This window comes from Psychrobacter sp. T6-5, assembly GCF_052258485.2.
In the GTDB taxonomy this organism is placed as follows: domain Bacteria; phylum Pseudomonadota; class Gammaproteobacteria; order Pseudomonadales; family Moraxellaceae; genus Psychrobacter.
In genome coordinates this window covers 2,652,889-3,114,261 of sequence record NZ_JBQQEY020000001.1, presented here as the reverse complement: position 1 = coordinate 3,114,261, position 461,373 = coordinate 2,652,889, and the positions used below count along the sequence as shown (strand labels likewise).

Here is a 461,373-nt window from a genome sequence, read left to right as displayed (position 1 = left end):
TTCAGGGTAGGGCTTTTGGGCAATTGTGCTGGCATAGCTGCGTGATAGGCGTACCACATCACCGCGCACGGGCGAGTCTTCAATAAAAAAACGTTGGCGTATGTCGTTGTCGCTATGAGTGCCAGCAGTGTGGCTGTCCGTATTCGGGACTTGAGTATCTTGTGTCATAAGTCATTTGTAGTATTAAGAAGTTGTTAGCTTTATGGGGACTATGGCCGATTTATCAATCATAGCAACCACAATATTATGATCACAATGTTTTCTTGATTATATGTATCAATGAAGGACAGATATAGGTGTGAATGAGTCAGTTAGCTGTCTATTGCTATAGTGATGTAGTAATTGGGAAACAGCGGTTTTTAGGTAAAAAATAAATATATTCCAAAATATCATTTCCTTTAAAAAAAACTTACCATCTAACACAAATTTGTTGTACAGTAACATTGAGTTGCATTGTGACAAACAACAGCAACAACCGTACGGATGCGGGGCAATGAGGTCGGTCAATCAGACTCGTGTCTTCAAAGCACTCATTCAATCTTGTGATAAAAGCTTGTGATAAAAGGATGTATTCCATGACCCACTTATTTTCTAAACCGTTGACTTTGGCGGCCTTTATGGCATTGGGCTTAGCTGGCTGTAACAACAGTAGCCAGACCACAGCCGAAGCGCCAGCTGCAGATGGTGCAGAGCCAACCGAAGCGGCTGCCAACATGAACGGCACGCTACAAAAAATCAAAGACTCAGGCACCATCGTCGTCGGTCACCGTGACTCCTCTATTCCATTTTCTTATATTGCTGATGATCCTAATCAGCCTATCGGCTATGCACACGATTTAGAAATGAAAGTCGTCGAAGCAGTGAAGCAAAAGCTAAACATGCCAGACCTCAACGTCCGTTATAACTTGATTACATCACAAACGCGTATCCCATTGGTACAAAACGGTACGGTAGATTTTGAGTGTGGCTCAACCACCAACAACGAAGAGCGTCAAAAACAGGTCGCCTTCTCTAATGGTTTCTTTGAGATTGGTACGCGCCTGTTAACCAAAAAAGACTCCGGTATTCAGAATTTTGAAGACCTAAAAGGTAAAACCCTTGTCACCACGGCAGGTACGACCTCAGAACGTTATATCCGTCAGTACAATGATGACAACAAAATGGATATGAACATCATCTCAGCAAAAGATCATGGCGAAGCCTTCTTGATGTTAGAAAATGGTCGTGCTGATGCCTTTATGATGGATGATGTGTTGCTCGCGGGCGAAAAAGCCAAAGCAAAAAATCCTGATGAATGGGTTATCGTTGGTGAGCCACAATCGTTTGAGATTTATGGCTGTATGATGCGTAAAGACGATCCTGAATTCAAAGCCGTCGTCAATGAAGCATTAAATAATGTCTTTAGCTCAGGCGAGATCAATAGTATTTATGACAAATGGTTCTTGAACCCAGTCCCACCGAAAAACGTCAATCTAAACTTTGAGATGTCTGACAACTTAAAAGCGTTGATTGCCAATCCGCATGACGGTGCTCAGCCAAAAACGGCGACCGCTCAATAAGTTCTTTGTCCCTCAATATGGCTTGCCTATAGGTCAGATATTATGTGTCTGACCTATAGGCTTATGAATCGCTGCTCGGAGAGACAACCATGAATTATAGCTGGAACTGGGGTGTGCTCTTTGAGCAAACTGGTATCGGTAACGAGCTTTATATCCATTGGATGATTACAGGTCTTGGCTGGCTGCTATTAATCGGCAGTATCGCATGGGCCATCGCCATGGTCGTCGGTACCATCTTTGGTATCATGCGCACCCTGCCCAATAAGACTGCTCGTACGATTGGTACGGCTTATGTGACATTCTTTCGCAATATTCCACTGCTAGTACAATTGTTCTTTTGGTTTTACATCGCACCCGGCTGGCTGACGCCCACGATACAAGAATGGTGGTATAAGGACTTGTCTCCGAATACCTCAGCCATGCTGTCAGCAAGTATCGGTCTTGGCTTATTTACCGCTGCTCGTATTGTTGAGCAAGTACGGACGGGTATTGAGTCGCTACCTGATGGGCAGACCAATGCCGCATATGCATTGGGTTTTAGCATTCCGCAAGTCTACAAAGAAGTGCTGCTACCGCAAGCCTTTCGTATTATCTTGCCGCCGCTCAGCTCGGAGCTGACCAACTGTTTCAAAAACGCCTCTGTCGCCTCGCTCGTCGGGGTAATGGAGCTGATTAGTCAAACAAAAACCATCAGTGAATATACGCAGAATAGTATTGAGATTTATACCTATGCGACGATTGTCTATTTGGTTTTCAATTTATCTTTGATCGCTATTATGGGACTCATTGAACGTAAATTGCGTGTACCTGGGCTTATTGCGGGAGGTCAGAAATGAATATGACCGAATTGGCAACAGCCTATCCTGGTTTGATGGGCGGGATGATAACCACCTTAAAAGTGCTGTTTTTGGCAATTATTGGTGGTATCAGCTTAGGCACGATATTAGCATTGATGCGCTTATCTGGTATCAAGGCGCTTGAAGTACCTTCGAAGTTATACGTCAATTATTTCCGCTCAGTACCGCTGCTATTGGTACTACTGTGGTTTTATTTTGCCGTACCGATGATTTATTTTTGGGTCGCAGGTAAGTATCTTCAGATCAATGCCGCTTTTGCGTCTTGTGTGGTCGCATTCATGATGTTTGAGGCTGCCTACTTCTCAGAAGTGGTGCGTGCGGGTATTCAATCGATTGGTAGCGGACAGGTCAATGCTGCCAAAGCACTGGGCATGACTTATGGACAGACCATGCGTCTGGTTATCTTGCCGCAAGCCTTTCGCAAAATGCTACCACTGATTTTGCAGCAGTGTATTATCTTGTTCCAAGACACGACATTGGTATTCGCTATTGGTTTGACCGACTTTTTTCGCGCCGCCTACGTTCGCGGAGAGCTGATGGGATTACTCACACCTTATATCCTAGGTGCTGGCGCTGTCTACTTTGTGATTAGTTTGAGTGCGTCGATTGGTGTGCAACAACTACAAAAGCGTTTACGGTTTTAATAGATATCTCGCTTGGGACTTTGAGCGTTAAGATTGTGGTTTGGTATTTTGATTTAATTTTTAAACGACGGTTATCGATAATAATGTGGTTAGGAGCCAGTGATGAGCAATGCTGATACATACATAAATTCCTTTGGTGGACTGGTTACTAACAATGGCCATGCGACTGATGAGATGGTCATTCAAATGTCAAATGTCAGCAAGTGGTATGGAGACTTTCAGGTACTAACTGACTGTACTGCGCACGTGCATAAGGGCGATGTGGTCGTTGTTTGTGGCCCTTCAGGTAGTGGTAAATCGACGTTGATTAAGACAGTCAATGGACTTGAGCCTTTTCAAAAAGGTGAGATCATGGTCAATGGCATCTCTGTCGGTGATTCAAAAACAAATCTGCCTAAGCTACGTAGCCGTGTTGGCATGGTGTTTCAGCATTTTGAATTATTTCCGCATTTGACCATTATCGATAATTTGACAGTGGCACAGATCAAAGTATTGGGGCGCAAAGAGAGTGAAGCCAAGCAAAAAGCGATGGTGTATCTAGACCGCGTCGGTCTGACGGTACAAGCGGCGAAATATCCAGCGGAGCTATCGGGCGGTCAGCAGCAGCGCGTCGCGATTGCACGAGCGCTTGCAATGGATCCTGTAGCAATGCTGTTTGATGAGCCAACCTCTGCACTCGATCCTGAGATGATTCAAGAGGTGCTCGATGTGATGGTCGAGTTGACTCGTGATGGCATGACCATGATGTGTGTGACCCATGAAATGGGCTTTGCCAGTCAGGTCGCCAACCGCATTATTTTTATGGATGAAGGGCATATCGTCGAGAACTGTAGCAAAGATGAGTTCTTTGAAGGCGCAAAAAGTGATCGTGCGCAGATGTTCTTATCGAAAATTTTGAATCATTAATCACTTTGGTTGTATTTGCACTAGTGCTTGAAACACAAATGAAATCATCAATAAAGAGCGTCTATTAATAGGCGCTTTTTTATGAGAGTTAATTTAAAAATTTGGTTCAGATGAGTATGTGATTGGTTATACGGTTAGATAGGTGAGTGCATGTCTGTTTACTGATACAATGGCTGCCATCCTTGTTGATAATTAAAATAATTCACAAACCATATTGGAGTTTTTATGAGCGTAGACAATCTATCTGTAGCATCGGTAACCTCATCAAAAAATAGCGTCGTCATCATTGGTGCAGGCTTGGCAGGCTGGCATGTGATTGATGCCATTCGTGCAAAAGATGCAGAAATTCCGATTACCTTGATCACCTCCGATAGTGGCGATCGTTACCACAAGCCGATGCTGACCATGGCGATCAGCCAAAACAAACGCGCATCAGACTTGGTACGGGCATCTGGTAGCGATGCGGCAAAAACCGCAGGCGTGACGCTGCTTGCCGACACACAGGTTACAGACATTGATACGGCTACCCAGCAGTTACAGCTTATCTCTGCTAATAGACCAGATCCAGCCCACACGGATTATGCGACGATCAACTATGGTAAGTTGGTGCTAGCAATGGGTGCGCATCCTATTTTCCCCAAAAGCTTACCAGAAGATTTGGTCTGGCATGTCAATCACATCGAGCAATTCGGTCAGCTACAAGAAAAGCTGGCAACCGGTAGTCAGCACGTCGCCATCGTTGGCGCTGGTATGGTCGGGACAGAAATCGCGGAAGACTTGCTAAAAGCAGGTCATCAAGTGACCTTGATTGATTTGAATGATGCTCCACTGTCACAAATGCTACCAGCCAAAGCGACGGCACGTATTGCCAAAGCGATTGAGTCACAAGGCATTCAATTCTTGGGTGGCTATCAAGTATCTGCTGTCACTCGTATTAATGACAGCAGCGATAGCGAAAAGCTAAAAGTAGACTATGCACCGCTCGCCTCAGCCGAAAGCAGTACCGATGCAGAGCAACCTGAGCCATTGATCGTAGACCATGTGATTGCCAGCACAGGTCTGACCGTCGATGGGCAATTACCAGCGGCAGCGGGCGTTACGTTTGACCGTCGTACGGGTATCGTGGTTGATGAATCGACATTGCGTACCGACACCGCACACATCTATGCCATTGGTGATTGTATGTCGATCAATGGGGTTGCCTGTCGTTATGTTGCGCCATTACGCGCACAGGCTGCGACCATCGCTGATGATATCTTAGGGCACGAGCACAGCGGTTATGATCATAAGCCACCAATGATTCGCCTAAAGAACAAAGCCATTTCGGTGATGGTAACGGGTGTGCCAAACGCGGCTGGTAATTGGCAAGTGAAGACGGAAAGCGATGATGAACTCATCATGGATTTGCTAGATGATAATGACGCAGTGAGTGCAACCGTGACGATCAAAGCGCCTGCCACTCCTAAAGCATAACGATAGACTCTGCTAAAAAGTAAGCGTAAAAGACAGCGCTAATGATTGAGCCAGCCCTTATTTATGATGTGGCTGGCTTTTTTGTGTCAAATATTTGCCATGATTTTATGTTACCTTTTACTAAGCATGAATATCGAGTATCCAATTAAATGATACATACCGTATTGATATTGTTGACATGCTTTCATTTATAGCGTTATAGTAGCTGAATGCTATTGCTATATCAGACCGAATCAAGGAAGAAGGTTTGCTGGCCAGCGATTAATCAGCACTATCTATAAATACTATAAAAAGTAAAACGAAAGGACTCGTTATGATTCAAAATTCTAATTTCGATGCGACTCACGTTGATTTCGATGCTATTTTAGATAATATCCCTAGTATCAATATGGGTGCACGTTCAGCAAATGCGCCGCTCACCCAAAGCTATGATAAAGGTCCTGATGTGCCGCTGATTGAAGCGACAATCGGCGACTTTTTTGATGCTATTGTGTCCAAATATCCCGAGCGTGAAGCGCTGGTCGTCTGTCATCAAAACATCCGCTGGACATATCAACAGCTACAGCAGCAGGTCAACCAGCTAGCCAGTAGTATGATTGAGATGGGGCTTGAGATTGGCGATCGCATCGGCATCTGGTCACATAACAATGCTGAATGGCTACTGATGCAATTAGCCACCGCAAAAGTCGGCGTTATCCTTGTCAATATCAATCCTGCCTACCGTACCTTTGAGCTGCAATATGCCTTAAATAAACTCGGCTGCTCAGCACTGGTGCTTATGCGTCATTTTAAAACCAGTGACTATGCCAGCCTGATTCGTGAGCTCTGTCCTGAGATTTATCATAAAGATTACACCCAGCTTGATTTGGTTGAGATTCCAACGATCGAGCGTATCATTTGGATTGATGAGCCAGAGTCGGACGAGACCTTTGGTTTCATGCAAAAATTCTCTGCGTGGATGGCGGAAGGCGACGCCAACGATCCACGTGTTGCCGAGCGTCAAGCTCAACTCAAAAACACTGATGCCATCAACGTGCAGTTTACTAGTGGCACGACAGGCACACCAAAAGGCGCAACCTTAAGCCATCGCAATATTCTCAATAACGGTTATTTCATCGGTGAGGCCATGAATCTCACAGAAGCTGACAGATTGTGTATTCCAGTGCCGTTGTATCATTGCTTTGGTATGGTACTTGGTAATCTCGCAATTCTGACGCACGGCGGCTGTATCGTGTATCCAAATGATGGTTTTGAGCCGTTGACGGTATTACAAGCCGTTGAAGAAGAAAAGTGTACAGGTCTGCATGGCGTGCCAACGATGTTTATCGCCGAGCTTGATCATCCTGAATTTGAAAACTTTGATTTATCTACCTTGCGTACGGGCATCATGGCAGGCTCTAGCTGTCCGATTGAGGTCATGCGCCGTGTTATCGACAAGATGCACATGAGTGAAGTCACTATCGCTTACGGCATGACCGAGACCAGTCCAGTCTCTTGCCAGACCAATGAGCATACGCCACTTGATAAGCAAGTCTCTACTGTGGGATTGGTGCAACCAGCGCTTGAGGTAAAAGTGATCGACACCGAGACGGGCGAGATTGTGCCTATCGGGGAGACTGGCGAGCTACTCACGCGTGGTTATTCAGTGATGAAAGGCTATTGGGGTAGCCGTTTTAAAACGCGAGAAGCCATTCAAGATGGTTGGATGCATACGGGCGATCTGGCAACGATGGATGAAGATGGTTATGTGAAAATCGTTGGTCGTAGTAAAGACATGGTGATTCGCGGTGGCGAAAATATCTATCCGGTTGAGATCGAAAACTATCTTTATCGTCATCCAGAAATTCGCGATGTACAAATTGTTGGGATACCCGACGAGCGTTATGGCGAAGTGCTGGCGGCGTGGATTATTCCAAAAGAGCCTGGCTGCTTGACCGAAGAAGAAGTACGCGAGTTCTGCAGCGAGCATATCGCTCATTATAAAGTGCCAGCTTACTATCGCTTTGTCACTGAGTATCCAATGACCATCACGGGCAAGATTCAAAAGTATAAAATCATTGAGCAAATGAAAGAAGAGTTGGGTTTATCGTAAGCTGACTTATCAGCTCTAAAACACTAAAGATGAATTATGTGAGTCATACTTAAAAAATAGCAGTTGGCATCATTCATATAAAAGCTACTCGCATTTACGTATCTATGTATTAAAGAAAAGGGATATCATGAGCGCTATCATAACCAGTAAACTGAGTCCAAACTCAAGCGACTTTCAGCAAAACAGTGCGGCGATGCAAGAGATCGTCGATGACCTGTATGTGCACCTGCGCAAAGTCGCCCAAGGCGGCTCAGAGCGTGCCCGTGCCAAGCATCTAGCACGCGGTAAGTTGCTACCACGCGAGCGGGTCGAGCGTTTGCTTGATGTGGGTACGCCGTTTTTGGAAGTGGCGCCAATGGCAGCGCATGATATGTATGGCGAAGAGATTCCAGCGGCTGGCGTGATTGCTGGTATCGGTCGTATCAATGGTATTGAATGTATGATTGTCTGTAATGATGCCACGGTAAAAGGCGGCACGTACTACCCAATGACGGTCAAAAAGCATTTGCGCGCCCAAGAAATTGCGCAAGAAAATCATCTACCGTGCGTGTATCTGGTCGATTCCGGTGGCGCTAACTTACCGAACCAAGATGATGTGTTCCCTGATAAAGAGCATTTTGGCCGTATCTTTTTTAACCAAGCCAACCTCAGTGCAGCAGGTATACCACAAATTGCTGTCGTGATGGGCAGCTGTACGGCTGGCGGTGCTTATGTGCCTGCCATGAGCGATGAGTCTATCATTGTTAAAGAGCAAGGCACGATATTTTTAGGTGGTCCGCCACTGGTAAAAGCAGCAACGGGTGAAGAGGTGACCGCAGAGGATTTGGGAGGCGGCGATGTGCATACACGACTGTCAGGCGTGGTCGATCATTTAGCGCAAAACGATACCCATGCGTTATCAATCGCCCGTAATATCGTCAGTCATCTCAATCGTCCTACCAAACACATTCCCAATCAAATCACACCGCGACCGCCACGTTATGACGCCAAAGAACTATACGGCGTGATTCCAACGGACAAGCGTAAGCCATTTGATATCAAAGAAATCATCGCCCGTATCGTTGATGACAGTGCCTTTGATGAGTTCAAAGCACGTTTTGGCACGACATTGGTTTGTGGGTTTGCCCATATCGAAGGGATACCTGTGGGTATCATTGCTAATAACGGCATTCTGTTTAGTGAGTCAGCGCAAAAAGGCACGCACTTCATTGAGCTATGCTGTAAGCGCAAAATTCCATTGGTGTTTTTGCAGAATATCACAGGCTTTATGGTTGGCCGTAAATACGAAAATGAAGGCATCGCCCGCCATGGTGCCAAGATGGTGATGGCAGTGGCCAATGCAAAAGTACCAAAATTCACGGTCATCGTCGGTGGCTCTTTTGGTGCTGGTAACTACGGCATGTGTGGCCGCGCTTATAGTCCGCGTTTCTTATGGATGTGGCCAAATGCCCGCATCTCTGTCATGGGCGGCGAGCAAGCAGCCTCAGTATTGGCAACGGTCAAGCGTGATAACTTTGATCGTAAGGGTGAGGCGTGGAGTGAGGAAGACGAAGCGGCCTTTAAAGCGCCAATCCGCGAGATGTACGAAGAGCAAGGCCACCCGTATTATGCCACTGCGCGCATGTGGGATGACGGCGTAATTGACCCTGCTGATACCCGTCATGTATTGGCATTGGGGCTGAGCGCTGCCTATAACGCTCCGATTGAAGAGACGACGTTTGGTGTCTTTAGAATGTAAGCGTTCTAAGGTCCGCTCGTAATAAGAGAGTGGTGCGACAATTTTTTGAATACGATTCTACCGTGACATCGGGTTTTGACATCTTACTTTCTTATATGAGCATTATGATGGATGACCCAAACATTGGGCTAAATATTTACATACGCATATATAAATAGGAACATAGAAAAAGTTATGAAAGAAGCGAAATTAAAAAATGCTGATAATTATAAAAGCCTGCTGGTCAGCGTTGAGCAGCACGTGGCGACGGTGACGTTAAATCGTCCAGAGATACGTAATGCCTTTAATGATGAAATGATTGCCGAGCTGACAGAGGTTTTTACTGTGCTTGGTGCTGACGATGACGTACGTGTCATTGTATTAGCCGCTGCTGGTAAGGCATTTTGTGCGGGCGCTGATCTCAATTGGATGCGCGCCATGGCGGACTATAGCTATGAAGAGAATCTAGCAGACGCGGATAAATTGGCGCAAATGCTCAAGACGATTTATGAATGCCCCAAGCCCACCATTGCAGCAATACAAGGCGATGTCTATGCTGGTGGCATGGGTCTAGTTGCCGTTTGTGATGTGGCCATCGCCGTGAAGATTGCCAACTTTTGCCTCAGCGAAGTGCGTTTGGGATTGGCGCCTGCGACCATCAGTCCTTATGTCATCCGAGCGATGGGCGCTAGAGCTGCGCAGCGTTATTTCTTAAGTGCAGAGGTGTTTGATGCCAAAAAAGCACGTCAGCTTGGCTTTATTCATGAGCGCGTGAGCGAAGAGTGGCTGGATGATGAGGTCGCAACGCTATGCACCAAAATGGTTAAAAACAGTCCCGATGCGGTCAAGACCTGCAAGCAGCTATTACACGATGTCGCTGGTGCGCCTATTACAGATGAGCTGATTGCTGATACGGTCAAAGGTATCGCTGATATCCGCTCATCAAAGCAAGGCCGCGAGGGTGTGCAAGCATTTTTGCAAAAGCGTAAGCCGGATTGGTTGACAGCAGACTAACTAGCAGCAGAATAATGATAGATAAATGAAAAAATAGACAAGACGTCAAATAACAACGACAAGACACAGGGATAGTTATGTTTTCTAAAATTCTAATTGCCAACCGTGGTGAAATTGCGTGCCGAGTGGCGGCGACCGCTAAGCGTCTTGGCGTCAGTACCGTCGCTGTTTATTCTGATGCTGACCGCGAGGCCAAGCACGTGGCTGTCTGTGATGAAGCGATCTATTTGGGTGGTTCAGCGCCAAAAGATAGCTATCTCAAAGGCGATGCTATTATTGCCATTGCTAAGCAAACGGGCGCTGAGGCTATCCATCCGGGATATGGATTCTTAAGTGAAAACGCAGATTTTGCACAGTCTTGCCAAGATGCTGGCTTGGTGTTTATCGGTCCATCGGCTGATGCTATCCGTGCTATGGGCGGCAAGTCTGAGTCTAAGCGCTTGATGGAGGCCGCTGGTGTGCCGCTGATACCGGGCTATCACGGTGATAATCAAGATGCACAGTTTTTGCAGCAGCAAGCAGATGCTATTGGTTATCCAGTATTGATCAAAGCGAGTGCAGGCGGCGGCGGTAAAGGCATGCGTATCGTTGAGCAAAGCAGCGATTTTGTCGATCTATTAGACTCGTGTCGCCGAGAAGCCATTACCAGTTTTGGCAATGATCAGGTGTTGATCGAAAAATATGCGCTAAAACCACGTCATATCGAAATCCAAGTATTTGGTGATATGCATGGCAATTATGTGCATCTGTTTGAGCGTGATTGCTCTGTGCAGCGTCGCCATCAAAAAGTATTAGAAGAAGCGCCGGCACCGGGTGTCGATAATGCCATGCGTCAAGCGATGGGTACGGCGGCAATCGAAGCAGCACGTGCCGTTGATTACGTTGGTGCAGGTACGGTTGAATTCATCGTTGAGCAGCGCGAAGACTCTATGAATTTTTATTTCATGGAGATGAACACGCGCTTGCAAGTTGAACATCCGGTCAGTGAAGCTATTACTGGTGTGGATTTGGTTGAGTGGCAGCTGTTGGTCGCTGCAGGTCAGCCATTACCAAAATCGCAAGGCGATCTGGCTATTAACGGTCATGCGATCGAAGCACGTATCTGTGCTGAAAACCCTGACAATAATTTCTTGCCAGCGACAGGGACGTTGTTTACTTATCAAAAGCCTGAGCATAGCACCTTTGTCATTGATAAAAATGGCGCTGATGTGCGTATCGATGATGGCGTACGAGAGGAAGATGTCATCAGTCCTTTCTACGACTCCATGATTGCTAAGCTTATCGTGCATGCGCCCACGCGCGAGCAAGCGTTGGCGAGACTAGATCGTGCATTGGCGCAGACGCGTATTGTGGGTCTACCAAATAACGTGGCATTTTTGCGTTATATCTTAAATACCGACTCATTTAGCAACGCCAATCTTGATACGGCATTGATAGAGCGCGAGCAGGACAAGCTTTTTGATCAGCATCCGCTTGGATTATCAACGCTTGTAGTGACGGCTATCGCGCAGCAGCTAGCGAGCGAAGCCGTATCACAAAAGACAGACAACGACCCTTTTAATAAGCCGACAGGGTTCCGTGCTTATAGCGACTATACCCGCTCATTTAGCCTCATTTATAATGAGCAGTCATATATTGCTCGTATCAGCAATTGGCACAATGCGAGTTGTGCTGATGGCAAAAAAGGCGGCGATAATCTCAGTAGTTTTACGCTCGTCATTGGTCAAGAAATCGCGAATACGCAGGATGATCGCAATATTAATGTCGCTGCTCAGACCGAAACGGTTTATGAAGGGCAAGTCAGCTATGATAGCAGTGACGCGCACAATCATACCTTATGGTTAGAGGGTGCACGTATCAGTGCCCAAAGCTGGGTAAATAACGAGACCGTTTATGTGTTCACAGATAGCGGACGTGATGAAATTAGGCTTGTCGACGTAATGGCACATGTGGGTGAAGACACCGCAGCGGTTGGCAGTTTGAAATCACCAATGCCAGGACAAGTGGTTGCATTCAAAGTAGCTGTTGGTGATACTGTGAAAAAAGGCGAACCACTTGCAGTTATCGAAGCCATGAAAATCGAACATACGATTACCGCACCGACAGATGGTGTGGTAGCAGAGCTATTATTTGCAGCAGGTGACTTGGTCGCTGATGGTGATGAGCTACTGCGTATCGATAGTGAAGGCGGTCAGTAAAAAGGATTATAAAAATGAGTATCTCGTATCCAAACCATTCGTATCCAGAGCATGTCACCATCGTCGATGTCAGTCCGCGTGACGGTCTACAAAACGAATCCATGACGGTACCGACTGAGGTTAAGCAAACGCTTATCAATGATTTAATTGATGCAGGGATTAAAAAACTTGAGGCGACCAGTTTTGTCTCGCCAAAGTGGGTGCCACAAATGGGTGACAACAGCGTGTTGCTTGACGCACTCGCACCGACGCGGCAGACGGACGTTTGTTACTCGGTACTCGTGCCCAATATGCGCGGCTTTGAAAATGCTATCTTGCATCGTCCTGATGAGATCGTTATTTTTGGCTCAGCCAGTGAAACCTTTAGCCAAAAAAATATCAACTGCAGTATCGATGAGAGTATTGAGCGGTTTGCACCAGTGGCTGCGGCAGCAAAAGCGCAAGGTATCAAAGTACGCGGCGTTATCTCTTGTACCGTTGGTTGTCCTTATGAAGGTGACATTGACCCCAGCCAAGTCGCTTACGTCACCAAACGCTTGGTTGAGATTGGCTCAGAACAGATTGGCGTTGCCGATACGATCGGTGTGGGTACGCCGCTCAAAGTGCAGCGTGCCCTGCAAGCGGCCCTTGAGTACGCTGATATCAGCATGTTATCAGGTCACTTTCATGATACTTACGGTCAAGCACTCAGCAATACCTTGGCTGCCTTGCAGATGGGTGTCAGCGAATTTGATACCTCGGTGGCAGGTTTGGGCGGTTGTCCGTATGCCAAAGGCGCAACGGGTAATGTCGCAACCGAAGATGTGGTGTATATGCTGCATGGTATGGGTATCAGCACGGGTATCGATTTGGAAAAATTGGTCGTGGCAGGTGAGCGTATTAGTGCGTTCTTAAAGCGTCCGAATGGCTCAAACGTGGCACGGGCTTTGATTAATAAACGTCAGTCTTAAAAAATGATCGTAAAAATGAAATACTAAAAACAAGGAATGGTTATGAGTTTACCTGGATTGAATTTTCAGCTTGGCGAAGATATTGACGCGCTACGTGATGTCGTACAGCAATTTGCGGCAAATGAAATTGCCCCGCGCGCAAGCGAAATCGACAGTAGCGATGAATTCCCTATGGATCTGTGGCAAAAGATGGGCGACCTCGGTCTACATGGTATTACCGTCCCTGAAGAGTATGGCGGCTCCAACATGGGCTATGTCGCTCATATGGTTGCAATGGAAGAAATCAGCCGCGCGTCGGCATCGGTGGCGCTTAGCTATGGTGCGCACTCTAATCTGTGTATCAACCAAATCAAACGTAACGGCTCTGAAGAACAAAAGCAGAAATATCTGCCAAAACTCATCAGCGGCGAGTTCATCGGTGCATTAGCAATGAGTGAGACCGGTGCTGGATCAGATGTCGTCAGCATGAAGCTCAAAGCCGAAGAAAAAGACGGCAGTTACGTGCTGAATGGTAGCAAAATGTGGATTACCAATGGTCCCGATGCCGATGTGATGGTGGTCTATGCCAAGACCAATCCTGAGATGGGTGCCAAAGGTATGACCGCCTTTATCGTTGAAAAAGGCATGGAGGGGTTTGGTACCGCGCAAAAGCTCGACAAGCTTGGCATGCGCGGTAGCCATACGGGTGAGATGACTTTTAACAATGTTGAAGTACCGAAAGAGAATATTTTGGGTTGCCTAAACGAAGGTGTGAAAGTACTCATGAGCGGGCTAGATTATGAGCGTGCCGTATTGGCTGCGGGCCCAATTGGCATCATGCAAGCAGTGATGGATAATGTCGTGCCTTATATCCATGACCGCAAGCAGTTTGGTCAAGCGATTGGTGAGTTTCAGCTTATCCAAGGTAAAGTGGCAGATATGTATACCATATTGCAAGCAGGACGCAGCTTTTTATACACGGTGGGTAAAAATCTCGATATGTTGGACGCGCGCGGTGCCGGTCATAGCCGAGAAGTGCGCAAAGATTGCGCTAGCGTGATTCTATGGTGCGCCGAAAAAGCCACATGGATGGCAGGTGAAGGTATCCAAATATTTGGCGGTAATGGTTATACCAACGAGTATCCGCTTGGTCGCTACTGGCGCGATGCTAAGCTGTATGAGATTGGTGCAGGTACTAGCGAGATTCGTCGTATGCTGGTCGGTCGTGAGCTGTTTAATGAGACCAAATAAAAAATATTAGGGCAGTAGCTAGTAAAGCTCTGACCTTATAAAAGAGAAAAGCACATATAAAAAAAGCAGCACGCTTTAAACGTGCTGCTTTTTTTGTCAGTGTGACAGTGTGACAGTGTGACATTGAGTTATATATGATGGATTATGACTTATTACGATAATCAAAATACCGCGCCAGACCATTCAATAGTAAGTCATCACGTAAGCGTACAGGGCGATTGACATGCTGCGAGATAGTGGCTGCATCGCCGCCCGTCATGATCACTTCAAAGTTTGGGTGACGACGACTAATCTCATTAACGGCGCCAACGATAGAGAGCAAGATGCCACGATGCACGGCGTCTTGGGTGGTCATGCCTTGGCTGACACTATCAAACGTGCCATTAGAGATGGTGATTTGTTTAGTCCCAGAAAACAGAGACTCGCGTTGCAAGTAGATACTGGGGAAAATATAACCACCCAAATGCTCAGCGTGATCAATCAAATCAATCGTCACCGCCGTACCGCAGCCGATCACGCATTGGCGCTTTTTCTTATCGACTGCTCCTAGCATCTGTAGCCAGCGGTCACAGCCGAGCTGCTGGTCATTGTAAGCACTTTTCATCAGTGGATGCGCGGCATCAACATGGACAAACTCAAATGGAATGTTCAGACGACTGAGCGTCTCTGACACTTGGGCATTTAGCGCATCGCCCAGTACGGATGAGATACCAATAAAATCGGGCGCATAACGCTCAAAGCGGTCAGTCAGACCCATGAGTAATTCAGCGGGTGCTTGCAGATGCTGCTTGGCATCATGTGAGACTATCTGCCCGATATCGTCGGTCAGCCAGTATTTTAGGCGGGTATTGCCAAGATCAAGCCAGAGCATAAAAATCCCTTTATATAGCGCTCGTTAATGATGGTGCTCGTCAGTTTGGTGGTTAAGCTTAGGGCGTGTCTCTAATAAATAACGTCAATGCGTCCAGTAAAAAGCGTAGAAATCTTACCGTTATCTTGCTGCAATTGCAAACACCCATGAGTATCCACGCCGCAAGCTAACCCCGTCATCACTTGCTTTTTATTATTATAGTCTTGGGTAACGCGCAATCGCAGACCTGCTAGTGCGTCCATCGCAGCAAACTGCTGTAAGAATCCGTCTAAATAGTACGTATGACCCGTTGGTTTTTCTATACCCAAATGCTCAAAGCGGGTCATCGCTGCCATGAGTGCCGTCGTCATTTGCTGATACAGCGTTTGTAAGTCTGGCAGGCTCGTGGCAGCTGCCACTTCTGGATGTAGCAACCCATGGATGTCTTGTAAGCTGATCGCTTGATAACTCATCCCCTCAGACGTTTGAGCGGTGAGCTTGGGCGCAGCTTGTACATTTAACCCAATGCCTAGCACCACACCAACCAGCTTGCCAGATTTAGTCACGGGTTCTATCAAGATGCCAGCGAGTTTTTGAAACGGCAATGTGCGCTGATTTGAGATAGCGCTGTCTAAAACTGAATTATCGGGTGCAGAACGCTCCAATTCAGAGTGATGATTGGTTTGACTCTGATAAAACCCTAAGTCATTAGCCCATTTCACCCCAATTGGCGTCAATCCTTGCGCTAGTAGCTGTTCATTCAGTGTTTGGATGACAGGCATTTTTGCCAGCTCAAGGCCAATAATTAAAGACAATAAACCACTAACTGGCATATGCATGGGGTGATATAGCGACAGATAGACATTGCCGCGCGGCGACTGCCACGAGCGCCCATGTTGTCCACGTCCCGCGCTTTGGGTCTCTGCGGTCAAAACGTGCACGGCTGCGATATCTAACGACCCATCTTGCAGTGCTGCGATCAGCTCGCTATTGGTTGAGGCGCTACTGGCAACGTGACGGTGGTTGAGATCGGATAAATAGCTGGAAAAACTGGTGAGTGTTGGCATAGGTTTAGTCGATGTGGTTAAGAGAAACTTTGATATACTAGGCGGTTGTCAAAGACAGCATAAAGGTCACGTTAAGATTTGGCAAATACAGTTGAGTGCACAAAGAAACCAGTAAGTATGAAATAAAATTAATACTAGACCAGTATTATAAAAGGTTTGTTCTATGATGTTATATGTGTGGTTTGTGATTGCAGGGGCGTTTGCAGGTGTCAGCGCAGGGTTATTTGGCGTGGGCGGCGGCATGATTATCGTTCCTGCACTGGTCTGGATTTTTACTGCTTATGACTTTTCGCCAGAAGTAGTGACACATTTAGCCATTGGTACGTCTCTTGCGACCATCGTGATCACTTCGATCAGCTCACTGACGGCTCATAATAAACGCGGCGGTGTCCGCTGGGAAGTATGGCGCAAGATGGCGCTCGGCTTGGTGGTGGGGAGTTTGGTCGGCGCTGGTATCGCAGATATGATTGATGGTCAGGCGCTACAAGCCATCATCGGTGTTGGCGCGCTATTGGTCGCCCTAAAAATGCTGTTCTTTTCTAACAAAGAGCAAGTGGGTAAGCCGTTGCCGCCTGCTGGGGTGCAGTTTGGCGCAGGTACGGGCATTGGTATGGCGTCGTCTATCTTCGGTATTGGCGGTGGCAGTTTGACCGTACCGTTTTTGAACTGGGCGGGATTGCCGATGAAGCAATCGGTCGGTACGTCAGCGGCGTGTGGTCTTCCTATTGCTCTAGCTGGCGCGGCTGGGTTTGCCTGGTTTGGTCAAGATGTGGTTAATCTGCCTGAGGGCACCATCGGGTTTGTCCACGTCACAGGATTCTTATTTATTTCGGTGGCAAGCTTTGCCATGGCAAAAGTCGGTGCCAAGCTTGCCCATGTATTGCCTGCTCTGATGCTTAAGCGCGCGTTTGGCGTGCTACTGATATTTGCAGGAGGGCAGTTGTTATTAAGTGGACTGGGTGTGCTTTAGAAATACCAATTGTTAGACTATTTTGGATGACATTATTTTAGGGAGTACGAGTGGACGCATTAATAGCTGGTATTGCTGGTGTGATAGCTGGAGGAGGGGTTTCGTTCATAGCAAATTATTTTTTGAATGTTCAAAGGTATAAACAGGATACCAAGAAACAAAGTGCTGACCACAGTCATAATCTTGCTAAGCAAAAAACTGAGTATGATTATGAGCGACAAATATTCCTAAGACAAAAGTATGAAGATTTAGTATTTAGGCTTATTGATTTTTCTATGATCTTAAAATCGTTAGATTTAAATGTACAACAGCAAGGAACAAGGCAAATTAATATCAATGAGTTTGTTGAGAAAGGTGGACAGATAGAGGTAATTACTGTGCTCTACTTTCCTAAATTAGTTGATGAATGCAATAGGTTCTTAGAAGTGGCAAATCCGTTGTTCGTATCACAATATAATCGCCATCATAACTCTACAAATAATAATTCAGATAATCTGGAGTCGCTAAAAGTAAAGTTTAATAAAAGATATGATGAGTTATATAGTGAAATTCAAAAATATAAATCAGACTATACCTAGCAATGTATAAGCTTTAAAACCACCTATGATTGACAATAAGGCAATATAAACTATTTATCTATTCAGTAGGCTTAGCGTATTTTAGTAATCTAAAATCTTTGTTGTAAAAAATGTAAACCATGAGACATTCTTAGTATGAAAGCAGCAGAAAAATATCGCCGTGTGTTTGGCTCAATAAGTCATTTAAAAGATCAGCTATCATGGACGACTGGTCTTACGAATATGGTAGAGTTTTTGGCGTGGGAGCCAAAGCAAATTCTTGGAATCACCAAAAAGCAATATGTACGCCAAATCATCGAATGGGCAGTCGCTCCAGAGCTAGCAGGCAAAAATCTGGAAGAAGTTGAACACGCCGTCATTAAGAAGCTCAATGCAAAAATGCATGAGTCTGAGCAGTTAGATACTTATTCACCGAAAACGACGAGTATCTGCGATCCTAGAGAGGCTATTCGCCGAGTCGCGTTTTTCTCTGAGGACTATTTAAATAAAGAGTTCGATATCTTTTTGAGTTTATGTAGTGATGTCTACTTAGACTCATTTTATCAGCAATTCATCACCTTTGAGCCAAATGGGTCGTGGTCTACACATGGCAACAGCGGATTGTTTGAGGCCAGCACAGAGCTAAAAGCAATGTACATGGATAACTTGGCCTACAACCATCAGGCGAATGTGCTGGTTGCCAATGAATTGAAATTTAATGGTCGAAAAAACCCAGATCAGTTGCTCAAGTACTGCGTGATGTACGAGCATTTGCTCGAAAAAGGCTTTATCGATAAAGGGGCCAAGTTTTTGTTGTTGTTCATCGGTGGTAATGCGCTAGAGCACAACAAGCAGCGCTTAGCCGACCGAGAGCTGGCACTGTGTCACAAAAGACCCAAGAAGTATCAGCATCTATTAAGACCAGAGCTGTTAGAAATCGTCGATCATCTACAAGTGGACAGTATCACGTGGTCAGCATTGACTGAGTTCAATCAGCACTACTTAGCAGAAAATAACGTCTGCCAAGTCGAACAAAAACTGCTGCTTGGGTTTCACCAGAGCCTGAAGGCAAAATCGTTTATGCACTTAGACGTTTAACCCTAAAAACTCACAACAATTTCAGGTAGAATAGCCGCCTGTTTTCGCCATATCAACTGACTATTCATGCGTTTAAAATCCCTAAAATTGGCAGGCTTCAAATCTTTTGCCAACCCAACGACCTTTACTTTTCGTCATGGCATCACTGCCATCGTCGGGCCAAATGGCTGCGGCAAATCCAATGTGATTGACGCCATTCGCTGGGTGCTGGGTGAGACCTCTGCCAAGCAGTTACGCGGCGGGGCGATGAGTGATGTTATCTTTGGTGGTACGCAAGATAAAACGGCCAAGAGCGTTGCCAGCGTTGAGCTGACTTTTGAGCACACTCAAGATGAGCAGACGGGTATTCGCCATGAGTTTAACTTATACCAAGAGCTGTCCGTTCGCCGTCAGGTAAATAAAGAGGGGCGCTCGGATTATTTTATCAATGGTACGCGCTGTCGTCGCCGAGATGTGGTCGATGTGTTCTTGGGGACAGGACTGGGTGCGCGCAGTTATGCGGTCATTGAGCAAGGCATGATTGGGCGGATTGTTGAGTCCAGTCCTTTGCAGCTGCGTGAGTTTATCGAAGAAGCGGCAGGAGTTTCGCGCTATCAGGCGCGCCGCGAAGAGACGCAAAAGAAGCTTGAGAAGACAAGAGACAATCTGGCGCGTCTGCACGATATGCAAAGCGAACTACTTCGCCAACAAAAGACACTGTCTAAACAAGCAGCTAGTGCGCAGCGTTACGAGGAAATCTCTCTCAGCTTGGCTGATATTGAGCAGCAGCTCGCTATTCAGCAGCTCTACCAAGCCAAGCACAATCAGCAGCAGCAAAAAATAGCGCATGAGCGCAGTACGGCTGAAGTGTCAACACTGCAAGCCGACTATGACACGCTAAAGGCACAGCAAGACAAGCTCACCGCTCGTATCAACCAAGAGCAATGGCTCAAAGATGATGCCCAAAGCGCGCACTATCAGCAGCAGCTGGGCTACCAAAACGCCGAGCATCAATTGAGTGATGCCACTGCACAGCTGGCAGCCATTGAGCAGCAACTGTCTCACTTAGCGCAGCAGCGCGAGCAATCACTCGCTGATATCGAGCGGCTTAACGCTGAACAAGCTGAGCAGAATCAAGCGCTAGAAGCGTTACGCCCACAGCTCGCTGAGCTGACTCACAAGCGCGATGACTACAAGCGTAATGAGCAACCATTGCAGCGCGCGTGGCATGATGCGCAAAACCAGCTATCACGCTTGCAGGACAAGGCTCGCACGCTTGAGCAGCAGCAAGCCATCAACACTCAAGCACAAAAGCGTCATCAGCAAAGCTATGATAAATGGCAACGCCGCGAGCAAAATTGGCAAAACCTCTGGCAGCAATTGCAGCAGTCTATAGCGCCATCTGCCAGTGCTGATTCAAGTCAGGCAGCGGATAAGCGCGACCTAAGTCAAGCGCTAGCGCAGCAAGTCACTGAACTGAGCACAACGTTACAGCAGATTGAGCGTCAACGAGAGGGCGTGGACGAACGTCTATCTGACATACAACCGCAAGCGCATCATTTGCAGCAGCGACTGAATACGCAGCAACGTAAGCTGAGCGATGATGAAAAACGTCATGCACTACTCGCAGGCGAATACGATACGCTGCATCAGATATTGCATCCGAAACCTACAACGAACTCTCAAGACAAAGCAGCTATAACAGGTAATAGCGATAGTGGCGTTATAAATACACAGCAATTGGCTATTACGACGCTACGTGAACAGATTGAGCTGAGCGCGAAGGGGCAAGCGCACGCACAGCTGCTCGATAGTGTTTTAGCGTTATGGCTAGATAGCCATGTGCTGGTTGCTAACCAACAAGCTAATCAAATCAAGCAATCAGGCGTTAATAACGCTAATGGCGTTTCTCAAAAAGCTGACAGCTTATGGCAAGTACTTGAACATGACATTACTGATTTACTGACTTATCAAACCGTACAAAACACGTCAGCCAGTACAAAAGAAAAAACACTAGCAACGGCTCATAGCCTATGGCTACCTGCGAAGCAAAACGATAGCAGTGATCATGCCTTTATCAGCGATTTACCAGATAGCTTAACTGATAAAGTATTGCCATTATCACATCTGATTGCTCAGCCTGCGCTTACGCTTTGGCAGCAGTGTTATCTATACACAGCGCAGTTTGAGTCTACTAGTGAGCATGATATTAACGTGCTTGCAGATGTCTTAAAGTCATTACCGTCATCAGCGCTTCTGCTGACTGCTGATGGTTGGGTCATTAGTTGTCAAGGCACGTTTAATCTAAGCAAACTCGCTGGCGCGCAAGACGATCAAAGCGAGGGCAGCAGTCAGTTTCTCACCCAGCGTTTGGCGCAGCGCACGCGTTTGCAAACGCTAGAAGACTTGCTCGATGAGTTTGAAAGCAAAATCCACGATCAGCAAAAATCCATTGCAAAAGACCAGCGCGATTATGACGCACTGATGATTAGTCTAGAAGAAACGCGCGCACAAGCTGAGCAATTAACCCGCGATAAGCATAATTATCAGCAGCAACTGACCACACAGCGCGCCAATGCGGAGCGCTTGCAAGCAGATAGCCAACGCCTAAATGCTGACAAAGTGACGCTCGAGCAGGAAAAGCAAGAGCTTGCGCATGAGGCGCAGACACTTATTCATGAACAGCAGGATATCGAGCGCGAGATCGCCATGCTCACGCCGCAAATAGCAGAGGCACGAGCGACCAATCAGCAATTGCAATCTGAGCGAAGCGAGCTAAACCGCGTACGTCAAGCCGATGATGAGGCTTGGCAGGCATTACAGCTACGTATTCAGCAGTACGAGATGCGCCTAGAGCATAGCGTTAGCAGTCTGGCGCGTGCAACCGAGCAATATGATAAGTCATTAGAGAATGAGCAGAGTCTACAGACGCGTCACAAGCAGCAGCAGGCTAAATTGCCCGATCTGCAAGCCGCATTGCATAGCGCACAGACAACGCGCGATGAGCAGCAAGCGTTATTGAGCGAGCGTGATACTGCGCTCACGGCACTAAAGCAAGCGTATGCTGAGCAGCAGACGGTATTTGATACGTTGCAAAATACCTTGCAAACGCAGCAAAGCGAACTTGCACAGCACGCAACTGAGTTGGCACTGAGTGCCGCGCGTTTGGAGGATGCAAGTAGACAGACGCAAAGCGCTCTAGATGCTTATACTCAAGTAAGTGAAAAGTACAACGCGGTATCAGAACCTGCGCAACAAACCATGAGTGTCTCAAATTTGCTAGCAGATTTTATCGCTCATGATCGCCGTGTGCGCCCAGACAAAATTGCTGAGCTGGAGTCCGAGCGCGCCAAGCTTGCGCAGCAATTAAGTAAGATTGGTGCCGTCAATCTGGCTGCCGTCGCAGAGTTGGCCGAGGTCAATGAGCGCTTGGAGCCACTCGCGCAGCAGACTACCGATATTGCCGCCAGTATGCAGACGTTGACTGAAGCGATTGCTTCGATCGATCAGACAACCAAGACGCTATTTATGCAGACGCTCGATGCAGTCAACAATGAGCTGGCCAATTTGTTTGCTAAAGTGTTTGGTGGCGGACAAGCCAGTCTGACGTTGAACACAGATGAGATGCCAGCCAACACGCCAAAGTCAGAGCAATGGCGGGCAGGGCTTACTTTGATGGCGCAGCCAAAGGGCAAGCGCAATAGTCGCTTAGCCGTACTCTCTGGCGGTGAAAAAACGCTGACCGCGCTTAGCCTGATTTTTGCGATATTTAAGCAGCATCCCGCACCGTTTTGTGTACTTGATGAGGTCGATGCGCCGCTTGATGATGCCAACGTCGCGCGTTTTACTAGCCTCATTCATGAGCTGGCAGATGACTTGCAGTTTATCTTTATCAGTCATAATAAACTGACGATGCAGATCGCTGATGAGCTGAAAGGCATCACCATGCCAAGCGCAGGTATTTCTACCCTAGTCAGTGTGTCGCTCGATGAAGCCGCGCGTTATGTAGAGAGCTAAGACTAAAAAAGCCAAAACTAAAAGAGCTATGAGAATCAAAGCGATGCAAATATAATCAATCCATTGGCATAAATACAAATATGCTTGACCTCAGTCCAGCATACTGGTTATAAAGTACACAATGTGGTGACGACATGGGTCAGCCATGCTAGAATATTGCCATTTATGCTCGTTTGTGTATTCCCTTTTGTTATATATACTAGGATGTATTTATCATGACCGCTATTCAGTTTGTATTGATTGCCATTGCCGCGTTTATCGTGCTCGCAGGGCTGTTTATGGTCATTCGCAGTTTTAAGCGCCGTAATGGTGCCGAAGCTGCTGCGGTCAATTATGATAAAAACGGTATTCCCATCATACCGCGTCATGAGCGCAATATCGTTGATCAGCCAGACTTTGATGATACGGTTGCTGGCGAGACGAGCATTGGCCCTGACCGCACTTATCTGAATGCTGTCGTTGAAGAAGAGCCATTGACGCAGCCTCATACCAACGTCGATGCCCAGCTGACCGCTGAGCGTGACACTATGGCGGATGAAGATCATGACGTCATCGACAATGCAGACTATGCGCGCTGGCAAGAAGAGCAACGTCGCGCTGATAATGCTGAGTTTGTAGAAGCGGCTGATCAGATGCATATCGAGCAAGAGCCTGATGCGTTCTCTAGCCTCATGTCGGCAACAGATAGCTTAATGCCATCGATTGATACGGCAGAAGAGCCAAGCTTTGACAACAACAGCCCGATATTGGATCAGCATTTATCAGAGTCAGGCGATGACGCGCAAAACGGCCCCTTGATCAATGCCAAAGACAACATCAACATTACCATCTTGCCACACCAATATCGTGATCGTCCAACTGCAATTATCCGTGGTCGTGATCTGCTAGCATTGATTGATAAATATGGTTTACGCTATGGCGCGATGAATATGTTCCATCGCTATGAACAAAAAGACGGCACGGGTATGCTGTGGTTTAGCATGATGGGTATCACCGACAGTGGTATCGCGCCATTTGATCCGCATAGTGTCGCGACCAACACTTACAATGGTGTGGTCATGTTTTTATCATTGCCACATCCACAAGCTGTGCGTAGCTTCGATAGCATGATGAGCATTGCTTATATGATGGCAAGCGATCTTGATGCGATTATGCTCGATGAAGAGAACCAACCAATCACGCCTGAATACAAGCAGCAGCTACGTAATCAAGTCCGTGACTATGAAGGCTAAAGGCTTGAAAGCTAACAGCTAATGAGTATCAGAAATCATATAAAGGGCAAATAGCGATTCACGTTATTTGCCTTTTTAATGGGCTATAGTTTCTGAAAAAATCTAGAGTCGGTTCAAGATAGTTTAGATACAAGGGAGGTGAGTGAAAGTGCTACATGTAGTAGACGGAGCGAGCCTAACACAGTAGCTGATTTATATAGGATTGGCTATATCCGAGCCTCCTGCAAACTTGTTATCATATCGGCATCTTGAATGACAAAAAAGACACCGACTATGACTGACGCTACCTCACCAAATAATTCTAAAAACCTATCTGCTCAAGCACAAAGTGCAACATCTAACATAGCCAGTTCGGCCAATGATGGCACAAATAAGAATACAGAAATTATCTCGCGGATGCGCACGCTTATTGATTCGATAAAAACGCACAATTATGCTTACTATGTGCTGGATAATCCGATCTTAGAAGACAGTGAGTACGATCAATTGCGCCGCTCGTTGCTTGAACTCGAAGAAGCTTATCCAGACCTGATACAACCTGACAGTCCGATCAATCAAGTCGGCGATGTGCCGCTCTCAGCCTTTACCCAAGTCACGCATGACATCCCGATGCTGTCACTGGGTAATGTTTTTGAGTATGATGATTTGCGCGATTTTATGCGCCGTGTCAACGACCGTCTGAGCGACTCACAGCAAAACCCTGAGTATGAGATGGAGCTAAAGCTTGATGGATTAGCCGTTTCATTAAAATATGAGCATGGCAAATTTGTCCAAGCGGTCACGCGCGGTGATGGGCAGACAGGCGAAGATATTACCCAAAATGCCAAAACCATTCGTAATCTACCATTATGGATCGCCGATGCCGCTGATATCGAGCTGTTAGAAGTACGCGGTGAAGTACTGATGCCAAAAGCAGGGTTTGAACGTCTCAATCGATTGGCGGAAGAAAGCGAAGGTAAAACCTTTGCCAATCCACGCAATGCCGCCGCTGGTAGCTTACGTCAGCTCGATCCAGCGATAGCAGCCAGTCGTCCATTGGCATTTTACGGCTATTCGGTCAATCAAGGACTGCCTGAGAATATCTATACCCAATCAGGGGCGCTGGCGTGGCTTACCGAGCTTGGCTTTACCGTCAGCGCTGTAGAGGTGGTTGCCAATCCACGCGCCGCACAGACCTATTATGAGTCGGTGATAGAAGGGCGTGCCGATTTGCCATTTGAAATCGATGGCATGGTGATTAAGGTCAACAGCCTTGCGTTACAACAGCAGCTTGGGTTTTTATCCCGCGAGCCACGCTGGGCAACGGCTTATAAATTCCCTGCCGAAACCGTTATGACGCGTCTCAACGATATCGAATGGCAAGTTGGCCGTACAGGGCAAATCACGCCAGTTGGCAAGCTCGAACCCGTCAAAGTGGGCGGCGTCACCGTCAGCAATGTCACCTTGCATAACTTTGGTGAGATTCAACGCTTGGATGTGCGCGCAGGCGATATGGTCAGCGTACACCGTGCAGGTGATGTCATCCCCAAAGTCACTCGCGTCTGGCACGAGCAGCGTCCAGCCGATAGCGAGCCAGTCACGCTACCTTCGACTTGCCCTGTCTGCGACTCGCCTGTTGTCCTGCCAGAAGATGAAGCATTGGCACGCTGTACGGGCGGTCTTTTTTGCCCAGCGCAGCAGACTGAGGCGCTCATTCACTTTGTCTCACGCCGCGCGATGGATGTCGATGGGCTTGGTGCGAGTTGGCTCATTAGCTTCTTTGAACATGGTCTGGTCAAAACCGTCGCTGATATCTATCAGTTGCACAACCATGCGGATAAGATGGTCACCTTTGAAAAACTGGGTGAAAAATCAGTACAAAATATCATCAATGCTATCGAAGCGAGCAAGCATACGACATTGGCACGCTTTATCTATGCGCTGGGTATTCGCGGTGTGGGCGAAGGGACGGCACAGAACTTTGCACAGCAATTTGGTGATTTAGAAAGTCTCATGGCGGCCAGTATTGAGACCTTGATAAAAACCCCAGATGTCGGTGAAATCACTGCCGAGCTGACTTATAAGTTCTTCCGTGCGCCGCACAATATAGAGGTCATCACCGCCTTGCGCGAGGCTGGCGTGCACTGGGATAAGGTCGAGCAGATCGCATCCGAAGGGCTACCACTCGATGGGCAAACGTGGGTCATCACCGGTGCGCTCGATAGCATGGCGCGTGATGAAGCCAAAGCCAAACTACAAGCGCTGGGCGCAAAAGTCTCAGGCAGCATCTCGGCAAAGACAACAGCGCTACTAGCAGGGGATAAGGCTGGCTCTAAACTGACCAAAGCAGAAAAATTGGGTGTCAAAATTGTGGCTGAGGAAGCGTTTTTGGCGATGGTTGGGGATGAGAACCGTTAAAAAATTGCACTGCAATTTTAGGTTCGCAAGTGAAAATCCCTTAGAGGGGATTTTCTGGTTAGGTTATATTTTAATAACATGCTCGTCCCTCGCGTACAGTTTTCGTCTTCAGCTTTAGTAGAGAGTTACGGTTGCTTTATTCATTCACGCAAGAGTAAGCATTTTGCACATTTTTGAGCTAAGGTAGGGTACGCCCAGCGCACCTTTGAAGAAACGTATTTTCGAACTTAAAGCATTGTATGATGAATAATAGAATGTTAAATAATTTACATGGATAATTATGTTTAATCTACTTTTTCATATATATGTATTGGTGCGCTGGGCGCACCCTACCATTCTTTATCAAGCGTAATTAGATCATGGTAACCATTTATACATTTATGAGATAAACAATGACTTTTGTATTTAGAGAAATTACGGACGACGACTTAGATTTACTTTTCGCTTCACCAGATGTTAAAAAAGCGCTCTATGGTATATTTTTTGACAGACAACATGCTGGATGCATGATTGATTTTAGCTGGAGAATAGCTGTCATTGAAGCAACAGGCGAGATGATTTTTAGTTTAGGTGGTTTTTCGGGTCTAGAGGGAGAATCGCCACGTTACGCTTATCTATTTGACGGACGCATCTGTACTATTATTGAAACAGCAGAGGGTTATGAGCTGTCCATATACTATTGTTCTTCTATATTGCGGGAAAGCCTGCCTCACATCAAAGAAGTAATGACGCAAGCGCTTATTTATGGTGGAGAAACGCTAACGGGAAACAATCTTAAGGGGTTGCCTGAAAAAATAAAACGTATCGCTATGAGTAGAACTTATACATTTATTGAAAGCAAGCAGCGGCACTTTCGTTAATCCTAACCATTTTTAAATAAATGATTAAAAGATAACACGGTGAGTAAATATCTATATCGGAAGGCTACAAGGGAAGACTTCCATGAAATCTATAGCTTACCAGAGGATGAAAAGTGGTTAATATCACTACCATATTATGATAATAGTTGTCGTAGGTCGCGCCCAGTGCACCTTCAAAGAATAGATTTCTGAATTTAAAGCATTGTATGATAAGTAATCGAGAGTTAAATAATTTACGTGCATAATTGCATTCAATATACTTTTTCATATTGGTGCGCTGGTCGCACTCTGCTTAATTACAACGTGATTACCTATCCTTAAAAGCACGACAACCCAACTATCACAGAAACCCAAACTATGATCCTAAAAACTCTCATCAAACCCATATTGCTCGCTCTCAGCCTACTACCACTCTCTGCGTGTAGCTCCTTGTTTAAACCTGACCGTATGACTATTGAATACGACGAAGAGGTAAAGCTGCATGATGGTGAGATGATATGGGTACATATCACACGGTACTATATTCTAAGCTCAGCGGCGTTAGGAGATCCAGGTGGTCTAGAGAGCAGTTACAAGCCTCAAAAAGTCAAGATAAGCTGGGATACGGGCTTTGAAGGGGTGGGTCGGAAATCGGTTTATTTTAAAAGACAAGTTTTTGTTATGAATAAAATAAATAATGAATGGTATGTTTATGGAGCATCAGATAAGCATATGACAAGCTCATATGGACAATCAACCAGTTGTAACGATGTAGGAACATCATATTTCAATGGGGCAAACTGTTTAGTCAAGATCGATTCATCAGGCAAGTTTTTGAAACCTAGCGAAGCTGAAATTAGTAAGTTAATTAGAGGGAATATTCTATATTCCTATAGTTTTGATGAAACTAAAAGTTTAGAAAATAAAAAGCTCTCGTGGCAACAGAAACTATCAATACAAAGTGGAAAACCAAAAAAATATCAACTAGTAAATAAACAGCTATTTCCAAATAAGAGTAAATAATTATGAGTAATTTAACGAATCAACAAAAAGCTACTTATGCCTTATTAGCGGATAACGTTTACTGGGATGTGAGAAAAGGTTTTGATATATCAAAAACTACAGGTATTTAAGACTTCAGCAACTCCAACTGGACACCTGTTTCTGAGGGTTGGACAGTGTTGGGTTAGTTTAGGGTGCGCTCAGCGCACTATATAAAAAAATTACTTGTTATTTTTTTAAAAATATATAGAACCATCGATATATGCTTCCCCGTAAAAATCTTTCCTCACATAGCCATAAAATCTCTCTTAACCTTCTATTCTTTCATTGCACCATGTGCCTTTTCGCCACTTTTCTTACCATCAGGTTTGATTTCAATTGGCAACACCAGCCCTTTGGCAAAGTTATCATTTAACCATAGTCTGAGCACTAGCCTACCTCTAAAACCCGCCACTTATCATTAAACCTAACAAAGTTAACAAGACTGATTCAGATCGCCCTTACCGATGCTTATAAGATAATAGTCATAAGAAAAACTATTATTAAGCAGCGAATAAGCAAAACGTAAGGAGCGCGTTATGGCAGACAATACTGATAATAAATCTAATACCGACACCATAGACAACAGCCACAGCCAGCAAGTGCAGCATCTCATCGATACCCTGCAAGGCGAGCATATCGGCAAAGAAGGCGGACAGTCTGCCATCATCTTTCGTATGGTGATGCCAGATCACCTATGCCCGTTTGGACTCAAATCAATTGATGCACTCAAGCACGCAGGCTATGACATCATTGATCGCCATATCACGACCCAAGATGAGAATACACTGGTCAAAGAGACGCTTGGGGTCAAGACCACGCCGCAGACCTTTATTGATGGCAAGCGTGTTGGCGGTAATGACGACCTGCAAGTATTTTTGGGCAATCATGAACCTGAGACAGACGACGACACCACTTACGCGCCTATTATTGCGATATTTGCTGTTACCGCGCTGATGACGTTGGCATTATGCTGGGCATTTGCCGTCAGCGTCTTATCGATACAAGCGCTCAAGTGGTTTGTCGCGCTGTCCATGTGTGTATTGGCGATTAAAAAGCTTGAGGATTTAGAAGGGTTTACGACGGGGTTTTTGGGTTATGATTTATTGGCACGCCGCGTGGTACGCTACGCCTATGTGTATCCGTTTTTAGAAGCGTTTGCCGGTATCGCTATGCTTACCGATCAGCCGTGGCTCAATCCCATTGCGGGTCTAGTCGCCTTTATCATCGGCTTAATTGGCGGGGTATCCGTTATTAAAGCGGTCTATATCGACAAGCGCGAGCTAAAATGCGCCTGCGTGGGCGGCGATAGCAATGTGCCACTGGGCGCGATCTCTTTAACCGAAAACGTCATGATGTTCGGCATGGGTGGTTATATGCTGATTCGCGCTTTATTATAATCAAGTGATTAGATGATGCGTAATAAATACATATCGCTACTCCGCCATTTCCCCATGCGCCTTCGCGTCACCTTTTTTGCCATCTGGTTTAATCACGATAGGTAATACCAACCCTTTGGCAAAGTCGTCTGATAACACATAGTCATAGCGACTGGCAGCGACATCGGGTGTGGTATGAATGACCAGTGTCATCTCGTTACCATCGGTCAGCTCATGTGAGACATAGGTTTCGCTCAGCTGATCCAAGGCTTTGGATAGCGCTTCGTTACTTGCCATGCTGATAGTGAGGTTGTGCTGAGCGGTGGCAAGATCTACATCGAAGTACTCTGCATAATCACGGACGTTTTGACTATCAATCGCAAATGGATACTTATAATTGGTAGGATCAGCAGGCTTTGTCCCACTGTCGACTAACGACCAATCTATCTGATCGGCTGCGGGTATTGACGAGTCTGATGCGGTCGCCGCTGTTTCGGAGGCTTGGTTAGGGGTTTCGGTGCTATTATCGCAGCCTGTTAGCGTCCACATACTAGCAGTTGCGATTACCATCATCGTTATCAGACGCGTCGCCATCGGATTATCCTTTTTATTATTGATCATCGTTAATTTGTGCTAAAGGCTATTTTGACAGCTTTCTTGATGGTTCTCTAGCGAAATGAGACAAACAAGTCATGGTTATAAAAATATCAGACAGACAAGATTTATAAAAAGCACGCATAAAAAAACAGCCACTCTAGGGTGACTGTTTTATTTTTGATAAATCTCTGCTTATCTTTGATTGATTAGAGTTGGCAGTTTACTTTATATTCTTGACCGCTTGCCCATTTCATCGCAAAGATACCTTTGTCACCTTTCATGTGCCATGCATAGACTGCTTTTGGATTTGAATCGTTGACATAGCTTGCGACGTCGCCTTTTACATCACCGTTTAAGACGAGCTTTTGCTCTGTCCATTTTACTTTAGGTAAGGTGGCATTGAGCATGACTTGTTTTTTGTTAATAGACTGTTTTGCCATGATGGTGCTGCCATCGGTACAGGTATATGGGGCTGCTGCCATGCGATCATAAGCGGCAGTGACTTTTTCTGGCGCAGGGGTATCAGTCGTATCTGGCGTAGCAGGGGCGGTAGTCGCACAAGCGCTAAGTAAGGCAAGCGCAGGTAGGGCAGTTGCAATTTTAGTGATGGTATTCATCGTTCTCTCCAAAAGTATTACTGGTGTCATTTACTTGTTCTTAATAATGCGTTTAGCATATGAGGCTTATAGTAGCGAAAACGAAGTATTGCCGTGTTAGAAATTGTTCATTACCTATTAGCTTCGTTACCCAATCGCTGACTAATGTAACTTACCATCGCCAACATATTGAAAGATAAACGATAATCATTTGAATTTTATTTACCAATGAGTCAGATAAAAAAAGCACCTATCAACTGAGCGCTGATAGGTACTTTTTTGACTGACTTAACACGATCTACGTTTAGACCATGTTTCTATACTATTCATATTATTAAAGCTATTTTTTATAAAGCTATTTGGTTTTGCGCGGTGGCAGACCCGTATGCTGAGTTTGGAAGTTGCCTTTGCTGACTTTTTTCTTACTATTTTTACCGACCGTATTTTTGCCCGCTGCGCCTTTGGTTGCTGCATTAGGGTTTGACGAGTTGTTGCTACGTTTCACCGAATCATTACCAAGGCGGCTGTTCTTTTTGCGCGCTGACTGATAGCTGTTTTGCTCGGCATCGCGACCTTCTAAGCTTGCATTGAATGGCGGAATCAGGCAGCCACGGTTTTTACCGATTAAGTCACTACGACCCATGTCTTGTAGGGCTTTGCGCAATAGTACCCAGTTTTTTGGATCATGATAACGGAGGAACGCTTTGTGCAGTTTGCGCTGCTTGCCAGATTTGACAATATCCATGTCACCTTCACTACGGCTGATCTTATGTAGTGGGTCTTTGTGCGTGTGATACATGGTGGTCGCAGTCGCCATCGGGCTTGGATAAAACGCCTGTACTTGGTCAGCGCGGTAGCCATGACTTTTTAGCCATAGCGCAAGGTTCATCATGTCTTCATCTTTCGTACCCGGATGTGCGGCGATGAAGTAAGGAATCAGATATTGCTCTTTGCCCGCTTCCTGACTGTACTGCTCAAACATCGCTTTGAATTGATCGTAGCTGCCCATGCCCGGCTTCATCATCTTCGATAGCACGCCTTCTTCAGAGTGCTCAGGGGCAATCTTGAGATAACCGCCGACATGATGGCTGACCAGTTCTTTAACGTATTCAGGATCTTTTACCGCCAAATCATAACGCAAACCTGAAGCAATCAGAATCTTTTTCACGCCTTTGATATCACGCGCTTTGCGATACAGCTTGGTCAAGTTGCTGTGATCAGTCAGCAAGTTTTCGCAGACATCAGGATAGACACAAGAGGGTTTACGGCAGTTCTTTTCAATCGTCTCGTCTTTACAGCTCAGACGATACATATTGGCCGTTGGGCCACCAAGATCAGAGATCACGCCAGTATAGTTGGGTGCAGTATCACGAATGGCTTCGACTTCGCGCAAGATCGATTCTTCTGAACGGTTTTGGATAATACGGCCTTCGTGCTCAGTGATCGAGCAGAACGTACAACCGCCAAAACAGCCGCGCATGATATTGACCGAAAACTTAATCATGTCATAAGCAGGGATACGCGCATCGCCATAGCTTGGGTGTGGCAGGCGGGCATATGGCAAGTCAAACACATAGTCCATCTCTTCTGTCGAGAGTGGAATCGGTGGCGGGTTCAGCCAGACATCGATAGACGTATGCGAGTTACCCGCACCGCTGCTATGACGCTGTACGAGCGCGCGAGCGTTACCCGGATTGGTCTCTAAATGCAAAATACGGTTAGCATGAGCGTAGAGTACAGGGTCAGATTTGACATGCTCATAGTCAGGTAGACGAATCACTGTCTTTTCACGTGGTGGCATCTTGATTTTGTGCTTACGGGCGGTTTTTGGCTTATCAAACACATTGTCAAAGCCGCGCATCTGTACCACTTGGGTATCAGTGTCCACTTGGTCGGCGTTAATGATTTTATCAGTGACTGGCTCAGCGACAAAACCTTGATACTGTGATGACATCGACGACGGCATGGCTTGCCCGACAGGCGAGTCCGATGGTTTGTTCTGCTCAATTGAGCAGCTATCAACGTCTTCGGTCATGACATACGGGTTGATGATCGGATCGACACGGCCAACGGTATCGACATCGTTACTCGCGACCTCAGTCATATCCGCTTGCCAATGACGGCGAGTCGGAGTCAACAGATAAGAAGTGCCGCGCAATTTGCTCATTTGCTCAAAGCTATAGCCTTTCGACAGACCATGTACCACATCGACGATGGCACGCTCAGCATTACCATACAGTAAGACATCCGCACGCGCATCTAGCAGGATACTACGGCGGACTTTGTCTGACCAATAATCATAATGGGCAATACGGCGTAAGCTGCCCTCGATACCGCCTAAGATAATTGGCACATCAGGATAGGCTTCACGGCAGCGCTGACTATAGACGATAGCGGCACGATCAGGGCGCTTATTAGCCACGTTGCCAGGAGAGTAGGCATCATCACTACGGATTTTACGATCGGCGGTATAGCGGTTGATCATGCTGTCCATGTTGCCAGCGGTCACGCCGTAAGCATAGACCGGTTTGCCAAGCTCCATAAAGGCATCTTTGCTCTTCCAATCTGGCTGAGCGATGATACCCACACGAAAGCCTTGTGACTCAAGCAAGCGACCGATAATCGCCATACCAAAGCTTGGGTGATCGACATAAGCATCGCCTGAGATAATGATGACGTCACAAGCATCCCAGCCCAGATCGTCCATTTCTTTGCGGCTCATTGGCAGGTAAGGCGCAGGCTCGTAGCAGCTCGCCCAGTGTTTGTCATAATCATAAAGTGGCTTGGTGCCTTGTTTAAAGGCAGTGCGGGCGATGGTATCGGCAGACATGGGCGGACCTGTTAATTAGAAAAATGGCACTAAAAATACAACCCTTATACATCACTGATGATAAAGGCTGATTTAAAAGCGCTCATTTTAACATGAATCACCTTCACTATGCGACCTATTATATGAGGGGTGATTGCCGATAAGTTATTGATAGCGCGAGATAAACTGCTCATGCAAAGTGAGCTGCTAGCCTAGCAGAATAATGACAAAAATGGTTTCAGCAGAACCGTCACATTTTCGCAAGCATGGTAGCTAAAGTACAGTTATCAAAGTATGGGTTCGGTCAGTACTGATCATTTGTTTTCTCATGTTTGTTAGCCGTTCTAATTTTCATCCATAGCTTTTGGCATAGCTTTTGCTCCAACCCCGTTAGGGCTTATTTGTGTGCATTAATGAGTGAAAATGGTGCACCGATAAAAATTGAACGGATAGATAAGTGTTTGGAGATAAAATGAGAACATCATCTGTTGGGCTGGATGTATTGGAGAAGCTACTCAAGTCATCACTAGGTAAGATATTAGCGCTCAGTACGCTACTGTTTGGCACGATAGCTAGTGCACAAGCTGCGGAAGCAGACACATTGACGGTGGCGCAGCTACTCGAATATCAAAATATCGCTTGGATTATTTGGGGCGGGGTATTAGTGTTCTTTATGCAGGCAGGTTTTGCGCTACTAGAGAGCGGCTCCGTGCGCGCAAAGAACGCGGTAAACGTGATGATGAAAAACTACACTGATATGTGTATCGGTGGTCTGGCGTTCTATTTGGTGGGTTTTGGGCTGATGATGGGTACTAACCATTCGGGGTTTGTCGGTACCGATCATTTTATGCCAGTCAATCTGTCCAATATGGACTGGGCGTTGATGTTCTTTCAGATGATGTTTGCGGCGACAGCGGTGACCATCGCGAGTGGTGCCATGGCAGAGCGTGTCTCGTTTATCGGCTATGCAGTCGCTGCCTGTTTGATCTGTCTATTTATTTATCCTGTGTTTGCCAGTTGGGTGTGGGGTGGGCATTTTGGCGGTACTGGTTGGCTAGCTGAGCTTGGTTTTATTGATTTTGCTGGGTCGACAGTGGTGCATTCTATCGGGGGTTGGTTGGCGCTGGCAGGTATTTTGGTCATTGGGCCAAGGCTGGGTCGATTTGCGCCTGATGGTACGCCAAGACTCATCGCAGGTCACAACATGACGCTGCTAGCGCTTGGCGGATTTATCTTATGGTTTGGTTGGTTTGGCTTCAATGCTGGATCGACGTTATCTATCACGGGCAATATCGGTCTAATCGCCGTCAATACTTTTGTCGCTGCGGTTAGTGCGGTGGTGAGCTACATGCTGATTGCTCGGACAATGAGCAAAGCCATTTTGCTAAGCGATAGTGTCAATGCCAGTTTGATTGGTCTGGTGTCTATCACAGCAGGCTGTGCCACAACAACGCCCATCTTCGCTATTGTCATCGGTGCAGTCGCCTCCGTGGTCTATATCTTATCCACACAGGCATTATTGAAGCTCAAAATAGACGATGTGGTATCAGCGGTGGCAGTGCATGGTTTTGGCGGTGCATGGGGCACACTCGCGGCTGGATTGTTTTATACAGGGGACTTATTTAACTTATCACGGCTGGGCGTACAAGCGCTAGGCGTGGGTGTGGCGTTAGCTTGGGGACTGGGGTTGGGTCTGGTGATGTATAAGCTGATTGATATGAGCTTTGGGTTAAAGGCCAGCCGCTTACATGAGCAGCGTGGCCTTGATTATACCGAGCATGCAGAGCTTGGCTATCCTGAGTTTCAAAAGCAAATGTTTGATACTAAAAGTTTAACAGAGCGGCATTTATAGGAGAGAGCTGATGAATATTGATACTCAATCCGTCGACCAAACCGTGTCTGCGATGGCAGAGGTGCTGTCAGAGTACTTACATCCTGAAGAGGTGCGCCTGCTCAAGAGGCAATGGCAACAGTACTCGACTGTCTCTGTCAAAATGATGCAGCAGTGCATCTTAGATGCGACAAGGCGCTATCCTGAATTACAAGATCACAAATCTGAAATTCGTAAAGGCTTTTGGGCTACGTTGCAAGTGGATAGTCAGCAGACAGTGGAGTCTGACAGTCATAATGGCCATAACGAGACAATCAATGCACCCGTACCTATCTCTGAGCCCGTTCTCGCATTTTATACCGTGATAGAAGCGCTGCGCAGTCAACTAACAGCAGCAGACAGTCGCAGCTTTTTTCATAGTATGCACCAAACTGTTTCGCAAGAACGCACCTTCAAAGGGCATCACATCAATATCAATCAGTTTTTGGAAGGTAATCGCCCACCTGTACCGGACAATGAGCATCTTTTAAATAATTTGATGCAGCTTGCCTACGTGTGCTTGTGCGATATTACTGGTCCCGTGGAGGCAGATGAGATACTGTTTCAAGCAGCACAAACGGCCAAGCAAAGTTATCCAAAAGCCGTTGTCGAAAAATTATTTTAATGTACCAAGTGCGCACGTTACGAGCAAGTACGGATATCGCCTCGTAACGTACCTTATGGTTTAAGGGGAGTCATTGCGTTGGTTGATAGCTTTTAATTATCTAATAGCTGAAGCGGGAAAGTCACCACGTCAAAAGCGAGAGCAAAGGGAAGTAGTACCAGTTTTTGCGCACTATTTGGTCCACGACGGTTTGTGTTTTTTTGCTGCGCTTGAGTATAAAAGCTTACTGTATAAGGCTTGGTTAAAGCGCGATAATTTGACTGAATCAAGCTCAAGTTACTCACTTGCGGATATATGGCACCTTTAACGGGGACATTAAAACAAAAGCGCTGGGCACCAATACGTTGGTCACTGGCTGATGTGCATTCCCGGCCATTATTTTGTAAAAAGAACTGATAATCCGTGCGCTCAAACTCGTCTTTTAGTTTGGCATAAGACAGCCTCATTTCTCCTTGGAAATATCCATCGTTATTGGGTACATAAAAATTCATGTCATTGTCAACGTGGATGTTTTTTTGCGTGAGATTGCTAAGCAAACTGATCATCTCAGTCCCACCTTGGGTGAGTACGTAGCTGTTTTTTTCACCAACGATAACCATCGTCGCATTTGGTGTTTTTGGCAATGCCTGCGCTGGACGGCCAAAGGCAATAATTTGGTCTTCTGATAATGTTTGTTTAGTAGTGAGGACATGGTTATTACTTTCTAGCAATGAGCTGGTCGCACAGCCTGACATTGCAAGCATTGAAGCCAGTATAGTTACTGTTATCAATGCTTTTGGGCTTATTTGATTTAGAATGCTGTACCTGCTGTTTGTTTTATGAGGGTAGTCTGGTTGAGAGGTCATGCTCAGGCTTCCTTGTCTACTACGGTGAATAAAAATTGCTAATATTATCCAACTTATGTTAGTTTTTTACAAGTTTTGAATGCAGTTTAAACTCTTATTTTTAATAAAAAAGCTGATACCAACTCATACAGATAGATGTATTTAGTCTAAGGTAATCTTGGTCCCACTCTTAGTAAAGTTCATCACAAACTGACTTTTGAAGTTGCGTACATTATTTTCGTAGGTCAGCAAGTTGCGGGTGAACTGGTGGTAGTCACTCATATTTTTGGCATTGACCATCAGCATGAAATCAAAATCGCCAGATACTTCATAACAGCTCATTACTTGCGATTGTGCGTCCATCAAACGCTCAAATCGATGTTGCATCGACGTATTGGAGCGCTCCATCTCTATCATCACCACTGCAGTCAGACCGTAGCCCACCTTATTGGGATTAACGATGGCGACTTGCTTGGTAATCACGCTGCTATCTATCAACGCTTGAATACGACGCTGAGCTGTCGCAATAGATACGTGCACTCGTTCTGCGACAGTTTTAAGCGGTAATGTCGCATCATCTTGCAGCAAGTTCAAAATGGCTTTATCAGTGCTGTCTAGAATATGGCTCATGACAATGTACCCTCATGAATTATGGTTGTTAGATTATCGATTATAAATATTATCACTAATAATTTAAATATAATAAAATAGTTATTTATATGACATTATTTTGATAAATTTATCCATAAATACGTTCTTATAGAAATAATATATCAGAGCACCCTAGTAAAATAGTCCGTACCAATCAGAGCTGCTTTAAAAAAAAGAGCTAGCAATTGTTTTTTTATCATCTATTAATGGCTACGGTGCTTATCATGTTTATCTCAATGCTCTCCAATGTATTCGCTAATGCGCTAGCAACCACTGCTTCACGTTTGCCATTGCCTGCGATTTGGACGACTGGTAACGCGCAGCAACGGACGTTGATGTTGGGAGTATCATTTGCCATCTTATCCAATATCTTGTTTGGCGTGCTCTATGCATACAGCAGCTTTCTGACGCCTTTGTCGGGTACGCAAGTGTTTATCTGGCGCATGCTAGCAATGTGGGCGGTGCTGGTCGGCTATTTATTGGTGAGCGGTAGGCTGAGTATGCACATCGACAAATTGCGTGCGCTGCGCTCGTTCAAACAGTGGGCATGGTTACTACTACCTACGCCGATATTTTTGAGTCAGCTGTGGCTATTTATGTGGGCACCGGTCAACGGGCAAGGCGTCCAAACCGCGATGGGCTATTTTTTGTTTCCGTTGATGATGGTGGTGTTCGGTTGCCTGCTGTTTGGCGAAAAGCTCAGTCGTCTACAGTGGCTGGCAGTAGCATTCGCGGCGGTAGGGGTGTTTAGTGAAATCATTCGTACGCAAAGTGTCTCTTGGGCGACATTGTGGGTGTGTGGTACCTATCCGATATATTATATCGTGCGTAGGCTCCAAGGCATTGACGCCATTACAGGTATGCTAGTCGATCTGACCTTGTTTGCCCCATTTGCGCTCGGTTATTTATATTTTGTTGCCCCCAGTAATTTGGCGATGGTCGCAAGCTCAGGGTTTTTGATGATGATGTTAGTCGGTCTTGGCATTTTGAGCATCCTAGCGATGAAAACCAATATTGATGCCAGTCAAATGCTACCCGTCAATGTCTATGGCATGATGAGTTATATAGAACCTGCATTGCTATTTATATTGGCGGTGACGGTGCTCGGTAATCCGTTCGAGTCAGCGATGATCTATAGTTATGGGTTGATCTGGTTAGGTATTGCTTGTTTGATTGCTCATGGGATAAAGCAGCTTCGCGCTCGTAAAAATACGCCATTATCAATCAAAGGGCAGGTCGCATAAGTAGCTAGTATGGTAGTTAATGAGTATTGTCAGTCACGAGTGTTAACAGTTAATAAGTATAAGCATTAATAAGGTACAAAAAAGGACGGCTCAATATTTACTGAGCCGTCCTTTTTGACATATAGACTAAATAACGCTTAATCTAAATGCTGTTTAAAGCCGCGCTGCTTATCACGTTCCCAGTCACGATCTTTCAACGTCTTACGTTTGTCATGCTGTTTTTTACCTAGTGCGAGGCCGATTTGGCATTTCACTAGCGAGTTTTTCCAGTAGCAAGACAGCGGTACGCAAGCGTAGCCTTTTTGATTGATTGCTCCAGACAGTTTCTCGATTTCACGGCGATTGAGCAGCAGTTTACGGGTACGAATACTGTCTGGACTAACGTGCGTTGAGCTCGACAGTAATGGCTGAATGTGCGCACCAAATAAGAAAGCTTCGTTATTGCGAAATATGACGTACGCTTCAGTGATGGTCATTTTTCCTGCACGAATGGCTTTTACTTCCCAACCTTGCAATGCCAGTCCCGCTTCAAAGGTTTCTTCGATAAAATATTCATGACGCGCCTTTTTATTGGCGCAAATCTGATTATCAGGTTTTTTTGATTTTTTTGACATAATTTCTCCATAAGGATTGCCTAAAAACACAAGATCCTTATTTGACCAGTCCTACTAATTCCTCATCTTAACCCATTCAATGGTATTGAATTTTATTTGGATTATAAGTCAGATGAGTCGAACCGCCTATTGTATCAAAGCCTCTGGTGAAAAGGTAAATCGGTTGTTAGGACAAATGTAGCAGATAAGTATTAAGTTTGAGCAAAATTTGCTAGCATATGGCCTAATATTACCGATTATATTAGCCATGCTATGAGCCATTCTATTTCCCCTAATTCCTCAAAGCTACACACCAAAATTCTATATCCTGGTACGTTTGATCCCATTACCAATGGTCATGTGGATTTGGTGACACGTGCAACCAAGCTCTTTGATGAGGTTGTGATCGCGGTTGCCTCGGGGCATCATAAAAAGCCTCTATTTAATTTTGAAGAGCGCGTTGCTTTGGTCGAGACCGTATTTGCCGATTTGCCGCAAGTCTCGGTGATTGGCTTTGAAGGGTTGCTCGTCGATTTTATGCGCGAAAAACACGCCACCGCAGTGCTGCGCGGGCTGCGCGCGATGTCAGATTTTGAGTACGAGTTCCAACTGGCCAATATGAACCGCGAGCTTGATGAAAACTTTGAAGCGGTATTTTTGACCCCATCTCAGAACTATTCATTTATCTCATCTACGATGATTCGTGAAATTGCCAAACTTGGTGGCGATGTCAGTAAATTTGTCCCACCCTGTGTCTTGCAAGCTTTTGACAAGAAATTAAATAGTAATTAAAAAATGCTGCATCAAAAATACTCTGCTAGCACTTGCTAAAACAGTCAAGCGCAGCCAGATAGGGCTAATACGAGCAAAAATATAAGGAGCAGTTTATGGCGCTATTAATCACTGATGAGTGCATTAACTGTGATGTGTGCGAGCCTGCCTGCCCAAATGAGGCCATCTCAGAAGGCGATGATATTTATGTTATTGATCCAGATCTATGCACAGAATGTGTCGGGCATTTTGACGAGCCGCAATGTGTGGTGATTTGTCCAGTCGACTGTATCCCTCATGACCCCAATCATGTCGAGACAGAAAATGATTTATTAGCCAAATACAAGCGTATTACTGGTCAATAAAATATTGATAAGCGATTGATGACGTTTGAGTTTACCGCGTTGTAGGGACAATACAATGACCACAAAAACAATGACAACCAAATCTATGCAAGTAGCCAGTGAGTTCGATCAGCAACATCTTTGGCATCCATATGCCAGCCTGCCACCAACCTATTCCAATATCGTTATCGATCGCGCTGAAGGTATTTATATTATCACTGAAGACGGCACGCGCCTGATTGACGGGATGTCGTCATGGTGGGCGAGCGTCCATGGCTACAATCATCCTAAGCTAAACGAAGCACTGACTCAGCAATTGGGTAAGATGGCGCATGTCATGTTTGGTGGATTGACCCATCAGCCAGCGATAGATTTGGGTAAAAAGCTGCTCGATATCGTTCCTACGGGGCTTGATGCGATTTTTTATGCCGATAGCGGCAGCATCGCCGTAGAAGTGGCACTAAAAATGGCATTGCAGTATCAAGTAGCTGCTAAGCGCCCGACCAAGCAACAGTTTGCGTCAACCCATTCGGGTTATTACGGTGATACGTGGCACGCCATGAGTGTCTGTGATCCTATCAATGGTATGCACAGCCTGTATGGTAAACAGTTACCGCTACAGCATTTTGTCCCAGCACCGCCGCTTGGGTTTGATCGCGTATTGACAGTAGATGAGCGTGACACGCTGTCTCAGTTTTTTGTAGAGTATGGTGAGCAACTGGCAGGTTTCATCATTGAGCCGATTATTCAGGGCGCAGGCGGCATGCGTTTTTATAGTCCTGAGTATTTGCACCTATTACGCGCACTTTGTGATAAGTACGATGTACTCTTGATTGCCGATGAAATTGCTACTGGGTTTGGGCGTAGTGGTAAACTATTTGCGTGTGAGCACGCCAGCATTACCCCTGACATCATGACCATTGGCAAGGCTTTGACGGGTGGCTATATGACTTTTGCCGCAACGCTATGTACTCGAAAAATTGCCGATACCATTCACAATAGCGACTATCCAGCGCTGATGCATGGCCCGACTTTTATGGGCAATCCATTGGCCTGTGCGGTCGCTTGTGCGTCGATTGATTTGATACTGTCTTATGATATCGAAACGTGTACCGCCAATATGCAGCGCACGATGGAGCAACAACTTTCCCCAGCTGCGCAGCTATCAGGTGTTGTAGAGGTACGCTGTTTAGGTGCAGTGGCGGTGATTGAGTTGCATGAGGCGGTCGATATGCCTGTTTTTCAGTCTTTATTGATCGATCATGGTATTTGGGTCAGACCCTTTGGTAAATTGGTATACATCATGCCACCTTACGTGATTACTGATGATGAGCTGACCACCTTATGCCAAGCGCTACTAAAAGTGGTGCGTACGTATTTAGAAAGTCGAGATCAACCATGAGTGTATTATTTGTCTCCGGCATCGATACCGATATTGGTAAAACCTATGCCACTGGCCTACTTGCCAAAGCATTGATACAAAAGGGTGTGAACGTTATCACGCAAAAGTTGGTACAAACGGGCATCAGTAAACAAGCAGATGGCGAGCTAGGCATTGCAGATGATATTGTGACCCACCGTCAATTGATGGAGATTCCATTACAGCCGTGCGATCTTGATTTTACCACTTGTCCTTATCGCTACGAAAAGCCCGCGTCCCCACATCTATCCGCAGCACTGGCCAACCAGCCTCTCAATATTGAAGCGATTACTGAAGCCACCGAAGCATTGCAAGCTGATTACGATGTGGTATTGCTCGAAGGAGCAGGCGGGTTGTTAGTTCCCATTACCACTGAATTATTGACCTTAGATTATATCGCTGAGCAAGGCTATCCTATCGTCTTAGTCACCTCTGGTCGATTGGGCAGCATTAACCATACGTTGCTTAGTTTGGAGGCGATAAAATCGCGCGGCTTAATGATACATAGTGTTATTTACAATCATATTCATGATGATGCTGAGCAAACGGATACTGAGATCGCAAATAGTACTATTGATTTTCTACAAGCGTATTTAGCCAATTATTATCCTGAAGCGCATTGGCTGGTTTTAGCCAAACAATCAAATGAACATTCAGGCAATATCGATATACCTTTGCCAACAGCGTTTATCTAAGTTTTTAAGATGTTTTTGAGGCAGTCACAGTCATTCTAAAAATAAGCCGAAAAGACATTCCCATACAGGCGTTAGTTTTGCTATACTAGCGCGCTTGGTAGACTAGGCGATCGCCGCTGCACACTGGCAACAGATGAGCAGGGGAGGAAAGTCCGGGCTACATAGGGCAGCGTGCCAGCTAACGGCTGGGCAGAGTAATCTGACGACCAGTGCAGCAGAGAGTAGACCGCCTTTGGTATCCTAGATACCATCGGTAAGGGTGAAAGGGTGCGGTAAGAGCGCACCGCGTGAATGGCAACATCTCACGGCATGGTAAACTCCACGCGTAGCAAGACCAAATAGGCATCGGCATGGCGCGGCCCGCGTTCGATGCGGGTAGGTTGCTTGAGCGTATTAGCGATGATACGCCTAGAGGAATGATCGTCCACGACAGAACCCGGCTTATCGGTTTACCAAACCTTTTTTATCGTTTGTCGTAGTAATCATTGCAATTAATTTGAATTACATTCATTTTTTTGCAAAAAATGCCCATTAGGGGTTGACGGCAGTCAACAGCTTGGGCATAATGTGCAGCCTAAAACGGCGATGTAGCTCAGCTGGTTAGAGCGCATGACTCATAATCGTGAGGTCAAGAGTTCAAGTCTCTTCATCGCCACCATATATAGCAGTATCAAAAAAGCCAATCTCTCTGGGATTGGCTTTTTTTTGCCTGAAATAATCTTTCATTTACAAGGTTTGTAGGGGCTATTGCTTAGTCAAATACTCCTTGTTAGATGTCTGTTAGTCTCGCTTACTTGATAAATACTTTCTCTGCTACTAAAATCGCCTTACTTTGCAGTAGAAAACTGCTAGAATACTCTTTGGTATGTGCGTACAAGAGCGCAGCAGAGTTACCGTACTAAGTACTGGGCTTTAGACGACGTTATCTATTCTAAGGATTACGATCGACATAACAGCTGACCTGCAGCATACGCTTTAACGAAGCATACCTATCTTATCAAGTGTACTTGACCATATTTATCTCTTATCTTTATTCTATCACCTTTAATTTAGTAGGCGCTTTGTGACTGCATTAGCCAATATTCGTAACTTTTCAATCATTGCCCACATTGATCATGGTAAGTCGACCCTTGCCGATCGTTTTATTCAGATGTGCGGTGCCTTGCAAGATCGCGAGATGCAGGCGCAGGTGCTCGACTCGATGGACATTGAGCGTGAGCGCGGTATCACTATCAAAGCACAGTCTGTAACACTATTTTATGATCACCCAAATGGTGAGCGTTATCAGCTGAACTTTATTGATACACCGGGTCACGTCGATTTCTCATACGAAGTATCACGTTCGTTAGCCGCTTGTGAAGGCGCGCTTTTGGTGGTCGATGCCGCGCAAGGCGTAGAAGCTCAGTCGGTTGCCAATTGCTACACGGCAGTGGACCAAGGTTTAGAAGTGATGGCGGTCCTTAATAAAATTGATTTGCCACAAGTCGAGCCTGAGCGCGTTATTCAAGAAATTGAGGATATTATCGGTATTGATGCAGTAGATGCGCCGCGTGTATCAGCGAAATCCGGTTTAGGTGTCGACAAGTTATTGGAAGCCTTAGTCGAGTTTATTCCAGCACCGACTGGCGACCGCGAAGCACCCCTACAAGCGTTGATTATTGATTCATGGTTTGATAGCTATTTGGGCGTGGTCTCGCTCGTTCGTGTACGCCAAGGAACCGTGAAAAAAGGCGATAAGATTTATATCAAATCAACGGGCGATGCTCATCCAGTAAGCTCTATCGGTGTATTTACACCAAAACCTGTCGATACTGGTATCTTAGAAGCGGGTGAAGTAGGCTTTATTATCGCGGGTATTAAAGACATTGCTGGTGCGCCAGTTGGTGATACGATTACCCATGCAAAGACTCCTGACGTCGACCGTATTCCAGGTTTCAAACAAATCACGCCACAAGTATATGCTGGTATGTTTCCAGTAGACTCTAGTGATTTTGAAAAATTCCGTGAAGCGTTGCAGAAGCTACAAATCAATGATGCCTCGTTATTCTTTGAGCCTGATACCTCAGACGCGTTAGGCTTTGGCTTTCGTTGTGGCTTCTTAGGCATGCTACACATGGAGATTATCCAAGAGCGCTTAGAGCGTGAGTATGACTTGGATTTGATCACCACCGCCCCGTCAGTGATCTATGAGATCGAAAAGAAAGGCGGCGACGTCATCTATGTTGATAACCCATCAAGATTGCCTGAGCCCAATAACATCGAAGAGTTCCGTGAGCCAATTGCGCGCTGTCAAATCTTAGTACCGCAAGACTACTTGGGTAACGTCATGACGCTATGTATCGAGCGCCGCGGTGTGCAGGTTGATATGCGCTTTATGGGTAAGCAGGTTCAGGTTATCTTTGATATTCCGATGGGTGAAGTGGTCATGGATTTCTTTGACCGTCTAAAATCAGTCTCGCGTGGTTTTGCATCACTGGACTATAATTTTGATCGTTATCAAGTTGATAAATTAGTCAAAGTTGACGTATTAATCAACGGTGATAAAGTCGATGCCTTGGCGATGATTGTACACCAAGATCAAGCACGTTTCCGCGGTAATCAGCTAGTGACCAAGATGAAAGAACTGATTCCACGTCAGATGTTTGATGTGGCGATTCAAGCAGCAATTGGTAGTCAAATTATCGGCCGTAGTACAGTAAAAGCCATGCGTAAAGACGTATTGGCCAAATGTTATGGCGGTGATGTGTCGCGTAAGAAAAAGCTATTATCTAAGCAGAAAGCAGGCAAAAAACGCATGAAGCAAGTAGGTAACGTGGAGATTCCACAAGAAGCCTTCTTAGCTGTCTTGCAAGTTGATAGTTAATAGACAGTGCTATCTCAGATAGTTTTGTACATAGCAGCAGTTGAATATCGTTAATTTTATCGTCAAAGCAGCTAGACAAGCAGCATGTTAATAGGCAATTTGGTATGGATTTTGATTTCAATTTAATTTTAGTGCCGTTGACTATAGGCTTAGGTATTGTCTGGCTGTTAGATAAGCTTGCGTTTAAACAGCGTAAAACTCGCGGGCGAGGCAAAGAGAGCCTGCTAGTACGCTGGGCTTATGACTTCTTTCCTGTGTTGGCAGTGGTATTAATCGTACGCTCCTTTTTAATTGAGCCCTTTAATATTCCATCATCCTCTATGGTGCCAACGTTATATACGGGTGATTTTATTGCGGTCAATAAGTATGCATATGGCGTCCGTCTACCGCTAACGTATAATAAAGTATTGGATACTGGCGAGCCTGAGCATGGCGATGTAGTGGTATTCCGTTATCCTGAAAACCCAAGCATCTACTATATCAAGCGCTTGATTGGGTTGCCTGGTGATACCGTCAGCTACAATCAAGGTACAATCTCTATCAATGATGTACCAGTGGAGACGACGCCTGTCGATTTTTCGGCAAGTGCAGAATTGACGTCACAACTTTATTTGCCAGGACAAGTTGCTCCAGGTCAGGTGCTCACAGAAGAGAGTGCTGCTGCGATGGGTCAGGAAGAAGAGGACGCAGCACGGTATTTTCAAGAGACACAAGGTGAAAACACACACCTTGTTCGCTACTTAGATGGCATGAACAGCTCACAGTATGCTCCCTTCCTGCAGCAACAATCACCAGAAGTTGTGAGCTCAGAAGGTACAGAGTGGCGTATCAAAGTGCCAGAGGGTCAGTATTTTGTCATGGGTGATAACCGTGATCGCAGTGCAGATGGTCGCTTTTGGGGTTTTGTCCCTGATGAAAATTTAGCAGGTAAAGCTGTCTATATATGGATGCATAAGCCACCTGGACTAAATCTACCAACCTTTGAACGCAATGGTACTATTGATTAGTATCGTGAGTACTCTATTGATTGATTTATCGATAATAGTTTTATGCTAATATCGTTACTATTCAATAAATAGCGTTCTACTATCTGATTTATAGGTACAGAACGTTATCAAAAATAGTCATCAATCAATCGAGGGTTTCCATCATGCAGCAGTTATCTGGTCTTGCCACGCAGCGCGGTGCTAGTGTGACAAACATCGTTCTCATTATTATGATGTTGGGTATCGCGGTTAAACTGCTGGTGGCCATTGTACCTGCTCAAATTGGTGACTATCAACTGACTAAGCTCTTGAGTACAGAGCTTAAAGTAGCCAATAACAACAACGAGACAGCCAAGCAGTTCGTTGAGCGTGTTAACAAACAGCTATCCATCAATGCTGACTATGACACCAATGCAGAAGATGTATTCACTTTTACCAATAAAAAAACGGGCCAATTGGCCATTCATAAAGAATATGCAGTAACCAATACGTTTTTTAGCAATGTCGATATCGTGAATCGTTTCGAAGGAGACATCGATATGGCTACAGCAGAATAAATAATCATAATATGGGACAGCGCTTTAGTGTCCTCAACAAAATCCAATATAGACTCTTATTAAACTAAATCTGTAAAACAGAAGGGATAACCACAAGCCACGCATGAAACCAACTTCGCAACATTCCCAAGCGGTTCTTACTCCTAAAAAAAACAGCACGTCTGTCGACACGCTTGTTGTTAGCTCAGAATTTACTCAGCGCTTAGCAGTCTTAACGCGCAAGTTAGGCTATGTGTTTAATGATTTGAGCCTGCCAAAGCTTGCATTGACGCACCGCTCATTTGACAGCAAAAAAAACTATGAGCGTCTAGAGTTTTTAGGTGATGCGCTTTTGGGCATGATTGTGGGTGAGGCTTTATACCATCGTTATCCTAATCAAAACGAAGGGCGCCTAACCCGTATGCGTGCAACTTTGGTTCGCCAAGAGTCATTGGTTATTATCGCGCAAAATCTGGAGCTGTCTAATCATCTGATATTAGGTGTGGGTGAGCGTAAGGGTGGTGGTCGTAATCGCGCTTCGATATTGGCGGATGCGGTAGAGTCTTTGATTGGAGCCATCTATTTGGACAGTCAAGATATGGATATTACTCGTCACTGCGTACTTTCTTGGTATGGAGACTTGATTGATAACGTTAATGACCAAAAAGCACTAAAAGATGCGAAGAGCCGTTTGCAAGAGTGGTTACAGTCTAAGCAATTTGATTTGCCAAACTACGAGCTTATGGAAACACGTGGCAACGCTCCCCATCAAATTTTCGTGGTACGTTGTCACGTGAATATTCAAAACTGCCCTGATATTACTGAATCTGGTGAAAGCCGCCGTATCGCTGAGCAAAAAGCAGCAGAGCTTATGATTAATCAACTGCATAAACTTCCAGGATCCGCTAAAAAACGCTCTTAGCAAATATTCGCAGGTGATTACAGGCATATTTCTGAGTGAATAGTGCCGCTTTTAAGTGATGAGACCTGAAGCGGCATAGACCCAATTTACCTTATATACTACTTATTTCAAATATTACCAGCTGATATCCAATAGTAACTGCACCGACAAACTATTAAGTCATATTTGGCTGGATATAAACCCTATAGGATCAACTTATGAGCAATCACCCTGATGTGCCATCGAATAATGAAGATAGTACTCAAAATATGATTGAAAATACAGATGTCGATACGAATGCCGATAACGTAGAAGATATCACAATCGATAATGATATGGCGATTGAAGAGTTTTTTGCGCCAAATACGAATGCTCGTATGGCTGACGACTTCAGAGCTGGTTATGTTGCCATTGTTGGACGTCCAAACGTGGGTAAATCAACATTGATGAACCACTTATTGGGTCAAAAGCTGTCTATTACCTCGCGTAAGCCGCAAACGACGCGCCACCGTATTCATGGCATCTTGTCCAATCATGAGATGCAGGCAGTGTTTGTAGATACGCCAGGTATTCATCGCAATGAAGTACGGGCTATTAATGAGCGTATGAACAAAGCGGCAGTATCTGCTCTAGTAGATGTTGACCTAGTATTGTTTGTTGTTGACTCAGATCAATGGCGTGATGATGATCTATTGACGTTGCAAAAGCTTGGTGATACCAATTTAACTGTTGTATTGGTGATTAATAAGTCAGATACCTTAAAAGATAAAGGCAGCGTATTGCCACTTATTGAAACCTTTAATGAAAGTTTTGACTTTGCTGATATCGTTCCAGTATCGGCGCTTAAAAACCAAAACTTAGATCGTTTGCAAGAAGTGATCGCCTCACATTTACCAGTTGCTGCACCTATTTATGATACAGAGCAAATCACTGACCGTTCAGAGCGATTCTTAGCGAGCGAAATTATTCGTGAAAAAATCATGCGTAGTGCGGGTGATGAAGTGCCATACGACTTGACTGTACAGATTGATGCGTTTAAAGATGAGCCTGCGCATACAGATCCAAAGACAGGGCGTCCACGTAAAGCATGTACTTTTATTGATGCAACTATCTATGTTGAGCGCAGTGGTCAAAAAGCCATTGTCATTGGTGATAAAGGCCAGCGCATCAAGCAAGTCGGTATGGATGCCCGTAAAGACATGGAGCAGCTGTTTGACAAAAAGATTATGCTAACGCTATGGGTCAAAGTCAAGCGTGGCTGGTCCGATGACGAACGTGCATTAACCAGTTTGGGATATTGATAGCAATCACGCATAGTGCGGTAGTGCTACTACCCATATGTTAAATGCTGAGGTGATAAACGATGCGTAACGAAGCGTTAATTGGCTATTTATTACATCAGCGTCCTTATCAAGAAAAGCGTGCGTTGTATTATCTTTTTTCTCAGCAGCATGGTGTGATACATGGTGTTGGGAAAAAAGGCGCGCCGTTATTTATGCCTTTACAGCTATTTGCCACTGGCAAACGCGACCTAAAGACATTCACTCAAATCCAGATTACTTCGCAAACCACTCCTCAAACAAATAACGAGCAAAAAGAGAGTGCCCCTGCCATACTTTCTACTGTGCCTTACAGTAGTATCAATGGGCAGCATCAATATGCGGCGTTGTACCTTAATGAGATACTGTGGCGATTGTTACCGACCGAAGATCCAATGCCAGTATTGTGGCAACATTATCAGGACAGTCTACAGCAGCTGAAGCAACCTTTAGATAACACTGAGCTTCGTTTATGTTTACGCCAATTTGAGCAGCACCTATTCAATGAGTTAGGTTTCACCTTAACGCTAACGCATGACAACATCGAAAATACTATCGAACCTGATTGTGTGTATCGCTTTTTACCTGATGTAGGGCTAATACCAATCATGCAGAATACTACAGATTCTGAGCATTTGGATAGTACTACCGGACAAACTGTATTTAAAGGTATCGATATTCTTGAAATGGCTTACCTAGGTATTACTAAAGCAACGCTGAATAATTGGTCAAAGCTACATCGGCATCTGATAGATCATCTGCTTGATTATCAACCATTACAAAGTCGACTGCTATGGCAACAGCAGCAACGTTATCAATAGATAGATTATAATTTTTAAATCTATTGAATGCAGGCCACGAATTAACTCGTGATAATTTCGATACTGTTGCCTAGGTCGATGGTAATGATGAATAAAATATAGGACACGCTCTGATTTCTGACGTAGGATTAGAAAAAGATATCGTTATAATAAAAAATGCAATGTATTAAGATACTTAAAAGTGCTGTACTCTCTACTTTGTCAGCATTCAATTATCCATCACAATCGGTAGGGTGGTCTTTGTTAAGCTTTTGACGGATCCGACCATTTTGATTGAAAGAAATTTGGTACATTGTATTATTATAGGTAGATGTGGGGCAGTACTTGATATGGCCAAAATGACCTCGAGGCTTACCACTATCACCCCAAAATTTGATGTAATGGCGATTTGCTCCGACTCTGAGTTTCAGTGTACTATATTTTAAATTCAAAGATTGATTAAGTACTAGAGTATCAGCATTTGCATCGAAGTTTTTGTTACCGTTTTTGTCCACGAATAATATAAGCATGTTGTCACTATTTCGATCGCACAGTTTACCGTCATTCGATAGACAAACCAATACATCCTGTCTGGTGATGTAGCTTTCAGCTTTTGCCAAAGCGAGGGTGTTCTGTAATTGGGTTTTGACGCGTTTGGCTTCCATACGCGTTAATTGTGTCAATATGCTTGGCGTTGCAATCGCTACTATGATAGCCAATACCGTTACAGTAACAATAAGTTCAACGAGAGTGAAGCCATTCCTACCTTTGGATCCTAAAACGTGCAGATGTGTCGCAGAGTATTTATTACGTATAGTTAACTGATGCAGTGGAGCGTACCACTTATTTATTCGAAATATCAGCCTACCATGATTAATTACTCCTTTCACTGAAGTAGATACAAGTAAAAATACTATCAGTAATCTGTGATAATTTGATGATGTCTTATAAAGCGATTTCATAGGTTGCTACATCCTATAGCTTCAGATTTTCCAAATAAAATAATCGCGCTTATTTGCAATAGGTAGCTAGTCTATTATGCAAAGAAAAATGCTTAATAAAGACTAGTATTTTGGCTTGTTAGCAATATACAAAATTATTACTTATCTATAGATTACTTCTGACATGAAATAATGTTGACTATTGTAATATAAACGGAATATATGTCTAGTGTCAAAAAATGTTTCAATTAGTGAATAATGTGCATTAGGAATAGAGAAAAACTATTAATTGTAATAAAATATGTTCAAACGACAGGTAGCGCTTGAACTACTATCTATCGTGAACTGACATACAAAAGATATAGAGTGTAAGGTGTGTTAGTTCTAGGTAACTTAGAATGCTTATTGTGTTTTAGTTACAACATTATCGTGTAATAATGTGTAGCTCGTTAACGAAAAAAGTTGTAAACTGGATTGATAATCGCTAAGCTACGTTTTAATTGGTTTTGCTTTGTAACCTAAAATGTGTAAAAGATGTCTAATTTAGAGCGTCTTGAGAATCGGTTTTGCTTAATGCATCACTAAAATTATCCTTTGGAGGAAGTCCATGAAACTGAATAAAATTGCTCTAGCACTGTTCGCTGTAACAGCTGCACCTCTAGCAGCTAATGCCGGTGTTACTATTAGCCCACTATTACTAGGTTATCACTACAGCGAAGGCGCTGATGATGATCAGGCTGAACTACTAGGAGACTATAGTGGTAATGGCGATAGCTATTATAAAGAAGATGGTTTATACACTGGCGCAGCTTTAGGTATCGAACTTACTCCTTCTACTCAGTTCCAAGTAGAGTATGGTGTATCAGATACTGATGCTATCCGCCAAGACGGTTCTGATAACTTTGATGCAGAACAAGAAATGATCTCTGGTAACTTCTTAATTGGTACCGAAGAGTTCACTGGTTATACTGATAGCGCTCTTAAGCCATATGTATTAGTTGGTGCTGGTCAATCTAAACTTGAAATTAAAGACTCTTCAGGTGACAAAGTTAGTGGTACTAAAGACACTATTGGTAACCTAGGTCTAGGTGCTATGTATCGTATCAACGATGCACTAAGCCTACGTGGTGAAGCTCGTGCCATTCATAACTTTGACAACAACTGGTGGGAAGGCATGGCTTTGGCCGGTCTAGAAGTTGTACTTGGTGGTCATCTAGCACCTACAGTAGCTGTACCGCCAATGGAAGAGCCAATGGTTGACAACACTCCAGTAGTTGTTGTTGAAGCTGACCTTGATTCTGACGGCGATGGCGTACCTGATAGCATGGATGCATGCCCAGGCACTCCAATGAATGTAGTGGTTGATGAGCGCGGTTGCCCAGTACCAGTAGATATTACTGATGAGCTGAAAATGGAACTACGTGTATTCTTTGATAACGATAAATCAGCTATCAAAAACCAATACAAGCCAGAAATCGCTAAAGTAGCAGAAAAAATGCGTGAGTATCCAAACTCTACAGCTCGTGTAGAAGGTCATGCATCTAAAACTGGTCCTTCAGCACGTTACAACCAACGTCTATCTGAAGCTCGTGCCGTTGCTGTTAAATCTATGCTAACTAACGAATTCGGTATTGCTCCAAACCGTCTATCAACTGTTGGTTATGGTTATGACCAACCAATCGCATCAAACGATACTGAAGAAGGTCGTGCTATGAACCGTCGTGTTTATGCCATCATCACTGGTGACAAAACCATGACTGTTGAACAAACTAAAGATATGGTTGTTCAGTAAGTATTAGATAATTAATCGTATAATTAGATATATGGTTACAAAAAAAGCCACCCAATCGGGTGGCTTTTTTTATTTATGTATTGAGAAAAGTAAGTTATTTCATAAATTTATGAATCAATAATGTTATACTAGCCACCCAAACATTCTGTAAATTGACAGAATGTACATTAGCATAGCTATCTGTACGATGAATTTATCGGCATAGATATTTGATTATATTGAGATTTTCTGAGCGATAGCATTTATTGTGTATCATCTAGAATTCAATATTTATCTGATTGATGATAAGAGTTTATCCAGCGGCGCTTATTGCTACTGCATTTTTTTAAGACGACACGAGCATTTTATATGGCGAACGATATCAAACACCTGCGTAACATTGCAATTATTGCCCACGTTGACCACGGTAAAACAACTTTGGTTGATAAATTATTACATCAATCTGGTACTTTTGGCGATCGTGCAAATATTGCTGAACGTGCAATGGATTCAGGTGATATTGAGCAAGAACGTGGTATTACTATTTTGGCTAAAAATACAGCCATTCGTTGGACAGATCAGACTTCAGAAACTGAATACCGTATTAATATCGTTGATACCCCAGGTCACGCCGATTTCGGTGGTGAAGTTGAGCGTGTAATGTCAATGGTTGATTGCGTACTTTTGGTTGTTGATGCTGTCGATGGCCCGATGCCTCAGACTCGTTTTGTAACGCAAAAAGCATTTGAGCAAGGTCTAAAGCCGATTGTTGTTATCAATAAAATTGATCGTCCTGGCTCACGTCCTGATTGGGTTATGGATCAAATCTTTGATCTATTTGACAATCTTGGTGCAACTGATGAACAGCTTGATTTTCCAGTGGTTTATGCATCAGCGTTAAATGGTATTGCAGGTTTGGAAGCAGATGATTTAGCTGATGACATGACGCCACTATTTAAAACTATCGTTGATGTTGTACAACCACCACAGGTTGATGCAGACGCACCATTCCGTATGCAAATCTCAAGCCTTGATTACAATAGCTTCGTTGGTGTTATCGGTATTGGTCGTATCCAGCGCGGTAAAGTGAAAGTTAATACACCAGTTACTGTCATTGATAAGCATGGTAAGACACGTAACGGTCGTATCCTAAAAATCATGGGCTACCATGGCCTTGATCGTATTGATGTTGAAGATGCACAGGCTGGTGATATCGTTTGTATCACAGGTATCGATGCACTTAATATCTCAGATACGATTTGTGATCCTAATAATGTTGAAGCATTACCAGCACTAACAGTTGATCAGCCTACCGTATCAATGAATTTCCAAGTAAATAACTCACCATTTGCTGGTCGTGATGGTAAGTTTGTCACGTCACGTAATATTCGTGAGCGTCTTGAGCGTGAGTTGATTCATAACGTTGCACTACGTGTAGAAGATACTGAATCTCCAGATAAGTTCAAAGTATCAGGTCGTGGTGAGCTTCATCTATCTGTACTTATTGAAAACATGCGCCGTGAAGGCTTCGAGATGGGTGTTTCAGGCCCAGAAGTTATCGTAAAAGAAGTTGATGGCAAGCTACAAGAGCCGTATGAAAACGTTGTCTTCGATATCGAAGAAGAGCATCAGGGTTCTATCATGGAGCAGGTTGGTCTACGCAAAGGCGAAATGACCAATATGGAGCTTGATGGCAAAGGTCGTATGCGTATTGAAGCAACAGTACCAGCTCGTGGTTTGATTGGTTTCCGTTCTGAGTTTTTAACACTGACCTCAGGTAGTGGTATCATGACGTCAAGCTTCTCGCATTACGGTCCACAAAAGATCGGTGATGTGGGTGGTCGTTCAAACGGCGTATTGGTTTCTATGGCAAACGGTACTTGCCTAGGCTTCGCACTGTTTAACCTGCAAAAACGTGGTAAGTTATTTGCTGAGCCACAGCTTGAAGTTTATGAAGGTATGATTATTGGTCTTAACTCTCGTAACGATGATATGACGGTTAACCCAACAACTGGTAAGCAGCTTACTAACGTACGTGCTAGTGGTACTGATGAAGCATTGACTTTGACGCCAGCAGTTAAGTTCACGCTTGAGCAAGCGCTTGAATTCATTCAAGATGATGAGCTAGTTGAAGTAACACCAAAAGCAGTACGTATTCGTAAACGCTACCTGACTGAAAGTGAGCGTAAGCGTCACGGCCGTAGTAAGAAAAATGCATAATATTTTAGTTTAACTAAAATGATGTAACAAAAAAGGCTAACGTAAAGTTAGCCTTTTTTATTGTCTATTCATAAAGTTATAGTTTTTGATTTATGCTAAAAACAATTAAACACAGTAATTTATGGCGTGACAACCACGTAGTCGTTAGTATTAATCAAAATCTCTGATGGTTGATCAACGACGATACGCACAGTGTTATTGTTAATAACTTGTGATTTATAATAGTTGTCTTCTGCAACTGTACAGCCTAAACATCTTCCCATAGCATCCCAAGGCTCAACAAATAATTTTTGCTGCGCTTGATCGGCATTTCCACCGATAAGAGAGAAGGGCAGGCTCACGATATAGGCGGCGGTACCAGCCACAGCATTGACCAGTTGTAATGGTTTACCAACAATCGTATCTACTACCATCGTCTCATACGAAGGGCCAAAGTCAGTTTCGTCTATTTCTATAGCTGCAAAAGTAGGTTGCATACTAGCAGCCATTAACGCTAAGGAAGTAAAGACAGGCAACAACTTCTGCTTAACTGCGCGTTTGTTTTTGGCTTTAACCGTCATAACGATATCCTAAAATTCACAATGAGTATGATTAATGGCTGCTGCTGTCTCCATATAGGAATATCGCGGCAACGACAGGTAAGGTAAGTATTACAGAAGAATAAATAGTGCGCACTATTTGTGTAAGCGCTAGCACTATTAAAGCAAGATGTAGACCAATAAGCAACAAGAATACATGGGATATTCTTATGTGAGCAAAAAATATATCACACTAGATTGTATTTATTTTGAGGTAATGGCGGACTTATCTTTATTTAAGACAACATTGTATATGACCAATAATTAAGCTTAAGCTAGCGGCTGACAATTTGGACAGTAAACACTGGCTCTACCGTTAAGCTTGATATTCTCTAGTATGGTATCGCAGTGTGGACAACGCTCTCCTTGTCTACCATAAACATTCAAGGTTTGCTGAAAATAACCGGTTTGACCACTAGCTACTGTGAAATCTCGTAGCGTTGAGCCACCAAGCTTGATAGCCTTTTTTAATATATCTTTAATATGATCAACTAAAACTATCAGCTGCTCAAGTGATAGCTGATTCGCTGGAGTAGCAGGGTGAATACCTGATAGGTAGAGGCTTTCCGTCGCATAAATATTACCGACACCTACCACGACTTTTTGTTCCATAATGACAGATTTGATAGCTCGTGCGATGGACTGTGCTCGTTTGGTCGTGGGGCTTTTGTTAGAGCCTATATCGTTATGATCTTTATCAGATAAGTTATTACGTTGAATAACGTTATACAAATACTCTGCGGTAAAATCTTCTGAGAGTGGCTCAGGGCCTAAGTGGTCCAGTAATTTGCTACCGTAATCTTTATACCATAATACTGAGCCAAATCGTCTTGGATCGTAATAATGTAGCTGAGATTTTGCGTTTTCAGAATCCCTAAATACTACTATTAGATGATCATGTTTACGTTTGTCAGTGCCATAACTGTGCTGCTGTAAACTACCTGACATGCCTAAATGGATCAAAAGCTTAAGTGGTGCTACCATGGCATCATTATCATTAAGCACTGCGGGCAAAAAGTTAAGAACAAGATATTTTGCTCGGCGTTCAACGCTATCTAACGCGTAGTCAACCAGACTACTTAAGTCATCTGGCATCGCCCAACGCAGCTTTGGTTGAAAGACTTTTATGTCAATCACCTGTTGTCCTAACAATGGTGCAAGGCTAGTCTTGGTGGTTTCTACTTCTGGCAATTCGGGCATGATGTTTTATGACAACTCTATTTTTGAATGAATAATTGATAGCTTAACATTTCAACTAAGCCACAGCGCGACGAGCATGCAAAATACCATGCTGTTGTTCTAGTTTGGCGAGTAGTTTAGATAGATGCGCCAGCCCTGAAACTTCGATATGAAATTTCAAAAAGGCGATATTATCATCGTTACTAAGCGTTTCAACTTTGCGGATATTGACGTTTTCTTTATCAATAATCTGTGTCAAATCACGCAACAGGCCGCGTCTGTCATACGCCTCTACGTGGATATCAACTGGCTGATAGCGACCAGATTGTACTTGCCAAGCCGCCTCTATTTTGCGCTCAGGATCACGCTCGACCAAACGCAGATACTCAGGGCAACCTCGGTTATGAACGCTGACACCTCGCGATAGGGTGATGTATCCAGCAATAGGCTCACCATGTACAGGGTGGCAGCAGCCTGCTAAATTGATTTCAATATTATCCAGACCATCGATACGGATTTTGTAGGCATCGAGCTTGCTTGCATCTCTGGTATCGACGTGCGGTGCAAAGTTCTCTGGTGGTATCTCAGGCTCCAGATGTAGCTGCCGAGAAATATGACTGGTGAGCTGATTAAGACCAATATCACCTGTGACGAGCCCAACGATAATATCATCGGTCGTATTGACGTGGAAATGCTGGATGTAGTCATTTAAGTCGATGCTATTGGGATGCACAGATAGGCGCTCAAGCTCTTTGCTGAGCATCTGACGACCTATCTCAATATTCTTATCACGGTCTTGTTTGTTGAACCATTGACGCAGTTTTGAGCGTGCGCGGTTGGTATGAATATAGCCCAGTGAGGCAACTAGCCAATCACGATTGGGCTCACGCGATGCCTTAGTGATGATCTCAACTTGTTCCCCTGTTTTTAGCTGATAAGTCAATGGCACATAACGCTGATTGACTCGGGCTGCCTGCGCACGGTTACCAACTTGGGTATGCACATAATAGGCAAAATCGAGAACGGTTGCACCTTTTGGGAGCTCGGTGATGTCGCCGTCACGGCTGAAAATATAGATACGCTCGAGCTCATCAAAATCAACGAGTTGCTCTTCTTCGTCAAACTCCATTTCATCTAGCTCTTCGCCTGTCATGACAGACGAGCGTGGCTGATTACGGGTCTCGTTGTTAATAGACAGTAACTGACGTAGCGAGCTGATTCTTTGATTTAAGTAGTTGTCTTTTTTATTCTTCAGGCCTTCTTTGTAATTGACATGTGCGCACATGCCAAGCTCTGCTTCAAAGTGCATTTCTTGAGTACGAATCTGCACTTCAAGCGATTTGTTTTCGGCAATGACGGCGGTATGTAGTGAGCGGTAGCCGTTTGACTTTGGATTGGTAATATAATCGTCAAATTGCTCAGGAATATAACGCCACAAACCGTGTACCAAGCCTAAGACGTGATAACAATCTGAAGGATTATTGACCAATACTCGTAATGCACGAATATCATAAAGCTGGTCAAAGGATAAGCCTTTGAGCTTCATTTTGCGGTAAATAGAATAGATGTGCTTAACACGTCCGGATACTTCGCCCTCAATGCCAGCATTCGCTAATGCCTCATTGAGCTTGTCTTCTACACGCTGAATATAAGACTCGCGTTCGCTTCGCTTTTCGGACAGTAGCTTGGCAATCTCTTTGTATCTATCAGGCGCAAGGTAGCGAAACGCTAGGTCTTCAAGCTCCCATTTAAGCTGCGCGATACCTAGGCGATGTGCTAACGGGGCATAAATAGTCATGACCTCACGCGCGACACGAGTTTGACGCTCTGGCCTAGAAAACGTCAACTCACGCATGGCAAAGGTACGCTCTGCCAATTTGATGAGTACCACACGCACGTCGTTGGTGACAGAAATGAGCATGCTATAAATATTTGATAGCTGGTCACGCTGATTATTGACGAAATGATCTTCTAAGCGTTTATTACTCTCAATAATCTCTGAGAGTTTCCCCATTGCTAAAGTGTCTTTGACAAGGGTTAGGATATCCGCACCAAAATTTTTCTCAACTTCAGCGAGACTAATGATGGATTTGCGTGCACTGCGATATAGCATGGCAGCAACAAGCGCGTCTTCATCTTGATAGAGATAGGTCAATATGTCTGTCATGCCAATACCAGTGACGTAAGCACCTGAGCGCTCAGATTCGCTAGTATTCATGTGGCTACGGATAAACTCACAAGCAGCACTCAGATGAGGTACGGACTCTTGTCCGATACGCTTCGCCACATTGTCGAGCCAAGTTGGTACATCAATATTGGCTTGATCTAAATCAATGGATTCGAGCTCTTCGTCTGAGAGCGTATAGGTATTGTCCAGATACTCGTTTTCAAGCGTGGGGTCGAGGCCATCATAAGTATGCGCCGCTGATCGATCGAAAGTCGTATGTAGCTTGTGAGTTGACAGCTGGTATTTGATATCGAGGGGAATTTGGGCGTAACTATTGGCAGACTGGTGGGAGCGTTGGCTCGCCACCAATTGCGCCGCAAGTGCTGCACTATCGGCCTGCGTGGTTTGTCCATCCACCAGCGGTAATCCTTCACGAATTTTTACCATAGCCGACTCCTCTTAGCTATTTTGAATTGATTATAACCTCATCTACTATGCACACACTCTGAATGAACGATTCATAAAGTGCCAGCTATAAACCAATACAACTGCTAAAAATCTGATTTTTAGCAGCTATAAAATGCGCGTAAAATATATAAAGCTATGAGTGCAAATACTTCTTATACCCTTATTTAAAACATAAGAAGATTGTTTAGTATTATCTCACTTTGAAGTGACAAATCAAGCGAGGCTCTGTAATGACCATGGTTAATTGCGTGAAATAGCCGCGACTTATTGGCAAAAACTCATCCACATTTTGGGTTGAGCCATGCTGCTATGAAACGGCTATTTTGGATGCTTTCATGAATTACATTATAAGGGTCAAAATTAAACCGCGACTTTTTCGAAGCGAGCGATAGATTCAACATGACCTGTATGACAAAACATATCCATGACGCCAGCATGAGTCAGACGATAGCCTTGCTCTAACAATGCTTTTGTATCACGGGCGAGAGTTGCTGGATTACAGGAGACATAAACAATGCGCTCAGCATTGAACTTTGGCAAATACTGCATGATCTCCCAAGCGCCAGAGCGTGGTGGATCGATTAATAACGCGTCAAAACCTTGATTGGCCCATGGCTTGTCCGTGCAGTCTTTCGTCAAATCTTGGCTATAAAACTCAGTATTGTTGATACCGTTGCGACGCGCATTATCAGCAGCACGCTCAGTCATGGCCTCGCTACCTTCGACACCAACTACTGAACCGGTCTCACCAACGAGGCGTGCGAGTGGTAAGCTAAAGTTGCCCAGACCGCTGAATAAATCCAATACTCGCTCACCTGCTTTTAAGTCTAATAAGTCACAAGCCAGCTTGGTCATTTGGCGGTTTACAGACAGATTGACTTGGGTAAAGTCAGTAGGGATAAACTCAAACGTCAAATCATACTCTGGCAGTTGATAATACAAACGACCAAATTGCTCGCTCAAATCATCAGTATCTGTTAGTGCGATACGTTGGATGCTATCAGCGCCTTTCGACTGTAGATATAGCTGCCAATTGCGCGCCGCAAAAAAACCTTTTAATTTGTCTATATCAGCATCTGATAATGGTTCTAAGTGACGCACGATAAGTGCAACGGGTTGGTTGCCATCAGGGAGTTCTGGCAATTCCTCACCCATCGCAAGCTCAAGCTGGGCAATCTTGTCACGGCTCTCTAGCGTGCTGATGAGTGTTTTTAGGTTTTCAATCTCAAAACCAATACGTGGGTCTAAGATATGACACTCATTGAGCTCTGCCAAAAAGTTACTTGAGCGTTCACGAAAGCCAACAAGCGCAGTTTCTTTTTTGACGACATAGCGCACGCCCAATCGTGCTTTGGTACGATAGCCGAGGCGATCGCCGACGACAGGCGCGAGCCAATTATCAGGCTCTGCATTGGCTTGATGCATCAGCATCTCAGCAAGCACAGACTGCTTAAAGTTTATCTGTGCCTCTGGCTCCCAGTGCTGCAAGTTGCAGCCGCCGCAGACGCCAAAATGTGGACAAGGCGGCACAGCACGTTCAGGATTTGGATTGGCAGTGATGCTGATTGCATCGCCTTCCTCAAAACTGGCACGGCTATTGGTTATTTTGACCAAGGCGCTTTCACCTGGCAACGCAAAACTGACGAATACTGTTTTGCCATGCTTGTCTTCAGCGTGACCGTCATCAACTCCAAAACCATTGCCATAGATGGCAACACCGCGACCGTCATGCGACAATCTATCAATAGTAAAAGGAATCGGCTCTGCATCTTTTAGACGGCGGCGCGTTTTTGATGATGGCTTAGATTTTTTCTTGCTAGGTGGAATAGCAATCTTTTGGGTATCACTGGTTTGAGTAACATTGGCTTGAGTAACATTGTTCTGCGATGTTGCATCAGTTACTGTCGACGTTTTGGAATCGGTGGGTTGCATAAACCTGCCTTAATAATAAATAACTATAAGAGGAGAATAACAAACTGCTAATAATACGGTTTCTATAATTTGGGTGCCGATGACCAGTCAGCGATGAACTCTTGATGTCGCGGGCTACCATCGGCTTGGGTATATTTGGCTAGATAGTCGTAGCTCTGCTGTTGCCAAGCATCGAAGTCTGGTGAGGACAGCTTTCCTGTCAGACGTAGCCAACGAAGATAGATGAGCCAAGTGTTCATCACATCAGACTCACAATAGATGGAGAGTGTCTGCCAATCACCACTACTGACGAGCGCGCCCACCATGCTACCATCAACGTCAGTTTTGCCCGGTAATCCATATAAACTGGCGACGATATCCATGGCTTCGCGGCGACTGGCACCGTACTGACTAAATCTGTCCATTAAATCAAGGTGACGCGTATGGAAACGATTGACGTAGTTATCAAAGCGCATATTTTTGATACGTTCGCCTTCTTCAAACAGCCATGGCGCTGACAAATCATATTGCATAGCGCGATATATCAGTACAGGTATGTCAAAGCCTGAACCATTCCAGCTGATGAGCTGTGGCAAGGTTTCAAGATCACTGAATGCCCGAAAAAACTTGGCAAGAATGTCTTTTTCGCTAAACTTATCTGCGGTCAACGAAAATAGCGATAACTTGCCATCTTTGATATATAAAGCGGAAATACAGACAATGCGCTGCAATGGCAAGCGCATAAAATCGTGTCCTGCCTCTTGCGTGCGTATCGCCGTCAGCGCGCTCAACGTATCTGCATCATTAAGATCGGCCAATTGCGGATAGATACGGCGAGCCGCATCGATATCGGCGACCGTCTCAATATCAAAAACTAGTATAGGGTCGGACGGTAGAGCTTGTGACATAAAGAATCCTGCATTGTTATAAGCTTACTGTGCTGCGTTATCTGCACCATTATCGATATGACTGTCATCAACATTGTATAAACCTGTCGATAAATAACGGTCTCCACGATCACAGACGATAAAGGCGATAACGGCATCAGGATTATTTTTGGCTACTTGCGTTGCTGCCCATGCCGCTGCACCTGAGGACACTCCAGCAAAAATACCTTCAGTTTTTGCCAGTTTGCGCATGTAGACTTCAGCGATACGCTGATCGACATCCATAATCTCATCGACCAAATCTGCGTCAAAAATACCCGGCATATATGCGGCAGGCCAACGGCGGATGCCAGCAATAGAAGCGTCTTCATCAGGTTGCAAACCAATGATTTTCACGTCTGGATTTTGTTCTTTCAAATAACGTGAGACACCAGTGATGGTACCAGTGGTGCCCATGGAGCTAATAAAATGGGTGATTTTACCCTCAGTTTGCGCCCACAGCTCAGGCCCTGTAGTCAGGTAATGCGCGTGGCTATTGTCAGGATTATTAAACTGATCCAAGACGATGCCTTTGCCATCGGCTTGCATCTGCAATGCCAAATCACGCGCCGCTTCCATGCCTTCATCGACTTCGATCAACGTCGCGCCGTAAGCAATCATGGCATCTTTACGCTCTTGAGTAGAGTTGGTTGGCATCAGTAATGTCATCGGATAGCCGCGCATCGCCGCGACCATGGCTAATGCAATGCCAGTATTGCCGCTAGTGGCTTCAATCAACGTGTCGCCGGGTTTGATATCACCGCGCTGTTCCGCTTGATAAATCATATTAAAAGCAGGGCGATCTTTTACAGAGCCAGCAGGGTTATTGCCTTCTAATTTGGCCAATAACATCGCGCCATTTTCGATATGCTCTTGTTCAGGTAGACGCTGCAGTTTAACCAGTGGCGTTTGACCGACACAATCGGCAAGCGTGGTCACTTGAGTGATAAAGTTGGCATTTGACATGGCCGTCGCGGACATAAGGTATCCTTATTTATTTTTTAAAATATGTACTTGGGTGATCGCTTTGATTGGATCACTGTTTTTTATTGTTTGATCATAATTTGAGACAGCCGTTTTGTATATTGGTTTATGGTGATAAGCAAACCAAAACTTGGCGGCATTAGAGCACGCTCTCATTCATCATGAGGGTGAGCGGTCTATTGTGGCAAATAAAAAGTTGCGTCATTATATCATTTTGTTGCTAGCTGCGCTTATTGCATAAAAGAATAATGGTCACTGGGTTAGCCTATGACTGGTCATGTTTTGAGTGAGGCATCAATGTGTTTGGCAGTGTGGCCACGCTGTTTTTTGATAAAGTCAGTTTGTGATAGAGCAAGTCAACATTTAGCACGTCTTATCAAGAGTCTGTTAGTCAAAGTGACTATTTGACCAACCTCTAATGTTTAACCGCCATTTATAGAATCCTGTTAAGATAATCTCGAGCCATAAAAAGGCGTATCATTAAAAAACAAGCTAGCAAGCTTAAGCATTTTTTATGGTAGCGTAGAGACCGTAACAAAATTCACAGACAGCATTTTCGTAGAGAGTAGAGCGAGCATGGCATATAAAAAACGTTTCAATACCAGCAGTGCCTATGGGCAGCTGATTATACTGGTGTTTTTACCCATCTGCGTGTTGGCTGCGGTGGGCGGTATTTTGGTATTTCACGAAACCATGCGCGCGAGCGATTCTGAGCAAGAAGTGTTGGCTGAAGCGGTGCTGATTCGTTATACACCCGCCATTGCAGAGCTGATTCCTGATTTATTAGAGCAAGAGCGTCAGCAAATAGGTAGCGGTGCTGCTGATGCGTCGCAAACGGCGATGACGACGCTCGAAAGCATACAAGATAAACTCGGGCGTATGCAGTCTGAGCAACACGTACAGCGTATTGCTATTATCAATGAAGGCAATCAAGTATTGGCGACCGTAGGTTATGGTCTGAACGAGAAATGGCCGCTAATCAGTGACTCAGCAAAGTTTTTATCGCAAAAACCAACGCCTGTAGGCACGGCATATGGCAGCGTGTTGGGTGAGTTTGAAGGGCAGACGTTGTGGCTACTGGTCGATATGGATAACGAACCTCTCTATATCGCCCGCTATCGTATTGCGATGGCTCTGGTCATTACTGGCTTGTTCACCATTTTAATATTATTACTCAGCTTAAATATTTACTCAAAACGTTGGATTGCACCTATCTATGAGCTGCGTTTGCAATTACAACGTACCCATGTTGATAACTTATATCAGCCTGTACCAGTAGAGTCGGATGGTGAGCTTAATTTATTACAGCAAGATTTGGTCAAGACATTCCGTCGACTCCATAGAAGTTTTCAAGAGCTTAAGGATCATGCCGAGCAAACCGAAGACGATCTGCGTTTGGCATTTGATGAGATGGAAATGCAAAACATCTCTATTCGAAATGCGCGTGATGCCGCAATCTCGACCAGCCAAGCCAAGTCAGCATTTTTAGCGAATATCAGTCACGAACTGCGCACGCCGTTGAACAGTATTGATGGCTTTATTAACTTATTAGCGCGTCACGGTGAGCTCAATCCTGAACAAGATTTATACGTACAGACTATCCGTAAGTCTTCGGCACACCTGCTTGCTTTGGTCAATGACGTTCTAGATTTTTCTAAGATTGAGGCGGGCAAGCTGGTGCTTGATCGTCATGAATTTGATCTGTATGACACCATTTATGATGTGGTTGATATGCTCTCTCCTGTCTCTGCGGAGAAAGGTCTGCGTATGGCTGTCTTGTTCTATAACGATGTGCCAATGCGTATCAATGGTGATGCGCTACGCCTCAAGCAAGTATTGACGAATATAGTGGGGAATGCCATCAAGTTCACAGATAGTGGGGATGTGGTCGTACGGGTCAGCTTGGACGATCATCGTGATAATTATCTAATGATCAGTGTGCAAGACAGTGGTAAAGGCATTTCGCTTGCTGACCAAAAAATGCTGTTTCAGAGCTTTAGCCAAGGTGATCCGTCAATCACACGTCAATATGGTGGTACGGGGTTGGGGCTGGTTATCTCCAAGCAATTAACGCGTCTGATGGGCGGTGATATTGGTTTTCATGACAATGCTCAAGAGAACATCGCCAATCAAGGTGCGACGTTTTGGTTTCGCATGCCAGCACATGTCGATGTGTTAGAAGCACCAACTGGTCAGACTATTGAGCTACCGATATTGGCACCGCTTGCGAGCGAGACTGATGAATTTAACGTATTGGTTTGGATCAGTCATACGGCCTCAATACAAGTGCTGAAGGCCAGCTTGCAGTACTTGCCGATTAAACTTACTCAAGCCAATTCATTGCCAGGGGTGCTTGAGTCACTCAAAGAGCATGGCAACTTTTGGGATTGGGTCATCGTCGATGATGACACGCAAGACGATATGATGGCGTTACTCAAGCAAATCCGTCTCCATTATCAAGGCAAACTTGCCGTATTTGGCTATCAAGTGGCGGCTGACCAAGCGCTGCTTAACCGCTATCAAGCCAATATCTTGTATGAGCCATTGGACAAAAGACAGCTGTACGCAATGCTCGATACACAAAACCGTAGTATGCCAAAGAGCTTACAAGAACCACGCTGGAAAGGCGTAACCGTATTAGCCGTCGATGATCACCTGCCAAATTTATTGGTGCTCGATGCATTACTGAGCGAGCTTGGCATTCAGGTAATGACAGCGAGTAGTGGCTTTGATGCGATAGAGATTATCAGCAAACAACAAACCAAAAACATCAAATCTGCTAAAAACGATAAGCAGAGTCTGTCGAATAAAACGCAACTCTCAAAAGCTGAAACACGTGATGAGGTCAATAAGAAATCAAGCAATACATTCTATGCTGAAGATATGGGGATCGACGATAAAATCGCTGCCCAAGACAAAAATCATATCGATTTGATATTCATGGATATCCAAATGCCGCGCATGTCAGGTCACGAAGCAGCCAAGCAAATTCGCAATATTGAGGCTACGGACAGTCGTATTCCTATTATTGCCTTGACAGCCCATGGCCTAGCTGATGAGCGTGATAAACTTATCGCCAGTGGTATCAACGACTACGTTGGCAAACCAATCAGCCAACCTCAGTTATTGCAAGTACTACAAAAGTGGCTAGGCCGAAAAAGCACCACGCCGCAAATAACGGCATTGCCTGATACTGATTTGCAAGCTTCTAACTTACAGGATTCTAATTTGCAAGATTCTAATTTGCAAAGCATCGATTCACAAAATACTGACTCTGAAAATCTAAATCTCACAGAGCAATCGACGCCGCTTTCAGATCAAAAGGCCGCTATTTATCCGATGGTCAAAGACAACGAAAGCGTTCGTAATAGGACTGAAATCACAGAACCGCCAAAAGTCACTCGACCATTATCACTGAAAAAAATCCGTGATGACTACTTGCGTGACAGTCAGCCCCGTGACGATTATAGACGAGAGACTACCCGTGAGAACCAGCCTCGCTATGAGAGCCTACGTTTACACAAGCAAGGGCAAGAATCATTATTGCATCCACCAAAAGAACCGATAGATAATTCTGCTGAAGACATAACAGCGAATATGGATAAAAGGCTATATGAGCAAGCGGATCACAACCTTCATCAAAAAAACCTCAGTACAACGGATACGTCTGATATTTTAGACTGGCAAGATGCGCTTACTCGCTCAGCAAACAAACCTGATTTGGCCGCCAAGCTCATCATTATGATGCTCGATACGATTAACGAGGAAAAGCAAGCACTGACTCAAGCATGGGAAGCTCGTGATCGTAACTTATTGGCACAAATCGCCCATCGTATATTGGGCGGCAGTCGTTATACAGGAGTGCCGCAGCTACGTCAGGCCAGCCAAGACTTAGAGGATAAGTGCTTATTGAATGTACAGCATACAACACCGGTACAATTCGCGATGATTGAGCCGTATTATGAGGCACTACTTACTGCACTGAATAATTTACAAAACGTGGATTTATCGGCTTACCCTCAGCTCAACTATCATCGTTTGAGCGAAAATGACATGACATGGAAAATGATTTAGAGCACGTAATCGGACCGTTATTGTGCGATAGGGTAAGTGAGTTCCATACGTTACCAGTCGCTAGCAGCCAAATAATGTGCGAATATTAAAAGGCAGGCGCTTGATACAGTACCGTAGCAGTCAGTTATTGCTACGGTAGAGTAGGGTTAAGCCTGCTAATATTGTGACCATTATTACTATAGTTATTTTATTCATTAATAAGGATTATTATGAACGTGGTCGCCAGTTACCAGTATGAAACATTACAAGTGCATGTCGTAGATAATATACTAACGGTCACCTTAAATCGTCCAAACAAAAAAAATGCCATGAGCTTTCAAGTTATAGATGAGCTGATTACCGTGGCAGAGCGCATTGGCAAAGACAAAACGATACGCGCGGTTATTTTAAATGGTGCAGAAGGCACATTCTGTGCAGGTATTGATTTAGGAGATTTAAACCATCCAAAAAACCAAGCCTTTGCCATTTGGGAGCTTATTAAGCCTTGGCAAAGCTCATTCCAACGTGTCTGCTTGGTGTGGCGTGATCTGCCAGTACCTGTCATCGCGGTACTAGAAGGCTACTGTATTGGCGCTGGGCTACAATTGGCATTGGCCTGTGATGTGCGTATTAGCCACCCAGATTGCCAACTGTCTATTATGGAGGCCAAATGGGGTTTGGTACCCGACATGGGATTGACGCAATCAGCATTTGGGGTGGTACGAGAAGACGTTCTCAAAGAGCTTGCCATGACTGCACGCATCATCAATGCCAATGATGGCAAAGAATTAGGATTAATCAGTCATTGTAGTGAGACGCCGCTTGAGCAAGCACAACAGCTGGCAGCTGAGTTTGCTGAGCGCTCTCCTGACGCTGTGCTAGCGAGCAAACGCGTAATCAATGCGATGTATGAGCAGCCTGCGACTACCTTATATAAAGAAAAAATCTGGCAGATTAAGATGATGATTGGTCGTAATCGTAAACTTGCTCTTAGAAAAGCAAAGCAAGCCAGCACCGTATTTAGCAAACGCCAGTTTCGCTAAAACTTCCTTATTTTTGATAGATATTGTCTTAAGGATGTTATCTGAGACAATTTTGGCCTCAGTCCTTAGATTAAAAGTAAGCTAGACATATTTTGATAAATTACTTTGATTGTTTTTAGTTGTTAAGGCTTGTTTCATTAGTTCCCTATGACTATTGAAATACGAGTGGACAGCACGATATAACACTGTCCGCTTGCACAGATTTAGATAAAGATGCACTATTGTCGTTAAAAATATCTATTCTATGCATTTTACAAGCGCTTAAGTAATCATCACTATATAAATGGTCTAACTATGTCTGCCCCAAAATCCTCTCTCCCAAATAAACCTATCGCCTCCGAACGAGTACGTTCTGCTGATCTGCCTGTTGCATGGATTATGATGCTGGGATTAATGGTTGCGGTAGGACCGTTATCCATTGATATGTATCTGCCTGCGTTACCCTCAATGGCAGACGACTTTGGTGTGTCTACGGCATTTATGGCCAACTCTGTACCAGCGTATTTTTTGGGTTTGGTATTCGGGCAGTTATTTTATGGCCCTTTTAGTGACCGTGTCGGCCGTGTTAAGCCTTTATACATAGGCATGACACTATATGTGATTGCGTCCATTCTTTGTGCGACCACTGACAATGAGTATGTATTATTTGTAGGGCGAACGATGCAAGCATTGGGCGCTTGTGTGGGGGCAGTGGTGACCCGAGCCGCCATTCGTGATCGCCTAACAGCCAAGCAAACCGCAAAAGCTTTTTCGATTATGATTTTGGTCATGGGCTTAGCACCCATATTAGCGCCGTCGCTTGGTGCACTGTTTTTACAGTTTTTTGATTGGCATTCCATTTTCTGGTTTTTGGCCGCCTTTGGTGCCCTAAATTTATTGCTTACCAAGTTTTTCTTTTTTGAGACATTGACCGAAGAAAATCGTAATGTGCGTCCTGCAAAAGAGGTGCTTAGTCAGTATTGGGATTTATTAAAAGATCCAACCTTCAACTATCCAGCGATTGGCGGTGGGTTGCTGATGGGTGCGATGTTCGTCTATATCAGCTCAGCCTCTGAGCTTATCATGGATACCTATGGTGTATCGGCGACACACTTTGGCTGGTTATTTGGGATGAATGCGGCGGGCTTTGTAGGTTTGACTCAGTTGAACCAATGGCTCACCAATCGCTTTCGTATTTTAAGCATTCTGCGCTTTGGTGCGATGATGCAGGTTATCTCTGCAGGTGTACTGTTTGTGATAGGTCTGTTCTTGGGTACTGATGCTTGGTTACCACTGGTACTGGCTTGTATTTTCTTCTGTATTGCAGGTTTGGGTCTGAGTCAGCCTAATGCATCGGCAATCGCACTAGCCTTTCAGAAACGCCGCGCGGGTATGGCAAGTGCGCTGCAAGGATCGCTTATGTTTTCAGTCGGTATTTTTGGTGGACTTTTATTGAATCTATTCCCCGTCAACCCAGTGCTTAAAATTGGTATTGCGATGTTTGCTTTGATGAGTATTGGTACCTTTTTGATCTGGCAGATAGACCGTAACCTAAATCTTGACGATGCAGAGTAAATACAAGGTCTTATCGTAAATCAAGTACTTACAAAAAGCACCCATACGTTTAGAGCGTATGGGTGCTTTTTTGTGGATATTTTTATCTTTTACATAAGGTTTTCATTTTAAAAGTAATTTTTCTGTATGCTAAATAGAAAACATATGTTTTGTATATTCAAATATGTCTTATTTTATATATAACTTATCGTACATAATTGTCAAACATTATTATTGCAAATGTAAAGTTAGGTAAGTATTATCTGACGTAACGTTATGTAAGTAAATATTATAGGGATATTGCCTAACCTTTCTAGATTGTCATTCATTAAAATGTACAACAACGTTAAGCTCTAAGGGTAGATTATGATGCAGTTATATCGAGTGTTACCAGTGGTAATGAGTATTGGCCTATTTGGCTGTGGTGATTCTTCCACTCAGGAAAATACTAGTGCACCAGTAACAGAGAACAAGGACAGTTTTGTTAGCAAATTGCCTGATACGGCGCCAACTCTGAAAGTGGCGACAACAGGTACGATGCCTCCATTCTCGTTTCAGGATGACTATGGCAATATGCAAGGCATTGACATTGACTCTATCCGCGCGCTTGGCGAAGAAGAAGGGTTCAAAGTTGAGTTTTATAAAGAAACCTGGCAAAACATGTTCGATACAGTAGAGTCGGGTAGTCGCGATTTGGCGATTTCAGGCATCTCTTATAAGGATGAGCGTGACGCTAAGTATGGATTATCTCAGCCTTATTTCTTTAACCCTGCCGCTATCATGTATGCAAAACCAGAACTAAATATCAATAATTTAGATGATTTGCAAGGCAAAAATATCTCTGCGATGGAAGGCTCTAAGCAAGTTGATCAAGCACAGCAAATGGGTAAGTACAACAATTTCTCGACCAGAACGACTGCCTTTTTATTGTATGAAGATTTAATGCAAGGCAAAGTAGATGCAATTTTGCATGATCTACCTATCTTGCAATATACGGCAAAAAACCATCCTGAGCAAAAAGTAACCATCGTTCCTTATGAAGGGCAAGACAACCCATCAGCACAGCAGGTTATTTTGATGGCAAAAGGTAATACTGAGCTCATTAACAAAATCAATGACGGTATTACCAAACTAAAAGCGGAAGGTAAGTTTAAAGAAATCGAAGCTCGCTGGCTTGGTGAGACAGAAAGTCCAACGGCTAGTACTTCTGCCACCACTGAACAAGCAAACTAAGGGACGATTGATATGGCTACAATAAATAATGGAGATAACAAACGTTATCGCGGCTTGATTATTTCGATTGCACTGTTTTTATCTTTGATCGGTGCTTTGCTTGCATTTACTTTCTATACCTCAAGCTTGCTTGAAAGAAATACCGTATTGATTGATCAGACCAACCAAGTAGCAAACAGCGCACAGTCGGTAATTAAAGATTTGTTCGATTTGGATAGCAGTTACGGTGAAGATACCAACTCGCCACACATTCAGCGCGTATTAGAGCGTTTGGAACAGAATACAGCACTGATTAATAATACGTTGACCGCTATCGGAGAAGGCGGCACGATTACCGACGATGCTGATGGTAAAACGTATAAACTACCGAGCGTTAGTGGTAGTGCACAAGAAAGTGTACAAGCGGCAAACCAGCAATGGCAGCTACTTGAGCCTAGAATTGAAACTTACTTAAAAGATGCTGATAACGTACTGGTCGATTCATCAGATGACTTGACTCAAGCGGTAGAGCAGGCGAAAACCTCAAGTTTGCTAATGAACGAATCATTAGATGATTTGACCAACGAAGTGTTTGATGATGCAGAGCGCCAAGCCAATACCATTCGTTTGATTCAGGCACTTGGGGTTGTTGCGATTTTTGCCTACTTCTTGATCTTCGTATTCTTTTTTGTACGCCGCTTACGTGAGACGGATGCTGAGGCATTTGCTGCTCGTCGCGAAACGCAAGAAATTATGGAAACGGTAAATACAGGTCTGTTCCTACTGGACAAAGACTTAAATATTGGTCAGCAGCACTCGCGCGCGCTTAACGGTATTGTCGGTTCTGATAGGCTAGCAGGAGAAAACTTTACCAACGTCTTGCGTGGTCGTATTTCTGACAAAGATCTTAAGACCACTCAGCAGTTCATTGAGCAGCTCTATAATCCTCGAGTTAAAGAAAAATTGGTAGATTCTCTAAATCCTTTGCACAAAGTGATGCTACATAACAGCTCTGATGATAAAGGTCTTAATAATCGTTTCTTAGACTTTAAATTCTCACGTGTTTATGAAAATAAAGACATCGCGCGTATTTTGGTCAACGTCAACGATGTGTCAGATGCTGTTTACTTAGAACAGCGTTTAGAAAAAGAGCGTTCGCAAAATGATATGCAGATTGAGATGTTAACCACTATCTTGAATGTAAATCCAAAAATCATTAATGAGTTCATTAGCAATACCCAAGCGCATATTGAGCGTATGAACAACATCTTGAAAAACCCTGGTAGCTCACAATACGAGCTAGAAGGGAAGCTAAAAGCTATCTATCGTGAAATGCATAGCTTGAAAGGTGAGGCTTCTGCGTTGAAATTGCATAGCTTTACCAAAATTGCCTCAGAGGCAGAAGATAAGCTGCATGCATTGCAAAACCAAGGTCAGCTATCGGGTAATGATTTCTTACAGTTGGCAGTACACTTAGATGACTTGTTGAGTCTATCAAATACCATTGCGACCTTGGGTGAACGCATCAACCGCTCAGCACCACCTAAAGCGGCGACAGCAAAAACAACCATAGCGTCTAGTGATGATATCTTAAACAGCAGTGTGTCAAAAGCGCCGGTTGCAAATCACCAGCCAGTGAACAGCATCGATACTGATGGTGGTCTAGAGATTGATCTAGATAATGAAAACGATGATCGACTGTCTTTTTACAATGAGTTTGCAAAAGAGATCGCCGCCAGACAAGGTAAACAAGTACAGCTAAAAAGCAATACGCTGACGCAAACGGAGATACCGGCGCATCTTGCAAAGCCAATTAAAGAAATTAGTATCCAGTTACTACGAAACGCCGTCGTGCATGGTATCGAAGCACCAAGTGTTCGTCACTCTGCTGGTAAGACTGAAGTTGGAACGATTGACTTAGAAGTACAAGACAATGGCTCAGATGTCACACTGGTCGTACAAGATGATGGTCAAGGTATCGACTATGACAGCATACGTAATAAACTGAGCACAGAAGGTCGCTTTAGTGAGGAAGAAGCAAGTCAACTCAGTCAAGGCGATTTACTCAAGCAGTTATTTTCTTCTGGGTTCTCAACCAAAGAGCATGCAGATGAAGATGGTGGACGCGGCGTTGGACTTGATATTATCAAAGCGCAAGTAAAAGACTACAATGGCAAGCTGAACGTAAATAGTGAGCTGGGTCAGATGACACGGTTCGTCATTACGTTACCAAAAGCTTAATTAAAAACAGTAAACATATTGTCAGGGACGACAAGCACTTCATTAAAGGTAATAGATAAGTTATGCATAAATTAATGATTGTTGATGATTCGAATATTATCAGAAACCGTATTCAGCGCGCATATGATTCAGGAAAGTTTATGCTGGTTGCTACCGCAACCAGTGGCGTTCAAGCCATTGAAAAGTTCAACATTCATCGTCCTGATGTGATCACGATGGACTTGACCATGCCACAAATGGATGGACTAGAATGTATCGAAAAAATCATTGCGATTGATCCTGATGTACGCATTTTGGTGGTGTCGGCATTGTCTGATAAAGCCACTGGCATCGAAGCCTTATCATTGGGTGCTAGCGGTTTCTTATGCAAGCCCTTCTCAGAAGAGGAGCTCGTAGAGTCTTTATATGAGCTGATGCAAGACTAATACCATTCATCGACTAAAGCAGATGTCATTATGAAAGAACAAAAGCTACAGATTTTTTTGAGCATTATTAGTAACTATTTTAATCAGTTTGGCGGAGAAGAGCTGGTTGCTGATACGCCTTACTTGTTAGAAAACAAGCAGCCAAAAGTCCATGACTATACCGGTGTTATCGGTATATCAGGCGCGCAGAAAGGCGTTGTGTATTTTTCGGCAACCCGTGAGTTACTGTCTTCAATATTGGACAGCATGGGTGAAACCGATAAGAGTGAGGAAAACTACATCGACTTGGCTGGTGAAGTTGCCAATACAATCGCAGGTAATGCGCGCAAAGAGTTTGGTGCAGAGTTTCATATCTCTGTACCCTTCGTATTCAAAGGCGCACCGCAAAGTATTGTATTGCCAAACGATGAGCGTTCTTTTATCATTCCCATCACTTGGCACTCACAAGTTGGCGAGATTGTGGTTTGTTTGCAGGACTAATGCTGCTGCCACGTAATACAGATGGATATTAATATATTATGTTTAAAGTAGAAAAGTTGGGTGTGTTTCTAAGCTCGATCAATGCATTTTTTGCGCAGATCGATGGCTCAGAAGTATCTATCGATACCCCTTATTTGAACAACAATAAAACGGCAATTGGTTTTGATTATAGTGGTGTCATTAAGATATCAGGGCCTCTTGAAGGTTGCGTCTATGTCAGCGCACCAAGCGTAATGTTGCGAGAAGTGATAAAAGTGATGGGTGAGCCTGACTCTTCGATCACGATGATGAAAGACTTGCTGGGTGAAATGGCCAATACCATCTCTGGTAATGCGCGTACAGAATTTGGTTCTGAATTCATTATCTCTCCGCCGCAGATCGTTGAAAGCGCACCAAGTGTGTCTTACTTACCTAGAGACCGCCAAAGCTATATCACGCCATTCACATGGCGTGGTTACAAGGCTGTGATTGGTATCTGTATTGCATAATCTAATATGAAACCATTCATATAAAGTCAAAGCCAGAAATAAAAAAGCGATACGAATGTGTCGCTTTTTTTTATCTTTCTATCCATAACTTTTGCTTTATATCTTATTGATATGCAATTAACAAACTGCTGGAGATTCAAAGGCGTTATGTGATAAAATACAGCGCAGCTATTTTTATAAATCACTTTATAGTTTAGATTTGAAATTTTTTTGAATCTGACCATAGCTTCTTTTTTAAACCAACCAATGACACACACATCATGGCAAAAAATTGCTGGGTGTTTGGCGACTTGATTAATTTGTGATCCGTTAGTGCTGTACTAATGACAACTAACCGATAGCAGATGCGTGTCGCTAAATAGGCTGTTTTTGTGATGTGGAGGCATAACCCAACCAATAGGATATATTCTCATGGCTACAAAGAATCCAACCAAAATCGAAATGCGCGACTTACTACAAGCTGGCGCTCACTTTGGTCACCAAACACGTTTTTGGAACCCAAAAATGGGTCCATACATCTTTGGCGCGCGTAACAAGATCCATATCATCAACCTAGAGCACACCGTAAAAGCATTCAACGAAGCGTTGACTTACGTAAACGGCCTAGCTGCTAAGAAAAACAAAGTATTATTTGTTGGTACTAAGCGTGCTGCAAGCGGTATCGTACGTGAGCAAGCTGCTCGTGCTGGTATGCCATACGTTGACCATCGCTGGTTAGGTGGTATGTTGACTAACTGGAAAACACTACGCCAGTCAATCAACCGTCTAAAAGAGCTTGAAAAGCAATCAGAAGACGGTACTTTTGCAAAGCTGACTAAGCGTGAAGCATTAGAGCGTACTCGTGATATGGAAAAACTTGAGCGTTCACTAGGCGGTATCAAAGATATGGGCGGCCTACCTGACGCTATCTTCGTTGTAGACGTAGATCACGAAGCAATCGCTATTAAAGAAGCTAAAAACCTAGGTATCCCAGTTATCGGTATCGTTGATACTAACTCTAGCCCAGACAACGTTGACTACATCATCCCAGCTAACGATGATGCTATCCGTGCTGTGACTTTGTACGTAACTTCTATGGCTGATGCTATCATCGCTGGTAAAGAATACGCACAAACTCAAGCTGGCGGCAAAGCTGAGCAAGCACCTGCTACTGAAGAAGCACCAGCTGCAGAAGAAACTGCAACTCCAGCAGAGTAAATAGCTGAGTTAAAAAGTTTAACTTTGTAAGGATGTCTTGATAGTGTGACTATCAGCATCCATATAATGTTGTGAACAGCGTATAAGCTCATAATAGGCATGATGTAGTTTTACTCGTCATGCCTTGTTATTGAATAGAGCATTATTAATGAGGCCGCTATACATAACCAAGTAGCTAATGGGCGAGTATTATCGTTCGTACTGGCTATAGCGCTATGTTTTTAAGATGTTATCTTTTTGACATCATTGATGGCTATATTAGTAATGACTCAAAATGAGCTGTCTTGCTAGATTTAAAGCAATATTAAGATATCGAATAGATATTAATTCCTCTTATACATAACTATACTAAGGTGACTCTTATGACAGAAGTAAAAGTATCTGCCAAAATGGTAAAAGAATTGCGTGACCGTACTGGTCTTGGCATGATGGAATGTAAAAAAGCGTTAGAAGAATCAAACGGTGATGTTGAAGTTGCCATTGATAACCTACGTAAATCTGGTCAAGCAAAAGCAGCTAAAAAAGCGGGTAACATCGCAGCTGATGGCGCTATCATCATCGCTCAAGGCGAAAATAAAGCATTCTTGTTAGAAGTTAACTGCCAAACTGACTTCGTTGCAAAAGACGACAGCTTCACTGCGTTTGCAGAAAAAGTGGCTAACATTGCACTAGAAAACAACGTCACTGACGTTGCTGCTATCTCTGAATTGCCTTATGGCGATGGTCAGACTGTTGAAGAAGCACGTGTATCTCTAGTACAAAAAATTGGTGAGAACATTCAGGTTCGCCGTGTTGAAGTACTTGAAGGCGCTAACATCGCTGCATACCGTCATGGTCTACGTATCGGTGTAGTGGTTTCTTATGAAGGTGGCGACGCTGACACTGGCAAAAACCTTGCCATGCACATTGCAGCATTCAACCCTGTTGCTGTAGATGACGAAGACGTGGCTGCTGATGTATTGGCACGCGAAAAAGACATCATCGAAGCCAAAGCAAAAGAGTCTGGCAAGCCTGACAACATCGTTGAAAAAATGATCGAAGGTGGCCTACGTAAGTACCTAGACGAAGTAACTTTGCTACGTCAGCCATACGTTATGGACAACGACAAAAAAGTTGGTGATGTCCTAAAAGCTGAAGGCGTAAAAGTACTTGGTTTCAAACGTCTAGAAGTTGGTGAAGGCATCGAGAAGAAGCAAGAAGACTTCGCTGCTGAAGTTGCTGCAACTCAGGCTGCTAACAAGTAAGAACTAAGTTATATTGGGAAATACTGTGAGTACTGATTTAGTAATCACAGTTTGTCTTTGTTACTGATGACCTATCAATATACAAAGCGTCCAGACACAAAAAAGCCCGTTAAGAAATTAACGGGCTTTTTTGTGTCTGGCTTTTTAGGTCGCCAGTCTATTTTATTACTGGCTTAGCTCTAGCTTAGCGTAAAGCATCATAAGCTGAGTTAGCATAGCTGGCACTATTCACATTATTGCTAGTACCGTAACTGACGTTGCGTAACCCACTGTTAATTGTGCTACTCGTTTGATTGCTGGCATTCATACTGGCGCCAGATAGCCCAGCATCATTCTTATACAAGCTATGATAACGGCTCATGACTCTTTGTACGTAGTTACGGGTTTCTTTAAAAGGAGGAATACCGCCGTATTTATCGACATTGCCTTCACCCGCATTGTAGCCAGCTACGGCATGTTCTACATTGTTATTGAAACGGCGCATGAGCCAAGCGATATATTTGGCTGAGCCTTCAATATTGTCTGCAGGGTTCCAAGGGTTACTCACATTAAAGCGACGAGCCGTCGCTGGCATTAGCTGCATGAGGCCTTGCGCACCGACTGGTGAGCGAGCATTGGGATTAAAAGCGGATTCGGTATGCATCATTGCTTTCATAAGAGCAGGATCTACGCCATTACGTTCAGCAGAGGCACGAATGTAGCTGTCGTAAGCGTTGCGGCTACCACTATTACTAGCGGCACTGCTACCATAGTCATTGCTACTATTACTGCCGTCATACATTTTAGAGTCTTTATAATAAGTGACTTTAACTTTTTTAGTGAATTTATCAAAATTGCCACTAGGATTGACGTTGGTCAGTAGTACTTGTCCACCTTTGTCTTTATAGATATACATATTGCCAGCGTTGGCAGCAGTAGAAAAAGTAGAGAGGGCAATCGCACTTAATAAAATAGGAGACAAACAGCGAGTAATCAAAGTAGCAGTATTTATCATAGTGTTATCACTTTTTATCGAATAATAGCAAATTGTTTTGCCTATAGACGCGTCATTTCACGCGCTTAAGCGGTCATCGGGGTTGCAGGATTTTATAGCTCGTCATCGATATAGCGACCTAGCAAATACCACGTCTAACAAGAACCACTTGCAATAGATACAAAAAATAATAGTTGCTTACTATAACATATAATAACTTTTTGCCGCATCAGATTGACAAAATAAGTTATAAAATCAAATTTTTATCGTTAAACAAACTCAAATAAATCAAAGTACTATGTTTTTAGAGACCATTAACTACCTGTTTATATCGGATGATAGGCAAGCACTTTTTTGATGCATACCTTATTTTAATTCTCTAAAATGCAAAGGTGATGACAACGCTCGGATGAGCCAAGTGTCATGTCAATTAATCTCGTCATTGAGTAAGCAATAAAAATAATGATTGAAAAGATGAAACAGTGCTCAGTCATCTATCAAGGCGGTAAGCAAAATCAGTTTAGATGCCTAAAGCACCGATAAATACAGGTACCCAAACGGCAGTGACTAAACCATTGACTGCCAGTCCAAATGCCGCATATCGTCCTGCTGTATGGCTGATTTGCCAAGCTTCTACTGTACCAAATGCGTGAGCCGCCAGCCCTAGCGCGAGACCTTTAGCCCGATCATCATCGATACCACGAAACAAAAATCGCGCTAAAGTACCACCGATGAGACCTGAAACAATGATAATCAGGTTAGCCATCGCTAAAGGTGCTTTGATTAAGTCTGCGACACTAAGGCCAATGGGAGTAGTCACAGAACGAGTGGCAAAGGCCAGTATGGTGTCGTGACTCAATGAAAATAGATAAGCCAAGGACATGGGTAGTAGGGCACCAATGACACTAGCAATAGCAACGATCAAAGAGAGCTTTTTGACAGGTAGTCCTTTGAAGTTCATTGCTGCTAGTGGTACCGCCAAAAGCACTGTGACATATCCTAATAGATGATCGAATACAGGCTTGGCTGCGCTGTAGTAGTTGTCATAATCCCATTGCAATAAAAATAAGAAGACCAGTACCAAAACGAGCGCGGTAATTACCATCGGCAACCATGACAGCTTACGCGCTAACACACGCGCAATGACGTGTGCCGCCAAGGTTAGGAGTACGGCTGCTAAGGTTGCCATAAATACGCTGTCAAAAGTCATAATATCTCTCCGCAGCTCACGGCTGTTCCTTTTGCTGATTGGTCGTGCCGCTGTCGGCATTGGCATCTTGATTCAACCATCGATTAGCCAGTAGCGCGAGTCCCCACATCGGTATGAGCGTACTTACTATCATTGTGACCATCACGCCCAACAGCTCATCTCCTAACGCAAATAGCAGTAAGCCTGCACCCGCTGAGACGGGCAGAAATGCAAAACCACTATCAACGAGCAGGGTATTACTGGCTTGAGTGAGCCAGTTAGGCAACCCTTTGAGCAATCGCCATATCATCAGGATAACAAACATCGCGACCAAGCCGACAATATTGGCGGCTTTTTCGATACCTGCCAATTGACAAAGAACCACAGCCGACTCTCGGACAACGATAACCATGGTCAACGTTAAAATTAACGAAATCCACAGCGGGAGATGGAAGGAGTGAGTAGGCTTCATAAGCAGTGTGGCCAAGTCAGATATAGGTGATGATTTTATAAAAACGAGTGGGCGATAGCATCCATAATATAACGTGAAAAATAATATTATGAACGCTGATAATAGACAGTAGTGACATTTCAGCTTTTGAGTGGCGAGTATCACCTATCAATATTTGTTGAATGTATAACCGTTGATTATATAGAGAGTAAGCTTACTAATAAAGCTTGTAGACACATCCAAAAAAATAGACGATATCGATTGATACCGTCTATTCTATTTTAACCTACTGTATAAAAGATTGCTGTCTAACAATATGAATCAAACGTTTACTTATCTATTGACGTCAACAATCGTTTTTCAGCAGCGACTATTTTTCAGAATCAGCGGTTTGTGAATTGAGCGCATTGAATTCGTCAAATGCTCTTTCTTCTTCTGCTGTCATCGTCGGCTCTTCAACATCATGCTCGTCAGGCTGCTCAAATTCTTCAAGTACAGGCATCAGCAATGTTGCTTGTGCAAGCGGTAATACATCGGTAGGCTTGAGATTGGCTTGTCCGAGTAGTTGTCTTAGTCTATCGCTTGGCAAGCGAATGGCTAAGCACTCATGACCGCTATCATCATAGCTTTCTTCTTCAATAACACCGAGCTCGTACAAAGTGTTTTTTAACTGTCCTGCATGATAGGGTAGCGTCAAATCAAAAGTGGTTAATGTGCCAGTCAGTAATTGCTGCACGGCTAATGACAACTCTTCTATGCCTAAGTTCTCTCTAGAAGACACATAGACGCGGTTAGGTTGACCTTCGCTAGCATAGCCAATACGTGCAGGCTCATCAGTCAAATCAATCTTATTATAGACATTGAGCACTGGTACATCGTTATCAATCTCAGCAAGTACCTCTTTGACCGCCTGAATTTGCTCATGCATATCTTCACTAGAAGAATCGATGACGTGTAATAATAAGTCCGCCTCTAGCGTCTCTTCTAGCGTTGCATGAAAGGATTCAACCAATTCATGCGGCAAATGACGGACGAAACCTACGGTATCAACCAAGACTACACGTCCTACACCTTGCCAGTCTAAGCGGCGTAGCGTTGGATCGAGTGTCGCAAATAGCTTATCAGCTGCGTAGATGTTTTCATCCACCAAGCGATTGAATAAAGTGGATTTGCCCGCATTGGTATAACCAACCAGTGAGATAGTCGGTACGTCTGATTTTTGGCGACGGGCTCGACCTTGCGCACGAGTCTGTCTGACTTTCTCAATTCTACTTTTAAGCTGCATGACGCGCACTTGTAGCAAACGACGATCGGTCTCAAGCTGGGTTTCGCCGGGTCCACGTAGACCAATACCCCCTTTTTGACGCTCCAAATGCGTCCAACCACGGACCAAACGTGTCGATAAATGGTTCAGCTGAGCCAGCTCGACTTGTAGCTTACCTTCGTAAGTACGAGCACGCTGCGCAAAAATGTCTAAAATCAAACCAGTACGATCCAGTACACGGCACTTCACGAGCGCTTCGATGTTACGCTCTTGTGATGGCGATAAATTATGGTTGAACAATACGATATCTGCATCATGCTCGCGCACCAGTTCTGCAATTTCTTCTGCCTTGCCACTACCAACGAAATATCTGGCATCAGGGCGTGCACGTGAGCCTGTGACCAATGCCAAGCGATCAGCACCTGCTGAATCTGCCAATAGTTCAAACTCGCCTAGATCGTCAGGATCTTGAATTTGGCGAATGTCTAAATGTACAATGATGGCGCGCTCGCCACCTTCATGTCTTTCAAAATAATCCAAAGAGTATCACCTGTTTAATAAAGTAAATATATCGCTATTATCAGTTCAGTATACTTTGATATAGCGTTCATATAATTGTCTATATGTGGTCTTATCACTTGATATTAAAGGGTATGAGCATAATTAGCGATGGTTTTATGTTACAGCGATGACTGAGATTAATGTTTTATAAATCTGCTTTATTGCCCGTTTGTATAAAAGTCAGCACTCACTGAGTGAACACCCTATCACTGAGCGTGTGAACTTTGTTATACTGGGCTCGTTTTTTGACTATTAAACACCCGTTATTTAATCATGAGGGCGAAGATGAGCCAAGCTAAATCAAGCTTTTCACTCGGACAGCAGCTAGGACGCGGCAAGAAAATCGCTGGTATGACCACGACCATGGTCGGCGGTATACGCGCGGCAAAGCGTATCGGTGCATTCAAACAGCCACCGCGCGAAAAACTGCCACGCTATATTCAGACGTTTTGTCGCAAGATGGCAGGCTCATTTGGGGTAAAGGTCGTTGAAGTCGAACCAGTAGAGCAACATCACGGCTTGTGGGTGTCAAACCATGTGTCATGGATGGATATTCCTGTTGTTGGTACCGTGAGCCCAGCGTTCTTTTTATCCAAAGCTGAGATTGGTGAGTGGCCCGTGTTCGGTAAGCTCGCGCATGCGGCAGGTACACTTTTTATTGAGCGCGGTTCCGGTGATGCAGGCTCCGTATCCTCACAAATAGCTGATTTCTTAGCCAAAGGTTTTTCGGTGATTTTCTTCCCTGAGGCGACCACCACTAGTGGTAAAAAAATCAAGCGTATTCATGGGACATTGCTCCAGTCAGCGATAGATGCTGACGTGCCTGTTAGACCCATTGTTATCGCCTATGTTGATAAAGATGGCACGCTCAGTGACGCGCTGCCATATTATGGCAAGATGACGATGAAGGACAGCATGAAAAAAGTGCTCGATAGCAAAGATGTCACCGCATATGTATTGCCACTGGCGCCGCTAGATCCAAAAGGCTGTACCAAAAGCGAGCTGACTAATTTGTTGCAAGCACGCATGCAAGAAGGGTTAGCAGAGTTACATTCACGAGTACTTCGTGTACCCGTTGAAGATTGATTGGCTATATATAGTTAAGCCAGTTTAGTGAATAAAAAGGCGCAAATCGCGAGTTGTATGACTGCGGTTTGCGCCTTTTTTGTGTCTATAATAAATGCGAGTGCATCAATTTATAGATAGCTGATTCAGATCGCACTAAGGGGATGGGTTAGGGTGCTGCGCGTGTACCGCTTCAATCGCTTCCAATACATCTGCTGTTAGCTCCACATTGACACTATCGATGTTCGATTTGAGCTGTTCGGTCGTCGTCGCACCAATGATATTGCTGGTGACAAAGTGACGTGAATTGACAAAAGCCAATGACATTTGCGCCATATCTAACCCAGCATCAGCGGCGATCTTTGCATATTGCTCGGTCGCTGATACCGCTTGCTCATTAGTGTAACGGGCGAAGCGATCATACATCGTCAAGCGTGCGCCAGCTGGGCGCTTGCCATCGAGGTATTTACCAGACAACACGCCAAAACCAAGTGGCGAGTAAGCAAGTAGACCAACGTTTTCGCGATGGGCAATCTCAGCCATACCAACTTCATATAAACGGTTCAGTAGACTATATGGGTTTTGTACCGTGATAGGCGCGATCAAGCCATTTTTGTCCGCTTCCCATAGATAGCGCATGAGACCCCATGCCGTATCGTTTGATAAACCATAAGCACGAATACGACCTTTTTTGATCTCATCATTTAACGCTTGAATGGTCTCTAAAAATGGCGTTAAGTCATCTACTGACTGTGCTGCCATCTCTTCCGTATAACCGCGCTGACCAAAAAAGTTCGCTTGACGTTCAGGCCAATGCAGCTGGTAAATATCGATATAATCGGTTTGTAAGCGCTCAAGGTTGCCATCAATAGCGCTACTGATGTGCTCGGCGTTAAAGCGTGTTTGCCCATCACGCAAAAAATCCATCGGTGATATTTTGCTGGCAAGAATGACTTTGTCACGTTGTTTGGTTTTGTCAAACCAAGTGCCCATAAACCGCTCAGTATCCCCTTGTTTGTCTTTGTCTGGCGGTGATGGGTACATCTCGGCAGTATCCCAAAAGTTCACGCCCTCGGAGAGAGCCATGTCCATTTGTTCATGTGCTTGAGCTTCCGTATTTTGCTGGCCCCATGTCATCGTACCTAGACATATCTTAGATACTTTTTCATCGAGCTGCGGTAGCGTTGTATATTGCATTCGATTGTCCTTTTTAGTTTTTTTATTGTGGATTGTGCGTTTGGGCAACTACATAAGTTGTATACCAGTGACGCCAGGTGGTGTGACCTTAAAGATTTTTACTTTGAACAAGACGTCTTGCCCGGCAAGCGGATGATTGAAGTCCACTTCGACTTGGTCGTCATCAATGGCACTGATCGTACCGGGCAGCGTGTTTTTGCCTTTGTCTTCAAATTCAACCATCATACCGACTTCTGGATTATCAGCGACGAGCGCAAACTGAGGGCGGCTAAAGTGTTGGATGTTTTCAGGATTCCATTCGCCAAATGCTTGCTCTGGCTCAAGATGAGCGGTACGAGTGTCACCGGCGCGTAGGTTCATCAATACTTGCTCAAAACCAGGTAACAAGCTCTCATCACCGATAGTCAAAGATACGGGCGCATCACGACTAAACGTTGAGTCAATGACAGTGCCGTTTTCTAGTGAGACTTCGAAGTGCAGCTTTACAAGGCTACCGTGAGCGATACGCGTGTCTTCGTTTGGATTAATAAATTGAGATTGGGTCATAATGGCTATTTCTTTTATAAATTATAGTTGATACGTTAATATTCGCAGCTGTGTTTTTAGTAGACAAATAGTCTAGCATAGTCACTATATTACATGCTGTTATATCAGAGAGTAGTATAAAAACGTAGATAGGAAAATCCCAAAAACCGACTTAAATTCAATTTTTTCTGTCAAAAGGTAAATTTAAGTTGACTTAAGTTTCTAAAATGTATATAAATGTTTACGCTTCGTTAACAAGCCATTTGTATCTAATTATATTTAATTTAACAATTTTGAGATGACTATGAAAAAAGCTATTTTGGTAATTGGTGTATTTGCATTATTAGCACAAGGTTGTGCGACTCCACATGTCGTACAAACTAAGAAAGTAAGTGATGTTAATTTATCATGCCAACAAATTCTTGGCGAAATTGAAGAAGCTGAACAGTTTGAAAAAGAAGCACGTGCTGAACGTAAAGTGACTGGTAAAAATGTAGCTGCTGCCGTATTATTCTGGCCTGCATTGATCGGCACTTACTCTAATACGGAAGAGGCGATTGAAGCAGCTAAAGAACGCCGTGAAAACTTGAATAAACTTTATGAGCAGAAAAAATGTAGCTAATGTTATGTCAAAAATATAACAAGTAGTAGGATAAAAAAGCTGAGAATATTTTCTCAGCTTTTTTTATGGTAAAAGTAGTCCTTTATAATCGATACTATTAAATCAGCTCTCACCTGAGTACGTTTATGTTATGACTATATTTGTTTTATTTCAAAATTATTATGAGAAGGTAGGTATGGATAATCAGCAACAGGGCACTGTCAAAAAATGGCAGGATGACAAAGGTTTTGGCTTCATTGAAACCGACACGGGCGAATCTGTCTTCTTTCATGTGAGTGAGTTTAGAGCGCAGCGCCGTCCTGATGTTGGCGAGCAAGTCGTTTTTAGTATTGGACAAGACGATCAAGAGCGCAGGCAGGCCAAACAAGTACAAGAACTTGGTTTTGTACAGCAAAAAATGGCACAAAAAAATCAGCAAATCCGTCAGCGTAATCAGAAGCGCAGCCATCAGGCGGAATTTGAAGCAGGACAAAAGAAGCGCTCGTTCCTTGGACTGGCTTTTTATGGTGTCCTAGTTTTATTAGCAGCAACAGATAAACTGAGTTGGCTAGTGGTCGGCTGGTACGTCGTGCTAGGGATTATTACTTATGGTATGTATGCCAAAGATAAAGCTGCTGCCCAGAGTGGCGACTGGCGTACGTCTGAGTCTACATTGCATATACTAAGCGCGCTTGGCGGTTGGGTAGGAGCGTTGCTCGCACAAACGTATCTGCGTCACAAATCACAAAAGCCTGAGTTTCGAGTTACCTATTATTTGACCGTTGTCATTAATATGGCAGGCTTGCTATTTCTATTGGCAGGTGGCGGGCTAGAGACTTTGACTGATTTATTATGATGTTTTCTATAAAAACGATACAGATACCGCAATGATTAGTAGCATCGACGTATATAGAAATCAATAAAATAGAAGACAAAAAAAGGTGGGTTACGACTGCGTAACCCACCTTTTTATTTATAAGTAATAATACTATTTAGAATTATGACCGTGGCATTTCACGCTTCTTTTCCAAAAACAGCATATCGATAACAATCAGTACAACACCGAGAGAAATCGCAATATCTGCGATATTAAAAATCGGATAATGCCAAACATCAGCATAATGCACATGGATAAAGTCAATCACATGACCATGTAACAAACGGTCGATCAAATTACCAAGCGCACCGCCCAATACCATGGCAAGTCCAAGCGAGAGTAGCGTAGCTTTGCGAGGCGCTTTGAGTAAATAGATAATCAAAAACAGCGACATGAGTAATGCCAGCCCTGAAAAGAACCACTTTTGCCAACCGCCAGCATCTGCCAAAAAGCTAAATGCTGCGCCGTAATTATAAGCGAGTGTCCAATTAAGAAATGGCTCGATCACTGGCACTGGATCGTGAAAGGTCAGTTTGGTTTCAGCCAGCCATTTGGTCCATTGATCGATGACAATGATAATCAGCGCCAGCGCATACCACATAAAAGCACGACTGCCATTGGACACCATCTTTGGTGTCCTATTTGTTGACTTGGTCAGTCGACTTCTAGGTGTGGTCGAGCTACCTGTAGTCGCATGAGCAGGCTGAGGCGATTTATCGACTTCAGCTTGCGACGGTTTATTGTGCTGGCTGTCAGATGAGTCTGTTGGGTTAGGCATAATGGCGCACCTCGCCGTCACCACTGACGTTGGTCACGCAGCGACCGCAAATTTCAGGGTGCGCGCTATCTGTGCCAATGTCATCACGGATGTGCCAGCAGCGTACGCACTTAGTACCAGTGGCAGCGCTAACTTGTACCACTAGGTCTAGAGCTTCTTCTGTACTCGTTTCGGTTGCTTCATCTACCTGTACAGTGCTATCAGTAGGTGCTTCGCTCATTGGCTTTAGTTCTGCGTTACTAGTGATGAGTACAAAGCGCAGTTCTTCATCAAGCTTGGCTAGACTTTCATACATGGCACCATCAGCGTATAGGCTCACATCGGCAGACAAGTTGGCATTGATAATTTTTTCGCCACGAGCGGTTTCGATATGCTTGTTTACCATGTCTTTGGCAAACATAATACGCTGCCAGTCATCATTGCTGATGGCACTTAGCTCAAATGCTGGGAACTCGTACCACTCTTGGGTAAACACGTAGCCACCTTTATCAGCCTCACGTTGGTTCAGCACTTCCCAAGCCTCTTGCGCCGTGAATGACAAGATCGGTGTGATCCAACGAATCAGCGCATGAGTGATATGATAGATCGCTGTTTGTGCAGAGCGACGAGGCTGGCCATCCGCCTGCGTGGTGTATTGACGATCTTTGATGATATCTAGATAGAAGCTACCCAAGTCTTGCGAACAAAACGCCGTCACATGCTGAGTGACTTGGTGAAAGTCCATCGCATCATAAGCGCTCATGATTTGTGCTTGTACGGTTTGTGCGCGTTCAATGATAAATTTATCAAGGCTAACCAATTCGTTGACATCGATGCTGTCAGCTGCTGGATCAAAGTCGTCGGTATTGGCAAGCAAGAAACGCAGAGTATTACGGATACGGCGATATTGATCGATCGCCCCTTTAAATGATGCTTTACCAGCGCTCATCTCATAACGATAATCGCTAGACGCAATCCAAAGACGCAGCATGTCGGCGCCCGTTTTGTTGATCTCTTCTTGCGGCGTGATGATATTACCCAATGACTTACTCATCTTACGACCGTTTTCATCGACCACAAAACCATGGGTCAATACTTGCTTAAACGGTGGGCGCTCATACATGGCTTCCGACGTCAGCAGTGACGTCTGGAACCAGCCACGATGCTGATCAGAACCTTCTAAATACATGTCAGCTGGGTTGGTTAATTCATCGCGCTGCTCAAGTACGGCGAAATGCGTTGTGCCTGAGTCAAACCAAACGTCCAATGTGTCCGTTGCTTTGTCATAGTCAGCGGCTTCACTACCTAAGAAGTCTTCACAGCTAGCATCAAACCACGCTTCAACACCGCCCTCATTGATTTTTTGCGCGGCAGTTTCCATCAGCTCAAGCGTGTTTGGATGCAGCTCGCCCGTTTCTTTGTGCGTGAAGAAAGTGATGGGCACGCCCCACGTACGTTGACGTGAGATACACCAATCAGGGCGACCTGTCATCATCGCTTCGATGCGGTTTTGTCCCCACGCTGGCGTCCAATTCACTTTTGGAATATCCGCAAGCGCGCGAGCACGTAAGCCTTTGGTTTCCATATTGATAAACCACTGAGGCGTAGCACGGAAAATAATCGGCGACTTATGACGCCAGCAATGCGGATAGCTGTGCTCAATTTTGGTATGGCTGATTAAGTGGCCATTGTCATTAAGCTCAGCAATGATTTTCGGGTTGGCTTTATAGATATGCTCACCGGCAAATACAGCAGCGCTATCTAAATAAACACCTGTACCGCTTACTGGGTTTTCCACTGGTAAGTTGTATTTTAGACCAACGATATAATCGTCTAGACCATGACCAGGTGCAGTATGCACCAAACCAGTACCACTATCGGTGGTGACGTGATCGCCCAAGATGAGCGGCACTTGACGGTCTTCAATCAGTGGATGCTGCGCGCTCAAGCCTTCAAGCTCGCGGCCTGATACGGTCGCGAGGACGCCATTACTTTCTAGTTTAAGCTCGCTCAGTGCAGTCTCAACAAGATCAGTGGCTAGGAGTAGATTGCCCTTTTCGGTTGCAACCACACTATAGTTATGCTCAGGATGGACTGAGATGGCTTGGTTAGCAGGCAGTGTCCACGGCGTTGTCGTCCAGATAACCGCAGCGATGTTATCTGCGATATCTGCCAATGCGGTCACTTTATCCGTACCGAGCACATCGAAGCTGACATAGATCGCATCAGAGACTTTGTCTTGGTATTCGACTTCAGCTTCTGCTAGGGCAGAGCTACAGTCCAAGCACCAGTTGACTGGCTTCATACCGCGAGTCACATGACCATTGTCATAGATTTTGGCAAGCGCACGTACGATGTTGGCTTCTTGATGGAAGTTCATGGTCAAATAAGGATTGTCCCAATCACCGAACACACCTAGACGCTTAAAGTCTGCCTTTTGCAGTTCAATCTGCGTGCTGGCGTATTCGCGACATAGACCACGGAATTCGGTCGCTGAGACTTTTTTACCGACTTTACCAACCTTGGCTTCGACTTTTTGTTCGATTGGCAAACCATGACAGTCCCAACCAGGGACATAAGGCGCATCAAATCCTGATAGCGTTTTTGATTTGACAATAATGTCTTTTAGTACTTTATTGACTGCGTGACCCAAGTGAATCTGACCGTTAGCGTATGGAGGGCCATCGTGCAAAATATATTTGGTCGCACCAGTACGCGCTTGACGAATTTTACCGTACACGTCATCCGCTTCCCAAGCAGCTAGCCAATCTGGCTCGCGTTTGGCAAGGTTTGCACGCATCGCAAAGGGCGTATCCGCAAGGTTTAGGGTATCTTTATAATCTTGGCTTGGTGTATCAGTACTTTTATCAGTCATAGAAGGTGTCTTTTTAAAAGGTAGGTTTGTGTGTCGGTTAAAACCGGCTACAAGGCTCAGTATTCAATGTATTTCAATATAGTACTGAGGGTTACGCGGTGTTGATAATGCTTAATCACTAATAGTAGGTATATTGCTCATGATAGTCGGTTTATCAACCGTCATATCAATAAATAGCCATTATTGCTCATCAGCCCGTAAATAGTTACGTCAATAATAAATGGTAACGAGACGATTGCAACATAAAATATGCTTGTAAAAACAACGAGAAAAAATATTTAGATCGGCAGCTATTATATGACAAAAAGGATAGGGTAAAAAGGGCTGAGCCGTATCGGGCTTATTTTGTCTAAGGTCGTGCTTTCATCTACATACAAGGCCATCTATTAAATCATATGCTAGTTGTTTATAAGTGTTTATTTATTAGAATATAAGACATCAGTTAATGACTAAAAAACAGAAGATAGCCAAAGTCGCAGCTTTAATGACCAGAGTGGTTGAATGCCTGTCAATCCTTGTGTCATCTCGCCATTCTCTAATACCACATAGGACGGTGTGACTTGTCCTTGCCAATCGGCAAAGATATCGCCTTCTTGGTCATTTATCGCTGTAAAGCTATATTGATGCTCATTGAGATAGCTATCTAACTCTTGGTCGGAGCCTGATTGTACAGCGATAGTGACAACGGGATAATTATCTGCTGCTAGCTTATTTATAGTTGGTGAGGTAAAACTACAGACGGAACACCACGTACCCCAAAAGTATACCAGTATGGGACGCTTATGACTCATCGCTGCTAGGTCGACAGTTTGCCCTTGGTAATCGGTCAGTTGTAGCTGCGGATTAGCAGGCATGACAGGCTGTCGCCACCAATTGACCGCGCTATATATCACGACGAACATCAGAGCGTATAGCGCAACCGTTTTAAATAGCGAAATTATCTTCTGCTTTGGCTGTTTCTTTGATTTTATGTCTTTTTGATCCAGATCAGTCGTCATGGCGTTGGCTTTTTAGTTGAGATATTTTCATTGAGCAAAAATTTAACAGGTATCAGATAAAAATAAAACGGCTGAGATTCAGCCGTTTTATTAATGAAGTTTACTCTTAAGTCATTATATCAAGCGCGTACAACTAACTATGGCTTTTGCGCGCGATTCTGTAATGGATCACCGATAAGCACACTGCCTGAGTTTTCACGGCGTTCTTCGTCACTTAATTTGCTTGCAGGAATTTTGGATTTACGCTTCCATTTTAAGCTAAATAAGTCATCACGGCGGTCAATCAAGTTATGTACTGAGCCTTCGTGACGAACGTGAGTCAGCTTGTCTAAGTTCACATCTGAGAAAAACACCATCTCGGTATTGGCGGTGGTTTCTGCCATGATGGCATCATGTGGGAATGCAAAGTCTGACGGTGAAAAAATCGACGACTGTGCGTACTGAATATCTAAACTTTCGACTTGTGGCAAATTACCTACCGAGCCGCAAATCATTACATAGCATTCGTTCTCAATGGCACGTGCTTGGGCACAGTGACGCACACGCAAATAGCCGTTTTTGGTATCTGTCCAGAAAGGCACGAACAAAATATCCATATCATCAAGTGCTAATAGGCGCGCAAGTTCAGGGAACTCAACGTCATAACAGACCAAGATACCGATACGACCAGCATCAGTGTCAAATACTTTGACCTCGTCACCACCTTCGATGACCCAAGCGCTACGCTCATGCGGCGTGATGTGGATTTTACGTTGCTCGTCAACCGTACCATCACGGCGACACAAGTAGCTGACATTGTACAAGGTATCATCTTCGTCTAATAAAGGCATAGAGCCTGTAATGACATTGACGTTATAACTGACGGCCAAATGCGAAATCTCATTTTTGAACCATTCGGTATAACCTGCCAAAAAGCGAATGGCGATATTTTGATCGGTTTCTTCGCATAAACCCATTAATGGTGCGTTAAAGAACTCTGGTAAACAAGCAAAGTCTGAGTTGTAATCAGCCATGATATCAACGAAAAACTCAACTTGCTGTAGTAGCTCTTCAGGTGACTCAACTTCGCGCATTTGCCACTGAATACCACCAATACGTACCTCAGATTTGCGCGTGTTGGGCTTGTAGTCTTTAGGCTCATAATAGATATTTGACCACTCAAGCAAGGTGGCAAACCCTTTAGATTGTTTGTCATCTGGTAGATAAGCGGTCAAGATACGCTTGACGATGAACCCGTTTGACAACTGAAAAGACAATGCAGAGTCGTGAATTTCGCGGCTCTCAACAGCGTCAATATATTCGCCTGGGCTCAAGTCTTGGTGGTTATGATAGTTAGGAATGCGGCCACCAGCCAAAATAGCGCGGTAGTTTAACTGACGACACAGCTCTTTTCGGGCGTCATAGAGACGACGACCGAGGCGATAGCCACGATATTCAGGATCAATCAGTGCGTCTAGACCATAAATGGCGTCGCCTTCAGGATTGTCTCTAATGATTTCTTTTTGCCCAATCAAATCATCATAAGTATGCGGGTTGGAAAATTTGGCATAATCAACACGCATGGACAGTACAATGCCAATCAATTGATCATGGTCAAACATCGCAATTTGACCTTCAGGAAACGCATCAATCAAGGTATGAATAGTCGTCTTAGACCAAGCACCACCTAGGTTTGCATAGACACGGTCCATCAGTGCTTTTAATTGGGGGTAGTCTTTTTTCTTGATTTCAGCGATTGTAAGGTGAAGGTCATCTAATTTTTCAATTTTGCTCATAATATTCCTGTGTTAAATCTCTACTAAATGTGATGATATTTGATACGACAGTATTAAAGAGGTGAGTGACGTAAGTTTTTGCACAAAAAAGTAATAAAAATATTCCAATACGAGAATATTGCCGTTACAATAATTATTGTCGTGTTTACAATAGGTTATGGTGAGATTCTATCTCATTTCGAATACGAGTTTTGATGTTTATCGCGGTCGAAGCAGTTCTCAATTGATAGAAAGTTAATGTATTAAAAACCGTCATCGTGATCGATATAATGCTAACACTTATTGAGTTACTTAGAAGAGCTGGATAAGCGGTTTCTCATATATTAAGTTAGATTAGCCTTATATTTTCTTGTATCGACCTTATATACTGTCAGCGCCCTTGAGTTTGTTCATTATCATAGCAAGCTGTATGAGTAATAACAGTCTCACGTAGTAAATATTTGCTACGTTTTTGTGAGTCAATATCTTCATTTACTTCAGGCATAGTATCGTTTTGCTTGTCAAATTTAGCCGTATTTGTCCGGCTGTAGGATCGTTTTATTATGCCCTTAACTCGTAGCAATAGAATCAAAAAATGGGATGAAATAGAAGAATCAGCATTGGTTCAGCTGGTCTATGTCAGTACGTTGACCATTGCGTCACGTCTAAACACCTCTATATTTGAGGATGTAGAGGCCCATGCTCGCGATTATAATGAGCAGCATGGTATTACTGGCACACTGTGTTATGGCAATGGTCAGTTTTTGCAGTGCATCGAAGGCGAAAAGAGACATGTATTTGCGCTACAAGAACGTATCTTTGCTGATAGTCGTCACAAAAACATCGAAGTGCTTTTACTACAAGAGATTAATCATCGCAGCTTCTCAGACTGGCGCATGCGTCTGCTGTTTTTGGAGCGCTGGCTATGGTCGCCTGCAACCAAAGAGCAAGCAGCACAGCTTTCACCGTTTTTGCCATTTGCGCCGCACGGCTGGTCACCTGATCGTACTGAGCAATTTTTGCAAATTATCAAAAATTTCGATACCCCGCCACATATCAAAGCAGCGGGCATTACTTACAATGCGCTAGGCAATATGTTCCGTCATATCGCGGCACCGCATCAAGCATTTTTGATTATTCAAGGATTTTTGAGTGTCTTGTTAGTTGTGGCGCTGGTACTGTTATATCTATAAATTATGTTTTTTTAAACGTAAATTTGGGTTTTCCAAATATAAAGTTGCAAACATAAAAAAGACGCTAGCCTTTAGGCTTAGCGTCTTTTTTTGAGATAAATAGTTAGCCTACCAATCACATATCAAAAATCTTGCCACGATTCATAATGTTGTTAGGATCAAATACCTTTTTGACCTCACGCAAGTAATCGATCTCAGTCTCGCTACGGCTATATTGCAGATAAGGCTTCTTCGTCATACCCACCCCATGCTCAGCAGACACCGAACCGCCATACTTCTGCACTGTCTCAAACACGTGTTTATTGACAATTTGACACTCGGCAAAGAAATCATCCTTGCTCATGTTTTCAGGCTTCAAGATATTAAGATGTAGATTACCGTCACCGATATGACCAAACCAGCACACCTCAAAGTCAGGATAGTTACTGCTGACAATCGTATCAATCTCTGCGATAAAGTCGGGTACATGACTGATCAGCACAGATACATCGTTCTTATAAGGGGTAAATACAGAGATGGTCTCTGAGATATACTCACGTAGCTTCCACAGCTCAGCTGCTTGACTCAAGCTTTGGCTCATCACGCCATCAACGACCCAGCCTTCTTCCATACACTGCTCAAAGATGGCCATGGCTTTTTCCATGATCGGCTCGTAGGGCGCTTCAAACTCTAATAAGGTATAAAACTTGGTACGTGACTCAAACGGCTCTTGTACTTGACCATGGGCCATCAGCTTATCAATCGCCACCTCATCAAAGAATTCAAAGGCGGTCAAATCAATCTTCGCTTGAAAGGCAGAGAGGACATTCATAACGTCACTGAAGTTGTCCATACCCAGCACCATGACATTTAGGTCTTGTGGCTGACGCTCAAGTTTGATTTGCGCGTGAGTGACGAGACCAAGCGTACCTTCAGCACCGATAAACAGTTGGCGCAAGTCGTAGCCCGTGGCGTTCTTGACCATACCACGATTGAGATGCAAGATGTCCCCTTTACCCGTAACGACCGTTAAGCCCATAATCCATTGACGGGTCATGCCATAGCGGATGACTTTGATGCCGCCAGCATTGGTACCGATATTGCCACCCATTTGACTAGAGCCTGCAGAAGCAAAGTCGACAGGATAGTAGAGATCTTTTGATTCGGCGAACTGTTGTAGCTGTTCGGTAATGACGCCGGCCTCAATCTCGACGATGCGGTCAGCAGGATAGAACTGGCCAATCTGATTCATTTTATCCATGCTGACGACGATTTCGCCATTGGCGGCAACTGCGCCTGCAGAGAGTCCGGTACGACCACCGCTTGGGGTGAGGACGACGTTATGCTCATTAGCAAGCAGGACAATCGCTTGGACTTGTTCGGTGGTCTTTGGAAAGACGATGGCAGCAGCGGCTGGGGCAAAGTGTTTGGTCCAGTCTTTACCCCAGTGCTCTAAGCTCTCTGCGTCGGTTTTGATTTGGCTAGGGTCAAATTGATGAGTAGCAGTCAGCGTGCTTAGGATCGTTTGCACAGCATTGGTATGGGCTTGGGAGGTGGACTGTTCGGTAGTTAGCGTCATGGTCAAATCTCAATATTAGCGTAAGCACGATGTTGGGACTGTTTATTATATAGCGAAATGACTATAAATTCAGTGAGGAGTCGGCTCGTGATGGCAATAAGTGGGTGATAGTTTTTAAATAGAAAAGGAGACAAACAATAAAAAGTGGTTTGTTTGATTTCAAACAGAATGATTCACTATAGCATAAAAATTTTTCAGGCTTGATAATCAATAATTCATCTAATCTGCTAACATCGGCGTCAAATTTTGTGTAAGATATCGGGACTGTTTTCGTTTCATCCATCACAGATTATCCAACAGGTAATCTTATAAAACAATTATAGGACAGTTCTCATATGGCGTTATCACTACAAAAAGACAAAATCCGGTTTTTATTGCTTGAAGGTCTACATGACAATGCCCTAAAAGTATTGGAAGGCGCTGGTTATCACAACATCGAGAATATCAGTCACGCGTTAGACAAAGAAGAGCTGATCGAAAAGATCAAAGATGCTCACTTTATCGGTATTCGCTCGCGTACTCAATTGACGCGCGATGTACTTGAGCATGCAAACAAACTTATCGGCATTGGTTGCTTTTGTATTGGTACCAACCAAGTCGATCTAGATGCCGCTCGTGACTTAGGTATTCCTGTCTTTAACGCGCCATTCTCGAACACCCGTTCAGTGGCTGAGCTGGTATTAGCCGAAGCGATCATGCTGTATCGCGGTATCCCTGAAAAGAACGCAACTGTACATCGCGGCGGCTGGGGTAAGTCTGCGACTAACTCACATGAAGTGCGCGGCAAGACCATCGGTATCGTCGGTTATGGTTCTATCGGCTCGCAGTTGTCTGTGCTAGCAGAAAGCTTCGGTATGAAAGTCATCTATCATGATGCCGTGACCAAATTGCCACTAGGCAATGCGGTACAAGTTGGCAGTCTAGAAGAGTTACTATCAACCGCTGACATCGTGACGTTGCATGTACCTGATGTGCCAAGCACCCGCTATATGATGAAAGCTGAGCAGTTCGCTCAGATGAAAGAAGGCAGCTACTTTATCAATGCGGCTCGCGGTACTTGTGTCGAGATTGATGATCTAGCGGCAGCAATTGAGTCTGGTAAAATTTTGGGCGCGGCGGTTGATGTATTCCCTAAAGAGCCAAAGTCAGCTGACGAAGAGTTTGAATCACCACTACGTAAGTTTGATAATGTGATTTTGACGCCGCATATCGGTGGTTCAACCCAAGAAGCACAGGCCAATATCGGCCTAGAAGTCGCAGATAAGTTTGTTAGATACTCTGACCAAGGCGATACGGCGACTGCTGTGAACTTCCCAGAAGTCTCTATCCCGTTCAAAGAAAACTCGCATCGTCTGCTACATATCCACAAAAACGTGCCAGGCGTACTATCTCAGATCAACCGCTTGTTTGCCGAAGCAGGGATTAACATCCTAGCTCAGAGCCTGATGACAGAAGGTGATGTTGGTTATCTAGTGATGGATGTCGACTACAACGATTCGACCGCTGCACTCGATCAATTAAAAGATGTAGAAGAGACTATCCGCGTACGTATTTTGTTTTAAGAAATATTGTCTCTACATATAGTTTTAGAAAAATAGCAGATCATTATTAAGATGGTCTGCTATTTTTTTGTCTTAAATCAAATGATTGGCACGTTTGAGAAGATCATTAATATTTTATATTTGTGGATAAGCTAGATGACAGCAAATAGCATTTTTACATTCACTATACTTATTTTTATGCAAGTTAACATCACCTTAATTTTAATATCTGATTGATAATATAAACTACACCAGTGCATTTAACCTACGAGGATAAATATGTCTCTAACGAATAATAAAATAAACTATATTCTCTAGGTGAGTCGCGATTATATTCTACAGGTAAGTATACTTTAAAATAATAAATGGCTTACTGAAGAAGATAATCTATTTAACACATATAATCGATTGAATAGGATGATTTATGAAAAATAATTTACTCAGGGCCGCCGCATTCGGTGGTGTATTAGCGATGACTGCAACCGCTAGCCATGCTGCTGGTGATCAAGAAAAATATCAATTATCTAGCCATATCTTAGATATTAGTACAGGCAAGCCAGCGCCAAACGTCAATGTAAAATTAATGATGCAAGAGAAATCCGGTAGCTGGAAATTGCTCAATACGCAAAAGACTGATAATAATGGTCGTATCGGTAATTTTCTACCAAATCAAGATGGTGTCGAGCATGATGGCACTTATAAGTTGATATTTGAGACAACGCCTTATTTTAGAAATCAAGGTTTAGAATCTTTCTATCCGTATGTTGAAGTCAACTTTAATATTAAAGGCGATAACCATTACCATGTGCCAATCACCTTATCTCCATATGGCTATAGTACTTATCGCGGTAGCTAAGCGATGCTAATAAGCACTCAGTAAGTATGAATAAAGCAAAAAGGACGCCCTGATAAAGTATCTCATCAGGGCGTCCTTTTTGCTTTATTCAATTTCAAATTTATTTATCTTTATTGCCTTCATCTGCTAGACGACGTGCTTCAGTTTTGGCCGCTTTGCGTTTTTCTATGACATCCATCACGTCACTACCAATATGAGCTTCACCGCGCTTTTTCGCTAGTTGCATTTGATGCTCACGCTCACGGAAACGCGCTTTTTGCTCATCGGTCGCTTTGTCGATACAGTGTGGGCAGGATTCGCCTTTGATGTAGGCTGGGCTCTGCATGTCATCGCTAGTGATCGGCATACGGCAAGCAAAACACTGCTCATAATTACCTTTTTCTAAGTTATGATTGACCGATACACGGTTGTCAAACACAAAGCAATCACCTTGCCACATAGAGTCGCTAGCGGGGACTTCTTCTAGGTATTTTAAAATGCCACCTTCTAAATGGTAAACCTCTTCAAATCCTTGTTCGCGTAGATACGCAGTCGACTTCTCGCAGCGGATACCACCCGTACAGAACATGGCGACTTTTTTATGCTTGGTTGGGTCCAGCTCTTTTGATACGTATTCTGGAAACTCGCGGAAGGTCTCAGTGTTTGGATTGACGGCATTTTGGAACGTACCGATTTGCACTTCGTAATCATTACGTGTATCGATGAGAGTCACTTCAGGATCTGAGATCAATGCGTTCCATTCGCTAGGCTTCACATAGCGACCGACCGATTGTAGTGGGTCAATGTTTTCTACGCCCATGGTAACGATTTCTTTTTTTAGCTTTACTTTGGTGCGATAGAACGGCTGGGCGTCGGTATAAGACTCTTTAAAGGTAAAAGTACCAATAGCCTCAATACTACGCAGGTAGTCAAGGATGGTATCGATGCCTTGACGCGTGCCAGAAATCGTACCGTTAATGCCTTCGCTTGCAAGCAACAAGGTGCCTTTGACGTCGTTATCTAACATCGCATTCAAAATTGGCTCGCGATACTGCTCAAAGTCAGTAAAGCGTGTGAATTTATAAAGTGCGGCAACAACGATATTGTTGGTTTTACTGTCGTAGGCGGGGGCTGATTGATTGTCAGTTATCACGGTTTCTTTGATATTACTATCTTGAGTGGTGCTCATGTGTTTCTCCTGCTGGCTAGGTCGTAAACCTAGTGCGTTGGGTTTAAAGTATCTTTTCAGTTTAAAGCATTAACAAAATTGTGGGATTGATGAATGCGCGCGTAGTGTAGCAAACTTTGGCAGGGTTTTGAATAGCTTAAAATAAGTCGCTTGATACTAAAGAAAAAAATCAGCGATTTGTCTACACGATAAAAAACAAAAAAGCCCAGTAAAATACTGAGCTTTTTTATATTCACTGCGTAAGCGTTTGGTTTACTTACTCTGGAACCAAGTATCTGCTTTGTTGCGAGCACTAGCGATATCTGCACTGGATAAGTTCAATGCCAATTGGCCGATTTTACCACGCGCCTTGTTACGAACTTTTTCATCGAGCATGCCATCACGGGCAGCTAAGTCGTACCATTTATAGGCATCAACCAGGTTTTTTTGTTTTTCATCTAACAATGCAAGTGTATAACTGGCACGGTTGTCGCCACGCATCGCGGCTTTTTCTAGCCAAAGACGCGCTTGCTGCAAGTTAGGCTGTACGCCTTCACCGCGTAAGTACATGATAGCAAGGTTCAACTGAGCAGGGGCAACCCCTTGTTGAGCGGCTTTGGTGTACCACTGGATTGCTTGTTGAGTATTTTGTGCAATACCTTCGCCTTTTTGCAAGCGCTTGGCTAGATAGAATTGAGCATGATCGTTACCTTGGGCAGCACGACTAGACAGCTCGCTCACAGGCATCAGCTCAAAACGTGAGGTATCAAGCGGTACGTTTGATATTAACTCAGCATTGGCCAAACCAGCACAAGAAAATAATGCAGTAAACAACGCAGCTTTTAATAATTTCATAGCAGCTCCAAAATTAGGCAGTTAATAAGCAAAAATTGTACCGCTAAGCATTGTCTTGCTAAAGACAGTTAGGCGGCGATAACAATTAGGTGACATCTTGCGATATGAACTTACCTAATCATCAGCAATAGAGTTTTTAATTTTGTATCATCGATTTAGCCCAACTGATTAGACAAACGGTCGTAATAGTGGGGTAACTGACAACATTTTGCTAGCTTAACACCCAAACTTACGAAACTCAAATACTAATTACAAGATTTAATAGCTGCTTATACCTGATTGTCCCCAGTAAAATCATAGAGTTACTATAAGACAATCATTAGTTAACAATTTGCTAAGATAAATGGTTCATCAATAACGGTCATTTTGTCCTTTTAAGCAAAAATCAAATATCTGACATTACTTCGTTTTTTTCTTTGTCACTCGATAGATAGCGACATCTGCGAGTAAATTGGGTGCTTGTCTAATCAGTGCCGTCATCAGCGGTGTATGGCCTTTGTCAGAATCACTGACCGCAAAGCGATTGATGATATGAATATCATGCTGCGCACACAATTGCTCAAAGTCTTTAAAGGTACACAGATGAATGTTTGGCGTATCGTACCATTCATAAGGCAGCGCTTCAGACACTGGCATCATTCCTTTGAGCCCTAAATGAATGCGGTTTTGCCAATGGGCAAAGTTGGGGAAGGTAATGATGGCTTCACGAGCGACGCGCAGCATATCGAGTAGGAGTACATCAGGCGATTTTACTGCTTGTAGCGCGCGTGCCATGACCACGGTATCGAAACTGTCATCGGCGAAGCGTGCCAAACCATCGTTGAGGTCTTGCTCAATAATCGATAAGCCGTTGCCAATGGCTTCGTTGATTTTGTCTTCGTCAATCTCAAGCCCGTATCCGGTGACGCCTAATTTTTGCTGTAAGTGCGCAAGTAGCTCGCCATTACCGCAGCCCAAATCTAATACATGTGCTTGCGGTGCAATCCAACGCTCTGCTAATTGGTGATCCATTCTCATGAGCGCTCTCCTGTGGCTGGGCGGCTAGGGTTAATAAATGGCGCTGTCAAAAATCCTTCGACTGCACCCATGTAGCGAGGAATATCAAATAAGAACGAATCATGTCCATGTGGCGCATCAATATTGATATAGCTGACAGGTTTGCCCGTTGCCATCAGTGCATCCACGATTTCTTGCGAGCGCTGCGGGGCAAAGCGCCAATCGGTAGTGAACGACACCACCAGATACTGGCATTTTGTATGAGCGAATGCCGCTTTGAGTGCCGACAGCTCTTGCTGACGATCAGACTCAATGTCTTCAATCGTCGCTACCGCATCTTCTAATTCATTCTGCGCATTGGCTTTGCTAGACTCGACTGACGCCGCGATAGAATTTTCTAATGGCACGGCCGACTCTGTAGTATCTTTTGCTACCGCTGATGAGTAATCACGCGTCGGGTCGAAATAATCTAATGCCTTGGTCATCAGCAAATAGGTATTGGCATCAAAGTTTTCGCTAAAGCGCTCACCTTGATAACGCAGATAGCTCTCAACTTGGAATTCGACATCGTAGCCATACATGAACTTGCCAGATTTTAAATCACGGCCAAACTTGGCTTTCATCGCGTCATCAGTCAAATACGTGATATGACCAACCATCCGTGCCAAGATGAGGCCGCGACGAGGGTACGTGCCTGCTTGTATATAGCGTCCATCCTTAAAATCAGGATCAGACAATATAGACTGGCGTGCGACTTCGTTAAAAGCAATATTTTGCGCAGATAGCTTCGGCGTACTGGCAATCACCACACAGCGTTTTAGCCGATCTGGATAATCGACAGACCATTGCAGCGCTTGCATACCACCCATTGAGCCGCCAACGATGGCATGCCAAACATCGATGCCGAGTCGATCTGAAAGCATGGCTTGGGTTTTTACCCAGTCTTTAATTGTGATAAGCGGAAAGTCAGGGCCATAAACTTGTGGCTCATTGCTGTTATTTGCACTGCTATCGCTTGAATCGATATTGTCATCCGAACTAATGCTATCGGGATTAATAGTTGTTGGGCCAGTTGAGCCAAAACAGCTACCGATATTGTTGACGCATACCACATAGAACTGATTGGTATCGATGGCTTTATTAGGGCCAATCATATTGTCCCACCAGCCCGCTTTTTTGTCATCAACGCTATGAAAGCCTGCCGCGTGATGGTTACCCGATAACGCATGACAGATCAAAATGGCATTTGATTTGTCGCTATTGAGCGTACCGTAAGTCTCTACCATTAAATCAAACGAGGGCAGGGTACGGTTACATTCTAAGGTCAATGGCTCAGCAAAATGTAATTTTTGCGGCGTAACAATACCCACGGATCCAGCAGCATTGGCTGAACGGTTAGCGTGAGCGTGAGACTTAGGGGACTGGTCACTGGTATTATCAGAGCGTGCGTTCAAAGCTACCTCGCAAGACAACAATCATCAATAAAATAAAATAAAAGTAAAATGGCAAAATGTTAACGGACTACTTTACCTACACCGTTTTCATAAACTGGGCTTGCCTATTGTATGGTGATGCGCGTAGGAGTACAACCGCCGAGCAGGCCTTTTAAACGCCGTTTTTATTGCGTTAAATAGTAAAGGGTAAATAATAGAAGATTGGCGACTGCGTATCAAATTGTACAAGTGTGCTTTTGCCATGCGTGATTCATGGATAAAATGCTACACTAATGCGGTGTTTATTCAATGGTGTCTTAACAATCCTGCATCTTACACTGCACCTCATATTGTGACATCGCCTCTAATAACTTACTGCTGATAAATAGTGTTGCTATGAAACCTGAATTGCCCCCACGTATTGCTGTCCTGTTAGTTAACCTTGGCACGCCAGATGAGCCAACGGCACCTGCTGTACGTCGCTATCTCAAACAGTTTTTGTCAGATCCGCGAGTGATCGAGATTCCCAAGTTTTTGTGGGCCATTATCTTGAATTTGTTTGTCCTGCCAAGTCGTCCTAAGCGTGTCGCAAAGGCTTACGCCAGTATCTGGGAAGGTGACTCGCCGATTCGTAAAATATTAAAAAGCCAAGTTGAGCTATTAGAGCCGCGTTTGGCAAATAGCGTAGCGCCATTTCGCGTTTCCGTGCATCCTGCAATGAGCTATGGTAATCCTGGATTGCCTGATGTCATGGATGCGTTGCGCGGAGAAGGCGTGGATCACTTTGTTATCTTACCTTTGTTTCCGCAATACTCAGCCTCTTCAGGTGGTGCGGTATATGATGCGCTGACGAAGTGGACACTTAAGCAACGTAACCTACCAAATTATACGATTGTCAAAGATTACTTTGCGCATCCACTATATATTCAGGCATTGGCCGACTCGATACGCCGCTTCCAAGAGAAGCATGGTAAGCCTGAAAAATTGATGTTCAGCTTTCATGGTATTCCGCAGCCTTATGCTGATAAAGGCGATCCGTATCCTAAGCGTTGTAAATGTACGGCGGCACAAGTGGCACATACTCTTGGTCTAAAAGACGATGAGTGGATCATCAGCTTCCAATCACGCTTTGGCAAACAAGAATGGGTCAAGCCTTATACCGATGTGGTATTAGAAGACTGGGGCAAGTCAGGTGTGCGCTCGGTACAAGTGATTAGCCCTGCGTTTTCAGCGGATTGTCTTGAGACGCTAGAAGAGTTAGCCATTGAAAACCGCGATAATTTTCTGGAAGCAGGCGGGCAAGAGTATCACTATATCCCCGCGCTCAACCTCGATGAGACGCATATTGAGTTACTTGAAGCATTGAGTCTGCCTCTCGTGAAAGGTTGGGCTGGCACACTTGATGGATGGGTTTAATCAGCTAAAACTCATATCTTTGTCAGTGAAATGATAAGCCATAAAAAAGCACGCTTGACAATATTAAGCGTGCTTTTTTGCTCTAAAGGGTTATATCAACCGTGGTGCTAATTTCTAAAAATCATCGTCATTACTACGCTCTGCGGCATCTCTATCAGCAATATCCATGGTATCTGGATAATCATTGTCATCAAGATTGTCTTGAACTAAGACTTCATCGACACGTGACTCATCAAGGTTTTGACGATGCATAGGTGTTAATCCTTGGGTAGCAGCACTACCGACTTCTGCGTTATCAAACCCTGCACTGTTGTCAATCACATCATCGTTGTCGATAGTGTGCAACATCGGATTGTCTAAATCGACTAACTGGTTGTCTTGATTGTCAGTGCTGTCATTATTGTCGCGGCGATTGCCATCGATATGATCCATCTCTTCTGGTAGTGGGTTTTTTGAGTTTTCCATAAGTCATTCCTTATTGTAATTATTAGCAGTAAAGTCATAGCAGGGCTTATAAAAGCGCTGCTTATAGCGACATTGATAATCTGTCCATAAGTTTGTACGGTTATTGGGATTTTCACTAGTAGTAAGGTGTGACAGGATGTTCAAAAAATGTAAGGCGATTGCCAAAATGCAAAACGGCTACTCATATTGAGCAGCCGTGAGTTTTCATAAAATTGCTTAAAAGATCTTTGTTACTACGTCATTAATAGTATCGTGACTATAATTTTAATTATCAGCGTGTTTGAGCTCATAGTTTAATTTCTGCGCCAGACATGATTCATAATCAGCCAGTTTGAATCGCCATAAATATGTCAAGGCAATACCATAGATGACAGTCTCAGCCAACTCTTCGACAACTTCACCAAATGTATGCGGGAACATAATGGCGTTCTCTCCCATATATTGGACAATTGCCAGCGCGGTAACGATGAGGTAGAGCGAGACAGGCACGTTCTTTAACACTGCCCATAGGTAATGCCTCGAATAAGCCAATAGACCGAGTGCAACGAGATAGATAACGGTCAGCACACTGTCTTCCCACCAGTCATAAGATTGATTTAAAAACGAGAAATCGCTCGGAACCAACAAATCTGGTAGATAGTTTAGCTCGCGACGAATGACAGCGACAAATATAAGCACAGAAGCCAGCCAAAAAGCCTGGACTTGTTTGATGTGACTTTTTATAAAATATTGCGTGCAGCGTAGCAAGCAGATGAATAATAGGATAATACCGGGGGCTTCAATGATGCCATCTGAACTCAAAATAACTGGCTCCTGCGTATCAAAAAGAATGTGTCAAAAACAAAAAAGTGAGCCCGCAGGCTCACTCTAAACCGAAAAATATCTAACGAAATATGAATAATTTACTATGACGCTATTATAACCCAATATGGTAATAACAACGTCATAGAATATAACCAAGTAGTCATAAGTGGTTGTTTATATGGATGATACAGTGGGTTTCAAAACCCGTCATATCTTTAAGCTCACTAGCGTTCTGAGTTGTCCAAATCAACGGTTAGTGCGCTTCATCCCAGTTTTGACCGCTATCGGTTTCGACCAGTAGTGGCACAGCAAAGTCAACATGCCAGCCTTTCTCTACCGCTGTTGTCCTCAAGACATCTTGCATGGCATCGGTAATCAATTGGCTAACCGCGTCTACCTTATCAGCATCCACTTCAAACACGAGTTCATCATGGACTTGCAGCAGCATTTTAGCCTGATCTTTTGGCAATACTTTATCCACGGCGATCATGGCAAGCTTAATCAAATCAGCGGCGGAGCCCTGTAGCGGCGCGTTAATTGCCGCGCGCTCAGCACCTTGCTTGACCATACGATTGCTATGATTAATATCCGGTGTATAGAGTTTACGGCCTAATATCGTCTCGACATAGCCTTGCTCGTACGCGCTGGCACGGGTGTTGATCATATAGTTTTTGACACCCGGATAGCGCTCAAAGTACATATCGATATAGTCTTGCGCTTCACCGCGACTCATTTGTAGCTGCTTGGCAAGTCCAAAGGCACTCATCCCGTATAGCAGACCAAAATTAATCGCTTTGGCATTACGGCGTTCAGTTGGGGTCACGTCCGCAACATCCTTGCCAAGCACTTCGGCGGCAGTCGCAGCATGAATATCTAACCCTTCGTTAAAGGCATGCGTCAAGTTCTTATCGCCTGAGAAATGCGCCATGAGACGTAGCTCGATTTGTGAATAATCCGCAGCTAAGATCACGCGGCCTTCTGGTGCGATAAAGGCTTGGCGAATCAGGCGACCAGTTGCAGTACGAATGGGAATATTTTGTAAGTTAGGATCTGTCGATGACAGACGGCCTGTGCTGGTGAGTGCTTGATGGTAACTGGTATGCACGCGATCCGTCTCAGCATCTGCGACATTATCGAGTGCATCGGTATAGGTGCTTTTGAGCTTAGATAACCCGCGATACTCTAGCGTAATATCGACTAAGGGATGATCGATTTTTGATAAGACCGCTTCGCCAGTCGAGTATTGACCAGACTTGGTTTTTTTGCCACCCGGCACGCCGAGCTTGTCAAACAGCATCTCGCCAAGTTGCTTCGGTGATCCTAAGTTAAATTCTTCCCCTGCGACTTCATAAGCGCGTTTTTCTAGTGCGATAATTTCTTCATCAAAGCGTTTTGATAGCTCGTTTAAGAAGGAGCGCTTAATGAGAATACCGTTTGCTTCCATCTGGCAAAGTATCTCTGCTGTCGGAATCTCTAACTCGTGGAGCAGTCTGGCATTGTTGGCATCGTTCGCTAGCTCAACGCTGAATACGTCAAATAATTGATAGGTGATATCGGCGTCTTCACAAGCATAGTCACTCGCAATATCGATAGCCACTTGGTCAAAGGTGACTTGCTTAGCCCCTTTGCCCGCGACTTCCTCAAAGCTAATGGTCTGCGTTTGCAGATAATGGCGTGCCAAATCGTCCATACCGTGACGAGTCGCTGCCGCATTGATGACGTAGCTGGCAAGCATGGTATCCATCGCCCAGTTGTTTGGCTGCTCATGTATCGCACCAACTAAGTCGATATTATAGTGTGCGAGGATATGCGCGTCGTATTTTAGATGCTGTCCGATTTTACCGATATTTGGATTCTCTAATATAGGCTTTAAGCGCGCCAATACCGTATCACGGTCGAGTTGTTTCACTGTCAGCTCATCGCCTTCTAAGCTGTGGGTGAGTGGCACATAATAGGCCTCGTGAGCTTGCAGGGCAAAAGACAAGCCGACGATTTGGGCATCGCGCCAATGAACGCTGGTGGTTTCGGTATCAATGACAAAGTGCGGCGCCGCCTCTAGTAATTCGACTAAGCTATCAAACGCAGGTTCGTCGAGCACAGTATGCCACGCTTTATCTTGATGGTTACTGCCCGTCATATTATCAGTGTTGGTCGATTGCAGCGATTTGGCAACTTGTGCTTGTGACTCAGCATTGGCTTGGCTATCAGCAACGCTTTGTGAGCCATTTGCAGGATGGTTTGGGTGATCAAGAGATGCCAGCTCATTTCTAAACTCAAGCTCGGTATATAATTCGCGCAGCTCATCTATATGCGCACAAGGATCCGTATTGATTTTTAAATCGTTCCAGTCTTGGCCGATTTCCAAATTCGTTACGATGGTGGCAAGCTTTCTATTAAAAGGAATATCATCAGCGTGCTCGATCAGACCTTTAGCCCCGCGACCTTTGATAAAGCCAATATGCTTGAGCATGTTTTCGATATCACCGTACTCAACCAGCAAGTCTTTGGCGGTTTTTTTACCGATACCCGGTACGCCTTTAATACCGTCAGAGGCATCACCCATTAGCGTCAAAAAATCAATCATTTGGTTTGGATTAATACCGAACTTATCGATCACCGCTGGTGTATCCGTGACTTTACCAGTAAAGCTGTCTTCTAAGATGACGCAATCGTTGACCAACTGCATCATGTCTTTATCGCCGGTGGAGATGACCACATGGTGACCTTGCTCGACAGCGCGATGGGCAAGTGTACCGATGATATCATCGGCCTCTGCACCCTCAATACGTAATAGCGGAATACCTAAGGCGCTAACCAAACGATGAATATAAGGAATTTGCTCCACCAGTTCTACATCGATGGGCGGACGAGCTGCTTTATAGTCAGACGACATATGATGGCGAAAAGTCGGTGACTTGGTATCGAAGCAGACAGCCATGTGGGTCGGGTGATAACGACGCATGAGTTTGAGTAATGCGTTCAATGTGCCGCGTATCGCATTGGTGATTAGACCCTGCGAGTTTTGCATGGTTTTTGGGAGGGCATGATAGGTGCGAAACAAATAATAAGAGCCGTCAACCAAGATAAACGGGGGCTGATCTTTGTCTACGTGACTGGTATCCATCAGCGCGACATTAGGCATATCGTCAAAATTCGGTAAGGTTTTAGGATCGAGTGCTTGATGGGAGTTGTGGTCGTTATCGGTGGTATTGTCAGCTATATTATCAGTCATAAAGGTCACTTATCAGCTATTAGATAAAAATATGCCCTTATTATAACGATAAAAACAGTGCGTGCCGAACTGCTTAACCGTTACGAGATGTTCTAGCGGTTTTATTTTTTCACCAAAATTTCAAACAAAAAAAGAACCCAGACCAGCTGAGTTCTTCTATAATTAATATATTCTTAATTAATCATTGATAATGAGTCTCATAATGCGTTATTTTACTTCTGAAGAGACTTCAACATCGATGTTGCCGCGTGTGGCTTTAGAATATGGGCAGACGTCATGCGCCTTTTCAACCAGTTTTTGGATCTCATCAGCTGACAGATCAGTGTTGTCGGCGATTACATGGATTTTTACTGAGAGTTTGTACTCGTGGTTGTCACCTTGTAACAAATCAACAGACGTTTCAGTTGTGGAACCAAAGCGTGCGTTTTCCATCTTTTTGACCACGCCAAGCGCGCCATCAAAGCAAGCACCGTAGCCCATAGCTAGCAATTGCTCAGGATTATTGCCTTTTTGATTGCCACCTGGTGGGGTCATGTTGATCTCAAGGTCGCTATCGCTCAAGGTTGCCGTACCCATACGACCGCCAGTAACAGTAGATTTAGTAGAATATAAAGTTTTCATAACACATCCTTTGTTGTGGTTTTTGGGTTTGAATAGTGAATCTAAATATGCAACTTAGGATAACAAATCATCAGCCAAGCTCAGTAAGTCGGTAGTAAATATTTACGACAAGTTTGTAAATATGACTTTCAGAGCTATCTACCATAACAGTAGATGCTGATGCTAATAGACAGAATGACCGAAGCCAGCTATGTGGTGGGTCATACTAATATCATCAAATTGGGTGATAAAAAATCTAAATCATAAGGACATTGTTCGATGAATAGAGTGGTTGCGATATCTGGTGTTTTCTTCTGGTCAATGCTTGCTTTGATAGGCTGCGAAGTAGATGACGGCAGTTATGGTTCTGATAGCAACAATATTACGCTGACGAGCTTTGCCAATAGTTACGATAGTAAGGCCAACGATACCGCCATTGCGCGCATCGATGAGACCTATCGTACAGGCGCACGCAACATCAAAACCACCAATCTCATTAACAGTTATAGCAACCAGAGCCTAAATGATTTAGACAGAACGGTACTGGCAGATAATTTCGAAGGTCGACTCGAAAACAAAGACATCGAAGTCAATGGTCGCACGGTCAAACGCCCCATTTATGAAAAAAACAGTAATAACAAACTAGGCTACGAAACCACCTATCAAACACTCAACTTATCAGGTCTAACGACTCGTAGTTATAGTGCTGGCATGAATATCGAAGACCGCCGAGGTATTCTTACGGATTTGAGCAATTACTCCAACATTCCATCTAATATTGCCTTTCCTGAAGGCTCCGTTTGTTATATTCCAGTCGTGACAAGCGAGCGCTCGTTTTTGGCTTTCAATGACAAAAATAAGACAGGCTATTCGTCATTGGAAAAATGGATCGAAGCTGCCAAACAACGCTTTAGTGATGACAGAGATCATAGAACTTCTCAATTTGGTGTTGGTATAGCAAATAAGCAAAAAGCGGCGCAAGTGATGTTCTTTGAATATAAAAATCAACCTGCCTATGAATATAGTGGCGTTGAATATGGGAAGGATATTTATGAGGCAAATTATGTTGCCAAAGGTAGCACCGATCCGAATATAGATAGCCGCTTTGGCGTGGTAGATTGTACGCTTGTTAATGAGGTCGCAGGAGACTTCTTAGCTGAGCAAATCAAGCGCTATTATTAGAATCAAGCAAGTCCTACGCTGACGGTTAAAAATTCTGTTAACACGCTTTGTCTGACTGACAGAGCGTGTTTTTTTATACGCTAACTCTGCACCCTAACGCTAAATCGGCTACAATACGCTCATTATTGATTTTATTTATTTAGATTAACTTCTAAATGACACAACTGTTGAAGCTGAAAATTATGAGCGTAGATCCAAAAAAACTAACCAAAGAAGTGGCCAAGCGCCGCACCTTTGCTATTATCTCGCATCCCGATGCCGGTAAGACCACCATGACCGAAAAGCTGCTGTTATGGGGACAAGCGATTCAGGTAGTGGGCGAAGTCAAAGGCCGTAAGACCGATCGTCATGCGACCTCAGATTGGATGAGTATGGAGCAAGAGCGTGGTATCTCAATCACCACGTCTGTCATGCAGTTCCCGTACAAAGACCACATGGTCAACCTATTAGACACCCCAGGTCACGCCGACTTTAGTGAAGATACTTATCGTACCTTGACCGCAGTGGATAGCGCATTGATGATGGTGGATGGCGCAAAAGGTGTCGAAGAACGAACCATCAAGCTGATGGAAGTTTGTCGCATGCGCGATACGCCAATCATTTCGTTCGTCAACAAGCTCGATCGCCAGATTCGTGAGCCACTTGAGCTACTGAGTGAAATCGAAGCAGTACTAAAGATTAAATGCGTGCCAGTCACGTGGCCGATTGGTATGGGACAGGATTTTGTTGGGGTGTATCACCTTGCAGAAAACAAAACCTACTTATACGAGAAAGGCAACGGCGGCAAGATGACCGTTTCTGAAACTCGTGAGGGTTATGATTATCCTGATATCCGCGAGCGTCTCGGGCAGTTGATGTTTGATGCTTTTGAGGAGTCGCTCGAGCTGGTACAGATGGCGCTAGAAGAGTTCAGCGTTGACGCGTTTTTAGCGGGCGAGATGACGCCAGTATTGTTTGGTACGGCATTGGGTAACTTTGGTGTCAACATGGTACTTGATACCTTGGTCAAATACGCGCCGCCACCAAAAGCCCATCCAACGACTGAGCGTAAAGTATCAGCAACCGAGACCGATTTCACAGGTTTTGTCTTTAAGATTCAGGCAAATATGGATCCACGTCACCGTGACCGTATTGCGTTCTTGCGCGTGTGCTCAGGCAAGTACGAAAAAGGCATGAAAATGAAGCACGTGCGTCTGGGTAAAGACGTCCGTATTGCTGATGCGCTGACCTTTTTGGCAGGCGACCGCGAGGCGCTAGAAGAAGCCTATCCGGGCGATATTATTGGTTTGCACAACCACGGAACCATCTCTATCGGTGATAGCTTCACTGAAGGCGAGGAGTTGAGCTTTACCGGTATTCCTCATTTTGCCCCTGAATTGTTCCGCCGTGTGGTGCTAAAAGATCCGCTTAAATCAAAAGCCCTGCAAAAAGGTCTACAGCAATTAAGCGAAGAGGGCGCCACGCAGGTATTTATGCCGCAGATTAATAACGATTTGGTATTGGGCGCGGTTGGTGTACTACAGTTTGAGGTGGTCGCGCATCGTCTCAAAGAAGAGTACAAAGTGCAATGTACCTTTGAGCCAGTATCGATTGCCACCGTGCGCTGGATTCACTGCGATGATGAAGTGGCCTTGGCGAAGTTCAAGAAAAAAGCCCATGACCAATTATCATTAGATGGTGGTGGTTATTTGACTTACCTTGCGCCATCACGTGTCAACTTGCAATTGATGCAAGATCGTTATCCAGAAATCACCTTTAGCAGCACGCGTGAGCATTAAAACGACTGTTATCAAATCAGCCGTATCACTGTATTGTTCATTGATTAAGACACGCTAGCCGTGTCTTTTTTATTGTCCGTTATTTATGCGGCAAATGAGTCAAGAGAGGTTTTGAGTGAGTAGCAACACTTCAAAAACACAAACAGTGTTCCTACAATACAGCGTCATTGTTACGGTAGAATGTTATGCAACACTTTATATTTATAAAAAGGGATGTATGAAAGCTATGGTTCAATCTCATCTTAATAGGTTCACGCTGACGCATATTTCTTCAGGCAGAGTAGGGCGTATACGGCGAATTGGTCTCTTAGCAAGCGGTTTACTGATGAGTGCCGCTAGTCTGTCCGCAAATGCAGGTAGCCTGATCAGCTCAACAGAGTATCTCGATTATCAGCTACCAGAAAAAATTCAAAAGATGTGCACTGAGCGCGATAATTGCCCAGAAATTGAGGTTAAATATCTTAAGACCAATCATGGCTGGATAGATAAGACAGTCAATGCACGTATCGATAATTTAGTGGTGAATAGCAAGCCAACTGAATCAGCACCTATTAAGACAAAAAGCAGTCAGGCAGACGTCACGGCTGCGATTAATGACTTTGCGACATCGCAGTTTCAAGATATGCCTGAAGAGGTTTCGTGGGCTTATAGCTTGATGGTGACGCCTGATTACTTGGGTCATGTTAATAACTTTGAGCTGTTTGAAATCAACTCCTACGTCTTTACTGGTGGTGCACACGGCATGCCTTATAGCGAGTATCTAACGTTTGATCTGACCACCAAAAAACAAGTTACCCTTGATGACATGCTGATCAAAGGCAAAAAGCCTCGTTTTGAAGCACTCGCGCATGATGCGTACAAAGCATGGGTTAAAACGGTCGCTGATGATGTCAGTAGCTATGAGCAGAGCTGGCCGTTTATGCTGAGCGACAATGTGACCTTGACAGAGACAGGGATCAACATTCGTTATCAGCACTATTCTATTGGTCCATACGCCTACGGTATGCCTGTATTGAGCATTCCGTATAGTCAGCTTGATAAAGTCATTAAGCCTCACTTCATACCAAAATAGACCAAGCACATGACCACTAATTATGCTCTCTATCATAGAGTGATTAGTGAATAAAAATTGATAGTAATTTGCTTAAAATCGTTTGAAAATTAATAGAAAAAATAAGGAGTGATAGCATGACGAACAATACAGATAGCGTGAGCACGACAGCAGAGATGGATACTTGGCAACTGAATGCGTTAACAGAGGCATTGGGTGATCTGACGCTGACAGTTAATGATAGCTTGTCTATTGGTCGTGGCAGTGATAATGACGTGGTACTAGGCAGCAAGCAAGTATCTCGCAATCATGCCATTCTAAGTATACTTGATGGTCAGTTATACGTAAAAGATTTGGACTCTTCTAACGGTACCTTTATCAACGACCAACGTATCGCGGGCAACGAATCAAACCTTCTACAGGCTGAGGATACGCTTGGATTTGCAAGCTTTAGCTTTCAGGTACAAGCGCCTGTCGCTGCTAAAGCAGATGAGACACTAGAGCCAGTCACAACAGAAGCTGCAGTAAGTAATGTCAGTGATGAGACTGCCCCAGCAGAAGCCACTGAGAATTTGCACGACGAATATATCATCGAAGAACATATCGCCAGCGAGCCAATCGTAAAGCAAACGAATATTGAAGAGATTTTACCCGCTGCAGAAGATACAGAAACGTCACCTATCGATACTACTTCAGACACCGTAGTAGATTCAGCAAGTGCGCCTGTAGTTGACAGAGCGGAAGTAACTGAACCAGCGCCTCAAGAGTCTCAAGAGCCAGTAGTCAAAGAGACAGGTATCGACGATGTCTTGTCGGCCGCAGAAAGTGCTACGCCTGCATCGATTGAAACAGCACCAGAAGAGTCAGAGATAGTATCTGAGACGTCTGTATCTGAAACGCCTGTATCAGCAGCGACTGAGTCAACAGCAATGGAGTCAGAAGCTGTGACGACTACAGAGCCGTTGACCCCAACAGTATCTACTGATGATGAACCATCAGTATCGCAGCCAACAGTAAGTGAAGAACCAGTAGTAAGTGAAGAGCCAGTAGTAAGTGAAGAGCACGATAAAACGACAAAGACTGAATTACAAGAAGAAGCCGATCCTGAGGTTTTAAAAGCCAAGCAAGCAGCGACCGCGCAATTTTCGGGTACGGCCAACTTAGGGCAGGCTCATGATCTTGGCACTGAAGGTAATAATGCCAAGGATCAAGAAATCAGTAATCCAGCTCATACAGGACAAGTAGAGAAAAAATCTAGCGGTGGTTGGTTTATATGGGTATTTGCTGCCATTTTGATTATTGGCTTGGCATTATGGCTATTTAACATGGGCGTTATGTAGTGACATCAATCCATAGTTTGAATGCTATCGTTTGTCTATAGCTATCCTAATTGATAAGCAGTCTGTTACCTCAGTTTCTCTATGAAGGTTAAGACCTGAACTTAGCTGTCGTATGATTCGTCATTCAAGCAAACTGCTTTTTATAGCGCCAACATTCAAATAAGGTGTTGGCGCTATATTTTATGGTTCAGTCCACTGTTTTATTTTTTACCATTATGCTGCTAAGAGAGCGTTACTATGATGACTTTCCAAGAATATCAAGCGTTTAAAGATCGGGGTTTTAGTCATGCACCCTTAGTAAAAAAACGTTTGATGGATGCACAGACGCCAGTGTCTGTATTTTCCAAAGTACGTGATCTAAACGGTTCTGCTTATTTGTTTGAGTCTGTGGTAGGCGGTGAGCGCTGGGCAAGATACTCGATGATCGGTCTGGGTAGTGACCTTATTTTACAGTACGCTGATGGCAATATGACCACCAAGCGGAACGATCATATCGATACAGAAGCAGTAGATAATCCTTTTGATTATATCCGTCAGCTGATGGCACAGTATCAGATGCCGACCGCTGAAGATGTGCCCACCATGCCAAGCTTTAGCGGCGGCCTAGTCGGTTATTTTGGTTACGACATGGTACGTATCATTGAGCCTAGTGTGGGCCTATCTGACGCACCCAATCCGATGTCGATGCCGGATATGTGGCTGATGCTTTCAATGAGTGTCATTGTTTTTGATAATTTAGAAAATACCTTATCGATTATCGTCTATGCTGACTGTCAAACCGAGGAGGGCTACAGCTTAGCTATCCGTGAGTTAGAAAAAATCGAAGAGAAGTTGGCAGAACCGTCCAATTTGTCCGCGCCAGTGATGCCCACACCAAAATTTATCTCGCAAACAGGTATGGAAAAGTACTGCAGCGACGTTAAGAAAATAAAAGACTATATCGCAGCAGGCGACGTCATGCAGGTGGTTCCAGCACAGCGGTTGACGGCGGATTATACAGGCGACTCTCTAGCCGTCTATCGTGCATTACGGTATCTAAATCCATCGCCGTATCTGTTTTTGGTGCATGGCTATACGCTTGATGATCACAAGCGCTTCGATATCATTGGCGCTTCTCCTGAAATCCTGTCCCGTATCGAAAACGGCAAAGTCACTGTACGACCACTCGCAGGGACACGTAAGCGTGGTCAAGACGAAGCGGAGGATCTGGCACTTGAACAAGAGCTGCTCAATGATGAAAAAGAGACTGCTGAGCACTTAATGCTTATTGATTTGGGTCGCAATGATATCGGCCGTGTTTGTGAATATGGCAGTGTTAAAGTCACAGAAAAAATGTTTATTGAGCGCTACTCACAAGTGATGCACATCGCGTCCAATGTGGAGGGTACGATAAGGTCTGATAAAGACGCGCTAGATGTATTTTGTGCCACGTTTCCAGCGGGTACACTATCAGGCGCGCCCAAGATTCGCGCGATGCAAATCATTGACGAGATAGAGCCAGTACGTCGGACAGTATTTGGTGGTTCAGTGGGCTATCTAGGTTGGAATGGCAATATGGATACCGCCATTGCTATTCGTACAGCAGTGATGCGCCGCGGTGAAATCCATATCCAAGCAGGCGCAGGTGTTGTTGCTGATTCTGTGCCGGAAGCGGAGTGGGATGAAACCAATAAAAAAGCATTGGCATTGGTAAAAGCGGTAAAAATGGCCTGTAATGGGTTACGTATTCGCTAGTTATATAGCCAGCTATGCAGCGCATATAATCACAATAGATCAGAAAAGCAATTACGTTGTTATTTTTCTCTCAAAAAAATAATAACGTAATCAGTAGCTTAAATATTATTATTAAAATAATTGAAAAAAAGATAAAAAAGGGCTTGCGCATCTCAAAATATTTGATAGAATAGCCACCACTTTAGAGAGAACAAGCCGACTTAGCTCAGTTGGTAGAGCAACTGACTTGTAATCAGTAGGTCGCCAGTTCGATCCCGGCAGTCGGCACCATCTCTTTTAAAGTAGCTTTTTATGAATTTGTCTTAAATGAAAGTCATTTTTGTTCAAAGCACCCTTAGGTGGGATTGGGGAGCGGTCAAACCCAACAGACTGTAAATCTGTCGCGAAAGCTTCGAAGGTTCGAATCCTTCTCCCACCACCATATTTTTTAAAAGTTTGTTATAGCGCCAAGCATGCTCTATATAGTTTCTAACTCTCAACTAGAGTTATTAAGATTAGAGTAAATGCGGGTGTGGTATAATGGTAACACCTTAGCCTTCCAAGCTAATGACGCGGGTTCGATTCCCGCCACCCGCTCCATATATACACCATCGCAAAGCCTATTAATTATTCATCACGACATCAGTTATTATTGCTGTATCGTGATATTTTTTTTAGTGCAGCTCAAAGGTTTACACTATACGCTCATATAGCTCAGCGGTAGAGCACTCCCTTGGTAAGGGAGAGGTCTCGAGTTCAATTCTCGATATGAGCTCCATTTATTATGTAAGTCCTCTATGCTTGTTTTGCTATTTATATATAGCTTTGCGTCGATATCGAAAATATAAAATATTGAAACATATAAAATTAGTACGACAGGTAATGATTTAAAGGTGACACTGAGGTGTTGCCTTTTAGTGCTGTCAGCATATTAATAAATATTGTTTTTAATGATTCGATATCAATAGAATTAAAACTGGTAGACGAGTATGCAAACGTTTATACATTACTTTTTGCATTTTGGTTTCCCTCTCGTTATCGCAGTTGTATTTTTTAAGAAAGAGTGGAAAAAAGCATATCTGATATTGCTCGCGACTATGTTAGTTGATTTGGATCACTTAGTCGCAGACCCGATTTTTCAGGCTAATAGATGTAGCATTAATTTCCATCCGTTACATACGTATTATGCAATGCTGGTATATGTTGCTTTACTCTTTTTTCGTAAGCCTTTTAACATCATTGGAATTGGATTGCTTTTTCATATGTTAACGGATTTTACGGATTGTTTGATGATGTCATCTAGCTGATATAATAGCGTTGCACATCGAGCCGTTAAACGGTTATAAGTAGTAGCATGTTTGAGACCTCTCTAGGCAATAGAAAAACAGGTTTCGAGCAAGAGATATATGACTATTAAAGATAAGTCGGCGTATAATAACGGATACAAAAATTAGTTCGAAGTGCTGTTTGATAAGAAGCAGTGATTCGTGCGGTTGATAGCTAGGTTTATGATGAGTTAGTTTTATTATGAGCCATTAAACAGCTTTTTATTGATCATTCACCAAAAAAAAGAGGAAATACCCATGGCAAAGGCCAAGTTTGAACGTAGCAAGCCACACGTCAACGTCGGTACCATCGGACACGTTGACCATGGTAAAACCACCCTTACCGCTGCAATCGCAACCGTAGCTGCAATCACCTCTGGTGGCGAAGCAAAAGACTACGCGTCTATTGACTCAGCACCAGAAGAAAAAGCACGTGGTATCACCATCAACACCTCACACGTAGAATATGACACAGACAGCCGTCACTACGCACACGTAGATTGCCCAGGTCACGCCGATTATGTTAAAAACATGATCACCGGTGCCGCTCAGATGGACGGCGCAATCCTAGTTGTATCAGCAACTGACGGCCCTATGCCACAGACTCGTGAACACATCTTGTTGTCACGTCAGGTTGGCGTACCATACATCATCGTATTCATGAACAAATGTGACATGGTAGATGACGAAGAATTACTTGAGCTAGTAGAAATGGAAGTTCGTGAACTACTGAACGACTATGACTTCCCAGGTGATGACACCCCAATCATCCACGGTTCTGCTACTGAAGCCCTAAAAGGCTCACAAGAAAAATACGGCCAACCAGCCGTTGTAGAACTACTAGGCGTACTAGACACCTACATCCCAGAACCAGAGCGTGACGTTGACAAAGCATTCCTAATGCCAATCGAAGACGTATTCTCAATCTCAGGTCGTGGTACCGTAGTAACCGGCCGTGTTGAATCTGGTATCGTAAAAGTTGGTGACGAGATCGAAATCGTTGGTATCCGTGACACTCAAAAAACCACCTGTACTGGTGTAGAGATGTTCCGTAAACTGCTTGACGAAGGTCGTGCTGGTGAGAACTGTGGCGTACTACTACGTGGTACTAAGCGTGAAGACGTACAACGTGGCCAAGTACTAGCGAAGCCAGGTTCAATCACGCCTCACACCAAGTTTGACGCAGAAGTATATGTACTGTCAAAAGAAGAGGGTGGTCGTCACACACCATTCCTAAACGGCTATCGTCCACAGTTCTACTTCCGTACCACTGACGTAACTGGCGCAATCCAATTACAAGACGGTACTGAAATGGTCATGCCTGGTGATAACGTTGAGATGGGCGTAGAGCTTATCCACCCAATCGCTATGGACAAAGGTCTTCGCTTCGCAATTCGTGAAGGCGGCCGTACTGTAGGCGCTGGTGTTGTTGCTAACGTATTGAACTAATCATTAAGTCTCAGTAATGAGAACTTGAGTTAGTCAGAAAAGAGCCACCCTATCTAGGGTGGCTTTTTTTATTGGTATTGGAAAAGGGTTAGTTACTTATTTATATAATTATATTTTCATATCACTGGATCATTAATCGATAAACGTGCGATAAGATTTATGTATACAATTTCAGCATAATAAAAGGACAGTCATGTTTCTGATAGAAGCGTTATCAACCAATACAGCAGAGCTTGAACAAGCGGTTCAAGCTGTAGCGAATATCGAAGCCATCGTCCAGCCGCAAGACGCGTGGAGTTACCAGACTTTGATCGAACTACTTGAGCAAGACAGCATTAATATGCTGATCGTTTATAAGCATGAAAAAGAACAGCAAACCGAAGAGAGTAGCATTATTGGCTATTGCTTATATCAAATGGTGTTTGAGCAAGCAGAAGTTTTACGTATTGGCACGCATCCTGATTATCAACGACAAGGCATTGCTTCACAAATTATTGATAAGTTGCATAAAATATTGCAGAGTAATCAGGTGGAAAATTTGTTGTTAGAGGTACGAGCAGACAATCATGCTGCGATAGCGCTATATGAGAAGCAAGCATTTGCAGTCATTCATAGACGAAAAGGCTATTATCAGTCACCGAATCAGTCTGCAGTTGATGCGTTAATCATGCAACATGTCTATGGTGAGTGAAAAGAATAAATTCTCAAGTGATAAGCGTAGTTTCTTTAAAGGTAAATTATTTATCTCAACCAACGTTATCGTGTTTAACTTGATGGTATTGTCTTCTTACAGATATTAGTGTCTAATTGATAGTTGCTGTCTGCTTTCATCCGTGCAAGAACGTCTATACGCTCGCTCAATAACTCTACCATCACGCTTATATTGGCTTGCTGTTTTCTGACTTGTTCTAGCTTTTGCTGAGTCAGCATGAGCTGCAAATCAATATCCAATTGGCCATCGTAATAATCGTTTAAGCTGTTTTTGATTTCAGTAAGGGTAAAACCGATGGCCTGTGCGCTTTTAATTAGCTCAATACGCTCGACACACTCGGGATGAAACTCAGTATATAAACGTGAGCCTGCTTGACGCTTACGTGACCTTAGTAGGCCCAACTGCTCATAATGACGCACGGTGTCTTTGGTTGTATTGGCTTTTGCTGCCAGCTCTCCGATTAGCAGAAATGAGGTATCAAGCGCCATAAAATTCTCTTAACTCTTTAGCTTTTGTAGACTTCATGATTGATGCTGCCAAGGATTTGTCGTATCGAGAAGGGATACGGCTAATGGTTTGTGAGAATTATTGTGCCAATTGATGGAGCGACTGCTTATTAAGCGGTCTAATTGAGCAAGAAAGTCAGGACGCGGTAGAGTAGTGGCACCCAAGCTCATGAGATGATCATTAGGTAACTGGCAGTCGACAAGTGCAACATGACTTTGCTCACACAAGCGTATCAATCCCCAAAACGCGAGTTTTGACGCATTAGAGGCACGATGAAACATAGATTCGCCAAAGTAGATGCCGTTTATTTTTAGCCCATAAAGTCCACCAATGAGCTGACCTGCCTCATCCCACACCTCAATGCTATGGGCAAAGCCTTGCGCATGCAGTTTGGTATAAGCCTCAATCATCTCTTCATGAATCCAAGTGTGTTCGCCTTCGGGCAGGTCATTATTAAGACTATCGCTACGAGGCAGACTACAGGCATGTATGACATCACCAAAAGCTTGATTGAGCGTCAATTGCCAACGCGCGCGACTTGCTTGCTTGCGCAGGGACTTACTCGGTTGATAATCAGATGGGACGATCACACAACGTGGCTCAGGACACCACCAAGCGATAGGCTCATCTTCATTGAACCATGGAAACAGCCCCTGTGCATAAGCAGATATCAATGTATCGGGTGCAAGATCGCCACCCATTGCGACAATGCCAATGCCACCAGGATCGATAGAGATAGGATCAGGAAAGTCATAACGCCCAAGACTCTTTAAAGTCTCAGGCGTGATGTATTGATGGTTGTCGTTGAGCTGTGTGAAGTTATTCATTTAGTCTTCTTGATCAGCAGTCAGGGTTGAGGCATACGTATGGTCTTTCGCCGTTGCCTCACCGATAGCATCTAAGTACTTCTCAGCATCCAGCGCTGCCATACAGCCAGTACCAGCAGAGGTAATAGCTTGACGATAGACATGATCAGCCACGTCACCTGCGGCAAACACACCTTCGATACTGGTTTGCGTGGCATTACCATTAAGACCACTATTGACGACCAGATAGCCATCTTTCATATCCAATTGACCTTTGAATAGGTCGGTATTAGGCTTATGACCGATGGCGACAAACATACCCATTGTATCTAGTTGTTTGGTGCTGCCATCAATCATTGATTCGATAACGACACCATTGACGCCCATGTCATCACCGACGACTTCTTTGACTTGATGGTTCCATTCGATTTTGACGTTACCGTTTTTGGCTTTTTCAAACAGCTTGTCTTGTAGGATTTTTTCAGAGCGTAAGCTATCACGGCGATGCACTAAAGTCACTTCAGAAGCAATGTTAGAGAGGTATAAGGCCTCTTCGACTGCCGTATTACCACCGCCAATCACGGCGACTTTTTGATCTTTATAAAAGAAACCGTCACAAGTGGCACAAGCGGATACGCCAAGCCCTTTAAATTTGGTTTCTGATTCTAGACCTAGGTACTGAGCAGAGGCACCTGTTGAGATAATCAGGGCATCACAAGTATAGGTGCCGTTGTTACCTGACAGCTCAAAAGGTCGTACATTCAAGTTAACATCATTGATATGGTCGTAAACCAATTCTGTACCGAAACGCTCAGCATGTGCCTTCATACGCTCCATCAATGCAGGACCGGTCAAATCATGTGCATCGCCTGGCCAGTTATCGACTTCAGTGGTGGTAGTTAATTGGCCACCCACTTCCATACCCGTTACCATAACAGGCTTAAGATTGGCGCGTGCTGCATAGACCGCAGCAGAGTAACCGGCAGGGCCTGAGCCTAAAATGATGAGCTTTTCGTGACGTGGAGCAGTAGTGTCAGTTGCCATGAGTTGTTCCTTTCTAAATATACGAATGAAAAATATGAGTTATAAATATAATAAAAAAACGTCAAGCGTTGCTACTAATATGGTTTTTCTAATTGCTGTGTGATAATAACATAAGGGTAGATAGCAAAAAGTGCAAGTTTGCTAAAACAAACACAGCTATCATTAGAATCAAAGCATAATAACCTTGAAATACTCGTGCTAGAAACAGCTGGTATTTTATAGGGTCTATACAAAATTGTTAGCAGTATTCTGTTAGTAACTTTTGGATTATTCGCAGATTTTTTGCGCAAATCGTACATTGATTTACTTTCTTGCACGCTTTCTTTATAAGAGTGTCGCCACTGTACCTATGTATTTGTTATTATAAGAAGTTATGCCAAGTGTGGCAGAGCTTAAGCGATGACTGCTATGCTCAGGCCTTTTGAGAGGTGAATCTCAACCAAACACTTTGCTAGGTACCTTTATATGTCAGCACTTTATGTCAGCATGATTAGACTTAGTCATGCACTGGCGACCATTTAGTATTAACAACAAGGCAGATTTTACGTGATATCAGCACCGCTTATTGAGTATTTAAAAAAGGGAATATTTACCCTCCTTGGGTTAATACTGGCTGTTTATTTGTTTGTTATTTTGATGACTTACACAGGCAATGATCCTAGCTGGTCGCACATCAGTAGTGATATGACGACCATTAACAATATGGGTGGGCAGACGGGCGCTTGGTTGTCCGACTTGCTCTATAGCTTTTTTGGCTATGGTGCATGGTGGTTTTTAGCGTTTGTGGTTTATGAGTCTATCCTTATTTGGTGGGACAATAAGCCGACGTTTTGGCTCATGCGACTGGTCGCTTATGTGTTTTTGCTGTTGAGCGCCAGTGCATTATTTGCACAACTGGTTGCCTTGGTTCAGCAAGTAGCCAATCCTGCCTCAACGGGACTTGAGGGCGTGGCTGGCGGTATCATCGGTCTTGAGTTGCAGGAACGTTTGGCACAGTTGTTATCGCAGTGGGGGAGTGTGGTTTTCTTGGCGGTATTTGTCGTGATTACGGCTACCTTTGCCTTTAACATCCATTGGCTTGCTATATATCAGAAGATTACAGCATTATCTTGGCATGGCTCAGGGTTGAAAAATAAAGACACGGTTCAAGCGGATCAACAAAGTAATGTCTCACAAAACGCTGATAACATCACAGAAAACAATCCCAATCAAACAGCCGAATACGAGCAGCTGCCACTTGAGCTGCAATCAGCTGACGATGCGAATAGAGCTCACGCAGTAGATAATAGTGGCAGATTCAGCAACGTATTGTCAGATTTTTTGTCGACGTCAGGATTGGCTGATAGTATGAAAGCCTCTATGGCGACAGCAAAAGCAGCAGCTACGTCTAGCGATGAAAAAAGTGAGCCACAATACGCGACCGCAGCGACTACTAATGCTACGGTTGGCAATACAGTCAGTGATACAAACACATCGGCGATATCAAACCCTACCGTAGCGCCTGCTCGTAAAGTTGAGCCAAGCTTTGCGTGGAATGATGCAAATACGGTTGATGATTTGCTCGCGCGTGAACAGATGGCTTATAGCACTAACAGCATAGATAATTCTACTGTGCCTAACTATGCACAGAGTGAAGTCGTCACTGACGTGTCACTAGAAGAAGCAGTACAAACATCTGTGGCAGCACCGATGTTAGAGGCAGCAGATCTATCTAATCTAGAAAAAGCTACTCAACCATCAATGGATGAATCAACGAATGGTAAAGCTGTCAATCAAGCTATCAATGAGCCGGAGGATTCTTACCCAGATGATACAACGGGGGATGTCGATAAGTTAGCAGAAGCGTGGTTGGCTGAGCATGGCGATATAGAGCCTGCTACAACCCATGTTACTGAGCAGCCAGCGCAAGAAGCGCGATCAAAGCCTGCGCCTGAAATGACTCCTAGTTTTTCAAATGCATCCTCTCATGAACAGAATGAACTGCCACATAGTGATGATTCACTATCTGTGTCTGAAATCTCAACGGCTCAGTCATCGATAGAAGTCGCTCCGCCAGTGTCAGGCGTCTCTGACATGACCCCAACCAATACGCCGCCTGCCAATCCAAAAGCGGCGCCAACTGTGGAAGCGGTCAGTTCGGCCTCAAATACGCAGCCTGTAGCCCCAGCTAAACCATCCGTCAGCTTTGCGGTACCAGAAGGTGATAGTAGCAACCATATCACTGACATGATGCCGGAGGATGATGCTACTGACGACACCAGTGCACCAGTTATGCCGCATATCAGTGACGATGCGGCGTTCAGTCAAAAATCACGCTCGATGCAGACGGCTGCCTATCGCAGTAGCCTAACCCCTATTCCAGATGTGTCTATATTGGACAAGCCTGACCCTGACCGTAAGCCTAGCTATACCATTGCTGAGCTTGAGCAATTATCTGAATTGTTAGAGATCAAGCTCCAAGAGTTCAATGTAAAAGCCAACGTCGTCAACGCTATCCCAGGGCCTGTCGTAACTCGCTTTGAAGTCGAGCTTGCGGCTGGCGTAAAGGCAAGTAAAGTCACTGGTATTTCGCGTGACTTGGCGCGCTCATTATCGATGGCCTCATTGCGTGTGGTCGAGGTCATCCCTGGTAAGCCGTATATCGGTATCGAAGTGCCCAATAAGAAACGTGAAATGGTGCGCTTGATTGAACTATTGAATACCGAAAAGTTTAAAGATCCTAAAGCACAAATCAGTATGGCGATGGGTAAAGACATCGGTGGCAACCCCATCATTACTGACCTTGCTCGCGCACCGCACATGCTGGTCGCTGGTACCACAGGCTCTGGTAAATCTGTACTGGTCAACTCGATGCTATTATCGATGTTACTCAAGTACACGCCTAATGAGCTGCGTCTGATCTTGATTGATCCAAAGCAGCTCGAGCTGGCTAACTATAATGACATTCCACATCTACTAACGCCCGTTGTCACCGATATGACCGAGGCTGCTAGCAGCTTGTCATGGTGCGTGGCCGAGATGGAACGTCGTTATCAGCTAATGAGCTTACTCAAGGTTCGTAAGCTCAATGAGTTTAATAAAAAAGTCATCGCGGCAGAAAAGTCAGGCAATCCAATGCTTGATCCTCTCTGGCGACCGAATGACAGCGTGAGTATCAGCCAAGCGCCAAAGCTCAAAACCTTACCGATGATTGTTATTGTCGCGGATGAGTTTGCCGATATGATCATGCAGGTGGGTAAGCAAGCCGAAGAGTTAATCACGCGCTTGGCGCAAAAATCACGTGCTGCTGGTATTCACTTGATGTTAGCTACTCAGCGTCCATCAGTCGATGTCATTACGGGTTTGATCAAAGCCAACATTCCCGTGCGTGCGGCACTACGTGTGAACTCAAAAGTCGATTCGCGTACCATTTTGGATAGTGGCGGTGCTGAGGACATGCTGGGTAACGGTGATATGTTGTTCTTGGGGCCAGGGCAAATCGAGCCAGATCGTGTGCATGGTGCTTATGTCAGTGATGAAGAAGTCAACCGTGTCTGTGACGCATGGCGTGAGCGCGGTGCTCCCGATTATATTGACAACATGGCAGGCAACTTTGAATTATCTAGTCCGGGCGGTGGTAGTAGTGCCAATGCTTCTGGTGAAGATGATGATCTATATAATGATGCGGTCGCCTTTATTATGGAAACGCGTAAGGTCTCAGCTTCTAGTATCCAGCGTAAGTTCAGCATCGGCTATAATCGTGCCGCCCGTATTGTCGACTCGATGGAAGACGCTGGACTGGTCAGCTCGATGGGCAAAAGTGGTAAGCGCGAATTGTTAATGTAGCGCTTAGTATTGAATTGATAATGAAAAAACGAGTCATAAAAGTGGCTCGTTTTTTTTATGAAAGAGATTTAAGATTAATTTCATTTATAAGCGCATAAGTTACCAAAACTTTCAAATGACCAGTGAGTTTGTTTATCAACCATAAGTCGTGGTTTTTTATAATAAACTGACAGTTACTGATGAAATAAGTATTCCAAAATTTACTACAATTACTCTCCAAGGAAGGTCAGTTATGTTTAAAGAATATACCCAATACGATGCACTCGCCTTAGCGGCACTGGTTAATTCAGGTGAGGTCAGCGCAAAGGAGTTGCTGGACGCAGCCGTTTATCAGGCCAATAAACTCAATCCCAAGCTAAATGCCATTATTCACCGTTTCGATGAGCGCGCTTATAACGCTGCGCAGGCAGGTTTACCATCTGGTGTGTTCAATGGCGTACCTTATTTGCTAAAAGACTTGTCATTTAGTTTTACGGATGAACCCATCACGATGGGCAGCCGCAGTGTGAATATCCTTTCAGAAAAAGACAGCGAAATCGTCAAGCGAATGAAAGCCACGGGCGTGAACACCTTTGGTAAGACTAACACTCCTGAGTTTGGTTTGATTATCACCACTGAGCCAAAAGCACATGGTGCTACTCATAATCCTTTTAAAAAAGGTTATAGCTCTGGTGGCTCATCGGGTGGTAGTGCAGCAGCAGTGTCGAGCGGTATCGTACCGATGGCAGGCGCTGGTGATGGCGGCGGCTCGATACGGTTTCCGGCTGCTTGGTGCGGTGCGTTTGGCTTAAAACCAAGCCGTGGTCGTAATCCGCTTGGTCCTAATCTTGGTGAAGGGTGGGATGGGGCAGTTGCCGATCATGTGATTACACGCTCGGTACGTGACAGTGCCGCGATGCTCGATGCCACCAGTGGTGCGGAGATTGGTGCGCCTTATGTCATTGCGCCGCCAGATGGCACGTTTCTGCAAGCGGCGATGCGTGCACCGCGACCATTAAAAATCGCTTTGCAGCAGCAGCCACTGATTGCCAATACCGTAGTGGACAAAGAAGTTCTTGCTGTACTGGAGCAAACTGCCAAGCAATTAGAGTCTATGGGGCATCAGGTCATACCCGCTGAGCCAAATATCAATATCGAGCAGTTTTGGCACGATTTTATCGTGGTGGTCTGCGCGCATACTGCCTTTACGATTGATAATATCGAGCGTGAGTTTGGGTCCGCCCATGTCAAAAACCTAGAACCGCAAACCTACAACATGGCGCTACTCGGACGTTCGCTATCAGCAGTGGACTTGGTTCATGCCAAACACGGTTGGCATAACAGTCAGTATCAAACGGGACTGTTATTAGAAACCTACGATATGATTTTATCCCCGACCGTGCCAACACCTGCGGTCAAACACGGCGTGCTACCACCCAGCCGCATGGATGAGATGATGATGCGTGGCGCTGGGGTACTTAATAAAGGTTTTGATATGGGCAGATACGCCTTTAGCTCGGGGATGATCGAAAAGCTAAGCGCGCCTGTGCTAGGAAAAATGGGCTTCACGTTATTGGGTAACGTCACAGGATTGCCAGCCATGTCGGTGCCAGTCGGTATGAGTAAAAAAGGCTTGCCAATTGGTATGCAACTTATCGGACGTATGAATGATGAGGCGACTTTATTTAGTCTGGCAGGTGAGATGGAGCGTGCAGGTTTATTTACCAAACCTGCCTTTGAAAAGTAGGTTTGGTTTGTGTGCTTTGATTATATAAGTAGGCGCTAATAAATATGAGCTAATCAAAGCGATAGATATCCATACCCAAACTATGATGGGCCATACTCTGATGAACAACCGAGACGCGCTGACCGGCACCTAACGCAAAAAACAATGGCAGCAAATGCTCGTCACTTGGATGAATGTCTTTGTACTGTGGATATTGCTGCCAGTCGAGGGCAGTGGGTATGTCTATCTTGAGCTGCTGGAGCAACCACTGCTTAAATCCTTTAGCAGCCTGATCGATGCTGTCGGCTTCCCAGCGTAGCGCTTGTAAGTTGTGGGTGATATTACCTGAACCAATGACAAGAATTCGCTCATCACGCAGCTGCGCGAGCTGCGCGCCCAATTGATAGCAAGCAATGCTATCGTAATGCTGCGGTAGTGACACTTGAACGATAGGCACATCTGCCTCTGGGTACAGGTGTCTGAGCGGTGCCCAAACCCCATGGTCACAGGCACGCACTGGATTGACGCTACAAGTAATACCGCGCGCGGTGAGCTGCTGAGCAAGTGTCTCAGCCAGCGCTGGTTGACCTGATGCAGGATACTGAAGCTCGTACAGCTCAGGCGCAAAACCCGAGAAGTCATGCCACGTCTTTGGCTGCGGGTTACTGCTGATCTCAAGTTTTGCTGATTGCCAATGCGCCGACATAATAACGATAGCACGTGGTTTGGGTAAGTTTTGCCCGATACGTGCCAATGCGCTGGTCGTGGCAGATTGCTCAATCGCAAGCGTGGGTGCCCCGTGCGAGATAAATAACGCAGGTAGTTTGGATGCATTGGGCATTATAGCAGACGCACTTTCCCATGCCGCAGCAGAGGTAATAGGCGTCTGTACAGTGTCGTGATGATGGTCACGCTGATGCGTAGTCTGAGAGGCTTTGGATGTCGCGCGTTTTGGATATTTCATGTTCCATTTATTAGGGCATGCGCCAGTTTTTCAATCCGTTGCGTGACGGATATTTTTCGATTCAGTCTTCATTTTTGGTTCTGGTTTAATTACCGCGATGATAAGGGTGGTTATTATTGATACTCATCGCGCGGTATAGCTGCTCCATTAGTACAACGCGTACCAGCGGATGTGGCAATGTCAGTGCTGATAATGATAATTTTGCGTCGGCTTTTGCCAACACTGCTGGTGATACGCCATCTGCACCGCCGATGACCAACGCAATATCATCACCTTGCTGCATGCCATCAGCGAGTTTATCAGCTAATCCTTCTGTCGAAATCATCTTACCTTTGACGTCTAGTACCCATAATTGCTCACGGCTCGCGGCATTATGAGCGGCCAATATCGCCTGACCTTCTTGCTCACGGTACTGTGCTAGATTGGCATCTGATGGGTTTTTTGCCCGTTTTGCGGCGGCAATTTCCACAACTTCTGTGCTCAGCATGGGCTGAATACGCTTAAAATACTCATCAAAACCTGTTTGCACCCAGCTAGGCATCTTATTGCCAACGGTCAAAATTCTTACCTTCATAGTACGTACCATTTTTTAAATTGAAAAATTTTTACATCCGAGCACTGAATTTGAGTATTGATGGCCAGCAGTGCTTAATTATCTAATCACTACATCAAAGGGGTAATGGTCTCTGATACGCTGTGATCTACATCCTGCTCATCATCACTCGTATCGGCTTGGCGTTGTTTTGGAATCACGCTGAGCTTGGCGTCAGATTCGAAGACAATGGCTTCGATATCATCAAAATTATTGATACCTTCAGCACGCATCGCACATTCGATTTCTTGCCGAGTCAAGCGCTCGGCACGCATCGCCTCTGGCAAAAACTGTCCTTGATAAAAGACAATACGTGGATCAGACAAAATAACACTGCTAAATTGCGGTGAGATAGAGGCGTATTTGGTCACCAAAAACTGTAAGAGGTAGAGTACCAATATTGATGACACCCCTTCGATGAAAGGGATGTTTTTGAGCAAAATGGTACTGGCGCCCAATGAGCCAATCATTACCGTCACGATCCAATCAAAATTATTGAGCTGTGACGTCGAGCGTTTACCAGAGGCTTTGGTCACCAATACAATCAACACGTAGACCATAACAGTCGTTAAAACAATGCGCCCGAGCTTATCTATGTTGTCAAAAAAAACCGTTTCCATGATGTCTGCTCCTATCATAAAGTAAAACAAATAACCGCTAAAATTTGACTACTTAAAGTTAGCCTAACGGATTTTACGTATAAGTAGGAGAAAACTTTGTATTAGCTTGTAGGTGGTTGGTTATGCTCGTAGTAAATGGTCGAGTGTGTTCATACTGTTTTGAGAGCAGGGTTCAAGAAATGGTTGATGGCCCATAGGCTGATACGCGTACTGACCAAGGTGAATACCAGCATCAACACCAGTGAAGAGAGCAAGGGCAAAGGCCGCGCCATTGCCATCTCGAGTAGTACCTCACGGCTAACCGCATCAAATAACCAAAACCATATGGCTAAAAAATAAAGGACCGTCAATAACCAAACCACCGCAACACCGCCAAACATGAGCCGGTTGATTTCATTTTTAGCCAAGGCGCGCTGCTGATGCTTGATGAATTTGCTGACAGCTATATAGGCACCGACGATGATAGAGACGACCATGACCAGTTGCGAGTTAAGCGCAATCTTGGTCTGAATCATCATAAAGATGGCGCTGGCAAGGATGTAGCCAATGGCAAAAAACCCGATATATTGCGCCAGTTTAGTCTGACTTGACGCAAGCGTTTTAGGCTTACTAAGATTGGGTGTCTGGCGTGACATAAGCTGGCCTTTGTAAAGATAAAAATAAAAGTTTTAAAAATATATTCATAAACATAGCAGTCATGATTGCCGTGCAAATAATCATACCACTTTCGTCAAAATATCTGCTGTTGCTTTACTACTGCTCACTAAGCATCGCTTTAGCAAAACCATTAGCGCTGAGCGGTCCAGTCGAGTACTGCATCTAATACAGGTCTTGCTGTATAAGGATTGAGCGCTTGATCTGTATTAATCATACCCACAACAACATAGTCTTGACCTGATAACCCTTTGACATAGCCTGCCATTGAGGTGACGTTATTTAATGTGCCTGTTTTTATCCATGCTCGGCCAATCGCTGCTGAGTCAGGTAATCGCTCACTATGAGCGGCAATAGTGCCACTGACTCCAGCGATACCTAACGAGTCTACATACGCATCAAAGCTTGGGTGACCATAAGCGTAAGTCAACAGCTCGCTTAGATTGGCGGCAGTGATGGTACAGTCGCGGCAGAGTCCTGAGCCATTGGTCAAATAAGGTGGCGGTGTGCTTAGGTTGGTTTGCCACCATTGATTGATTGTCTGTAAGGCTGAAGAATAATTGGTACCAGCAGGTGTGCCAAACTGATATAGGCTATCAGCTTTTTTATGGGTATTCTGATTATTGACTACTGTGTTATTTGTTAACTCGCTAGTATTGTTATTAATAGCTGTTGATTGAGTCAGTTCTGCTTTGTCATAGGCACCTATAGATAGGGCCACTTGTTCAGCCATAACGTTGTTTGAAAAATGGTTAATATCATGAATCTGCTGCGTTAGGTTCAACGAAGGATAGCTGACCATAGGCAAGGGTGAAATGGTAATAGCCGTGAGACCATGTACTGATTTTGAGGTTTTTTTGGCATCGTAAGGGGTTTCTTGTGAGATCACTTTTCCGCTCAGGGTATTGCCTAGTGCTTGCCATTTGGCAGCAATGACGTGTGCCGCAAACTCTTTGGCATTAGGATACGCCACATAAAACACATGCTCGCCACAGCTCTCTGGCAGACTAGCATTGAGTGCTAGCCGCTCCGCTTGCCACTGCGGCGATAGGCTGTAGCTTGCCTGTCCACAGTAAGCGGCACGGGTATTTATCTTATCAGGCAGCTGATAGTTAGCCAGTCGTGGCTTATAGGTCAAGCTCGCTTGGCCATTATCTGAGGGGTAGGTTTTGATACCAATGGTGCTAAAGTTTACCAAAAAGCCATCAGGACTGGCGTTATAAGGGCGCAAAGGTGAGTTATCAAAAGCGGCAGGATCTTCGCTCACGTTTTTGAAGATTGCACTGTCAACGATGATGTCACCGTCGATATGGCGAATACCTGAGGCTTGTACTTTATACAGTAGCTCCTTCAAACGCTCGTGGGTCATTTTTGGATCGCCACTACCTTGAATGATTAAATCGCCATATAGACGGTCGCCGATGACAATACCAGTATGATAGACGCGTGTATACCATACAAAGTCTGCCCCTAGTGTGTCCAAAGCGATAAAACTGGGAACGAGTTTCATGGTGCTGGCAGGGGTGCGAGGGACATCAGGCTGATGATTCAATAGTGGCGAAAAGGAGATTTTGATGGAGGTTTTATCAGTGCTCACCGCGCTATTGTCATTGTTAGCAGCGGCTGGTTGATCGTCAGGCACTACCGTTGGGATGCTTTCTACACTCTGATAAGTATAAGGATCATCAGTATAATCGTGTATCTTCTGCTCGTGCTGTTCAATCGTGCGCTTTTCAATAGTAATCAATGCGCTTTGTTGGTCAGGATTACTGGCGGCATGGTTGTTATTATTTTGAGTCGCTTCCTGACTGCTACTGTTTTTATCAGTAGTCGTATTTTTAGATGGTGTCGTCGGTATCGATTGGCTATCAACATCACTGCTATCGACCACCTGAATAGGAGCAGGCAGACGACTGGCATTCTTGTCCCCTATTGGTGTGACGATGATACTGATATCAGATTCTGTCAGATCTGCACGTGATAACGCAGCCTGAATGGCTGTTGGCAGAGCGGCTTGTGCGTAGGTAGGCACCAGCATAACTGCTGACAGTAGCGCAAGTACAGGCAAACGTTTTTTAGATTGATTAAATGGTGGCACATGGCGACAGAGCGTGGTGAGCTTTGCTGTCATAGGGATGCGGCTATTGCATTGAGAGAGATCGTGTTGAGATGGGTCGTATTGACAGAGATCGCGTTGAGAAGGGTATCGCATGAGCATCTTTCATCAGGTGGCAAAAACTGCCTATGGTAACATGAGTTGCTGTTTTCGCACATGCTCTCAGAAGCTCAATTTTATCGTCAATGATAAAGGCTAGCGTACATGCAAAAACGCCATCGCCGTCATTATTGCATCGTTATAAGCATCATGTGCGCCTAGCTGAGGAATATCATAATGCGCCAAAATATTAGTCAAATGCTGCGTTTGATTGGGGATACCTTGCGTACGGTCACCCATACGCCGACTGTATAATTGACGCACATCGATGACTTTGTTGGGCAGGGTCGTTCCCATATAGCGTTTGACCAAAGGATTCAAAAATGTCATGTCGAGCTGTGTGCAGAATCCGACGATGGGTCGGTTATCAATAAAAGGTAACAAGAGAACCAGCATCTCGTCATAACTCATGCCATGCTCGACATCAGCGGTACGCAGACCATGAATGACAATCGTGTCGCGATCTGGCATTACAGGCGGTCTGCAAACTAAGTGCATGCCATTACCCGTATCGATCGTATTGCCATTAATATGTATCGCTGCCACGGATAATAAATGGTGCTTTTTGGGGTTCAGGCCAGTCATTTCACAGTCAATCGCTACCCACTGCTCAGCCGATGGTATGGTGAACATTGATGCCAGCTCCGGACGCTGTAACTGCGTCTTTTGCCAAGCGCAAGATAACTGCTGTAGCCAGCTCATGTTGATCATCCATTTATTTATTCTATTGCTATATTTATGCTATTTCTAACTGATAGTGTTGACGCAGCTGATTTTTAAAACTTTTTACCACGGCCAGACATTCTTTAAGCAGGTCGCGTTCTAGTGCGGTTAGTGTCATTGGATCGACTTGCCTTGCTTGTTTGTCATCGGTTGACAGTGCGACTGATAAACGCTGCGCCATAAAAAACTCCAAGGCTTCCAATAATGTATCAGCGCGCTCTTGGGTCAGGGCATGAGACTGCACCAATGCCTTTAGGCGATCTTTACTGCTAGGCACATCGAGCACATCATTTTCTAATGCTAACGTACGAATACCATGAACCAATGGAAAGATCCCTGCTTTTTTTAGATCAATATCTGCTGATATAGATTTACCCCCTATCAGAGGCACAAACTTTTGCCACCACTGATTGACATCGCCAAACTGCAATGCTGCACGGGCAAACTGACGTACAAACATTGGATCGGCTTGTCTGTGCGCCACTCCTAAATGCTGACGTACCTGCGTAAGTAGGGTTTCATCACCGCAGACATATTCGCCATCCATTATGGCGGACAAGTAGATGCCATGTATGGGGTCAGTGTTTCTAAACCATAAGCCAATCTGCGCGGTAAACTGCCTGAGCGGTTGTCGCCACATGGGGTTGGTCATCATGATATTGCCATCGCACAGCGGATAGCCAAGCGTTGCCAAGTGGTTATTAAAAGTATCGGCAAATTGCGCCAAATCCAGATGCGTATAACCGTCACGAATGATTAGCGCGTTATCTTGATCGGTACGCATGATTTGCTCACCGCGACCTTCTGAACCCATGACGATGAGACAAGTATTGCTTATCACTTCATCAGGCACGATAAGTTGCCATAACTTGGTAAATACCTGTGCATTCAAGGTCTGCACCATACGGCTGATATTACCGATTTTGACACCGTTTTGATGCTGCGCACGAATATAGCGACCGATGAGTTCGACTGCGGTATCTAGGCTTGGTAGATCGGTTGCTTGCTCGATTTGAATACTAATAAGCTGTGAGTGATGACCAATGTGGGCGAGCATATCGCTTTGTCCAAGCACCCCGACGACATCACCACTGCTATCAATGACTGGCAGCCTATGAATGCGATAGCGAGTCATGGTGAGCAACGCATCGCCAATCTCGTCAGTGGCCTTGATCGTACGTAGGTTAAAATTAGCATAGCGTTGGCAAAGCGTAATAGCGGGATCTTGTCTGTCACTCACAGCGCGGCAAATATCCGTATCGGTTAGGATGCCTAGCAGCAGTTTTCGCTGCTCAGTTTCTTGTATATTTTCTACATAGTTCAGCGGTCGTACCAGTACGTGTTTTAGTCCAGCTTTGGTCATGATACGCGCAGCTTCGTACAAGCTATTATTGGCATCGACAATATGTACTGGCAATAAATGGACATCGATGACAGGTTGCAGCATGATTTGCTGCACTTCTTGTTGATGGGTATATCCAGCAGGGTCGAGCGCTTTATTACTACGGCGCTGTCGTAATGCCTTTAGTCTTTCGGGTAGCTTGTCTGATAGCATTTGGCGTACCAGATGATTTTGCGCGCTGATTTTATCGACAGTGGCACCATCGACTTGTAGCAGCAATGTCTCCTCACTGGCCCGAAACTGGTACGGCTGTATAGGCGTGTCCTCACTTTCTGGCACATCATTTTTTATGAGCGACTCGGGCAAGCGGCGACTATCGAACCAGTCATTATTGTTTGGCTCATCAGAATGGTTGCTGCCCAGATAAGAGGCGACAAATTCACCACCCAGTGATTGCTCAATTTGTCCTTTGATGACCACATATAGATATTGCAAATCTTCTGCAGGTAGGATCTCATTTCTAGCGAGATAACGGATCTTCGTGTTTTTTCTGATGCTTTGACGTTCGGCTAGACTCAGTACGTCAAAGGGCGGCTGGGTAAAGTCAAGATGGGGCATGGCATCATCCTTGATGGCATATTTTGCAATAGAGACTTTACTATAGCACTATTCATGCAAAAAGCCTCCAATAACCCTATTTATATTGTGGTTATTAGAGCGTGCCCCTAACTCAAACGTTTATCACCATTTTTAAAATAGGGACACGCCCTAGAGGCTACTTTATTAGCTCAAGATAAAAGCTTTTTGAGTGGCTGTTTATGCCGCCAGCAACTTTCGAATACGATTGATTGCTTCGCGGCTCTCCTCGACACTCGCGACCAAAGCAACACGGACATAGCCTTTTCCAGGGTTATTACCATCAACCTCGCGCGACAAGTAGCGTCCTGCCAATGCATGGATATTGGCCTGCTCGTATAACGCTTTGACAAATACCTCATCATCGCCATCAAACGGTTCAGGTACTTTTATCCAAAAATAAAATCCAGCTTCTGGCATGCGCAAATCTAGTAACTCGCCAAGCTCTGACATCCATAGCGCGAACTTTTCTTGATAAAGGGCGCGATTGTGTGCGACATGCTTTTCATCTTGCCACGCAGCGATAGAGGCAAGCTGATGCGGTATCGGCATTGCGCAGCCTTGGTAAGTACGATATTGCAAATAAGACTGCAAAATTTTGGCATCGCCCGCCACAAACCCAGAGCGTAAACCAGGTAGGTTCGAGCGTTTGGATAATGAATGAAACACGATACAGTTTTTGAAATTACGGCGACCCAGATTCGCGCAAGCTTGCAATAAGCCGATCGGAGCAGTATCAAAATACAGCTCGCTATAGCACTCATCGCTGGCAATGACAAAACCGTATTGGTCCGATAAACGAATGAGATATTCCCAATCCTCCATGGTCATAACCGAACCCGTTGGGTTATTCGGACTACAGACAAATACAAGCTGTGTGCGTGCCCAAACGTCTTTTGGCACCGCGCGATAATCCCCTTTAAAGTCATTATCTAACGTACAAGGAACAAAATGGGGCGTCGCTTGTGCCAATATTGCCGCACCTTCATAGATCTGATAGAACGGATTGGGCATAACAACCAGAGGTGACCCATTAGATGCTGAAGAGGACGTACTCTCGTTATCAGCGGTATCATGATTTATGACGGCTTGTACAAAGCTAAAAATGGCCTCGCGAGTACCCATCACTGGCAAAACTTGGGTGTTGGCATCGACGTGGCTAAGAAAAAAACGCTTCTCTAACCAGTGCGCAATCGTCTGACGTAGCTCAAACATACCATTGGTAGTCGGATAACGACTTATTTTGTCCAAGTTTTCGCGTAGTACGTCCAGTACAAATGCTGGTGGCTCATGTTTTGGCTCACCAATACCCAGTTTGATTTCGCTGTAACCACTGGCAGGCTTGCTGTCAGCGAGTAAGGTTGCCATCTTGGCAAAGGGATAAGGATGTAAATGCGCTAAGTTGTGATTCATAAGTGTGGTAACTATAATAGACAATTAATAATAAAGTTATAAAGAAAATTTACATTAGAGCAGTGTAGCACCCCTCTTGTTTTTTGCTTTTTTCTTTTCATAACGTGAATGCGAATTTAGTGTGCTTGAACGGCTGACCTTATCATAGCCCATTCAGCCGTACTTACAAAGCGCATTGAACGCTTCGCGTCTGATAACTTATAACAATATAAAAGATGACTGTCAGTGCCAGAGACAGATCATTTTAAGGACAGTTTGATATGCCTAGTGTACTAAATCATAATAACTTCATCGCTAAAAATATCAATAATGACATTCCTGATGCAGGTGCGCACCCTATTAACGTATATGCGCTGCTAAAAGAACGTGAAGCGTGCTGGTGGCAGGCGAGACAGCAATTGATTGAGCATCAAGAGAAGAAAATCTTTTGGTATGGCGAAAATAGCTTGATCATGTGGTTATTATGGCAGTTGGTTGGTTACGTGGTTGTCGCCATGGCACTGATGCTGCTAAATAATATGTTGAATATATCGTTATCTTTGTGGCAATACATTGCTTTATTTATCTTACAGACCATATTTTTTGTCAGTATTCTTGCAGCGAAAGGCCGTCTAGCGAACAAGTTGCAGAATGAGATAGATAAAGATGAGCTGATGCGCGAAGAGGCGTTCAATGAAATGATTATTTTGGCAGAGGATAGTCTGTATCCTGACGTGCATGCCAAGTCGCCCATTTCTTTAAGGCAGCTGGGTGACTATCTAGATGGACAGTTTCACCTAGCAAGCTTGCAATGTTTGCTACAAAAAGAAATCGATGCTGGACGATTAATTATGGAACAGCAGCTACTTGAAGTAGGTGTTTTGCCGCCAGAGCTTGCTGATGTAGAGCTGATAGAACATGCTGACAATATAATATACAAGAGCACGTTATAAAACGTGCTCCTGATAGCGTCAATTAATAGCTATAAACCACGTTGTTTTCCCTTTTGGTCGCTAGGCTGGCGAGCAATGCTGATTTTAACGCATCAAGTCGTTCAGCAGATAATGGCTTATCGTTTTGGTCACTGATATAGAACATATCTTCTGCGCGCTCGCCTAAGGTCGTAATACGAGCCGCATGAACTTCAATTTGCTCCTGCAAAAATATTTGTCCAACCCGAGCCAAGAGTCCTGGCTGATCCAGTGTCTCTAAGCTCATAATATGCTGGTCAGATGCTTCATTAAACTCAAAGTTGATCACCGTAGTCACTTCAAAATGCCTGAGCTGACGCGGTATACGTTTGTTGGTGAGCTTTAATACTGTCGGGTCTTTAAAGGCATTAATCAGGCGCTGTTTAAGTTCCTGCTGACTGTCTTCGTCGACCAATAGCGTACCGCTAGGATCTAGCAGCACATAAGAATCCAAGGCAAAGTCGCGGGTAGCAGTAATAATACGCGCATCTAATACATCAAGATTCATCTGATCGAACACCGCCATCGTAACGGCAAACAGATTCATCTGATCTTGGGTATAGACAAAAACCTGTACCGCATCCAGTGCCAGTTCACGATGCTCACGCAAGACCACCAGTGGTGGACTATCCGCATTAGAAGCAAGGCCAATCGGTGGATGGTTCAAGATGGCTTCGGTGTGCCACAAGATATCTTCTGCAATCTCTCGCAAAAAGTACTCATCGCCCAAATCATCCCATAGTCGCAATACTTCATCGCGATTCATGTGCTGGTTATTGACATTGTCTAGCATCGCGAGCGCTTGCGCACGTGTGGCACTGATCATATCTTGGCGATTGGTAGGCGCATCGATATCGGCGCGCAAAATGCGCCGCGTCTGCGAGTATAGTTGTTTCATCAGCGTCGCCCGCCAGCTATTCCATAGCTGTGGATTGGTCGCATTCATATCAGCAACCGTCAGTACATAGAGGTGATTCAAGTGTGTCACATTACCAATAAGATCTGCAAAGATAGTCACCACTTCAGGGTCTGAGATGTCTTTTTTCTGTGCGGTAATCGACATCAATAGATGATAGCGGGTCAACCAGCCAACCAAGTTGGCATCTGCCAAGCTCATGCCGTGTGATAAGCAAAACTCTGTCGATTCAGTTTGACCAAGCTCACTATGATCGCCGCCACGACCTTTGGCAATATCATGAAACATCGCGGCCAGTACCAAAATTTCTTTGCGTTCGATACGCTGAAAGATAGCACTAACCAGCGGAAACTCTTCAGAAAACATAGGATCGGTAAAGCGGTGCAAAATCCGAATCAAAAATAAAGTATGCGCATCCACCGTATAGCGATGGAACAAATCATATTGCATCAGACCAGTGACTTGCGCAAAAGCAGGAATATAGTTGCCCAATACCCCATAGCGATTCATAGTACGCAAACGATGGAACAGATAGTTTTGCTCTTTTAGATTAGATAAAAATAAAGCTTTATGAACGGGGTTGTCCCTATAAATTTGATCGATGCCGCGTGCTGCAATTTTTAGCGCGCGTAGTGTATGGGTACGAACCTTGTCGATACCGTGCTGACCCATTAATAAGAACATCTCTAAAATAGATTCAGGATGCTGAGCGAAAACCCGATGGTGTGCTATAGCAATATGATCACCAACACGGTTAAATCTCGCATTAATCGGCTGCTTTTTGGGGCGCTCATCATCAGGCAGGTTGGGCTCTATGATGGTCTCATAATAGTGGTTGGTCAGCATCTCAGACAGCGTTGATATCTGCATGGCGCAGCGATAGTAATCACGCATAAAGCGTTCAACAGCGGCATTGGGCTGGTCGTCCGGCTGGGTCTCGTACCCCATTAGTTGAGCAATCTCACGCTGATAATCAAACAACAGCTTGTTTTCATTACGACCTGTCAATACATGTAAATAATGACGTATCTGCCATAAGTAGCCTTCTGCAAAGCTTAACTCATCAAACTCTTTTTCGGTCAAAAAGTTTTGTTGTACCAAGTCATAGAGCTTGCCCACTCGAAAGTAGCGTTTGGTGACCCAGCCAATGATATGAATGTCACGCAGACCACCTGGAGCCGTTTTGATATTTGGCTCAAGGTTGTACTCGGTGGCATTGTGCTGTAAGTAGCGAGTTTTGGACTCTTCCATTTTTACATCAAAAAAGGCGCGAGGAGACCACTGCTTGTTCACGATTTGGATGGGCATATCTCGCAATGCTTCGTTGCCGATTAACAATCGAGCTTCGAGCTGGGCACTGGCTATCGTATGGTCAAGTGCAGCTTCTAACGCATCATTGACGCTACGTACAGACAGCGCAGGCTCCAGCCCGATATCCCACAGCAATGCGACCAATTTATCAATCTTACTGCTGGCATCAGCACCGATTTCGTCAGGAGATAACAGCAGAATATCGATATCTGAATAAAGCGACAGCTCACCGCGTCCATAGCCGCCCGTTGCAAACAATGCCAAGTCCGTCTTATCTAATTCAAACCATTTGAATAGCGCAATGAGTAAGCTATCAATAGCGCAGGCCCGTACTTCGACCAATTGACGAATATTGGTACCACGCTCTAGTAATCGGCTGATATCCTCATTGATTTGTGCCAGCCATTCAGGAATGCCGAGTAGCGCTTTATCTGTCGTATTTTGCTCTGACAACAGCGAGTTATCTGTCGCCGTATCATTTGATAGTAGCGGTAGGGGCGTTAGATCAATAGAAGCGACATCACAAGTAAACATGAGTGTTATCCAATTAAAAGTTTAAAAATAGAACGTTTGAGCTGCAAAGCATCAGGCAATTCGCTTGCTGATAGCTGATAAAAGTTACCAAGAGAATGTACTAATAAATGTACTAATAAATGTATCAATATAAATTATTAACTCATCAGAGTATAAAGACAAAAAGCCAGTAAGCACAATACTCAATCTGTCCTAACTCGATATGCGCTAATGATTGGCCAAAAAAAAGACCGCCTAGGCGATCTTTTATTGTCTTACTGTGTCAAAAAACTCAAATCTTCTTCAGGGCGCGTGGTAAATACTTCACAGCCATTGTCTGTTACGACCATCGTATGCTCCCACTGAGCGGACAGTTTGCGGTCTTTGGTAATCGCTGTCCACTCATCTGGCAAGATCTTAGTTTGCCATGTACCTTGGTTAATCATCGGCTCAATGGTAAAGGTCATGCCGGTTTTTAGCTCAAAACCAGTGCCTTTTTTGCCGTAATGCATGACTTGTGGCTCGTGGTGGAATTCATTACTAATACCATGTCCACAGAACTCACGAACGATACTAAAGCGTTCAGGCTCGACCACTGCTTGAATGGCGGCACCAACATCGCCTAGACGCGCGCCGTTTTTGACCACACTCATGCCAGCATATAAGGCATCTTGTGCGACTTTGCAAATACGCTGCGCCATGATAGAACCATTGCCAACGATCCACATTTTTGAGGTGTCGCCATAGTAGCCATCTTTGATGACAGTCACATCAATATTGATGATGTCACCATCTTTGAGTAGCTTGCTTTCCGTTGGGATACCGTGGCAGACCACGTGGTTGACTGACGTACAAATAGATTTTGGGAAACCATTGTAGTTAAGCGGCGCAGGAATGGCCTGCTGCACATTGACGATATAGTCATGAGCGATTTGGTTAAGCGCTTCGGTACTGACGCCAACTTTGACGTGCTCGTCGAGCATTACCAAGACATCACTAGCGAGTTTACCGGCCACGCGCATTTTTTCTATGGCGTCGGCGGACTGGATAAGAGATTTTTTAGTCATCATCATCTGTCTTATAATTATGGGTTTAATGTGGATAGATTATACCATAAATGGATGAATGGCAGTTTCATGTTAAGTGATAGTGAACCTATCATTATTATTGATAATAATTGCTTTACCGCGTGGTAAAGACAGTTGTGACTCTTTAGTCACGATAATATATTCATATTTTGACAATTTAGTTGAATCTTGCAGAATATATAAGTAATGTAATTTTGCATGCTAAAGGGATTAGCTGCCATCTTTGCCGATATTATGAGGTAAAGATAATCACAATTAATGATAACAAGGATGTTGTTATGACGCTTTCCTCATCTATTCGCGCCGCGCTCACGCCAAAAGCATTTTTGCCAATACTGGGTTCTATCAGTACTGGTGTCCTGTTAATGACGATGCAAACCACCTCTGCTCAAGCGGCAGGCCAATACTATAATTGTGCCAATGCCAATGGCTGTACGCTAGTCGACAGCAAGTATTTTACCTCTAATTATACCAAAACTCAGTATCCAGTGGTCATGGCGCATGGGCTTGGCGGCTTCACCAAGCTGTTTGGGGTTTTAGATTATTTCAACGGAATTCCGCAAGAATTGATGAAAGGTGGCTCAGAGGTATACACCACCAAAACATCAGCGGTTAATAATAGCGAAGTGCGTGGCGAGCAGCTGTTACAACAGGTAAAAACCATCACTGCCATCTCAGGCGATCCTAAAGTCAATTTATTTGGGCACAGTCAAGGCGGTATCGATATTCGTTATGTCGCTGGTGTCGCGCCAAAATACGTTGCATCAGTCACAGCAGTATCAAGCCCAGAGCAAGGTTCTAAAACCGCCGATTTTGTCAAAAATGTCCTTGAACCAAATAATAATACAGGCACGCCGTCAAACGTCACCACAGAGCTAGTGTCAGGCGTATTTAACCTGATCGGCGGTTTTACCGATGTTGGGTCAGGTATCAGTTTTAAGCAGATACAAGAGCAAGATGGCTGGCAGGCGCTCATGGCGCTATCGACCAGTGGTGCTGCTAAGTTCAATGCCAAATTCCCAGCAGCAATGCCAAAAAGCTACTGTGGTCAGCCGACCAGTACTGCCGCTAACGGTATCAAATACTATTCATTTAGTGGCGTTGGACAAGTCACGAGCGCCCTTGACCCCAGTGACTATCTACTTGCAGCAACAAGCGTACCGTTTTTATTTGAGGGAAATGATGGCTTGGTTTCTGCCTGCTCGAGTCGACTTGGTTATGTGATTCGTGATAATTACATCATGAACCATTTGGATTCAGCAGATCAAGTATTAGGTCTGACGGCATGGGGCGAGTCTGAGCCAAAATCTATCTATCGTACTCAGGTCAATCGTCTGAAAAACGCCAATCTTTAAGCTGACTTGTAAAAAGAACTCTCATCTATGTCGAAACATCGCCGTCCAGCCTATTTACCAATCGCTATCATCGCCGTGGTCATCATCGCCATCGCTGCGGCGGTAATTATATGGTTTAAGCCAGACAGTCAACGTATAGATTCAGCGCAACTAGCATCCAATGCCATTGCTAATGAGTCTGAGGACACGTTATCCACTGCACTCAATAGTGAGCAAACAGGACAAATGACGTCATATCAGAATCAGGCTTCATTTGTCACTGGGCTAGAGCGTTTGCCGCGCTCATTAATAGGTACGCAAGTTGATGGCGAAATCATCATTGATGAAAACAAACAATTAGTTATCACTGAAGGTCTACGGCGCTTGTTTGATTATTTTTTATCCGCATTAGGAGAGGAGGACGAAGCCGTTATTTTTGCGCGTGTCGAGAGTTATATTCGCCACCACACGCCAGAACCTGCCGCCAGTCAAGCGGTCGCTATCTTTGGCAAATATGTGGCGTATCTCAAAGCACTTCCTGAGATTGAAAAGCGTTATGGCAATCTACAATTACAAGCAAGCAAAAATGGTGAGTTGGATTTGAATGCCGTCGCTCAGCAAAAGCAAGAGGTTACACGTTTACGTCAGCAGTATTTTGATCAGCCAACCATTACCGCGTTTTTTGGTGCTGGGGATAGCTACGATGACTATAGTATCGAGATGGTCAGAATCGAGCAAAACGCGCAAATGAGTGACGCGCAAAAGCAAGCGGCTAGACGTGATTATATTAGCCGTTTGCCAGAGAGTACCACCAAAGCCAACATCATGCAGCAGGCCAATTTGGGTGAGCTTATGATGCGTACCGAACAGATGAAGGCTCGCGGTGCGACGCCTGAAGCGCTATACAATATGCGCCGAGAGCTAGTAGGTGCACCAGCGGCAGAAAGACTGGCACAAGTCGATCAAGAAGATGCCAATTTTGATCAGCGTTTCATTCAGTATCAGAAGCAAAAGGAGCAGCTATTGAGCCAAAATACCAATTCAGCAGAGGTGCAAATTCAGATAGACCAACTTGAGCAGCAACTATTTGATGACGCTGAGCGTAAGCGTTTGTCTGGTTATGCAGCGTTACAGGAAACTAAAACTCAGTAAGCAGATTTCATTAACATTAATTAACTTACAGCAATATAAGAGATAGGTATGCTAAAAGTGTGAATAAGCTATGATCATTGGGAGAAGTACGGCCCGATATTTGTAGCTTTAGTACAATGGTAGTAATCTTTCAATTGAACCAACAGTCTATTAAAACGATTCTAGGAGCTAATATGAAAAACTTAACCAAAGCATTAATGACTGGTATTGTCATGGTAACGGTACTTGTCGGGTGCCAATCGATGTCAAGTATGACAGCGCCCGCGACTGAAGAGCCAAATATTACTGGTACAGATGTGATCTAAGCTAGTTATTAATACGTGTACTGAGGCCTATATGTATTACTTAAGGTTTCGATAAACGATATCAGTCATCAGATGCGATAGTCGCATGATAAAAACACCTCACTATTTAGTGGGGTGTTTTCGTATCAGCTGACATCTGCCAAGAGAAGGTTTAAATAAAACCTCATCAAGAAAAGTGACACCATCGTTGAAAAATAGCGACAATAGGAAATATCAGTAATCAGTAATCAGTAATCAGTAATCAGTAATCAGTAATCAGTAGTTAGTAGTTAGTAGTTAGTAGTTAGTAGAATGTATGAGGCAAAAAAGATTCGCCAAATGATTACTCAATTGATAATGACAGTCGCTGGTGAGTCAGACAAAATATCGCTACTGTCTGAAACAGTGAATAAGACAATCAACCATAATAAATCAAAATTTTGAATGCGCTTTGTGGGTCTTGCGTCAAGTACAACCTTATGCTCGGCAAGATTTTTGGATTCAATAAAAAAGGAATATATATGAAAAATATGACGAAAGTGATGATGGCAGCTACCTTTTCAGTTAGTGCTCTTGCCACTGGTTGCCAGACAACGGCTACCTTGCCTGCGCCAGCCAGTCAGCCCATCACTGTAGAGGCGTTACAAGCGCACAATTGGCAGTTGGTTGATGCCAAACGTAGTAACGGTGAGCAGGTATCTCAGCTGTTCTTTGATCCAGCCAAGCCTTTAACGTTAAGCTTCATGAACGACAATGGTAGAAACTACGTGGCATTTATGAACACGTGCAACAATATGAGCGCGGGCTATAGTGTCGTCAATGGTGATGTACAGATCAAAAACGGCATCAGCACGATGATGGCCTGTCCTGAGCCGCAAGCCAGCTTTGACACAGCGACCCTAGCAACGGTACAAGGCAAATATAGTCTCAGTAAAAATGCCAAAAATGTCCCTGTATTGACCATCAAAAACGACAATCAAGTGGCTTACTTTAAAGCTGTCTCTAAATAAGCCAGCGATGTATTAGAACGATATAAATACGCCGGTTAGATTTGATAAGGCCTCACTAATATGTGGGGCCTTTTTTTGTCCAAAGTTTGTCGAATTTTGAGCTACACTAGAGTGATGCTGCTGTCATACCTTAGCGATTTTATTGGATACTATTTTATGTTTAAAACCATTATGTCAAAACCAACCACGAATAACATCACGATAAAAGGGGCAACGACGATAGCGATATTGGCGGCTCTCACTGGCTGTCAGACACTGCCTAGTGCTGAAATAAAAAAGCCGACCAGTACAGTGGATAGCAATCCACTGACCGCCGCTATGCCTGCCGTTGATCGTCAAGGACACATTGCTTATGTGGAAGAGCAAGGGTCAGGGAGCGCCAAAGTATCGACACTCTATAGCATCCGTCCTGATGGCAGTGATCGTCAGCTCATTGATCAGATCACGGGCTATATCTATGCGCCAGCGTGGTCGGCTGATGGTCAACTGCTTGCTTATAGCAAACAAGCCCCGCGCGAGCATCCTAAAATATATATTTATGACCGCAGCAGCAAAACGCGCAATCTAGTCGTCAATGCTGAAGGTAGTAATATGTCAGCGTCATTCTCACCTGACGGCCAACGTCTACTCTATAGCTCAACCGTCGGTGGCAACGCGGATATCTATGAGATGCGCCTGAGCGATGGCGAGACCAAGCAATTAACGACACTACCGAGCACTGAGGTACAGCCAAGCTATGCGGCTGACGGCAAAAGCTTTGTCTATACCAGTGACAAAGTCCGTGCAGGCCGTCCCCGTATCTATCGCTATCACTTCGCGACTGGTAATGCCGTACCTGTGCCGACCAATGGTTATGTCGCCAGTCCTCAGCTCAGTGTCGATGGTCAGCGCATGGCTTACCTAAATGGCCGCAAGGCTGCTGTTATGACGCTGACAACTGGACAAGTGCTCAATCTGGCAGAAACTGGACTCGATGAACCGGCACGTCTATCTCCTTCTGGAAATTATGCGGTCTACCCAACACGTCATTCAAAAATCAGCGGGCAAGTAGGCGGTCAAAGTTTAGGAAGTCAAAAAGGTGGCGATTTGGTTATTCATTCGCTCTTGGGGAACACAAGTTACGCCATCAATAGCCAAAATGGTGGCGTTGTGCGCTCACCGATATGGGGTCGTTAACAGCCATAGCTATATATTATGTAATGAAATGTATATATAATCATTAATAAAGGAACATAAGTCGATTCTGAAAATAGAAATATAACGGCATCAAGTCGAGCAATCGTCATTCATGTCATGCCAAGCTATGTAACTGAGTCATTAAGATACTAGATTAAGTGAGTAAAGGGAGAACACATGTAATGCAAGAAGCTTTTTTAGTATTTATCACTAAAATCAGTTTATACCCCACGATTATTTTTACGGGGCTTGTGATGTTTGTCACCTTATATTGGGTCGTATCACTGCTTGGTATGACAGATATGGACAGTGTGGATTTGGGTGATGCAGGCGGTGATGCGGATGTCTCCAACTTATCATCAACCGGATTTTTCACAGGATTGATGCTCAAGTTTGGTCTTTATGGTGTGCCTTTAATCATCATACTCAGCTTGATTAGTTTGATCGGTTGGCTGCTGAGCTATCTGTACACCAGCTTTTTACACCAAAACGTTGACTCAGGCATTCTGTATTATTTATTCGGTACAGGGGCACTCATTTTTGTCTTGGTTGTGTCCATGTGGTTGACTGGTCTTATCATCTCGCCCATCCGCAAAAATATTGCCAATATCCCCAAGCGCAATTCGTCTAGTAATGTGGGCAAGATCGCTGTGGTACGCACGCTCAGTGTGACCGACAAGCATGGCGAAGCTGCGCTCAATGATGGCGGCGCAGGATTGATACTCAAGATTCGCTCAGATATGAGTGACAATCAGCTAAAACAAGGCGATAAAGTGGTGTTGGTAGAGTATTTAGATGACGCCAACACTTACCGCGTAACGCCTGTCAAAGACAAATAACGCTCATCAATGATATTGGTCAGTGAACGATGGCTCAATAATATAAAAAATAAGTATTTGGTAAATATAGTAAGGGTTTTAAATTCGCTTGGAATGTTTTAATTAAAGGAATGGATATGGATATACTCATTATCGTCGGCGTGGTTGTAGTGCTGGCGTTTGTTTTTATGATGGTCGCGCTTTTGATGCTCAAAGCCTTTTACGTCAAGGTTGAGCAGGGCAAAGCACTTATTATCAACGGCGTGAGTAAAATAGCTGTACGTTTTGATGGCGGCTTTGTTTGGCCAGTTATCAACAAAAAAGAGCTGATGAAAATCTCGCTGATCACCTTAGAGGTGGACAGACGCGGCAAAGAAGGACTTATTTGCGCGGATAATATGCGTGCGGACATCACAGTTGCATTTTATCTACGGGTGAATGAAACCGAAGAAGATGTGCTCAAAGTCGCCAAATCCGTCGGCGTTGAGAGAGCCTCTGATAAAGTCGCGGTCAATGAGCTATTCAATGCAAAATTCTCAGAAGCGCTAAAGACCGTCGGTAAGCAGATTGATTTTGTCAAACTGTTCGAAAACCGCAGTCAGTTCCGTGACAGTATCGTCCAAGAAATCGGTAACGATCTGAACGGCTATGTTCTAGAAGATGTGGCGATTGACTATCTAGAGCAAACGCCCAAAGTATCGCTAGACTCAAGCAATATCCTAGATGCTGAGGGTATCAAAAAGATCACTCAGCTTACCGCGTTTCAAAACGTTATTACCAATGAGCTTGAGCGTGACGAAGAGCTGGCGGTTAAGAAAAAGAACGTCGAAACCCGAGAGGCAATGCTGGAGCTGGAGCGTCAACAAGCCGATGCCGAAGCCAAGCAAAAGCGTGAAATCTCGTCAGTGATCGCTCGTGAAACCGCTGAAACTCGCAAGATTGAAGAAGAAGAACGCAAAAAGTCAGAAACCGCCATCATCATGGTAGAGCAAGACTTGGCGATTCAGCGTGAGAACCAGCAACGTGAAATCGAAGTGGCGGGTCAGAACCGTCTGCGTGCCGTAGTCATTGAAGAAGAAAAAGTCACGCGTGCTCGCGATCTAGAAATCGTCTCGCGTGAGCGTGAAGTCGACTTGCAACGTATCGAAGCCGAGCGCGCGATTGAGCTTGAGAAAAAAGAAATCGCCAACGTCATTCGTGAACGTATCGCGGTCGACAAAACTGTGGCGCAAGAAGAAGAACGCATCAAAGAAGTTCGCGAAGTCAGCGAAGCGGAGCGCTCTAAGCAAACGCGCGTACTGGCTGCCGAAGCGGATGCTGAAGAGCTCAAAGTACGTCAGGTGAAAAAGGCAGAAGCCGAAGAGCTATCCGCCAAGCACAAAGCTGTCGAGATCACCACGCTGGCTAATGCCAATCTGGAAGCCTCTGCTAAAGATGCAGAAGCCAAAATCAAAATGGCAGAAGGTATCAAAGCAGAAGAGTCAGCGCATGGCTTTGCTGAAGCGGCAATCCAAGAAGCCAAATCAGTATCGCTTGAAAAAGAAGGCATTGCGAGAGCGAATGTCATCAAGGCAACCGGACAGGCTCAGGCTCAAACAGACCGTGAAAAAGGGATGGCTGAAGCTGAAGTTATCGCGGCTCGCGGTGAATCTAATGCCAAAGCCGAGCGTGATGTCGGTATGGCCAATGCTGAAGTTATCGCCGCTCGCGGTGAGTCAAATGCCAAGGCCGAGCGTGACGTTGGACTGGCAAAAGCCGAAGTCACTCGTGCGCACTTCCAAGCCGAAGCCGATGGTCTGGTTGAGAAGTTCAATGCCATGGGTAGCATGAGCAAAGAGGCACGTGAGCACGAAGAGTTCCGCATGGGACTCGAGACCGCGCTACAAGAAGCCTTGGCATCTATTAATGCAGGTAAAGAGATTGCCAAAGAAAACGCCGAAGTCTTGGCAGTGGCGCTCCAAAAAGCCAAAATCGATATCGTCGGCGGTGAAGCGCACTTCTTTGATAACTTTGCCAAGTCATTGTCGATCGGTAAAGCCATTGATGGCCTAGCGGGTAAGTCAGACACGTTAAGCGGTATTATCAATGGGGTTATGGCCAATCAAGCCAGGAAAGCCAACCAGTCAAATGATGACAGAACCGCTTAAATGATGTGTGATTGGTATACATGTCAGTATTTATAAGCACGCTGCATTTATAAGCAAGCTATCATCTAGATAGCAGCGTGCTATGGCCCATTCGCGCTAAGTTTCTTAAAGCGCGATAGCCAACTCATCATTCATGATGAGTTGGCTAATCTAAAAAATCGCATCACTTCTACTGATTTTTTAGATTAGCCAAGTGCTTCTTTACCTTCAATGATTTCTTATTGCCAAAATATAAAAATGGACGAGCAACGATGGCGGACACGCAAAACCAAACCAATTCAGATAGCAAAAGCGATCCTAACGCTAACCAAGCAACTCAAACCGATCAGGCCGTTGCCTCCGGTAATGCGTACGAGCTCATCAAAAAACGCTTAACAGAGCAGGGCAGCCGTCTAGAGCAATTGACCGCCAAACTAAATGCTGCACGCCTGACGGAATTTGGTAGCACCCAGATGCAGGTCATTGCCCGCACGCGTATCCGTACCGAGCATAACTGTGTGGCGCAGGATATGGTGCAAGTTGGCGACTATCTGCTGTTTGGCTACAACGTGTTTATGGGGCTAAAGCGCGCCAGCAATGTTAAGGATGTACTGTCGCTATATCGTTTGATAGACCCTACTGAGAAAGGCGATAGCGATGAGAGTCAGAAGGGTAATGGTGGTGATAGTGCGGAGCAGGAGTATCAGCTCGAAGAGGTCGATTTAACAGGGACGTTTTTAGATCAAGATGCCTTTGTACAAGACTTCAATGAGCTCTATCGCTACTACAAGCAAACACGCCTGATTCAACTAACCGTTAAAGACAGCAAGCTGCTATTAGCCTTTCAGATTGGTGAGCGTATCACCGATATTCGGGTGTTTCGTTTTGCGTTGGACTTTAGTCAAGGCACACCAGAGTCTGCTCAAGTCGCCTACGTGGACAATCGAGGCGAGCGTGATATCGAGTTGCCACCTGCCTATGATTTTGATTGGATTGAGACCACGCGAGAGCAGATGGTCAATGGTAAGTATCCGCACATGAATATCTTAGATACGATATTTGTGGAAACCGTCGGCGGAGATCTGACCATTAAGATTGAGGACAATACGCAGTCAGGGAATGGCATCTATAGCGAGCCTGTCAATGATCGTACCCAATCGCTGACCGATGCTGAAATTGCCTATGCCAAAGTCGGTAGCTTAATCCTCCTCAAAATATTACCGTACCGCGAGGACAGTTATCGTTATTTTGTTTATAACACCTTAACTGAAGCGGTGCTGCGTTTGGACGCGATCGGTCAGTCGTGTGTGCAGTTGCCCGAAGATCACGGCATCATATTTCCGGGTGGTTATTATTTACAGACGGGCGAGTATAAGCTGTTCGATGCCAATAGTGTCGGTGCCAAAAACTTAAAGTTTAAGCGCAAGATTATCTCGACCAATGGCGAAGATGTTCTATTCTTATTTTATGACAGAGAGCTGGGTATCACGGGGCTGTTTCCTTATAACCTGATCAAAAAACAACTGGCGAATCCGATCTATTGTAATGGTATGGCGTTGGCAGATAACGGTCGCTTAGTACTGTTTAGTGACCAAAGTGAGCCGTCGCGCATTCATCCCATGCAGATATGGCACACCCCTTATGCCTCCCCTGAATATGTGAGCGAATTGCCTGAGAGCACCAGTTTTTATGGCAAAATCGGTAACAAAGAGCTGGTGCGCGGCATCTCTGATCTTTATAGCATTACGCGTCTCATTGACAACCAAAGCGTGTCGCAAAAACTCTATGAAGAGCTGTCGGACAATACCAGCAGATTGTTTGATAGCTACTACTGGCTGTCTGAGCCTGAGCTGACCGATATCGCCAGTAGCATTAAAGAAGTGACAGCGACCGCTGAGCTGGTCATTGATGAATTTGCCAAAGTTCAAAGTATCCAAAAGCAAACCCAAACCGCGCTCGCGGATGCCGAATCTCAACAAAATGAGATCTTGCGGCAGATACGGGTCACGACGTTTGAGTCTGCCAGCGACTATGTCGATCAGCTGTCAGCATTAAGACGACAAAAGGGTCGCTTGGTCAGCCTAGAGGATTTGCGTTATTTAGACAGTGATAAATTAGAAGCGTTGCAGGCGCAGCTAGAAGAAGCAGAAATCGATCTTGCGGAAAAAACCGTACTGTTTTTAAGCGGTGATAAAGCGCTATCAAGCTACGAAGGGATATTGGTCGATGTCAGTGAGCGCTTAAACACGGCGGAGACCAATGCTGAATTAAAGCCAGTGCTGGATAAAATTGACGATACGGCGCAAGGGTTAGACTTGTTGACCGAGCTGCTCGGTACGTTGGATGTTGCTGACGCCACCGTGCGCACGCAAATCATCGATGACATCTCGACCATTTATGCCAGCCTCAACCAGAGCAAAGCCAAACTCAGTCATAAACGCAAAAACTTAGGATCAGCAGAAGCGGTCGCGCAATTTGGCGCGCAGTTCAAGCTGTTTGGTCAATCGATTGCCAATGCTTTATCCATGGCTAATACGCCTGAGAAATCAGATGAGCAAATGGCAAAGCTGCTGGTACAGTTAGAGGAATTAGAAAGCCAGTTCGCGGATCCAGAGACCAATAGCGGCGATCAATTTTTAGCCGATATCATCAGTAAACGTGAAGAGATTTACGAGACCTTTGAAAACCATAAGCAGCAACTGCTCGATGCCCGCAATCGCAAAGCGCAAAACTTAGGCGATGGCGCGCTGCGGATGCTTGAGAGTATTAAGAAGCGCACGCAAAGCACAGGCGTGACGGGCTTTACCGAGGAAGAGGCGCTCAATACTTATTTTGCCTCAGACGGTTTGGTGCAAAAAGTTCGCAACATCGCAAAAGAGCTGCAAGCAATGGGCTTTAGCGTCAAAGCCGATGACATTGATGCGCGCCTAAAAGCTATCCAAATCGAGAGTTATAAAAGCCTAAAAGACAAATCCGACTTGTTTGAAGATGGCGGTCAAATCATCAAGCTGGGCAAGCACCGCTTTTCAGTCAATACGCAGCCATTGGATTTAACCTTGCTTAGTCGCCAGCAGTCGGATGGCAAGCGCGTGCTCAATTTGCATCTGACAGGTACCGACTATTACGAAGCGCTTAACAACGCTGAATTAAATGCCCTGCGTCCGTATTGGGAGATGAATATCGCCTCCGAGTCTGATAAGGTATACCGCGCCGAGTACTTGGCGTATAGCATTATCGAGAGCGCTAAAAACAGTCAAGACGGTCTGACAGAGACCCGTCTATACCAAGCCTACGACGAAACCGTCATTACGTTAGATATCAATGGTGACATCGATAATAACAGTCCGCTGGCAAAGCTGGTCAAAGCCTACGCTACCCCGCGTTATCAGCTCGGTTATGACAAGGGTATTCATGACCATGATGCCACGCTACTGTTGATGCAAATACTACCGACATTACGCGAGGCCGGGCTACTGATTTATACCCCGCAAGTACGTGCCTTGGCGCAACTGTTCTATTGGCAGTTAAATATCGTGCAAGCGTTGGGGCTAGATAACCTACATCAATTTGGCTACGACAACTGGCTGAATGAGTCAATACTGACACACGCAAATAACTGGACGGATAGAGCCGCTACCGCCGAGCAGTTGCGCCGTGCCCTTGGTAGTGATACTGCCAAATCCTTACTGGTTGAGGATATGAGCCAAGTGATGCACCGTTTTGTCGTGGCCTATCGTGACGAACGTATTAGTAGTAGTAATGATGCTAAGCAGACATCAGACGCTGTATTGGAGTCAGAGTCAGATTCAACTATCAGCGATGTTCATAATACCAATATCTTTAAACCAAGCTATGTACAGCTGGCTTGCGAATACTTGGTCAGTGTCATGGGGCAGTCAACGGAATCAAATGCTGCCGCATATAACAAAATGAACTGGCAAACCAGCAAGCAAGCCGAGCAATTATGCGAGCAGCTGAGCCAAACGCTGAGTAGCTCTCCCGTCAGTACGCAAAACACTGCCAGCTTTGCGCAGCTACAGTCTTCCATCGGTAAGCTCGGTTTCCAACCAAAATCAGCCTATGAGCTACTGGCGACATGGTTTCATGCATTACTTGATAAGACTTACGGTAATAGTGAGTCGGCTAACGCAGCAGATGATGGCACGGATGAGGCAGGCGAGGCGCTGAGTGAAGCGCAGTTGGCTGAACGTCAAGAAAAAGAGGCACTACGCAAACAGCAGCTAGAGAGCGGTCGTCATTATGTGCCCGAAGCGATTGCTGTTTTACTTACTCAACTGAACGATGTGCAGCGTGAAGCCTTGGTACAGCGTCTGATTGACTCGGGCGCGAGTTTTGATAAAGGCGGCGCAAATAAAGGCACAGCTAATGCCGCTTCCACCTTATCGTTCTCCTCACCTTCAGCGTCATCATCGACATCACTGACCAGTATCAATAACCCGCTCAATCCAGTACAAAGTTTTGTGCGTCACACAGGCAAGGTGTCGCTTGAAATACAAGTTAACGGTTTATTGGGTGAGCATACACGTATTCATCAGCAGAGCCTAACCTTTACCGTTGATGACTTTTTAAACCGTTTGCATCATCACGATACCCAAGTGATCCCTGCCTATCGACGTTATCTGGCGATGCGCTCAGAGATATTACATGAGTCAAAAGAAACCTTGCGACTGGACGAATTTATGCCGCGTCCCTTGTCCTCATTCGTGCGTAACCGTCTGATTAATGAGAGCTACCTGCCACTCATCGGTGATAACCTTGCCAAACAGATGGGCACGGTCGGTGAGGATAAGCGGACTGACTTGATGGGCATCCTGATGATGATATCGCCACCAGGGTATGGTAAAACCACCTTGATGGAGTATGTGGCCAATCGTCTCGGCCTGATCTTTATGAAGATTAATTGTCCGTCACTCGGTCATGACGTCACCTCACTAGATCCCGAAAAAGCGCCCAATGCTACCGCACGGGAAGAGCTGAATAAAATCAACTTAGCCTTTGAGATGGGCAATAACGTCATGCTGTATCTTGATGACATTCAGCATACGCATGCGGAATTTTTGCAGAAGTTTATCTCACTCGGCGATGGCACGCGCCGTATTGATGGCGTCTGGCAAGGCAAGACCAAAACCTATGACATGCGCGGCAAAAAGTTCTGCGTGGTCATGGCGGGTAACCCGTATACCGAAAGCGGCGAAGCCTTTAAAGTGCCTGACATGCTCGCCAACCGTGCCGATATCTACAACTTAGGCGATATCATGAGTGGTATGGAAGATATCTTTGCCCTCAGTTATATCGAAAACTCACTAACCTCTAATAGTGTCCTTGCACCACTGGCAAATCGCGATTTAAGCGATGTGCATCGCTTTATCAAAATGGCAAAAACGGATAATGCCAACCTCGCGCAAGCGCAAAGCAGCGATCTGACCTATCCATATAGCACCTCGGAGATTAACGAGATTATCGCGATCTTGCGTCATATGTTTGCCGTGCAAGCAGTCATTTTGGACGTCAACCAAGCTTATATTGCCTCCGCCTCGCAAGATGATAAATATCGCGTTGAGCCGATATTTAAGCTACAAGGCAGTTATCGCAATATGAATAAGATGACCGAAAAGCTGTCAGCGGTCATGAATGAGAATGAGCTAAACCAGCTGATAGACGATCACTATCTGGGTGAGTCGCAGCTATTGACCCAAGGCGCAGAGAGCAACTTGCTCAAGCTTGGTGAGATGCGCGGTGTGTTGACCGATGTGGAAAAAGAACGTTGGGCGCAAATCAAAGCCGACTTCTTGCGCAACAAAGCCATGGGCGGCGAAGACGGCGATACAGGCGCGCGTATCGTCGCGCAGTTGGTCGACTTGGCGAGTGGCTTTAATGCCATTAGTCGTCAGTTTGAGACTTACTTAACCAAAAATGATCCAGAGCAAATCGCTCGCTTGCGAGAAGTAGAGCGTAAGGCCCAGTTAGAAACTCAGATGGAGGCGCAATTAGCCTCACAAAAAATCCTCGCCGATAGCGTGATCAATAATGCCAAAGTCGTCAGCGATAGCATCGATAATGGCTTTGAGAAAAGCGTAAGCCAATTGCTACAAATATACAAGCATGATCATAAAGCCGAAGGCGAGTATCTCAAGCAAAACCAAGATGCGCAAAAAGCGCTGATGGAGCAACTGGTCGACGCCGTGGAGCAACTGGCACACAATATGGCGGACAGCTTGTCTTGTAGCTTAGCCGAAAGCCTGATTAAAAATGATGATAGTAAAACCGTAGAGAGCAATGCGCCTGATATCCATGAGCAGACCACACTGATGGCCAATGCGCTCAAGCAAGCGCTAGCACCACTGACGATGCGCATGGATGAGAAGCTCGCGATTGATAGCAGTACTGATCAATCTGGTAAACTGATCGTCAACAGTCTCAATCGCCTAAATAAAATATTTGACGATTATGACTAGTCACTGTGACTAATAGCAATGATACGTAGTAGGCTATAGTGACACGTGACTGATGTCGTAAACAAACCAATGAGAAATGTATGGCGCACAAAAAAAAGAATGTCCGAAAAAAACTCTGCCCCATCTGTGAGCGTGAGTTTAGTTGGACTAAAAAGCTGGATAAAAACTGGGAGAGCATGGTCTACTGCTCAGACCAATGCCGTCGAATCAAGAAATATGAGGGTGTCGAGCATCAAAAATAAGATGATACCAAACGCCAAAAATACGATTAGCTGCGTCAAAATCGCTTAGCCTACAATGCGTAGTACTGGCACTCTTTTTCCTTGCTACTCTAATTTTTGTGTATGGTATGGATAATTCATAAGTCAAATAGATAAGGTAGGGCAGTTATGGCACATAAAAAAGTAAATCTACCGCAAAAAACCTGTCCCGTCTGTCATCGTCCGTTTACGTGGCGTAAGAAGTGGGAGAAGGACTGGGAGCAGGTGATTTATTGTTCGGAACGGTGTCGGCGGGGGAAGAGTAAAGATTGATTTATAAATTAGGATTTTTAATCAAATTTCGCTCATAAATAGTGGAGTCATCTTCGTCAGTCCATAAATGACCATTATCTATAATTAATTTGCTTTGAATCAATGCATCAACTATATGGTCAGTAACTTCAACATATTCGTTGATATTATGCCTGAAAGGCTCTAGAGCAGACTCATAACTGTCATATTCTGGTAAAAATAGAATATCATCACCACTATTTTCCAACATATACCATGTGACCATTAAGCATGCCACATCGCTAGCATAAATTTCATTAGGCTTGCTAAAGGGTAGGTGAGCAAATAGTAAATACTCTTTTTTAGTTCGGTTAAATAAAGTTTGAGATGCTGGCATTTTTTATCTCTTAGATAACATTAAGACCTATATTATGATATCTGATTGATTTATTAACTGTAATATTAGTAAAAGTTGATGGAATCAAACGAAAAATTTTCCCATCTGCCAGCGTTCTTTTACGTGGCGTAAAAAGTGGAAAAAGGATTGGGAGCAGGTGATTTATTGTTCTGAGCGGTGTCGTCGGACGAAAGGTAAATCAGATTGAGGTAGTCCAAAACATTAAGGTAAATTATGAGTCAACATTTTGAACAATCAAGCTTTCGAGAAAAGCTCATTGAACATTTATTCGTTAGTGAAATGCTTAAGCTTTCTTGGTTGAAGGGCGATTGCCAACTTGAGGTACTGAAGCCAGAAGTTGATAATGCTGGTTGTGACATTGTTCTAGAAACCAAAAATATTATTCGTCATATCCAGCTTAAAACTTCAAAACTAGGTGGAAAAATACCAAGTCAGAAGGTCAATATTCGATTGGCGAGCAAACCTTCAGGATGTGTCGTCTGGATAGTATTCGACGAGAAAACATTGGAGCTATGCTATTTTTACTTTTTCGGCTCCGAAGCTGGAATACCACTGATTGGACTCGAAAATGCGAAAATCGCTAAACATACCAAAGCCAATGTGGATGGTATAAAAGCTGAACGGCCTAATATTCGCACTATTAATAAAGGTCGATTTGATCGTTACGACAGTATTGAAGCTTTATATAACGTCTTGTTCGTTCCAAAGAATTAAGGTTATTGATTATTTTTCTCAATATGCTCGAATATTTTTTCACATATCTGTTTTGCAGAATCTGTGAGATTCCAGTCCTCATTTTCCATTAAGGTTATGACATCGCGACAAAAATTTGTTTTGTTCTTAATCGTTTTTTGACCACCTTCTGAGAAGGTAAAAGACGTCTCTTCTTCAGCTACAACTGGTACTATTCTGTCTGAGCGCATTGCTGTAAGTATGTTATCCAAATAGTCACCAATGCCTAAATTTGAGCTCTCATAACTATCATCGAAATATTTATCATACTCATCTTTGTACGCCAGCTTACTTTGATTACCTTTATTAGCTAGTCCGCTATGAGGACACATAGTAAAGAATTTCTTTCTCAAAAGGTTAGCAGGCAACGTATTTTCTGTCTCTTTACCTTGAGTAACTACTATATTATCGTTCAATTGATCTTGAAGTTCTGCAAATCTAGGCTTACCTCTTAAATCTGCATCGGCAATGACGAGAGCGTGTGAAGTGGTTAATACAGCAGGAAGTCCTTTATCGGAGCTACTATCCACGTCATCAGGACAATCTACTTCAAAATCCCAATGCTCTAAGTTTGAGCCTTGATACTCTACGAATGCATAATGATAACCATCGATGAAACGTGAATAATCTTGCCATTTCTCTTCATCAGTCGTCTTTATTTCTTCCAAATATTTCTTTAAATATTGAACAAAATATAGACGGTCAGTAATACCTTCTATCCAAATGGTACAATTAGCTAAAAACACTGAAGAAGGTGACACACCAAGTGTTTGCAATATAGTACGGTCACCATCACAACGCTTGATTACCGTTTCGTATTTGTTCTCTTCGTCGTTTATTTGCTCTTTATCCACACGATACAAAGCAATACGTTTGTCTTCGTTAATCATATCAAGCAAGTAATTTGAATGACTGGTCGCCATGTAGTAATGGTTAGTTTCATTTAACAAGAATTTCATAACCTGCTTTACATAACCTGCATGTAAGTGCATTTCTGGCTCTTCGATAAAAAAGAAAGAAGGTTCTGTGGTCAAGAAGGCCTTATAAGTAAGGATAATAACTTGCTGTAAACCATCACCGAGTTGAGAGATGGGGAATTGTTCCTCGTCACCAATTTTAATTTCTATAGTGTCAGTTTTTAAATATGGAATGATGGTGATAGTTTCGTTGTTAAAAAAATAGTGAGATAGCTTTTCCTGATAGTCTTGGATTCTTTGCCTTTCATTAGGTTTCCCCAAGAGTGAATCTGTTAATAAATCAAAAAACTCTTCACCTGAAATGATTTGATGATCTATGAAATCATAGTCCTGATAAGCTCTTTGAAGTAAAGGGTTAGAGATTAAAACTTCTTTTACTTGGTCAGAATTCCGCGTGGGATGCTTCCTTGCAGAATTTTTTATTTTTTCACCTATAGAAGTTATACCTGATGAGATAGTTTCATCTAGCTCCGAATTTTTAGATAGCTTCTTCAGACTCCGTAGGTTACTAACATAAAAGATATTAAATTTAGTGACATTCATATTTTGATAAATTTTGAAGACTGCTGACGGATCATCTATAAAGTCGCTAAAGGCTGCAATTATTTCCTCTTCATTAAAGTCAACATGCTTATAACTTTCATAATCATGGCTTCCAGCCATTGAAGAATGTTGAACAAAGTTACTTATTGAAAATATATCTTTGATAATTGGGTCAAAGTTAGATAACATCGTTTCAAAGTCAGTTAATTCATTCCATTTTAAAATGTTACTAGATTTATTAAATTTAACTAAAGTATTTCTTATTGCATCAAAACGAGAATAAGAAGGGCGTACCTCTATCTCATTCTTATAACATTGAATAGCTAATTCTCGCATAAAACGGCTTTTGCCAGAATTGTTAGCTCCTACAATAACATTCAAGCGTTTCAGTTCAAAAGGGTGGTCTCGATTCAAACCTTCGCTTGAATCGAAATCTGTATATCCGTTCTTGAACCAAAGCTCTATAGTATCTTCCATTCATATAACCTTAATTATTCATAAATCTAAATTCCATCAACATTAAAGCACTCGTAATTAAGATACAAGTAATAAAACTACTACCTACCTAGCATCCCTTTTCGCAAAAATATTCGCAACCAATGCACCACTAAAGTTATGCCATACACTAAATATTGCACTCGGTAAGGCAGCGACAGGATTGAAATACGTCGCGGCAAGGGCAGCACCCAAACCAGAGTTTTGCATCCCCACTTCCACCATAATGGCGCGGCGCTGTTTCTCGGTAAATCCGGACAAGCGCGCGATCACATATCCCAAGGTATATCCCAGCATATTGTGTAGGGCTACCACGACAAAGACGATAGCACCGCTATCTAAAATAGTCGCCTTAGACACTGCCACCACCGCCGCGATGATAATAGAAATCCCCAATACCGACACCATCGGCAAAACCTCGGTGACGAACTCGATCCTTTTACCCAAAAATTTATGAAAGATAACACCCAACAATATGGGCAAGATGACGATTTTGGTAATGGTCATCATCATACTGGCTAGATCGATATCGATCAGCTGACCAGCAAACACGTTTAATAGAATAGGGGTCAAAAAGGGTGCAAGTAGGGTAGAGATAGAGGTAATCGCCACACTCAGCGCCACATCCCCTTTAGCCAAAAATGTAATCACGTTACTAGACGTACCGCCAGGGCAACAGCCTACCAAGATGACACCGACCGCGATTAAAGGATCAAGGTTAAAGATGACGGTTAATAGGTAAGCGATCAGCGGCATGAGCGTGAATTGTGCCAACAGTCCTACTAGTACAGGTTTGGGGCGTTTGACAATCTCTAGGAAATCTTCGGTTTTGAGCATCATACCCATGCCAAACATGATGATGCCAAGTATCGGCACAATCAAAAAAGCTAATGAAGCAAAAAATGTAGGAAATATAAAGCCCAACACAGCACTGACCAATGCCCAGATTGCAAAGGTTTTGCCAATCCAACTAGAAAGTAATGCAATCTGATTCATAGCCTGTCTCACAACAATAAAAGTAATATAGTAGACAATAATCTAGCATGGTTATCGACCATGAATGATAAAAGTATTTTGCTATGAACGTAGCGATAAGTTTGCTGATAATAAATAAAGGATGCGCCATAAAAAATGGCTTACTCATATTAAATGAATAAGCCAAAAAATAACGATAAATGATTTGAGCGTTAATTAAGTTTTGAAAATCTACAAATTCGGATTTAACCACTTCTCAGCCGTTTTCATATCCCAGCCTTTACGCTCAGCATAGCTCTCTAACTGATCACGACTGATCTTACCGACATTGAAATACTCACTATCAGGATGCGAGTAATAGAATCCACTAACCGATGACGCAGGCCACATCGCATAGCTTTCGGTTAAGGTTGTACCGATTGCCTCGACTGTACCGAGCCAGTCAAACAGTTTACCTTTTTCGGTATGCTCAGGGCACGCAGGGTAGCCAGGAGCAGGGCGGATGCCGACGTATTTTTCTTTAATCATTTCCTCATTGGTGAGTGACTCAGTCGGCTGATAGCCCCAATACTCTTTACGGATGAGCTCATGTAGATGCTCGGCAAAGGCTTCTGCTAAGCGGTCAGATAGCGCTTGTACCATGATGGCGTTGTAGTCATCGCCTGCCGCTTTATAGTGCTCAGCAAGCGCTTCTGTCCCGACGATGGAGACGGTAAAGCCGCCCAAGTGATCGGTATGCGTCTCTGATGGCGAGATAAAGTCCGCCAAGCTCAGGTTTGGCTTGCCGCTTGCTTTATCGCTTTGCTGACGTAAGTGCTCGAACTGATAAGTTGGGCTGCCACCACTCTGTGGGTCATTATCATAAACAGTTACCGTGTCTGCACCAGTACGGCGAGCAGGCATCAGTTTAAACACGCCTTTTGCTACGATTGATTTTTCCTCAATCATTTTGTGTAGTAGCTCTTCAGCGTTCTCAAACAAATCTCGTGCCGCTTCACCCACCACATCATCTTGCAAGATTTTTGGGTATTTACCCGTTAGACCCCAAGAGATAAAGAACGGTGTCCAGTCGATATACGGCAGCAGGTTGTTGATAGGATAGTCATCCAATATCACTTGTCCTAACTTATTTGGCACTGGTGGCACATAGTTTTCCCAATCATACTGAAAGCCAATCTTGACCGATTCGGCATAGGTGACTTTGGCCGCTTTTGGTTGACGCTTGGCAAGGCGTTCACGTACTTTGATGTACTCTTCACGGGTCTCATCGATGAGGGCAGTACGGTGCTCTTTGGATAGCAGCTTGGTCACCACGCCGACGGAGCGCGAGGCGTCCGAGACATAGATGACCGCATCATTTTGATATTGCGGCTCGACCTTGACAGCAGTATGCGCTTTAGAGGTCGTTGCGCCGCCGATCATCAAGGGTAGAGTCATGCCGCGCTCTTGCATTTGCTTGGCAACATAGACCATTTCATCGAGACTGGGGGTGATCAGACCTGACAGACCGATGATATCGACTTTTTCTCTGATAGCGGTATCAAGGATGGTTTCGCACGGTACCATCACGCCCAGATCGACGATGTCATAGCCATTACAGCCAAGTACCACGCCAACGATGTTTTTGCCGATATCATGCACGTCGCCTTTGACGGTTGCCATAAGGATTTTGCCTTTGACTTCGCCTTCGAATTTTTCCGCTTCGATGTACGGGTTTAGCCAAGCAACGGATTGCTTCATGACGCGCGCTGATTTGACGACTTGTGGTAGGAACATCTTGCCCGCACCGAATAAATCACCGACGATATTCATACCGTCCATGAGTGGTCCTTCGATGACCTCGAGCGGTTTGGGGTATTTCTCCCACGCTTCTTTGGTGTCTTCTTCGATAAAGGTGGTCACGCCTTTAACGAGAGCATGAGCGATACGCTCTTCTACCGTACCCTCACGCCAGCTCATATCGACGGTGCTGTCTTTTTTCTTGCCGCCGTCTTGGTAATTTTCAGCGACGGTCATTAGGCGTTCGGTCGCATCCTGACCCGTTTCACCTTGATTGCGGTTGAGCATGACGTCTTCGATGGCATCACGCGCCTCGACAGGAATATCATCATACAGCTCTAGCATAGCTGGGTTAACGATACCCATGGTCAGGCCATTTTTGATCGCGTGAAATAGGAACACAGAGTTGATCGCTTCACGGATGGGGTTACCACGGAAACTAAACGACACGTTGGATACCCCGCCCGAGACCATAGCATTTGGCAGGTTCTCTGTGATCCAGCGTGTGGCATTGATAAAGTCCGCGCCGTAGTTGTTATGCTCAGTGATACCCGTGGCGACGGCAAAAATATTGGGATCAAAGATAATGTCCTCGCTAGGGAAGCCCACTTCGTTGACCAATACGTCATAGCTACGCTTTGATATCTCAATTTTGCGCTCGTAGGTATCGGCTTGTCCGTCTTCATCGAACGCCATGACGATAACGGCTGCCCCATAACGCATGCATAGTTTGGCGCGCTCAACGAACTCAGCATGACCTTCTTTTAGGGAGATGGAGTTGACGACAGATTTACCCTGCGTACGTTTTAGGCCTTCTTCGATGATGTCCCATTTAGACGAGTCAATCATGAGTGGCACACGGCTGATATCTGGCTCACCTGAGACGAGGTTGACGAAGTGAATCATTGCTTGCTTGGAGTCGAGCATACCCTCGTCCATATTGATATCGACGATCTGCGCGCCGCCCTCGACCTGATCGCGCGCGACATCGAGTGCTTCAAGATAGGCTTCGGTCTTAATCAAACGGAGGAATTTCTTTGAGCCTGTGACGTTAGTACGCTCACCGACATTGACAAACAAACTGTCAGCATTGATGGTAAAAGGCTCTAGACCTGACAAGCGACAGGCAGGCGCAATTTCAGGAATCACGCGTGGTGCATAGTTTGCTACCATTTTAGCGATTTGACGGATATGCTCAGGTGTCGTACCACAGCAGCCGCCAACGATGTTTAAGATACCCGCTTTGGCAAAGCCTTCGAGTAGGGCTGCGGTTTCTTCAGCGGTTTCGTCGTACTCACCAAACTCATTGGGCAGACCCGCGTTTGGATGCGCAGAGACATAAGTATCAGCGATGTTCGATAGCGTTTGAATATGCGGACGTAGCGCATCAGCACCTAGCGCACAGTTAAAGCCAACAGATAGTGGTTTGGCATGGCGAATCGAGTTATAGAACGCTTCCGCCGTTTGACCAGATAGCGTACGACCTGACGCATCGGTAATCGTCCCTGAAATCATGATAGGCAGCTTAAAACCAATATCTTCAAACACACCGGTGATGGCAAATATCGCCGCCTTGGCATTGAGCGTATCAAAAATTGTCTCAATCAAAATAAGATCGACGCCGCCTTCTATCAGGCATAAGGTCGCTTCACGGTAGTTTAGGACCAGCTCATCAAAGGTAATGTTACGAAAGGCAGGATCATTGACATCAGGTGATATCGAGCACGTGCGTGAGGTTGGACCAACGACACCTGCGACAAACCGCGGCTTTTCAGGCGTCTTGGCGGTAAATTCATCAGCCGCCTCGCGCGCAATTTTGGCTGCTGTCTTATTCAGCTCAGGCACCAAATACTGCATGTCATAGTCAGCCATCGACAGACGCGTACCGTTAAAGGTATTGGTCTCGATGATATCCGCACCAGCCAACAGATGATCGTGATGAATATCTCTGATCATATGCGGCTGGGTTAGCACCAGCAAATCATTATTGCCGCGCACATCTTGGTCGATATCGGCAAAACGCTCACCACGATAATCTGCTTCTTCTAGTTTATAGGTCTGAATTTGCGTACCCATTGCCCCATCTAACATCAAGATGCGTGATGCCATCTGCTCGGTGATACGGGCGCGCGCGGTGAGCTGCTGCTCCTTATAAGGAAAGACAGCAGGCGGCGTTAAGATAAAGTCATCAGCGGATGATGAGTCAGAAGTAGTATCAGAGTGAGAAGAGGTCGGTGAGGTCATCGTTTGAGTCATAGGTGCGCTGCTTATATCGTCAATATTATAAAAGGAAGGATTAACAAACCAATAGAGTGCAAAGCCTTATAGAGGAAATCATCAAATTTGAATTATTCTAGCATGAAAAATATAGCACACATGGATACTGCCCATTCTACTTTTACCATAGACAAGCAGATACCTATTCGCTGAGCTGCTGAGCATAGCGTTAGATTGTATTTCATAAAGAATATGTGCACAAATGAATATCATTTCGCTTACGGATTACACAAAGCGTTGCTTCTGCAAATGAAAGCCAACGCTTATGCTTAAAAGTCCGACACAGTTTACACCTGTACTACAAAAAGTTGCGTAAAGGCAGATTGATAAAGGTTTCATACATGTTAATTTGATTTCAGAAGGATTAGGTCTTTGTAAGTTTTGCTTATAAGTCACTTATGGGCAAAAAGTTATTATTGTTCTGTTGGTCTATTTAGATTTTGCTTATCAAAAAGATAAGCGTTTGAACAGCACGAGCAACTTATATCAGAAGACAATATAACCTGTAAGACAATAAGCGAATACATACTCAATCATTAAGGATAATGTTATGAAACTGACTAAAATTGCAACTATCGGTACGCTAGCTATTTCTATCGCTGGCCTAAGCGCTTGTAATAATATGATGCCAGCAAAAAGCGCAGATATGAAACCACCAATGCATAGCCAAACTATGGCAAAAATGAATGTGGTACAAGTTGCTCAAAGTAACTCTGATTTTTCAGTCTTAGTAGAGGCGGTACAAGCAGCAGGTTTAGCAGGTATGTTATCTGATCCAAATGCACACTATACGGTATTTGCACCAACTAACGCTGCATTTATGCAAGCGCTACAAGAAACAGGTATGACCAAAGCCCAGTTGTTTGCTAACAAGCCATTATTAACCAAGATTCTAGGATATCACGTAGTAAGCGGTGACATGGCCATGTATGCCAAAGACGTGAAGCCTAGTAACGTCATGACCGCTAGCAAAGACACGCTAATGGTAACCAACCAAGGTAAATTGATGGACGAAAACGGCCGTACTGCAAACATCGTAAAAACAGATATTGCCGCTACCAATGGTGTTGTCCATGTCATCGATAGAGTGCTACTACCTAAATAAGCTTTAGCGAAATAACATATATATTTGTGATGAAGCTTAAGTAATCAGCTATTATTTGATGAGTTTATCATTTGATAATGGCTGTTTTAGTATTTGATAATCAATCATGTAGCATGAAATACAAATTACAGTAGCTTTAATGATCACAGACATCAAATAGACGAAATTATGTTTTAAAAAACGCAATAACGAATATACAAGTTGATAATGCTATATACGTGATTGATACAGTGCTACTACTTAAGTAAGTATCAATTAAAAATTAAACCTTTAGAATTATAGTTATTGATATAGCGGACTTAAAACTATGGCTGGTTATTTAGTCATATCCACGATTTATCAGTCACTGTTAAATTTATTAAAAGTAACTGTCTGTTAAACACATGACGCAACCAATCATTTAAAAGGAAATACCCATGTTAAAGAAGAATCTATTATCTATCGCAGTCGTAACAGCAGCCATGTCATTAGCGGCATGTAACGACACCGAAACTGTCGCAGATCCAGTTGAGCCTGAGGTTACTACTGAAGAAGTCGTAGTAGAGCCAGTAGCTGAGACTGATCCAATGGTTGAGACTGAAGCAGCGCCAATGGCAGACGACATGAATATGGAAGCGACTCAAACCATCGCTGAAATAGCAGCAAACAATGAAAACCTAACCATTTTGACAGCCGCATTAAAAGCCGCTGGTCTTGATACGATGTTGATGGAAGATACTAAGTACACTGTATTTGCACCAACTGATGATGCATTTGCTCCAGTACTAGAAAAACTAGGCGTAACGAAAGAAGAGTTACTAGCTAACACAGACTTGCTGAAAAAAGTATTGCCTTACCACGTAGTACCTATGGAAGTGAAAGCTGCTGATATCCCTTATGGTACTGATATCGAAACGGCTAATGGCAAAACGATTTCTATCAGCGATGCCAACGTAATTACTGATGCGACTGGCAACACAGCTAACATCACAGGTACTGATATCATGGCAACCAATGGTGTGGTTCACACTATCGATGCAGTATTGATGCCTGAGTAAGTCTTTCTTTAACTCAGTTGTTATAAGAACTTAGCTGTCATAAGCTAATAAGTATATTAAAGAGGCCCAGCTATAAAGCTGGGTTTTTTTGTGTCTATAAGATGGTGGCGTAGCAGCGGTATCTTAAAATCTGCGTTATTTATTTGCAATAAAAAAGCCCGAGACCATTGCCTCGGGCTTTTAGTAAGACTGAATAAGATTGAGCAGTAGCTACGTTAGCGCATATTATCTATATTATTTACGTAGTGGATCTACATTCGTTCTTTTTTGCTCTGCTAGATGACGCGCTTCCCAATAAGGTGCGTTTTTGATACCGAATTTTGCAGGATCAAAACTGTAGCGTGCCACACCAGCTTTACGTTGTGCTTCGTAGTCTTTAAGCATGGTAAGCGTTGGACGAGCCACGATAAAGATAACAAGGATACCAACAATGTTGAGCCAAGCCATAAGGCCAACACCAATGTCACCAATTGCCCAGATATAACCAGCTGAGTTTAGACCACCGTAAGCAACCATCACCATGATCAATACTTTTACTAAGAATAGACCTGTTTTATTGGCACCGCGACCAAGGAAGCGTGTCAAGTAAGCCACGTTTACTTCAGCGATGTAGTAATAAGCTAGGATGGTTGTAAAGGCAAAGAAGAATACAGCGATTGCGATAAAGGCATTACCAAACGTACCGTATACCGATTCCATTGCCATCTGCGTAAACGCAGGAGCGTTGATTTCAGTAGTAGCAGCAACGTTTTGTACGATGAACTGACCATCTGGTAGCGTACCTTGGATGTTGTACATGCCAGTAGATAAAATCATAAAGGCAGTCGCAGAACAAACCAGTAGCGTATCAACATATACTGAGAATGCCTGAACAAGACCCTGCTGTGATGGATGCTCAACTTCAGCAGCCGCAGCAGCGTGAGGACCTGTACCTTGACCCGCTTCGTTAGAGTAAATACCACGCTTAACACCCCAACCGATTGCTGCACCAAAACCTGCTTGTGCAGTGAATGCATCGCCAACGATCATGCCGAATACATCTGGAATCAAGCTGAAGTTACTGAACATGATGATTAAGGCTAAGGCAATATAACCAATTGCCATAAACGGAACGGCAAACTCAGTAAAGGTTGCAATACGCTTAATACCACCAAAGATGATGACACCTAGTACGACTAAGATGATGGCTAAGCCGACCAAACGCATAGAGCCGACTTCTAGGCCTGCCACGTTCATGATCGTACCTTCACCCATTAACTGTGCGAATGCACTGATAACACCGTTGGCCTGTACGCCAGGTAAGAACATACCACATGATAAAATAGAAGCGATGGCGAAGAGGATGCCATACCACTTTTGACCAAGGGCACGCTCAAAGTAATAAGCAGGGCCACCGCGATATTCGCCAGTTACCACATCTTTTTCTTTGTAAATCTGTGCAAGGGTAGACTCGACATAGGCAGTAGATGCGCCTAGGAAGGCCACGATCCACATCCAAAATACAGCACCTGGACCACCGAAGCCGATAGCAGCAGCTACCCCAGCGATGTTACCCATGCCCACACGTCCTGCGAGGGAGACGGCTAGTGCCTGAAAGGATGAAATACCATCAGTACTAGACTTACCACTGAATAGCAATTTGATCATTTCACCGAACAAACGCACTTGTACAAAGCGCGTCAAGATGGAATAGAACAGACCAGCGCCCAGGCACAGATAGATCAGTGCTGGGCTCCAGATAATTCCGTTTACTAAGTTAACTAAACCTTCCATATGTATATTCCTAGTACTGTCTCAAGGTGGCTCTGTATGCTAGGAGTAAATTAACTGGTTAACTTACTTATTTAAGTTAAGCAGTTAAATTATCTGCATCGACTCATATTTATATTAGTTAAGTCTCATACGTGCTTAGCCACCAAGAATGGACTGTAGTTGTCTGTATTTATCCGCTTGGCTTCATCAGTGACACAGACTATTTTTATAGCGATTATCATTGATAGCATTAATATCAGCTGTGTGTTTGATTGTTCTACAGCTTCAACTACTGCGGTGTCCTATCATCACGTTATGAATGAGATGAGTTATAAGTTAACCCGCAGATAAAACAGGCGGTTATATAATTGAATACTGCTCATGATGAGGGTATTCAATTTGCTATGAGCCGTCCCGATTGGCTACACTGCTGGTATGGCGGATTGAATGTATTAGTGGAGTATCTAAGAGTGAGTAACTGTTTTTCATCACAGCTGCCAACTCTCTAATACGTATCAAACTATAAGTCCACTACCAAATGTATTCAAACCGTACGGCTACGTAACTGCAATTTGCCATATTTTTGTACCAATTACTAGAAATTTCTTTGTGTATGGACGGATAAGTTTTGTTTTGATGCCATCCTTTCACTCATAACTGACTGCAGTAATAACCTAGATCTATTCACTGTAAGTTATTTAGTAGACTTTTGTTTTATATATTAATATTTGGCTCAAATGCATGCTTTTGAAACAAAATAGCAGTCGAAAGTTGCGGTTGTGTTTTGGTAACGGTCAATTGTAAAAGCATCATGATAGCGCCATTATGAGCAGTATATCTTGTAGCTTATAAGACTGAGCAATATGCATGAGTAGTTTTTCATGTTGTGTCTGTAGATATGAAAGCTACAAGCGCGTGCCTTTATACAAAATATAGAACGCATATGACCGTTAGATGATTGTGAAGGCATAAGCGCAAAAAAATTATTAAAAAACGTGTTACCAGATATTTGTTATTTATCATTATTAGGAGAAACAACGATGACGCGTAAATCTATTATGAAGCCGATGTTGCTAGCAGCACTATTGACGACGTCTACTGTCGGTCTGAGCGGCTGTGGTTATAACAATCTTCAGGCGCAAGACGAGCAAGTAACAGCTTCATGGTCAGAAGTGGTCAACCAATATCAGCGCCGCAGCGATTTGGTGCCAAACTTGGTCAAAGTCGTACAGCAGTATGCTGAACAAGAGCAAGAAGTGTTTACCCAAGTGGCGGAGGCACGTTCACGTGCGGGCGGCATCACTGTGACGCCTGAAGTGCTCAATGACCCAGAAGCAATGGAGCGTTATGCTGCTGCGCAAGAACAAATGACAGGCGCACTGTCACGTCTGATGGCAGTGTCTGAGCGTTATCCTGAGCTAAAATCAGATGCACTGTTCCAAGACTTACAGGCTCAGCTAGAAGGCACTGAAAACCGTATTGCGGTCGCGCGTAATCGTTATATCCAAGAAGTACAGGGCTACAATACCACTGTGCGCCAGTTCCCAACCAATATCACCGCAAAAGTATTTGGCATGGATACCAAGCCAAACTTTACCGTTGCTAATGAAGATGCCATTTCGACAGCGCCAAGTGTTGATTTTGGCGATTCTGCAAAAGCAGAGTAGGAAGCATTAGAAATATACAAAAATAGAGCGGTGTATGCCGCTCTATTTATTTAGCTGATGACTATTAGTTAATGTCTATTAATTTATAAAGATGTCATTTGAGGTGGTAGAGATTAGATGAATAATTCAAAAGCAATCTTATCAGCATTACTGTTTACACTGAGCGTCAGCGGTGCATCAGTGCTGTATGCTGCGCCCAATACCGATGCTGGCAATAATACTGCGGCGACAGATAACACCTCGAATCTACAAAACCGTAGTGTCGAAGACTTGGTGGCCATTGCCAAAGCTGGGGAATCCAATGAAGCGATCAATGATGCAGTGTTGAATAATGACGCCATCAATGGTGCGGTGCTTGGTAATGACGCTATTAACCAAAGCGCGGCAAATGATGAGGCAACCGCTAGTGCGCAAGCGCAAGCTCAGCCACCAGTAACCTCAAGTGCCCAGAGCGTTAATGCTGACAAACTGATACTCAACGAGCCGGTCGTTGATCAGGCTAATATCTTAAATCCGCAAGAAAAGCAGCGCTTAGAGGCGCAGCTGAGAGATATCTATCAGCAAGGTTTGGCACAGGCGGCGGTCGTTATCGTACCGACCACCAATGGTCTGCCTATATTTGATTATGCCTTACAAGTAGCTGAAAAATGGCAATTGGGCGACAAGGACATTGATGATGGTCTGCTAATCGTCGTTGCAGTTAATGACCGTGACATGTATATCCTAACCGGCTATGGCTTAGAGGGTGTGTTGCCAGATGCGGCGGTCAACCGTATCATCCGTGAAGACATCACACCATTGTTTAAGCAAAATGACTATGGCGCTGGGATACTGGCTGGCGTGGATGCACTCAAGGCACGTCTAACTGCTGATCCTGATGTATTGGCGCGTGCTGATGCGCAAGCTGCTGAGCGTAGTGACGAGCAAGGCTCAGATGAGCTACCATCACCTATTTTCTTATTTATTATGGCTATGATATTTGGTAGTTTTATTACCAACATCTTAGGCCGAGTATTTGGTTCTATTATCACGGCAGGTGGCTTTTTTGCGGGTTCGTTGGCGCTGGGTGGCGGCTTCTTTATGACATTAATTATGGCGATATTTATATGGCTGTTTTTGATCTCGCGTGGCGGCGGTGGTGGCAAAGGCGGCGGTGGTAAAGGTGGACGCAGAGGCGGTGGCATGATTTTCTTACCCGGTATGGGTGGGGGCAGTAGTGGTGGTGGTTTTGGCGGCGGCGGCTTTGGTGGTGGTGGCGGCGGCTTCGGCGGTGGCGGTGCTGGTGGCTCGTGGTAAGTGTCTATTTATTAAAAGCTCAGCTTAGTTATTAGAAGCTCAGATTAGTAAAGACTCAAATTAATAAAAGCCAAAAACAGAGTCCCAGTAAATAGACCCAAATAACCATCAAAAATGACGTAATTGAGGAAAAATATAATGGCAGAAAACCATGCTTCAACTTCTAGCTTTGCTCGATGGTGGCGTCAGGTCTTGTTTGTACCTTTGCTGCATAGTAAGTGGCTGACAGCAGAAGCCAAGGCACGGCTGACAGATGAGGTGACACGTGCTGAGCGTGGACATCGCGGTGAGGTGTTTTTGATTGTCGAAAACCATTTGCCAATTCAAGACGCTTATCATATGGATTGCCGCGAGCGCGCCATTGACTTGTTCAGTGAGTATCGAATCTGGGATACCGAAGAAAACACTGGCGTCTTGATCTATGTCAATATTTGCGAGCATCAATTAGAGATTGTGGCTGACCGCGGTATCAGCACTCACGTAAGCCCAACCGTCTGGCGTGCCATGTGCGAAAAAGCAGTATCAGGTATCAGTAATAAGAAAACAGAAGAGAGTTTGGCTGAATTGTTGGATGAAGTGGGACAAGTGCTGCGCCAGTACTATCAGCTTGAGCAAAATCCAGCAGGCAATGAGCTGTCTGACACCGTGGTATTTCTAAAATAGTCACACGGCATCTCTAAACACATGATTGATAGAGTCGAAGGTGCCTGTTCTCGTCTCTAGCGTTTTGATGCTAAAATATCGCACGTAAAATATTCGTACCGTCTAAAGAGGGTGCGAATATATATAAATTGTCCACAGCGCGTCTCGATAACACCATTATTGGAATACTATGATTGATTTAATACAGAAACTACCAAAAGCGGAACTTCATTTACACATCGAAGGGTCATTAGAACCCGAGCTGATGTTTAGACTGGCAAAAAAGAACAACGTAGAGATTCCTTATGACAGCGTAGAAGACGTGCGTGCCGCCTATAATTTTAATAATTTGCAAAGTTTTTTAGATATCTACTATGCCGGCGCGAATGTCTTACTGACCAAAGATGATTTTTATGATTTGACGTGGGAATATATTCTTAAGTGCGTTGAAGACAATGTCATCCACACTGAAATATTCTTCGACCCGCAGACACATACTGAACGAGGCGTGTCTTTTGAAGCGGTAATTACAGGTATCAAAGAAGCGCTTGCGGATGCCAAAGAAAAGTACGGCATCACCTCTTGTATCATCATGTGTTTCTTGCGCCATTTATCACAAGAAGAAGCGTTTGAGACATTAGAGCAAGCGCTGGACTATAAAGATGACATCATCGGTGTCGGTCTGGACTCATCGGAGCTTGGCAATCCACCATCGAAGTTCAAAGACGTATTCGAAAAAGCCAAAGAAGAAGGGTTTAAACTGGTCGCCCATGCGGGTGAAGAGGCTGATTTTTCGTATATTTACGAAGCATTGGACTTATTGAATATCAATCGAATCGACCATGGGGTGCAATCGATAAAAAGCCCAGAGTTGATGCAAAGACTCAAAGATGAGCAAATGCCGCTGACCGTTTGCCCGAACTCAAATATCGAACTGCGAGTTTTTGATAATTACAAAGAGCATAATATCAAAGAGCTTTTGGATTACGGTCTAAATATCAGCGTTAACTCAGATGATCCTGCCTATTTCAAAGGCTACGTGAATCAAAACTTTATTAATCTGCATGAGAATCTGCCGATAACAGAAGAAGATGTTATTACGTTAGTAAAAAACTCTTTTAAATCGGCATTTATCAGCGACGAGTTAAAAGAAGATTACTTGGCGAGAGTGGACGCGGCATTGCAATAAGCTTTAGCGAGCTTATTTTTAGTAGTAAAGGCTTAACGGTTGATAGCAATCGTTAAGCCTTTTTATTGTTTATCAGATAATGACATTTATAAGCAGTCGCAATTATAAAGCAGTAATCTCTTCTATAAGTAACGGCAAAATCACTCCAGCTTTTTCTATTAGCGTGATATCAACAATGGTATTCGGTGTTGGGTCAGGGTTTATCTCAATAACTTGCGCACCGTTTTGCTTGGCTAACTGTGACAGTCCAGCTGCAGGATAAACCAAGCTTGAGGTACCGATACTGATAAACACATCACAGTTAGCTGCAGCCTCTTCGGCAGTCTGCCATGCTTTTACGGGCAAGGCTTCACCAAACCACACAATATCTGGTCTGATATAGCCTTCACAGTGCGGACAAGTAATCAGCTTATCATCAAAACGTATAGTATCTTGCTTAATATAGGCGGCTCTTGATTGTTCTGGATAAGGTATCTCACACTGACCACAGCGATTACGCCACAGATGACCGTGCAGATGAGTTACCGAACTACCAGCTTGCTCGTGCAAATCATCGACATTTTGCGTGATAAGTGTGACTTGCTGATCGGAGGTTTGCGCATGATACTGCCACTCAGCCAATGCATGATGGGCTGGATTTGGTGCTTTATCTGCGACCATCTGCCTGCGCCATTGATACCATGACCATACTAGCTTTGGATCACGAGTGAATGCTTCAGGGGTTGCCAAGTCTTCCGCGCGGTAATTCTCCCACAAGCCCGTTTGCTTATCTCGAAACGTCGGAATACCACTTTCGGCTGAAATACCGGCCCCTGTCAAAATGCAAATACGCTCTTTCGATGCCAACAATGTTGCCGCAAGTTTTACTTCTGCTATTACCGCTGGTGATAATTCTGCTAACATGAGCCAACCCTTGTTAGTAATGGATATTTTTTCTTATGATAGACGGAATTTGGTGGCTTGTCATATTGTTCGCCATCATCGTGGCCTTATGGTTGGTGGCGAAATCGCGCGGGGCAAAAGCAGGCGAAAAGCACGGTAGTGCAAAGTCAAAAAATACAGTACCGAATGATGCCCTGCAAAAAACATCCGCATTATTAAAGCAGTACTTTCCTGATTATCGAGTCACTCGTAAGGCAAATCACTTGCTCGTTAGCAAACAAGGCAAAAAAATTGCGATGATTACCATTGATAAAAAAATTGCTGAAGGTCAGCGTCGTTTGGGTGAGGTACCAGTAATTAATTATCACCGTGTGCCTAGCCGTGCTCAGCTAACAGCTAACTTACAAGACGCAGAGTGAGTTTTATATAGGTGAGAGCACTAGAGGTATGCGCGCACAGAAAGACTGCCAACATTTTGACATGTAGGTTTGATGAGTAGAGCAGTTTAGGATAGTACTAAGGAATTGATGGAGCGAGGGTGTAAACATCATAATTGGTGCGCTCGGCGGGAGTAGATCATATCGAGGTAAGTATTGTTGAATAAGGTCTGTAGGTTTTATATAAATAATTTTAACAACAGATTTAACAACTTTCGACTACCGCTATTTGCATTTAAGTAAATATATCTATAAACAAGAAAATAGCTCAACATCTTTAACCGTTGAGCTTCTTTTTATCCAAACCGCTAATGGCGGATGGGATTAAATCATAAATGGATTTTAACATGCATTCAAGTGACATAGTGTCTTGTGATTACCGTTCATCTTGATGATGAGCGTATGAGATTAGAAGGTGGCCATAAGTTCAATTGGTTTGAGCATCCGAAAATATTGAGTAACTGCTGACAAGAAACGTGTTTTGACTCGACTTAAAGTCTGACTGATCTTCCCATTATTCAATCATCTAATATTATCTATTACATGTAAAACTCATAAATAACATATCTAAACATTTGCTCAAAAGTTACCCATCGTTTACAGTTAGGTAAATATTATCTTGGTGAATGGTCATGAGGTACGTAGCAGTCGTTGGTTTAGTTCTAGCTCTTGTTGGATGTGGCGGTGGTTATGATGATATTGATGCCAAGAGAGATGCTACTACAGGCTCTACAGACGTAATTGTTGGCAGCTCAGGTTCTAACAATGATAGTGCTGACAAATGCTTTGAACCTAATATCCTGAATGTTAGCAGTGTCCGTGTCATTGATGGTGATACTGTAGAAGTTACTCCATTATCAGGGCAAAGCGAACGTGTGCGCTTATTAGGGATTGACGCACCAGAATCGGCACAAGAGTACGGGATAGAAAGCACTACAGCCTTATCGCAGTGTGTGAGCAATGCAATTGTTACTATCGAGTGGATTGAAAGAGATAGGTATGATCGCCTGCTTGGCAAGGTCATTGCTAACAATGTGGACTGTAACCTCAATCAGTTGCAAGAAGGTGCAGCTTGGCACTATAAGGAATATCAAAGCAGTCAGACACCTTACGATCGCATTGAATACTCCAATGCTGAAATTGTAGCGCGATCAAATGGTAGAGGTTTGTGGGCAAATCGATATCCTATAAAACCATCAGATTATCGAAGCGGCAAAAATAGCTCTGACCTTAACTTTAATAATGATCGCTTACCATCAAAAGGTGCGAGTAAATGCTATAGCAAGCCTAGCGCAGGTACTTCTAATGGTTCTGGTATCATTATTCCTTTGCCACCTGCTGGTGCTATCTGCAGTAACTTTATTAAGAAAACCTGTGGTCAGATAACGACTTGTGTAGAAGCACAGCAGCAACTTGCATGTGGAAATACACAGATTGATGGCGATCAGGATGGTGTACCATGCGAATCAATCTGCCCAGGTGGCTAATAGCTTTAGTGTGATCTGTTGTATATTTTTGAGTGATTTTAATAGATAAAGAGGCTGACTGTGCTGGTAAAAGCTTGGGGTTAGGTTGCATACTGAAAGAGACGGTCGGGGTTTCAGTAGATGAAGATTTTCTTAGGAAAAATACAGAAGGGTTTGAACTAAAGCTCTCTGGAAAGCAGTCTAAGGTAGTATTTGTATCAGGAGAACTAGTAACAGCATTCCTTAGTGAATTAGATAGGTTAAAAAACTAGCATTATGCCTAAGTGGTTAATTATCAATAGTCGCATGCACTCCTGTCCAAGATGAAAACACTGGTTCAGACTCTGCTGTAGTAAATGAAATATTTTGGGGATCTGATCATAATACGTCTTACCCGTTTACTGTATTAGATGAAATATCATGCGGGTTTAATCAAGAGCTCTGTCGTACAGCATATTTGAAACTTGTAAGCTTTGCCGATAAATCCGATATCGGCATTCCGCTCAACAAAACTGCTCCTAAAGATATAAAACAAACAGAAATCTAAATTTTTTCCTACAATTTTGATTTTTTTACTACAATTTCGATTTTTTTCCTATAATTTCGATTTTTTTCCTACAATTTTGATTTTTTTACTACAATTTCGATTTTTTTCCTATAATTTCGATTTTTTTACTACAATTGCGATTTTTTTCCATAACTTTACAATGAAATATTATTCGAAATGTTATAATAATTTAAACCAATTCAGGTTATGTCAAGAGAAAAGGAGAGCAATATGAAATCTGCATTAGATATTGCACAATACTTTATCAACCATTCTTATGGTGGACAGCTTGATGACGTTACTAACCTTAAGCTACAAAAATTACTTTATTACGCACAAGGGTATAATCTAGCTTTATATGGCGAACCGTTATTCAATGAAGATATTGTGAACTGGGAACATGGTACTGTCGTACCCTGCATCTATCATCAATTCAAACATTATACAAACCAAATTATACAACCGACTCCTGATTTTAATATGAATAAGTTCTCAGAAAAAACTAAGGAGGTTTTAGAGTTTGTATGCCGTGATTACGCCAAGTTCTCTGGTTGGAAATTGAGAGAAATGACGCATGATGAAACTCCTTGGAAAAATACACAGCGAGATGAAGTGATTACTAAAGATAGTATTAAGAGTTTTTTCACTGCTAAACTAAATTGCGAAGAATTCAATTTTGATTTAGAGTGTATGGAACGAATGTTAGATACTGAGTTTGTTGAAATGCCAAATGACATTAAAACCTTAGCTCAGTTCGATAAGTGGTTAGCAGAGGGTTAATAGGTGAAGGTGACGTTTGGTAAAGAGATAAAGAAACATCTGCTTAATTTTTCTGAACAAGATAGACAGAAAATACTAGACTTCGCTATTCATGTAATGGAACATGATTTTGAGTTATTACCAGGAAAGAACAAGCGTTCTGATGGATTTCCTAATGATGATCCTTTTTTTGCTAGTAAAATGGCGTTAGTGAAAAAGTACAATCTTTGGCACTATCATATTGGAATTCCTTCTTATAAAGATTCTTTCTGCGGTAAATATAAGACTTCAGAGTATATATTACACTATAAGAAGGGGGATGATTCTATTGAAATTGTCTCTTTGGATAGGCATCCTCCATTCAGCCTTCCTCCACATAATTGCTTAGAACCGCCACCATGATTGGCGGTTTTTTGTTGTTTAATACACCTATCTTCTAACCAGGCTCGACAGATATTTGGACCGATAGTCACTTATCCAAGTTGTTAACCATATAACAGCTGCAGCCATTAACGAACCCAATGATAGTAACAGAAGTCCCCGAGCTATATATTTAGACAGCAATATCACCGGACCAACTTCATTAGCTTTATATAACCAAGAGTTAATAAAAAGAAGCGATGTGGCAAGTGATATCAAAATTGCTGCATAGACTCCGCCGCGAATGCTATATTGCAAAATCTCATATAATTTTTCTAGCATGGCGCAAAAACCTTCACTTAGTGAATTAACTACAAACCTTCTTAGACTGACTAATTTTTCCATTCTTACAAACAAACTTACCATCCTTACAATGCGAGACACCACCCATGCTTTTAGAGCAAGGATAGTTCTGAGCATTCGCCTTTAAGATTGGCGTAATCATTAGCATAGATACTACAAACGCTGACCACATTTTCATAGCCTACTACCTTCATAATCAAATAATATAGATCTGAACATATCACCGCATGATGCATTTATCAATACGAATATAACTTATGTTTATAATTATTAACTCCTAATTATATCAATCCTATGCAACTCTCCATTGAGTGGTTTTTTGTCTTAGATATAAAACTATTATTAATTGTAGAATGTAACCAAAGAACTAATAATTATGTTATTGCAAGTTAAATACTTGCATTGTATTATGTGAAATACTGATTCATATAATAGGTGATGGTAATGGGTAGAGAAAAGGGTGGTATAGCTGTAGCTAATAAAATGACAGCAGCTCAAAGAAGAGAAAGAGCAATGAAGGGTGTAGAGGCTCGAAAGTTACGCAGCTCTCTGAGCAAAGTGATATATAAAGGTGAGCTGAATATCGGAAATATGAGCATGCCTTGTTATATTCTAGATGATGGGCGACGAATTATTAGTGAGCATGGAATACAAAATAATTTTGGAACAACTGGTGGTAAAGGTCGAAGAATAAGAAGTGAATTAGAGAAAAACACAGGGGTACCTGTGCCTCTTTTCTTAGCGTCAAAAGCTCTTGAGCCCTTTATCCAAGAGGTTTTTGAGGATGGGTACCTTGAAACTATTCAATACGTTGTAAACGACACGGTGAACACTGGCTTTGATGCTACTATCTTGCCAAAAGTTTGTGAAGTATGGTTGAAGGCTAAAGATGCTGGCGCACTTCAACCCAGTCAGTTGGCTAGGGCAAAAAAAGCTGAAATACTTATGCGAGGTTTGGCTCATATAGGTATCGTAGCTCTAGTTGATGAAGCTACAGGGTATCAAGATGCTCGATCAAAAGATGCATTAGCTAAAATTTTTGAAGAATTTGTAGCTAAGGAACTACAACCTTGGATTAAGACTTTCCCTGACGAATATTACAAGCAGTTATTTAGATTGTATGGCTATGATTATCCAAACCCAAAACAAAAGAATTTTAGGCCTCAATTTTTTGGCAAAGTTACCAATAAAGTTATTTATAAGAAGTTGGCGCCAGAGATACTTCCTGAATTGAAGAAGCAAGCTAATAAGTTGGGAAAAAAAAGTACTAAGTTGCATCAAACACTTACTAATGATGTTGGGCATCCTAAACTCAGAGAGCATTTGGCTTCTATTGTGACGTTAATGAAACTCTCTAAAGATAAGGATGATTTTTTTGAAAAAGTCGATCTTATTCATCCTAATTTTAATGAAAACTATATCTTGGATTTCGATGAATAGTATAGAAGTACTGCTTCACCTAGTATTGAGTGAGCTTTCATTGCCCAAGTAAGTTGCTGGCAAGAATATCGATCTTCATCATGTCGAACCCCAATATCCAGAAATGGATAGTGATATCAGCTTGCCAGCCATTGCTCAATTTTGAGCAGTGAATTGTTCCAGTGATTTCTGACTTCCACAGATTGAGGATGTGTAGGAATGCTACCTAAAGATGACATCTGTTATGGACTCGCCAGCCTCCCCCAAAGCTGGGGAAGGGTGAGATTCCAAATGCGAATCCCGTTATACATCCAACCTCAATTTGAGGATGAATAATCACACTCTCCAAAATTGGGGAGTAACAATAATTCACCTTAACTCTTCAACCCGCAGTGGAGAGTGTATTTAATCACAATACGTCCAAAACTGGACCCATCTATTTACTCATACCTCGCGCTTCCACCATTAGTGGGAATAATCTTTGAATCATAACTGTTCTAAACAACTGATTTTGTATAACTTCCGTCATTGGCGGAAGTTGGGTTATAATCGCCAGCGACGGTTAGAGCCACTCATTCAGAACTTCAAATCCTGGATTATTAAAGGGATGCTGATTTTTAGCACACTCTATTAATAAAGATACTGAATACGCTGACCCTAGCGGGAAGACGTTTGCTTATAGATAGGTATCGTAATATCTACGACACTCCTATGATTTCAATTATCATCGATATTCCAAAGCTTAGGCAGATCTCGCCAGCTTTATTTAGGCCATAAACTCCAGTGGGGAACATGTTGATCAGGTGTATTCATTCAATACTTAAGGTGCGTAATTGAGTGCTGGCATGTTGATACTGACTAATAAGCTTTTAATAACCCCTGCCCAAAGTTGAGCAGGGCTTCTCACTTTGAAGAAGTTGTAAGTACTGGCTACATTGCCAACGCAATTTTGCGTTGTCTGTGCAAAGTTATGTTTGAATAGTCGCAATTTGTTCCAATACGTCAACGAGACGTTCCAGCAACGTTCTAAGTTTTTTATATCTAAAACAGTATAAGGTCTCCTCAAAACCTTGGTCGATTTGGTTGCTGTGGGAATTTGAGCCACTGGCGGTAGTTCAGTGAGATTACGGGTTTCGTCGCCTTGGGTATTCGTCATTAAGTCGTGAACCCCGTAGTCCATGCTCTCTGGCGCAATACTTAGCACTAGCCATAAAAGCGATCCTCTCAAGCTAAAATAATTAAAACGCCCTTTAGCTATGTGGTGGTTCTGTCCGTACAGGCGAGCATGTAGGTGATGCAGCTTCATATCATACGTGATAGTAAGTGCCGATCAGTATTAAGAAAATAGGTAAACCACTTTTGAATTATCAGTAGTATCAGGCGCTTACGATTCAGAGCGTACTAAATGGTACGCCCTAGTAGTGAAAACATCTTACCGCCAACCTCAAATTGAGTGTAGGATTGATTACTGGTAATAGCAATCGACAGCCTCATTATTGGGTGCCTAACTTCTTGGGGAGACTCTTGTTTTTTGCCAGTCGAAAGTGTGGTGTTGACCGTTCATCGTAATGATGGACCCCTTAAAATTAACATCCTCAATTTGAGGTGGTCGCTTATACTGACAAGGGCAGTTTGATAAAAAGAGTAGATAATTCAGATTTGAGTCATGATTGATATCATGTACTTAGATCTTAGGGTGTTAACTTTTTTACACCCTGATACGGTTCAGATTTGAGCGAAGCTATTCGACACGGTCTTAGGAGCTATAGTCAGTTAAGCAAGCGTAGGTAAGTGTTAATAAGGAGAGCGACAATGGCTAAGCAACTATGGAAGAACGTCACTGAAGACGAAAAAATTAAGATGAAGCAGTTCGTTGTTAACAATCCACCGGACACACCACTGACGCCTGAATACGCAGCAAGCTATCTTGGCATATCAACGGCAACCCTGCAAAAGATGCGATGTGAAGATACTAATGGCATACCTTTCTTTAAACCTAGCCATAGATGCGTTGTTTACTACAAGCATGATTTAGATGAGTATCTAACAAGCCCGCCCGCCTATCGTTGCACTTCAGAATATAGATAACCATCTGTTAGTGAATAATCATTGGCTGGAAAGCAAGCTCTGCACAGTAATACAACAGTTGGCATGATTTGCTTAAGCAAGAATGATGATCTCTATATTAATAAGGTGAAGAAATGATTAAGTGGTTAAACTTACGAGAAGTGGCGACCGAATGTGGCTTTAAAGACACGCGCACGTTTAAAGCTCATTATATGGATAAGTACCCACCAGATAGGCAAATCGGTAATCGTAAATGGTGGAAGCGCTCGACAGTCGACTTTATTATAAAAACTGAGTTCCCAGATAGTTTTAAAGATTAATAATCATTAAAATCGGCATTATTTTGGGTATGCTTGTAAACATAAGGTTAAAAACTAGGAGCGAATTAATTGCTTCTTAACTTTCTTAATCAGACTATAACTCATTGGAAATCAGTCAAACGCTACCGCATAGAGTAGCTATTTGAGTCGTAAAAGGCAGAATACCTGTACCACTATTTCAGGAACTGCGACAGCACCTGATAAACTACTAAGCGCTGTGTCACGAACATGCCCACCAATACCTTTATTGGGCGCAGCTCTATTCTCTTTAATAAAACGCGCAATCCCTTGACTGCGCTGATTTACAACTTCCATGGCTGGATCTTTTTTATCTTCTTTGTACTTGTCCCTTGGTGTTTACCTCAACTGTATAGGGCCGCAATTTGAGATTGCATTTCTTCGTCGCTTAAATCTCTGTTATTTATGATCGCAAGGACTTCAGGGTCTGAGAAGTTTACCTCTTTTTTAGGTAAGTTAATAAACTCACCAGTGTCTTGATCGTAGATGATCGATGGGTTTTTCTTAACACCGCCCAATCCACCTGGTATTGGTGACTCACCTGTCTGAGTAATAACCAATGGCTTGCTCTTCTTATCAGGCGTTCCTTTTAGCGATTGAATTTGTTTAGCGATAGCGCTTCTATCCTCATCACTTTGTACGGCATCAAACTTCTTATAAAGCTCGTTCAGTTGCTTAGGCGCAAAGTTTGCCACGTCGGAATTACTTTGCTCAATATCCAAGCGACGACTGGCCAAATTATTTGCTTGTTGCTGTTGTTCGGCAGTTTGTTGAAACTTGCCAGCGTCAAAGCCAAGTTGTGCATTAATTCGGTTATTACTACCAAACTCGCCTAGCACCGCACGCTGGTTAGCACCATCTTGCGACATCTGCGCTTGGGCCATCTGGCTTGCTGCGCTTAGCTGTGCGCCATACTGATCATTTTTGTACTTATCACCAGCGCCGATAATGCCTGCACGTAATTCCATCTGCTTAGCAGTCAGTTGGCCGTTTTGCGAGCCTTTATAAGCGGTACTGGCATCACGTAGTAACGAGTCACGCTCTTGGCGCTCTGACATAGTTCGACGTGGTGCGTTCGGTATACGAAAGCCAAAGCCACCGTTACTAACAGTATTTTTCATTGGCGGAGGATTGTTAACTGGATCAAACCCTAGCCGTACTGGTGCGTTATTAACTTGCTGTTCAGCATAAGTTTCAGCAATGGGGTCTTGTGTTGGTGCTTGCCTTGCTGAATATATGGAAGGATAATCTTTCGGGTTCCATGTTTCCTCACCATTGCTAGGTTTGCCAATCATAGGGAGCTTTAGGCTCATACCTAAATCTTGCATCTGCTCTGTAATTTCATTCTTACCAGCTTGAGACATAGCTTGTCTGGGAGCTTGATAAGTGCTCTTTAGCTTCCCCATTTCGTCAGCAACATTGTTTAGCTCTCTACTAATCCTACCACCGCTTAGTAAATCGGCACCATTCAACACTAAAGGCATTCCACGGAACGCAATCTGTCCTGCGTCAATAGCTGTATCGGCAAGGGATGATGTTGAACGTCCCTGCGTGCTTGGCTGTGCCGATCTTTGATAAGCGACTGGCTTAGGTGGCTTGGACTGCATCTTAGCCACAGCATTAGGTTGCTCTCTTGCAGGTAGGCTCAATATTTCTTCAATATCCTGTCGAGCTTGCTGTGTGTTGGCAGTATGATTATTGTTTTGATTTATTTTCGATTGATGTCTGGCCGCAAGTGCTTGATTGCGTTCTTGTGCAGCTTGCTGTGTCGCCATCTGCGGAGACCGTTGAGTTAGCGATTGGCCTTGCTTCTGAACCGCTGCTTGTTGGCGAACCTGTTGAGTAAGTTGCCCTGAACTAAGCAAGCCGCCTTGACCTACTTTGGCACCAAAACCTAGGTTTGCTCTGCTGTTATCGAACTGCTCGCGACGTTTCTTTCTTTCTTCTTTTTCTGAAGGTTTAAAGCCTATTTTTAGTCCAAAAGACATGATATTACTCACTAATTGAATGATTATGAGTACAGTATGAGCAATATTGCGTGATACTTAAAACCTTATAGTGGTGCTCATAAGGTGCTTTCAAAGAGGTTATGTGGGATGTTCTTGCCGACGCAATTTTGCGTCGGCGGATGTTATATATAGGCGAGATAGATAGTCTTTCCTTACTGATTAATAAACATCAGCTTTAACACCTATCGTATTACTTGCGACGTTATCTATCTCACCCTCGTATGCAGGGTCATCTTTCACTACGCTAAGGGCATTGCCATTACGATTAGCGATACTGTGTAGCAGTGCGGTGAGTGCGTCGACTGGCGAGCTATCAACATCGTCAAGGCCATATGCTTGACGTTCAAGCGTGACAAGCTTAGTCATGGTGTCGGCGAGGTCTTTCATGACACGGACGTGATTAGATAAGGATGTGATACGCTCATAAGCTTCGAGCTGACTTGCATCTACCACTTCTGCTTGTAGCGCTGCAATAAATAAGTCTTCTAAGCGCTGGCGGTTATCGGCACCAATTTGGGCCCTCAAGTCATCGAATAGCATCATGGATAGCTGGCGAGCTATGCCAATATCTTTTCGGTGAGATATGCGAATACTAGCGGTAAGCTTGGCGTTCTCCTCTACAGTAGTGTTATCCATATTCTCCAAGCGTCCGACTTCACGCTTAATAGCGTTTTCATTAACAATCTTATCCGCTTCTAATCTAATACGCTTACCAAGGTCACGCGACCAGCCATAGCGTTTAGCCCTTGATCGTAGCGTACTGTCTTTAAGACCAAATTCTTTTGCTATTTGCGCGACTGTCTTAACATTTGCACGATATGCAAGCTCAACACTTTCCCAATTTACCTTCAATCTATCACCCATTACATACTCCAATGCCTTTGTATGTATGCATTTGACTACATTGCAGTGCGTTAAGTCGAACCTTATGAGGGTGAGTTTGCACGATTACATGACTATATCTGGTCACGCATAATCGTTCTTAAGTCACTCAAAAGGCGGCTACTTTATATAACTAAGCCACGAGTGAAGGAGTGCGTGCTACTCAAATGCACTTTGGTAATGATATTTACGAAGTGATAATTAAATCAGAAATGTCAAAGTTGCTGCTAGTAACTTTATAAATTTCGGAGTACTTTTAATATTAAATCAGGCAAGGGGAGATTCAGTCATGCGGAAGGTGTTTATTACTGCGGGTTATATGTTAATAGCTTTGAAATTAATATGCATGCCAGCACAGGCTAATTCTGATGGAGACTATAGAGAGTCTGTACAAGTTCAGCAGTACGAAGATGAAGACGATCTCAGTATTTTTGAGTTAGCACTAATAGCAGCCTGTGTTGTAGGAGCATCTTATTGGCTAAGATTTAAGTAATACCTATAAGATATAACTAATGTTCATAATTATTAGACATGAGGTAAGTGGAGAGAATATACTTCCTGTATCAAAGCCGTACTAGGGCAGGACCGGTCATGAGTAGTATTATAATTTTTGGACTTAGCTTCGCAGCGTTAGTCATCATCGTTGTATCATTCTGGTACTTATTCCAAACTATTCGAATCATGTGGGGATATAGCTTATTATTGGCTATTGCAGCAATACTATTTAGCCCTCTAGTTCATATTATTTTTTATTTTATTCCTAAAGATGGATTCGACCAGTACGAGAGAGGATTGTTCAGGAAGTACTTTTTGTCTATTGCTGTGCTAATGATATTAGGGGTAGTTGTGTCTATCGTCATACCTTTTGTCATTGGAGAAGATCAAAATAGTGAGATGACTAGTGAGGTTGATACTAGCCAGCCTTGGGAGTGGGACATACGTGCTGAGAACCAAGAAGAAGTAATAGCACTCATCGATAACAATTCCAATGATGATAAAGCGGCCGAACTGCACTTCGAGGCTATTTATCAAGCTCATCCTGATGCAGATGAAGTTATGGAAAGTCCTGAGTTTGAAGGTTGGGCGCAGGTCAAGTCTGAAGAAGAGCAGGATAATATTGCAAGAATTTTAAAAGAAGGTACAACAGCAGAAGTAATTTATATTTTCAGCACTTTCAAAAAAGATTTGAAGAGTTATAGGGCTTATGAGTATCAGGCTAAACGTGATAATGCACATGCCATAACTCAAAGAGAATATGAGGAAAAGCAAAGCCGTGATCTAGAGGCTATGAAGTCTGATAGCCAAAAACACTATGAAGCTCAACGTACGAAACAGATTGCAGAATACGTAGCAGCTAATCGTGCACCTCTACTACCAGCCGTGCAAGAAATTTCTACTAAGCCTACATCAAGCTATTCAGTACCAAAACCAAGCGTATCATCTATACCTGGTCAAATTGTTCATTGCGATGGGGCTGGTTGCTGGGACACTAATGGTACAAGATACAATAGGGGTGCAGGTAACACTTATTTTCCCTCTATAGGTGGCGTATGTCAGAATGTTGGTGGCCAGATGAACTGTAGTTAAATTATACTTCTATAAAAATATTGTTCGTGTATAAAAAGGCCCTACAGTAAATGTAGAGCCTAAGCTAATAGCTAGCATGTCACGCTGAAGAGCTTTATTATCAGACGTTCACCATGATGGTGAAGGGTGACAGTATTTGTATAATAACGACGAATACTTTGTTCGCACTTTTCAAAATGAAAGATACTATGCAGGATTGCTGGCAGGTAGCCTTTTTTGCAGCTCTCTAATTTCTCGGCGCATTTCTTTCGTTTGTAAATCCATTTTAGCAGTCGTAAGCGCTGCATGATGACCTATCTCTATGTTGCTATACTGCATCGCTTCACACATCATCAGCGAGCCCACAATTCGTGCCTCTTTGGGTGTGAGTGTCAAAACAATGGTGTCACCAACATCAATCACAGTCGTACCATCAGGCAGTACAATTTTACTGATAATACGAGCTGGCTTGTGCTCAACTGTTGGCACATAGACGCCACGCTGTATGCGATGAATCTCACCATCATTGGTAAGTGTTGATAAGCTCTCATCAATACTAATGAGCTTCAAATCAAGTATGTCAGACAGCGTTTCGCGTGTGACTATCTGCTCTTGGTTATGCAAATCAATAACCGCGTCCAATACTTTTTGCTTGTTCGTTATCTGCATGTGACTTAATCCTCAAATTAATATAAAATCGACATGCGATAACATTGCTCTGTTACTTGCCAGCCAAACCGCCTACGTCTGCCAACGTGGGCGGTTTTTATTACACCTTTGTTGTATTGAGATGTTTACGAAAAGGGTAGGGCTGGTTATGCTTACTAATCAAGAGTGACTGCTACCATATTCTGGTATATCTTCTAAATCACTCATCATTGGCATGTAATTGGCAAAGCGTGCGTATTGCCCCTCAAAACCCAGTCTTACGGTGCCAGTCGGTCCGTTTCTACTCTTAGCCAAGATAATCTCTGCTGAACCATCAAGCTTGGCGCTACCGCCTTTCTCTTTCTGTTCATAATAGTCATTACGGTAAATGAAAGTGATAAGGTCAGCGTCTTGCTCAATCGTGCCTGAATCGCGTAGATCAGACATGATAGGGCGCTTATTTGGTCGCTTCTCAACATCACGGCTCAACTGGGACAGTAGAAACACGGGGCAACCAAACTCATGCCCCAATGCTTTTAGCGTGCGAGTGACCTTGCCGATATTATCAATCTTGTACTGACCATCAAGCCCGCCCATTATCTGCAGGTAATCAATACCAATCGCAGATAGCTTACCGCCAGCCTCACGCTTGATGCGGTTCAAGTGGGTGCGTATCTTCGCAATGCTGATGTCTTTTTCATCCACGATGGTTAAAGGCATGCTTTCTTGGTCTGAGACAAAGCGCTGCATTCGTGCCCACTCATCCACACTTAGCTGACCCTTCCTGATAGAAGTAAGCTCAACTTTAGCTTCAGCGCTGGCAAGCCTGTCCATGACCTGCTCCTGTGGCATCTCTACGCTAAAGAATACCGCTTCACCTTCTCGGTACTTGGCAATATGTGACAGCCAGTTCATAACTAAAGCCGTCTTACCCATTGAAGGGCGAGCAGCAACTACGACCAAGTTACCAGCATCGATCATCATCAGATTGTCAAGCTCTGGGAAGCCGGTAGAGATGAAGTTGTTAACGCCATCTCTAGCAGCTGCGATACGTTCAATCATTCCGCCCATCAATTCGCCTACACGAGAGCAGCTGTTGTCAGTGTCACCCACTTCAAGGTTGGCAATAGCACTCATAACCTCGTTGTTAACCTCAATGGTCTGATTGTCGCCCTCTTCAAGCTTTTGTATGCCGTACATCATCTGAGCAATAGACTGCCTACGAATTGAACGGCTTTTCACTAACTGGGCATGATTGCGCAAACTACTGAAAGCAATACTTGGCACCAAGTTCATTTGAGCAAAGTAACTGGCTGGGCAACATTCTTCATTGAGCTGGTTACGCTCTTCTAGAAGATCTGCCACCATAACCTCGTCATAAGGCTTGCTGTCCATTGCCAAATCACTGATTGCCTGATAGATAACCTGATGCCTTGCTGCTTCAAAGTCCTGAGTAATAACAACGTCGCTGACTATATCAAATGCACCCTCTTTACCAAGCAGCTGATTAAGTACGCATTGCTCAACTTGGATAAATCTCTTTTTATCATTAATCATTGGGCGACTCCTGCAATCTGAATGTCTGACGTTTGAGTTCTATAGCTACCCCAGTCGCAATGCATCACCAATAGGTTCTGCTGTAATCGGTCCCACGCTCTATCGCCCAAGAACTCACGTAGGCCCCTAATGTCCATATTGGTGGTTATGATGGTCGGCGCTCGGTTGTAACGTAAGGCGATTATCTGGGCAATGCGCGCGCGGTCTTTTTCGTGACCGTCGCCCGCTCCCAAGTCGTCAATAATCAACAACTCATTTGCAGCAAGCTCCTGAACGTAATCATATTCGCTCACCTGGTAATTACCCCAGTGGCCTCTTGCTTGTGCGCCAATATCAAAAGACGTTATCAGCTCGCAAGTATGATCATAAAAATCCTGCTGGTTGTAGCTCTTAAACTCGCTTGGTAGCGCCTGCTCTTTGACCAAGTAATGATTGACCGCGATTGCATTGGCCAACATCGTCTTGCCTGTGCCAGTAGGTCCAAGAATAACGATGTTGCGAGAATTGCTATCGATGGTTTTGCTGTACTGCTGCAGTTCGGTGATTTTGGCGCGTTGGTCTTCGCCCTTTACCGTGTCATACCGCCATTCACTGAATCGACCCATATTAGCGCTCACGCCCTTATTTTTCATTTTGGCTAGCATTAACGCTCTCATGATACTGCGGTCAGTTTCTAGGCGGTTCTCATTGTCACGAACACGCTTCTCTTCGTTACACTGACAGCAGCTAATCTTGCCCGCTATCTCTCTATGGGTTGTCTGCCCATGAACATCACAATCAGTTAATACCTCACGAATAACCGTTGTACCTAACTCGATTCGTGACAATTCTTTAATAATCTTCATTAGGTGCTCCTGTTCTGCTGGATAACCCGTCCAAAGGGTCATAATCTGGATCTTCATATTTGGCATTTACATTCATGCTGCTGTAGGACGGGTTTGGCTGCTGATTAATACCTGGCTCATCAACAATGATGTCGTCTAGCCAGCCCTTATTATTCAAATAAGTGTATGGGTCTTTGCGAAACTTCTTAACTGGTGTTGAAGCAACATAGGCTGGCAGGTGCTGCATGATCTGCTCACGTACCTTGTTGCTAAGAGTTTTCCACTTAGCCTCGCATTTATCCTTAGCTACTGATTTTGCATAGGTCTTCCAAAAAGTATCAAACGGTATATTCAGGACTTTTTCACCATCGCCATTAGTATTGGTTAATGGTTTTTGGTTATTAGTTATTGGTTCTATTTTAGTCGTGCCACTTGCGTCCGCGAGACGTTCCCGAGACGTTCCATTTACGTCACATTTTTGGGAGCCTTCATCTGCCTGACAATGTTCAGAATAAAGGGCGCGCAAGTCATCCATTTTTATATTAAAACTTGGTATGACGCCCACACTGCGTAGTCCTGCAAACATATCGCGTCTATCATCCCTGTAGCGCCGCTTACGTTCATTGGCTGCTTCCTGCTTCTTTGACGCTTCTTTATCCCTAGATTTATAAGCGACTATTTCCCTATCACAGCGACCATTCATGTAAATACCGCCTTCCTCCTCAAAAAATTCACTGAGGATAAAATCAAGTGCGACTTTTTCCGCGTCACTGTGACAAAGTAAGCGTCTCTGGAGACGTTCCAAGTCCGTTCCATCTAAAGGACCTTCATTGTCGTAGTACATTTCAATGCAATCACGATAGACAGAACGCTCAAGACGCCCTAAATGCCGCGTAGCATTATTAAAGTCTGCTATATGGTGAGGGTAGTAGTGCATCACATACCTCCTGCTTGGCTGCGCACCAAAAACCATATCAACATAGGTTTTCGCGCTTGAATGGGTGCCAAGTCGCCAACAGGTGTGCTATCATCATTCTCGTGGTGTTTAGCCACTGTTCTGAATGATGTTCGCTTGTCTGCTAGTCCTTGCCCTGGAGTTAGCACGAAAGTATTTATCAGTCCCAAGAAGCCTGAGCGAATCGCTCGGGCTTTTTTGTGGTTGTTCGTTTTATGCAGTAGGGTAGTCATCGCTTCCTCCCTGCTTGCTTATTTGCTTAAGGTCTTGCTTAGAAGGCTGACGAGTAGCGCGGTAATTTTTGAAGTAGCTCTTACGCTTCGCATGGCGGCGGCTTTGCTTAGATGGGTAGCTATTTTTCACAATGCCACCTCTTGTTCTTGGTTCAGGCCAGCCAAATCATCTTCTGAATAATGTTGAAAGTCTTGCGCTAAATATTGCCCAAGGTCGGCAAGTTTTTGCGCTTTTTGGATATCACCACTTTTAAGATCATCTTTAATAGTAGTGAACAACGCGTCGAACCATGAAAGGCGCTGTATTTCTACTTCTTTAGCGAAGGCGGCATCGGATGCTGCTTGATTAAGTGCTTCCATGTTATTCACCCACCTTGGCAAATTTTGATTGCGTCATTGCGTCATTGATAGCGTCCAGTTGATGACCAAGTATCGCGGTCCATCGGTCGGTGGCGTCATTTGTTAGACGGGCCATAGATGATGCTTGTCTTGAGCTGGCTTCATCTTGTTGGATAAGGTGTAGGATGTTGCCGATGTCGTTTAGCACATTAATCGCACCGCTGATCTCGCACGCAATATCGGATAATATGATTGTAGGTAGTATGATTACCTCGTCATCGTCTATTTCAGTTATGTCGATTACTTTGCGCTGATCACGGTTATTGGTAGGCGTCTGGCGATTTAGTGTTGTCATATTATTCTCCCACCTTGTTGAAACTAGTAAGAGCTAATATCTCGTTCATTTTGTCTACTTGCGTATAGAGTATTTCCGACCATGTGTCAGCCGCAACTTGTGTTAATCGCGCTAATGATTTGGCATTTTCTTGATCAATTTTGCCTCTGTAGATAAGTCCAAGTAAAGATGAAATGTCATCCAGTACCTCGGCCGCTCCATGCACTTCACAAGCATTGTTAGACAACTTTGAGGGTTCAAGTAGAACCACATCACTATCACTGGCATCAGTAGTATCAATTATTTTGCGCTGGTTTGATTTGGAAGTAGAGTTTAAGGTTTTAGAAGGTAAGCCATATAAGGTGGCGATTGCTTGGCGGTTAGCTTGCGTGTCAGGAAATAGGCTTGGCTGATAGTCGTCTGTCTCTGTATCAGATGCTTTGACAAAATAGCCTTGCGCATCATAATAGAAATGGCTGCCATCGTACGTGAGCGCTAACTTGTCACGCTCACCATAGGGGTCGGCAGTCAGTTCAAAAGACTGATCACTTAATGATGGACACAGAACAACATCACCAATAGCAAAAATAGCTTGGTTGGTAGTTAGTGTGGGGGTAGCAGTTTTTGAGGTCGTGCGGATTGAATTACCCATTACGGATAGCTCCTGAACATTTAGTTAGTTTGTTGCCGCCCAAAAAAAAGGGTGACAGGTTATTAACTACCGTGTTCAGACGGCGGGGCTTATTTCCCACAAGGGGTATTTTATTCGGCCCACTTAACCCGTCATAGATGTTCGCACCGATGGTATCGGTACTATATTTATGACTTGTCTGCAGTGCAGAAATATTCGTATTTATGTCATTAGTAAATCGCTGATAGTTAGTCAGACAAATTTTAGACATAAAAATAGCCAGTGAATGACGGCTTGGCTTTGCCGCTGAACAATTAGTAGTGAGACCATGATAGCGCTTGTTATCGTCTATTGTAAAGAGGTTAATGTCACAATCATTACTATTTAGCTTGCAGTAGGCAAGCTCAAGCTTTCTGACAGATAGAGCCGCCGCTTTCAAAAAATGGGTAATATCCTGTGTTACATCAGAAAATAAAAAATCTGAATCTATACGTTTTGCGAGACCCTGAATTGTGTTGAGAAAACTCAAATTATCATTGTTCTGACTCGAATTAGTGCTATAAGGACTCAAATTTGAGTCATTATTTTCATAATTTGAGCCATACTGCCACTCTATAGATTGATCATGTCGAATACAATTACTTAACATCATGGGGAGCCTCGCTTTTTACTGACTTATCAATGCTGCTACTAGGGTTTTGTTGGTAGCTTTGAATAACGTCGCTATCTATCCAGTAATTGCTAAACCGTTTACCATCACGCGTGACTATCTTACTTTTGATAGGTAGGCCTGCATTTCTCAAATCGTGAATCCTTTGAGCTAAGCAAGTAATGTTGTATTGCTGATACGCTTGCCAAGTGGATATGAACTCGCCAGCAAGCAAGTGAGATTTGATAGTATCGCTGTGTGTTTTTGAAGGTGTTTGCTGTGGATTAGTCATCGTTATGCCTCGCTACTGGTAGCTGTGCTATGACTATCCAACCATTCATTTATTTCAGATAAGCGCCAAACGCTGGCATGTCCAATTTTTATCGGAGCCGGGAATTGGTCGTTTTTGATCAGATGATAGATGTGTTTAATGGAGAAGCCAGTAATACCACGTGTGGCAGGCTTGGCGGTTACGTTACGTTGTTGGCCTGAGCGAGTGGTATAAGTCTTGGCTTTACGCTCGGGTTGATTGGCAAGATCTGCCATTCTTAGATATCGGTCGCTTAATGTCATAGTATTTCACCTCGTAGCATTTGAAGGAATGGACGGTAATGCCCTGCTATGAGGTGAATATAACTTTTATTGGTGGGGTTACTGCAAAGGGTAACCCCTTAAGCAATGGGTTACCGTCAAGGGTTACCGTTGGGGGTTACCCTCGGTTAAGTCTTTGATATATAGTCCTTTAATTTCTATAAATTTTTCAACGTCATTTTTCTGTTTGTTGATTTGTGGGTTAGTTATTTTACTTAACCTATTGAATAGTGCGGCACCATGAATGGTCTGATTTAGTCCCATTTTTTCAGCAATAGTATTAAATCGCTGAGAATGGTCTTTCATATGGGGATTATCAATCTCATTCAAGATATAACTTTTTTCCCATATCATTAAGGCTAAATGAAGTTCGGGAGGGTAATTGTATTGGCTCATTCCTTGCCAGTCATAAAGTTGCGTTGATTTCATATTTGATGGTTGAATTAGCTTTTCTTTAAGACTTTGTATATGTAGGTCCTGCTGTTTGATTCTATTGTTAGCGGTTGCCAGTTCTTCAACAAGCTGCTCATAGCTTTTACGCTCGGCATGTCCCACTACTGCTACTCCCGTTTTGTCATTATTATTGGATAGATTATCGTTGAAGCCTTTGTAAATAAAACTGTGATTCGCTAGCCATGTCTTGACCTCTTTTACTGGGATCTCATCTGAATCATTTAGGATTAAGGAACCAGCTTTAATAGCTTTATAAATCATGCGCTGATGCATCAAATAATTAGCGTTGCTATTAATGCAAGCAGGGTTCTCGTCAATGATTAAGCAGGTCATATCTGATACAGTGAAGGACGAATAAGTTATTAATAGCCTCTGGTTTTCACCCAAATTATTAATCACAGAACTATCATATGATGGCTTTGAATTGTTATTAGATGATTGGTCATCAATATGAATTGAACTTTCTTTTTCAACCGCTTTAGAGTTTGAACTAATTAGATGTGCTACTTCTGAATATGCAAAGTAGAAATCTCTGAATAGTTCTCTGTCCGACGATACTATACCCGTTTGGCTATTATCTAAAACATTGTAAAAACTCCGTAATATCTCAGCAGAATCTTTGTATTCAAAACTATCAGTTTGAGAAACTAATAAATATTCTGTCTCTCTTAATTTATATAAATTAATATTATTTAGCGTGGCATCCTCAATTATTTGCTTAACAGTGATCTTTAAGGGACTTCCTGCTCCAAAGCTTCCAAACTTGCTCAAATTATTTACAAAATCACTTACAGCAATATATTTTCTTCGGTTCTCTTCAATTAGCCTATCAATTGGGTTTTCAAAACTCTTATTTACCACTTTACGCTTAACATCAACATCCTCAAAATGCAGCAACCCATTTAAAGGCTCAAAACTCAAGAGCTCTGACCTTTTAAAAAAACAGTGCATAGCTTTCATAACAGTAGTCGTTAGCAGTCTTCTATCAGTTTCAATTAATTCATCTAAGCTTTCACTACTACTGAATACCCAGTCACAAGCACTAATCGCAAGGGCGTCTTGCACTTCTTTTAAAAACTCCTTGATAGAATCAAATTCAAAAGGTTCAAATTTAATGATTTTATAATCTGTATCAATATTATAAAACCTAATACTATTTAAGTCATGATGGAGTAAATAAGTGACCACTTCATACAGCGGCTCATCATTAACACTTGAGAGATGAAAGATAAAGTCTCTAAAACTAATATAATCCTTCATAGGCTCTATAAGCCTATTTATTAAACTCACGGTACACACCCTTACACCCTTAACTATAATAGGAGCAAGGCGATGATGGATTAAGGGTGTGAATAACCATCTTTCGGGGGATCAGCCCTAGCCTTGCAATTTGTATCAATAACGATTGACGCTATCAAGTTTGGTTTGCTAGTTTAATGACTAACGGTATTCGTTAAAGCTGCTCTGCAAGCTTCATTAAAACTTCTTTTGATATCCCTTGTGCTTTCAAGCTCTTTATCAGAGCGTCCTTATCATGCACAGCTATATCAGTCGCTTGCTTATTCCTAATCTGTATTTCCTCTTCTACTTTATCAGGCGTTAACAAATCAAAGTTAATAGCCTTGCCAGCACGTAAATCATCTAAATAGTTGGCCCATTGGTTCATCATTACTTGCCGTTCGAGTAGATGAGCTGACAAGTCGTAACGCTTTTTGACGCTTGATTGCTCAAGGTGGGCAAGCTGTATTTCAATGATGTTCTCAGGGAACTGCAGCTCATATAATCCCGTGCTGGCAAGTTGCCTAAAACCGTGGCCAGTCATCTTGGGGTAGGGGTCACCTGTATAGCCCATTCGTTTCAATGCTTGGTTGAACCAGACCTCACTGTATGGTTTGCTGCTCTCAAAATTGTAGAAGACATAACCTGTTCGTTCCGTCAGTGGTCGCATACGTTCGATGATAGCTACTGCTTGTGGTGATAGGGGGATGATATGTTCTTGTCGCATCTTCATCTTATGGGCTGGTACACGCCAGACGCTTTTATGATAATCAATTTCTGACCATTCAAAGAACCTTAGCTCTTTCGTTCTCACAAAACATAGAGTCATTAGCTGCAAGCCAGCCACTGTTTGCTGGTGCCCGTTTGGGTGCTTTTCTATGTAGTTATCGATGTTACGTAGGAGTTCGGGGAATTGGTGTTGCTCAACGGCTTTCATGCGCTTGGCTTTGTGCGGTCTCAGTGCTTTATTACGTCCGCTGGCTAGGTTAATAATGTCATAGCCTAAAGTATTGATGGCATGTTCAAAAATTGAGCTAATGAGCCCCATGCACTTATGAGCAGTCTCTGACGTGTATTTTCCTTGCTTCTCGAATTCTGCTTGAATATCTAGTCCGGTTTTAATCACGTCTTGCGCAGTGATAGCACCAATAGGGTATGAGCCCAAACGTTTCAGAATATGGTTATCCAAAAAACCTTGCAGCTTTTGTACATTCTTTGACGTGGTTTCTGATTTTTCGTCTAGATAGCTTTTTGCTATGGTTTTAAACAAATCTCTTTGTTCATAGTTGTTTTTTAAGTGGCTCTTGTGCTCGGTGGGATCAATACCATCAGCAAGAAGTGCCTTAGCTTTATCACGTGCTAGCCGCGCTTGTTTTAGCGATATTTGCGGCTTGAATGATGGGTCAATGATTTGCTTAGATGATTTATATATACCGATTTGATAGGTTTTCTGTTTGGGCTTAATATCTTTGTCCGATTGATAGCGGTATGACATTTGCCAAAACAATGAGCCGTTAGGGTGCTGTATCAGATATAGGCTGTTGCCATCACTGTGACGGGTGATCTTATCGGGCACTGGTTGTTTGGCGATTGCTTTCACGCCAGCATCGGTCAGTTGATAGTCTTTTCTTTTAATCATGACATCACCACAAGATGTTAAATGTTTTTAACAACATATTTAACAACATTCTATAGGTGCTGCTAGGTAATGGCAAGTAATCTTGAAAGATATAAAGCTTTTAAGGTAGAGGTCTAAAGGCTTAGGAGGTAATGGGAGGTTATGTGCAAATACGATGATTGGTGCGCTCGGCGGGAATCGAACCCACGACCCTCGGCTTCGGAGGCTGCCCTTATCTTCGTCCAATATATTCTTTCTCTCTCTCAGGTATTTGCATCGGTGGCACAGCCATACCGCCACCGCTTAAATCAGGTGACGGATTAGGCTTAGGAGCATAAATAGGATCTGGTTCAGGCTCATCTATATGAATATGACAATGAGGACAACAATTATCATCCTCAATGAAGAAACCCTTGATGTAATTCCACCACCAAGAAAGAGCAGGAATAGTTAGAAAAACTAGAAAGATTTTAATTAACCATTTTACTTGTTCAAACCTTTCCCAATTAACATATTCCATAGCGCCAAGCCTAATTTATCAAGTCAACCGCACTTACCAAGTGGGCATAGTCCAAGTGAGCATAGCGCATTGTACTATCAATGTCACCATGCCCTAATAAATCTTTAACCGTATATATGCCAACACCAGTTTGAACCAGCCATGACGCATATGTGTGCCTTAAATCGTACATTGTACAATCTACACCAGCACGTTTTTTGCACCTTGCAAACGTCTTGGTAAAAGTCGTGTACCTATCACCAGTGACAGGACTGGTAAAGACATAATCACCGTCATGACTTTTATTTTTTAACACATCAAATGCGGTCTGATTTAGATACTTGTACATGGTGCGCTTTGACTTGCTGTAATGATTGCGGACTATAAATTGTCTTTTATCTAAGTGTACATTTGACCATTTCAAAGTTAGCAACTCTATAGGCCTACAGCCTGTCATTGTGAGCAGTACGATAAAATCATGTAGATCATGGTTATCTGTCTGTAATGCAGATTTCAAGAGCCTTTCATACTGCTGTCGATTTAGGTAATTTGCTATATAGTCCGCTTCAATAAATTTAACCTTCTCGAACGGATTATTCAATTTTGTATCATAGTCATCTATAACACGATTAATTGCAGCCCTTGCAAAACTGACTTCTCTATTTATTGTCGCATTGGAGACTTTAGAGCGTCTTAGCTGTGCATACTTTTTTACGTCTTTTTTTCTCAAGTCTGCTAAATCATAGGCATCAAAAAAGCGGAGGTTATCCGCTCGATATTGATACTTGTTTTTAGTCAAATGGTACTCTTGGTAATACTCAATGATTTCTGATAATTTAGTAAACATTTTTAATCTCTTTTTATCGTCCGACATTGGACGAATTAAGATTAAATTCAGACTTCTGGAATTGGTGCAGGGTTTGCTATAGCTTCATTAGAGCCGCTGTTATAATTTTGTTGAGCTATACCAGCTTGGTCACTGTTACCGCTTGAATTAGTAGAATTATTTTCAGTAATAATCCGTTGGCCATTTCTATTGGCTTTTGGCATTGCTCCAGCAACTTGAGTGTAATTGACACATTCAGACTGAGATATGTTGATAAATTCACCATGACCGTTGTATGCCTTGCAGCTACCACCCATCATGACAACGCCACTCACGCGCAAATCTTCATTATTTACGGTTACTCTATAATCTTGGGGCAGTCGTTGCTCATAAAGCTCCAATGAGCGTACAGCGTCTAAATTGTTTTGCTGTAGGTTGGTATCACCAGCCGTATTCATGCCGTTTGTTGGGTTCGCCTTATCGGTAAAATCCTTTGCCTTGTCTGTTATCGTGCTATTCACTTTTGCATTGACGTTATCAGTGTCGAATTGGTCATCTTTGACCTTTTTAATGAGATAAAACATGCCTATAAAAACAGGTATGCAAAGGATAAAACAGAGAATGGCTATTCGCTGCATTAGTTGCGCTTTTTTGTTTTTAGCTGGTTTTTGGTCGTGCTTAACACCTTCATCAACTGACTTATAAAGTGGAAAAATAGCAGGGTCTAACTTGTGATCAAATTCCTCAATGATCGTCTTTTTTGGTGATGAGTCATTAACGCCAGCCGTAACAAAACATTTTGTTTCAGTACCCGAGCTATAAGGGTTTGAAAAGTGAAAATGAAACTTAATGAGCGAACGTAAACCACTATGCACCAGCTTTGGATCTTGAGTCACAAAAATGGTTAAGACGTTTTTGTGTCGTCGCATGGTCAATGTTTCAACATCAATGTGACTGTTAATTTTAGTTTTGGTATTGTTGAAACGCTCAATCGTTCCAGCTTCATCATAAATAACAATACTGTTTTTTGGGGCATCTTCTACCCAAGAAAATTCAGGCTGGACAATATGAAATTGAGCATCAACGAGGGTCACACCATCGACATTTGCTAGAAATATCTCATATTCATTATCAGGTGTATCAAGTATTTGCTTAATTTGAGACATGATGAAATGGGATTTGCCCGAGCCTTCAAGCCCAGTAACTAAAATGCTAGATCGACCAAGTATGCTTGACATAATATTTTCCAGTTAAAATATTGGGGAACTCAGAAAAACAAATCATATTTTTCGTTGCCGAAAAATATGATTTGTTTTTACTTCGCGCCTAATTTTTTGAATGATAAAGACCCTTGCTGCAACATGGCCTTGAGCACATAAGCACCAATAATGATAGACAATGCTTTATCAAGACCAGCAAGACCGAATAAACCAGCAACGCCATAACCAATAGAGCCAGTCATTTCAGTGATTTTTGATATGAAATAGTTGATAACAACTAGACTCACACCAGCAGAAGCAAGACCAATACCAGCACCTAATAAGAGCTGTTTTAAGCCAGTCTTAGAAAAACCGCTAAATAGTTTTGAGAATAAACCGATTAGACCGCCCATTTTTTATAATCCTTTTATAAATTAAAGTTATTAATAGTGCTGTCCTGGTATGCCTTTTTAATAACTTTTAGTAATGATTAAGTTAGGCCATTACCGATGATAGAAAGCCCTTTTATATAGGCAAATAGGAGTATCAAAGGTTTCATCATTTCAGCAAATTGGCAAAATATAGACATGGGAAAGGGGATTTTTGCGCCCATAAATTCTAGTATTGGGTCAGGAGGACACGCAGCAGGCATATCAATATATAAACGTTCTAAAATGCCGACGTGCATATCAGGGTCAGGTTGGTCAACTGGTATATCACCATCACCGTCATCATCAGGTGGCTCAGTTTTTACCCAGTCGATAAAGTCACAGACCTTTGTAGCCCAAGAGCAGAAAGGAGGCAACTGAAAAGACTCACCTTCAGGCTCAGGACTAGGAGTATCAGTACCAGTACCACCATCAGGAGTAGTACCAGTACCACCATCAGGATCAGGATCAGGAGTAGGCGAGGAACCACCAAAGGGATCAGACTCATTAGAACCAAATTGTTTAGGATCGGCGGAAGATTCTAACTGAGAATCAAACTCACCAGCATTTAGAGAATCTAAAGCAGCATCAGTCATGACCTCAAGGGCAGCGCCATTACCTTCATTTGCTTGTACTATAACTTCCTGAGCAACGGTATCAATAGGGATACTACTTTCTTGAGGCTCAGGAAGTACGTCGGGGTCATATTCTGGGTTCGCAATAGCATCAACAGTCCAAATGTCAGTAGAACCATCTGAGCGCTTACAAGGGACATAATATTGCCAATCATTAGACTTATAAGGCTTGCCGTACGACTGTTTACGGTACTCACAAACAACACGAGCAGCAGCCTCAGGACTGTTATAAATATAATCTTTACTAGGAGGAGCTTTCCATATTTTTTTATCTGTGGGTTTGATCTCAGTGGGTTCAGGTTCAACTTTAAACTTAATACTATTATTTTCAGGGTCGAGAACCCACTCAACAGCCCTATCAAGGATGGCATAAAGAGCCGTACCAATTGCAGCGTGAGCGCCACCCTTTAGAAGACTTCTACTAACAGAAGAAACAGAAGGAGTTAATTTAATAATAGAACGCTGTGTTTTTGTTATAGTGTTTTTAGCACCAGAAGCAGGATCGACAACCGTGACAGGGTAAGTACGACTTGCTTTAACCTCAACAGCCGATTTAGTCAGCGGATCATTAACAATTGAGTCATGAAACCATTTTGAATGCTTGGGGTTTGGGTCATAGACAGCAAAAGCAGACTTGAAAAAGAAAAAGCCAAGTATCAGAAACAGAAAAATAGTTATATACTTTCTGAATTTATACGGTAGGGATAATCTAGCCATTTTCAAAAGATAATATAAGTTACGCATGTTATAACCTCGCGAATAAATCGCGTATGGCTAAACACGATATAATGATGAATATGAGATATAAACCATCTTGAGCAGTCATAAAAAACCCCGTCAGAGTGCGCTAACACCATGACAGGGCGGTAACGCTAAAAAAGTGTTAATTAAAACGCAGATTTAACATATTTAAACGACTTGACCGTTAACGCTAGAGACAGTGACGCAAGACCAACCGCAGTCACAGCAGCAATCACAACGCCAATATTTACAAGCAAAGTAGCCATATCGAGGCTAAATTCGGCAGCATTGGCGGCACTGGTAAACGCTAGAGCACCAACGGCACCAGTGGCAGGTAAAAACTTCATAGTCAGACCAGTAACGCTATAGTCTTTTTTGGTTTCTAGTTGGTCAGCTAGTTGTACTTCTTGACCGCATGCAGTTTTTTTAAGTCCAAACATAACGATACTTCCTTTTTTAAATAGTCCGTTTGATGGCAACAAAGCCGTAGACGACTATATTGATAATGAAGGCAAACATTATTATTTGCCCAGCTAGCTCAGGTGTAATGTAGTTACCCTGATGCACTTGTTGCCAAGCGTCGCACAATGCTGGATTGTCAGCATTAGGCTGTAAACATACATAAACAGCTTCAAATACTTCGCTTGGCATATTCGGTTACTTCTTAAAGAATAAGAGCCATACCACAGCAGCGATCACAGCAGTAATGACAAACGTGTAGATAAATAGTTTGACTGGATCCATGATTATTTAACTCCAACAACATTGGCGTGTTTATTCGCAGTCTGAGCCTTCCATTTCTCAAAGGCTTCTAATTCTTTGCGAGGGATAGTCGCTAATTCTTCAATATTGGCAAAATCAACCCAAACAATTTCATTAACCTGATTGCCTTTTTTATCAACTGTAGAAATCATTTTTACATTGGCTTTGTAAGGGTATTGGTGTTCGTTAAACTTGTTATGATCGCTTAAATCAGAATAACGGTAAGCCGCTTGAGCACGACCACCAGCGTTAGGTTTTTTATTTCTTAACTCGGCTAAAACCTCAATAAATTTATAATCTTCGTAATCAGTAGGCTGCTGACCTTTGATAACAAGGGTGCGCTCTGTTACTTCATCAGCGTCATAGGTAATGCCGTTTAATACGATAGTGTCATCATTCATAGTATTCACTCCTGCCTAGTGGCTAAGTTTTGGGATAGTGAGCACGTCTATGCGCTCAGGAATTGCGGTATTTTCGATGTCTGTCAATACATCCAATAGAGCGGTATCGTCATCAAAAACATCGCGGAAAAAGTGTAGATATCTGCCGTATTGCCTTTTTACTAAATCAATGGCTTGCTGATAAGTCATCAAATCTTGCTTATCTATTCGCTCAAATTTCTTTGTTTCACCCTCGAATTCAAAAATAGAGAAGCAGGGATAAGTCACGCTAAAAAACTCGTTTGGCTTAATTAGTACATCAGAGCTAATCAACATACCGCGTGAGCTATACTGTACTTCTGTGCGTAGCCATTTCGATTCTGTATCGCCTAGCTGTTTGCCTTTTTCGTATATTCGGCATAGCTGTGCAGATTGACGAGAGCCTATGTATAGCGTTCTACCTTTGCCGTTTGGTCGTTTCCAATCTCCGCGCCATTCGACACTAGGAGGGCGACCACCGCGAGTAAAACCGCCTATCGTGTGCTGATTGTTAAACCAGTCAATATCTGTATATTCGCCATATAAATCGTCATGGGCTAAATCAACACGAGTGATTTTAAATTCACGAGCAAACAAGTTAAGCCATGCGTGTAAGTGTTCTTCCCAGCCGTGTTTGCCGTATGTGCAACCAGTGCCGTTAATGCAAATCATGACGGTGTTATTCTGGCCACCAATGCAAACAAAACCAGAGTTATGTTTTAGGTTAAAACTGCGATCATAGAAGTTACGACCGTTTTTGTTTTCACCGTCAATGCCAAACCCGAATATGTCTTTCAAAACGTCACCGACGTTATCGACAATGGCAGACTGGCGGAAGCGTTCGAGCACTTCCTTTGTAGTCTTAGCATCATCAAAAGTGTCTGACTGCATCGTGATGCTTATCCAGTCGATGAAGCAGTTATTGCGACCTGATGGTCGTCTTATCATTTCATCTTGCACACCGTCAGCAGTTATCACAGCTTCAACTTTCAGTAGGTGGCTTTGGCTGTAATCCGCTTCGGTAGCCTTACGTGGATCAATCGCTGATGCATCTAAGGCAGGGTTTAAAAACACTTGCTCAGCAGAGTTTGAAACGCTTAAAAACGGAATCTCGACATGCTTAGCTAGTTTCTCTTTACGCGCCAGTTGCAAGCGTGTTTGTTCCAAATACTCAGCAGCGTTCTTGTCAAAATCTGTCATTTTGTACTCTCTCAAAAGATTGCTAACCACTGAACAAGACTGTTTAAAACAAGTTTTAAAGGCCTTAACTGAATACTGAAAACCCTAGAGGGTACTTAACCCCCGTATTACTAGTGGGGGAATTGTTCGCCAGTAGTCAAAACTCCTTAATGCCTTTCTTACTGTACTTATTCTTGCAACACCCAAACTTCACTAACGCCCTTCGGTTGTTTGCTGACTGTCACTGCGCGTTCTTTTTACCGCTAAGCGTTTGGATAAAGCCCCAAACGCTTGCGTTAAATAAGAACCCTTCGCACCAGTCCAGCTTCTCTGCTCTCATTACTTTTATTAAATTTTCTTTGTTTCTGCTAACAAGACGTTTCGATATGCTTTTGCGGAACATTTGAGCTATGGGGAAAATACTCACCCTAGAGATAAGCTGATTAGCTTACCGCTAGAGTGATCCGCCTTCGTTTTCGTTGTTATGCTCTCGCATCACACCATCACCGATAGGGGGCTGTAGTCTTAGTGTTAAGCCACAGCAAGGCTGATTACGGCAACACGCACCGCCAGTACACAGTCAGCCTGCCACAGCTTTTGGACTACGCGAGCAAGGGCAGTTTGCACCCAATATACCGCTACGCCACTAAAAAGCTGTGTCACTCATACTGTTGCCGTCTGTGTACTGTAACCCCAGTAGACGGCTTGCTAATCAAGTCGTGTCACCCTGTCGTCACTTAGTCCTGCCACCAGTGACACGCTTTAATGCTTAAATACTGCTAGACGTTTTGTTTGAGCCAAATAGTGAGAAGCACGGCTAAAACAGCTAACAAAAATATGATTACATGCACTTGAATAAGTGTAGGTAAGGACTGTAATAAATCATCAGACACAAGAATGTGCATGTCTAGAAAGGGCTGATAGTTCATTACGCCACCGCCTTATGATCTAGATACTTCCAGAGTCTTGCGGATTTAATGGCATTGCCTGATGGACTATTGGACACATCTTTCCAAAATAGCCCCGACTGACCGCAAGCGCTGTTAATGTGCTGCAAGCCGTAATTACAGAAATAGCCTAGTCGGTAGTTGTTAAATTCTTTGTATCGTTCGCCCACGCAGATAACTTTGTTGTAAGGAAACAACGTATAGAAGTGCTCAGGTTTGGGCGTGTCAAAGGCTTTTGCTATTGACTGCAATATGTAGCGTTTAGTGAAATCAGCGTTATAAAACGCTATGTCAGCGCGTCCAATGGCGTTGCTAAGTCCTTGCCATATCTCAGCAAAGCTAGGCTCACCCATGGGAACGTCTTTGTAAGGCTTGGAAGGTCTAACACGAGAGTGAAACAAGACGTTTTCGGTATTATCGACAACTGATATTTCGATTATTTCAGTGTCTTTGCCGCGACCTACTGTGTCTACTTCTACAAAAAGGATGCCCCGCTCTTGCTCCGACGACTTGGCAGGAGTAAGAGCAGGAGCAGGGCAAGAGGGTACAGACGAGCTATCACTGCCTCTGTGGGCATCACTTGCGCTGTCTGTAATTTGGTTTGCTTTGGCGTATGCCACCAATGCAGAATATGATTTGATTTTTTCTACTTGTTCAGCTAAATCAGCTGGCAATTTATAATTATTTAACTCTTTACCAGTCTTAGAACTGCGAATATGTACAAAAACAAAATTACCTCGATCAACAGTGCTAACAATCCCAGCCCATGCTTGATGAGTTTTAGTTTTAAAATGTAAGTCTCTCATTGTGGTCACTCCTGCCTAGTGATATGATTCAATTATTACCCCTTTGGGGAGCTACTACCCAATTGGGAGTAGTGCAGACAAAAAAATATTGCCTACACATGTATACTACCCAAATGGGAGCAGTATGTAAAGGAGAATTTACGATGATTAAGCAATTAATTGAAAAGGCATCAATAAGAGCAGGTTCACAAAATAAACTTGCAGAAAAGATAGGATTAACTTCTGGCAGAATATCAGAATTTAAGAACTATAAAGCTGGTGACAAGCGAAAGCCAAATGATGAAACCATATTGAAAATAGCAGACATGCTAGGACTAGATAAGGGTGAAACACTATACAAGGCTAAGCTGGAGCTTGACCCAGAGAATGCGGAATTATGGAAATGGTGCGCTCGGCGGGAATCGAACCCACGACCCTCGGCTTCGGAGACCGATACTCTATCCAACTGAGCTACGAGCGCATATGATAACGATATGTCTGACTGTCACGCTTAGATGCGCATGATAACTAGCATAAGGTGCCTAGAAATAAAGACCGCTTAGTCTAACAAATAAAATGCATAAAGCCAATAAATGACAGTCGTGATTGAGGTTTTTTAAGAAAAAACAGCCAAGTCATTAAACAAGCATGGCAATTTACCTGCCTTTTCCCTTATAATGTTGGGGAGAATTCATATTTATAATCACCGATTGCAAGTGCGCTGGCACGCGGGATGGCTGTCTGCTATTGAGGACTTAGAGGTCGTCAAAGGAGGACAGACAGAATGTCCGAGCTGTGCTAGTTCTTGTATACGTAATAAGAGAACGTGACGAATGAGAAAAGTAGTTATGTTATCGGCAGCTGCCATTCTAGGAATCGCTAGTATCGCGGTGAGCCAAGCTGAAGATATTGTCGACACGCCTGTAACTGTGACTGACGTCGCAGAAGGCCAAGAAGTCGTAGAAGAGGCGCCTCAAACGCTAGGTGGTGAGCCCCAAGCTGCTGCAGATACAACAGATGGCGCTGCACCTGCTGATGGTGCCGCTCCAGCAGAAGGCGAAGAGACCGCCGCTGCAGCACCTGCCGCAGACGAAGAGCCGATTCCGCAAGATACGCCGCAAGTACAAAAGCTGATTGCTTTGTATCCTAATCTGATTGCCCGTATTCAACCTGTTGCAACTGTATGTTTCGAAGACGATGAAGTGTGTGACGTAACAGCACGCTCATCTGGCCCATCTGCTGGCGACGGTCCTCGTGATGGTAAAGCAGTATACAATGCGGTATGCCATACTTGTCACGCCGCTGGTTTGTTAGGTTCACCTATCTTTGGTGATGCTGGCGCTTGGGGACCACGTATCGCGAAAGGTAAAGATACGCTATATACCCATGCTATCAACGGTTTCAATGCGATGCCTGCTAAAGGCGGCGCGGACATTCCTGATGAAGAAGTCCAAAACGCTGTAGACTATATGGTTGCAGAAGCAAGCTAATTTTTGCTAACGGCTTTGCTGGCTTTTACAATAGTTATCGATAAAGCGCCTATTTCAGTAATGAGATAGGCGCTTTTTATGATGAGTATTATTAATACGGTACTTCAAATATAAAGCAGTTGAAATTTGCGATTAGTAGCCTCATTTTATGAGATTACACAGTATCTTCTAGATAGTAGAGCGTGTTGAACATTTTTATATGGCATAGGCCATTATGATAATGACAGTCGAATGTTCAACACGGCCTATTATTCTAAAATCGTGTTTTATACAAATTGATAAAAAATAAGAGGTCTTCATGTCTGATGTACCAGCACTTTCTATCCAAGGCTTATCCAAAACCTATGACAATGGGTTTTCGGCATTAAAAGGGGTTGATTTAACCGTACCACAAGGGGGGTTTTTTGCATTACTTGGGCCAAATGGCGCAGGTAAATCTACCATGATTGGTATTATTAGCTCACTATTTAAGCCAACCACAGGTAGTGTGCATATTTTTGGCACCGATCTATTAGAGAACCCTTCGATTGCCAAACAGTACCTTGGCGTTGTACCACAAGAATTTAATTTCAACATGTTTGAAAAAGTCGAAGATATTTTGATCACTCAGGCAGGTTACTTTGGTATTCCAGCGAAAGAAGCCAAGCCAAGAGCAAAAAGGCTACTGACAGCACTGGGGCTTTGGGATAAGCGTGACAGCAAATCACGCGAATTGTCTGGCGGCATGAAACGCCGTCTGATGATTGCGCGAGCGTTGATTCATAAGCCAAAATTATTGATTCTCGATGAGCCAACCGCTGGTGTCGATATCGAGCTGCGCCGCTCGATGTGGGAATTTATGCAGCAGATCAATATCGAAGAAAATACCACGATTATTCTAACGACTCATTATCTTGAAGAAGCCGAGCAGTTGTGTAAGCGCATTGCGATCTTGGATCACGGTGAGATTCGTATTAATACAGAAATGAAAGATTTATTGGCGCAGTTATCTGTAGAGACGTTTGTCTTTGATCTAGAGACGCCGCTCATCGAGCAATTGGCTTTGACCGGAGTGACAGATATCTCACAGCCAGATGAGCAGACGCTAGAAGTCACCTTGACAGAAGGCGAGTCATTAAATGGCGTTTTTGATCAGTTGTCTGATAAAGGCATCAAAGTCGGCAGTATGCGTAATAAAGCCAACCGTCTAGAAGAGTTGTTTATGCGCTTGGTTGACAAAAATATTGAAAGTGCAAACAGCATGAAGGAGGCGGGATTATGAGTCAGGAACTAATCGATCATAATAAAACGATGTCACTGAGTAAAAAGTGGATTGCATTTCGTACTATTTGGTTCAAAGAAGTGCGCCGTATTCTGCGTATTTGGCCGCAGACGCTATTACCGCCAGTGATTACGATGAGCTTGTACTTTGTCATCTTTGGTAAAATGATTGGCTCGCGCGTGGGTGAGATGGGCGGTGTGCCCTACATGCAGTTTATCGTACCAGGTTTGATCATGATGTCGATCATTACCAACAGTTACTCGAACGTGGTTTCGAGCTTTTTTAGTGCCAAATTCACGTCTAGTATTGAAGAGCTTTTGGTCTCGCCTGTTTCCAAACATGCGATTTTGATGGGTTATATCAGCGGTGGTATTTTCCGTGGACTCGCCATCGGTGTCATTGTTTCGATTGTCGCGCTTTTCTTCACTGACCTTGGTATCGAGCATTTATTTGTCACTGTATTTACGGTACTTGGTACGTCTATTTTGTTCTCACTCGGCGGTTTTATCAATGCCGTGTTTGCGCGCTCATTTGATGATATCTCTATCATTCCAAGCTTTGTATTGACCCCGCTGACCTATCTTGGCGGCGTGTTTTATTCGATGGAAAACTTATCACCATTTTGGCAAAACATCTCGCTACTGAATCCTATTGTCTATATGGTCAACTCGTTCCGTTACGGTATCTTGGGCTATTCTGATGTCAATGTCTGGTATTCGATGGCAGCGATTTTTGTGTTCTGTGCGATATTTTATACCATTGCTTATCGCTTGCTCAGTAACGGTTCGCGCGTGCGTTTGTAGTTTGCTTTATCGTCTGAACTGCTGATTATCAGTAGTTTGACGCTTTCTCTTTTTTCTTACTCAATTTGGTCGCATTATTTTTCGGATAGGTGTGTAGGTCTTGGTAATTTCTTTTGTGATAAAAGGAGGCGCCAGTCTTATCATGCCTATCCGTTTTTTTTGAATAAAATGACACTTGTTGTATAAATGCATGGTTGATCCGTAGAAAGATAAGCTATTAATTGCGAATAGTCCTCATTAGCATTATACTTCTCATTTTTTAAGACAAAAGGTAGCCTCCGGTTACCTTGGTAATTGAGACACTAAATGACCCAATCAGTCAGCGAACAAATCATTCGACAGCAACGTCGCATAGAATCGAAACGCCGATTGGTGTTGTTGGCACTTGCGGTAGCGTGTGTCGTGGGTCTGGTGCTGGATGTAATGACAGGGCCTTCCATGCTACCGATGGGAGAGGTGATTAGCTCGCTATTGCAGCTAAGCGGTGTAGATGATACCTCGCATACCATCGTTTATGATTTGCGCCTGCCTATTGCGTTTATGGCTTTGCTAGTAGGGGCGTCACTCGGTGCCGGTGGTGCTGAGATGCAGACACTGCTTAATAATCCGATGGCAAGTCCTTATACGTTAGGGCTTGCGGCAGCAGCAGGATTTGGCGCCTCCCTAGTCATTGCGTTTGGTAGTTTTGGTTTGCCACTACAATATGCTGTGCCTATTGGGGCATTTTCGATGACGATGATCGCCTCTGCGGTGCTGTTTTTGTTTGCGTCATTGCGACAGTTTGCGGCAGCTACACTGATATTAGTGGGTATCGCCCTGTTATTCATTTTTCAGTCACTATTGTCATTGGTGCAATTTACCGCATCAGCTGAGGTCTCCCAGCAAATTTTGTTTTGGCTATTCGGTAGTTTAACCAAATCTACTTGGTCCAATGTGTCGGTGGTCGCTGTCGTAAGTGGCATTTGCATTACCCTACTGATGCGCGACAATTGGAAATTAACCGCGCTAAGATTGGGCGAACAGAGGGCATCAGCACTTGGTGTCAATATCACGCGACTGCGTATTAAAACCTTGATTTTAGTGGCGATGATGACGGCAACAGCGATTAGCTTTGTCGGGGTGATTGGCTTTATCGGTTTGGTGGCACCGCACGTAGCACGGCTGCTCGTTGGTGAAGACCAACGTTATTTTTTGCCCGCGACCATGCTCGCAGGTGCAGCGTTTTTATCATTCTCATCGGTGTTATCTAAAGTGATTGTCCCAGGCGCATTGTTTCCGGTTGGGATTGTCACGTCGTTTGTGGGTGTACCCTTTTTATTCTGGATTATTTGGACTAAGCGATGAAAAACTGGATTTGTGGGACAGTGGCAGTAGGTTTAATGTTAACGACGTTAACTGCCCATGCAGAAATCAAAACCATTAATGATGTGCTAGGACGCGACGTTCAAGTCGATGTACCTGCTAAGCGCGTGGTATTAGGGTTCTATTATCCTGATTATATTGCAGCGACAGGCTCGGAAAAATTTGGGCAGGTGGTGGGTATTTCACGAGAGTTTTGGGAAGATTTTAATCCGGGTAGTTGGGAATTATATAGCGAAAAATTACCAAATCTAAATAGCATTGGCGATATTGGCAATATCGATAGAGGCACGTTTTCTTTCGAAAAAACCTTGGCAATGAAGCCCGATGTGGTAGTGTTAGCAAAATGGCAATATGACACCCTAAAGGCTGAGATGCCCCGTTTTGAAGCGGCAAATATTCCGGTTGTCGTGGTTGATTATAATGACCAAACGGTAAAAAACCATGTCAAAAGCACCGAGATTTTTGGACAATTGGCAGGTAGCGAGCAACGCGCTGACCAAGCGGCGCAAGAATATGCTGACGGCATCGCAGATATTCAGAAACGCGTACAAGCCGCAGCGCTACCTAAGCCCAAAATCTATATGGAGTTTGGTGACAAAGGTCCGCAAGAGCATAGCTTCACCTTTGGTAAAAACATGTGGGGCGCGATTGCAGACACGGTAGGTGGTGATAATATCAGTAGACCCTTCATCGAAGACTGGGGCGTCATTAACCCCGAGCAAGTTTTGGTGAGTAAACCTGACGTTATTATGATCTCAGGCACCGAAGTGGGCATGAAACAGCCTAATGCGATGGCAATGGGAATTGATATCCCAACTGATGAAGCCCAGCGTCGTCTAAAAGGCTTTACCACCCGTAGTGGTTGGGAAGATCTGCCCGCAGTGAAGAACAACCGCGTATATGGCATTTATCACACGACGTCTCGCTCGTTGTCTGATTTGGCAGCCGCACAATTTATGGCAAAAGCGTTATATCCTACAGCCTTTGCTGATGTCGACCCTGAAAAAACATACATGGATTTTCACGAAAAGTATTTGCCAGTCAAGCCTAACGGTACGTTTTTTATCCAGCTAGGCTGTGGAGCAAGTATTTGTGACGACAATGCTAACGTTCAAGCAAAAGATCAGGGCAACGCATCAACCGCTGCGACCCAAGCCGATCCGGCTGCCAATATGTCTGAAAACGCCCCTGAAAATGTGTCGTGGTTTACTAAGCTCATGAATTGGTTCGGCAGTTTATTTGCTTAAGTAGAGACATGCCCTAGTTTTTGATAATTTGATAGAAGAAGTCGCTATGCTCAAACTTAACCGTTTAACTATCCAATATGGCTCGCACACCGTTGCTAGGGAGATTGATGCCCAGTTTGAATCGGGCAAGATTTACACCATTTTGGGAGCAAATGGGGCAGGTAAGTCGAGTTTGCTCAAAGCGATTTTTGGCGAGTTGGCATTTTCTGGCGCTATTGACTATCAGGGCAAAGCTCAGAGCAAAGCTCATCTAAATGTATGGCGAAAACCTATTGCCTATATGCCGCAAGACAGCCACACCGACGCTGAGTTGACTACCCTTGAAGTGGTATTGCTCGGACGCATGGATGCCTTGAGCCGTCATATTGGCGATGAACTATTAACAGAAGCGGTCGAATTATTGGCAGAGTTGAATATTTCTCATTTGGCACATCGTCCGATCCACTTATTGAGTGGCGGACAGCGGCAACTGGCGATGTTTGCTCAAGCCTTACTGCGCCGTCCCAAGATTTTGCTGCTCGATGAACCTGTCTCCGCACTGGACATGGCACATCAAATCAATCTATTGGACAAAGTGAGCCATTATACTCAGCAGCACCAACTGATTTGTATTATGGTGTTGCATGATTTGAGCCTCGCCGCGCAATTCTCAGATGAAGTTTTACTGTTAGCTGATGGCCACATTCATGCTCAGGGTATGCCAAGCGCCGTATTACAATCTGATACTTTACGCCAAGTGTATCACGTGGATATTGAGATTTTGACCAGCCATCAAGGCTTGCCAGTGATTCATCCGTATCGCAAGCAGCTTGCTGGCGTCTGACTCATGCCTGATTAAGAAAGTTTAACGGCTTTTTTGTCAGGTAAGCTGCTGATTACCCCTGCAAAGATGACCGCTACAATACCAAAAACCTCTATCCAGCCAATGCTTTCACCGGCAAAAATGACCCCATAAGCCGCGGAAAACACAACTGTTAAGTAGGACAATGCCGCGACCGTGAATTTTTGCCCCACGTGATAAGCATGCGTCATTGCTAATTGAGCCAGTAGCCCTGCCAAGCCGATACCAATGATGTAAGGCAAACCCGCACTCGTCAAAGCGCTCCAACCAAACCATGTCGCCGCTATGGCTGAGACAATGGTAGCCACTGCCGAAAAGTAAAACACAATCCGCCATGCAGGCTCACCCATTAGGGATAGCTCTCGCACTTGTAGTAGCGCAAACGCTGTAAAAATACCGCCACTTAACGTAATCAAAGTTTCCAACAGTCTGTCGGAGGCGAAGGCAGGTTTTAACATCAAACAAATACCAGCCAATCCCAGTAGCAGCGCGCCCCACGTTTTGAGCGATGGTTTGTCTTTGAGCCAAAAAATAGATAGCAAAGCAATAAAGACGACAGAGGTGTAGTTCAGCGTCACAGACGTTGCGAGCGGTAAATGGCCCAAACCATAAAACGCCAGTAATAGTGCCGTTGTGCCTGCTAAACTACGCTGCATATGGCCCCAAAAAAAAGGCGTCTTGAGGGTTTTTTTTCGCGCAAGGGTCGTGCCAAAAATGACTAAGGCAGGCAACAAGGAGCGCCAAAACGCCAATTCATATTCATTCATGTGCAAGTGAGTGGCGGCGTTTTTGACCAAAATACTCATCGTAGCAAACAAGAATGCCGCAATAACCATCCAGCCTGAGCCTAGAGAAATTCTTTTTATCATAAGTAGCGATAAGCAAAAAGAGGCAATTGTACCATTCCACGTGATATGCTTTTTGATTAATTTAGAGCATCAATAAGGGTGGTATCTGAACTAGGGAAGACAATATTTAATGACGTGAAATCAAAAAATAAAAGGGAATGTCGGCTTATCCTCATTGGCTAAGGCGGTGACAGCCGCAAGTATACAAAAGGCGCACACAGACAGGCCAATTGCGGTAAAATAGCGACCTATCAATATTACGTACATTATTTAGCAACTTATTTAGCAGTTAGGGCCGTTTATGAGTATTCATGGTATTTTAGGAGAACAAACCACCGATTATCCGACTGAGTATAGCCCAGAGACGCTATATCCTATTGCACGTAGCATGGGACGTGATGCGATTGGTTGGGACGCTGACAAACTAACGGTCGGCGTAGATTGGTGGCAGGCATTCGAGATCTCTTGGTTAAATCTGCAAGGTATTTCGCAAGTGGCGATGGCTCGGTTAAGTATTCCTGCCAGCTCCCCATTTATTGTAGAGTCAAAATCGCTCAAGCTATATTTGAACAGCATCAATTTTACTGAGTTCGCCAGTTGGAATGACGTGCAAACATTGATCGCTAAAGACTTGTCAGGCTGCTTGCAAGCGGAAGTACAGGTGGAATTATTTACGCTGAATGATGCAGCAAGCCTGCTAATAGCCCAGCCAACAGGTATTTGTATTGATGACGCATTGGCAGGTAGTACGGGAAAAATCGCGTTAACTGAGCATCCTGATGCATCACTGTTGAGTAATGATGAAACAGAAAAGAGTAGTGAGTGTGTGGCAAATAACAGCAATCAGCCTTATGTTTTTTATTCTAATCTGCTGCGTAGCAATTGCCCTGTGACCAATCAGCCAGATTGGGGCACACTAGCCGTGTCGATAATAACTGAAAAGATTGTCAATAATGCGGATATGCTCCGTTATATATTGAGTTTCCGTCAGCATAACGGCTTTCATGAGCAGTGTGTTGAGCAGATATTTGCAGATTTGAGCGAGCATTATAAGCCAAGTGAGTTGATGGTTCGTGCATGGTATACACGTCGCGGCGGTATTGATATCAATCCTTGCCGTGTCAGTGATATGGCACTATTGCCTGCGCCGAGTCGCCTGATTCGCCAATAATTTATGAGTCGTACAAAAAAAGCGCCTATCTCATCAAATGGGATAGGCGCTTTTTTATGCATCAAATCAAACACTGACATTCAGTTTATTGACATGTCATGCTTGGACTGCGATTTACTCACAGCCAAGTTTTGCCAGTAGTTCGTCACGGCTGAGCAACTCTTTTTCACCGTCACGGCGATTGACATATTCGTACTTGTCTTCAGCGATGTTACGATCAGACACGACGATACGGTGCGGGATACCAATCAATTCTAAATCAGCAAACTTCACTCCTGGGCGTTCGTTACGATCGTCCAGTAGGATGTTGACACCTTTGGCCTTTAGCGTCTCATAAAGCTCAGTGGCAGTCTGCATGACCGTCTCTTCTTTTGACTTCATCGGTACGATAGCCACTTCAAAAGGCGCAAGTGAGTCTTTTACATCAGGTGTTTGTGGCCACATGATACCGTTATCATCGTGGTTTTGCTCGATGGCAGCAGCGATGATGCGGCTGACGCCAATACCATAGCAACCCATCATCAAGGTCACAGGTTTGCCAGCTTCGCCTGAGACGCTGCAGCCAAGTGCTTGTGAGTACTTATCACCTAACTGGAAAATATGACCAACTTCGATACCGCGTTTGATTTGTAGGGTTCCCTGACCATCAGGTGAGGCGTCGCCTTCGAGCACGTTGCGGATATCAACGATGCGCGTGATGTGCGCGTCACGATCCCAATTGACTCCGGTTGTGTGTTTGTTGACTTCGTTGGCACCAGCGACAAAATCAGAGAGAATAGCAGCTGCGCGATCGACGAACACAGGTATGTCTAGATCGACACCGATATAGCCCTTAAGTAGTCCTGCGGCTTTCAGCTCTTCTTCGCTCGCCATAGTCAGCGGCGTGTTTACTTCTTCGATTTTTTCCGCTTTGATATCATTGAGCGTATGATCGCCACGCAGTACCAGCGCGACCAACTGCTCTTCGCCTTCTGGCGTATGACCTTGAACAATTAAGGTTTTCACGGTGGTGGCAAGTGGAATGTCTAAATGCTCAGCAACTGCTTCGCAGGTTGGCATGTTAACGGTATCAACGTTGGTTAATTCTTGGGTCGCAGGCTGACGCTCGCCCGTGCTAATGGCTTCAGCAAGCTCAATATTGGCGGCATAGTCAGAGATGGTGGAGAAGGCAATGTCATCTTCGCCACTGTCTGCCAAAACATGAAACTCATGTGAGGCAAAGCCGCCGATAGAGCCTGAATCCGCTTGTACCGCGCGAAAGTCAAAACCCAAACGGCTAAAGATGCGAGTATAGGCGTCGTACATATCTCGATAAGTCTCGGCAAGTGAGGCTTGATCGATATGAAACGAGTAAGCATCTTTCATGGTAAATTCGCGTGCGCGCATCACACCAAAGCGTGGACGAATCTCGTCACGGAATTTACTTTGAATCTGAAAGAAAGTAATCGGTAGTTGCTTATAACTACGTAGCTCGCCTTTTGCCAGATTGGTGATCACTTCTTCATGCGTTGGACCCAGCACAAAGTCACGATCATGACGGTCTTTAAAGCGCAGTAGCTCAGGGCCATAGTCTTCAAAGCGTCCGCTGGTCTGCCATAGTTCAGCAGGCTGCGTCATCGGCATCAGCAATTCTTGCGCGCCGATGTTTTGCATCTCTTCACGAACGATGCGCTCAACCTTTTGCAAAATACGCAGACCCATGGGCAACCAAATATACAATCCAGAAGCGATCTTGCGGATAAGACCAGCACGCACCATCAATTGGCTTGAGGCGATGTCGGCATCACTTGGGGTTTCTTTTAGTGTGGCAAATAAAAATTGACTGGCTTTCATAAATAAAGCGTAACCTTATCAACGATAAAAAAATAAGAAATAGTAGGATGTTGAGCGTATGGCTAATCGTTTCATTGCCGCCGCAAGCTTACCTTTATCACTTAGCAATAATCTAGGGTATTTCCTAGTTACTCACATGCTGGTATAAAAAAGCACATCAGTAAGAACCACTCTTATAACAGCAAACAAGAGAGGCAAATTTGATTTGAGGTATGAACATGCCGAAATGCAATATATTCAGGGCAAAAGCCCGATAATACTAAAAGACTGACATTTTATACATACAATCTGACTATGTTAGGTAAAGTTCGCCTAAGACGCAATGACTTTTTGTCTTTTCAGACCGAACGTTATACAAAGGCTGAGATGAGACTCAAATAATCGAGTTATTTATAAGCTTTTAAGCTAAAGGCAATGTATGTTTTAGAGATTGCCTAATTTACGTATTATGTAGAAGATTGGTAGCCATTACTTGAATTTACTGCACAATAGTCACATTTATAGGTTAAGCGGTTGTTTCAATTACATAAAATCGTTAGTCATCTGAAAAGCGATGCACTCTTACAAAGGTAACTTCTATGAGTAGTCCTGATATGAACAATACCAATGGCACCCACAAGCCAGCGAAGCAGCCTATTGCCACGATGTCTTGGGTAATATTACTCATTGGTTTAGCAGCCATCGTTTTTGCTATTTATAGCGCGCAAAAAATCACAGAAGAAGAACCGATAGAAACCATTACTCGAGAAGGCGTGGTCACACAAATCCAGCAATTAAACAGATTACATACCGTCGCATTCAGCGTCGATACGGTGATTACGAGTGAGCGTCCGGGGAGTTGGATGAAGTTGTGGCAAGATGAACAAAAAGCGCTGTTCATCGCTCATGGCCGCGTCGAAGCAGGGGTTGATCTGAGTGCCTTGACGCCTGAGATGGTACAAGTCATTCAGCCTACTCAGACTATGGCTGATGCAGAGGATGAGCAAGCAGCGAATAATTCACTTGCCTCAGCCATGCCTCAAATCAATATTACCTTACCGCCTACAGAGATATTTTCAGTATATTTAGATGATATCGAGATTTATGACTGGCAGACAGGCGCTTTTGGCATGATGCAAGTTGATCCTAAGATATTGGCGCAAGCACAAATCATGGCAAAAAAAGAAGTGCTAGAGCGTGCCTGCCGAGGAGATGTCATGAATATGGCGCTGCAAAATGCCCAAACGCAATTGCAGCAGCTGTTTGCTTTAACGGGTGCGGTCGTGACGGTCAACACGCAGGGTGCAGGCGCATGTCAATTGCCTGCAGCCACTAATAGCTAATTTACTCTTTTTTAAACTCAGCAATGGCGAGCTTACGTACTGATTTATGCTCGACCATCGGCGCAGGGTAGTCCACATCGGCAAACTCCCCACCCTTTGCCAATGCTTTACGCATTTTATCCTCACTATGCAAAGTGCTCGCGGGGATGTCTTTTAGTTCTGGTAGCCACGTTTTGATAAAGATCGCTTTTTTATCATGAGTGCTGCCTTGGCTAAAGGGGTTCATAATACGGAAGTAGGGCGCTGAGTCAGTTCCTGTTGACGCGCTCCATTGCCATCCGCCATTGTTGGAGGCAAAATCCCCATCGATGAGCTGCTGCATAAAGTAGCGCTCACCCAAGCGCCAATCAATCAACAAGTCTTTGGTCAAAAACATCGCCGTGACCATTCTTAGTCGATTGTGCATAAATCCAGTAGCGTTCAGATAGCGCATCGCAGCATCAACGAGTGGCACGCCTGTTCTGCCAGTGCACCAAGATTCAAAATCCTCTTCATCGTATGACCAACTCACTTTGGTGTCAGTGTCCTCTTTATACGCTTTATGGCGAATCAGGTTTGGCTTATCGACCAGCACATGACGATAAAAATCTCGCCAAGCAAGCTCGCTTATCCAACGGTCGATATCTTCATTATCGCCATCATTACCGTGTAGCTTTTCTTGTACTTTGCTGGCTTGTAGATAGCAGAGCCGAGGACTAATGGTGCCTATAGTGAGATAAGCGGATAGCTGACTGGTGGCATGCAGGTGCGGCACATCACGGCTGACATCATAGTCATTGATATCATCATCGACAAACTCATCTAAGCGCTGGCAAGCAGCCGATTCACCCGCAGGGTAGGCATCTCTTGCGGCAGTGAGTTGGGCTTTCATATCGATATGTTGTAACGAGTCCTCTTTTTGTAGCGTCTTTTGATAATCACTAAACATTTCTTTACTGAGGGCTTTGATATCGTCAACTGTATTGGCACTATTTTTCGATGCTTTTAGCTCGATTTTATCATCGCAGTCGACTGCTGGTGCGTCATGCATTTGAATGGTGCTAACGTCTAGCGTATGTCGCCATTTTTTATAGAATGGCGTGAAGACTTTATACATACTATCGCCGTCATTTGTCGTGATACTCAGCGGTGGCAAGATACATTGGTCATGCCAGCGGACAAACTCGATGTCGTCCTTTGCAAGCTGCTCACACAATTGCTCGTCACGATCAATCTCATTGCCTTCGTATTCATGGTTAGCCATGACGCAGCTGATATCGTTGTCCTTGCATAAGCTCGTCAGAGCATCTATACAGTCAGAAAAGCTTGGACAGAGCTGTACCGTTAAAGTGATATTCAGTTGTGATTTCAAATCCTTTGCTAGTATAGGTAATGTACGGGCAATATGATCGACTTGTACTAGAGAGGTGTCATGTTGTTGCCACTGCTCGGGCGTCAAAAAGAATATGGCGGATACCGATGCATTGTCTTCATTAGCCCGCTCGCACAGTGCTGCCAATGCGGTATTATCATGAATGCGCAAATCTCGACGAAACCACATCAAGTAATGCAATGGACTGTCGCTATCGCTACTGTCATTATTTTTATTATTGCTACCATTGTTGTTAGTAGTCTTTGACATCAAAGTATCCCTATATTAATCAATCGCAATCATAAACAAAACTGAGCATAAAAGTATGCTAGGATAAGTTTTTGGATGCAATGGCTTTGCCGTTTGCGTAACAATTTCTCATCATATCTCACGATTTATCTTTAGTCTGACGCTATCTGATGTCGCTATAATCGATGTCAGATTTATGAATATAAAATCCAAGGTCACAAAATGCACGTTAAGTTTTGCGGATTTACTCAGCTTAGTGATATACAGACTGCGGCACAGTTAGGTGCAGACGCAGTCGGTTTGGTGTTTTATCCGCCAAGTCCGCGTGCGGTCACGATAGAGCAAGCACAAACTCTAAGCGCTGCGGTACCTGCTTTCGTCAGCGTGGTGGCGTTAGTGGTTAATATGCCTAAAGATGAGCTAGTCAAATTAGCAAACGATGTACCTTTTGATATCATTCAGTTTCACGGTGATGAAACGGCTGAACAGTGTGAGCAGCTGGCAAGCACAGTCAAGAAACGCTGGGTGAAAGCGCTGCGTATCAATGCAGAGCAAGACACACCCGATAGCGTTCGTGCTCAGATTGCACAGTTTGCTGACGCAGGTGCCAGTAGTATTTTGCTCGATGCGTATCATCAAGCGGCATATGGCGGAACAGGGCAGCGTTTTGACTGGAGTCTCATTCCCCATGACAGCGCGCTACCAATTGTATTGGCTGGTGGTCTTGATGCGCAAAATGTCGCAGAGACATCAAATCTGCCTATCTACGGCGTCGATGTCAGTGGTGGTATCGAGGTTGATAAAGGTAAAAAAGACGCCGCCAAGATGCGTGCCTTTATGAAAGCGGTCAAGCGCGACCGATGGCAAAACGAAACGGTCACTGACGCCATTTAAGTTTGTTATCGTAGGTTGTTTTCTATATATAATAGGCTTATTTGATCGTTATTCCGATTTTTCTGTTCCAATCTTATTTCATTTTTCTCTTTATATTTATTCTAAAAAATACCACTTATTACAGTAGGAATTATCATGAGTCATGTCGCGAACAAAGATTTATCTACTACAGCGCAATCTGTAAACACCTTTACCAATCCTGAAAATGTACAGGATTTTAACCAATATCCCGATGCACGCGGACATTTCGGCGTACATGGTGGACGCTTTGTCTCTGAGACGCTGATGGCGGCATTAGAAGAGCTTGAGACGCTTTATACCAAAGTCAAAGCAGATCCAGCGTTCTGGGAAGAGTACCACAATGATTTGGTTAATTATGTCGGTCGTCCAACACCGCTTTATCATGCCAAACGCTTAAGCGATGAGATCGGCGGCGCGCAAATTTACTTTAAGCGTGAAGACCTAAACCATACAGGCGCGCACAAAGTAAACAACACCATTGGTCAGGCACTGCTTGCCAAGATGTGCGGCAAAAAACGTATCATCGCTGAGACTGGTGCAGGACAGCATGGTGTCGCGACCGCAACGATTGCTGCGCGCTTGGGACTAGAGTGTATCGTCTATATGGGCGCTGACGATGTCGAGCGTCAAAAAATGAACGTCTATCGTATGCGCTTGCTTGGGGCGACAGTCGTGCCGGTTACTTCTGGCTCACGCACGCTAAAAGATGCGATGAACGAAGCCATGCGTGATTGGGTGACCAATGTCGATAGCACCTATTATATTATTGGTACGGTTGCAGGTCCGCATCCTTATCCGCTGTTGGTTCGTGATTTCCAAGCGATCATCGGTAAAGAAGCACGCATTCAGCATTTAGAAAAAACAGGAAAAATGCCAGATGCATTGGTTGCTTGTGTCGGTGGTGGCTCAAATGCTATCGGTTTGTTCTTTGATTTCCTAAACGATACTGATGTCAAAATGTATGGTGTTGAAGCAACAGGTGATGGTATTGAGTCAGGTCGCCATTCAGCGCCATTGGCTGCGGGTCGTATCGGTGTATTACATGGCAACCGTACTTACCTCATGGCAGATGATGATGGCCAGATTCAGGAGACGCATTCTATCTCAGCCGGTCTTGACTATCCTGGTGTTGGTCCAGAGCATAGCTTCTTAAAAGACATGAAGCGCGTTGAGTATGTTGGCTGTACTGACAAAGAAGCGCTAGAAGGCTTCCATGAGTCCACGCGTAAAGAAGGCATCATCCCTGCGCTTGAGACTGCTCATGCTGTCGCTTATGCATTGAAACTGGCTAAAACCATGACGCCTGATCAGACAATTATCGTTAATATGTCAGGTCGCGGTGACAAAGATTTGCATTCAGTCATGCAGGCTGAAGGGATTGAGATGTAGTAACGAGTATTTTATAAGTTGCTAAACTCTCCTTCATACATAAAGAAAATTGCTTAATGCCCTTTACCTAATGCAGATTGCTAAATAAAGGGTTAAGTAAGCCAGTTTATAATAATTAAGAGACCACTATGACCAGAATTGAAAGCACTTTTGAAACTTTAAAATCACAAAATAAAAAAGCCCTGATTCCTTATGTCATGGCAGGCGATCCTAATCCTGCAACGACCGTCGGTCTATTGCATGATTTGGTCAAGCACGGCGCAGATATGATCGAAGTTGGTTTGCCGTTCTCTGATCCGATGGCAGATGGCCCTGTGGTTGCGTTGGCTGGTGAGCGCGCATTAGCAGCAGGTACGAGTACTCGTGATGCGCTAAAAATGGTGGCAGAGTTTCGTCAAACTGATACGCAGACGCCAATTATTTTAATGGGCTATCTTAATCCTGTTGAAATCATCGGCTATGACAACTTTGTGGCGCTATGCGAGCAGTCAGGCGTGGATGGCTTATTGATGGTAGATTTGCCACCAGCCGAGGCGGGCAGCTTTACGCAGCATTTGACTGATCATTCAATGAACGAGATTTTCTTGCTATCGCCAACGACGTTGCCTGAGCGCCGTGAGCAAGTATTGACCCATTGTGGTGGCTATATTTATTATGTGTCGCTAAAAGGCGTGACTGGTTCAGCCACGCTAGATACAGACGACGTTGCCACTCAAGTTCAAGCAATCAAAGCAGAGACAGACTTGCCAGTATGCGTTGGCTTTGGTATTCGTGATGGTGCCTCTGCAAAAGCAATTGGTACTCATGCTGATGGTGTTATCGTGGGTAGTGCATTGGTACAGAATTTTGCAGATATCGATGCCAATGATACCGATGCGGTAGCAAGTGCTCAGCAAAACATCATGGCAAAAATGGATGAGCTGCGTGCAGCTTTAGACAGTCTGAGTGCTTAATACTCATTATCCTAGTATCGCTTTTATTAAGCTAACAGCTGCATGATGTTTTAAGTATCTAATTGAGGCAATTTGATGAAGGTAATAGTTATAAAGGCGATAGCTGGTTTGAAGTAGTTATTTTGAGTAGTTGTCCTTGAATCACGAAGTTAAATGATGGGAATCAATGACTCAAAAACGTTACTGAAAGATGACGTGAAATGACTTTGCTAAATTTAGTTTACGAGTGTAAACTAACATGACTATTATATGGCGTCTGATAGCCGTGGTTTGTCAGTGACTATTGTCAAAAAGTATTTGCCAAAAAGCATTTGTCAAAAAGTCTCAACAAGCACATCATCTATCAACAAGCACCTAACCAAACGATCGACACGTAGGATTGCAACATCAGCGTGTCGCATAATTGCTCATGTTATGACTGGGTTTGACGCTTTGTTTAGACAACCATTAAACTCTCAATGACAAGCGAATGAGCCAACTTGTCAATAAGCCTTTTATGATGGCAAATAATATGACTGATACAGCAACAAAACTCGATAATAATACTGCTAAAGCCGAGCCGAACAGCAACGCGGATAGGCAGTCATGGTTTAACCGTCCTATACCAGGTATCAAGCAGCAATTAACTGCGCAATTGACCGCGGTAGAGACTGAACCGTCGACCAAATGCAGCAATTGTCATTCTGTGATTACCAACACCGCACTGATTTTTAACTGCTATGTATGTCCGCACTGTGATCATCATTTACCGATGAGTGCTCGTGAGCGCTTAAATTGGTTGCTTGATCAAGTAGACGGTGAGACAGGGCAAGAATTTACTGCCAAAGATCCGCTAAGCTTTGTGGATAGCAAGCCATATCCTGCGCGTATGAGCGAAGCACAAGAAAAGACAGGCGAGAGTGAAGCATTAGTTGCCATGTATGGCAAGCTGCGTAATCTTGATATTGTCGCTTGCGCCTTTGATTTCCGTTTTATGGGTGGCTCGATGGGGTCAGTGGTTGGCGACCGTTTTGTACAAGCCGCTGAAAGAGCGCTTGAGCAAAAAGTACCCTTAGTGTGCTTTGCTGCTTCTGGCGGTGCGCGCATGCAAGAAGGTCTGTTATCATTGATGCAAATGGCACGCACGGCGGCAGCGATTGAACGTTTGAGAATCGCGGGCATCCCTTACATCGTGGTATTGACCAATCCCGTCTATGGCGGTGTGACTGCGTCATTGGCCATGCTAGGTGATATCCATTTGGCAGAACCAAAAGCGATGATTGGCTTCGCTGGTAAGCGTGTGATCGAGCAGACCGTGCGTGAGACGTTAGAAGAGCCGTTCCAACGTGCAGAGTTCCTGTTAGAGCATGGCGTCGTAGATGAAGTGGTGCATCGTCATCAACTGATCGATACCATCTATCGTTTGCTCGCAAAGCTGTGCCGTGTACCTAATGTAGATGCTTAACAAGATGTATGGCTCAGTATCATGAGTCAATTATTGAGTGCATAAACGCCTAGCTGCGTGCTAACATCTACTACATATGCAAGACCCTCTAATAGCATTTATCGTCATTGCACGGTAAATGCTATTTTTGGTTTTAGCCAACACATATATTTCTATTTCTTATCAAATTTCCTATAGGTTTTATCAATGTCTGATCTTGTAGCATCCAACTCTAGTAGCCCTAACGACAACGTTGGTTTGGTCAGCTTGACCGAATGGCTAAATTATATGCAGCAAATACATGTGTCTGCGATAGACATGGGGTTATCGCGTGTATTGCCTGTTGCCGAAGCGCTAGGAGTAGTGCAGTCAGCCAAAGATGATGCCTATGTCTTCACTGTAGCAGGCACCAATGGTAAAGGTTCTACGACCGCTGTTATCGCCGAAATGTGTAAGGCCGCAGGTTACAAGACGGCACTATATCAATCGCCGCATTTGAGCGTCTTTAATGAGCGCGTGCGTATCAATGGCGAAATGGTCAGCGATGAGACGCTGATTGATGCTTTTAGCAAAGTAGAAGCAGCACGTTTAGAGTGCGATTTGACCTTGTCATTCTTTGAGATGACAACGCTGGCAGCATTGCTCATATTTGCTGAGGCAGACTGTGATGTGTGGGTATTAGAAGTTGGATTGGGTGGACGGTTAGATGTGGTTAATATTATTGATCCTGATATGGCAGTGATTACCAATATTGGTATCGATCATGTCGACTGGCTAGGTGACAATGTTGAGGACATCGGTCGCGAGAAAGCAGGTATATTGCGCCAAGGTATTTCTTTAATTTATGGTGCTACTGAAATGCCATCTAGCGTGCAGAACGCTATCGATAACCAGCAGGCAACTTGTTATCAAATTGGGCAAGACTTTAGCTACCGCGATATTGACTCAATGATTTGGCAATACAGTAATGCGGCAGTTACCTTGCAATTACCACGCTCTGCGCTGTCCTTGGCCAATACTGCCAATGCACTATCAGCGGTACTCGCAAGTCCATTGAGTGTCGATATCAATGCCATCGAACAGGCATTAAAAACTGTCAAACTGGCAGGGCGCTTTGATTATCGCGAAAGCCATCATCGCCATTGGTTGTTTGACGTGGCGCACAACGAGCAAGGCGTGGAGTTTTTACTAGCGCAGTTATTGCCATTTTGGCAGCAGCATTTGAGTAAACACGGCAACCAAGCTGGTAGAGATCGTCCAAAACTCAAAATGTTGTTCTCTATGTTGGGCGATAAAGATATTGAAAAAGTGGTACAACGTCTGACTCAAGCAGGTTTACCGATTAGTGATTGGTTCATTGCTGAGATTGATTATCCCCGTGCCGCGAGTACCGAGCAGCTACAAGGCGTCTTAACTCAGTATGTGGATAGCGCCAACATATATGAATTCGATGGCTTGCATGCAGCGACGTATGCGGTGATAGCTGACAGTCAGCCACAAGATCTAATTGTTGTATGTGGTTCTTTTCATACAATTGGAGAAGCGCTCGCTGCACTTGCCGTATGATCATTTAAGTTAAGGTGGCGCCTGTTTAGTGTTAATCTTAGTACTTGCCTGATAGCAGACAGCACGAAAAATATGCTTTATAATCAAAATGATTTGCAAGACTGGCAAAAATAGGTCGGCATAGATTTTGAACACTGATGGCAGTAAATGGCGGTACGAGGTACTTATTAGCGCAATTATCTGTATTGCTGCGAGACAGTCCCTGCGCCGCTCAATCAACCTTATTACCAACTAAGAGACGTAAACGGATGAACTTTTCGAGACAAGCCTTATTGGGCATTGGGATGATTCTAGGCGGTAGCGTGATGTTATACGCCATGGTGCAGCAGATTGGCGAGAGCAACCAGCCACAGCCAACATCAGCGATGATAGAGAAGCCAACGACCGAGCAAGAATCTCCGCAACCGCTAACGACTGACATCGAGACAGAAAAACGTATCCTTGCGCAAAAGCAAAAAGAACGTGCTGCTCGTGTTGCCGAGCAGGAGAGGCGCGCACAGGAGTTTTTGACAGAACAAGAAGTGGCTGAAGCTGAAGCGTTGGCCAAAGCCCGTGCCGAAAGCCAGCAGTATGTCAAAAACAGCATGCCAGATGCTGATGAAAAAAGCGACAGCACAAAGTCCACTCAAGAAACTACTACCTCAGCAGAATCAGCATTAGCATCGCCCATAACCCCAGAAGCCTCGCAAATCTCAGAAACCTCGCAACAGCAAGAAGCTCAACGACAAGCTGCTGCCAAAAAAGCAGCTGATGCAAAGAAACAAGCTGAGGCAAAGAAACAAGCTGAGGCAAAGAAACAAGCTGAGGCAAAGAAACAAGCTGAGGCCAAAAAACAGGCTGAGATTGAAGCTGCTGCTGAGAGAGAGCGAAAAGCAGCTGAAGCCGCTAAAAATGAACCACCAAAATCGCCTTCTGATTATCAAGTCAAAAAAGGCGATGGGCTGATTAAGCTTGCGAGACAGTACAATATGCCTGTCGAAGTCTTGGCTCAAGCAAATAACATTTCACCATCGACCTCATTACAGCTGGGTCAAAACATTACCATACCATCGCGTAATCAAGTGCAACGTCTGGAGCGTGAAGCCGCTGCTGCCGAAAAAGCGGCTGAGGCTAAGCGAGACGCTCAGCAAAAGCTTCGTGAGGCTCGTCAAGAAGTTAAAGAAACCGATGCGAAAGGCAGCTTTGGGGTGCAAGTAGCGCTCGCAGATAATCAGGCCAAAGCAGATCAGTTAGCGAAAAAATTCAAAGAAGCTGGATATCAAGTGAAGACCAGCCCTACCAGTCGCGGTGTACGCGTCATTGTCGGTCCTGAACGTGGAAAAGTCGCTGCATTGGCACTAAAAGATAAGATCAATAGTGATTCTAACGTCAATACGAACGGTGCTTGGGTACTTTACTGGCGTTAAGCTTTAGACTCGCAACTGTCGTCAGAGATTGATGGGTAGATAGATGAAATATTTTCTTTAGTGCTGAATTGAATTATTATTTAATGATTAAAACACGACATCTGCTGTCGTGTTTTTTGTTTTATCGTTTGCCGATTGGCGCAAGCTTGGTTACGATGAGCACCATTTTTATTACTCATTTTTGTATAACCTGTCAGCCTGCAGAGGTTGCCCTGTGGTGATCAGCCAATCATTAACTCTTTAGAGTTGTGAGCGTTAGCCGGTCACTGTTATATTGTATAAGGTAAAACCATGTCATTTGGCGCTATATTTTTAATCTTGGCCGTTGGGTTTTTAGGGCTGATTACGTTACCAAAACTATTGGCAAAACGCCCAGTCGCAGAGCCTGAGCCAAAGCCTGTGCGCGGTGATGAGCTGGCTATCTGGCCATTTGCCCCAATGCCAATCATGACCGACACTGAGGTCATATTTTTTAATAAATTAAAAAATGCGCTGCCGGAATATCATATATTTGTGCAGGTTCAGCTGTCACGAATCATTGAAGCCAATAGTGACGAGACATCGGAGCGCAGCTTTTGGTTTAATCGTATCTGTCGCCAGAGCGTTGATTATGTGATCGTGGATGTTGATGCTCAGACCACGCTTGTTGCTATCGAGCTTGATGACTGGACACATAGCAGTAAAGCGCGGCAAAAAGCCGATGATAAAAAAGATAAAGCCCTTGCTAGTGCAGGTATCGCTATCGTTCGTTTTCACGCTGAGCGTATGCCGAGTGCAGACATGTTGAGATATGAGCTAATGCAGGTGATTGAGAGTTATTGAGCAGTTCACTGAACGTGTGTGATTGTTAAAATCTACAATCATACAAGCTACCTTATTCAAAACATCTGGGTTAGCTAAGGTTATTCGTCTACTCCGTTTGGCCATCTTGGATAAATGACAATAGGTCTATTACCTTCAAAATATAAACCTGTCCTAGGTAACTCATTATCTGACCAAACTATCGGCTGCTGGCGATTATCATAAGCATTTCGCTCATCATAAAAGTCGCGCTTAGTGAACCATTCAATATAATGCGCGGCTCGCAATGAAGTGGTGTCAATCGTCGAAAGAGCGGTTTTATCTCTCTTATCGCACCATTCATGTATTGGAAAGCTGGGCGTTAGCCAATGAGGCCAATCGTAATCGCCAAGGTCAGTGGTATTAATCGGTAAAAAGAATCGCCCTTTGATCACGCCATAGCGCTTATCAATTTTGACCTGTCCGCGATCTTCCGTATCTACCCATACCGCTCGAAATTGCTTGGTTTGCATGTGCGTAATTTTGCGCTGTAGATTATCATTGGAGTTAATCCCTACCCAGTTCACAGGCTCAAAAGGCGCTGATCCCATAAAAAATTTAATGGCTAGCTCCCAATGCTCCACCAGATCCTCTTCATGATTATACAAAATCAAATCAAGCTCACCGACGGTCTGCTTACCATTGTACAGCTGCACATTGTTTGCTAGGGTCTCATACGGATGCAGCTTGCGCGCAAAGCCATCCTCTAACCAAAACGATAGCAGTCCCTCAAAATGAAAACCCAGACGATTGGGACTAGGGCGTTTAAGTAAATAACGAGTCAGCTCTTGATAGGCGGTAGTGGTGTCTAGCTCTGTTAATCGTTGCTCGTACACCTCAAACTGGGTTTGCCAAAATTGCGCGCTATGTACGTCAACCGTATGGGTGTTTTGATGCGGTGCAAAGTCTATCCACTGCGTCAAGACATTGGGACATGCCAGCACGTACGCCAAATCACGCACATAGGGTCGGCGGTAACGCTCCCAAGGTGCATTATCTATAGGGTGTGTGGAGGCGGGTTGAGTGATAGGCTCGGACATAGGATGAACCAATGTAAAGATGTAGCATTTACCCTAACGGCTCGTTCTATAAAAGTCTATAGATGACAAGTATCCGCTAGTGTAGTGTTCAGTTTGTTGGCGCTAAAATATGATATTAATGTGATGGATATGAATACTGATATCAGGCGGTGATAGCAAGTAAGGTAATAGAATACTGAGTGTTGTCTTGATTATTGATAATAACCATTTCGATGGGTTTTTGGGTGCGTTATGGGGTGGTTGCTGCTCTAAATTAGATGAGGTAAGATTTCTCTGTGTCATATCAACTGCTCCATATCGTATGATTTGTATCACTGCGTTGTTCTGCGATATGGATAGTTTAGGTAGTTTGATTATATAAAAAAATTCCTCAACCTAGCTTAATCTATATAAACATAGGTTGAAGTATATTTAATTTATGACTTTGGTCTGCCTGCTTCACTAGCATAGCTAGGTGATACTTCTTTGATCCAAGGTCTTAGATTGTCTATATGGTTAGGCAGTTCTTCGGAAAGGTTATACTCTATTAGCTTAGCCCATACTATATTGCACATCTCACCAATTTTTATTCTATTTTCAGTATCTTGAAGCCACTGTTCTTCTGCCACATGCTTTGCAATTTCTTTTGCTAAAACCTTCTTATAACTTACACCTTTTCTACTTTCAAACTTACCTTTACTTTCAATAGGCTTGTTATTCAGGCTTTCTTCTTCAAGGCTTAACAAGTCATTATGCAAAATTATTATATCGCTTAGTTTGATATTGAATTCAACGAAAGAAAAATCAGCTCTTTTATTAAACGAACATGAAAAAGGTGACTTTTCGGCAAACTTGGCTAAATCTTTATCGTCTATAGAGTCAATAACAAAGTTTATATAACTAATGTCTGTTAGTTGATAACTTTTATCTTCTACAGTTATCTGCCACTCTGCAAGTTGTCTCGGCTTAGATGGGTCATCAGTATAGTTGGGTCTTTGAATAAAGCCCTCTAATCCGAATAAAAATATTTTATCATCAGGATCATTACTCAAGGTCATATTAGATATTGTTTCCTTGCTTACTGTAAACAAAAAAGAACCCATATATAAATCATCTATAATTCTATTAGACACAAATTTTTCTAGTTTTTTCAGAGTATCAACAATAGGCTTTAAATCTTTTTCAGATAAATCATAAATATTTATATCTGTAGAAAAAACATTTGAGTTGTAAAACTCTATTTTTGCTTGTAATGGCTTATCAAGATAGCTATCCATGCGAAAGTGAATGAACGTATTGATACCCCGACTAGATATTTTTTTCAATAATTTTTTTGGAGTGATATTATTAGTTTTATGCTTTCTATTTAAATAGTCACAAGCTTCTTGCAAGCTGTAATATTCTGCAGTATCGAAAATTAATGCTATATCGTTATTACTCACAATTCACACCTTTACACACCCTTAAACCAAAATAGGTACAAGGCAGTGCCAGCCTAAAGGTGTATGAACGGCTGTCTTTTGATTATTCATCATGCCTTGCAAGATTTTTATTATTATTTGCTCAATCAAAACATCATAAAACCACCCATCAAATTTAGCACAAAAAAAGCCAACCATTGAAAACAATGATTGGCTTTTCTCCTTATCTAAAGAATATGACTTATTAGTATTCATATATCCGATTATATTAATAGCGTTATTCGTAAGCCTAAGTTACAATATGATTACTTTATGTTAATAAAGTATAAAGTATGTTTTATGTGCCCTTGTAAGCAGTATTTCTATCTGAGACGTATTCTTAAACCAATTTGAGAGACTATGTATGAGCATAATAAGCTTAGTTAAGGCTACATTATTCAGAGAAAAAACTAGATCTAAAAAGTATGATGAAGAAAAGTCATGTAATTCTTCGGTATGTATAGCTGCTAACATATTGAGGAATATGGCTCTTGATTGTTCTTGTGGAGAGATTGCTGTTTTTGTTGGACAGAGAGGATCAGTATATAGATGTGTTAGATGTAATAAAGAAACAGTAGGCCCCGTATATAATTTGGACCGTACTAATTGTATGGAATCGACGTCTGAATCAAATACGCCATTTTTTGATATGGATTTTTACAATGAGGCTATCATCTTATTGTGCAACAGCAGAAAACGACCAACACTTAAGCAATGGAAGTACCGTTTAAAACATTAATTTGTACATTGTAAAGATGAAAAGTTATTCGATGCACGCCAGTGCTTTAGAATATTATAGATTTTTGGGGATTATAAAAATAGTTTGGTTGCTTTCGCTTAACGCGTCTGAAAACTGTCTTTAGCAAATGAAACGATAGAAACAAAGGTTATCTATTTTGTCGAACGATTATAAATTCTTATGACAGTGCTAGGACACTATGAGCTAATGATAGTGGGGATTGTGTCTTTAATTTCTGTTTTATGATCAATAAAAGGTAGTAAAGATAATTCCTTTTTAGCCGCTTATAGGGTCATAAAAAAACGCCCAAAATAAAGGGCAGACGGTCAATGACGGTCTGCCCTAAATCTATATTTGGTCGGAACGGCAGGATTTGAACCTGCGACCACTACACCCCCAGTGTAGTGCGCTACCAGACTGCGCTACGCCCCGAATGACTGACTATTTTACGCAAAATTATGCATATTGCAAGGGCTATTTATACTAGCCAAAATCTACTACATTATTCTACGCATCACAGTCAGTACCTTTATTGCGCAGGTAGCTTTAATCCAATAGCTCTTTTAGGATTTGGTTCACTTGCTGCGGGTTAGCACTACCGCGACTGGCTTTCATGACCTGACCAACTAGACCGTTAAAGGCTTTTTCTTTACCGCCGCGATATTCTTCGACCATCGCTTCATTTTTTGCGATGACTTCTTCGACCATCGCTTTGATAGCGCCAGTATCAGTTTCTTGCTTGAGGCCTTTTTCTTTGATGATTTTGTCTGCTGCATCATCATCGTTGCCGCCTTCACGCTCATATAGCGCACTAAAGACTTTCTTAGCCAATTTGCCAGATAGCGTGTCATCTTTGATACGCTTAAGCATACCAGCCAGTTGTTTGGCGCTGATAGGGGAGTCGATGATATCTGTGTCATCTTTGTTCAGTGCGCCGAGTAAGTCACCCATGACCCAGTTGCCAGCCATTTTGGCATCTGCTTGCCCAACTTCTGCGACCACAGCTTCGAAATAATCGGCAATTTGACGACTACCAGTCAAGATACGCGCGTCATATTCTGACAGACCAAGCGCTTCTTCGAAGCGTGCGCGACGAGCAACCGGTAGCTCTGGCATCGCTGCTTTGATCGCGTCAACGGTATGCTGCTCGATTCGGACAGGGAGCAGGTCAGGATCAGGGAAGTAGCGATAGTCGTTGGCGTCTTCTTTGGTACGCATGGTACGCGTTTCGTCACGCTCTGGATCATACAGCATCGTTGCTTGGACGACTTTGCCGCCATCTTCCAAGATATCGATTTGACGCTCAATCTCACGGTTGATAGCACGCTCGATAAAGCGGAATGAGTTTAGGTTCTTTAGCTCAGTACGTGTACCAAGATCATCACCAGGTTTACGTACAGAGACGTTACAGTCACAGCGGAATGAGCCTTCGGCCATCACGGCGTCTGAAATACCTAGCCACGTGACTAGCTGATGAATGGCTTTGATATAGGCAAGTGCTTCGTGGGCTGAGCGCATGTCTGGCTCAGAGACGATTTCGATTAGTGGCGTACCAGCACGGTTCAAATCTACACCCGTCATACCATCGACTGCGTCATGGACAGATTTACCTGCATCTTCTTCTAGATGCGCGCGGGTGATACCCATACGTTTAGGATATTCGTTCTTTTCGCCCTCATTGACCACGACATCGATATAGCCTTCACCCACGATAGGATTGGCCATTTGGGTGATTTGATAGCCTTTAGGCAAATCAGGGTAAAAGTAGTTTTTACGGTCAAACGTATTAAATAGACCCAGCTCAGCATTGACACCGATACCGAATTTTAAGGCACGATCGACCACGCCAGCATTTAGTACGGGTAATACGCCAGGCAGACCCAAATCAACGATACTAGCTTGGCTGTTTGGCTCATGACCGAAGTCAGTTGGCGCACTTGAGAATATTTTACTTTCTGTATTTAACTGGCAGTGAATTTCGATACCGATGACCACTTCATAGCCATCAACAAATAGCTCTTTACGCACGGCGTGCTCGCGGACGGCATTGTTATCAGTAGTAGCTGTACTCATTATACCGTCTCCTTTGCGATGGTAGAGTGTTGTAGATGGTGATCGGTATGCTGCTGGAACAGATGCGCAGTCGTGAGCAATTGACTCTCTTGCCAGTGCTTACCGATCAATTGTAAGCCAATAGGTAGACCTCCTGTCGTCAAACCTACTGGCTGACTGAGCGCAGGTAGGCCTGCTAGGTTAACCGCGATGGTATAAACGTCGCCTAAATACATCGTCGCAGGATCAAGGTTGTCAGTAAGCTTGTAAGCCGCCGTCGGTGCGGTTGGGCTAGCAATCACATCGCAGCTAGCAAAGGCTTCATCAAAGTCTTTGACGATTAAGCGGCGGATTTTTTGTGCTTTAGTATAGTAAGCATCAAAGTAGCCAGCCGATAGCGCATAAGTACCTGTCAAGATACGGCGCTGTACTTCAGGGCCAAAGCCTTCAGAACGTGAGCGCGTGTATAGATCGATAAGGTCCGTTGGGTTCTCACAGCGATAGCCAAAACGTACGCCATCGAAACGTGATAGGTTTGATGACGCTTCGGCAGGCGCTAGCATGTAGTAAGTAGCAAGCGTGATCTCAGGGTCAGTGATGTTCACTTCTACAATCGTTGCGCCCAGCTCTTCGTACTTCTTGAGCGCGGCACGTGCTGCTTGCTCGACTTCGCTATCAAGCCCTGTACTGAAGTATTCTTTAGCCACACCAATACGAAGACCGTCAAATGGCTTATCACCAGACGCGGCCTCTGCATCATTGATGTCTTGTACGTAGTTAGGCATATCGTATTTGATAGAAGTGGCATCGCGCGGATCGTGCCCAATCATTGGCTGAAGTAGGTAAGCGCAATCTTTCGCGCTGCGTCCCATGCTACCCGCTTGATCCAAACTTGAAGCGTAGGCAATCATACCAAAGCGTGACACACGGCCATAAGTAGGCTTGATACCGGTTAGGCCACAGAATGAGGCAGGCTGACGAATAGAGCCACCCGTATCACTACCGGTAGCAACAGGGACAAAACCTGCGGCAACAGCAGCAGCACTACCACCTGACGAGCCACCAGGGACGCGCTCTAGGTTCCAAGGGTTCTGTACCGTACCATAGTATGAGCTGCTGTTATCTGAGCCCATCGCAAACTCATCCATATTGAGCTTACCTAAGCTAATCATGCCAGCTTTGTCGATGTTAGAAACGATAGTCGCGTCATATGGAGAGACAAAGTTATGTAGCATCTTAGATCCACAAGTCGTCAATACGCCTTGGGTACAAAAGATGTCTTTGTGCGCCATCGGTACGCCAAGTAGTGGACGCTGATCGCCTTGTGCACGCATCTCGTCAGCGGCTTTTGCTTGTGCACGTGCTGTCTCAGAAGTATGTGTGATAAAACTATTGATCTTGCTATCTAGCGCATCGATACGCTTGATGTAATGCTCAGTTAATTCTGTGCTGCTAAATTGTTTGTTTTGCAAGCCAGCAATCAGCTGCTCGGTACTTAATAAATGAAGTTCAGACATAAGGTGTCGTCCGTCAAAATGTGAATAGCATAAAATAAAATAGGATAATGGCAAATGCGTGGTTGTGTTATTCAGCCACTATTATTCAATCACCTGAGGTACAAGGTATAGGCCGTCTTCGACAGCAGGTGCGACTGACTGATTACGCTCGCGATTGATATCGTGTTTGGCCACGTCAGCACGTAACTCTTGGCAAGCTTCATGGATATTGGCTAGTGGTTTGATGTCTGTGGTATCAACGTTAGATAAGGTATGCATCAATTTTAATACTTTACTGATATCATCGGCATAGCTATCGGCAGTGCTTTCATCGACACCCAAGCGCGCAAGGTTGGCAACTTCTAGGATTTCTTCGCGGCTGACAGTGTTGTCAGACGTTGCTGGTTGCTGAGACATAGTTTCTCCAGTTAAGGACAGTTTTGTTAGAGTGGTTGACTACGATAGTCAGAATACGTAAGCACTAAAGTACAATTGGCGATAAAGTTGGCTTATTATAAAGCATCTGACCCAAGTTTACAGAGCATGAGGCTTGATTGGTGCACAATATCCATCAACACACCGTATCAATCAAGGCAGAGTGCTGACATAGCAATACACAAATACTTGCAAAACTGACCGAATAATTCATGATTGATTTTCAATTGCTTCCCAATTAGGTTCTAAAATACGTTACAGTATGCACCTACTACTAAGTAAAGTAATCATCTGCCTGTAGAGCCTTGTTAGTTATCACATTAAAAGCGGTTTCATTGAGTTGAATGATAGTCACTACTATTTCAAACTTTGTAACAACTTTTAGCGTCTAAGACAAAAATCCTTGCTTACTGATGCAAATACCTATGTTTTTTTTGAGCTAAATCGGTATAATTTAGCTCAGTTTTTCATATCATCATTATTGCTTAGGTTTGACTGGTTGCGATGATTCACTTTCGCTTCCGTTAATGTCTAACGACGACCTGCTCAACACTGACGAGTAACACCTCAGTCAATCTCATTCGCCTCATTCGTAAGACGCTGGATATATTAGTCATGAACCTGTTTGGATTTTTATCAAATAATATCGCTATCGACCTCGGTACTGCGAACACCCTTATTTTTATTCCTAATAAAGGCGTCGTACTTGACGAGCCTACGGTGGTCGCATTACGAAGCAATCGTACTCAAAACCCGACCGTCGCTGCTGTGGGTATCGATGCCAAGCAAATGCTGGGTCGTACGCCTGCCAATATCACAGCGATTCGCCCGCTAAAAGACGGTGTGATTGCTGATTTTGAAGTGACACAAAAAATGCTAAAACACTTCATCACTAAGGTAAAAGCCAAGCGTTTTATGGCACAGCCTAACGTGGTGGTATGCGTGCCATGTAAGTCAACCTTGGTTGAGCGTAAGGCGATTCGTGAGGCAGTATCATCAGCAGGCGCGAGCAAAGTATTATTGCTAGAAGAGCCAATGGCTGCGGCTATCGGTGCTGGCATGCCTGTTCATGAAGCCAGTGGTTCTATGGTTGTTGATATCGGTGGTGGTACGACTGAGATTGCCGTTATCGCGCTATCTGGTTGCGTCTATGCTGAATCTATCCGTATCGGTGGCGACATGTTTGATGAGGCGATTATTACACACGTGCGCCGTACGCATGGTTGTGTGATTGGTGAGACGACCGCTGAGCGCATCAAAAAAGAAGTCGGCTCTGCATTGAATGAAGACAGCAAGCTAGAGGTAGAAGTGCGCGGTCGTAGTATGGCAGAAGGCGTACCAAAGACCTTTATCGTCAATTCAGAAGAAGTACAAAAAGCATTGACTGACCCATTGAGCGGTATTATCAGCGCTGTAAAAGTAGCCCTTGAGCAGACGCCGCCAGAGTTGTCATCAGACATCGCAGAGCGCGGTATCGTGTTGACAGGTGGTGGCGCATTGCTACGCGATCTTGACAAGCTTATCTCGCAAGAGACTGGCTTACCAGTGACGGTAGCAGAAGACCCATTAACCTGCGTTAGCCGTGGTGGTGGTATCGCCCTTGATTTTATCAATAACAAAAGCCTGAACATGATTTTTGTTTAAACAGCTTTTGCTCATGAGTGTTATGCCCACATACCTTTGCTATCGCTATTATCCCGCTTCAGGATGGCTGACATAACCCATGAGATGACAAGTAAATAACATTAAAGGTAGCCAATTGCGCTGCCTTTAATTGCATTAATCCATGCTAGAACCCGATATCACCGATAAACATTCATGCTCTAAATAAGTGCTATTGCTCATTTTAGAATTCTTAAATTAGACGACTTATGACTCCAAGTATCTTTGCGCGCCAAGCGTTATCACTTCGTAAGACTGCCATTGTATTGATAGCAGCCTTAATACTGATGTGGTTTGATAGCAAAAACTCGGAATGGTTCAATCCAGTACGTAGTACCAGTCATGCTGCCATGCAGCCTATTTATGAAATGTCTCTATTACCGAGCTATGCCAAGCATTGGGCGAGTGGTAGTTTGCAGTCAAAAGAAGCGCTGCGCCGTGAAAACATGCAACTAAAATCGCAACTCATTCATGCACATGCCAAACTGCAGCAACAAGATTATATCTTGGCGCAAAACGCACGCTTGCAAGGGATTTTATCAACCACTAAGCCTGAGCAGTTTGATCTCAACTTAGCTCAAGTCATTGGTACAGATACCAACTTGCTCAGACAGATTGTTGTGCTCAATAAAGGCAAGCAAGATGGTGTACAAGTGGGACAAACGGTTATCGATGAAGATGGTATTTTAGGACAGATCATTAACGTCTATCCTAATACGAGCCGTTTACTATTGATTACGGATGAGCAGCAGTCAGTGGCTGTCACTGTCAAGCGTACTGGCCAGCGGGCTATCGTGACAGGCCAAGGTATCCCATCTGCACTGAGCCTAAACTATGTCTTTAAGACTTCAGATGTGCGCGTGGGTGATGAGTTGGTATCATCTGGTTTGGGTGGGCGAATTCCAGCGGGCTATCGTGTTGGCCGTATTGCCCACATCAAAGATGAGCAAGCGGATAATTTTAGAAGTATCGAGGTTACGCCCTCTGCAAACTTTATTGATAATGCGTACGTATTGATACTCCAAGACAAGCTACTCAATAAAAACGACACTGCTATTGGTCAGTAGCAAAGATACATTAACACTTTATGCAAAACTACCAAATGGCTCATCAAATTTTTTATCCATAGTATCTTATCAATATTCAATCAACCATATCACAGTAGCCACTATACAATCGCTAAGGTAAGTACTCATGTCGTATCCTGATTCTGAGAATTCAACGGCACTGTTGATTGTGGTCATTGTTCTAAGCTTTATTATTGCTTCATCGCTCAATGTGTATCCATTAAGTCCAAGTATGGCAACACTGCGGCCCATGATTATGATTATGGTGCTGATATATTGGCTACTGTTCCAGCCGCGCTATGTGGGTATCTTTACTGCATTTACCATCGGGCTTATTGCAGATTTGCTGATGGACACCCATTTAGGTCAGCAAGCCTTTGCCGCTGTCGTGGTGGCACTAGTGATCAAAATTACTAGTATCTATGTTAGACAACTAAATACCATCAGCGCATGGTTGATAGCCAGTTTAGGGTTAGTTGTTTTTCAGCTAAATTTATGGATGCTGCAGATGTTTATCCAAAATACTTTTATCGCAAAATCTGCTTTGTCGCTTATGATGAGTATCATCAGCTGGCCACTTGTTTTACTGGCTCTACGCAAGTTTGCGCGTTAATAATGTTTATTAACTTATCTACAAAATATCTAAAAAATACATACCTCATAAATTTGTAAATGAAGAGAAGAGCGATGGATATCATTTTAGCGTCTGGTTCGCCGCGCCGTCGAGAGCTACTAGCAAGAGCACAGTTAGATTTTAGAGTATTGAGCGTAGATATTGATGAAACGCCGCAAGATGATGAATTACCCAAAGACTATATTGAACGTATGGTCGCTACCAAAGCCATAGCTGCCATAGATCAATTAAATGAAACGTTAAATACTAATAAAGACACTTCTGCCGAATCAATTATCATACTGACCTCTGATACCATCGGTGTGTTACCAAATGGCAAGACAGTACTGGTTAAACCGACCGATCGTGAGCACGCTTATAGCATGTGGCAGCAGATGTCAGATAATATCCATGAAGTATGGACTGCTGTACAAGCCACTAAAATACAGCGGCTACCTAAAGTAACAGAACACAATACATCAGAGCGCATCCAAGCATTCCAAATTATCGAGCAGCAGCAAATTACTGAGCGTACAGCAGTAACCTTCATACCATTGACTACAGAGATGATGAGCAATTATTGGGACAGTGGAGAGCCTGCTGATAAAGCGGGTGGCTATGGTATTCAGGGTTTGGGTGCTGCTTGGGTGAGTCGTATCAACGGCAGTTATACCAATGTCGTTGGGTTGCCATTGGCGCAAACGCTGGCCTTAATCAAAGACATGACAGAAGGCAGTGAGGATATCGTTGACCCGTTATAATTACATATGCACATAATGACACGGTAGGGCAATGGGCAAGAGCAAGGCGCATTTGTTACACTGTCAACCTAATAGACGATGACCGTCTGATAAGAAAGCTGAGAGATAAGAGAAAAAACTATGTCCGAAGAGCTGCTGATTAATATTAGTCCAATGGAATCCCGTGTTGCGGTTTTAGATAATGGCATCTTGGGTGAGATTTATATTGAGCGACATCACAAACTGGGTTTGGTCGGCAATATTTATCTGGGTACAGTCGTACGTGTCCTTCCAGGCATGCAGGCAGCCTTCGTTGATATTGGTCAATCGCGGACAGCATTTTTACATGTTAATGATATGCAGCGTGAGCCTCGCCCAGTTGCAGAAGACAAAAGCAAAGCCGCTACAAATGACAAAAAAGAAAATAGTGACAATAGCGCCACCACAGAAACATCCACGGATAGCTTAGCAGTCACACCACCGGTTGTCAGTGCTCAAAGTACGGAGGTTGTGCCTGTTTCTAAGACCTTGATTCAGCATCGATTACACGAAAGCCAGCGTATCTTGGTGCAAGTCACCAAAGACCAGTTGGGTAGCAAAGGCGCTCGCTTAACCACCAATATATCACTACCATCCCGCTATTTGGTCTATTTACCATCAAGCGATCATATCGGTATATCACAGCGTATTGATGGTGAAGAAGAGCGCACGCGTCTAAAAACTGAGCTTAGTAGCTTAATGCAAACAGTCAATCTAAAAGGTGGTCTGATCGCTCGTACTGCGGCTGAGCGTGTCCCTGTCGATAAGCTAGAAGAAGATATTTACTATCTGTTGCAGCTGTGGCGTACTATCTGTGCTCGCCGCCAAGAGATCAATCATCACCAGAGCTCAGAACTTATTTATCAAGAACTATCGCTACCACTGCGCTCTATTCGTGACTTGGTACATGCTGATACCGAAAAAGTCATCATTGATAATACGCAAATCTATGAGCAAGTCAGATACTTTGCCAAAGAGTTTGTACCGTTTATTTACGATAAAATCGTGCATTATACGGCAGAGCAGTCACTGTTTGACGTGCATCGGGTTGAGGATGATTTACGTGATGCATTGAAACGTCGTGTCGACCTAAAGTCTGGTGGCTATCTGATTATTGACCAAACAGAAGCAATGACGACGATTGATGTCAATACAGGCTCTTTTGTAGGCGGTCGCTCATTAGAGGACACCGTCTATAAGACCAACCTAGAAGCCACACATGCTATTGCACGTCAGCTGCGCCTGCGTAATCTAGGCGGTATTATCATTCTTGATTTCATTGATATGCTAGAGCAGCAGCATAAGGATGATGTATTAGAGAGCTTGCAGGCGCAGCTGACCCAAGACTATGCAAAAACCAAAATTACGCAGGTTAGTGAGCTTGGATTGGTAGAGATGACACGTAAGCGCACACGTGAATCACTAGGACAACAGCTGTGTGAGCCTTGCTCAACCTGCCAAGGTCGCGGGTTTGTCAAAACGGCAGAGACAGTTTGCTTTGAGATTTTCCGCGAAATCATGCGCTGTGCTCGCACTTATAACTCTCCCAAAAAGTTCACCGTTGTCGCTCATGCCGCAGTCATTGATTTATTGCTGACATCAGAGTCAGATACGGTAGCCGATTTAGAGTATCTACTAGGTAGGGTTATTACGTTTGATGTAGAGAATTTATATACTCAAGAACAGTATGATATCGTTTTAGACTGATACCATTGAGTACAGTTAAAATTTTCTGGTGGCAACACGCCAACTGGCAAAGCAGATTTCTGAGAGCTGGTATCTTTCATCACTTCAGAGATTGCCCTTGCAATGCCTAAAATACTGTGTATAATATACACCACTGAATTATATATGCGCAGCTGAATAAAAAAGCTGGCGCTATTACAGCTGGAGCATCGTTTCTAGCACTATTTCATTATGCCTTTGCTGACATCCATTATAGGAGAGTTGGCGGGGCTTTAAACTATTTTGCTTTTGGCACGCTATAAGTTCGGATAAAGAACTCATTCTGGTTAAGAACAGAAGGCCGCTTTAAGTGAATATTTAACCAAACTGCTTTTGATCATGATCTTGCGACGCAAGAATGACGAAAGCACATATTAGGAGCTTGCTGGCATGGCTAACCAGAGAATCCGTATCCGTCTTAAGTCTTTTGATCATCGTCTGATCGATCAATCTGCACAAGAGATTGTTGATACTGCAAAGCGCACCGGTGCGCAAGTTTGTGGTCCTGTACCGTTGCCGACTCGCATTGAGCGCTTCAACGTTCTAACCTCACCACACGTTAACAAAGACGCGCGTGACCAGTACGAAATTCGTACTCACAAGCGTATGGTTGATATCGTTCAGCCTACTGACAAAACTGTGGATGCGCTAATGAAATTAGATTTAGCGGCGGGTGTTGACGTCCAAATTGCTTTGGGTTAATGCACATTACACACCCAACCCATTAATATAAGATATAAAGAGGTCTAAAATGGCGATCGGTTTAGTCGGTAAAAAATGCGGCATGACCCGTGTCTTCACTGAAACAGGCGCATCTATCCCTGTAACAGTGGTTGAGGTCGATGCAAACCGCATTACTCAAGTAAAAAATACTGATGTAGATGGTTACCAAGCCATCCAAATCACCACAGGTACTCGTCGTGACAGCCGCGTAACAGCCGCACAAAAAGGTCACTTCGCGAAAGCTGGCGTTAAAGCTGGCCGTGGTGTTTGGGAATTTCGTGTCAACGATAGCGATCTTGAAGGTCGTGAGATTGGTGGTGAGATTCTAGCTGACTTGTTCGAACAAGGTCAGATGGTTGATGTGACAGGACAGAGCAAAGGTAAAGGCTTCCAGGGCCCTATCAAACGTCACAACTTTAGTATGCAAGATGCTACTCATGGTAACTCAGTGTCTCATCGTGCACATGGTTCAACTGGTCAAAACCAGTCACCAGGTAAAGTATTCAAGGGCAAAAAGATGGCGGGCCAGATGGGTAACAAGCGTGTTACTGTTCAAGGCCTAGAAGTGATTTCGGTTGACGCCGAAAAAGGGTTACTTGTCATCAAGGGTGCTATCCCAGGTGCCACCGGTGGCGATGTTATCGTACGTCCGTCAGTCAAAGCCTAAGCAAGGGGATTAACGTGGATTTAAAAACAGTTACAGGTGCGGCGGTTGAGCTTTCTGATACGGCATTTGGTCGTGAATTCAACGAAGCACTAGTGCATCAAGTCGTCACCGCTTATTTAGCTGGTGCTCGCCAAGGTACACGCGCACAAAAAACCCGTGCCGAAGTTTCTGGCGGTGGTATCAAGCCATGGCGCCAAAAAGGTACTGGTCGCGCTCGTGCGGGCTCTATTCGTAGCCCAATCTGGCGTTCAGGTGGTCGTGCATTCGCTGCAAAACCACAAGATTGGTCACAGAAAGTAAACCGTAAAATGTATCGCGGTGCGATGCAGTGCATCCTAGCAGAATTGATTCGTCAAGAGCGTCTGATTTTGGTAGAAGAGTTGAGCGTTTCTGGGCCGAAAACTAAAGAACTGATTGCAAAGCTAAATGAGCTTGGTGCACCTCGTGCATTAATCGTCACCAAAGAAGTTGACGAAAACTTATACTTAGCTGCTCGCAACATTCCGCACGTCAATGTACTTGGTACAAACGAAGTGGATCCAGTGAGCTTGATCGCATTTGATAAAGTGATCATGTCAGTTGAAGCTGCGAAACAATTTGAGGAAGCACTAGCATGAACAACGCAAGACTTTATCAGGTCTTAAGAGGACCTGTATTCTCAGAAAAATCTCAAATGCTTGGCGACTCACTTGGTGTGCAGGTATTTAAAATTGATTCTAATGCTACTAAGCTTGAAGTCAAGAAAGCAGTTGAGTTGATGTTTGAAGGTGTTGAAGTTACTAAAGTAAACACTTTGAATGTTAAAGGTAAGACAAAGCGTTTTGGTAAAAGCATCGGCCGTCGTAATGACTACAAAAAAGCCTATGTTACCTTAAAAGCTGGTCAAGATGTACAAATGGCTGATGCTGGTGAAGACGTAGCGAACACTACTACTTCTACTAGTGAAACAGCGAATAACGAATAAGGATTACACTCATGCCTATCGTAAGAGCAAAGCCAACATCACCAGGCCGTCGTTTTGTTGAAAAAGTTGTGCATCCACACCTTTATAAAGGTCGTCCTTATGCAGCGCTTCTAGAATCAAAAAGTAAGTCAGGTGGTCGTAACAATAATGGTCGTATCACTACTCGTCACATTGGCGGTGGTCATAAGCAACATTATCGCATTATCGACTTCAAACGTACTAAAGACAATATTCCAGCTGTGGTAGAGCGTATTGAATACGATCCTAACCGTACTGCACATATTGCACTACTTAAGTATGCTGATGGCGAACGTCGTTACATCATCGCTGCTAAAAAACAAGCAGTTGGCGATACAGTAATGTCAGGCGAGACGTCTCCAATTCGTCCAGGTAACTGCCTACCGCTAAAAAACATCCCATTGGGTACTGTGATTCACAATATCGAGCTTAAAATCGGTAAAGGTGCACAGATGGCTCGTTCTGCGGGTGCTAGCGTTCAGTTATTAGGCCGTGACGGTATCTATGCTATTCTACGTCTACGTTCAGGCGAAACACGCCGTGTACACGTAAACTGCCGTGCTGTTATTGGTGAAGTTTCTAACACTGAAAACAACTTGAAATCACTTGGTAAAGCTGGTGCTTCACGTTGGCGTGGTGTTCGTCCTTCAGTTCGTGGTGTCGCTATGAACCCGGTTGATCACCCACATGGTGGTGGTGAAGGTCGTAACAAAGGTCGCCATCCAACTAGCCCTTGGGGTCAGAAGTCTAAAGGACTTAAAACGCGTCATAACAAGCGTACTGACAACATGATCATCCGCCGTCGCGCCAAGAAGAAATAAAGGAAGAATTTCATGCCTCGTTCATTGAAAAAAGGTCCATTCATAGACGCGCACTTATTTGCTAAAGTTGAGAATGCATTAGACACCAACTCACGCAAGCCAATTAAAACTTGGTCGCGCCGCTCGATGATCCTACCACAAATGGTTGGCCTAACTTTATCTGTCCACAACGGCCGTACTCACGTACCGGTTATCGTAAGTGAGCAGATGGTTGGTCATAAACTAGGTGAATTTGCCCCGACTCGTACGTATCGTGGTCATGGCATTGACAAAAAAGCTAAGAGATAAGGTGCTTACCATGGAAGTAACTGCAAAATTACGCGGTGCCGCCATATCGGCACAAAAAGTTAGACTCGTTGCTGATGAAGTTCGTGGCAAATCTATTGAGCGTGCTTTGGATATCCTAACGTATAGCAATAAAAAAGGCGCTGTGTTTGTTAAGAAATGTCTTAACTCAGCCATCGCCAATGCCGAACATAATCACGGCCTAGATATCGACGACCTTAAAGTCGCTACTATCTATGTTGATGAAGGCATTACGCTAAAACGTATCCTACCACGTGCCAAAGGTCGCGCTGATCGTATCAGCAAGCGTACTTGTCACATCACTATAAAGGTAGGAGAATAAGTTATGGGTCAAAAAGTACATCCAATCGGAATTCGTCTTGGTGTTGTAAAAAAGCATAATGCAAACTGGTATGCTAACCCTAAACAATACTCAGAATACCTAATCAACGACATTCAAGTCCGTGAATATTTACGCAAAAAGCTAGATAACGCAATGATCAGCAACATCATGATCGAGCGTCCTACTGGCGCTGCTAAGATTACCATCGCCACTGCGCGCCCTGGTATTGTTATCGGTAAGAAAGGCGAAGATATCGAAAGACTTCAAAAAGAATTGACCAAAATTATGGGCGTACCTGCTCAGGTCAACATTGAAGAAATCACGTCACCTGACCTTGATGCACGTTTGGTAGCAGAAGGTATCAGTAGCCAGCTTGAGCGTCGCGTTATGTTCCGTCGTGCGATGAAGCGCGCCGTACAAAACAGCATGCGTTCTGGTGCTAAAGGTATTAAAGTTGAGCTGTCTGGTCGTCTTGGCGGTGCTGAGATTGCTCGTAGCGAATGGTATCGTGAAGGCCGTGTGCCATTGCATACACTTCGTGCTGATATTGACTATGCGTCAATTCGTGCAGAGACAACTTACGGCACCATTGGTGTTAAAGTTTGGATTTTCCGCGGAGAGATCCTTGACGGTATGAACAGTGTTTATAATCCCGTCAAAGAAGAGCAGACTCGTGCGCCAAAACGCCGTGGTCGCGGAAACGGAAACCGTCGAAACTCAGACAGAGGTTAAACTATGTTACAGCCAAAACGTACCAAGTTTCGTAAAATGCACAAAGGTCGTAACACTGGGCTAGCTCATCGTGGAAGCACCGTTGCATTCGGACAAATTGGTCTAAAATCATTGACGCGCGGTCGTATGACAGCCCGTCAAATCGAAGCAGCACGTCGTACCATCACTCGTAAAATTAAGCGTGGCGGTAAGATTTGGATTCGTGTATTCCCAGACAAGCCTATTACCAACAAACCATTAGAAGTACGTATGGGTAAAGGTAAAGGTCCAGTCGAGTACTGGGTATGCGAAATCAAGCCTGGTAAAGTGCTATATGAAATTGAAGGGGTGCCAGAAGAGCTTGCACGTGAAGCTTTCACGCTTGCTGCAGCAAAACTGCCCTTTAAAACTACCATTGTTAAGCGGACGATAATGTAATGAAGATCAGTGAATTACGTGATAAATCATTAGAAGAACTGACCCAGTTACTTGATGAAAAGCAACTTGATGCTTTCCGTATTCGTATGGCTAAAGCAACTGGTCAGTTGGGTAATACCCATGAAGTCAGAGGCAATCGTCGCACGATTGCTCAGCTTCAGACTTTGATCAACGAGAAACAACGAGGCGACTCATGAGCGATAACAATCAAACAGCTACCAATGCTAGCGTATTGACAGGACGAGTTGTCAGCGACAAGATGGACAAGTCCATCACAGTTTTGATTGAGCGTCTGGTTCGTCATCCTTTGTATGGCAAACAGCTTCGTCGTTCTACTAAAATCAAAGCACATGATGAGAACAACGTTTGCCAACAAGGCGACCTTGTCCGTATCAAAGAAACGCGTCCAATCTCAAAAACTAAGTCTTGGACTTTAGTTGATGTGGTTGAAAAAGTAGAAAAAATCTAAGTAAATTGCATTAAAAGCCAGAAGCTGTTAAAATAGCCGCCTTTTTAAGGATGCTGATTGCGCCGAGCGTATATCACTCACATTAAGAGTAAGTTGCGGTTATTTATATTAAAATGCCGTCCTACTCATTCTGTGCTAGCGGCAGCAACTGGTTTTTATTGCTCATACGTGTGGAGTAACGCTATGATTCAGGTTGAGTCAATGCTGGAAGTTGCAGACAATAGCGGTGCAAGGCGAGTTCAGTGCATTAAAGTACTGGGTGGTTCTCATCGTCGTTATGCATCAGTTGGCGACATTATTAAAGTAACGGTTAAAGAAGCCATTCCTCGTGGTCGTGTTAAAAAAGGCGACGTGATGAATGCAGTAGTTGTACGTACCAAAAAAGGCGTTCGTCGTCCAGATGGTTCTGTGTTACGTTTTGATGACAATGCTGCGGTATTGTTGAACCAAAACAAAGCGCCGATTGCAACTCGTATTTTTGGACCGGTAACTCGTGAACTACGTGGTGATCAGTTTATGAAAATTGTATCACTAGCACCAGAAGTATTGTGAGGTAATCCATGTCAAAATTACGTAAAGGCGATACAGTTATCGTGATTGCTGGGAAAGACAAAGGCAAGCAGGGTACTGTACAAGCTGTAAAAAACGATCGTATTAAAGTTGAAGGCATTAATATTGTCACTAAACATCAGAAGCCAAATCAGGCAACTGGCGTTGAAGGTGGCATTCTTAAGCAAGAAGCTTTTCTGCATATCTCAAATGTCGCAATCTTAAATGCGCAAACCCAAAAAGCAGACCGTATTACTTATCAGTTTGGCGAAGATGGCAAGAAACAACGCGTCTATCGTTCAAACGGTGAAGTAGTGGCGACTGCGTAAGACACTAAGGGTGTAATGGTAATGGCAAGATTAAAATCTTTATATAACGATAAATTAAAGCAGCAAATCAAAGAAGATCTTGGTTTGGACAACGTGATGCAAGTGCCTAAAATCACTAAAATCACACTTAACATGGGTGTGGGCGGCGCGTCTCAAGACAAAAAATTGCTTGAAGGTGCTGTAGCTGACATGACCGCGATTGCTGGTCAAAAACCTGTTGTCACCAAAGCGCGTAAATCAGTTGCTGGCTTTAAGATTCGTGAAGAATGGCCAATTGGCTGTAAAGTAACGCTACGCGGTGAGCAAATGTACGAATTTTTAGATCGTCTCGTTGCCATTGCAATTCCTCGTATTCGTGATTTCCGCGGTTTTTCACCTAAAGCCTTTGACGGACGTGGTAACTACTCATTGGGTATCAAAGAACAGATCGTATTCCCAGAAGTAGATTTTGACAAGATTGACCGTATCCGTGGTATGGATGTGACAATCACCACGTCAGCTCAATCTGATGAAGAAGGTCGTGCGTTGCTTAAAGCATTCGGCTTCCCATTTAAATAAGGTAAAGACGTTATGGCAAAGAAGAGCATGATTAACCGCGAATTAAAGCGCGAAAAAATGGTTGCTAAATATGCTGAAAAGCGTATCAAGCTAAAAGAAACTATCAGTGATATGACTGCAAGTGACGAAGCTCGTATGGAAGCGATGTTAGAGCTACAAGCTCTTCCACGCAATTCATCACCAGTACGTCTGCGTAATCGTTGCGCTATCACCGGTCGTCCTCACGGTTACTTCCGCAAGTTTGGCTTATCACGCAATATGCTGCGTGAGCGTGTCATGCAAGGCGATGTGCCTGGTGTTCGTAAAGCAAGCTGGTAAGGAGTAACTATATGAGTATGCAAGATACCGTTGGGGATATGCTAACCCGTATCCGTAACGCACAAATGGCTAACAAAGTATCGGTAGCAATGCCGAGCTCTAAATTACGTAAATCAATTGCTGATTTGCTAGTTAGCGAAGGTTATGTGGCGAGCGCCGTTGTTACTGAGCAAGAAAACAACAAAGCAACCCTTACTATTGAATTGAAATACTTCGAAGGCCGTGCGGTTATCGAAACTATTCAACGTTATAGCCGCCCTGGTCTTCGCCAGTTCCGCGGTAAAGACGAAATCCCTACTGTTAAGCAAGGTATGGGTGTTGCTATCGTATCTACTAGCCAAGGTATCATGAGCGATCGTGCTGCACGCGCTGCTGGTATCGGTGGTGAAATCGTTGCATTTGTAGCGTAAGCTATACGACGATGAAGTCTATTTGATGTTTGTTAGGCTTCTATCGATTGAGTAATGTTAAGTTATTTCAAATTGATAGGTGTCTAACACAGTCAACTATGCTAAACTAACACGCTTTTTAGCCTGTTAGTTTTTTCGCTAATATAAAGAAGTTAAATTTTTTAAGGAATATTCCTATGTCTCGTGTGGCTAAAGCCCCAGTGACGCTGCCAAATGGCGTAAGCGTTACTTTGAACGATCGGCAGGTCGAAGTTAAAGGCAAGAACGGTACTATGTCTTTACACCTGCATGAATTGGTCGAGCTGAAACAGGAAGATGATGCTATCATTTTCTCACCTACAGTCGATTCAAAAGAAGCTATGATGCACACTGGCACCATGCGCGCTCTTATTAACAACTATGTTAAAGGCGTGAACGAAGGCTTTGAAAGACGTCTTCAGTTAATTGGTGTTGGTTATCGCGCACAAGTTGCTGGTAACAAAGTAACCTTAAACGTTGGTTACTCTCATCCAGTAGAGTACACGTTACCTGAAGGTGTGTCAGCTGAAACCCCAACGCAAACTGAAATTGTTTTGAAATCAAACAATAAACAGCAGCTTGGTCAAGCAGCGGCTAATATCCGTGGTTTCCGCCCACCTGAGCCTTATAAAGGTAAAGGTATTCGTTATAGTGACGAGCATGTGATTCGCAAAGAAGCTAAGAAAAAATAAGGTGAGTTGAAATGTTTGATAAAAAAGCAGCTCGTCTGCGTCGAGCTAAGAAAACACGCGCACATATCCGTTTCTTAGGCGTTCATCGCTTAACGGTTAACCGCACGTCAAAACATATTTATGCCCAGATTATCTCTCCAAATGGTGGTGAAGTGATTGCTCAGGCATCTACCTTAGACAGCAGCTTGCGTTCAGGCGCGACTGGTAATGCTGATTCAGCAACGTCTGTAGGCCAAATGATCGCAGAACGCGCAAAAGCAGCTGGCATTACTAAAGTTGCCTTTGACCGTAGTGGTTTCAAATATCATGGTCGAGTTAAAGCTTTAGCAGAAGCTGCTCGCGAAAACGGATTGGAGTTTTAATCATGGCTAGAAATGATAAAAATGATAAAAATGAACAGACTGACGGTCTAGTAGAACGCTTAGTTACCGTTGATCGCGTTGCAAAAGTTGTTAAAGGTGGTCGTATTTTCTCTTTCACTGCGTTGACCGTAGTGGGAGATGGCAATGGTCGTGTTGGTTTTGGTCGTGGTAAAGCGCGTGAAGTGCCTGCTGCTATCCAAAAAGCACTAGAAGCTGCCAAACGTAATATGATTACTGTTGAGCTAAATGATGCAACTTTGTATCATCCGATCAAAGCACGTCATGGTGCTAGTAAAGTCTACATGCAGCCTGCATCTGAAGGTACTGGCGTAATCGCTGGTGGCGCAATGCGTGCTGTATTAGAAGTTGCTGGTGTCAAAGATGTTTTGACTAAATGTTATGGTTCTACCAATACTGCTAACGTTGTTCGTGCAACGTTTAACGGTTTACGTGATATGTCAACTCCAGAGAAGATGGCAGCTAAACGTGGTAAATCTGTAGACGAAATCTTGGGTTAACTTAGACTAGGTGAGTTACGATGAAAAAAATGAAAGTCACTCAATTTAAATCGGGTGCCCATCGCCTAAAGAGCCACAAAGCGAGCTTGAAAGGATTGGGTTTACGCCGCATTAATCACACTGTTGTAGTAGAAGATACTCCTTCAACACGTGGTATGGTTAATCGCGTTAACTACATGGTAAAAGTGGAGGAAGCGTAATGGGTCTTAGATTAAATGAATTATCACCAGGTGTTGGCGCAAAGAAAACTGCCCAACGTCGTGGTCGTGGTATCGGTTCAGGTCTTGGTAAGACTGGTGGTCGTGGTGTAAAAGGTCAGAAATCTCGTTCAGGTTCTAGCATTCGCTCAGGATTTGAAGGTGGTCAAATGCCTTTATATCGTCGTCTACCAAAATTCGGTTTTACCAGTAAACTGGCTATGAAGACTGCTGAAGTACGTCTTTCTGAACTGAATAAAATTGAAGGCGATGTAGTTAGCCTTGAAACACTTAAAGCTGCTAACCTTATCCGTCACGATATGAAACGTGCTCGTGTAATGCTATCAGGTGAAGTCACTAAAGCTTATACTTTCAAAGGTATAAAAGTGACTAAAGGTGCTAAGCAAGCAATCGAAGCTGCTGGTGGTAGCATCGAGGAGTAGTAACGTGTCAAAGCAATCAATGTCATCGGCTGGTATACCGCTTAATCCATTCGCATTTATACGCAAGTATGATGAGCTATGGTCGCGTTTATTGTTCTTAATCGGCGCATTGATTGTTTATCGTTTAGGGTCACACATTCCAGTCCCGGGTATTAATCCGGTTAATCTGGCTGATCTGTTTTCGCGCAACGAAAATACCATCTTGAGCATGTTTAACATGTTCTCAGGTGGTGCGCTAGAGCGTATGTCTATTATGGCGCTTGGCATCATGCCATATATCTCAGCATCGATTATCGTACAGATGATGTCTGCGGTATTGCCATCGCTTGAAGCTCTCAAAAAAGAGGGTGAAGCGGGACGACGCAAGCTGAACAAGTATACCCGTCAAGGAACGCTTGCTTTAGCACTAGTACAGTCATTAGGAATGTGTGCTGGCTTAATCAGCCAAAATCTTACCTTATCATCTGGTCTGACTTTCTATATTCCAGCCGTTACTTCATTGGTAGCGGGCGCAATGTTCTTGATGTGGCTTGGTGAGCAGATTACAGAACGCGGCGTTGGTAATGGTATATCAATGCTCATTTTTGCGAGTATTGTTGCTGGTACGCCAGGTATGATTTCGCAATCTATCGAACAGGTCAATCAAGGTCAAATGAACTTGATTGTATTATTTATTTTTGTATTGTTAGGCATCGCGGTCACTGCAGGTATCGTTTATATTGAACGTGCTCAGCGCCGTGTTCCTGTCAACTATGCACAGAAGCAACAGCAAGGTCGCAAAATCTATGCTCAGCAGCAGTCACATTTGCCGTTGAAGCTCAACATGGCAGGGGTTATCCCAGCTATTTTTGCCAGTTCTTTGTTGTTATTTCCAGCAAGTTTAGGGCAATGGGTTGGTCAATCAACTGATCCTACCTTCGTACAAAAAATATTACAAAATATGGCATTGGTACTGTCTCCTGGACAACCGCTATATTTAGTACTGTTTGGTGCAATGATTATTTTCTTCTGTTATTTTTATACGGCACTAGTATTTAGTCCACGTGAAGTAGCAGAGAACCTTAAACGTAGTGGTGCGTATATCCCAGGTATCCGCCCCGGACAACAAACTCAGCGTTACCTCGATCATGTATTAAACCGACTGACCTTTATTGGCGCGATGTATATGACGGTTATTTGTTTAATGCCAATGGTCGTCCAGTCATCGTTTGGTGTACCGTTTCAACTTGGTGGTACGTCGCTACTGATTATGGTGGTTGTGGTAATGGATTTCATCTCGCAGATTCAAGCGCATTTGATGACCCATCAATATCATGATCAGACGTTAATTCAATCGCCCACTCAATCTTAATGAGCGGTACGATATTTCAAGGAGCATGCTATGAAAGTTCAAGCATCAGTTAAAAAGATTTGTGGTAGCTGTAAAGTTGTGCGCCGTAAAGGCCGTGTACATATTATCTGTACAGCAGAACCGCGCCACAAGCAACGTCAAGGTTAATATCTGATAGCATGAGTTTTTTAACTTTTGTTACCAAATAAATTAATACTTGAAAAATAACGGCGGATGCGATATCATCCGCCACTTGCCGTGTTTATGCAGAATGTTTTATAATGTTTTCGATCGATAGGCTTTTAACTAAGTCAAAAGAACGACTATCGTTATAAAAAATCTAGTATTAACAGCAACAAATCTGAAGAATAATGCCTTATTGATAAATAACGCTTATTTTTCTTTAATGGAGAGAAATCAATGGCTCGTATTGCCGGCGTAAACATTCCGGATAATAAGCATGCTGTTATTTCACTAACTTACATCTTTGGTGTAGGTCGTACCACTGCTCAGAAAATCTTAGAAGCAGTTGGCATTGCCCCTACTACTAAAGTTAGTCAGTTAGATGATACACAGTTAGATGCTATCCGTGCACAAGTTGCAAATTACATGACTGAAGGTGACCTTCGTCGTGAAGTTTCAATGAATATTAAGCGTTTAGTTGATCTTGGTTGTTACCGTGGCATCCGCCATCGTCGTAACCTACCAGTTAGAGGTCAGAACACCAAGAACAACGCTCGTACTCGCAAGGGTCCGACACGTCCTCTCAAAAGATAATTAACTTAGGAAGCTAAAAGATGGCAAAAGACACTCGTAGTCGCAAAAAGGTGACTCGTCGTTCAGTATCGGAGGGCATCGCCCATATCCATGCGTCTTTTAATAACACCATTGTTACGATTACCGATCGTCAAGGTAATGCATTGGCTTGGGCCACTTCAGGTGGACAAGGCTTCCGTGGTTCACGTAAATCTACACCATTTGCAGCTCAGGTTGCAGCTGAAGTCGCTGGTAAAGCGGCTCAAGAATATGGTGTTAAGAATATCGACGTTTTGGTCAAAGGACCAGGACCGGGTCGTGAGTCTGCGGTAAGAGCACTAGGTGCATTGGGTTATAAAGTTAACAGCATCTCTGATGTAACCCCAATCCCACACAATGGTTGCCGTGCGCCGAAAAAGCGCCGCGTCTAATATTAAAGACGAAGCTTTTTATCCCAAAAGCTTATAGGAGACATAACAATGGCCCGTTATATTGGACCAAAACTTAAATTATCACGTCGTGAAGGCACTGACTTAGGTCTTAAGTCTGGCGTTAAACCATACGACGTAAAAACGAAAAAAGCTGGTCGTCCACCAGGTCAACACGGCGTAAGCCGTAACAAGACTTCAGAATATGCTCTACAGTTGCGTGAAAAGCAAAAAGTTAAGCGTATCTACGGTGTATTAGAGCGTCAGTTCGCTAATTACTATAAAGAAGCTGCTCGTAAGCGCGGTGCTACTGGTGAAAACTTGTTAGCTATGCTTGAGAGCCGTCTAGACAACGTGGTATATCGCATGGGCTTTGGCTCAACTCGCGCTGAAGCACGTCAGCTAGTCAGTCATCGTACTGTTATGGTAAAAAAAGCTGGTCGTGATGAGTTTGTTCGTGTGAACATTCCATCAATTCAGCTTCAAGATGGTGATGTCATCGCTATCCAAGAGAAGTCTCGCGAACAGCTACGTATCAAAAACGCTATCGAACTAGCGACACAACGTGGTATTCCAGAATGGCTTGATGTTGATCACAGCAAACTACAAGGCACGTTCAAAAAAGCGCCTGATCGTATTGATCTACCTGCTGAAATCAACGAAAGCTTGATCGTTGAGCTATACTCTAAGTAATAACGTCATGCTCAATGTTATGAAAATGGCATTGAGCAATTAACGTTAATTAAACCAGTTTAATAAATCGAGGTGACATCATGATGCTAAATGCAACTGAGTTTCTAACGCCGAACGCCATTAATGTGGATACGGTTAACGAAACGATTGCGAAAGTCACGCTCGAACCGTTAGAACGCGGCTTTGGGCATACCCTAGGTAATGCTCTGCGTCGCATCTTGTTATCTTCATTACCTGGTGCTGCAGTCATTGAAGCTGAGATTGATGGTGTTGACCATGAATACTCAACGCTTGAAGGACTACAAGAAGACGTACTTGACCTGCTTTTGAACCTAAAAGGCTTGGCAATTACACTTCATGACCAAAATGAAGTATTTTTGACCTTGGATAAACAAGGTCCAGGCACTATTACTGCTGCAGACATCGCGTTACCGCACAATGTTGACATCATCAATCCAGAATTGGTCTTGGGTACATTGAGCGATCGTGGTCATCTTAAGATGCGTTTGCGTGTAGTGATGGGTCGTGGATATGAGCCAGCAAACCAGCGCCGTGAAGATGGTGATACCAGAGCAATTGGACGCTTAAAGCTTGATGCAAGTTTTAGTCCTGTGCTTCGTGTTGCTTATCAGGTTGAGAACGCTCGCGTTGAGCAGCGTACTGATCTTGATCGTCTTATCGTTGAGCTTGAAACTAATGGCACTATAGATCCAGAAGAAGCAATTCGTAAAGCAGCCACTATTTTACAACAACAGATTTCTATCTTTGTTGACCTAGAAGCTGAAGAAGCGCCTGAGCCTGTGAAAGAAAAAGAAGAGGTTGATCCGGTGCTATTACGCCCTGTGGACGATCTTGAACTAACGGTTCGCTCAGCCAACTGCTTGAAAGCTGAAAACATTTACTATATCGGTGATTTGGTACAGCGTTCAGAGACTGAACTTCTAAAAACCCCAAATCTTGGTAAGAAATCATTAACAGAAATCAAGGACGTATTAGCGTCTAAAGATTTAGAGCTCGGTATGCGCCTGGATAACTGGCCACCAGCTGATTTACGTGTTGATGATCGCTTTTCTTATCGTAGCCGTTAAACTTTAAGGATTTTTGACTATGCGCCATCGTAAGAGTGGAGTCAAGCTGGGTCGTACCGGCAGTCATCGTAAGGCAATGTTTCAGAACATGACTAACTCATTATTTGAGCATGAACTGATCAAAACAACTTTACCAAAAGCTAAAGAACTACGTCGCGTTGCCGAGCCATTGATCACTATGGCTAAAGAAGACAGCGTTGCTAACCGTCGTTTAGCATTCAGCCGTATGCGTAGCAAAGCTATGGTAGGCAAATTATTTGGCACGTTAGGTCCTCGTTACCAGACGCGTCCAGGTGGTTATTTGCGTATCGTAAAATGTGGTTACCGTGATGGTGACAACGCGCCAATGGCTTATGTAGAATTGGTTGATCGCGACTAGTTTTGTATTAAAGACATATTTCATAAAAAAAGCTCCAATTGAATTGGAGCTTTTTTTTGTGCTTAAATTTAGTTAATTATATTGCTATCTGATCACAGTAGTAATGAGTCGACATCAGCAGCGCCTTGCCTAATGACTTCAGGGCGGCTACTAGTCATATCTACAATGGTGGTGAGCTTGGTCGTTTTTATACCTGCATTGATGAGTCCGTCGATTTGATTACCTAATAAGTCTTCAATTTCAAATGGATCATCCAATATATCATCTCGATTGGGAAGAATTAGCGAGCTGGTCAGAATAGGTTCATCCATCGCTTCTAATAATGCCTGAGCAATTGGGTTACTAGGCACACGAATACCAATGGTTTTTTTCTTCGCATGCGCCAGTTTTTTGGGTACATCTTTTGTCGCATTAAGAATAAAAGTAATCGGGGCAGGAGTGTGGGCTTTAAGCTGCTTAAATTGTACGTTATCCACGGTTGCATAGTTGGCAATTTCGCTTAGGTCACGGCATAACAGTGTAAATTGATGCTTATCGTCAAGCTCACGAATTTGCTTGAGCTTAGTCAAAGCGTCTTTTGCACCTAGTCGACAACCGAAAGCATAACTGGTATCGGTTGGGTAAATGATTAAGTGGTCTTTGCGCAGTAGGTCAGCGGCTTGCTCAATGAGACGTGGCTGCGGGTTGTCTGGATGGATGTAGAAGACTTCCATAATGGTTCCTTATTTTATAATTATTGGTTTTTAATTGAGACAATTTTTTCATTAATTAGATGTAGTTCAATCATTGGACATATTAAAAAAGTTATTTTAAAAATTAAGCAAATCTGTATTTTTAAAATACTACTTTAGTTATCAGTATAGCTTAAAGCAAATATAAGTTTAGTGGCAAGGCGTTACCAACCGTAGAAAATCGTTAATAAGTAGGAACACTTAGTAATTTGAATTAAGCGTTGATTTCAGATAAAGAAGTACAAACGCTAAGTAAAGCAGTCAGTAAAGTCTTGGCGTCACGCGGCAGAGTATGAGGTTTGGCTATATAGCTTTCTACTTGCTGATAGACATCACTGGCAAAGGTACTACTGCTAGTATCAAAGTCGGCAAACAAGTTATCCTGTGAAACTTGGAAGTGACGTCCACAAGCCAAAGTAAATAAACATTCTAATGCCTGCGGTTTAATTTCTACGCGCTCAAATGCTTGCTGCTGAGCCGCTGTCCGACCGTCTGGGGCATACCAGTAGCCGAAGTCAGGTAATTGTCTACGAGCGTCACCAGCGACGCACCAATGACTGATTTCATGCAGAGCACTGGCAAAAAATCCATGAGCGAATTCAATTCTGGCAGGCTCATTGTCTTGAGCAGGGAAATACTCTGGTTCACCATTACTACGAACCAATATCACCTGTTGGTCAGTAAATAAAGTATTAAATAGCTGTATGAGCCAATCAGTAGCTAATCGTTCGCTATCAACTATCGATTCTGTTGAGTGAGTATCGTCAGTCTGAGTAGTAGACAATTCTTGCCATTGATTTCTCCATTCGTTTAAATACGCATCTTTATCGAGGCACAGTCTATTATTAGGAGCATTTTCAGTATGACGATCTAGTTGAGTAAGATGTTGCAGCAACGAACTTGCTGTAGCAGGAGAAAGTAAATCAGAAAAATTAATTTTGTTATCAGATAGGTTCATAGAGAAGGCATTGACTTAATAGATATTAAATACAAAAAACTTTAGGTAAAAAAGTAGGTAGTAAAAGAGCTTGAAAACATTTGCTATCAAAAAATCTTAACATACTAGCGCTAGCAGAATATGGCACTTTCCGTTAGTATGGCAGGCAATATTATACACCGTTTTTATGAATGAGGCCGCGCATGTCAAGCACTCCAGAAACTAAACCGTCAGCACCTTACGCTGACAATAAAAAAGCGCCTGTATCTACTAGCATGCCTGAGCACATTTCTTTGGACAAGTGGGCAGACACGGGTTTTGAGTGGTCAGGTGAAGTCGATCCAAACTCTTTTGAACGTCTTGCCACGACATTGAGCGCTGAGCATGATCAGTCAAACACTCAGTTAAACGCTGAACTCTATCGTCGTAATAATGTTTTGCATTTGGCATTTACGTTGACAGGTGATGTTTGGCTAACGTGCCAACGCTGTTTGCAACCAATCGCGATAGACTTGTCTGATGATTACGACATCGCACTACTTGAAAATGACAGCCAAGTGCGCTTGGTTAATGACGAGCAAGATTATTTGTTACTTGATGAAATCGTCACTGAGCAGTCTCCCGAGCGTCTATTACCATTTAAAAAACTGGTAGAAGATGAGATCTTGCTCAAAACACCGATGGCGCCAAAGCATGATGATTGTGAGATGTCAGTTGAGCAGTTTGGCGAGATACCAGAAGAAGAAGAGAATGAAAATCCATTCGCTGCTTTAGCCTCGCTAAAAGGCAAATTATAAGCGCCAAAATTATCTACTCGATGCATTTAATAAGCCTTTTATCTGCTTTGTACAGAAGAGTGCAAGGCAGGGCTTTATTAATCTAATAAACATGCGTATAATGTCCGGTTTATTGCATTCGAGCAACCTGTTGCGTGCTGATAGAAGCTGACTAGGTAAATTTTTCATAAATTTCAGGCATAGTTAGCGTTTTATGTAAGTAACAATCTATTTAACTAATGATGCTTCAGACTTAGGTTGTTGTGATTATATAGCCTCTGTCAGTATCGACTAAAGCTGAATTTCAAGCTTATCCCTTTTAAGTATAGGAGCTATATCATGGCTGTTCAAAAAAGTCGTAAAAGCCGTTCTCGTCGTGACATGCGCCGTTCACATCACCGTATGGAAATTGCTGAACTAAGCGTAGATGCTACTACTGGTGAAAAACATCGTCGTCATCACATGACTAAAGATGGTTTCTACCGTGGTCGTCAGCTATTCAAAGTTAGTCAAGATGCCTAAGACATTGACCCTATGATAGTTAGGTGAAGTAGTGACAGTACTGGTGACTGTTGTTTTATTTACCTAACTATCATTAGTCAATAAGCTTTGAGCCAAAAAAAGCCAAGTTATTTCGCTATCATATATTATGTGGCTGGATAACTTGGCTTTTTGTTATTTATAGCTACACTTTTTGCTCAATTCGCTTGTTATTTTTAGTAGATTTAAAAATGTGCTGATATAATCTGCTCTTTTAATTTTAGCAGCGTTACTCTTGCTGTTTGGTTTGCATCCGCTATGATAATAGTGTGTGTCAGTGTATAGTTTACTGACAATCCGTTTTCTTATACAAATAATTGAACTAACGGCTTTGTATCACATCTAATAATATAATACACCCCATTGTTTTAGGGATATTTCTAATCAGATAAGGAATATTGGTTATGGCTTCTGTACCCGATATGGTAAAAAAGCAACCCGCTCGTATCGCGGTCATTTTTCCTGGACAAGGATCTCAAGCAGTCGCAATGACGAGTGAGCTTGCTGAAATCTACCCAGAGATACGCGATACATTTACCGAAGCGAGTGAGGCGCTTGGTGAGGATTTGTGGGCAATCTGTCAGGATGAAGAAAAACTCAATCAAACCGAGTATACTCAGCCAGCGCTACTGACAGCTAGCATTGCCATTTGGCGTGTCTTACAACAAAAAATAGAAGAGACGCCTTGCTATTTAGCTGGTCACTCTCTAGGCGAGTACAGCGCCCTGTGTGCTGCCAATGTGATATCGCTTGGTGATGCTGTCACTTTGGTCCATAAGCGCGGTCAGTTGATGCAAGAGGCCGTTGTAGGTGTAGATACCGCTATGGCTGCCGTATTAGGACTTGAAGATAACCGAGTCGAAAATCTGTGTGAGCAAGCAACAGAGCATGTCGAGAGTGCCATTGTCGGCGCGGCTAACTTTAACAGCCCAGGACAGGTAGTGATCTCGGGTAATGCTGCTGGCGTTAACGCTGTAATCGACAAAGTGAAAAATACGGGCAAAAAATCTGTGCCCCTAAAAGTGAGTGTGCCATCTCATTGTGCACTAATGGAGCCAGCAAGTAATGCCTTAGCTGAGATATTAGCAGGTATTCAATTTGATCAAGCAACCATTCCTGTGATTCAAAATCGCTATGCGCGTGTTGAAACCAGTGCAGTAGGTATCAAGCAAGCATTGACTGAACAGCTGAGTGAGCCTGTATTATGGTCGAAAACTATGCAAGAGCTGGCTGATAAGCAAATTAACATATTAATCGAATGTGGCAGTGGTAATGTGCTCAGTAACTTGGCTAAGCGTCAAGCACAGCCAATTACAAGCTATCCTACTGACAAGCCTGCCCGTCTAGAGAAATTATTAGAGGTGTTATCATGAGTCGTACGATTACATTAGTGACTGGCGCGAGCCGTGGTATTGGAAAGGCCGTTGCTAAACGTTTTGCTAAAGAAGGACATTTTGTCATTGGAACAGCAACCACTGAAAAAGGTGCTGAATTGATTAATGACTATCTTCATGATACTGGTGGTATCGGTCGCATCTTAGACGTACGTGATACTGCTCAAATTGATAAATTGTTTGAAGAAATCGAAAGCGTCTATGGTGCAGTACAAGTATTGGTTAACAATGCAGGTATCACTCAAGACGGTCTACTAATGCGTATGAAAGACGATGACTGGTCAAATGTCATCGATACGAACTTGACCTCAGTTTATCGCATGAGTAAACGCGCAGTACGCGGGATGATGAAAGCGCGCCGTGGTCGTATTATTAATATTACCTCTGTTGTTGCTCAAATGGGTAATGCAGGTCAATCTAACTATGCTGCGACTAAAGCTGGTGTAGAAGGGTTCAGCCGTACGCTTGCACGTGAAATCGGCTCACGCCAAGTGACCATCAATTGCGTGGCACCAGGTTTGATCGAGACTGATATGACAGATGAGCTTGACGAGCGCCTATTGAATTCTATGCTAGATGCCGTTCCTATCAGTCGTCTTGGTCAACCAGAAGATATCGCAGCAGCAGTACATTTCTTAGCCAGTGATGAAGCCAGCTATATCACCGGCGCGGTGATTCCGGTCAATGGTGGCATGTATATGTAGACGTTACATAGTTATAATAAAAAACTGTGTGAACGAGTGTAAACTATAATAAAGGGTGTTATAATAACGAATACTTTTGATTCAAAGCCCTGTATTATAGCAGGGCTTTATTAGACAGACTGTGTAACAAGTCATAGAGTACTCAGACAGCAATGCTAGTCTGGCAAACACATTTTATATACCATGCTACAGAGCTTAAATGAGGCGCTATAGCAGTTTATTAAAAATAATAGATGATAATGGAGTGATCTATATGAGTAATGATATCGAGCTAAGAGTAAAATCAGCAGTAGCAGAGCAACTAGGCATGAACATTGAAGACATCAACAACGATGCTTCATTCATGGAAGATCTAGGCGCAGATTCACTTGACCTAGTCGAATTGGTTATGTCTTTTGAGAGTGATTTTGGTATCACTATTCCTGACGAAGACTCTGCAGAATTGACTACTGTTCAAAAAGCAATTGATTACGTACAAGCCCAGCTATAATTTGCTATTCGTTTAGCAATTTTTATAATGCCGCTTATCTTAATAGATAGGCGGTTTTTTTATGAGCGTGATTTAGTTTATTGGTTGCATTAACATAAGCTACGTCAATTAACATTACTCAACATACTCTTACTATTCACGTTTGGTTCCTTTGTCTATACTCATCATGGTAAACAGTACAAAACACGGTGGCGTTAAATAACACACTACCGAAAATAAATATGAATAATAAATAATAATATTTCAAGGAGCAGTTATATGGGTATGTTCAGTTTTGCAAAAGATATCGGTGATAAAATCTTTAATCGTGATGACGAAAAGCATGACGCTAAGACAGAAACCAAGGCAGATGCTAATACACCAGTAAAAAGCAGCGAGCCTTCAGCTCAATCAGTTGCTAACATTTTGCTACGTCGTATTCAGCAACAGAACCTAAATATCAGTAATTTAAAAATCAAATATAACGGTTCTACAGATACGGCAGAAATTAGCGGTAATGCTAAAACTCAAGCCGATCGTGAAAAAGCGATTATTGCTATTGGTAACGTACAAAACGTTGCTAAGGTCATTGACAATATCGATATCGAAGAAGATGCACCTGAGTCAACGATGTATACGGTAAAATCTGGCGATAGCTTATCTAAGATTGCTAAAGATGTTTACGGTGAGTCTGGCGATTATATGAAAATCTTTGAAGCGAATAAGCCAATGCTATCTGATCCAGATAAAATCTATCCAGGTCAAGTGTTACGCATTCCTAAGCCATAATAAATTGACGATACAAGCAACAAATAATCGATGATAAAAAAAGCCTCTTTTATAAGAGGCTTTTTTTATTATTTAAAACGATATAGTAATAGATATGAAGTTTTAATAGTGGCCAATACTTGAGATATTTAGAATTGGATACTGTCCTTCAGCTTTTTTTGTTGCTCATCCAAGGCCCACTCGATATGCTCGTCCAGCATAGCACTATGTATGGTGAGCTTAGATTTTAACTGCTCAACCACTTCCAAACTGGCATTGGCATTGCCAAGACCAATCGCGATATTACGTAAGAAATTTATATAGCCTGTGCGCCTGAGCGGGCTTCCTTGTGTGTTTTTCAAAAAATCCGCTTCGTGCCATTGCCATAATTCAAGCAAACTGCTGTTATCAAGCCCATGCCTTGGTGCGAAGTCCTCAACGGTAGTCAGATTGGCATAACGATTCCACGGGCAGATCAGCTGGCAATCATCACAGCCAAAGACTCGATTGCCGATAGCGCGTCGATACTTGGTATCAATAATGCCATCGTGTTCAATCGTCAAATAAGAGATACAGGCAGAGGCGTTGAGCTCATAAGGCGCTACAATCGCTTGGGTAGGGCATACATCAATACAAGCACTGCAACTGCCACAATGCTCTTTAACAGGTTGGTCATCGGGCAGCTCTAAGCTCAAAAACAGCTCACCCAGTACAAAAAACGAGCCAGCTTGTTTGTTGATTAATAACGTATGCTTACCTGTCCAGCCCAGACCAGCAGCATCTGCAATAGGCCGCTCAAAGATAGGCGCAGAATCACTAAAGGGTCTAAAAATAAACTCTTTATCTGAGCCAATATCGAGATGCTGCCACTCAGGAAGCATGGCCTCGATATTCAGCGCCAATTGCTTTAAACGGCTACGCATTGTCTTATGATAATCACGACCTCTTGCATAACGCGCAATGATGCCTTGGTTGGGATGGTCATTATCTGTGACAGCACGTGGCGTCGGGGCTTGGGTGAGGTAGTCCATCCTTACACTAATAATGGTCTTTGCACCATCTACTAACTGCTCGGGATGAGCGCGCAGATGATGGTTGTTGTGCATGAACTGCAATTGACCCTCATAGCCTTTATCCAGCCACTTCTGTAGTTGTTCGATTTGCTTAGCAAACAGTGGATGATGGACAGATAAAAACCCACAATCAGCAAATCCTAATGCTTGCGCTTGTGTTTTGATCCACTGTTTAACATCTGCTGTTGTTGCAAATACTGTTGAGTTACTAACGGCAATTTTGTTTTTATCGGTAGGCATATAGATAGAGGCTTATTGGCTGTCTGCTTGTTTGGGTTGATCAGATTATTCACATCTCACAATCAGTGATCCTATGAATAGCGTTTATGATAAGCCAGTGAGCGATAAGCGCAAGTAGAAAAGAAAATAAACGCACATTCATATTGATACATAAGTAGGCATAAGCTTTTGCTAAGCTGATACCAAAGGTTAGCAAATAGACTTTCAACACCATAAAAATATCAGAAAAACATAGCCGAGGATAATAAATGAAAAACTGGACCAATTTATCAACAATAAAAAATACAAAGCCTGTTGCGCTTTATAGTAGTGAGCAAATTTATGCAATAGAGCAAGCGTGGTTTGCACAAGGATATGATAGTTTTGGCTTAATGCAGCAAGCGGCTTGGCAAATGGCACAGCAAATAGAGCAGATGTATGAGCAAAGATGTTTTGATGACAAGCACGCTAAACATACAAGCATTTATCATCGTACGGAGCATTTGCGCCGAGTAAGTGTCTGGGTAGGTAAGGGCAATAATGGCGGGGATAGCTGGCTCATTGCGCACTATTTGCAGCAAGCTGGCTGGCAAGTGGAGGTAATCGCTGTTGGCTTTGATAAAAACGACTTTACCATCAGTGGTCAGTCAATAAACGATCATGGCAAAGACAATACTAGTCACAATATGTCTGATGCTACCAACGCGCTACAGATGGCTCTATCTGCTAATTGTCACTATCAACGCTTCGAAGAGATGCATGACAGTCATGATGATTTAACTAAAATGGCTTTACCAGCTGACGTTTATGTCGATGCGTTATTCGGTATTGGTCTGGATCGCGCACCAGAAGGTATCTATAAACAGGCCATTAGCGCTTTTAATGATGCCAACCAGCAGCAAAAGGCATTAACAGTTGCCGTTGATATACCAAGTGGGTTGGTGGCTTCTACTGGTAAGGTATTCGAGCGCATGGCGATACAGGCTGACGTGACTTTATGTCTGATTGCCCGAAAGTTCGGTCTGCATACCAAAGATGGTACAGATTATAGCGGGGAGGTCATTGACATACCGTTGATACCTTATCAAATGGCGCTTAAGAAAGCAGTTAGTCATACAACATCTGGTAAAAATGTCAGTCAGGCGTTTGAACCCGTTGCCACGCTGTTGTCAGCTGCACACAGCATGAAGCCTCGTCGCCAAAATAGCTACAAAGGGAGTTATGGTCACGTGTTGGTTATCGGTGGCAATCGCGTTGATGGCTCCCAAGGGATGGGCGGGGCGGCGATACTCTCTGCCTCTAGCGCTATGGCAACAGGCACTGGAAAAATCACTGTAGCCTGCCATGAGGCGTTCCATGGCGCATTATTAACGTCATTGCCAGATGCGATGACAATTAATTTGCATGACGTAGATGGCGTAAAGGCAATCATCAAGCAAGCCAGTGTTGTCGCTATTGGCATGGGACTTGGCCGTGATGAAAAAGCAAAAGTACTATTTATCGATTATATACAGACTGCGATAGCCCATGACACATCAATAGTGATCGATGCAGACGGACTTTATCATTTGGCCTCGCTGCAAATGGACAGTCATGATCTAATAACTACGCTTCGAGAATATAGCATGAATCATCAAGTCTGCTTGACGCCGCACAGTGGTGAAGCAGCTAGATTACTCAGTCAAAAAATAGGCGAGGTAGAGAGTGATAGATTGCAAGCTATAAAACAGTGCGCTACGGTCTATGGTGGAGACTGGGTATTAAAGGGAGCGGGGTCGTTAGTTTTGGAGCAAAGTATAGAACAACAGCAAGTATACGTTTGCAATGTTGGTAATGCTGGTATGGCAACCGCTGGCATGGGCGATGTGTTATCTGGCGTGACTGCTGGGCTGCTGGCACAGCAGGATTTAGAAGGCGTATCGCGTAGCTTACACCAAGCGGTGCTTATACATGGGTTTGCAGGGGATATATTGGTCCATCAAACTCATGATTGTCACCATGAAAATAAGCTGCTCATTGGACAGCGAGGGCTACAAGCTCAAGATATGCCAGCAGCCATTCGTCATGTTATGCAGTTACTGATAGTCGATTAACCATTAGTCGATTAACAATCATTTTTATAGAGGTTAGGTCGTAGCGCTGCCACAGTATTGGTTGATTGCCTGCTGTACACGTTCACGTTTTAGCTCAATCTCACGGCCATCTAAGTACTGACGCTTGCCATTTGCATCCATCTCATAGATACGGCCGCCAACATTTAAGTTGGTTAGGTTGTTACGCAATGATTGACAGCGCTGGGCATTGGCTTGCGCTTCTTGTTCTTTGATACGTGCTTCGAGCGCTGCTACACGCTGCTCTTCTGCCGTTTGAGTATTGTTGCTTTGGCTGGCATCTGTTTTACCTGCCATTTCTCCGGCGTTATTTTGTCTACCGTCACTACGAAACTCAATTAATTCAATATTTTTACCATTTTGCGGTGCGTGCTGGCTATATTTAACTTCGCCATGTGCGCCAATGGATTTGTAAACTTGAATAGCCTGACTGGCATTCATGGACAGCATTAGCATACACGCAGTACTTGTTAGCAGTTTGGTAGCGGTAGCTATTTTAGACGCATATGCCATAGCAGCAATCCTCTTGTTTTATAAAAGTAAATTTGTATAAGGGTAAATATAGCATTTGAGCACTTTATTGGCAGCACTAATGTATCGACTTCCGATTTTAGCAAATAATACTTATCAATGTATATTATTTAATAACTAATAGTTTGGGATAGGCTTTAGAAGTTTTTCTTGACAATAACAGACAAACAATCGAATATAATAGACGTTGATTGGTCAGTGAGCGGCTTTTACGATATTGCCGTGGCACTTGAGAATGAGAACTACGGGTTACTTATCGGTAGCTTACGCAGTTTTATTTCCTTTGTGATAATGATATAGCAGATATAGTAGCAGAACGATTACTATTGATAGCTAATCATCGTCTCCGGACTTATCTGTCTACAATGACTAAGATAAACTTATTATTTGACATGTGCTAAATGTGATTCTAGCAGTTGTATGAAACACGATATAATATCAGTTATGAGATTTCCTTAAAGCCTTGTCATCAGTTCTACTGAGCTTGTGACACCGTATTTGGCTATAAAAGTCATTTCATCTATATCGATGCATCTGTATCAATGAATTTATTATCCGTACTTGCTTGCATGAATACTCAATAATAAGCTTCTTTATAGGTGCGTCCGCATCTTGTCACTGTATATCGATAAACATCCATCACAAAACTGACCTTAAATACATTGCTGTGTTTGAGTAATTTGCTGTCTTAAAAAACAACATTACTTAAATATGATAGGCAAATATTCTTGATATGGACAAGGATTAGCGATCATTTTATGAGCTTGGAAGTAATACCTATATGGGGTTATCTCTTGTCATAGAATACTGCAAATCCTCGCCGCAAAAAAAGGTGATGACAGTGACGCAAACCACGCAAAGTCCGAATATGACGGGACATACCCAAACGGGTAATGCCGCCAAAAATTTTGAAGAAAAGCAACAACGTCTTGCAGAAGGCAGCTCACAGCCTGTGATGCTATCGGGCGCTGAAATGCTGGTACAAGCGCTGACAGACGAAGGTGTCAAGTATATCTTTGGTTATCCAGGCGGTGCCGTTCTGCACATCTATGATGCGCTATTTCAGCAAGAAGCCATTGAGCACATCTTAGTGCGCCATGAGCAGGCTGCTGGTCACATGGCAGATGCTTATTCACGAGTTACTGGTGAAACGGGGGTTGTACTGGCAACATCAGGACCTGGTGCAACCAATACGGTTACCGCTATTGCGACAGCTTTTATGGATTCAGTACCGATGGTCGTGATTTCAGGTCAGGTGCCAAGTAGCCTAATCGGGGAAGACGCTTTCCAAGAAACGGATATGGTAGGGGTATCACGTCCGATCGTTAAGCATAGCTTCCAAGTGCGCCATGCTAGTGAAATTCCGATGATTGTCAAAAAAGCCTTTTACATTGCACAGTCTGGACGCCCAGGCCCTGTTGTCATTGACGTGCCAAAAGACATGACTGCTCCTAGTGAAAAGTTCGCCTATGAGTACCCAGAAGAGGTATTTATACGCTCTTACCAGCCTTCACTCAAAGGTCATAGTGGTCAGATCAAAAAAGCGGTTGAGACACTACTATCTGCCCAGCGTCCTGTCGTATATGCAGGCGGTGGTGTGATTTGGAGTAATGCCCACGAAGAGCTAACCGACCTTGCTCATCGTCTGAACTTGCCAGTGACCAATACGTTGATGGGTCTTGGTACGTTCCCAGGCTCTGATCGTCAGTTCCTAGGTATGCTTGGTATGCATGGTACTTACGAAGCCAACATGAGCATGCATCATGCCGATGTTATTTTGGCAGTCGGTGCGCGTTTCGATGACCGTGTGACCAATAACGTCAAAAAATTCTGTCCTAATGCGACGATTATTCATATCGATATCGATCCTGCTTCAATTTCAAAAACCATTCTTGCGCATATTCCTATCGTTGGCGATGTAAAATCTGTCTTAACTGACATGTTGGAAATCGTTGGTGAAGACAAGCAGCTAGAACAGCACGCACTGCTAGATTGGTGGTCACAGATTAACGAATGGCGTAAGCGTCATGGTCTGCGTTATGACACCAGTACAGATAATGGTATTAAGCCACAAAGCGCTGTACAAGCCCTGTGCAAGGTCACGGATGGCAATGCGATTATCACCAGTGACGTCGGTCAGCATCAGATGTTTGCAGCCCTTTACTACACTTACAATGAGCCTCGCCAATGGCTGAACTCAGGTGGCTTAGGTACGATGGGTGTTGGCTTGCCGTATGCCATGGCAGCAAAGCTTGCCAATCCTGAGCGTGATGTGGTGTGTATCACAGGTGAAGGTTCTATTCAGATGAATATCCAAGAGCTGTCAACTTGCTTACAATACAACTTGCCAGTCAAAATCCTGAACTTGAATAACGCACAGCTAGGTATGGTCAAGCAGTGGCAGGACATGCTGTATGAAGGTCGCCATGCTCAGTCTTATATGAACTCCTTACCAGACTTTGTCAAATTGGCTGAAAGTTATGGTCACGTCGGTATCAAGATTACTGACCCGGCGACCATGGAAGCACAGTTGGCTGAAGCCATGGCAATGAAAGACAAACTGGTATTTATCGATGTTTATGTCGATCGTAATGAGCATGTATATCCGATGCAAATCGCTGGACAGGCAATGCGTGATATGTGGTTAACAAAAGGGGAGCGTACCTAATGCAACAACAACATCTGATTTCGGTATTGATGGAAAACGAAGCGGGTTCGTTGTCGCGTCTAGTCGGCTTGTTCTCACAGCGTGGCTACAATATCGAAACGCTAAACGTCGCGCCTACTGATGACCCAAGTATTTCACGTCTGACGTTGACGACCATTACTTCACCAGAAAGAATCGAACAAATCACCAAACAATTGCATAAATTGATTGAAGTGGTTAAAGTGCATAATCTGACAGAGAATGTACACGTTGAGCGTGAATTGATGCTGATCAAAGTACGAGCGACTGGTAGCGTACGTGAAGAGGTGAAACGCAGCGCAGATATTTTCCGCGCACAGATTGTCGATGTGAATGCCAACTTGTATACGATTCAAATCGTTGGTGATAAAGCCAAACTTGATGGCTTTATTGACGTACTTGGACGTGAGCGTATTATGGAAGTGGTTCGCTCGGGTGTGATTGGTATTGCTCGAGGCGAAAAAACACTTAGCACCTAGTATTTATTACGACCTATTTTAATCAAGCTATATTTTAATCAAAAACTATTTATCTAAATCAACAAAGCGCTTATCTTAATCACTATCTTGATTACAGTATAAGCGCCTACTATCCATGGTACGCCATGATTGAGGACAAGGACTCTATTTATGAACGTTTTTTATGACAAAGATTGTGATCTATCAATTATCCAAGGCAAAAAAGTTGCCATTATCGGTTATGGTTCACAAGGTCATGCGCACGCGCTTAACCTACAAGACTCAGACGTTGATGTAACGGTTGGTCTACGTGCCAACTCTGGCTCATGGAAAAAAGCTGAAAATGCGGGCCTAAAAGTTGCTGAAGTAGAAGAAGCCGTAAAAGCTGCTGATGTAATCATGATTTTGACGCCTGATGAATTCCAAAAAGAGCTTTACAACGACGTCATCGAGCCAAACATCAAAGAAGGCGCGACATTGGCTTTCGCTCATGGTTTCGCGATCCATTATAACCAAGTGGTGCCACGTGGCGATCTTGATGTGATTATGGTTGCGCCAAAAGCACCAGGTCATACCGTACGTTCAGAGTTTACTAAAGGCGGTGGTATCCCTGACTTAATCGCCATCTATCAAGATGCTTCAGGTCAAGCTAAGCAATTAGCATTATCTTACGCTGCTGGCGTTGGTGGTGGTCGTTCAGGCATCATCGAAACCACATTTAAAGATGAGACTGAAACTGACTTGTTCGGTGAGCAAGCGGTTCTTTGTGGCGGTGCAGTAGAGCTAGTCAAAATGGGCTTTGAGACGCTAACAGAAGCAGGCTATGCTCCAGAAATGGCTTACTTCGAGTGCTTGCATGAGCTCAAGCTAATCGTTGATTTGATGTATGAAGGCGGTATCGCTGACATGAACTATTCAATCAGTAATAATGCTGAATATGGCGAATATGTCACTGGTCCTGAAGTCATCAATGAGCAGTCACGTGAAGCCATGCGTAATGCGCTAAAACGCATTCAGTCTGGTGAATACGCGAAAATGTTCATCTCTGAAGGCGCCACCAACTACCCATCAATGACTGCGCGTCGTCGTAACAATGCCGAACATCAAATTGAGACTACTGGTGCCAAGCTGCGTGGCATGATGCCTTGGATTGGTGGTAACAAAATCATCGACAAAGACAAAAACTAATTCGATACTACTTAAATAGAGTATTTGATAGTTTGTTAATTAGCCCGTGTTATCACCTGATAGCACGGGTTTTTTATATCCTACTTTTAGCATATGGTTACACCGCTATATGTGTTGGTTGAAAACCAGTAATACCTGCCCAATATAGGCAGGCATCTTCACGTTAACCGATGGGCTTTTACTGTGCTTACTTATCTTTGAGTCATCAAAGTAGATGAGTCCTCATTCATATTTTCTATAGATTACAGGTTGTATGTTGTGCAAATATCTTATCCAGACTGGCTAACGCCGCAATTCGTGTATATTACTCTTAGCGCTGTAGTAGCAGTTTTAATTTGGATAGAAGGGGAAATGCTTAAGAAAACCGATGGTAAACTGCCCAAATCTAAGTTTTTCCAAATCAGTTCAATCTTAGATACCATCTGGTTCTTTATCTCTGTAGTTGTCCTATACGTGATTGATTTGGCACCGCTCGCGATTGCTGTACCTGCCGCTTATGGCATTTACACGACTTTTGGTTGGGTCTATGGTACGCGACTATTAAAGCGCAAAGGTATCCCTGATTCTCCTAAAGACTTGGTCATACCGGCCAAATACATTGCGTATAGTCAGTCGTTTTCGTTGATATTTTTTGGGCTATGTTTGCTTGTATTAAGTTCACCATGGTTGCCGATATTGCAATAGGCAATGACTGAGTTTTTGGCCTATAACGGTCTTTCTTTTTGTATTTAACGATGCCTCCATAAATACAGCCTAATATTCAGATGTTAGAAATTTATTTAATATCAATGTGATAACGGCAAAAATGCTATCTATTTTAATGGGTTCTAATAGCTAGAATTTATTTACAAAAATCATCAATTTAGACTGTTACCTGTATAGAAAACTGTTATAATCAGATTGTACTCAAAGTATTTGAGGTAAAAAATTCAGGTTTTCTCTTAGATTATTTGAAATTTTGAACCGTAGCGTTCAGCAAAAGATGCATGGGTATATATCAATTAATCGGTGATGACACAAGTCTCGCCAACAGTTAAAGAGTCAGGAAAATTTATGTCAGATAAAGTTGAAGGCACTGTAAAGTGGTTTAATGAAGCTAAAGGTTTTGGTTTTATCGCTCAAGACAATGGCGGACAAGACGTATTCGCTCACTACAGCGCTATCCAAGGTAACGGTTTCAAAACTCTAGCCGAAGGCCAAAAAGTGTCTTTCATCTTAGGTGATGGCAAAAAAGGCCCACAAGCTGAGCAAATCGAAGCTATCTAATCTCATTTACTATTAAGTTAACTGACTTTCAGTAAGCTTAATAACAATAAGATTATCAATATGCATTGATTACTTTGTTTGTTAAAACAATAAAAATACTGTATCGACTTTAAAAAAAAGCAACCTCTCATCAGGTTGCTTTTTTTATATCATTTTGTCTGAAGTAGCGTTTGATTGATTTTCTTAATAATTATCAGTTCATAATAGGTACTGACTCAATAATAAATAAGGTTCTATTATGAAATGGGAAACTTGGTTTTCAATTGATTGGCAACAAGCACTAGGTATTTCTTTATCTGCGGTGGGTTTCTATATTGGTTTGATGCTCTGTACCCGATTGATGGGTCTACGTAGTTTCTCCAAGCTATCAAGCCATGATTTTGCAATGACGGTCGGCATTGGTAGTATATTGGCGTCGACTGTACTGGCTGACAAGCCGTCTCTTCTGCAAGGATTGTTTGCAGTTGCCATGTTGTTTTTGATTCAAGGCACCATTTCAGTTATCAGACGCAAGGTAAAGCCACTAAAAGCGCTGATAGACAATCGGGCTATTATACTCATGGCGCATGGCGAGTACTTTGCAGATAATTTGAAAGAGGCAAACTTAAGTACTAGTGACGTCCAGGAGGTGCTGCGCAAAAATGGTATCAAAGCCAAGACGGAGATATTTGCCGTCATTATGGAAACGACAGGCAATATGAGTGTCATCAAAAATAATGGTGTGACCCCTGACTGGGCATTGTTCGATGACATACGTGATAGTGAGTTGTTAATGAGCTCTAGCAAAGACAGCGACGTATAGATGTTGGGTTCTTGGTGATTGCTATCAGTTGAGCCCTAAGAAATAAATAATAACAAAATATTAAATAAACATACCATTGAGAGTGCTATAAAGGTGAGTACTCTTAAGGCTATTATTAAACAAAAACCACCAGATCACGTGCTTATAAACTATTTATTATAGAATAGTGACAAATTTATGACGCATTATTCACGGCGTTGTCTTGACCTTATCTGCAGGCTGACGCAAGATACATAGGTCTGATAATAACGGTTGGCTTAGCTTTAGCAGATTTTATTCGTAAGAAGTGCAATGCTAATATAATTTCGAATATTGGCGTATTTTTCTTAATTAGTTATACATCTGTTGATATAGTAATAACCTTGAGTAGTATTTTGAACGACGATTTGAACCACAACGAAAATTTGGTTCTTAACTGATATTTTTTAATTCATAACATTAATAAACGAGGAACGTATGAAAGCATTAGTAGCGGTCAAGCGTGTCATTGATTATAACGTAAAAGTTCGTGTAAAAGCCGATAACTCTGGCGTTGATCTATCAAATACCAAAATGTCAATTAACCCTTTTGATGAAATCGCAGTAGAAGAAGCCGTTCGTCTAAAAGAAGCTGGCGTCATTGATGAAATCATCGTCGCGTCTATCGGTCCAAAAGAGTCGCAAGAGCAAATTCGTGCAGCCCTAGCATTGGGTGCTGATCGTGGCGTTTTAGTCGTGAGTGACGAAAAACCGTATCCACTACAAGTTGCCAAGATTCTAAAAAGTATCGCTGAAACGGAAAGCACAGATATTATCTTGTTGGGTAAACAAGCGATTGATGATGACAATAACCAAACAGGTCAGATGCTAGCGGCATTGATGGGTATTGGTCAGGGTACATTTGCCTCAGAAGTGAAGGTTGAAGGCGACAAAGTCAACGTCACGCGTGAAATCGATGGCGGTCTACAAACGGTTGCTCTTGATTTGCCAGCGGTTATCACGACTGATCTACGTTTGAATGAGCCGCGTTATGCAAAACTGCCTAACATCATGAAAGCGAAGAAAAAGCCGCTTGATGAAAAAACGCCAGCAGATTTCGGTGTTGATATGACGTCTAAGCAAGAAATCATTAAAGTCGTGCCACCTGCTGAACGCAAAGCTGGTATTACAGTAGGATCAGTTGATGAGTTGGTCGATAAGCTAAGAAACGAAGCAAAAGTCATTTAATGATTTGACGCTTCGTTACGGCATATCCTGTACAAGGCTATCCATTTGACTGATTTGTTTCATATTGAATAATAGTCGCTCAAATAGCTTTGTACACAAACAACCGCATGAATAGATAATACGAATAAATAAAGGATTAAAACCATGGCAATTTTGGTATATGCAGAACACGACAATGCCAGTCTAAAAAAGGCAACTTTGAACACCATCGCTGCTGCTAAGCAAATCGGTGACGACATCCATGTATTGGTTGCTGGTAGTGGTGCTCAAGCAGTCGCTGATGAAGCAGCAAAAGCAGAAGGCGTGACGAAAGTACTATTAGCTGACAATGCAGCCTATGAGCATCAATTGGCGGGCAATGTGGCGCTATTGGTTGCTGATGTCGCTGGTGATTACAGCCATATCCTAGCAGCTGCGACCACGACTGGTAAAAACTTTATGCCACGCGTTGCAGCGTTACTTGACGTCAGCATGCTGTCAGAAATCTCAGGTGTTATAGATGCGCAAACGTTTGAGCGTCCTATATATGCTGGTAATGCAACGGCAACCGTAAGAACGACAGAAGACAAAGTGGTACTAACCGTACGTACGACTGCGTTTGACCCAGTAGCAAGCGAAGGTGGTTCAGCGACTGTTGAAACTATCGACAATGTGCAAGAAACTGGCAAAGCTAGCTTTGTGAACGAAGAAATGGCTAAATCTGATCGTCCAGAATTGACCTCAGCTGGCATCGTGGTTTCTGGTGGTCGTGCATTGGCAAATGGTGAAAACTTCACCAAGTACATTGAGCCATTGGCTGATAAGCTAGGCGCTGCTGTTGGTGCATCACGTGCTGCTGTTGACGCAGGATATGTACCAAACGATATGCAGGTCGGTCAAACGGGTAAAATCGTTGCACCGCAGCTATATATCGCAGCTGGTATCTCAGGCGCGATTCAGCATTTGGCTGGTATGAAAGATTCTAAAGTCATCGTTGCTATCAATAATGACCCAGAAGCACCTATCGCTAGCGTTGCTGATTATTTCTTAGAAGCTGATTTGTTCGAAGCATTGCCTGAGCTAACTAGTAAGGTTTAATATATAGTCACAGAACTACTAAACGGCTACGGCGTTACCCTCCTTAGATGTACTACTTGTACAATCTGCAGTCGGCTGACTTGTATCCGTTTTAGACTTCTTTGACTATATCAGTAGTAGACAGATAATAAAAACCCACTATTAAATGATAGTGGGTTTTTTTATGCTTTACAGAAAGGGTTTTAATAGCAGTTATAAATGGACGTTAAGAGTATTGTCTCTGACGCAAGGTTTCGTACAGACATAAAGACCCTGCAATCGCTACATTTAAGCTCTCTTGACCATTTGGCTGTGGTAAGGCTATCGGTGTGGCACACTGCATCAGCTCGTCACAAACGCCTTGACCTTCATGACCCATAATCCACGCCACAGGCGCAGATAAATCGTGATCGTAAATGATAGTATCTGTGTGTGAGCTGGTTGCCAACAGTGGCACTTGTACGTGATCTAAAATATCTTGCGTACTCAAGCCTTCATAAATAGTCAGCGCAAACTGTGCACCCATACCTGCTCGTAGCGTCTTGGGAGACCAAGCTTGCGCGGTAGCACTGGTGCATAGAATATTGCGGATACCAACCGCTGCTGCTGTGCGTAGTAGTGTACCAACGTTCCCACTATCTTGTACATCATTCAAAACCAAGCAGTCCCCATCGATCATTGATAGGCTAGGCGTTGGTATTTTAATGACGGACATAATATCGATACCAGTACCCAAGCTACGAATACTCTCGTAAAGTGCATCTGATAAAGTAAGAATAGGCGTATAAGTAGGCAGACGAGTTAGTACCTGCTGAACTTCAGGGTGGCTACGCGCTGACTCAGACAGGAGTATCTGGGCAAAAGGATAGTCGCTACGCAGTGCAGCATCTATCAAATGGACGCCTTCTATGACTGTCTGACCGTTCTTTTTACGCTGGCGTGCTTGGGACAACAGTGCTTTTACAAGCTTCACGGTTGTGTTCTTATCTGAGGTAATCAGCTCGGTGGGATTTAATACCATAGTGGATCGCTTAGAGAAGAGTAAAGGAGTTATTTAAACGACCAGCAAAATATCTATGATTAATTTAGTATTCTGCTGGTCATTGTTAATATATGAGCAAATCAATTATTTTTCAGAATAATTGACGTGTAAGTCTTTAACGTAATCGACTTCGTTTTTGCTACCGAGCACCACAGGTACACGCTGATGGATGTCAGTCGGTTCGATATCTAAGATGCGATTGACAGCGTCTGTCGCACTGCCACCCGCGCGCTCAATCAATAAGCTCATTGGGTTGGCTTCATACATTAAGCGTAGTTTACCCGCTTTATGAGCATATTTGGTGTCAAAAGGATAAGTGAACAGACCACCACGGCATAAGATACGATGGACGTCACCAACCATAGCGGCGACCCAGCGTGTATTGAAATCGCGTCCACGTACGCCTGTCTCGCCAGCGATTAGCTCATCGATGTACTGTTGCATAGGTGCGCGCCAGTAGCGATAATTTGAGCTATTGATCGCATATTCGCTCGTATCAGCATCGATTTGCACGTTGTCTTCTATCAGCACATAGTCTTCAGTTTCTGGATCTAGGCTAAACATCACGACTTTATCTGCGATGGTTAATGCCAGTACCGTAGAGGTGCCATATAACAGATAACCTGCTGCTAACTGTTTGTTACCTGCCTGTAGATAGTCGCTGTTTTCACTGGTCTGACCTTGACGATCATACGGCAAAACAGAAAAAATCGTACCTACTGCCATATTGATATCAATATTTGATGAGCCATCTAGTGGGTCAAATAATACCAATAGACTACCATCATCATTAGCAGGGGTGGCATCATCGAGCTCTTCTGACGCAACGCCGGCACAATGGGTATTCTTTGCTAAGGCATCTAGCAATAAATCGTTCGCCAATACATCCAATTTTTTCTGATCTTCGCCTTGAACGTTTTGATTACCAGCTTCGCCTAAAATATCTGCCAGAGCACCTTTTCTAAGTAGTTGTGAGATGGTTTTACCAACATTAGTAACCGTGGTAATTACGTCGTTGAGTGCAGGATTAGAGGCATGTTGGTTTAGATAATCTGCTAAGGTCGTCATAAAGCTTCCTAATAGGGGATATGGAAAGTAAAAAATGGATGGTCTCAGAGTAAGGCCATAGGCGGCATTTGGCACACCTTAAATGGATAAATTCTCAAATAGCTTATACGGTATCTTTGTCCCGACCACAAAATCGGCTACACTATATCTATTGTTATTCATTTATAGATTTGTCAGAATTATTCTCTATGAGAATATAGCATGTCTATTTACGCTTTCTGATTATCTGCTGAGGCGGTTTTTGGTCGAATTTGATTACGGTAAATTGTAGCAAATAAGCGTCAAAATGTCCTTGTCTCTGTGCCTATCAGTGCTAAATGATCGAACAAAGATGAATAAGCGATTACGACAGACTCATATAAACCCACAATAAAGACTCGCCATTATGTCAAATTCTCTCGATAGTAGCGCTACACAACCAGTCTCACCGACTGATTATGCAAAATTTGATCCCAACACGATTCATCAAAGACTCAACACCTCACTGAGTCGTCCGCAGCTCAACACCGATGGCAGTATCAGGCATTTCTTGGGTGTTGAAGGTCTTAATAAAGCACAGCTCAAAGCTATTATCGCAAAAGCAGAGACTTTCTTTGACGAAAATGGACAACTCATTAATCGTCCGGAATTAGATGGCTATACGGTCATGAATTTGTTCTTTGAACCGTCGACCCGTACTCGGACGACATTCGAGGTTGCAGAAAAACGTTTGGGTGCCAATGTACTCAACATCGATATCGAACGCTCTAGTACCAAAAAAGGCGAGAGTCTACGCGATACGTTATGGAATCTACAGGCGATGACCGCAGATATTTTTGTGGTTCGACATTCAGCATCAGGTGCCGCACATTTTATGGCGACAGAAGTGACGCCTGATATTGCTATCATTAACGGCGGCGACGGCTGGCATGCGCATCCTACGCAGGGAATGCTCGACATGTTGACCATTCACCGTGAGGCACCGCGCCCATTTGAAGAGTTGTCTATCGCAATCGTTGGTGATATTAAGCACTCACGCGTAGCCCGTTCTGACATCAGTGCACTGCAAACGCTAGGTGTGACAGATATCCGTGTTTGTGCGCCGCGTACTCTACTGCCAAAAGGTATTGAACGTTTTGGCGTAAAAGTATATGAAAATATGGATGAGTGCGTCACGGACTGTGATGTCATCATGGGATTAAGGATACAAAATGAGCGTATCGGTTCGCCGCTATTGGCATCATCGAGTGAATACTATAAGCATTATGGGATCACGCCAGAGCGAGTAGCGCTTGCCAAGCCTGATGCGCTCGTCATGCATCCAGGGCCAATGAACCGCGGTGTTGAGATTGCTTCTAGTGTGGCTGATGGCGCGCAATCCGTTATCTTAAAGCAGGTAAATAACGGTATTGCCATTCGAATGGCGGTCTTGTCGCTTGCGATGGAAGGTCAGCGTGCTCATCAAGCGGCTGGCAAGTAACAGCCTGCCGCGCGACTTATTCTCATTTATTTCATTTTATTGATACGGTAATAACGTTATGTCTACCATGCTTAATACGGATGCACCCATTTTTGACCATTTACCAAAAGCATTAAAAGATGCATTGCCGCAAACTGTAACAGAAAAACTGTCTACACTCGATTCTGGCCGTGAGATGTGGCTGCTACCACCACTAGTAGATCTGTGCGCGCGCTTGCGTGAGCCAGGCCAACAGCAACACGGTACGCTAGAATCAGAAGGCAGGGCAGCACGTGGTAATGGGTTCTTGCATGTAGTCACACCACCTGATACCAATCCTATTTTAGAAAATGGCTCACTTTTAAAGGGCTTGCGTGAGCGTGCCTTGAGTGATGGCGGTATTTACTTGCATATTTTGGGCGCATTGACTACAGGGTTAGAGGGCGAGCGACCCTCTAATATTGCAGGGCTTAAGAAGGGCGGCTGTATCGCAGTGTCTAATGCGCGTAGACCTTTTCGCAATGACTTAGTATTGCTACGTACACTAGAATATGCGGCAACTTTTGGCATGAAAGTGTTCTTTTATCCTGATGAGCCAAGTCTGTCTGGAGATGGCGTGGCGCATGAGGGCTATATCGCCTCTTATCATGGTTTGCAAGGGATTCCTTGGATTGCTGAGACTGTTGCACTGTCTACGCAACTGTTGATGGTTGAAGAGACGGGAATAGCCGCTCATTTTAGCCAGTTATCATGTAAGTCCTCTATCGAGCTCATGCGCTGGGCAAAAGATAAAGGCTTGCCGGTGACTTGCGACGTTGCGATGCACCAGCTTTACCTAACTGATGACAATCTTGAAGGCTTTAATGCTCAGGCTTACGTATTACCTCCACTACGTAGTAATACTGACCAGCAAGCTATCCGCCGTGGCTTAAAAGATGGCACTATCGATGCTATCTGTAGTCATCACGAACCATTAAACAGTACCGCTAAAAAAGCCCCGTTTGCTGAGAGTACACCAGGTATCTCGAATTTTGATACTTTTATGGCGCTGGCATGTCAGCTGGTTAATGATAAGGTGTTAACACTCTCAGAGTTGGTTGATAAAATCTGTCTCAATCCTGCAAAGATTGCGGGTATTAATGAGCAGTATGAAGCGATCGGCGGCGCGGTATTGGTTGACCCCAATCTGGAGTGGCAAGTGACCGCGCAATCTATGCTATCGAATGGTAAAAATACGCCATTTTTTAATCAGCAGCTGCAAGGACGTGTTGTGGAGACGTTCTTTGGCTAATTTGCCCCGACAGGATGATAGTCTGCCGCTATCCTCGAAGGATAAAGGGGGTGAAATGACTGACCATTTAGAAAAACCACGCAGTACGGCCAGCGAGTCTATCAAAGCGGTAGCTATTTATGAAGTCGTCAAAGGTGTGGGGGCATTATTAGGCGCAGGTGCATTGTGGTCGTGGCATACCGATCTTGAGCATTGGCTGACGACCGCGACTGGCTCTTGGCGCCACACCTTTGGCCACCTGCTTGCGCCGCAAATAGACAGTGCGGTAAGTATTGCCCAACAGGCAAGTAAAAACTGGCCAGTGTTTTTATTGTTGATATTTGCTTATGCCAGTTTGCGCTTCCTAGAAGCTTATGGCTTATGGCGCGACAAAACATGGGCATATTGGTTTGGTGTGCTGGGCTATGGCGTCTTTATTCCTATAGAAGTTTACTATCTGATAACCAGTCCATTTGATTGGTTTAAACTGGGAATATTAATCTTTAATATTATTATTATTATCGTGGTTTATCGTAATATGAAAAGAAAGGGTTTGATATAACCATTGAAACTACTCAACAAAGCCAGCATAAGCCAGCCTAAGACATCATGTCTTAGGCTGGCTTTTTTATACATGCTGTGTTTTTGGCTTATGCCTCTGCTATTTCTTTATCCTTACGAATGCTCTTGGCGACTCTGCCAACACTTAGACCTTGTACCAAGATAGAAAATATTACTACCGCATAAGTGAGTGCCAATAAAATATCACGCTCGGTACCGATGGGTAGCTGTAATACTAAAGCGACTGAGATACCGCCGCGCAATCCACCCCACGTTAGTACTTTCCATGCACCAGTGGGCAAATCAAGCTGACGGTGAAACGTTTTGGTCGTCATCCCAACAACGATAAAACGAGCTACTAGAGCAATAACGATGGTTAAACCACCTGCAATAAATAAGTTTGCTGAATAAGCAATCATCACTACTTCTAGACCGATAAGGACGAATAAAATAGCATTTAAAATTTCATCAATCAGTTCCCAAAACAGATCAATGTAATGACGCGTCTGATCACTCATCGCAAGCGCCCGCCCGCGGTTACCAACCATCAATCCCATCATGACCATAGCGAGTGGCCCTGACAAATGCCAATGGCTGGCAAGCGCATAGCCGCCGATGACGCCTGCTAACGTCAAGAGCACTTCTTCTTGATAACTGTCGATGCTCTTTAGCAAATAGTACAAAATCGCCCCGAGTACCAATCCAAAGATGACACCGCCGCCAGCTTCGACCGCTAATGTATGCGCCACATAGTTAATGGTTGGAATATCGCCACTAGATAAAATCCCCAGTAGTAGAACAAAAATCACGACACCGATACCGTCATTAAATAATGACTCACCAGCGATAACGGTTTCGATGCTTTTTGGCGCGCCTGCTGATGCAAGAATCCCCATGACGGCAATGGGATCAGTAGGGGAAATCAAAGCACCAAACAGTAGGCACCAAAGAAATGGCAGTTCAAAACCGAATAAGGGCAGCATAAAGTAAATCGCGGTGGCAATGAGCATGGCTGATACGATAGTACCAAATCCTGCTAGGATACCGATAGGCAATTTATAGCGCCTCAGATCACCAATATTGACATGCAAGGCACCTGCAAATAGCAACATCGAGAGCATGCCATCTAATAGCACCTCAGTAAAATCAAGCTGCTCTAATAGACTGACTTCATAATCAATCAGCTGATCAAACCCTAAAAATCCTAAAAATATCGCACCGATAGACAATAATATAGAAATAACCATCACGCCAATCGTGGTTGGTAACCCGATAAAGCGATGATTGACATAGGTCAGTGAGGCCGTAATCGATAAAAATATGGCGCTGATTTCAAGTATGGTGAGGCTGGTTGCAGATGCCATAAAGCAGATCTCGTATGAATATAAAATTAACCCTAAGCCCATGACTTATGAGAGTTACGTAAAGATTTTGAGCTATAAATATTGAAATGATAAGGACCGTGCTTACCAATACGCTATGCGATCTAATTGTCATGTCACTAACTCGACTGTGACTGTAGTGCTTCACGGATATTGACAGCAAACACACTGACATAATTAAAATGTTGATGCTGTGCGTCCTCATCAAGAATAAATTGCTTGGCTTGCTCACACATAGCGACAAGGTCGTCTATCAGTTCTTGATAGTTTAAGTTTTCTTCTCCAGCTCGCTTGATCAGATGTAGCTCATGCAGTAGCGTTTGTTGTTGTGCGCTATTCACCCTTGCATAGTTTAGATTGACCATTGCTTCGCACAATGCTTTTAGTACCATCAAATCAGCGGCTGCATAGCGGCGTATTTCACCAAGTGATACGTTGATAAAATCCGATATTTTTGGGGTGTGAGTGACCAAGGCTAGTATGGCCAATCGTTTTTGTTTGACCTCATCTTCAGAGCTATCATCCGATTTTGGTATATAAAAATGATAGGGACTTGGGGGCTGACGCCGCATCATAATACTTAAGCAGCTTGTCAAAGACTGTACGCAGTTGACGGCTGTCTTTGGGTCATTGATACCAGGAGATAATGCTCGTACTGCGATTTCAGTCATTTGGCCCAAGCTATAGGCAATGTCATCAGAATGTGCCAGACGTTGTTCTATTCGCACGCAGCCAGTAAAGCGTTGCCAAAACATCCCATCAGGTGAACGCGGTATCATAGCTAGATTCGGTGTCGCTGTTTTTTGCTGATTGTTTGGATGATCTGCTGGACGTTGGTAAAAATATCCAATGACATTTTTGTCAGTAATGTATTGACCAAGATTGACATGCATCTGTACCACACCGCCGTAGTCTTGTGACAGGGCAATCAATGATTCAAAGTATATTTGCTGTAAATAGCCTGAGCTTGGTGAGTAGATAGGCATGGCAGGCCAGTTATGAAACTGCTCGACATCATGATGTTCGGCATCACGTTGATGCTGGATGTCGCATCGATCGCTGTACCAATAATAAATATTATTAATCGCATCGTTGCTGGCATTTTGGATGACGTGAGACGCTTGAATGGCATGTACCATATGCTGTACAAAATACACCAGCAACAGCGCACAGATAATAGCCATAATAATGGCAAAGGTTACGGCTAATTGTGGCACACCATAAGACACGTCATACTTGTGAATGGATTTTAAGACAAGCAGGCTGTAACTAAAGGTACCGATAAAGGCGCCGAGTACAAACTGGTTCGGAGTGTCTGTCAAAAAATTACGTAACAATCTCGGACCAAATTGTGATGATGCCATCGACAGCACGGCGATCGTAATCGAAAACGTCGTGCCAGCCACGCCCAATACCGCACCAGCAATAGCGGTCATGATAGCGCGTGCAGCATCATCATCGCCTGTAAACGCAAAAGAAATTTCTCGAACCGTTTCACGATCAAAGTGCTGATCGACAGTCACCAATAAAGGCGCCAGCAAAATCCCCGCAATCACACAAGCCGTTGGGATAAACCAGTAAGACCCAATAAGCTGTTGCCACAAAGCTCTTAGGCGATCAGGCAAGTCAGTCAACGTTTGCAGTGACCACAACTGAGTAAACTGTTTGAGCTTGCTCTGACCTGTACTAATAGTACGAATCCACAAGCTCGTTTCATCATCTTTATACACTGCCATATACTCAAAATATCCAAAAATAGTCGTAAAGTGGCTCATCGCTATCGTTTGATAATCTTGATCAGAGCATCAAACGATGAATTTTTTAGGGTAATGGAATGGGTTTTGGCTAATCTGTCATTAACCAGCTTTAGGATTATCAGCTTCAGTAATAATGGCACTTTTATAGTCGCGTCTGCCAGCCTCTGTCCCAGCCGATGGCTCACCAGAACCTATAGGGATGATCGCCTCATTGTGATGATCATCGCAATCAATGTTGCTGTCTTTATCATAGGCGATAGGGTCGAAGTGGGGTGATGCTTCGATATCCACATTGTCTCTATAAGCGCCGCTGCTATCTAGGCTATCACTTGTCAGTGAATGGCTCGCCGCCGTTGTTTTTCTAAACAACTTGCCACCATTGCTATTTTTATTAGGAGCTGATTTTTTGCGCGGCTCGCTATTGGCGAATATAGCACTCAATGGTAGATGTAGCTGCTGCTTAGCATACGCTTCTGTGTGTTCAAAACGATCTACCAGTAAGCTGAGCCAAGGCTTTTGGTCTTCTAGCTTCATCTCATCAAGCTCATCCTTAATAGGTAATGGATAAGGCAAGGTGCGATAAAAATCCCATAATGTCATCTTACTCAAATCTCTTTTGAGTACATAGTCATCGTCTTCAGTCATGGTAATGAGGTTACTGTCTTGTAGATAATTGATATAGGTATACCATTTTGGTAGCTCTTTTCGTCCCAGTACATTACGCAGCGCTTGTTCGCTGACGGCCTCACCTTTTAGATGGTGGGTATATACCAAGTTCAGCATGTCCAGCAAGCTAAGTAAGGGATGACGAGGATAGACCTCTTCGGTTTCAAAAATCGTTAAGGTGTAGCTGATCTCAACGCCCAGCAAGATAAGGTTCCATGACAAGAAAATCCATAGCAAAAATATAGGCAGCGCGGCAAAAGCCCCATAGATTGCCTCATAGCTGGTAAAGTTGGCCATAACGGTACCAAATAGATGCTTCATCAGCTCAAAGACTATCGCGACAAACACACCAGCAATCGCTGCATTTTTTAGCGGTACACGCGCCTTAGGAATGAACCAATACATGCCAATAAAACCTGCGACAGTGATACCAATCGATACGGCTTGTACCCAAAACCCCCAATCGATCCCGTAACCTGCGATTTGTCGATTCAAAAAACTCAAACTCTGAACCGTACTTGAGGCAATAAAAGCCGTACCTAAGACCAATGGCCCCAAAGTCAAAATTGTCCAATAGCGCATCATGCTTTTGAGGCCACCTGAACGATTCTCTACCCGCCAGATTTGGTTGAAGGCGCGCTCAATGGTTGTCAGTGTCATGATGGTCGTCAAAAATAAAATGATGGCACCAATAATGGTTAGATTGGAGGATTTTTCGGCGAAGTCATTGATATACTCACTCACTTGTAGACTCGATTGGGGTAACAAGTTGCTATAAATTACCTCGTATATCTGTGCTCTTACAGAGGCGAGTGCTGGTACTGAGGATAAAATCATCAATAATACCGTTAGTACAGGCACAATTGAGAGCATAGTCGTGTAGGTTAACGATGCTGCTTTTTGCTGACAGTTGTCTTCAAAAAAATGTCGAACCAAAAATCGCAAGAATTGAAACCAGCGTTGTTGTAGAAATGGGAGTTTTTGTGAGAATTTTTCCATGTCGACCAGTTAGCAAAAGTAAGAGTGACAATAGTGTAACAAACATGCGCTGCTCACATCTGCGGTTTAATTGTGTCAAAATGCATAGCGCACAGCAGCATCGAGTGAAAATCGATATAATATAAGCCATGTTATATACCGCGGTTATTTGCATGTCAGTCAATGACTCGGGCATAATGTGCACATATTTTACAATGCAGTTATAGGTTATATTCCGGCAGTACGAGACTACAGCGTCTGCCATAAAAGATAACATTAACGATTTTATAAGGAAGCTTTGCTAATGAGTCAGACCGCCCCTTATGTATTGGTGCTCTATTATTCTAATTACGGTACGACTAAGACATTGGCATATGCTATCGCTCAAGGGATCGAAGATGCTGGCATGACCGCACGTATTCGTACTGTCCCAACGGTGGCCCCTGAGACGACATCGAGCAAGCCTGCAATACCTGATGAAGGTGACTTGTATTGTACGATGGATGATCTAAAAGACTGTAGCGGTCTGGCACTGGGTAGCCCGACGCACTTTGGCAATATGGCCGCGCCCATGAAGTATTTTTGGGACAATACTGTCACCCTGTGGCTAGCAGGGAACCTACAAAATAAGCCAGCGTCCGTATTTACAGCGACAGGCTCTATGCATGGTGGACAAGAGACCACACTGTTGACGATGATGTTACCATTGATGCATCACGGGATGGTTATCGTGGGTGTGCCTTATGCTGAGCCCGCATTGAATCGCACCCACCGCGGCGGCACGCCTTATGGTGCCAGTCATGTTAGCGGGGCCGCCCATGATCAGCCAGTATCGGCAGACGAGCGTGACCTAGGTATTGCACAGGGTCGCCGTTTGGCAATAGCTGCTACTGCTTTAGCACAAGCAAACTGGGGTCGCTAATCGATTCTCATGTAACCGGTGTTATAGCTCAAACTTGATACTTAAATACTTTTTGTACTCAAATACTGATAATTGATCGCTAATAGCTAGATACCCATGCTATTCATTTAGGAAGTAAAAATCTCTAATGGCCACAAACCACTCTAACAGTAAGTCTCCTAAAGTCACCAAGCCTATCGCACCTATTGCGCAGCGCTTGATGGTCACTTGGTTGATTTGGCTGGTTTATAGGTTAATGGGACTGCCTATTTTTATCAGTATCTTTAATCCAAGCAGCCCTGATATCATCGGTGGTATTGCTTGGCAAGCATTGTGGCTAGTGCCCGCCTTTATCTTGACACCATGGATACTACGTGGGCGCTCCCCCTATGCGTTATTGATAAGTAGCATGTTTACGCTTGTATATTTGGGCGCGAGTGGAGTGGTGCTATTTACTCGCATATACGGCAGTAGCTGGGCTGAGATCGCCGTATATTTAACTGACTTTGTGTTGCTACTTGCCATTAATGTCTGGTTATTTATTTTGCTAAAACGCCTGCCTTCGATGAATAATGTCGTTAAGAAACCGCGTTCTCGTTAGTAGGCTATAATACTAGTCATTAATCTTAAGACATAAAAAAGCGGCGTTCCAAATAGGACGCCGCTTTTTTATTGCAGTATTACCTTTCAACGCTTCTGTTTATATGCTTGGATTAATTAACCTTGGTCAATTCTAAATCCATCTTCTTACCATCATTAATTTGGCTAACTTTAACTGGCATATAGTCTAAGCTTGGTGCCAACCAAAAACTGGTAGAGCGACTATCGTCATCATGGACGCGGTCGACACGTACCGTATCAAATGTACCCGCTGGAACGGTGATTTTGGTGCTACCAGATTTTTTGAATGGCGTCTTTTCGATTTTGTCTTTTTTCGCCATGTAGTAATTGCCAGTGAACTTACCATTTAACAGATCTTGGCGAATTTGCACTTCAAGACTCAAGTCATCAAAGGCTTGCTGTGGCATACTCAGCGTCGTGGTCTTACCCTTATAATTACTAGTGACTTTTTTAGTGCTTGGGTTAAAGTCTAGTTTGTGGGTACGACCCAAGCCTAATAGCTTATAAGTGGTGCTGGCTTGGGTTGGGACGACATTATTACCATTGAGGGTAAACGTACTGTTTTGCGAGGCACTAGCTACCCCAGCGACGCGAGCCTTAACGTTGTATTTCCACGTATTACCGGACTTGTTTAACGTACGAGTCGCGGTTCCTTTGTATTTGTCTTCAACGGTAAAACTATAGTTGGCTGTTGATGGCTGAACAGTCTTTGCGCTGGCAAGTGTGGGTGCGGTCATACTCAAGGCTCCAATGGTGGAAATACTGATACCTGTCACTAAGGCAGATAAAAACTTAGATGGACTGCGTTTCGTATTATTAGAATCGTTGTGCAGTGATTTATTATGCATTGATAAAAAACTCATAGATACCTCTTAGTAGTTAATAAGATGCTGATATAGCAGCATCTATCGTCATTCTTATTATGTTCGCAACGCCTATAATGGTCATACTCTGTTACATTTTCAAGAGTAACAATCGACTGGCACGTGTGACGATTGTAGCGAATGTTGCTATGACATCTGATACGACCATCGAGGGTAACGTGCTGTAAAGCCAGCAATAGAGGGTAAATAAAATGTATGGTACCTATTAGGCCTCACTTCTATCAAGTGTCATCAAGAGCCGTCAGAATAATCTTGTAAATTTTTGGGCTTTACACTTGAAGCCAACCTATCTTGCCCCCACTTTTTGTTACAAGCTCAAAGCGTATCTTTAGATTGCTGTTATTGAATGGCGACTCTTATAGATACTGGTATTGAGACTATTAATTCAAATAAACCCTTTATTCAAACAACCAATTTTTGGAGTCATATCGATGAACATTCGTCCTTTACATGACCGTATCGTCGTCCGCCGCATAGAAGAAGAAACAAAAACTGCTGGTGGTATTTTATTGCCGGGTTCTGCTCAAGAGAAACCTTCACAAGGTGAAGTGATTGCAGTTGGTAATGGCCAAGTTCGTGACAACGGCGAAACTCGTGCGTTAGATGTAAAAGCTGGCGACAAAGTTTTGTTCGGTCAATATGCTGGTCAAACCGTGAAGGTTGACGGTGAAGAACTATTGATTATGAAAGAGTCTGACGTATTGGGCGTGTTAGAAGGCTAATAGCCTAATAGAGTTTTTTAGCTGATCATTTTTTAGCTAAAAATACTCCCCACAATACGAACGAATCATTCAATTGTATTCTCATACTTATAATAATGGAGTAATTTACCATGGCAAAAGACGTAAAATTCGGCATTGATGCCCGTAAACAAATGATGGACGGCGTAAACGTTCTAGCAAACGCAGTACGTGTCACCCTAGGCCCTAAAGGCCGCAACGTGGTTATCGATAAATCTTTTGGCGCGCCAACCATCACTAAAGATGGTGTATCAGTTGCCAAAGAAATCGAGCTTGAAAACAAATTCGAAAACATGGGTGCTCAGCTCGTTCGCGAAGTGGCTAGCCGCACCAATGATGTTGCTGGTGATGGTACGACCACTGCGACCGTATTGGCTCAGTCAATCTTGCAAGAAGGCATGAAGTCAGTCGCTGCTGGCATGAATCCAATGGATCTTAAGCGCGGTATCGACAAAGCCGTTCGCGCCGCCGTTCAAGAAATCCATAACCTATCAACCCCAGCCGATGACGAAAAAGCCATCGCGCAAGTTGGTTCTATCTCTGCAAACTCAGACACCAAAATCGGTGAGTTGATCTCGCAAGCGATGCAAAAAGTTGGTAAGCAAGGCGTTATCACCGTTGAAGAAGGGTCAAGCTTTGAAGATACCTTAGAAGTTGTCGAAGGTATGCAGTTTGACCGTGGTTACATCAGCCCGTACTTTGCTAACAAGCAAGACAGCCTGACTGCTGAATTTGAAAACCCATACATTCTATTGGTTGACAAAAAAATCAGCAACATCCGTGAGATCGTGCCATTACTTGAGCAGGTCATGCAGCAAAGCAAGCCATTGCTTATCATCGCTGAAGATGTAGAAAACGAAGCATTGGCAACGCTAGTTGTGAACAACATGCGTGGCGGCCTAAAAACTTGTGCGGTTAAAGCACCAGGTTTTGGCGATCGTCGTAAAGCCATGCTAGAAGACATCGCAACGCTAACGGGCGGTACTGTAATTTCTGAAGAGATTGGTCTAAGCCTAGAGACTGCGACGCTTGAACAATTGGGTACGGCGAAAAAAGTCACTGTTGGTAAAGAAAACACCGTGATCGTTGATGGCGCCGGTAACAAAGCTGACATCGAAAACCGCGTTGAGTCTATCAACCGTCAGATCGCAGAGTCTACTTCTGATTACGATAAAGAAAAGCTACAAGAGCGCGTTGCGAAACTAGCAGGCGGCGTAGCAGTTATCAAAGTTGGCGCAGCAACTGAAACCGAAATGAAAGAGAAGAAAGACCGTGTTGATGATGCGCTACACGCGACTCGTGCAGCGGTTGAAGAAGGCGTTGTACCTGGCGGCGGCGTTGCGTTAGTTCGTGCCATGAATGCATTGTCTGAGCTAAAAGGCGACAACGACGACCAAGACGCAGGTATCAACATCCTACGTCGTGCGATGGAAGCACCATTACGTCAAATCGTCACCAACGCTGGCGAAGAAGCATCAGTGGTGGTTAACGAAGTGAAAAACGGTACGGGTAACTACGGTTACAATGCTGCTTCTGGCGAATACGGCGATATGCTAGAAATGGGTATCCTTGATCCAGCAAAAGTATCACGCTCAGCACTAGAGAACGCTGCCTCTGTTGCTGGCCTAATGCTAACGACTGAAGCTATGATTACTGACCTACCAGAGAAAGATGACGGTATGGCTGGCATGGGCGGTGCTGGTGGAATGGGCGGTATGGGTGGAATGGGCGGCATGATGTAATTTTACTTCTGCTGAAAAGCGGTTTGTCTTCGTCAGACGCGCTCAATGTACGATAGGTACTATTTTCGCTCGTCTTCCTCGACAAATCACTTTTCGCAAAAAGTAAAATCAACCTCATAAAGTCTATTTGACTACTAAAGGCTCTGCTATCGAAAGATAGCAGGGCTTTTTTATGCTCGATAATAAAGTAATGTAATCATTCAAATTAACTAGGTATTTATACCAATCTTAATAGACTTGACGTAATTGAAGGCCGTGCTCGAGATTGCTCATTAGTATTAAAAACCTCACACAAAAATAGGTAAAGTCGTCTTATTGATGACCTTTCTCACCGATAAATGAGTATGTATATCTTTTACGCTAGCAAGCTTGTGTAGCTTACGTGTGAACCGCTCATAACCATCGAGATTTGGACTGACTACTTCTAATAAATAATCGTAAGAGCCTGATACCACATGTCCATTGATGACCTCGTCCATATCGGACAAAGCATTCTCGAAGGCTGCAATAGACTCTTCTTGGTGGCTGTTGAGACGGACCTCCACAAAGAAACTCATCGCAATACCCGCTTTGGCTTTATTAATGTTCGCTTGGTAGTTTTCTATATAACCCTCATCTTCCAAACGCTTTAGGCGTCTTGCACAAGGAGATGGCGACAGCCCTACGCGTTCGGACAGTTCCGCCGTAGATAAGCGTCCCTCTTTTTGGAGTACTTCCAAGATATGACGGTCGATTTTATCCATAATTTGCCCTTTGGCTTTTTAAGCCAATAATTTTTATTTAATTAGCATTATCCACCAAATATTTGCAAAATTGCAATGAATAAATAGAGATAAAAGCGCGTATTTTAATCGATAATTGGTCTTTGTATACCAGCATAAGACACGACTATGAATACGATATTTCATCCCTCAGCACGCAAAAACCCTTTGTTCATTATGTCGCCACTAACCAAAGGTTATGTGGCTATGAGTGTCGTCTTATTGATTTGGTCAGGATTTGCGTTGACTGTACGAGCGGTTGGGGCGTCGTCGCTCAGTATTGCGGATGTCATGCTTATTCGCTTTAGTGTACCGCTAGTTTTGTTGACCCCTTGGGTGCTCTCTAGTTGGCATGAAATCAAAAATATAAGACTGCCAGATATCATGTTTATTTTATTTGGCGGTGTGCCTTTTCTTTTATTGGCGGCTTTTGGTGCAAGTACAGTGCCGGCCGCTTACATGGGTACTATTTTGACAGGGACACCAGTTTTCTTTGCTGCCTTATTGTCTTTTATTTTTTATCGTCAACGAATATCATTAAGAAAATTTGCCGCATTGATCCTTATTCTCTTTGGTATCGCGACTATGATTGGCGGGCATGCACAGTCAATACCTAATAGTCTTCTGTACGGCGTAGGGTTACTGTTGATGGCAAGCCTGATTTGGGCGGGTTATACCTTAGGGTTAAAAAGCACCAAGTTAAGTCCCATAGCTATCGCGATCGTACTTTCTTATACCTCTTTTTTCCTGACATTAGTCATGGTTCTATCTGGTATTGTGGAGACCAATATAGGTTCTGTATCTTTTGATGACGCGCTTCCGTTTATCCTAGTACAAGGCCTTGGTGTAGGGGTGGTATCAACCATTGCGTTTTCTTATGCGGTCAAACAGCTGGGCTCCATTCGTACCTTATTACTGGGCTCTTTATCCCCAGGATTGACCGCTATACTGGCTGCGCTGATACTCAATGAGTCTCTATCAGTCATCATGATATGCGGCATTGTACTCAGTACCATTGGTGTCATCTTGTCCAATCGAGCGAAATAAATTCATTAAGGAGGTATCATGATGTTAAACAATATGCCCATTATCAATGGTGATCCACTGTGGGCGTTGTTAGGTAGGTTTCGTGCTGACCAGCGCAAACATAAAATAGATCTATTGGTTGGTGTCTATCGAGATGAGCATGGCAATACGCCTGTGATGAAAACCGTGCAAGATGCAGAAATACATCTTGCTCATGAAGCTCATTCAAAGGCTTATGGTATGTTATCGGGTAACGATAATTTTAACCAACAAATGGCAAAATTTGTACTGGGTGACCGTCCAAGTCTAAAAAACCAATGCACGATTCAGACGGTTGGGGCATCAGGGGCTCTACGACTCATTGCTGATTTGATTGCCACGCTCTCTCCAGATTCAACCGTTTGGATCAGTAATCCTGGCTATATCAATCATCGTCCGCTGATGGAAGGTGCTGGGTTAACCGTTAATACGTATCCATGGCAAAATAAAAACGGTCAGTTAGATATTGATGCGTGTTTTGCCGCGCTAGAAAAAGCAAAAGAAGGAGATGTGTTGTTATTACATGCGTGCTGCCACAATCCTACCGGTATAGATCCTTCTTTAGAGCAGTGGCAACGGTTCTCTGATAAGTGTAAACAGAAAAATATTGTCCCATTCATTGATATGGCGTATCAAGGTTTTGGAGATGATCCTGATACCGATGCTGCAGGGCTTCGTTTAATGATCGAAGACTCTGATTTTGCATTTATCGCCGCCAGCTGCTCAAAAAATATGGGTCTATACAATGAGCGGACGGGTATTGCCACGGTGATGACGACGAACCATGAGCGCCATGCCGATATACAGACACTTTTAGAAACCATTACACGTGCCAACTACTCTATGCCGCCCAATCACGGTGCCGCAGTTGCTTCTTATTTATTAGACAGCCCAGACGCTTGGTTAGTCGAGCTGGCAAGCTACCGTGATAGAGTAGATACTATTCGCCAAGCGTTAGGCGCAGCCTTAAAAGATAGAGGTGCACCTGCAGAGTTTTCGGACATTTCGCATCAAAAAGGCATGTTTTCTTTATTACCGCTAACAGAGAGTCAAATGCTCATGTTGCAAGATGAGTTCGCGATTTACGGTATGCCAAATGGCAGAATCAATATTGCAGGTTTGAAAATGACGGAAATCCTTCAACTGGCTGACGCTATCATGTCGATTATTTCACGTTAGAGAATCATCTTTATCGCTCAAGGCAATGGTTTTAGTCATCAATCGCAACAGCAAGAAGGACTGTTGTGATCCGTTCAATTAAAGAAGATGTAATACAGTCGCTAGAAGCCCTGAGTGCCATGCGTCTAGCGACTGTAGTAAATATGATTTTTATATCAAGTTACTGATCCGCCGCATCTCTTCTAAACACCCACGTCTTATCATCAGACGCCTCGATACAGTAATAATAACCCGCCAAATCAAAATCTTTTAACTGCTCCGCATTGCTCAGCTTATTGTCAGCAGCATATTTCACCATAAGGCCACGTGCCTTTTTGGCATAAAAACTAATGACTTTATATTGACCATTTTTTTCGTCTTCGAATCGTGGCGTGATGATATCCGCCTTCAATGCTTTCTTTTTCACAGCTTTAAAATACTCGTTCGACGCCAGATTGATCAAGACCTTGTCCTCACTATCTGCCATACGGGCATTGATAACGTCAGTTATTTCTTCTCCCCAAAACTCATAAAGATTATCACCGCGCGTGTTTTTTAGCTTCGTACCCATCTCCAAGCGATAAGGCTGAATCAAGTCCAACGGTTTTAATACCCCATAAAGACCTGACAAAATACCCAGATGTTCATTGACGTAGATGGACGTTTCTTTATCCATGCTATACATATCAAGACCGGTATAAACATCACCGTCGAACAAGTAGCCCGCTGGCTTTGCTGCATTACCAGACTCATCATCAGTAAACGGCTTATCTTCGCTCCAACGCCATTGTTGATTGCGCGTGGCATTGAGTTGCGCAAGATCATCAGAGATGCTCATCAGCTCTTGCAGATCAACGGGCTCTTTGGACTTCAATACTTTCATGAGTGACTGTGAGTGCGCGATCAGTTCAGGCTGACTATAGTAGTTGCCCAAGTTTACTGGGACAGCGTCTGTTTCATTCAAAGATTTGGCAGGAGAGAGTAAAAAATACATGGTGAGTCCTTATTATCGTGAGTCAATGACCGACCTGTTCAGGTGTCAAGCATTCTTATTATACGACAGCTGCGGGTTTAACTTGACTTGACCTTGAGTGTTTTATATTTTTTTAAGGGGGTATGGCAATGCGTAAACATATATAGAGTTGGCTGTTATTAAAGCGAGACCTTGTTATATAAGGGGTAGAGGTTTTTTGAAAAAATAAAAAACTTTAATATAACAACAAAAGTTATGCAGATGGTATCAATACCTAACTTTTTATCTTACTTGTTGGTCATCATTAGACAATGAAAGTTGGCAGATTATGTCTCTATAATAAAAAGGCATGATGGTAAACAACATATCATTTATTAAATTGATAGTCTTTATTTATGATATTGGATAAGTCATGGTTAAGGATTTTTGTCCCCTATGCTTTTGAAAATGCGTTGAGGGTATTAAGGGTAAGTCATTCTATATAAGTAAGGAGACGATATGAAAATCGGTGTAATCAGTGCAGATATCGCGAGTGAAAGCCGTGTCGCACTAACCCCAGACTCAGTCAAAAAATTGCGCAAGCTTGGGTTTGAAGTCGTCATTCAGTCAGGTGCAGGCCAAGCAGCGTATTATGCTGATGAATTGTATCAAGCTGCTGGTGCCGATATTGCCAACAGTAGCACCGAGGTGATTACCCAGTCTCGAATTATTACTACCGTCAATGACTTACCATCTGAGACTACCGCTCATTTGTCATCAGGTCAGGTTGTCATTGGCATGCTCGACCCTTATCGCAACACTCAGCTTGACACTTATGCAGCCAAAGGTGCGACGGCTTTTGCAATGGAGTTATTACCGCGCACATTATCACGCGCACAAAACATGGACGTATTGTCCTCGCAGGCTAACCTTGCTGGTTATAAAGCGGTATTGCTAGCGGCTAACGAATACTCTCGTCCTTTTCCTATGTTTATGACCTCGGCAGGAACGGTCAAGCCAGCCAAAGTGGTTATTTTGGGCGTAGGCGTGGCAGGTCTACAGGCGATTGCCACGGCGAAGCGTCTAGGTGCTGTGGTAGAGGCGAGTGATTTGCGTCCTGCGGCAAAAGAACAAGTCGAATCACTTGGTGGTAAATGGCTTGATGTGCCGATGAGTGAAGACGAAGCGCAAAAGGCTAAAGCAACGGGCGGCTATGCGTGGACGCCATCAGAGCAATATATCAAAGACCAAGCTGCTGTGGTTGACAAGGCACTCAGCAATGCTGACATCGTTATTACCACGGCGCAGATACCTGGTCGCCAAGCGCCGCGTTTGGTGCACGCGGCAACGCTTGCCAAAATGAAAGCAGGTTCGGTATTGATTGATATGGCAGCTGGAACAGGTGGCAACGTCGAAGGCAGTGTACCGAATGACACCATTACTACAGAGAACGGCGTACGTATTGTTGGTGCAGCCAATATCCCATCAATGCTTGCGGCACAGTCGTCAGATCTATACGCCAATAATTTGGTTAACTTTATCACGACTTTGATCGCTCCTGCTGGCGACGATGCAGCAGCAAACGACCTTTCGCTTAACTTAGACATGGAAGACGAAATTCAGGGCGCACTGGCAGTGACACATGACGGTCAGGTACGACTAGCCAAACGCTAGGTTCGACTGCCTAGCACGATATGTTTCGTCACTATATGTTTGTTAATAATAAAACATTTGCCAGTAATGAATAAATTTTTAGGAGGATGAGATGATCGCCACCATTTTAGCGGCAGCGCCAGCGGGTGCAGCCATGAGTAGCACACCATTTGTAGCGATTTTTACGGTATTTGTACTCGCTATTTTTGTCGGATACTACGTGGTTTGGGGCGTTACCCCTGCCTTGCACACGCCATTGATGGCAGTAACCAACGCCTTATCGAGTATTGTCATCGTGGGCGCGATGCTACAGACCGTCACGATTGATGGCTCGATGTTTACACCGACCAGTTTGCTTGGTGCCTTTGCCGTATTTTTAGCCAGTATCAATATCTTTGGTGGTTTTGCGGTGACTGAGCGTATGCTGGCGATGTTCAAACCCAAAGTAAAAAAAGCCTCAGAAGCAAGCACTGATAATGGAGGCGACGCATGAATGATTTATCAACAATGATTGCGGCGAATGCGGATTGGTTCTATCTGGTTGGCGCGATCCTTTTTGTCTTGACCTTACGTGGTTTATCGAGTCCAAAGACGGCTATTCGCGGTAACCGTTTTGGTATGGCAGCGATGGCAATTGCCGTTGTGACAACCTTCTTTTTAACAGAAGGTCCTGTCCTTTGGCTCATTATTGGCGCGATGATCTTAGGTGCCCTCGTTGGTATGTGGAAAGCGAGAACAGTCGCGATGACGCAGATGCCAGAAACCGTGGCTTTGATGCATTCATTCGTCGGTTTGGCAGCGGTTGCGATTGCCCTTGCAACGGTATTACATACTGAGCAGCAGCATGGCGCGGTTGCCCGTGTCGAGCTATTTATTGGTTGCTTTATCGGTGCGATTACCTTCTCAGCGTCGGTTTTTGCCTTTGGTAAACTGGCAGCAAAAAGCTGGGCGAAAACACTGGTCGGCGGCTGGGTCAAACCTGTTCAAGCGCTATTATTTATTGCGATGATTGGTTTTGGTGGCGTGTATTTCGTCACGGACTCATTACCAGCGTTTTATGCGATGGCAGTGATTGCGGTTATCTTTGGTTGGATGTGGATTGCGCCAATCGGTGGTGGTGATATGCCAGTGGTCGTGTCTCTATTGAACTCGTTCTCAGGTTGGGCGGCAGCAGGGATTGGTTTTACCCTTGGCAACTCAATGCTGATTATCGCAGGTTCGCTCGTTGGTTCATCGGGGGCGATCTTATCTTATATCATGTGTAAAGCCATGAACCGCTCATTACTCAATGTATTATTTGGCGGAATGGGTACGTCAGCTGTGGCAGCAGGCGGCGATGATGGTGCGCCGAAGAACTACAAGGCAGGCTCCGCAGAAGATGCAGGATTCCTTATGTCTAATGCGAGTAATGTGGTCATCGTACCAGGTTATGGTATGGCACAGGGTCGCGCACAGAATGCGGTAAAAGAGCTATATGAGCTGCTAAAAGAAGAAGGTGTTAACGTTCGTTTTGCCATCCACCCAGTTGCTGGTCGTATGCCAGGTCACATGAACGTACTGTTGGCAGAAGCTGATGTGCCTTATGATGATATTCTTGAGATGGATGAGATCAATTCAGACTTCGCAAGTACCGATGTGGTGTTAGTTATCGGTGCAAACGATGTTGTCAACCCGTCTGCAAAAGACGATCCGACTTCTCCAATCTTTGGTATGCCAATTTTAGAAGTCAGCAAAGCCCAAACAGTCATGGTCATCAAGCGTTCAATGAGCACCGGTTATGCAGGTCTGGATAATAGCTTGTTCTATATGGACAAAACCATGATGATCTTTGGTGATGCCAAGAAAATGGTTGAAGAGATGGTACGAAGTATCAATGGCGGCGGTCATTGATAATTAAACGATGTTTTTGACTATTCGCTTTTGCCTATAAGTTTTTAAACAAAGAAAGTCACTAAGGTGGCTTTTTTGCGTTAAAGTGAGCGGCATTTATGAAAGGGTGACAAGCCAATATCATCGCCCACTATAATCATTAATTATAAATAAAATGAAACAAGAGAAATATTTATGAATATGTTACTACGCTTTTTTATTATGGTCAGTTTGCTTAAGCAGCAGCTCAAGCATCAATCGGCGAGCGAAACGATTAGTCTAGAGACATTGACCGCACCGACTGTCCGTCACTATCGAGTGTTACCGCATGACATGGGATTTCGCGACCACTTGCCCAATTATCGTTATCTGTCATTTATTGAGCTAAACGTGACACGCTGGGTCATGGCACGCTGTCATGAAAAAGGTATCAAGCCTTTAAACTGGGTCATCGCTATGCAGGAGATGGTGTATCTCAAACAAATCAAGTTTTTGGATAAAGTGACGCTTAGCAGTGCGGTTGTAGGCTGGGATCACAAATATGTATATTTTGAGCATCGATTTTTTGTCAAAAATCAGCTGATGGGCGTTGGTATGACCAAGTTTGTATTTACCGATGACACAGGTATGCGCACGCCAGAGGTATTGGATATGACAGGCGAGCAATTGACAGACGTGATTAACACATGGAATAACCATCAAGTCGCTGTAAAATCGACCAAGTCAGCATAAAAAATATTGAAAAATAGCACCCGATAATAACTTGGCTATAATCATTTGCTGAATTTTGGTAGGATAGAGTCCATCAAATCGCCAATACTAAGGCGATACTACTATTTCTAAAACGACTAAAAAAGGTACCGTTATGACGCCACAAAAATTAAAATGGACAGACAGCTTAGATATCGCAATCGAGCTTTATGAAAAATTCCCAGAGACTGATCCGCAGTATATACGTTTTACCGATTTGCATCGCTGGGTGACTGAGCTTGAAGGCTTTGATGATGATCCACAAAAATCAAATGAAGGTATCTTAGAAGCCATTCAAATGAATTGGATCGATGAAGCCGACTAATCGACTCTATAACGTTGAGCAGTGTTATCCATAAAAATTCAATAAATACATTAAAAAGGCCGCATCATGACATCACAAATTAAAGAGCTGCCAGAAGCGATCGCTTGTCGCGGTATCAGCGTTCGTACCACCAATAACGCTGAGATTAGCCATGATACTGCCAAGCTGGGTAGATTATGGCAAAAGTTTTATCAAAATCACGCAGGTCAGCTTCCTGAAGGCGAAGATATCTATGGTATCTATCATAACTATGAAAGTGATGATTTAGCAGGCGCGTTTGATGTTGTCGCTAGCTGGAAAACTGTCAGCGAGCAAAACGCTCAATCAGACAGTGAGAGCACAGCCAGTACCAGTAATGTGGTAGAAGTCACCATTCCCGCAGGAAAGTATTTGGTATTTTCTGAAGAAGGTTATATGCCAAATACCGTCATGAATGCGTGGGAGAATGCTTGGGAGTATTTTAATACGGCAGACTGTGAACACACCCGAACGTTTAATGTGGATTTTGAGCATTATATCGGTGGTAACTTAGAATACGGTCAAGTGGATGTTTATATTAGGATTGAGTAGACGGATTAGACCGTAAAAAGTAAGTGTTATAAACTTCTGTCTGCGTTAACGCATTAGTTAGTGTGCTATATAAATCGCTCAATCACTTTTGAAACATTGGTTGAGCGATTGGATTTCAGTATTTTCTCCGCTATTTTCCTTTTCTTGATGCATCGCTAAACGATGAGCAGGTTTGTTTTATAAGAAATGAACTTATATCTCTCTAAAAAATCCCTTCTCTTTCAAATAATGATATTACGAAAATTTACCAACCATCGTCTGCTTTACCGTATATTGAATACTATGTCTATATGAGAAAACTCTCAAAGACGCTAAAGATGGATAGCAAAAATGGACGATGATAATATTTCAGTTTACGAGTTAGGAATAATCAAAAATGCCTTGCGTGGACGAGTGGTTGATGTAGAAGATTTTAGAACAGAAGGTGTGCTAAAGAAGGACGAGGAAGACATGAATGACAAAGTCGATGCTTTTCAAGCAGAGCTAATAAACATTCAGCAGAAACTTGAGAATATTTCGCCAGAAAAAGGTATTGATCTTTAAACAAACCACTATACTAAAAATAAATGCTCATAAAAAAAGCGCCATCTGTAATAGATGGCGCTTTTTGCTATCAGAAATTAAAACTAATCTAGCAATAGATTTTCCAATATCCCTTCATAAATCTGCGCCAGTTTGCCCAAGTCATCAACTTCTACTTTTTCATCCACTTGATGAATCGTCGCATTACGGACGCCAAGCTCGACGACTTGTGCCCCTGTTGGTGCGATGAAACGTCCGTCAGACGTACCGCCAGAAGTAGATAGTGTGGTATCGACATTGGTGACTTTTTTGATCGCATTTTGACAGGCCGAGACCAGTTTCCCTTCAGGGGTCAAAAATGGCTGCCCAGATAGCTTCCAATTAATATCGTAACTGGCTTTACTGTTGGCAAAGTGCTTATCAAAGATAGCATGGGTTTTTGCCTTTAACTCGTCTTCAGTAGTTTCCGTTGAAAAGCGGAAGTTAAAAACCACGTTTAGCGTTTCAGGGATGACATTGGTTGCGCCTGTGCCACCGTTGATATTTGATATTTGCAATGACGTGGCTGGGAAGTAGTCATTGCCATTATCCCACGCGGTAGACGTCAGTTCAGCAAGCGCAGACATTGCTGCATGAATCGGATTACACGCCAAATGCGGGTAGGCGACGTGACCTTGCTTGCCTGTTACGGTAAGTTCTGCGCCTAGCGAGCCACGACGACCATTTTTGATGATATCGCCTAACGTATCTGTGCTCGATGGCTCACCAACAAGACAATAAGTGATCTTTTCTTGACGAGCTTCTAAGGTTTCGATGACTTTGACCGTACCGTTGATTGACGGCCCTTCTTCATCTGAGGTGATCAAAAAAGCAATAGAGCCATTGTGCTCAGGATGATTGGCGACGAAGCGTTCGGCCGCAATGGTAAAAGCAGCAATCCCCGTCTTCATGTCTGCCGCACCGCGTGCCCACAGATACCCATCAGCAATGGTTGGCGTAAAAGGAGGATAGGTCCAGTTTTTTTCATCACCCGTTGGTACCACATCTGTATGACCGGCAAAGCAAATCACTGGATCGGTAGTACCACGGCGTGCCCATAAGTTTTTGACTTCGGCATGTTCACCCTTTGCTTGCCTATCACCATAGTACATAAACTCGCAGTCAAAGCCTGCTTGCTCCAAACGCTCTGACAATATATCTTGGCAACCATCATCGTCTGGTGTCACGGAAGGACGTTCCAATAGTGCAATACTTAAGTCTAAGGTTGCTTGCTGGTGGGTGGGCTGTTGGTGAGAGTCAGACATGAGTAAGCCTTTTATATAATAATGAAAATGTTAAAGATAAATAGATAATGAATAATAGGTGCTAAGCGTCTACTTCGACAAAGGGAACAAGTCCGTCACGGCGCATCCAAGTAGCAATAGAGTAACGCTGACGATGCGCGATTTGTACTTGATGCTGTAAATCACTGTCGAAGATAATCAACCTGTTGGCAACTGGCATCACTTCATGATGGACACCATGTTTATCGACGACTTCTAGTGCGCCGCCGTCAGTGGTTTCCCAATTATCATTGAGATAAAACACCGCCGAGATCACCCGTTCATCACGTCCAGCAGGGTTGTCACTGTGCCATTGATAGCCAAAGCCAGTCGGATAGCACGCATAATGCGCTTCGCTATGACGAATACCAGCGAACAAACTACGATTGAATAGCGAGGCCAAAGCATTAATGCTTTGGAGATAATAGTAGCCTGCAAAAAAGTTCTCTGTGATCCAGCGTATTCTATCACCGCGAATATCACTGATGCGAACACCAGCGGTCAGCTCTGCATCACGATAGTCAATAAAACCGCTTTCTGCTTGTAGCGCGAGTAACGCTGTATCATCAAACACATTATCAATGACGAGCCAGCCATCAGTGACAAATGTATCAAGTTGTTTATCCGTCAGCCTATCTTCCCAGCTGACTGCAAAATCAGACAGTTGCAGCATCTTCTGGGTAGGCGCGTTTTGGGCGTCGTTATGACTGTTTGGAGATAGTAACGGAGGGTTGTCTTGTCCTATCGGATGATCAACGACCAACGCTGTTTTGCTGAGGTTGCTAATAATCTGCGTCATTTCATCTCATTCTTATCAATCAGCGGTCAATATAACGTCATTCAATGCGTTTTTATTGAAAGCGCTTACTAAAACCACATTATCTTTTACTCCGCCTATGCTACCATAGATGCAATTTTTCTTATTTAAACTTTTGAGATTATGAACTATAAACACGCCTACCACGCTGGTAACTTTGCTGATGTGGTTAAACACATTTTATTGGTACAACTGCTTAATCAATTGGGGCAGAAAAACAAACCGTTTTATGTGCTTGACGCCTATGGCGGCCGTGGACTGTATTCACTGAGCAGTGAAGAAGCGCGCAAGACAGGGGAGGCCAAAGGCGGTATTCAAGCTTTTTTGAAAGCAGATACCGAAAAGGCACCAGCTGCTGTCAAAGACTATATGGAAGGCATTAAGCAAGCCAAATTCACTTACGACATTAAAGTCTACCCTGGTTCGCCGTGGTGGGTTGCCCATCATGTCGAAAAAACTGCGGCTAAAAAGCCTGATGCTGGCGTGCGTGCTGAGGCTTTTGAAGCCAAAGCGACTGAATATGATGCGTTGAACTATCAGCTACATAAGTTGCCGATTGGTATCCAGCATCGTGATGCCTTTGAAGGCATCACCGCTGTTATTCCACCAAAAGAAAAGCGCGGTTTGATTTTCCTTGATCCCCCTTATGAGCAAGAGCACAAAGACTTTACGCGCCTTATCGATTTATTAGTTGCGGCTTATAACAAGTGGCCACAAGGTACTTATGCGCTTTGGTTCCCAATCAAAAATATCGAAGCGGTCGAGTTGTTTTACAAAAAGCTCAAGCGTACCGAAATGCGTCGTCAGCTGGTTTGCGAGCTAAATATTTATCCTAATGATGTTGCAGTTGGTCTGAATGGTACAGGTCTACTGGTTATCAATCCGCCATGGCAGTTTGATAACCATGCACGCGAGATATTACGTTTCTTGCAGCCGGTACTAAAAGTAGAAGATGCCCCAGACTTAACCCCTGACAGTGCGACCAATGTACGCTGGCTGGTTGGCGAGTAACTGAACAGCAATATTGGCCAATAAGGATATCAAGATGACGAATATGCAGCCACCTGAAGGCGAACCAAATAATATGCCTCCAAGAGAGGGAGCGTTGCAGGATAATGCAGCGACCCAGCCTCCATACATGGATGAGCATGAGTTTAATATTCGTCTAGCGGACAATGACAATTATGATGGTTTGACCTTTGAGGTCGTTGAGGCAGAAGTCGCGGAAGGTAAGCGTGTGGTCAGTCGCGGTGTTTATTTGGCACCCAATTTGATTACCACATTATCATTACTGTCAGGGTTTTACTCTATCTTAGCGAGTACGCAAGGTGAGTTTTATAAGGCGGCTTTGGCTATCTTTTTATCCGCGATTCTTGATGGGGCTGATGGCCGCGTTGCGCGTATGCTGAATGCCCAAAGTCCGTTTGGTGAGCAATATGATTCATTAGCAGATATGCTCGCGTTTGGTGTGGCCCCTGCTATTTTGGTTTATAGCTTTGCCCTAGAGCCGCTGGGTCGTATTGGTATTGGTTGTGCGTTTGTCTTTACTGCCTGTGCTGCCTTTCGTCTTGCACGCTTTAATGTTCAGGTTGGCATTGTCGATAAAAAATACTTCGTTGGTTTGGCCAGTCCGCTTGCCGCCATTCTAGTAACCTCTGCTGTTATGGTGGCAGTTGATCACAATGAATGGATTGGACAGTACGATACGGCGATCATGTTTTTGTTCGCAGCGTGGGTGGTCATTTGTGGCCTACTCATGGTCAGTAACGTTAAGTACTATAGCTTTAAAGAGTTTGATAAAAAGAAAGTACCCTTTGTGGTGCTTATCATTGGCGTACTTGTCATGAGTATTGTGCTTTATGACATACCTGTTGGTATCTTAGCGATCGGTATCATTTATGCGTTATCTGGTATTGTGACTACGATCAGAGCAAAGATGTAAGAGTCAATATAAACGTTACTGAGATAAAAAAAGGGACTTGCCAATAGGTAAATCCCTTTTTTTATACTTTATTTGCTATAAAAACATGGTGCTATCAAAGAATATTCTACTATTAGATACGCTTTATCCTTGCCTAGCAACCATTCATTATGTTTCTGAATGGGAAGTAGAACCAAACGAATATTTATGTATATGAAAGCTAATAAGCGCAAATTGATAAAACTTTCAAGCTTGATTTATAGATTTTGGATAGTAAAAACATGTTGTTTTATTTCTATTTTGTTGCAGATAAGATTTTCTAAAAAAAGAAGCGTATAGTGCCTGTGAACTAAAAAGGGTTGCATTTGATGGTTTTATACCTTGTAGACAGCATGGAATAATGCTGTGGTAGCCAGATAAGATTTAGCCTAAAAATAAGCTGATCTTAAATATTGATACCCTTTTTAGTAACGCGATTTCCCAATCTTATCAATCTTCTAGACCAATAGAAACAGTACATTATTGCTACTGTTTCGTCATTCTGTGCGGCTGATTTGATTGGGCAGATAGCGTTAAGACCTACTCTATTGATGATGGTTGCAATCTAGTGACCGAATGCATGCTTTGTCGCTTAAAATTGTCAGCAGTGTTACCCATCAGATTTTGATTGGTAACACTGCTGACATGGTGATAGCCAACGCGACTGAGGGTATAAATAAGGTCAAAATTTAGCTTCATCTCTTTACTGTCCATTGTAAGAATGTGACAGCCATGGAGTGTTTCTAACATTTAACATGTACTAACAAAACTGACCGAATATAAGGTTAATAAGGCATGACGTTTTTCAAATTACCGATCTGGCTAAAGGCCAACTTAGTGGTATTGATAAGCAGCTTGCTCCTGACCGCCTGTGATAAAGGTGTATTGCATCCTCAGGGTGCAGTTGGCGTGCAAAATAAAGAACTTATCATTGTTACCACTGCCTTGATGTTGATTGTGGTTATACCAGTCATCGTCATGGCTCTCTGGTTTACTTACCGTTATCGCGCGGATAGACCAGATGCTGATAAAGACTTCGACCCTCAGTGGTCACACAACACTTGGATTGAAATTTTAATGTGGACGATTCCCATTATTATTATTGCAATCTTAGCTGTGATTACTTGGCGCAGCACTCACGCGCTTGATCCTTATAAGCCACTAGAGACTCAAAAAGATAACCCTCCGCTTGAGATTCAAGTTGTGGCACAAAACTGGAAATGGTTATTTATCTACCCAGAACAAGATATTGCCGTCGTCAATGAACTTTATCTACCAGTAGATCGTCCAGTTAGTTTTAAAATCACTTCCGATACGGTGATGAATTCGTTCTTCATTCCTAGACTGGGCAGCCAAATTTATGCCATGTCGAGCATGGTGACACAATTGCATCTGATCGCTAATGAGCCTGGTGTCTATAACGGACTTTCTGCCAATTATAGTGGTCCTGGCTTCTCGGATATGAAATTTTTGGCCCATGCTGTCGATAAGCAAGGTTTTGATGACTGGGTTTCTAAAATTAAAGCGGGAGACAATAAGGTTCTCGATACTGCGGTTTATGAAGAGTTATCGAAACCATCAGAAAACCATGCCATCGAATACTTCAAATCAGCACAACCTGATATGTTTGACTATATCGTGAATCAATATAGTTCAGATACACAGCAACAAAATCAGTTTATAGAGTCTAATGAAGTCAATCAGCGTGATAATAAAAATGCGGTGAATAAGGGCTTAGAGTCTGATTTGAAGGATGACGGCGAAGGTAGCATTAACCCAGCAGCGCCATCAAATAAAGATGATGCGCAAGAAGCTGACGCTCAATAATAGGAAAGCTGATTATGGAAGCAATATTCGGTAGATTGTCCCTTGAGGCAATACCTTACCACGAGCCTATTATTATGGCGGCTGGTGGTATGATGGCCTTGGCTGGGCTAGCAGTTTTAATTTTTCTAACCAAAAAGAAGCTTTGGGGCGTTTTTTGGCACGATTGGCTAACCTCAGTTGACCATAAAAAAATTGGTATCATGTATATCGTCGTCGCGATTGTAATGCTATTACGCGGCTTTAGTGACGCTATTATGATGCGTACCCATCAGATGCTGGCTAACTATCCTGAGACAGGGTATTTACCGCCGCATCATTATGATCAGATTTTCACCGCCCACGGCGTGATTATGATTTTCTTTGTCGCCATGCCTCTGGTTGTGGGACTCATGAATGCGATCATACCGCTACAGATTGGTGCACGTGATGTGGCCTTTCCGTTCCTAAATTCATTGTCATTTTGGCTGTTCGTTACTGGTGCTTTATTGGTCAACGTGTCACTCGTCATTGGTGACTTTGCGGCAACCGGTTGGTTGGCTTATCCACCATTGTCAGAGCTGACATACAGTCCAACAGTGGGGGTAGATTATTATATCTGGGCCTTGCAGCTGTCAGGATTGGGAACTTTGCTGACAGGTGTCAACTTCTTAGTGACTATTCTAAAGATGCGTGCGCCTGGCATGAATCTGATGCACATGCCGATTTTTACGTGGTCAGCACTTTGTACCAACATTTTGATCGTTGCGGCTTTCCCTGTACTAACGGCAACGTTGGCGATGCTAACGCTAGATCGCTATCTTGGTATGCACTTCTTTACCAATGATGCAGGCGGCAACGTCATGATGTATATCAATTTGATTTGGATTTGGGGTCACCCAGAGGTATATATCTTGGTACTACCAGCCTTTGGTATTTTCTCAGAAGTCATCTCGACGTTCTCGCAGAAAAAACTGTTTGGCTACGTCAGTATGGTCTATGCCTTGATGGTTATTGCCATCTTAAGTTTCATCGTTTGGTTGCATCATTTCTTTACCATGGGTTCAGGCGCCAACGTCAATGCCTTCTTTGGTATTACCACCATGATTATTGCCATACCCACTGGGGTGAAGGTCTTTAACTGGCTCTTTACGATGTATCGAGGCAAGATCGTCTTTGGTACGCCAATTTTATGGACACTTGGCTTTATCATTACCTTTACCATTGGTGGTATGACGGGTGTCATGCTAGCGGTTCCTGGGATTGATTATGTCTTGCATAACAGTCTGTTCTTAATCGCGCATTTCCATAACACCATTATTGGTGGTGCTGTATTTGGGTACTTTGCGGGTATTACCTTTTGGTGGCCAAAAATGTTTGGCTATCGTTTGGATGAGAAGTGGGGCAAACGTGCTTTTTGGGGCTGGCTCATCGGCTTCTTTGTGGCCTTCATGCCGCTGTACGTTTTAGGATTTTTCGGTATGACGCGTCGTACCAATCACTATGCCAATGATGTTTGGCAGATATGGTTGATCGTTGCTGCAGTTGGTGCCTTTATTATTCTATTCGGTATTGTGAGCCAATTGATGATGTTCTATGTCAGTTATCGCGATCGTGAGCGTCTTGCTGATGTGAGTGGTGATCCTTGGAATGGTCGTACGTTAGAGTGGAGCACGCCATCACCTGCACCGTTTTATAACTTTGCTCAACTGCCTGTTATTAACGATCTTGATGCCCTAGCGCATCTTAAAGACAGCGGTTGGACGTCAGATAAAGCGCCCAATTACTACAGCCCAATACATATGCCAAAAAATACAGACTCTGGTGTGATTATTGGTTTATTAACGTTCGTCTTTGGCTTTGCTTTTATCTGGCACATCTGGTGGTTGGTAATCGCCTCTTTCTTAGTCATGATTTTCTTTGTGATTCGTGAAGCCAACAAACGTGATATCGATTACATCGTACCAGTTGATGAGATTGAAAAAATTGAAAATGCTTATTATAAGCGTCTTCGTACGGCTCACGCAGGAGACGGATTATGAGTAGTACCGAAACTATGCACACGCATGAAGTAAATAGTAATTTACCAGACGACAACGGCGAGGAGTTGTTGCCGTCTGATGATAATCACAAAGGCAATATAGATTACTTTAACCATAGTGATCCTCATCATCCAGACCACTTGGATGCACAGGGTAATAAAGTACTCGGTTTCTTTGTTTACTTAATGACAGATTTGGTTTTGTTTTCAACGTTTTTTGCCGCTTATGCAGTATTGAAGGTTGGCGTAGCAGATGGTCCAAGTCCTAAAGATATTTTCGACCTTAAGTTTGTTTTGGTTGAAACTTTCTTGCTACTGATCAGTAGTATTACCTTTGGTTTTGCCATGCTTGGTGCTTATCAAAACAACATGTCAAAGCTTAAGCTATGGTTGGTTATTACTGCGCTATTCGGCATGGGCTTTATTGGGATGGAGATTTATGAGTTCCATCACCTCATCGTCGAAGGCTTCGGGCCTGATCGTAGTGCCTTCTTATCAAGCTTCTTTAGTCTGGTAGGTTTGCACGGTATTCACGTCACAGTCGGTATCTGCTGGTTACTGTTTACGTTGTTCCAGTTGAGCAAATTTGGTCTTTCTGAACGTATGATGACGCGTTTGAGATGCTTAAGTCTGTTTTGGCACTTTTTGGATATCGTGTGGATTTGCGTCTTTTCGCTAGTGTATCTGGTAGGAGTGGCATTATGAAAAATGAGAATTTGCATGCAGCCGAACACGCTCATGCACACGGCGATGTAAGTCACGGCCAGAGCAGTCATGGAAGTAAAAAGAGTTATATTATCGGCTTTGTACTATCAGCCATTCTGACAGTGATTCCATTTTGGCTCATTATGAGCAATATAATGTCGGGCATTAGCGCGATTTGGATGATTGCTGTTTTTGCTGCCGCACAGGTTTTTGTGCAAGTTTATTTCTTTTTGCATGTGGACTTTAGCCCTGAACAGCGTAATACGCTCTATAGCTTCTTATTCACCTTGTTTGTGGTAGCGATTGTTATGGTGGGTTCATTGTGGATTATGCACAACGCCAACGAAAACATGATGCCTGGCATGGGTAAAATGCAGATGGACATGGGCATGAAAATGCCGACCAATGCTGATGGTACACCGAGATTGGATCGTGAACTTGAAGGTTTTGAAGATAAGTTAGATCTACCAGAAACCTACAAGCCGTCTAATCAAGGTGCGCCTGCTGCTACACCACAAGAAGATCACTCGGACATGGCTGATCATTCAGACATGGCTGATATGCAACAGTAAGTTCCTAACTTTCTTATTTGCGCCGCAAGCTTGCGTATATAAGTTATCGCAAATGTCTAATGATGAGCTTTTATATATTTTTATATATAGGCTCATCATTCCTAAATGGCACTGTTTCATCCATATGGCTCAGATATTTGACGATATTAACTGATGGACAATCATGAATAAACTTGCACAGTTAAAACTCGATGTCGCCAAACAACCGCTTGTTCAGGTCATCAAACCTGGCATTGTGTTTGGCAACGCTATCACCGTTTTGGGTGGCTATTTTTTAGCGGCCAAAGGCAATCCCGATTGGTTGATATTGCTTCAAGCCTTGATTGGAACTTTGACAGTGATAGCGTCTGGTTGTGTAATCAATAACATCATCGATCGTGATATTGACTCGAGGATGCAGCGCACCTGTGACCGTGTGTTGGTGACAGGTGAGCTCTCTATTACCAACGCAATACTCTATGCAGTATTACTACTAGGTATCGGCGTCGTATGTTTAGCCGCTACCACGCCACTGGCTTTATATTCAGCGTTATTTGGTTATGTCGTTTACGTTGGATTTTATAGTCTGTACTTTAAGCGGCACTCCGTCTGGGGAACGTTTATTGGTAGTTTTTCTGGTGCTATTCCGCCAGTGATTGGCTATGCTGCTTTGACGCCGTCTATCGATGGGGTGTATTGGGTACTGTTTGCCATGTTTGCTATTTGGCAGATGCCGCATGCTTATGCCATCGCTGTTTTTCGCAAAAAAGACTACAGTGCAGCCAGTATTCCTGTATTGCCAGTCAAGCACTCCTTTAGAACGACTCAGTGGCACATTACGATTAGTATTGCCTGTTTCTTAGTCGTGGGCAGTTTGCTCACAGCGTTGAACGCAACTGGCTATTGGTATTTGGGCGTCCATCTACTGTTGTCAGGCTATTGGTTAGTTATTGCTATGAAACCGATCAAGGTCACTAGTGAACAAGACCGAGTCCAGCAGCAGATTAAGTGGGCGTATAAGATCTTTGGACTATCAATTATCATCATGATGGCGCTATGCTTAATGATGGCGATCGATTATGTATAAAGCTGCGTAGTAAAAGATACTGTTGATGAGTATTACTAAAAAGCCACTAACACGAATAGTGGCTTTTTTTATGTCTATTCCTTTTTATGTCTAGCCCTTCAACAGTAGTATCCTAAAAGCATCGCTAAACCCTATCTTGCATAACCATTGTCAAATAAGTAAAATCATTGAAGTATATAATCCATTAGAATATCTTCACTATTTAGCTTCTATCAAACCAGTTAGCAAGATCTCCAGAATAACCCCTTGACCTAGCCTCAAACCTGCGTATAATGCCACCCAGTCGAAAGGGAAGTGGATTACTGATTTGAACGATGCAAATTGTTTGAATCAAATAGAAAATACTTCTTGACTAAATAAATAAAGGGTCTATAATACGCCCTCATCAGACGGACTGGCGGCAACGAATATGTGAATTACATATTACTAACCCAGTTAACCTGTTGAAACAAATTAAAATAAAGCTTGACAAACCTAATCTATATGATAAGATAGTCGGCTCGCTAGATAGCTTAACCGGAGACGGAAAAGCTGGAAAGCAAAAGATTTACCCTATATATCGATGACTGGACGACAGTGATTGAGACTATTTAAAAGCATAACTAAAGAACAACTTGTGTGGATTTTTGCTGATTCAGAATGCTAAAAAATAAAGTTGGTCGACTATCTTTTCGGTAGAACACTAACTATAAAAATTATCATTTAAGACAGCAGAAAAACTCAAAGTTAATTCATTACGAACATAATTTTTAGCGATTTTGCCAGATTAGATGAGCCAAGTTTAGAAGCTTCTTTAAAGAGCTTCATAGCAAGATTAAACTGAAGAGTTTGATCATGGCTCAGATTGAACGCTGGCGGCAGGCTTAACACATGCAAGTCGAGCGGTAACATTTCTAGCTTGCTAGAAGATGACGAGCGGCGGACGGGTGAGTAATACTTAGGAATCTACCTAGTAGTGGGGGATAGCACGGGGAAACTCGTATTAATACCGCATACGTCCTACGGGAGAAAGGGGGCAACTTGTTGCTCTCGCTATTAGATGAGCCTAAGTCGGATTAGCTAGATGGTGGGGTAAAGGCCTACCATGGCGACGATCTGTAGCTGGTCTGAGAGGATGATCAGCCACACCGGGACTGAGACACGGCCCGGACTCCTACGGGAGGCAGCAGTGGGGAATATTGGACAATGGGGGAAACCCTGATCCAGCCATGCCGCGTGTGTGAAGAAGGCCTTTTGGTTGTAAAGCACTTTAAGCAGTGAAGAAGACTCTTCGGTTAATACCCGGAGACGATGACATTAGCTGCAGAATAAGCACCGGCTAACTCTGTGCCAGCAGCCGCGGTAATACAGAGGGTGCAAGCGTTAATCGGAATTACTGGGCGTAAAGCGAGCGTAGGTGGCTTGATAAGTCAGATGTGAAATCCCCGGGCTTAACCTGGGAACTGCATCTGAAACTGTTAGGCTAGAGTAGGTGAGAGGGAAGTAGAATTTCAGGTGTAGCGGTGAAATGCGTAGAGATCTGAAGGAATACCGATGGCGAAGGCAGCTTCCTGGCATCATACTGACACTGAGGCTCGAAAGCGTGGGTAGCAAACAGGATTAGATACCCTGGTAGTCCACGCCGTAAACGATGTCTACTAGTCGTTGGGTCCCTTGAGGACTTAGTGACGCAGCTAACGCAATAAGTAGACCGCCTGGGGAGTACGGCCGCAAGGTTAAAACTCAAATGAATTGACGGGGGCCCGCACAAGCGGTGGAGCATGTGGTTTAATTCGATGCAACGCGAAGAACCTTACCTGGTCTTGACATATCTAGAATCCTGCAGAGATGCGGGAGTGCCTTCGGGAATTAGAATACAGGTGCTGCATGGCTGTCGTCAGCTCGTGTCGTGAGATGTTGGGTTAAGTCCCGCAACGAGCGCAACCCTTGTCCTTAGTTACCAGCGGGTTAAGCCGGGAACTCTAAGGATACTGCCAGTGACAAACTGGAGGAAGGCGGGGACGACGTCAAGTCATCATGGCCCTTACGACCAGGGCTACACACGTGCTACAATGGTAGGTACAGAGGGCAGCTACACAGCGATGTGATGCGAATCTCAAAAAGCCTATCGTAGTCCAGATTGGAGTCTGCAACTCGACTCCATGAAGTAGGAATCGCTAGTAATCGCGGATCAGAATGCCGCGGTGAATACGTTCCCGGGCCTTGTACACACCGCCCGTCACACCATGGGAGTTGATTGCACCAGAAGTGGATAGCTTAACCTTAGGGGGAGCGTTCACCACGGTGTGGTTGATGACTGGGGTGAAGTCGTAACAAGGTAGCCGTAGGGGAACCTGCGGCTGGATCACCTCCTTATAGACGCATTCGGTCAGCAAGAATTCACAACAAGTTGTTCTTTAGTTTAAGCTTACGTTTTTAACAAACGTATTAGGGTCTGTAGCTCAGCTGGTTAGAGCACCGTGTTGATAACGCGGGGGTCAGTGGTTCGAGTCCACTTAGACCCACCATTTTATAATGGGGCCATAGCTCAGTTGGTAGAGCGCCTGCCTTGCACGCAGGAGGTCAACGGTTCGACTCCGTTTGGCTCCACCACTACTAAGACGGTCAGTAAGCTTTAAGTGCTAAGAGTATAAATAGAAACAAGTGATTGTGATTGATTACTTCTTTCTGTTTTATACAGAACCTGTTATTCGACGAGGATACAGGAACTATTTAAAAACATAGATATGAGTCTGGGTTAGGAAGCGCGTGTTCACGCGCACTTCCTAACCTTAATAACTCACCTCTTAACGACATCAGTTGTTATCCCAGGGGTGAGTTATTAAAAAAAGTAAAGAGAACTGAATCAAGCGTATAAACATAGGTGATATCGTTATCATAATTAGATTGTATGACACTTAGAAGTCGAAAGACTACTTGGGGTTGTATGGTCAAGTAATGAAGCGCACATGGTGGATGCCTTGGCAGTCAGAGGCGATGAAAGACGTGACAGCCTGCGATAAGCTTCGGGGAGGCGGCAATATCCTGTGATCCGGAGATTTCTGAATGGGGAAACCCACCTACCATAAGGTAGGTATCCTAATTTATTAGGAAGCGAACGAGGGGAAGTGAAACATCTCAGTACCCTTAGGAATAGACATCAATTGAGATTCCCCTAGTAGCGGCGAGCGAACGGGGAGAAGCCGATTAGTACTAATGTAGAAGAACAGCGTGGGAAAGCTGACCGTAGTAGGTGATAGTCCTGTATTCGAAACATTAGCATTAACATATTAAGTAGAGCGGGGCACGAGAAATCCTGTTTGAAGATGGGGGGACCATCCTCCAAGGCTAAATACTCCTGACTGACCGATAGTGAACCAGTACCGTGAGGGAAAGGCGAAAAGAACCCCTGTGAGGGGAGTGAAATAGAACCTGAAACCGTGTGCGTACAAGCAGTGGGAGCCCACTTGTTGGGTGACCGCGTACCTTTTGTATAATGGGTCAGCGACTTATATTCTGTAGCAAGGTTAACCGTTTAGGGGAGCCGTAGGGAAACCGAGTCTTAATAGGGCGAATAGTTGCAGGGTATAGACCCGAAACCGAGTGATCTATCCATGAGCAGGTTGAAAGTGCCGTAACAGGCACCGGAGGACCGAACCCACTGTCGTTGAAAAGCCAGGGGATGACTTGTGGATAGGGGTGAAAGGCTAATCAAACTCGGTGATAGCTGGTTCTCCCCGAAAGCTATTTAGGTAGCGCCTCGGACGAACACCATTGGGGGTAGAGCACTGTTTCGGCTAGGGGGTCATACCGACTTACCAAACCGATGCAAACTCCGAATACCGATGAGTGATATCCGGGAGACACACGGTGGGTGCTAACGTCCATCGTGGAGAGGGAAACAACCCAGACCGCCAGCTAAGGCCCCAAATTCCTAGTTAAGTGGGAAACGAGGTGGGAAGGCATAGACAGCTAGGAGGTTGGCTTAGAAGCAGCCATCCTTTAAAGAAAGCGTAATAGCTCACTAGTCGAGTCGGCCCGCGCGGAAGATGTAACGGGGCTCAAACTAGGAGCCGAAGCTGCGGATTTGAATTTGTTTTCAAGTGGTAGGGGAGCGTTGTGTAAGCCTGTGAAGGTGTGTTGTAAAGCATGCTGGAGGTATCACAAGAGCGAATGCTGACGTGAGTAACGATAATGCGAGTGAAAAGCTCGCACGCCGGAAGATCAAGGGTTCCAGTCCAACGTTAATCGGGGCTGGGTGAGTCGACCCCTAAGGCGAGGCCGAAAGGCGTAGTCGATGGGAAATCGGTTAATATTCCGATACTTGTTTATAATGCGATGGAGGGACGGAGAAGGTTATGTCAGCCTGGCGTTGGTTGTCCAGGTGAAAGGATGTAGGTTTATAGCTTAGGTAAATCCGGGCTATTTCATACCGAGATCTGATAGCAAGCTGTACTTGTACAGCGAAGTGGCAAATACCATGCTTCCAGGAAAAGCTTCTAAGCAATAGTTATAAACGAATCGTACCCTAAACCGACACAGGTGATCAGGTAGAGAATACCAAGGCGCTTGAGAGAACTCTGCTGAAGGAACTAGGCAAAATGGTACCGTAACTTCGGGAGAAGGTACGCTGTTGGTGGTGATAGGACTTGCTCCTTGAGCTGCTGGCAGTCGCAGATACCAGGCTGCTGCAACTGTTTATTAAAAACACAGCACTCTGCAAACACGAAAGTGGACGTATAGGGTGTGATGTCTGCCCGGTGCTGGAAGGTTAATTGATGGGGTTAGCGTAAGCGAAGCTCTTGATCGAAGCCCCAGTAAACGGCGGCCGTAACTATAACGGTCCTAAGGTAGCGAAATTCCTTGTCGGGTAAGTTCCGACCTGCACGAATGACATAATGATGGCAGCGCTGTCTCCAGCAGAGACTCAGTGAAATCGAAATCGCAGTGAAGATGCTGTGTACCCGCGGCTAGACGGAAAGACCCCGTGAACCTTTACTACAGCTTTACATTGAACTTTGACCTGACTTGTGCAGGATAGGTGGGAGGCTTTGAAGCCGAGACGCTAGTCTTGGTGGAGCCAATCTTGAAATACCACCCTGGTCATGTTGGGGTTCTAACTCAGGTATAACAATACCGAGGACAATGTATGGTGGGTAGTTTGACTGGGGCGGTCTCCTCCTAAAGAGTAACGGAGGAGTACGAAGGTGCGCTCAGACCGGTCGGAAATCGGTCGTAGAGTATAAAGGCAAAAGCGCGCTTAACTGCGAGACCCACAAGTCGAGCAGGTACGAAAGTAGGTCTTAGTGATCCGGTGGTTCTGTATGGAAGGGCCATCGCTCAACGGATAAAAGGTACTCTGGGGATAACAGGCTGATACCGCCCAAGAGTTCATATCGACGGCGGTGTTTGGCACCTCGATGTCGGCTCATCTCATCCTAGGGCTGAAGCAGGTCCTAAGGGTATGGCTGTTCGCCATTTAAAGAGGTACGCGAGCTGGGTTTAGAACGTCGTGAGACAGTTCGGTCCCTATCTACCGTGGGCGTTGGAAATTTGAGAGGATCTGCTCCTAGTACGAGAGGACCAGAGTGGACGAACCTCTGGTGTTCGGGTTGTCACGCCAGTGGCATTGCCCGGTAGCTACGTTCGGATGGGATAACCGCTGAAAGCATCTAAGCGGGAAGCCCACCTCAAGATTAGATTTCCCTAAAGAGCCGTTCAAGACTAGGACGTTGATAGGCAGGGTGTGGAAGCACAGCGATGTGTGTAGCTAACCTGTACTAATTGCTCGTTTGGCTTGACCATACAACACCCAAGTGGTTTGTATACAAGTCTAATTAATCTATCTTGTATAAGCGTAAGCTTATAGAATAAAGAAAGAACATTTCGATATCACCGTTAACCTTGATTCAGTTAGGTTACAAGTTGATCGACCATAAACTAAACATTTATAGTCAATAAAAACAACAACAGACTCATATCTAACCCCCTTTGCTGACGACAATAGCGCGATGGCCCCACCTGATCCCTTCCCGAACTCAGAAGTGAAACATCGTTGCGCCAATGGTAGTGTGGTTCGCCCATGTGAGAGTAGGTCATCGTCAGCTCTCTATTCTAAAGTAAAAGCCCCCTTTGCGAAAGCAGAGGGGGCTTTTCTTTGTCTGTAGGAAAATTTTCTTTGTCTCTAAAGAATGCTGCTTTTCTTATCGCGTAAACACCAAAACCCATCATTGGTAAGCTGTTTTTGAAAAGTAGTATAATCATCGCAGTTCGATAAAAAGCCTTCTTTTCTTACTATAAATTAGAATAAAATATGAGCATTATGCTCCACTTTGAATTCATGTATAAAAAAATAAATTAAGGATAGCGTTATGAGTACTCAAAAAGTAGCACTCATCACCGGTGGTGGTCGAGGCATTGGTGCTGCCACAGCGAGGCTGTTTGCCAAGCAAGGTTATGCAGTAGCGATCAACTATAAATCCAATTCAGAGGCAGCCAACAAACTGGCTGAGGCGATTACTGCTGGCGGTGGAAGGTGCATTACGATTCAGGCTGATGTTGCTTCTGAGGGAGACGTCATTCGCATGTTTTCCACTGTCGATAAAGCGTTAGGTACACTATCCGTACTCGTGAATAACGCGGGTATTTTGAAAAAACAATCCCGTTTAGAAGATATGACTGCCGACAGAATAAACGCCATATTCACAAACAATGTCACCAGCTATTTTTTGTGTTGTAGAGAAGCGGTAAAACGCATGTCTACTCGGCACGGCGGTCTAGGAGGTGTGATTGTAAATGTCTCTTCTGGAGCAGCGCGCTCAGGCTCTCCTAATGAATATATTGATTATGCTGCATCGAAAGGCGCAATAGATACCTTAACTAAAGGATTGTCATTGGAAGTTGCGGCTGAAGGCATTCGGGTTAATGGTGTCCGTCCAGGACTGATTTACACTGATATGCATGCTGATGGCGGAGAGCCGGAAAGAGTAGAGCGGTTTAAAACTGTGATTCCACTGCAAAGAGGCGGGCAGCCTGAAGAAGTCGCTGAAGCAATCTATTGGCTGGCGTCAGATAAATCCTCCTTTTCGACTGGAAATTTCTTAGATATCACAGGTGGTCTGTAAGTGGGGTAAAGGGTTTGAGGTCGCATGTTAAGCACATTGTATTTTTTGCTTGATCTATTTGAGAGTAGGTCGTTGTTAGCTCTCTATTCTGAATATACCTCTTTGACTTATGTGAGATAGGATATTTCTTTGCACATTAATTTTAGAGATAAATAACAAATTTAGAATCTACTAGTAAATTAAGAAATATAAATCTACTAAAAATTTGGCATTAATGTTAAGTTTGTAAGATATATAGTTATTACAATTAAAATACATTCAAGGATACATTATGGCTCAAAAGTTATTTTTAGATGCACTTATCGGAAGAGATGACTTTGAAGTTGAGGATCAGTCTCATAGTTCACAAGGACCTCATAAAACTACACTAAGTTATGCTGATTTTGAGATACCAGGATTTTTCTTTTCATCACTTCGTAAACCAGACTTTCAGCGTGAAACTAATGAATGGGATGCTGATAAGGTTAAAGACCTTGTGAAAAGTTTCTTAGATGGAGATTTGGTTCCAGCCATCATTCTTTGGAAGTATGCTGATAGCTATACATTTGTAATTGATGGAGCTCATAGAATTAGTGCAATTTCTGCATGGGTTAATGATGATTATGGAGATGGAAGAGTCTCTAGAAAGTTTTTCGATAATGCTATACCAGAACAGCAATTAGATATTGCAAAGAAAGCTCGCGAGATCATAAATCGAGATATTGGTGCCTACAAAGATTTTAAAGATGCTCTCTATGAGCCAGATAGTGCAGCCGAACATGTTAAAAAAAGATTAAAAAGTTTTGGTACAAGAGCATTGCAATTGCAGTGGGTAGATGGTGATTCCAAAAAAGCCGAAAGTAGTTTCTTTAAAATAAATCAGTCTTCCACACCCATTAGTGATACTGAGATTGCAATACTAGAAGCTAGAAGAAAGCCAGCTGGATTATGTTCTAGAGCTATTTTACGTGGTGGACAAGGATATAAATACTGGAGTATCTTCGAAGCTAGTTTAGCTGATAAAATTCAAAAAGAAGCCGAAATAATTAATGCATTGATTTTCAAACCAGAACTACTAACGCCGATCAAGACATTAGATTTACCATTAGGTGGAAAAAATCATGCGAGTAATTCATTATCAATGGTTTTCGATTTAGTTAAGCTATTAGGTATTAATAATATTGAAGAAGACACTACTGGAAAAGAGACTCTCAAAGCTCTAGTTAAAATTAAAAAATCTATGCAACGAATAAACGATATTCATCCATCTTCTTTGGGTTTGCACCCAGCTATATATATTTATAGTCGATCGGGAAATTTTAGAGTCAGTTGCTTTCATGCAATAATTGTCTTTATTGAAGAACTTTCAGATAGTGGGAAGTTAAATGTTTTTACCCAGCACAGAGCAGAATTTGAAAGTATCATTATCAAATCTGATATATTAATTCAACAAATAGTTAGAAAGGCGCGACAAGCTAATAAAGCTGTTGCACCTTTGGTTAGGTTTTTTCATGCTATTCTCAATAACCTGTGTAATGCTACAGAATCGGATGAAGTATTAGTAATACTAAGTAACTCATCCGATTTTTCATACCTAAATCTGGACGATTTATATCAAGAAGAAACTGTTGCTACTTCATTTTCAAAGTCTACAAAAAGTGCGGCATATATCTCTGAGGCGATTAAAATTTCTCCAAAATGCAAAATATGTGGAGGAATTCTTCATCAAAAGTCTATTTCGATTGATCATAAAATCCGCAAAGAAGATGGTGGAACTGGCTCACTGAGTAATGCACAGCTTTCACACCCGTACTGTAACAGTACTTATAAAAATTAAAGACATAACAAATTTGAAAGTTTTAGGTAGTTTGCTATTTCGGAAGATATTTATGGATAGAGAAATCAGTAGGGATGACAACAGGAGAGCTTTATTCTCTAGGTCTAAGCATCAATTAAATGGTTCAGGAAATCATTCTAAATGGTTATCGCAACCAATAGAAGAGTCTACTTTTGATTCGGCTGACTATGGAAACTTTACTAAGTCTGAAGGTGATGCATCATGGATATCTGACGGTAATTTATGGGGTTTTCAGTTAAATTCAAACAATATTCAAACTGTAGGTACAAAGAATCAGCAATTTGGTTTTTTCCCTGCTACTAGAAATCCTACAGATCATTGGCATGGTTATCCCGTTATACCTTTTTCAGAGAAGAATAAAAAATATAATATATCAATTGAGCTATTAGAAAAGTGGGTGTTAGATGGTTATCTCTCTAACGAAGATATTGCGATTATAATTAAAGGTAAAATTTTGTGATCGACATAATTACTTCGATTTTGATATATAAAAATCGTATATACATTGCAAATTTAGATGGAAAAATTAATGTTTCATCACTATTTGACTTACATTCGAGAGGTGAGGTTGAACATATTAATTTAAGTGGCAAAATAATTATTGATATTCAGGCGTACAAGAACAAAATTTATATACTCACAAATAATGGCTTATATAGTTATGAAAATGAAAGGTTAATTTTAATCAAGAATCTTCATGATGCAACGCATATAGCAATAGACAGATTAAAACGAATGATATTTGTATTATCAGCTACTCGTGGTTTGATATGTTTATCACTTTCTAAGGAAGATTATCTTGGCGATATCCGATTTATTTCTAACGTTGATTTATCACAGGAAGAATCAATTACAGATATTATTGCAAGCAATGGGAAAATATTTATTTCTATTATGAACAGAGGTGTCTATAGGATTGATTATGAATATCGAGAAAAGCGGTTCCAGATGAAGGCATTCCTTAAAAGAGCATTAACTTTTCCGCAAAGTTTATATTTTAATGAGTTGCTAAACGAGCTATCAATTATAGACTATGTTGATGGACTAATTGTTACAAATATTGATAATGGTGAGTCAACATATAATAGGTATTTTGATTCTACAAATCCTAATAAAGTAATTAGCCTTAAAAATGGGAAGAAAATAGTTCAGACAAGAAGTGCACTTTATTTAATAGAAAAAAATGAAAACTCAGTTATTATTGATTATCAGGTTGCAAATCTAATAAGTTATCATAACTATATATATTATTCGAAAGATGGATCTGTATCTAGGTTGAAAATATAGTTAGGTATTTAAAAAATTAAAAAAAGTGAGTTAAGTTTTATTCTTTAGTGTAATACCTTGCTATCTTTATAGACCTAAGTAAGCATTATATATAGACATTTTTTCTCATGACTTTCACTCTTAACTTATCAAACTTGAAGAAAACGCTATCAATTAATACACTATTTAAAATTTTGTAAATAGCTATAAATATTAAAGAGAACCCCTATGACCACATCAAAAGTAACCTACCAAGGCGATTTGCGCACCACCGCCATTCATTTGCAATCAAACAATGAAATCATTACCGATGCGCCAACGGACAATCAAGGCAAGGGCGAGGCATTTTCACCAACTGATTTGCTAGCCACCAGTTTGGCCAGTTGTATGCTTACCATCATGGGCATCAAAGCCCGTGACATGGATATTGACCTTGCAGGCACCACGGCTGAAGTGACGAAAGTCATGGCTGCTGATCCAAGACGCGTGAGCGAGATCCATATCATCGTGACTTTTAACAAGGAACTTGATGATCGAACGCAAACCATCTTTTATAACACCGCATTGACTTGCCCAGTCGCCAACAGCATCCACCCTGATATCACGCAGAATTTAACGTTCCGTACTGCGCGTGGCCTTTAAAACCATGGCAAAAACGTTATTGATTGTCGCTCATGCACCGTCGCCCAACACTGAGAAGTTGGCGCAAGCGGCGTATGCTGGTGCCAATCATCCTGATATAGATATCAATGTCGTTTTGAAGTCGCCGCAGGACACGCAGCCTGAAGACGTATTGGCTGCTGATGCGCTACTGATCGGCACGACTGAAAATCTGGCGTATATGGCAGGGCTGACCAAAGACTTCTTTGATCGCTGTTATTATCCTGTGTTGGAAGAGAAGCAAGGCATGCCATTTGCGTTATATATACGGGCAGGGCATGATGGTACGGGTACCAAGCTTGCGATGAAGATGATCACAACAGGGTTACGCTGGTCATGGATTCAAGAGGCGCTGATACTACAAGGTGAGTGGCATGATAGCTTTGCTGACCAAGTAAAAGAGCTTGCCATGACGTTAGCCGCTGGCGTTGAGGCAGGTATTTACTAGTAGCATATTTTGGCAATGATTCGCGAAATATGCTGCAAAAGTAATGGGTAGTCTGAGGAGATTTTCAATGCAAAACGATCATCTAAACAGTCAAATGGATATCGACGCGTTGCTATTCTCTCAAGCGTGTGAGAACAATAAGCAGCCCATTCTAGACATATTACAAAACGAGCTACAAGGCTTTACGCACGTGCTAGAGATTGGCTCTGGAACGGGTCAGCATAGTGTTTATTTTGCGCCGCGTTTACCTGAGATACAGTGGCAAACCAGCGATGTCACTAGCAATCACCGTCATATAGCAGCTTGGTATCATGCTTATCCTGCGCCCAATCTATCTCTGCCATTAGCGTTTGATTTGGCTTACGATTCTGTACCTATCAATAGTCAGTTAGCAAATAGCAATATAGCCAAGCCTTATGATGCGATATTTACGGCCAATACGCTGCATATCATTAGCTGGGCGTTGGTTGAGCGGTTATTTGTACTGGCTGGTGATGCGTTACCTGTGGATGGTAAGCTGATTGTCTATGGCCCATTTAACGAGCATGGTAACTATACTAGCGCGGGCAACCAGCGATTTGATGCGATGTTAAGGCAAGGTAATTCTGACAGCGGGATTCGTCATAAAGAAGACATTATCAGCCTAGCAATTACTCATCATTTGGCGCTTAGCAAAACGTACGCGATGCCTGCCAATAATCAGCTATTGGTCTTTCAGAAATATTAAATGATTAGAACGTCAAAAAAAGACACCTCAATAGATCGTTATTAGATATTGATTGAGGTGTCTTTTTATTTAGCATTGTTTATATTGTGACTGATATTTTTATACGATTAGATTATTTGTACTCATCTGCTAAGAAGTCCAAATAACGTTTCCAAGAGCGTTCATCAGCACGGGCGTCATATCTATCACTGCCAAATACGCTAAAGGCATGTGGTGCACCGCTGTAGGTGACCATTTCATGAGGAACTTTTGCCGCTTCTAGCGTTTTGCCCAGAGTTGCAAAGCTCTCTAGAGAGACAGACTGGTCAGCTGAACCGTGGAAGACCAATATCTCTCCAGTGGTCTTGTCATAACTTTGACCCGTTGGAATATCAAAGGCACCATGGAAGGGGACAAAAGCTTTTTGCGGGAAGCCTGAACGGGCTAACTCTAATGCAACCGTACCACCGAAACAATATCCCATGGTGGTGCCGTTACGCACATCATTGCCCTCCAGTCGTCCAGCATTCAATGCACCTTGTAGTATGCGGCGCATTTTGTTGCGATCGTCATACAATTCGCCTGTTAAGCGTTTGTTTTCCTCGACAGAGGTCGGACGAATGCCTTGTCCAAACATGTCTGCGGCCAGTACGTTGTAGCCTTCATTCGCTAGCATATCAGCACGTTTGCGCTCATAGTCTGTCAAACCATCCCAGTCATGAATGAGTAAGATAAAAGGGGCATTGGGCTTATCTGCTTTGGCGTAATAGCCTTCGTATGCTTGGTCATCAACTGTGTAAGTGACGTTCTTGGTCGTGATAGCGGCAGCAGTTTGGCTGAAGGTTAATGCCATGAGACCCATTGATGCACCCACCAATAAGGAGTGGTAAGGTTTTTTGGACGAAAAATTCGAAGTTGGTAACATAGTCGATAGCCTTATAGTTATATTAAAAAGAGATAAATATATGGCTAAAAACCATGCCAATTTTATTTATCGATGATCTCTAGTACGCCATAAAAGCATACCTTAAAGAATAACTACATTACAAGATTGGATTGTTAACGTTTGGGCTCGCTCAGAAGCCGTCAAGCGGTTGAGTGACTGCGCACGTAAACTTTAACCAAACATCAACAAGGTTCACTATATACGCAACTATAAGCGACTTAATTTTTGGGTAAGATAAGCCGTATGCCTTTTATTCCTTTATCTTTTTTAATAATTGGTCATGCAGCAGCACAGACAAATAATCGACAGATGAAGTCAGTATTATCCCAAAGGATACAACACCTGTGTAAGCACATTTTTAATGGTCTTAGAAGAGACTATTTTACTCATTAGCTAGGATGTTTTATGAATAATAATATCGATCATACCGACCCAGCCAAAGACATGAATTCTGAGCGTGGTAATGGTGGTGAAACCCATCAGCGCGCAGGCGATGACACCAAAGTATTGACCACCCAACAAGGCGTGGCTATCAGCGACAATCAAAACTCACTAAAAGCAGGCGAACGCGGTCCTACGCTCTTAGAAGATTTTGTACTACGTGAAAAAATCAACCACTTTGACCATGAGCGTATCCCTGAGCGTATCGTCCATGCTCGCGGTAGTGCGGCACACGGTTATTTTGAGCTGACCGAATCATTAGAAGAGTATACAACGGCCAAAATTTTGACCGAAACCGGTAAACAAACACCACTCTTTACCCGTTTTTCGACCGTTGCCGGTAATAAAGGCTCAAAAGACACGCCACGCGATGTACGCGGATTTTCAGTCAAGGTTTATACCGAAGAGGGTAACTGGGATATCGTTGGTAACAACATGCCAATCTTCTTTATCCAAGATGCGATTAAATTTCCGGATTTGATTCATGCGGTTAAACCAGAGCCGGATCGCGGATTCCCGCAAGCGGCATCTGCCCATGATACGTTTTGGGATTTCGTCTCATTGAGCCCTGAAACCATGCACAACTTAATCTGGCTCATGAGTGATCGTGGTCTGCCACGTAGCTTGCGTATGATGGAAGGTTTTGGTATTCACAGCTATCGTTTGATTGACAAAGACGGTAAGAGCACCTTTGTACGTTTCCATTGGAAGCCAGTACTTGGCGTACAGTCAACCACATGGGACGAAGCGGTAAAAATCTCTGGCGCAGATCCTGATTATCATCGCCGCGACTTGTTTGAGTCAATTGATAATGGCATGTATCCTGAGTGGGAGTTTGGTGTTCAGTTATTTACTGAAGAAGAGGCAAACAGCTTCCCATTTGATCATCTTGATGCGACCAAGCTCATTCCAGAAGAGCTAGTGCCCGTAAAAATTGTTGGTAAAATGGTCTTGAATCGCAATGTAGATAATTTCTTTGCCGAAACTGAGCAAGTCGCGTTCTGTCCATCGCATGTCGTACCAGGTATCGACTATAGTAATGATCCACTACTACAAGGGCGTCTATTTAGTTACTTAGATACGCAGTTGTCACGTTTGGGCTCACCAAACTTTGCGCAAATTCCAATTAATGCACCAAAATGCCCGTTTGCCAATAATCAGCAAGATGGTCATATGCAAATGCAAGTGCCTAAGACGCGCGTGATGTATGAGCCACAAAGCCTCGATCCAACGCGTCCACGTGAAAGCGCCAAACGCGGATTTGCCTCATTCCAAGAGCAGATGGATGATGGCGTTAAAGGTCGTATCCGTGCCGAAAGCTTTGCTGATCATTACAGTCAGCCGCGTATGTTCTATCGTAGCCAGACCGATGCAGGCAAGGCACATATTGCCTCTGCTTACGCGTTTGAGCTTGGTAAAGTAGATACTGCGCACGTACGTACTCGTATGCTCAGCCATCTGCCTCATATTGATGAAGACTTGGCGAACCGTGTTGCAAGTGCGCTTGGTATGGAATTACCAGAGCCTGCTGATGCCGCCGCTCCTGTACAGGATCTTGGTACTTCTGAAGCACTGCAAACCATTGGTATCTCACCGAAGAGTTTGAAAGGTCGCCTAATCGGTATCTTGGTTGCTGAAGGTTCTAGCCATAGTGAAGTCAAGAAGTTTGAACAAGCCGCTATCGACGCTGGTGCTAGCGTCAAGATCGTCGCGCCTAACAAAGAAGTAACGCTAGACGATGGTACGCACATCCAAACGGACGAGCGTCTCGCTGGTGGCCCTTCTGTGCTCTTTGACGCTGTTGTTAGTATCATCATGCATCCACCAGCCAAAAAGCTGGCCATGGACAGCGCAGCGTTAGACTGGTTCAATGATGCTTATGCGCATTGCAAAGCGATTGCTTATTGTCCTGCGACTGAAGAACACATCTTGAGCAAGTTACCTATCGAAAAAGATGCGTTTGTGACGCCGCTTGATGATGTTGCTGGTTTTATCGAAAATGCTAAGACCCGTCTTTGGGAGCGTGAGCCAAAGGTACGTGACTTGGCGTAATTGATGGCATAAGCTTTAAATCTATAAAGTAAGTTCTTAATGTAGAAAACCCAGCCTAAGTGCTGGGTTTTTGCATTTTTACTGACAAGACAAATATCGTCATTAATGACGTTACGTATTATGCGACTATTATCAACCGTATCTATAGTCACAAGCGTTCACTCAAAGTCATTTTTTTTAAATTGACGGGCGCTATACTAAATAGTATCTATAGGATGGAACACAAGCCTCATCATAATAATGAGGATGAATGCGGTAAGGAATACCAATGAGTCTATGTGAAATCGTACGTCTAGAGGGCTATATCCAGAGTAGCTACTTGGCAGTATATCCAGATAAAATCATGCTGCTAGATGGCTGTTGCCGTGCCGATGTGCCGATGGTACTCAGCTATGTCAAGACGACCTTAAAACGACCGATAACGGACCTAAAAGTCGTGGTAGTCACACACATGCACCCTGATCATGCAGGCGGTGCGCGTAAGTTTCGACAAGAGACAGGGTGCCTTATTGTCTCTGCTGACAAGAAAGATCAGTGGTACGGCGGTATTGGTGGACGAGCGATGCATTTTGTCGATATAAATCTAGGGTATTATGTGGCTAGACGGCAAGGTCGCCCATTTAAAAACCTATATTACTCAGCAAGCCTTAAGCCAGATATCACTGTCACAGAAGGTGATCTTATGCCAATGTTTGATGAATGGCAAGTATTAGAGACACCAGGACATACGGATCGTGATCTGTCTTTATTCCATCTGCCCAGTCGCCAAGTATATACGGCTGATTTGATCATCAAGTTACGCCATAAGTTCGTGGCGCCGTTTCCTGTCTATGATCCCAAAGCCTATCTTGAATCGCTATACAAGATAAGAGATTTAAAACCGTCAATGGTGATGATGGCACATGGTAGGGAGCGGGCGATGAGTATGACAGAATTTGATGAATTCATCGCTCAAGCGCCTAAATATCCACGTACAATCAAAGATACAATCAGACATAAATTACGATGGCGTAAGAAAGATCACTTCCAACTCTTTAAACGTCGACACAAAAAATAGAGATAAAATAAAAAGAGTAGGATTAAAACATGCAGACGAAAAAAAGCCCAGTTACTACGATAGTAACTGGGCTTTTCGAATATGGTGGGCTGTCCGCGACTCGAACGCGGGACCAATTGATTAAAAGTCAACTGCTCTACCAACTGAGCTAACAGCCCTGAGAAGCGTATAAAAATTGCACTGCAATTTTAGCTTCGCAAGAGAAAATTCTTTAAATAGAATTTTCTAAAAGTTATACTAACAATAAATGTATATTATTGCCAACAAGAGTAATTCATTTAAAAAAGAAATTACTTAGAACTAACTTTATTAAGCAACTACCGAATAGGGTAGAACGATTAATAAAGATCAAGCTAAATATGGTGGGCTGTCCGCGACTCGAACGCGGGACCAATTGATTAAAAGTCAACTGCTCTACCAACTGAGCTAACAGCCCATATTTACCCGTTCAGATAATTTGTATCCCTAAACGTGAGAGCACATTATATATATAATTATGACAATTACAACCCCATGAGCTAAAAAAAGTGTAAATCTCTTATAAAATTGCTTATTTCTTTGGTTTTTTATCATTGAGCGACTATTTGAACCCAAATATTTGCTCGAAAGGCATTATTCATTTGTTACTAGTCGCGAGAAAGTGCCTCGACGGGATCAAGTTTGGCCGCATTACGCGCAGGCAAGAAGCCGAAGATAACGCCAATCAGCGTCGAGCAAACAAACGCGGCAATAATAGAAGTTGGTGAATAGATGACTTTGAAACTGTCACCGCCCACACGATTGATCAATTCACCAATGGCGAAGGCCAGTCCAATCCCAAGTAAACCGCCCAAGATACAGACTAAGACTGCCTCAATCAAGAACTGCTGCATGATATCACTTTGGCGCGCACCGACTGCCATACGCACGCCAATCTCATTAGTACGCTCAGTGACGGATACTAGCATGATATTCATGACGCCAATACCGCCGACGACTAAGGAGATGATGGCAATGGATGAGATCAGTAAAGTCATGGCAGTCGTCGTTGACTCAATCGTCTGGCGAATAGAGTCTGAATTGCGTATGCGAAAGTCATCAGTACCGTGACGGCTTATCATCAATTGCGAGATAGCAGATTCAGCAGCGGAAGAAGAGATATTGTCATCAATCAGTGCCACAAAGCTTTCGATGTTCGAGCCGCCTTTGATGCGCGACATCATCGTGGTATAGGGCATATAGAGCGTCGGTGTGTCGACACTGCGGCCAAAACCACCATCATTGGGCGCAAGGACACCGATCACACGTCCAGGTACGCTACCGATGAGCAGTACTTCGCCGATGGGGTTGGCATTATCCGGAAAAAAGGTTCGCTTGGCACTGTCATCAATAATGATGTCCTGCATACGGCGGTCGATACTTTGCGCATCAAAGCCTTGACCCTGTGTTAGCGTCTCACCACTGACGGTCAGGTAGTCTTTACCAACGCCGCTGACACTAGCCGCCTCCTGTATGTTGCGGTAGCGCACGTTCATATTGCTATCGAGCTGTGGACTGACGCTGATGACATAAGGCTGGTTTTCGACGGCCTCAGCGTCTTGCGGGGTCAGATTATCATCGTTGTACTGACGCCTTGGGTCACCATAAGGATAACCATCACTGATGGTGATGGTATTGGTGCCAAGCGCACTGATATTCTCTAAAATTTGTGCCTGTGAGCCTTTGCCAAGCCCAACCACTGACACGACTGAAGCGATACCGATGATAATACCCAACATCGTGAGCAGAGTACGCATCTTATGAGCACGCATCGCTAGCAAGGACATTTTGAATGCTTCGAGCAGACGATCAATAAAGCTACTAAACACGCTCTTGCGATTGTTGTCTAAGATAGGTTCTGGTTGGTTATGGGTCTGCTGATAGTTGTCGTTTTTGTAATCTGCAATTACATAACCGTCTTTGAGCTCAATGACTCGCTCAGCTTGCGCCGCAAGTTTGGGGTCATGCGTGACCATAATGATCGTATGACCTTGATCATTAAGGTCATGTAGTATTTTCATCACATCTTCGCCAGATTTACTGTCAAGCGCACCTGTTGGCTCATCTGCAAGGATAATATCGCCACCGTTCATGAGCGCCCGCGCAATGGAGACACGCTGCTGCTGCCCCCCTGAGAGCTGATTTGGGCGGTTATTGATCTTTTCTCCCAACCCCAAGTCTGCTAGGAGCTTTTCGGCACGATCACTACGAGTTTGACCATCCATCCCTGCATATACAGCAGGGACGGAGACATTATCCCTCGCACTGATATCGCCGAGCAGATGGTAGCGCTGAAAGATAAAACCAAAATGCTCACGGCGCAATTTTGCTAACTCATCGGCGTCTAGGCGGTTGACGGATTGACCGTATATTTTATATTCGCCAGCCGTAGCTTGATCCAAGCAGCCCAAAATATTCATCAAGGTCGACTTACCAGAGCCTGACTGACCGATGATGGCAACCATCTCGCCCTGATTGATGGTTAAGTCGATATCATGGAGAACGCGAATGTTTTGTTCACCAGCTTTGAATTCTCTGATCAGCCCTTTGACCTGCATCAATGGAGTGTCTGCTGCGGCATTAGGGTTGGGGCTTTTGGTGTTCATTTACGCTGCTGCCTATATCAGTACTGCTTATATAATGACTTATATAAAATTATAAAACGCTTATCTACCATGACTCGATGCTGGTTTATCTACTTAGGTATTAAAACGGTCTTCCACCTTTACCGCCTTTTTGTGGTCCTTCTTCACTCAGTATCACCTCATCGCCTTTATTCAGGCCACTTAAAATCTGTACATCGACGCGGTTGTTGATACCTGTCTTGACGACTTGCTCAGCCACACTGCCATCCGCTTTTAAGACACGAACTTTGGCTGTTTTTGCATTTGGATCATCGTTAGTTGTGACTGATTTTTCGGTTTTGCCGACAGGCTGTAGGGCAGCAGCAGGAATAAGTAAGACGTTCTTTGCTTGATTGATCACGACATAAACCTGTGCCGTCATGTCAATACGAAAGCGGCGATCGGTGTTAGGTACTTCGATATAGCCAACATAGTAGATAGCAGAATCGGTTGAGCTGGTGTCACTGATTTGCTCAGGAGCAGGTTCAATTGCTTTGAGCACAGAGTCAAATTTTTGGTCAGGGTTACCAATGATGTTGAAATATACGGGCATACCTGCGTTGACATTGATAACGTCTGCTTCGGAGATTTGCGCGTTGATACGCACGGTCGATAGATCTGCTAATGTGACGATGGTTGGTGCTGTCTGATTAGCATTGACGGTGGTGCCTTGCTCCGTTGTAATCGATACGACTGTACCTGATATCGGTGCACGGATCGTGGTATAGCTCAGATCTTCTTCAGCTGTGCTGACGTTGGTCTGTGACTTACGTAGCGCCGCTTGCTGGCTGTTGATATTGGCCTCTGTGGTCGCAATCGCGGCTTTGGCCGTGTCGATAGCAGCACGGGCATTGGCAACGGCTGCTTTTGCGGTCTCAACGCTAGTCGCTTGTGTGTCATATTCCTGTTGGGAGATGGCATTGATAGCGACTAAGTCTTGCAAACGCGCAAAATCAGATTGCGCTTGCTTGAGCTCAGACTGACGACTGGCAAGATCGGCATACGCGCTTTTTAGGCTGGCTTGTTTGCTTAACGATTCTGCTTGTGCGCTTTGGATGGCGGCCACACTTTGCTCAAGGCTGGCTTGTTCGTTGCTCAAGTTGTTTTTTTGGGTCACTTGGTCAATCTGTGCAATCAAATCGCCTTGTTGTACCTCATCACCGACCTCAACGTACAAGCGTTTTACTTCGCCAGATACCTGCGCGCCGACGTCAACGGTATTTAAAGCTTTGACCTTACCGGACGCCATGACATTGTTTTCAATATCACCAATCTCAGCTGTCGCGGTCAGATAGTTGGGGGTGGTCTCTTTCGGTTTTAAGAAGGTATAGGCTAAAGCCCCTAGCGCTACGACGACTAAGGCGATAACGCCCCATTTGATAGCAGACTTTTTGCTCATTTTGCGCATGACAACAATCCAATCACAATTAAATCAAGTGTAGATATAGTAGAGACTTCATGTGCAAAAGGGAATGATAATTAGTTTACGAAAGGTTAAGGCTTGTTTAGAACAAATAACATGACAGAAAATAAGTGGCTGCTAATGGTTGGATATTAGAAAGAATGTATTTAGAAATGGATAACAAAGAGGTGCGTTTTAGAAAGTGTTTTTAGTAGGATGAGTTTGACAAAGAAAGCGATAGGCAGGGGAAATACAGAAAGGCGTGCCCAATTACTAGCATCCAGTCTATCGCATCGCAAACAAGCGCTTCCCTGCTAACTCTAATGCTGCTTGCAATAGAAGCTCCCATGCTGGTTGGCGAATGAGGCCTTTGATGGCTTGGTCACAGCGATAGAGCAGAGCAGGCCACTCGGCGGTTCGTTCTTTTGACTGACGACGGCACGCTTGTTGATAGAGACCCTGCTTGCTACGCCAAATCCCTAGTGCTTGTGGGTCTTGTCCATCCATCAGTTGTATAATTTGCCGCATGTCTTTACTGATTGCCCATAACACTAAAGTCGTTGGCTCATCGGTCGCCTTTAGCTGAAACATGATTTTGGCAACTTGCGTACTATTGCCCGCGAGCATCGCATCAGATAAATCAAACACACTAAATTGAGCGTCACTGACCAAAGCGGCTTGCAAGTCTTTAATGTCCAGTGCAACGTTGTTTACCGGCTGCGTAAAGTTATTAGATTGATCGTTATCTTCATGATTATTACTATTGCTAACAGCTAATTGCGGTGCAAACAGATAAGACAGTCGCCATAGCGTTTGATAAGCACTGAGTAGGTGGTGCTCAGTGTGCGACATGAGTAGCTGCCACGCTTCTTGTGACAGTCGTAATCCAAACTTTTGAGCCTGTATCTGCAACAACTGCTGGCGCTGCTGCTCGTTGTATAAATTGCAATCAATGACATTGCCATATTGAGCAAAAGGGGCAAACCACTTGCTACTCTGACTGCGTTTGTCTTGTTTGGGTGTTAGCCATAATACGCTGTGACTGTGCGCACCTGTTTGCGCCTCAACAGCAAAGCGCTCAAGCTCAGCAATAACCGCTTTGTCGGGTTTATGGTTGCCAGTCACGATTACCGCACTCGCATCATCAAACAAAGACTGGCTACCAAGCTCTGACAATACCTCTTGCCAACTCTTCACCGATATCAGCTCTATGCGCTTGATGGCGTAGTTTTGCGCGCGCCAATGTGGACGCAGTGCGTCAATCAGCCATTGACTAAGCAATGGCTCATCACCATGCGCCAGCCACAAGCCCGCTACCGCAACCGAAGGCTGCAGGAGTTTTGGATAAGCTTGTATAAAGGTATTTTGCATAGCGTGGTAGGACACAGGTTGGTAAGCAGATGATAGCATTTGCAAAAATATGACGAGCGCTGTCGAACTTACTTAGCTAACTAAGTTAGTGCGTACACTCGTTGTTCTTCATACTTAAATGACTGCAAATGGTAGAGATTCATAACAGTATTTGTTAAAAGTTACTTCTCGGGTACGACAACAACCGTTGGCGTTGCGCCTTTATTCATCAGTACAGACTGTTTGGCAGCAGGTGCGACTTTTGGTAGAGAAATCGCCACATATTGATCCGTGATACGGCGTGCTAAGCTGTCATAGAGCCAATCACGAATCTGATCGCCTTGCTGGTCATCAGTACTGACGGATGCTTCATTGTATTGATAGCTACGCTCGACTTGAATGGGATTGGTAAGCGTGACTGGCTTGCCATTCTCGATCGTTTGGTAGCTGACATCAGCAGAGAGTACCAAGCGAATCTCTGTTAATACACCCACCAACTCGTAACGCTTAAAACGCACGTTACTGATATCGATCGCTGCAATCGGTTTAGCACCAGCTTGTTGATTGCTGCGAATCACATCATCAACTGTCATATTGTCAATGACATCGACACCTAACGTGGTTAGGCGGCGTGTCAATGGCAATTTTAGAGGAAATGAGGTGCGATTATCTTCGATAATGACGGCTGTCTTGCTATCATTGAGCAGCATAGGGGTATCATAACCGCGTAGCTGAAAACCGCAACCGCTAAGCCCTGCCGTTGCACCCAATATCGCAAACATGGGTAATGCTGCGAGCATTGCGGTTGCAAGCTTACGCCCACCAGATTTTTTTGCACCAAGGTGTAGTGCGCTTGGCGTTGGTTGTGACTGCTCAGCTCGATGTTTATACAACATAAACGCTATCCTCATATGATAAAAAGGCTTAGAGCACTAAGCCTAGGCGACTAGCCTGCAACCACGATATTAACCAGCTTATTAGGAACGACGATTTCCTTTTTAATCTCGCCTGTGATGAATTTTGCCACACTTTCCATCGTTCGAGCCTGTACTTTTAGTTGCTCAGGATCGCTGTTTGGTGCCACATCCATCTTACCACGCATCTTACCATTGACCTGTACCACCATCGTGATCATGTCCTGTACCAGCGCATTTTCATCAACGGTTGGATAGTCTAGGGTTAAGGTATTAAGTCCTAGCTGCTCAAGCAAATGCTCACCAACGTGCGGCGCATAGACAGACAGCATAATCAGCAGATTGGTCAACGCTTCGTGTTTAACGTGTAGCTCTTGCTCGCTACTGGCGTTAAAAGAAGTTAACTCGTTGGCAAGTTCCATCAGGCTTGATACTGGCGTGTTGAGTGCTAAACGATCACCCAAGTCACTATCAATCTTAGCGATGGTTTCGTGCGTTTTACGGCGCAAATTTTTGGCTTCTTTGCTTAGACCGTCTGTGTTCAAAGTAGCACTATTAAGCGTATCAATGCTCATATTGGCGGCCGTTAGCGCTTGCACATGATCATTGGCAATACGCCACACTTTTTTCACAAAGTTATAAGGACCTTTTAGCGCATCATCTGACCATTCAAGCGTTTGATCCGCAGGTGCAGTGAATAGCGTATATAGACGAACCGTATCAGCACCGTATTTATCAATAGTTAGCTGTGGATCTACGCCATTGTTTTTTGACTTAGACATTTTTTCGATCTTACCAATCGTGACTGGCTGACCATCTGACTTCAAGATAGCTTTGATTGGTTGACCACGTTCGTTGAAGTCGATGTCGATATCTTCTGCAAAGTAGTAGGTCGTACTGCCATCAGCATTGACACGGTAGAACGTACCAGCGAGCACCATGCCTTGCGTCATTAGATTGGCAAATGGCTCGTCGCCAGTGATTAAGTTTTCATCACGCATGAGCTTATGGAAGAAACGCGCATACAATAGATGCATTACCGCATGCTCAACACCGCCCACATATTGATCGACTGGCAACCATTTATTGGCAGCAGACTTGTTGACCATGTTTTGCGCATCAGTTGGGCTAGCAAATCGCGCGTAATACCAGCTTGACTCTACAAAGGTATCAAAGGTATCGGTCTCACGCTCGGCAGGGTTGCCACATTTAGGACAAGTGGTATTGACAAACTCTGGGATGTTTTTAAGCGGATTACCGCGACCATCAGGCACGACATCAGTCGGCAACACAACTGGCAAGTCTTGCTCTTCAACTGGCACCGTACCACAATGCTCACAGTTGATCATTGGGATAGGGCAGCCCCAATAACGCTGGCGAGAAACACCCCAATCCCGCAAGCGATATTGGATTTTTTTCTTAGCAAGCTCTTTTGGCTCAAGCTTGGCAAGCATTGCTTCAAACGCTTGCTCAAAGTCTAGGCCATCAAACTCACCTGAGTTAACCAAAGTATTGCGTTCAGTGTAAGCAAGATTCACTTTACTATCATTTGCTTTAGCATCTGCTTTTAGCTCATCAAAATAGCCATCAGGCGTATTGATGACTTGCTTGATCGGTAGATTGTACTTCACCGCAAATTCATAATCACGCTCATCATGAGCTGGTACCGCCATGACTGCGCCTGAGCCATAGCTCATCAGCACGTAGTTGGCGACCCACACTGGCACTTCTTCCCCAGTCAGAGGATGAGTGACGGTCAGGCCGGTATCCATACCGATTTTTTCGGCTTTAGCAAGATCAGCCTCAGCCACTGAGCCTTTTTTGCACAATGCACAGAATTGAGCGATCATGTCATCGTTTTCAGAGGCGTACTGGGCAAGTGGGTGCTCTGCGGCAACGGCGACATAGGTCACACCCATCAAGGTATCAGGACGAGTGGTGAACACATCTAGCGTGTTTTCTTCACCAGCAAGCTCATAAGGGAAATGTACTTCCATACCGGCACTACGACCAATCCAGTTGCGCTGCATGGTCAATACTTCAGAGGGCCAGTGGCCTTCTAGCTGATCCAAATCATCCAATAGCTCATCGGCATAGTCAGTGATGTTGAAGTAATACATTGGGATATCGCGCTTTTCGACGGCAGCTCCACTACGCCAGCCTTTGCCATCGATGACTTGTTCGTTTGCTAAGACAGTGTTGTCAACAGGATCCCAGTTGACCGTTGATAGCTTTTTATAAACCAAGCCTTTTTTGTACAACTGCAAGAACAACCACTGCTCCCACTGATAATACTCAGGGCTACAAGTGGCAAACTCGCGTGACCAGTCAATAGACAGGCCAAGTAATTTAAGCTGGGCGCGCATGTTGTCGATGTTGGCAAACGTCCATGCAGCAGGCGGGGTCTGATTGGCAATCGCGGCGTTCTCAGCTGGCAGGCCAAAACCATCCCAGCCCATTGGCTGCATGACTTCAAAACCTTTTAGGCGATAATAACGGCTTAATACGTCAGAAATCGTATAGTTACGTACGTGGCCCATGTGCAGCTTGCCGCTTGGATAAGGGAACATCGATAGCATGTAACGACTTGGCTTGTCGCTTGGCTCATTGCTGACTTCAAAGCGCTTGTCAGTATCCCATTTGGTCTGCTGCGCGGCTTCTATCGCTTGTGGGTTATAATAATTGTTTTCTGCTTGGTCTGCTGTCACGGCGTTGCTCATAGTCGGCTCGAAATTGGTTGATACTGATTTATTTAATACGGATTTGTTTAATACTGATCAAAATAGGTGGAATTTGACAATGCCATAGCATAGCGTAATTTGGCAAAAATTGCGATTGATTGTGACGTTGTTATAGTTGAAGATAGGGGTGTAGTCTTTATAAACAGATGTTCTATTAATCACCTAATACAGTAGATACAACATGAGTGAAATTATTCTTAAGAAACCTGTCAGTTTACTTAACCGTGACGTTAAGTTTGATTTAAAAGAGTTCTTTATCCAAGCTTCTTCTACTGTAGCAGGCACTGCCATTCAAGTTGCTACTGCTAATCCTATTGGAGCGTTGACGAGTATAGTCAAAGGCTTATCAAGTACTTCTAAAGCAATCTCACTGGAGGATGTTCCAGTAGAGCAGAGAGCTTGGCTGCTTGTTGTGACTTCTTTAACGCATGCTATCGCTAAGATATTAGAAGATTTTAATGACTTATTTGAAAATAATATTGAAAAGTCTCAACTGAACACAGTTAGTGAGCAACTTACTAACCAAGTTAACGAGATAGAAATTACATTAACGAATGAATTTTTCAACAATCCGCATCAATTATCTTTTTTAAATGATCTATCGCCCATCTTAAAGAACTGGCTACAACAACTTGGACTGAATGATAGTCAAGCCAGCTCATTTATTTACCAGTTTAAATCACAATTTCCCATGTCGTTACACCATGAATGGGGTACGAATCCAGCTTATTATGCTCTAATTGTTGAAAAGCTAGATACACCGTTCAATACTGCAAATAGATTGCAAAGACAAGCATCAGAATATCGCTATTGGTTACAGCAACAGGTTAGTGAGCGTGTCTTTGAAGAAGCGTTTGGGCTTAAGCAAATATACGTTCCTCTACGGGCTTATTACATACAAACAGAAGAAGATAGTAATGATAAGACACTTGATAATGATGTGATAGAAGCTGGAAATAGCAATATTCTTAGATCTAATCGTAATGAAAATATGGTCAAAACAGTTTGTAATCTGCACGAAGAAATTGATAGATGGATTACGCAAAGCGATGCCGAAGATAATTTAAAAGTGATTAGTGGTGGGCCTGGTTCAGGGAAGTCGTCCTTTGCTAAAATTCTAGCCTCAGAGTTGGCTGAGAAATCCGATATACCTGTCTTATTTATACCTTTACATCGTTTTAAGATAAGTCATTACTTACCAGCAGCTATTAAGGAGTTCCTTGATAATCATAGCATTTTAACTCGAGATAACTTACTAGAAGAGCCAAAGTTGCTTCTCATATTTGATGGTCTAGATGAGCTATCAATGCAAGGATCTAATTCAAAAGAAGTAGCAAATAACTTTACAGAAGAATTGAAAGAAGTATTGAGAGAAAAAAGAAGTTTAAACTGGAAAGCAATAGTTACAGGTCGCGAATTATCTATACAGCAACAGCAAAATAAGTTGAAGAAGCGAAAAACTGTTTTGTATCTACTTCCATACTTTATTAATGAAGATGACAGAGAAGATTTTAACGATGTACATAATCTATTACTAGAGGATCAACGTGATGAATGGTGGCAGAAATTTGGTGAGTTAAAAGGTAAGGACTTTGCTAAGTTGCCTTCGATACTGGCGACTGAGCATTTAGAACCTATAACGAAAGAGCCTTTACTGAATTATCTCCTATCACTGAGTTATTTGAGACAAGACATTAATTTTACAGAAGATACCAACCTTAACCAAATATATGCAGATTTACTAGACTCAGTCCATGAGCGGAAATATACAGGTAGTCGTACTCATATAGGAATAAATAATCTTGAAAAAAATAATTTTATACGAATTCTTGAAGAAATCGCTTTAGCAGTTTGGCATGAAAACGGTCGCACCGCTAGCATCGATAAGATCATGGTACGTTGTAAAGAAGCTGGAATTGCGAACTATTTTGATGAGTTTAAAGACGATGCGGAGTCAGGCGTTATTCGGCTATTGATGGCATTTTATTTTAGAGAGTTCGATGGTAGTCAAGGAAGTAAAACATTTGAATTTACTCATAAAAGTTTTGGTGAGTATCTAACAGCAAGGCGAATAATGCTTGAACTAGAAATAATGTCAGAAGAAGTTGCACGTAGTAGAAGTCGTGCTGGAACTGGATGGACGCTTGAAGAAGCATTTGAGAAATGGATAAGACTTTGTGGACCACAACCATTAGATGATTATTTAGAGAACTTCTTAAGCGGAGAAGTGAAAATATTAATGAATAAAGATGTGGAGATTATAGAAAGTTATCAAAGGTTGATCGTAAGTTTAATACAGTCAGCTATCAATCACGAGTCTCCTGTTAAGAGGCTGGGTTTATCTACTTTTAACAAAGATCTAAAATATAAGAGAAACTCTGAAATAGCTTTGCTAAAAATACATTCAGTTTTAGCACAAGCTACTGATAAAGTGTTTGATGGCGCCAAGTACGATAATCGGGATGCTTTTAGTAATTGGTTTAAAACCCTAGACTACAATATTAATGCTAACTTGAACCACTTAACTATTAGTAATACGTATGCTGGGTCAGTACTTTTAATGAGTAATTGTACTAGAGCAAATTTTGAAAACATCAATTTTAATTTGTCTACCTTATGGCATACTAATTTTCATAGAGCGAGTCTAATAGAAGCTTCTTTTTATTACTCGAATCTTTGTGATGCAACTTTTGATGAAGCAAACCTTGAACGTGCTGAGTTTGATTGGACTATGATGTCAAGAGCTAGTTTCGTAGGATCAAATCTAAAAAATGCTTCTTTTAACAGTGTAAATATGGAAGGTGTAGATTTTACTAATGCTAACCTCGAAAATGCTAACTTTGAAAATACCAACCATGAAAAAGCGATTTTTACTGGAGCAAACTTAAAGGGTACTATTTTAGAAAGTCTATACTCATTAGAAGAAAAATCAGAGGAGGAAGAATGACCATCACTATTTACGGTATCAAGTCGTGCAGCACGATGAAAAAGGCATTCACTAAACTAGATGAGCTAGGCGTTAGCTATGAGTTTCACGATTATAAAAAACAAGGCATTGACAAGGCAACGGTACAGCGCTGGGTTAACGAACTAGGTATTGATAAAGTGTTGAACAAACGCGGTACGACATGGCGCAAGCTAGACGACAGTCAAAAGCAAGCGGCTGATACCAGTGTAGACGCTGCGATAGCGTTACTGGTAGAAAATACCAGCATGATCAAACGTCCAATTGTAGAAGGTCAGTTGGCAGATAAAGATCGAGCAATATTGCTGTGCGGTTTTGATGAAGCGGATTTTGAGCGTATGTTTGGTTAAAAACGGGCATAAAGAGCCCGAGCTAATAAACTCTTAGCTCGGGCTTAATAACGCCAACAATAAACCAAATTACACTAAAGCCCCAAATAATGAGCACATAGAGGCGAATTTGCTCCGCTGTCCAATCAAGGGCAAACCAGTCAATCATAAAAAACGACTTCCAGCCCTCTATCCATTTTGCACCGCCATAGCCGATAATCCACCAACAATAGATACTTTGTATTATGAATAGTAAAAACCATAGCGTGAGAGACATGATTGCTTCCTGTGTTTGACGCTATGAGGCCTCTATCTCACGGCTGATCAGCGTACCGACCCCTTCGTTAGTGAAAATCTCTAGCAAGGTGGCATGAGGAACGCGTCCATCGACGATAACGGCACTTTTAACACCGCTACGTACCGCATCAAGCGCACACTGTATTTTGGGAATCATACCGCCTGAGATCGTGCCATCTTCGATTAAGGCATCGACTTTCTTGGGTGTTAGCCCAGTCACTACCTCGCCGTCACGGCCCAATACACCTTTGATATTGGTCAATAGCATTAGTTTCTCTGCTTGCAAAAACTCAGCCACTTTACCAGCGACCAGGTCAGCGTTGATATTGTAGGTATTGCCTTCTTTATCAACGCCAAGTGGTGCGATAACAGGAATAAAATCAGAGGCAATGAGCATATTGATGACGTCTTTATTGACACTCACCACGTCGCCCACGAACCCTAAATCTACAGGGACAGCGATACCGTCTGCGCCAATTTTTTCCATCATCAGTTTTTTTGCCTGAATCAAGTTGGCATCTTTACCCGTGAGGCCAATTGCGCGACCGCCGTGTTTGTTAATTAGGCTAACAATCGATTTGTTGACACTGCCGCCCAATACCATTTCTACGATATCCATGGTGCTTTTGTCAGTGACGCGCATGCCATCGATACGGTCTGATTGACGGCCGAGCTCTTTTAGTAAGTTATCAACTTGTGGACCACCACCATGTACAACGACTGGATGCATACCGACCGTTTTTAGCAAGACAATATCGCGTGCAAATGAGCTTTCAAGCTCAGGATCGGTCATGGCATTGCCGCCGTATTTCACCACGATGAGTTTATCAACAAAGCGCTGAATATAGGGCAGTGCAGTAGTTAATACTTCAGCGGTGTTTTTGGCGTCATCTAGATTAAGCGTCATTCCTAACTCCTAAAGGGCGGGTTTTAAAAGGGTTGTTCTTTTTAGCATATTTAATTGGTACAGGTTTTAAAGCAGTTATTCAGCAGGCATGGCGACAATCTGTGTTGCCAGCTCTGCATTAAATGGGCGACACAACGCGGCAAAGGTCGCTTGAATGTCTTTTAGGTCATGCATACTGTCACCAGCGAAGCGTGCAGTCAGGCTATTACTGGTATTTGATTGACGCAGTACGCCAAATCCGTGCGCAAAATCCAAGCGGACACCATCTATGCAGCTAAGTCTAGTGCCTGCTGGTAATAAAGACTTGGCTTGTTCGACAGCTATATGGGATCTGACAAAGGAGCAAGTACAGACTGGTGACTCACATATAGCAGCTGGTAGATTAGCGGCGTCTAGTCGGTAATCATAACTGTCAAACAAATCAGCATGAGTAGTCACGCTCGCTAGGTCTTGCAAGTAAGTACAAACCCTCGTTAATTGCTCCATAATTGAGCAATCTGTCCTAGCAGTCTGCGGCACCGGCAAATAATGATCAGCCGTACTGACCATGGCTGGCAAGCGTTGGAGAATATCTGTTAGCGCATTTTTATCATCTAAGATATTACGAGATTTAGCAAACCAATGTAGTAAGCGTAATGCAGCATATATGGCATCATCATAAGGGATAAAGCGGCCATCATTAAAAATAAAATGTCCTGATAGCTCACCTGCAAAGATAATTTGACTATCAAGATGCTGTACCTGTTGGCGCATAAAGCTGCTACCAGTCTTGCTAATCACTGGCATCGCGCCAAGATCTGCCAGTAGCTTCGGCAGATGATGCGCGCATTTAATATCAAATAGCACCTCAGACGCTAAGGAGTTGGTTAAAGAATCCGGACGTTCTGTAATGGCAATGCGTGCCAATAAGTAGAGTAGGTGATCAGGCATGACCACTTTGCCGTCATTATCGACGATCATCAAACGATCACCATCACCATCAAATGCCAGACCAATATCGGCATGATGAGAAACAACGGCTTGCTGCAGCGCTGTTAGACGGTTGGGCTCGGCTGGATCAGGATTACCAAGAGGAAAACTGCCATCTGGCGTGTCATTGAGCACAATAACATGCTGGCAAAAACGGTCAAATAGGCGCTGAGTGATGTTGCCAGTGGCACCGTGCATACAATCAATAACCACAATCAGATCAAGCTTAGCTGACGTTTTTTGGTTTTTTGTAGGTGCTGTCTGATTATCCTGAGTCAACTGACAAAAGACTTGCTCGATAGCCGCGATATAGACGTCTGCTATTTGCTTGGCAGGCAGTTCTTTAAGCAACGCTCTAGATAATTCTGTATTGCTGCTAATATTTATATGGTGTAAGTCTGATTTTGAGTCTAAGGTTGCTTGCTCGACCTGATTTTTAGATGAGTAATGAGTATGAGAGATTAATTGTTGATACAAGGTTTGTATCTCTACATTACTGGGAGATTTATGATTGACCAGCCACTTGATACCCAATATATCTTTGGCAGAGTGGCTGGCGGTCACAATAATGCCATGGCCTTGATACTGCTTTGCCCAAAATGCCATCATGGGTGTGGTAACAAGACCGAGCTGGATAACGCATAAACCTTGCTGATTCAATACAGTAGCGAGTGTACGTGCAATCGATTCGCTGCCATGACGCATGTCATAGCCAATAACCACGATATTTTTAACACCAACATCGTCAACGCCAGTATTTTGCGTAGTGTCTATGGGCGTATCGGCATTGCTATCGATAGCGGTAATAACATTGGTATCAATACTGGTACCAGTATCAATGGTATTGGCATCACTATTTTTTGTGAATTGGCTGCGTTGAGAGCCATAGAGCTGAGCAAAACGATGGCCGAGCGCTTGTACAAACTCATTGGTAAAATGTTTGTTTGTACCACGGATGTCATAAGCACGAAATAAGGATTGCTGCGCCGCAAAAGATGGCATGGCTTATTCTCCTTATTGACGTGATAAATAGGTGATTATGAATACAAAATGGACAGCGCAACATTCTATTAATGTAAAAAAATAAATCCTAGTCGCTATCTTGGTTATGATTTGGCTTAATGACGATCTAAGTCGCTGTCCAAAAATTACTGGCTAATGGATGGTTACTGACGACCTGAATGCCCAAATCCGCCAGCACCGCGCACGCTTTCATCACTGAATTCTGCGACCACTTCAAACTCAGGACGGGCAACAGGCACCACGATATATTGTGCCATGCGATCGCTTGGATTGAGAACAAAATCATTCTCACTACGGTTCCAGATGCTAACCATCAGCTCACCCTGATAATCGGCATCAATCAACCCAACCAAGTTGCCTAAGACGATGCCATGCTTATGGCCAAGTCCTGAGCGCGGCAATATCATACCAGCATAATTAGGGTCTTGAATATAAACGGCGAGGCCTGTACCTATCAAGTGAGTTTCGCCTGCTTTGATCGTTAAGGGCTCATCAATACAAGCACGTAAGTCGATACCAGCACTGCCATCGGTGGCACGAGTTGGCAAAGAAAATGCTTCATCTTCAGTAATTTTAGGGTTGACCACTTTTACTTGTACAGCTTGCATAACACACTCACTTAACGATTTAGAAGTTTTATAAATTAAGACTATTTAACAATATTGTATAAACAACAATGCTATATAAATAGCAATGCTATATTTTTATTGAATACTTTATTATTTAGCAATTCACTAGAGTATTAACACACTCGCCAAGCCTAAAAATGACATGAAACCGACAATGTCCGTCACGGTGGTCAAAATCACTGAGGCTGATAACGCAGGATCGATATTCATACGTTTTAGCATCAGCGGTATACTAATTCCTGAGACATTAGCCGCAGTCATGTTGATCGCGATGGCAAAGCCAATGACAGCACTAATTTTGATGTCATGAAACCATAATTGGGCAATAAATGCCATGATTATCGCCCAAATGATACCGTTTATCGCGCCAACCCACAGCTCTTTGTTCAGGAGCCAAACTCGGTTAGAACCACCGATTTGACCCATTGCCATACCGCGGATAACGACTGTCAAGGTTTGCGAGCCTGCAATACCGCCCATACTGGCGACCACAGGCATCAATATCGCCAGCGCCACCACTTCTGCCAACACTTCCTCGAACTGTCCAATCACTGCTGCCGCTAGAAGCGCAGTACAGAGATTAATGCCCAACCAGACACTACGGCTTTTAGCACTGGTTAGAATAGGCGCGAACAGCTCTTCATCTTGGCTAACACCAGCAAGGTTTTTCATGGTGCTATCGACATCATCTTGGATAATCTCCATGATGTCTTCGCCATTTAGTTGTCCAACCAGCTCGCCATAGCTGTTCGTCACGGGGGCAAAGCGGATATCTTCTGAGCGAAAAATCGCTGCGGCATCTTGGATATCTAAGCGATCATTAATCGTGATAGCCGTATCAATCAGTTCTGAAACTAACGTTTTTTGGTCATGTTTAATCAGATCTACCAGACTCAATAGCCCAAGTAATTGCTGGCTTTGATCGACCACGAGCAGCTCTTGGCTTTCGTCATCGAGTAGATCCTCGTTTTCGCGTAGCCAATCCTGTACATCCGCCAGATAGATATCATCCCGTATTTGGATAATATCAGGATCCATGTAGCTCCCAACTTCCCAGTCATCATACGTATCAAGTTTATTGACTTGTACGCGCGTTTCTTCATCGAGCGTTGCCATGACTGAGGTACGTACGCTCTCAGTGACAGTATCCAAAATCTCAGAGATGTCTTGGGCATCAAGATCTTGGGTAAATAGCGAGATTTCTTGAGAAGAAATATTCTCTAATAATGGCTGGCGGGTATCGTACTCGAGCTCAGCAAGTACCTCACCTTTAATGCCCTCTGGTACTTGCTCCCAGATGAGTAGGCGGTTTTGAGTCGGGAAAGACTCTAGTAGGCTTGCAATCTCATACTCAGACTGCTTTTCTAAAAACTCTGTAATCGCCTCATATGCTTTATCAGCAACCAAATCCTGCAAATACAGCAGTTTATATTCGGCACTGTATTCAGCCGGATTATAATCTCCTGGTAGCACTGATGGTCGTTCCTGATCGGGCATCGAGGTAGGCATAAGGATTCCAATATCTTTTATAAAGTGTCAATAGTAGCAAATGGCAAAACGTCGGGTTAGCGTTTGCCGAGTTAGTTCTTTTTGGCATCAGCACTGCCAATGTTGATGTTAGCGCTTACCCAATAAAGCGCGAATATTGGCCAAATACTCATCAGCGACCGCTTCTGGATCTTTGGTTGCTTTTTTCTTTTTGGCCTTGGCGGGCCAGTCAACATGATCTTCAGGTAGCTCGTCCAAAAATCTGGACTCTGAGGTGACGCGCATCTGGCCACCAGCACGGCGCTGGGTCGCGAGCGTCAATGTCAGCTCACGACGCGCGCGGGTAATGCCTACGTACATCAGACGACGCTCTTCTTCCACTGTCTCACTCATGATAGAGTTGCGATGCGGCAGCATCTCTTCCTCAAGCCCCATGATATAAACAAAATCAAACTCCAAGCCTTTTGCAGCATGCAAGGTCATTAGATTGACTTTGTTGGTATTCTCTTCTTCTTGCTGTTGCTCAAGCATATCAAGCAAGACCAGTTTACGAATGATGGTATCAATCGTGCGATCTTCGTCTTCTTCCGCGCGATTAATGAGTGACTGAATACTGGTATACAGCATATCGATATTATCAATACGGTTTTTTTCTTGCTGCGGTGTTTTGGCATCGCTACGGACAAAATCAATATAACCCGTCTCATCAATCATCTGACGCACGATTGGCACAGGATCAGGGTGTTGGTCCAGCTCGCGTGTATAGTGCTCGATGAACTCGCCAAACTCTTTTATCGTGCCATAAGCTTTTGATGGCAAAACATGAGCCAAGCCGGCATGAGTACAAGAAGCCAATAGCGAGATGCTGTGTTCTTGTGCAAATAAGCCAAGCTTCTCTAGCGTGGCAGGTCCCATGCCGCGTTTGGGGGTATTAATAATACGCAAAAACGCGCTGTCATCTTCGGGGTTTAATATCAGGCGCAGATAACCCATGATGTCTTTGATTTCACTACGGGCAAAGAACGACTGACCGCCCGATAACTTATAAGGCACTTGCAACTGGCGCAATTGTGCCTCTAGCATACGTGCCTGAAAGTTACTGCGGTAGAGTACCGCGTACTGCTCCCATTCATTGCCGAAACGCAGCTTATGGGTGACGATTTCTTTGGCAACGCGCTCGGACTCATCATCATCATTACGGCAGTTAATGATGCGGATTTTCTCGCCTTGACCTTTATCTGACCATAGTTTCTTTTCAAATAAATGCTCGTTGTTGAGAATAACGGCGTTGGCAGAGGTCAAAATACGGGTGGTTGAGCGATAATTTTGCTCAAGCATGACGATTTTTAGTTTTGGGAAATCTTCTTTTAGCAGTGCCATGTTTTCAGGCTTCGCACCGCGCCACGCATAGATAGATTGGTCATCATCACCCACCACGGTAAAACGACCTTGGGGTCCAACCAAATGCTTAATCATTTCATACTGGGCGGTATTGGTATCTTGATACTCATCGACCAATAGATAACGAATACGGTTTTGCCATTTGTCGCGCAGTTCTCTATTTTCACGTAATATTTTGGTTGGTAGTACAATCAAGTCATCAAAATCGACCGCGTTGTAAGCGCGCAAGTTACGCTCATAAAGCGCGTACAAGGTCGCAAAAATCATGTCTTCTGGATCGTCTAACGTCTCCATCGCCTTGTCAGGCTCAATCAAATCGTTTTTCCAGTCGGAAATCATCTTGATCGCTTTACCAACCAGCTCACGACTTTCAGCGCCACTTAAATTGTCGCGCATCATTAGCTCCATGAGCAAACGCTTACTATCATCACTGTCCATGATAGAGAAGTTACCTTTTAGCGGCGTATGAATCAGCTCGTAGCGCAAAAACTGGAGACCAAATTGGTGAAAGGTCGATACAGTCAAACCGCGCGTTTTTTCGCTTGGGAGTAGTTTGCTGACACGGGCTTTCATCTCACGTGCCGCCTTATTAGTAAAGGTCACGGCAGTGATGCGCTCAGCTGGCATGTCGCACTCTTGAATCAGATACGCAATTTTACGCGTGATCACCGAGGTCTTGCCGGAGCCAGCACCTGCGAGCACAAGTAGTGGGCCGGATACGTAGAGCATGGCTTCTTGTTGTTTGGGATTGAGTTGACTCATAACGTGACCTGTAAGACAAAAGCAAAAAGAGGGTAGCGCTGATATAGCACAAATAGATGAGCGCGATGCGTATCACCAAAATCAATATCGTAGAGATATCTTAATAATGTTTGTTATAAGGATAATAGAATTTAAGGTTTGATGATGACATATCGTAAAATTAGGTGGGTCATTATAAAGCAAAAATGGTCACTTTGGGGGAGGAGTTGGGTGATGAAAATAGGGTATGAGCGCACTTGATTTTTGATAAATAGCGTGACAGCGTTTGCGTATCGAACAAAGCATGGATTTGGGGTTAATATAAGGTAACGTCTATATCATAATTTTTGGTAAAAAAAACACATTTTGTTTCATAGAAAATGACCGTCGAATACAGTTAAAAACTAGCTTTTAGGCACTGATATGCGTATAGTACGTAAATAATTTATGCCAGTTGTCACGTCATTATTAACCACGTGTAATGAGCTATTAAATCAATTAAGTACGCAGTCAGATATGATATTGATTTAATACGTTGATCTTACGTTGTTAGAAGATGCGTTGGGCGACCAGCCTTTATCCGCGTGCATACCGGAATCTCTACAGTTGGTCAGGTCTGACATCGTCGTTAATAAGCTTGATAATTGGTTATTACCAGCAAAATACCTAACATGTGACTCAATGACAGTTACTTAAACACAGTGTCAGTGAATGACAGTTGCTTTGTGTTTTCGTCTGCGTTATACCTGTCGTGAGGCGACCTTAATGGGTCAGTGCCTGCGCTGTGTCTAACACTCGATTGGGTGAGGAGCACGTATTATCATGTCTGCTTTTAATTGGTCAGCAGTTGCTTTTATCTTAGCCGCCATTGGGCTAGTTGTCTTTATGCTGGTGGTACCGCGTTTACTTGGCGGTCGCTCTCAAGGCTTACAAAAAGAAGAGATATTTGAAGCGGGTGTTGTCGGATCTGGCAACGCCCGTATTCGTTTGTCTGCTAAATTCTATTTGGTCGCGATTTTCTTTGTGATTTTCGATTTAGAGGCACTGTATCTCTACGCGTATTCTGTGTCAGTACGAGAGGCCGGCTGGCTTGGTTTTGCCGCTGCTGCTACCTTTATCACTATTCTGATTATCGGTTTGATTTATGAGCTGAGCTTAGGTGCGATGAACTGGGCACCTGCTGACAAGCTGCGCAAAAAGGCACGCTTATATGCCGCGCCTGCTGGCTTTAACTTAGCGGATATCACTAAGTTTGATGGTGCTCACGAGTTGATGGTCGATCCTACTGGTAAAGTGCCTGCGCAATCATCCGGTCAAATCAATGTCTCAAACAATATTGAGACCAATCGCCGTCATCTACAAAACATCGATCATATTAATACCACAGGTAATGTGACTTCTGTGGACTTTGCGACGTCTAGTCAAAAAGATAAAGCTGCGCGTTAATGCCAGTTGATGGTTTTAACGGCTAGGTTTTTTTGTAAAGGACAGGCAGCAAGATATAAAGACACCAGTCTATTGATATCGATGATCGCTGATGATTAGCCACTTATTAATAATAAAATTATGGCGACAGCGCGAGCAAGATGATTGCTACGCTAAGCCTAATATGAAGGTTGTATGTTATGAAATACACATTAACAAAAGCCAACCCTGATGCAGATACCTATCCTGCACAGACCCGCCAAACGGTCAATGACCCTATCGAAGATGAAGTCAATAAAAACGTCTTTATGGGTCGTCTCGAAGACCTCGTTCATTCAACAGCAAACTGGGGGCGCAAGCACTCGCTCTGGCCATTTAACTTTGGTACGTCTTGCTGTTATGTTGAATATGCCACTACCTTAACCGCCGTTCATGATTTGTCACGCTTTGGGGCAGAGGTTATCCGTGCGTCACCTCGTCAGGCAGACGTGATGATCGTCGCCGGTACTTGCTTCGTTAAAATGGCCCCTGTTATTCAGCGTCTCTATGAGCAAATGCTTGAGCCAAAATGGGTTATCTCTATGGGGGCCTGTGCCAACTCGGGCGGTATGTATGATATCTACTCGGTCGTACAAGGCGTCGATAAAATCATCCCTGTTGATGTGTATGTGCCAGGCTGTCCGCCGCGTCCAGAAGCGTTGATTCAAGGCTTAATGTTATTGCAAGAATCTATTACTAAAGAGCGTCGTCCGTTAGGTATCCATGTCAATGAGCAAGGTGTCTATCAGCCACAAATGACGCCTGAGCGTGACCGTAAGCAAGCAGATCGTATCGCTGTCAAAAACTTGCGTAGCCCAGACAGCATCTAAGTTTAGATGGCATTTAGATTCACAGCAATAACTTCAATATTTTATGCGCCTATCATAGTTCAGTTATGATTAACATAGCTCAGTTATGGTTGACATAGTTTAGTTATGATTAATGAAGGAATACATCATTCATGGTCACGGTAGTCGAAAACATAGATCCTAAGATCAAGCCCGTCCCAGTAGTCATCACAGAGCTGGAGCAAAAGTATGCGGGTAAATTTGTCGTGCAGCAGACTGTGGATGAGATTCCAACGGTTTGGGTGGCTCGTGCTGATTTATTAGATGTTCTCTTATTTTTGCGCAAACTGCCTCAGCCGTACGTCATGCTATTTGACTTGTCAGCGATAGATGAGCGTTTACGTCAGCATCGCGCGGGTTTGCCTGACAGTGATTTTACGGTGTTCTATCATCTGATGTCGCTTGAGCGCAATAGTGATATACGTGTCAAGGTCGCGCTGAGCGAAGATGATCTCAATGTCCCAAGCGCGACCAATATTTGGCCAAATGCCAACTGGTATGAGCGCGAAGTGTGGGACATGTTCGGTATTGTCTTTACAGGTCATCCGCATTTGACCCGTATTTTATTGCCAAAATACTGGGAAGGTCATCCACTGCGCAAAGAGTACCATGCGCGTGCGACTGAATTTACCCCGTACTTCTTGAATACCGCCAAGCAACAATACGAGCAAGAAAACCTACGTTTTGTCCCAGAAGAGTGGGGCATGAAGCGCTCGGGTCGTGATGAAGACTTTATGTTCTTGAACATCGGTCCTAACCATCCCTCTGCTCACGGTGCGTTTCGCTTGGTGCTACAGTTGGATGGTGAAGAAGTCGTCGATTGTATCCCAGATATCGGCTATCACCATCGCGGTGCAGAAAAGATGGCTGAGCGCCAAACTTGGCATTCATTTATTCCTTATACCGACCGTATCGATTATCTCGGCGGTGTGATGAATGAGCTGCCATATATCATGTCAGTCGAAAAGCTTGCAGGCATTACCGTGCCGCCGCGCGCTGAGACCATTCGCGTGATGATGAGCGAGTTTTTCCGTATTACCAATAACTTACTATTCGTCGGTACTTTTATTCAGGATGCGGGCGGTATGACCCCTGTATTCTATATGTTTACCGATCGCCAAAAAGCTTATGATGTCATCGAAGCCGTAACTGGCTATCGTATGCATCCCGCTTGGTTCCGTATTGGCGGTACGGCTGCTGATTTGCCGCGCGGTTGGCAGCGCTTAGTTCGTGAGTTCTTAGATTGGATGCCAAAACGCTTAGACGAATATGTCAAAGCGGCACTACAGAACAGCGTGCTTAAAGGCCGTACCCAAGGGGTTGCTCAGTACAATGCTAAGCAAGCATTGGCTTGGGGCGTGACGGGTGCTGGTCTGCGTGCGACAGGCGTTGATTTTGATCTGCGTAAAGCACGTCCGTACATGGGCTATGAGAATTACGATTTTGAGATACCCGTTGGTTACAACGGTGATGCGTATGATCGCTGTATGGTCAAAGTCGAAGAGATGCGTCAGTCATTGCGTATCATTCGCCAATGTATGGACAATATGCCGCAAGGCCCTTACAAAGCGGATCATCCACTGGCCGTCCCACCGCCGAAAGACCGTACATTGAATGATATCGAAACGCTGATTAACCACTTTATCTCAGTATCTTGGGGTCCTGTGATGCCAGCGGGCGAATGTACAACGATCGTCGAGGCGACTAAAGGTCTGAATAGTTATTACATCACCTCAGACAAGGCCACGATGAGCTATCGTACCCGTATTCGTACGCCGACATTTGCTCATTTGCAACAGATGCCATCGGTCATCAATGGCTCGCTAGTTTCTGACGCCATTATGTACCTAGCATCGATTGATATTGTGATGGCGGATTGTGATCGTTAAGGTCTTGATATTTAAGATTAAAGCCGCTGCTTCAAAAGTATTTGTTCATCAATATATTATTGCCTGATGGCACACCAAAATGCTGTCACTTGTCGATATAACCACAGTTTCAATCAGACTGATATTGGCTTGTGATAGAGCAGGATGAGTGAGGAAAGACAGAAGATTATGAAAATTGTTTCCGACAAAATGCCAAAAGTAGATGTGGAAAGCATTCTCACCAGTGATGAAATCGCTGCCATTCATGAGTTTATGCATCATTACCCACAGGCGCGTGCCGCCTCGCTAGATGCGCTAAAAATCGTGCAAAAGCGCAACGGCTGGGTCGATGATGCGCAAGCGAATGCTATTGCCAATATCCTAGACATCCCGATGTCAGACATGGACGGGGTTGCGACTTTCTTTAACCGTATTTATCGCCAACCTGTCGGTCGCCATGTGATTCTCATATGTGATTCTGTGGCTTGTTATTTGACAGGCTATGAGGCGCTGTCAGCTGAGATTAGATCGCAGCTGGGTATTGAGTATGGTCAGACTACGGCTGACGGTCGCTTTACGCTATTGCCAATTTGCTGCTTGGGCAACTGTGACAAGGGGCCGGCGGTACTGATCGATGAAGACACTTACGGCCCTGTCCAGCCATCTGAGGTCGCGCAATTATTGGAGCTATACGCATGAGTTTAACGATTTCAGAGCAAATTGCTCGTCGCGGTCAAGGTCAAGCACCAAGCCAGCTAAATGCACAGCGTGTTCCAATCTATGGTGATAAAGCGACCGCCACTAGCGAAACCAAGCCTTTGACGTGGCGTTTGGCGCATCATGACGCGGTGCTTGATTTGGCTACTTACGAATCTCTAAAAGGCTTTACGGGTCTAAAAGAAGCGCTATCTAAATCGCCTAAAGATGTCGGCAATATGATCAAAGCGGCCAATGTTCGAGGTCGTGGCGGTGCAGGTTTTAACGCTGGTCTTAAATGGTCGTTTATGTCGCCGCCGGATGGTTTGCCGCGTTATCTCATCTGTAATGCGGATGAAATGGAGCCAGGCACATTCAAAGACCGTTTGCTTATGGAGCGTCTGCCGTTTCAGCTTATCGAAGGTATGCTCATTACCGCTCATGCGATTGGTGCTACTGACGGTTATATCTTTATTCGCGGTGAGTATATCTTGGCAGCCCAGCGTTTGGTCGCTGCTATCGAAGAGTGCTTAGCCAATAATCTCATGGGCGACAATATTTTAGGCTCAGATTTTAGTTTTAATCTGCATGTGCATACGGGCGCTGGACGTTATATCTGCGGTGAAGAAACCGCATTGATTAATTGTCTAGAAGGCCGCCGTGCTAACCCACGTACCAAGCCGCCGTTTCCACAAATCTCTGGCGCATGGGGTCGTCCAACCGTTGTTAATAACGTTGAAACTCTGTGTAATATGCCAGCGATTTTGAATCATGGCGTTGAGTGGTATCAGTCGCTATCTGAAATTAAAGGCAAGAGTAAAACGCCAGGTACCAAACTATTTGGCTGCTCAGGATTGGTTAATGATCCAGGCCTTTGGGAATTACCGTTTGGTTATACAGCTCGCGAAATCATTGAAGATCTAGCGGGTGGTATGAAAGATGGTAAAACGCTGAAAGCATGGCTGCCAGGCGGCGCATCGACTGACTTTTTGACCGCAGAGCATTTGGATGTAGTCGTAGATTTTGACCCAATTCAAAATGCTGGTAGCCGTATGGGTACTGGTCTGATTATGGTCGTCGATGAATCACAAGACATGGTGCCATTACTGCGCAACCTTGAGATTTTCTTTCAGCGTGAATCGTGCGGTTGGTGTACACCATGCCGTGATGGTCTGCCGTGGGGCGTTAAACTGCTTACCGCCATCAATGATGGTGAAGGGCAAGTGGGCGATGTAGAAAAACTAGAAGGCCTGACGCGTGATTTATGGATTGGTAAAACATTCTGTGCGCATGCCCCAGGTGCGATGGAACCACTAATGAGTGCGATTAAATATTTCCGTCCAGAGTTTGATCAAAAAATCGCGCAGGCGGTTGGTGTCGAGGTTATTGATGCTGCAGCCAACCAACAGCCAGTAGTGAAATAAGGAGAGCGGCATGGCAGTCATACATATTGATGGAACCACTGTCGAAGTAGATAGCGCAGATAACTTACTACAAGCCTGCTTATCACTCGGCATTGATGTGCCGTATTTTTGTTATCATCCAGCCCTTGGCTCAGTAGGCTCGTGCCGTCAGTGCGCGGTCAAGCAATTCCAAAATAAAGAAGATATGGAGGCAGGTCGCGGTCGCCTTGTGATGTCATGTATGGTCGCCCCTGGCGATGACATGTACATCTCTGTGACTGACGATGAAGCCAAAGCTTTCCGCAAGTCGATGGTTGAGCTACTCATGACCAACCATCCACATGACTGTCCAACCTGTGAAGAGGGCGGACATTGTCATTTGCAAGACATGACCTATATGTCAGGTCATAGCCGTCGTCGCTATCGCTTTACCAAACGCACACATCATAACCAAGAGCTTGGTCCATTCATCGCGCATGAGATGAACCGTTGTATCGCTTGCTATCGCTGTGTACGTTTCTATAAAGACTACGCAGGCGGCGAAGATTTAGGCGTTTATGGCTCAAACAATCGCGTTTACTTTGGCCGTGACAAAGATGGTCAGTTTGAAAGCGAATTCTCAGGTAACTTAACCGAAGTCTGCCCAACCGGTGTATTTACTGATAAAACCCACTCTGAGCGCTACAACCGTAAATGGGACATGCAGTATGCGCCAAGCATCTGTCATGGTTGCTCAGCGGGTTGTAATATCTCACCGGGCGAGCGTTATGGTGAATTGCGCCGTATCGAAAACCGCTATAACGGCGAAGTAAACCGTTATTTCTTATGTGACCGTGGCCGCTTTGGTTATGGCTATGTTAATCGTGATGACCGTCCAACCCAAGCGCTTGAACGTATCAATGATAAGCATGTCAAAATCAATATTGACTATGCCCTTGATGAAACCATCAAACGTATCAAAGATAAAAAGGTCATCGGGATTGGCTCACCACGCGCCAGTCTAGAGACTAACTTTGCGCTAAAAAACCTCGTTGGCTTTGATAACTTTTCAACAGGTCTGAATCATCAGCAGCAAGCACTGGTCAATAAATGCATCGAAGTGCTCAGCACTGAAGGCATTTATAACCCTAGCATGACCGATATCGAAACGCATGATACCGTATTGGTATTGGGTGAAGACATCACGCAAACTTCATCACGTGTTGCGCTGTCAGTACGTCAAGCGGCAAAAAATGAAGGCTTGAAAATGGCAGCGGCATTGCAAACGCAGCCGTGGCTTGCTGAACCAGTTAAGCGTATTGCTCAAGATGCGCTAAGCCCAGTCTATGTCATCGATGTAACCCAAACTAAGCTAGAAGATATCAGTAAAGTGAGCGTAGTGGCGACACCTGAAGACATCACCAAACTTGGTTTCAAAGTTGCTGATGAAATTGCTAATTTCGCTGATGATTTAGTAGAAATAACAGATCCACAAGCAGTTGAACAAGATGCTAATGCCAGTACTGAAACTGATGGTATGCAAGCGTTGGCGCAGCAAATCGCTTATGACTTGATTCAAGCTGATAAGCCATTAGTTGTTTCGGGTAGCAGCTTGTCTTCTACCGCATTGATAGAAGCAGCGGCACAGATTACCCAAGCGTTGACCCAAAAACGCGCGGCAATCAAAGCGACTGAGCAACAGCAGGTTGAGGCACACAATGCCAAAGTACAGGCAGCCCAAGCAAAAGCGGCTAATGACCAGCCTGAAGAAGACCAAGATTTATCTGCCAAGCCAAACAAACCTGAAACAGGCGTGAATACAGAAGCTCAAGATGATGTCGAACGCGCACCTGCTGAAAACCTTGAGTTAAAAGAAGTAAACAAACAGTATCAGGCACAAGCAGGTATCTATCTAACGGTTCCTGATGCCAATAGCATGGGCGTTTGTATGCTTGGCGGTCAATCAGTTGAAGAGTTGCTAGCCACTGATTACGATGTGGTTGTGGTTGCAGAAAACCAGCTAACAGATGCGATTGATGCCAATAAATTGACGCAGCTATTGACGGATAAAACGGTCATTGCGTTAGATCATCAGCTCCTTGATTGGCATAAGGACGTCGATATCGTATTGCCAGCGGCTAGCTTTGCAGAAGCGGATGGTACATTAATATCAGCTGAAGGTCGTGCGCAGCGTTTCTTCCAAGTTTATGACAACGAATACTACCATCCAATGAGCAGTATTAAAGAAGGCTGGCGCTGGATACATGCTGTGCATAGCAGCATTGAAGGTCGTGATGTCGATTGGACGCAGCTAGATGATGTAATCAATGCGTTGATTGCCACCCATCCTAAGCTTGCAGGTATCAAAGGCGCTGCGCCTGATGCTGATTACCGTATAACGGGTCTGAAAATCGCGCGTCAACCGCGTCGTTATTCAGGTCGTACTGCTATGCGCGCGCCAATCTCAGTGCACGAGCCGATGCAGCCAAAAGATTTGGACACTGGTCTGACTTTCTCAATGGAAGGTTATAGCGGTAAAGAAACGCCAAGCTCGATGATTCCTTTTGCCAATGCGGCAGGTTGGAACTCACCGCAAGCATGGAACAAATATCAAGATAAAGTTGGCGGTCATCTGAAAAATGGCGATCCAGGTGTGCGTTTGTTCGATCAACTAGAGCGCCTAGCCACTCGTCAATATGTGGCGCCAGAAGCCATGTCTGCAAACACTACTGACTTACATCAAGGCCAAGCGAAACTGGTACCGATTCATAATATCTATGCCAGCTCAATGATGGCATCACGTAGCCCACTCGTTGCAGAGCAACTACCCGTTGCTGCATGGCGTATCGGTATAGACGATGCCAAAGACTGGAATATCGCTGCTGGTGATTACTTGGCGATTGAAATTGACAAGCAACAAATTACCTTGCCAGTACAGCTGGTCGGTTATCTAGCAGAAGGCTGTATCGGTTACCCAGTTGGGCAGGTGAGTATCATTCACCCATCAATGCCAGCGTCGGTGCGTAAAGTAGATGCACCAGTAACGATGATGGGTAGCATGGCTAACGATATGATTAATGATAATGACACAGCGCAAATAAACGCAGCGCCGACCACCACACAGGAGGTGTAATATGCAAGTTACCCGTATTATCCCTGATGTGCCAAGCTTTTTGGCCAATAGCATGAGCTTTGATACTTGGTCTATTCTGTTTTTGGTGGGTCAATCGCTAGTCATTTTTCTGGTCGTGGTATTGGTTGCCGCGATGATGATTATCTATGAGCGCCGTATGTTGGCCTTATGGCAAGATCGTTATGGTCCAAACCGTGTCGGGCCTTTTGGTTCGTTGCAGTTGGTCGCCGATATGCTAAAAATCTTCTTTAAAGAAGACTGGACACCAAACTTTACCGATAAGTTTATGTTCACCTTGGCACCTGCGGTCGCGATGTTTACCGCATTGGCCTCATTTGCCATCATTCCTATCTCGCCAACGCTTGGCGTGGTTGATTGGGATATTGGTATTCTGTTTTTCTTTGCCATGGCGGGTATTGCTGTTTACGCCGTGATGTTCGGCGGTTGGGCATCTGCCAATAAGTTCTCGCTACTTGGTGGTTTGCGCTCAGCTGCACAGACGATCAGTTACGAAGTGTTTTTGGGTTTGTCGTTGATGGGCGTTGTTGCGCTAACAGGTTCATTTAACTTGCGCGCTATTGTTGAAGCGCAAGCGGATGGCTGGTATATCATTCCGCAGTTCTTTGGCTTTTTGACCTTTGTCGTGGCTGGTGTGGCCGTTACGCATAGACATCCATTTGACCAACCAGAAGCAGAGCAAGAGCTGGCTGAAGGCTATCATGTCGAATATTCTGGCATGAAGTTTGGTATGTTCTTTATTGGTGAGTATGTCAACGTTGTCTTGATTTCTGCCTTGATGACTTGCTTGTTCTTTGGCGGTTGGCTTGCGCCGTTCAATTTAGATATTCCATTTATTCCACCAGCTTTTTGGTTCATGATTAAAACGCTGTTCTTTATGACCATGTTTGTTTTGGCTCGAGGCTCACTCATGCGTCCGCGTTATGATCAGGTGATGAACTTTGGCTGGAAAGTATGTCTGCCCGTAACCTTGATCAATCTGTTGATTACGGCTGCGGTCATTTTGATCTTTTCTCCAACGTTATAGTCATTACTAGTAGCCATCACTGATGAACTAGGGTAAAGCTGATAAGGATAATAACCCCATGTTTACTACCATAAAAAAGACCGTCATTGGTATATTTACCATTGTCCGCAGCATGTGGATGGTCAATAGTCATGCGCTCAGACCGCGTGACACCATCCTTTATCCTGAAGAGCCGGTACCTGTACCGCCGCGTTTTCGTGGACGTATTGTCTTAACACGTGATCCTGATGGAGACGAGCGCTGCGTCGCTTGTAACTTGTGTGCGGTGGCATGTCCGGTAGGGTGTATCTCATTACAAAAAGCCGAGCGTGAAGATGGACGCTGGTATCCAGAGTTTTTCCGTATTAACTTCTCACGCTGTATCTTTTGCGGATTGTGTGAAGAAGCCTGTCCAACGACAGCGATTCAAATGACCCCAGATTTTGAGCTGGGTGAATATAAGCGCCAAGACTTGGTCTACGAAAAAGAGCATTTGCTTATTTCAGGACCAGGTAAATACCCTGATTATAACTATTATCGTGTGACAGGTATGGCGGTAGCAGATAAACCAAAAGGCGCAGCACAAAATGAGTCTGCACCGATTGATCTAAGGAGCTTGCTACCATGATGAATATTTTGAACCATCCTGAACTGGCTGGGTTTTATTCGCTTGCAGCAGTGGCAATATTTGCCAGTCTGCGCGTCGTGACTCAGGCCAATCCAGTGCATGCTATCTTATCGATGATTGTATCGTTACTGGCAATCGCTGGGATATTTTTTGTATTAGGTGCGCCGTTTGCGGGTGCGTTAGAGATTGTTGTTTATGCTGGTGCCATTATGGTGCTATTTGTCTTTGTCATTATGATGCTGAATTTGGGCATGAGTAATGACGAGCGCGAAGAGCGTTGGCTCGATGCGGGCACTTGGGCGATACCGACAGGATTGACGATAATCATTGCCGTTGTGCTCTATGCAATGATTGGTCTTAATCATGATGAAGCGGTCATGATGGGTGGAACGACTATCTCTGCCAAAGCAGTCGGTACAGTGCTATTTACCAAATACATTATGTTGGTTGAAATTGCAGCTTTGTTACTACTAGCGGCTTTGGTTGCTGCTTACCATTTGGGCAAAGAGTCAATCGATGAAGAGATCGTCGGTCATGCGAGCCAAGGCTTTCAGCCAAGCGTGGGCAGTATTGAGCTGTACGAAAATGACAGTATTTACAAAAACAACGACTATACAGATAGTGACGCCGTAAAAATGGCTAAGCCCTACGAATATAAAGATGTTGACCCGCATGACTATGTTGGTATGAAAACAGGTGCGAACAAAGTCACGCGCAAGGAGTCAGACTAATGATACTAGCAGCAAGCGTGGCACAAGATGTGTCAAACGTGCCGTTTGCCCACGAGGTGGCAGGCTTAGTACAGCCAGTTACTGAGGCGCAAAATGTACTGGGTATGATACCCATGAGCCATGGACTGATTTTGGCAGGTATTTTATTTGCCATCGGTCTGTGCGGCGTCATGGTACGACGTAACTTCCTATTTATGCTCATGAGTCTTGAGATTATGATGAATGCGGCAGCACTAGCATTTGTAGTAGCAGGTAGTCGCTGGGTCGATCCAGACGGGCAGATTATGTTTATCTTCATTTTGACGTTGGCCGCGGCTGAAGCGTCAATTGGTTTGGCAATATTATTGCGTTTTTATCATCAGCGTGGACATCTCGATGTCGATAGCGCCAATGAGATGAAAGGATGATGTCATGAGTTTATTACCATTAACCTTTATATTCCCGCTCATTGGCTTTTTGATTTTAGCCTTTATGCGCGACAAATTATCAGAGACGGTCGCAGCGATTGTTGGTGTGGGTAGCATGCTGCTATCGGCTCTATGTACGCTAGTGGTTAGTTATACCTTTTTGACCACAAATCCAGCTGGAACGGTAATTGAAGTTCCGCTATGGACATGGTTCCAAGTTGGCGACTTTGCGCCGCATTTTGGCTTGAGCTTTGACGGTCTTGCATTGACTATGACGGGTGTTATCACTGGGATTGGCTTTTTGATTCATCTGTTTGCCTCTTGGTATATGAAAGGCGACACTGGCTTTGCCCGTTTCTTTAGCTATATGAACTTGTTCGTGGCCAGTATGTTATTACTGGTGCTAGCAGATGATTTGTTCTTGCTATATCTCGGTTGGGAAGGCGTGGGTATCTGCTCGTATTTATTGATTGGTTATTATTACCATGACAGAGCCAACGGCCGTGCTGCGATGAAAGCTTTTACCGTTACGCGTGTCGGTGATGTGTTCTTAGCCTTTGGTTTGTTTCTATTATTCCGCGAATTCGGCACGCTTAATATTCAAGAAATTATTACGCGCGCGCCAGAAGTGTTTGATGTTAATAACCCAACGATGATGTTAACCACCATGATGTTGGTTGGCGGCGCGATGGGTAAATCAGCGCAGTTGCCACTACATACATGGCTTGCTGATGCGATGGCAGGCCCAACACCAGTATCGGCATTGATTCACGCAGCAACGATGGTCACAGCAGGTGTTTATTTAATCGCCCGTCTACATCCATTGTTTGAGCTGACCCCAGCTATCTTATTGTATTGGGTTGGCGGCGTAGGGGCATTGACGTTGGTTGTTGCTGGATTCTGTGCACTCGCGCAAACAGACATCAAACGTATTCTTGCTTATTCGACCATGAGTCAAATTGGCTATATGTTCTTAGCACTTGGCGTGGGCGCATGGCAAGGGGCAATCTTCCATCTGATGACCCATGCTTTCTTTAAAGCATTGCTGTTCTTATCATCAGGTGCGGTCATTCTTGCGGTACACCATGAGCAAGACATCTTTAAGATGGGCGGTCTGCGCAAAAAGATACCATTGGTATTTTGGTGTTATATCATCGGTGGCGGTGCACTTGCTGCGATACCTTGGGTTACCGTTGGTTTTTATTCTAAAGAAGCGATTCTTTGGGAGACGTATGCAACAGGTCACTTAGTACTATTCTATATGGGTGTATTCGGCGCGTTCTTAACCGCGATTTATACATTCCGTATGATTTGGATCATATTCTTCGGTGAAGAAAAAACCCATGCGCATAAACTATCAGGGGTGTCTTATTGGTTGCCTTTGACGGTATTGCTTGTTCTATCTACCGCTGTTGGTGCATGGATTACACCGCCACTACAAGGCGTCTTACCAGAGAGCGTGGGTCATCTGTTAGAAGTCGCAGGTCAAGATCATGCCAAGCACACCGCAGAGTATATCGCGATGGGTGCAATGGCGGCAGGTTTGATATTGGCGGCACTATTATATGTGGTCAATAAAGGTCGCATGCTCACGAGCTTTAAGCGCTCTCGTATTGGCGGGGCGCTATATCACTGGTGCTATCACGGTCTAGGCTTCGACGCGCTATACGATATAATTTTTGTAAAACCCTTTTTGTTCATCGGCCGCTTATTAAAAGCCGACCCTATCGATAAAACGTGGTATATCTTGCCTAAGCTGGCCTCAGCAGGTAATAAAGTATTGTCTGCGACGCAAACAGGGTCTCTTCGAGGTTATGCCACAAGCTTTGGCTTGGGTATGGCTGTATTGCTGGTGCTGGTAATGATGACGGTGGTGTAAAGATGATTGAGTTACAACAAACGTGGATGCTACCAGCATTAATCGCAATTCCTTTTATTGCAGGATTGCTATGCTGGTTGGTGGAGCGATTTAATAAACGTCTGCCGCGCTGGATTGCCTTGATCGGTATGATTTTGACCTTTGCTTTGTCATTGGTGCTTTGGCGGCAAGGTGATTTTAGCGGTATGAGTAAGCAGGTCATTGCGCCAGATGCTGCAGTGCCTTGGGTAGCTGAATTTAGTGTGCCATGGATACCGAGTTTTGGTATTAGCTTTCACTTGGCGCTAGATGGTTTGTCATTGATGATGGTAGCCTTAACAGGCTTGCTTGGTGTAGCAGCCGTTGCCTGTTCGTGGAATGAGATTCAGCGCCGTGTTGGTTTTTTCCACCTAAACTTGCTATGGAGTTTGGGCGGTGTCATCGGGGTTTTCTTAGCTATTGACCTATTCTTATTCTTCTTCTTTTGGGAGATGATGCTGGTTCCTATCTACTTCTTGATCGCCATTTGGGGTCATGATGTGGTTGGCAAAACCAAAGAATACGCCGCAACCAAGTTCTTTATCTATACCCAAGCGTCTGGGCTTATCATGCTCATCGGTATTTTGGTATTGGTCATTATCAGCTACGCCCAAACAGGGGTAGTGAGCTTTAACTATAATGACTTGCTCGGTACGTCACTTGGCGGCTGGGAATATCCCATCATGCTGTGCTTCTTCATTGGCTTTGCGGTGAAATTGCCAATTATCCCGTTCCACGGCTGGTTGCCAGATGCGCATGCGCAGGCACCAACGGCAGGTTCGGTGGATTTGGCAGGTGTGCTCATTAAAACTGCTGCCTATGGTTTGATTCGTTTTGTGTTGCCGCTATTTCCAGTAGCGTCACAAGAGTTTGCGCCGATAGCAATTACTCTAGGTACGATTGGTATCTTCTACGGTGCTTGGCTCGCGTTTATGCAGACCGATATGAAGCGTTTGCTGGCCTATACCAGTATCTCGCATATGGGTTTTGTGGTACTGGCAATCTATGCTGGAACATTGCTCAGCTTACAAGGTCTGATGATTCAGATGCTTGCTCATGGCTTGAGTTCAGCCGCACTATTCATCATGGCAGGACAGTTGTATGAGCGTCTGCATACACGCGATTTGACCTTGATGGGTGGTATGTGGGGACAGTTCCGTTACTACGCACCGATATTGATGTTCTTCTGTGCAGCGTTGCTTGGTATTCCAGGAACAGGTAACTTCATTGGCGAGTTCATGATTTTGTTTGGCTCATTTTCTCAGTATCCCGTGTTTGTGGTATTTGCGACATTCAGCTTGGTACTCGCAGGGCTATACTCGCTCATTTTGATTCATCGCGCATTATTTGGTGAAAACAACATCGCCGCATTGGCAGAGCGAGAGACTAAGTCACACGGCTTGCCTGCGCGTAAATTAAAAGATTTGGGCAAGCGCGAGCTGTCATTACTATTGATGTTAGCGGCTGGTTTGGTATGGCTTGGATTGTATCCACAGCCGTTCCTTGATACCTCAAGTCATGCAATGCAATGGATCAACAACGCATATATATACAGTCAAGTGACACAGGTAGATGCGTCGCAAATGCTTGATGTAATGGAGGCACGTTAAGTCATGAATGAGATTACAATGAATGATTTGATAGGGCTTGTGCCTTACGCGCCGATTATCGCCGTAGTGATTACGGTACTCGTGGTGATGATTGCCATCACTATCAAGCGCTCGCATATGGTCACTGGTACAATCACCGTGGTCGGTTTGAATATTGCTTTGGTTACGTTACTTGGGCAAATGACGGGCTTTATCGAGAGTGGCGCTATCGCACCAAATGCTGAGCAGTTATTTGTGATTGATAATTTTGCTCAGTTCAATATGGTGGTGATCCTGATCTGCGCCTTGGCTTGTTGTACGCTATCGTATGCGTATTTGGCCAACCTCAAAGACAATAAAGAAGAGCTGTACTTGCTCATGCTGCTATCGACCATTGGTGCACTACTGATGGTAAGCGCGCAGCACATGGCATCGTTCTTTATGAGTCTAGAGATGTTGTCAGTGCCTTTATATGGCTTGCTCGCTTACACTTATATGCGCAACCGCTCGCTTGAGTCAGGACTAAAATATCTAGTGTTGTCGGCGACAGCGTCAGCGACTTTACTCATGGGTATGGCATTTATTTATGCAGAAGTGGGCTCGTTGGCATTTAAGCCAATCAGTATGGTGCTAGGCAATTTGTTTGAATCGCCACTACTGATATTGGGTGCGGCGATGATGATGTTTGGGATCGCCTTTAAACTCTCGGCTGCTCCCTTTCATATGTGGACGCCAGATGTTTATGAAGGCGCGCCTGTTCCTATTGCGACCTTTTTGGCATCCGTCTCAAAAGTTGCCATGATGGCGCTGGCGGTTCGATTCTTAATCGATACCTCTTTATTGGCATTGCCATCGGTGCAGATGTTATTAATGGTCATGGCAACCTTGTCTATCTTGGTAGGTAACTTGTTGGCTGTGCGTCAGACCAGTCTTAAGCGTCTACTCGGTTACTCATCTATTGCCCATATGGGTTATGTGATGATCGTTATCGTCAGTATTGGCGCTGCTGCTGATAGCATCTCTAGTATGTATATGGCGGTGTATGCCTTTACGTCTATCGGTGCTTTTGGTGTGGTGACATTGATGTCGAGTCCATATCGCCTGTCTGGTGAAGCCGATGAGTTGACTCATTATCAAGGGCTATTCTGGCGTCGTCCAGTATTGACCGCGGTGATGACTATCATGATGTTATCACTGGCTGGTATTCCATTGACCGCCGGCTTTATCACCAAGCTGTTTGCGATATTGGCTGCTGTACAAGGTACCAACTGGTTCTTAGCGGCGATGATTATTTTAGGTAGTGCAATTGGTCTATTCTACTACTTACGTGTATTACTCACACTGTTCAAACGTCCTAAGCAGTTCATCGAGTTTGACGTGTCTGGACAATGGGGTATTCGTACCGGCGGTATTATGGTTATTGCGGTGACGGCCATTATTCTGTTCTTTGGTATCTTGCCAAACAGTATGATCGAATGGGCAAGCTTGGCTCGTATTTGGTAGATTCAATGATTTATGCGATAAGATAAGTCATTTGCTGCTTATCTGTTGTTACGGTTAAAAAACCAAGATGCGCCCGCTTTATGATAAGCTTGGCGCATCTTTTTTTGCTTAATTTTTGTCTTTGGCAAACTTATCTTATAAAAATACCATTTAATAAAATATAAGTGATGAACAGTTATGAGTGACAATATTCAAACGGTAACGGTGCTCAGCAAAACCACATGGACGCCAAATTTATTTAGTTTTACCGTCAGCCGTCCCGATAGTTTTAAGTTTACTGCCGGACAGTTTGTGCGTTTGGGCGTCAATCCCAGCCAGTTGAAATATTACCAACAGGTTGAGGCAAGTGATGAAGTCTCTAATACAGCCCTGAATGAAGATATCTTTCGAGCGTATTCGATTGTGTCTTCGCCATTCGATGAGGTGCTAGAGTTTTTCTCTATTGTGATTCCTGATGGTGCCTTTACCTCACAGCTGCAACATCTACAAGTGGGCGATGAGCTATTACTTAATACCATGCCATTTGGATTCTTAACGTTAGCGCGTTATCAAAAACCATTGCCAAAGGATTTGTGGCTGCTCGCGACAGGGACTGGTCTTGCACCATTTTTATCGATGCTACAAGACCTAAAGACATGGGAAGACTACGAGCATATTGTACTGGCCTATAGCGCACGCTCGACGGATGAGCTTGCTTACGTCGAGCAAATCGAGCGCTTGCAAGAAGACTTTGGCACTTTGGTGGATAATCCAGCAAAGCTGATCTTTATTCCTATCGTCACCCGAGAGTCTGTCGACGGCGCATTGTCAGAACGTCTACCGAAGCTATTATTAGAAGGGACGTTGCAAGCGCGCGCGGGTATTACTTTAGATGTTGATACGACGCATGTCATGCTATGCGGTAACCCAGATATGGTGGATGACACCAAAGAAGCATTGAAGACATTGGGTCTGGTGATGAATCGACGCGGTGAGGGTAATATCGCTGTTGAGAACTATTGGTAGGGGTAGCTACCGATTATTCTGTTTAACGAAAAACGCTGCATCTTACAGGTTATTAGCCTTACAGATGCAGCGTTTTTTATGGAGACATAATTTATCTTGGATAGTTATTCTTGGCTTGGTTCGGTGGCATCGTCTATCGGATTGATGGGGCCTTGCATCAATTGCGGCTCATCATCGTCGCTAATGATATCTTCGCTATTGCTTGAAGCCAATAAGTCACGATAGTTAATCTGCGCCTTCAAAACCATTTGCTCTTCTTCAAGCTTGCCATAGTTGACCTGTACTTTGTACAACGTACTCATGATCTTTTTGTTGTTCTTTAGCCAGCGGTTAATATCGAGGTAAATCACTTCGTCTTTTGGGCGAGCAATATTGACGTAGGAGAGAATAAAGCCCAATGGATCTTTTTTGAGGACGCTGTGATAAAACCAAATAGCCAGCTTGACACCTTGGCGCTTAACAAAAGACTCGCAGCGTAGATTTAATATATCGGTATACGTCTGCTGACCAAACACAAAACGTTGAACATTACGATCTAGCTGCACATGCACCAAACTAAAATTACTGGCCACTTCAGCATAAATACCGCCAGCATCAACCGTGCAGTATAAGCGAAACCAATCATCATGCATTTCAACGCGCAGCTCTAGTATGGCTTTTACATTATCCGTCACAAAGCTTTGTAGCGCCTCGTTGACGTATTTTTGTGCGACTGGTAGGGATATCTCATCTTCGAGTTTGTCTGTCGTTTTATGGTAGATGTCTTTAACCGATTGAGCGATACGCTCCCAACCACTACCAAGTGACTCGTCAAAACGATAGCCGATGTTCTCAAAGAACTCGTCAAAACTGTCTGAATCATTCACGTTATCAAAGTCGCTCAAACTTATTATCCTTATAATTATAGGGCTTAGCACCAGCGTTTTAAAACAGTATATAACAAATACAGTGGCTTCAAAATGGACACATGCGTTTTATGACAATTCATTTGACACTATAAACACTATATTGGTTTTATAACATTTTCGATGACCTGTTTTTTTCTTAAATGGATGAAAGGTCGTAAACACCGAATGGTTGGGCCAAAATTTTGACATTGATGGTTAGGCTAGCGACACAATTCTATGTCATGTTATGATAGCGCCAACATATATCGTGCATATCACTACATGCTCATTTATAAATCATACGCCTTACCTATCAGCTGAGACCCATTGTGGCCTATATCAAAGACTCACAAAGCTACCATTTTTCGGCGCAGCCTCCCAAGCGTGATGTGAGCTTACCCGTGGCGATTGTCATTGCGGTCGCCATACACGTGTTGATTATTTTTGGCATCAGCTTTTCGATGGGTAAAGACCCTGCGGCCATGATGCAGGATGTGGCAAAGGCGCTCACCGATAATATGAAGCCAAACGAAGACGCGCATTTTATTGCCAACGCCTCACAAGAAGGCGGCGGTACCATAGAGGAGCGGCTGAGACAAGAGAATGACCAAATGAGTCCGTTGTCTGCTGAGCAAATGAGCGAGACACAAGACGTCATCAATCTGCAGCGCCAAGTTCGACAGCAGCGCTATCAAGAGAGCTATCTGCGCACCACGTTAAGCTGGCGTCAGGCGAGCGTAGAGTCGGATAATGATAGCAAACAAGCACAAGATGACATCATGGCACAAGAAGCGCGTCTGCGTAAGCAAATCGCTACTTTAGAAGCGCAATTGTCTCAGCGCCAGCAAGTCTATGCAACCAAATCCAAAGTGGTCACTATGGATAGTAACTCGACCACGCGCGGGGCAGCAGCCGACTATATCAATACCTTTCGTGAGCATGTCGAGCGTGTCGGCAATCTGCATTATCCCGTGCAAGCAAGGGCGCAAGGCATTACTGGTGAAGTGCGGCTCATGGTCATCATTAGTAATAATGGCAATATCAAAGCCATTCGTCTGCTAGAAAGCTCAAATTCGACGATACTGGATGAGGCCGCAAAACAGTCAGTACGACAAGCAGCACCCTTTGGACAATTCACCAAAGAGATGAGTGATATTGTTGAGTTACGACTGATACGTACTTATCGCTATAGCGACGAAGTGGATGTTACTTACTAACGCCACAAAACTAAAACTACAAAACTAAAGCGATAAAAAATCAGCGACACGATAAATAAACATAGAATATCAACGAATACGTCATAATATTCGACGACAATAATTAAGAGTAATCGACACCCAAATTTATAACACACCGCTATAGAGTAAAGAGTTAGTATGGAATTTTTAGGTTTTACAGTAGATGTTGCAACGCTCACCAGCAATGCACTAGAGATAGTCATCAAGGTGGCTTTGGCAATAATTATATTTATCGTTGGACGTTGGCTTGCCAAAAAAGCCGTCGACTTCTCTGGCCGTCTCATGACGCGTAGTCATTTAGATGAAACAGTCTCTGGCTTTTTAAGCCGCCTGTTGTATGGCGTGCTATTGGTTGTCGTAGTCTTAGCCGCACTTAGCAAAGTTGGCGTACAGACTACCTCGGTCGTTGCTATCTTGGGCGGTGCCGCGGTGGCGGTTGGTTTGTCACTAAAGGATCAGCTATCGAACTTTGCCGCTGGCATCATGATTGTGACTTTTCGCCCGTTTGTGCGCGGCGACTATGTGCAAATCAGCAGCTATACAGGTACGGTGACCGAGATTACGTTGGTCAACACGCATCTGACAACGATTAACAATCACGACATCATCATTCCGAATAGCGATATCACAACCTCACCAGTTGTCAACTATACCGCGCTACCCAATCGCCGCGTCGATATCACAGTGGGTATTGGCTATGATGCGGATATCAAAATAGCCAAAGATCTGATGCTGAGCCTCGCCACAAATAACCCGTTGTCTTTTACCGATCCTGAGCCTATTGTACGAGTGACCAATCTTGGTGACAATTCAGTTGATTTGACATTGAACGTGTGGACAACCAATGCTGACTGGTGGACCATGCAGTGCCAATTACTTGAGCAGTTCAAACACGCATTGGATGACGAGAAGATTGAGATTCCATTCCCGCAGCGTAGCGTCCATGTCAAAGGCCTAGATCAAATGATCAATCAAATGGGTCAAGCGCAAAAGCTGCCGACCACTAAAGATTGATTAAGACCGAATTAAAGATAGGGGTTTGGTAGGTTTAGGCCTGCCAAAATCTCAATCTCAAAGCGCTCCATCTCATCTTGCTCGGCCTCTCCGAGCTCATGATCAAAACCCAGTAGGTGCAGCACGCCATGTATCAGCAAATGGCTGATGTGCTGTGCCACGGTTTTGTCTTGCTCATGTGCCTCTCGTACCATGACTCCATGACAGATAATAAGCTCACCAAGAGACAGCGTTGGCATTAGTCCAATGATGGCGACAGGCAACTCACTTGGATAAGACAAAATATTGGTCGCGTAGTCCTTACCGCGCGCCTCTAAATTGAGGGCTTGGCCTTCGATTTCATCTGTAATATATATATCCAAAGTTTTAGGTTTTTCTTGCCACAGCTCAGAATCGATATCTGCAAAGTAGGGTAGCGTCAGCCCTTCATTGATGCGCGCATTCATATAATCTAAAGTCGCCATCATGACAGATAATAGATACTTACGATCATAAAACGTATCAAGCGTCTCATCATCGATACTATCGGCTGCATTAATATCCAGTGCTACCAAGCTGTCATCGTCATTAGTGGCGCTATGATCTTGGTGGCTATTATTACTGTCAAATTGGTTCATATCGTTGTCCTGTTTTATTATAAATGGGCGTGTTTAGTCGGCTATACTCAATCTAGACCATGCCTCACCCAAGTAATGCTAAACCTAAGCAATCTCTGCCAAGAAAAAACCGGACTACTTTAGTAATCCGGCTTTTCTATGCAATATAAATCTTTATAGTAAATTGTTCTAGCATTATTATTACAGTTTGGCAGCAGCATTAGCCACAGCTTGTCTACGTTCTTGTTCTTTGATACGTTCAAACTTACGCTTCTCTTCTAAAGCCATTTGCTCTTCATCGTACACATCATAAGCTTCAACAATTTGTTGTACCAACTGATGGCGTACCACGTCTTTTGAATCAAACTTTGTGATATGAATCTCTTCGATGTCTTTTAAGATCTCCATCGCTTGCGCGAGACCTGACTTATGACCGCGCGGCAAATCGACCTGCGTGATGTCACCAGTAATCACTGCACGTGAGCCAAAGCCCAGACGTGTCAAAAACATTTTCATCTGTTCAGGCGTGGTGTTCTGTGCTTCATCCAAAATGACAAATGAGTTATTGAGCGTACGACCACGCATATACGCAAGCGGGGCGATTTCGATGATTTGTTTTTCGATCATCTTGCCAACTTTCTCAAAACCTATCATCTCATAGAGCGCGTCATACAATGGACGCAAGTAAGGATCAATTTTTTGCGTCAAATCACCAGGCAAGAAGCCCAGTTTTTCGCCAGCTTCTACGGCTGGACGTACTAGCAAGATACGTTCAATCTCGTTACGCTCAAGCATATCGACTGCACAAGCCACCGCAAGATAGGTTTTACCAGTACCAGCAGGGCCAATACCGAACGACACATCAGAGCTTAAGACGTTTTTTACATAGCGCTGCTGGTTGCCACCGCGCGGTATGATGCGACCTTTGCGCGTACGCAAACTAACAGGCGTAAACTCATTAGCCTCATCTGATTCTGCATCCTCGATATCATCATCCTGCTCGTCGTCGTCCATATCCTCATCACGCGAGATGCTAGATTGGATAATCAGATGCAGTTCTTCTGCGCTGATATCTTTGGTATTTTGGGCTTCATCGACCATCTTATAGATGATACGTTCACCGCGCTCGACAGCGGTCACATCGCCACTTAAGCAAAAATCGCCTTGGCGTTGCATGATTTTGATATCGAGGCGTTCTTGGATATATTTCATGTGATTGTTATATTCACCAAGCACGGTTTTGAGCTGTGCTGGCGTTAGGGATTCAAACTTTATACGGCGGCTCATGGTATCAGTCAAGCGATTATCCTTGTATTGTGTGCCCGGCGCTGTGATTTAATTTTGATAGCGTCACGGGTTTCAGAGATAAAGTAGTTAGTAGCGTTATATGGGTGTTGAGTAGTTATAGTAAATACTAAAAATGACGGTAATATTATTGTTGGTTTTGTGGAAGATAATAAATAAAAGTCTTGCCTTCATTATGGTAGAGAATTTTTAAAATTCAAGCGATACATTGAGCAGATAGCGTTGTTTTTGTATGTCGATTGCAATCAATGCACAGGCCTACTCTAAATCGAGTCAACGGCATGTCTATTAAGTTCATTTATCAGTTAGATAACATCATTAGTGAAAAGTGACGCTCGCATTGAGATATTGATAAGTTGAGTTTTTACTGAGTTTACCGATATAAACCTTGTCTGCGATGAGGATGGACGAACGATTTGTCTACGGTTAAGAGCGCAGCATGATAGGCAATTTGTGGTAATCTATGAGCGATATTACAACGCTTTACGATTGAGTAAAAAGCGGCCTTTATCATATAAAGGCTATTCAATAAAACGGCTATCAATCGCCAAAGAAGTGTCTGCCCAACAATTATAATAGGAACAACAACGATGCAAGAGACAGGTTCACCTTTATCCAATTCTGAAAGTCTATCTGAAAAAAGAGAAGCAATCACCGACCAGCAAGTGCTTATCGTTGGTGGCGGTCATGTCGGTTTGTCTTTTGCCTTACTACTAGCGCATCACGGCATTGCTAGCACGCTATTAGAAAAGAACCGTTATCCAACCATCAGTCCGACCGATGACCGTACGCGCAGTCATTATCTAGACAGTCGTAACACGGCGCTATCGCGGCGCACAGTACAGATCTATCAAGAGATTGGACTGTGGGATGAGCTACAAAGCCATGCGTGCCGTATCGATAGCGTACAGATTAGTGAGCAAGGCAGCTTTGGGCGCGCGCAGCTGAATAAAGCAGAAGAGAAAGTAGAATCCTTTGGACAAGTGATTGAGAACGCATGGCTAGGACGTAAGCTCTTATTAGCCGCACAGCAGTCGCCACTTGTTAACTTGATTGATAATGCCAGTGTCAATGCAGTTACCCAACAAGCGGACGGCGTGACGCTGAGTTTTAGCAACGATGAAGCAGCAGAAAGTGAACAGCAGCTACAAGCCAGCGTATTAGTCGCTTGTGATGGACGCGATTCTACCGTACGTCAGTTGTTAAATATTGGCACCACCACTTATGACTATCAGCAAACGGCTATCGTTGGTGTGGTAGAGACCGATACAGCGCACGAGCATGTGGCGATTGAGCGCTTTAGCCCAGCAGGGCCGCTGGCTGTGCTGCCACTGACGGATCCAGAGGGTGATGGCAATGATGACTATCAACAAGGCTATAGACGATCTGTGGTTTGGGTCTGTCCAACAGGCGAAGAAACCAAATATCTAGAAGACGACGCACATTTCTTACAGACGCTACAGCAGGCATTTGGCCATCGCGCGGGCACGTTTGTCGCTGCTGGTCGCCGCGGTGCGTATCCGTTGTCGCGTGTACTGGCAGACAAGCAGGTCGAGGGTCGCTGCGTTATCATGGGCAATGCTGCTCATACGTTGCATCCTGTCGCGGGTCAAGGGTTCAATCTGTGTATGCGAGATGCTCATGTATTGGCGCAAATGATGAGCTCACAAGTGCTCAAAGGCGAAGATATCGGTAACGCACAATTACTAAAGCGCTATGAGAAAGCACGTCAAACGGATCAAAAGCGGGTGATTCACTTTTGTGATGCCGTGGTACATGGCTTCACCCATCCCAATCCAGCCATTAAGCTGGCACGTAATATGGCATTGTTGGCCTTTGATAAGCTGCCAAATATCAAGCCATTGGTTGCGACCTACGCGATGGGTCTAAAATCATAGAAGCGTATCAAAATACGATTTTTTCAAAATACACAATAAATAAAATGGGAGTGGTTCGTGCATCGTTTATAGGATGATGGATGGACAATGCTCCAGAAAGGATAATTCATGAAAGACAATCATACGCTGATTATCGGTGGCGGTATCGTTGGCGCGACGCTCGCGCTAAAGCTTGCGCAGAACAAAATGCCAGTGACCTTGGTTGATGCTTGTCCTGCGCGTGATGAGTCAGCGTGGCAAGCGGTGCTAAGCAAACGTGACGCGCGTGTCTATGCGCTTAGTTTGGCGAGTATTAACCTGCTCGACGATATTGGCGCGTGGCAACACATTGCCGCATCCAAGCGTAAAGCCGACTACTCACAAATGCAGGTATGGCAGTTGAACGGCATGGGCGAGCTATTATTTGGTGATAGTTGTGAGCAAAACTCTGACCCTGAGATACTTGGTAGTATGGTCGAGCCTGCTGTTATTGAGCACGCATTATGGCAGCGTTTGCATGAAGCGCATGTTAGCGACTATCTGACTGTTATCGCTGGTCACAAAGTGGTGAATATGGACTGGCTAGGTACGCAGCAAGGTTACCGTGTGACCTTGGATGATGGGACAGCGATTGATGCGCGTCTATTGGTCGGTGCTGATGGTCGTGGCTCATTTGTCCGTCAGCAAGCAGGGATTGGGCTCGATACGCTTGATTATAATCAAACGGCGATTTGCTGTGCGATTCAAACTGAAAAACCGCATCAAGCGACTGCCCGCCAAGCCATGTTGCCAACGGGGACGCTAGCGCTATTGCCGCTAGCGGATATTACTGATGACGATAAGGTAAATCCACAACATTGGCAGTCAATCGTATGGACACTGCCGCGCAATCAAGCATTAGCATTGATAGAGGAAGATGACCGCTATATCGCGGATAAGCTTGCGGCAGCGAGCCATTACGAGCTGGGTGATATCAAGCAGATTGAGTCCATTGCCACTTTTCCTTTAGCGGCACAGCAAGCAAAAAGCTACGTCGCTGATAACTTGGTACTCATAGGCGATGCCGCCCATGGCGTGCATCCGCTCGCAGGCCAAGGGTTGAACCTCGGTATGCTCGATGTGAAGGTATTAAGTGAGCAATTGGCGCATGACTTTACCCGTAGTGGTGGCACGCTGTGGGGCAGCAATCAAACGCTACGTCATTATGAGCGTTCGCGTCGTCCGCATAATAGCATCATGATGCATAGCTTCTCTGCGCTGAACTGGTTGTTCGCAGGATCGCTTGCCCAAGCGCGTCCCGTGCAGCAAATCCGTAATGAAGGCATGTACCGCGTTGGTAAGATTAAGCCATTGATGCGCTTGTTTGCTAAACAGGCGAGTGGGGTATAAGTAATCGTAACTTTTACTAAATGATAAGAATATTTTGATGAAGCATATTTTAATTGATTATGAAAACATTCAGCCTAAAAGCTTTGATGATATAGAGACAAAAGATTGCCATGTATGGTTGTTCTTGGGTGTTAATCAGCAGAAGAGTCTACCACTTGAGTTGGTTGAGACTTTGCTCGAATTTGATAACGAAAGCGTTCATATCATTAGAATGCAGCACGCAGGAAAAAATGCCTTAGATTTTTACTTATCTTTTTATCTTGGCAAAATTTCTGAAATTGATCCTAAGGCTGATGTTTGTATTTTAGCAAGAGACAGTGGTTATGATATCTTGGTTGAGCATCTTAATAGCGCCTATGATGGTATTAATATCGTACGATTAGCAAATGCTTCTCAACTAACCGTCGCTGACGAATCAAATGGGAAAAATGCTTCAGATGTAGAAAAAAGCCAATTTATCGTCGAAGATAACCAAGGCGTTTTATGCGATCACATCAATAATGTCATAATAGAAAATCAAAAGTCTCTAACTCAAACTATCGAAGATAATGTACCTAAAGCAGTTATACATGAGTGTTATGTCTTAGTGTTTGATAGCATCGTTAATCGTAGAGTGTTTTTACCGAGCTATAAATCCAACCTCTTATATTCAATGAAGAAATATGTTCCAGTGACAGTACTAGAGAGCTTCAATAGTATTGAGCAAGACTATATTTTTGAGAAAGTTTTCGAAAAGTTTATCAAAGCAGGACTCATTAGTATTGATGAAAAAGAAGAAAAACTCAGTTATAAAGTAGACAGTCAAGGAATATTAGATTTAGTGAAGGACCAAGTTGTATTAAACAGAGCTAAAAAAATTGACGGATTAAATAACGTCATTAAGCAGAAACTTGCAAGTTATCGTCAAGTGAATAACGAGAAACAAGTTAGCCTAGTTGTGACGTGGTTAGAAAAGCAAGGATTTATCAAGCAACACAATCAAGTTATCTATTACCCATCCTTTGACGACGCGACAGTAAGTTCAAGCAAAACTCCTGCTACGCTATATCAACGTGCAATAGCCTTAATAAAAAATAGACCTGTAGGCACTCGACCATCCAAAAAATCAAGTTTAGTAAATTATCTTAAAAGTCATCTACGCAACGAAGATGCTAAAGCCATTGATAAGCTTGTTCAACAGATGGTTAATAATAAAGTTATCATCGTATCAAACACAAATAAACTGAGCTATAAGGTATAAATAATTTACCCCAACGCCGAAAAGAACACCATCAGTACGGGCGAGACAATATTAATCAAAAAGCCAAAACTGATCGCCAGTGGCACAACTTTTAGTCCACCTGACTGTTGAATAATAGGCAAGGTAAAATCCAAACTGGTCGCACCGCCAAGCCCGACCGCAGCAGAAGGATATTTACGCATAAATACAGGGATAAATAGTAAGGCAAAAAACTCTCGCACCAAATCATTAAATAGCGCGACACTGCCCCATACCGCGCCGTAAGCATCGGTCATGACAATCGCTGATAGCGAATACCAACCAAACCCTGATGCCATTGCCAAGCCTTTCGTCCATGACACATCTGAGAACAGCAAAGCAAACACAAGCCCACCAACCAACACCGACAGCGTAAAGATAATGCTCATCTCGACGCCGCGTTTGTTGAGCATGACTTCTTTTAGTGTAATGCCTGAACCCTTTAAGCCAATACCGACCAACAAAATCAAAATCATCAGCATGACGGTCATAGAGTTTTCAGGCGGCATATAATCAGCAGGCAAGAAGTAACCAATTACCATCCCAATCACCACACAAACGACCTGTGCTAAGCTGCCCCGAATACTAACGCGATGCTCTTTAGATTTGACGCTTGGTTTTTTGGCATGCCATGGTCGTACGCGGTCAAACACCATAAGTGCAAACAATCCTGTACCAATCGTCAATATAGATAAGACGGTCACATACAGGGCAATTTCGCCAACTTGATTACCCAGCCCTTCTACCTGTGATAGCTCAATACCGATCAATGCCAAGATAAGGTATACCAAATAAGATAAGCCTTTATCGGCAAGTTTGGTCAAGTTTGGGTTAGAGGGAATGGCAAAGCCAATAAACATTGGCATCAAGACCAAAACGAGGGTAATTAAGCTTTGCATGGTGATCGGCTCGCAGCATTTTTAACAAGATATTTTAAGAAGTTTGCGATTGTAGCATATCAGCTTAGCAATACTGACATGGGCAACGAGGATGTATAGAAAATTATCAGGCGTGGATTCTCGATCAGTAATAGCTTAAGGCGCTATAATTCTTTACCAAACAAAATTTTATTGATACATTAAGGCACTGACAATATTTGGCTAGCATTATGTCGCTATACCAGCTCAAATCTCACTTTCAAGATCAGCTTCGCCCGATAAGTAATGCATTGGTTGAGCAAAATGTTACTGCCAACCAAGTAACAGTATCTGCTGCACTGTTAAGCGTGGGTACGGCATATGTGGTTGCCAAGCCCGCCGTCGAAAAACAAAAATTATGGCTCTTATTACCATCTTCATTATTTGTACGTATGGCGCTCAATGCCATCGACGGTATGATGGCGCGTGAACATAATCAAGCGTCAACACTAGGCGCAATACTGAATGAAGTAGGTGATATCGTTGCCGATACGGCGTTGTTAGCGAGTCTGTTACCTCATGTCGCTGACCAGAAAAGTGATGCGTCAGTAATCAGTTTATCAGCTCATCAGCACACAAATAACCAGCAGCACATTTTTAGTTTGATCGCGCTTAGTATCAGCACCGAATTATTGGGTATAGCCAGTAGTGCAGTTTTAGGCAACCGTGCCAATCAAGGGCCTTTGGGTAAAAGCGACCGTGCTTTTGTACTGGGTGCGCTTGGTGCGGTTATGGGTATTAAAGCACCGATATCATGGTCTCATCCCAGAATGGGACAATTTCTTATACTGACAGAGGCCTTGTTACTAAAGACTTGCCTCAATCGACTGCGCTATATGGCAGCGTTATACTTGATGCGTAACCCGCCTGTATGTCGGTCAGACAAATTATCTCCTCTTATGATCTGCCATAACGATTCTATTCAAGCTGATACCTTATCTACTGACGGCTCTGTTTCTAACTTTTCTATGTCAAATTCTGCTACTCAAGCTTCCTTTTTGGAGTCCAAAACAATGCCATCTGCTACTACAAAACCTAAAAATGTACAAAAGGATATGACCGACGATATTCATGTTCCTGAGCAGAAAATCATCAATGGTGAAAGCTGCTATAACGCTTATGATGGCACGGCTATTTATTATCGCTATTGGCTAACGATGCCTTTAGAGGAGATAAAAGAAGCCTGTCAGCCGTTACGCCAAGTTATTTTATTACATCGAGGTCATGAGCACTCGGGACGATTGGCAGAGCTAGGAGAGCAATTTGCAAAAGCGGGCTATCAAGTATTTGCTTGGGATGCACGCGGCAATGGTCGCTCAGGCGGTATCAAAGATCATGCTGAGAGCGTCACAGAGCTTGAGCGCGATTTAGACGGTTTTGTGCAATTGGTCATGGGACAAACTGGCATCGCTATCGAAGACACGCTGATTGTCGCCAGTAGTATTGGCGCGGTATTGGCAGCAGCATGGGTACATGATTATGCGCCCAATATTCGCGGGATGATATTGGGTACGCCTGCGCTCAGTATTCGTCTGTATATGCCTTTTGCCATACCATCGCTCAAGGTAGCGCGTACGCTAGGTCTGATGTCACGTGTCAGCAGCTATGTCAAAGCACAAGTACTGACCCATGATAAAGACGCGCAGCAAGCCTATAATGCGGATCCGTTAATCTCTAATAGTATCTCGACCGACTTGCTCATCGACACTCATGCGACGGGTCAGCGCTTGCTCGATGATGCAGGTGCCATTACCGTACCGACGTTTGTCTTATGCGCGGGTAAGGATTATGTGGTCAATAAGCAGGCTGAGCGGACATTTTATGAAGCGATTAATACCTCGACGAAACGCTGGCAGTTATACCCAGATAGCTATCATGCGATTTTTCATGAAACCAATAAAGCCGACGTATTCGCAGACTGTATTGAGTTTGCCGAGCAGGTATTTAGCACACAAGTACAAGCACCTGATTTGAGTACCGCTCATTTAAACAGCACCAGTAAAGATAAAGTGGATCGTTTAGCGATTAAACCATTCAATCCAAACTTTGCGATTACCCGTTTTGCGATGCAGAAATTCGGTCATGTCAGCGCTGCGATTGCCACAGGGCTGGAGCATGGGTTTGATTCTGGTCATTCGCTGGATCATGTCTATTACAATCAGCCCAGCGGTCAGAACAAATTTGGACAGGCAGTCGATAAATTCTATTTAAATAATATTGGCTGGCAGGGCATTCGTATTCGTCGTGAGCATATATTAGAATTGGCACGCTTAGCACTTGCAGATATTGAAGATAACAATCAAAGCAGTAGTAAACCGTACCAACCAAAAATGTTAGATATCGCGAGTGGGCATGGTTTTTATGCGTTTGATCTACTGACAGAGTTTGCAGATTTGCATGCTGAGCTGCGTGATTATGAGATGCATAATATCGAAGCACTGCAAGCAAAAGCAGAGCAACTAGCAATGGCTAGTAGGGTAGTGATAAGCAAAAAAGATGCCTTTGATCCTGCCAGTTATGTCAATGTACGAACGAAAGATACCAGTACGGATACGACAACATTTGATATCGCTATCGCTTCTGGGTTGTTTGAGTTGTTCTCTGACAATACATTACCAGCGACGGCATTGGCTGGCATTTATAATAGCCTAAAATCGGGCGGTTATTTGATTTATACCAATCAACCTTGGCATCCTGAGCAGGAGTTTATCAGTAAAACATTGAACAATCACCGCGGTAGCAGTTGGGTCATGCGTTGTCGCTCGCAAGCAGAAATGGATCAACTGGTTGAGCGTGCAGGCTTTAAAAAAGTCACGATGCGTATCGATCGCTTTGGTATCTTTACCGTATCATTAGCGATTAAAACCGCACAAACTGATGATGAGTGATAGATGAATAATGAGCGGGTCAAGCCTTATGAGCGTGTGCAGCTTTTTTCAGGTGGTGGCTCACGCTTTGGTTATTATTTGGGTAGCTATGCAGCCTTAGTGTCTCATGACTTAGCGCCAGACATTATCGTCGGTACTTGCGGTGGTAGTCTGTCTGCTTACTTAGTACAACTTGCGCCTGATCCTGAGCACTTGCAGGAACTCATGTGCAGCCGTGAGTTGTATCGTGTCATCACTGCCATCAGACATGTCGCGCCAGATGAAGCCAGTAGACGTCTAAAGCTACGCTATATGACGAGCGCACTCAAACGTTGGCGGTTATCAAAGTTGCGAGACAATGGACAACGTCAGCAGCAAGCAGACAGCTACGAGCGACTGTTGGAGGAGCTACAGCAGTTGGCGATGTTTCGTATCGATAACGAGGCAGAGTGGCTCGATGAATTGTCGCAGTTTGCTATTAGTAACAATAATGGTAGCGACGATAATAGCGCTGCTCATAACTTGTCACCAGAGATAGCTATCATTGCTAGCCGCCTGTATCAAGCGCCTGCTGATGATTTGTTTAATACAACACTAACACTGCAAGAGTTATTGTTTGTGCCGCCGCGCTTAGCAAATTTGCCAAATTTTGCATCAGGTCTGGCCGACGAGCAAATGACGTCACCTGCGCATATATTTGCAAACGGGCGCATACACCCGTCTGTGAAAGTACAAACTCAATGGGATTTTGCCTCAGTGGTTCGCGCTTCTATGGCTGATATGTATTATCTACCGCCCACGCATATCACAGAGCTTGGCTGGTGCTTGGGTGGCGTGATTAATCTCACACCGATTGAGCTGGCTTGTCAGTTGGCTGAGACGGTATTTGCCGAGACCAAAGCAGGTTATGATTTATGGCTTGCTGCCCCAGCGATTCAGCGTGTTTTTGGCTTTGACCCCAATGACCGGTTGGCACAAGTGCATGGTTATAATCCAATGAAAGAGCCATCGCATACTACTAGTAAAAACCATCAGCTACATTGGCTGCCATTCGCAGATAACGCGCAGCAACTGAAAGGGCAAAATGTGCAAAAGCGTTTTAACCTAAAACAAATGACCGTTGAGCTCATACATAGTGACTATGATGGCTTTGTGCAGCAAATGCAGGCGCAATGGCAGTACGGCTACCAACGTACGACCGGTTACATACAGCAGCATGGCCTATGAAACACGCTAAGTTATCTAGTCATATGAACAACACACCGCATATTATCGTTGTTGGTGGTACAAGTGGTCTTGGCCTGGCATTGGCGCTGCACCATCAAACGCTTGGCTGGCAAGTGAGCGTTGTAGGAAGTAATGCGGCAAAGATAGCCGATATCAACAGCCAATATCCTACTATCGTGACCTATGCATGCGACTTGACCGATCAGAGTCAGACACAAGCGTTGTTGGACAGTTTGTCGGGTATTAGATTTCAAAGGCTGATCTATAGTGCTGGCAGTTATACTAATGAGCGTGTTCATCAGTTGAACCAAGCCGACAGCAATCAAATGCTAGCGATTAATTTACAGGCGTTTGAGCAGGTTTTTAGATGGGCAAGCAGTCAATTAAAGCAGCAAAACCAGTCGCTCCATGTCACTAAGAATGTTAGACCAAGCCTTGTCTGTATCGCTTCTATCGCAGGGACAATGGATTATCCTTATGCCAGTCTATATGCAAAAAGCAAACGCGCGATGATTGCGACTGCCAGCGCGTATCGAGCGGCACTTGCTTCTCATGATATTCAAGTGAATGCCATTGCCTCAGGCTATATCGACACCCAAGCATTACGCGACTTAAATAACGGTGATGCCAGTCATAAGCCATTTATCATGAGTACGCAAACAGCAGTCAGTCATGTCATGCAAGCGATTGATGATGATGTAGAGTTGGCAATATTTCCACGTTCGATGCGATATATCACGAGCGTCTTAAATCATTTGCCTAAGCCTGTACTCAATTGGCTATTACGTAGCAAATTAGATAAAACCAGATAATGTTGCTATCCGTACTGTGAGTATAGTTAACCAAGTAGCCAGTAAAACAGGGTAAATAATGGGACACCGATGAGCAAGCTGTCTATCCTATCTAATACGCCACCATGTCCAGCGAGCATAGTTCCCGTATCTTTCACCCCATGCTGACGTTTAAACGCTGATTCTAATAGATCGCCAAAAATACCGCTGACTGCCAAGCCATAGGCAGCTAACAGACAGACCCAGCCGTTAAAAGGGGTGAGCCAAAGACCCAATAACGCTGCCAATATCGCGGCAAAAAAACTGCCAAAGACAGCACCTTCAATGCTCTTATTTGGGCTAATCGTTGGAGCGAGTCCTCGTTGAAACAGTTTGCGCCCCAGCAATCGCCCACATAGATATTGAGCAATATCATTAAACTGACTGGCAAATAGTACGAAGAGCAATACACCGTATTGTTCGCGTTGCCACGTCAATTGCTGTAAAGCGATCAGGCTAATTATTAGGGAGGCAAAGACAATGCTGAATAGCAGATCTAAAAAGTTAAGCCGCGTATAGTTTTGCGTAGCGTCCAAGGAGGCATTAGAACAGCGTAGAGAGTCTGGCTGCAAACCGCGTGCTCGGAGTTTCTGAATAAGGGTTTCTCTACTGCGCAGACACCACAGGCGTTTGATCTCATAGCCACCGCGTAAACCGATTAAGATAAAGAATAAAACAATCAGCCATTGATAAGGATGCGCTTGATAATTGGCGCTTTGGTTGTCGTTCGCTATCTTTGCAATCACATAACACGTGCATAGCGTCGCTAACATCAGCCACCAAGAGCGCGCAATTAAGTATATTTTCGGTAAACGTTTGCGTAGATAAGGAATGGCAAGTGCGCCCCAAACCAAACTGACGACCATCATCAGGGCAATCACAAACAAAATGTCAGCAGCCATACCTTTAACACTCAAATAGTAGAGGATATTTAAAGCCTATCTGTAATGATAGCTTAAATACCTCTTTAACTATAGAGTTAGATACTGCTTTTAGTAGACTTAAGTGCTTTCTATAATAGGAATAGGTGTCTTCTCTTCTTCTATAATATTAATGAATGACTCAAGTGTGAATTTTTTTAGCGGCTCAACCACACTTGTCCGAGAAGTAGCCGCTAGATTTGGATAATCAAGGCGATAATGCCCACCACGACTTTCAAAACGCTGATAGGCAGACTGGATGATTAAGGTCGCTAATTCAAGCTGCCTAGCTAATTGAAAATATGCCAGCTCATTTATGCTCGTAGGGCTGTCATTTTTAATGATATCTGGTTGTCCAAGCTCAGTACTGGCAAGCGAATCTTGCCACTTTTGTATTTGGGTTAGTGCCTGCTCTAATTGACTGGCGCTACGGGTGATACCCATGTTGGCCGTCATGAGCGATTTTAGTTCTGAGGTTATTTTTACAATGTCAGTTTTTGCCAGATTAATATCAGTGCTGAATCGTTTGTTGGTATTATCACACTTGGGTTCTGCAAGTATAAAGGCAGGTAAGATTATAGGCTGCGTATTTGTAAGAATTGGCGCTGACCAAACAGTAGTAGCTGATTGAGCTGCCTCATAATAAATGTCACCATTTATCTCTTCTAAGTGTTCTAAACGTTCTAAATACTGAGGTAGGTGGGCTGCAATATTACGACCAACCACCACGCACTCCAACAGTGAGTTACTTGCCAAACGGTTCGCCCCATGTAGCCCTGTATAAGCGACTTCACCAGCCGCATAAAGTCCTAGGACGTCCGTCAATCCATTGGCATCAGTCACCACACCGCCACAACTATAATGCGCAGTCGGGGCCACTGGAATAGGATCTGTCGTGATATCAATTCCGAGCGTTAATAGCGTTTGGTAAATCTGCGGGAAATGCGCTTTTACAAAGTTAGCAGGCAAGTGACTGACATCAAGATGCACGTAGCTAAGCCCATTGTTATCAATCTGCGCGGCTATCGCCCGAGCGACGATATCGCGCGGTGCCAATTCAGCACGGGCGTCCACGTTCAACATAAAGCGGCCCCCCGTTTGCGGACAATATAATCGTCCCCCTTCACCGCGCAGTGCTTCAGATATCAAAAAGCTGCTGTCATCTAGCGCTAAGCCTGTTGGGTGAAACTGAATAAACTCCAAGTTTGCCAAGCGGCAGCCTGCTTGCCATGCCATCATCACGCCATCACCGACGCAGACGTTCGGCGCGCTGGCACGCTTAAATAATTGACCCAATCCACCACTAGCCAATACGACTGCACGACTATGAAAGGTGAGCGGGCGTCCATTGATATGATCAAAGACAAGCGCCCCTCGGCAATGCTTAGCATCTGTATTGCCAAGATATTGAAAACCAATCGCAGGAATTGTCAGTAACTTAAGCGCTTCATGATAAGGCAAGATAGTGATATTGGTAGCAGCTTGCGCTTTGATGGTCAATGCGCCCATCACGTGTCGCCCCGTCGCATCATCTGCATGTGCCACGCGTCTACAGCTATGACCGCCTTCTTTCGTTAAATGCAAGTCGCAGGTCTGTAACTGAGAGAAGTCCTGTGCGTTTGTATTACCCAAAACTTTAGGTGAATTTTGCGTAAAAGGGACACCTTGCGTACATAGCCATTGAACCGCTTGTTGTCCTGCACCCAAAATACTGGCAGTATTGTCAGGTGTGCAAAGCCCTGCACCAGCCACTAAGGTATCAGCAACATGATCAGACACAGAGTCATCTTTGTCTAAGCTGGCAGCAATACCGCCTTGGGCATAATGACTTGAGCAAACCTCAAGCGCCGCTTTGCTCAAAACCGTGATATTCAGCGACTTCGGTAGCGATAACGCTGTACTCAAGCCTGCCAGTCCAGCACCAATGATAAGGACGTCAGTGTTTATGATATGGCTCATGTGACTACTCCTATAGTTATCAGAAATACGGTTATCAGGAATGGTGGTGCGGGTTTGATTGGCTGAGTGCGGCTTACTCATGCTAGGCTGCCCCAACATTGGCAAACAATGCACGGTCTTGGACGATATCGCCACTGGCCGCCACACGTTGCTTTTGTGATTCAGCAAAATCAAGCATGCGTTGCAAAGGTTTTCTAGCAGCGGCGGCAAGCTCAGGCGTCATTAGTACCTCACCGCTGTTATTGGTCAAGCATTGCTCGATACCTTTTAGGCCATTCATCGCCATCCAAGGACAAAACGCACAGCTCTTACAGCTCGCGCTTTCACCAGCGGTAGGCGCTGCCAAAAAGCGTTTGTTCGGTGAGCGTTTTTGCATTTCATGCAATATGCCTAGGTCAGTCGCGACGATAAAGGTGTCAGCATCCATCTCATACGTTGATTGCAACAGTTTACTGGTTGAGCCGACGACATCAGCGAGTTCAACCACGCTATCGGGCGACTCAGGATGTACCAAGACCTTGGCTTCTGGATGTTCGGCTTTTAATTGCAGCAACTCAGTGGCTTTAAACTCATTATGTACAAGGCAAGATCCTTGCCAAAGCAGCATATCTGCACCCGTCTCACGAGCGATGTATTTGCCCAAATGACGGTCAGGCCCCCAAATGATCGGCTCACCTTGCGCATGCAAATGACGGACGATGTCAATACCGACAGACGAGGTCACGACCCAGTCGGCGCGCGCTTTTACCGCTGCACTGGTATTGGCGTAGACGACGACGGTACGCTCAGGGTGGGCATCACAAAATGCGGAAAACTCATCAGCTGGGCAGCCCAAATCGAGCGAACATTCTGCTTCCAAATCTGGCATGAGTACGGTTTTTTCCATACTTAAAATCTTTGCCGATTCACCCATAAAGCGCACGCCAGCGACGACTAGCGTCTGGGCGCTATGGGCTTGTCCAAATCGTGCCATCTCAAGCGAATCACCGACACAGCCACCTGTCGCGAGGGCCAAGTCTTGGATAAAAGGATCAACGTAGTAATGTGCCACCAGTACGGCGTTATTATCTTTTAATAATTTTTTGATGTTTTCTTCAACCACAATGCGTTCAGCACGAGGCAAGTCTGCTGGCATTTTTGCTCTGGCATATTCGATGTTCATCTGAGTGGCGATGCGATTGTCGGTACTCATAATGGGTGCGTCGTAAGGATAAATCTTCATAATGGCAACCTCTGTTGGCGCTATAGTGATAAATGTGTGTGCTAAAACAAGATGTTTGGCTAAATAAAATCAATTCGTTTTTTTAATTATGCTCATTTTGAGCATAAATACAAGTGTTTTTTGTATATCTGTTGATTAAGTACAGCTATGTTCATTACCTGTGATTTAACCAAATGATCTGCATTTTTAGTTTGTCTTTATACAGAAGCTAACGTTTAGCTATTGATTTTGATGCTTTATGATTACAACGCCAGACTATGATATTTCAAGATTCACGTTATACTGTTTTAGATTTGAGGCGTACCATTACTATCAGCCTTGAGAACCCTTTCATGCCATTTTAAAGAGACAGGATAATCCCCAAAACTATGACGTTGTCTTATTCACATGCGCACCAGCAAGGTAGCGGCACAACAGAAGTGGTCGCTGTATTGGTCGCGATTACCGATCATATCGCTCGTGTCCTAACCGTTGACCAAGGTAAGCTATTGCCAAATGGTCCACTGATGCCGCTACATCGCTCGCTGCAAGCTGGCGTGCGTCAATGGGTAGAAGAGCAGACGCAGCAGCCACTTGGTTATTTGGAGCAGCTATATACCTTTGTCGATACCAATAGACGTAATATTGATGGTCATGCGCTCGTCTATGTTAGCTATTTGGGCCTAGTGCAAGAGACGCAAACACAGGCGCTTCAAAGCAAAGCGCTGTGGCGAGATTGGTATGATTATTTCCCATGGGAGAACCATCTAGATGGTATGCCTAGTATCATTATGGATTTTATCATCCCTGTGCTATTGGAGTGGGCAAGTACCGCTGAAGACTCAATTATCGAGCAACGTAGGCGTCAACGCATTGGTCTGTGCTGGGGACTAAGCGAAGGGTTTTTGACAGATAGAGAGTTCATAGAAACTGAGTCAGTTGTCGATAAGACTGATGAAAGCAGAGAATGGATCGCAGAGCATGTGCTGCTACGCTACGAGATGCTGTATGAGGCAGGACTGATACCTGAAGCGCCTAATTATCCACCCAATTACCAAACGGTTGAGCTGCCAAGCGACTGGTCTCAGCGTATCGGCATACCAATGTATTACGATCATCGCCGTGTGATTGCCACTGCTATTTCAAGACTGCGCGCCAAGATTGAATATCGACCGCTTATCTTTGGATTGATACCTGACGTGTTTACTTTATCGCAGTTACAGCATAGTGTTGAGGCATTATCAGGCATACGCTTGCACAAACAAAATTTTCGGCGTTTGCTTGAATCACAGAATCTCGTGACGGAGACAGGAGAGAGTAGTAATGCTCAGCGTGGTCGCCCTGCCAAGCTCTATCGTTTTCGCCATGATATAGAGCTACAAAGCTTATTGATGGACAGTAAACTTCCTAAGCGCAAATAGTGACTATTAACAAATACAGCTAGGTCAATTTCATATAGAAATCGACTTGCTTAATAAAAACTTTTTCACTTCCCTTGCAGGAGGGTCAACTTTACGTTATATTTATGCTCATTTTGAGTTTAAATATTTAGACGTTTTTATTCATATCATGTCTATTTATCCATATTACGCCTACATGAGGGTCAAACATGACAATTGAAAAAGAGCCAGCATTGGATGACGTATTGCTTAAACCCTTGGTAGAAGATGCGCTAGCGGAAGATTTGGGCAGGCGTGGTGATGTCACCTCGCAAGCCACTATCCCAGCAGATATGCAAGCACAACTGCAAATTAAGGCGCGGCAATCAGGTGTAATATGCGGTATGGATTTGGCGCGTTTATCTTTTGCCTTAGTTGATGCAAAAATTGAGTTTGTGGCTCAAGTACAGGATGGTGAAACAGTCGCCGCTGAGGCAGTACTAGCTACTGTAAAAGGTAACGCACGTCACTTATTGACAGCAGAACGTACAGCATTGAACTTCATGACGCATCTTAGCGGTATTGCGACAGCGACCCGCCAGATTGTCGATAGCGTGGCACAGTATCCGGCACAAATTACTTGTACGCGTAAGACCATCCCAGGTCTGCGCATTGTACAAAAATACGCGGTACGCTGCGGTGGTGGTCGCAATCATCGTTTGGGTTTGGACGATGCGATTTTAATCAAAGACAATCATATCGCCATTGCTGGTGACATAAAGACCGCTATCGAGCAAGCACAACATTTTGCTGGGCATCTGATTCCTATTGAGGTTGAAGTAGATACACTAGAGCAGTTAGAGCAGGCATTAGAGGCGGGTGTGAGTTTGGTATTGCTAGACAATATGTCGCCAGAAGTCTTATCGCAAGCGGTAGCTATGTGTAAAGGTCGCGCAAAGACTGAAGCATCTGGTGGTATTACACCAGAAACGGTGCAAGCAGCTGCCAGTACGGGAGTCGATTTTATTGCGATGGGCTACCTAACGCACAGTACTACCGCTTTGGATATTGGCTTAGATTTTAGTGCATAGGCCATCAATTATTTCAGCTTCATCTAAGCCGCCGCTTTTTATATTTGCTTTATATTCGCTGGATTTTTCGCCAAGATGACATAGGAGGGTAATCGAGCAAAGTTAATGATTTAACTCGCTTATCTGCCTATGTTACAATGCTATTATGAATTGCCTATTGGGTCATCGTCGCACTCGCACGATGGCCTTATCTTTTTGCACAAGCGGTATCAATAGACAAGCGAGCGCTCAGTGAATACTGAAATTATCAAGATAATCCTAGCCTTTATGGTATTGATCAATCCATTTAGCGCATTGACGTTGTTCTTGGATTTGACTCGCGGCTATTCGATGAACAATCGACGCAAAGTTGCGCGTGTTGCTTGTCTGACCATTTTTATCACGATTAGTTTTTTTACGGTGGCGGGTGAGACCTTACTAAAAGCACTAGGTATCTCTATTGGCTCGTTTCAGCTGGCTGGTGGTATATTGGTGTTCTTGATTTCACTAAATATGATGAACGGTGAAGGCAACCCTGTTAAGCCTGATCAAGAGAACTTCGATGTCGACCATGTGCAAGATGCACCGCCGACGATGGCCTCAGCAGTCGTTCCCCTTGCGATACCGATGATGATTGGGCCAGGTGGTATTTCTACCGTTATTATTTATTCATCACAAGTCTCAGGAATTTTGCAGGTATCTGCCATCATCATTGCTGGTCTCTTCATTAGTCTATTTTGCTATCTGGCATTGATGGCAGCTGGTCGTATCAGTCGCTTGTTGGGTGATACTGGTCTGAATATTATGAGCCGAATCATGGGTATGCTATTGGCAGCCGTGTCTATCGAGATTATCGTTAGCGGTCTGCGCACACTGTTTCCTGCTTTAATCTAAGCTATTTATTCTGTCTCTAATATTGAGCACTTAAAATCCTAATAATTGAATTAACAGGCCTTATCAGATAGCTGATAATGGCCTCTTAATTTATCTAGATTTGACGCCTAGCATTTTTTAGCTTTGGTATAGATGCCAAGCCAGATACAGCATCAGCAACCCTACCAACGCATCCAGTATATTCCAAGCTTTTGGCTTCGCAAATAGAGGTCTCAGCAAGCGTGCGCCATAACCTAGGGCAAAGAAGAAAAAGAATGACGCGCTAATTGCCCCAACGGCAAAGGTGAGTTTGCTACTTGCGCCTGTTGAAACCATCCCAACGAGCACCAATGTATCTAAGTAGACATGTGGATTTAGCCAAGTGAAACCAAAGCAGAGTAGTAGCGCTTTTTTTAAGCTGGTCACTACTTGCCCATCAACGTTCAAAGCGTGTGATACGCGTACGCTGGCATACAGACTCTGTAAGCCGTAGCCTAATAAAAATAAAACGCCTGCTATTTTTGCGATATCTACCACATGCGGATAGCGTGCGGTGACCGCACCAAATCCACCAACGCCCGCTGATATTAATAGCGCATCGCTTACCGCACAAAACAGACAAACAAAAAATATGTGCTCGCGCTTGAGGCCTTGTTTAAGTACAAAGGCATTTTGTGAGCCGATGGCAATGATGAGTGATAATCCAAGCAGGAAACCAGAAATATAATCAGAAGCATTCATAACAAGGCGCTTAGCATCTAAAGAGTGAAAGTCGAGAGTAGGAATGTTGACACTTTGCGTACTGGCAGGTCAGCAAAAACCTGTTAAGATACGCTATTGAATGAACGTATGCAATACGAGCACAATGTGTGTGTACTAGACGAGGGGCAGAGCAAGTCATGGTAGTCAGTTTGACAAGAATGCTAAAGTCATTTGGGCAAGCTCAAGATGACCTACCAACGTTAGCTGCCAACAATGCGCAGGAGATGGGTGTTAATCGTAATTTGAATGACAATATTGATAATGTTGATATCCATCATAATAATGACGGCACTCAATCAAATCACGAGCGTGCTGCATTAACGCCACCTGAGCGAGTAGACCGTATACGTGATGCACTGGCACAAGTGAACGATATTCGCTCATCAACCCCGTTGACTGATCGCTATTTATCCAATCGTGCGCACATGCGCCCGACCAATAGACCGCCTTTTGACCCCGATACTTTATGGTATCTCAAACATGGACGTTGTCCGATTATGACTGAGCTTGTTGATGTGGTCGATGAGGCCACCCTAAATGCGATGCCTATCGAAGCCGTTGCGATATTAGATCGTATCAATGGTAAGCTAAAACGTTATCGTGAGTGGAGTAGTGAGCTAAACGAGCAACAGCAGCAGCAACATAATGAGCGCCAGTTTGTCATTGACAAGCTCGTGTCCGAAAGTATCCCTGAGGCCCTACATCATTATGAGCAGCTACAGCGCTTTAGTCCGCATCGCACCAAAAACAATATGGTACAAGGCAAGATGACCGCAGGCGATATGCTGACAGATTTGTTTTTAGAAATCGATTATGAGCTTGATGAGCTATTGGATGAGCTGCATCAAACCGTTTTAAATCGTCTTGCCTCAACCCATCGTTATGTCAAGAGTCGCACGCAAAGCTAGCGCCTTTTACAAAATAAAAGATTATCCAAAAACACAACAGACTCAATGTATAACAATATAGGGCTTTAATAGAGCCTTATTTTTTTGTTTAATAAAAGCAGTGCTAAGCAATAAAGCTGGCGACACCAAAATCGCCTAGCTTAAAATACTGATTAAAATAATAAGAAATTTGCCAAACTATTCTGTCAAACAATAAGGACAACCTGATGACCCAAGTGACTGCTATGTTAGTGATGTTTGTACTATACGGAGTGCTGCCGGCCGCTGGGTTATATCTGGGGTATCGTGGTATTAAGAAAGTCACCGCGCCCAAAATGCTGGAATATACTGCCATGCCACAACTGGGCTATATACCAGAAAAGAGCTTGCCAGTTGATGTTAAAACTGCACTTGAGCAAATCAATCGAAAAGGCAGAAAACTCCGCTTGATTTATGGTGATACCAATAATGACGGTAAAATTGATGATAAAGATACTGTCACTGAAACTTATATTATGATCCAAAATCTGATGGATCGACATGTACCACAAGCAGTAGCCGATTATCGCCGCTTGCATGACTTAGATGTGGCGGATGGGGCGCGTGCCGATACCACCAAAATTAAGCATTCAGATGTCACTGGTAAAGAAGCATTGTTAGAAGTACTTAAAACGATCAATACCCAGTTTGATGATCTACTCAATGCCTCATACCATCAAGATGGGCAAAAACTGCTCGCAACCAATCGCTATCTGCAAACACGCTTTGATCATCCAAATATAGATTCAACAATGCAGCCGTTGAGTAATCTCAGTAAGAAAACAGAGGCTATTGAGTCACCTACTTCGAGTAGCACGGATGTGAAAAATCCAGTAGCAGAAGATATTAAACTATAAATACCAACGATAAGTAGTCATACACAGAATTAAGCGATAAGTAGCAAACAGTTATGAGTATATTGATAGGAATTGGCATTGTGACCACCATCACGACCTTTTATTTGGGTAAAAAAGGCTGGCATGCGTTGCACAAAGCGGTCGGTATTACTCCAGGTGTGCTGATATATCAAGATGATCATGCGCCATTGTCACTGGCTACGTTAAGTTGGCAACAGCTTAACTTGAATAAAAAGCACTTAAAAAGCTTGTCAGATCAGCAGCTACGGCAATTAAAGCGTATCGATAACAAAGTGAGTAGCTATCAAGCTTATCAGGCAGCATTACAAGCTCAACATAAAACTCCTGCTATAACAGAAGCGCAGTTTGTATTGAACAAAATGCTGCAAACTCGGTTACCCGAAATGCTAGCTACCCACTATCAATTAACAAATATGTATGTCACTAATGAGAATAGTGAAAAGAGGTTAGAAGCTAGTGAGTTATTGCAAAGTGTTTTAGATAACATCGAACAGCGTTTGGATAGACTACTGTCACAAATGGACGAGGAGCAGCTAAAAGAGCTGCGAGTCATGGAGCATTATATTAATAGCCACGATAGCTGAGCCGTTATTTTTATAATGAGTAACTGTGACGCCTGTAAAAGAGACACAAAAAAAGCGGTCAATGATAAATAGTCATTGACCGCTTTTTTTATGTTTATTCTAAATCTATCAAAAACTTAGAATAATGTTAAATAAATTGAATTAGCGCTTATCGTTGCGGTCACGAGTATTACGCGTGCCGCGGCTGGCAGGGCTAGCACTACTTTTAGGCTTCGCGCTGCTGTTGCGGTTGTCGTTACGATTGTCCGTACGACGCGCTTTAAGCGGCTTGTTTCTGATACGCTCTTGCTTCTCTTTAGCTGCGCCATGTAGACCTGTGCCATAACGTGGGCGTAAGCTCACCAAATCGGTCAACGTATTGATCTCTTTTTTATCGAGCTCTAAGAAACGACCTGTACGTAACTCTTTTGGTAAGGCAATTGTACCGTAGCGTGTACGCAATAGGCGGCTAACTTTCAGACCTTGTGACTCAAACAAACGGCGTACCTCACGGTTACGGCCTTCTTTGAGCTGGACGTGATACCACTTATTAACGCCTTCACCGCCGCCTTCTTTGATATCGTCAAACTGTGCCATGCCGTCTTCTAACATGACACCAGCAGTCAAGGTGCGGGCGATATCAGGAGTTACTTCACCCAGCACACGAACAGCATATTCACGTGTCACTTCGCTAGAAGGATGCATTAGACGATGCGCCATCTCACCATCATTGGTAAATAATAGTAAGCCAGTTGAATTGATATCCAAACGTCCAACCATGACCCAGCGATCATGAGTGAGCTTTGGCAAGCGCTCAAATACAGTCGGACGACCTTCTGGATCTTTGGCTGAGCAGACTTCACCTTCAGGCTTGTAATAAGCGATCACTCGGCGACGCTTCTCATTTTCGGCAGTATATTTTATCTGACGACCATCCACACGAATCTCATCGCCTGGCGTAACACGGTCACCAATCGTTGCTGGACCGTTATTAACAGATACGCGACCTGCTTTAATCACTTCTTCCATTTGGCGACGTGAACCAAGTCCCATACGGGCTAGTGCTTTCTGTAATTTTTCATCTTTCATCTTAATGTCCTTGAGTCGGTGGGTTTACATTTCTCAATGTATAATGATTAACAATTGTTTGTACCAAATTATAATAGATAAGAAAATGCATTATTTACTGTGAGCAGCATTATACTAGTAAAAGACTGCTTATACTGTATTTTTTGACTTATTTCTTTGACTTATATGCCTCGCAACTGTACTCAAACCAACCTGAACAAAATTTTGCGTATCTTTACTGAGAATACCTAATGTCTTTTAGGCAGTAGTACATATGCAGCAACATAGAAGTGTAAGAATTTAATATAAATTTAATCAGTTATTAATATATGTAATATATGCAACGATAATTGATAAACAAAATTTATATCTAATACGGAGTAATTAAGATGAAAATATCTTTTTGTATCAATCAATAAGAACATTACTGCATAATAGATAACTTATGTTATGATGCCGATTATTTTTGTTAAAGACAGAAAGTTAAAGTACTATCATAAAGTCGTTTTTAATAATTTGTGTGATTGTATTGGTTAATAAGGCTCTCCTATATGAAACAGGCAACTAAGCTATTAAGTACAGCATGTTTACTAGCTAGCACTATGCTTTACGGCTGTGCTACGACAACCATCAATGCTGGACTTCAAGCTGGCGAGTTGCCACCAAGTGGTTCCTTCACTGCAAGTAATGGCATTAACTTTAACGTCCAGCCTCTCACTCTTGCGACATTACCACCGAAAAAAACAGTTATACCGAGTAGTGATTTAATACGTTTGATTAATACTTCTGGCCAATTGGATTACCGTATTTCTAAAGGAGATATTTTGGGTATTACGCTGGTAGGTTATCCTGAGATAGCGCCACCTTTGACCAGCAGTAGTGCATCTAACCCATATGCATCTGGTTTTCCTATAGATCAGCAAGGGTTTATTCAGTTCCCGCTTATTGGTCGTATAAAAGCTAGCGGTATGAGTGTGCCACAATTTACAGCGAACTTACAAAGTCGACTTCAGCGCTATCTTAAGTATCCAGATCCGCAAGTAAAAATTATTAATTATCGTGGTAACAAGTTTTTTATAGATGGTGAAGTTAAGCAGCCTGGTGAGTTTCCTATTGCTGACGTACCCGTTTCTCTATACGGGGCAATTTCTATGGCAGGTGGTGCAACGCCTACGGGTGATTCAAATAATGTTGTGCTGAACCGTAAAGGCACAAGCTATAATATAGGATTACAGTCGTTACGACAGATGGGTGCTTCTGCTAACCAGATTTATTTGCAAGATGGTGACTCTGTTCATGTCAATAGCCAAGAACGTAATAAGGTATATGTTTTAGGAGAGTTTGGACAAGTGGAGCCAGTACCTATCTTAGAGCAAGGCATCAGCTTGGCACAAGTTTTAGGTGAATCTAAAGGTCTCAATTCTAATACTGCAAACGCGGCCAAGATATACGTCGTTCGTGACAATCTTCATACAAGAGCAACTGATATTTATTATGTAGATATGCAGACAGTTACTAGCTTTGCACTTGCTAATCGTTTTGAGATGTATCCTAATGATATTGTCTATGTTGACCCAACGGGTCTTACACGCTGGAATCGTGTTATTAGCGCTCTACTACCTTCTACGACAGCGCTTAGATCTTTTTCAGGTTTATAGGTAAGAACTATTATGGCATTTAATAATATCTTAGTCGTTTGCGTCGGTAACATTTGCCGCAGTCCGATGGCAGAAGCGTTACTAAAAAAGCATTATCCTACCAAGGTAATCGACTCTGCAGGTGTGGGCGCTTTAGTTGGGCATTCTGCAGATCCATCTGCTCTCAAAATCATGTCTGAACAGCAGATAGATATTGCAGACCATATAGCCAAACAAATTGACGAAAAATTAGCAAAAAAAGCTGATCTTATTTTTACCATGTCAGATAGTCAGACCAAATGGATTGAGGAACGTTGGCCATTTTGCCGTGGTAAAACATTTAAGCTTGGTCACTGGCAAAACAAAGATATTGCTGACCCATATAAACATGAAATGAGCGCTTTTGAGACGGCATATCAAGATATTGTTGATGGTCTCGATCAGTGGGCCGACAAAATTAGCTAAGTAATGCTTATCCGATGAACAAGCTGAAGTGGTAGACGTATAGTTATGAGTACAGATTCGAAAAATTTATCAAAACGTGTTTCGAAAGAAGATAATGATGACATTGATCTTATGGCGCTGCTGTTTGCCATTTTGCGTGACTGGAAAATCATCATATTTTTTGCTGTATTAGGCCTAGTAATTGGGGTTTTGTATAGTAGATATGTCAACCCTACCTTTAAGTCAGATGCACTTATCCAAATTGAAGAGAACTCCAAAGGAGTGGCAGCACTAGGGGCTGATATTTCTGAGTTAGTAGGATCGGAAGTCAGTAAGGCTCAAGCAGAAGCAGAGCTGATAAGGTCGCGTATGATCTTAGAGCCTGTTGTCAGCTTATTGCATCTACGTATTCGCCTATCTGACCCTAATATTGGGGCTCTGGACAAAATAAAAAGTAATAGTACTGCGACTCAAATAAACAAACCTGAAGGTGTATCACTTAAAACTGAAAATGGTGAAGTAGAGGTCAGTCAGTTTAATGTGTCTCAAGAGTACTTAAATCAACCATTTAGCTTAATGCGCTCAGAGACTGGGTTTATCTTAAGTAATGGCTTTGAAGATTTCAAAGGTCAGATTGGCCAGCCCCAGCAGTTCAAAGGCACAGACGGTCAAATTCAAGTAACAGTAAATAGTCTACCTGCTGATGGATATTCAATTAATCTTACTAAGCAGTCTCTTCAAATGACGACAGAGCGGTTGAATAGTGCTTTATCTGTGGTTGAAAAAGGCAAGCAGACAGGCATTATTCAGTTGTCTATGACCGGAGACAATCAGCAACAAACCAGTTTGATCCTAAAACAAATCGTTTTGTCTTATATTGATCAAAATCAGTCTCGTGGCTCTGAAGAAACCACTAAAACCATCAGCTTTATGGAAACTCAAATCCCTACCCTAAAGAAAAGATTGGAAGATTCTGAAGCAATATTTAATGAATTTCGTAAAAAATACGGTACTATTGACGTGGCAAAAGAAGCTGAGTTGCTCTTAACCGAGAGCTCGCAAATTGAGATGCAACTCAATGAGCTAAAATTAAAAAAAGCGGATCTAACTACTTATTATACAGAAGAACACCCGCTAGTAATCCAGATCAATGATCAACTTGCAGTACTGAATGCTAGAAGAAAAGAAATAGATAATACTATTGCGGGTTTACCTGAGATACAAAGAGAGTTTTTACAGTTATCGGCTGATACAACGATCAATAGAGAAATATATCTCACGCTACTCAAAAACTATGAACAGTTAAAGATCGTTAAAGCTGGTCAAATTGGTTTCGCTCGTATCATTGATTTGCCGATTAGTACTCATCGTGCGATCGCACCAAAGAAAGTTTTGATTATCATACTAGCCATGTTTTTAGGCGCCATGCTAGGAACCACGTTAGTGCTACTTAAAAATGTGCTTAGGAATGTAGTTAAGGACCCTGAACATATCGAAGCAAAAACGGGTGTACCTGTGGTCGCAACGATCCCTCGTTCACCTTTACTGACAAAGCTACGTAAAGATAAGAAAACGTCTTCTCGTTTGCTAGCATATGCCGATAGTAATAGTTTGAGTTATGAAGCTATTAAAAGTTTAAGAACCAGCTTAATGTTTGGCATGTCAGCATCAGAACAATCAAGCAAAAGAGCGAAAGTCATACTTATCACTGGTGAAAGTCCTGGTGTTGGAAAATCATTTATTTCTGCTAACTTAACAGAAGTCTTTGCTCAACTAGACAAAAAAGTATTGATTATAGATGCAGACATGCGCTTGGGTGAGTTGCACAAAATTTTTAGTATGAGTCAAGATAATGGCTTAGCTGATTACTTATCACAACATGGTAATGCGTTGCCACAAGATAGTAACATTTCATCGGCGGCGCTGAGTAATTTTATTCATTCTACAGGTATAGATAATATTGATTTTATCCCCAGAGGTGAACATCCACGCAATCCTGTATCGTTGCTCTCTGATAGCAAACTAAATCAATTGATGATGGAATTGAATATACATTACGACTATATAATTATCGATTCACCGCCAATATTAGCGGCATCTGATGCTATGATATTGGCGCAATATTCTGATAAAGTATTAATGGTAACTAGATACGATAGCTCAATTGAGGGGCAGCTAGTTTATGCTATCAATCAAATGCACAAAGCCAATATAGAGGTAGATGGTATTATTTTAAATGATGTGCAACAGGGCATAATGAGTAAATATAGCTATCACTATAGCTATACATATGGTAACAATCAGTAGATTTTTTAAAAGTAATGTAAAGTGAATGGACGAATCATACGTCCAAAAAGTCATCACATAATGTTAAATATAAGCCAAAGCTTGAAGGTGAAAATTTGTTACAATCTATAGCCCAGTATCTGTTGTCGCGACCAAGATATGTCAAGCGTATAATTCTTATTAGTGCAGACTTTGTGATGGCTATTGCCTGTCTGTTTTTGTCACTGTTATTGCGCTATGGTTATATCGAGCTTCATATTAGTTTATGGGCGTTAAGTCTGTATGCATTAACTCCTGTCATTGGTTTATACTTTGTGGGTTTTTATCATGGTGTATCTAGAGGGTTTCTTGATACAGTTATGAGTGGTATATTGCAGCTGTTTCTTGTGCTGATTATTTTTTACGAACTGATTATCTACTTTGACGTACTACCACAAATACCTCGATCTGTCCCTATTTTGTTTCTGTTTTTGCTCTATATATGGTTATGGAATAGTCGTCTTACAATCAAAGAATTATTGAAGCGATGGCAAGGTAAGCGTTTTGAGGGTGAGCTTATAGATTATGATAATATTTTAATTTATGGTGCAGGTGAAGCAGGGCAGGAGTTGATGAAAGGTTTGAGCAATTCACATAAATATAGTGTGATTGCTTTTGTTGACGATGATCGTCAGCTAACAGGTGCTCATATAATGGGTAAAAAGATTTACCATACTGATAACTTATTGGATATTGTAAATACCCTTGATATTGCCCAAGTGTTTTTGGCAGTACCCTCGATTAGCCGTGCTCGTAAGCGCAAGATTATTGAAAAGCTTTCACATATTTCTATTAAGATAAAAGAACTACCCAGTCTAAAAGAATTGGCTGACGAAAAAGTCACTGTTAGCCATATGCGCAAGATTGATATATTAGATGTATTAGACCGCCAAACTGTAGAGCCTGACGAAAACTTACTGAAGAAAAATATAGCAAAAAAGTCTGTCTTGGTAACAGGTGCTGGTGGTTCTATCGGTAGTGAGTTGTGCCGTCAAATTATCAAAAATGAACCAACTTGTCTGGTTTTGTACGAGCTGTCAGAGTTCGCACTTTATAGTATTCATCAAGAGCTTTTGGCAAAACAGGCTAGTCGTAATGAATATCAGGACATTGAGATCGTATCCATTATTGGTAATGTGACTGATGAGCATAACCTTATGAGGATATTTCAGACTTATCATGTACAAACAGTCTATCATGCAGCAGCATATAAACATGTGCCTATGGTCGAGCATAATCCGTTTCAAGGGGCTATTAATAATAGTCGCGGTACTTATCATTGTGCTCGTGCTGCTATTCAAACAGATGTAGAAACCTTTGTTTTGATATCTACTGACAAAGCTGTCAGACCTACTAATGTGATGGGTGCCTCAAAACGTTTGGCAGAACTTGTATGCCAGGCATTGAGTCATGAGGCTACCTCAATAAAGCCAGATAGCAAAACCTGTATTAGTATGGTTAGATTCGGCAATGTCCTCGGTTCATCAGGATCTGTGGTGCCTGTTTTTACCAAGCAAATCGAAAAAGGTCTTCCGATTACTGTTACCCATCCTGATGTAACACGCTATTTTATGACTATTCCAGAAGCTGCTAATCTAGTAATACAGGCAGGTGCTATGGCAAAAGGTGGTGAGGTTTTTGTGCTTAATATGGGAGAGCCAGTAAAGATTGTCGATCTAGCTCAGCGCATGATTCATCTAAGCGGGCATGAGGTAAAAGACGACAAACACCCTAATGGTGATATCGAAATTGTCTTTACAGGTCTTCGTCCTGGAGAGAAGCTCTATGAAGAGCTTATAATCGGTGATGACAATGTTGAAGAAACTGCTCATCCTCTTATTATGCAAGCTATGGAGCATAGGTTTTCTCTAGCAGATCTTGAGCAAATATTAGAAAAGTTACCAGAAAAATCTCAATTATATGACGTTGTGTGGCTAAAGGCGCAGTTCAAACATTTTGTAGATGGATATAAAGAAGATACTACAGTTCACTCATAATTTGAAAGACATTCATTGATAAGGTTGGTTGATAGATACTATGCTAAATATTAATAATATTAAAATTGCCGTTATTGGTCTTGGTTATGTGGGGCTGCCATTAGCAGTAGAGTTCGGTAAACATCATTCAGTGATGGGCTTTGATATCAATGCTGAACGTATTTCAGCACTCAATACAGGTACTGATCATACTTTAGAGGTTAGCGAGGAAGAACTAGCAGAAGCCAAAAATTTAAGATATAGCTCAGATATCAATGAGTTAAAGGATTGTAATTTCTTTATTGTTACTGTACCTACTCCTATCGATGATTATAAGCAGCCTGACCTAACACCTTTGATCAAAGCATCAGAAGCTATCGGTAGCCTAATAAAACAAAATGATATCGTGGTTTATGAGTCAACGGTATATCCAGGCGCGACTGAGGAAGTGTGTATCCCTGTATTAGAGAAGGTATCAGGCCTAACCTTTAATCAAGACTTTTATGCAGGTTATAGTCCTGAGCGTATTAACCCAGGTGATAAAGAGCACCGTGTTACTAATATCCTGAAAGTAACAGCTGGTTCAACGCTTGAGGTTGCAGACTTTGTCGATAAGGTATATAACCTAATCATCACTGCTGGTACTCATAAAGCACCTAGTATTAAGGTAGCAGAGGCAGCTAAAGTTATTGAAAACACGCAACGAGATGTCAATATTGCACTGATTAATGAGTTAGCAGTTATCTTTAACAAAATGCATATCGATACTGAAGCAGTGCTAGAAGCTGCTGGTACTAAATGGAATTTCTTACCGTTCCGTCCGGGTCTGGTCGGCGGTCATTGTATCGGTGTTGACCCGTATTATCTTACCCATAAAGCACAAGCTATCGGCTATAACCCTGAAATCATCTTGGCAGGACGTCGCCTCAATGACGGTATGGGAGAGTACGTGACCACGCAGCTTATCAAAACTATGATCAAAAAGCGTATTCAAGTAGAAGGTGCAAAAGTACTCATCCTAGGTCTAAGCTTTAAAGAAAACTGCCCAGATGTACGTAATACCAAGGTTATTGATATAGTACATGAACTGCAAGAATATAATGTCGATGTTGACGTCTATGACCCTTGGGTAGATGCGAGAGAAGCTGAGCATGAGTATGATATCTCACCGATCACTAAGCCAAATTCTGGTCAATACGACGGCATTATTCTAGCGGTTGCGCACAAAGAGTTTGCACAAATGGGCGTCTCTGCCATCCGAGAGCTAGGTCGTGATAACCATGTCTTGTATGATCTGAAATATCTGTTTGCCAAAGATGACACTGATATTCGCCTATAAATGATCAATAGCTTAAGATTGGAAAGCATTATGTCAAAGTATGAGCAAGTCAAAGAAGAGCTGCTAAATAACAAAAAAAAATGGCTGATTACAGGCGTGGCTGGATTTATCGGTTCAAATTTGCTTGAGACGTTACTTAGGCTCAATCAGACTGTAGTAGGTTTAGACAATTTTGCCACAGGCTTTCAGCACAACTTGGACGAAGTACAGTCACAAGTGAGTGATGAGCAGTGGCAGAATTTTCGTTTTATAGAAGGCGATATTCGCAGCTTCGAATACTGTCAAACAGTTTGCAAGGGTGTGGACTATGTATTGCATCAAGCTGCATTAGGCTCTGTGCCACGCTCTATTAAAGACCCAATCACGACCAATAGCGCAAATATTACAGGTTTTTTAAACATATTGACTGCGGCACGTGATGCAGAGGTATCCAGTTTTACTTATGCAGCGAGTAGCTCAACTTATGGCGATCATCCAGCGTTACCTAAAGTGGAAGATAATATTGGTAAGCCGCTATCGCCATATGCAGTGACCAAGTATGTCAATGAGCTTTATGCAGAAGTATTTGCGCGCACTTATGGCTTTAAAACCATTGGTCTGCGTTACTTCAATATTTTTGGCAAACGTCAAACACCAGATGGTGCATATGCAGCAGTGATTCCTAAATGGACGGCAGCAATGATTGCTAGTGATGATGTCTATATCAATGGTGATGGTGAGACCAGCCGCGATTTTAACTTTATTGAAAATGCGGTACAAGCCAATATATTGGCAGCGACTGCAAATGATGATGCCAAAGATGAAGTATACAATGTAGCGGTGGGCGGTCGGACAACATTAAACACCTTGTTTACAGAGCTACACAAGAACCTTAAGCTTAACGGAATAGATTATACCAAAAGTACTGTATATAGAGACTTCCGTGAAGGGGATGTACGTCATAGCCAGGCAGATATTAGTAAAATAAAGAATGCTTTAGGATATGAGCCAGAATTTAATATTTTTCAAGGTATTGAAAAAGCAATGCCTTGGTATGTCAATTTACTTCATTAAAATTTTATAAAATTGTCTATTTTGAATTTGAAAAAATTATTTGATCGCTTGACTCGCAAACTCGAAAAAAATGATTCTTCGAGTGTTTTCAAAGGCATGTTTACATTGGCCCTAGGGTCGAGTGCTGGAAGAATTATTGGCTTTGCAAGTATACCCATTGTTACCCGTATTTATACGCCATCAGATTATGGCTTATTGGCTTTATACATATCTATCGTTGGAATATTAGCACCTTGCGTGACTATGAGATATAGTACAGCGATTCCATTACCGAAGAAAGATGCAATGGCCATTAACTTAATGGCTATCAGCTTGCTTTTGATTGCTCTTTATTCTACAGCTCTACTGATACTTTTATCTGTTTTTGGTCGTTCTTTTTTTGCTCTATTCGACATGATTGAGCTTACAAAATGGTGGTGGTTAGTATTGCTAGGTATTATAGGTACTGCCGTTTATGAGCTATTCAGTGCATGGTCTACTAGGAAAAAGCAGTATAAGGTCATGGCTAAAACGCAATTGATGCAATCACTGACAGGAAATGCATTCAAAATAATACTGGGTCTATTAGGTTTCAAGCCTATAGGCCTGATATTTGGTCAGTTTTTATCTCAAAGTGGTGGAGCTGTTAGTCTTATAAGGTCATCTCTTAAAGATTTTAAAAGATTGTGGCCAATGATTAATAAGAAAAGATTAGTTTTTGTGGCGGGCTATTATAAACAGTTTCCTATCTTTAGGTTACCCTCGCAACTGTTACTTCAAGTATCCAGTAATGCTCCAGTATTAATGATGGCAGCGTTATACGATAGAGGAGTAACGGGTCAACTAAGTTTAGCTTTGATTGCTATATCAATGCCTACAGGGATAATAGCGCAAGCAATGGCAAAAGCATTTTACGCAGAAGTTGCTATGATCGGTCGTAGAGACTTAGTAAGGGTTAGAAAGTTAGCAGTTGATGTACAAAAGAAACTATTTTTTTTGGGTGTTCCTCTGACTTTAATGGTAATGTTTCTTGCTCAACCAATGTTCAGAATTGTTTTTGGTGTAGAGTGGGAGGTGGCGGGGAAATATGCTGCCATCTTATCCCCTTTCGTTTTGTTACAGTTTACTTCAAGTCCATTAACACAAGTATTGAATATTACAGGCTCTCAATTTCTATTCTTAATTTTAAACATCACTAGGGTGTTGGGTTTAGTGGTAATTTTCTTTGTAGCAAAACATTTTAATATACAAAGTACACAGTTTATCTTTATTTTGAGCTCGTACCTATTTATCTATTATTTATTTCAGACTGTCTTTATTTTTAGATTGATGAAATAGCGGAGTTTCCGTGAAGTAATCTATTAAAGTTACTAGTTTATATAGTTTTAGTCATAGCGAGCTTAAGATTATAAGCTTGACTAGTAGACTTACAGTCGTAAATTTATTTGAATTTTCTAGAGCATGCTAAGCAATAGATAATAACTCATAAGGTTTCGTATGAATAATCAACACGTATTAAAAGTTTCTAAAAGTCAATTAGAAGGTGAGGTGGTTTTAGCAGGCGCAAAAAATTCTGCTTTACGTCTACTCGCTGCTAGTATTTTATCAAAAGAAGATATAGTGCTCGAAAACTATCCCTCTCAACTTTTGGATGCTCAGGTACATGTGGGTATGTTGCATGCGCTAGGCAAAGATACTGTTCTCTTATCAGAGAATACTATAGTAATTAAAGAAAATAAAAACTTAATGACAAGTTTGGTTTGGGAAGGACGCTCTATTCGAAATACTTTACTTATATTAGGTGCATTAACGTCGCGCTTTGGTGAAGGCCGAGTCCCCTTACCAGGAGGTTGTAAACTTGGTGAACGAAAATATGATTTACATGTAATGCTGCTAGAAACATTGGGGGCAAAGATATGGGAGGAGGGTGATTATCTTTGTGCGGAAGCTAAAGGTGGACTTATAGGTTCAGATATACACCTTCCAATGCGCTCAACGGGTGCTACAGAGAATGCAATTTTAGCAGGTTCATTGGCTAAGGGTACTACTCGGATATGGAACCCACATATTCGTCCAGAGATACTCGATCTTATAGCAATGTTAAATAAAATGGGTGCAAAAATTACAGTCTTTGGTCAAGAGCGAATAGAAATCAATGGTGTAGACCATTTGTCGGGGGTTAAACATAAGGTTATTGCTGACAATATGGAAGCTATCACCTGGTTAGCAGCCGCAGTAATAACTAAAGGTGATATTGAAATTCATGACTTTCCATATGAGGATTTACAGGTAGTTCTTGCACATTTGAAGTCTGCTGGTGCAAAGCTGTATCAAGGAGAAGACTCTCTTATTGTGCGCGGAGGATCATGTTATCCCGTAGAAATTAGTACAGGTCCACACCCTGGTATCAATTCAGATGTACAACCTATATTGGCGGCTTGGGCTGCTTATGCAAAAGGTGAATCAAAAATAATAGATTTACGCTTTCCAGGTCGCTACGGATATGCAAAAGAAATGGGAAGAATGGGTCTTCAATATGAAGTATCTGGTGACATGCTAAAAATAGAAGGCAACAGAGGTGGATTGGTTGGAACTGAGGTAAAGGCTTTAGATTTACGAGCTGGTATCGCCCTTATGCTGTGTGGTTTGGCTGCGGAAGGGGAAACAGTTATCACAGATGCTTGGCAAATAGGCCGTGGATATGTAGATTTAATACCTAAATTAAAAGCGTTAGGTGCTAACTGTAGTGGAAATATTTGTTGATAAAATTATGGACATAACTCATAAGAAAAAGCTAAAAACACTTTTCCCAGAAAGCGTAGAGCTCGACATTCCATTGTCTACACTTAGCCAATGGAAAGTAGGAGGAAACGCCGAACTGGTGGTAAGGCCAAAAAATAAGTTCGAGTTAATAGAACTGCGCAAGTGGCTTTATGAGCATAATGTACCTTCTGTTGTTATAGGTAATACAACAAACTTACTGTTTTCAGACGAAGGTTTGAAAGTAGTTTGTATAAAAATAGATAATACTTTTTCAAATATTGCTATAAGCGATAACATGCTTACGGTCACTCCTGGAGTTTGGGTTCCAGAGCTGGCTAGAACTGCAATGAAGGCAGGGTTATCAGGTATTGAGCATATTTGTGGTATACCTGGTACTGTGGGTGGTCTCGTGGTGATGAATGGTGGCAGCCAGAGAAAAGGAATTGGTAGCGTAGTTACTAGGGTTGAAACGATAAATACCGCAGGAGCTTTAAAAACATACAATAATGAAGAATGTGGTTTTTCTTATCGAAGCTCTATCTTCCAACAAAATAATGAGCTAATAACAGAAGTTCAGTTGATTTTAGATGACAGTAAAAGTAAAGAAGCCATTCGACAAGAGATGCTAGCAATATTACTCTCCCGCAGAGGTAAATTTCCGCGTAAACAACCTAACTGTGGGTCGGTATTTGTCAGTAATCCTGATATGTATTCAAGGTATGGTACGCCTGGTAAAGTTATAGAAAACTGTGGATTAAAAGGAATGACTCAAGGCGATGCTCAAGTTTCTGATTTGCATGCCAATTTTATAATCAATAAAGGTAATGCAAAGGCTATTGATATTATCTATTTAATCAATAAAGTTCGAGAAGTTGTTTATAATCATACAGGATACAAAATGGTAGTAGAAGCCAAGTTTGTATCACCTAACGGAGAAATACGGAATATATAATCGTTAGAATATAAACAAGAGAAATTTTTAATATTGAAATTTGAGGCTCTATGAAAATATTAATTACTGGGATAGCTGGATTCATTGGCCATGCTACCGCCAAAAAGTTGGCTACTAATAATAGTCGGTATCGTATTGTAGGAATAGATAATCTAAATGATTACTATGATGTCGCATTAAAACAAGCTCGTCTATCAGATTTAGATAACTTGACTAACGTGCAGTTCATTCAGATGGATTTGTCTGATCGAGAGAGTATCGCAAATTTATTTACTATCGAAAAATTTGATGCTGTTATTCATTTAGCAGCTCAAGCTGGTGTACGCTACTCTATAGACAATCCTCATGCTTATGTTGATTCAAATTTAGTTGGTCATGTGAACATATTAGAAGGGTGTAGACAAAATAATGTCAAACATTTGATGTATGCGTCTTCAAGTTCAGTGTATGGCGAAAATACCAAAGTTCCATTTGCAGTTGCAGATCGAGTAGATGAGCCTATTAGTCTATATGCCGCTACTAAGAAAGCTAATGAGCTTATGACATATACCTACTCGCACTTATATAATTTGCCAGCGACGGGATTGCGTTTTTTCACAGTATATGGGCCATGGGGACGTCCTGATATGGCATTATTTAAATTTACTAAAGCTATCATCAATGGTACGCCTATTGACGTATATAATCAGGGAAATATGGAGCGTGATTTTACCTATATTGATGATATCGTAGAGTCCATCACACATTTGTTTACATTACCTCCTGTTTCGGATGGTGATAATACTCCTCATGCTGTGTACAACATAGGTAATGGTAGTCCTGTAGCTTTGATGAGCTTTGTTAAGGCTATCGAAAAAGCTACAGGTAAGTCGGCAATTTGTCGATATTTACCAATGCAAGCAGGTGATGTTCCACGTACATGGGCAGATACAGAAGCCTTATTCACTAAAATTGGGTATCAACCACAGGTTGAAGTCAATGTAGGTGTTAAAAAATTTGTAGATTGGTATTGTCATTTCTATAAGATTAATTAGAGCATGTCATCATTTATATAGTGAAGTTCAGCATAGCTCGGTCATTTTGAAACTATTAAAAGATAATAAGCTTTAATTTGATCTGAGACTATAATATCTAAATGTATTAGTATGTAGATACCCTACGAGAATAAAAAACTATTCATCGAATTATGATGAATAGTATAACCATCATATTAATGATTAATTCTTGAAAATCCATTTTATCATTATGCTGATTAAGACTGAGAATTTGAGATAGTGCTATGAAAGTAGTTTATTTTATTACTGCAAGTAAAGAAGGCAAAGGTGGGCATTATCACAGCCTTAACGAAACTGCTAAGATATTTAATAAATATGAAGATATCGAAATAATCTCTATTGGAGTAAATAGATCCCCAGTATTAGATCATTTTGATGATAAATATACTCATTTAACCTTTAAAAACATTCTTTCTACTTCTTTAAGAGCATTAGAGATAGTACGTAAGAAAAAACCTGATGTGCTTCATGCTTTTGACATAAACTCATTCTACTATGCTAGGATAATTTCAATAATAACAAATACGCCAGTATTAATAACTTTATGTGGCGGGAAGAATCCCAAATTCTTTCCTTTTAGTCATGAAATAGTACTCTATAGTTTAGAAAACCTAAAATTTATAGAGAAAAAAAATAAATTCAAAGAATCTAATTTAAGCTTAATACCTAACAGGGCTAGTGCTACGCAGCAAAATAATAGCAATATTGAGGATATCAAAAGAAATCTGAAAACAGACTTTCCTATAGTTTTAAGAATTGCACGTTTTTCTAGTTTACACGAAGATAGTATACTACAATCGATAAAACTAGTTGAATTTCTAAGAAACGAAGGAGTTGAGACTCAACTTTTAGTGGTAGGTTATGTTAAAGATAAAAAAATATTTGAAGATTTATCGAAATATCAGTCTGAATACATTACATTTATAACCGATGAAAAATATACGGTCAAAGCCTCTCAATTGATAGATATAGCCGATTTTGTAGTAGGAACGGGTAGAGGTTTTATGGAAGCAGCGTTGCTTGGTAAAACTATGTTAGCACCAACTTCGAATATCAAAACTCCTATAGTTGTAAATCAAGAGAACGTTTCTTTAGTATCTGATACAAATTTTTCTAATAGATACTTTGAGAAGCGCCCAGAAAAATTAATTATGGATGAGATTTTGAAAACCTTCAGTTCGAAAGATAAAGAGAACTTAATAGATTTTGCAAAAGAAAACTTTTCTTCTGAAAAGATTTACGATAAGTACTTACCTATATATCTTAGAGCAAAGACTGCAAAGATTTTACCTCTAGATATAGCTTATCAAATAGCTATAATAATTAGACCAAAAGAGAAATTAAGGTCAGTATTTAAAAAGTTTAGATATTTAAGCTACAGTGGCCACTAATAAAAGTTATTAATTGATGAAGCTAAGTAAAGACAGTTTAGTATGTAATTCATTATTGTTTGCTGTAATTGTATATTACTGTCAGCAAGCTATAGGTTTGCCTAATATTATTGGTCAGATGCTTTTAGTATTTATTCTAACCGTTTCCATTGTATATATTCCAAAGATATTGTTGAATAGAAGTCAAGTAACGAACTTTATACTAGTTTGGTTTATATTTGTTTTCTATAATATACTTATGTATATAACAACATCGGGACTTTCAGATATAAATATATTAAAAAGTGTAATGCTAAACTTTTTTCCTTTTTTTCCTTTTTATTATTTTTCTAAGAAAGGTATTTTAAATAAAAACAAGCTTATAATATTCTTATTTGTAGTGTTACCATTTTTTATTTTGAATTTTTATCAGTCTGTATCTTCTATTAAAGTAGATACAGGAAAAGAAGACGTAGTAAGTAATTCTATATATTTTATAATGGGTCTATTTCCATTTGTTTTACTTATAAAAAATAAAATAGTATCTCTTCTACTAACTACATTCCTAATATATTTTATGATTGACAGTAATAAAAGAGTAGCTGTTCTTATAGGTTTCCTTTCTTTTACAGTATTAATATTTAAAGATGTTTATATTGAAAGTTTGAGAAATAAAATAAAACAAATATTTATCTCTATGGTAATATTATTATTGTCCTATCCTTTTATTTACAATATTTATACTAGTAATGAGACTATTGTTAATAGAGTGAACTTAGTATTTGAAGGAGATACAGCTGGAAGAGATGACATAATTAACGAAATACTTAATATATGGTATAACTCTGATAGTGCGATAGTATATATATTCGGTCTTGGTTATAATTCGACACTTACATATGTGGGTCATGATTCGCATAACGACTGGGCAGATATGCTAACTAGCTTTGGTATAGTTGGGCTTATGTTGTACGTAATTTTACTCATATCTATGATATCAATTCTATTCAAAAGCAATTGGAATAAAGATAAGAAGGTTATTTTCGTATTGTTTTTATTGCTAGCTCTAGTTATTTCAATGACTTCTAGATGGTATTGGTCAAGTTTTGCTTATATAAATTTTTTACTCTTACCCTATCTAATAGCCACAAGAAAAGATAGTCTTTAACTTTAAGAAATTAAGATAATAGATGGGATAATTTCATAATGAAAATTGCTAAAGTTTTAGTAGGTAATCCAAGCAATCGGAAAGGTTTTTTTAATAATGTTATTGAAAGAACTAAGCATTTAATGGCGATTGAGTCTGAAGTTGACTGTTATATGATCAGAATAGATTATGGAATAGTCATGAGAATACTAAAAAGGCAATTTGGTAAATCAGTTTTAGATGAGTTTTACACAATAGACGGAATAACTTTCAAAAACTTATGGATAAAAATGGGTGCGCTTGACTACTTGTTAACCCACCGTTTACATAGAAATATCGTTCTTTCTGAAAAACAGTTAGAGAATTATCTACCAATCTTTGAACAGTATGATTTACTTTCCTCACATGGTATAGAGGCCTCATACCTTTCTAAACTTGTCAAGAATAGATATTCTATCCCATTTATTACCACTTGGCATGGATCGGATATCAACATCACACCATCTAAAAGTACAAAGTCTAAACAAAAAATCAAACAGCTATTAGAATCAGCAAACCATAATTTCTTTGTAAGTAAGAAACTGTTAGAAACCGCAAGCACGATTAGTATTAAAGCTAAAAAGAGTGTTCTATATACTGGCCCTTCTTCTGCATTTTACAGATATGACGATGCACGTAGGATAGAAATTATTGAAAAGTACAGCATTAATACTAGCCATGTTGTAGGATTTATTGGCAATTTTGTGTCTATTAAAAACGTACTATTATTACCTGAAATTTTTTTAAAGCTACAGAACTCTTTAGATGATATTAGTTTTGTAATTGTAGGAAATGGTGAGTTAGAGCGGAAGCTTAAAGAGAAGTTAGCTAAAAGCAAAATTAAGAATCTACATATGCTTGGCAAACAAGAGCCTGAAAACGTGGCTGAAATTATGAATATGTTGGACGTACTTATATTACCCAGTTTGAATGAAGGTTTACCAAGAGTAACGTTAGAAGCTCAAGCTTGTGGCGTGCATGTAGTAGGGTCTAATCGTGGCGGTATTCCAGAAGCAATTGGTAGTTCTAACTGTTTTGAGCTAGATGAAAACTTCATTGATGCCATAAGCGCTCGTATTTTGATATTACTGAAAAATAAGAGTTTGGCTAAGTTATCAAACGGTTTTTCGTGGCCTAACGCGATTAGACATGAAAGAGAGGTTCATCAAAATGTCTGTACAAAATAATATTATTTTGCATATAGCAAACGATTATGCTGGATCTAAAGTATATAAGAATTTAGTTTCCGAGTTGGATCAGATGGGTATCAAACAGACAGTATATACTGCAGTAAGAGATAGAAACAAAATTGGCAATAATCGAGTTGCTCTCAAGGTTGAAGGATCTACAATCCTATATTCAGCCATACTCAACTGGCATATAGATAGAGCACTCTATCCTTTGAAAATAGTTAAAATATATAAAGATATCCAATCAAAAATTGACTTCAATAAAGTTAAATGTATCCATGCGCATACTTGGTACAGTGATGGTGGGGTGGCTTACTTGCTATCTAAAAAGTATGATATACCTTTCATCATTGCTGTCAGGGATACTGATATAAATTTATTTCAAAAAAAGCTTATTTATGTACGTCCTCTTGGGCGAAAAATTATCAATAAAGCATCTAAAATTATTATAATATCAAAATCTTATAAAAATAAGTTATTGACTCAAAAATCATTAGTAAAAATAAAAAATCAACTAAAAGATAAACTTGAGGTTATACCCAACGGTGTTGATAGTTATTGGGTGAAAAACCGATTGTCCGAGCAAAAGAGTATAGACACAACCAATGTTATTAACATCTTATATATTGGTACCTTTTTAAACCGGAAACAAATATTAAATCTACAAAAGGCAATTATATCAATTGATAATGATCATAGTAATAGGGTGAAACTGCATCTGGTAGGTGGTGGTGGTGATGACGAATCAGCAGTCTTGCAATTGGTTCAAGATCATCCGAAATTGATGACTTATCATGGTGAAGTTCATGATAAGGCAACGCTAAAAGATATCTTTCAGAGTTGCGACATCTTTGCTATGCCCTCTCTTACTGAAACTTTCGGCTTAGTTTATGTAGAGGCCATGTTACAAGGTATGCCTATTTTATATACTGAAGGACAAGGTATAGACGGTTTTTATAATGAAAATATCGGAGAAAAGGTGAGTAATCACAGTGTCGATACTATAAAAAAAGCACTCAAAACTATGATTGATAATCCTAATAAGTACTCAATTCCTATTAGCAAAATAGCTAAAGCCCATGACTGGAACTCGATAGCTAGACAGTATGAAAGTATTTATCGAAATTTATAAAATAATAGCTTGAAAGTTCTAACTGAAGTTTTGTCTATTCATAAATAGTTTATAGGTTTTAAAAATGAAAATCATATATTTACACCAATATTTTACTACACCTCAAATGTCTGGTGGTACTAGGTCGTACGAAATGGCTAAACGTATGGTTGTTGCAGGTCATGAAGTCAATATGGTAACCAGTTTTAGAGAGAAAAATGATGAGCACGCTGATTGGTTTACTACAAATGAGGCGGGTATTAAAGTACATTGGTATCCTGTACCCTATTCTAATGATATGAGTTACTCTCAACGAATAAAAGCTTTTATAAGCTTTGCATATAAAGCCAAGAAAAAGGCAGTCTCGCTATCAGGCGATGTGGTGTTTGCGACAAGCACACCGCTAACCATTGGTCTACCTGCTGTTATGGCTGCTCGCAAGCTCAAAATTCCTATGGTATTTGAAGTGCGTGATCTTTGGCCAGAAATGCCCATTGCGATGGGTGCCCTTAAAAATCGCACATTACAGCGTGTAGCTAAAAGATTAGAAAATTGGACGTACCAAAACTCTGACGCTATTGTTGCATTATCACCTGGTATGAAAGATGGCGTTGTAAAAACAGGCTATCCTAGTAATAAGGTGGCTGTTATCCCTAATAGTAGTGATAATTTTGAGTTTACTTATAATGAGTCTGATGCAGAAAAGTTTCGTACAGATCGTACTTGGCTGGGTTCTAGACCTTTATTAGTATATGCTGGTACTCTTGGTAAAGTTAATGGTGTTGACTACATAGTTAAAGTAGCTAAAGAGCTAAAAAATCTAAACTCCAATATTAGAATTCTATTAGTGGGGGATGGAAAGGAAAAAAACAATATAATGAAGGAAGCTAAAGACTTAGGAGTTTTTGAACAAAATGTCTTTTTCGAGGCTGCTATGTCAAAAGGAGATATGCCCATTTTATTTGGTGCTGCTACCATGACATCTAATTTAGTCATAGACCTTCCTGAAGCAAGAGCAAACTCCGCTAATAAATTTTTTGATTCTCTAGCCGCTAGTAAGCCTATACTTATAAATCATGGTGGCTGGATATATGATTTAGTCAAATCACATGAATGTGGATTAGCCGTGTGGCAACAACCTGTAGAAGTAGTTGCAGAACAACTGCACGAGAAAATGAATGACAAGACATGGTTGGCACAAGCAGGTTTATCCGCTCGTAAATTGGCTGAGAAAGAGTTCGATAGAGATGTTCTTGCTGCGCAGCTTATATCTATTCTGGATTTAGCGCTTCAAGATAAAACTGATAATGTAGAAATTAGAGCACCTGGTAAATATTTATAGGATTAAGATATGAAAATAGCAATTGCTGGAACGGGATATGTGGGTCTTTCTAATGCCATGCTTTTAGCTCAGTATAATGAAGTAGTAGCGGTTGATATAGTGTCAGAAAAGATTGACTTACTTAATGCGAAGAAATCACCGATTGAGGATACGGATATCCAGTCCTTTTTAGATAATAATCAACTAAATTTTAAGGCAACACTTGATGAGCAAGAAGCATATAAAGATGCTGATTTTGTCATTATTGCTACCCCTACTAATTATGATACCAAAACTAATTATTTTGATACTCGAAGTATAGAATCAGTCATTACTGTTGTGACTGATATTAACCCAGAGGCTACAATAGTCATTAAATCTACAGTACCAGTTGGATACACTGAAGAAGCTAAAGAAAAATTTAATACTAAAAATCTTATATTCTCTCCTGAATTTTTACGTGAAGGAAAGGCGTTGCATGATAATTTATATCCGTCACGTATTATCATTGGTGAAGATTCCAAGATAGCAAAAGAATTTGCCAATCTGTTATTACAAGGTGCAGTTAAAAAAGATGTCGATGTATTGTTTATAGGAAATACTGAAGCTGAAGCTGTTAAATTATTTTCTAATACTTATTTGGCGATGCGTGTTGCCTACTTTAATGAGCTAGACAGCTATGCTCAATCATTAAGCTTAGATAGTAGACAGATTATTGAAGGAGTGGGTTTAGATCCACGTATTGGTAATCACTATAATAATCCATCATTTGGTTATGGTGGATATTGTTTGCCTAAAGACACAAAGCAGCTGTTAGCCAATTACGAACAAGTACCTAATAATATTATTCGTGCTATTGTTGATGCAAATCGTACGCGTAAAGATTTTATTGCAGAATCTGTGTTGGAAAGAAAGCCTAAAGTAGTAGGTATATACCGTTTAATAATGAAAACTGGATCGGATAATTTTAGAGCCAGTGCTATGCAAGGGGTTATGAAACGTATAAAAGCTAAGGGAGTCGAAGTCATTGTTTATGAGCCAGCTTTAGAAGAAAATGAATTTTTTGGTTCACAAGTATTCCGTGATTTAGCTAAATTTAAGGAAAGGGCTGATGTTATTTTGACTAACCGTTTGGCAAAAGAATTAGAAGATGTCACTGAAAAAGTATTTACGCGTGATTTATTCGGTAGCGATTAGAAATCGGTATAACAGAAAATATTTGGTAAGTTGGGTTTGAAATGATAAAACGACTGTTTGATATCGTAGCAGCTTCTAGCGCACTTGTGGCCTTAGCGCCTGTCTATGCGGTGACTGCTTACAAGGTAAAGAAAAACTTGGGCTCGCCTGTCTTGTTTCGTCAAGTGCGTCCAGGTAAACATGGTGTTCCTTTCGAGATGATTAAATTTCGCTCTATGAGGGACGCTGTTGATGACCATGGTGATTTACTCCCAGACAGTGAGCGGCTGACACCTTTTGGTAAGGCTTTAAGGAATAGTAGTCTAGACGAGTTGCCAGAGCTGTGGAATGTAATAAAGGGCGATATGAGTCTCGTTGGCCCAAGACCTTTGTTAATGCGCTATATGGAATATTATACAGAAGAGGAGTGTAAGCGCTTTGATGTTCGTCCTGGCATTACCGGTCTGGCTCAGGTAAGTGGTCGCAACTTCTTATCTTGGGAAGAACGTTTCAAATTAGATGTGTACTATGTGGATAATTTAAGTTTGTTGTTAGATTTAAAAATAATATTATTAACCTTAAAAAAAGTATTAAAAAGTGAAGGGGTGGCAGATTTAACAAGCTTATCGATGGAGGATTTAGATAAAGAGAGAGGTAGTAATGAGGGTCGATAAATTATCTTTTATATTTTCTGAGCAAGTAAATAATTTATATAAAAATGAAATCGAAAAAAATTATTTGATAGGTACAGTATATTATAATAAAAAACTAATTTGCTATTTAGATTCCATTTTTGATGAAAAAGAACATAGATTTTATGGAATTGTAGAAGATGGAAATTTGTTGGCCGTAATTCATTGTAAAGAAACTAAGAGTTTTTTACACATAAATAATATTGTAGTCAGAAACGAATATCAAGGTAATGGTTACGGCAGACTATTAATGTCTTTTATTATCAAAAAATCACAGGAAAAAAATATCGATATTTCGCTTGATGTAGATGCAAAAAATATAAGAGCAGTTAGTTGGTATAAAGATTTAGGTTTTAAAGTAGTTGAAAACAATCATATCAAAGTATTTAACTTTGAAGGTGGTTATGAAAGTAATATCAAGATTTATGATAGACATTGTTATAATAAATTTGGGTTCTCTAATGCATCTGTAAACGATATAGATTTTTTCTTGATAGAACCTAATGTGTTCAAGTATAAAGGTCAAAGTGTTCTGAATTTACAAGATTTATATACTTTCAAGGAATATATTAATGGATTCTTAGTTGTTGATTCAAGTTTTTTAGATGATGATGTTGATTTATCATTTTTTTATGAAAAATTAGTCTTTAGGATGGTAAAAAATGTCGCTTGATATAATTAAAGATTGCATTTCTTGGAACAAACTAGTTGATGATTTTGAGCATGATTTTTACCATACATGGGAGTTTCATAATTTATCTTATATTAACAATGAAGGTACTCCTGTTTTATTTTTATTTAAGTACGAAGATAAAGTTTTATTATTTCCTTTGTTAGAGAGAGATATTATAGGAACAGAAAAGAAAGATTTAGTCAGTGTTTACGGTTATCCAGGACCTCTATTTTCAACAGATAATGTTGAAGATCAAAATATTTTGTTAAATAAGGCTTTCGAAGAAATTAGCAGTCTTGGTTATGTTTCTTTGTTTTCTAGGCTTCACCCAATTATAAACAGCCAAGCCATTGAAAATAGTACTAAACTAGGTGAGATTGTATACTTTGATTTAAATGAAAGTTTGGAAGATATATATGCTTCTATGCGTAAAGTACATAGAAGAGACGTTCGAAAATTGAAGAAATCAGATTTTATTTTGAAGAGACACTACAAAGCTATATCTGAAAATATCAGCGAGTTCAAGAAAATCTATGATTTAACTATGGATAAACTTGGTGCTAGTAGTTATTACTATTTTGATGAAAACTTCTATGAGAAACTATTTTCTAGTGATAATTTTAAGGCGATGTTATATACAGTTTATTTTGAAGATCAGGCTGTAGCTTCTGCTGTTATGATGCATACTAGTGTATTTGGAGAGTATCATTTAAGCGGGACATTGCCAGAATTTTATAGAGATCATCCGATGAAACTGATTCTTGCTTGTGCAATGGAAGATATGCATAGCGCTGGTTTAAAGTATTTTATTCTTGGTGGAGGAGTTGGCTCTAAGAAAGATTCTTTATTTGATTTTAAGTACGGTTTTGCTAGAAATACTAAGAGTTTTTCTATAGTGAAAAGAATATTTGATTCAGAGACATATGATGTTTTAACTAGAAGAAATTTTGAAAGTCTTAATATTGACTACGAGAAAAGTCAGATCAATTACTTTCCATTATATAGATATAGTGAGTAAAGATATGTTAAATAATAAATTCTCACCATGGCCAAGCTTTACACAAGAAGAAGCCGACAAAGTCAGCGCTATTTTGTTATCCAACAAGGTAAACTACTGGACAGGTCAAGAAGGGCGCGAGTTTGAAAAGGAGTTTGCCGCATGGGCAGACAGTAAATATGCGGTCGCGGTTGGCAATGGTACGCTTGCCTTAGATGTGGCATTAAAAGCATTAGATATCGGTGCTGGTGATGAAGTGATTGTCACACCGCGCACCTTTATTGCCAGTATCTCTTGTGTGGTTAATGCAGGTGCGACGCCTGTATTTGCGGATGTGGATGCCGAGACTGGCAACATCTCGCCTGAGACCATCAAAGCAGTATTGACCGATAAAACCAAGGCCATCATTTGCGTGCATTTAGCAGGCTGGCCTTGCGATATGGATGGCATTATGGCATTGGCGGATGCGCATAATTTATACGTCATTGAAGACTGCGCGCAGGCACACGGTGCCACCTATAAAGGACGCAGTGTGGGCAGCATCGGTCATGTGGGCGCATGGAGCTTTTGCCAAGATAAAATCATGACCACAGGCGGTGAAGGCGGCATGGTCACCACCAATGACGAGCAATTATGGCGCACCATGTGGGCTTATAAAGACCACGGTAAAAGCTACGCTGCTGTCTATGAAAAAAAGCACCCACTTGGCTATCGCTGGCTGCATGAAAGCTTTGGTACCAACTGGCGCATGCCTGAAATGCAATCTGCTATTGGGCGTATTCAGTTGACGCGGATGAGCGATTGGACACAAAAGCGCACACAAAATGCGCAGGCGATCTTGGATGCGTGCGCGCGCTGGGAAGACAAAGGCTATATGTCTGTCCCGCGTTTAGAAAACAGCGCAGATTTTGCAGATGCCAAACATGCGTATTATAAGCTGTACGTTTACGTAAAGCCTGAAAATCTGCCTGAAGGCTGGACACGTGATAGCATCATCGCTGCTATTAATGAGCAAGGCGTGCCGTGCTTTTCAGGCTCGGCATCTGAAGTATATTTAGAAAAAGCCTTTGATGATACAGCGCTGCGTCCCAAAGAACGTCTGCCAGTTGCCAAGGCGCTTGGTGAGACGAGCCTCATGTTCTTGGTGCATCCGACATTGACAGAGGCAGAGGTTACGCAAACTGTTCAGGCTTTAGGCAAAGTCCTTGCTCGTATCGATGCGGATGCAGACGCTAAATAAACGATGATCAATTAAGACTTATCTATTCTGGATAAGTACACTTTATAAAGAGTAGATAATTATGTCTAAACAAAGAAAGTACAAGCAGCTGAGTGTGTTAGTAGGGCTGGGTATGGTATCCATGCTAACCTCAGCACAGAATTTGTATATGAATGATATGAAGCTAAAATCAGAGCTAGAATGGTTAAATGCACAAGGCGTCACTCACATTAGTACCAGCACATGGCCTTTAACTGCTAATGAAATTACAAAAGCAATCACTACGGCTCAGGTGAGTACTGACACACAGCAAAAAGTACTACAGTCAGTTCGTGCAACACTTGCTAAAAACTCCAACTCCTTAGTGAAGGCGGAAGTAGATGCTTATGTACAGACCGATCGTCAGCAGTTGCCGCAAACTTTTGCTGATAACCATTTAGCAGGGCAAGAGGTTTCAGCAGCGCTCAGTTTGAGTGAAGAAAATTGGGAGATGAAACTTCAAGCCAATCTAAAAAACGACAGTTTGCTTGAAGACAGCAACGACTTGAGTTTTGAAGGTTCATATATTGCTGGCTCTGCTGCCAATCAATGGTTGATTGCCGGTCAGATCCCGACATGGTGGGGCCCCGGTACTGACGGCAGTTTGATTCGTGGCGATGCCAGTCGTCCTGTTGCAGGTATCACCATGCAACGTGATGAGCAAAATGCACCAACATCACCTTATCTTTCATGGGTTGGTCCATGGCAGTATCAGTTATTTGCAGGTCAACTTGAAGATTATGATGCCGTACCAGATGCTAAGCTATTTGGTGCTCGCCTTACTGCAAGTCCATGGGAGTGGTTAGAAGTTGGTGCGTCTCGAACCTTTATGTGGGGCGGGGAAGGTCGTCCAGAGAGTTTTAGCTCCTTTGGTGATGCTGTTTTAGGCACTAAAGATAATGGTGACAATGGTGCTACGATTGGTGAAGACCCTGCTAACCAATTAGGTGGTTTTGATGCGCGTATGAATCTTGCGCCTTTGGTAAATATTCCAGCCACAGTATACGCGCAGTATGTGGGCGAAGATGAGGCGGGCGGGCTACCAGCGAAGAACATGTACCTTGCTGGTGCTGACTACGCTTCTGAAGCTTATGGAAAACCATATCAATTGTATACAGAGTATGCAGACACACGTACCAGTGGCGAAGTCCGAGGCGTATCCTATGATCATGGTACGTATACTGATGGTTACTACCAGCAAGGCTATCCACTCGGGCATTCTTTGGGCGGCGATGCAGAGAGCATATCAGTAGGTGGCAAGTTATGGTTAGATAGTCGAAACTTTGTAAATACAAAACTGCAATATGCTAAAGTCAATCAGTCAGGAGAATTAGATCGTCGCACTGGAAAGTCTGATAACCAAGCATTTCCAATGAAAGATAAGCTGACAGCTATTGATATATCATGGGCGCATCAGTTGAATCCAAAAACTTTAGTGACATCTCGCTTATGGGGCGTAGACTCTGATACCCAGTCAAGCGATATTGGAGCAGGCGTTGGGCTAGAGTTTCAGACTTATTAGCCCTAGTCTATAGCGGCTAATAAATGACGTGAATATATGAGAGTAAAATGGTCTACTAGATGATAGTAGGCCATTTTTTTATTGTATCCCAATACACGCTAGGATTTTGCAGCGTACACAGGTACAATATTATTATCAGTCAAAGGTTGACGAAGCAAAAGACAGGCATGCAAAGTACTTGCACGCGCTGTCTTTATTTTTTTATATCGTACCCTCTATTGGAGTTACTATGTCTATTGCCCACGAGTCCGCCACCGTTTTGGACGGCAAAGCACTTGCCAAACAAATAGAACAGGATCTACGCACGCGCGTGGATGCGATCAAAGATAAAACGGGACGCACCCCAAGCTTAGCGACGATATTGGTTGGTGACGATCCAGCCTCTGCCACTTATGTTCGTATGAAAGGCAATGCTTGCAAGCGTGTTGGCATGGACTCTATACGCGTTGAGATGCCGAGTGCCACGACCACTGAGCAGCTCATGGCAAAGATCGATGAGCTAAACAGCAATCCAGATGTACACGGTATTTTGTTGCAGCATCCAGTCCCTGAACATATCGATGAGCGCGCATGCTTTGAGCAAATCGACTTGGCAAAAGACGTCGATGGCGTGACTTGTCTTGGTTTCGGTCGTATGGCGATGCAGCAATCCGCTTATGGCTCGTGCACACCGCAAGGCATCATGCATCTATTAGAGCATCATAATATCGAGCTTGCGGGTAAAGAAGCGGTGGTCGTAGGCCGTAGTGCTATTTTGGGTAAGCCAATGGCGATGATGCTATTGAATGCGAACTGTACGGTGACTATCTGTCATTCAAGAACGCAAGACTTAGAGTCTCATATTAAGCGTGCCGATATTGTAGTTGGTGCTGTGGGTGTGCCTGAGCTGATCAAAGCCGCTTGGATCAAAGCTGGTGCGGTAGTCGTTGATGCTGGTTTCCATCCAACGGATAACGGCGGTGTTGGTGACATTGAAATGCAAGGCATGGAAAACATTGCTAGCGCGTATACACCAGTGCCAGGCGGTGTTGGCCCAATGACCATCAACACGCTTATTCGCCAGACGGTCGATGCGGCTGAAAAATCAGCAGGTTTGGGTATTAACTAAAAAGATAGTCATGTGAGTGCTGATCGCCGATAGATAAGGGGCTTGAGGCAAAGTAGCCTCAGGCCAAATCAACCACCCCTCAGTTGATAGGACCTAAAAATGGCTAAAAAAGACGTAGGTATTCATGAGCGACTACAAGGTATTGGCAGAGAGTTTGTCGATGTCTGTCATTACGTTATCTTATTTTTAATCAGTGTGGTGGTGGTCTGGACAGCAGGTAAAGAGTTTATCTATATTGTCCAAAAAGGCTCAGCGGATTTAAAAGATATTTTGATGCTATTCATTTATCTTGAGCTGCTGGCTATGATAGGAATTTACTTTAAAACCCATCGTCTGCCAGTACAGTTTTTGATATTTATTGCCATAACGGCTTTATCACGACATCTAGTGGTCGATGTGCAGGCAGTGTCAGATTATTTTCATCTATGGTTGCTGGCCACGATTTCTGTGGCAATCATGCTATTGAGTGGGGCTATTGTGATACTGACTTGGACGGCAAAAACATTTGGTCGCCCAGAAGACAATCTTGATAAACAGTATGCAAATTTAACGGTCAAGGCTATGCTGCCTGATAATGCGCAAGCGCCAGATAGCCATACCAAGCACCGCCGCGAATAACGGCAATAGTGAGTCGCGTTCTAGAGGTTGGTAAACGTTCTAAAGTTAGAGTGATATAAAAAGGGCAGTCATCATGACTGCCTTTTTGTGCTTTAAAAATAAGTCACTAGATGTTATGTGCTGAACTGTTACGTGCCAATATTAATAATGACAGACAGCGACTATAGTAAAAATATTCTAAAAATGCGGCGGTATTACTGATAACGATTTTTGTCGCTTCTGTCTGCGCAGATACAGCAAGTAAGAACAATTGGTAACAGCCATGCGTGAGGTATCAATATTATTTTTCACTGACCATCTCTTTAGACACAACCGCTACCCCTTAGATCTTAGATGCCGCGTACGAAAGTCAGTAAGGTATCTTTTTCCGTTGGTGTCAGCGCTTTAAAGCGTGATTTTGTGGTCTCTGCTTCGCCACCATGCCATAAGATGGCTTCTTCCAAACTGCTGGCACGCCCATCATGTAAAAATCTGGCGTCTGGGTCACGTGCGACAATACCAATACCCCACAGCGGCGGTGTGCGCCACTCAAAGCTTTCGGCATCTTTTTCTTTGACCCCATCATCAAGGCCTGCGCCCATATCATGCAAAAGCAAGTCGGTGTAGGGATAGATGGTCTGCTGAGATAAGACAGAAAAGCGTGTGCTGTCTCCAGTGGTTTGTTTGGGGGTATGACAGCTGGCGCAGCCAACTTGGGTAAATAACGTCGCGCCTTTATTAAAGGTTGCTAGATCATTGATACGGCGTTCGGGTACAGCTAGCGCCGTCATAAAGTCTACAACAGCACTTAAGCTGCTGTCGGATATTTCAGGACTACCGCCATTGGCCGCTGTCCAGCAAATCGGCTGATTGATAGTGCAGTTCGGGTCTATAAATAAAGAAGTCGTCAGCCCCATATCCTGCGACATGGCATTGGCATTTTGATTGCGCAAGCTTGAGTTGATGGCCTTCCAGCCAAAACGGCCAACGTGGCGTTGTTGCCCATTATTCACCCAATGCACCCGTCCACTAATACCATCTTGATTAAGGTCATCAGGATCGGCCGCAGCAATGATATTTGCTTCTGGAATCAAATCGATCAGGCCCATACCTACCAGCTGCGGTGAGATACGCCCGCTCAAGGATTTGGTACCTAAGGGCTGATTGGGGTTGGCTGGCGTAAAGTCAAAGCGCACGCCAGTAGGGGCTTGGTCGGTGGCTGCTACTGGCTGATAGCGAACTTGTCCTTCAGGAAGGATACTCGGATCAATGCTTTGGTGCTGTATTTGTCCGCCATAATAATCGTGAGCAGCGCCTTGGGCGTCTCCTGCCCGAAACAATATGGCATCACTAAGGGCGCCATTATCGACATAGACAGGCATGCGCCCTTCGTCGCTGTGACACTCAGAGCATGAGGTAGCATTAAATAAAGGCCCAAGACCATCGAACAGTACGCGCCCTTCGTTGGCAGGTCGCCACTCAGTGATAAACAGCTCACGCCCTGCTGACACGCCACTTAGCGTATTAGTAGGCAAGCTGGGAATGATCTGTAAAAAAGGCCGCGTGATGTCAGCATCAATCGTCGCATTGCCGCCAGCAGGTAGCCAATTGGTGTCGGTTGGATCCTCTGTCGGATCAGGGGTGGTCGGTATTGTAGGGTCGCTTGGATTGGGTACAGGGCTGGCAGCCGTCTCATCTGAGCCGCCGCAACCAGTCAATATCGTACTCAAACTTAGGAGTATAGGGCATAGTAAAGTAAGGGTCGACATGGGTTTTGCAGTCTGTGTGGCCAAAAAAGGCAGGGTATTAAAGGGTGAAGACATGGGGTTACCTAAAAATGGATTACCTAAAAAACGTGTTGGTCAGCCGCAACTGTGTTCACCATCAAGCATAAAAGCGGAATGGTCAAATCCGCCTTTTTGATGAGATATTACAAGTTAAGCAAAGCGACCAAAAGTAATGATAGCGTTACGTATGGCAAGGCTTGACTATTGATCTGCCGCTGAGCTTGGTAAGCTGATTGGAATAGGCGTGTTATACATCCATACATTTGCCGTATCAGGACTGCCTAATGATCCCTCATAACTCCAGCCCCAAGTGTATAATTGTTCATCCTTGTCTTGAGCAATAAAGTGCAATGCGCCCATTGCCATATTGTCGATATTGACCAGATTGGGTAGTTTGTCGGTTGGTTCACTTAACTCCTGATACACAGTATTACCGGAACTATTGGTCTCTCCAAACATACCCCAAGGGTAGAGCTTACCATTGGTGAGTAAAACATAGCTGGTATTACCATTGGCATAGATTTGCTGCACGTCTTTGTTCTCAAACCACGGCAGCTTTGTGGGGGAGGTTATGGTCCCCTCCCAAACGTTGTCACTACCAGCAGGCGGCGCTGTCTTATAACCGACTTGGTTTTGGGCGTTGAGTCCCCAGCCGTATACTGAATTTTTACTGGTCAGTGCCAATATATGGTCACGTCCAGCCGCCAGCTGTATCACTTTTTCAGCATCAGACTCGGGGTTTAGCGTATCGGTAGTGTTGGTAGTTGCTGGCGGGATGACAGTGATGCGTACAGGTTTAGATGTGACATTGGTACAGCCTTCATAGGTTTTGCAGGCAGTGCCGCGCCCAAGATTGGCATAGTCATCTGTGCCCCATCCCCAAACCTGCCCTTTATCATCCAGTGCATAAGAGCTATCAGAGCTGGCAGCCACTTGAATAATACGTCCCACATTGTTGGCTTCTGAAAAGTCAACTTGTACAGGTAAATTACTGTTGTCAGTTGTGCCGTCTCCTAACTGACCCGCAGTGTTTTTACCAAATGCCCACACACTGCCATCTTCTGTCAGCACAAGACTGTGTCTGTAACCTGTTGCAATCATCACCGCATTGTCGATGTTGTCGACCGCACCGATGTCAAGGACACAATCATTAGTACTGACGCAGCTACTGTGCCCTTGCGGTCCGCGGCCCAGCTGATCAAATCTATCATCCCCCCAGCTATAGACGCGTCCGTCTTCAGAGATGGCCAGAGAATGGTTTTGGTTGAAGTTTAGGCTGACGAACTTCGTCTGTGCGGTATTGATAAGCATCGGGGTGTTTGGATGTTGTGGGTTGAGCGCGTTATCTAAGACTCGTGATGTGGTTATACCAAGACCTGATTGCCCCGAATTGTTTCGCCCCCAGCTGTATAACTGACCATCTCTAAGCGCGCCAGTATGTGAGTTGCCCGCTGCAATCTTGTCGCCTAAATATACAGTTTTACTGACATTCAAAAGATTGCCAGCATTGTCTGCCGCTGTCAGCGTGATTTTATTGCTACCTGCCTTTAAGAAAATCTGATCTTCAAAATGTCCAGTGATATCAAGTGGTATATCGTGCGGTGCCTCATCGTTTAGCTGATAAGTGACCGACGCAACGCCGCCATCATCTTCTGCCATTCCAGCAATAGATACGGACGATATGGCAGTATGACCATTGGAAAAATTGCCGTCTGTCGTTAGTAGCGGTGGAGTCACATCAGGCAACGTGGTTGATGTCGAATCTGCATCATCACCGCAAGCGGTCAATAACATAGCGGTGGTGGCAAAGCAGATAGCCTGAGTCAGACGGGAAAAGCGCATAAAAACCTCAAATAAAAATGATCGCGGGGACGCAATTGTAAAATTCAAGCAACATTAATTGATAATGGTATTACAAATGATAATTATTATCAATTAATAAGTAAGGTTTATGGCTTTTTAGGGTAAAAAAAATGATATTAATTATTAGGTCAGTCCGATTGAGTGTCCTTTATCGTCATGGTTAAAACGTGGGCACGACCTAGGCAAGCCGTTTATGTTTAGTATAATCGGTCTATAATTATAGAGTGGTAGGACGGTGGTGATTATGACATAAGGCAGCATTATAGCTAATCTGCTTTAGTCAATTTATAGTACAGAGATACTCAACATAACTTAAAAATGCTACGATACTGCTGAAATAAATTTTTGTAGCTTCTGTCTGATCAGGCATAGAAAGCAAGAAAATTGATAGCAGCCGTGAGTGATGTATCGATGTTATTTTTCGCTGACTATAGCTAAAAAGCATTGCCGAGAATAGATGTCTGCTAACGACATAAAAAAACTACCCAAATAGGTAGCCCTTTTTTATATGTGAATGAGTTATCACAACCATTTGAGTCGTTTAAAGTTGTAATACAAGAAGCTACAAAGAGTGATGATGATTATCATAATAATGAAGTAAGCGTACTTCCAATGGAGCTCGGGCATAAAATCAAAGTTCATACCATAGATACCAGCGATGGCGGTTGGTACGGCGAGGATACCTGCCCACGCCGCAAGTTTCCGTACGACTTCGTTCTGTCCCATATTGACCATCGCCATATAAGTGTTCATGACCACGCTTAGCATCTCATTAAGACCATTAATGGCATCCAATGAGTGCAGAAGATGGTCATTCACATCGCGAAAATATGGCTTAGCTGCTTGAGAAAATCCTGAGACTATCTCGCTTTTTTTATGATTGATAAAGAAGCTACAGATGTCCTGCACGGGTAGGATGATAGCGCGCATATGTACCAGCTGTGATTTGAGCTGATACAGATTTTTTAATGTACCTTTATCAAATTCATAGGTGAAAACATAACGCTCTTGCTCACGCAAATATCGTCCCAATCGATCAGTGATCGGCATATAGTTATCAACGATAAAATCGAGTATGGCGTGGAGTACAAATATGGGACCCATGCGTAGCTTTTCTGGGCGACGATGACAGTGCTCGCGTACAGGCGCATAGGAGTTTGACGGACCATTACGAATCGTAATCAGGTAGTTTTTGCCCATAAATATCGCAGTCGTACCATAACGAATGACATTGTCTTCGAGTTTGGCCGTACGTAGCACCACAAAGACCATATCGTTATCGTAGTTTTCTACCTTGGCCCGCTGGTGGTCAGCAAAGGCATCTTCAATCGCCAATTCATGTAGATCAAAGGCGTCTTTTACCTTGACCATGGTTTCTAGGCTGGGATCGTAAAGACCGAGCCAAATAAACTGGCCATTGTTACTCAGCGCACGGCTCACATCAGTGAGAGCGATTTTGTCTAGATTTTCGCCTGTTTTTCGCGAATACGCATAGCAATTAACCACTTCATCTTTACTTGATGAATCAATGTCTTCATAGCGCTCAGAGTCAGGATCGTAGACCGTCATGGTCTCGATGGTATCCTGAGTTGTGGCTTCAGCATCGCCGTAGATATAGCTGTCATCATCATCTAGATAGAGATGCCGGTCATTCATATTGGCATAAATGTGGCTCATATTAGAGTCAGGTGCAATGTGAGCCGTTTTTTTGATTAATTGGTTATTGTCGTTTTCCACACACCCTCCCGTCATATAATAAACAGCTGCAAGAATCAAAATTTGTCTTAAGCGCAGCTGTTATTATTTGGTCGTCTTATCTATGAACAACCTTTTACAATGCATAGCTTTTTAGCGTGTCGATATCTACTAATGCCAATAGGCTCTCGTGGCAAGCTTCTAGTTTTATCTGCGGAGCAATTTCGAAATCTAGTGCTTCAACCCAACGCAGGGCGCAGATACACCAGTAATCACCAGGCTTGAGACCGGCAAAGTTATATTCAGGCAAAGGAGTGATAAGGTCATTGCCACGACTGGCTGAGAAGTTTAAAAACTCGCTGGTCATCTTGGCACAAACGGTATGTTGACCAACATCATGGTTGCCCGTATGACAAAAGCCATTGCGATAATAGCCAGTGATAGGGTCGAAGCAACAGCTGGCAAGTGCTGTACCTAAGACATTGGTTTGGTTGATGGCAGGGTTTGGGTGGTAATCAGATGACATAAGGCTTCCGAGATAAAAATATGTGTTAGTGTACCATGAGTCTGTATTGATGACGCTGCCGTAATCATGCTCATCAGTGTATGTATAACAAAAAATAAACGCTATTGTCGTCTGTTACTGCCGAGCTAAATATATGAGTGTTAACGGCTACCTCTACCGTACTAATGAGAAGCACTTAGACAGTAATTAGATGCGGATTGTGGCTAATTGTCACTAGGCGAACCTTGAGTGCTATGCTAAACTAAAGCATAAAGTGCCTTGATTATTTGTCGCAATTTTTTAGCGCATAAAGATACTCGTCTTATCATTCTAAATTATACTTATTACTCACCCTCTTAAAGTCACCTGGTTTGTTTATAAATAATTGGGTCAATGATGTTGCGCGTTAAAAATAAAAACACTCGGCGTCAATACTTGGTAAAACAACCTTTGAGTACCGCATCAGTACCGCGTTTTTGGTAAGCGATACGCCAAACAAGGATTTATTGTGTCTGTTAGTTCTGATTCTGCAAAATCTGCCCAGCAAAACCCTCCAAATGAAACAGCAACTCAGTCTGCCAAAAGCAGTACTGCATCTAATAGCATGCCGTACTTGAGTAACTTTGGTAGTGATGTTGCCAATAGCTGGCTGTTGCCTGATGGGGTAGTCGATGTCCTGTTTGAAGATGCCCATAAGCAAGAAGTGCTTAGGCATCAACTGATTGAGCAGCTTATCACTCATGGTTATCAGCTGGTTTGTCCGCCGATGATTGAGTTTACTGAATCTTTGCTGAGTGATGCATCAGAAGATTTGAAGCGTCAAACCTTTAAGATTATCGACCAGTTGACAGGCCGTCTAATGGGCGTGCGCGCGGATATTACCCCGCAGATCTTGCGTATCGATGCGCATCATGGTGGTACGGGTATCGCTCGTTATTGCTACGTCGGTGATGTGATTCATACCTTGCCATCAGGATTGTTTGGCTCACGCACGCCATTGCAGCTAGGTGCTGAGATATTTGGCTGTGCATCACTGGCAGCAGATATTGAGTTGATCGATGTATTGTTTACCATGGTAAATAAACTCAATATGAGTGCAGCGCTCCATATCGATTTGGGTCACGTGGCGATATTTAAGCGTTTAGCCGAATTGGCTGAGTTGCCAGACAGCGCCACTGAGCAATTGATGTACTTATACGCCAATAAAAACCTTCCGGAATTGAAGCGTCTCTGCCGAGACTTACCGATGGGCGATGATTTTTATGTGTTGGCACGCTTTGGTCATGATATCGCAAACTTATTATCTAAATTGTCAGACGCAGCTCAACAAGACGATCAAGTCGCGACTGCTGTCGATGAGCTACAACGCCTCAAATCTTATTTAGAAAATCACTGGCAGTGCCCAGTTAGTATCGATGTGACAGAGTTGTCAGGCTACCACTATCATACAGGTATCGTGTTCAACGGTTATATCAATAGTGAGACACAGCCCCTAGTACGTGGTGGACGTTTTGACGGTATGCAAAGCCAGACGCAAACACTGCGTGCTGCCACAGGCTTTAGTATGGATGTCAGTCGCCTGCTCGCTCATACACAGCTTGATGCACCAACCACAGTACTAGTTGATTTTGCTGCTATAAATAATGCCAACGAAGATGAGATGCAGACACTCTTACAACAAGTTGAGAGTCTACGTCAGCAAGGCTATCGCGTCACTATGCCGTTAGATGCACAGGATAGTCCAGATGATGTGACGCATCGTTTGAGTTTTGCTGACAATCAGTGGCAGCTACAAACGATTTAGCTATTCATTTGTTAAGCGAGCGCTCATTAAGCACCATTTATTAGAACGCTAAGTTTTTAGATAGAAAGCTTTTTTATATAGAAAGATATCGTCAATAAAGTCACTTTAATTTTTTAGCTTTTATTGCACACACCTCAATACATAAAGGTAAGGATTGATCATGGGTAAGAATGTTGTAGTCTTGGGTAGCCAATGGGGCGACGAAGGTAAGGGTAAAATCGTTGATTTACTTACCGAAAAAGCCTCAGCAGTAGCCCGCTTCCAAGGCGGTCATAATGCTGGTCACACGTTGGTTGTCGATGGCAAAACCACGGTCTTGCATTTGATTCCATCGGGTATCTTGCGTGAAGGCGTTACTTGCTTTATCGGTAATGGCGTGGTGTTAGCACCCGACGCACTACTAAAAGAGATGAAAGAGCTAGAAGACAACAACGTACCAGTACGTGAGCGTCTACGTATCTCTCCAAACTGCCCACTTATTATGCCTTACCATGTGGCACTTGACCAAGCTCGTGAAGCCAAGCGTGGCAGCGGCAAAATTGGTACAACAGGTCGCGGCATTGGTCCTGCCTACGAAGACAAAGTTGCTCGCCGTGCGATCAAGCTTGCTGACTTGTTCCGTGAAGATCTAGAAGAAAAACTACGTAACTTAATCGAATATCACAACTTCCAACTGACTGAGTATTATAAAGTTGAAGCGATTGATTTTGATGAAACGTACAAGCTTTGCCAAGAGTGGAAAGAAGAGATTAAAGGCATGGTTACTGATGTAACTGAAGACCTAAATCAATTGCGTTTGGCTGGCAAAAACCTTATGTTTGAAGGTGCTCAAGGTACGCTACTTGATATCGACCATGGTACTTATCCGTTTGTGACCAGCTCAAGCGTAACCGCTGGTGGCGTATCAACGGGTACAGGTATTGGTCCATTATACTTAGATTATGTACTTGGTATCACTAAAGCTTACACCACGCGCGTTGGTAGTGGCCCATTCCCAACTGAATTGTTCGATGATGTTGGTGCTCACTTAGCCAAAGTCGGCCACGAGTTTGGTGCAACGACTGGTCGTGCGCGTCGCTGTGGTTGGTTCGATGCTGAAGCATTACGCCGTGCAGTGGTACTGAACTCTATGTCAGGTATCTGCTTGACCAAGCTTGACGTATTAGATGGTCTTGAAGAGTTGCTAATCGGTGTGGGTTATAACCTACCTGAGACTGAGTGTGCAGGCGCACATGATGCTGAATTCTATGAATCAGTAACGCCTAAGTACGAAACGATGCAAGGCTGGAGCGAGTCTACTGTTGGTATCACTAACTACGACGACTTACCAGAAAATGCGAAAAAATATATCAAACGTATCGAAGATTTGATCGGTTGTCCTGTTGACATCATCTCAACTGGTCCTGATCGTGAAGAGACCATCGTATTGCGTGATCCATACGATGCGTAGTTTTTAGCGCTACTGCGATTCAGTAGGCTGTAGTATCAATAAAAACCTCAGTGCTAAGCATTGAGGTTTTTACTTTTGTTAGAATTGATAGCATTATCAACGACTACTGCATAATAAATTTGCTTTTATGCAAGTTCTAGTCATAAATTAACCCTATCATTTATAGTCTTAATCATTATAATAGGCAGCAATCCTATGTTGGCGTTCAGGTTTTTGATTTGACAAACCACTTGCCAGTCAAATTAGTCCAAATCCAACATTGCGGCCAAAGACAAAACAAGGTATTAACCATTTCATTTTTTATTGAATTTATCATTTATTAGGAGCTTTTCATGGCTAACGAACGTACTTTATCTATCATCAAACCTGACGCAGTTGCTGGCAACCACATCGGCGCTATCTACAGCCGCTTTGAAGACGCGGGTCTAAAAATTGTTGCAGCCAAAATGCTACAACTTGATGATGAAAAAGCAGGTGGTTTCTATGCTGAGCACGCTGAGCGTCCATTCTACAATGACCTAAAATCTTTCATGATGTCAGGTCCAGTATTGGTATCAGTACTAGAAGGCGAAAACGCGATCGCTAAGCATCGTGAAATCATGGGCGCGACTAACCCGAAAGAAGCTGCTGAAGGCACTATCCGTGCTGACTTCGCGAGCAGCATCGACGAAAACGCGGTACATGGCTCAGATTCAGCTGAATCAGCAGCACGTGAAATCAGCTACTTCTTCAGCGATGACGAAGTTTGCGCACGTACGCGTTAATAGCAGCAGTTATTAATGTCAGCTATTATTTAGCATATTGATCGTTAATAATTGGTTGTGCAAGACGGCTTATATCTTATGGGTATAGGCCGTTTTCGCTATAGGTCGTTTTCGCTATTTGCCAATGGGTAACTTCGATTATAATAGCGCACTCTATATTGAAATTGTCCGACGTTTCCCTCATTATTAGTTTTAACTAGCGTTATCAATCCCTTATCAGCATGTTTTTACTCAATATTGATTTATTGTGTTATTGATTTTATTAAATTACTAAAGACCGCGCTCATAACGGATTGCTCATGCATTCCTGCCATACGTATGTACGGCAACGCTCATCTCAATAATTGCAGCGCTTATTTAAGCGCATGCAAAAAGGTTACCTATTATGTCAACTGTTCAAGCACCAACCCAGCACGTACCTACCAAGCTTACTGATAGTATTAAGCTAGTAGACGAGGCGCACGCAAAAACCAATCTATTAGGCATGACACAAGCACAGCTGTCTGATTACTTCAAAAGTATCGGTGAAAAGCCATTTCGTGCGACTCAGGTCATCAAGTGGATCTATCAGCATGGGGTGACGGACTTTGAACAAATGACCAACTTGAGTAAGTCATTGCGTGATAAATTATCACTCAATGCTTGTGTCGTACCGCCCAAGGTTATTCATCGTCAATACAGCGATGATGGCACGCGTAAATGGGTATTCGAAGTCACTGGTGGCTCGTTGGTCGAGACCGTATTGATTCCGGCTGATGACAGCAAACTCAATGGCCGCAAAACACTATGTGTGTCTTCACAAGTTGGCTGCGCACTCGATTGTAGTTTTTGTAGTACGGGCAAGCAAGGGTTTGAGCGTGATTTGAGTGCAGCTGAGATTATCGGACAGTTATGGGTGGCTAATGCTTCATATATGACAGATGAAAATGAAAGCTTAGAAAACGTGGATCATAGCCTATGGGAAAATAACGTCACCAACGTGGTGATGATGGGTATGGGCGAGCCGTTATTAAACTATAAGCCTGTGGTAGGCTCGATGGAGATCATGCTCAGCGATCATGCTTATGGACTATCAAAGCGCCGCGTCACGTTATCGACATCAGGTGTCGTGCCGAAAATGTATCAACTGGCGCAAGATATTGATGTGGCATTGGCTATTTCATTGCATGCACCAAACGATGAGCTGCGTAATGAATTAGTACCTATTAATAAGAAATATCCGTTAGATGAGCTGATTGCCGCTGCAAAAAACTACGTCTATGATGTCAATCCGCGTCATAAAAAGCATGTCACGATTGAGTATGTGATGCTTGATGGTGTCAATGATAGCAATGAGCATGCTCACCAGTTGGTCGCGTTATTAGAAGGGCTGCCAAGTAAGATAAACCTTATTCCGTTTAATCCGTTTCCGCATGCGCCGTACGACAAGTCAAGCAACAACCGCATTCATGCGTTTAGCAATATACTGAGTGAAGCTGGGTTTGTTTGCACCATTCGTCAAACACGCGGTGATGATATTGATGCCGCTTGTGGTCAGTTAGTTGGACAAGTGGCTGACCGTACCAGACGTTCAGCCGCATGGCAGCAGAGCATCAAAGATCGTGAAAATGTTTGATACGTTTTGCATATGGCAGGATAAATATCCGTCTTTTCTAAAAGCTTAGCTGTCTTTTATCTGTCGCAACGGTAATGAAAATGTATCAATAACGGTCAAGATTGAAGAACATAGCAATTAATAACAACTAAATTGTACTTATAGAGGCTAAATCTATTAAACTGATGCCTCGAAGATCGAATGCATTGAACCACAGTTTTATGATGGCGGCTATGATGACTTCTAAAAATTCTTATCAGTTGGTAGATCAAAAACCATTTTTCAACCTCTATAAAAAGGCAGGTGGGGTGACGAACCTAGTCACTGCACCAAAGTGCGCATTACTGGCCGCCGCACTCGCAGGATTATTGCTAAGTGGCTGTCAAAGTACGCCAAACAATGACTTGTCAGGCATCGCGCCTTATCAGACATCCACAAGGCCCAGCGGTGACCGCAATTTAGATCAGCAAGAAATTGCTCGTGTACGTACCTCACTTGCTGCACAATATATCCGCAAAAATGAGCTCGATACGGCGCAGCGTCAACTCGAAAAAGCCTTTTCTGCGGATAGCCGTTACGCGCCAGCCTATGATATGATGGGCGTTTTGTTGCAGCAAGAAGGCAGCCGCATTAATCTTGCAAAAGCCGATCAGTACTTTAAAAAAGCCATCGCGCTGGATAAAGACTTTGTGCAAGCACACAATAATTACGGTGTTTATTTATCACAGATGAAGCGCTATCGTGAGGCGGCGGAGCAGTTTGAGATTGCAGGCGCCTCATTAGGTTATGAAGGTCGTATCGGTGCGTTAGAGAATTTAGGGCGTACATACCTTCAGTTGGGTGACAATAGTGCCGCTGCTAAAGCGTTTTTGCGGGCCCTCGATGGCAATCGCAATAGTATTATTGCTCATATCGAGCTGGTAGATTTACTGCTAGAGCAGCAGCGTGTACCGCAGGCTCAGCGCTTGTATGACGAGACCTTGATATTGGTACAAGGGCAGGGCATTAGTCCTAGATTGCTCCTACAAGGTATCAAACTTGCGGCAGCACAAAACAACATTACAACTCGCCAGCAATTGGCACAGCAGCTTTTGTCCGCTTATCCATTGAGCGACGAAGCGAAACAACTCAAGACTTGGCTTAACAATCCAGAGGCACCATGGAAATGATCACCCCATCATCAAACACTCAATCTAACGCTCAGGGATCATTTGGTGCCACGTTGCAGCAAGCCCGTAAAACGAAGCAAGTCAGTTTAGAAGAGGCGGCCGCCGAGTTATTTATCTTAAAACGTCATCTAGAAGCACTAGAGAGCGAAAACTTTGCTGAATTACCGCAAGCGGCATTTGCTCGTGGCTTTGCTATTAACTATGCCAAATACTTGGGCCTAGACTCAGCCAAAATCGCAAGTAGCTTTGATGCCGCTTACCCCAATGAGCTCAAAGCCAAATCGGTCAACAATACTGATACACCATTGCAACCAATGGGTACGCTGCAGCGCGATACACATAATCGCATTCGTTTTAATCCGCTATTGATTATAGGTGTGATTGGACTCATTATTTTGGCAGTATTTTTATTTCGCATGGTGAGCAATGCGAGTAAAGAAAATAACCAAGAGCCTGTCTCTACTGTTGAAGATGTATCTGCTATTGAGCAAGCGCAAGGGGCTGCGATTAGCAATGATGCAAGTGGTGTCGGTGCGTCTGGCTCTGCGTTGAATTTAGGTGCTGCCAGTGCAGATACGGCTTTTTTAAACGTGAAGCTGACTGATGATGCTGTGGTTAGTATCACGGATGCATCGGGTAACAGTCTCATTAGCGGTTCACAGACGGCAGGTGACTATGACCTATCAGGTGTGCCACCGTTTAGTGTGCAAATTGACAATATCGATAATGTTAGCTTGATGCTCAATCAAGAAACGGTTGCTTTAGATACTTATGCAATGGATAAGCAAGCTACTTTTGAGCTAGTACCTTAGTCATCATTGGCCTCTTATCGAGCATGATTGCTAGTGTTTAATAAAACTACTATACGTCTAAGCTCATTTATATATACAAGCCTGTGGTTTTTCTATTTTTGATTCAAGGATTTATCTATGTCAATGCCATCGCCTATTAACCGCCGTTTGACCAAAAAAATCTATGTCGGCGATGTTGCGATTGGTGGTGATGCGCCAATTAGCGTACAGAGCATGACCAACACTGACACTTGTGATGTGGCGGCAACCGTCGCCCAAATCGAGCGCTGCGTAGAAGCTGGCGCTGATTTGATGCGCGTATCAACGCCGACGATGGATACCGTCAAAGCCTTTGGTGAGATTCGTAAACTGGTGAGCGTACCTTTGGTTGCAGATGTGCATTTTGATCATAAGATTGCCTTAGCAGTGGCTGAAGCCGGCGCTGACTGTTTGCGTATCAATCCTGGTAACATCGGTAGCGATGCAAAGGTGCGTGAAGTGGTTGCTTGTGCTAAGTATCACAATATCCCTATTCGTATTGGCGTCAACGCAGGCTCTTTAGAAAAAGACATTCAGCGTAAGTATACTGAGCCGACTGGGGAGGCGATGCTTGAGTCAGCAATGCGTCATATCGACATTTTAGAGCGTCTTAATTTTGACCAATACAAAGTGTCTGTCAAAGCCAGTAATGTGTTTTTGACATTGGATGCGTATCGCCTGCTATCAGCGCAGATTGATAACCCACTACATTTAGGCGTCACTGAAGCGGGTGTCTACCGTACTGGTGCTGTCAAATCTGCCATTGCGCTTGGTGGTCTCTTGTTAGACGGTATTGGCGATACTATTCGTATCTCCTTAGCGGCTGAGCCTGAAGAAGAGATTAAGATTGGTTTTGATATTTTAAAGTCGCTTAACATTCGCTCAAATGGCGTAAACTTTATCGCTTGCCCAAGTTGCTCGCGTCAAGAGTTTGACGTGATTAGAGTGATGACGGCATTAGAGTCACGTTTGGAAGACATCCGTGAACCAATGGATTTATCCGTAATCGGCTGTAAAGTAAATGGTCCAGGCGAAGCAAAAGAGGCAGATATTGGTATCGTTGGTGCCGCACCAAGATCACTGGTATACCGTATGGGTCAAAAAAGCCATCTTATCGATACCGACAATTTAGTCGATGAAATAGAAAGTATGGTTCGCGCCCATGCAGAAGATTTGGCAAAAAAGCGCGAGAACGAGATTATTCGCGTAAAATAAGTCGCAATATAGGTGTCTGCTTTTTGCTGTGTAAACAAAGGGTAGGTAGCACATTTTTTATGTTAATACGTAGATAATAACAATAGACATAACTGTTAAATTTTAAGGACATGACCGTATCATGATTAAAGCTATTAAAGGGTTTAATGACATTTTGCCTGACCAATCAGCAAAGTGGCTGCATCTAGAAGCGATATTGGCTGATGTACTTGGTAGATATGGTTATGAGCATATTCGCTTGCCTATCGTTGAGCAAACCGATCTGTTTGCCCGTGCTATTGGCGGCGCGACAGATATCGTTGAAAAAGAGATGTACAGCTTCACTGATAAATCTGAGCCACCGACGCCTTTGGCCTTGCGTCCTGAAGGTACAGCAGGGGCAGTACGTGCCGTTATCGAGCATAACTTATTGCGTGGGGACACGCCGAAGCTTTGGTACGTTGGTCCAATGTTCCGCTATGAGCGTCCGCAAAAAGGCCGCTATCGTCAGTTTCATCAGCTAGGTGTCGAAAGCTTTGGTAGTGCGCTACCAGACGCTGATGCTGAGCTGATTGCAATGACGCATCTGATGTGGCAAGAACTGGGCCTAAAAGATGAGATGCACTTACAACTAAACAGCCTAGGTGAGCTTGATGAGCGCCACGCCTATCGCGAAGCATTGGTTGCCTATTTGACGGACAAAAAAGATCAGTTAGACGAAGACAGCAAACGTCGCTTGACGACCAACCCACTACGTATCTTAGATAGTAAAGAAGCGAGTACGCAGGCAGTATTAGCAGACGCACCAAAGCTTGCTGACTTCTTGGGTACAGATAGCGTGACGCATTTCGAACAAGTCCAAGCTTATCTGACTGCGCTTGGTATCGATTTTGAGATCAATCCACATCTGGTGCGCGGGCTTGATTATTATAATAAAACGGTTTTTGAGTGGGTAACGGACAAGCTTGGCAGTCAAGCGACGGTGTGTGCCGGTGGTCGTTATGACGGTCTGGTTGGACAATTAAAGTCCATAGGTACAAACGATGATAAGTCAGAAAAAAAACCTGTAAAATCTGAACCGGCAATTGGTTTTGCGATGGGGCTAGAGCGCTTGTTGCTACTGATGGAAGCCGTGGCACCGATTGCTGACAAACCCGCTTGTGATGTCTTCGTTGTGGCGCATCCTGAGGTTTATAGTGCAGGTATCAGCTATGCACAAAACCTACGTTATAGTCGTCCAGATGTACGTGTGAAGATGGCAAGTGCAACGAGTCTAAAAGCGCAAATGAAAAAGGCAGATAAGTCAGGCGCAGCATTGACAGTCATCATCGCACAGCAAGAGCTGGATGATAATACCATCAGCATCAAAGACATGCAGACGGGTGAGCAGCAGACTGTCACACAAGATTGGCTATCGAGTAAAGATAATTTTTCTCGTAAATAATCGCCTTGCAACACCGCAGTTTTGATTTTGGCATCAGCAATTTAATGTACATTTTATCAGGTAAATATATATGGCTCTGACCCCCAATTCGCCGAATGCAGACAACTCCATGCAAGCATTAAAGCAATATGGTAGTTATATTGTCACTGCGATTTTGTTGGCACTGGCTGCTTATTTTGGCTGGACATACTGGCAGAACAACCATGCGCGAGTAGATACTGTCGCCGCTGATCAATATGCCGATATCCAGCGATTGAATGAAGAAGTCAGCTTGGCTTCGCAAAATCCAGATCTAGAAGCCGACGCGCAAGAGTCGCTTGTACAGAGCCGCACACAGCTAGATAAAGATATTGATACTTTAGTTAGTACGCATGGTGAGTCAGTTTATGCCTGGCAAGCGCTGATGATAAAAGCTCGTCAACAGGTCGATAATGATGATTTTACGGCGGCAGCTGAGACATTCAAGCAAGCACTCGCCATTGATTTAGGTGATGCTGGTCTAAAGGCAATTACTCAGCTGCGTTATGCCAAGACGTTACTGGCGACAGGCGATGCAGATGCGGCCTTGTCAGAAGCCAACAACGATATGCCAAGCTCGTTTGAAGCCAGTCAACAAGAACTGCTGGGTGATATCTACTTGGCACAAGACAACAAAGAATCAGCGATTAAGTCTTACAATAATGCTTGGGAGCTATTACGTAGCCGCCAAGAAACGCGTGCAGTATTGGCTTTAAAGATGGAAAGCTTGGGTATCACCCCTGAGCCAATTGCTGGGCCCACCAGTCTTATTCAAGAATCAGCTACTCCTGAACAGCCATTGGTGGTTGAAAACTTAGAAAGTACGAGCGTTGAAGCTGCTCAGTAAGTCACTAAGCTCAGTAAATCACTAAGAGAGTATTTAATAATAGCAATCGACTAAATGCTTTTTGATACGACGTCATAATGACTAATGTGCTGTTGGCCAATGTACTAATTAATAATAATTCATTTGTAGTGAGAACATATAATGACTCAATCTATTCGCTCTAGCAAAATGTTAAAAACTACGTTAAGTAGTCAGACTATCAAGAAGACAGTCATGCATGTGGCAGTACTTGCCGTAATGAGCACTGCAGTGATTGGGTGTAACCGCGGCATCAAGCCAGTGGTTAATGACCCAGTAAAATTGGTACAAATTGCGCAACCGATCAGCGTGCTCCAGCCAGTATTTAGCACCGATGTGGGTAATAAAAAAGCCAGTAAGAAAGACCCTCTAGATTTGCAAGTTGGTTACGCCAATGGGCAAATCGTTACGGCATCACGTGGTGGTGATCTGATAGGGTTTAATCAGGCAGGCGAGCGCTTATGGTCGATTAACGTCGGTGATCAGATCACAGGCGGTGTGGCGTTGGATGCGTTAAGTCAGACAGCGGTTGTGAGTACTCGCAATGGTCAAGTAATGGCGTTTGATACTACGACTGGCGCAAAACGCTGGCAGCAGCAGTTGTCAGGGTCGGTATTGTCCCCAGCGCTTATCAGTAATAATCGTGTGGTGTTATCAGCGAACGATGGCTTCTTGCATGGCTTATCACTACAGACTGGTGAATCAGTGTGGCAGTTTGCGACGCAAGTACCAGCGATCAGCGTGCGCGGTAGTGCGGCACCAACTTTGCTAGATAATGAAACGGCATTATTAGCGACTGCTGATGGTCGTTTGCATGCAGTCACCGTTGATAATGGCTTACCAAAGTGGTCAAGACGTGTTGGCATTGGGTCTGGAAGTAGCGAAGTTGAGCGCATGAGCGATGTCGATGGCAAACCTATCGTGGATAAAAACCAGCTGTTTGCGATTAGTTATAGTGGTCAGCTATTGGGTATTGATTTGGCCTCACGTCAAGTGATGTTCGTCAATGAGCTTGCTAGTTTAAAAGCACTTGCAGTCAACCCTCAGCAAGTGATTGCTACTAGCCTAGATGGTAAAGTGGTTGCCTATGATCGTAATAGTGGCGAGACATTATGGGAAAGTGAGGCACTGGCTTATCGTGACCTAACCAATCCTGTCATGATTGGCAATTATATTGCAGTCGGTGATTTTGACGGCGTGGTACATTTATTTGACCCTGCTACTGGCAATATCGTTAGCCGCGTGCAGACAAAAGGGGCGTTGACGAACTTGCAAGTACAAGGCAATCGTCTTATGACCCAAAGCACGTCAGGACAAGTTGCTATCTGGCAGTTAACGCGCTGATAAGACAGTACACTGGTTTTTATCTATAAAACACAAACGCTGCTTAGTCAGCGTTTAGTGCCTTGTGTAAATCGCTTGTTTAAGTACAGGCTTTCGCGTACTCTATGCGACCGATGTGCTAACCATATATACTATATATAATTTAGTCGTCCCAATTATTTTTTAGCTAAAAAATAGCCAGCTACTATTTTTGCTATTGTTTTATCATTCATTTTAATTTGCGGTTAAGTGCAGCCCTATTCGTTACTATTGTTATATCAGTGGTCATAAGAATAATTGTACTGTCCGTCATTGTGCCTTTCACTGAGAGTAACCCATGAGTATCAAGCCTGTGGTCGCCTTAATTGGTCGTCCAAACGTCGGTAAATCCACCTTATTTAATCAGTTCACAAAAAGTCGGCAGGCATTGGTTGCTGATTTGTCGGGATTGACTCGTGACCGTCAATACGGTGATGCGACTTATGAAGATAAATCTTTCATCGTTGTGGATACTGGTGGTATTGGTGAAGCAGATGACGGCAGCGGTAATATCGATGATTATATGTCTGAGCAGTCGCATACCGCGATTCACGAAGCAGATATCATTGTGTTCGTCGTTGATGCTCGTGCTGGTATGATCGGTGCTGATGCTGAGATTGGCAAGTTTTTGCATACCCTAGGCAAACCGGTCTATGTCGTTGCCAATAAAGTTGATGGCGTCCATGATTCAGCGCCAGCAGAGTTCTATGCACTAGGATTAGGCGAGCCGTATCCGATGGCAGCCAGCCATGGTCGCGGTGTAGGCAACTTGCTTGAAGTGCTAACGGCTGATATGCCTGAGCAAGAGAATATAGTAGAGCCAAGAGGGTTGAAGCTTGCCATCATTGGTCGTCCAAACGTTGGTAAATCAACGCTAGTTAACCGTCTGTTGGGCGAAGAACGAGTGGTGGTATTCGATATGCCTGGTACGACGCGTGATAGTATTTATATTCCTTATCAGCGTGAGGGCAGAGACTACGTATTAATCGATACGGCTGGTGTACGTCGCCGCGGTAAAATTGATGAAAAAGTAGAAAAATTCTCTGTTATCAAAACCTTGCAAGCGATTGAAGACTCTAATGTAACCGTCATTGTCATTGATGCGCACGAAGGTATTGTTGACCAAGATTTGCATATGATTGGTTATGCGCTTGATGCTGGTCGTGCTCTAGTCGTCGCGATCAACAAATGGGATGGTTTGACGCCAGATCAAAGAGATTATATTAAGCTTGAGATGGATCGTCGTTTTAACTTTATCCCATATGTAAAAGTGCATTTAATATCAGCGCTACATGGGACTGGTGTGGGTAATTTATATCCATCTATCTTGCGTGCTTATAAGTCTTCGATGTTTGAAGTCTCGACCAATCGCTTAACGCAAATCTTGCAAGACGCTGTCACTGCCAATCCGCCACCAACTATTGCTGGCCGCCGTATTAAGCTACGTTATGCACATATCGGTGGTCACAACCCACCTGTTATCGTGATCCATGGTAATCAAACCAGCGCGCTTCCTAAGAGCTATCAGCGTTATCTAGAGAACCAGTTCCGTCAAGTATTTAAGCTTGAAGGTACGCCGCTCAACGTCATCTTTAAACAAAATGACAACCCATACGCCAATAAGAGCGACACACCAACCAAGGCAAAAACACAACAATTGCGTCAGCGTGAGCGCAATCGTGCAAAGAAATTCACTACTAAAGATAAAAAGTCTCGTTAATTACATAATCTGCTATGACTTATTTTATCGTGCAACTCAGCAGGGTAAAATAAAAAAGCACTATAATCATATAGTGCTTTTTTTAGCAGTTCAGTATACTCGCTAATTACCTGAATCTTTCGCTTATCACATCTCTCAAATACCTGTAATATAAGTAAAACTTTTCTTGACTCAGTAGAGTGATATGAACAATCGTTCGTCTCAAACCATTTCTATGCTCATTTGGCGCTCTGTTGGACAGGCCGTAATTTTGGCTCTGCTGGCAGGTTTTGTATTGCCTTTTATTTATGGTTTGGTGCATCACTACCAAGAAAAGCATCAGCATATACAGCAGTTAGCCTCGTTACTAACAACCAGTGCATCGACGCCAGACGGCGCTGACGTCGTCGCTGAGCAAGTGAATGTTTTATTAGAAAATGAGCCGAGCATTCAGAGTATTGTGTTTTATTCCACATCCCAGCCTATCAACGATATCAGCCAATCACTAGATGACTGGAAAAATGCTTTATTTGCCGATACGGTCAGTTTTAACTATCCTGTCGTTAGTAAGTCTGAAGATTTTGAGAGTGTCAGACCCAATAAACCCACATCTAATCAGCAGTTAGCGACAGATCTATCTGAGAGTATGAGCGCGTCATCAGTTACGGATGAATCGATCGGTAACACGAATAGGAATAACACGCTGATTGGCTATATCAACATCACCATGGATGTGAAAGTACTGCGTTCACATTGGTTTCGTAGCATTATTCCGTTGTGGCTGACCACATTACTACTGACTATTATTTCAGGTATATATATTTTCCGTAAGCTGAATTGGCCGGTCAAAGATATCGAAGCGTTAAATGGTGTCTGCGGTATTATCATCAAAAACGCAGAGCTAGAGCAGCTACCTATTATTCCGCAGCGCTTTAACTTTCAAGAACTGACACAAATAAAAAAGGCCTTGGCTATCCTGTTTGGTCGACTGCAAGAAGCCAAGCAAGGATATGATACGCTTGCTGCCTTTGAGCAGCAACTACATAACAAAGATGTCTCGCTTGATGTGCAGTTGCATAATTTCCAAAGCATGATTACCCATGAGCTAAAAACATCGCTCAATGCTATCGTGGGTGGGCTACAGTTATTGGACTATGAAACCTTAACTAGAGAGCAAAAAGACGCTGTCGAAATTATCAGCAACGGCAGTGATAAATTGGTGCTGTCACTGGATCATATTATTCAATTAAATCAGATACAAAAAGGACAGATAAAAATTCATAACAATGAATTTAATCCGTTACAGTTGATATCTGATCTTTTGATAAAGTTTGAACCTATAGCCAATCAACAAGGTTTAGCGTTAACCAGTAACATTCATCATGTAGATTATAGCCTTTATGGAGACTCAGCAAAAATTCAGCAAATATTATCCATATTAGTCAGTAATGCCATTAAATTTACTCCTGCTGGGCAGGTAGTGATCACGTCACAACTGACGCATTTTGATAAAAGCAATCGTTGGAAAATCAGTGTCAAAGATACGGGCATCGGTATTGATAGCAATCATATTGATGATATTTTCAATCCTTTCTTTCAAGTGGATTCGTCACAAACGCGCCAATATGAAGGCTCAGGTGTGGGCTTGCCTGTGGTGAAGCAAATGGTGCAGCTCATGGGAGCGACGATCGAAGTTGATAGTACCTTGGGGTCAGGGACGCAGTTTACCCTGACGTTAGTGATGCCGAATCAACAGCAATCTCGCCAGCAGCGGCTACTAAATGGTCTAACGATTATTTATTATTATGATCAAGAGACCGGTACTTTATTCAATGAGCTAGAGTATCTGGGCGCTACGGTTATTTGCCATCAAGACACACAGCAAGTCATGAATGAGATAAAAGCGCAGAAAGTGGATATGGTGATGTTCGCTGAGGACGTACTCGCGGACAAAGCTGAGCTATTAGCAAAACTTATTCGCCAACATGAAAACGAAGAAAGCGTGCAACGTGCTCTATTGATATACTGGTATCCCCAACATCAAGCGCGTTATGTCGATAATTTCGAGTATGGTTTAAAGGCAGCCGGCATCGATTACTGTCATAGTACGACCTATGAATATAAGACTTTGAGTGACTTGCTAAAACGTTGGTTAGTATGGACCTAAAACACTCTCCAAACATTCTCAAAAAATAGGTTTGGCTTTTTGAAATCGTACAGCCTGTTAGATGTAATGTTTTGATAAATGAACAAGCCAAGATTTTTTTACAATAAATAAAAAAGACGCCCAATTTTAAGGCGTCTTTTTTATTGTGTAATTTTCTCATAATGAGAGGCTTTGCTATAGCCCTCTATTTATAAAAATAGAACAGTTCTTAGAACAGATTCTGCGCCCAGCGTACAATATGTTGCCAAGTACGGCTCAAGAATCCTGACTGTGCGACATCATTAGTGGCAATAATAGGGACAGATGCGACAGCTTTACCATCAATAACGGCCATCATCTTACCGATTTCTTGACCTTTCTTAATCGGTGCTTCTAGGCTGTCAGGAATATCAACCACGGTCGTGATTTTATTCTTCTGCGTTTTACTGGTCAGGATTTGTAAGTTATCACCCGTTGCCAGTTCCACCTCATCAGCTTCTCCGAACCATACTGGAACTTTGCTGACGAACTGACCAGCAGGCGCTTTGGTCACTGTGGTGAAGTGGCCAAAGCCCCAGTTGAGTAGTTCACGCGATTGATCGGCACGAGCCTGCTGGCTCTTGGTGCCCATGATGACAGAAATCAGACGCATACCGTCGCGGTTACTCGAAGCCACTAAGCAATAACCTGCCGCATCGGTATGACCGGTTTTTAGACCATCAACCGTAGGATCGGTTGCAAGTAGGGCATTGCGGTTGCCCTGAGTGATACCATTATAGGTAAACTCTTTTTCGGAATAAATGCTGTAATAATCACCGCTGTTTTTGACAATAGCGCGAGCAAGTTTGGCTAGATCTAGCGCTGATGCTTGGTGACCTTCAGCAGGCATCCCAGTAGAGTTGACGAAATGAGAGTTTTCCATACCAAGCTTTTGCGCTTGCTCATTCATCAAGATCGCAAATGATGCTTCGCTACCCGCGATATGCTCAGCCATGGCTTTTGACGCATCATTACCTGATTGAATGATAATACCGCGTAGCATATCGATGACACTAGCGGTCTTATTGACTGGCACATACATGCAAGACTGACTGCTGCTACCACGGCACCATGCATTTTGGCTCATGAGTACTTGGTCGTCTTCTTTGAGATCGCCTGATGCTAAGCGCTGTTCGATGATATAACTGGTCATCATTTTTGTCAGAGACGCTGGCGGTAATGACTCATTCGCATTTTTTTGACCCAAGATCTCACCAGTATTATAGTCCATCAATACATAGGCGGTATTATCCATCTCAGGTGGTTGTATGGCTGCGTTTGCCATCACTGCACTCATTGAGATACTTACACCAACTACCAGCTGTACTAGCTGATTTTTTATACGCTTTACTGTCATATATCATTACACCGCATCATGGAACCAAATGTATCTATCGCTTGTATTCAGTGTCAATTTTCATACATTATTTTAAGCAGCATGCCTTAAACATCATGTCTAAAATAATGTATTAATCAAAACAAGAACAACCGTACGATAGACATAAAATTAACGCCTTATCTTAGCAAAATGCCAACCGATGGGGAATCGATAAATGCAAAAAAGTAAGGCATGAATAAAAAGAAAAGCGAGTAGGTATCAAGTGTTTGCTCTTACTAACCTATAGATAGCTTTCGATCATTACAAATTCAACGACCACAAAAAAGCCTGCTGTACCGCTTGTGGTTTATAAGCGGAATGACAGCAAGCTTTTATGTTCATTAAACTTAATGGGTAAGTGTAGAGTATTGTTCTTGATAATGAGAGTAGAGCTTCAGAAAGAACAAAGCCATTTTTTATTGTCGTTGATTATGACTGGCTTTTCTAACGCTCAAGACGGCTCTCTACGCTTACACGCTTTTTAGCAACTAATATTCTGCGTTCGCCAAATCTTCGCACAAGGCTTTATTTTCTTGCTTTGAAAAGCCCATTGTCCAGCTACGAATCCCTTGCAGTATCTGACGATAGTCTTGCTGCGTTGACAGGTATTGGATGGCTGCTTTTGGGTCTTCTAACGAAGGCATTAGCTCGTGCAATTGCACAGTATAAGACTTATAAAAACGTTGTTTTTGATTGCCGTTCAGCATTGATGGACAGATCTCTGATAGTACCTGCATCACAGCAATTTCATGCTTTGTGATATTAATGCCAGACATATCTAACGGTATAGTGGTCGCAGGATTGTTTGCAGCATTAGACGCTTGAGACAGCATGGCAACAGACGTTATCAGTCCTGCCAGCCCGATTTTTGAGGCGGTCTTTGCTATCACAGAAGCTATAGATAATATCGATTGATTCTTCATTCAGTATTACACTCGCTTATCTTTATTTGATGGTGATATGTTAATGGGTAAAAAAACAAAAGTCACATAAAATATTGATTTATGTGTAGATATCTTGTGAGCCAAAGGCATTTTACAGCAACATATCAGTAGCATATACCAATGAAGTCACGTCAGTATAAACGCATCAGTTTGTATTGTTGTATGGTGTTGCATATTGTAACGCGTTGCCTTATCTCTCTCATTTCGACTCCGTTTGAGGCAAAGAATATAAAAACAGACAAAAATGCCAGACGGTTTTTGGTCAAAGACTGGGTTCGTGATTATCTATTGTTCAGGTATAATCGCTCGTGCTATCAAGATAATTTAGTTTTAATGTACTGATATCACAAGGCTTTCAAGAGTAATCGCCAATTTTTTATTTTATATACTAGCCTGTGGTTGCTATTTTTATGCGAATAAAGATATGGTACGGTAGCAAAAATTTCTACTAGAAAGACGGTTTGACACAAACATACTGAGCTGACATGAAGATTTTAATTAGTAATGATGATGGGGTGTATGCGCCAGGGTTATTGGCACTGTCTCAAGCACTATCAACCATCGGTGAGGTCGTGGTAGTCGCACCAAACGAGGAGCAGAGTGGCTATGCTAGTGCATTGAGTGTATCAAAGCCATTGCATACGCATCAATTGCCATCGGGTTTTATAGCGGTCAATGGCTCACCAGCTGATTGTGTTCATTTGGCGCTGCATGAGCTATACCGTGACGTGGATTTTGACTGTGTTATTACGGGTATCAATTCAGGTGCAAACTTAGGACAGGACGTGATGTTTTCTGGTACCTTTGGCGCGGCATTGACCGCGCAGCTATTGGGCATACCTGCTATTGCCACGTCTTTGGTAGGTGGCGGCGTAAAAAATGGCGGACAAGAATCAGCCAGTGACTATCAAGTGGCGGCAAATGAAATTGTCAAATTGCTCACTGAGACCTCGATTTTAGAGTTTCTCAAAAGTTTGCCCTATCATGTATTAAACGTTAATATTCCTGATGTGGATAGCAGCAGTGATATCAAAGGGCGAAAGGTTACCTCGTTGGGACACAAGCAGATCGCAGAGCCAGTGCGTCATATGATTGACCCGCGCGGCCGAGATGCGTATTGGCTGTCTCTACGAAAATGTAAAGACAGCAAGCACGAGAATGAGCAACCCTTAGACAGTTCAGCTGAATCAACCAATCAAAAAAATGTTGTATTAACATCGGGCATGACGGATGATCAAGCAGTGGCGGCAGGATACATCAGTTTGTCGCCAGTACGTCTACATCATACCCCAGCGGCGGCATTGGATAAGCTTTTGGCACTAGATTTATAAGTTCGATAGGATATGATTATCAATGACATAGGTGATGGTCACCATATCGCTTGCTGTACGAGTGATATAAATCATCTGCTAGATCGCTAATTGTAGTAACAATATCTAGAGGCTTTTGAGTGATATCACATGCTTTTGGATGATAAAACAATAGATAAGCAACACAAAGAACAGGAACCTTGTATGAAAAGAATCATGACCGGATCGCACCTTGCTAAGGCAGCGTTGATTGGCACTATGGCAGTTACTACCTTGTCTGTAGTCGGCTGTGCAACCAAACCTACTTATCAATCACCAAACCAAGCAGGTCCTAAGATTATTACCAACGCACAAGGCGTCCCTAACTACCATCGCGTACAGCGTGGCGATACGGTCAGCCAAATTGCGGCACGCTATCGCCTTAACTATCGTCAGATTGGCGCACTAAATAATCTAGACAGTAAATATACGATTTACAGTGGGCAATGGCTTAAACTATGGCAGGGCGGTGCAGCGACGACGGCGAGTAATAACAGCTATAGCAGACCAGCACAGCCACAACCAACTTATACCCCACCTGTAACCCAGTCTCAAACGCCAGCATACGAAGCAACTGCCAATTCGACCTCTGGCTATGATTATCCTACTCGCAATCCAGTAACGCGTAATATTGATCCAGCGGCGGGCAATATGGGCATGTGGTTTGCTGGTAATGTCGGTGATCCAGTACTTGCTAGCCAATCAGGAACGGTGCTTTACTCAGGCAACGGTCTACCAGAATATGGCAACTTGATTATGATTCGCCATAGTGATGATTACATCACGGCCTACGCACACAATAGCCAATTGCTGGTAAAAGAAGGGGACACGGTACAGCGTGGCCAACGTATCGCGACGATGGGTAGCAGTGGTCAGACCAATCAAGTAGGGCTGGAGTTCCAAGTTCGCTTGAATGGTAATCCGATTGATCCACGTACAGTACTTGGGCGTTAGTGTTGAGGCATGTCGCTGATGGCTGGGCGGCTTTGGTCCATTTTATTTATTTATGTTTGAGACTTTTTATGAGATTAAAAAAACAATACCTCACTCTTATGCCGGCATTAGTGATGGTCGGGTGTACGAGTCAGCAAGCCATGCAAAAAAAGCCTGTCCGTCAAGGTGGCGTTGAGATTACTCAAACCCAAACCGTGCAGGTCAAGCCAACGCCAGCGCCAGTTATTAAGCCGCAGCCCGCCCCAAAGCCAAGCTATAGCAGCTTTTCTGATTGGAAGTCAGACTTTTCTATGCGTGCAATATCTTCAGGCTATGATGCGGGGGTCATTCGCCGATTGCTCGATTCCGCTTATCTGAATCAGCAAGTTATCTCATTGGACTCAGGACAGCCTGAGTTTTCTAAGATGCCTTGGGAATATGTGGACTCTGCTGTCTCTAGTGGGCGTGTGAGCGTAGGTAAGCGCAAGTTTGCAGAGCAGCGTGCGTTCTTGTCTCAATTAGAATCGCAGTATGGTGTTGATGCAGAGATTGTCGCAGCGATATGGGGTATGGAATCGTCATATGGCGCGGTCACGGGTAACAGTGATTTGCCAAGCTCGCTTGCCAGTCTTGCCTACGACGGCCGTCGTCAAGAATTTGCAGAAGCTCAGCTATTATCCTTAGCAACGCTACTTCAGCGTGGCGATGTATCATGGTCGCAATTGGATGGTTCTTGGGCAGGCGGCATGGGACAAACACAGTTTATTCCTGAGACTTGGCTCAAGCAAGGCGTTGATGGCGATGGTAATGGTCATCGCAATCCTTGGGCCACAGGCGATGCACTCGCTTCTACCGCCAACTATCTGAGCAACTCAGGCTGGGTGCGTGGTCTAGCACCTTTTTATGAGGCGACTGTACCTGCTTCGTTTGATTATTCACTGATGGGCAGTAAGCAACCTGCAGCCAGATGGGCGGCGATGGGTGTCGATACGATAGATGACGTCTATTTAGATGCCAATACTCAGATGGAGCTATGGTTGCCAGCTGGTAAAGATGGTCCCGTATTGCTGCTAAGCCCAAACTTTGATGTTATCAAGGTTTACAATAACTCGTCGAGTTATGCGCTAGGGGTGAGCTTGTTAGGCAAAATGATTGATGGACAAAGTGGTCTGCGAAAATCGTGGCCTCGCTATGAGCGTCCGTTGTCAACCACGCAAGTGACCAACTTACAGCGCCGTTTGACGAGTATGGGTTACGACACCAAAGGTGCTGATGGTATCGTGGGCACCAATACTCGTATGGCATTTCAGCGCTGGCAAGCAGATAATGGGCAAACGCCAGATGGATTCATCACTCAAAATAGTGCCTCTTCATTGGCTGGCTGGTGAGGTAAGCTGACGGTATTTATACACCGTATGAAGGTCGCTATTCATAATCGCTTTTAGCCATTATGAATCAGTCATTAATCATCAATTAAGCATGTTACCTTGCTCTACAAAAAGCACCTTGCCAAGGTGCTTTTTTTGCCTCAGGCTATGTCTGATTTTGCTGAAATTTATCGAATGAATAAATATTGTGATACTCATCAAATATTTGAGTTGGCTTGATCTAGCAGTCTTCAAAACTTATCAGGACAAGGTTAATACAAGAAAATCGATACTGTGAATGATAGACTCTAAAGACAGCTTTTAATAATAAAGATTCAATCACAAATAATTAGAACGACCAAAAGAGCACACCTTTATGATTACCATGGAAGAATTACAAGCGGCAATAAAGCTGCGCATCAATAATTATAATAATACTGACTTCCCGCTTCACAACAGAGCTATCAATACCTGCGATCTATTAGACAGTCGTAATCACATATTGGCGCAAGATATCGCCTCACCCTTTGATGTACCCAGACAAAATCTATCTGCGATGGATGGCTATGCTATTGCTAGAGGTAGCGAGTTATCAGAAAACACTACGATCGAGATCATCGGAGAGTCGCAAGCGGGTAATGCCTATACTGGTGAGACAATAGCAGGGCAGGGCGTCCGTATTTTTACTGGTGCAGTGGTGCCTGATTGTTGTGATACAGTCATCATGCAAGAGAATACCAACTTTGCTGATATCAAAACGACCATCGATAAATCCCAACCTTACAGCATAACGCTCACGCAAACGGCCAAAGCCGATAATAATATCCGTGCGCAAGGCGAAGAGATTGAGTCTGGCGAAGCTGTACTAAAGAGAGGAAAACGAATTAATCCTGCCGATATCAGCTTGCTGGCAAATTTAGGTATCAGCGAAGTGAGCGTGTTTCAACCACTCGTCGTCGGTGTGCTCGCGACAGGCGATGAGCTCGTCGCTATTGGCGATAAGTTGGAACATCTAGCCCAAATATACAATTCAAATACCCCAACGCTCAAAAGCCTACTGTCGGACTTGCCTATCATCATTTGTGACTATGGCATCATTCCTGATGATTTGGATAAGACGACAGCTGCGGTCAACGAAGCCATGCAAGACTGTGATGTGCTCATATCGACAGCAGGCGTCTCGGTCGGCGATTATGATTTTCTGACGACCGTGATCGAAACGCTTGGGCAAATCAACCACTATAAAGTGGCGATGAAACCGGGTAAACCATTCGTATTTGGCGAGTTAAATAAAAATCTCGATAAGCCCGTATTATATTTTGGACTACCGGGTAATCCGCTTTCGACGGTGGTGGGCGCGCTACAGTTTATGATACCCGCATTATGGCAGATGTCAGGTGCGAGTTTATCAGAGCAGCCGATGCCCCTAACGATCAACGCTAAGCTCACAAATAACATCAAAAAGTCCCCCGGTCGCAAAGACTTTCAGCGCGGCGTATTGTCACAAGATGAGTCAGGTCATTACCAAGTCGAATGTTTTTCAAGTCAACAATCACACAGAATAAAACAGCTGAGCCGCGCCAATTGCTTTATTGTGTTAGACAAAGACAGTGGCAACGTAGTATCTGGTGGTGAGGTTACCGTACAACCGTTTCCTTGGTTACATCGCTAATTCACCGTTTGCCGATCTGCTATAAAACGATGGAACGAAATTAAAAAGCAATCTAGCAATGGGATGCTAAACACGAATAATAAAGTAACGCTTATGACAAGCAATACTGATGGCAGTAATATATGAATGAAGACAATATCAAAATAGACAGACCGCAACTGTATTTTCCTGCGTCAGCACCTGTGCTGTCTGACAGCTATATACCGTCTGCTCTAATGATGCCGATTGATCAGGTAACCCAAGTCCATCAGCCTTTAACTGACGGGTTTGCACGGCGTCTGACGTATCTGCGTCTATCTATTACTGATTTTTGTAATTTTCGCTGCGAGTACTGTTTGCCAAAAGGCTATCAGGGCAAGCGTCCTGACGATGAGTTGAGCGTTTCTGAAATTGCGACATTGGTGCGCGGCTTTGCCCAAGTAGGTACCAAAAAAGTGAGAATTACGGGCGGTGAGCCATCCATTCGTCGTGATGTTGTCGAAATCATCGAAACCATTAAACAGATTGATGGTATTGAAACAGTAGCGATGACCAGTAATGCTTATAAGTTAGGCAAACACTTAGCGAGCTGGCAAGCGGCTGGACTCGATCAGCTCAATATCAGTATGGACAGTTTTGATGCGGCTACTTTTCACAAAATGACAGGTTTTGATACTTTACCGCAGATACTGGCGGATATGGATACCTTGCTAGAAACGACGGATATCAAACTTAAAATAAATAGTGTTTTGATGGCAGAGACTGCCTTTGAAAACCTGATCGCTGCGATCGACTACGTCAAAGACAGGCAAGTGACCTATCGTTTTATTGAGTTTATGCAGACCAGTGACAACAGCGACTTGTTTTTTGCCCAACATGCCCAGTCTGATATCATCACGGATTATTTGTTAGATCATGGTTGGCAGCCACACGAGCGTGGTAGCGCCGATGGTCCAGCGGTCGAGTACAGTCACCCTGATTATGTCGGCCGTATTGGTATGATTGCCCCTTATGCGGCGCACTTCTGTGATACTTGTAACCGCTTGCGAGTCAGTAGTCAGGGCAAGGTGCATCTGTGCTTATTTGACCAAGGTAATTATGATATTCGTCCATACTTACAGCAGGACGATATCCAAGGACTGGTAAACACTTTACATAGCTTTATGCCAATCAAGCCTGAGCATCATCATCTGCATGACTCGAACAGTGGCATCATGCACAATCTCTCGATAATCGGTGGTTAAGACATTCTAAGCCCTTAATCATGATGCTGACCGATGCTGTTTTTGCTATAGATTTTCTAACATCAGCGTTTTTTAATACAATTATAAAATTATATCTATAAAGGATCTTTTATGAGTAAGCCTGCTGCACCATTTACACCTCTTAATATCGCGGTCTTGACTGTTTCTGATAGCCGCACGCTGGCAGAAGACACATCAGGTCAGTATTTAGTAGATAGTTTGACCGAAGCAGGACATCATTTGGCAGACCGTCAGCTGATTACTGATGATATTTACCAGATTCGCGCCGTGATTAGTGGCTGGATTGCCAGCCCAAACGTGCACGCGGTCATTACAACGGGTGGTACAGGGTTCTTTATTAGAGACAGTATGCCAGAAGCGGTGAGCGTGCTGTTTGATAAGTCAATTGATGGTTTTGGTGAGATGTTCCGTTTGATCTCGAAAGACGAGATAGGCATGTCTACCGTGCAGTCGCGGGCAGTGGCTGGTATGGCCAATGGTACTGGTATATTTTGTCTACCAGGTTCGTCTGGCGCATGCCGTACAGGGTGGGAAAATATCCTGAAAGAGCAGTTTGATAGCCGTACTCGTCCATGTAACTTTGTGCCGCATTTTTTGGCACAAAACCCTAGTCATGACTGATTTATAAATAATTAATAATAAATGATGAAGCCATGACAGCTATTTAACCAAAATCGATAGGCAGTGGCATCATGACAACGTGCTCGAATAATTCGGACAACTTAGCAGGTATAGTGATCTTAGCTGGCGGGGCATCCAAACGTATGGGTACACCAAAAGCGACGCTCACTCTGCCGACAGGTGAGCAGCTACTCGATTACCATGTCCGTCATGCGAGCGAGTTACAAGTGCCTATTTTGATTGCGGATAATGGGCGAGGCTTTCATGTTGATTCAGATGCTACTTTGAACAAACCCAGTTCGCCCGTTATGCATATTGCTGACTATGGTTCTAATTTTGACGCTGATAATGATGAGCAAATTCATACAGGCGGTGCATTGATCGCTATCGAAGCAGCCCTGAAAATATTGACTGGCTCGAATAATCTGGCTACAACTAACAATCAGTGCGCATCGTGGCTACTGGTGATAAGCTGTGACAGCTTAATACCTGCCACTGATTTATGGCAAAAACTGCAACACTCGATTATTCCACCCACTGATAAGAGAGTCATTTGCTTAAAAGATAACAGTCATTTATATCCACTATTAGGGCTTTATCACTTAGACATTGAACCTGATTTGAAAGCTTATATTGATAGTGGTCAGCGTCGAGTCATACCATTTATTCAGCCGATGGTGAAGGCTGTACCATTTACTCAGGACTGGCAGCATTTGACCAATTTTAATACGCCTGAAGATTTCAAGCAGGCATGTGCCACGCTACCAAAATAATAAAAATACTAATAAAGAGATTACTAACAAAAGGCTATATCAATGAGTGACAGCGTTCAGACAAATCAGCAATCTGCTTTATCACACTTAGATGGTAAAGGTGACATCACGATGGTTGATGTCAGTGGCAAAATCGCAACGACGCGAGAGGCCAATGCAACGGGACAGGTTTGTTTTCCGAGCGAGATTTATGCGCAAATTAAAGCGGCTGATGGTATGACCAAAAAAGGCAGCATTACGCAAACGGCACATATTGCCGGTATTATGGCTGCCAAACGCACACATGATCTGATACCGCTTTGTCATCCGCTACCGCTAGATAAGATTGGCCTCACCTTTGTGTATAATGATGCGCTTAGCAGTATTATCGTCAGTGCTGTGGTCAAAGTCACGCACAAAACAGGGGTTGAAATGGAAGCGCTAACTGCCGTAAGTGTTGCCTGCTTGACTATCTATGATATGACCAAAGCGTTATCGCATGACATCGTTATAGATGATATTCACCTGATTAAAAAAACAGGCGGTAAGTCAGACTATACTCATGCTTAGTATGAAAACAATGAGTTCATAACTAGAGAAATACCGAATATCAAGCAAGGACGCTTGCAAAGAAAGGAGATGTTTATGAGTGCTATTGAGACAAAAGCTGATATCGAATCAACGATGGATATCAACGTCATGTATTTCGCCAGTTTGGCAGATGAGGCCAACTGTCAGCAAGAAACTGTCAAATTACCCCAAAACACCTCATTAACTGAACTATACGAGCAGCTTAGTCAAAAGCATCGTTTTAGCCGTCCGCAAGCAGAGCTACGGGTGGCAGTGAACGATTATTTCGCCAAATGGACAGATCAAATCAATGACGGCGATAGCGTGGTTTTTATCACCCCAGTCGCTGGTGGTTAGACACACATTTATAAGCGGCTATAAGCCACAAGTAGAGCAGACAGAGAAAAGAAATGACAGATAACGTCCATAACCACTCAATGACCATCAAACGTAGTAGCGATGAGGCGTACCTTATTGCTGAGCGCGACGGTTTTGCATTGCTCGATATTGCAATTGACGAAAATAAGCTCAAAAGTACGTTAGACAATGACAGCTGCGGTGCGTTTGTTTGCTTTGAAGGGCGAGTGCGTAACCATAACAATGCCGCGAGTGTGGATCGTCTTACGTATTACGGTTATGAAGATTTGGCCATCAATCAAGGCCGTGCCATTATGGAAGAGGCCAAAAAGCGCTTTGAGATCACTCATGCTATTGCCATACACCGTATCGGTGCTCTAGAAATTGGTGATGTTGCTGTATGGGTTGGGGTAGTGTCGGCGCATCGATATCCTGCATTTGATGCCTGCCGCTGGATATTAGATACCATCAAAGCGGATATTCCTGTGTGGAAACAAGAGTATTACGAAGACGACTCGTCTAAATGGCTCAGCAATAATGGTTAAGTCATTCGCCGCTGTCTGTGCATCGATAGGTACGCTATTAGTGCTAAATGCTTGTACACCAGATAACAGTACGAATACAGAATCGGCGGCTGCGACAAGTGCTGAGCACCAAACCCTACGTATCGCAGCGGCAGCCAACTTATCTGATGTCCTACCTCATATCATTGATAGCTATCAAACGGATAGTAATATATTGAATCAAGACAACTTAGATATCGAAGTCACTTACGCGTCTTCTGGCAAGCTATATGCTCAAATCAAAGCAGGCGCCCCTTATGATATATTCTTGTCTGCCAATCAAGAGTTCCCTGCAAAGCTTGCTGATGAAACCGCTTTACCTTTTACCTATACCAGAGGTCAGCTTGCACTCTATAGTGTCACAAAACCTTTGAATGATTTTACGCCAGCATCTCTTATTGACGCGTTTACAAGTGCTAGTTTCAAAGATGATAGCAAAGTTTCTATTGCTAACCCTGAACTCGCTCCTTATGGTGCGTCTGCAAAAGCCTATCTGCAATCACAAAAGATATATGATAAATTACATGCACAAAAAAGCCTGATACAGGCAGAGAATATTGGCCAAGCATTTCAATACGCGCATACAGGTAGCGTAGACTATGGTTTTGTGGCGCAGTCTCAACTTGTTGCGATAAAAGCTAAACCTGAGCAGTTCATTACTTTACCAAAAGCGTCCTACCCAGCTATTCTGCAGGATGGTATCGTTATCAATAATACAGTCCCAGCAGCAGCGTTTACCAAATACTTGCGCTCGGATGCAGGACAACAGCACTTCGCGCAAGCAGGCTACCTGCCCATTCAATAATCCGTTAGCCTAGACACTCTACCTATAAAACGAGCCGTGACATTATATGATCGACCAATCTCTTATGTCAGATATGCTCAGTCCTTTTTGGGTGAGTATTAAGCTCGCTTCTGTCACGACCTTGTGCTTACTGTTGTTTGCAACCCCTATAGCTTATTGGCTTGCCAAACCAAGTCGAAAGAAGGCAGTTGGGCGTTTCAAAATTCTGCTTATGGGCATTATTGCTATGCCTCTAGTACTACCACCTACGGTTATTGGCTTTTATTTATTATTACTGCTAAGTCCAAGTATGGGTATCGGTAAATGGCTGATTGAGCACAATATTAGCCCTTTAATTTTTACCTTTGAAGGTCTGGTGATTGGCTCCATTATTTACTCATTGCCTTTTTATATACAGCCTGTTTATGCACAGTTTTTGCGTATTCCGCAAAGTGTCACTGAAGTCGCGCATCTGTTAGAGCCCAGTCGTCTGCGCCGCTTTGTCAAGGTAGCCTTACCGCAAGCGCGCGTGGGTATTATTTTGGGTAGTTTGGTGAGCTTTGCCCATACCATTGGTGAGTTCGGTGTGGTACTGATGATCGGAGGTAGTATCTCAGGGGAGACCAAAGTAGTGTCGATTGCGATATACGAGCAAGTAGAAGCACTTAACTATGAGGCGGCGCATATGATGTCTGGCATTTTGATTATCATGGGCGTGGTAATGGTGGCGTTGATTGCTAGTGTGAGTCGCATGAGTCAGCGTCCATAACACTAAAATACCTGCACGTCTGCTGGATGATTATAAATATTGCTAATACAAAATAGATGCTTATCGAGAGGTAGTTATATTAGAAGGAACATAGACAAAAAACGCAGACACAAAAAAACCCCAAACAATCTAATGTTTGAGGCGAAACTTGCTTAAACTTAACAGTTTAAATTCGTTTTAGCTGTTTACAAGAAATGGTGTAGTGGACGGGACTCGAACCCACGGCCTTTAGCGTGACCTTACAAACTCTCTTGCTTATTAGGCAAGTTAGTTATAGTACAGACTATTAATCGCAGTGAGTTAAACACCGTGACTATCTAAAGTCTGGCATATAATGATTAAAAACCAGTACCTTTAGTATATGAAGAAGACACGATATGTTATTAGAAGGGATTGAAACGTTATTAGTTCTCGCTGAAGCAAAGACGATGAGTAAAACGGGTAGCTTACTATTTATAAGCCAGTCTGCTGTAAGTAAGCGTATCCATAATTTAGAAAAGAAAATAGGTAAAAAGCTCATTGAGCCTCAAGGCCGTTACGTACGCTTGACGAATGATGCTATCGCTTTAATAAATAATGTTGGACCGACTTTTAACGAACTACGTGGTCAAATCTATGACCAAAGTATCATCGATAGTAATGATTCACCGATTAAAATTGATTGTTCAGAAACGCTAATCTCAGGATACTTCAGTGACCTACTTTCATCAGCTATTCAGCTTGATAGGAATATTATACTATCCACTAACCACACGCCAAGAATTATAGAAAACGTCAAATCTGGGAAGGCGACCATGGGCCTAAGTGCAGGCTATTTACCAGCAAGCACTGGGTTGCTTACCTTTTATTTGTTTGATGAACATTTTTATATAGTAAGTAATGAGCCACTAAAGACCTTGCCTACACAGTTAATTACTACGGATTTAAGTAATTCTGCTAATTCTTATCAATTAGCCATATTGGATAGACTCAATATTAAGCCTATAATGCAGCTCGACTCTTATCATGCAGCTGCACACCTCGCGTTAAGTGGGGCAGCAGCTGCACTCATCCCATTATCGATTATTAATGGGCTGTGTATAGAAAAATCTAACATATATTACTTTGCAGAATTAGACGATCTTGTTCGACCTGTGAATATTTGTGTTAGGCAAAAGAGCTATGGTATGAGTCGTGTCAAGAACTTGGTTCAGAAGCTTTGCAAGTACTCCTACGACTCAATGACAAACAGCGATACAATCGATCTCGATACTCAAACCAAAGTGTAGATCTCGTGTTGGTACAATGGTTCTAACGGGCTTGTGGGTAACAAAATACTCGCCGCAGATGTCATTGACTTGATTCCATAACTCCACGCTTGAAATATAGATAACCAATTTAATCACTTGATTGAGATCAGTACCAGCCTGATTCAGGATCAGTTTTAGGTTATCGAATACGCGTCGAGCTTGAATATTTATTTCCCCAGTCACTTTTTCACCAGAGTTAGGTTTAATAGGCAATTGACCAGATATATAAAGTAGTCCAGCATGTTTAATCGCTTGGCTGTAATGACCTGCAGGCTTGAGTGCATTGTCAGTTTGAATATATTCCATTTGAGACGCCTTATCGTTATTCAGCATTGATCAGTAAGTCTTGCAAGGTGTTTGTCGATTTAAGACCGTTTCCCGTGATCACACCAATAGTGATTTGTCCTTCAATAATTTGGTTTGTATCAATCAATGTTTTGATACCGGCAAAAGCGGCAGCTGACGTAGGTTCAATAAAAAATCCTTGTTTACCCATCATATGCAATGCTTCTTTGATCTGTGACTCGCTCACACTAATAAAGTTACCATTCGATTGGCGAACAAACTTAACAATTTCTTTGAGTCGAGATGAGCGTTGAATCTTAATCCCTTCTGCAAGAGTACTAGTTGAGCCAATTTTAATTTCTTCTTGATTGAATTTTTGTATAAAAGGCTGAATCCCTTCGGTTTGGATGCCAAATAGCCTTGGTAGCTTGTCTATAGCGCCGCCCCTCAAAAGCTCCATAAAACCTAAGTAGGCACCCGCTAATAAACTTCCATTACCTGCTGGTGTGATAAAGTTATCTGGTGCTTTGTAACCACATTGCTCCCATATCTCGTAGGCGATGGATTTAACCCCTTCGATAAACAACGGATGCCAATTATGACCAACGTAATAACTGTTATGCGTCGCTTTGCTGTTCATCGCTGCATTGGCGACATCTTCGCGTGTGCCTGCAATTTCAAAGCAACGCGCACCATATACCCGAGTTTGAACGGTTTTTCCAAGTGACGTCCCTGCTGGCACGAAAATATTGCAGTTCAATCCTCCTTTGGCAGCGTAGCCAGCATAGGCTGAACCACCATTGCCGCTTGAATCTTCAGAAATGCTTCGTATACCTTGTGAGTTTAGATAGTTGACGACCATGGCGGCACCACGATCTTTGAAAGAACCCGTTGGCATTAATGAATCCATTTTTGCTAAAATATTTATATGACCGATTTTGGCAGATGCTAATGGAGTAATAGTTTCATTAAAGGTGATCTCAATGGATTTCTTATCTAGCGGATAGGCTTTGGCGTACCGCCACATGGTAAAGTCATCAGTGATAAGATCTGACTTTGAAAAAGTTTTCTCAGGTTTGACCCATAACGCGGAGCCACAATCACAGCGGATAAGAAGTGGTGCTGGCACGTATTCTTTTTCACAATTCGTGCATATATATTTCATATTAATCCTTAGTAATGTTTGTTTTACATAGGATATGAGCAATACGGGCGATCAGTAAGAGAAAGATTCAAATACGTTGTATGCCTGCTTGGAATTGATGGTAAGGTTTCGAATTAGTTTAAGCAATTGGTCTAATTAATAGCGATTGTTAAGCCATTATGATCTGACTAAAAAATAAATTTATATAAATCAGATGCTTATATAATTCTACAGACACAAAAAAACCCCAAACAATCTAATGTTTGAGGCGAAACTTGCTTAAACCCAAAGGTCTAAATTTGTTTTAAATATGGCGCAGCGGACGGGACTCGAACCCGCGACCCCCGGCGTGACAGGCCGGTATTCTAACCAACTGAACTACCGCTGCTTAGGTCTCTTAGCTTGTTTAGCCACTTGCTAAGAAGTGGTGGGTGATGACGGATTCGAACCGCCGACATTCTGCGTGTAAGGCAGACGCTCTACCAACTGAGCTAATCACCCTTCGAGCAATTGCGATGCAATTTATTCAACATCAACTGAGCGCTACGTTTGTCACTAAGCTCTGCTGCTGTGGGTGTGTATTATATAGATTTACACTTGGCTGTCAAACGTTATTTTAACTATTTTATGAAATAATCGGCAATAAATTTTTAATGGTATTAAAAACAGTAATATATGGTGGACGCTTACTTGTATTTTTTAGAGGCAGGTTATGATTGTTAGCAGTTGTTTGACAGCGAAAAGCTACTATACTACGGATACTTTGTTTTTTGAGCATGATTGAGGGAGGCCAGCATAGATATTTTTACGATTGGGCAGATCTTTACCAACTGGACGTGGGGAGAGTACGCAGGTCTAGGTCTGATATTTCATATTATGCTGATGATCGTTATGACGTTACGCGTTGTATCAGTGCAGCGTAATATTGGTGTATCCATTGCTTGGATTGCAGTGCTTTATACTGTACCCGTGTTCGGTCTGATTGCGTACATACTACTGGGCGAGCCGATGATTGGACGACGCTACCGTGAGCGCGTGGATCAAGCAAGCATCATGATGAATGACATGGCACGGCGCGAGCATCTGGTATTTGATAAAGGACAAGAGCTGCTACCCATAAAATACCGCGGTGTGAGCCAAATAGGAACGCGCTGGACAGGGCTAGGAGTATTTCCCGATCATCAAATGCAGTTATTAACAGATCCTGCATCGATTTTTCAGCGTTTGATTGAGGATATTCATGCAGCGCAGCGCATTGTCTTTATGGAGTTTTATATTGTATATCCCAGAGGAAAAGTACTCGATGTGATAGAGGCGTTGTCAGTAGCTGCTCAGCGCGGTGTTGAGTGTCACATACTGGCTGATAGCGTAGGCAGCTTTAGTTTTATTAATAGTAGTGCCCATCGTAAATTAGAAAAAGCCGGTGTGTTTGTCCATCAGTCGCTGCCAGTGGGATTGCTTAAGACCTTATTTAAACGCTCGGATTTGCGTAATCACCGTAAGATGGTGGTCGTTGACGAATATATTGGCTATATCGGTAGCTTTAATTTGGTCGATCCGAGGTTTTTTAAGCAAAATAAAAATGTCGGACAGTGGATTGATGTGGCGATCAGAACCACCAGCCAGCACTCTATTAGTATCAATACCGCCATGGCTAAAGTTATTGTTACTGATATTGGTGCTGAAAATAACGACAATCTCGCTGAGCTACATCAGCGAGTTAACAATTACACGCGTAAATTGTATGTGATGGACCCAACTATCAACGATCTGAACAGTCGAGTAAAGGTGTTGGGCGACACGATTGATTATCATGAGCAGCCAGATATCGGTAGCACTTCAATTGTGATACCAAAGATGCCTGTCGTAGACAAGGTGATGGCACAGCTCATACCGTCAGCACCGCAGCTGACAGCGCATGTAATTTACAATACGTTAGTGACTGTGATTCACCGTGCCAATAAGCGTATTCGTATTACCACACCTTACTTTGTACCGGATGAGTCGCTATCGGGTGCGCTGACGATAGCGGCAAAACGCGGCGTTGAAGTGACGATTATTGTTCCTGAAAAAGTCGATTCGTTTTTGGTGCAGCATGCTTCACAAGCTTATTATCAAGAGCTGCTAGATGCTGGCGTGACCATTGCGCTATTTCGAGGGGGATTGCTACATGCAAAAACCGTGATTATCGATGATGACTACTGCCTGTTTGGCACGGTCAATATTGATATGCGCAGTTTTTATTTAAACATGGAAGTCAGCTTGGCGATTTATACGCCAGAGATGGTCGCTCAAGTGGCTGACTGTCAAGAAATATATTTACAAAGTTGCCGTATTTTGGACAATGAAGAGTGGCAGCAGCGCCATGGATCAAAACGCTTATTTGATAATGTCGTACGCTTGTTTAGTCCTTTATTGTAGCGCGCTGAATTTTAGGTTAAGGTAACCTGTCCGTGTTTTTTATGCTCATATTTTTAATCATTATCATTGCCTTTATAATCAACTTATCTAAAAAAGGACACGTCTGTCTATGTCTGCCTCGCCCTTAACACCACTTGACTATATTGCAGAAGGCTACTGGCAAGATTTCTTAGCTGGGCGTCCTATCGCAGGTGGGATCGCATATGAGACACAGCTGCATAATTGTGCGCTAGATGAGTCGCTTGAGAGCTTACAGCGTATCGACACGCTATTGTCTCAGGTACGGCGTGACATGATCAAAGGCGGTATATGGAACGAGGCGACGCTATTGGTCGATGAGCACTATCGCAACTTTATGGTATTTTTAGGATTTTATGCAGGTCGCGTATTGGCACAGCAGTGGGAAAATAGACCACGCTGGTATGGTCAGTTTGAGCTACGTAAGCGCTATCCAGAATTGTCATTGATTACCGATGACTTTTATCAGCATATGGCGGTTGGCTATGGTGATAATAATGCGGCGACTGATGCTCTGCCTTTATTTTTTCCTTTAGAGCCAATAGGGCTACGTCTATTTGGCAATATTGATCGGCCGTTTAAAGCGGTACAAGGTGGACAAGCGGCGAGTGGACTATACCAAGCAGTCAGCGCAAGATTGCCAGATTTATCGGATCAAGCGAATTCTTTGAAAATTTCTAGTGGTCAAGCGACCGAGGTCGCAACGAATAATACGACCCAAAGCATTCACTCAACGATAGATTCGAGTACGACTATCAGTACAAGTCAATCTGCTAAGCACTATGAGCCCTCAGAGGACGTACCAGTAAATAATGAATTCGATGATGTTAATGTAGTATCAGCCAATATCGAGCGCCCTTCTGCTGCAACTACTGTATCTGAACCATTAGTGAGTAACGCGCCGCACCAACCAGATCCTCAAGTAAATCCTGAGCTGACGAAGATAGAGTCGCCAATCACTAAGCCTACATCGACTGTGAAAATCCCACCGACACCAGAGTTATTTACCCAGCTGCTCATAGAGTTAGATGAGATTGAGGTACCACAAGCATCAGGCGCTAGTGAATATCAGCAAGCTTGCAAAGTTCTCGATCAGTTTGAGCGGCACATTGGCAAGCAGGACAAACCGCGTGGCCAAGTTGTCTTTTCAGACAATCATATAGCAGCAAAAAACAAAGCATTGCTAGCATTACAGGCCGCTGCAGAAGCGGGTAATACGGCTGCTATGCTGCGCTTGGCGATGTATGAGTTGCTTGGCGAAGGACTCACGGCAGATAATGAGGAAGCTAAAAAATCTGGTGTAGAATGGGTGAAGCAAGCCGCTAGCAAAAACGACAGCCGTGCCCAGCGTTTGCTTAGTAAGCTGTACTATCAAGGGGTAGGCGTATCACAAGATATTGATAGTGGCAAATACTGGCTAGAGCAAGCCGCAGACAACGGACATACGGAAGCTGCAAATCTAGTACGACAATGGGAGCAAGCGCAAGCATTGATCACGACACAAAAACAAGAGCAACACAGTATCAAGCGCTATCAGTTACTGTTTGGTGCAGTGATCATAGTCGCGGTATTGATACTGATTATCGTCTAATCGCTATTTACTCAGTAAACTTTTAAAAGTTTATTGTTACGCGCTGATTTCAGGTAGAATTGGCGCGTTTTTACATTTACCTTTCTGCTGTTTGATTCATTACTAATCTGGGCTACTCCATGCCATCATCTCATACTTCATCTGACGCCTCGTCCAACTCCACTGATACCATGCTACTAGACAATAAGCCGCTGACTGATCGTACAGTGTACCAGACGCCATTTTATTATCAGTTTCTGATCGGTGTGTTAAAGCCGCTATACCGTCTGCAAGTATGGCGCCGCTCTCACAAACGTGACAATTATCAGCAAGAAGTTGCTCAGCGTTTTGGCAAGCAGTATCCAGCGCGTCCAGAGACTACTGGTCACAGTAATAACAGTAATAACAGTAATAAAGGTGTGATTTGGTGTCATGCGGTATCGCTGGGTGAGACCAATACGGTTGCGCCTTTATTAGACGCATTACTGGCTAGTGGCTATCAGATATGGTTGACCAATACTACGCAAACAGGGTTCGCTCGCGGAGCCAGTCGGTTTGCAGATGAAATCGCTCAAAACCGCATGAGCCACAGTTATGTCCCTGTCGATACTCCTGCCGTGATTGAGACATTTTTGACGCATGTACAGCCTATCGCCGCGCTGTTTGTCGAAACTGAACTATGGGCGAATATCTTGACCAAGCTTGCTGAGCATCAGATACCAAGTATTCTAGTCAATGGTCGTCTCTCGGTTTCTTCTTTTAAAAGTTACCAAAAAATCGGTGCGGTGAGCACCAGCATGATGAAAAACCTTGCGCTCATCATTGCGCAAGACAGCGATTCTGCTAAACGCTTCCGTCAATTGGGGGCGGATAGCGCACAGATCCGCGTGGCAGGGTCGCTAAAGTGGGTCATCAATACGCCCAAAATCGATGATAAGGCGATTGATTCTAGTGAGCAGGCTGGTGATACAGAAGAGGCACGTGCGCAGATACCCTCTAAGAAAAATGCGCTCGCCAAAAAAAATGAGCTGGCAAAAGCGTTTGCGATAGCAGACCGACCAGTTTGGGTGGCAGCAAGCACTCATAATGGCGAAGAAGAGACGGCGCTATCGTTACATCAGCAGATCTTATCGCATTCATCACTAGCCAATACATTACTTATCATCGTGCCTAGGCATCCTGAACGCTTTGATGAAATTGCATCATTGATCGAAAAGACTGGGCTAGTAATGGCACGGCGCAGTCTTGATGAGGGCATCAATGCAGACACGCAAGTCTATCTGGCGGACAGCATGGGTGAGATGATGACTTGGTATACACTGGCAAATGTCGCATTGGTTGGAGGGTCGCTAGTAGATATAGGCGGACACAATCCAGTTGAGCCTGCTAGCGTGGCAACACCTGTCATCATGGGTCGTTACACCCAATCGTGCCAAAGCGTGGTCGATAAGCTGGCCGAGGTAGGGGCTTTATATCAGCCAAACAATAAATTTTATCGTCCAATCACGATAAATGGTTCAAATGAGTGCGCTAAAATTATAGCAAATCATCAGCACGGTACTGATAGCGCTGATGACACCGCACTTGTTTATCAGTGGCTAGAGACTTGGTTAAGTGATTTGCCATTAGCGATACACGCAGGGCAGGCTGGTGAGACAATAACCGTACAACAGCAAGCAGTGTTGACTCGTCAG

Annotated in this window: 400 protein-coding genes, 13 tRNA genes, 3 rRNA genes, 1 other RNA gene and 2 pseudogenes (2 of these 419 cut by a window edge); 276 read left to right on the top strand and 143 right to left on the bottom strand. The window is 43.5% G+C overall.

The genetic code is table 11. The annotated features are described in order from the left end of the window. Positions 1-168 carry the beginning of an Hsp33 family molecular chaperone HslO gene (hslO, locus tag ACTXGK_RS28045; RefSeq protein WP_443514538.1) on the bottom strand. Its footprint begins 813 nt before the window's first position, so the window shows 168 of its 981 coding nt (coding positions 1-168); it begins with the start codon at positions 166-168; its stop codon lies beyond the left edge, outside the window. 407 nt (positions 169-575) lie between these two features. Here hslO and ACTXGK_RS28040 point away from each other — a divergent pair, with 407 nt between their 5' ends. The 11 genes from ACTXGK_RS28040 to ACTXGK_RS27990 all read left to right on the top strand — a co-directional run bounded on the left by ACTXGK_RS28040 (position 576) and on the right by ACTXGK_RS27990 (position 14,640). Continuing rightward, on the top strand, positions 576-1,559 hold the full coding sequence (locus ACTXGK_RS28040) for a glutamate/aspartate ABC transporter substrate-binding protein (protein WP_443514537.1): 984 nt from the start codon (positions 576-578) through the stop codon (positions 1,557-1,559). Between the two features lie 89 nt (positions 1,560-1,648). Continuing rightward, entirely contained in the window at positions 1,649-2,395 is a 747-nt protein-coding gene (locus ACTXGK_RS28035) for an amino acid ABC transporter permease (RefSeq protein WP_201598872.1), read from the top strand. Then, the gene (locus ACTXGK_RS28030; protein ID WP_201598870.1) at positions 2,392-3,060 is read left to right on the top strand and encodes an ABC transporter permease subunit; all 669 of its coding nucleotides are present in this window, start codon (positions 2,392-2,394) and stop codon (positions 3,058-3,060) included. Before ACTXGK_RS28035 ends, ACTXGK_RS28030 begins: the two co-directional genes overlap by 4 nt. Before the next feature lie 174 nt (positions 3,061-3,234). Then, entirely contained in the window at positions 3,235-3,966 is a 732-nt protein-coding gene (locus ACTXGK_RS28025; RefSeq protein ID WP_443514862.1) for an amino acid ABC transporter ATP-binding protein, read from the top strand. A gap of 225 nt (positions 3,967-4,191) precedes the next feature. Beyond that, positions 4,192-5,439 (top strand): FAD-dependent oxidoreductase, encoded by a 1,248-nt coding sequence (locus ACTXGK_RS28020; protein ID WP_443514536.1) that lies wholly within the window; start codon positions 4,192-4,194, stop codon positions 5,437-5,439. 313 nt (positions 5,440-5,752) lie between these two features. Beyond that, positions 5,753-7,531, top strand: coding sequence for an AMP-binding protein (locus ACTXGK_RS28015; protein WP_443514535.1), 1,779 nt, complete (start codon positions 5,753-5,755; stop codon positions 7,529-7,531). Positions 7,532-7,658: 127 nt separating this feature from the next. Continuing rightward, positions 7,659-9,269: a carboxyl transferase domain-containing protein gene (locus tag ACTXGK_RS28010; protein ID WP_443514534.1), complete on the top strand. Its 1,611-nt coding sequence runs from the start codon at positions 7,659-7,661 to the stop codon at positions 9,267-9,269. A 174-nt stretch (positions 9,270-9,443) separates the two neighbouring features. Beyond that, complete coding sequence (locus tag ACTXGK_RS28005) at positions 9,444-10,262, top strand: enoyl-CoA hydratase/isomerase family protein (RefSeq protein WP_443514533.1); 819 nt, start codon at positions 9,444-9,446, stop codon at positions 10,260-10,262. Between the two features lie 77 nt (positions 10,263-10,339). Further along, complete coding sequence (locus ACTXGK_RS28000; protein WP_443514532.1) at positions 10,340-12,460, top strand: acetyl/propionyl/methylcrotonyl-CoA carboxylase subunit alpha; 2,121 nt, start codon at positions 10,340-10,342, stop codon at positions 12,458-12,460. A 14-nt stretch (positions 12,461-12,474) separates the two neighbouring features. Then, positions 12,475-13,410, top strand: a complete 936-nt coding sequence (locus ACTXGK_RS27995) for a hydroxymethylglutaryl-CoA lyase (protein ID WP_443514531.1) — start codon at positions 12,475-12,477, stop codon at positions 13,408-13,410. A 42-nt stretch (positions 13,411-13,452) separates the two neighbouring features. After that, positions 13,453-14,640: an isovaleryl-CoA dehydrogenase gene (locus ACTXGK_RS27990; RefSeq protein ID WP_443514530.1), complete on the top strand. Its 1,188-nt coding sequence runs from the start codon at positions 13,453-13,455 to the stop codon at positions 14,638-14,640. A 142-nt stretch (positions 14,641-14,782) separates the two neighbouring features. On the opposite strand, the gene ACTXGK_RS27985 is transcribed toward ACTXGK_RS27990, so the two are convergent. Both ACTXGK_RS27985 and ACTXGK_RS27980 read right to left on the bottom strand, forming a co-directional pair. Beyond that, complete coding sequence (locus ACTXGK_RS27985; RefSeq protein ID WP_371531488.1) at positions 14,783-15,511, bottom strand: pantothenate kinase; 729 nt, start codon at positions 15,509-15,511, stop codon at positions 14,783-14,785. Between the two features lie 71 nt (positions 15,512-15,582). Further along, the gene (locus tag ACTXGK_RS27980) at positions 15,583-16,557 is read right to left on the bottom strand and encodes a biotin--[acetyl-CoA-carboxylase] ligase (protein WP_443514529.1); all 975 of its coding nucleotides are present in this window, start codon (positions 16,555-16,557) and stop codon (positions 15,583-15,585) included. Positions 16,558-16,723: 166 nt separating this feature from the next. On the opposite strand from ACTXGK_RS27980, the gene ACTXGK_RS27975 reads away from it, so the two are divergent. The 8 genes from ACTXGK_RS27975 to ACTXGK_RS27940 all read left to right on the top strand — a co-directional run bounded on the left by ACTXGK_RS27975 (position 16,724) and on the right by ACTXGK_RS27940 (position 28,669). Continuing rightward, on the top strand, positions 16,724-17,527 hold the full coding sequence (locus ACTXGK_RS27975) for a sulfite exporter TauE/SafE family protein (RefSeq protein ID WP_371531781.1): 804 nt from the start codon (positions 16,724-16,726) through the stop codon (positions 17,525-17,527). Between the two features lie 50 nt (positions 17,528-17,577). Continuing rightward, positions 17,578-18,105, top strand: coding sequence for a hypothetical protein (locus tag ACTXGK_RS27970; RefSeq protein ID WP_443514528.1), 528 nt, complete (start codon positions 17,578-17,580; stop codon positions 18,103-18,105). 135 nt (positions 18,106-18,240) lie between these two features. Further along, positions 18,241-19,182, top strand: coding sequence for a hypothetical protein (locus ACTXGK_RS27965; RefSeq protein ID WP_443514527.1), 942 nt, complete (start codon positions 18,241-18,243; stop codon positions 19,180-19,182). A gap of 66 nt (positions 19,183-19,248) precedes the next feature. Further along, positions 19,249-23,178 (top strand): AAA family ATPase, encoded by a 3,930-nt coding sequence (locus ACTXGK_RS27960; RefSeq protein ID WP_443514526.1) that lies wholly within the window; start codon positions 19,249-19,251, stop codon positions 23,176-23,178. A 215-nt stretch (positions 23,179-23,393) separates the two neighbouring features. Further along, entirely contained in the window at positions 23,394-24,410 is a 1,017-nt protein-coding gene (locus tag ACTXGK_RS27955) for a cell division protein ZipA (protein WP_443514525.1), read from the top strand. Between the two features lie 273 nt (positions 24,411-24,683). Then, complete coding sequence (ligA, locus tag ACTXGK_RS27950) at positions 24,684-26,807, top strand: NAD-dependent DNA ligase LigA (RefSeq protein ID WP_443514524.1); 2,124 nt, start codon at positions 24,684-24,686, stop codon at positions 26,805-26,807. 392 nt (positions 26,808-27,199) lie between these two features. Further along, the gene (locus ACTXGK_RS27945) at positions 27,200-27,667 is read left to right on the top strand and encodes a hypothetical protein (RefSeq protein WP_443514523.1); all 468 of its coding nucleotides are present in this window, start codon (positions 27,200-27,202) and stop codon (positions 27,665-27,667) included. Between the two features lie 447 nt (positions 27,668-28,114). Beyond that, complete coding sequence (locus tag ACTXGK_RS27940) at positions 28,115-28,669, top strand: hypothetical protein (RefSeq protein WP_443514522.1); 555 nt, start codon at positions 28,115-28,117, stop codon at positions 28,667-28,669. A gap of 295 nt (positions 28,670-28,964) precedes the next feature. Here ACTXGK_RS27940 and ACTXGK_RS27935 read toward each other — a convergent pair whose 3' ends face one another. Next, a complete protein-coding gene (locus tag ACTXGK_RS27935; protein WP_443514521.1) occupies positions 28,965-29,102 on the bottom strand; it encodes a hypothetical protein in 138 nt (45 codons plus the stop codon). A 124-nt stretch (positions 29,103-29,226) separates the two neighbouring features. Between ACTXGK_RS27935 and ACTXGK_RS27930 the strand changes: the two genes are divergently transcribed. Then, positions 29,227-30,087, top strand: coding sequence for a MauE/DoxX family redox-associated membrane protein (locus ACTXGK_RS27930; RefSeq protein WP_443514520.1), 861 nt, complete (start codon positions 29,227-29,229; stop codon positions 30,085-30,087). A 36-nt stretch (positions 30,088-30,123) separates the two neighbouring features. On the opposite strand, the gene ACTXGK_RS27925 is transcribed toward ACTXGK_RS27930, so the two are convergent. The 3 genes from ACTXGK_RS27925 to ACTXGK_RS27915 form a co-directional block, all read right to left on the bottom strand. Further along, entirely contained in the window at positions 30,124-30,660 is a 537-nt protein-coding gene (locus ACTXGK_RS27925; protein WP_522910184.1) for a hypothetical protein, read from the bottom strand. Between the two features lie 209 nt (positions 30,661-30,869). Continuing rightward, entirely contained in the window at positions 30,870-31,280 is a 411-nt protein-coding gene (locus ACTXGK_RS27920) for a hypothetical protein (RefSeq protein ID WP_443514518.1), read from the bottom strand. Between the two features lie 334 nt (positions 31,281-31,614). Continuing rightward, complete coding sequence (locus tag ACTXGK_RS27915) at positions 31,615-34,089, bottom strand: YgiQ family radical SAM protein (RefSeq protein ID WP_443514517.1); 2,475 nt, start codon at positions 34,087-34,089, stop codon at positions 31,615-31,617. Positions 34,090-34,540: 451 nt separating this feature from the next. Here ACTXGK_RS27915 and ACTXGK_RS27910 point away from each other — a divergent pair, with 451 nt between their 5' ends. After that, positions 34,541-35,920, top strand: coding sequence for an ammonium transporter (locus ACTXGK_RS27910; RefSeq protein WP_443514516.1), 1,380 nt, complete (start codon positions 34,541-34,543; stop codon positions 35,918-35,920). A 10-nt stretch (positions 35,921-35,930) separates the two neighbouring features. Then, positions 35,931-36,563, top strand: coding sequence for a hypothetical protein (locus ACTXGK_RS27905; RefSeq protein ID WP_443514515.1), 633 nt, complete (start codon positions 35,931-35,933; stop codon positions 36,561-36,563). Positions 36,564-36,655: 92 nt separating this feature from the next. Here the strand turns inward: ACTXGK_RS27905 and ACTXGK_RS27900 are convergent, their stop codons facing one another. Together ACTXGK_RS27900 and ACTXGK_RS27895 are read right to left on the bottom strand one after the other, a co-directional pair. Further along, entirely contained in the window at positions 36,656-37,408 is a 753-nt protein-coding gene (locus ACTXGK_RS27900; protein ID WP_443514514.1) for a YidX family protein, read from the bottom strand. Between the two features lie 141 nt (positions 37,409-37,549). Beyond that, entirely contained in the window at positions 37,550-38,017 is a 468-nt protein-coding gene (locus ACTXGK_RS27895) for an Lrp/AsnC family transcriptional regulator (RefSeq protein ID WP_443514513.1), read from the bottom strand. A gap of 245 nt (positions 38,018-38,262) precedes the next feature. Between ACTXGK_RS27895 and rarD the strand changes: the two genes are divergently transcribed. Next, positions 38,263-39,282: an EamA family transporter RarD gene (rarD, locus tag ACTXGK_RS27890; RefSeq protein ID WP_443514512.1), complete on the top strand. Its 1,020-nt coding sequence runs from the start codon at positions 38,263-38,265 to the stop codon at positions 39,280-39,282. Positions 39,283-39,419: 137 nt separating this feature from the next. On the opposite strand, the gene smpB is transcribed toward rarD, so the two are convergent. Further along, positions 39,420-39,896, bottom strand: coding sequence for an SsrA-binding protein SmpB (smpB, locus tag ACTXGK_RS27885; protein ID WP_057758370.1), 477 nt, complete (start codon positions 39,894-39,896; stop codon positions 39,420-39,422). 252 nt (positions 39,897-40,148) lie between these two features. Between smpB and coaD the strand changes: the two genes are divergently transcribed. Beyond that, positions 40,149-40,667 (top strand): pantetheine-phosphate adenylyltransferase, encoded by a 519-nt coding sequence (gene coaD / locus ACTXGK_RS27880; protein WP_058024491.1) that lies wholly within the window; start codon positions 40,149-40,151, stop codon positions 40,665-40,667. 44 nt (positions 40,668-40,711) lie between these two features. On the opposite strand, the pseudogene ACTXGK_RS27875 reads toward coaD, so the two are convergent. After that, positions 40,712-40,762 (bottom strand): annotated as a pseudogene (locus ACTXGK_RS27875) (hypothetical protein); the annotation flags it as partial. On the opposite strand from ACTXGK_RS27875, the gene ACTXGK_RS27870 reads away from it, so the two are divergent. From ACTXGK_RS27870 to recO, 11 genes are all read left to right on the top strand, one after another. Further along, a complete protein-coding gene (locus ACTXGK_RS27870; protein ID WP_058024492.1) occupies positions 40,763-41,011 on the top strand; it encodes a YfhL family 4Fe-4S dicluster ferredoxin in 249 nt (82 codons plus the stop codon). A 70-nt stretch (positions 41,012-41,081) separates the two neighbouring features. Continuing rightward, on the top strand, positions 41,082-42,392 hold the full coding sequence (gene bioA / locus ACTXGK_RS27865; RefSeq protein ID WP_443514861.1) for an adenosylmethionine--8-amino-7-oxononanoate transaminase: 1,311 nt from the start codon (positions 41,082-41,084) through the stop codon (positions 42,390-42,392). After that, positions 42,389-43,105, top strand: a complete 717-nt coding sequence (gene bioD, locus ACTXGK_RS27860) for a dethiobiotin synthase (protein ID WP_443514511.1) — start codon at positions 42,389-42,391, stop codon at positions 43,103-43,105. Before bioA ends, bioD begins: the two co-directional genes overlap by 4 nt. Before the next feature lie 94 nt (positions 43,106-43,199). Continuing rightward, an RNA gene (rnpB, locus tag ACTXGK_RS27855) (RNase P RNA component class A) lies at positions 43,200-43,565 on the top strand. Positions 43,566-43,686: 121 nt separating this feature from the next. Continuing rightward, positions 43,687-43,763: transfer RNA gene (locus ACTXGK_RS27850), tRNA-Met, on the top strand. Between the two features lie 405 nt (positions 43,764-44,168). Beyond that, positions 44,169-45,968, top strand: a complete 1,800-nt coding sequence (lepA, locus tag ACTXGK_RS27845) for a translation elongation factor 4 (RefSeq protein ID WP_394210243.1) — start codon at positions 44,169-44,171, stop codon at positions 45,966-45,968. Positions 45,969-46,072: 104 nt separating this feature from the next. Continuing rightward, positions 46,073-46,975: a signal peptidase I gene (gene lepB / locus ACTXGK_RS27840; RefSeq protein WP_443514510.1), complete on the top strand. Its 903-nt coding sequence runs from the start codon at positions 46,073-46,075 to the stop codon at positions 46,973-46,975. A 143-nt stretch (positions 46,976-47,118) separates the two neighbouring features. After that, positions 47,119-47,511: a DUF4845 domain-containing protein gene (locus tag ACTXGK_RS27835; protein ID WP_443514509.1), complete on the top strand. Its 393-nt coding sequence runs from the start codon at positions 47,119-47,121 to the stop codon at positions 47,509-47,511. 103 nt (positions 47,512-47,614) lie between these two features. Beyond that, on the top strand, positions 47,615-48,412 hold the full coding sequence (gene rnc / locus ACTXGK_RS27830; protein ID WP_201598824.1) for a ribonuclease III: 798 nt from the start codon (positions 47,615-47,617) through the stop codon (positions 48,410-48,412). 314 nt (positions 48,413-48,726) lie between these two features. Beyond that, on the top strand, positions 48,727-49,692 hold the full coding sequence (era, locus tag ACTXGK_RS27825) for a GTPase Era (protein WP_227675693.1): 966 nt from the start codon (positions 48,727-48,729) through the stop codon (positions 49,690-49,692). A 62-nt stretch (positions 49,693-49,754) separates the two neighbouring features. Then, on the top strand, positions 49,755-50,531 hold the full coding sequence (recO, locus tag ACTXGK_RS27820) for a DNA repair protein RecO (protein ID WP_443514508.1): 777 nt from the start codon (positions 49,755-49,757) through the stop codon (positions 50,529-50,531). A 212-nt stretch (positions 50,532-50,743) separates the two neighbouring features. Here the strand turns inward: recO and ACTXGK_RS27815 are convergent, their stop codons facing one another. Next, positions 50,744-51,472 carry a GspH/FimT family pseudopilin gene (locus ACTXGK_RS27815; protein ID WP_443514507.1) on the bottom strand — a complete coding sequence of 243 codons (729 nt, stop codon included), beginning with the start codon at positions 51,470-51,472 and terminating at the stop codon, positions 50,744-50,746. A 586-nt stretch (positions 51,473-52,058) separates the two neighbouring features. On the opposite strand from ACTXGK_RS27815, the gene ACTXGK_RS27810 reads away from it, so the two are divergent. Next, complete coding sequence (locus ACTXGK_RS27810) at positions 52,059-53,243, top strand: OmpA family protein (protein ID WP_058024499.1); 1,185 nt, start codon at positions 52,059-52,061, stop codon at positions 53,241-53,243. Between the two features lie 348 nt (positions 53,244-53,591). Next, entirely contained in the window at positions 53,592-55,442 is a 1,851-nt protein-coding gene (gene typA, locus ACTXGK_RS27805) for a translational GTPase TypA (RefSeq protein ID WP_443514506.1), read from the top strand. Between the two features lie 119 nt (positions 55,443-55,561). Here the strand turns inward: typA and ACTXGK_RS27800 are convergent, their stop codons facing one another. The 6 genes from ACTXGK_RS27800 to cysM all read right to left on the bottom strand — a co-directional run bounded on the left by ACTXGK_RS27800 (position 55,562) and on the right by cysM (position 63,637). After that, positions 55,562-56,002: a hypothetical protein gene (locus tag ACTXGK_RS27800; RefSeq protein ID WP_394210254.1), complete on the bottom strand. Its 441-nt coding sequence runs from the start codon at positions 56,000-56,002 to the stop codon at positions 55,562-55,564. Between the two features lie 288 nt (positions 56,003-56,290). Then, complete coding sequence (gene mutM, locus ACTXGK_RS27795; protein WP_443514505.1) at positions 56,291-57,220, bottom strand: bifunctional DNA-formamidopyrimidine glycosylase/DNA-(apurinic or apyrimidinic site) lyase; 930 nt, start codon at positions 57,218-57,220, stop codon at positions 56,291-56,293. A gap of 55 nt (positions 57,221-57,275) precedes the next feature. Next, positions 57,276-59,813 carry a RelA/SpoT family protein gene (locus tag ACTXGK_RS27790; protein WP_443514504.1) on the bottom strand — a complete coding sequence of 846 codons (2,538 nt, stop codon included), beginning with the start codon at positions 59,811-59,813 and terminating at the stop codon, positions 57,276-57,278. Positions 59,814-60,194: 381 nt separating this feature from the next. Beyond that, entirely contained in the window at positions 60,195-61,766 is a 1,572-nt protein-coding gene (rlmD, locus tag ACTXGK_RS27785) for a 23S rRNA (uracil(1939)-C(5))-methyltransferase RlmD (RefSeq protein WP_443514503.1), read from the bottom strand. A 62-nt stretch (positions 61,767-61,828) separates the two neighbouring features. Beyond that, entirely contained in the window at positions 61,829-62,653 is an 825-nt protein-coding gene (locus ACTXGK_RS27780; protein ID WP_394210261.1) for a 3'-5' exonuclease, read from the bottom strand. Between the two features lie 24 nt (positions 62,654-62,677). Then, positions 62,678-63,637: a cysteine synthase CysM gene (cysM, locus tag ACTXGK_RS27775; protein WP_443514860.1), complete on the bottom strand. Its 960-nt coding sequence runs from the start codon at positions 63,635-63,637 to the stop codon at positions 62,678-62,680. A gap of 594 nt (positions 63,638-64,231) precedes the next feature. On the opposite strand from cysM, the gene ACTXGK_RS27770 reads away from it, so the two are divergent. The 10 genes from ACTXGK_RS27770 (at position 64,232) to tsf (ending at position 77,571) form a co-directional block, all read left to right on the top strand. Further along, positions 64,232-67,729, top strand: a complete 3,498-nt coding sequence (locus ACTXGK_RS27770) for an ATP-binding protein (protein ID WP_443514502.1) — start codon at positions 64,232-64,234, stop codon at positions 67,727-67,729. A gap of 209 nt (positions 67,730-67,938) precedes the next feature. Next, positions 67,939-68,751 (top strand): crotonase/enoyl-CoA hydratase family protein, encoded by an 813-nt coding sequence (locus ACTXGK_RS27765; RefSeq protein ID WP_443514501.1) that lies wholly within the window; start codon positions 67,939-67,941, stop codon positions 68,749-68,751. A gap of 294 nt (positions 68,752-69,045) precedes the next feature. Next, on the top strand, positions 69,046-70,305 hold the full coding sequence (locus ACTXGK_RS27760; protein WP_075107664.1) for a multidrug effflux MFS transporter: 1,260 nt from the start codon (positions 69,046-69,048) through the stop codon (positions 70,303-70,305). 345 nt (positions 70,306-70,650) lie between these two features. Beyond that, the gene (locus ACTXGK_RS27755) at positions 70,651-71,517 is read left to right on the top strand and encodes a substrate-binding periplasmic protein (protein WP_443514500.1); all 867 of its coding nucleotides are present in this window, start codon (positions 70,651-70,653) and stop codon (positions 71,515-71,517) included. Positions 71,518-71,529: 12 nt separating this feature from the next. Then, positions 71,530-73,737: an ATP-binding protein gene (locus tag ACTXGK_RS27750; protein WP_443514499.1), complete on the top strand. Its 2,208-nt coding sequence runs from the start codon at positions 71,530-71,532 to the stop codon at positions 73,735-73,737. A gap of 62 nt (positions 73,738-73,799) precedes the next feature. Next, positions 73,800-74,162, top strand: coding sequence for a response regulator (locus ACTXGK_RS27745; RefSeq protein WP_201600457.1), 363 nt, complete (start codon positions 73,800-73,802; stop codon positions 74,160-74,162). 30 nt (positions 74,163-74,192) lie between these two features. Then, positions 74,193-74,642, top strand: a complete 450-nt coding sequence (locus ACTXGK_RS27740) for a chemotaxis protein CheX (RefSeq protein WP_371533205.1) — start codon at positions 74,193-74,195, stop codon at positions 74,640-74,642. 38 nt (positions 74,643-74,680) lie between these two features. Beyond that, positions 74,681-75,130 (top strand): chemotaxis protein CheX, encoded by a 450-nt coding sequence (locus tag ACTXGK_RS27735; protein ID WP_201600451.1) that lies wholly within the window; start codon positions 74,681-74,683, stop codon positions 75,128-75,130. A 411-nt stretch (positions 75,131-75,541) separates the two neighbouring features. Further along, positions 75,542-76,327 (top strand): 30S ribosomal protein S2, encoded by a 786-nt coding sequence (gene rpsB / locus ACTXGK_RS27730; RefSeq protein WP_443514498.1) that lies wholly within the window; start codon positions 75,542-75,544, stop codon positions 76,325-76,327. A gap of 362 nt (positions 76,328-76,689) precedes the next feature. Beyond that, positions 76,690-77,571 carry a translation elongation factor Ts gene (tsf, locus tag ACTXGK_RS27725; protein WP_075107656.1) on the top strand — a complete coding sequence of 294 codons (882 nt, stop codon included), beginning with the start codon at positions 76,690-76,692 and terminating at the stop codon, positions 77,569-77,571. Between the two features lie 184 nt (positions 77,572-77,755). Here tsf and ACTXGK_RS27720 read toward each other — a convergent pair whose 3' ends face one another. From ACTXGK_RS27720 to hflX, 4 genes are all read right to left on the bottom strand, one after another. Beyond that, positions 77,756-78,565: a lytic transglycosylase domain-containing protein gene (locus tag ACTXGK_RS27720; RefSeq protein WP_443514497.1), complete on the bottom strand. Its 810-nt coding sequence runs from the start codon at positions 78,563-78,565 to the stop codon at positions 77,756-77,758. Positions 78,566-79,064: 499 nt separating this feature from the next. Next, a complete protein-coding gene (locus ACTXGK_RS27715) occupies positions 79,065-79,754 on the bottom strand; it encodes an LrgB family protein (protein WP_394210276.1) in 690 nt (229 codons plus the stop codon). Positions 79,755-79,770: 16 nt separating this feature from the next. Then, on the bottom strand, positions 79,771-80,205 hold the full coding sequence (locus ACTXGK_RS27710; protein ID WP_443514496.1) for a CidA/LrgA family protein: 435 nt from the start codon (positions 80,203-80,205) through the stop codon (positions 79,771-79,773). 349 nt (positions 80,206-80,554) lie between these two features. Continuing rightward, a complete protein-coding gene (gene hflX / locus ACTXGK_RS27705; RefSeq protein ID WP_443514495.1) occupies positions 80,555-81,988 on the bottom strand; it encodes a ribosome rescue GTPase HflX in 1,434 nt (477 codons plus the stop codon). Between the two features lie 306 nt (positions 81,989-82,294). Here hflX and ACTXGK_RS27700 point away from each other — a divergent pair, with 306 nt between their 5' ends. Then, a complete protein-coding gene (locus ACTXGK_RS27700; RefSeq protein ID WP_443514494.1) occupies positions 82,295-83,095 on the top strand; it encodes a lysophospholipid acyltransferase family protein in 801 nt (266 codons plus the stop codon). Between the two features lie 135 nt (positions 83,096-83,230). On the opposite strand, the gene ACTXGK_RS27695 is transcribed toward ACTXGK_RS27700, so the two are convergent. Both ACTXGK_RS27695 and ACTXGK_RS27690 read right to left on the bottom strand, forming a co-directional pair. Further along, a complete protein-coding gene (locus tag ACTXGK_RS27695) occupies positions 83,231-84,271 on the bottom strand; it encodes an aldo/keto reductase (RefSeq protein ID WP_443514493.1) in 1,041 nt (346 codons plus the stop codon). 48 nt (positions 84,272-84,319) lie between these two features. Next, positions 84,320-84,817, bottom strand: coding sequence for an FKBP-type peptidyl-prolyl cis-trans isomerase (locus ACTXGK_RS27690; RefSeq protein WP_443514492.1), 498 nt, complete (start codon positions 84,815-84,817; stop codon positions 84,320-84,322). A gap of 283 nt (positions 84,818-85,100) precedes the next feature. On the opposite strand from ACTXGK_RS27690, the gene ACTXGK_RS27685 reads away from it, so the two are divergent. Next, complete coding sequence (locus ACTXGK_RS27685) at positions 85,101-85,418, top strand: hypothetical protein (protein WP_075107839.1); 318 nt, start codon at positions 85,101-85,103, stop codon at positions 85,416-85,418. Positions 85,419-85,593: 175 nt separating this feature from the next. Further along, a complete protein-coding gene (locus ACTXGK_RS27680) occupies positions 85,594-86,253 on the top strand; it encodes a DUF1294 domain-containing protein (protein WP_443514491.1) in 660 nt (219 codons plus the stop codon). Between the two features lie 142 nt (positions 86,254-86,395). On the opposite strand, the gene lspA is transcribed toward ACTXGK_RS27680, so the two are convergent. The 4 genes from lspA to ACTXGK_RS27660 form a co-directional block, all read right to left on the bottom strand. Next, complete coding sequence (lspA, locus tag ACTXGK_RS27675; protein ID WP_443514490.1) at positions 86,396-87,052, bottom strand: signal peptidase II; 657 nt, start codon at positions 87,050-87,052, stop codon at positions 86,396-86,398. Continuing rightward, positions 87,045-89,906 (bottom strand): isoleucine--tRNA ligase, encoded by a 2,862-nt coding sequence (gene ileS / locus ACTXGK_RS27670; RefSeq protein ID WP_443514489.1) that lies wholly within the window; start codon positions 89,904-89,906, stop codon positions 87,045-87,047. Before ileS ends, lspA begins: the two co-directional genes overlap by 8 nt. Before the next feature lie 449 nt (positions 89,907-90,355). Then, positions 90,356-90,904, bottom strand: coding sequence for a protein disulfide oxidoreductase (locus tag ACTXGK_RS27665; RefSeq protein WP_443514488.1), 549 nt, complete (start codon positions 90,902-90,904; stop codon positions 90,356-90,358). A gap of 137 nt (positions 90,905-91,041) precedes the next feature. Then, positions 91,042-92,679, bottom strand: coding sequence for a carbon-nitrogen hydrolase family protein (locus ACTXGK_RS27660; RefSeq protein WP_371533197.1), 1,638 nt, complete (start codon positions 92,677-92,679; stop codon positions 91,042-91,044). A 542-nt stretch (positions 92,680-93,221) separates the two neighbouring features. Here ACTXGK_RS27660 and ACTXGK_RS27655 point away from each other — a divergent pair. Continuing rightward, the gene (locus tag ACTXGK_RS27655) at positions 93,222-93,851 is read left to right on the top strand and encodes a BLUF domain-containing protein (protein ID WP_443514487.1); all 630 of its coding nucleotides are present in this window, start codon (positions 93,222-93,224) and stop codon (positions 93,849-93,851) included. A gap of 115 nt (positions 93,852-93,966) precedes the next feature. Here ACTXGK_RS27655 and ACTXGK_RS27650 read toward each other — a convergent pair whose 3' ends face one another. Further along, entirely contained in the window at positions 93,967-95,409 is a 1,443-nt protein-coding gene (locus tag ACTXGK_RS27650) for a D-2-hydroxyglutarate dehydrogenase (protein WP_443514486.1), read from the bottom strand. Between the two features lie 335 nt (positions 95,410-95,744). Between ACTXGK_RS27650 and serA the strand changes: the two genes are divergently transcribed. Both serA and uraH read left to right on the top strand, forming a co-directional pair. Further along, on the top strand, positions 95,745-96,971 hold the full coding sequence (gene serA, locus ACTXGK_RS27645) for a phosphoglycerate dehydrogenase (RefSeq protein WP_394210296.1): 1,227 nt from the start codon (positions 95,745-95,747) through the stop codon (positions 96,969-96,971). A gap of 403 nt (positions 96,972-97,374) precedes the next feature. Continuing rightward, positions 97,375-97,806: a hydroxyisourate hydrolase gene (gene uraH, locus ACTXGK_RS27640; RefSeq protein ID WP_443514485.1), complete on the top strand. Its 432-nt coding sequence runs from the start codon at positions 97,375-97,377 to the stop codon at positions 97,804-97,806. A gap of 100 nt (positions 97,807-97,906) precedes the next feature. Here uraH and trhO read toward each other — a convergent pair whose 3' ends face one another. The 4 genes from trhO to metX all read right to left on the bottom strand — a co-directional run bounded on the left by trhO (position 97,907) and on the right by metX (position 102,174). After that, positions 97,907-98,974, bottom strand: a complete 1,068-nt coding sequence (gene trhO, locus ACTXGK_RS27635) for an oxygen-dependent tRNA uridine(34) hydroxylase TrhO (protein WP_443514484.1) — start codon at positions 98,972-98,974, stop codon at positions 97,907-97,909. Positions 98,975-99,226: 252 nt separating this feature from the next. After that, positions 99,227-99,808, bottom strand: coding sequence for a tetratricopeptide repeat protein (locus tag ACTXGK_RS27630; protein WP_201600408.1), 582 nt, complete (start codon positions 99,806-99,808; stop codon positions 99,227-99,229). Between the two features lie 399 nt (positions 99,809-100,207). Further along, the gene (metW, locus tag ACTXGK_RS27625; RefSeq protein WP_443514483.1) at positions 100,208-100,825 is read right to left on the bottom strand and encodes a methionine biosynthesis protein MetW; all 618 of its coding nucleotides are present in this window, start codon (positions 100,823-100,825) and stop codon (positions 100,208-100,210) included. Continuing rightward, on the bottom strand, positions 100,822-102,174 hold the full coding sequence (metX, locus tag ACTXGK_RS27620; RefSeq protein WP_443514859.1) for a homoserine O-acetyltransferase MetX: 1,353 nt from the start codon (positions 102,172-102,174) through the stop codon (positions 100,822-100,824). Before metX ends, metW begins: the two co-directional genes overlap by 4 nt. Before the next feature lie 459 nt (positions 102,175-102,633). On the opposite strand from metX, the gene hemH reads away from it, so the two are divergent. Continuing rightward, positions 102,634-103,653, top strand: coding sequence for a ferrochelatase (gene hemH, locus ACTXGK_RS27615; RefSeq protein ID WP_443514482.1), 1,020 nt, complete (start codon positions 102,634-102,636; stop codon positions 103,651-103,653). 114 nt (positions 103,654-103,767) lie between these two features. On the opposite strand, the gene ACTXGK_RS27610 is transcribed toward hemH, so the two are convergent. The 4 genes from ACTXGK_RS27610 to ACTXGK_RS27595 form a co-directional block, all read right to left on the bottom strand. Beyond that, positions 103,768-104,118, bottom strand: a complete 351-nt coding sequence (locus ACTXGK_RS27610) for a hypothetical protein (protein ID WP_443514481.1) — start codon at positions 104,116-104,118, stop codon at positions 103,768-103,770. A 264-nt stretch (positions 104,119-104,382) separates the two neighbouring features. Next, positions 104,383-104,919, bottom strand: a complete 537-nt coding sequence (locus ACTXGK_RS27605; protein WP_443514480.1) for a hypothetical protein — start codon at positions 104,917-104,919, stop codon at positions 104,383-104,385. Positions 104,920-105,175: 256 nt separating this feature from the next. Then, positions 105,176-108,154 carry a DNA polymerase I gene (gene polA, locus ACTXGK_RS27600; protein ID WP_443514479.1) on the bottom strand — a complete coding sequence of 993 codons (2,979 nt, stop codon included), beginning with the start codon at positions 108,152-108,154 and terminating at the stop codon, positions 105,176-105,178. Positions 108,155-108,361: 207 nt separating this feature from the next. Beyond that, positions 108,362-108,775: an Ohr family peroxiredoxin gene (locus ACTXGK_RS27595; protein ID WP_201600394.1), complete on the bottom strand. Its 414-nt coding sequence runs from the start codon at positions 108,773-108,775 to the stop codon at positions 108,362-108,364. Positions 108,776-109,033: 258 nt separating this feature from the next. On the opposite strand from ACTXGK_RS27595, the gene ACTXGK_RS27590 reads away from it, so the two are divergent. From ACTXGK_RS27590 to rimI, 12 genes are all read left to right on the top strand, one after another. Further along, complete coding sequence (locus ACTXGK_RS27590; RefSeq protein WP_443514478.1) at positions 109,034-109,936, top strand: hypothetical protein; 903 nt, start codon at positions 109,034-109,036, stop codon at positions 109,934-109,936. A gap of 182 nt (positions 109,937-110,118) precedes the next feature. Further along, positions 110,119-111,714, top strand: a complete 1,596-nt coding sequence (locus tag ACTXGK_RS27585; protein WP_201600390.1) for a peptide chain release factor 3 — start codon at positions 110,119-110,121, stop codon at positions 111,712-111,714. Between the two features lie 226 nt (positions 111,715-111,940). Next, entirely contained in the window at positions 111,941-112,786 is an 846-nt protein-coding gene (locus ACTXGK_RS27580) for an RsiV family protein (RefSeq protein WP_443514477.1), read from the top strand. Positions 112,787-112,902: 116 nt separating this feature from the next. Further along, a complete protein-coding gene (locus ACTXGK_RS27575; protein WP_443514476.1) occupies positions 112,903-114,105 on the top strand; it encodes an FHA domain-containing protein in 1,203 nt (400 codons plus the stop codon). Between the two features lie 237 nt (positions 114,106-114,342). Continuing rightward, positions 114,343-115,839 (top strand): anthranilate synthase component I, encoded by a 1,497-nt coding sequence (gene trpE, locus ACTXGK_RS27570; RefSeq protein ID WP_443514475.1) that lies wholly within the window; start codon positions 114,343-114,345, stop codon positions 115,837-115,839. A 194-nt stretch (positions 115,840-116,033) separates the two neighbouring features. Further along, positions 116,034-116,109, top strand: a tRNA-Thr gene (locus ACTXGK_RS27565). A gap of 67 nt (positions 116,110-116,176) precedes the next feature. Further along, positions 116,177-116,260: transfer RNA gene (locus ACTXGK_RS27560), tRNA-Tyr, on the top strand. An 84-nt stretch (positions 116,261-116,344) separates the two neighbouring features. Next, positions 116,345-116,418 (top strand) — tRNA-Gly (locus ACTXGK_RS27555). Between the two features lie 103 nt (positions 116,419-116,521). After that, positions 116,522-116,596: transfer RNA gene (locus tag ACTXGK_RS27550), tRNA-Thr, on the top strand. A gap of 211 nt (positions 116,597-116,807) precedes the next feature. Beyond that, a complete protein-coding gene (locus ACTXGK_RS27545; protein ID WP_071002261.1) occupies positions 116,808-117,125 on the top strand; it encodes a DUF6122 family protein in 318 nt (105 codons plus the stop codon). Between the two features lie 276 nt (positions 117,126-117,401). Further along, positions 117,402-118,592: an elongation factor Tu gene (tuf, locus tag ACTXGK_RS27540; RefSeq protein WP_201599904.1), complete on the top strand. Its 1,191-nt coding sequence runs from the start codon at positions 117,402-117,404 to the stop codon at positions 118,590-118,592. A 193-nt stretch (positions 118,593-118,785) separates the two neighbouring features. After that, positions 118,786-119,283 carry a ribosomal protein S18-alanine N-acetyltransferase gene (gene rimI / locus ACTXGK_RS27535; RefSeq protein WP_443517533.1) on the top strand — a complete coding sequence of 166 codons (498 nt, stop codon included), beginning with the start codon at positions 118,786-118,788 and terminating at the stop codon, positions 119,281-119,283. Between the two features lie 74 nt (positions 119,284-119,357). Here rimI and ACTXGK_RS27530 read toward each other — a convergent pair whose 3' ends face one another. The 3 genes from ACTXGK_RS27530 to trxB are packed head-to-tail and all read right to left on the bottom strand — an operon-like array spanning position 119,358 to position 121,661. Further along, on the bottom strand, positions 119,358-119,792 hold the full coding sequence (locus tag ACTXGK_RS27530; protein ID WP_443517532.1) for a MerR family transcriptional regulator: 435 nt from the start codon (positions 119,790-119,792) through the stop codon (positions 119,358-119,360). A 33-nt stretch (positions 119,793-119,825) separates the two neighbouring features. After that, positions 119,826-120,638 carry a leucyl/phenylalanyl-tRNA--protein transferase gene (gene aat / locus ACTXGK_RS27525; RefSeq protein WP_443517531.1) on the bottom strand — a complete coding sequence of 271 codons (813 nt, stop codon included), beginning with the start codon at positions 120,636-120,638 and terminating at the stop codon, positions 119,826-119,828. Then, on the bottom strand, positions 120,639-121,661 hold the full coding sequence (gene trxB, locus ACTXGK_RS27520; RefSeq protein ID WP_087040698.1) for a thioredoxin-disulfide reductase: 1,023 nt from the start codon (positions 121,659-121,661) through the stop codon (positions 120,639-120,641). Between the two features lie 546 nt (positions 121,662-122,207). Here trxB and ACTXGK_RS27515 point away from each other — a divergent pair. Then, positions 122,208-125,486, top strand: a complete 3,279-nt coding sequence (locus ACTXGK_RS27515; protein ID WP_443517530.1) for a DNA translocase FtsK — start codon at positions 122,208-122,210, stop codon at positions 125,484-125,486. A 232-nt stretch (positions 125,487-125,718) separates the two neighbouring features. After that, positions 125,719-127,212 carry an amidase gene (locus tag ACTXGK_RS27510; protein WP_443517529.1) on the top strand — a complete coding sequence of 498 codons (1,494 nt, stop codon included), beginning with the start codon at positions 125,719-125,721 and terminating at the stop codon, positions 127,210-127,212. A 49-nt stretch (positions 127,213-127,261) separates the two neighbouring features. On the opposite strand, the gene ACTXGK_RS27505 is transcribed toward ACTXGK_RS27510, so the two are convergent. The 8 genes from ACTXGK_RS27505 to dapC form a co-directional block, all read right to left on the bottom strand. Continuing rightward, entirely contained in the window at positions 127,262-128,155 is an 894-nt protein-coding gene (locus tag ACTXGK_RS27505) for a DODA-type extradiol aromatic ring-opening family dioxygenase (RefSeq protein WP_522910169.1), read from the bottom strand. Positions 128,156-128,240: 85 nt separating this feature from the next. Next, positions 128,241-128,729, bottom strand: coding sequence for a 23S rRNA (pseudouridine(1915)-N(3))-methyltransferase RlmH (gene rlmH, locus ACTXGK_RS27500; protein ID WP_443517528.1), 489 nt, complete (start codon positions 128,727-128,729; stop codon positions 128,241-128,243). 89 nt (positions 128,730-128,818) lie between these two features. Further along, a complete protein-coding gene (locus tag ACTXGK_RS27495; RefSeq protein WP_443517527.1) occupies positions 128,819-129,367 on the bottom strand; it encodes a DUF421 domain-containing protein in 549 nt (182 codons plus the stop codon). Positions 129,368-129,516: 149 nt separating this feature from the next. Then, positions 129,517-130,002 (bottom strand): ABZJ_00895 family protein, encoded by a 486-nt coding sequence (locus ACTXGK_RS27490; protein ID WP_443517526.1) that lies wholly within the window; start codon positions 130,000-130,002, stop codon positions 129,517-129,519. 152 nt (positions 130,003-130,154) lie between these two features. Beyond that, complete coding sequence (locus tag ACTXGK_RS27485; protein ID WP_443517525.1) at positions 130,155-132,152, bottom strand: D-alanyl-D-alanine carboxypeptidase/D-alanyl-D-alanine-endopeptidase; 1,998 nt, start codon at positions 132,150-132,152, stop codon at positions 130,155-130,157. A gap of 180 nt (positions 132,153-132,332) precedes the next feature. Beyond that, entirely contained in the window at positions 132,333-132,938 is a 606-nt protein-coding gene (locus tag ACTXGK_RS27480; protein WP_443517524.1) for a 3'-5' exonuclease, read from the bottom strand. A 34-nt stretch (positions 132,939-132,972) separates the two neighbouring features. Then, on the bottom strand, positions 132,973-134,919 hold the full coding sequence (locus tag ACTXGK_RS27475) for a DUF294 nucleotidyltransferase-like domain-containing protein (protein WP_443517523.1): 1,947 nt from the start codon (positions 134,917-134,919) through the stop codon (positions 132,973-132,975). A 198-nt stretch (positions 134,920-135,117) separates the two neighbouring features. Continuing rightward, positions 135,118-136,350 carry a succinyldiaminopimelate transaminase gene (dapC, locus tag ACTXGK_RS27470; RefSeq protein WP_443517522.1) on the bottom strand — a complete coding sequence of 411 codons (1,233 nt, stop codon included), beginning with the start codon at positions 136,348-136,350 and terminating at the stop codon, positions 135,118-135,120. Positions 136,351-136,610: 260 nt separating this feature from the next. On the opposite strand from dapC, the gene ACTXGK_RS27465 reads away from it, so the two are divergent. Continuing rightward, positions 136,611-137,282 carry a hypothetical protein gene (locus ACTXGK_RS27465; RefSeq protein WP_443517521.1) on the top strand — a complete coding sequence of 224 codons (672 nt, stop codon included), beginning with the start codon at positions 136,611-136,613 and terminating at the stop codon, positions 137,280-137,282. Between the two features lie 22 nt (positions 137,283-137,304). Here the strand turns inward: ACTXGK_RS27465 and glnD are convergent, their stop codons facing one another. Further along, positions 137,305-140,061 (bottom strand): [protein-PII] uridylyltransferase, encoded by a 2,757-nt coding sequence (gene glnD, locus ACTXGK_RS27460; RefSeq protein ID WP_201600343.1) that lies wholly within the window; start codon positions 140,059-140,061, stop codon positions 137,305-137,307. A gap of 254 nt (positions 140,062-140,315) precedes the next feature. Then, positions 140,316-141,107 carry a type I methionyl aminopeptidase gene (gene map / locus ACTXGK_RS27455; protein WP_394213606.1) on the bottom strand — a complete coding sequence of 264 codons (792 nt, stop codon included), beginning with the start codon at positions 141,105-141,107 and terminating at the stop codon, positions 140,316-140,318. A gap of 299 nt (positions 141,108-141,406) precedes the next feature. Here map and ACTXGK_RS27450 point away from each other — a divergent pair, with 299 nt between their 5' ends. The 10 genes from ACTXGK_RS27450 to ACTXGK_RS27405 all read left to right on the top strand — a co-directional run bounded on the left by ACTXGK_RS27450 (position 141,407) and on the right by ACTXGK_RS27405 (position 156,037). Continuing rightward, positions 141,407-142,483, top strand: a complete 1,077-nt coding sequence (locus ACTXGK_RS27450) for an esterase/lipase family protein (RefSeq protein ID WP_371532739.1) — start codon at positions 141,407-141,409, stop codon at positions 142,481-142,483. 27 nt (positions 142,484-142,510) lie between these two features. After that, complete coding sequence (locus tag ACTXGK_RS27445; protein ID WP_443517520.1) at positions 142,511-143,614, top strand: lipase secretion chaperone; 1,104 nt, start codon at positions 142,511-142,513, stop codon at positions 143,612-143,614. A 173-nt stretch (positions 143,615-143,787) separates the two neighbouring features. Next, complete coding sequence (locus ACTXGK_RS27440; RefSeq protein ID WP_257785223.1) at positions 143,788-143,919, top strand: hypothetical protein; 132 nt, start codon at positions 143,788-143,790, stop codon at positions 143,917-143,919. A 500-nt stretch (positions 143,920-144,419) separates the two neighbouring features. Continuing rightward, on the top strand, positions 144,420-144,908 hold the full coding sequence (locus tag ACTXGK_RS27435; protein WP_443517519.1) for an META domain-containing protein: 489 nt from the start codon (positions 144,420-144,422) through the stop codon (positions 144,906-144,908). Positions 144,909-145,064: 156 nt separating this feature from the next. Then, positions 145,065-146,084, top strand: a complete 1,020-nt coding sequence (locus ACTXGK_RS27430) for a beta-propeller domain-containing protein (protein WP_443517518.1) — start codon at positions 145,065-145,067, stop codon at positions 146,082-146,084. A 182-nt stretch (positions 146,085-146,266) separates the two neighbouring features. Continuing rightward, positions 146,267-146,923, top strand: a complete 657-nt coding sequence (locus ACTXGK_RS27425) for a hypothetical protein (RefSeq protein WP_443517517.1) — start codon at positions 146,267-146,269, stop codon at positions 146,921-146,923. A gap of 116 nt (positions 146,924-147,039) precedes the next feature. Further along, positions 147,040-149,049 (top strand): flotillin family protein, encoded by a 2,010-nt coding sequence (locus tag ACTXGK_RS27420; RefSeq protein ID WP_443517516.1) that lies wholly within the window; start codon positions 147,040-147,042, stop codon positions 149,047-149,049. 251 nt (positions 149,050-149,300) lie between these two features. Continuing rightward, positions 149,301-155,504 (top strand): DNA repair ATPase, encoded by a 6,204-nt coding sequence (locus tag ACTXGK_RS27415; RefSeq protein ID WP_443517515.1) that lies wholly within the window; start codon positions 149,301-149,303, stop codon positions 155,502-155,504. 80 nt (positions 155,505-155,584) lie between these two features. After that, positions 155,585-155,746, top strand: coding sequence for a DUF2256 domain-containing protein (locus ACTXGK_RS27410; RefSeq protein ID WP_201580330.1), 162 nt, complete (start codon positions 155,585-155,587; stop codon positions 155,744-155,746). Between the two features lie 147 nt (positions 155,747-155,893). Then, positions 155,894-156,037 carry a DUF2256 domain-containing protein gene (locus ACTXGK_RS27405; protein ID WP_443517514.1) on the top strand — a complete coding sequence of 48 codons (144 nt, stop codon included), beginning with the start codon at positions 155,894-155,896 and terminating at the stop codon, positions 156,035-156,037. Position 156,038: 1 nt separating this feature from the next. On the opposite strand, the gene ACTXGK_RS27400 is transcribed toward ACTXGK_RS27405, so the two are convergent. Then, positions 156,039-156,392, bottom strand: coding sequence for a hypothetical protein (locus tag ACTXGK_RS27400; protein ID WP_443517513.1), 354 nt, complete (start codon positions 156,390-156,392; stop codon positions 156,039-156,041). Positions 156,393-156,492: 100 nt separating this feature from the next. Between ACTXGK_RS27400 and ACTXGK_RS27395 the strand changes: the two are divergent. Further along, positions 156,493-156,600 (top strand): annotated as a pseudogene (locus ACTXGK_RS27395) (DUF2256 domain-containing protein); the annotation flags it as partial. Positions 156,601-156,626: 26 nt separating this feature from the next. Further along, positions 156,627-157,127 (top strand): hypothetical protein, encoded by a 501-nt coding sequence (locus tag ACTXGK_RS27390; RefSeq protein WP_443517512.1) that lies wholly within the window; start codon positions 156,627-156,629, stop codon positions 157,125-157,127. A gap of 2 nt (positions 157,128-157,129) precedes the next feature. Here the strand turns inward: ACTXGK_RS27390 and ACTXGK_RS27385 are convergent, their stop codons facing one another. The 3 genes from ACTXGK_RS27385 to metH all read right to left on the bottom strand — a co-directional run bounded on the left by ACTXGK_RS27385 (position 157,130) and on the right by metH (position 164,170). Then, on the bottom strand, positions 157,130-159,142 hold the full coding sequence (locus tag ACTXGK_RS27385; protein WP_443517511.1) for an AAA family ATPase: 2,013 nt from the start codon (positions 159,140-159,142) through the stop codon (positions 157,130-157,132). Positions 159,143-159,226: 84 nt separating this feature from the next. Then, on the bottom strand, positions 159,227-160,156 hold the full coding sequence (locus ACTXGK_RS27380; protein WP_443517510.1) for a bile acid:sodium symporter family protein: 930 nt from the start codon (positions 160,154-160,156) through the stop codon (positions 159,227-159,229). Between the two features lie 210 nt (positions 160,157-160,366). Beyond that, entirely contained in the window at positions 160,367-164,170 is a 3,804-nt protein-coding gene (metH, locus tag ACTXGK_RS27375) for a methionine synthase (protein ID WP_443517509.1), read from the bottom strand. Between the two features lie 571 nt (positions 164,171-164,741). Here metH and ACTXGK_RS27370 point away from each other — a divergent pair. Both ACTXGK_RS27370 and ACTXGK_RS27365 read left to right on the top strand, forming a co-directional pair. Continuing rightward, a complete protein-coding gene (locus tag ACTXGK_RS27370; protein WP_443517508.1) occupies positions 164,742-165,296 on the top strand; it encodes a fasciclin domain-containing protein in 555 nt (184 codons plus the stop codon). Between the two features lie 416 nt (positions 165,297-165,712). Beyond that, complete coding sequence (locus ACTXGK_RS27365) at positions 165,713-166,333, top strand: fasciclin domain-containing protein (RefSeq protein ID WP_371532728.1); 621 nt, start codon at positions 165,713-165,715, stop codon at positions 166,331-166,333. Positions 166,334-166,567: 234 nt separating this feature from the next. Here the strand turns inward: ACTXGK_RS27365 and ACTXGK_RS27360 are convergent, their stop codons facing one another. Next, positions 166,568-168,106 (bottom strand): alanine/glycine:cation symporter family protein, encoded by a 1,539-nt coding sequence (locus ACTXGK_RS27360; RefSeq protein WP_371532727.1) that lies wholly within the window; start codon positions 168,104-168,106, stop codon positions 166,568-166,570. A 1,019-nt stretch (positions 168,107-169,125) separates the two neighbouring features. Between ACTXGK_RS27360 and ACTXGK_RS27355 the strand changes: the two genes are divergently transcribed. From ACTXGK_RS27355 to ACTXGK_RS27340, 4 genes are all read left to right on the top strand, one after another. Next, entirely contained in the window at positions 169,126-169,752 is a 627-nt protein-coding gene (locus ACTXGK_RS27355; protein ID WP_186475055.1) for a LemA family protein, read from the top strand. 117 nt (positions 169,753-169,869) lie between these two features. Further along, positions 169,870-171,048, top strand: coding sequence for a TPM domain-containing protein (locus ACTXGK_RS27350; RefSeq protein WP_443517507.1), 1,179 nt, complete (start codon positions 169,870-169,872; stop codon positions 171,046-171,048). Positions 171,049-171,186: 138 nt separating this feature from the next. Next, entirely contained in the window at positions 171,187-171,711 is a 525-nt protein-coding gene (locus ACTXGK_RS27345) for a TPM domain-containing protein (RefSeq protein WP_443517506.1), read from the top strand. Between the two features lie 169 nt (positions 171,712-171,880). Beyond that, positions 171,881-172,879 carry an adenosine deaminase gene (locus ACTXGK_RS27340; RefSeq protein ID WP_443517505.1) on the top strand — a complete coding sequence of 333 codons (999 nt, stop codon included), beginning with the start codon at positions 171,881-171,883 and terminating at the stop codon, positions 172,877-172,879. A 102-nt stretch (positions 172,880-172,981) separates the two neighbouring features. Here the strand turns inward: ACTXGK_RS27340 and ACTXGK_RS27335 are convergent, their stop codons facing one another. Continuing rightward, positions 172,982-173,782 carry an NAD-dependent deacylase gene (locus tag ACTXGK_RS27335; RefSeq protein WP_443517504.1) on the bottom strand — a complete coding sequence of 267 codons (801 nt, stop codon included), beginning with the start codon at positions 173,780-173,782 and terminating at the stop codon, positions 172,982-172,984. Positions 173,783-173,817: 35 nt separating this feature from the next. Here ACTXGK_RS27335 and ACTXGK_RS27330 point away from each other — a divergent pair, with 35 nt between their 5' ends. From ACTXGK_RS27330 to ACTXGK_RS27315, 4 genes are all read left to right on the top strand, one after another. After that, on the top strand, positions 173,818-174,180 hold the full coding sequence (locus tag ACTXGK_RS27330) for a hypothetical protein (RefSeq protein WP_443517503.1): 363 nt from the start codon (positions 173,818-173,820) through the stop codon (positions 174,178-174,180). Positions 174,181-174,830: 650 nt separating this feature from the next. Continuing rightward, a complete protein-coding gene (locus ACTXGK_RS27325) occupies positions 174,831-175,685 on the top strand; it encodes a thermonuclease family protein (RefSeq protein ID WP_443517502.1) in 855 nt (284 codons plus the stop codon). Between the two features lie 757 nt (positions 175,686-176,442). After that, positions 176,443-176,991, top strand: coding sequence for a Panacea domain-containing protein (locus tag ACTXGK_RS27320; protein WP_443517501.1), 549 nt, complete (start codon positions 176,443-176,445; stop codon positions 176,989-176,991). A 3-nt stretch (positions 176,992-176,994) separates the two neighbouring features. After that, positions 176,995-177,372, top strand: a complete 378-nt coding sequence (locus ACTXGK_RS27315; RefSeq protein WP_443517500.1) for a hypothetical protein — start codon at positions 176,995-176,997, stop codon at positions 177,370-177,372. A gap of 325 nt (positions 177,373-177,697) precedes the next feature. Here ACTXGK_RS27315 and ACTXGK_RS27310 read toward each other — a convergent pair whose 3' ends face one another. After that, positions 177,698-177,871: a YdcA family protein gene (locus tag ACTXGK_RS27310; protein ID WP_443517499.1), complete on the bottom strand. Its 174-nt coding sequence runs from the start codon at positions 177,869-177,871 to the stop codon at positions 177,698-177,700. Positions 177,872-178,137: 266 nt separating this feature from the next. Here ACTXGK_RS27310 and ACTXGK_RS27305 point away from each other — a divergent pair, with 266 nt between their 5' ends. After that, positions 178,138-179,133: a P63C domain-containing protein gene (locus ACTXGK_RS27305; protein WP_443517498.1), complete on the top strand. Its 996-nt coding sequence runs from the start codon at positions 178,138-178,140 to the stop codon at positions 179,131-179,133. Positions 179,134-179,932: 799 nt separating this feature from the next. On the opposite strand, the gene ACTXGK_RS27300 is transcribed toward ACTXGK_RS27305, so the two are convergent. Further along, positions 179,933-180,268: a hypothetical protein gene (locus tag ACTXGK_RS27300; protein WP_443517497.1), complete on the bottom strand. Its 336-nt coding sequence runs from the start codon at positions 180,266-180,268 to the stop codon at positions 179,933-179,935. 656 nt (positions 180,269-180,924) lie between these two features. Between ACTXGK_RS27300 and ACTXGK_RS27295 the strand changes: the two genes are divergently transcribed. Further along, a complete protein-coding gene (locus tag ACTXGK_RS27295) occupies positions 180,925-181,200 on the top strand; it encodes a helix-turn-helix domain-containing protein (RefSeq protein ID WP_443517496.1) in 276 nt (91 codons plus the stop codon). Positions 181,201-181,313: 113 nt separating this feature from the next. Beyond that, positions 181,314-181,499, top strand: coding sequence for a hypothetical protein (locus ACTXGK_RS27290; protein ID WP_443517495.1), 186 nt, complete (start codon positions 181,314-181,316; stop codon positions 181,497-181,499). A gap of 138 nt (positions 181,500-181,637) precedes the next feature. Here ACTXGK_RS27290 and ACTXGK_RS27285 read toward each other — a convergent pair whose 3' ends face one another. From ACTXGK_RS27285 to ACTXGK_RS27275, 3 genes are all read right to left on the bottom strand, one after another. Further along, positions 181,638-181,814, bottom strand: a complete 177-nt coding sequence (locus tag ACTXGK_RS27285; RefSeq protein ID WP_443517494.1) for a hypothetical protein — start codon at positions 181,812-181,814, stop codon at positions 181,638-181,640. 47 nt (positions 181,815-181,861) lie between these two features. Beyond that, positions 181,862-183,505, bottom strand: a complete 1,644-nt coding sequence (locus tag ACTXGK_RS27280) for a hypothetical protein (protein WP_443517493.1) — start codon at positions 183,503-183,505, stop codon at positions 181,862-181,864. A gap of 180 nt (positions 183,506-183,685) precedes the next feature. Next, the gene (locus ACTXGK_RS27275; protein ID WP_443517492.1) at positions 183,686-184,390 is read right to left on the bottom strand and encodes a hypothetical protein; all 705 of its coding nucleotides are present in this window, start codon (positions 184,388-184,390) and stop codon (positions 183,686-183,688) included. 609 nt (positions 184,391-184,999) lie between these two features. On the opposite strand from ACTXGK_RS27275, the gene ACTXGK_RS27270 reads away from it, so the two are divergent. Further along, positions 185,000-185,995 (top strand): energy-coupling factor transporter transmembrane component T family protein, encoded by a 996-nt coding sequence (locus ACTXGK_RS27270; RefSeq protein WP_443517491.1) that lies wholly within the window; start codon positions 185,000-185,002, stop codon positions 185,993-185,995. 186 nt (positions 185,996-186,181) lie between these two features. Here the strand turns inward: ACTXGK_RS27270 and ACTXGK_RS27265 are convergent, their stop codons facing one another. The 25 genes from ACTXGK_RS27265 to ACTXGK_RS27145 all read right to left on the bottom strand — a co-directional run bounded on the left by ACTXGK_RS27265 (position 186,182) and on the right by ACTXGK_RS27145 (position 204,985). Then, positions 186,182-186,643: a hypothetical protein gene (locus ACTXGK_RS27265; RefSeq protein ID WP_443517490.1), complete on the bottom strand. Its 462-nt coding sequence runs from the start codon at positions 186,641-186,643 to the stop codon at positions 186,182-186,184. A 159-nt stretch (positions 186,644-186,802) separates the two neighbouring features. Continuing rightward, complete coding sequence (locus ACTXGK_RS27260; protein WP_443517489.1) at positions 186,803-188,179, bottom strand: replicative DNA helicase; 1,377 nt, start codon at positions 188,177-188,179, stop codon at positions 186,803-186,805. After that, positions 188,176-189,024, bottom strand: coding sequence for an ATP-binding protein (locus tag ACTXGK_RS27255; RefSeq protein WP_443517488.1), 849 nt, complete (start codon positions 189,022-189,024; stop codon positions 188,176-188,178). The genes ACTXGK_RS27260 and ACTXGK_RS27255 overlap by 4 nt, the downstream gene beginning before the upstream one ends. Continuing rightward, a complete protein-coding gene (locus tag ACTXGK_RS27250) occupies positions 189,011-189,940 on the bottom strand; it encodes a YdaU family protein (RefSeq protein ID WP_443517487.1) in 930 nt (309 codons plus the stop codon). The genes ACTXGK_RS27255 and ACTXGK_RS27250 overlap by 14 nt, the downstream gene beginning before the upstream one ends. Further along, complete coding sequence (locus tag ACTXGK_RS27245) at positions 189,940-190,191, bottom strand: hypothetical protein (RefSeq protein ID WP_443517486.1); 252 nt, start codon at positions 190,189-190,191, stop codon at positions 189,940-189,942. Before ACTXGK_RS27245 ends, ACTXGK_RS27250 begins: the two co-directional genes overlap by 1 nt. Positions 190,192-190,317: 126 nt before the next feature. Then, positions 190,318-190,551 (bottom strand): hypothetical protein, encoded by a 234-nt coding sequence (locus tag ACTXGK_RS27240; RefSeq protein WP_443517484.1) that lies wholly within the window; start codon positions 190,549-190,551, stop codon positions 190,318-190,320. A 1-nt stretch (position 190,552) separates the two neighbouring features. After that, entirely contained in the window at positions 190,553-190,885 is a 333-nt protein-coding gene (locus tag ACTXGK_RS27235) for a hypothetical protein (protein WP_443517483.1), read from the bottom strand. 1 nt (position 190,886) lies between these two features. After that, positions 190,887-191,516, bottom strand: a complete 630-nt coding sequence (locus ACTXGK_RS27230; protein WP_443517482.1) for a hypothetical protein — start codon at positions 191,514-191,516, stop codon at positions 190,887-190,889. Continuing rightward, on the bottom strand, positions 191,509-192,147 hold the full coding sequence (locus tag ACTXGK_RS27225) for a hypothetical protein (protein WP_443517481.1): 639 nt from the start codon (positions 192,145-192,147) through the stop codon (positions 191,509-191,511). The genes ACTXGK_RS27230 and ACTXGK_RS27225 overlap by 8 nt, the downstream gene beginning before the upstream one ends. Continuing rightward, positions 192,134-192,436, bottom strand: coding sequence for a helix-turn-helix domain-containing protein (locus ACTXGK_RS27220; RefSeq protein ID WP_443517480.1), 303 nt, complete (start codon positions 192,434-192,436; stop codon positions 192,134-192,136). The genes ACTXGK_RS27225 and ACTXGK_RS27220 overlap by 14 nt, the downstream gene beginning before the upstream one ends. Before the next feature lie 2 nt (positions 192,437-192,438). Then, positions 192,439-192,717: a helix-turn-helix transcriptional regulator gene (locus ACTXGK_RS27215; protein ID WP_443517479.1), complete on the bottom strand. Its 279-nt coding sequence runs from the start codon at positions 192,715-192,717 to the stop codon at positions 192,439-192,441. 123 nt (positions 192,718-192,840) lie between these two features. After that, a complete protein-coding gene (locus ACTXGK_RS27210) occupies positions 192,841-194,478 on the bottom strand; it encodes a hypothetical protein (RefSeq protein ID WP_443517478.1) in 1,638 nt (545 codons plus the stop codon). A gap of 163 nt (positions 194,479-194,641) precedes the next feature. Beyond that, complete coding sequence (locus tag ACTXGK_RS27205) at positions 194,642-196,105, bottom strand: tyrosine-type recombinase/integrase (RefSeq protein WP_443517477.1); 1,464 nt, start codon at positions 196,103-196,105, stop codon at positions 194,642-194,644. Between the two features lie 211 nt (positions 196,106-196,316). Further along, a complete protein-coding gene (locus tag ACTXGK_RS27200; protein WP_443517476.1) occupies positions 196,317-196,604 on the bottom strand; it encodes a hypothetical protein in 288 nt (95 codons plus the stop codon). Positions 196,605-196,614: 10 nt separating this feature from the next. Beyond that, positions 196,615-197,430: a tyrosine-type recombinase/integrase gene (locus tag ACTXGK_RS27195; protein ID WP_443517475.1), complete on the bottom strand. Its 816-nt coding sequence runs from the start codon at positions 197,428-197,430 to the stop codon at positions 196,615-196,617. A 47-nt stretch (positions 197,431-197,477) separates the two neighbouring features. Then, positions 197,478-198,647 carry a zonular occludens toxin domain-containing protein gene (locus ACTXGK_RS27190; protein WP_443517474.1) on the bottom strand — a complete coding sequence of 390 codons (1,170 nt, stop codon included), beginning with the start codon at positions 198,645-198,647 and terminating at the stop codon, positions 197,478-197,480. A gap of 77 nt (positions 198,648-198,724) precedes the next feature. Continuing rightward, positions 198,725-199,021, bottom strand: coding sequence for a DUF2523 family protein (locus ACTXGK_RS27185; protein ID WP_443517473.1), 297 nt, complete (start codon positions 199,019-199,021; stop codon positions 198,725-198,727). A gap of 77 nt (positions 199,022-199,098) precedes the next feature. Then, on the bottom strand, positions 199,099-200,415 hold the full coding sequence (locus ACTXGK_RS27180; protein WP_443517472.1) for a virulence factor TspB C-terminal domain-related protein: 1,317 nt from the start codon (positions 200,413-200,415) through the stop codon (positions 199,099-199,101). Between the two features lie 143 nt (positions 200,416-200,558). Then, a complete protein-coding gene (locus tag ACTXGK_RS27175; RefSeq protein WP_443517471.1) occupies positions 200,559-200,852 on the bottom strand; it encodes a hypothetical protein in 294 nt (97 codons plus the stop codon). Between the two features lie 16 nt (positions 200,853-200,868). Continuing rightward, positions 200,869-201,063: a hypothetical protein gene (locus ACTXGK_RS27170; RefSeq protein WP_443517470.1), complete on the bottom strand. Its 195-nt coding sequence runs from the start codon at positions 201,061-201,063 to the stop codon at positions 200,869-200,871. A 95-nt stretch (positions 201,064-201,158) separates the two neighbouring features. Further along, positions 201,159-201,575 carry a hypothetical protein gene (locus ACTXGK_RS27165; RefSeq protein ID WP_443517469.1) on the bottom strand — a complete coding sequence of 139 codons (417 nt, stop codon included), beginning with the start codon at positions 201,573-201,575 and terminating at the stop codon, positions 201,159-201,161. 15 nt (positions 201,576-201,590) lie between these two features. Further along, positions 201,591-202,793 (bottom strand): replication initiation factor domain-containing protein, encoded by a 1,203-nt coding sequence (locus tag ACTXGK_RS27160; protein ID WP_443517468.1) that lies wholly within the window; start codon positions 202,791-202,793, stop codon positions 201,591-201,593. 510 nt (positions 202,794-203,303) lie between these two features. Beyond that, positions 203,304-203,435, bottom strand: coding sequence for a hypothetical protein (locus ACTXGK_RS27155; protein WP_443517467.1), 132 nt, complete (start codon positions 203,433-203,435; stop codon positions 203,304-203,306). A 265-nt stretch (positions 203,436-203,700) separates the two neighbouring features. Beyond that, entirely contained in the window at positions 203,701-204,525 is an 825-nt protein-coding gene (locus ACTXGK_RS27150; protein WP_443517466.1) for a hypothetical protein, read from the bottom strand. A gap of 383 nt (positions 204,526-204,908) precedes the next feature. Continuing rightward, positions 204,909-204,985 (bottom strand) — tRNA-Arg (locus tag ACTXGK_RS27145). A gap of 367 nt (positions 204,986-205,352) precedes the next feature. On the opposite strand from ACTXGK_RS27145, the gene ACTXGK_RS27140 reads away from it, so the two are divergent. The 6 genes from ACTXGK_RS27140 (at position 205,353) to ACTXGK_RS27115 (ending at position 211,490) form a co-directional block, all read left to right on the top strand. After that, on the top strand, positions 205,353-205,994 hold the full coding sequence (locus ACTXGK_RS27140; RefSeq protein WP_443517465.1) for a c-type cytochrome: 642 nt from the start codon (positions 205,353-205,355) through the stop codon (positions 205,992-205,994). Positions 205,995-206,292: 298 nt separating this feature from the next. After that, positions 206,293-207,255 carry an ABC transporter ATP-binding protein gene (locus ACTXGK_RS27135; RefSeq protein ID WP_443517464.1) on the top strand — a complete coding sequence of 321 codons (963 nt, stop codon included), beginning with the start codon at positions 206,293-206,295 and terminating at the stop codon, positions 207,253-207,255. Between the two features lie 29 nt (positions 207,256-207,284). Further along, positions 207,285-208,058, top strand: a complete 774-nt coding sequence (locus ACTXGK_RS27130) for an ABC transporter permease (RefSeq protein ID WP_057762348.1) — start codon at positions 207,285-207,287, stop codon at positions 208,056-208,058. A gap of 306 nt (positions 208,059-208,364) precedes the next feature. Further along, the gene (locus tag ACTXGK_RS27125; RefSeq protein WP_443517463.1) at positions 208,365-209,402 is read left to right on the top strand and encodes a FecCD family ABC transporter permease; all 1,038 of its coding nucleotides are present in this window, start codon (positions 208,365-208,367) and stop codon (positions 209,400-209,402) included. Further along, positions 209,399-210,667: an ABC transporter substrate-binding protein gene (locus ACTXGK_RS27120; protein ID WP_443517462.1), complete on the top strand. Its 1,269-nt coding sequence runs from the start codon at positions 209,399-209,401 to the stop codon at positions 210,665-210,667. The genes ACTXGK_RS27125 and ACTXGK_RS27120 overlap by 4 nt, the downstream gene beginning before the upstream one ends. A 46-nt stretch (positions 210,668-210,713) precedes the next feature. Further along, positions 210,714-211,490: an ABC transporter ATP-binding protein gene (locus ACTXGK_RS27115; RefSeq protein WP_443517461.1), complete on the top strand. Its 777-nt coding sequence runs from the start codon at positions 210,714-210,716 to the stop codon at positions 211,488-211,490. Between the two features lie 11 nt (positions 211,491-211,501). Here ACTXGK_RS27115 and ACTXGK_RS27110 read toward each other — a convergent pair whose 3' ends face one another. After that, complete coding sequence (locus ACTXGK_RS27110; protein ID WP_443517460.1) at positions 211,502-212,377, bottom strand: DMT family transporter; 876 nt, start codon at positions 212,375-212,377, stop codon at positions 211,502-211,504. A 280-nt stretch (positions 212,378-212,657) separates the two neighbouring features. On the opposite strand from ACTXGK_RS27110, the gene queF reads away from it, so the two are divergent. Further along, positions 212,658-213,527, top strand: coding sequence for an NADPH-dependent 7-cyano-7-deazaguanine reductase QueF (gene queF / locus ACTXGK_RS27105; RefSeq protein WP_443517459.1), 870 nt, complete (start codon positions 212,658-212,660; stop codon positions 213,525-213,527). Positions 213,528-213,641: 114 nt separating this feature from the next. Here the strand turns inward: queF and ACTXGK_RS27100 are convergent, their stop codons facing one another. Beyond that, positions 213,642-215,360 carry a proline--tRNA ligase gene (locus tag ACTXGK_RS27100; RefSeq protein WP_443517458.1) on the bottom strand — a complete coding sequence of 573 codons (1,719 nt, stop codon included), beginning with the start codon at positions 215,358-215,360 and terminating at the stop codon, positions 213,642-213,644. A gap of 578 nt (positions 215,361-215,938) precedes the next feature. Between ACTXGK_RS27100 and ACTXGK_RS27095 the strand changes: the two genes are divergently transcribed. Continuing rightward, positions 215,939-216,682 (top strand): DUF4230 domain-containing protein, encoded by a 744-nt coding sequence (locus ACTXGK_RS27095; RefSeq protein ID WP_443517457.1) that lies wholly within the window; start codon positions 215,939-215,941, stop codon positions 216,680-216,682. Position 216,683: 1 nt separating this feature from the next. On the opposite strand, the gene ACTXGK_RS27090 is transcribed toward ACTXGK_RS27095, so the two are convergent. Next, on the bottom strand, positions 216,684-218,303 hold the full coding sequence (locus ACTXGK_RS27090) for a cryptochrome/photolyase family protein (RefSeq protein WP_443517456.1): 1,620 nt from the start codon (positions 218,301-218,303) through the stop codon (positions 216,684-216,686). 201 nt (positions 218,304-218,504) lie between these two features. On the opposite strand from ACTXGK_RS27090, the gene ACTXGK_RS27085 reads away from it, so the two are divergent. The 7 genes from ACTXGK_RS27085 (at position 218,505) to ACTXGK_RS27055 (ending at position 226,756) form a co-directional block, all read left to right on the top strand. Beyond that, positions 218,505-219,176 carry a phosphoribosylanthranilate isomerase gene (locus ACTXGK_RS27085; protein WP_443517455.1) on the top strand — a complete coding sequence of 224 codons (672 nt, stop codon included), beginning with the start codon at positions 218,505-218,507 and terminating at the stop codon, positions 219,174-219,176. Positions 219,177-219,311: 135 nt separating this feature from the next. After that, positions 219,312-220,586 carry a tryptophan synthase subunit beta gene (gene trpB / locus ACTXGK_RS27080; RefSeq protein ID WP_443517454.1) on the top strand — a complete coding sequence of 425 codons (1,275 nt, stop codon included), beginning with the start codon at positions 219,312-219,314 and terminating at the stop codon, positions 220,584-220,586. A gap of 128 nt (positions 220,587-220,714) precedes the next feature. Further along, positions 220,715-221,539 (top strand): tryptophan synthase subunit alpha, encoded by an 825-nt coding sequence (gene trpA, locus ACTXGK_RS27075; protein ID WP_201599187.1) that lies wholly within the window; start codon positions 220,715-220,717, stop codon positions 221,537-221,539. A gap of 499 nt (positions 221,540-222,038) precedes the next feature. Then, positions 222,039-222,983, top strand: a complete 945-nt coding sequence (gene accD, locus ACTXGK_RS27070) for an acetyl-CoA carboxylase, carboxyltransferase subunit beta (protein ID WP_197496777.1) — start codon at positions 222,039-222,041, stop codon at positions 222,981-222,983. 186 nt (positions 222,984-223,169) lie between these two features. Beyond that, a complete protein-coding gene (locus ACTXGK_RS27065) occupies positions 223,170-224,528 on the top strand; it encodes a bifunctional folylpolyglutamate synthase/dihydrofolate synthase (RefSeq protein WP_443517453.1) in 1,359 nt (452 codons plus the stop codon). Positions 224,529-224,665: 137 nt separating this feature from the next. Then, positions 224,666-225,934 (top strand): LysM peptidoglycan-binding domain-containing protein, encoded by a 1,269-nt coding sequence (locus ACTXGK_RS27060; RefSeq protein ID WP_522910153.1) that lies wholly within the window; start codon positions 224,666-224,668, stop codon positions 225,932-225,934. 291 nt (positions 225,935-226,225) lie between these two features. Next, positions 226,226-226,756, top strand: a complete 531-nt coding sequence (locus tag ACTXGK_RS27055) for a DUF2726 domain-containing protein (RefSeq protein WP_371532694.1) — start codon at positions 226,226-226,228, stop codon at positions 226,754-226,756. Positions 226,757-226,836: 80 nt separating this feature from the next. Here ACTXGK_RS27055 and ACTXGK_RS27050 read toward each other — a convergent pair whose 3' ends face one another. The 7 genes from ACTXGK_RS27050 to gatC form a co-directional block, all read right to left on the bottom strand. Further along, complete coding sequence (locus ACTXGK_RS27050) at positions 226,837-227,814, bottom strand: DUF1853 family protein (protein ID WP_443517452.1); 978 nt, start codon at positions 227,812-227,814, stop codon at positions 226,837-226,839. Between the two features lie 416 nt (positions 227,815-228,230). Then, complete coding sequence (locus ACTXGK_RS27045; protein WP_443517451.1) at positions 228,231-229,235, bottom strand: hypothetical protein; 1,005 nt, start codon at positions 229,233-229,235, stop codon at positions 228,231-228,233. 21 nt (positions 229,236-229,256) lie between these two features. Continuing rightward, a complete protein-coding gene (locus tag ACTXGK_RS27040; protein ID WP_443517450.1) occupies positions 229,257-229,469 on the bottom strand; it encodes a hypothetical protein in 213 nt (70 codons plus the stop codon). An 878-nt stretch (positions 229,470-230,347) separates the two neighbouring features. After that, positions 230,348-230,424, bottom strand: a tRNA-Pro gene (locus ACTXGK_RS27035). 114 nt (positions 230,425-230,538) lie between these two features. Beyond that, complete coding sequence (gene gatB, locus ACTXGK_RS27030) at positions 230,539-232,065, bottom strand: Asp-tRNA(Asn)/Glu-tRNA(Gln) amidotransferase subunit GatB (protein WP_443517449.1); 1,527 nt, start codon at positions 232,063-232,065, stop codon at positions 230,539-230,541. Then, entirely contained in the window at positions 232,065-233,561 is a 1,497-nt protein-coding gene (gatA, locus tag ACTXGK_RS27025) for an Asp-tRNA(Asn)/Glu-tRNA(Gln) amidotransferase subunit GatA (protein WP_443517448.1), read from the bottom strand. The genes gatB and gatA overlap by 1 nt, the downstream gene beginning before the upstream one ends. An 81-nt stretch (positions 233,562-233,642) precedes the next feature. Continuing rightward, the gene (gene gatC / locus ACTXGK_RS27020) at positions 233,643-233,957 is read right to left on the bottom strand and encodes an Asp-tRNA(Asn)/Glu-tRNA(Gln) amidotransferase subunit GatC (RefSeq protein WP_443517447.1); all 315 of its coding nucleotides are present in this window, start codon (positions 233,955-233,957) and stop codon (positions 233,643-233,645) included. A gap of 624 nt (positions 233,958-234,581) precedes the next feature. Here gatC and ACTXGK_RS27015 point away from each other — a divergent pair. From ACTXGK_RS27015 to rplQ, 33 genes are all read left to right on the top strand, one after another. Next, the gene (locus ACTXGK_RS27015) at positions 234,582-235,619 is read left to right on the top strand and encodes a rod shape-determining protein (RefSeq protein WP_443517537.1); all 1,038 of its coding nucleotides are present in this window, start codon (positions 234,582-234,584) and stop codon (positions 235,617-235,619) included. A 227-nt stretch (positions 235,620-235,846) separates the two neighbouring features. Continuing rightward, a complete protein-coding gene (mreC, locus tag ACTXGK_RS27010; protein WP_201599210.1) occupies positions 235,847-236,704 on the top strand; it encodes a rod shape-determining protein MreC in 858 nt (285 codons plus the stop codon). Between the two features lie 127 nt (positions 236,705-236,831). Further along, entirely contained in the window at positions 236,832-237,317 is a 486-nt protein-coding gene (gene mreD, locus ACTXGK_RS27005; RefSeq protein ID WP_201599211.1) for a rod shape-determining protein MreD, read from the top strand. 74 nt (positions 237,318-237,391) lie between these two features. Continuing rightward, on the top strand, positions 237,392-238,078 hold the full coding sequence (locus ACTXGK_RS27000) for a Maf family protein (RefSeq protein WP_443517446.1): 687 nt from the start codon (positions 237,392-237,394) through the stop codon (positions 238,076-238,078). Positions 238,079-238,198: 120 nt separating this feature from the next. Further along, positions 238,199-239,803 carry an Rne/Rng family ribonuclease gene (locus ACTXGK_RS26995; protein ID WP_443517445.1) on the top strand — a complete coding sequence of 535 codons (1,605 nt, stop codon included), beginning with the start codon at positions 238,199-238,201 and terminating at the stop codon, positions 239,801-239,803. A 408-nt stretch (positions 239,804-240,211) separates the two neighbouring features. Continuing rightward, positions 240,212-240,523, top strand: coding sequence for a 30S ribosomal protein S10 (gene rpsJ, locus ACTXGK_RS26990; RefSeq protein WP_010196670.1), 312 nt, complete (start codon positions 240,212-240,214; stop codon positions 240,521-240,523). 49 nt (positions 240,524-240,572) lie between these two features. Then, complete coding sequence (gene rplC / locus ACTXGK_RS26985; RefSeq protein WP_201599214.1) at positions 240,573-241,211, top strand: 50S ribosomal protein L3; 639 nt, start codon at positions 240,573-240,575, stop codon at positions 241,209-241,211. 14 nt (positions 241,212-241,225) lie between these two features. Further along, a complete protein-coding gene (gene rplD, locus ACTXGK_RS26980; RefSeq protein WP_075106934.1) occupies positions 241,226-241,828 on the top strand; it encodes a 50S ribosomal protein L4 in 603 nt (200 codons plus the stop codon). Beyond that, complete coding sequence (gene rplW / locus ACTXGK_RS26975) at positions 241,825-242,175, top strand: 50S ribosomal protein L23 (protein WP_319052268.1); 351 nt, start codon at positions 241,825-241,827, stop codon at positions 242,173-242,175. Before rplD ends, rplW begins: the two co-directional genes overlap by 4 nt. Before the next feature lie 11 nt (positions 242,176-242,186). Continuing rightward, the gene (rplB, locus tag ACTXGK_RS26970; RefSeq protein WP_058025575.1) at positions 242,187-243,014 is read left to right on the top strand and encodes a 50S ribosomal protein L2; all 828 of its coding nucleotides are present in this window, start codon (positions 242,187-242,189) and stop codon (positions 243,012-243,014) included. Between the two features lie 12 nt (positions 243,015-243,026). Next, entirely contained in the window at positions 243,027-243,302 is a 276-nt protein-coding gene (gene rpsS / locus ACTXGK_RS26965; RefSeq protein WP_010196682.1) for a 30S ribosomal protein S19, read from the top strand. Positions 243,303-243,312: 10 nt separating this feature from the next. After that, positions 243,313-243,642, top strand: a complete 330-nt coding sequence (gene rplV, locus ACTXGK_RS26960) for a 50S ribosomal protein L22 (protein ID WP_021813373.1) — start codon at positions 243,313-243,315, stop codon at positions 243,640-243,642. 3 nt (positions 243,643-243,645) lie between these two features. Next, complete coding sequence (gene rpsC, locus ACTXGK_RS26955; protein WP_201599216.1) at positions 243,646-244,374, top strand: 30S ribosomal protein S3; 729 nt, start codon at positions 243,646-243,648, stop codon at positions 244,372-244,374. Positions 244,375-244,377: 3 nt separating this feature from the next. Next, complete coding sequence (rplP, locus tag ACTXGK_RS26950) at positions 244,378-244,791, top strand: 50S ribosomal protein L16 (protein WP_010196693.1); 414 nt, start codon at positions 244,378-244,380, stop codon at positions 244,789-244,791. Beyond that, complete coding sequence (gene rpmC / locus ACTXGK_RS26945) at positions 244,791-244,988, top strand: 50S ribosomal protein L29 (protein WP_110923946.1); 198 nt, start codon at positions 244,791-244,793, stop codon at positions 244,986-244,988. The genes rplP and rpmC overlap by 1 nt, the downstream gene beginning before the upstream one ends. Next, positions 244,985-245,260, top strand: a complete 276-nt coding sequence (gene rpsQ, locus ACTXGK_RS26940; RefSeq protein ID WP_021813375.1) for a 30S ribosomal protein S17 — start codon at positions 244,985-244,987, stop codon at positions 245,258-245,260. The genes rpmC and rpsQ overlap by 4 nt, the downstream gene beginning before the upstream one ends. A gap of 183 nt (positions 245,261-245,443) precedes the next feature. Then, a complete protein-coding gene (gene rplN / locus ACTXGK_RS26935) occupies positions 245,444-245,812 on the top strand; it encodes a 50S ribosomal protein L14 (protein WP_010196702.1) in 369 nt (122 codons plus the stop codon). A gap of 8 nt (positions 245,813-245,820) precedes the next feature. Then, a complete protein-coding gene (gene rplX / locus ACTXGK_RS26930; protein ID WP_011279796.1) occupies positions 245,821-246,138 on the top strand; it encodes a 50S ribosomal protein L24 in 318 nt (105 codons plus the stop codon). 21 nt (positions 246,139-246,159) lie between these two features. Continuing rightward, on the top strand, positions 246,160-246,696 hold the full coding sequence (gene rplE, locus ACTXGK_RS26925; protein ID WP_057758706.1) for a 50S ribosomal protein L5: 537 nt from the start codon (positions 246,160-246,162) through the stop codon (positions 246,694-246,696). A gap of 12 nt (positions 246,697-246,708) precedes the next feature. Continuing rightward, the gene (gene rpsN / locus ACTXGK_RS26920; RefSeq protein ID WP_193006033.1) at positions 246,709-247,014 is read left to right on the top strand and encodes a 30S ribosomal protein S14; all 306 of its coding nucleotides are present in this window, start codon (positions 246,709-246,711) and stop codon (positions 247,012-247,014) included. Positions 247,015-247,025: 11 nt separating this feature from the next. Next, complete coding sequence (gene rpsH, locus ACTXGK_RS26915) at positions 247,026-247,424, top strand: 30S ribosomal protein S8 (RefSeq protein WP_057758708.1); 399 nt, start codon at positions 247,026-247,028, stop codon at positions 247,422-247,424. A 176-nt stretch (positions 247,425-247,600) separates the two neighbouring features. After that, entirely contained in the window at positions 247,601-248,134 is a 534-nt protein-coding gene (rplF, locus tag ACTXGK_RS26910; protein ID WP_201599217.1) for a 50S ribosomal protein L6, read from the top strand. 11 nt (positions 248,135-248,145) lie between these two features. Then, positions 248,146-248,496, top strand: a complete 351-nt coding sequence (gene rplR, locus ACTXGK_RS26905) for a 50S ribosomal protein L18 (RefSeq protein WP_057758713.1) — start codon at positions 248,146-248,148, stop codon at positions 248,494-248,496. A 2-nt stretch (positions 248,497-248,498) separates the two neighbouring features. After that, positions 248,499-249,014 (top strand): 30S ribosomal protein S5, encoded by a 516-nt coding sequence (gene rpsE, locus ACTXGK_RS26900; RefSeq protein ID WP_010196711.1) that lies wholly within the window; start codon positions 248,499-248,501, stop codon positions 249,012-249,014. A 20-nt stretch (positions 249,015-249,034) separates the two neighbouring features. Then, complete coding sequence (rpmD, locus tag ACTXGK_RS26895) at positions 249,035-249,214, top strand: 50S ribosomal protein L30 (protein WP_057758718.1); 180 nt, start codon at positions 249,035-249,037, stop codon at positions 249,212-249,214. Next, complete coding sequence (gene rplO, locus ACTXGK_RS26890; RefSeq protein ID WP_057758719.1) at positions 249,214-249,654, top strand: 50S ribosomal protein L15; 441 nt, start codon at positions 249,214-249,216, stop codon at positions 249,652-249,654. The genes rpmD and rplO overlap by 1 nt, the downstream gene beginning before the upstream one ends. A gap of 19 nt (positions 249,655-249,673) precedes the next feature. Continuing rightward, complete coding sequence (secY, locus tag ACTXGK_RS26885) at positions 249,674-251,005, top strand: preprotein translocase subunit SecY (protein WP_404693603.1); 1,332 nt, start codon at positions 249,674-249,676, stop codon at positions 251,003-251,005. A gap of 30 nt (positions 251,006-251,035) precedes the next feature. Beyond that, entirely contained in the window at positions 251,036-251,152 is a 117-nt protein-coding gene (rpmJ, locus tag ACTXGK_RS26880; protein WP_010196721.1) for a 50S ribosomal protein L36, read from the top strand. Positions 251,153-251,404: 252 nt separating this feature from the next. Further along, a complete protein-coding gene (rpsM, locus tag ACTXGK_RS26875) occupies positions 251,405-251,761 on the top strand; it encodes a 30S ribosomal protein S13 (protein ID WP_021813384.1) in 357 nt (118 codons plus the stop codon). Positions 251,762-251,781: 20 nt separating this feature from the next. Continuing rightward, entirely contained in the window at positions 251,782-252,171 is a 390-nt protein-coding gene (rpsK, locus tag ACTXGK_RS26870; protein WP_045454458.1) for a 30S ribosomal protein S11, read from the top strand. A gap of 48 nt (positions 252,172-252,219) precedes the next feature. Further along, positions 252,220-252,861 (top strand): 30S ribosomal protein S4, encoded by a 642-nt coding sequence (gene rpsD, locus ACTXGK_RS26865; RefSeq protein WP_058025563.1) that lies wholly within the window; start codon positions 252,220-252,222, stop codon positions 252,859-252,861. Between the two features lie 80 nt (positions 252,862-252,941). Further along, positions 252,942-253,949: a DNA-directed RNA polymerase subunit alpha gene (locus tag ACTXGK_RS26860; RefSeq protein ID WP_201599219.1), complete on the top strand. Its 1,008-nt coding sequence runs from the start codon at positions 252,942-252,944 to the stop codon at positions 253,947-253,949. Positions 253,950-253,968: 19 nt separating this feature from the next. Next, positions 253,969-254,328 carry a 50S ribosomal protein L17 gene (gene rplQ, locus ACTXGK_RS26855; RefSeq protein WP_021813387.1) on the top strand — a complete coding sequence of 120 codons (360 nt, stop codon included), beginning with the start codon at positions 253,969-253,971 and terminating at the stop codon, positions 254,326-254,328. A 92-nt stretch (positions 254,329-254,420) separates the two neighbouring features. On the opposite strand, the gene ACTXGK_RS26850 is transcribed toward rplQ, so the two are convergent. Then, complete coding sequence (locus ACTXGK_RS26850; RefSeq protein ID WP_443517444.1) at positions 254,421-255,041, bottom strand: L-threonylcarbamoyladenylate synthase; 621 nt, start codon at positions 255,039-255,041, stop codon at positions 254,421-254,423. Between the two features lie 232 nt (positions 255,042-255,273). Then, positions 255,274-256,017: an elongation factor P hydroxylase gene (locus ACTXGK_RS26845; RefSeq protein ID WP_443517443.1), complete on the bottom strand. Its 744-nt coding sequence runs from the start codon at positions 256,015-256,017 to the stop codon at positions 255,274-255,276. Between the two features lie 182 nt (positions 256,018-256,199). Between ACTXGK_RS26845 and ACTXGK_RS26840 the strand changes: the two genes are divergently transcribed. The 6 genes from ACTXGK_RS26840 (at position 256,200) to lysM (ending at position 260,668) form a co-directional block, all read left to right on the top strand. Then, positions 256,200-256,793 (top strand): YceD family protein, encoded by a 594-nt coding sequence (locus ACTXGK_RS26840; protein ID WP_058025365.1) that lies wholly within the window; start codon positions 256,200-256,202, stop codon positions 256,791-256,793. A 318-nt stretch (positions 256,794-257,111) separates the two neighbouring features. After that, positions 257,112-257,294 (top strand): 50S ribosomal protein L32, encoded by a 183-nt coding sequence (rpmF, locus tag ACTXGK_RS26835; RefSeq protein WP_057758809.1) that lies wholly within the window; start codon positions 257,112-257,114, stop codon positions 257,292-257,294. A 422-nt stretch (positions 257,295-257,716) separates the two neighbouring features. After that, positions 257,717-258,685 carry an ACP S-malonyltransferase gene (gene fabD / locus ACTXGK_RS26830; RefSeq protein ID WP_443517442.1) on the top strand — a complete coding sequence of 323 codons (969 nt, stop codon included), beginning with the start codon at positions 257,717-257,719 and terminating at the stop codon, positions 258,683-258,685. Then, positions 258,682-259,410, top strand: a complete 729-nt coding sequence (fabG, locus tag ACTXGK_RS26825; protein ID WP_443517441.1) for a 3-oxoacyl-ACP reductase FabG — start codon at positions 258,682-258,684, stop codon at positions 259,408-259,410. The genes fabD and fabG overlap by 4 nt, the downstream gene beginning before the upstream one ends. A 253-nt stretch (positions 259,411-259,663) precedes the next feature. Then, positions 259,664-259,900: an acyl carrier protein gene (acpP, locus tag ACTXGK_RS26820; protein ID WP_058025368.1), complete on the top strand. Its 237-nt coding sequence runs from the start codon at positions 259,664-259,666 to the stop codon at positions 259,898-259,900. 258 nt (positions 259,901-260,158) lie between these two features. After that, the gene (gene lysM, locus ACTXGK_RS26815) at positions 260,159-260,668 is read left to right on the top strand and encodes a peptidoglycan-binding protein LysM (RefSeq protein WP_201599224.1); all 510 of its coding nucleotides are present in this window, start codon (positions 260,159-260,161) and stop codon (positions 260,666-260,668) included. A gap of 128 nt (positions 260,669-260,796) precedes the next feature. Here the strand turns inward: lysM and queG are convergent, their stop codons facing one another. After that, positions 260,797-261,960 (bottom strand): tRNA epoxyqueuosine(34) reductase QueG, encoded by a 1,164-nt coding sequence (gene queG, locus ACTXGK_RS26810; RefSeq protein WP_443517440.1) that lies wholly within the window; start codon positions 261,958-261,960, stop codon positions 260,797-260,799. A gap of 248 nt (positions 261,961-262,208) precedes the next feature. On the opposite strand from queG, the gene ACTXGK_RS26805 reads away from it, so the two are divergent. Then, positions 262,209-264,032 carry an NAD(P)H-hydrate dehydratase gene (locus ACTXGK_RS26805; protein ID WP_443517439.1) on the top strand — a complete coding sequence of 608 codons (1,824 nt, stop codon included), beginning with the start codon at positions 262,209-262,211 and terminating at the stop codon, positions 264,030-264,032. A gap of 33 nt (positions 264,033-264,065) precedes the next feature. On the opposite strand, the gene ACTXGK_RS26800 is transcribed toward ACTXGK_RS26805, so the two are convergent. After that, positions 264,066-264,563: a DUF4124 domain-containing protein gene (locus ACTXGK_RS26800; protein WP_443517438.1), complete on the bottom strand. Its 498-nt coding sequence runs from the start codon at positions 264,561-264,563 to the stop codon at positions 264,066-264,068. A gap of 973 nt (positions 264,564-265,536) precedes the next feature. Here ACTXGK_RS26800 and ACTXGK_RS26795 point away from each other — a divergent pair. The 8 genes from ACTXGK_RS26795 to ACTXGK_RS26760 all read left to right on the top strand — a co-directional run bounded on the left by ACTXGK_RS26795 (position 265,537) and on the right by ACTXGK_RS26760 (position 273,264). Next, positions 265,537-267,249 carry an acetolactate synthase 3 large subunit gene (locus tag ACTXGK_RS26795; protein ID WP_238038788.1) on the top strand — a complete coding sequence of 571 codons (1,713 nt, stop codon included), beginning with the start codon at positions 265,537-265,539 and terminating at the stop codon, positions 267,247-267,249. Next, entirely contained in the window at positions 267,249-267,746 is a 498-nt protein-coding gene (gene ilvN, locus ACTXGK_RS26790; protein ID WP_075106943.1) for an acetolactate synthase small subunit, read from the top strand. The genes ACTXGK_RS26795 and ilvN overlap by 1 nt, the downstream gene beginning before the upstream one ends. 150 nt (positions 267,747-267,896) lie before the next feature. Further along, positions 267,897-268,913: a ketol-acid reductoisomerase gene (gene ilvC, locus ACTXGK_RS26785; protein WP_238038758.1), complete on the top strand. Its 1,017-nt coding sequence runs from the start codon at positions 267,897-267,899 to the stop codon at positions 268,911-268,913. A gap of 351 nt (positions 268,914-269,264) precedes the next feature. Then, on the top strand, positions 269,265-269,597 hold the full coding sequence (locus ACTXGK_RS26780; RefSeq protein ID WP_227517147.1) for a hypothetical protein: 333 nt from the start codon (positions 269,265-269,267) through the stop codon (positions 269,595-269,597). A gap of 369 nt (positions 269,598-269,966) precedes the next feature. Next, the gene (locus ACTXGK_RS26775; protein WP_057758834.1) at positions 269,967-270,179 is read left to right on the top strand and encodes a cold-shock protein; all 213 of its coding nucleotides are present in this window, start codon (positions 269,967-269,969) and stop codon (positions 270,177-270,179) included. Positions 270,180-270,417: 238 nt separating this feature from the next. Continuing rightward, positions 270,418-270,981, top strand: a complete 564-nt coding sequence (locus tag ACTXGK_RS26770; RefSeq protein ID WP_443517437.1) for a DUF421 domain-containing protein — start codon at positions 270,418-270,420, stop codon at positions 270,979-270,981. 456 nt (positions 270,982-271,437) lie between these two features. Then, positions 271,438-272,187: an electron transfer flavoprotein subunit beta/FixA family protein gene (locus ACTXGK_RS26765; protein ID WP_193011083.1), complete on the top strand. Its 750-nt coding sequence runs from the start codon at positions 271,438-271,440 to the stop codon at positions 272,185-272,187. Positions 272,188-272,331: 144 nt separating this feature from the next. Then, entirely contained in the window at positions 272,332-273,264 is a 933-nt protein-coding gene (locus tag ACTXGK_RS26760) for an electron transfer flavoprotein subunit alpha/FixB family protein (protein WP_443517436.1), read from the top strand. A gap of 205 nt (positions 273,265-273,469) precedes the next feature. Here ACTXGK_RS26760 and ACTXGK_RS26755 read toward each other — a convergent pair whose 3' ends face one another. Together ACTXGK_RS26755 and ACTXGK_RS26750 are read right to left on the bottom strand one after the other, a co-directional pair. Continuing rightward, the gene (locus tag ACTXGK_RS26755; protein ID WP_443517435.1) at positions 273,470-274,264 is read right to left on the bottom strand and encodes a TrmH family RNA methyltransferase; all 795 of its coding nucleotides are present in this window, start codon (positions 274,262-274,264) and stop codon (positions 273,470-273,472) included. Between the two features lie 105 nt (positions 274,265-274,369). Next, entirely contained in the window at positions 274,370-275,353 is a 984-nt protein-coding gene (locus ACTXGK_RS26750) for a class 1 fructose-bisphosphatase (protein WP_443517434.1), read from the bottom strand. Positions 275,354-275,738: 385 nt separating this feature from the next. Between ACTXGK_RS26750 and ACTXGK_RS26745 the strand changes: the two genes are divergently transcribed. From ACTXGK_RS26745 to ACTXGK_RS26735, 3 genes are read left to right on the top strand one after another with little or no spacing between them, the layout of a single operon-like run. Then, positions 275,739-276,812, top strand: a complete 1,074-nt coding sequence (locus ACTXGK_RS26745; protein WP_071003207.1) for an aspartate carbamoyltransferase catalytic subunit — start codon at positions 275,739-275,741, stop codon at positions 276,810-276,812. A gap of 58 nt (positions 276,813-276,870) precedes the next feature. Next, positions 276,871-278,082 (top strand): dihydroorotase, encoded by a 1,212-nt coding sequence (locus ACTXGK_RS26740; RefSeq protein ID WP_443517433.1) that lies wholly within the window; start codon positions 276,871-276,873, stop codon positions 278,080-278,082. Positions 278,083-278,137: 55 nt separating this feature from the next. Then, the gene (locus ACTXGK_RS26735) at positions 278,138-278,623 is read left to right on the top strand and encodes a DUF2127 domain-containing protein (protein ID WP_227675707.1); all 486 of its coding nucleotides are present in this window, start codon (positions 278,138-278,140) and stop codon (positions 278,621-278,623) included. 88 nt (positions 278,624-278,711) lie between these two features. Here ACTXGK_RS26735 and ACTXGK_RS26730 read toward each other — a convergent pair whose 3' ends face one another. The 3 genes from ACTXGK_RS26730 to ACTXGK_RS26720 all read right to left on the bottom strand — a co-directional run bounded on the left by ACTXGK_RS26730 (position 278,712) and on the right by ACTXGK_RS26720 (position 283,426). Further along, entirely contained in the window at positions 278,712-279,986 is a 1,275-nt protein-coding gene (locus tag ACTXGK_RS26730; protein ID WP_443517432.1) for a cation:proton antiporter, read from the bottom strand. 137 nt (positions 279,987-280,123) lie between these two features. Beyond that, positions 280,124-281,740, bottom strand: coding sequence for a DUF2254 domain-containing protein (locus ACTXGK_RS26725; RefSeq protein ID WP_443517431.1), 1,617 nt, complete (start codon positions 281,738-281,740; stop codon positions 280,124-280,126). A gap of 120 nt (positions 281,741-281,860) precedes the next feature. Continuing rightward, complete coding sequence (locus ACTXGK_RS26720) at positions 281,861-283,426, bottom strand: YihY family inner membrane protein (protein WP_443517430.1); 1,566 nt, start codon at positions 283,424-283,426, stop codon at positions 281,861-281,863. A 283-nt stretch (positions 283,427-283,709) separates the two neighbouring features. Here ACTXGK_RS26720 and wrbA point away from each other — a divergent pair, with 283 nt between their 5' ends. Further along, positions 283,710-284,327, top strand: a complete 618-nt coding sequence (gene wrbA, locus ACTXGK_RS26715; RefSeq protein WP_201599237.1) for an NAD(P)H:quinone oxidoreductase — start codon at positions 283,710-283,712, stop codon at positions 284,325-284,327. A 127-nt stretch (positions 284,328-284,454) separates the two neighbouring features. Next, positions 284,455-284,907 carry a hypothetical protein gene (locus ACTXGK_RS26710; protein WP_443517429.1) on the top strand — a complete coding sequence of 151 codons (453 nt, stop codon included), beginning with the start codon at positions 284,455-284,457 and terminating at the stop codon, positions 284,905-284,907. A 112-nt stretch (positions 284,908-285,019) separates the two neighbouring features. Here the strand turns inward: ACTXGK_RS26710 and ACTXGK_RS26705 are convergent, their stop codons facing one another. After that, positions 285,020-285,775 carry a DUF3108 domain-containing protein gene (locus tag ACTXGK_RS26705; RefSeq protein ID WP_443517536.1) on the bottom strand — a complete coding sequence of 252 codons (756 nt, stop codon included), beginning with the start codon at positions 285,773-285,775 and terminating at the stop codon, positions 285,020-285,022. Positions 285,776-286,242: 467 nt separating this feature from the next. Here ACTXGK_RS26705 and groES point away from each other — a divergent pair, with 467 nt between their 5' ends. Together groES and groL are read left to right on the top strand one after the other, a co-directional pair. Next, the gene (groES, locus tag ACTXGK_RS26700) at positions 286,243-286,533 is read left to right on the top strand and encodes a co-chaperone GroES (protein WP_058024926.1); all 291 of its coding nucleotides are present in this window, start codon (positions 286,243-286,245) and stop codon (positions 286,531-286,533) included. 110 nt (positions 286,534-286,643) lie between these two features. Beyond that, positions 286,644-288,293 carry a chaperonin GroEL gene (groL, locus tag ACTXGK_RS26695; RefSeq protein WP_087040787.1) on the top strand — a complete coding sequence of 550 codons (1,650 nt, stop codon included), beginning with the start codon at positions 286,644-286,646 and terminating at the stop codon, positions 288,291-288,293. Between the two features lie 287 nt (positions 288,294-288,580). On the opposite strand, the gene ACTXGK_RS26690 is transcribed toward groL, so the two are convergent. Beyond that, positions 288,581-289,036, bottom strand: a complete 456-nt coding sequence (locus ACTXGK_RS26690; RefSeq protein WP_443517428.1) for an Lrp/AsnC family transcriptional regulator — start codon at positions 289,034-289,036, stop codon at positions 288,581-288,583. Between the two features lie 147 nt (positions 289,037-289,183). On the opposite strand from ACTXGK_RS26690, the gene ACTXGK_RS26685 reads away from it, so the two are divergent. Beyond that, a complete protein-coding gene (locus tag ACTXGK_RS26685; protein WP_443517427.1) occupies positions 289,184-290,101 on the top strand; it encodes a DMT family transporter in 918 nt (305 codons plus the stop codon). A gap of 18 nt (positions 290,102-290,119) precedes the next feature. Next, positions 290,120-291,298: an aromatic amino acid transaminase gene (locus tag ACTXGK_RS26680; protein WP_443517426.1), complete on the top strand. Its 1,179-nt coding sequence runs from the start codon at positions 290,120-290,122 to the stop codon at positions 291,296-291,298. A gap of 160 nt (positions 291,299-291,458) precedes the next feature. On the opposite strand, the gene yaaA is transcribed toward ACTXGK_RS26680, so the two are convergent. Then, on the bottom strand, positions 291,459-292,271 hold the full coding sequence (yaaA, locus tag ACTXGK_RS26675) for a peroxide stress protein YaaA (protein WP_443517425.1): 813 nt from the start codon (positions 292,269-292,271) through the stop codon (positions 291,459-291,461). A 477-nt stretch (positions 292,272-292,748) separates the two neighbouring features. On the opposite strand from yaaA, the gene ACTXGK_RS26670 reads away from it, so the two are divergent. The 7 genes from ACTXGK_RS26670 to ACTXGK_RS26640 all read left to right on the top strand — a co-directional run bounded on the left by ACTXGK_RS26670 (position 292,749) and on the right by ACTXGK_RS26640 (position 297,939). Beyond that, on the top strand, positions 292,749-293,903 hold the full coding sequence (locus ACTXGK_RS26670; protein ID WP_443517424.1) for a Re/Si-specific NAD(P)(+) transhydrogenase subunit alpha: 1,155 nt from the start codon (positions 292,749-292,751) through the stop codon (positions 293,901-293,903). Positions 293,904-294,036: 133 nt separating this feature from the next. Beyond that, on the top strand, positions 294,037-294,375 hold the full coding sequence (locus ACTXGK_RS26665) for a proton-translocating transhydrogenase family protein (protein WP_443517535.1): 339 nt from the start codon (positions 294,037-294,039) through the stop codon (positions 294,373-294,375). Continuing rightward, complete coding sequence (locus tag ACTXGK_RS26660; RefSeq protein WP_443517423.1) at positions 294,372-295,772, top strand: NAD(P)(+) transhydrogenase (Re/Si-specific) subunit beta; 1,401 nt, start codon at positions 294,372-294,374, stop codon at positions 295,770-295,772. Before ACTXGK_RS26665 ends, ACTXGK_RS26660 begins: the two co-directional genes overlap by 4 nt. A gap of 174 nt (positions 295,773-295,946) precedes the next feature. Further along, positions 295,947-296,483, top strand: a complete 537-nt coding sequence (locus tag ACTXGK_RS26655) for an acyl-CoA thioesterase (RefSeq protein ID WP_443517422.1) — start codon at positions 295,947-295,949, stop codon at positions 296,481-296,483. A 133-nt stretch (positions 296,484-296,616) separates the two neighbouring features. Then, complete coding sequence (gene iscX, locus ACTXGK_RS26650; protein WP_021812734.1) at positions 296,617-296,826, top strand: Fe-S cluster assembly protein IscX; 210 nt, start codon at positions 296,617-296,619, stop codon at positions 296,824-296,826. Between the two features lie 66 nt (positions 296,827-296,892). Continuing rightward, on the top strand, positions 296,893-297,396 hold the full coding sequence (locus ACTXGK_RS26645; protein WP_443517421.1) for a GyrI-like domain-containing protein: 504 nt from the start codon (positions 296,893-296,895) through the stop codon (positions 297,394-297,396). Positions 297,397-297,726: 330 nt separating this feature from the next. After that, positions 297,727-297,939: a hypothetical protein gene (locus ACTXGK_RS26640; protein ID WP_201512503.1), complete on the top strand. Its 213-nt coding sequence runs from the start codon at positions 297,727-297,729 to the stop codon at positions 297,937-297,939. An 83-nt stretch (positions 297,940-298,022) separates the two neighbouring features. Here ACTXGK_RS26640 and dapE read toward each other — a convergent pair whose 3' ends face one another. Both dapE and ACTXGK_RS26630 read right to left on the bottom strand, forming a co-directional pair. Next, a complete protein-coding gene (gene dapE / locus ACTXGK_RS26635; RefSeq protein ID WP_443517420.1) occupies positions 298,023-299,222 on the bottom strand; it encodes a succinyl-diaminopimelate desuccinylase in 1,200 nt (399 codons plus the stop codon). A 61-nt stretch (positions 299,223-299,283) separates the two neighbouring features. After that, a complete protein-coding gene (locus tag ACTXGK_RS26630) occupies positions 299,284-300,039 on the bottom strand; it encodes a 2OG-Fe(II) oxygenase (RefSeq protein ID WP_443517419.1) in 756 nt (251 codons plus the stop codon). Positions 300,040-300,180: 141 nt separating this feature from the next. Between ACTXGK_RS26630 and ACTXGK_RS26625 the strand changes: the two genes are divergently transcribed. From ACTXGK_RS26625 to ACTXGK_RS26535, 19 genes are all read left to right on the top strand, one after another. Then, entirely contained in the window at positions 300,181-301,068 is an 888-nt protein-coding gene (locus tag ACTXGK_RS26625; RefSeq protein ID WP_443517418.1) for a 23S rRNA (adenine(2030)-N(6))-methyltransferase RlmJ, read from the top strand. Between the two features lie 127 nt (positions 301,069-301,195). Continuing rightward, positions 301,196-301,999, top strand: coding sequence for a CDP-diacylglycerol--serine O-phosphatidyltransferase (pssA, locus tag ACTXGK_RS26620; RefSeq protein WP_443517534.1), 804 nt, complete (start codon positions 301,196-301,198; stop codon positions 301,997-301,999). Between the two features lie 813 nt (positions 302,000-302,812). Further along, positions 302,813-303,844: a ubiquinol oxidase subunit II gene (gene cyoA / locus ACTXGK_RS26615; protein WP_443517417.1), complete on the top strand. Its 1,032-nt coding sequence runs from the start codon at positions 302,813-302,815 to the stop codon at positions 303,842-303,844. 14 nt (positions 303,845-303,858) lie between these two features. After that, positions 303,859-305,862, top strand: a complete 2,004-nt coding sequence (gene cyoB / locus ACTXGK_RS26610; protein ID WP_443517416.1) for a cytochrome o ubiquinol oxidase subunit I — start codon at positions 303,859-303,861, stop codon at positions 305,860-305,862. After that, positions 305,859-306,566, top strand: coding sequence for a cytochrome o ubiquinol oxidase subunit III (cyoC, locus tag ACTXGK_RS26605; protein WP_443517415.1), 708 nt, complete (start codon positions 305,859-305,861; stop codon positions 306,564-306,566). The genes cyoB and cyoC overlap by 4 nt, the downstream gene beginning before the upstream one ends. Next, entirely contained in the window at positions 306,563-307,138 is a 576-nt protein-coding gene (gene cyoD / locus ACTXGK_RS26600; protein ID WP_443517414.1) for a cytochrome o ubiquinol oxidase subunit IV, read from the top strand. The genes cyoC and cyoD overlap by 4 nt, the downstream gene beginning before the upstream one ends. 163 nt (positions 307,139-307,301) lie before the next feature. Next, the gene (cyoE, locus tag ACTXGK_RS26595) at positions 307,302-308,204 is read left to right on the top strand and encodes a heme o synthase (protein ID WP_443517413.1); all 903 of its coding nucleotides are present in this window, start codon (positions 307,302-307,304) and stop codon (positions 308,202-308,204) included. Between the two features lie 816 nt (positions 308,205-309,020). After that, positions 309,021-310,559 (top strand): 16S ribosomal RNA (locus ACTXGK_RS26590). A 75-nt stretch (positions 310,560-310,634) separates the two neighbouring features. Continuing rightward, positions 310,635-310,711, top strand: a tRNA-Ile gene (locus ACTXGK_RS26585). Positions 310,712-310,720: 9 nt separating this feature from the next. Then, a tRNA-Ala gene (locus tag ACTXGK_RS26580) sits at positions 310,721-310,796 on the top strand. 336 nt (positions 310,797-311,132) lie between these two features. Then, positions 311,133-313,988: ribosomal RNA gene (locus ACTXGK_RS26575) — 23S ribosomal RNA — on the top strand. A gap of 188 nt (positions 313,989-314,176) precedes the next feature. Then, positions 314,177-314,290, top strand: a 5S ribosomal RNA gene (gene rrf / locus ACTXGK_RS26570). The 16S, 23S and 5S rRNA genes sit together here with 2 tRNA genes alongside, the layout of an rRNA operon. 264 nt (positions 314,291-314,554) lie before the next feature. Continuing rightward, positions 314,555-315,307: an SDR family oxidoreductase gene (locus tag ACTXGK_RS26565; protein WP_443517540.1), complete on the top strand. Its 753-nt coding sequence runs from the start codon at positions 314,555-314,557 to the stop codon at positions 315,305-315,307. A gap of 271 nt (positions 315,308-315,578) precedes the next feature. After that, entirely contained in the window at positions 315,579-317,123 is a 1,545-nt protein-coding gene (locus ACTXGK_RS26560; RefSeq protein ID WP_443517541.1) for an HNH endonuclease family protein, read from the top strand. Between the two features lie 52 nt (positions 317,124-317,175). After that, complete coding sequence (locus ACTXGK_RS26555) at positions 317,176-317,604, top strand: hypothetical protein (protein ID WP_443517542.1); 429 nt, start codon at positions 317,176-317,178, stop codon at positions 317,602-317,604. Continuing rightward, positions 317,601-318,431, top strand: a complete 831-nt coding sequence (locus ACTXGK_RS26550; protein ID WP_443517543.1) for a hypothetical protein — start codon at positions 317,601-317,603, stop codon at positions 318,429-318,431. Before ACTXGK_RS26555 ends, ACTXGK_RS26550 begins: the two co-directional genes overlap by 4 nt. A gap of 207 nt (positions 318,432-318,638) precedes the next feature. Continuing rightward, a complete protein-coding gene (locus tag ACTXGK_RS26545) occupies positions 318,639-319,052 on the top strand; it encodes an OsmC family protein (protein ID WP_201602195.1) in 414 nt (137 codons plus the stop codon). Positions 319,053-319,056: 4 nt separating this feature from the next. After that, entirely contained in the window at positions 319,057-319,518 is a 462-nt protein-coding gene (locus ACTXGK_RS26540) for a flavodoxin family protein (RefSeq protein ID WP_443517544.1), read from the top strand. Positions 319,519-319,585: 67 nt separating this feature from the next. Then, positions 319,586-320,245, top strand: a complete 660-nt coding sequence (locus ACTXGK_RS26535) for a DUF938 domain-containing protein (RefSeq protein WP_443517545.1) — start codon at positions 319,586-319,588, stop codon at positions 320,243-320,245. A gap of 112 nt (positions 320,246-320,357) precedes the next feature. Here ACTXGK_RS26535 and ACTXGK_RS26530 read toward each other — a convergent pair whose 3' ends face one another. After that, a complete protein-coding gene (locus ACTXGK_RS26530; RefSeq protein WP_443517546.1) occupies positions 320,358-321,149 on the bottom strand; it encodes a dienelactone hydrolase family protein in 792 nt (263 codons plus the stop codon). A 426-nt stretch (positions 321,150-321,575) separates the two neighbouring features. On the opposite strand from ACTXGK_RS26530, the gene ACTXGK_RS26525 reads away from it, so the two are divergent. Together ACTXGK_RS26525 and ACTXGK_RS26520 are read left to right on the top strand one after the other, a co-directional pair. After that, positions 321,576-323,663, top strand: coding sequence for a catalase (locus tag ACTXGK_RS26525; protein WP_443517547.1), 2,088 nt, complete (start codon positions 321,576-321,578; stop codon positions 323,661-323,663). Between the two features lie 268 nt (positions 323,664-323,931). Next, a complete protein-coding gene (locus ACTXGK_RS26520; RefSeq protein WP_443517548.1) occupies positions 323,932-324,720 on the top strand; it encodes an MBL fold metallo-hydrolase in 789 nt (262 codons plus the stop codon). Between the two features lie 82 nt (positions 324,721-324,802). On the opposite strand, the gene ACTXGK_RS26515 is transcribed toward ACTXGK_RS26520, so the two are convergent. The 7 genes from ACTXGK_RS26515 to leuS all read right to left on the bottom strand — a co-directional run bounded on the left by ACTXGK_RS26515 (position 324,803) and on the right by leuS (position 333,748). Beyond that, positions 324,803-324,878, bottom strand: a tRNA-Lys gene (locus tag ACTXGK_RS26515). A gap of 202 nt (positions 324,879-325,080) precedes the next feature. After that, a tRNA-Lys gene (locus tag ACTXGK_RS26510) sits at positions 325,081-325,156 on the bottom strand. A gap of 190 nt (positions 325,157-325,346) precedes the next feature. Next, complete coding sequence (locus ACTXGK_RS26505; RefSeq protein ID WP_443517549.1) at positions 325,347-327,344, bottom strand: MacB family efflux pump subunit; 1,998 nt, start codon at positions 327,342-327,344, stop codon at positions 325,347-325,349. 100 nt (positions 327,345-327,444) lie between these two features. Continuing rightward, entirely contained in the window at positions 327,445-328,770 is a 1,326-nt protein-coding gene (locus tag ACTXGK_RS26500) for an efflux RND transporter periplasmic adaptor subunit (RefSeq protein ID WP_443517550.1), read from the bottom strand. A gap of 279 nt (positions 328,771-329,049) precedes the next feature. Further along, a complete protein-coding gene (locus ACTXGK_RS26495; protein ID WP_443517551.1) occupies positions 329,050-330,135 on the bottom strand; it encodes a DNA polymerase III subunit delta in 1,086 nt (361 codons plus the stop codon). Positions 330,136-330,296: 161 nt separating this feature from the next. Then, entirely contained in the window at positions 330,297-331,010 is a 714-nt protein-coding gene (locus tag ACTXGK_RS26490) for an LPS-assembly lipoprotein LptE (RefSeq protein WP_443517552.1), read from the bottom strand. 50 nt (positions 331,011-331,060) lie between these two features. Further along, positions 331,061-333,748, bottom strand: a complete 2,688-nt coding sequence (gene leuS / locus ACTXGK_RS26485; RefSeq protein ID WP_443517553.1) for a leucine--tRNA ligase — start codon at positions 333,746-333,748, stop codon at positions 331,061-331,063. 202 nt (positions 333,749-333,950) lie between these two features. On the opposite strand from leuS, the gene ACTXGK_RS26480 reads away from it, so the two are divergent. Then, positions 333,951-336,716, top strand: a complete 2,766-nt coding sequence (locus ACTXGK_RS26480; protein ID WP_443517554.1) for a pentapeptide repeat-containing protein — start codon at positions 333,951-333,953, stop codon at positions 336,714-336,716. Continuing rightward, positions 336,713-337,084 carry an arsenate reductase gene (locus ACTXGK_RS26475; protein ID WP_443517555.1) on the top strand — a complete coding sequence of 124 codons (372 nt, stop codon included), beginning with the start codon at positions 336,713-336,715 and terminating at the stop codon, positions 337,082-337,084. Before ACTXGK_RS26480 ends, ACTXGK_RS26475 begins: the two co-directional genes overlap by 4 nt. 22 nt (positions 337,085-337,106) lie before the next feature. Here ACTXGK_RS26475 and ACTXGK_RS26470 read toward each other — a convergent pair whose 3' ends face one another. From ACTXGK_RS26470 to ACTXGK_RS26445, 6 genes are all read right to left on the bottom strand, one after another. Beyond that, positions 337,107-337,340: a hypothetical protein gene (locus ACTXGK_RS26470; protein WP_443517556.1), complete on the bottom strand. Its 234-nt coding sequence runs from the start codon at positions 337,338-337,340 to the stop codon at positions 337,107-337,109. A 21-nt stretch (positions 337,341-337,361) separates the two neighbouring features. Then, complete coding sequence (gene argB / locus ACTXGK_RS26465) at positions 337,362-338,267, bottom strand: acetylglutamate kinase (RefSeq protein WP_443517557.1); 906 nt, start codon at positions 338,265-338,267, stop codon at positions 337,362-337,364. A 75-nt stretch (positions 338,268-338,342) separates the two neighbouring features. Continuing rightward, positions 338,343-340,238 (bottom strand): phosphohexomutase domain-containing protein, encoded by a 1,896-nt coding sequence (locus ACTXGK_RS26460; protein WP_443517558.1) that lies wholly within the window; start codon positions 340,236-340,238, stop codon positions 338,343-338,345. A gap of 164 nt (positions 340,239-340,402) precedes the next feature. Continuing rightward, positions 340,403-340,867, bottom strand: coding sequence for a dUTP diphosphatase (dut, locus tag ACTXGK_RS26455; protein ID WP_394213461.1), 465 nt, complete (start codon positions 340,865-340,867; stop codon positions 340,403-340,405). Between the two features lie 126 nt (positions 340,868-340,993). Beyond that, complete coding sequence (gene mgtE / locus ACTXGK_RS26450) at positions 340,994-342,385, bottom strand: magnesium transporter (RefSeq protein WP_443517658.1); 1,392 nt, start codon at positions 342,383-342,385, stop codon at positions 340,994-340,996. 120 nt (positions 342,386-342,505) lie between these two features. Then, positions 342,506-344,539, bottom strand: a complete 2,034-nt coding sequence (locus tag ACTXGK_RS26445; RefSeq protein WP_443517559.1) for a UvrD-helicase domain-containing protein — start codon at positions 344,537-344,539, stop codon at positions 342,506-342,508. Between the two features lie 801 nt (positions 344,540-345,340). On the opposite strand from ACTXGK_RS26445, the gene ACTXGK_RS26440 reads away from it, so the two are divergent. The 14 genes from ACTXGK_RS26440 to ACTXGK_RS26375 all read left to right on the top strand — a co-directional run bounded on the left by ACTXGK_RS26440 (position 345,341) and on the right by ACTXGK_RS26375 (position 362,693). Continuing rightward, the gene (locus ACTXGK_RS26440) at positions 345,341-345,964 is read left to right on the top strand and encodes an NADH-quinone oxidoreductase subunit A (RefSeq protein ID WP_201602164.1); all 624 of its coding nucleotides are present in this window, start codon (positions 345,341-345,343) and stop codon (positions 345,962-345,964) included. Between the two features lie 179 nt (positions 345,965-346,143). Further along, complete coding sequence (locus ACTXGK_RS26435) at positions 346,144-346,812, top strand: NuoB/complex I 20 kDa subunit family protein (protein ID WP_394213467.1); 669 nt, start codon at positions 346,144-346,146, stop codon at positions 346,810-346,812. Between the two features lie 131 nt (positions 346,813-346,943). After that, a complete protein-coding gene (nuoC, locus tag ACTXGK_RS26430) occupies positions 346,944-348,719 on the top strand; it encodes an NADH-quinone oxidoreductase subunit C/D (protein ID WP_443517560.1) in 1,776 nt (591 codons plus the stop codon). A 168-nt stretch (positions 348,720-348,887) separates the two neighbouring features. Beyond that, a complete protein-coding gene (gene nuoE / locus ACTXGK_RS26425; RefSeq protein ID WP_057758927.1) occupies positions 348,888-349,397 on the top strand; it encodes an NADH-quinone oxidoreductase subunit NuoE in 510 nt (169 codons plus the stop codon). Beyond that, on the top strand, positions 349,394-350,818 hold the full coding sequence (nuoF, locus tag ACTXGK_RS26420) for an NADH-quinone oxidoreductase subunit NuoF (RefSeq protein ID WP_443517561.1): 1,425 nt from the start codon (positions 349,394-349,396) through the stop codon (positions 350,816-350,818). Before nuoE ends, nuoF begins: the two co-directional genes overlap by 4 nt. Positions 350,819-350,828: 10 nt before the next feature. Further along, positions 350,829-353,909: an NADH-quinone oxidoreductase subunit NuoG gene (gene nuoG / locus ACTXGK_RS26415; RefSeq protein ID WP_443517562.1), complete on the top strand. Its 3,081-nt coding sequence runs from the start codon at positions 350,829-350,831 to the stop codon at positions 353,907-353,909. A 52-nt stretch (positions 353,910-353,961) separates the two neighbouring features. Next, entirely contained in the window at positions 353,962-354,954 is a 993-nt protein-coding gene (nuoH, locus tag ACTXGK_RS26410) for an NADH-quinone oxidoreductase subunit NuoH (protein WP_179798733.1), read from the top strand. Positions 354,955-355,012: 58 nt separating this feature from the next. After that, positions 355,013-355,561: an NADH-quinone oxidoreductase subunit NuoI gene (gene nuoI, locus ACTXGK_RS26405; RefSeq protein ID WP_010198902.1), complete on the top strand. Its 549-nt coding sequence runs from the start codon at positions 355,013-355,015 to the stop codon at positions 355,559-355,561. Next, the gene (gene nuoJ / locus ACTXGK_RS26400; protein ID WP_443517563.1) at positions 355,558-356,292 is read left to right on the top strand and encodes an NADH-quinone oxidoreductase subunit J; all 735 of its coding nucleotides are present in this window, start codon (positions 355,558-355,560) and stop codon (positions 356,290-356,292) included. The genes nuoI and nuoJ overlap by 4 nt, the downstream gene beginning before the upstream one ends. Before the next feature lie 98 nt (positions 356,293-356,390). After that, positions 356,391-356,699: an NADH-quinone oxidoreductase subunit NuoK gene (gene nuoK / locus ACTXGK_RS26395; protein WP_025653102.1), complete on the top strand. Its 309-nt coding sequence runs from the start codon at positions 356,391-356,393 to the stop codon at positions 356,697-356,699. Between the two features lie 4 nt (positions 356,700-356,703). After that, the gene (gene nuoL / locus ACTXGK_RS26390) at positions 356,704-358,578 is read left to right on the top strand and encodes an NADH-quinone oxidoreductase subunit L (protein WP_443517564.1); all 1,875 of its coding nucleotides are present in this window, start codon (positions 356,704-356,706) and stop codon (positions 358,576-358,578) included. A gap of 2 nt (positions 358,579-358,580) precedes the next feature. Continuing rightward, complete coding sequence (gene nuoM, locus ACTXGK_RS26385) at positions 358,581-360,206, top strand: NADH-quinone oxidoreductase subunit M (protein ID WP_443517565.1); 1,626 nt, start codon at positions 358,581-358,583, stop codon at positions 360,204-360,206. Between the two features lie 3 nt (positions 360,207-360,209). Further along, positions 360,210-361,688: an NADH-quinone oxidoreductase subunit NuoN gene (gene nuoN, locus ACTXGK_RS26380; protein WP_371530943.1), complete on the top strand. Its 1,479-nt coding sequence runs from the start codon at positions 360,210-360,212 to the stop codon at positions 361,686-361,688. Between the two features lie 177 nt (positions 361,689-361,865). After that, positions 361,866-362,693: a ferredoxin--NADP reductase gene (locus ACTXGK_RS26375; RefSeq protein WP_443517566.1), complete on the top strand. Its 828-nt coding sequence runs from the start codon at positions 361,866-361,868 to the stop codon at positions 362,691-362,693. A 104-nt stretch (positions 362,694-362,797) separates the two neighbouring features. Here the strand turns inward: ACTXGK_RS26375 and ACTXGK_RS26370 are convergent, their stop codons facing one another. Then, positions 362,798-363,577, bottom strand: coding sequence for a hypothetical protein (locus ACTXGK_RS26370; protein ID WP_443517567.1), 780 nt, complete (start codon positions 363,575-363,577; stop codon positions 362,798-362,800). Between the two features lie 332 nt (positions 363,578-363,909). Here ACTXGK_RS26370 and ACTXGK_RS26365 point away from each other — a divergent pair, with 332 nt between their 5' ends. After that, positions 363,910-364,797 (top strand): energy transducer TonB, encoded by an 888-nt coding sequence (locus ACTXGK_RS26365; protein ID WP_238038527.1) that lies wholly within the window; start codon positions 363,910-363,912, stop codon positions 364,795-364,797. A gap of 159 nt (positions 364,798-364,956) precedes the next feature. Next, complete coding sequence (locus ACTXGK_RS26360; protein ID WP_443517568.1) at positions 364,957-365,832, top strand: mechanosensitive ion channel family protein; 876 nt, start codon at positions 364,957-364,959, stop codon at positions 365,830-365,832. Between the two features lie 11 nt (positions 365,833-365,843). Here ACTXGK_RS26360 and ybeY read toward each other — a convergent pair whose 3' ends face one another. Both ybeY and ACTXGK_RS26350 read right to left on the bottom strand, forming a co-directional pair. Continuing rightward, a complete protein-coding gene (gene ybeY, locus ACTXGK_RS26355; RefSeq protein ID WP_443517569.1) occupies positions 365,844-366,449 on the bottom strand; it encodes an rRNA maturation RNase YbeY in 606 nt (201 codons plus the stop codon). Between the two features lie 180 nt (positions 366,450-366,629). After that, positions 366,630-367,715 (bottom strand): PhoH family protein, encoded by a 1,086-nt coding sequence (locus ACTXGK_RS26350; RefSeq protein WP_058024365.1) that lies wholly within the window; start codon positions 367,713-367,715, stop codon positions 366,630-366,632. Positions 367,716-368,323: 608 nt separating this feature from the next. Between ACTXGK_RS26350 and ACTXGK_RS26345 the strand changes: the two genes are divergently transcribed. From ACTXGK_RS26345 to ACTXGK_RS26335, 3 genes are all read left to right on the top strand, one after another. After that, positions 368,324-369,631, top strand: coding sequence for a UbiH/UbiF/VisC/COQ6 family ubiquinone biosynthesis hydroxylase (locus ACTXGK_RS26345; protein WP_443517570.1), 1,308 nt, complete (start codon positions 368,324-368,326; stop codon positions 369,629-369,631). Between the two features lie 108 nt (positions 369,632-369,739). After that, a complete protein-coding gene (locus ACTXGK_RS26340; RefSeq protein ID WP_443517571.1) occupies positions 369,740-370,999 on the top strand; it encodes an FAD-dependent monooxygenase in 1,260 nt (419 codons plus the stop codon). Positions 371,000-371,036: 37 nt separating this feature from the next. After that, positions 371,037-372,239: a PIN domain-containing protein gene (locus ACTXGK_RS26335; protein ID WP_443517572.1), complete on the top strand. Its 1,203-nt coding sequence runs from the start codon at positions 371,037-371,039 to the stop codon at positions 372,237-372,239. A 5-nt stretch (positions 372,240-372,244) separates the two neighbouring features. Here ACTXGK_RS26335 and ACTXGK_RS26330 read toward each other — a convergent pair whose 3' ends face one another. Next, positions 372,245-373,156 carry a LysO family transporter gene (locus tag ACTXGK_RS26330; protein ID WP_443517573.1) on the bottom strand — a complete coding sequence of 304 codons (912 nt, stop codon included), beginning with the start codon at positions 373,154-373,156 and terminating at the stop codon, positions 372,245-372,247. A 209-nt stretch (positions 373,157-373,365) separates the two neighbouring features. Here ACTXGK_RS26330 and ACTXGK_RS26325 point away from each other — a divergent pair, with 209 nt between their 5' ends. From ACTXGK_RS26325 to ACTXGK_RS26315, 3 genes are read left to right on the top strand one after another with little or no spacing between them, the layout of a single operon-like run. Next, positions 373,366-376,062 (top strand): alpha/beta fold hydrolase, encoded by a 2,697-nt coding sequence (locus tag ACTXGK_RS26325; RefSeq protein ID WP_443517574.1) that lies wholly within the window; start codon positions 373,366-373,368, stop codon positions 376,060-376,062. A gap of 3 nt (positions 376,063-376,065) precedes the next feature. After that, complete coding sequence (locus tag ACTXGK_RS26320) at positions 376,066-377,268, top strand: patatin-like phospholipase family protein (RefSeq protein WP_443517575.1); 1,203 nt, start codon at positions 376,066-376,068, stop codon at positions 377,266-377,268. Then, complete coding sequence (locus ACTXGK_RS26315) at positions 377,265-378,080, top strand: SDR family NAD(P)-dependent oxidoreductase (RefSeq protein WP_443517576.1); 816 nt, start codon at positions 377,265-377,267, stop codon at positions 378,078-378,080. Before ACTXGK_RS26320 ends, ACTXGK_RS26315 begins: the two co-directional genes overlap by 4 nt. A 26-nt stretch (positions 378,081-378,106) precedes the next feature. On the opposite strand, the gene ACTXGK_RS26310 is transcribed toward ACTXGK_RS26315, so the two are convergent. The 3 genes from ACTXGK_RS26310 to nadA form a co-directional block, all read right to left on the bottom strand. Then, complete coding sequence (locus ACTXGK_RS26310; protein WP_443517577.1) at positions 378,107-379,000, bottom strand: phosphatidate cytidylyltransferase; 894 nt, start codon at positions 378,998-379,000, stop codon at positions 378,107-378,109. A gap of 99 nt (positions 379,001-379,099) precedes the next feature. After that, a complete protein-coding gene (nadB, locus tag ACTXGK_RS26305) occupies positions 379,100-380,977 on the bottom strand; it encodes an L-aspartate oxidase (protein ID WP_443517578.1) in 1,878 nt (625 codons plus the stop codon). An 82-nt stretch (positions 380,978-381,059) separates the two neighbouring features. Then, positions 381,060-382,199 carry a quinolinate synthase NadA gene (gene nadA / locus ACTXGK_RS26300; protein ID WP_443517579.1) on the bottom strand — a complete coding sequence of 380 codons (1,140 nt, stop codon included), beginning with the start codon at positions 382,197-382,199 and terminating at the stop codon, positions 381,060-381,062. 368 nt (positions 382,200-382,567) lie between these two features. Between nadA and ACTXGK_RS26295 the strand changes: the two genes are divergently transcribed. The 3 genes from ACTXGK_RS26295 (at position 382,568) to ACTXGK_RS26285 (ending at position 385,521) form a co-directional block, all read left to right on the top strand. Continuing rightward, on the top strand, positions 382,568-383,599 hold the full coding sequence (locus ACTXGK_RS26295) for an NUDIX hydrolase (RefSeq protein ID WP_443517580.1): 1,032 nt from the start codon (positions 382,568-382,570) through the stop codon (positions 383,597-383,599). Positions 383,600-383,787: 188 nt separating this feature from the next. After that, entirely contained in the window at positions 383,788-384,648 is an 861-nt protein-coding gene (nadC, locus tag ACTXGK_RS26290) for a carboxylating nicotinate-nucleotide diphosphorylase (protein ID WP_443517581.1), read from the top strand. 231 nt (positions 384,649-384,879) lie between these two features. Next, entirely contained in the window at positions 384,880-385,521 is a 642-nt protein-coding gene (locus ACTXGK_RS26285; RefSeq protein ID WP_201602473.1) for a MarC family protein, read from the top strand. A 117-nt stretch (positions 385,522-385,638) separates the two neighbouring features. On the opposite strand, the gene ACTXGK_RS26280 is transcribed toward ACTXGK_RS26285, so the two are convergent. After that, positions 385,639-386,241, bottom strand: coding sequence for a LysE/ArgO family amino acid transporter (locus ACTXGK_RS26280; protein WP_371530980.1), 603 nt, complete (start codon positions 386,239-386,241; stop codon positions 385,639-385,641). A 128-nt stretch (positions 386,242-386,369) separates the two neighbouring features. Between ACTXGK_RS26280 and ACTXGK_RS26275 the strand changes: the two genes are divergently transcribed. The 3 genes from ACTXGK_RS26275 (at position 386,370) to ACTXGK_RS26265 (ending at position 388,650) form a co-directional block, all read left to right on the top strand. Beyond that, positions 386,370-387,170, top strand: a complete 801-nt coding sequence (locus tag ACTXGK_RS26275; RefSeq protein ID WP_443517582.1) for a hypothetical protein — start codon at positions 386,370-386,372, stop codon at positions 387,168-387,170. 206 nt (positions 387,171-387,376) lie between these two features. Beyond that, positions 387,377-388,045 (top strand): hypothetical protein, encoded by a 669-nt coding sequence (locus ACTXGK_RS26270; protein WP_443517583.1) that lies wholly within the window; start codon positions 387,377-387,379, stop codon positions 388,043-388,045. A 53-nt stretch (positions 388,046-388,098) separates the two neighbouring features. Beyond that, positions 388,099-388,650 (top strand): hypothetical protein, encoded by a 552-nt coding sequence (locus tag ACTXGK_RS26265; RefSeq protein ID WP_443517584.1) that lies wholly within the window; start codon positions 388,099-388,101, stop codon positions 388,648-388,650. Positions 388,651-388,791: 141 nt separating this feature from the next. On the opposite strand, the gene rluB is transcribed toward ACTXGK_RS26265, so the two are convergent. Continuing rightward, entirely contained in the window at positions 388,792-389,718 is a 927-nt protein-coding gene (gene rluB / locus ACTXGK_RS26260; RefSeq protein ID WP_443517585.1) for a 23S rRNA pseudouridine(2605) synthase RluB, read from the bottom strand. Positions 389,719-390,248: 530 nt separating this feature from the next. Between rluB and ACTXGK_RS26255 the strand changes: the two genes are divergently transcribed. From ACTXGK_RS26255 to ACTXGK_RS26145, 23 genes are all read left to right on the top strand, one after another. Further along, positions 390,249-391,355 carry a polysaccharide biosynthesis/export family protein gene (locus ACTXGK_RS26255; protein ID WP_443517586.1) on the top strand — a complete coding sequence of 369 codons (1,107 nt, stop codon included), beginning with the start codon at positions 390,249-390,251 and terminating at the stop codon, positions 391,353-391,355. Positions 391,356-391,367: 12 nt separating this feature from the next. Next, the gene (locus ACTXGK_RS26250) at positions 391,368-391,799 is read left to right on the top strand and encodes a low molecular weight protein-tyrosine-phosphatase (RefSeq protein WP_443517587.1); all 432 of its coding nucleotides are present in this window, start codon (positions 391,368-391,370) and stop codon (positions 391,797-391,799) included. A 45-nt stretch (positions 391,800-391,844) separates the two neighbouring features. Then, a complete protein-coding gene (locus tag ACTXGK_RS26245; RefSeq protein WP_443517588.1) occupies positions 391,845-394,085 on the top strand; it encodes a polysaccharide biosynthesis tyrosine autokinase in 2,241 nt (746 codons plus the stop codon). A 95-nt stretch (positions 394,086-394,180) separates the two neighbouring features. Then, positions 394,181-396,100, top strand: coding sequence for a polysaccharide biosynthesis protein (locus ACTXGK_RS26240; protein WP_443517589.1), 1,920 nt, complete (start codon positions 394,181-394,183; stop codon positions 396,098-396,100). Positions 396,101-396,140: 40 nt separating this feature from the next. Further along, positions 396,141-397,418 (top strand): Vi polysaccharide biosynthesis UDP-N-acetylglucosamine C-6 dehydrogenase TviB, encoded by a 1,278-nt coding sequence (gene tviB, locus ACTXGK_RS26235; protein WP_443517590.1) that lies wholly within the window; start codon positions 396,141-396,143, stop codon positions 397,416-397,418. 30 nt (positions 397,419-397,448) lie between these two features. Then, on the top strand, positions 397,449-398,471 hold the full coding sequence (locus tag ACTXGK_RS26230) for an NAD-dependent epimerase/dehydratase family protein (RefSeq protein WP_443517591.1): 1,023 nt from the start codon (positions 397,449-397,451) through the stop codon (positions 398,469-398,471). 27 nt (positions 398,472-398,498) lie between these two features. Further along, a complete protein-coding gene (locus ACTXGK_RS26225) occupies positions 398,499-399,788 on the top strand; it encodes a lipopolysaccharide biosynthesis protein (protein WP_443517592.1) in 1,290 nt (429 codons plus the stop codon). A 159-nt stretch (positions 399,789-399,947) separates the two neighbouring features. After that, positions 399,948-401,213, top strand: coding sequence for a UDP-N-acetylglucosamine 1-carboxyvinyltransferase (locus ACTXGK_RS26220; RefSeq protein ID WP_443517593.1), 1,266 nt, complete (start codon positions 399,948-399,950; stop codon positions 401,211-401,213). Next, on the top strand, positions 401,197-402,165 hold the full coding sequence (gene murB / locus ACTXGK_RS26215; protein ID WP_443517594.1) for a UDP-N-acetylmuramate dehydrogenase: 969 nt from the start codon (positions 401,197-401,199) through the stop codon (positions 402,163-402,165). Before ACTXGK_RS26220 ends, murB begins: the two co-directional genes overlap by 17 nt. A 50-nt stretch (positions 402,166-402,215) precedes the next feature. Next, positions 402,216-403,199, top strand: a complete 984-nt coding sequence (locus ACTXGK_RS26210) for an NAD-dependent epimerase/dehydratase family protein (protein ID WP_443517595.1) — start codon at positions 402,216-402,218, stop codon at positions 403,197-403,199. 245 nt (positions 403,200-403,444) lie between these two features. Continuing rightward, positions 403,445-404,611 (top strand): glycosyltransferase, encoded by a 1,167-nt coding sequence (locus ACTXGK_RS26205; protein ID WP_443517596.1) that lies wholly within the window; start codon positions 403,445-403,447, stop codon positions 404,609-404,611. Between the two features lie 16 nt (positions 404,612-404,627). Continuing rightward, positions 404,628-405,758 (top strand): O-antigen ligase family protein, encoded by a 1,131-nt coding sequence (locus tag ACTXGK_RS26200; protein ID WP_443517597.1) that lies wholly within the window; start codon positions 404,628-404,630, stop codon positions 405,756-405,758. A gap of 38 nt (positions 405,759-405,796) precedes the next feature. Continuing rightward, the gene (locus tag ACTXGK_RS26195) at positions 405,797-406,963 is read left to right on the top strand and encodes a glycosyltransferase family 4 protein (protein ID WP_443517598.1); all 1,167 of its coding nucleotides are present in this window, start codon (positions 405,797-405,799) and stop codon (positions 406,961-406,963) included. Continuing rightward, positions 406,947-408,098: a glycosyltransferase family 4 protein gene (locus tag ACTXGK_RS26190; RefSeq protein ID WP_443517599.1), complete on the top strand. Its 1,152-nt coding sequence runs from the start codon at positions 406,947-406,949 to the stop codon at positions 408,096-408,098. Before ACTXGK_RS26195 ends, ACTXGK_RS26190 begins: the two co-directional genes overlap by 17 nt. 64 nt (positions 408,099-408,162) lie before the next feature. Beyond that, on the top strand, positions 408,163-409,419 hold the full coding sequence (locus ACTXGK_RS26185) for a glycosyltransferase (protein WP_522910133.1): 1,257 nt from the start codon (positions 408,163-408,165) through the stop codon (positions 409,417-409,419). A 9-nt stretch (positions 409,420-409,428) separates the two neighbouring features. Further along, positions 409,429-410,595: a nucleotide sugar dehydrogenase gene (locus ACTXGK_RS26180; RefSeq protein ID WP_443517600.1), complete on the top strand. Its 1,167-nt coding sequence runs from the start codon at positions 409,429-409,431 to the stop codon at positions 410,593-410,595. A 41-nt stretch (positions 410,596-410,636) separates the two neighbouring features. Beyond that, positions 410,637-411,248, top strand: coding sequence for a sugar transferase (locus ACTXGK_RS26175; protein WP_443517601.1), 612 nt, complete (start codon positions 410,637-410,639; stop codon positions 411,246-411,248). Then, positions 411,235-411,939 (top strand): GNAT family N-acetyltransferase, encoded by a 705-nt coding sequence (locus ACTXGK_RS26170; protein ID WP_443517602.1) that lies wholly within the window; start codon positions 411,235-411,237, stop codon positions 411,937-411,939. The genes ACTXGK_RS26175 and ACTXGK_RS26170 overlap by 14 nt, the downstream gene beginning before the upstream one ends. Further along, positions 411,929-412,957 carry a GNAT family N-acetyltransferase gene (locus ACTXGK_RS26165; protein ID WP_443517603.1) on the top strand — a complete coding sequence of 343 codons (1,029 nt, stop codon included), beginning with the start codon at positions 411,929-411,931 and terminating at the stop codon, positions 412,955-412,957. The genes ACTXGK_RS26170 and ACTXGK_RS26165 overlap by 11 nt, the downstream gene beginning before the upstream one ends. Positions 412,958-412,961: 4 nt before the next feature. Beyond that, a complete protein-coding gene (locus ACTXGK_RS26160) occupies positions 412,962-414,176 on the top strand; it encodes a DegT/DnrJ/EryC1/StrS family aminotransferase (RefSeq protein WP_443517604.1) in 1,215 nt (404 codons plus the stop codon). Between the two features lie 61 nt (positions 414,177-414,237). Next, positions 414,238-415,716 carry a capsule assembly Wzi family protein gene (locus ACTXGK_RS26155; protein WP_443517605.1) on the top strand — a complete coding sequence of 493 codons (1,479 nt, stop codon included), beginning with the start codon at positions 414,238-414,240 and terminating at the stop codon, positions 415,714-415,716. Positions 415,717-415,945: 229 nt separating this feature from the next. Then, complete coding sequence (folD, locus tag ACTXGK_RS26150; protein ID WP_443517606.1) at positions 415,946-416,824, top strand: bifunctional methylenetetrahydrofolate dehydrogenase/methenyltetrahydrofolate cyclohydrolase FolD; 879 nt, start codon at positions 415,946-415,948, stop codon at positions 416,822-416,824. A gap of 99 nt (positions 416,825-416,923) precedes the next feature. Next, positions 416,924-417,442: a phosphate-starvation-inducible protein PsiE gene (locus tag ACTXGK_RS26145; RefSeq protein ID WP_071003358.1), complete on the top strand. Its 519-nt coding sequence runs from the start codon at positions 416,924-416,926 to the stop codon at positions 417,440-417,442. A 329-nt stretch (positions 417,443-417,771) separates the two neighbouring features. Here the strand turns inward: ACTXGK_RS26145 and ACTXGK_RS26140 are convergent, their stop codons facing one another. The 4 genes from ACTXGK_RS26140 to ACTXGK_RS26125 all read right to left on the bottom strand — a co-directional run bounded on the left by ACTXGK_RS26140 (position 417,772) and on the right by ACTXGK_RS26125 (position 423,292). Continuing rightward, a complete protein-coding gene (locus tag ACTXGK_RS26140) occupies positions 417,772-419,244 on the bottom strand; it encodes a di-heme oxidoredictase family protein (RefSeq protein WP_443517607.1) in 1,473 nt (490 codons plus the stop codon). 165 nt (positions 419,245-419,409) lie between these two features. Continuing rightward, positions 419,410-421,050, bottom strand: a complete 1,641-nt coding sequence (locus ACTXGK_RS26135; protein WP_443517608.1) for an RCC1 domain-containing protein — start codon at positions 421,048-421,050, stop codon at positions 419,410-419,412. A gap of 543 nt (positions 421,051-421,593) precedes the next feature. After that, complete coding sequence (gene corA / locus ACTXGK_RS26130; RefSeq protein WP_443517660.1) at positions 421,594-422,748, bottom strand: magnesium/cobalt transporter CorA; 1,155 nt, start codon at positions 422,746-422,748, stop codon at positions 421,594-421,596. Between the two features lie 154 nt (positions 422,749-422,902). After that, positions 422,903-423,292 carry a DUF2237 family protein gene (locus ACTXGK_RS26125; protein ID WP_394212661.1) on the bottom strand — a complete coding sequence of 130 codons (390 nt, stop codon included), beginning with the start codon at positions 423,290-423,292 and terminating at the stop codon, positions 422,903-422,905. A gap of 487 nt (positions 423,293-423,779) precedes the next feature. Here ACTXGK_RS26125 and ACTXGK_RS26120 point away from each other — a divergent pair, with 487 nt between their 5' ends. The 12 genes from ACTXGK_RS26120 to ACTXGK_RS26065 all read left to right on the top strand — a co-directional run bounded on the left by ACTXGK_RS26120 (position 423,780) and on the right by ACTXGK_RS26065 (position 439,631). Further along, positions 423,780-425,075 carry an ATP phosphoribosyltransferase regulatory subunit gene (locus ACTXGK_RS26120; protein ID WP_443517609.1) on the top strand — a complete coding sequence of 432 codons (1,296 nt, stop codon included), beginning with the start codon at positions 423,780-423,782 and terminating at the stop codon, positions 425,073-425,075. Between the two features lie 160 nt (positions 425,076-425,235). Then, complete coding sequence (locus ACTXGK_RS26115; protein WP_075106326.1) at positions 425,236-426,525, top strand: adenylosuccinate synthase; 1,290 nt, start codon at positions 425,236-425,238, stop codon at positions 426,523-426,525. Positions 426,526-426,857: 332 nt separating this feature from the next. Then, positions 426,858-427,289, top strand: coding sequence for a nucleoside-diphosphate kinase (gene ndk / locus ACTXGK_RS26110; protein WP_075106325.1), 432 nt, complete (start codon positions 426,858-426,860; stop codon positions 427,287-427,289). 385 nt (positions 427,290-427,674) lie between these two features. Further along, a complete protein-coding gene (gene rlmN, locus ACTXGK_RS26105) occupies positions 427,675-428,904 on the top strand; it encodes a dual-specificity RNA methyltransferase RlmN (RefSeq protein ID WP_443517610.1) in 1,230 nt (409 codons plus the stop codon). A 212-nt stretch (positions 428,905-429,116) separates the two neighbouring features. Further along, a complete protein-coding gene (gene pilW, locus ACTXGK_RS26100) occupies positions 429,117-430,052 on the top strand; it encodes a type IV pilus biogenesis/stability protein PilW (protein WP_443517611.1) in 936 nt (311 codons plus the stop codon). Next, complete coding sequence (locus ACTXGK_RS26095; RefSeq protein WP_443517661.1) at positions 430,049-430,864, top strand: helix-turn-helix domain-containing protein; 816 nt, start codon at positions 430,049-430,051, stop codon at positions 430,862-430,864. The genes pilW and ACTXGK_RS26095 overlap by 4 nt, the downstream gene beginning before the upstream one ends. Before the next feature lie 117 nt (positions 430,865-430,981). Next, positions 430,982-432,097 carry a flavodoxin-dependent (E)-4-hydroxy-3-methylbut-2-enyl-diphosphate synthase gene (gene ispG, locus ACTXGK_RS26090; protein WP_238038487.1) on the top strand — a complete coding sequence of 372 codons (1,116 nt, stop codon included), beginning with the start codon at positions 430,982-430,984 and terminating at the stop codon, positions 432,095-432,097. Between the two features lie 121 nt (positions 432,098-432,218). Beyond that, the gene (hisS, locus tag ACTXGK_RS26085) at positions 432,219-433,520 is read left to right on the top strand and encodes a histidine--tRNA ligase (RefSeq protein WP_443517612.1); all 1,302 of its coding nucleotides are present in this window, start codon (positions 432,219-432,221) and stop codon (positions 433,518-433,520) included. A 70-nt stretch (positions 433,521-433,590) separates the two neighbouring features. Further along, a complete protein-coding gene (locus ACTXGK_RS26080; protein ID WP_443517613.1) occupies positions 433,591-434,385 on the top strand; it encodes a YfgM family protein in 795 nt (264 codons plus the stop codon). Positions 434,386-434,526: 141 nt separating this feature from the next. Further along, positions 434,527-435,747: an outer membrane protein assembly factor BamB gene (gene bamB / locus ACTXGK_RS26075; protein ID WP_443517614.1), complete on the top strand. Its 1,221-nt coding sequence runs from the start codon at positions 434,527-434,529 to the stop codon at positions 435,745-435,747. A gap of 316 nt (positions 435,748-436,063) precedes the next feature. After that, positions 436,064-437,485 carry a ribosome biogenesis GTPase Der gene (gene der, locus ACTXGK_RS26070; protein WP_443517615.1) on the top strand — a complete coding sequence of 474 codons (1,422 nt, stop codon included), beginning with the start codon at positions 436,064-436,066 and terminating at the stop codon, positions 437,483-437,485. A 184-nt stretch (positions 437,486-437,669) separates the two neighbouring features. Then, complete coding sequence (locus tag ACTXGK_RS26065) at positions 437,670-439,631, top strand: sensor histidine kinase (RefSeq protein ID WP_443517616.1); 1,962 nt, start codon at positions 437,670-437,672, stop codon at positions 439,629-439,631. Positions 439,632-439,839: 208 nt separating this feature from the next. Here the strand turns inward: ACTXGK_RS26065 and ACTXGK_RS26060 are convergent, their stop codons facing one another. Beyond that, the gene (locus ACTXGK_RS26060; protein WP_443517617.1) at positions 439,840-441,006 is read right to left on the bottom strand and encodes a D-alanyl-D-alanine carboxypeptidase family protein; all 1,167 of its coding nucleotides are present in this window, start codon (positions 441,004-441,006) and stop codon (positions 439,840-439,842) included. Positions 441,007-441,515: 509 nt separating this feature from the next. Beyond that, positions 441,516-441,950, bottom strand: a complete 435-nt coding sequence (locus ACTXGK_RS26055; protein WP_058025084.1) for an MCR_0457 family protein — start codon at positions 441,948-441,950, stop codon at positions 441,516-441,518. A gap of 506 nt (positions 441,951-442,456) precedes the next feature. Between ACTXGK_RS26055 and surE the strand changes: the two genes are divergently transcribed. The 13 genes from surE (at position 442,457) to ACTXGK_RS25990 (ending at position 454,220) form a co-directional block, all read left to right on the top strand. After that, positions 442,457-443,302: a 5'/3'-nucleotidase SurE gene (surE, locus tag ACTXGK_RS26050; protein WP_443517618.1), complete on the top strand. Its 846-nt coding sequence runs from the start codon at positions 442,457-442,459 to the stop codon at positions 443,300-443,302. A 195-nt stretch (positions 443,303-443,497) separates the two neighbouring features. Next, positions 443,498-444,274 (top strand): M23 family metallopeptidase, encoded by a 777-nt coding sequence (locus ACTXGK_RS26045; RefSeq protein ID WP_443517619.1) that lies wholly within the window; start codon positions 443,498-443,500, stop codon positions 444,272-444,274. Between the two features lie 68 nt (positions 444,275-444,342). Then, positions 444,343-445,641: a lytic murein transglycosylase gene (locus tag ACTXGK_RS26040; RefSeq protein ID WP_443517620.1), complete on the top strand. Its 1,299-nt coding sequence runs from the start codon at positions 444,343-444,345 to the stop codon at positions 445,639-445,641. 355 nt (positions 445,642-445,996) lie between these two features. Then, positions 445,997-447,292 (top strand): molybdopterin molybdotransferase MoeA, encoded by a 1,296-nt coding sequence (locus ACTXGK_RS26035; RefSeq protein ID WP_443517621.1) that lies wholly within the window; start codon positions 445,997-445,999, stop codon positions 447,290-447,292. A gap of 122 nt (positions 447,293-447,414) precedes the next feature. Beyond that, positions 447,415-448,515, top strand: a complete 1,101-nt coding sequence (gene moaA / locus ACTXGK_RS26030; protein ID WP_522910125.1) for a GTP 3',8-cyclase MoaA — start codon at positions 447,415-447,417, stop codon at positions 448,513-448,515. A gap of 111 nt (positions 448,516-448,626) precedes the next feature. Next, a complete protein-coding gene (gene moaB, locus ACTXGK_RS26025) occupies positions 448,627-449,157 on the top strand; it encodes a molybdenum cofactor biosynthesis protein B (protein WP_443517622.1) in 531 nt (176 codons plus the stop codon). 71 nt (positions 449,158-449,228) lie between these two features. Continuing rightward, on the top strand, positions 449,229-449,930 hold the full coding sequence (mobA, locus tag ACTXGK_RS26020) for a molybdenum cofactor guanylyltransferase (RefSeq protein ID WP_443517623.1): 702 nt from the start codon (positions 449,229-449,231) through the stop codon (positions 449,928-449,930). Between the two features lie 42 nt (positions 449,931-449,972). Then, complete coding sequence (gene moaC, locus ACTXGK_RS26015; protein WP_443517624.1) at positions 449,973-450,479, top strand: cyclic pyranopterin monophosphate synthase MoaC; 507 nt, start codon at positions 449,973-449,975, stop codon at positions 450,477-450,479. 75 nt (positions 450,480-450,554) lie between these two features. Further along, on the top strand, positions 450,555-450,836 hold the full coding sequence (locus ACTXGK_RS26010) for a MoaD/ThiS family protein (protein WP_443517625.1): 282 nt from the start codon (positions 450,555-450,557) through the stop codon (positions 450,834-450,836). Positions 450,837-450,889: 53 nt separating this feature from the next. Continuing rightward, positions 450,890-451,381, top strand: coding sequence for a molybdenum cofactor biosynthesis protein MoaE (locus ACTXGK_RS26005; RefSeq protein WP_443517626.1), 492 nt, complete (start codon positions 450,890-450,892; stop codon positions 451,379-451,381). Next, positions 451,374-452,204, top strand: a complete 831-nt coding sequence (gene modA, locus ACTXGK_RS26000; protein ID WP_443517627.1) for a molybdate ABC transporter substrate-binding protein — start codon at positions 451,374-451,376, stop codon at positions 452,202-452,204. The genes ACTXGK_RS26005 and modA overlap by 8 nt, the downstream gene beginning before the upstream one ends. Positions 452,205-452,250: 46 nt before the next feature. Continuing rightward, positions 452,251-452,952: a molybdate ABC transporter permease subunit gene (gene modB, locus ACTXGK_RS25995; RefSeq protein WP_443517628.1), complete on the top strand. Its 702-nt coding sequence runs from the start codon at positions 452,251-452,253 to the stop codon at positions 452,950-452,952. Positions 452,953-453,329: 377 nt separating this feature from the next. Beyond that, on the top strand, positions 453,330-454,220 hold the full coding sequence (locus ACTXGK_RS25990) for a LysR family transcriptional regulator (protein WP_443517629.1): 891 nt from the start codon (positions 453,330-453,332) through the stop codon (positions 454,218-454,220). Here the strand turns inward: ACTXGK_RS25990 and ACTXGK_RS25985 are convergent. From ACTXGK_RS25985 to ACTXGK_RS25970, 4 genes are all read right to left on the bottom strand, one after another. Next, a complete protein-coding gene (locus ACTXGK_RS25985; protein ID WP_443517630.1) occupies positions 454,170-454,547 on the bottom strand; it encodes a RidA family protein in 378 nt (125 codons plus the stop codon). The genes ACTXGK_RS25990 and ACTXGK_RS25985 overlap by 51 nt on opposite strands. Positions 454,548-454,563: 16 nt before the next feature. Continuing rightward, positions 454,564-455,691 carry a threonine synthase gene (locus ACTXGK_RS25980; protein ID WP_443517631.1) on the bottom strand — a complete coding sequence of 376 codons (1,128 nt, stop codon included), beginning with the start codon at positions 455,689-455,691 and terminating at the stop codon, positions 454,564-454,566. Between the two features lie 290 nt (positions 455,692-455,981). Next, a tRNA-Asp gene (locus ACTXGK_RS25975) sits at positions 455,982-456,058 on the bottom strand. 37 nt (positions 456,059-456,095) lie between these two features. Further along, positions 456,096-456,171: transfer RNA gene (locus ACTXGK_RS25970), tRNA-Val, on the bottom strand. Positions 456,172-456,450: 279 nt separating this feature from the next. On the opposite strand from ACTXGK_RS25970, the gene ACTXGK_RS25965 reads away from it, so the two are divergent. The 3 genes from ACTXGK_RS25965 to ACTXGK_RS25955 all read left to right on the top strand — a co-directional run. Further along, positions 456,451-458,091 carry a cardiolipin synthase gene (locus ACTXGK_RS25965; protein ID WP_443517632.1) on the top strand — a complete coding sequence of 547 codons (1,641 nt, stop codon included), beginning with the start codon at positions 456,451-456,453 and terminating at the stop codon, positions 458,089-458,091. 109 nt (positions 458,092-458,200) lie between these two features. Further along, on the top strand, positions 458,201-459,700 hold the full coding sequence (locus ACTXGK_RS25960; RefSeq protein ID WP_443517633.1) for a tetratricopeptide repeat protein: 1,500 nt from the start codon (positions 458,201-458,203) through the stop codon (positions 459,698-459,700). A gap of 119 nt (positions 459,701-459,819) precedes the next feature. After that, a protein-coding gene (locus tag ACTXGK_RS25955) for a 3-deoxy-D-manno-octulosonic acid transferase (protein WP_443517634.1) crosses the window boundary here: on the top strand, positions 459,820-461,373 show its 5' portion. It continues 66 nt past the right edge of the window; only the first 1,554 of its 1,620 coding nucleotides appear in the window; it begins with the start codon at positions 459,820-459,822; its stop codon lies off the right edge, out of view.

Coding starts and splice junctions, on each gene's coding strand:
- ACTXGK_RS28040 (WP_443514537.1), top strand. CDS start 576: ATGACCCACTTATTTTCTAAACCGTTGACTTTGGCGGCCTTTATGGCA.
- ACTXGK_RS28035 (WP_201598872.1), top strand. CDS start 1,649: ATGAATTATAGCTGGAACTGGGGTGTGCTCTTTGAGCAAACTGGTATC.
- ACTXGK_RS28030 (WP_201598870.1), top strand. CDS start 2,392: ATGAATATGACCGAATTGGCAACAGCCTATCCTGGTTTGATGGGCGGG.
- ACTXGK_RS28025 (WP_443514862.1), top strand. CDS start 3,235: ATGGTCATTCAAATGTCAAATGTCAGCAAGTGGTATGGAGACTTTCAG.
- ACTXGK_RS28020 (WP_443514536.1), top strand. CDS start 4,192: ATGAGCGTAGACAATCTATCTGTAGCATCGGTAACCTCATCAAAAAAT.
- ACTXGK_RS28015 (WP_443514535.1), top strand. CDS start 5,753: ATGATTCAAAATTCTAATTTCGATGCGACTCACGTTGATTTCGATGCT.
- ACTXGK_RS28010 (WP_443514534.1), top strand. CDS start 7,659: ATGAGCGCTATCATAACCAGTAAACTGAGTCCAAACTCAAGCGACTTT.
- ACTXGK_RS28005 (WP_443514533.1), top strand. CDS start 9,444: ATGAAAGAAGCGAAATTAAAAAATGCTGATAATTATAAAAGCCTGCTG.
- ACTXGK_RS28000 (WP_443514532.1), top strand. CDS start 10,340: ATGTTTTCTAAAATTCTAATTGCCAACCGTGGTGAAATTGCGTGCCGA.
- ACTXGK_RS27995 (WP_443514531.1), top strand. CDS start 12,475: ATGAGTATCTCGTATCCAAACCATTCGTATCCAGAGCATGTCACCATC.
- ACTXGK_RS27990 (WP_443514530.1), top strand. CDS start 13,453: ATGAGTTTACCTGGATTGAATTTTCAGCTTGGCGAAGATATTGACGCG.
- ACTXGK_RS27985 (WP_371531488.1), bottom strand. CDS start 15,511: ATGCTCTGGCTTGATCTTGGCAATACCCGCCTAAAATACTGGCTGACC.
- ACTXGK_RS27980 (WP_443514529.1), bottom strand. CDS start 16,557: ATGCCAACACTCACCAGTTTTTCCAGCTATTTATCCGATCTCAACCAC.
- ACTXGK_RS27975 (WP_371531781.1), top strand. CDS start 16,724: ATGTTATATGTGTGGTTTGTGATTGCAGGGGCGTTTGCAGGTGTCAGC.
- ACTXGK_RS27965 (WP_443514527.1), top strand. CDS start 18,241: ATGAAAGCAGCAGAAAAATATCGCCGTGTGTTTGGCTCAATAAGTCAT.
- ACTXGK_RS27960 (WP_443514526.1), top strand. CDS start 19,249: ATGCGTTTAAAATCCCTAAAATTGGCAGGCTTCAAATCTTTTGCCAAC.
- ACTXGK_RS27955 (WP_443514525.1), top strand. CDS start 23,394: ATGACCGCTATTCAGTTTGTATTGATTGCCATTGCCGCGTTTATCGTG.
- ligA (WP_443514524.1), top strand. CDS start 24,684: ATGACTGACGCTACCTCACCAAATAATTCTAAAAACCTATCTGCTCAA.
- ACTXGK_RS27945 (WP_443514523.1), top strand. CDS start 27,200: ATGACTTTTGTATTTAGAGAAATTACGGACGACGACTTAGATTTACTT.
- ACTXGK_RS27940 (WP_443514522.1), top strand. CDS start 28,115: ATGACTATTGAATACGACGAAGAGGTAAAGCTGCATGATGGTGAGATG.
- ACTXGK_RS27930 (WP_443514520.1), top strand. CDS start 29,227: ATGGCAGACAATACTGATAATAAATCTAATACCGACACCATAGACAAC.
- ACTXGK_RS27925 (WP_522910184.1), bottom strand. CDS start 30,660: ATGGCGACGCGTCTGATAACGATGATGGTAATCGCAACTGCTAGTATG.
- ACTXGK_RS27920 (WP_443514518.1), bottom strand. CDS start 31,280: ATGAATACCATCACTAAAATTGCAACTGCCCTACCTGCGCTTGCCTTA.
- ACTXGK_RS27915 (WP_443514517.1), bottom strand. CDS start 34,089: ATGTCTGCCGATACCATCGCCCGCACTGCCTTTAAACAAGGCACCAAG.
- ACTXGK_RS27910 (WP_443514516.1), top strand. CDS start 34,541: ATGAGAACATCATCTGTTGGGCTGGATGTATTGGAGAAGCTACTCAAG.
- ACTXGK_RS27905 (WP_443514515.1), top strand. CDS start 35,931: ATGAATATTGATACTCAATCCGTCGACCAAACCGTGTCTGCGATGGCA.
- ACTXGK_RS27900 (WP_443514514.1), bottom strand. CDS start 37,408: ATGACCTCTCAACCAGACTACCCTCATAAAACAAACAGCAGGTACAGC.
- ACTXGK_RS27895 (WP_443514513.1), bottom strand. CDS start 38,017: ATGAGCCATATTCTAGACAGCACTGATAAAGCCATTTTGAACTTGCTG.
- rarD (WP_443514512.1), top strand. CDS start 38,263: ATGTTTATCTCAATGCTCTCCAATGTATTCGCTAATGCGCTAGCAACC.
- smpB (WP_057758370.1), bottom strand. CDS start 39,896: ATGTCAAAAAAATCAAAAAAACCTGATAATCAGATTTGCGCCAATAAA.
- coaD (WP_058024491.1), top strand. CDS start 40,149: ATGAGCCATTCTATTTCCCCTAATTCCTCAAAGCTACACACCAAAATT.
- ACTXGK_RS27870 (WP_058024492.1), top strand. CDS start 40,763: ATGGCGCTATTAATCACTGATGAGTGCATTAACTGTGATGTGTGCGAG.
- bioA (WP_443514861.1), top strand. CDS start 41,082: ATGACAACCAAATCTATGCAAGTAGCCAGTGAGTTCGATCAGCAACAT.
- bioD (WP_443514511.1), top strand. CDS start 42,389: ATGAGTGTATTATTTGTCTCCGGCATCGATACCGATATTGGTAAAACC.
- lepB (WP_443514510.1), top strand. CDS start 46,073: ATGGATTTTGATTTCAATTTAATTTTAGTGCCGTTGACTATAGGCTTA.
- ACTXGK_RS27835 (WP_443514509.1), top strand. CDS start 47,119: ATGCAGCAGTTATCTGGTCTTGCCACGCAGCGCGGTGCTAGTGTGACA.
- rnc (WP_201598824.1), top strand. CDS start 47,615: ATGAAACCAACTTCGCAACATTCCCAAGCGGTTCTTACTCCTAAAAAA.
- era (WP_227675693.1), top strand. CDS start 48,727: ATGGCGATTGAAGAGTTTTTTGCGCCAAATACGAATGCTCGTATGGCT.
- recO (WP_443514508.1), top strand. CDS start 49,755: ATGCGTAACGAAGCGTTAATTGGCTATTTATTACATCAGCGTCCTTAT.
- ACTXGK_RS27815 (WP_443514507.1), bottom strand. CDS start 51,472: ATGAAATCGCTTTATAAGACATCATCAAATTATCACAGATTACTGATA.
- ACTXGK_RS27810 (WP_058024499.1), top strand. CDS start 52,059: ATGAAACTGAATAAAATTGCTCTAGCACTGTTCGCTGTAACAGCTGCA.
- typA (WP_443514506.1), top strand. CDS start 53,592: ATGGCGAACGATATCAAACACCTGCGTAACATTGCAATTATTGCCCAC.
- ACTXGK_RS27800 (WP_394210254.1), bottom strand. CDS start 56,002: ATGACGGTTAAAGCCAAAAACAAACGCGCAGTTAAGCAGAAGTTGTTG.
- mutM (WP_443514505.1), bottom strand. CDS start 57,220: ATGCCCGAATTGCCAGAAGTAGAAACCACCAAGACTAGCCTTGCACCA.
- ACTXGK_RS27790 (WP_443514504.1), bottom strand. CDS start 59,813: ATGGTAAAAATTCGTGAAGGATTACCGCTGGTGGATGGACAAACCACG.
- rlmD (WP_443514503.1), bottom strand. CDS start 61,766: ATGCAACCCACCGATTCCAAAACGTCGACAGTAACTGATGCAACATCG.
- ACTXGK_RS27780 (WP_394210261.1), bottom strand. CDS start 62,653: ATGTCACAAGCTCTACCGTCCGACCCTATACTAGTTTTTGATATTGAG.
- cysM (WP_443514860.1), bottom strand. CDS start 63,637: ATGTCAAATGCCAACTTTATCACTCAAGTGACCACGCTTGCCGATTGT.
- ACTXGK_RS27770 (WP_443514502.1), top strand. CDS start 64,232: ATGGCATATAAAAAACGTTTCAATACCAGCAGTGCCTATGGGCAGCTG.
- ACTXGK_RS27765 (WP_443514501.1), top strand. CDS start 67,939: ATGAACGTGGTCGCCAGTTACCAGTATGAAACATTACAAGTGCATGTC.
- ACTXGK_RS27760 (WP_075107664.1), top strand. CDS start 69,046: ATGTCTGCCCCAAAATCCTCTCTCCCAAATAAACCTATCGCCTCCGAA.
- ACTXGK_RS27755 (WP_443514500.1), top strand. CDS start 70,651: ATGATGCAGTTATATCGAGTGTTACCAGTGGTAATGAGTATTGGCCTA.
- ACTXGK_RS27750 (WP_443514499.1), top strand. CDS start 71,530: ATGGCTACAATAAATAATGGAGATAACAAACGTTATCGCGGCTTGATT.
- ACTXGK_RS27745 (WP_201600457.1), top strand. CDS start 73,800: ATGCATAAATTAATGATTGTTGATGATTCGAATATTATCAGAAACCGT.
- ACTXGK_RS27740 (WP_371533205.1), top strand. CDS start 74,193: ATGAAAGAACAAAAGCTACAGATTTTTTTGAGCATTATTAGTAACTAT.
- ACTXGK_RS27735 (WP_201600451.1), top strand. CDS start 74,681: ATGTTTAAAGTAGAAAAGTTGGGTGTGTTTCTAAGCTCGATCAATGCA.
- rpsB (WP_443514498.1), top strand. CDS start 75,542: ATGGCTACAAAGAATCCAACCAAAATCGAAATGCGCGACTTACTACAA.
- tsf (WP_075107656.1), top strand. CDS start 76,690: ATGACAGAAGTAAAAGTATCTGCCAAAATGGTAAAAGAATTGCGTGAC.
- ACTXGK_RS27720 (WP_443514497.1), bottom strand. CDS start 78,565: ATGATAAATACTGCTACTTTGATTACTCGCTGTTTGTCTCCTATTTTA.
- ACTXGK_RS27715 (WP_394210276.1), bottom strand. CDS start 79,754: ATGACTTTTGACAGCGTATTTATGGCAACCTTAGCAGCCGTACTCCTA.
- ACTXGK_RS27710 (WP_443514496.1), bottom strand. CDS start 80,205: ATGAAGCCTACTCACTCCTTCCATCTCCCGCTGTGGATTTCGTTAATT.
- ACTXGK_RS27700 (WP_443514494.1), top strand. CDS start 82,295: ATGAGCCAAGCTAAATCAAGCTTTTCACTCGGACAGCAGCTAGGACGC.
- ACTXGK_RS27695 (WP_443514493.1), bottom strand. CDS start 84,271: ATGCAATATACAACGCTACCGCAGCTCGATGAAAAAGTATCTAAGATA.
- ACTXGK_RS27690 (WP_443514492.1), bottom strand. CDS start 84,817: ATGACCCAATCTCAATTTATTAATCCAAACGAAGACACGCGTATCGCT.
- ACTXGK_RS27685 (WP_075107839.1), top strand. CDS start 85,101: ATGAAAAAAGCTATTTTGGTAATTGGTGTATTTGCATTATTAGCACAA.
- ACTXGK_RS27680 (WP_443514491.1), top strand. CDS start 85,594: ATGGATAATCAGCAACAGGGCACTGTCAAAAAATGGCAGGATGACAAA.
- lspA (WP_443514490.1), bottom strand. CDS start 87,052: ATGCCTAACCCAACAGACTCATCTGACAGCCAGCACAATAAACCGTCG.
- ileS (WP_443514489.1), bottom strand. CDS start 89,906: ATGACTGATAAAAGTACTGATACACCAAGCCAAGATTATAAAGATACC.
- ACTXGK_RS27665 (WP_443514488.1), bottom strand. CDS start 90,904: ATGACGACTGATCTGGATCAAAAAGACATAAAATCAAAGAAACAGCCA.
- ACTXGK_RS27660 (WP_371533197.1), bottom strand. CDS start 92,679: ATGAGCAAAATTGAAAAATTAGATGACCTTCACCTTACAATCGCTGAA.
- ACTXGK_RS27655 (WP_443514487.1), top strand. CDS start 93,222: ATGCCCTTAACTCGTAGCAATAGAATCAAAAAATGGGATGAAATAGAA.
- ACTXGK_RS27650 (WP_443514486.1), bottom strand. CDS start 95,409: ATGACGCTAACTACCGAACAGTCCACCTCCCAAGCCCATACCAATGCT.
- serA (WP_394210296.1), top strand. CDS start 95,745: ATGGCGTTATCACTACAAAAAGACAAAATCCGGTTTTTATTGCTTGAA.
- uraH (WP_443514485.1), top strand. CDS start 97,375: ATGAAAAATAATTTACTCAGGGCCGCCGCATTCGGTGGTGTATTAGCG.
- trhO (WP_443514484.1), bottom strand. CDS start 98,974: ATGAGCACCACTCAAGATAGTAATATCAAAGAAACCGTGATAACTGAC.
- ACTXGK_RS27630 (WP_201600408.1), bottom strand. CDS start 99,808: ATGAAATTATTAAAAGCTGCGTTGTTTACTGCATTATTTTCTTGTGCT.
- metW (WP_443514483.1), bottom strand. CDS start 100,825: ATGAGAATGGATCACCAATTAGCAGAGCGTTGGATTGCACCGCAAGCA.
- hemH (WP_443514482.1), top strand. CDS start 102,634: ATGAAACCTGAATTGCCCCCACGTATTGCTGTCCTGTTAGTTAACCTT.
- ACTXGK_RS27610 (WP_443514481.1), bottom strand. CDS start 104,118: ATGGAAAACTCAAAAAACCCACTACCAGAAGAGATGGATCATATCGAT.
- polA (WP_443514479.1), bottom strand. CDS start 108,154: ATGACTGATAATATAGCTGACAATACCACCGATAACGACCACAACTCC.
- ACTXGK_RS27595 (WP_201600394.1), bottom strand. CDS start 108,775: ATGAAAACTTTATATTCTACTAAATCTACTGTTACTGGCGGTCGTATG.
- ACTXGK_RS27590 (WP_443514478.1), top strand. CDS start 109,034: ATGAATAGAGTGGTTGCGATATCTGGTGTTTTCTTCTGGTCAATGCTT.
- ACTXGK_RS27585 (WP_201600390.1), top strand. CDS start 110,119: ATGAGCGTAGATCCAAAAAAACTAACCAAAGAAGTGGCCAAGCGCCGC.
- ACTXGK_RS27580 (WP_443514477.1), top strand. CDS start 111,941: ATGGTTCAATCTCATCTTAATAGGTTCACGCTGACGCATATTTCTTCA.
- ACTXGK_RS27575 (WP_443514476.1), top strand. CDS start 112,903: ATGACGAACAATACAGATAGCGTGAGCACGACAGCAGAGATGGATACT.
- trpE (WP_443514475.1), top strand. CDS start 114,343: ATGATGACTTTCCAAGAATATCAAGCGTTTAAAGATCGGGGTTTTAGT.
- ACTXGK_RS27545 (WP_071002261.1), top strand. CDS start 116,808: ATGCAAACGTTTATACATTACTTTTTGCATTTTGGTTTCCCTCTCGTT.
- tuf (WP_201599904.1), top strand. CDS start 117,402: ATGGCAAAGGCCAAGTTTGAACGTAGCAAGCCACACGTCAACGTCGGT.
- rimI (WP_443517533.1), top strand. CDS start 118,786: ATGTTTCTGATAGAAGCGTTATCAACCAATACAGCAGAGCTTGAACAA.
- ACTXGK_RS27530 (WP_443517532.1), bottom strand. CDS start 119,792: ATGGCGCTTGATACCTCATTTCTGCTAATCGGAGAGCTGGCAGCAAAA.
- aat (WP_443517531.1), bottom strand. CDS start 120,638: ATGAATAACTTCACACAGCTCAACGACAACCATCAATACATCACGCCT.
- trxB (WP_087040698.1), bottom strand. CDS start 121,661: ATGGCAACTGACACTACTGCTCCACGTCACGAAAAGCTCATCATTTTA.
- ACTXGK_RS27510 (WP_443517529.1), top strand. CDS start 125,719: ATGTTTAAAGAATATACCCAATACGATGCACTCGCCTTAGCGGCACTG.
- ACTXGK_RS27505 (WP_522910169.1), bottom strand. CDS start 128,155: ATGAAATATCCAAAACGCGCGACATCCAAAGCCTCTCAGACTACGCAT.
- rlmH (WP_443517528.1), bottom strand. CDS start 128,729: ATGAAGGTAAGAATTTTGACCGTTGGCAATAAGATGCCTAGCTGGGTG.
- ACTXGK_RS27495 (WP_443517527.1), bottom strand. CDS start 129,367: ATGGAAACGGTTTTTTTTGACAACATAGATAAGCTCGGGCGCATTGTT.
- ACTXGK_RS27490 (WP_443517526.1), bottom strand. CDS start 130,002: ATGTCACGCCAGACACCCAATCTTAGTAAGCCTAAAACGCTTGCGTCA.
- ACTXGK_RS27485 (WP_443517525.1), bottom strand. CDS start 132,152: ATGACAGCAAAGCTCACCACGCTCTGTCGCCATGTGCCACCATTTAAT.
- ACTXGK_RS27480 (WP_443517524.1), bottom strand. CDS start 132,938: ATGAGCTGGCTACAGCAGTTATCTTGCGCTTGGCAAAAGACGCAGTTA.
- ACTXGK_RS27475 (WP_443517523.1), bottom strand. CDS start 134,919: ATGCCCCATCTTGACTTTACCCAGCCGCCCTTTGACGTACTGAGTCTA.
- dapC (WP_443517522.1), bottom strand. CDS start 136,350: ATGAATCACAACTTAGCGCATTTACATCCTTATCCCTTTGCCAAGATG.
- ACTXGK_RS27465 (WP_443517521.1), top strand. CDS start 136,611: ATGCCTAGTGTACTAAATCATAATAACTTCATCGCTAAAAATATCAAT.
- glnD (WP_201600343.1), bottom strand. CDS start 140,061: ATGTTTACTTGTGATGTCGCTTCTATTGATCTAACGCCCCTACCGCTA.
- map (WP_394213606.1), bottom strand. CDS start 141,107: ATGACTAAAAAATCTCTTATCCAGTCCGCCGACGCCATAGAAAAAATG.
- ACTXGK_RS27450 (WP_371532739.1), top strand. CDS start 141,407: ATGACGCTTTCCTCATCTATTCGCGCCGCGCTCACGCCAAAAGCATTT.
- ACTXGK_RS27445 (WP_443517520.1), top strand. CDS start 142,511: ATGTCGAAACATCGCCGTCCAGCCTATTTACCAATCGCTATCATCGCC.
- ACTXGK_RS27440 (WP_257785223.1), top strand. CDS start 143,788: ATGAAAAACTTAACCAAAGCATTAATGACTGGTATTGTCATGGTAACG.
- ACTXGK_RS27435 (WP_443517519.1), top strand. CDS start 144,420: ATGAAAAATATGACGAAAGTGATGATGGCAGCTACCTTTTCAGTTAGT.
- ACTXGK_RS27430 (WP_443517518.1), top strand. CDS start 145,065: ATGTTTAAAACCATTATGTCAAAACCAACCACGAATAACATCACGATA.
- ACTXGK_RS27425 (WP_443517517.1), top strand. CDS start 146,267: ATGCAAGAAGCTTTTTTAGTATTTATCACTAAAATCAGTTTATACCCC.
- ACTXGK_RS27420 (WP_443517516.1), top strand. CDS start 147,040: ATGGATATACTCATTATCGTCGGCGTGGTTGTAGTGCTGGCGTTTGTT.
- ACTXGK_RS27415 (WP_443517515.1), top strand. CDS start 149,301: ATGGCGGACACGCAAAACCAAACCAATTCAGATAGCAAAAGCGATCCT.
- ACTXGK_RS27410 (WP_201580330.1), top strand. CDS start 155,585: ATGGCGCACAAAAAAAAGAATGTCCGAAAAAAACTCTGCCCCATCTGT.
- ACTXGK_RS27405 (WP_443517514.1), top strand. CDS start 155,894: ATGGCACATAAAAAAGTAAATCTACCGCAAAAAACCTGTCCCGTCTGT.
- ACTXGK_RS27400 (WP_443517513.1), bottom strand. CDS start 156,392: ATGCCAGCATCTCAAACTTTATTTAACCGAACTAAAAAAGAGTATTTA.
- ACTXGK_RS27390 (WP_443517512.1), top strand. CDS start 156,627: ATGAGTCAACATTTTGAACAATCAAGCTTTCGAGAAAAGCTCATTGAA.
- ACTXGK_RS27385 (WP_443517511.1), bottom strand. CDS start 159,142: ATGGAAGATACTATAGAGCTTTGGTTCAAGAACGGATATACAGATTTC.
- ACTXGK_RS27380 (WP_443517510.1), bottom strand. CDS start 160,156: ATGAATCAGATTGCATTACTTTCTAGTTGGATTGGCAAAACCTTTGCA.
- metH (WP_443517509.1), bottom strand. CDS start 164,170: ATGACTCAAACGATGACCTCACCGACCTCTTCTCACTCTGATACTACT.
- ACTXGK_RS27370 (WP_443517508.1), top strand. CDS start 164,742: ATGAAACTGACTAAAATTGCAACTATCGGTACGCTAGCTATTTCTATC.
- ACTXGK_RS27365 (WP_371532728.1), top strand. CDS start 165,713: ATGTTAAAGAAGAATCTATTATCTATCGCAGTCGTAACAGCAGCCATG.
- ACTXGK_RS27360 (WP_371532727.1), bottom strand. CDS start 168,106: ATGGAAGGTTTAGTTAACTTAGTAAACGGAATTATCTGGAGCCCAGCA.
- ACTXGK_RS27355 (WP_186475055.1), top strand. CDS start 169,126: ATGACGCGTAAATCTATTATGAAGCCGATGTTGCTAGCAGCACTATTG.
- ACTXGK_RS27350 (WP_443517507.1), top strand. CDS start 169,870: ATGAATAATTCAAAAGCAATCTTATCAGCATTACTGTTTACACTGAGC.
- ACTXGK_RS27345 (WP_443517506.1), top strand. CDS start 171,187: ATGGCAGAAAACCATGCTTCAACTTCTAGCTTTGCTCGATGGTGGCGT.
- ACTXGK_RS27340 (WP_443517505.1), top strand. CDS start 171,881: ATGATTGATTTAATACAGAAACTACCAAAAGCGGAACTTCATTTACAC.
- ACTXGK_RS27335 (WP_443517504.1), bottom strand. CDS start 173,782: ATGTTAGCAGAATTATCACCAGCGGTAATAGCAGAAGTAAAACTTGCG.
- ACTXGK_RS27330 (WP_443517503.1), top strand. CDS start 173,818: ATGATAGACGGAATTTGGTGGCTTGTCATATTGTTCGCCATCATCGTG.
- ACTXGK_RS27325 (WP_443517502.1), top strand. CDS start 174,831: ATGAGGTACGTAGCAGTCGTTGGTTTAGTTCTAGCTCTTGTTGGATGT.
- ACTXGK_RS27320 (WP_443517501.1), top strand. CDS start 176,443: ATGAAATCTGCATTAGATATTGCACAATACTTTATCAACCATTCTTAT.
- ACTXGK_RS27310 (WP_443517499.1), bottom strand. CDS start 177,871: ATGAAAATGTGGTCAGCGTTTGTAGTATCTATGCTAATGATTACGCCA.
- ACTXGK_RS27305 (WP_443517498.1), top strand. CDS start 178,138: ATGGGTAGAGAAAAGGGTGGTATAGCTGTAGCTAATAAAATGACAGCA.
- ACTXGK_RS27300 (WP_443517497.1), bottom strand. CDS start 180,268: ATGACGAATACCCAAGGCGACGAAACCCGTAATCTCACTGAACTACCG.
- ACTXGK_RS27295 (WP_443517496.1), top strand. CDS start 180,925: ATGGCTAAGCAACTATGGAAGAACGTCACTGAAGACGAAAAAATTAAG.
- ACTXGK_RS27290 (WP_443517495.1), top strand. CDS start 181,314: ATGATTAAGTGGTTAAACTTACGAGAAGTGGCGACCGAATGTGGCTTT.
- ACTXGK_RS27285 (WP_443517494.1), bottom strand. CDS start 181,814: ATGGAAGTTGTAAATCAGCGCAGTCAAGGGATTGCGCGTTTTATTAAA.
- ACTXGK_RS27280 (WP_443517493.1), bottom strand. CDS start 183,505: ATGTCTTTTGGACTAAAAATAGGCTTTAAACCTTCAGAAAAAGAAGAA.
- ACTXGK_RS27275 (WP_443517492.1), bottom strand. CDS start 184,390: ATGGGTGATAGATTGAAGGTAAATTGGGAAAGTGTTGAGCTTGCATAT.
- ACTXGK_RS27270 (WP_443517491.1), top strand. CDS start 185,000: ATGAGTAGTATTATAATTTTTGGACTTAGCTTCGCAGCGTTAGTCATC.
- ACTXGK_RS27265 (WP_443517490.1), bottom strand. CDS start 186,643: ATGCAGATAACGAACAAGCAAAAAGTATTGGACGCGGTTATTGATTTG.
- ACTXGK_RS27260 (WP_443517489.1), bottom strand. CDS start 188,179: ATGATTAATGATAAAAAGAGATTTATCCAAGTTGAGCAATGCGTACTT.
- ACTXGK_RS27255 (WP_443517488.1), bottom strand. CDS start 189,024: ATGAAGATTATTAAAGAATTGTCACGAATCGAGTTAGGTACAACGGTT.
- ACTXGK_RS27250 (WP_443517487.1), bottom strand. CDS start 189,940: ATGCACTACTACCCTCACCATATAGCAGACTTTAATAATGCTACGCGG.
- ACTXGK_RS27245 (WP_443517486.1), bottom strand. CDS start 190,191: ATGACTACCCTACTGCATAAAACGAACAACCACAAAAAAGCCCGAGCG.
- ACTXGK_RS27240 (WP_443517484.1), bottom strand. CDS start 190,551: ATGGAAGCACTTAATCAAGCAGCATCCGATGCCGCCTTCGCTAAAGAA.
- ACTXGK_RS27235 (WP_443517483.1), bottom strand. CDS start 190,885: ATGACAACACTAAATCGCCAGACGCCTACCAATAACCGTGATCAGCGC.
- ACTXGK_RS27230 (WP_443517482.1), bottom strand. CDS start 191,516: ATGGGTAATTCAATCCGCACGACCTCAAAAACTGCTACCCCCACACTA.
- ACTXGK_RS27225 (WP_443517481.1), bottom strand. CDS start 192,147: ATGATGTTAAGTAATTGTATTCGACATGATCAATCTATAGAGTGGCAG.
- ACTXGK_RS27220 (WP_443517480.1), bottom strand. CDS start 192,436: ATGACTAATCCACAGCAAACACCTTCAAAAACACACAGCGATACTATC.
- ACTXGK_RS27215 (WP_443517479.1), bottom strand. CDS start 192,717: ATGACATTAAGCGACCGATATCTAAGAATGGCAGATCTTGCCAATCAA.
- ACTXGK_RS27205 (WP_443517477.1), bottom strand. CDS start 196,105: ATGATTAAAAGAAAAGACTATCAACTGACCGATGCTGGCGTGAAAGCA.
- ACTXGK_RS27200 (WP_443517476.1), bottom strand. CDS start 196,604: ATGGAATATGTTAATTGGGAAAGGTTTGAACAAGTAAAATGGTTAATT.
- ACTXGK_RS27195 (WP_443517475.1), bottom strand. CDS start 197,430: ATGTTTACTAAATTATCAGAAATCATTGAGTATTACCAAGAGTACCAT.
- ACTXGK_RS27190 (WP_443517474.1), bottom strand. CDS start 198,647: ATGTCAAGCATACTTGGTCGATCTAGCATTTTAGTTACTGGGCTTGAA.
- ACTXGK_RS27185 (WP_443517473.1), bottom strand. CDS start 199,021: ATGGGCGGTCTAATCGGTTTATTCTCAAAACTATTTAGCGGTTTTTCT.
- ACTXGK_RS27180 (WP_443517472.1), bottom strand. CDS start 200,415: ATGCGTAACTTATATTATCTTTTGAAAATGGCTAGATTATCCCTACCG.
- ACTXGK_RS27175 (WP_443517471.1), bottom strand. CDS start 200,852: ATGTTTGGACTTAAAAAAACTGCATGCGGTCAAGAAGTACAACTAGCT.
- ACTXGK_RS27170 (WP_443517470.1), bottom strand. CDS start 201,063: ATGCCAAGCGAAGTATTTGAAGCTGTTTATGTATGTTTACAGCCTAAT.
- ACTXGK_RS27165 (WP_443517469.1), bottom strand. CDS start 201,575: ATGAATGATGACACTATCGTATTAAACGGCATTACCTATGACGCTGAT.
- ACTXGK_RS27160 (WP_443517468.1), bottom strand. CDS start 202,793: ATGACAGATTTTGACAAGAACGCTGCTGAGTATTTGGAACAAACACGC.
- ACTXGK_RS27150 (WP_443517466.1), bottom strand. CDS start 204,525: ATGAGAGACTTACATTTTAAAACTAAAACTCATCAAGCATGGGCTGGG.
- ACTXGK_RS27140 (WP_443517465.1), top strand. CDS start 205,353: ATGTTATCGGCAGCTGCCATTCTAGGAATCGCTAGTATCGCGGTGAGC.
- ACTXGK_RS27135 (WP_443517464.1), top strand. CDS start 206,293: ATGTCTGATGTACCAGCACTTTCTATCCAAGGCTTATCCAAAACCTAT.
- ACTXGK_RS27130 (WP_057762348.1), top strand. CDS start 207,285: ATGTCACTGAGTAAAAAGTGGATTGCATTTCGTACTATTTGGTTCAAA.
- ACTXGK_RS27125 (WP_443517463.1), top strand. CDS start 208,365: ATGACCCAATCAGTCAGCGAACAAATCATTCGACAGCAACGTCGCATA.
- ACTXGK_RS27120 (WP_443517462.1), top strand. CDS start 209,399: ATGAAAAACTGGATTTGTGGGACAGTGGCAGTAGGTTTAATGTTAACG.
- ACTXGK_RS27115 (WP_443517461.1), top strand. CDS start 210,714: ATGCTCAAACTTAACCGTTTAACTATCCAATATGGCTCGCACACCGTT.
- ACTXGK_RS27110 (WP_443517460.1), bottom strand. CDS start 212,377: ATGATAAAAAGAATTTCTCTAGGCTCAGGCTGGATGGTTATTGCGGCA.
- queF (WP_443517459.1), top strand. CDS start 212,658: ATGAGTATTCATGGTATTTTAGGAGAACAAACCACCGATTATCCGACT.
- ACTXGK_RS27100 (WP_443517458.1), bottom strand. CDS start 215,360: ATGAAAGCCAGTCAATTTTTATTTGCCACACTAAAAGAAACCCCAAGT.
- ACTXGK_RS27095 (WP_443517457.1), top strand. CDS start 215,939: ATGAGTAGTCCTGATATGAACAATACCAATGGCACCCACAAGCCAGCG.
- ACTXGK_RS27090 (WP_443517456.1), bottom strand. CDS start 218,303: ATGTCAAAGACTACTAACAACAATGGTAGCAATAATAAAAATAATGAC.
- ACTXGK_RS27085 (WP_443517455.1), top strand. CDS start 218,505: ATGCACGTTAAGTTTTGCGGATTTACTCAGCTTAGTGATATACAGACT.
- trpB (WP_443517454.1), top strand. CDS start 219,312: ATGAGTCATGTCGCGAACAAAGATTTATCTACTACAGCGCAATCTGTA.
- trpA (WP_201599187.1), top strand. CDS start 220,715: ATGACCAGAATTGAAAGCACTTTTGAAACTTTAAAATCACAAAATAAA.
- accD (WP_197496777.1), top strand. CDS start 222,039: ATGGCAAATAATATGACTGATACAGCAACAAAACTCGATAATAATACT.
- ACTXGK_RS27065 (WP_443517453.1), top strand. CDS start 223,170: ATGTCTGATCTTGTAGCATCCAACTCTAGTAGCCCTAACGACAACGTT.
- ACTXGK_RS27060 (WP_522910153.1), top strand. CDS start 224,666: ATGGCAGTAAATGGCGGTACGAGGTACTTATTAGCGCAATTATCTGTA.
- ACTXGK_RS27055 (WP_371532694.1), top strand. CDS start 226,226: ATGTCATTTGGCGCTATATTTTTAATCTTGGCCGTTGGGTTTTTAGGG.
- ACTXGK_RS27050 (WP_443517452.1), bottom strand. CDS start 227,814: ATGTCCGAGCCTATCACTCAACCCGCCTCCACACACCCTATAGATAAT.
- ACTXGK_RS27040 (WP_443517450.1), bottom strand. CDS start 229,469: ATGAATACTAATAAGTCATATTCTTTAGATAAGGAGAAAAGCCAATCA.
- gatB (WP_443517449.1), bottom strand. CDS start 232,065: ATGAGTACAGCTACTACTGATAACAATGCCGTCCGCGAGCACGCCGTG.
- gatA (WP_443517448.1), bottom strand. CDS start 233,561: ATGTCTGAACTTCATTTATTAAGTACCGAGCAGCTGATTGCTGGCTTG.
- gatC (WP_443517447.1), bottom strand. CDS start 233,957: ATGTCTCAGCAACCAGCAACGTCTGACAACACTGTCAGCCGCGAAGAA.
- mreC (WP_201599210.1), top strand. CDS start 235,847: ATGACTCCAAGTATCTTTGCGCGCCAAGCGTTATCACTTCGTAAGACT.
- mreD (WP_201599211.1), top strand. CDS start 236,832: ATGTCGTATCCTGATTCTGAGAATTCAACGGCACTGTTGATTGTGGTC.
- ACTXGK_RS27000 (WP_443517446.1), top strand. CDS start 237,392: ATGGATATCATTTTAGCGTCTGGTTCGCCGCGCCGTCGAGAGCTACTA.
- ACTXGK_RS26995 (WP_443517445.1), top strand. CDS start 238,199: ATGTCCGAAGAGCTGCTGATTAATATTAGTCCAATGGAATCCCGTGTT.
- rpsJ (WP_010196670.1), top strand. CDS start 240,212: ATGGCTAACCAGAGAATCCGTATCCGTCTTAAGTCTTTTGATCATCGT.
- rplC (WP_201599214.1), top strand. CDS start 240,573: ATGGCGATCGGTTTAGTCGGTAAAAAATGCGGCATGACCCGTGTCTTC.
- rplW (WP_319052268.1), top strand. CDS start 241,825: ATGAACAACGCAAGACTTTATCAGGTCTTAAGAGGACCTGTATTCTCA.
- rplB (WP_058025575.1), top strand. CDS start 242,187: ATGCCTATCGTAAGAGCAAAGCCAACATCACCAGGCCGTCGTTTTGTT.
- rpsS (WP_010196682.1), top strand. CDS start 243,027: ATGCCTCGTTCATTGAAAAAAGGTCCATTCATAGACGCGCACTTATTT.
- rplV (WP_021813373.1), top strand. CDS start 243,313: ATGGAAGTAACTGCAAAATTACGCGGTGCCGCCATATCGGCACAAAAA.
- rpsC (WP_201599216.1), top strand. CDS start 243,646: ATGGGTCAAAAAGTACATCCAATCGGAATTCGTCTTGGTGTTGTAAAA.
- rplP (WP_010196693.1), top strand. CDS start 244,378: ATGTTACAGCCAAAACGTACCAAGTTTCGTAAAATGCACAAAGGTCGT.
- rpmC (WP_110923946.1), top strand. CDS start 244,791: ATGAAGATCAGTGAATTACGTGATAAATCATTAGAAGAACTGACCCAG.
- rpsQ (WP_021813375.1), top strand. CDS start 244,985: ATGAGCGATAACAATCAAACAGCTACCAATGCTAGCGTATTGACAGGA.
- rplN (WP_010196702.1), top strand. CDS start 245,444: ATGATTCAGGTTGAGTCAATGCTGGAAGTTGCAGACAATAGCGGTGCA.
- rplX (WP_011279796.1), top strand. CDS start 245,821: ATGTCAAAATTACGTAAAGGCGATACAGTTATCGTGATTGCTGGGAAA.
- rplE (WP_057758706.1), top strand. CDS start 246,160: ATGGCAAGATTAAAATCTTTATATAACGATAAATTAAAGCAGCAAATC.
- rpsN (WP_193006033.1), top strand. CDS start 246,709: ATGGCAAAGAAGAGCATGATTAACCGCGAATTAAAGCGCGAAAAAATG.
- rpsH (WP_057758708.1), top strand. CDS start 247,026: ATGAGTATGCAAGATACCGTTGGGGATATGCTAACCCGTATCCGTAAC.
- rplF (WP_201599217.1), top strand. CDS start 247,601: ATGTCTCGTGTGGCTAAAGCCCCAGTGACGCTGCCAAATGGCGTAAGC.
- rplR (WP_057758713.1), top strand. CDS start 248,146: ATGTTTGATAAAAAAGCAGCTCGTCTGCGTCGAGCTAAGAAAACACGC.
- rpsE (WP_010196711.1), top strand. CDS start 248,499: ATGGCTAGAAATGATAAAAATGATAAAAATGAACAGACTGACGGTCTA.
- rpmD (WP_057758718.1), top strand. CDS start 249,035: ATGAAAAAAATGAAAGTCACTCAATTTAAATCGGGTGCCCATCGCCTA.
- rplO (WP_057758719.1), top strand. CDS start 249,214: ATGGGTCTTAGATTAAATGAATTATCACCAGGTGTTGGCGCAAAGAAA.
- secY (WP_404693603.1), top strand. CDS start 249,674: ATGTCATCGGCTGGTATACCGCTTAATCCATTCGCATTTATACGCAAG.
- rpmJ (WP_010196721.1), top strand. CDS start 251,036: ATGAAAGTTCAAGCATCAGTTAAAAAGATTTGTGGTAGCTGTAAAGTT.
- rpsM (WP_021813384.1), top strand. CDS start 251,405: ATGGCTCGTATTGCCGGCGTAAACATTCCGGATAATAAGCATGCTGTT.
- rpsK (WP_045454458.1), top strand. CDS start 251,782: ATGGCAAAAGACACTCGTAGTCGCAAAAAGGTGACTCGTCGTTCAGTA.
- rpsD (WP_058025563.1), top strand. CDS start 252,220: ATGGCCCGTTATATTGGACCAAAACTTAAATTATCACGTCGTGAAGGC.
- ACTXGK_RS26860 (WP_201599219.1), top strand. CDS start 252,942: ATGATGCTAAATGCAACTGAGTTTCTAACGCCGAACGCCATTAATGTG.
- rplQ (WP_021813387.1), top strand. CDS start 253,969: ATGCGCCATCGTAAGAGTGGAGTCAAGCTGGGTCGTACCGGCAGTCAT.
- ACTXGK_RS26850 (WP_443517444.1), bottom strand. CDS start 255,041: ATGGAAGTCTTCTACATCCATCCAGACAACCCGCAGCCACGTCTCATT.
- ACTXGK_RS26845 (WP_443517443.1), bottom strand. CDS start 256,017: ATGAACCTATCTGATAACAAAATTAATTTTTCTGATTTACTTTCTCCT.
- ACTXGK_RS26840 (WP_058025365.1), top strand. CDS start 256,200: ATGTCAAGCACTCCAGAAACTAAACCGTCAGCACCTTACGCTGACAAT.
- rpmF (WP_057758809.1), top strand. CDS start 257,112: ATGGCTGTTCAAAAAAGTCGTAAAAGCCGTTCTCGTCGTGACATGCGC.
- fabD (WP_443517442.1), top strand. CDS start 257,717: ATGGCTTCTGTACCCGATATGGTAAAAAAGCAACCCGCTCGTATCGCG.
- fabG (WP_443517441.1), top strand. CDS start 258,682: ATGAGTCGTACGATTACATTAGTGACTGGCGCGAGCCGTGGTATTGGA.
- acpP (WP_058025368.1), top strand. CDS start 259,664: ATGAGTAATGATATCGAGCTAAGAGTAAAATCAGCAGTAGCAGAGCAA.
- lysM (WP_201599224.1), top strand. CDS start 260,159: ATGGGTATGTTCAGTTTTGCAAAAGATATCGGTGATAAAATCTTTAAT.
- queG (WP_443517440.1), bottom strand. CDS start 261,960: ATGCCTACCGATAAAAACAAAATTGCCGTTAGTAACTCAACAGTATTT.
- ACTXGK_RS26805 (WP_443517439.1), top strand. CDS start 262,209: ATGAAAAACTGGACCAATTTATCAACAATAAAAAATACAAAGCCTGTT.
- ACTXGK_RS26800 (WP_443517438.1), bottom strand. CDS start 264,563: ATGGCATATGCGTCTAAAATAGCTACCGCTACCAAACTGCTAACAAGT.
- ACTXGK_RS26795 (WP_238038788.1), top strand. CDS start 265,537: ATGCTATCGGGCGCTGAAATGCTGGTACAAGCGCTGACAGACGAAGGT.
- ilvN (WP_075106943.1), top strand. CDS start 267,249: ATGCAACAACAACATCTGATTTCGGTATTGATGGAAAACGAAGCGGGT.
- ilvC (WP_238038758.1), top strand. CDS start 267,897: ATGAACGTTTTTTATGACAAAGATTGTGATCTATCAATTATCCAAGGC.
- ACTXGK_RS26780 (WP_227517147.1), top strand. CDS start 269,265: ATGCTTAAGAAAACCGATGGTAAACTGCCCAAATCTAAGTTTTTCCAA.
- ACTXGK_RS26775 (WP_057758834.1), top strand. CDS start 269,967: ATGTCAGATAAAGTTGAAGGCACTGTAAAGTGGTTTAATGAAGCTAAA.
- ACTXGK_RS26770 (WP_443517437.1), top strand. CDS start 270,418: ATGAAATGGGAAACTTGGTTTTCAATTGATTGGCAACAAGCACTAGGT.
- ACTXGK_RS26765 (WP_193011083.1), top strand. CDS start 271,438: ATGAAAGCATTAGTAGCGGTCAAGCGTGTCATTGATTATAACGTAAAA.
- ACTXGK_RS26760 (WP_443517436.1), top strand. CDS start 272,332: ATGGCAATTTTGGTATATGCAGAACACGACAATGCCAGTCTAAAAAAG.
- ACTXGK_RS26755 (WP_443517435.1), bottom strand. CDS start 274,264: ATGGTATTAAATCCCACCGAGCTGATTACCTCAGATAAGAACACAACC.
- ACTXGK_RS26750 (WP_443517434.1), bottom strand. CDS start 275,353: ATGACGACCTTAGCAGATTATCTAAACCAACATGCCTCTAATCCTGCA.
- ACTXGK_RS26745 (WP_071003207.1), top strand. CDS start 275,739: ATGTCAAATTCTCTCGATAGTAGCGCTACACAACCAGTCTCACCGACT.
- ACTXGK_RS26740 (WP_443517433.1), top strand. CDS start 276,871: ATGTCTACCATGCTTAATACGGATGCACCCATTTTTGACCATTTACCA.
- ACTXGK_RS26735 (WP_227675707.1), top strand. CDS start 278,138: ATGACTGACCATTTAGAAAAACCACGCAGTACGGCCAGCGAGTCTATC.
- ACTXGK_RS26730 (WP_443517432.1), bottom strand. CDS start 279,986: ATGGCATCTGCAACCAGCCTCACCATACTTGAAATCAGCGCCATATTT.
- ACTXGK_RS26725 (WP_443517431.1), bottom strand. CDS start 281,740: ATGGCAGTGTATAAAGATGATGAAACGAGCTTGTGGATTCGTACTATT.
- ACTXGK_RS26720 (WP_443517430.1), bottom strand. CDS start 283,426: ATGGAAAAATTCTCACAAAAACTCCCATTTCTACAACAACGCTGGTTT.
- wrbA (WP_201599237.1), top strand. CDS start 283,710: ATGAGTCAGACCGCCCCTTATGTATTGGTGCTCTATTATTCTAATTAC.
- ACTXGK_RS26710 (WP_443517429.1), top strand. CDS start 284,455: ATGGCCACAAACCACTCTAACAGTAAGTCTCCTAAAGTCACCAAGCCT.
- ACTXGK_RS26705 (WP_443517536.1), bottom strand. CDS start 285,775: ATGCATAATAAATCACTGCACAACGATTCTAATAATACGAAACGCAGT.
- groES (WP_058024926.1), top strand. CDS start 286,243: ATGAACATTCGTCCTTTACATGACCGTATCGTCGTCCGCCGCATAGAA.
- groL (WP_087040787.1), top strand. CDS start 286,644: ATGGCAAAAGACGTAAAATTCGGCATTGATGCCCGTAAACAAATGATG.
- ACTXGK_RS26690 (WP_443517428.1), bottom strand. CDS start 289,036: ATGGATAAAATCGACCGTCATATCTTGGAAGTACTCCAAAAAGAGGGA.
- ACTXGK_RS26685 (WP_443517427.1), top strand. CDS start 289,184: ATGAATACGATATTTCATCCCTCAGCACGCAAAAACCCTTTGTTCATT.
- ACTXGK_RS26680 (WP_443517426.1), top strand. CDS start 290,120: ATGATGTTAAACAATATGCCCATTATCAATGGTGATCCACTGTGGGCG.
- yaaA (WP_443517425.1), bottom strand. CDS start 292,271: ATGTATTTTTTACTCTCTCCTGCCAAATCTTTGAATGAAACAGACGCT.
- ACTXGK_RS26670 (WP_443517424.1), top strand. CDS start 292,749: ATGAAAATCGGTGTAATCAGTGCAGATATCGCGAGTGAAAGCCGTGTC.
- ACTXGK_RS26665 (WP_443517535.1), top strand. CDS start 294,037: ATGAGTAGCACACCATTTGTAGCGATTTTTACGGTATTTGTACTCGCT.
- ACTXGK_RS26660 (WP_443517423.1), top strand. CDS start 294,372: ATGAATGATTTATCAACAATGATTGCGGCGAATGCGGATTGGTTCTAT.
- ACTXGK_RS26655 (WP_443517422.1), top strand. CDS start 295,947: ATGAATATGTTACTACGCTTTTTTATTATGGTCAGTTTGCTTAAGCAG.
- iscX (WP_021812734.1), top strand. CDS start 296,617: ATGACGCCACAAAAATTAAAATGGACAGACAGCTTAGATATCGCAATC.
- ACTXGK_RS26645 (WP_443517421.1), top strand. CDS start 296,893: ATGACATCACAAATTAAAGAGCTGCCAGAAGCGATCGCTTGTCGCGGT.
- ACTXGK_RS26640 (WP_201512503.1), top strand. CDS start 297,727: ATGGACGATGATAATATTTCAGTTTACGAGTTAGGAATAATCAAAAAT.
- dapE (WP_443517420.1), bottom strand. CDS start 299,222: ATGTCTGACTCTCACCAACAGCCCACCCACCAGCAAGCAACCTTAGAC.
- ACTXGK_RS26630 (WP_443517419.1), bottom strand. CDS start 300,039: ATGACGCAGATTATTAGCAACCTCAGCAAAACAGCGTTGGTCGTTGAT.
- ACTXGK_RS26625 (WP_443517418.1), top strand. CDS start 300,181: ATGAACTATAAACACGCCTACCACGCTGGTAACTTTGCTGATGTGGTT.
- pssA (WP_443517534.1), top strand. CDS start 301,196: ATGGATGAGCATGAGTTTAATATTCGTCTAGCGGACAATGACAATTAT.
- cyoA (WP_443517417.1), top strand. CDS start 302,813: ATGACGTTTTTCAAATTACCGATCTGGCTAAAGGCCAACTTAGTGGTA.
- cyoB (WP_443517416.1), top strand. CDS start 303,859: ATGGAAGCAATATTCGGTAGATTGTCCCTTGAGGCAATACCTTACCAC.
- cyoC (WP_443517415.1), top strand. CDS start 305,859: ATGAGTAGTACCGAAACTATGCACACGCATGAAGTAAATAGTAATTTA.
- cyoD (WP_443517414.1), top strand. CDS start 306,563: ATGAAAAATGAGAATTTGCATGCAGCCGAACACGCTCATGCACACGGC.
- cyoE (WP_443517413.1), top strand. CDS start 307,302: ATGAATAAACTTGCACAGTTAAAACTCGATGTCGCCAAACAACCGCTT.
- ACTXGK_RS26565 (WP_443517540.1), top strand. CDS start 314,555: ATGAGTACTCAAAAAGTAGCACTCATCACCGGTGGTGGTCGAGGCATT.
- ACTXGK_RS26560 (WP_443517541.1), top strand. CDS start 315,579: ATGGCTCAAAAGTTATTTTTAGATGCACTTATCGGAAGAGATGACTTT.
- ACTXGK_RS26555 (WP_443517542.1), top strand. CDS start 317,176: ATGGATAGAGAAATCAGTAGGGATGACAACAGGAGAGCTTTATTCTCT.
- ACTXGK_RS26545 (WP_201602195.1), top strand. CDS start 318,639: ATGACCACATCAAAAGTAACCTACCAAGGCGATTTGCGCACCACCGCC.
- ACTXGK_RS26540 (WP_443517544.1), top strand. CDS start 319,057: ATGGCAAAAACGTTATTGATTGTCGCTCATGCACCGTCGCCCAACACT.
- ACTXGK_RS26535 (WP_443517545.1), top strand. CDS start 319,586: ATGCAAAACGATCATCTAAACAGTCAAATGGATATCGACGCGTTGCTA.
- ACTXGK_RS26530 (WP_443517546.1), bottom strand. CDS start 321,149: ATGTTACCAACTTCGAATTTTTCGTCCAAAAAACCTTACCACTCCTTA.
- ACTXGK_RS26525 (WP_443517547.1), top strand. CDS start 321,576: ATGAATAATAATATCGATCATACCGACCCAGCCAAAGACATGAATTCT.
- ACTXGK_RS26520 (WP_443517548.1), top strand. CDS start 323,932: ATGAGTCTATGTGAAATCGTACGTCTAGAGGGCTATATCCAGAGTAGC.
- ACTXGK_RS26505 (WP_443517549.1), bottom strand. CDS start 327,344: ATGAACACCAAAAGCCCCAACCCTAATGCCGCAGCAGACACTCCATTG.
- ACTXGK_RS26500 (WP_443517550.1), bottom strand. CDS start 328,770: ATGCGCAAAATGAGCAAAAAGTCTGCTATCAAATGGGGCGTTATCGCC.
- ACTXGK_RS26495 (WP_443517551.1), bottom strand. CDS start 330,135: ATGCAAAATACCTTTATACAAGCTTATCCAAAACTCCTGCAGCCTTCG.
- ACTXGK_RS26490 (WP_443517552.1), bottom strand. CDS start 331,010: ATGTTGTATAAACATCGAGCTGAGCAGTCACAACCAACGCCAAGCGCA.
- leuS (WP_443517553.1), bottom strand. CDS start 333,748: ATGAGCAACGCCGTGACAGCAGACCAAGCAGAAAACAATTATTATAAC.
- ACTXGK_RS26480 (WP_443517554.1), top strand. CDS start 333,951: ATGAGTGAAATTATTCTTAAGAAACCTGTCAGTTTACTTAACCGTGAC.
- ACTXGK_RS26475 (WP_443517555.1), top strand. CDS start 336,713: ATGACCATCACTATTTACGGTATCAAGTCGTGCAGCACGATGAAAAAG.
- ACTXGK_RS26470 (WP_443517556.1), bottom strand. CDS start 337,340: ATGTCTCTCACGCTATGGTTTTTACTATTCATAATACAAAGTATCTAT.
- argB (WP_443517557.1), bottom strand. CDS start 338,267: ATGACGCTTAATCTAGATGACGCCAAAAACACCGCTGAAGTATTAACT.
- ACTXGK_RS26460 (WP_443517558.1), bottom strand. CDS start 340,238: ATGCCATCTTTTGCGGCGCAGCAATCCTTATTTCGTGCTTATGACATC.
- dut (WP_394213461.1), bottom strand. CDS start 340,867: ATGCAAGCTGTACAAGTAAAAGTGGTCAACCCTAAAATTACTGAAGAT.
- mgtE (WP_443517658.1), bottom strand. CDS start 342,385: ATGCCCGATCAGGAACGACCATCAGTGCTACCAGGAGATTATAATCCG.
- ACTXGK_RS26445 (WP_443517559.1), bottom strand. CDS start 344,539: ATGAGTCAACTCAATCCCAAACAACAAGAAGCCATGCTCTACGTATCC.
- ACTXGK_RS26440 (WP_201602164.1), top strand. CDS start 345,341: ATGTCTGCTTTTAATTGGTCAGCAGTTGCTTTTATCTTAGCCGCCATT.
- ACTXGK_RS26435 (WP_394213467.1), top strand. CDS start 346,144: ATGAAATACACATTAACAAAAGCCAACCCTGATGCAGATACCTATCCT.
- nuoC (WP_443517560.1), top strand. CDS start 346,944: ATGGTCACGGTAGTCGAAAACATAGATCCTAAGATCAAGCCCGTCCCA.
- nuoE (WP_057758927.1), top strand. CDS start 348,888: ATGAAAATTGTTTCCGACAAAATGCCAAAAGTAGATGTGGAAAGCATT.
- nuoF (WP_443517561.1), top strand. CDS start 349,394: ATGAGTTTAACGATTTCAGAGCAAATTGCTCGTCGCGGTCAAGGTCAA.
- nuoG (WP_443517562.1), top strand. CDS start 350,829: ATGGCAGTCATACATATTGATGGAACCACTGTCGAAGTAGATAGCGCA.
- nuoH (WP_179798733.1), top strand. CDS start 353,962: ATGAGCTTTGATACTTGGTCTATTCTGTTTTTGGTGGGTCAATCGCTA.
- nuoI (WP_010198902.1), top strand. CDS start 355,013: ATGTTTACTACCATAAAAAAGACCGTCATTGGTATATTTACCATTGTC.
- nuoJ (WP_443517563.1), top strand. CDS start 355,558: ATGATGAATATTTTGAACCATCCTGAACTGGCTGGGTTTTATTCGCTT.
- nuoL (WP_443517564.1), top strand. CDS start 356,704: ATGAGTTTATTACCATTAACCTTTATATTCCCGCTCATTGGCTTTTTG.
- nuoM (WP_443517565.1), top strand. CDS start 358,581: ATGATTGAGTTACAACAAACGTGGATGCTACCAGCATTAATCGCAATT.
- nuoN (WP_371530943.1), top strand. CDS start 360,210: ATGAATGAGATTACAATGAATGATTTGATAGGGCTTGTGCCTTACGCG.
- ACTXGK_RS26375 (WP_443517566.1), top strand. CDS start 361,866: ATGAGTGACAATATTCAAACGGTAACGGTGCTCAGCAAAACCACATGG.
- ACTXGK_RS26360 (WP_443517568.1), top strand. CDS start 364,957: ATGGAATTTTTAGGTTTTACAGTAGATGTTGCAACGCTCACCAGCAAT.
- ybeY (WP_443517569.1), bottom strand. CDS start 366,449: ATGAACCAATTTGACAGTAATAATAGCCACCAAGATCATAGCGCCACT.
- ACTXGK_RS26350 (WP_058024365.1), bottom strand. CDS start 367,715: ATGAGCCGCCGTATAAAGTTTGAATCCCTAACGCCAGCACAGCTCAAA.
- ACTXGK_RS26345 (WP_443517570.1), top strand. CDS start 368,324: ATGCAAGAGACAGGTTCACCTTTATCCAATTCTGAAAGTCTATCTGAA.
- ACTXGK_RS26340 (WP_443517571.1), top strand. CDS start 369,740: ATGAAAGACAATCATACGCTGATTATCGGTGGCGGTATCGTTGGCGCG.
- ACTXGK_RS26335 (WP_443517572.1), top strand. CDS start 371,037: ATGAAGCATATTTTAATTGATTATGAAAACATTCAGCCTAAAAGCTTT.
- ACTXGK_RS26330 (WP_443517573.1), bottom strand. CDS start 373,156: ATGCAAAGCTTAATTACCCTCGTTTTGGTCTTGATGCCAATGTTTATT.
- ACTXGK_RS26325 (WP_443517574.1), top strand. CDS start 373,366: ATGTCGCTATACCAGCTCAAATCTCACTTTCAAGATCAGCTTCGCCCG.
- ACTXGK_RS26320 (WP_443517575.1), top strand. CDS start 376,066: ATGAATAATGAGCGGGTCAAGCCTTATGAGCGTGTGCAGCTTTTTTCA.
- ACTXGK_RS26315 (WP_443517576.1), top strand. CDS start 377,265: ATGAAACACGCTAAGTTATCTAGTCATATGAACAACACACCGCATATT.
- ACTXGK_RS26310 (WP_443517577.1), bottom strand. CDS start 379,000: ATGGCTGCTGACATTTTGTTTGTGATTGCCCTGATGATGGTCGTCAGT.
- nadB (WP_443517578.1), bottom strand. CDS start 380,977: ATGAGCCATATCATAAACACTGACGTCCTTATCATTGGTGCTGGACTG.
- nadA (WP_443517579.1), bottom strand. CDS start 382,199: ATGAAGATTTATCCTTACGACGCACCCATTATGAGTACCGACAATCGC.
- ACTXGK_RS26295 (WP_443517580.1), top strand. CDS start 382,568: ATGACGTTGTCTTATTCACATGCGCACCAGCAAGGTAGCGGCACAACA.
- nadC (WP_443517581.1), top strand. CDS start 383,788: ATGACAATTGAAAAAGAGCCAGCATTGGATGACGTATTGCTTAAACCC.
- ACTXGK_RS26280 (WP_371530980.1), bottom strand. CDS start 386,241: ATGAATGCTTCTGATTATATTTCTGGTTTCCTGCTTGGATTATCACTC.
- ACTXGK_RS26270 (WP_443517583.1), top strand. CDS start 387,377: ATGACCCAAGTGACTGCTATGTTAGTGATGTTTGTACTATACGGAGTG.
- ACTXGK_RS26265 (WP_443517584.1), top strand. CDS start 388,099: ATGAGTATATTGATAGGAATTGGCATTGTGACCACCATCACGACCTTT.
- rluB (WP_443517585.1), bottom strand. CDS start 389,718: ATGAAAGATGAAAAATTACAGAAAGCACTAGCCCGTATGGGACTTGGT.
- ACTXGK_RS26255 (WP_443517586.1), top strand. CDS start 390,249: ATGAAACAGGCAACTAAGCTATTAAGTACAGCATGTTTACTAGCTAGC.
- ACTXGK_RS26250 (WP_443517587.1), top strand. CDS start 391,368: ATGGCATTTAATAATATCTTAGTCGTTTGCGTCGGTAACATTTGCCGC.
- ACTXGK_RS26245 (WP_443517588.1), top strand. CDS start 391,845: ATGAGTACAGATTCGAAAAATTTATCAAAACGTGTTTCGAAAGAAGAT.
- tviB (WP_443517590.1), top strand. CDS start 396,141: ATGCTAAATATTAATAATATTAAAATTGCCGTTATTGGTCTTGGTTAT.
- ACTXGK_RS26230 (WP_443517591.1), top strand. CDS start 397,449: ATGTCAAAGTATGAGCAAGTCAAAGAAGAGCTGCTAAATAACAAAAAA.
- ACTXGK_RS26220 (WP_443517593.1), top strand. CDS start 399,948: ATGAATAATCAACACGTATTAAAAGTTTCTAAAAGTCAATTAGAAGGT.
- ACTXGK_RS26210 (WP_443517595.1), top strand. CDS start 402,216: ATGAAAATATTAATTACTGGGATAGCTGGATTCATTGGCCATGCTACC.
- ACTXGK_RS26205 (WP_443517596.1), top strand. CDS start 403,445: ATGAAAGTAGTTTATTTTATTACTGCAAGTAAAGAAGGCAAAGGTGGG.
- ACTXGK_RS26200 (WP_443517597.1), top strand. CDS start 404,628: ATGAAGCTAAGTAAAGACAGTTTAGTATGTAATTCATTATTGTTTGCT.
- ACTXGK_RS26195 (WP_443517598.1), top strand. CDS start 405,797: ATGAAAATTGCTAAAGTTTTAGTAGGTAATCCAAGCAATCGGAAAGGT.
- ACTXGK_RS26190 (WP_443517599.1), top strand. CDS start 406,947: ATGTCTGTACAAAATAATATTATTTTGCATATAGCAAACGATTATGCT.
- ACTXGK_RS26185 (WP_522910133.1), top strand. CDS start 408,163: ATGAAAATCATATATTTACACCAATATTTTACTACACCTCAAATGTCT.
- ACTXGK_RS26180 (WP_443517600.1), top strand. CDS start 409,429: ATGAAAATAGCAATTGCTGGAACGGGATATGTGGGTCTTTCTAATGCC.
- ACTXGK_RS26175 (WP_443517601.1), top strand. CDS start 410,637: ATGATAAAACGACTGTTTGATATCGTAGCAGCTTCTAGCGCACTTGTG.
- ACTXGK_RS26170 (WP_443517602.1), top strand. CDS start 411,235: ATGAGGGTCGATAAATTATCTTTTATATTTTCTGAGCAAGTAAATAAT.
- ACTXGK_RS26165 (WP_443517603.1), top strand. CDS start 411,929: ATGTCGCTTGATATAATTAAAGATTGCATTTCTTGGAACAAACTAGTT.
- ACTXGK_RS26160 (WP_443517604.1), top strand. CDS start 412,962: ATGTTAAATAATAAATTCTCACCATGGCCAAGCTTTACACAAGAAGAA.
- ACTXGK_RS26155 (WP_443517605.1), top strand. CDS start 414,238: ATGTCTAAACAAAGAAAGTACAAGCAGCTGAGTGTGTTAGTAGGGCTG.
- folD (WP_443517606.1), top strand. CDS start 415,946: ATGTCTATTGCCCACGAGTCCGCCACCGTTTTGGACGGCAAAGCACTT.
- ACTXGK_RS26145 (WP_071003358.1), top strand. CDS start 416,924: ATGGCTAAAAAAGACGTAGGTATTCATGAGCGACTACAAGGTATTGGC.
- ACTXGK_RS26140 (WP_443517607.1), bottom strand. CDS start 419,244: ATGTCTTCACCCTTTAATACCCTGCCTTTTTTGGCCACACAGACTGCA.
- ACTXGK_RS26135 (WP_443517608.1), bottom strand. CDS start 421,050: ATGCGCTTTTCCCGTCTGACTCAGGCTATCTGCTTTGCCACCACCGCT.
- corA (WP_443517660.1), bottom strand. CDS start 422,748: ATGAGCCACATTTATGCCAATATGAATGACCGGCATCTCTATCTAGAT.
- ACTXGK_RS26125 (WP_394212661.1), bottom strand. CDS start 423,292: ATGTCATCTGATTACCACCCAAACCCTGCCATCAACCAAACCAATGTC.
- ACTXGK_RS26115 (WP_075106326.1), top strand. CDS start 425,236: ATGGGTAAGAATGTTGTAGTCTTGGGTAGCCAATGGGGCGACGAAGGT.
- ndk (WP_075106325.1), top strand. CDS start 426,858: ATGGCTAACGAACGTACTTTATCTATCATCAAACCTGACGCAGTTGCT.
- rlmN (WP_443517610.1), top strand. CDS start 427,675: ATGTCAACTGTTCAAGCACCAACCCAGCACGTACCTACCAAGCTTACT.
- pilW (WP_443517611.1), top strand. CDS start 429,117: ATGATGACTTCTAAAAATTCTTATCAGTTGGTAGATCAAAAACCATTT.
- ACTXGK_RS26095 (WP_443517661.1), top strand. CDS start 430,049: ATGATCACCCCATCATCAAACACTCAATCTAACGCTCAGGGATCATTT.
- ispG (WP_238038487.1), top strand. CDS start 430,982: ATGTCAATGCCATCGCCTATTAACCGCCGTTTGACCAAAAAAATCTAT.
- hisS (WP_443517612.1), top strand. CDS start 432,219: ATGATTAAAGCTATTAAAGGGTTTAATGACATTTTGCCTGACCAATCA.
- ACTXGK_RS26080 (WP_443517613.1), top strand. CDS start 433,591: ATGGCTCTGACCCCCAATTCGCCGAATGCAGACAACTCCATGCAAGCA.
- bamB (WP_443517614.1), top strand. CDS start 434,527: ATGACTCAATCTATTCGCTCTAGCAAAATGTTAAAAACTACGTTAAGT.
- der (WP_443517615.1), top strand. CDS start 436,064: ATGAGTATCAAGCCTGTGGTCGCCTTAATTGGTCGTCCAAACGTCGGT.
- ACTXGK_RS26065 (WP_443517616.1), top strand. CDS start 437,670: ATGAACAATCGTTCGTCTCAAACCATTTCTATGCTCATTTGGCGCTCT.
- ACTXGK_RS26060 (WP_443517617.1), bottom strand. CDS start 441,006: ATGACAGTAAAGCGTATAAAAAATCAGCTAGTACAGCTGGTAGTTGGT.
- ACTXGK_RS26055 (WP_058025084.1), bottom strand. CDS start 441,950: ATGAAGAATCAATCGATATTATCTATAGCTTCTGTGATAGCAAAGACC.
- surE (WP_443517618.1), top strand. CDS start 442,457: ATGAAGATTTTAATTAGTAATGATGATGGGGTGTATGCGCCAGGGTTA.
- ACTXGK_RS26045 (WP_443517619.1), top strand. CDS start 443,498: ATGACCGGATCGCACCTTGCTAAGGCAGCGTTGATTGGCACTATGGCA.
- ACTXGK_RS26040 (WP_443517620.1), top strand. CDS start 444,343: ATGAGATTAAAAAAACAATACCTCACTCTTATGCCGGCATTAGTGATG.
- ACTXGK_RS26035 (WP_443517621.1), top strand. CDS start 445,997: ATGATTACCATGGAAGAATTACAAGCGGCAATAAAGCTGCGCATCAAT.
- moaA (WP_522910125.1), top strand. CDS start 447,415: ATGAATGAAGACAATATCAAAATAGACAGACCGCAACTGTATTTTCCT.
- moaB (WP_443517622.1), top strand. CDS start 448,627: ATGAGTAAGCCTGCTGCACCATTTACACCTCTTAATATCGCGGTCTTG.
- mobA (WP_443517623.1), top strand. CDS start 449,229: ATGACAACGTGCTCGAATAATTCGGACAACTTAGCAGGTATAGTGATC.
- moaC (WP_443517624.1), top strand. CDS start 449,973: ATGAGTGACAGCGTTCAGACAAATCAGCAATCTGCTTTATCACACTTA.
- ACTXGK_RS26010 (WP_443517625.1), top strand. CDS start 450,555: ATGAGTGCTATTGAGACAAAAGCTGATATCGAATCAACGATGGATATC.
- ACTXGK_RS26005 (WP_443517626.1), top strand. CDS start 450,890: ATGACAGATAACGTCCATAACCACTCAATGACCATCAAACGTAGTAGC.
- modA (WP_443517627.1), top strand. CDS start 451,374: ATGGTTAAGTCATTCGCCGCTGTCTGTGCATCGATAGGTACGCTATTA.
- modB (WP_443517628.1), top strand. CDS start 452,251: ATGATCGACCAATCTCTTATGTCAGATATGCTCAGTCCTTTTTGGGTG.
- ACTXGK_RS25990 (WP_443517629.1), top strand. CDS start 453,330: ATGTTATTAGAAGGGATTGAAACGTTATTAGTTCTCGCTGAAGCAAAG.
- ACTXGK_RS25985 (WP_443517630.1), bottom strand. CDS start 454,547: ATGGAATATATTCAAACTGACAATGCACTCAAGCCTGCAGGTCATTAC.
- ACTXGK_RS25980 (WP_443517631.1), bottom strand. CDS start 455,691: ATGAAATATATATGCACGAATTGTGAAAAAGAATACGTGCCAGCACCA.
- ACTXGK_RS25960 (WP_443517633.1), top strand. CDS start 458,201: ATGTCTGCCTCGCCCTTAACACCACTTGACTATATTGCAGAAGGCTAC.